Origin of the sequence: Nonomuraea rubra (assembly GCF_014207985.1) — a bacterium.
Taxonomy (GTDB): domain Bacteria; phylum Actinomycetota; class Actinomycetes; order Streptosporangiales; family Streptosporangiaceae; genus Nonomuraea; species Nonomuraea rubra.
The window spans coordinates 3,873,768-4,332,018 of the sequence record NZ_JACHMI010000001.1 but is presented as its reverse complement, the minus strand read 5'-3'; the positions used below and the strand labels follow the sequence as shown (position 1 = coordinate 4,332,018).

404 protein-coding genes, 3 rRNA genes and 1 pseudogene (2 of these 408 only partly in view) are annotated in these 458,251 nt (G+C 71.6%); 160 read left to right on the top strand and 248 right to left on the bottom strand.

Annotation, left to right across the window (positions count from 1 at the left end):
* Window positions 1-512 carry the 5' portion of a proteasome subunit alpha gene (prcA, locus tag HD593_RS19760; protein WP_185111975.1) on the bottom strand. 301 nt of this gene lie to the left of the window's left edge, so 512 of the gene's 813 nt are visible here — the first part of the coding sequence; its start codon is at window positions 510-512; the stop codon falls past the left edge of the window.
* A 21-nt stretch (window positions 513-533) separates the two neighbouring features.
* Entirely contained in the window at window positions 534-1,382 is an 849-nt protein-coding gene (prcB, locus tag HD593_RS19755) for a proteasome subunit beta (RefSeq protein WP_185103545.1), read from the bottom strand.
* Between the two features lie 226 nt (window positions 1,383-1,608).
* Here prcB and HD593_RS19750 point away from each other — a divergent pair, with 226 nt between their 5' ends.
* From HD593_RS19750 to HD593_RS19730, 5 genes are read left to right on the top strand one after another with little or no spacing between them, the layout of a single operon-like run.
* Window positions 1,609-2,976 carry an extracellular solute-binding protein gene (locus HD593_RS19750; protein WP_185103544.1) on the top strand — a complete coding sequence of 456 codons (1,368 nt, stop codon included), beginning with the start codon at window positions 1,609-1,611 and terminating at the stop codon, window positions 2,974-2,976.
* Window positions 2,951-3,877 (top strand): carbohydrate ABC transporter permease, encoded by a 927-nt coding sequence (locus HD593_RS19745; protein WP_185103543.1) that lies wholly within the window; start codon window positions 2,951-2,953, stop codon window positions 3,875-3,877. Before HD593_RS19750 ends, HD593_RS19745 begins: the two co-directional genes overlap by 26 nt.
* Window positions 3,874-4,692, top strand: a complete 819-nt coding sequence (locus HD593_RS19740; RefSeq protein ID WP_185103542.1) for a carbohydrate ABC transporter permease — start codon at window positions 3,874-3,876, stop codon at window positions 4,690-4,692. The genes HD593_RS19745 and HD593_RS19740 overlap by 4 nt, the downstream gene beginning before the upstream one ends.
* Window positions 4,689-5,738: an ABC transporter ATP-binding protein gene (locus tag HD593_RS63465; RefSeq protein WP_185103541.1), complete on the top strand. Its 1,050-nt coding sequence runs from the start codon at window positions 4,689-4,691 to the stop codon at window positions 5,736-5,738. Before HD593_RS19740 ends, HD593_RS63465 begins: the two co-directional genes overlap by 4 nt.
* A 21-nt stretch (window positions 5,739-5,759) precedes the next feature.
* Window positions 5,760-6,800 (top strand): DNA polymerase IV, encoded by a 1,041-nt coding sequence (locus HD593_RS19730; RefSeq protein ID WP_185103540.1) that lies wholly within the window; start codon window positions 5,760-5,762, stop codon window positions 6,798-6,800.
* Between the two features lie 101 nt (window positions 6,801-6,901).
* Here HD593_RS19730 and HD593_RS19725 read toward each other — a convergent pair whose 3' ends face one another.
* The gene (locus tag HD593_RS19725) at window positions 6,902-7,111 is read right to left on the bottom strand and encodes a ubiquitin-like protein Pup (RefSeq protein ID WP_148031422.1); all 210 of its coding nucleotides are present in this window, start codon (window positions 7,109-7,111) and stop codon (window positions 6,902-6,904) included.
* 145 nt (window positions 7,112-7,256) lie between these two features.
* Here HD593_RS19725 and HD593_RS19720 point away from each other — a divergent pair, with 145 nt between their 5' ends.
* Entirely contained in the window at window positions 7,257-7,664 is a 408-nt protein-coding gene (locus tag HD593_RS19720; RefSeq protein ID WP_185103539.1) for a hypothetical protein, read from the top strand.
* A gap of 31 nt (window positions 7,665-7,695) precedes the next feature.
* Here HD593_RS19720 and dop read toward each other — a convergent pair whose 3' ends face one another.
* The 6 genes from dop to HD593_RS19690 form a co-directional block, all read right to left on the bottom strand.
* Window positions 7,696-9,210, bottom strand: coding sequence for a depupylase/deamidase Dop (gene dop / locus HD593_RS19715; RefSeq protein ID WP_221524838.1), 1,515 nt, complete (start codon window positions 9,208-9,210; stop codon window positions 7,696-7,698).
* A gap of 86 nt (window positions 9,211-9,296) precedes the next feature.
* On the bottom strand, window positions 9,297-10,394 hold the full coding sequence (locus HD593_RS19710) for an acyltransferase family protein (protein WP_221524837.1): 1,098 nt from the start codon (window positions 10,392-10,394) through the stop codon (window positions 9,297-9,299).
* 73 nt (window positions 10,395-10,467) lie between these two features.
* The gene (locus tag HD593_RS19705; RefSeq protein ID WP_185103537.1) at window positions 10,468-11,547 is read right to left on the bottom strand and encodes a pyridoxal-phosphate dependent enzyme; all 1,080 of its coding nucleotides are present in this window, start codon (window positions 11,545-11,547) and stop codon (window positions 10,468-10,470) included.
* Between the two features lie 146 nt (window positions 11,548-11,693).
* Window positions 11,694-14,027, bottom strand: a complete 2,334-nt coding sequence (locus HD593_RS19700; RefSeq protein WP_185103536.1) for a carbamoyltransferase HypF — start codon at window positions 14,025-14,027, stop codon at window positions 11,694-11,696.
* 160 nt (window positions 14,028-14,187) lie between these two features.
* Window positions 14,188-15,951, bottom strand: coding sequence for a proteasome ATPase (gene arc, locus HD593_RS19695; protein ID WP_185103535.1), 1,764 nt, complete (start codon window positions 15,949-15,951; stop codon window positions 14,188-14,190).
* Window positions 15,952-16,155: 204 nt separating this feature from the next.
* A complete protein-coding gene (locus HD593_RS19690) occupies window positions 16,156-17,007 on the bottom strand; it encodes a tRNA (adenine-N1)-methyltransferase (protein ID WP_185103534.1) in 852 nt (283 codons plus the stop codon).
* A gap of 55 nt (window positions 17,008-17,062) precedes the next feature.
* Between HD593_RS19690 and HD593_RS19685 the strand changes: the two genes are divergently transcribed.
* The 3 genes from HD593_RS19685 to HD593_RS19675 all read left to right on the top strand — a co-directional run bounded on the left by HD593_RS19685 (window position 17,063) and on the right by HD593_RS19675 (window position 20,571).
* Window positions 17,063-18,154 carry a GNAT family N-acetyltransferase gene (locus HD593_RS19685; protein WP_185103533.1) on the top strand — a complete coding sequence of 364 codons (1,092 nt, stop codon included), beginning with the start codon at window positions 17,063-17,065 and terminating at the stop codon, window positions 18,152-18,154.
* Between the two features lie 357 nt (window positions 18,155-18,511).
* Window positions 18,512-19,015, top strand: a complete 504-nt coding sequence (locus tag HD593_RS19680; RefSeq protein WP_185103532.1) for a hypothetical protein — start codon at window positions 18,512-18,514, stop codon at window positions 19,013-19,015.
* 725 nt (window positions 19,016-19,740) lie between these two features.
* A complete protein-coding gene (locus tag HD593_RS19675; protein WP_185103531.1) occupies window positions 19,741-20,571 on the top strand; it encodes an SDR family oxidoreductase in 831 nt (276 codons plus the stop codon).
* Between the two features lie 99 nt (window positions 20,572-20,670).
* On the opposite strand, the gene HD593_RS19670 is transcribed toward HD593_RS19675, so the two are convergent.
* Together HD593_RS19670 and HD593_RS19665 are read right to left on the bottom strand one after the other, a co-directional pair.
* A complete protein-coding gene (locus HD593_RS19670; RefSeq protein WP_185103530.1) occupies window positions 20,671-22,137 on the bottom strand; it encodes an FHA domain-containing protein in 1,467 nt (488 codons plus the stop codon).
* A gap of 342 nt (window positions 22,138-22,479) precedes the next feature.
* The gene (locus HD593_RS19665) at window positions 22,480-23,616 is read right to left on the bottom strand and encodes a site-2 protease family protein (RefSeq protein WP_312903555.1); all 1,137 of its coding nucleotides are present in this window, start codon (window positions 23,614-23,616) and stop codon (window positions 22,480-22,482) included.
* A 115-nt stretch (window positions 23,617-23,731) separates the two neighbouring features.
* On the opposite strand from HD593_RS19665, the gene HD593_RS19660 reads away from it, so the two are divergent.
* From HD593_RS19660 to HD593_RS19650, 3 genes are all read left to right on the top strand, one after another.
* Window positions 23,732-24,592, top strand: a complete 861-nt coding sequence (locus HD593_RS19660) for a RecB family exonuclease (RefSeq protein WP_185103529.1) — start codon at window positions 23,732-23,734, stop codon at window positions 24,590-24,592.
* Window positions 24,593-24,665: 73 nt separating this feature from the next.
* Window positions 24,666-25,862 carry a sensor histidine kinase gene (locus HD593_RS63460; RefSeq protein WP_185103528.1) on the top strand — a complete coding sequence of 399 codons (1,197 nt, stop codon included), beginning with the start codon at window positions 24,666-24,668 and terminating at the stop codon, window positions 25,860-25,862.
* Window positions 25,859-26,542: a response regulator gene (locus HD593_RS19650; protein ID WP_185103527.1), complete on the top strand. Its 684-nt coding sequence runs from the start codon at window positions 25,859-25,861 to the stop codon at window positions 26,540-26,542. Before HD593_RS63460 ends, HD593_RS19650 begins: the two co-directional genes overlap by 4 nt.
* Before the next feature lie 48 nt (window positions 26,543-26,590).
* Here the strand turns inward: HD593_RS19650 and HD593_RS19645 are convergent, their stop codons facing one another.
* The 8 genes from HD593_RS19645 to metH all read right to left on the bottom strand — a co-directional run bounded on the left by HD593_RS19645 (window position 26,591) and on the right by metH (window position 37,592).
* Window positions 26,591-27,583 carry an ABC transporter ATP-binding protein gene (locus HD593_RS19645; protein WP_221525949.1) on the bottom strand — a complete coding sequence of 331 codons (993 nt, stop codon included), beginning with the start codon at window positions 27,581-27,583 and terminating at the stop codon, window positions 26,591-26,593.
* Between the two features lie 32 nt (window positions 27,584-27,615).
* Window positions 27,616-28,641, bottom strand: coding sequence for an ABC transporter ATP-binding protein (locus HD593_RS19640; RefSeq protein ID WP_185103525.1), 1,026 nt, complete (start codon window positions 28,639-28,641; stop codon window positions 27,616-27,618).
* Window positions 28,638-29,651, bottom strand: a complete 1,014-nt coding sequence (locus HD593_RS19635) for an ABC transporter permease (RefSeq protein ID WP_185103524.1) — start codon at window positions 29,649-29,651, stop codon at window positions 28,638-28,640. Before HD593_RS19635 ends, HD593_RS19640 begins: the two co-directional genes overlap by 4 nt.
* Before the next feature lie 96 nt (window positions 29,652-29,747).
* Window positions 29,748-31,514 (bottom strand): ABC transporter substrate-binding protein, encoded by a 1,767-nt coding sequence (locus HD593_RS19630; protein ID WP_185103523.1) that lies wholly within the window; start codon window positions 31,512-31,514, stop codon window positions 29,748-29,750.
* Between the two features lie 49 nt (window positions 31,515-31,563).
* Window positions 31,564-32,556, bottom strand: a complete 993-nt coding sequence (locus HD593_RS19625) for an ABC transporter permease (protein WP_185103522.1) — start codon at window positions 32,554-32,556, stop codon at window positions 31,564-31,566.
* Between the two features lie 237 nt (window positions 32,557-32,793).
* Window positions 32,794-33,303 carry a cellulose synthase gene (locus HD593_RS19620; protein WP_185103521.1) on the bottom strand — a complete coding sequence of 170 codons (510 nt, stop codon included), beginning with the start codon at window positions 33,301-33,303 and terminating at the stop codon, window positions 32,794-32,796.
* A 102-nt stretch (window positions 33,304-33,405) separates the two neighbouring features.
* A complete protein-coding gene (locus HD593_RS19615; protein ID WP_185103520.1) occupies window positions 33,406-34,050 on the bottom strand; it encodes an HAD family hydrolase in 645 nt (214 codons plus the stop codon).
* Window positions 34,051-34,127: 77 nt separating this feature from the next.
* Entirely contained in the window at window positions 34,128-37,592 is a 3,465-nt protein-coding gene (gene metH / locus HD593_RS19610; protein WP_185103519.1) for a methionine synthase, read from the bottom strand.
* 130 nt (window positions 37,593-37,722) lie between these two features.
* On the opposite strand from metH, the gene HD593_RS19605 reads away from it, so the two are divergent.
* The 3 genes from HD593_RS19605 (at window position 37,723) to HD593_RS19595 (ending at window position 40,419) form a co-directional block, all read left to right on the top strand.
* Complete coding sequence (locus tag HD593_RS19605) at window positions 37,723-38,181, top strand: universal stress protein (protein ID WP_185103518.1); 459 nt, start codon at window positions 37,723-37,725, stop codon at window positions 38,179-38,181.
* A gap of 648 nt (window positions 38,182-38,829) precedes the next feature.
* Window positions 38,830-39,684, top strand: a complete 855-nt coding sequence (locus HD593_RS19600; RefSeq protein WP_185103517.1) for a PAC2 family protein — start codon at window positions 38,830-38,832, stop codon at window positions 39,682-39,684.
* A 459-nt stretch (window positions 39,685-40,143) separates the two neighbouring features.
* Window positions 40,144-40,419, top strand: a complete 276-nt coding sequence (locus tag HD593_RS19595) for a TetR/AcrR family transcriptional regulator C-terminal domain-containing protein (RefSeq protein WP_185103516.1) — start codon at window positions 40,144-40,146, stop codon at window positions 40,417-40,419.
* Between the two features lie 210 nt (window positions 40,420-40,629).
* Here HD593_RS19595 and HD593_RS19590 read toward each other — a convergent pair whose 3' ends face one another.
* A complete protein-coding gene (locus HD593_RS19590) occupies window positions 40,630-41,349 on the bottom strand; it encodes a sirohydrochlorin chelatase (protein WP_185103515.1) in 720 nt (239 codons plus the stop codon).
* A 100-nt stretch (window positions 41,350-41,449) separates the two neighbouring features.
* Entirely contained in the window at window positions 41,450-42,616 is a 1,167-nt protein-coding gene (locus HD593_RS19585) for a uroporphyrinogen-III synthase (protein ID WP_185103514.1), read from the bottom strand.
* A 230-nt stretch (window positions 42,617-42,846) separates the two neighbouring features.
* On the opposite strand from HD593_RS19585, the gene HD593_RS19580 reads away from it, so the two are divergent.
* On the top strand, window positions 42,847-43,335 hold the full coding sequence (locus HD593_RS19580) for a peptide deformylase (RefSeq protein WP_185103513.1): 489 nt from the start codon (window positions 42,847-42,849) through the stop codon (window positions 43,333-43,335).
* A gap of 105 nt (window positions 43,336-43,440) precedes the next feature.
* Here the strand turns inward: HD593_RS19580 and HD593_RS19575 are convergent, their stop codons facing one another.
* Genes HD593_RS19575 through HD593_RS19565 form a run of 3 tightly spaced genes read right to left on the bottom strand, consistent with a single transcriptional unit; the run spans window position 43,441 to window position 45,236 of the window.
* Window positions 43,441-43,698 (bottom strand): WhiB family transcriptional regulator, encoded by a 258-nt coding sequence (locus HD593_RS19575; RefSeq protein WP_434094575.1) that lies wholly within the window; start codon window positions 43,696-43,698, stop codon window positions 43,441-43,443.
* A 30-nt stretch (window positions 43,699-43,728) separates the two neighbouring features.
* Entirely contained in the window at window positions 43,729-44,649 is a 921-nt protein-coding gene (locus HD593_RS19570; RefSeq protein ID WP_185103512.1) for a glycosyltransferase, read from the bottom strand.
* Window positions 44,646-45,236, bottom strand: a complete 591-nt coding sequence (locus HD593_RS19565; RefSeq protein WP_312903554.1) for a D-glycero-alpha-D-manno-heptose-1,7-bisphosphate 7-phosphatase — start codon at window positions 45,234-45,236, stop codon at window positions 44,646-44,648. Before HD593_RS19565 ends, HD593_RS19570 begins: the two co-directional genes overlap by 4 nt.
* 173 nt (window positions 45,237-45,409) lie before the next feature.
* Between HD593_RS19565 and HD593_RS19560 the strand changes: the two genes are divergently transcribed.
* From HD593_RS19560 to HD593_RS19520, 9 genes are read left to right on the top strand one after another with little or no spacing between them, the layout of a single operon-like run.
* Window positions 45,410-47,041, top strand: coding sequence for a carbamoyltransferase family protein (locus HD593_RS19560; RefSeq protein WP_185103511.1), 1,632 nt, complete (start codon window positions 45,410-45,412; stop codon window positions 47,039-47,041).
* The gene (locus tag HD593_RS19555; protein ID WP_185103510.1) at window positions 47,038-48,120 is read left to right on the top strand and encodes a glycosyltransferase family 2 protein; all 1,083 of its coding nucleotides are present in this window, start codon (window positions 47,038-47,040) and stop codon (window positions 48,118-48,120) included. The genes HD593_RS19560 and HD593_RS19555 overlap by 4 nt, the downstream gene beginning before the upstream one ends.
* Window positions 48,117-49,244 carry a glycosyltransferase family 9 protein gene (locus HD593_RS19550; protein ID WP_185103509.1) on the top strand — a complete coding sequence of 376 codons (1,128 nt, stop codon included), beginning with the start codon at window positions 48,117-48,119 and terminating at the stop codon, window positions 49,242-49,244. Before HD593_RS19555 ends, HD593_RS19550 begins: the two co-directional genes overlap by 4 nt.
* On the top strand, window positions 49,241-50,434 hold the full coding sequence (locus HD593_RS19545; RefSeq protein ID WP_185103508.1) for a glycosyltransferase: 1,194 nt from the start codon (window positions 49,241-49,243) through the stop codon (window positions 50,432-50,434). The genes HD593_RS19550 and HD593_RS19545 overlap by 4 nt, the downstream gene beginning before the upstream one ends.
* 2 nt (window positions 50,435-50,436) lie before the next feature.
* On the top strand, window positions 50,437-50,982 hold the full coding sequence (locus HD593_RS19540; RefSeq protein ID WP_185103507.1) for a D-sedoheptulose-7-phosphate isomerase: 546 nt from the start codon (window positions 50,437-50,439) through the stop codon (window positions 50,980-50,982).
* Window positions 50,979-52,331 (top strand): PfkB family carbohydrate kinase, encoded by a 1,353-nt coding sequence (locus tag HD593_RS19535; protein ID WP_185103506.1) that lies wholly within the window; start codon window positions 50,979-50,981, stop codon window positions 52,329-52,331. The genes HD593_RS19540 and HD593_RS19535 overlap by 4 nt, the downstream gene beginning before the upstream one ends.
* Entirely contained in the window at window positions 52,328-53,002 is a 675-nt protein-coding gene (locus HD593_RS19530; RefSeq protein ID WP_185103505.1) for an SDR family oxidoreductase, read from the top strand. Before HD593_RS19535 ends, HD593_RS19530 begins: the two co-directional genes overlap by 4 nt.
* Complete coding sequence (locus HD593_RS19525; RefSeq protein WP_185103504.1) at window positions 52,993-53,880, top strand: glycosyltransferase family 9 protein; 888 nt, start codon at window positions 52,993-52,995, stop codon at window positions 53,878-53,880. The genes HD593_RS19530 and HD593_RS19525 overlap by 10 nt, the downstream gene beginning before the upstream one ends.
* The gene (locus HD593_RS19520; RefSeq protein WP_185103503.1) at window positions 53,877-54,839 is read left to right on the top strand and encodes a UDP-glucuronic acid decarboxylase family protein; all 963 of its coding nucleotides are present in this window, start codon (window positions 53,877-53,879) and stop codon (window positions 54,837-54,839) included. The genes HD593_RS19525 and HD593_RS19520 overlap by 4 nt, the downstream gene beginning before the upstream one ends.
* A 94-nt stretch (window positions 54,840-54,933) precedes the next feature.
* Here the strand turns inward: HD593_RS19520 and HD593_RS19515 are convergent, their stop codons facing one another.
* From HD593_RS19515 to HD593_RS19480, 8 genes are all read right to left on the bottom strand, one after another.
* Window positions 54,934-55,899 carry an NAD-dependent epimerase/dehydratase family protein gene (locus tag HD593_RS19515; protein WP_185103502.1) on the bottom strand — a complete coding sequence of 322 codons (966 nt, stop codon included), beginning with the start codon at window positions 55,897-55,899 and terminating at the stop codon, window positions 54,934-54,936.
* A gap of 52 nt (window positions 55,900-55,951) precedes the next feature.
* Window positions 55,952-56,773 carry a class I SAM-dependent methyltransferase gene (locus HD593_RS19510; protein ID WP_185103501.1) on the bottom strand — a complete coding sequence of 274 codons (822 nt, stop codon included), beginning with the start codon at window positions 56,771-56,773 and terminating at the stop codon, window positions 55,952-55,954.
* A 3-nt stretch (window positions 56,774-56,776) separates the two neighbouring features.
* Window positions 56,777-57,424, bottom strand: coding sequence for a TetR/AcrR family transcriptional regulator (locus HD593_RS19505; RefSeq protein ID WP_185103500.1), 648 nt, complete (start codon window positions 57,422-57,424; stop codon window positions 56,777-56,779).
* Window positions 57,425-57,632: 208 nt separating this feature from the next.
* Complete coding sequence (gene mshC / locus HD593_RS19500) at window positions 57,633-58,859, bottom strand: cysteine--1-D-myo-inosityl 2-amino-2-deoxy-alpha-D-glucopyranoside ligase (protein ID WP_185103499.1); 1,227 nt, start codon at window positions 58,857-58,859, stop codon at window positions 57,633-57,635.
* A 10-nt stretch (window positions 58,860-58,869) separates the two neighbouring features.
* Complete coding sequence (locus HD593_RS19495; RefSeq protein ID WP_185103498.1) at window positions 58,870-59,523, bottom strand: NRDE family protein; 654 nt, start codon at window positions 59,521-59,523, stop codon at window positions 58,870-58,872.
* A 32-nt stretch (window positions 59,524-59,555) separates the two neighbouring features.
* Window positions 59,556-60,323 (bottom strand): SCO1664 family protein, encoded by a 768-nt coding sequence (locus HD593_RS19490; RefSeq protein ID WP_185103497.1) that lies wholly within the window; start codon window positions 60,321-60,323, stop codon window positions 59,556-59,558.
* Window positions 60,320-60,868, bottom strand: a complete 549-nt coding sequence (locus HD593_RS19485) for a DUF3090 domain-containing protein (RefSeq protein WP_185103496.1) — start codon at window positions 60,866-60,868, stop codon at window positions 60,320-60,322. Before HD593_RS19485 ends, HD593_RS19490 begins: the two co-directional genes overlap by 4 nt.
* Window positions 60,869-60,877: 9 nt before the next feature.
* Window positions 60,878-61,564: an MSMEG_4193 family putative phosphomutase gene (locus tag HD593_RS19480; protein WP_185103495.1), complete on the bottom strand. Its 687-nt coding sequence runs from the start codon at window positions 61,562-61,564 to the stop codon at window positions 60,878-60,880.
* A gap of 64 nt (window positions 61,565-61,628) precedes the next feature.
* Between HD593_RS19480 and HD593_RS19475 the strand changes: the two genes are divergently transcribed.
* The 4 genes from HD593_RS19475 (at window position 61,629) to HD593_RS19460 (ending at window position 64,569) form a co-directional block, all read left to right on the top strand.
* The gene (locus HD593_RS19475) at window positions 61,629-62,576 is read left to right on the top strand and encodes an aldo/keto reductase (RefSeq protein WP_185103494.1); all 948 of its coding nucleotides are present in this window, start codon (window positions 61,629-61,631) and stop codon (window positions 62,574-62,576) included.
* 148 nt (window positions 62,577-62,724) lie between these two features.
* Complete coding sequence (locus HD593_RS19470) at window positions 62,725-63,573, top strand: hypothetical protein (protein WP_185103493.1); 849 nt, start codon at window positions 62,725-62,727, stop codon at window positions 63,571-63,573.
* A 122-nt stretch (window positions 63,574-63,695) separates the two neighbouring features.
* The gene (locus tag HD593_RS19465; protein WP_185103492.1) at window positions 63,696-64,124 is read left to right on the top strand and encodes a hypothetical protein; all 429 of its coding nucleotides are present in this window, start codon (window positions 63,696-63,698) and stop codon (window positions 64,122-64,124) included.
* An 88-nt stretch (window positions 64,125-64,212) separates the two neighbouring features.
* Entirely contained in the window at window positions 64,213-64,569 is a 357-nt protein-coding gene (locus tag HD593_RS19460) for an STAS domain-containing protein (protein WP_185103491.1), read from the top strand.
* 207 nt (window positions 64,570-64,776) lie between these two features.
* On the opposite strand, the gene fabI is transcribed toward HD593_RS19460, so the two are convergent.
* Both fabI and HD593_RS19450 read right to left on the bottom strand, forming a co-directional pair.
* Entirely contained in the window at window positions 64,777-65,541 is a 765-nt protein-coding gene (gene fabI / locus HD593_RS19455) for an enoyl-ACP reductase FabI (RefSeq protein ID WP_185103490.1), read from the bottom strand.
* A 1-nt stretch (window position 65,542) separates the two neighbouring features.
* Window positions 65,543-66,238, bottom strand: a complete 696-nt coding sequence (locus HD593_RS19450; RefSeq protein ID WP_185103489.1) for a beta-ketoacyl-ACP reductase — start codon at window positions 66,236-66,238, stop codon at window positions 65,543-65,545.
* Window positions 66,239-66,315: 77 nt separating this feature from the next.
* Here HD593_RS19450 and HD593_RS19445 point away from each other — a divergent pair, with 77 nt between their 5' ends.
* Both HD593_RS19445 and HD593_RS19440 read left to right on the top strand, forming a co-directional pair.
* Complete coding sequence (locus HD593_RS19445; protein ID WP_185103488.1) at window positions 66,316-67,809, top strand: TldD/PmbA family protein; 1,494 nt, start codon at window positions 66,316-66,318, stop codon at window positions 67,807-67,809.
* 14 nt (window positions 67,810-67,823) lie between these two features.
* Window positions 67,824-69,185: a metallopeptidase TldD-related protein gene (locus tag HD593_RS19440; RefSeq protein ID WP_185111970.1), complete on the top strand. Its 1,362-nt coding sequence runs from the start codon at window positions 67,824-67,826 to the stop codon at window positions 69,183-69,185.
* Window positions 69,186-69,231: 46 nt separating this feature from the next.
* Here the strand turns inward: HD593_RS19440 and HD593_RS19435 are convergent, their stop codons facing one another.
* Entirely contained in the window at window positions 69,232-69,825 is a 594-nt protein-coding gene (locus HD593_RS19435; protein ID WP_185103487.1) for an arsenate reductase/protein-tyrosine-phosphatase family protein, read from the bottom strand.
* Window positions 69,826-69,905: 80 nt separating this feature from the next.
* The gene (locus HD593_RS19430; RefSeq protein ID WP_185103486.1) at window positions 69,906-70,118 is read right to left on the bottom strand and encodes a dodecin; all 213 of its coding nucleotides are present in this window, start codon (window positions 70,116-70,118) and stop codon (window positions 69,906-69,908) included.
* A gap of 99 nt (window positions 70,119-70,217) precedes the next feature.
* On the opposite strand from HD593_RS19430, the gene HD593_RS19425 reads away from it, so the two are divergent.
* Complete coding sequence (locus HD593_RS19425; RefSeq protein WP_185103485.1) at window positions 70,218-70,532, top strand: DUF3099 domain-containing protein; 315 nt, start codon at window positions 70,218-70,220, stop codon at window positions 70,530-70,532.
* Between the two features lie 301 nt (window positions 70,533-70,833).
* Here the strand turns inward: HD593_RS19425 and HD593_RS19420 are convergent, their stop codons facing one another.
* The 3 genes from HD593_RS19420 to HD593_RS19410 form a co-directional block, all read right to left on the bottom strand.
* Window positions 70,834-71,091 carry a DUF6457 domain-containing protein gene (locus HD593_RS19420; protein ID WP_185103484.1) on the bottom strand — a complete coding sequence of 86 codons (258 nt, stop codon included), beginning with the start codon at window positions 71,089-71,091 and terminating at the stop codon, window positions 70,834-70,836.
* A 167-nt stretch (window positions 71,092-71,258) separates the two neighbouring features.
* Complete coding sequence (gene moaA, locus HD593_RS19415; protein ID WP_185103483.1) at window positions 71,259-72,248, bottom strand: GTP 3',8-cyclase MoaA; 990 nt, start codon at window positions 72,246-72,248, stop codon at window positions 71,259-71,261.
* Window positions 72,249-72,407: 159 nt separating this feature from the next.
* Window positions 72,408-72,773, bottom strand: coding sequence for a winged helix-turn-helix transcriptional regulator (locus HD593_RS19410; RefSeq protein ID WP_185103482.1), 366 nt, complete (start codon window positions 72,771-72,773; stop codon window positions 72,408-72,410).
* Between the two features lie 110 nt (window positions 72,774-72,883).
* Between HD593_RS19410 and HD593_RS19405 the strand changes: the two genes are divergently transcribed.
* Window positions 72,884-73,531, top strand: a complete 648-nt coding sequence (locus tag HD593_RS19405) for an NAD(P)-dependent oxidoreductase (protein WP_185103481.1) — start codon at window positions 72,884-72,886, stop codon at window positions 73,529-73,531.
* A 63-nt stretch (window positions 73,532-73,594) separates the two neighbouring features.
* On the opposite strand, the gene HD593_RS19400 is transcribed toward HD593_RS19405, so the two are convergent.
* From HD593_RS19400 to HD593_RS19390, 3 genes are all read right to left on the bottom strand, one after another.
* Window positions 73,595-74,083 carry a hypothetical protein gene (locus HD593_RS19400; RefSeq protein WP_185103480.1) on the bottom strand — a complete coding sequence of 163 codons (489 nt, stop codon included), beginning with the start codon at window positions 74,081-74,083 and terminating at the stop codon, window positions 73,595-73,597.
* A gap of 157 nt (window positions 74,084-74,240) precedes the next feature.
* Window positions 74,241-75,695 carry a hypothetical protein gene (locus HD593_RS19395; RefSeq protein WP_185103479.1) on the bottom strand — a complete coding sequence of 485 codons (1,455 nt, stop codon included), beginning with the start codon at window positions 75,693-75,695 and terminating at the stop codon, window positions 74,241-74,243.
* Between the two features lie 67 nt (window positions 75,696-75,762).
* Window positions 75,763-77,604, bottom strand: coding sequence for an AMP-dependent synthetase/ligase (locus HD593_RS19390; RefSeq protein ID WP_185103478.1), 1,842 nt, complete (start codon window positions 77,602-77,604; stop codon window positions 75,763-75,765).
* A 132-nt stretch (window positions 77,605-77,736) separates the two neighbouring features.
* Between HD593_RS19390 and HD593_RS19385 the strand changes: the two genes are divergently transcribed.
* Together HD593_RS19385 and HD593_RS64385 are read left to right on the top strand one after the other, a co-directional pair.
* Window positions 77,737-79,209, top strand: coding sequence for a peptide MFS transporter (locus HD593_RS19385; protein ID WP_221524834.1), 1,473 nt, complete (start codon window positions 77,737-77,739; stop codon window positions 79,207-79,209).
* A gap of 11 nt (window positions 79,210-79,220) precedes the next feature.
* A complete protein-coding gene (locus HD593_RS64385; RefSeq protein WP_185103476.1) occupies window positions 79,221-79,829 on the top strand; it encodes a trimeric intracellular cation channel family protein in 609 nt (202 codons plus the stop codon).
* Between the two features lie 3 nt (window positions 79,830-79,832).
* Here the strand turns inward: HD593_RS64385 and yczR are convergent, their stop codons facing one another.
* Window positions 79,833-81,254 carry a MocR-like transcription factor YczR gene (yczR, locus tag HD593_RS19375; protein WP_246546650.1) on the bottom strand — a complete coding sequence of 474 codons (1,422 nt, stop codon included), beginning with the start codon at window positions 81,252-81,254 and terminating at the stop codon, window positions 79,833-79,835.
* A gap of 71 nt (window positions 81,255-81,325) precedes the next feature.
* Here yczR and yczE point away from each other — a divergent pair, with 71 nt between their 5' ends.
* A complete protein-coding gene (yczE, locus tag HD593_RS19370; protein ID WP_185103474.1) occupies window positions 81,326-81,928 on the top strand; it encodes a membrane protein YczE in 603 nt (200 codons plus the stop codon).
* Between the two features lie 79 nt (window positions 81,929-82,007).
* On the top strand, window positions 82,008-83,762 hold the full coding sequence (locus HD593_RS19365; protein ID WP_185103473.1) for a glycoside hydrolase family 15 protein: 1,755 nt from the start codon (window positions 82,008-82,010) through the stop codon (window positions 83,760-83,762).
* On the opposite strand, the gene HD593_RS19360 is transcribed toward HD593_RS19365, so the two are convergent.
* Genes HD593_RS19360 through HD593_RS19335 form a run of 6 tightly spaced genes read right to left on the bottom strand, consistent with a single transcriptional unit; the run spans window position 83,719 to window position 91,960 of the window.
* The gene (locus tag HD593_RS19360; RefSeq protein WP_221524833.1) at window positions 83,719-84,090 is read right to left on the bottom strand and encodes a CU044_2847 family protein; all 372 of its coding nucleotides are present in this window, start codon (window positions 84,088-84,090) and stop codon (window positions 83,719-83,721) included. The two genes, HD593_RS19365 and HD593_RS19360, sit on opposite strands and share 44 nt — an antisense overlap.
* A complete protein-coding gene (locus HD593_RS19355) occupies window positions 84,087-85,430 on the bottom strand; it encodes an ABC transporter substrate-binding protein (protein ID WP_185103472.1) in 1,344 nt (447 codons plus the stop codon). Before HD593_RS19355 ends, HD593_RS19360 begins: the two co-directional genes overlap by 4 nt.
* Window positions 85,427-86,626: a hypothetical protein gene (locus tag HD593_RS19350; RefSeq protein ID WP_185103471.1), complete on the bottom strand. Its 1,200-nt coding sequence runs from the start codon at window positions 86,624-86,626 to the stop codon at window positions 85,427-85,429. The genes HD593_RS19355 and HD593_RS19350 overlap by 4 nt, the downstream gene beginning before the upstream one ends.
* On the bottom strand, window positions 86,596-88,032 hold the full coding sequence (locus HD593_RS19345; protein ID WP_185103470.1) for a VWA domain-containing protein: 1,437 nt from the start codon (window positions 88,030-88,032) through the stop codon (window positions 86,596-86,598). The genes HD593_RS19350 and HD593_RS19345 overlap by 31 nt, the downstream gene beginning before the upstream one ends.
* A 24-nt stretch (window positions 88,033-88,056) precedes the next feature.
* On the bottom strand, window positions 88,057-90,288 hold the full coding sequence (locus HD593_RS19340; protein ID WP_185103469.1) for a tetratricopeptide repeat protein: 2,232 nt from the start codon (window positions 90,286-90,288) through the stop codon (window positions 88,057-88,059).
* Complete coding sequence (locus HD593_RS19335) at window positions 90,269-91,960, bottom strand: S1 family peptidase (protein ID WP_185103468.1); 1,692 nt, start codon at window positions 91,958-91,960, stop codon at window positions 90,269-90,271. The genes HD593_RS19340 and HD593_RS19335 overlap by 20 nt, the downstream gene beginning before the upstream one ends.
* Window positions 91,961-92,190: 230 nt before the next feature.
* Here HD593_RS19335 and HD593_RS19330 point away from each other — a divergent pair, with 230 nt between their 5' ends.
* Both HD593_RS19330 and HD593_RS19325 read left to right on the top strand, forming a co-directional pair.
* Window positions 92,191-93,924 (top strand): PHP domain-containing protein, encoded by a 1,734-nt coding sequence (locus HD593_RS19330; RefSeq protein ID WP_185103467.1) that lies wholly within the window; start codon window positions 92,191-92,193, stop codon window positions 93,922-93,924.
* 44 nt (window positions 93,925-93,968) lie between these two features.
* Complete coding sequence (locus HD593_RS19325) at window positions 93,969-94,547, top strand: hypothetical protein (RefSeq protein ID WP_185103466.1); 579 nt, start codon at window positions 93,969-93,971, stop codon at window positions 94,545-94,547.
* 155 nt (window positions 94,548-94,702) lie between these two features.
* Here the strand turns inward: HD593_RS19325 and HD593_RS19320 are convergent, their stop codons facing one another.
* Together HD593_RS19320 and HD593_RS64380 are read right to left on the bottom strand one after the other, a co-directional pair.
* Complete coding sequence (locus HD593_RS19320) at window positions 94,703-95,632, bottom strand: lytic transglycosylase domain-containing protein (protein ID WP_185103465.1); 930 nt, start codon at window positions 95,630-95,632, stop codon at window positions 94,703-94,705.
* A 27-nt stretch (window positions 95,633-95,659) separates the two neighbouring features.
* The gene (locus tag HD593_RS64380; RefSeq protein WP_221524832.1) at window positions 95,660-97,582 is read right to left on the bottom strand and encodes a LamG-like jellyroll fold domain-containing protein; all 1,923 of its coding nucleotides are present in this window, start codon (window positions 97,580-97,582) and stop codon (window positions 95,660-95,662) included.
* 61 nt (window positions 97,583-97,643) lie between these two features.
* On the opposite strand from HD593_RS64380, the gene HD593_RS19310 reads away from it, so the two are divergent.
* Window positions 97,644-99,041, top strand: a complete 1,398-nt coding sequence (locus HD593_RS19310) for an FtsX-like permease family protein (protein WP_185103464.1) — start codon at window positions 97,644-97,646, stop codon at window positions 99,039-99,041.
* On the opposite strand, the gene HD593_RS19305 is transcribed toward HD593_RS19310, so the two are convergent.
* The 4 genes from HD593_RS19305 to HD593_RS19290 form a co-directional block, all read right to left on the bottom strand.
* On the bottom strand, window positions 98,995-100,236 hold the full coding sequence (locus tag HD593_RS19305; protein WP_185103463.1) for a cation:proton antiporter domain-containing protein: 1,242 nt from the start codon (window positions 100,234-100,236) through the stop codon (window positions 98,995-98,997). The two genes, HD593_RS19310 and HD593_RS19305, sit on opposite strands and share 47 nt — an antisense overlap.
* A 135-nt stretch (window positions 100,237-100,371) precedes the next feature.
* Complete coding sequence (locus HD593_RS19300; protein WP_185103462.1) at window positions 100,372-103,668, bottom strand: PQQ-dependent sugar dehydrogenase; 3,297 nt, start codon at window positions 103,666-103,668, stop codon at window positions 100,372-100,374.
* Window positions 103,669-103,774: 106 nt separating this feature from the next.
* Window positions 103,775-104,926 (bottom strand): sugar phosphate isomerase/epimerase family protein, encoded by a 1,152-nt coding sequence (locus tag HD593_RS19295; protein ID WP_312903553.1) that lies wholly within the window; start codon window positions 104,924-104,926, stop codon window positions 103,775-103,777.
* A 140-nt stretch (window positions 104,927-105,066) separates the two neighbouring features.
* The gene (locus tag HD593_RS19290; protein WP_185103460.1) at window positions 105,067-106,239 is read right to left on the bottom strand and encodes an ROK family transcriptional regulator; all 1,173 of its coding nucleotides are present in this window, start codon (window positions 106,237-106,239) and stop codon (window positions 105,067-105,069) included.
* Window positions 106,240-106,643: 404 nt separating this feature from the next.
* On the opposite strand from HD593_RS19290, the gene HD593_RS19285 reads away from it, so the two are divergent.
* The 18 genes from HD593_RS19285 to HD593_RS19200 all read left to right on the top strand — a co-directional run bounded on the left by HD593_RS19285 (window position 106,644) and on the right by HD593_RS19200 (window position 128,537).
* Window positions 106,644-108,434 carry an aldehyde ferredoxin oxidoreductase C-terminal domain-containing protein gene (locus tag HD593_RS19285; RefSeq protein ID WP_185103459.1) on the top strand — a complete coding sequence of 597 codons (1,791 nt, stop codon included), beginning with the start codon at window positions 106,644-106,646 and terminating at the stop codon, window positions 108,432-108,434.
* A gap of 90 nt (window positions 108,435-108,524) precedes the next feature.
* Window positions 108,525-109,283 (top strand): SDR family NAD(P)-dependent oxidoreductase, encoded by a 759-nt coding sequence (locus HD593_RS19280; RefSeq protein WP_185103458.1) that lies wholly within the window; start codon window positions 108,525-108,527, stop codon window positions 109,281-109,283.
* A 2-nt stretch (window positions 109,284-109,285) separates the two neighbouring features.
* Window positions 109,286-110,668 carry a class-II fumarase/aspartase family protein gene (locus HD593_RS19275; RefSeq protein ID WP_221524830.1) on the top strand — a complete coding sequence of 461 codons (1,383 nt, stop codon included), beginning with the start codon at window positions 109,286-109,288 and terminating at the stop codon, window positions 110,666-110,668.
* Window positions 110,665-111,612 (top strand): thiamine pyrophosphate-dependent dehydrogenase E1 component subunit alpha, encoded by a 948-nt coding sequence (locus HD593_RS19270; RefSeq protein WP_185103457.1) that lies wholly within the window; start codon window positions 110,665-110,667, stop codon window positions 111,610-111,612. Before HD593_RS19275 ends, HD593_RS19270 begins: the two co-directional genes overlap by 4 nt.
* A complete protein-coding gene (locus HD593_RS19265; RefSeq protein ID WP_185103456.1) occupies window positions 111,605-112,579 on the top strand; it encodes an alpha-ketoacid dehydrogenase subunit beta in 975 nt (324 codons plus the stop codon). The genes HD593_RS19270 and HD593_RS19265 overlap by 8 nt, the downstream gene beginning before the upstream one ends.
* A 42-nt stretch (window positions 112,580-112,621) precedes the next feature.
* Window positions 112,622-113,593: a sugar ABC transporter substrate-binding protein gene (locus tag HD593_RS19260; protein WP_185103455.1), complete on the top strand. Its 972-nt coding sequence runs from the start codon at window positions 112,622-112,624 to the stop codon at window positions 113,591-113,593.
* Window positions 113,575-115,101 (top strand): sugar ABC transporter ATP-binding protein, encoded by a 1,527-nt coding sequence (locus tag HD593_RS19255; RefSeq protein ID WP_221524829.1) that lies wholly within the window; start codon window positions 113,575-113,577, stop codon window positions 115,099-115,101. The genes HD593_RS19260 and HD593_RS19255 overlap by 19 nt, the downstream gene beginning before the upstream one ends.
* Window positions 115,091-116,284 (top strand): ABC transporter permease, encoded by a 1,194-nt coding sequence (locus HD593_RS19250; RefSeq protein ID WP_185103454.1) that lies wholly within the window; start codon window positions 115,091-115,093, stop codon window positions 116,282-116,284. The genes HD593_RS19255 and HD593_RS19250 overlap by 11 nt, the downstream gene beginning before the upstream one ends.
* A complete protein-coding gene (locus HD593_RS19245) occupies window positions 116,281-116,757 on the top strand; it encodes a VOC family protein (protein WP_185103453.1) in 477 nt (158 codons plus the stop codon). The genes HD593_RS19250 and HD593_RS19245 overlap by 4 nt, the downstream gene beginning before the upstream one ends.
* 19 nt (window positions 116,758-116,776) lie before the next feature.
* Window positions 116,777-117,622 (top strand): amidohydrolase family protein, encoded by an 846-nt coding sequence (locus HD593_RS19240; protein ID WP_185103452.1) that lies wholly within the window; start codon window positions 116,777-116,779, stop codon window positions 117,620-117,622.
* Window positions 117,623-117,627: 5 nt separating this feature from the next.
* Window positions 117,628-118,695, top strand: coding sequence for a Gfo/Idh/MocA family protein (locus HD593_RS19235; protein WP_312904442.1), 1,068 nt, complete (start codon window positions 117,628-117,630; stop codon window positions 118,693-118,695).
* Entirely contained in the window at window positions 118,692-119,696 is a 1,005-nt protein-coding gene (locus HD593_RS19230; RefSeq protein ID WP_185103450.1) for a LacI family DNA-binding transcriptional regulator, read from the top strand. The genes HD593_RS19235 and HD593_RS19230 overlap by 4 nt, the downstream gene beginning before the upstream one ends.
* Window positions 119,693-120,265, top strand: a complete 573-nt coding sequence (locus HD593_RS65115) for a dihydrofolate reductase family protein (RefSeq protein WP_350668393.1) — start codon at window positions 119,693-119,695, stop codon at window positions 120,263-120,265. The genes HD593_RS19230 and HD593_RS65115 overlap by 4 nt, the downstream gene beginning before the upstream one ends.
* 232 nt (window positions 120,266-120,497) lie before the next feature.
* Window positions 120,498-121,295, top strand: coding sequence for a PT domain-containing protein (locus tag HD593_RS65110; RefSeq protein ID WP_185103448.1), 798 nt, complete (start codon window positions 120,498-120,500; stop codon window positions 121,293-121,295).
* 538 nt (window positions 121,296-121,833) lie between these two features.
* Window positions 121,834-122,865, top strand: a complete 1,032-nt coding sequence (locus tag HD593_RS19215) for a LacI family DNA-binding transcriptional regulator (protein ID WP_185103447.1) — start codon at window positions 121,834-121,836, stop codon at window positions 122,863-122,865.
* A gap of 8 nt (window positions 122,866-122,873) precedes the next feature.
* Window positions 122,874-124,865 carry a beta-galactosidase gene (locus tag HD593_RS19210; RefSeq protein WP_246546643.1) on the top strand — a complete coding sequence of 664 codons (1,992 nt, stop codon included), beginning with the start codon at window positions 122,874-122,876 and terminating at the stop codon, window positions 124,863-124,865.
* A complete protein-coding gene (yicI, locus tag HD593_RS19205; RefSeq protein ID WP_185103445.1) occupies window positions 124,862-127,141 on the top strand; it encodes an alpha-xylosidase in 2,280 nt (759 codons plus the stop codon). Before HD593_RS19210 ends, yicI begins: the two co-directional genes overlap by 4 nt.
* 1 nt (window position 127,142) lies before the next feature.
* Window positions 127,143-128,537, top strand: coding sequence for a GH1 family beta-glucosidase (locus HD593_RS19200; RefSeq protein ID WP_185103444.1), 1,395 nt, complete (start codon window positions 127,143-127,145; stop codon window positions 128,535-128,537).
* 10 nt (window positions 128,538-128,547) lie between these two features.
* On the opposite strand, the gene HD593_RS19195 is transcribed toward HD593_RS19200, so the two are convergent.
* The 7 genes from HD593_RS19195 to HD593_RS19165 all read right to left on the bottom strand — a co-directional run bounded on the left by HD593_RS19195 (window position 128,548) and on the right by HD593_RS19165 (window position 136,116).
* Entirely contained in the window at window positions 128,548-129,381 is an 834-nt protein-coding gene (locus HD593_RS19195; protein WP_185103443.1) for an SAM-dependent methyltransferase, read from the bottom strand.
* A gap of 79 nt (window positions 129,382-129,460) precedes the next feature.
* On the bottom strand, window positions 129,461-130,504 hold the full coding sequence (locus tag HD593_RS19190) for a 5-methyltetrahydropteroyltriglutamate--homocysteine methyltransferase (protein ID WP_185103442.1): 1,044 nt from the start codon (window positions 130,502-130,504) through the stop codon (window positions 129,461-129,463).
* A gap of 55 nt (window positions 130,505-130,559) precedes the next feature.
* The gene (locus HD593_RS19185; protein ID WP_185103441.1) at window positions 130,560-131,198 is read right to left on the bottom strand and encodes a nitroreductase family protein; all 639 of its coding nucleotides are present in this window, start codon (window positions 131,196-131,198) and stop codon (window positions 130,560-130,562) included.
* Window positions 131,199-131,213: 15 nt separating this feature from the next.
* Window positions 131,214-132,419, bottom strand: a complete 1,206-nt coding sequence (locus HD593_RS19180) for a globin domain-containing protein (RefSeq protein ID WP_185103440.1) — start codon at window positions 132,417-132,419, stop codon at window positions 131,214-131,216.
* Window positions 132,420-132,461: 42 nt separating this feature from the next.
* The gene (locus HD593_RS19175) at window positions 132,462-132,920 is read right to left on the bottom strand and encodes an RrF2 family transcriptional regulator (RefSeq protein ID WP_185103439.1); all 459 of its coding nucleotides are present in this window, start codon (window positions 132,918-132,920) and stop codon (window positions 132,462-132,464) included.
* Between the two features lie 69 nt (window positions 132,921-132,989).
* Complete coding sequence (locus tag HD593_RS19170; RefSeq protein ID WP_185103438.1) at window positions 132,990-134,096, bottom strand: glycoside hydrolase family 53 protein; 1,107 nt, start codon at window positions 134,094-134,096, stop codon at window positions 132,990-132,992.
* A gap of 10 nt (window positions 134,097-134,106) precedes the next feature.
* A complete protein-coding gene (locus tag HD593_RS19165) occupies window positions 134,107-136,116 on the bottom strand; it encodes a beta-galactosidase (RefSeq protein ID WP_185103437.1) in 2,010 nt (669 codons plus the stop codon).
* Window positions 136,117-136,298: 182 nt separating this feature from the next.
* Between HD593_RS19165 and HD593_RS19160 the strand changes: the two genes are divergently transcribed.
* The 6 genes from HD593_RS19160 (at window position 136,299) to HD593_RS63450 (ending at window position 143,002) form a co-directional block, all read left to right on the top strand.
* Window positions 136,299-137,615 (top strand): ABC transporter substrate-binding protein, encoded by a 1,317-nt coding sequence (locus tag HD593_RS19160; protein WP_185103436.1) that lies wholly within the window; start codon window positions 136,299-136,301, stop codon window positions 137,613-137,615.
* Entirely contained in the window at window positions 137,612-138,496 is an 885-nt protein-coding gene (locus HD593_RS19155; protein WP_185103435.1) for a carbohydrate ABC transporter permease, read from the top strand. The genes HD593_RS19160 and HD593_RS19155 overlap by 4 nt, the downstream gene beginning before the upstream one ends.
* Window positions 138,496-139,371, top strand: a complete 876-nt coding sequence (locus tag HD593_RS19150) for a carbohydrate ABC transporter permease (protein WP_246546641.1) — start codon at window positions 138,496-138,498, stop codon at window positions 139,369-139,371. Before HD593_RS19155 ends, HD593_RS19150 begins: the two co-directional genes overlap by 1 nt.
* Window positions 139,368-140,363, top strand: a complete 996-nt coding sequence (locus tag HD593_RS19145; RefSeq protein ID WP_312903552.1) for a LacI family DNA-binding transcriptional regulator — start codon at window positions 139,368-139,370, stop codon at window positions 140,361-140,363. The genes HD593_RS19150 and HD593_RS19145 overlap by 4 nt, the downstream gene beginning before the upstream one ends.
* A 98-nt stretch (window positions 140,364-140,461) precedes the next feature.
* Entirely contained in the window at window positions 140,462-141,292 is an 831-nt protein-coding gene (locus HD593_RS19140; RefSeq protein ID WP_185103434.1) for an SAM-dependent methyltransferase, read from the top strand.
* A gap of 162 nt (window positions 141,293-141,454) precedes the next feature.
* Entirely contained in the window at window positions 141,455-143,002 is a 1,548-nt protein-coding gene (locus HD593_RS63450) for a DUF4082 domain-containing protein (protein WP_185103433.1), read from the top strand.
* Window positions 143,003-143,010: 8 nt separating this feature from the next.
* Here the strand turns inward: HD593_RS63450 and HD593_RS19130 are convergent, their stop codons facing one another.
* From HD593_RS19130 to HD593_RS19100, 7 genes are all read right to left on the bottom strand, one after another.
* Window positions 143,011-143,394, bottom strand: coding sequence for a YchJ family protein (locus HD593_RS19130; protein WP_185103432.1), 384 nt, complete (start codon window positions 143,392-143,394; stop codon window positions 143,011-143,013).
* 116 nt (window positions 143,395-143,510) lie between these two features.
* On the bottom strand, window positions 143,511-144,335 hold the full coding sequence (locus tag HD593_RS19125) for an NAD-dependent protein deacetylase (RefSeq protein ID WP_312903551.1): 825 nt from the start codon (window positions 144,333-144,335) through the stop codon (window positions 143,511-143,513).
* Between the two features lie 87 nt (window positions 144,336-144,422).
* The gene (locus tag HD593_RS19120) at window positions 144,423-146,240 is read right to left on the bottom strand and encodes an ATP-binding cassette domain-containing protein (RefSeq protein WP_221524828.1); all 1,818 of its coding nucleotides are present in this window, start codon (window positions 146,238-146,240) and stop codon (window positions 144,423-144,425) included.
* Complete coding sequence (locus HD593_RS19115; RefSeq protein WP_185103431.1) at window positions 146,237-147,979, bottom strand: ABC transporter ATP-binding protein; 1,743 nt, start codon at window positions 147,977-147,979, stop codon at window positions 146,237-146,239. Before HD593_RS19115 ends, HD593_RS19120 begins: the two co-directional genes overlap by 4 nt.
* A gap of 141 nt (window positions 147,980-148,120) precedes the next feature.
* On the bottom strand, window positions 148,121-150,010 hold the full coding sequence (locus tag HD593_RS19110; RefSeq protein WP_185103430.1) for a hypothetical protein: 1,890 nt from the start codon (window positions 150,008-150,010) through the stop codon (window positions 148,121-148,123).
* On the bottom strand, window positions 149,998-151,260 hold the full coding sequence (locus tag HD593_RS19105) for a hypothetical protein (protein WP_185103429.1): 1,263 nt from the start codon (window positions 151,258-151,260) through the stop codon (window positions 149,998-150,000). The genes HD593_RS19110 and HD593_RS19105 overlap by 13 nt, the downstream gene beginning before the upstream one ends.
* Window positions 151,260-154,229 (bottom strand): lantibiotic dehydratase family protein, encoded by a 2,970-nt coding sequence (locus HD593_RS19100; protein ID WP_185103428.1) that lies wholly within the window; start codon window positions 154,227-154,229, stop codon window positions 151,260-151,262. The genes HD593_RS19105 and HD593_RS19100 overlap by 1 nt, the downstream gene beginning before the upstream one ends.
* 437 nt (window positions 154,230-154,666) lie before the next feature.
* Here HD593_RS19100 and HD593_RS19095 point away from each other — a divergent pair, with 437 nt between their 5' ends.
* Together HD593_RS19095 and HD593_RS19090 are read left to right on the top strand one after the other, a co-directional pair.
* Window positions 154,667-155,764: a PP2C family protein-serine/threonine phosphatase gene (locus tag HD593_RS19095; protein ID WP_312903550.1), complete on the top strand. Its 1,098-nt coding sequence runs from the start codon at window positions 154,667-154,669 to the stop codon at window positions 155,762-155,764.
* A 59-nt stretch (window positions 155,765-155,823) separates the two neighbouring features.
* Window positions 155,824-156,987, top strand: coding sequence for a pyridoxal phosphate-dependent aminotransferase (locus HD593_RS19090; protein WP_221524827.1), 1,164 nt, complete (start codon window positions 155,824-155,826; stop codon window positions 156,985-156,987).
* A 12-nt stretch (window positions 156,988-156,999) separates the two neighbouring features.
* Here HD593_RS19090 and HD593_RS19085 read toward each other — a convergent pair whose 3' ends face one another.
* From HD593_RS19085 to HD593_RS19075, 3 genes are all read right to left on the bottom strand, one after another.
* Window positions 157,000-158,052, bottom strand: coding sequence for a glycerophosphodiester phosphodiesterase family protein (locus HD593_RS19085; RefSeq protein ID WP_185103426.1), 1,053 nt, complete (start codon window positions 158,050-158,052; stop codon window positions 157,000-157,002).
* A gap of 214 nt (window positions 158,053-158,266) precedes the next feature.
* Complete coding sequence (locus HD593_RS19080) at window positions 158,267-158,656, bottom strand: hypothetical protein (protein WP_185103425.1); 390 nt, start codon at window positions 158,654-158,656, stop codon at window positions 158,267-158,269.
* 4 nt (window positions 158,657-158,660) lie between these two features.
* Window positions 158,661-159,422, bottom strand: a complete 762-nt coding sequence (locus HD593_RS19075) for a hypothetical protein (protein ID WP_185103424.1) — start codon at window positions 159,420-159,422, stop codon at window positions 158,661-158,663.
* A 535-nt stretch (window positions 159,423-159,957) separates the two neighbouring features.
* On the opposite strand from HD593_RS19075, the gene HD593_RS19070 reads away from it, so the two are divergent.
* On the top strand, window positions 159,958-161,883 hold the full coding sequence (locus HD593_RS19070) for an ATP-binding cassette domain-containing protein (protein ID WP_379478814.1): 1,926 nt from the start codon (window positions 159,958-159,960) through the stop codon (window positions 161,881-161,883).
* Between the two features lie 41 nt (window positions 161,884-161,924).
* Here the strand turns inward: HD593_RS19070 and HD593_RS19065 are convergent, their stop codons facing one another.
* From HD593_RS19065 to HD593_RS19050, 4 genes are all read right to left on the bottom strand, one after another.
* On the bottom strand, window positions 161,925-164,615 hold the full coding sequence (locus tag HD593_RS19065) for a DUF6185 family protein (protein WP_185103422.1): 2,691 nt from the start codon (window positions 164,613-164,615) through the stop codon (window positions 161,925-161,927).
* Window positions 164,616-164,706: 91 nt separating this feature from the next.
* The gene (locus tag HD593_RS19060) at window positions 164,707-165,573 is read right to left on the bottom strand and encodes a hypothetical protein (protein ID WP_185103421.1); all 867 of its coding nucleotides are present in this window, start codon (window positions 165,571-165,573) and stop codon (window positions 164,707-164,709) included.
* A gap of 33 nt (window positions 165,574-165,606) precedes the next feature.
* Window positions 165,607-166,503, bottom strand: coding sequence for a S66 peptidase family protein (locus HD593_RS19055; RefSeq protein WP_185103420.1), 897 nt, complete (start codon window positions 166,501-166,503; stop codon window positions 165,607-165,609).
* The gene (locus HD593_RS19050) at window positions 166,490-167,227 is read right to left on the bottom strand and encodes an SIR2 family NAD-dependent protein deacylase (protein WP_312903549.1); all 738 of its coding nucleotides are present in this window, start codon (window positions 167,225-167,227) and stop codon (window positions 166,490-166,492) included. Before HD593_RS19050 ends, HD593_RS19055 begins: the two co-directional genes overlap by 14 nt.
* Before the next feature lie 30 nt (window positions 167,228-167,257).
* On the opposite strand from HD593_RS19050, the gene HD593_RS19045 reads away from it, so the two are divergent.
* Window positions 167,258-168,142: a sulfotransferase family protein gene (locus HD593_RS19045; protein ID WP_185103418.1), complete on the top strand. Its 885-nt coding sequence runs from the start codon at window positions 167,258-167,260 to the stop codon at window positions 168,140-168,142.
* Here HD593_RS19045 and HD593_RS19040 read toward each other — a convergent pair.
* From HD593_RS19040 to HD593_RS18980, 13 genes are all read right to left on the bottom strand, one after another.
* Window positions 168,114-170,000, bottom strand: coding sequence for an ABC transporter ATP-binding protein (locus HD593_RS19040; protein WP_185103417.1), 1,887 nt, complete (start codon window positions 169,998-170,000; stop codon window positions 168,114-168,116). The genes HD593_RS19045 and HD593_RS19040 overlap by 29 nt on opposite strands.
* Before the next feature lie 273 nt (window positions 170,001-170,273).
* Window positions 170,274-171,089: an enoyl-CoA hydratase/isomerase family protein gene (locus tag HD593_RS19035; RefSeq protein WP_185103416.1), complete on the bottom strand. Its 816-nt coding sequence runs from the start codon at window positions 171,087-171,089 to the stop codon at window positions 170,274-170,276.
* Window positions 171,090-171,213: 124 nt separating this feature from the next.
* Window positions 171,214-171,429: a helix-turn-helix domain-containing protein gene (locus HD593_RS19030; protein WP_020547488.1), complete on the bottom strand. Its 216-nt coding sequence runs from the start codon at window positions 171,427-171,429 to the stop codon at window positions 171,214-171,216.
* A gap of 113 nt (window positions 171,430-171,542) precedes the next feature.
* Window positions 171,543-173,141 carry an ABC-F family ATP-binding cassette domain-containing protein gene (locus HD593_RS19025; RefSeq protein ID WP_185103415.1) on the bottom strand — a complete coding sequence of 533 codons (1,599 nt, stop codon included), beginning with the start codon at window positions 173,139-173,141 and terminating at the stop codon, window positions 171,543-171,545.
* Between the two features lie 114 nt (window positions 173,142-173,255).
* Window positions 173,256-175,832, bottom strand: a complete 2,577-nt coding sequence (locus HD593_RS19020) for an exo-rhamnogalacturonan lyase family protein (RefSeq protein WP_185103414.1) — start codon at window positions 175,830-175,832, stop codon at window positions 173,256-173,258.
* Window positions 175,829-176,452: a rhamnogalacturonan acetylesterase gene (locus HD593_RS19015; protein WP_312903548.1), complete on the bottom strand. Its 624-nt coding sequence runs from the start codon at window positions 176,450-176,452 to the stop codon at window positions 175,829-175,831. Before HD593_RS19015 ends, HD593_RS19020 begins: the two co-directional genes overlap by 4 nt.
* Window positions 176,449-177,360, bottom strand: a complete 912-nt coding sequence (locus HD593_RS19010) for a carbohydrate ABC transporter permease (RefSeq protein ID WP_185103413.1) — start codon at window positions 177,358-177,360, stop codon at window positions 176,449-176,451. The genes HD593_RS19015 and HD593_RS19010 overlap by 4 nt, the downstream gene beginning before the upstream one ends.
* A gap of 11 nt (window positions 177,361-177,371) precedes the next feature.
* The gene (locus HD593_RS19005; RefSeq protein ID WP_185103412.1) at window positions 177,372-178,349 is read right to left on the bottom strand and encodes an ABC transporter permease; all 978 of its coding nucleotides are present in this window, start codon (window positions 178,347-178,349) and stop codon (window positions 177,372-177,374) included.
* A gap of 62 nt (window positions 178,350-178,411) precedes the next feature.
* Window positions 178,412-179,848, bottom strand: a complete 1,437-nt coding sequence (locus HD593_RS19000; protein WP_221524826.1) for an extracellular solute-binding protein — start codon at window positions 179,846-179,848, stop codon at window positions 178,412-178,414.
* A 119-nt stretch (window positions 179,849-179,967) separates the two neighbouring features.
* On the bottom strand, window positions 179,968-180,597 hold the full coding sequence (locus HD593_RS18995) for a YesL family protein (RefSeq protein ID WP_246546638.1): 630 nt from the start codon (window positions 180,595-180,597) through the stop codon (window positions 179,968-179,970).
* A gap of 123 nt (window positions 180,598-180,720) precedes the next feature.
* Entirely contained in the window at window positions 180,721-181,377 is a 657-nt protein-coding gene (locus tag HD593_RS18990; RefSeq protein WP_221524825.1) for a DUF1961 family protein, read from the bottom strand.
* A 160-nt stretch (window positions 181,378-181,537) separates the two neighbouring features.
* On the bottom strand, window positions 181,538-182,557 hold the full coding sequence (locus tag HD593_RS18985; protein WP_185103410.1) for a LacI family DNA-binding transcriptional regulator: 1,020 nt from the start codon (window positions 182,555-182,557) through the stop codon (window positions 181,538-181,540).
* Window positions 182,558-182,715: 158 nt separating this feature from the next.
* Window positions 182,716-183,294 carry a TetR/AcrR family transcriptional regulator gene (locus HD593_RS18980; RefSeq protein ID WP_185103409.1) on the bottom strand — a complete coding sequence of 193 codons (579 nt, stop codon included), beginning with the start codon at window positions 183,292-183,294 and terminating at the stop codon, window positions 182,716-182,718.
* A gap of 88 nt (window positions 183,295-183,382) precedes the next feature.
* On the opposite strand from HD593_RS18980, the gene HD593_RS18975 reads away from it, so the two are divergent.
* A complete protein-coding gene (locus tag HD593_RS18975; RefSeq protein ID WP_185103408.1) occupies window positions 183,383-184,201 on the top strand; it encodes an NAD(P)H-binding protein in 819 nt (272 codons plus the stop codon).
* Between the two features lie 108 nt (window positions 184,202-184,309).
* Here the strand turns inward: HD593_RS18975 and HD593_RS18970 are convergent, their stop codons facing one another.
* Window positions 184,310-184,966 carry an acVLRF1 family peptidyl-tRNA hydrolase gene (locus HD593_RS18970; RefSeq protein WP_185103407.1) on the bottom strand — a complete coding sequence of 219 codons (657 nt, stop codon included), beginning with the start codon at window positions 184,964-184,966 and terminating at the stop codon, window positions 184,310-184,312.
* 130 nt (window positions 184,967-185,096) lie between these two features.
* Between HD593_RS18970 and HD593_RS18965 the strand changes: the two genes are divergently transcribed.
* From HD593_RS18965 to HD593_RS18955, 3 genes are read left to right on the top strand one after another with little or no spacing between them, the layout of a single operon-like run.
* Window positions 185,097-186,122: an EAL domain-containing protein gene (locus HD593_RS18965; RefSeq protein WP_312903547.1), complete on the top strand. Its 1,026-nt coding sequence runs from the start codon at window positions 185,097-185,099 to the stop codon at window positions 186,120-186,122.
* Between the two features lie 54 nt (window positions 186,123-186,176).
* The gene (locus HD593_RS18960) at window positions 186,177-187,463 is read left to right on the top strand and encodes an aminotransferase class V-fold PLP-dependent enzyme (protein WP_185103406.1); all 1,287 of its coding nucleotides are present in this window, start codon (window positions 186,177-186,179) and stop codon (window positions 187,461-187,463) included.
* Window positions 187,460-188,245: an endonuclease/exonuclease/phosphatase family protein gene (locus tag HD593_RS18955; RefSeq protein ID WP_185103405.1), complete on the top strand. Its 786-nt coding sequence runs from the start codon at window positions 187,460-187,462 to the stop codon at window positions 188,243-188,245. The genes HD593_RS18960 and HD593_RS18955 overlap by 4 nt, the downstream gene beginning before the upstream one ends.
* Before the next feature lie 39 nt (window positions 188,246-188,284).
* On the opposite strand, the gene HD593_RS18950 is transcribed toward HD593_RS18955, so the two are convergent.
* The 17 genes from HD593_RS18950 to HD593_RS18870 all read right to left on the bottom strand — a co-directional run bounded on the left by HD593_RS18950 (window position 188,285) and on the right by HD593_RS18870 (window position 202,765).
* Window positions 188,285-188,890 carry a response regulator transcription factor gene (locus HD593_RS18950; RefSeq protein ID WP_185103404.1) on the bottom strand — a complete coding sequence of 202 codons (606 nt, stop codon included), beginning with the start codon at window positions 188,888-188,890 and terminating at the stop codon, window positions 188,285-188,287.
* Window positions 188,887-189,036, bottom strand: coding sequence for a hypothetical protein (locus HD593_RS18945; RefSeq protein WP_185103403.1), 150 nt, complete (start codon window positions 189,034-189,036; stop codon window positions 188,887-188,889). Before HD593_RS18945 ends, HD593_RS18950 begins: the two co-directional genes overlap by 4 nt.
* Window positions 189,037-189,040: 4 nt before the next feature.
* On the bottom strand, window positions 189,041-189,664 hold the full coding sequence (locus HD593_RS18940; protein WP_246546634.1) for an ATP-binding cassette domain-containing protein: 624 nt from the start codon (window positions 189,662-189,664) through the stop codon (window positions 189,041-189,043).
* 70 nt (window positions 189,665-189,734) lie between these two features.
* Window positions 189,735-190,277 carry a carbonic anhydrase gene (locus tag HD593_RS18935; protein WP_185103402.1) on the bottom strand — a complete coding sequence of 181 codons (543 nt, stop codon included), beginning with the start codon at window positions 190,275-190,277 and terminating at the stop codon, window positions 189,735-189,737.
* 85 nt (window positions 190,278-190,362) lie between these two features.
* Window positions 190,363-191,208 (bottom strand): ATP phosphoribosyltransferase, encoded by an 846-nt coding sequence (gene hisG, locus HD593_RS18930; RefSeq protein WP_185103401.1) that lies wholly within the window; start codon window positions 191,206-191,208, stop codon window positions 190,363-190,365.
* A 62-nt stretch (window positions 191,209-191,270) separates the two neighbouring features.
* Window positions 191,271-191,534 (bottom strand): phosphoribosyl-ATP diphosphatase, encoded by a 264-nt coding sequence (locus HD593_RS18925; RefSeq protein WP_185103400.1) that lies wholly within the window; start codon window positions 191,532-191,534, stop codon window positions 191,271-191,273.
* Window positions 191,535-191,634: 100 nt separating this feature from the next.
* A complete protein-coding gene (locus tag HD593_RS18920) occupies window positions 191,635-192,597 on the bottom strand; it encodes an acetylxylan esterase (protein ID WP_185103399.1) in 963 nt (320 codons plus the stop codon).
* A 207-nt stretch (window positions 192,598-192,804) separates the two neighbouring features.
* Window positions 192,805-194,769 (bottom strand): DEAD/DEAH box helicase, encoded by a 1,965-nt coding sequence (locus tag HD593_RS18915; protein ID WP_221524824.1) that lies wholly within the window; start codon window positions 194,767-194,769, stop codon window positions 192,805-192,807.
* 313 nt (window positions 194,770-195,082) lie between these two features.
* Window positions 195,083-195,442, bottom strand: a complete 360-nt coding sequence (locus HD593_RS18910) for a metal-sulfur cluster assembly factor (RefSeq protein ID WP_185103398.1) — start codon at window positions 195,440-195,442, stop codon at window positions 195,083-195,085.
* Window positions 195,439-195,879 carry a Fe-S cluster assembly sulfur transfer protein SufU gene (gene sufU, locus HD593_RS18905; RefSeq protein WP_185103397.1) on the bottom strand — a complete coding sequence of 147 codons (441 nt, stop codon included), beginning with the start codon at window positions 195,877-195,879 and terminating at the stop codon, window positions 195,439-195,441. The genes HD593_RS18910 and sufU overlap by 4 nt, the downstream gene beginning before the upstream one ends.
* Window positions 195,880-195,881: 2 nt before the next feature.
* Window positions 195,882-197,138, bottom strand: a complete 1,257-nt coding sequence (locus tag HD593_RS18900) for a cysteine desulfurase (RefSeq protein ID WP_185103396.1) — start codon at window positions 197,136-197,138, stop codon at window positions 195,882-195,884.
* Entirely contained in the window at window positions 197,135-197,881 is a 747-nt protein-coding gene (gene sufC, locus HD593_RS18895; protein WP_185103395.1) for a Fe-S cluster assembly ATPase SufC, read from the bottom strand. Before sufC ends, HD593_RS18900 begins: the two co-directional genes overlap by 4 nt.
* Window positions 197,882-197,885: 4 nt before the next feature.
* Window positions 197,886-198,209: a Rieske (2Fe-2S) protein gene (locus HD593_RS18890; RefSeq protein ID WP_185103394.1), complete on the bottom strand. Its 324-nt coding sequence runs from the start codon at window positions 198,207-198,209 to the stop codon at window positions 197,886-197,888.
* Window positions 198,206-199,327, bottom strand: a complete 1,122-nt coding sequence (gene sufD, locus HD593_RS18885; protein ID WP_185103393.1) for a Fe-S cluster assembly protein SufD — start codon at window positions 199,325-199,327, stop codon at window positions 198,206-198,208. Before sufD ends, HD593_RS18890 begins: the two co-directional genes overlap by 4 nt.
* The gene (sufB, locus tag HD593_RS18880) at window positions 199,327-200,739 is read right to left on the bottom strand and encodes a Fe-S cluster assembly protein SufB (RefSeq protein WP_080037103.1); all 1,413 of its coding nucleotides are present in this window, start codon (window positions 200,737-200,739) and stop codon (window positions 199,327-199,329) included. The genes sufD and sufB overlap by 1 nt, the downstream gene beginning before the upstream one ends.
* Window positions 200,736-201,434, bottom strand: a complete 699-nt coding sequence (locus HD593_RS18875) for a helix-turn-helix transcriptional regulator (protein WP_185103392.1) — start codon at window positions 201,432-201,434, stop codon at window positions 200,736-200,738. The genes sufB and HD593_RS18875 overlap by 4 nt, the downstream gene beginning before the upstream one ends.
* 92 nt (window positions 201,435-201,526) lie before the next feature.
* Window positions 201,527-202,765 carry a Bcr/CflA family multidrug efflux MFS transporter gene (locus HD593_RS18870; protein ID WP_185103391.1) on the bottom strand — a complete coding sequence of 413 codons (1,239 nt, stop codon included), beginning with the start codon at window positions 202,763-202,765 and terminating at the stop codon, window positions 201,527-201,529.
* A gap of 190 nt (window positions 202,766-202,955) precedes the next feature.
* Here HD593_RS18870 and HD593_RS18865 point away from each other — a divergent pair, with 190 nt between their 5' ends.
* Window positions 202,956-203,864 (top strand): ABC transporter ATP-binding protein, encoded by a 909-nt coding sequence (locus HD593_RS18865; protein WP_185103390.1) that lies wholly within the window; start codon window positions 202,956-202,958, stop codon window positions 203,862-203,864.
* Between the two features lie 43 nt (window positions 203,865-203,907).
* The gene (locus tag HD593_RS18860; RefSeq protein ID WP_185103389.1) at window positions 203,908-204,675 is read left to right on the top strand and encodes an ABC transporter permease; all 768 of its coding nucleotides are present in this window, start codon (window positions 203,908-203,910) and stop codon (window positions 204,673-204,675) included.
* Between the two features lie 59 nt (window positions 204,676-204,734).
* On the opposite strand, the gene HD593_RS18855 is transcribed toward HD593_RS18860, so the two are convergent.
* Window positions 204,735-205,931: an MFS transporter gene (locus HD593_RS18855; protein WP_185103388.1), complete on the bottom strand. Its 1,197-nt coding sequence runs from the start codon at window positions 205,929-205,931 to the stop codon at window positions 204,735-204,737.
* Window positions 205,932-206,056: 125 nt separating this feature from the next.
* Between HD593_RS18855 and HD593_RS18850 the strand changes: the two genes are divergently transcribed.
* Window positions 206,057-206,968 (top strand): EamA family transporter, encoded by a 912-nt coding sequence (locus HD593_RS18850; RefSeq protein ID WP_185103387.1) that lies wholly within the window; start codon window positions 206,057-206,059, stop codon window positions 206,966-206,968.
* Window positions 206,969-207,237: 269 nt separating this feature from the next.
* On the opposite strand, the gene HD593_RS18845 is transcribed toward HD593_RS18850, so the two are convergent.
* Genes HD593_RS18845 through HD593_RS18810 form a run of 8 tightly spaced genes read right to left on the bottom strand, consistent with a single transcriptional unit; the run spans window position 207,238 to window position 215,021 of the window.
* Entirely contained in the window at window positions 207,238-207,906 is a 669-nt protein-coding gene (locus tag HD593_RS18845) for a GntR family transcriptional regulator (protein WP_185103386.1), read from the bottom strand.
* A 26-nt stretch (window positions 207,907-207,932) separates the two neighbouring features.
* Window positions 207,933-208,991: an ornithine cyclodeaminase family protein gene (locus tag HD593_RS18840; protein WP_185103385.1), complete on the bottom strand. Its 1,059-nt coding sequence runs from the start codon at window positions 208,989-208,991 to the stop codon at window positions 207,933-207,935.
* On the bottom strand, window positions 208,988-209,962 hold the full coding sequence (locus HD593_RS18835; RefSeq protein WP_185103384.1) for a proline racemase family protein: 975 nt from the start codon (window positions 209,960-209,962) through the stop codon (window positions 208,988-208,990). Before HD593_RS18835 ends, HD593_RS18840 begins: the two co-directional genes overlap by 4 nt.
* Window positions 209,962-210,963 carry a proline racemase family protein gene (locus HD593_RS18830; protein WP_185103383.1) on the bottom strand — a complete coding sequence of 334 codons (1,002 nt, stop codon included), beginning with the start codon at window positions 210,961-210,963 and terminating at the stop codon, window positions 209,962-209,964. Before HD593_RS18830 ends, HD593_RS18835 begins: the two co-directional genes overlap by 1 nt.
* Entirely contained in the window at window positions 210,960-211,853 is an 894-nt protein-coding gene (locus HD593_RS18825) for a dihydrodipicolinate synthase family protein (RefSeq protein WP_185103382.1), read from the bottom strand. Before HD593_RS18825 ends, HD593_RS18830 begins: the two co-directional genes overlap by 4 nt.
* Before the next feature lie 26 nt (window positions 211,854-211,879).
* Complete coding sequence (locus HD593_RS61480; protein ID WP_312903546.1) at window positions 211,880-213,643, bottom strand: FAD/NAD(P)-dependent oxidoreductase; 1,764 nt, start codon at window positions 213,641-213,643, stop codon at window positions 211,880-211,882.
* Window positions 213,640-213,882 carry a (2Fe-2S)-binding protein gene (locus tag HD593_RS18815; RefSeq protein WP_185103381.1) on the bottom strand — a complete coding sequence of 81 codons (243 nt, stop codon included), beginning with the start codon at window positions 213,880-213,882 and terminating at the stop codon, window positions 213,640-213,642. Before HD593_RS18815 ends, HD593_RS61480 begins: the two co-directional genes overlap by 4 nt.
* Window positions 213,879-215,021 carry an NAD(P)/FAD-dependent oxidoreductase gene (locus tag HD593_RS18810; protein ID WP_185103380.1) on the bottom strand — a complete coding sequence of 381 codons (1,143 nt, stop codon included), beginning with the start codon at window positions 215,019-215,021 and terminating at the stop codon, window positions 213,879-213,881. The genes HD593_RS18815 and HD593_RS18810 overlap by 4 nt, the downstream gene beginning before the upstream one ends.
* Window positions 215,022-215,118: 97 nt before the next feature.
* Here HD593_RS18810 and HD593_RS18805 point away from each other — a divergent pair, with 97 nt between their 5' ends.
* Window positions 215,119-216,105: a COX15/CtaA family protein gene (locus HD593_RS18805; RefSeq protein WP_312903545.1), complete on the top strand. Its 987-nt coding sequence runs from the start codon at window positions 215,119-215,121 to the stop codon at window positions 216,103-216,105.
* Window positions 216,106-216,167: 62 nt separating this feature from the next.
* Entirely contained in the window at window positions 216,168-216,875 is a 708-nt protein-coding gene (locus tag HD593_RS18800; RefSeq protein WP_246546632.1) for a SanA/YdcF family protein, read from the top strand.
* Here the strand turns inward: HD593_RS18800 and HD593_RS18795 are convergent.
* Both HD593_RS18795 and HD593_RS18790 read right to left on the bottom strand, forming a co-directional pair.
* On the bottom strand, window positions 216,851-218,041 hold the full coding sequence (locus HD593_RS18795; protein WP_185103379.1) for a PrsW family intramembrane metalloprotease: 1,191 nt from the start codon (window positions 218,039-218,041) through the stop codon (window positions 216,851-216,853). The two genes, HD593_RS18800 and HD593_RS18795, sit on opposite strands and share 25 nt — an antisense overlap.
* Window positions 218,042-218,124: 83 nt before the next feature.
* On the bottom strand, window positions 218,125-219,069 hold the full coding sequence (locus HD593_RS18790; protein WP_185103378.1) for a heme o synthase: 945 nt from the start codon (window positions 219,067-219,069) through the stop codon (window positions 218,125-218,127).
* Window positions 219,070-219,446: 377 nt separating this feature from the next.
* Here HD593_RS18790 and tkt point away from each other — a divergent pair, with 377 nt between their 5' ends.
* The 6 genes from tkt to pgl all read left to right on the top strand — a co-directional run bounded on the left by tkt (window position 219,447) and on the right by pgl (window position 227,554).
* Window positions 219,447-221,477, top strand: coding sequence for a transketolase (gene tkt / locus HD593_RS18785; protein ID WP_246548004.1), 2,031 nt, complete (start codon window positions 219,447-219,449; stop codon window positions 221,475-221,477).
* Between the two features lie 5 nt (window positions 221,478-221,482).
* Window positions 221,483-222,574, top strand: coding sequence for a transaldolase (gene tal, locus HD593_RS18780; protein ID WP_185103376.1), 1,092 nt, complete (start codon window positions 221,483-221,485; stop codon window positions 222,572-222,574).
* Window positions 222,574-224,175 carry a glucose-6-phosphate isomerase gene (locus HD593_RS18775; protein WP_185111953.1) on the top strand — a complete coding sequence of 534 codons (1,602 nt, stop codon included), beginning with the start codon at window positions 222,574-222,576 and terminating at the stop codon, window positions 224,173-224,175. The genes tal and HD593_RS18775 overlap by 1 nt, the downstream gene beginning before the upstream one ends.
* A 1-nt stretch (window position 224,176) precedes the next feature.
* Complete coding sequence (zwf, locus tag HD593_RS18770; protein ID WP_185103375.1) at window positions 224,177-225,778, top strand: glucose-6-phosphate dehydrogenase; 1,602 nt, start codon at window positions 224,177-224,179, stop codon at window positions 225,776-225,778.
* 64 nt (window positions 225,779-225,842) lie between these two features.
* The gene (locus HD593_RS18765; protein WP_185103374.1) at window positions 225,843-226,757 is read left to right on the top strand and encodes a glucose-6-phosphate dehydrogenase assembly protein OpcA; all 915 of its coding nucleotides are present in this window, start codon (window positions 225,843-225,845) and stop codon (window positions 226,755-226,757) included.
* 23 nt (window positions 226,758-226,780) lie between these two features.
* Window positions 226,781-227,554, top strand: a complete 774-nt coding sequence (gene pgl / locus HD593_RS18760) for a 6-phosphogluconolactonase (RefSeq protein ID WP_185103373.1) — start codon at window positions 226,781-226,783, stop codon at window positions 227,552-227,554.
* Between the two features lie 65 nt (window positions 227,555-227,619).
* Here the strand turns inward: pgl and add are convergent, their stop codons facing one another.
* Window positions 227,620-228,639 (bottom strand): adenosine deaminase, encoded by a 1,020-nt coding sequence (gene add / locus HD593_RS18755; RefSeq protein WP_185103372.1) that lies wholly within the window; start codon window positions 228,637-228,639, stop codon window positions 227,620-227,622.
* A 98-nt stretch (window positions 228,640-228,737) separates the two neighbouring features.
* Here add and HD593_RS18750 point away from each other — a divergent pair, with 98 nt between their 5' ends.
* Entirely contained in the window at window positions 228,738-229,484 is a 747-nt protein-coding gene (locus tag HD593_RS18750) for a class I SAM-dependent methyltransferase (protein ID WP_185103371.1), read from the top strand.
* A gap of 94 nt (window positions 229,485-229,578) precedes the next feature.
* On the opposite strand, the gene HD593_RS18745 is transcribed toward HD593_RS18750, so the two are convergent.
* Genes HD593_RS18745 through HD593_RS18735 form a run of 3 tightly spaced genes read right to left on the bottom strand, consistent with a single transcriptional unit; the run spans window position 229,579 to window position 234,198 of the window.
* Window positions 229,579-230,448: an oxidoreductase gene (locus HD593_RS18745; protein ID WP_185103370.1), complete on the bottom strand. Its 870-nt coding sequence runs from the start codon at window positions 230,446-230,448 to the stop codon at window positions 229,579-229,581.
* Between the two features lie 40 nt (window positions 230,449-230,488).
* The gene (locus tag HD593_RS18740; protein WP_185103369.1) at window positions 230,489-231,967 is read right to left on the bottom strand and encodes a glycosyltransferase; all 1,479 of its coding nucleotides are present in this window, start codon (window positions 231,965-231,967) and stop codon (window positions 230,489-230,491) included.
* Window positions 231,967-234,198, bottom strand: coding sequence for a glycosyltransferase family 39 protein (locus HD593_RS18735; RefSeq protein WP_185103368.1), 2,232 nt, complete (start codon window positions 234,196-234,198; stop codon window positions 231,967-231,969). Before HD593_RS18735 ends, HD593_RS18740 begins: the two co-directional genes overlap by 1 nt.
* Before the next feature lie 421 nt (window positions 234,199-234,619).
* On the opposite strand from HD593_RS18735, the gene HD593_RS18730 reads away from it, so the two are divergent.
* Both HD593_RS18730 and HD593_RS18725 read left to right on the top strand, forming a co-directional pair.
* Window positions 234,620-235,207: an RICIN domain-containing protein gene (locus tag HD593_RS18730; RefSeq protein WP_185103367.1), complete on the top strand. Its 588-nt coding sequence runs from the start codon at window positions 234,620-234,622 to the stop codon at window positions 235,205-235,207.
* Entirely contained in the window at window positions 235,204-236,496 is a 1,293-nt protein-coding gene (locus HD593_RS18725) for a glycosyltransferase (RefSeq protein ID WP_185103366.1), read from the top strand. The genes HD593_RS18730 and HD593_RS18725 overlap by 4 nt, the downstream gene beginning before the upstream one ends.
* A gap of 23 nt (window positions 236,497-236,519) precedes the next feature.
* Here the strand turns inward: HD593_RS18725 and HD593_RS18720 are convergent, their stop codons facing one another.
* Window positions 236,520-237,293 carry a hypothetical protein gene (locus tag HD593_RS18720; protein ID WP_185103365.1) on the bottom strand — a complete coding sequence of 258 codons (774 nt, stop codon included), beginning with the start codon at window positions 237,291-237,293 and terminating at the stop codon, window positions 236,520-236,522.
* Between the two features lie 73 nt (window positions 237,294-237,366).
* Between HD593_RS18720 and HD593_RS61475 the strand changes: the two are divergent.
* A pseudogene (locus HD593_RS61475) lies at window positions 237,367-237,936 on the top strand (Clp protease N-terminal domain-containing protein); the annotation flags it as partial.
* A gap of 75 nt (window positions 237,937-238,011) precedes the next feature.
* Here HD593_RS61475 and HD593_RS18710 read toward each other — a convergent pair.
* Window positions 238,012-239,037: a GNAT family N-acetyltransferase gene (locus HD593_RS18710; protein WP_185103363.1), complete on the bottom strand. Its 1,026-nt coding sequence runs from the start codon at window positions 239,035-239,037 to the stop codon at window positions 238,012-238,014.
* Window positions 239,038-239,145: 108 nt separating this feature from the next.
* Between HD593_RS18710 and HD593_RS18705 the strand changes: the two genes are divergently transcribed.
* Both HD593_RS18705 and HD593_RS18700 read left to right on the top strand, forming a co-directional pair.
* Window positions 239,146-240,522: an NAD(P)/FAD-dependent oxidoreductase gene (locus tag HD593_RS18705; RefSeq protein WP_185103362.1), complete on the top strand. Its 1,377-nt coding sequence runs from the start codon at window positions 239,146-239,148 to the stop codon at window positions 240,520-240,522.
* 14 nt (window positions 240,523-240,536) lie between these two features.
* Window positions 240,537-242,138 carry an amidohydrolase gene (locus HD593_RS18700; RefSeq protein WP_185103361.1) on the top strand — a complete coding sequence of 534 codons (1,602 nt, stop codon included), beginning with the start codon at window positions 240,537-240,539 and terminating at the stop codon, window positions 242,136-242,138.
* Between the two features lie 57 nt (window positions 242,139-242,195).
* Here HD593_RS18700 and HD593_RS18695 read toward each other — a convergent pair whose 3' ends face one another.
* The 5 genes from HD593_RS18695 to gap all read right to left on the bottom strand — a co-directional run bounded on the left by HD593_RS18695 (window position 242,196) and on the right by gap (window position 245,946).
* Window positions 242,196-242,540 (bottom strand): RNA polymerase-binding protein RbpA, encoded by a 345-nt coding sequence (locus HD593_RS18695; protein ID WP_185103360.1) that lies wholly within the window; start codon window positions 242,538-242,540, stop codon window positions 242,196-242,198.
* A gap of 74 nt (window positions 242,541-242,614) precedes the next feature.
* Window positions 242,615-242,845 (bottom strand): preprotein translocase subunit SecG, encoded by a 231-nt coding sequence (gene secG, locus HD593_RS18690; RefSeq protein ID WP_185103359.1) that lies wholly within the window; start codon window positions 242,843-242,845, stop codon window positions 242,615-242,617.
* Window positions 242,846-242,944: 99 nt separating this feature from the next.
* Window positions 242,945-243,727 (bottom strand): triose-phosphate isomerase, encoded by a 783-nt coding sequence (tpiA, locus tag HD593_RS18685; protein ID WP_185103358.1) that lies wholly within the window; start codon window positions 243,725-243,727, stop codon window positions 242,945-242,947.
* Window positions 243,728-244,915: a phosphoglycerate kinase gene (locus tag HD593_RS18680; RefSeq protein WP_281402465.1), complete on the bottom strand. Its 1,188-nt coding sequence runs from the start codon at window positions 244,913-244,915 to the stop codon at window positions 243,728-243,730.
* 26 nt (window positions 244,916-244,941) lie between these two features.
* Window positions 244,942-245,946 carry a type I glyceraldehyde-3-phosphate dehydrogenase gene (gap, locus tag HD593_RS18675; protein WP_185103356.1) on the bottom strand — a complete coding sequence of 335 codons (1,005 nt, stop codon included), beginning with the start codon at window positions 245,944-245,946 and terminating at the stop codon, window positions 244,942-244,944.
* 184 nt (window positions 245,947-246,130) lie between these two features.
* On the opposite strand from gap, the gene HD593_RS18670 reads away from it, so the two are divergent.
* Complete coding sequence (locus tag HD593_RS18670; protein ID WP_185103355.1) at window positions 246,131-246,796, top strand: hypothetical protein; 666 nt, start codon at window positions 246,131-246,133, stop codon at window positions 246,794-246,796.
* A gap of 207 nt (window positions 246,797-247,003) precedes the next feature.
* Here the strand turns inward: HD593_RS18670 and whiA are convergent, their stop codons facing one another.
* The 7 genes from whiA to HD593_RS18635 all read right to left on the bottom strand — a co-directional run bounded on the left by whiA (window position 247,004) and on the right by HD593_RS18635 (window position 253,482).
* Window positions 247,004-247,984: a DNA-binding protein WhiA gene (whiA, locus tag HD593_RS18665; RefSeq protein WP_185103354.1), complete on the bottom strand. Its 981-nt coding sequence runs from the start codon at window positions 247,982-247,984 to the stop codon at window positions 247,004-247,006.
* A gap of 71 nt (window positions 247,985-248,055) precedes the next feature.
* Window positions 248,056-248,970, bottom strand: a complete 915-nt coding sequence (locus tag HD593_RS18660; protein WP_185111952.1) for a gluconeogenesis factor YvcK family protein — start codon at window positions 248,968-248,970, stop codon at window positions 248,056-248,058.
* Between the two features lie 104 nt (window positions 248,971-249,074).
* Complete coding sequence (rapZ, locus tag HD593_RS18655) at window positions 249,075-249,941, bottom strand: RNase adapter RapZ (RefSeq protein ID WP_185103353.1); 867 nt, start codon at window positions 249,939-249,941, stop codon at window positions 249,075-249,077.
* A gap of 49 nt (window positions 249,942-249,990) precedes the next feature.
* Complete coding sequence (gene uvrC / locus HD593_RS18650) at window positions 249,991-251,895, bottom strand: excinuclease ABC subunit UvrC (protein WP_185111951.1); 1,905 nt, start codon at window positions 251,893-251,895, stop codon at window positions 249,991-249,993.
* Window positions 251,896-251,994: 99 nt separating this feature from the next.
* Entirely contained in the window at window positions 251,995-252,474 is a 480-nt protein-coding gene (locus HD593_RS18645) for a Rieske (2Fe-2S) protein (RefSeq protein ID WP_185103352.1), read from the bottom strand.
* 46 nt (window positions 252,475-252,520) lie between these two features.
* Window positions 252,521-252,973 (bottom strand): Rieske (2Fe-2S) protein, encoded by a 453-nt coding sequence (locus HD593_RS18640; protein ID WP_185103351.1) that lies wholly within the window; start codon window positions 252,971-252,973, stop codon window positions 252,521-252,523.
* A gap of 104 nt (window positions 252,974-253,077) precedes the next feature.
* Window positions 253,078-253,482 carry a Rieske (2Fe-2S) protein gene (locus HD593_RS18635; RefSeq protein WP_246546631.1) on the bottom strand — a complete coding sequence of 135 codons (405 nt, stop codon included), beginning with the start codon at window positions 253,480-253,482 and terminating at the stop codon, window positions 253,078-253,080.
* 453 nt (window positions 253,483-253,935) lie between these two features.
* Between HD593_RS18635 and HD593_RS18630 the strand changes: the two genes are divergently transcribed.
* Entirely contained in the window at window positions 253,936-254,481 is a 546-nt protein-coding gene (locus HD593_RS18630) for a DUF2306 domain-containing protein (protein ID WP_221524822.1), read from the top strand.
* A gap of 50 nt (window positions 254,482-254,531) precedes the next feature.
* On the opposite strand, the gene uvrA is transcribed toward HD593_RS18630, so the two are convergent.
* Window positions 254,532-257,372 (bottom strand): excinuclease ABC subunit UvrA, encoded by a 2,841-nt coding sequence (gene uvrA, locus HD593_RS18625; RefSeq protein WP_185103350.1) that lies wholly within the window; start codon window positions 257,370-257,372, stop codon window positions 254,532-254,534.
* Between the two features lie 215 nt (window positions 257,373-257,587).
* On the opposite strand from uvrA, the gene HD593_RS18620 reads away from it, so the two are divergent.
* Window positions 257,588-258,397 carry a maleylpyruvate isomerase family mycothiol-dependent enzyme gene (locus HD593_RS18620; protein WP_185103349.1) on the top strand — a complete coding sequence of 270 codons (810 nt, stop codon included), beginning with the start codon at window positions 257,588-257,590 and terminating at the stop codon, window positions 258,395-258,397.
* The gene (locus tag HD593_RS18615) at window positions 258,394-259,053 is read left to right on the top strand and encodes an MBL fold metallo-hydrolase (RefSeq protein ID WP_185103348.1); all 660 of its coding nucleotides are present in this window, start codon (window positions 258,394-258,396) and stop codon (window positions 259,051-259,053) included. The genes HD593_RS18620 and HD593_RS18615 overlap by 4 nt, the downstream gene beginning before the upstream one ends.
* Before the next feature lie 4 nt (window positions 259,054-259,057).
* Here HD593_RS18615 and HD593_RS18610 read toward each other — a convergent pair whose 3' ends face one another.
* The 13 genes from HD593_RS18610 to HD593_RS18550 form a co-directional block, all read right to left on the bottom strand.
* Window positions 259,058-259,333 (bottom strand): hypothetical protein, encoded by a 276-nt coding sequence (locus tag HD593_RS18610; protein WP_185103347.1) that lies wholly within the window; start codon window positions 259,331-259,333, stop codon window positions 259,058-259,060.
* Between the two features lie 51 nt (window positions 259,334-259,384).
* Entirely contained in the window at window positions 259,385-260,218 is an 834-nt protein-coding gene (gene pssA, locus HD593_RS18605; protein ID WP_185103346.1) for a CDP-diacylglycerol--serine O-phosphatidyltransferase, read from the bottom strand.
* Window positions 260,205-260,816 carry a phosphatidylserine decarboxylase gene (locus HD593_RS18600; RefSeq protein ID WP_221524821.1) on the bottom strand — a complete coding sequence of 204 codons (612 nt, stop codon included), beginning with the start codon at window positions 260,814-260,816 and terminating at the stop codon, window positions 260,205-260,207. Before HD593_RS18600 ends, pssA begins: the two co-directional genes overlap by 14 nt.
* A gap of 138 nt (window positions 260,817-260,954) precedes the next feature.
* On the bottom strand, window positions 260,955-261,938 hold the full coding sequence (locus tag HD593_RS18595; protein WP_185103345.1) for a TerC family protein: 984 nt from the start codon (window positions 261,936-261,938) through the stop codon (window positions 260,955-260,957).
* Window positions 261,939-262,131: 193 nt separating this feature from the next.
* The gene (locus HD593_RS18590) at window positions 262,132-263,208 is read right to left on the bottom strand and encodes a glycosyltransferase family 4 protein (protein ID WP_185103344.1); all 1,077 of its coding nucleotides are present in this window, start codon (window positions 263,206-263,208) and stop codon (window positions 262,132-262,134) included.
* Between the two features lie 22 nt (window positions 263,209-263,230).
* Window positions 263,231-264,844, bottom strand: coding sequence for a murein biosynthesis integral membrane protein MurJ (murJ, locus tag HD593_RS18585; protein WP_185103343.1), 1,614 nt, complete (start codon window positions 264,842-264,844; stop codon window positions 263,231-263,233).
* Window positions 264,845-264,937: 93 nt separating this feature from the next.
* Window positions 264,938-265,801: a hypothetical protein gene (locus HD593_RS18580; RefSeq protein ID WP_185103342.1), complete on the bottom strand. Its 864-nt coding sequence runs from the start codon at window positions 265,799-265,801 to the stop codon at window positions 264,938-264,940.
* Between the two features lies 1 nt (window position 265,802).
* On the bottom strand, window positions 265,803-266,780 hold the full coding sequence (locus HD593_RS18575; RefSeq protein WP_185103341.1) for a copper transporter: 978 nt from the start codon (window positions 266,778-266,780) through the stop codon (window positions 265,803-265,805).
* Entirely contained in the window at window positions 266,777-267,973 is a 1,197-nt protein-coding gene (steA, locus tag HD593_RS18570; protein WP_185103340.1) for a putative cytokinetic ring protein SteA, read from the bottom strand. Before steA ends, HD593_RS18575 begins: the two co-directional genes overlap by 4 nt.
* 73 nt (window positions 267,974-268,046) lie before the next feature.
* Window positions 268,047-269,756 carry a DNA repair protein RecN gene (recN, locus tag HD593_RS18565; RefSeq protein WP_185103339.1) on the bottom strand — a complete coding sequence of 570 codons (1,710 nt, stop codon included), beginning with the start codon at window positions 269,754-269,756 and terminating at the stop codon, window positions 268,047-268,049.
* 110 nt (window positions 269,757-269,866) lie between these two features.
* Complete coding sequence (locus HD593_RS18560; protein WP_185103338.1) at window positions 269,867-270,766, bottom strand: NAD kinase; 900 nt, start codon at window positions 270,764-270,766, stop codon at window positions 269,867-269,869.
* Window positions 270,763-271,575 (bottom strand): TlyA family RNA methyltransferase, encoded by an 813-nt coding sequence (locus HD593_RS18555; protein ID WP_185103337.1) that lies wholly within the window; start codon window positions 271,573-271,575, stop codon window positions 270,763-270,765. Before HD593_RS18555 ends, HD593_RS18560 begins: the two co-directional genes overlap by 4 nt.
* On the bottom strand, window positions 271,572-271,763 hold the full coding sequence (locus HD593_RS18550) for a hypothetical protein (protein ID WP_185103336.1): 192 nt from the start codon (window positions 271,761-271,763) through the stop codon (window positions 271,572-271,574). Before HD593_RS18550 ends, HD593_RS18555 begins: the two co-directional genes overlap by 4 nt.
* Before the next feature lie 126 nt (window positions 271,764-271,889).
* On the opposite strand from HD593_RS18550, the gene HD593_RS18545 reads away from it, so the two are divergent.
* The 3 genes from HD593_RS18545 (at window position 271,890) to HD593_RS18535 (ending at window position 273,848) form a co-directional block, all read left to right on the top strand.
* Window positions 271,890-272,237, top strand: coding sequence for an SCP2 sterol-binding domain-containing protein (locus HD593_RS18545; RefSeq protein WP_185103335.1), 348 nt, complete (start codon window positions 271,890-271,892; stop codon window positions 272,235-272,237).
* Window positions 272,238-272,319: 82 nt separating this feature from the next.
* A complete protein-coding gene (locus tag HD593_RS18540) occupies window positions 272,320-273,075 on the top strand; it encodes an ABC transporter ATP-binding protein (protein WP_185103334.1) in 756 nt (251 codons plus the stop codon).
* Entirely contained in the window at window positions 273,075-273,848 is a 774-nt protein-coding gene (locus HD593_RS18535; RefSeq protein WP_185103333.1) for an ABC transporter permease, read from the top strand. The genes HD593_RS18540 and HD593_RS18535 overlap by 1 nt, the downstream gene beginning before the upstream one ends.
* A gap of 238 nt (window positions 273,849-274,086) precedes the next feature.
* On the opposite strand, the gene HD593_RS18530 is transcribed toward HD593_RS18535, so the two are convergent.
* A complete protein-coding gene (locus tag HD593_RS18530) occupies window positions 274,087-275,058 on the bottom strand; it encodes an HAD-IIA family hydrolase (RefSeq protein ID WP_185103332.1) in 972 nt (323 codons plus the stop codon).
* A gap of 72 nt (window positions 275,059-275,130) precedes the next feature.
* Here HD593_RS18530 and HD593_RS18525 point away from each other — a divergent pair, with 72 nt between their 5' ends.
* The gene (locus tag HD593_RS18525) at window positions 275,131-275,577 is read left to right on the top strand and encodes a TipAS antibiotic-recognition domain-containing protein (protein WP_185103331.1); all 447 of its coding nucleotides are present in this window, start codon (window positions 275,131-275,133) and stop codon (window positions 275,575-275,577) included.
* Between the two features lie 104 nt (window positions 275,578-275,681).
* Here the strand turns inward: HD593_RS18525 and HD593_RS18520 are convergent, their stop codons facing one another.
* Window positions 275,682-276,104, bottom strand: coding sequence for a tetratricopeptide repeat protein (locus HD593_RS18520; RefSeq protein ID WP_185103330.1), 423 nt, complete (start codon window positions 276,102-276,104; stop codon window positions 275,682-275,684).
* Window positions 276,105-276,175: 71 nt separating this feature from the next.
* On the opposite strand from HD593_RS18520, the gene HD593_RS63445 reads away from it, so the two are divergent.
* Window positions 276,176-278,017, top strand: a complete 1,842-nt coding sequence (locus HD593_RS63445) for a DUF1015 family protein (protein WP_312903543.1) — start codon at window positions 276,176-276,178, stop codon at window positions 278,015-278,017.
* A gap of 452 nt (window positions 278,018-278,469) precedes the next feature.
* On the opposite strand, the gene HD593_RS18500 is transcribed toward HD593_RS63445, so the two are convergent.
* Window positions 278,470-278,907, bottom strand: a complete 438-nt coding sequence (locus HD593_RS18500; RefSeq protein ID WP_185103329.1) for a single-stranded DNA-binding protein — start codon at window positions 278,905-278,907, stop codon at window positions 278,470-278,472.
* 109 nt (window positions 278,908-279,016) lie between these two features.
* Here HD593_RS18500 and HD593_RS18495 point away from each other — a divergent pair, with 109 nt between their 5' ends.
* Entirely contained in the window at window positions 279,017-279,943 is a 927-nt protein-coding gene (locus HD593_RS18495) for an MBL fold metallo-hydrolase (protein WP_185103328.1), read from the top strand.
* Window positions 279,944-280,400: 457 nt separating this feature from the next.
* Here HD593_RS18495 and HD593_RS18490 read toward each other — a convergent pair whose 3' ends face one another.
* A complete protein-coding gene (locus tag HD593_RS18490) occupies window positions 280,401-281,639 on the bottom strand; it encodes a hypothetical protein (RefSeq protein WP_312903542.1) in 1,239 nt (412 codons plus the stop codon).
* Here HD593_RS18490 and HD593_RS18485 point away from each other — a divergent pair.
* From HD593_RS18485 to HD593_RS61450, 3 genes are all read left to right on the top strand, one after another.
* Entirely contained in the window at window positions 281,544-283,304 is a 1,761-nt protein-coding gene (locus tag HD593_RS18485) for a hypothetical protein (RefSeq protein WP_185112769.1), read from the top strand. The genes HD593_RS18490 and HD593_RS18485 overlap by 96 nt on opposite strands.
* Window positions 283,301-283,606, top strand: a complete 306-nt coding sequence (locus HD593_RS61455; protein WP_312903541.1) for an SAM-dependent methyltransferase — start codon at window positions 283,301-283,303, stop codon at window positions 283,604-283,606. Before HD593_RS18485 ends, HD593_RS61455 begins: the two co-directional genes overlap by 4 nt.
* Before the next feature lie 84 nt (window positions 283,607-283,690).
* Window positions 283,691-283,936, top strand: a complete 246-nt coding sequence (locus HD593_RS61450; protein ID WP_246546625.1) for a hypothetical protein — start codon at window positions 283,691-283,693, stop codon at window positions 283,934-283,936.
* 224 nt (window positions 283,937-284,160) lie between these two features.
* Here the strand turns inward: HD593_RS61450 and rrf are convergent.
* The 4 genes from rrf to HD593_RS18460 form a co-directional block, all read right to left on the bottom strand.
* Window positions 284,161-284,277 (bottom strand): 5S ribosomal RNA (rrf, locus tag HD593_RS18475).
* 68 nt (window positions 284,278-284,345) lie between these two features.
* Window positions 284,346-287,451: ribosomal RNA gene (locus HD593_RS18470) — 23S ribosomal RNA — on the bottom strand.
* A 294-nt stretch (window positions 287,452-287,745) separates the two neighbouring features.
* Window positions 287,746-289,264 (bottom strand): 16S ribosomal RNA (locus HD593_RS18465).
* The 16S, 23S and 5S rRNA genes sit together here, the layout of an rRNA operon.
* 550 nt (window positions 289,265-289,814) lie before the next feature.
* Window positions 289,815-290,258, bottom strand: a complete 444-nt coding sequence (locus tag HD593_RS18460) for a MarR family winged helix-turn-helix transcriptional regulator (protein ID WP_221524819.1) — start codon at window positions 290,256-290,258, stop codon at window positions 289,815-289,817.
* Window positions 290,259-290,359: 101 nt separating this feature from the next.
* Between HD593_RS18460 and HD593_RS18455 the strand changes: the two genes are divergently transcribed.
* Both HD593_RS18455 and HD593_RS18450 read left to right on the top strand, forming a co-directional pair.
* Window positions 290,360-290,743, top strand: coding sequence for a PPOX class F420-dependent oxidoreductase (locus tag HD593_RS18455; RefSeq protein WP_312903540.1), 384 nt, complete (start codon window positions 290,360-290,362; stop codon window positions 290,741-290,743).
* A 165-nt stretch (window positions 290,744-290,908) separates the two neighbouring features.
* Window positions 290,909-292,369 carry a glycosyltransferase family 39 protein gene (locus HD593_RS18450; RefSeq protein WP_312903539.1) on the top strand — a complete coding sequence of 487 codons (1,461 nt, stop codon included), beginning with the start codon at window positions 290,909-290,911 and terminating at the stop codon, window positions 292,367-292,369.
* 69 nt (window positions 292,370-292,438) lie between these two features.
* On the opposite strand, the gene tyrS is transcribed toward HD593_RS18450, so the two are convergent.
* Window positions 292,439-293,707, bottom strand: a complete 1,269-nt coding sequence (gene tyrS, locus HD593_RS18445) for a tyrosine--tRNA ligase (RefSeq protein ID WP_185103326.1) — start codon at window positions 293,705-293,707, stop codon at window positions 292,439-292,441.
* Window positions 293,708-293,794: 87 nt separating this feature from the next.
* Here tyrS and HD593_RS18440 point away from each other — a divergent pair, with 87 nt between their 5' ends.
* Window positions 293,795-294,196 carry a PH domain-containing protein gene (locus tag HD593_RS18440; RefSeq protein ID WP_221524818.1) on the top strand — a complete coding sequence of 134 codons (402 nt, stop codon included), beginning with the start codon at window positions 293,795-293,797 and terminating at the stop codon, window positions 294,194-294,196.
* On the opposite strand, the gene HD593_RS18435 is transcribed toward HD593_RS18440, so the two are convergent.
* From HD593_RS18435 to argC, 9 genes are read right to left on the bottom strand one after another with little or no spacing between them, the layout of a single operon-like run.
* Window positions 294,136-294,897: a DNA-3-methyladenine glycosylase gene (locus HD593_RS18435; protein WP_185103324.1), complete on the bottom strand. Its 762-nt coding sequence runs from the start codon at window positions 294,895-294,897 to the stop codon at window positions 294,136-294,138. The genes HD593_RS18440 and HD593_RS18435 overlap by 61 nt on opposite strands.
* Window positions 294,879-296,300 carry an argininosuccinate lyase gene (gene argH / locus HD593_RS18430; protein WP_185103323.1) on the bottom strand — a complete coding sequence of 474 codons (1,422 nt, stop codon included), beginning with the start codon at window positions 296,298-296,300 and terminating at the stop codon, window positions 294,879-294,881. Before argH ends, HD593_RS18435 begins: the two co-directional genes overlap by 19 nt.
* A gap of 32 nt (window positions 296,301-296,332) precedes the next feature.
* A complete protein-coding gene (locus tag HD593_RS18425; protein WP_185103322.1) occupies window positions 296,333-297,532 on the bottom strand; it encodes an argininosuccinate synthase in 1,200 nt (399 codons plus the stop codon).
* A 20-nt stretch (window positions 297,533-297,552) separates the two neighbouring features.
* Window positions 297,553-298,059, bottom strand: a complete 507-nt coding sequence (locus HD593_RS18420) for an arginine repressor (RefSeq protein WP_185103321.1) — start codon at window positions 298,057-298,059, stop codon at window positions 297,553-297,555.
* A complete protein-coding gene (argF, locus tag HD593_RS18415; RefSeq protein ID WP_185103320.1) occupies window positions 298,056-298,976 on the bottom strand; it encodes an ornithine carbamoyltransferase in 921 nt (306 codons plus the stop codon). The genes HD593_RS18420 and argF overlap by 4 nt, the downstream gene beginning before the upstream one ends.
* The gene (locus HD593_RS18410) at window positions 298,973-300,139 is read right to left on the bottom strand and encodes an acetylornithine transaminase (RefSeq protein WP_185103319.1); all 1,167 of its coding nucleotides are present in this window, start codon (window positions 300,137-300,139) and stop codon (window positions 298,973-298,975) included. Before HD593_RS18410 ends, argF begins: the two co-directional genes overlap by 4 nt.
* The gene (gene argB / locus HD593_RS18405; RefSeq protein ID WP_185103318.1) at window positions 300,139-301,011 is read right to left on the bottom strand and encodes an acetylglutamate kinase; all 873 of its coding nucleotides are present in this window, start codon (window positions 301,009-301,011) and stop codon (window positions 300,139-300,141) included. The genes HD593_RS18410 and argB overlap by 1 nt, the downstream gene beginning before the upstream one ends.
* Entirely contained in the window at window positions 301,008-302,159 is a 1,152-nt protein-coding gene (gene argJ, locus HD593_RS18400) for a bifunctional glutamate N-acetyltransferase/amino-acid acetyltransferase ArgJ (protein WP_185103317.1), read from the bottom strand. Before argJ ends, argB begins: the two co-directional genes overlap by 4 nt.
* Entirely contained in the window at window positions 302,156-303,178 is a 1,023-nt protein-coding gene (gene argC, locus HD593_RS18395; RefSeq protein ID WP_185103316.1) for an N-acetyl-gamma-glutamyl-phosphate reductase, read from the bottom strand. Before argC ends, argJ begins: the two co-directional genes overlap by 4 nt.
* 166 nt (window positions 303,179-303,344) lie before the next feature.
* Between argC and HD593_RS18390 the strand changes: the two genes are divergently transcribed.
* On the top strand, window positions 303,345-303,875 hold the full coding sequence (locus HD593_RS18390; protein ID WP_185103315.1) for a hypothetical protein: 531 nt from the start codon (window positions 303,345-303,347) through the stop codon (window positions 303,873-303,875).
* A gap of 9 nt (window positions 303,876-303,884) precedes the next feature.
* Here the strand turns inward: HD593_RS18390 and HD593_RS18385 are convergent, their stop codons facing one another.
* The 5 genes from HD593_RS18385 to HD593_RS18365 form a co-directional block, all read right to left on the bottom strand.
* Entirely contained in the window at window positions 303,885-305,927 is a 2,043-nt protein-coding gene (locus HD593_RS18385) for a bifunctional aldolase/short-chain dehydrogenase (protein ID WP_185103314.1), read from the bottom strand.
* Between the two features lie 6 nt (window positions 305,928-305,933).
* Entirely contained in the window at window positions 305,934-307,085 is a 1,152-nt protein-coding gene (gene rhaI, locus HD593_RS18380; RefSeq protein WP_185103313.1) for an L-rhamnose isomerase, read from the bottom strand.
* Between the two features lie 10 nt (window positions 307,086-307,095).
* Window positions 307,096-307,413, bottom strand: a complete 318-nt coding sequence (locus HD593_RS18375) for an L-rhamnose mutarotase (protein WP_185103312.1) — start codon at window positions 307,411-307,413, stop codon at window positions 307,096-307,098.
* A gap of 131 nt (window positions 307,414-307,544) precedes the next feature.
* A complete protein-coding gene (locus tag HD593_RS18370; protein WP_185103311.1) occupies window positions 307,545-309,473 on the bottom strand; it encodes a beta-galactosidase in 1,929 nt (642 codons plus the stop codon).
* Between the two features lie 168 nt (window positions 309,474-309,641).
* Entirely contained in the window at window positions 309,642-310,694 is a 1,053-nt protein-coding gene (locus HD593_RS18365; protein WP_312903538.1) for a Gfo/Idh/MocA family protein, read from the bottom strand.
* Between the two features lie 138 nt (window positions 310,695-310,832).
* On the opposite strand from HD593_RS18365, the gene HD593_RS18360 reads away from it, so the two are divergent.
* The 6 genes from HD593_RS18360 (at window position 310,833) to HD593_RS18335 (ending at window position 319,023) form a co-directional block, all read left to right on the top strand.
* A complete protein-coding gene (locus HD593_RS18360) occupies window positions 310,833-311,834 on the top strand; it encodes a LacI family DNA-binding transcriptional regulator (protein ID WP_185103309.1) in 1,002 nt (333 codons plus the stop codon).
* Entirely contained in the window at window positions 311,831-313,246 is a 1,416-nt protein-coding gene (locus tag HD593_RS18355; RefSeq protein ID WP_185103308.1) for a rhamnulokinase, read from the top strand. The genes HD593_RS18360 and HD593_RS18355 overlap by 4 nt, the downstream gene beginning before the upstream one ends.
* A gap of 62 nt (window positions 313,247-313,308) precedes the next feature.
* Complete coding sequence (gene fdh, locus HD593_RS18350) at window positions 313,309-316,536, top strand: formate dehydrogenase (RefSeq protein WP_185103307.1); 3,228 nt, start codon at window positions 313,309-313,311, stop codon at window positions 316,534-316,536.
* Entirely contained in the window at window positions 316,536-317,354 is an 819-nt protein-coding gene (locus HD593_RS18345; protein ID WP_185103306.1) for a 4Fe-4S dicluster domain-containing protein, read from the top strand. Before fdh ends, HD593_RS18345 begins: the two co-directional genes overlap by 1 nt.
* Window positions 317,351-318,352, top strand: a complete 1,002-nt coding sequence (nrfD, locus tag HD593_RS18340) for an NrfD/PsrC family molybdoenzyme membrane anchor subunit (RefSeq protein ID WP_185103305.1) — start codon at window positions 317,351-317,353, stop codon at window positions 318,350-318,352. Before HD593_RS18345 ends, nrfD begins: the two co-directional genes overlap by 4 nt.
* Window positions 318,353-318,486: 134 nt before the next feature.
* The gene (locus HD593_RS18335; protein WP_185103304.1) at window positions 318,487-319,023 is read left to right on the top strand and encodes an NUDIX hydrolase family protein; all 537 of its coding nucleotides are present in this window, start codon (window positions 318,487-318,489) and stop codon (window positions 319,021-319,023) included.
* Between the two features lie 10 nt (window positions 319,024-319,033).
* Here the strand turns inward: HD593_RS18335 and HD593_RS18330 are convergent, their stop codons facing one another.
* From HD593_RS18330 to HD593_RS18320, 3 genes are all read right to left on the bottom strand, one after another.
* Window positions 319,034-319,552 (bottom strand): peptidoglycan recognition protein family protein, encoded by a 519-nt coding sequence (locus tag HD593_RS18330; RefSeq protein ID WP_185103303.1) that lies wholly within the window; start codon window positions 319,550-319,552, stop codon window positions 319,034-319,036.
* Window positions 319,553-319,753: 201 nt separating this feature from the next.
* Window positions 319,754-321,406: an arylsulfatase gene (locus tag HD593_RS18325; RefSeq protein WP_185103302.1), complete on the bottom strand. Its 1,653-nt coding sequence runs from the start codon at window positions 321,404-321,406 to the stop codon at window positions 319,754-319,756.
* A gap of 91 nt (window positions 321,407-321,497) precedes the next feature.
* A complete protein-coding gene (locus HD593_RS18320) occupies window positions 321,498-322,391 on the bottom strand; it encodes a sulfotransferase family protein (protein WP_185103301.1) in 894 nt (297 codons plus the stop codon).
* A gap of 160 nt (window positions 322,392-322,551) precedes the next feature.
* On the opposite strand from HD593_RS18320, the gene HD593_RS18315 reads away from it, so the two are divergent.
* The gene (locus HD593_RS18315) at window positions 322,552-323,412 is read left to right on the top strand and encodes a hypothetical protein (RefSeq protein WP_185103300.1); all 861 of its coding nucleotides are present in this window, start codon (window positions 322,552-322,554) and stop codon (window positions 323,410-323,412) included.
* 61 nt (window positions 323,413-323,473) lie between these two features.
* Here the strand turns inward: HD593_RS18315 and HD593_RS18310 are convergent, their stop codons facing one another.
* Entirely contained in the window at window positions 323,474-324,355 is an 882-nt protein-coding gene (locus HD593_RS18310) for a MurR/RpiR family transcriptional regulator (protein ID WP_185103299.1), read from the bottom strand.
* Between the two features lie 80 nt (window positions 324,356-324,435).
* Here HD593_RS18310 and HD593_RS18305 point away from each other — a divergent pair, with 80 nt between their 5' ends.
* From HD593_RS18305 to HD593_RS18250, 12 genes are all read left to right on the top strand, one after another.
* A complete protein-coding gene (locus tag HD593_RS18305) occupies window positions 324,436-325,995 on the top strand; it encodes an ABC transporter substrate-binding protein (RefSeq protein WP_185103298.1) in 1,560 nt (519 codons plus the stop codon).
* Window positions 325,992-326,957 (top strand): ABC transporter permease, encoded by a 966-nt coding sequence (locus HD593_RS18300; RefSeq protein WP_185103297.1) that lies wholly within the window; start codon window positions 325,992-325,994, stop codon window positions 326,955-326,957. Before HD593_RS18305 ends, HD593_RS18300 begins: the two co-directional genes overlap by 4 nt.
* Window positions 326,954-327,772, top strand: coding sequence for an ABC transporter permease (locus tag HD593_RS18295; protein ID WP_185103296.1), 819 nt, complete (start codon window positions 326,954-326,956; stop codon window positions 327,770-327,772). The genes HD593_RS18300 and HD593_RS18295 overlap by 4 nt, the downstream gene beginning before the upstream one ends.
* Window positions 327,769-328,668, top strand: a complete 900-nt coding sequence (gene murQ / locus HD593_RS18290; protein WP_185103295.1) for an N-acetylmuramic acid 6-phosphate etherase — start codon at window positions 327,769-327,771, stop codon at window positions 328,666-328,668. Before HD593_RS18295 ends, murQ begins: the two co-directional genes overlap by 4 nt.
* Entirely contained in the window at window positions 328,665-329,825 is a 1,161-nt protein-coding gene (locus HD593_RS18285; protein ID WP_185103294.1) for an anhydro-N-acetylmuramic acid kinase, read from the top strand. The genes murQ and HD593_RS18285 overlap by 4 nt, the downstream gene beginning before the upstream one ends.
* A complete protein-coding gene (locus HD593_RS18280) occupies window positions 329,822-330,841 on the top strand; it encodes a serine hydrolase domain-containing protein (protein WP_185103293.1) in 1,020 nt (339 codons plus the stop codon). Before HD593_RS18285 ends, HD593_RS18280 begins: the two co-directional genes overlap by 4 nt.
* Window positions 330,838-332,430, top strand: coding sequence for an ABC transporter ATP-binding protein (locus HD593_RS18275; RefSeq protein WP_185103292.1), 1,593 nt, complete (start codon window positions 330,838-330,840; stop codon window positions 332,428-332,430). Before HD593_RS18280 ends, HD593_RS18275 begins: the two co-directional genes overlap by 4 nt.
* A gap of 4 nt (window positions 332,431-332,434) precedes the next feature.
* Complete coding sequence (locus HD593_RS18270) at window positions 332,435-333,169, top strand: carbon-nitrogen hydrolase family protein (protein WP_185103291.1); 735 nt, start codon at window positions 332,435-332,437, stop codon at window positions 333,167-333,169.
* A gap of 72 nt (window positions 333,170-333,241) precedes the next feature.
* Window positions 333,242-333,898, top strand: coding sequence for a sensor domain-containing protein (locus HD593_RS18265; protein ID WP_185103290.1), 657 nt, complete (start codon window positions 333,242-333,244; stop codon window positions 333,896-333,898).
* 52 nt (window positions 333,899-333,950) lie between these two features.
* A complete protein-coding gene (locus tag HD593_RS64375) occupies window positions 333,951-334,964 on the top strand; it encodes an endonuclease domain-containing protein (protein ID WP_221524816.1) in 1,014 nt (337 codons plus the stop codon).
* A gap of 2 nt (window positions 334,965-334,966) precedes the next feature.
* Window positions 334,967-335,620: a hypothetical protein gene (locus HD593_RS18255; protein WP_185103289.1), complete on the top strand. Its 654-nt coding sequence runs from the start codon at window positions 334,967-334,969 to the stop codon at window positions 335,618-335,620.
* Window positions 335,617-338,895, top strand: coding sequence for a helicase HerA domain-containing protein (locus HD593_RS18250; RefSeq protein ID WP_185103288.1), 3,279 nt, complete (start codon window positions 335,617-335,619; stop codon window positions 338,893-338,895). Before HD593_RS18255 ends, HD593_RS18250 begins: the two co-directional genes overlap by 4 nt.
* Here the strand turns inward: HD593_RS18250 and HD593_RS18245 are convergent.
* Entirely contained in the window at window positions 338,873-339,682 is an 810-nt protein-coding gene (locus HD593_RS18245) for an SDR family NAD(P)-dependent oxidoreductase (protein WP_185103287.1), read from the bottom strand. The two genes, HD593_RS18250 and HD593_RS18245, sit on opposite strands and share 23 nt — an antisense overlap.
* Window positions 339,683-339,753: 71 nt before the next feature.
* Here HD593_RS18245 and HD593_RS18240 point away from each other — a divergent pair, with 71 nt between their 5' ends.
* On the top strand, window positions 339,754-340,374 hold the full coding sequence (locus tag HD593_RS18240) for a TetR/AcrR family transcriptional regulator (RefSeq protein ID WP_185103286.1): 621 nt from the start codon (window positions 339,754-339,756) through the stop codon (window positions 340,372-340,374).
* On the opposite strand, the gene HD593_RS18235 is transcribed toward HD593_RS18240, so the two are convergent.
* Window positions 340,359-344,060: a S8 family peptidase gene (locus HD593_RS18235; protein WP_185103285.1), complete on the bottom strand. Its 3,702-nt coding sequence runs from the start codon at window positions 344,058-344,060 to the stop codon at window positions 340,359-340,361. The genes HD593_RS18240 and HD593_RS18235 overlap by 16 nt on opposite strands.
* Before the next feature lie 157 nt (window positions 344,061-344,217).
* Between HD593_RS18235 and HD593_RS18230 the strand changes: the two genes are divergently transcribed.
* Window positions 344,218-345,024, top strand: coding sequence for an alpha/beta fold hydrolase (locus tag HD593_RS18230; RefSeq protein ID WP_185103284.1), 807 nt, complete (start codon window positions 344,218-344,220; stop codon window positions 345,022-345,024).
* Here the strand turns inward: HD593_RS18230 and HD593_RS18225 are convergent, their stop codons facing one another.
* The 3 genes from HD593_RS18225 to HD593_RS18215 form a co-directional block, all read right to left on the bottom strand.
* Window positions 345,025-348,444 (bottom strand): nSTAND1 domain-containing NTPase, encoded by a 3,420-nt coding sequence (locus HD593_RS18225; RefSeq protein WP_185103283.1) that lies wholly within the window; start codon window positions 348,442-348,444, stop codon window positions 345,025-345,027.
* Window positions 348,445-348,490: 46 nt separating this feature from the next.
* The gene (locus HD593_RS18220; protein ID WP_185103282.1) at window positions 348,491-348,898 is read right to left on the bottom strand and encodes a CU044_2847 family protein; all 408 of its coding nucleotides are present in this window, start codon (window positions 348,896-348,898) and stop codon (window positions 348,491-348,493) included.
* A 244-nt stretch (window positions 348,899-349,142) separates the two neighbouring features.
* Window positions 349,143-349,748, bottom strand: a complete 606-nt coding sequence (locus HD593_RS18215; RefSeq protein ID WP_185103281.1) for a VOC family protein — start codon at window positions 349,746-349,748, stop codon at window positions 349,143-349,145.
* Between the two features lie 148 nt (window positions 349,749-349,896).
* Here HD593_RS18215 and HD593_RS18210 point away from each other — a divergent pair, with 148 nt between their 5' ends.
* Entirely contained in the window at window positions 349,897-352,887 is a 2,991-nt protein-coding gene (locus HD593_RS18210; RefSeq protein ID WP_185103280.1) for an alpha-mannosidase, read from the top strand.
* A gap of 58 nt (window positions 352,888-352,945) precedes the next feature.
* On the opposite strand, the gene HD593_RS18205 is transcribed toward HD593_RS18210, so the two are convergent.
* From HD593_RS18205 to HD593_RS18195, 3 genes are read right to left on the bottom strand one after another with little or no spacing between them, the layout of a single operon-like run.
* Window positions 352,946-353,785 (bottom strand): carbohydrate ABC transporter permease, encoded by an 840-nt coding sequence (locus HD593_RS18205; RefSeq protein ID WP_185103279.1) that lies wholly within the window; start codon window positions 353,783-353,785, stop codon window positions 352,946-352,948.
* The gene (locus HD593_RS18200; protein WP_185103278.1) at window positions 353,782-354,657 is read right to left on the bottom strand and encodes a carbohydrate ABC transporter permease; all 876 of its coding nucleotides are present in this window, start codon (window positions 354,655-354,657) and stop codon (window positions 353,782-353,784) included. Before HD593_RS18200 ends, HD593_RS18205 begins: the two co-directional genes overlap by 4 nt.
* Window positions 354,654-355,949 carry an ABC transporter substrate-binding protein gene (locus HD593_RS18195; protein WP_185103277.1) on the bottom strand — a complete coding sequence of 432 codons (1,296 nt, stop codon included), beginning with the start codon at window positions 355,947-355,949 and terminating at the stop codon, window positions 354,654-354,656. The genes HD593_RS18200 and HD593_RS18195 overlap by 4 nt, the downstream gene beginning before the upstream one ends.
* 49 nt (window positions 355,950-355,998) lie before the next feature.
* Between HD593_RS18195 and HD593_RS63440 the strand changes: the two genes are divergently transcribed.
* A complete protein-coding gene (locus HD593_RS63440) occupies window positions 355,999-356,691 on the top strand; it encodes a FadR/GntR family transcriptional regulator (RefSeq protein WP_185103276.1) in 693 nt (230 codons plus the stop codon).
* Here the strand turns inward: HD593_RS63440 and HD593_RS18185 are convergent.
* Window positions 356,681-357,853 (bottom strand): ROK family transcriptional regulator, encoded by a 1,173-nt coding sequence (locus HD593_RS18185; protein ID WP_185103275.1) that lies wholly within the window; start codon window positions 357,851-357,853, stop codon window positions 356,681-356,683. The two genes, HD593_RS63440 and HD593_RS18185, sit on opposite strands and share 11 nt — an antisense overlap.
* An 87-nt stretch (window positions 357,854-357,940) precedes the next feature.
* On the opposite strand from HD593_RS18185, the gene HD593_RS18180 reads away from it, so the two are divergent.
* From HD593_RS18180 to HD593_RS18170, 3 genes are read left to right on the top strand one after another with little or no spacing between them, the layout of a single operon-like run.
* The gene (locus HD593_RS18180) at window positions 357,941-359,305 is read left to right on the top strand and encodes an extracellular solute-binding protein (RefSeq protein WP_185103274.1); all 1,365 of its coding nucleotides are present in this window, start codon (window positions 357,941-357,943) and stop codon (window positions 359,303-359,305) included.
* Window positions 359,302-360,219 (top strand): carbohydrate ABC transporter permease, encoded by a 918-nt coding sequence (locus tag HD593_RS18175; RefSeq protein WP_185103273.1) that lies wholly within the window; start codon window positions 359,302-359,304, stop codon window positions 360,217-360,219. The genes HD593_RS18180 and HD593_RS18175 overlap by 4 nt, the downstream gene beginning before the upstream one ends.
* Complete coding sequence (locus HD593_RS18170; protein WP_185103272.1) at window positions 360,216-361,037, top strand: carbohydrate ABC transporter permease; 822 nt, start codon at window positions 360,216-360,218, stop codon at window positions 361,035-361,037. Before HD593_RS18175 ends, HD593_RS18170 begins: the two co-directional genes overlap by 4 nt.
* Before the next feature lie 26 nt (window positions 361,038-361,063).
* Here HD593_RS18170 and HD593_RS18165 read toward each other — a convergent pair whose 3' ends face one another.
* Both HD593_RS18165 and HD593_RS18160 read right to left on the bottom strand, forming a co-directional pair.
* Window positions 361,064-361,879 (bottom strand): maleylpyruvate isomerase family mycothiol-dependent enzyme, encoded by an 816-nt coding sequence (locus HD593_RS18165; RefSeq protein ID WP_185103271.1) that lies wholly within the window; start codon window positions 361,877-361,879, stop codon window positions 361,064-361,066.
* A gap of 142 nt (window positions 361,880-362,021) precedes the next feature.
* Window positions 362,022-363,635: an endo-1,4-beta-xylanase gene (locus HD593_RS18160; RefSeq protein ID WP_246546614.1), complete on the bottom strand. Its 1,614-nt coding sequence runs from the start codon at window positions 363,633-363,635 to the stop codon at window positions 362,022-362,024.
* A gap of 306 nt (window positions 363,636-363,941) precedes the next feature.
* Between HD593_RS18160 and HD593_RS18155 the strand changes: the two genes are divergently transcribed.
* The 4 genes from HD593_RS18155 (at window position 363,942) to HD593_RS18140 (ending at window position 368,070) form a co-directional block, all read left to right on the top strand.
* Window positions 363,942-365,603, top strand: coding sequence for a class I adenylate-forming enzyme family protein (locus HD593_RS18155; RefSeq protein ID WP_185103270.1), 1,662 nt, complete (start codon window positions 363,942-363,944; stop codon window positions 365,601-365,603).
* A gap of 241 nt (window positions 365,604-365,844) precedes the next feature.
* On the top strand, window positions 365,845-366,252 hold the full coding sequence (locus tag HD593_RS18150) for a hypothetical protein (protein ID WP_185103269.1): 408 nt from the start codon (window positions 365,845-365,847) through the stop codon (window positions 366,250-366,252).
* Between the two features lie 38 nt (window positions 366,253-366,290).
* Complete coding sequence (locus tag HD593_RS18145; RefSeq protein ID WP_185103268.1) at window positions 366,291-366,644, top strand: nuclear transport factor 2 family protein; 354 nt, start codon at window positions 366,291-366,293, stop codon at window positions 366,642-366,644.
* Between the two features lie 115 nt (window positions 366,645-366,759).
* Window positions 366,760-368,070: an MFS transporter gene (locus HD593_RS18140; RefSeq protein ID WP_312903537.1), complete on the top strand. Its 1,311-nt coding sequence runs from the start codon at window positions 366,760-366,762 to the stop codon at window positions 368,068-368,070.
* Window positions 368,071-368,138: 68 nt separating this feature from the next.
* Here HD593_RS18140 and HD593_RS18135 read toward each other — a convergent pair whose 3' ends face one another.
* Window positions 368,139-368,882: a metallophosphoesterase family protein gene (locus HD593_RS18135; RefSeq protein ID WP_185103267.1), complete on the bottom strand. Its 744-nt coding sequence runs from the start codon at window positions 368,880-368,882 to the stop codon at window positions 368,139-368,141.
* An 81-nt stretch (window positions 368,883-368,963) separates the two neighbouring features.
* Window positions 368,964-369,197, bottom strand: coding sequence for a hypothetical protein (locus HD593_RS18130; protein WP_185103266.1), 234 nt, complete (start codon window positions 369,195-369,197; stop codon window positions 368,964-368,966).
* 77 nt (window positions 369,198-369,274) lie between these two features.
* Here HD593_RS18130 and HD593_RS18125 point away from each other — a divergent pair, with 77 nt between their 5' ends.
* On the top strand, window positions 369,275-369,880 hold the full coding sequence (locus HD593_RS18125) for a Uma2 family endonuclease (RefSeq protein WP_246546612.1): 606 nt from the start codon (window positions 369,275-369,277) through the stop codon (window positions 369,878-369,880).
* Between the two features lie 51 nt (window positions 369,881-369,931).
* Here HD593_RS18125 and HD593_RS18120 read toward each other — a convergent pair whose 3' ends face one another.
* The 7 genes from HD593_RS18120 to infC form a co-directional block, all read right to left on the bottom strand.
* Window positions 369,932-372,484, bottom strand: a complete 2,553-nt coding sequence (locus tag HD593_RS18120; RefSeq protein ID WP_185103265.1) for a phenylalanine--tRNA ligase subunit beta — start codon at window positions 372,482-372,484, stop codon at window positions 369,932-369,934.
* Window positions 372,484-373,524 (bottom strand): phenylalanine--tRNA ligase subunit alpha, encoded by a 1,041-nt coding sequence (gene pheS / locus HD593_RS18115; protein WP_246547986.1) that lies wholly within the window; start codon window positions 373,522-373,524, stop codon window positions 372,484-372,486. Before pheS ends, HD593_RS18120 begins: the two co-directional genes overlap by 1 nt.
* A 132-nt stretch (window positions 373,525-373,656) precedes the next feature.
* Window positions 373,657-374,748, bottom strand: a complete 1,092-nt coding sequence (locus tag HD593_RS18110) for a sensor histidine kinase (protein ID WP_185103263.1) — start codon at window positions 374,746-374,748, stop codon at window positions 373,657-373,659.
* Window positions 374,749-374,798: 50 nt separating this feature from the next.
* A complete protein-coding gene (locus HD593_RS18105; RefSeq protein WP_185103262.1) occupies window positions 374,799-375,602 on the bottom strand; it encodes a TrmH family RNA methyltransferase in 804 nt (267 codons plus the stop codon).
* A 74-nt stretch (window positions 375,603-375,676) separates the two neighbouring features.
* The gene (gene rplT, locus HD593_RS18100) at window positions 375,677-376,060 is read right to left on the bottom strand and encodes a 50S ribosomal protein L20 (RefSeq protein WP_043622113.1); all 384 of its coding nucleotides are present in this window, start codon (window positions 376,058-376,060) and stop codon (window positions 375,677-375,679) included.
* 27 nt (window positions 376,061-376,087) lie between these two features.
* On the bottom strand, window positions 376,088-376,282 hold the full coding sequence (gene rpmI / locus HD593_RS18095; protein ID WP_090761693.1) for a 50S ribosomal protein L35: 195 nt from the start codon (window positions 376,280-376,282) through the stop codon (window positions 376,088-376,090).
* A 122-nt stretch (window positions 376,283-376,404) separates the two neighbouring features.
* Window positions 376,405-376,974, bottom strand: coding sequence for a translation initiation factor IF-3 (gene infC / locus HD593_RS18090; RefSeq protein WP_312904441.1), 570 nt, complete (start codon window positions 376,972-376,974; stop codon window positions 376,405-376,407).
* Window positions 376,975-377,165: 191 nt separating this feature from the next.
* On the opposite strand from infC, the gene HD593_RS60310 reads away from it, so the two are divergent.
* Entirely contained in the window at window positions 377,166-377,543 is a 378-nt protein-coding gene (locus HD593_RS60310; protein WP_312903536.1) for a type II toxin-antitoxin system Phd/YefM family antitoxin, read from the top strand.
* A gap of 75 nt (window positions 377,544-377,618) precedes the next feature.
* On the opposite strand, the gene HD593_RS18080 is transcribed toward HD593_RS60310, so the two are convergent.
* From HD593_RS18080 to HD593_RS18030, 11 genes are all read right to left on the bottom strand, one after another.
* On the bottom strand, window positions 377,619-378,473 hold the full coding sequence (locus HD593_RS18080) for a shikimate dehydrogenase (RefSeq protein ID WP_185103261.1): 855 nt from the start codon (window positions 378,471-378,473) through the stop codon (window positions 377,619-377,621).
* Between the two features lie 68 nt (window positions 378,474-378,541).
* The gene (gene mltG / locus HD593_RS18075) at window positions 378,542-379,693 is read right to left on the bottom strand and encodes an endolytic transglycosylase MltG (protein WP_185103260.1); all 1,152 of its coding nucleotides are present in this window, start codon (window positions 379,691-379,693) and stop codon (window positions 378,542-378,544) included.
* A 211-nt stretch (window positions 379,694-379,904) separates the two neighbouring features.
* Window positions 379,905-381,260, bottom strand: coding sequence for an endolytic transglycosylase MltG (mltG, locus tag HD593_RS18070; RefSeq protein WP_312903535.1), 1,356 nt, complete (start codon window positions 381,258-381,260; stop codon window positions 379,905-379,907).
* Between the two features lie 85 nt (window positions 381,261-381,345).
* Window positions 381,346-381,825 (bottom strand): Holliday junction resolvase RuvX, encoded by a 480-nt coding sequence (gene ruvX, locus HD593_RS18065; protein ID WP_185103259.1) that lies wholly within the window; start codon window positions 381,823-381,825, stop codon window positions 381,346-381,348.
* 1 nt (window position 381,826) lies between these two features.
* Window positions 381,827-384,499 carry an alanine--tRNA ligase gene (alaS, locus tag HD593_RS18060; RefSeq protein WP_185103258.1) on the bottom strand — a complete coding sequence of 891 codons (2,673 nt, stop codon included), beginning with the start codon at window positions 384,497-384,499 and terminating at the stop codon, window positions 381,827-381,829.
* Between the two features lie 164 nt (window positions 384,500-384,663).
* Window positions 384,664-384,897, bottom strand: a complete 234-nt coding sequence (locus HD593_RS18055; RefSeq protein WP_185103257.1) for a hypothetical protein — start codon at window positions 384,895-384,897, stop codon at window positions 384,664-384,666.
* Window positions 384,894-385,295, bottom strand: coding sequence for a DUF948 domain-containing protein (locus tag HD593_RS18050; protein ID WP_185103256.1), 402 nt, complete (start codon window positions 385,293-385,295; stop codon window positions 384,894-384,896). The genes HD593_RS18055 and HD593_RS18050 overlap by 4 nt, the downstream gene beginning before the upstream one ends.
* Window positions 385,296-385,380: 85 nt before the next feature.
* Window positions 385,381-386,184, bottom strand: coding sequence for an oxygenase MpaB family protein (locus HD593_RS18045; RefSeq protein ID WP_312903534.1), 804 nt, complete (start codon window positions 386,182-386,184; stop codon window positions 385,381-385,383).
* Window positions 386,185-386,395: 211 nt separating this feature from the next.
* A complete protein-coding gene (locus HD593_RS18040; RefSeq protein ID WP_185103254.1) occupies window positions 386,396-387,151 on the bottom strand; it encodes a cyclase family protein in 756 nt (251 codons plus the stop codon).
* A gap of 197 nt (window positions 387,152-387,348) precedes the next feature.
* Window positions 387,349-388,593, bottom strand: a complete 1,245-nt coding sequence (locus HD593_RS18035; RefSeq protein ID WP_246547984.1) for a replication-associated recombination protein A — start codon at window positions 388,591-388,593, stop codon at window positions 387,349-387,351.
* Between the two features lie 122 nt (window positions 388,594-388,715).
* Window positions 388,716-389,195 (bottom strand): DUF2231 domain-containing protein, encoded by a 480-nt coding sequence (locus HD593_RS18030; protein ID WP_185103252.1) that lies wholly within the window; start codon window positions 389,193-389,195, stop codon window positions 388,716-388,718.
* Between the two features lie 169 nt (window positions 389,196-389,364).
* Here HD593_RS18030 and HD593_RS18025 point away from each other — a divergent pair, with 169 nt between their 5' ends.
* The gene (locus HD593_RS18025; RefSeq protein WP_312903533.1) at window positions 389,365-390,279 is read left to right on the top strand and encodes a peptidylprolyl isomerase; all 915 of its coding nucleotides are present in this window, start codon (window positions 389,365-389,367) and stop codon (window positions 390,277-390,279) included.
* A gap of 56 nt (window positions 390,280-390,335) precedes the next feature.
* On the opposite strand, the gene aspS is transcribed toward HD593_RS18025, so the two are convergent.
* From aspS to HD593_RS18010, 3 genes are read right to left on the bottom strand one after another with little or no spacing between them, the layout of a single operon-like run.
* Entirely contained in the window at window positions 390,336-392,072 is a 1,737-nt protein-coding gene (aspS, locus tag HD593_RS18020; RefSeq protein WP_185103250.1) for an aspartate--tRNA ligase, read from the bottom strand.
* A gap of 43 nt (window positions 392,073-392,115) precedes the next feature.
* Window positions 392,116-393,378, bottom strand: a complete 1,263-nt coding sequence (hisS, locus tag HD593_RS18015; RefSeq protein WP_185103249.1) for a histidine--tRNA ligase — start codon at window positions 393,376-393,378, stop codon at window positions 392,116-392,118.
* Window positions 393,378-394,058, bottom strand: a complete 681-nt coding sequence (locus HD593_RS18010; RefSeq protein ID WP_185103248.1) for an MBL fold metallo-hydrolase — start codon at window positions 394,056-394,058, stop codon at window positions 393,378-393,380. The genes hisS and HD593_RS18010 overlap by 1 nt, the downstream gene beginning before the upstream one ends.
* Before the next feature lie 138 nt (window positions 394,059-394,196).
* Here HD593_RS18010 and HD593_RS18005 point away from each other — a divergent pair, with 138 nt between their 5' ends.
* The 3 genes from HD593_RS18005 (at window position 394,197) to HD593_RS61430 (ending at window position 397,546) form a co-directional block, all read left to right on the top strand.
* Window positions 394,197-395,078, top strand: a complete 882-nt coding sequence (locus tag HD593_RS18005) for a peptidylprolyl isomerase (protein ID WP_312903532.1) — start codon at window positions 394,197-394,199, stop codon at window positions 395,076-395,078.
* Between the two features lie 62 nt (window positions 395,079-395,140).
* Window positions 395,141-396,370, top strand: coding sequence for a DUF349 domain-containing protein (locus tag HD593_RS18000; protein WP_185103246.1), 1,230 nt, complete (start codon window positions 395,141-395,143; stop codon window positions 396,368-396,370).
* A gap of 84 nt (window positions 396,371-396,454) precedes the next feature.
* On the top strand, window positions 396,455-397,546 hold the full coding sequence (locus HD593_RS61430; protein WP_246546606.1) for a cupin domain-containing protein: 1,092 nt from the start codon (window positions 396,455-396,457) through the stop codon (window positions 397,544-397,546).
* Here HD593_RS61430 and HD593_RS17985 read toward each other — a convergent pair.
* The 22 genes from HD593_RS17985 to pgsA all read right to left on the bottom strand — a co-directional run bounded on the left by HD593_RS17985 (window position 397,543) and on the right by pgsA (window position 421,783).
* Window positions 397,543-399,735 carry a RelA/SpoT family protein gene (locus HD593_RS17985; protein ID WP_185103245.1) on the bottom strand — a complete coding sequence of 731 codons (2,193 nt, stop codon included), beginning with the start codon at window positions 399,733-399,735 and terminating at the stop codon, window positions 397,543-397,545. The genes HD593_RS61430 and HD593_RS17985 overlap by 4 nt on opposite strands.
* A gap of 203 nt (window positions 399,736-399,938) precedes the next feature.
* Window positions 399,939-400,457: an adenine phosphoribosyltransferase gene (locus HD593_RS17980; RefSeq protein ID WP_185103244.1), complete on the bottom strand. Its 519-nt coding sequence runs from the start codon at window positions 400,455-400,457 to the stop codon at window positions 399,939-399,941.
* A gap of 153 nt (window positions 400,458-400,610) precedes the next feature.
* Entirely contained in the window at window positions 400,611-401,621 is a 1,011-nt protein-coding gene (gene secF, locus HD593_RS17975) for a protein translocase subunit SecF (RefSeq protein ID WP_185103243.1), read from the bottom strand.
* Window position 401,622: 1 nt separating this feature from the next.
* Complete coding sequence (gene secD, locus HD593_RS17970; RefSeq protein ID WP_185103242.1) at window positions 401,623-403,506, bottom strand: protein translocase subunit SecD; 1,884 nt, start codon at window positions 403,504-403,506, stop codon at window positions 401,623-401,625.
* Between the two features lie 92 nt (window positions 403,507-403,598).
* Complete coding sequence (gene yajC / locus HD593_RS17965; RefSeq protein WP_246546594.1) at window positions 403,599-403,985, bottom strand: preprotein translocase subunit YajC; 387 nt, start codon at window positions 403,983-403,985, stop codon at window positions 403,599-403,601.
* A gap of 217 nt (window positions 403,986-404,202) precedes the next feature.
* A complete protein-coding gene (gene ruvB, locus HD593_RS17960; protein ID WP_185103240.1) occupies window positions 404,203-405,237 on the bottom strand; it encodes a Holliday junction branch migration DNA helicase RuvB in 1,035 nt (344 codons plus the stop codon).
* A 360-nt stretch (window positions 405,238-405,597) separates the two neighbouring features.
* The gene (ruvA, locus tag HD593_RS17955) at window positions 405,598-406,218 is read right to left on the bottom strand and encodes a Holliday junction branch migration protein RuvA (RefSeq protein ID WP_185103239.1); all 621 of its coding nucleotides are present in this window, start codon (window positions 406,216-406,218) and stop codon (window positions 405,598-405,600) included.
* 303 nt (window positions 406,219-406,521) lie between these two features.
* Window positions 406,522-407,052, bottom strand: coding sequence for a crossover junction endodeoxyribonuclease RuvC (gene ruvC, locus HD593_RS17950; protein ID WP_185103238.1), 531 nt, complete (start codon window positions 407,050-407,052; stop codon window positions 406,522-406,524).
* Window positions 407,053-407,134: 82 nt separating this feature from the next.
* A complete protein-coding gene (locus HD593_RS17945; protein ID WP_312903531.1) occupies window positions 407,135-408,277 on the bottom strand; it encodes a GNAT family N-acetyltransferase in 1,143 nt (380 codons plus the stop codon).
* Between the two features lie 11 nt (window positions 408,278-408,288).
* Entirely contained in the window at window positions 408,289-410,106 is a 1,818-nt protein-coding gene (locus tag HD593_RS17940; RefSeq protein ID WP_185103237.1) for a carbohydrate ABC transporter permease, read from the bottom strand.
* Between the two features lie 244 nt (window positions 410,107-410,350).
* Complete coding sequence (locus HD593_RS17935; RefSeq protein ID WP_185103236.1) at window positions 410,351-411,103, bottom strand: YebC/PmpR family DNA-binding transcriptional regulator; 753 nt, start codon at window positions 411,101-411,103, stop codon at window positions 410,351-410,353.
* A 3-nt stretch (window positions 411,104-411,106) separates the two neighbouring features.
* Window positions 411,107-411,685, bottom strand: a complete 579-nt coding sequence (gene pdxT / locus HD593_RS17930; RefSeq protein WP_185103235.1) for a pyridoxal 5'-phosphate synthase glutaminase subunit PdxT — start codon at window positions 411,683-411,685, stop codon at window positions 411,107-411,109.
* A 103-nt stretch (window positions 411,686-411,788) separates the two neighbouring features.
* On the bottom strand, window positions 411,789-412,676 hold the full coding sequence (locus tag HD593_RS17925) for an endonuclease/exonuclease/phosphatase family protein (protein WP_185103234.1): 888 nt from the start codon (window positions 412,674-412,676) through the stop codon (window positions 411,789-411,791).
* A 14-nt stretch (window positions 412,677-412,690) separates the two neighbouring features.
* Window positions 412,691-413,869, bottom strand: a complete 1,179-nt coding sequence (locus HD593_RS17920) for an MFS transporter (protein ID WP_246546590.1) — start codon at window positions 413,867-413,869, stop codon at window positions 412,691-412,693.
* Between the two features lie 66 nt (window positions 413,870-413,935).
* The gene (locus HD593_RS17915; protein ID WP_185103232.1) at window positions 413,936-414,358 is read right to left on the bottom strand and encodes a MarR family winged helix-turn-helix transcriptional regulator; all 423 of its coding nucleotides are present in this window, start codon (window positions 414,356-414,358) and stop codon (window positions 413,936-413,938) included.
* A gap of 122 nt (window positions 414,359-414,480) precedes the next feature.
* A complete protein-coding gene (locus tag HD593_RS17910) occupies window positions 414,481-416,163 on the bottom strand; it encodes an alkaline phosphatase D family protein (RefSeq protein ID WP_185103231.1) in 1,683 nt (560 codons plus the stop codon).
* A gap of 229 nt (window positions 416,164-416,392) precedes the next feature.
* The gene (gene pdxS, locus HD593_RS17905) at window positions 416,393-417,307 is read right to left on the bottom strand and encodes a pyridoxal 5'-phosphate synthase lyase subunit PdxS (protein WP_185111935.1); all 915 of its coding nucleotides are present in this window, start codon (window positions 417,305-417,307) and stop codon (window positions 416,393-416,395) included.
* A 104-nt stretch (window positions 417,308-417,411) separates the two neighbouring features.
* Window positions 417,412-418,428: a DUF3048 domain-containing protein gene (locus HD593_RS17900; protein WP_312903530.1), complete on the bottom strand. Its 1,017-nt coding sequence runs from the start codon at window positions 418,426-418,428 to the stop codon at window positions 417,412-417,414.
* Between the two features lie 62 nt (window positions 418,429-418,490).
* Window positions 418,491-419,033: a hypothetical protein gene (locus HD593_RS17895; RefSeq protein WP_185103230.1), complete on the bottom strand. Its 543-nt coding sequence runs from the start codon at window positions 419,031-419,033 to the stop codon at window positions 418,491-418,493.
* Window positions 419,034-419,100: 67 nt separating this feature from the next.
* A complete protein-coding gene (locus HD593_RS17890; protein WP_185103229.1) occupies window positions 419,101-420,231 on the bottom strand; it encodes a glycosyltransferase family 4 protein in 1,131 nt (376 codons plus the stop codon).
* Complete coding sequence (locus tag HD593_RS17885; protein WP_185103228.1) at window positions 420,228-421,163, bottom strand: phosphatidylinositol mannoside acyltransferase; 936 nt, start codon at window positions 421,161-421,163, stop codon at window positions 420,228-420,230. The genes HD593_RS17890 and HD593_RS17885 overlap by 4 nt, the downstream gene beginning before the upstream one ends.
* Window positions 421,160-421,783, bottom strand: a complete 624-nt coding sequence (gene pgsA, locus HD593_RS17880; protein WP_246546587.1) for a phosphatidylinositol phosphate synthase — start codon at window positions 421,781-421,783, stop codon at window positions 421,160-421,162. The genes HD593_RS17885 and pgsA overlap by 4 nt, the downstream gene beginning before the upstream one ends.
* A 144-nt stretch (window positions 421,784-421,927) precedes the next feature.
* Between pgsA and HD593_RS17875 the strand changes: the two genes are divergently transcribed.
* On the top strand, window positions 421,928-424,066 hold the full coding sequence (locus HD593_RS17875) for an elongation factor G-like protein EF-G2 (RefSeq protein ID WP_185103227.1): 2,139 nt from the start codon (window positions 421,928-421,930) through the stop codon (window positions 424,064-424,066).
* Between the two features lie 130 nt (window positions 424,067-424,196).
* Complete coding sequence (locus tag HD593_RS17870) at window positions 424,197-425,753, top strand: glycoside hydrolase family 10-like protein (protein WP_185103226.1); 1,557 nt, start codon at window positions 424,197-424,199, stop codon at window positions 425,751-425,753.
* Window positions 425,754-425,814: 61 nt separating this feature from the next.
* Here HD593_RS17870 and HD593_RS17865 read toward each other — a convergent pair whose 3' ends face one another.
* On the bottom strand, window positions 425,815-427,140 hold the full coding sequence (locus HD593_RS17865; RefSeq protein ID WP_185103225.1) for an aminotransferase-like domain-containing protein: 1,326 nt from the start codon (window positions 427,138-427,140) through the stop codon (window positions 425,815-425,817).
* 88 nt (window positions 427,141-427,228) lie between these two features.
* Here HD593_RS17865 and HD593_RS17860 point away from each other — a divergent pair, with 88 nt between their 5' ends.
* Both HD593_RS17860 and HD593_RS17855 read left to right on the top strand, forming a co-directional pair.
* Window positions 427,229-428,131: a branched-chain amino acid transaminase gene (locus HD593_RS17860; RefSeq protein ID WP_312903529.1), complete on the top strand. Its 903-nt coding sequence runs from the start codon at window positions 427,229-427,231 to the stop codon at window positions 428,129-428,131.
* A 164-nt stretch (window positions 428,132-428,295) separates the two neighbouring features.
* The gene (locus HD593_RS17855) at window positions 428,296-430,377 is read left to right on the top strand and encodes a hypothetical protein (protein WP_312903528.1); all 2,082 of its coding nucleotides are present in this window, start codon (window positions 428,296-428,298) and stop codon (window positions 430,375-430,377) included.
* Here HD593_RS17855 and HD593_RS17850 read toward each other — a convergent pair.
* A complete protein-coding gene (locus HD593_RS17850; RefSeq protein ID WP_246546586.1) occupies window positions 430,333-430,863 on the bottom strand; it encodes an HIT family protein in 531 nt (176 codons plus the stop codon). The genes HD593_RS17855 and HD593_RS17850 overlap by 45 nt on opposite strands.
* Window positions 430,864-430,940: 77 nt before the next feature.
* Between HD593_RS17850 and HD593_RS17845 the strand changes: the two genes are divergently transcribed.
* The gene (locus tag HD593_RS17845) at window positions 430,941-431,444 is read left to right on the top strand and encodes an Asp23/Gls24 family envelope stress response protein (RefSeq protein WP_185103222.1); all 504 of its coding nucleotides are present in this window, start codon (window positions 430,941-430,943) and stop codon (window positions 431,442-431,444) included.
* A gap of 3 nt (window positions 431,445-431,447) precedes the next feature.
* Here HD593_RS17845 and HD593_RS17840 read toward each other — a convergent pair whose 3' ends face one another.
* Window positions 431,448-431,873, bottom strand: coding sequence for a hypothetical protein (locus HD593_RS17840; RefSeq protein ID WP_185103221.1), 426 nt, complete (start codon window positions 431,871-431,873; stop codon window positions 431,448-431,450).
* A gap of 88 nt (window positions 431,874-431,961) precedes the next feature.
* Entirely contained in the window at window positions 431,962-432,969 is a 1,008-nt protein-coding gene (locus HD593_RS17835) for an RNA polymerase subunit sigma-70 (protein ID WP_312903527.1), read from the bottom strand.
* A gap of 307 nt (window positions 432,970-433,276) precedes the next feature.
* Between HD593_RS17835 and HD593_RS17830 the strand changes: the two genes are divergently transcribed.
* Complete coding sequence (locus tag HD593_RS17830; RefSeq protein WP_185103220.1) at window positions 433,277-433,480, top strand: TM2 domain-containing protein; 204 nt, start codon at window positions 433,277-433,279, stop codon at window positions 433,478-433,480.
* A 59-nt stretch (window positions 433,481-433,539) separates the two neighbouring features.
* Here the strand turns inward: HD593_RS17830 and thrS are convergent, their stop codons facing one another.
* The 3 genes from thrS to HD593_RS17815 form a co-directional block, all read right to left on the bottom strand.
* The gene (gene thrS, locus HD593_RS17825; protein WP_185103219.1) at window positions 433,540-435,504 is read right to left on the bottom strand and encodes a threonine--tRNA ligase; all 1,965 of its coding nucleotides are present in this window, start codon (window positions 435,502-435,504) and stop codon (window positions 433,540-433,542) included.
* Window positions 435,505-435,570: 66 nt separating this feature from the next.
* Window positions 435,571-436,167 carry a glycoside hydrolase family 25 protein gene (locus HD593_RS17820; RefSeq protein ID WP_185103218.1) on the bottom strand — a complete coding sequence of 199 codons (597 nt, stop codon included), beginning with the start codon at window positions 436,165-436,167 and terminating at the stop codon, window positions 435,571-435,573.
* A 39-nt stretch (window positions 436,168-436,206) separates the two neighbouring features.
* The gene (locus HD593_RS17815; protein ID WP_185103217.1) at window positions 436,207-437,106 is read right to left on the bottom strand and encodes a TIGR03564 family F420-dependent LLM class oxidoreductase; all 900 of its coding nucleotides are present in this window, start codon (window positions 437,104-437,106) and stop codon (window positions 436,207-436,209) included.
* 98 nt (window positions 437,107-437,204) lie between these two features.
* Here HD593_RS17815 and pgm point away from each other — a divergent pair, with 98 nt between their 5' ends.
* Window positions 437,205-438,836: a phosphoglucomutase (alpha-D-glucose-1,6-bisphosphate-dependent) gene (pgm, locus tag HD593_RS17810; protein WP_185103216.1), complete on the top strand. Its 1,632-nt coding sequence runs from the start codon at window positions 437,205-437,207 to the stop codon at window positions 438,834-438,836.
* Window positions 438,837-438,855: 19 nt separating this feature from the next.
* On the opposite strand, the gene HD593_RS17805 is transcribed toward pgm, so the two are convergent.
* From HD593_RS17805 to HD593_RS17785, 5 genes are all read right to left on the bottom strand, one after another.
* Window positions 438,856-439,620: an SDR family NAD(P)-dependent oxidoreductase gene (locus HD593_RS17805; RefSeq protein WP_185103215.1), complete on the bottom strand. Its 765-nt coding sequence runs from the start codon at window positions 439,618-439,620 to the stop codon at window positions 438,856-438,858.
* The gene (locus HD593_RS17800) at window positions 439,611-440,900 is read right to left on the bottom strand and encodes an MFS transporter (RefSeq protein ID WP_185103214.1); all 1,290 of its coding nucleotides are present in this window, start codon (window positions 440,898-440,900) and stop codon (window positions 439,611-439,613) included. The genes HD593_RS17805 and HD593_RS17800 overlap by 10 nt, the downstream gene beginning before the upstream one ends.
* A gap of 87 nt (window positions 440,901-440,987) precedes the next feature.
* A complete protein-coding gene (locus HD593_RS17795; protein ID WP_185103213.1) occupies window positions 440,988-441,998 on the bottom strand; it encodes an Ldh family oxidoreductase in 1,011 nt (336 codons plus the stop codon).
* Window positions 441,999-442,108: 110 nt separating this feature from the next.
* The gene (locus tag HD593_RS17790) at window positions 442,109-442,810 is read right to left on the bottom strand and encodes a DUF2786 domain-containing protein (RefSeq protein WP_221524811.1); all 702 of its coding nucleotides are present in this window, start codon (window positions 442,808-442,810) and stop codon (window positions 442,109-442,111) included.
* A 113-nt stretch (window positions 442,811-442,923) separates the two neighbouring features.
* On the bottom strand, window positions 442,924-444,165 hold the full coding sequence (locus HD593_RS17785) for a hypothetical protein (RefSeq protein WP_185103212.1): 1,242 nt from the start codon (window positions 444,163-444,165) through the stop codon (window positions 442,924-442,926).
* 201 nt (window positions 444,166-444,366) lie between these two features.
* Here HD593_RS17785 and HD593_RS17780 point away from each other — a divergent pair, with 201 nt between their 5' ends.
* From HD593_RS17780 to HD593_RS17760, 5 genes are all read left to right on the top strand, one after another.
* Window positions 444,367-444,786, top strand: coding sequence for a hypothetical protein (locus HD593_RS17780; protein ID WP_185103211.1), 420 nt, complete (start codon window positions 444,367-444,369; stop codon window positions 444,784-444,786).
* Window positions 444,787-444,888: 102 nt separating this feature from the next.
* Window positions 444,889-445,164 (top strand): hypothetical protein, encoded by a 276-nt coding sequence (locus HD593_RS17775; RefSeq protein WP_185103210.1) that lies wholly within the window; start codon window positions 444,889-444,891, stop codon window positions 445,162-445,164.
* 142 nt (window positions 445,165-445,306) lie between these two features.
* Window positions 445,307-446,491 carry a cytochrome P450 gene (locus HD593_RS17770; RefSeq protein WP_185103209.1) on the top strand — a complete coding sequence of 395 codons (1,185 nt, stop codon included), beginning with the start codon at window positions 445,307-445,309 and terminating at the stop codon, window positions 446,489-446,491.
* Between the two features lie 18 nt (window positions 446,492-446,509).
* Window positions 446,510-447,241, top strand: a complete 732-nt coding sequence (locus HD593_RS17765) for an HAD family hydrolase (protein WP_185103208.1) — start codon at window positions 446,510-446,512, stop codon at window positions 447,239-447,241.
* The gene (locus HD593_RS17760; RefSeq protein ID WP_185103207.1) at window positions 447,238-447,510 is read left to right on the top strand and encodes a DUF4031 domain-containing protein; all 273 of its coding nucleotides are present in this window, start codon (window positions 447,238-447,240) and stop codon (window positions 447,508-447,510) included. Before HD593_RS17765 ends, HD593_RS17760 begins: the two co-directional genes overlap by 4 nt.
* Window positions 447,511-447,548: 38 nt before the next feature.
* Here HD593_RS17760 and HD593_RS17755 read toward each other — a convergent pair whose 3' ends face one another.
* A complete protein-coding gene (locus HD593_RS17755; RefSeq protein WP_185111929.1) occupies window positions 447,549-448,157 on the bottom strand; it encodes an HD domain-containing protein in 609 nt (202 codons plus the stop codon).
* A 267-nt stretch (window positions 448,158-448,424) separates the two neighbouring features.
* Here HD593_RS17755 and HD593_RS17750 point away from each other — a divergent pair, with 267 nt between their 5' ends.
* Window positions 448,425-449,591 (top strand): alpha-hydroxy acid oxidase, encoded by a 1,167-nt coding sequence (locus HD593_RS17750; protein ID WP_312903525.1) that lies wholly within the window; start codon window positions 448,425-448,427, stop codon window positions 449,589-449,591.
* Here the strand turns inward: HD593_RS17750 and HD593_RS17745 are convergent.
* Both HD593_RS17745 and HD593_RS17740 read right to left on the bottom strand, forming a co-directional pair.
* Window positions 449,578-451,716 (bottom strand): discoidin domain-containing protein, encoded by a 2,139-nt coding sequence (locus HD593_RS17745; protein ID WP_312903524.1) that lies wholly within the window; start codon window positions 451,714-451,716, stop codon window positions 449,578-449,580. The two genes, HD593_RS17750 and HD593_RS17745, sit on opposite strands and share 14 nt — an antisense overlap.
* Before the next feature lie 96 nt (window positions 451,717-451,812).
* The gene (locus HD593_RS17740) at window positions 451,813-453,003 is read right to left on the bottom strand and encodes an ROK family transcriptional regulator (protein WP_185103204.1); all 1,191 of its coding nucleotides are present in this window, start codon (window positions 453,001-453,003) and stop codon (window positions 451,813-451,815) included.
* Window positions 453,004-453,147: 144 nt separating this feature from the next.
* Between HD593_RS17740 and HD593_RS17735 the strand changes: the two genes are divergently transcribed.
* The 5 genes from HD593_RS17735 to HD593_RS17715 all read left to right on the top strand — a co-directional run.
* Entirely contained in the window at window positions 453,148-454,359 is a 1,212-nt protein-coding gene (locus HD593_RS17735; protein ID WP_185103203.1) for an ABC transporter substrate-binding protein, read from the top strand.
* 1 nt (window position 454,360) lies between these two features.
* On the top strand, window positions 454,361-455,320 hold the full coding sequence (locus tag HD593_RS17730) for a carbohydrate ABC transporter permease (protein ID WP_185103202.1): 960 nt from the start codon (window positions 454,361-454,363) through the stop codon (window positions 455,318-455,320).
* Window positions 455,317-456,150: a carbohydrate ABC transporter permease gene (locus HD593_RS63435; protein ID WP_185103201.1), complete on the top strand. Its 834-nt coding sequence runs from the start codon at window positions 455,317-455,319 to the stop codon at window positions 456,148-456,150. Before HD593_RS17730 ends, HD593_RS63435 begins: the two co-directional genes overlap by 4 nt.
* Window positions 456,151-456,161: 11 nt before the next feature.
* Entirely contained in the window at window positions 456,162-458,135 is a 1,974-nt protein-coding gene (locus HD593_RS17720) for a beta-galactosidase (RefSeq protein WP_185103200.1), read from the top strand.
* 102 nt (window positions 458,136-458,237) lie between these two features.
* Window positions 458,238-458,251, top strand: the start of a protein-coding gene (locus HD593_RS17715; protein WP_185103199.1) for a hypothetical protein. 406 nt of this gene lie beyond the right edge of the window; the window shows 14 of its 420 coding nt (coding positions 1-14); the start codon lies at window positions 458,238-458,240; the stop codon falls past the right edge of the window.

The following is a 458,251-nucleotide window of genomic DNA, read 5'->3' as shown; positions in this document are numbered from 1 at the left end:
GACTCGCGGTAGCGCTCCTTCAGCCGGCCGGCCACCGCCTCGGCCTGGCCGCCCATGGCCGCGAAGCCGTGCTCGTCGAAGACCGACCCGTCGAAGGTGAGCCGGTAGATGGCGTCGCCCTCCTTGGTGTCGCCCACCTCGGCGACGACGACCTCCACCTCCAGCGACTTGATCGACTCGGTGAAGATGCGGCCCAGGTTGGAGGCGTACAGGTTGGCCAGGCCGCGCCCGGTCACGTCGGAGCGGTCGTAGGTGTAGCCGTTGATGTCGGCGTAGCGGATGCCGCCGAGCCGCAACTCCTCGAACTCGTTGTAGCGGCCCACCGCCGCGAACCCGATGCGGTCGTAGATCTCGCTGATCTTGTGCAGCGCCCGCGACGGGTTGGGCGCGACGAACAGGATGCCGTCCACGTACTGCAGCACGACGACGGAACGGCCCCGCGCGATGCCCTTGCGCGCGTAGTCGGCCTTGTCCCGCATGATCTGCTCGGGGGACGCATATCCGAAAGGCATGGACACGTGTGGAGGTCCTTTCTAGCGCAGCGGGGCGATGGGGCCGTCGGGCGAGATCAGGCGGGCGTCGAGCATCTGCTGGACGTAGCCGGAGACCTCCTCCTCCGGCAGGCGGCGGAAGCCGTCGGCGTCGATCACCGACACGATGGGCCAGATCTTCCTCGACACGTCGGGCCCGCCGGTCGCCGAGTCGTCGTCGGCGGCGTCGTACAGCGCCTGGATCAGCGTCATCGCCATGTCGTCGGCCGTCGCGCCGTCGCGGTAGAGCTTCTTCAGCGACCCGCGCGCGAAGATCGAGCCGGACCCGATCGCGTCGAACCTCTCCCGCTCGTACGGCCCGCCCGCCACGTCGTAGCTGAAGATGCGCCCCTCGTCCTTGTCGGGGTCGTAGGCGGCGAACAGCGGCACCACCACCAGCCCCTGCATCGCCATGGCGAGGTTGCCCCTGATCATGGTGGCGAGCCGGTTGGCCTTGCCCTGGACCGACATCGACCGGCCCTCGACCTTCTCGTAGTGCTCCAGCTCCACCCGGTAGAGCCGGGCGAACTCGATGCCCGTGCTGGCCGTGCCCGCGATGCCCATGCACGAGTAGTCGTCGGCGCGGAACACCTTCTCCACGTCACGCTGCGAGATGATGTTGCCCGAGGTCGCCCGCCGGTCACCCGCCATGACCACGCCACCGGCGAAGGTGGCGGCCACGATCGTGGTCGCGTGCGGAACCTGGTCACCGATCGGCGTGGCCAGCACCTCACCCCGCCGCGGCAGCAACTCAGGCGCGTACGAGCCGACAAACTCTGTGAACGAGGAACTTCCGGTGTTCTGGAAGAGCTGGTTCACCAAGCCGACGGGCAGATCCCTGTGCGATGCCACGCGACTCCCTCCAAACGTTCAGTGTTCCTAGGGCGACCCTACTCATGTTGGGTTGCTGTCTGCACTTCCCACGATCAGCTCACGGCGAACCACCCGCCACAGAGCGCCGGAAAGGCCCTGTAAGCCCCCTCACGCGCCAAAGGTCCGTGTTCAGATCGTTCCTTTACGGCCGCCACGGCCCATGCGATTGTCGGTATGTCTGCACGTCCTGAACAGGAGGCCGACAATGCGACTCCCCAGCCGACCCGCGCTGATCGGGATCATCGCCGCACTCGCCCTCACCTCCTGCGGCACCGGCGGCGGCTCCGGCAAAGGCAGCGTCACCCTCACCATCGCCGCCAACTCCATCGAAGGCGGCAAGAACGCCGAGTCCGCCCAGTGGATCAAGCAGTGGGTGATCCCGGAGTTCGAGAGGACCCACCCCAACGTCAAGGTCCTGTTCCAGGGCAGCGGCGTGGACGACGAGCAGTACAAGACCAGGATCGCGCTCGACCTCAAGTCCAGGACCGGCGCCGACGTGATCGACCTCGACGGCATCTGGGTCGGCGAGTTCGCCCAGGCGGGCTACATCAAGCCGCTCACCGAGGTCGGCGGCGCCACCGTCGAGCAGTGGGAGGGCTGGGCCCAGATCCCCCAGGCCGTGCAGGGCCTCGGCATCTTCGACGGCAAGAAGTACGGCCTGCCGCAGGGCACCGACGGCCGCGTCCTGTTCTACAACAAGACCCTCTTCACCAAGGCCGGCCTGCCCGCCACCTGGCAGCCCACGAGCTGGCAGGACATCGTCGACGCCGGCACGAAGCTCAAGGCCGCCGGCGTCCCCACCCCCGTCCAGCTCAACGCCGGCACCGCCATGGGCGAGGCCACCACCATGCAGGGCCTCCTCCCCCTCCTCGCCGGCGCCGGAGCCGAGATCTACAGCGCCGGCAAGTGGACCGGGGCCGCGCAGCCACTCAAGGACGCCCTCGGCCTCTACCAGCAGATCTACGGCGGCAGCGGCCTCGGCGACCCCAAACTCCAGCAGGAGGCCAAGGGCCGCGACAAGTCCTTCGCCCAGTTCGCGGAAGGCAAGATCGGCATCCTCGCCGAGAGCGACTACTTCTGGCGCTCCGTCATCGAGCCCCAGGCCGGCGTCGCCCCCATGAAGGACCGCGACCAGGCCGTCGGCTACGCCAAGATCCCCGCCAGGCAACCCGGCGCCGGCATCCGCGGCCAGGACTTCGTCAGCATGTCAGGCGGCGCCGTACGCGTGCTCAACCCGTTCTCCAAGAACCCCAGGCTCGCCTGGGACCTGCTCGCCTTCATGCACTCCGCCGCCGCCACCAAGTCACAGCTCGCCGGGCAGGTCCGCATCAGCGCCCGCGCCGACGTCAACGACGAGGTGCTCACCGCCGACCCCATGCTCAAGTACATCGCCGACGAGGTGCTCCCCCTGACCGCCTACCGGCCGGGCGTCGCCGTCTACCCGCAGGTCTCCGCCGCCCTTCAGGAGGCCACCGCGGCGGTCGTCAGCGGCAAAACCGCCGACGAGGCCGCCACCGCCTACCAGAGCGCACTCGAGGACATCGTCGGTGGCGCGGCCAACATCAGCGGCTGACGCCGCCGGGCTCGGCCAGGGCAGGGCGATCGCGTTCGTCCTGCCCGCCCTCGCCCTCATCGCCGTCTTCCTCGTCTTCCCCGCGCTGTGGACCATCTACCTCGGCCTCACCGACTACCGCCTCACCGGCCTGGCCGCCGCCGACCCGCAGCTCGTCGGCACCGACAACTACACCGGCGCCCTCGGCGACCCCCGCTTCCTGTCCTCCCTGTGGCTGACCCTCCTGTACGTCGGCGGCTCGGCCGTCATCGGGCAGGCCGGGCTCGGTTTCGCCCTCGCCTGGGTCCTGCGCACCCGCGGCGGCCCCCTGCGCCGTGCCGTCGAAGGCGTCGTCCTGCTGTCGTGGATCCTGCCCAGCACCGTCGTCGGCTTCCTCTGGTTCGCCCTGCTCGACCGCGACGACGGCACCCTCAACGCCCTTCTGCACACCCCCGGCTTCGCCTGGCTCCTCGACCACCCGCTGCTGTCGATCATCGTCTTCAACGTGTGGCGCGGCACGGCGTTCAGCATGATGCTCTACTCCGCCGCACTCGAGAACGTGCCGCCCTCCCACCTCGAGACCGCCCGCCTCGCGGGCGCGAGCGTCCCGCAGCAGCTCCGCGACGTCGTCCTGCCGCGCATCCGCCGCCACATCCTGACGAACCTGCTGCTCATCAGCCTGTGGACGTTCAACGACTTCACGCCGTTCGTCCTCACCGGCGGCGGCCCGGAAGGCCGCTCGGAGATCCTGCCCGTGTACGTCTACCGCGTCGCGCTCAGAGACGGCCAGCTCGGCGCCGGAGCCGCCATCTCCTTCCTCATCCTGCTCATCAACCTGGTCTTCGCCCTGGCCTACCTGCGCCTCCTGCGCGGCCGGCGCCGCCACCAGGAGATCACCGCCGCCGCGGGGCCGCCCGCATGATCCGCCGCACCGTCGGCAGGCTCGCCGCCACCGTCTTCATCGCCGTCGTCCTGGCGTTCTTCACGCTCCCCATGCTCTGGCTGGCCAGCGCCCCCTTCGACGACACCCCGGCCATCACCACCTCCATCCCCGAGTTCACCCTGCGCAACTTCGCCGCCATCCTCGACAACCCCTACGCCCTCGGCTCCATCCGCAACTCCCTCATCCAGGGCGGGGGCGCCGCCGCCCTGGTCGTCGTCCTCGCCGCGCTGGCCGCCTACGCTCTCTCCCGCGTCCGCGTACCCGGCCGCGACGTCCTCCTCTACCTGCTCCTGCTGCTGTCGTCCGTCGTCACCGGCACCGCCGCCATGGTGCCCATCTTCGAACTCGCCACCCGGCTCGACCTCATCGACACCCACCTCGGCGTCATCCTCGTCGTCTCCGGCGGCCTCCTGCCCGCCGCCATCTTCATCCTCAAGGACTTCATGGACGACACCCCCACCTCCTACGAGGAGTCCGCCCGCGTCTTCGGCGCCACCCCGCTGCAGATCCTGCGCCACATCGTCGTCCCCCTCGTCAGGCCCGGCCTGGCCACCATCGCCGTCTGGGCCCTCGCCAGCGTCTGGGGCGGCTTCCTCTTCCAGTTCATCCTGCTCAGAGACCCCGCCAAGGCCCCCGGCTCGGTCATCCTCTACACCCTCTACACCGAGGGCGGCGCGCCCAGGCTCGACCTCATCTCCACCTTCTCCCTGCTCTACTCCCTCCCCGTCGTCGCCATGTACCTCTTCGTCTCCCAGCGCTACGGCTTCCGCTTCCACGGAGGGATCAAACGGTGATCACCCTGCACGCCCTCACCAAGGTCTTCCCCGGCGGGGTCCGCGCGCTCGACGACATCCACCTCACCATCGCCGACGGCGAGTTCTTCGCCCTCCTCGGCCCCTCCGGCTGCGGCAAGACCACCCTCCTGCGCACCATCGCCGGGCTCGAGACGCCCACCGGCGGCACCGTCCGCATCAACGGCAAGGACGTCACCCGCCTCCCGCCAGGGGACCGCGACGTCGCCATGGTCTTCCAGGACTACGCGATCTTCCCCCACATGGACGTCACCACCAACATCGCCTACCCCCTGCGCATCAGGAAGGTCCCCCGCGCGGAACGCACCACCAGGGCCGCCGGCGTCGCCGCCCGGCTCAGCCTCACCGAACTCCTCCACCGCCGCCCCGCCGAGCTCTCCGGCGGCCAGCAGCAACGCGTCGCGCTCGCCCGAGCCATCGCCTGCCATCCCACCGCCTTCCTCTTCGACGAGCCCCTGTCCAACCTGGACGCCCGGCTCCGCCTCGAAGCCCGCACGTTCCTCAAGCGGCTCCAGCGCGAACTCGCCGTCACCACCGTCTTCGTCACCCACGACCAGGCGGAAGCCCTCGCACTCGCCGACCGCATCGCCGTCATGTCCGAGGGCCGCATGATCCAGGTCGCCACCCCCGCCGAGATCTTCCACCGCCCCGCCACGACCTTCGTCGCCTCGTTCATCGGCTCCACCCCCATGAACCTGCTCCCCGCCCGAGCCACCACCACCGCGCTCCACGTCGCCGGCGCCACCCTCCCCCTCCCCGAAGGCGTCACGGCCGGCGACCACCTCACCTACGGCGTACGCCCCGAATACATGACCCTCTCCGCCACCGAAGGCCCCGGCGCGTTCCCCGGCGTCATCACCGTCCTGGAGAACCTCGGCACCCACACCCTCGTCACCCTCGAAGCCCCCGGCACCCTCATCCAGGCCGTCGTCCCCGAAGGCGAGGAACCGTCCCTCGGCACCCCCGCGTGGGCCACCCCCCGCCGCGCCCTCCTCTACCGCGACGGCACCCTCCACACCACCCCGTGAGACCCCCGCCATACTGGACACATGGCCACCAGGAACTGGACCCTGCACCTCGACCTCGACCAGTTCATCGCCGCGGTCGAGCTGCTGCGCCATCCCGAGCTCCGCGGCAGGCCCGTCGTCGTCGGCGGCACGGGCGACCCCACCCAGCCGCGCACGGTCGCCGCCACCGCCACCTACGAGGCCCGCGAGCACGGCGTCCACTCCGGCATGCCCCTGCGCACCGCTCTCAGGCGCTGCCCCGACGCCGTCTTCCTGCCCAGCGACCCGCCCGCCTACGAGGCCGCCTCAGAGCGCGTCATGGCCGTCCTGCGCGAGTTCCCCGTGCTCGTCGAGGTCTGGGGCTGGGACGAAGCCTTCCTCGGCGCCACCACCGACGACCCGGAAGCCCTCGCCGCCGACCTCCAGCGCGCCGTACGCGACCGCACCCGGCTCGACTGCTCCATCGGCATCGGCGACAACAAGCACCAGGCCAAGCTCGCCTCCGCCTTCGCCAAACCCGCCGGAATCCACCGCCTCACCACCGGCAACTGGGCCGAGACCATGAACCATCGCCCCACCGACGCGCTCTGGGGCATCGGCGCCAGGATCTCCAAGAAACTCGCCGCGCTCGGCCTGCACACCGTCGCCGAACTCGCCGCCGCCGACCCCGCCGAGCTGGCCCGCCACTTCGGCCCCACCAACGGCCCCTGGTACCGCTACCTCGCCCTCGGCAAGGGCGAGGCCGAAGTCGTCACCACACCCTGGATCGCCCGCGGCCACAGCCGGGAAACCACCTTCCCCCGCGACCTCACCGACAGAGCCGAGCTCACCCGCCACCTCACCGCGCTCGCCGAACACGTCACCCAGGACGCCGTCGACGCCGGCCGCGAGATCACCCGCGTGTCCGTCAAACTCCGGACCACGCCGTTCCTGACCCGCACCCGCCAGTCAAAACTGCCCGCCCCCACCACCGACCCGGCCCTCGTCACCCGGACCGCCCTCGGCATCCTCGACCGCCACGACCTCACCCACCCCGTCCGCCTCATCGGCGTGGCCGTCGAATACACGATGCCGGAGGGCTGACCACTCACCCCACCTGGTCACTGCGAACGGCGCAGAGCCCGCCCTGACGGGCGAGCATGCGCGCGAGAACTCCGCTCCACCCTCCCGAATGTCTCTTTGACTTACTCTCCGCCCTTTTGGACGTAGCTGCGCACGAACTCCTCCGCGTTCTCTTCGAGAACTTCGTCGATCTCGTCCAGGATCGCATCGACATCGTCCGTGAGCTTCTCCTGCCGCTCCTGAACGTCAGGTGCCGCCGACGCCTCGGTCTCCTCGACTTCGGACTCGCGCCGTCCGGTCTGCTTCTGGCCGCCGGTGTCCTTGGTTGCCATGTCCTACCTCCGCTTGGGGGACTGCCTCTAGGCATATCTTCCCCGAACGAGCCGACATTTCGCGCCGAACGCCCTGCGATCTTGCCCGCTTGACTAGATAGCAATCCTATCTAACAATGAATCCCCGTACCTACAGGAGGTTCAGATGTCCCCTTCGTCCCTGAGCACCGCGGGTGTGCTCCTCATCACAGTCCCCGGGGTGGCCTACGGCGGCGTGACGCTGCTGTCGTTCCTGATGAAGAACGTCCCCGGCTACCTGGACAACCCGGTCCGCCGCGGCCTGTGGCGGGCGGGTCACGCGCATGCGGGCGTGCTGGTGCTGTTCGCCCTCGTGGCGATGCTGTACGTGGACCAGTCGGGCCTGCCGGACGCGCTGCGGGCGGTCACGCGGACGCTGATCGTGGCGGCCCCGATCCTGATGCCGCTGGGGTTCTTCCTGTCGGTGGTGCGGCCGCGCGACACGAAGCCGAGCAAGCTGATCTACCTGACGGTGGCGGGCGGCGTCTGCCTGGCGGCGGGCACGCTGATGCTGGGAATCGGCCTGTTCCTCTGAGGGGCCGGCCCCTACCGCCGGTCAGAGATGGTCATTCGCCGCCGGTGAGCGCGGAGACGAGCTCCGCGGCGGTCTTGCACCGGTCGAAGAGCTCGCCGACGTGGGCCTTGGTGCCGCGGAGCGGTTCGAGGGTGGGGACGCGCTGGAGCGATTCGCGTCCGGGGATGTCGAAGATGACGGAGTCCCAGGAGGCGGCGGCGACGGATTCGCTGTACTGGCGCAGGCAGCGGCCGCGGAAGTAGGCGCGGGTGTCGCTGGGCGGGTTCTCGACGGCGCGCTGGACCTCTTCCTCGGTGACGAGCCGCTGCATGCGCCCGCGGGCGACGAGGCGGTTGTAGAGGCCCCGGTCGGGCCGGATGTCGGAGTACTGCAGGTCGACGAGCTGCAGGCGTGGGTGGGACCAGGCGAGGCCGTCGCGGCTGCGGTAGCCCTCGAGGAGCTCCAGTTTGGCGACCCAGTCGAGTTCGCGGGCGAGCTGCATGGGGTCCTCGGCGAGGCGGGTGAGGACGGATTCCCAGCGATCGAGGATGTCCTTGTTCATCTCGTCCTGGGCGGTGCCGCGCTCCTCGACGTACTTGCGGGCTTGTTCGAGGTACTCCATCTGGAGCTGCACTGCGGTGAGCTTGCGGCCGTCGCGCATGGCGATCTCGTAGCGGCAGCTCGGGTCGTGGGAGACGGCGCGCAGGGCCTGGACCGGGTTCTCGACGGCGAGGTCGCGGGTGAGGAAGCCTTCTTCGATCATGGCGAGGACGAGGGCCGTGGTGCCGAGCTTCAGATATGTGGAGATCTCGGACATGTTGGCGTCGCCGATGATCACGTGGAGGCGGCGGTACTTCTCCGGGTCGGCGTGCGGCTCGTCGCGGGTGTTGATGATGGGCCGCTTGAGCGTGGTCTCGAGGCCCACCTCGACCTCGAAGAAGTCGGCTCGCTGGCTGATCTGGAAGCCTTCGCCGCGGGAGTCCTGGCCGATGCCGACCTTGCCGGCGCCGGTGACGACCTGGCGGGAGACGAAGAAGGGGGTGAGGTGCCTGACGATGTCGGCGAAGGGGGTGGCACGCCGCATGAGGTAGTTCTCGTGGCAGCCGTAGGAGGCGCCCTTGGCGTCGGTGTTGTTCTTGTAGAGCTGGATGGGGGCGTTGGAGGGGATGGCGGACGCGCGGGTGGCGGCGTCGTACATCACTCGTTCGCCGGCCTTGTCCCAGATGACGGCCGCCCGGGGGTTGGTGCATTCGGGCGAGCTGTATTCGGGGTGGGCGTGGTCGACGTAGAGCCTGGCTCCGTTGGTGAGGATGACGTTGGCCAGGCCGAGATCCTCGTCGGTGAGCTGGGTGGGGTCGGCCACTTCCCTGGCCAGGTCGAAGCCGCGCGCGTCGCGGAGCGGGTTCTCCTCCTCGAAGTCCCATCGTGCTCTGCGCGCGCGGGCCGCCGAGGCGGCCAGGTAGGCGTTCACGACCTGTGAGGAGGTCACCATCGCGTTGGCGCCTGGCTGGCCGGGTACGGAGATGCCGTACTCGGTCTCGATGCCCATCACCCGACGCACCGTCATGCAACACCCTCTGTTCGTCCGGGTCTGTCTATCCGCCGTTTATATGCCCGAGCCTATGCCCTTCACAGTGCCCCAGGGCCACAGAGTTATGGCACCGACGTCTTTTCCATCTGTACGGCCGGACCTGATGGGGTTTGTGTGGATCTGCGGGGCTTGAGTAGCCGCTGGATGGGGCGTTCGGCAAAGGAGTAGACGAGATACGACACGAGAATCGACACCAGTGTCGTGATCGTGGCGACCGCCCAGGGGGGCAGGTGCCCGGTGAGCAGCGGGATGAGGGCCACGGCGATGACGCTATGGAACAGGTAAAGCGGGTATGTCGTGCCGCCGAGCGCGGTGAGCGTCCGGGAGGATCGCATCCGCAGCACGCCGAGCGCCATGAGGATCATCACGGCGAAGATCAGTGTGAGGGTGATGATCACGCTGAGGTCCGTGACGGGCATGTTCTTGAACCCGGCGGCGTCGATGCGGCGGCCCACGCGGCCGAGGGCCGAGTGGAGGGAAAGCCCGTAGGAGACGGCGATCCAGAGCCAGGGCAGCCACCCGCCGCGGTGCTTGTGGACGAGGTAGAGGGCCATGCCGGCGACGAAGTACCCGGCGTAGTCGGGCATGACGATCTCGCGGACGAGCTCGGGCACGGCGATGTCGTTGTCCTCGAGGAGTTTGACGCCGAGGGCGGCGGCGAGCCAGATGCCGCAGAAGGTCAGGACGCGCCCGCGCGTGACGCCGATGATCACGAGGATGGCGATCAGCAGGTAGAAGCGGAGCTCTGCCCAGAGCGACCAGTAGACGCCGCTGGCGTCGGTGACCTTGAACAGCCGCTGGAACATGCTGGCGTTCAGCAGGTATTCACCTGGGGAAAGTTTTGGGTCCAGCGCCTTGGCGCCGGTGAGGCCGTACAGGGCGGCGATGGCGGCCAGGCTGAGCCAGTAGGCGGGGTAGAGGCGGACGAGCCGGGAGCGGGCGAACGCGCCGAGGCCACGGCCCCACACGGTCATGAGGATGACGAAGCCGCTGATGATGAAGAACAGCTCGACGCCGAGGATGCCGAGCCCCGCGATGGGGGCTAACGCGGGGAACAGCTCGGCCGGCCGGTCTCCCCAGACGGAGGCGTAGGCGACCAGGTAGTGGAAGGCGACGACGGCGAGGGCGGCGAGGAAGCGCAGCAGGTCGAGCTCGGCCAACCGGCCGTCTCCCCGGGCGTGTCTGGATCGGGACCGGTTGGGTGGTTGCACGCCACCTTTGACGTCACTCTGATCACTTTGGTTCCACTGGACCCTCCGTTCCCACGAGCAACACGCGTGCGGCGCGGCCGAGGCCGAGCCGGTCGCGGGCGGCGGGGGTGAGGGCGAGCAGCCCGGCGGCGCCGGCGGCGCCGCAGCCGGACAGGGCGACGCCGTGGGCGGCGAGCAGGCGGGTGGCGGCGGCGGCCTGCTCGTCGGTGATGGTGACGTACAGGTCGGCGAGGTGGGACAGCAGCCGGTGGGCCAGGAGGGAGGGCTCGCGGCAGTCGAGCCTGCCGAGGGTGGTGGGGTGGCCGCTGACGCGGACGGGCTCGCCGGCGCGGGCGCTGGCGATGAGGCAGGGCGCGCCGTCCGGTTCGACGACGACGATCCTGGGGTGCTCGCCCCACCGGTCACGTATGTAACCGGCCGCCGCGGCGGCGAGCCCGCCGACGCCCGCCTGCACGAACACGTGTGTGGGCCCCGCCTCCTCGTGCCCGCCGTACGCACCTGTGGGCTCCGCTGAGGGCGGGAACGCGCCGGGGTCGGACATTTCATCGAACAGGACGCTGTAACCGCGCATGACGTCCAGGGGGACGCCGGTGTAGCCGTCCCACGAACTGTCGGCCACGAGCCGCCAGCCGTGCTCCTGGGCGGCGGCCATGGCGGCGGTCATGCTCGCCTCGTAGTCGTGCCCGGCGCGCCGCACCTCGGCGCCGAGCGCGCGCAGCCGCTGCGCGAACGGCTCGGGCACGCCTTCGCTGAGGTAGACGACGCACGGCACCCCTACCTCCGCCGCGCCGGCGGCGACGGAGATACCGTGGTTGCCGGCGCTGGCGCACACGAACGGCGCGCCGCCGCCGTCGCGTTCGGCGAGCAGGTGCACGGCGTACGCGCCGCCGAGCGCCTTGAAGCTGCCCAGCCCCATGCGGCCGCTCTCGTCCTTGACGAAGGCGGTCCCGGCTCCGCCCAGGCCGGGGATCGCGTGGACGGGGGTGGGCCGGTAGTCGGGGTGGCGGGCGAACCGGGCACGGGCCTGGCGGGCGTGCTCGACGCCGATGAGCGCACGGTCGTGCTCGGTGTACGGCGCCCGGCCCGGGTTGAGGTATTCCATGATCGCCATGCTAGGCGCGCCCCGCCCGCACACCGGGGACGCCCACCGAATCGCCACGCCGAGGCCGGCCCGCCGGTCCCACGCGGGCGAGCGGGCCGCCTCGCCCCGGCACACGGGCGGGCCGCCGCAGCGAGCCCGGGCGGCTGCTATGTGTGGTCCTGGGCGGCGGCGATGGCGGCCTGGCCGAGGCTGAGGCCGCCGTCGTTGGGTGGGACGCGGACGTGTTTGAGGACGCGGAAGCCGGCCGCGCGGAGCCGTTGGACGGTGCGGTCGAGGAGGAGGGCGTTCTGGAAGACGGCGCCCGAGAGGGCGACGGCGGTCAGGCCGGTGGCCTGCCTGAGGGCGACGCAGGTGCGGGTGATGGCGGCGGCGACGCCGTTGTGGAAGCGGCCGGCGATGACGCCGGGGTCGGTGCCGGCGGTGAGGTCGTCGGCGGCGGCGCGGACGAGGTCGCCGGCTTCGACGATCAGCGGGCCGGAGGTGGTGGTGAGGGCGGCGGGGTAGGCGCCGGTCTCGGCGGGGTCGGCGCGCTGTTCGAGTTCGATGGCGGCCTGCCCCTCGTACGTGATCTTGTCGCGGATGCCGAGCAGCGCGGAGACGGCGTCGAACAGGAGGCCGGCGCTGGAGGTGAGCGGCGAGTCGAGCCCGGTGGCGGCGAGGTGGACGGCATCGGCCCAGCGTCCGGCGTTGCGCCGGGCGACGTCGAGCCCGGGGTGGTCGTCGCGGAGGTAGGCGGCGGTCATGCGCCAGGGCTGCCTGACGGCGGCGGCGCCGCCGGGCATGGGGATCTGGGCGAGGTGGCCGAGGCGTTCGTAGCCGGCCAGGTCGGCGCGGAGGAACTCGCCGCCCCACAGGGTGCCGTCGGTGCCGTGGCCGAGCCCGTCGAAGGCGACGCCGATCACGGGTCCCGGGTCGCCGTTGTCGGCGAGGCAGGCGGCGATGTGGGCGTGGTGGTGCTGAACGCCGACGTGTTCGACGCCGGTGATCTCGAGGGCGTGCCTGGTGGACAGGTAGCCGGGGTGCAGGTCGTGGGCGACGACCTCGGGGTGGATGCCGAACAGGCCGCAGTAGTGGTCGATGCCTTCGACGAAGGTGCGCAGGGTGTCGTGGTTCTCGAGGTCGCCGAGGTGCTGGGAGACGAACGCGCGCCGTCCCTGGGCCAGGCAGAAGGTGCTCTTGAGCTCGGCGCCGCAGGCGAGGACGGGCCTGGGGACGGGGCGGCGCAGGGCGAGCGGTTCGGGGGCGTGGCCGCGGGCGCGGCGCAGCATGGTGATGGCGCCCGGCAGGGGGCGGATGACGGAGTCGTCGGTGCGCTGGTGGATGGCGCGGTCGTGGGTGAGGAAGGCGTCGGCGATGCCGCCGAGGCGGATGAGCGCGTCGTCGTCCTCGTACGCGATGGGTTCGTCGGAGACGTTGCCGCCGGTCAGGACGATCGGTTCGGCGAGTTCCGCGAGCAGGAGGTGGTGCAGGGCGGTGTAGGGCAGCATGAGGCCGAGGCTGCGGTAACCGGGCGCGACGGAAGGTGCGACGGCGAGGCCGCCGGTCGGGACGCCGGTGGCGGCGCCGGTCGGGGCGCCGAGGGGGGCACCAGAGGAGGCGCCGGTGGGGGCGCTGTCGCGGCGGGGCAGCAGCACGATGGGGCGGGCGCGGCCGGTGAGGAGCGCGGCGGCGGTGTCGTCGATCTCGGCGAGCAGGCGGGCCTGGGCGAGGTCGGCGGCCATGACCGCGAACGGTTTTTCCTCTCGGTGCTTTCGGCCGCGCAGGGCGGCGGCGGCGCGTTCGTCGGAGGCGGTGACGGCGAGGTGGTAGCCGCCGAGGCCCTTGACGGCGACGACGTGTCCGGCGCGCAGGAGGGCGGCGGCGCAGGCGATGGGGTCGCCGCACAGTTCGGTGCCGCGCGGGTCGCGCAGGCGCAGCCGGGGCCCGCAGGCGGGGCAGCAGGTGGCCTGGGCGAGATGGCGGCGGCCGGCGGGGTCGTGGTACTCGCGGGCGCAGTCGTCGCACATGCCGAAGGCGGCCATGGTGGTCATGGGCCGGTCGCCGGGGGCGCCGCGGACGACGGTGAAGCGGGGGCCGCAGCCGGCGCAGTTGATGAACGGGTAGCGGTGGCGGCGGTCGGCGGGGTCGGCGAGTTCGCGCAGGCAGTCGTCGCAGGTGGCGGTGTCGGCGGAGACGAGGGCGCGGCGGGGTCCGGCGGGGTCGCCGGTGGCGATGGTGAAGCCGCGGTGGCCGGCGGGTTCGCCGCTGACGACGGTGACGCGTTCGATGGCGGACAGGGCGGGGGCGTCGCGTTCGAGCGCGGTGAGGAACTCCTCGACGCCGGCGTGTGCTCCTTCGACCTCGATGTGCACGCCGTTGACGTCGTTGTGCACGCGCCCGGCGAGGCCGAGCCGGTTGGCGAGAGAGTAGACGAAGGGCCGGAAGCCGACCCCTTGGACGAGGCCTTCGACGTGCACGTCTACCCGTTTGAGCGTGGTCACAGGGCCAGTGTGCGCCTCATCGGGGTGACGTGCATGCGTATCCGCCGTGTCGCCGCGCGTTCAGCGCGCGTTCACTGTCCGTTACGGCAGGAGCGGGCGGGTGGCGGACAGGCGGCAGGGCCGGGCGGGGAGTCCCGCTCGGCCCTGCCGTCCAGGGGTTTTACAGGTACTGGCCGGTGTTGGCGACGGTGTCGATGGACCGGCCGGCTTCGGTGCCCTGCTTGCCGGAGACGAGCGTGCGGATGTAGACGATCCGCTCGCCCTTCTTGCCGGAGATGCGGGCCCAGTCGTCGGGGTTGGTGGTGTTGGGCAGGTCCTCGTTCTCGGAGAACTCGTCCACGCAGGCCGTGAGCAGGTGCTGCACCCGCAGGCCCTTCTGGCCGCTTTCGAGGAACTGCTTGATGGCCATCTTCTTGCCCCGGTCGACGATGTTCTGGATCATCGCGCCGGAGTTGAAGTCCTTGAAGTAGAGGACTTCCTTGTCGCCGTTGGCGTAGGTCACCTCGAGGAAGCGGTTCTCTTCGCTCTCGGTGTACATGCGCTCGACGACGCTCTGGATCATGCCCTGGATGGTGGCCTCGCGGGAGCCGGAGTGCTCCGTCAGGTCATCGGGGTGCAGGGGCAGGTCGGAGACGAGGTACTTGGAGAAGATGTCCTTGGCCGCCTCGGCGTCCGGCCGCTCGATCTTGATCTTGACGTCCAGGCGGCCGGGCCGCAGGATCGCCGGGTCGATCATGTCCTCGCGGTTGGAGGCGCCGATGACGATGACGTTCTCCAGGCCCTCGACGCCGTCGATCTCCGACAGCAGCTGGGGGACGATGGTGTTCTCCACGTCGGAGGACACGCCGGAGCCTCGGGTGCGGAAGATCGAGTCCATCTCGTCGAAGAACACGATCACCGGGGTGCCCTCTGAGGCCTTCTCGCGGGCCCGCTGGAAGACCAGGCGGATGTGCCGCTCGGTCTCGCCGACGTACTTGTTGAGCAGCTCCGGGCCCTTGATGTTGAGGAAGAAGCTCTTGCCGGACTGGCCGGTCTTCTCCGCGACCTGCTTGGCCAGGGAGTTGGCGACGGCCTTGGCGATGAGCGTCTTGCCGCATCCGGGCGGCCCGTACAGCAGGACGCCCTTGGGGGGACGGAGCTTGTGCTCGCGGAACAGGTCGGAGTGCAGGTAGGGCAGCTCGATGGCGTCCCTGATCTGCTCGATCTGCCGCATGAGGCCGCCGATCTCCTCGTAGGAGATGTCGGGGACCTCTTCCAGGACGAGCTCTTCGACTTCGGACTTGGGTATGCGCTCGTAGACATAGCCGGAGCGAGGTTCGAGCAGGAGCGAGTCGCCGGCCCTGATGGGCTGGCCGACCAGCGATTCGGCCAGTCGCACGACGCGCTCTTCGTCGGCGTGCGAGATGACCAGGGCCCGCTTGCCCTCGTCGAGCAGTTCCTTGAGCATCACGATCTCGCCGACCTCTTCGTAGCCGAGTGCCTCGACCACGTTGAGCGCCTCGTTGAGCATGACCTCCTGGCCACGCCTCAGCGAGTCGACGTCGACGGCCGGGCTGACGTTCACGCGGAGCTTGCGCCCTCCGGTGAACACCTCGATCGTGCCGTCTTCTCTGGCCTCGAGGAAGGTGCCGAAGCCGGATGGCGGCTGCGCCAGCCGGTCGACCTCCTCCTTGAGTGCGACGATTTGGTCCCTGGCCTCCTTGAGGGTTGCCACCAGACGCTCGTTCTGGCCGGTCACGGCCGCGAGGTTCGCCTGTGCCTCATGGAGACGCTCTTCGAGGACCCTGGCCTGACGGGGTGACTCGGCCAGCTTCCGCCTCAGCGCGGTGATCTCCTCCTGGAGGAAGGAGACCTGTGTTGAAAGATCAGCGACCTCCCGTTCGCGCTGCGCGGCTCGAGCCTCAGCATCATCGCGAGCTGCCACGCCCCGTCACCTCCTTCCCAGTCGAGGGCGACTACTAAGGACCTTACCTATCTCGGGCCCCTCCGTAACCTGGCCGGGCAGTGTTCGTAGAGTGACATTCAGTATTCGTTGAATAATCCCCAATAGTGCGTTTAATACTCCCAGCATATGAACACGGCGATCTGTTCCCGTGTCACGCACCAACGCACCCTCGTGGCCAAATTGTCATAGTTCTTCAGTGGTCCCCTTCGGTCGTCGACGGCGCGGCGGCGGAGTCACGCCGTCGGCCATGCGCCGGGCGCTGACGAGGAACCCGGTGTGGCCGATCATCCGGTGATCGGGCCGCACGGCGAGCCCCTCGACATGCCAGTCGCGAACCAGGGTCTCCCACGCATGCGGCTCGGTGAAACACCCGTGATCGCGAATCGCCTCGACCGTCTTGGACATCTGCGTCGTCGTGGCCACGTAGCAGCAGATCACGCCCCCGGGCGTGAGCGCCTTCGCGGCGGCGTCGACGCACTCCCAGGGGGCGAGCATGTCGAGGATGACGCGGTCGACGTCGACCTCGTCGATGGAGGCGACCAGGTCGCCGACGACCAGGCGCCAGTTGTCGTCCATGGGGTCGGCGAAGAACTTCTGCACGTTCTTGCGCGCCACGTCGGCGAACTCCTCGCGCCGCTCGTAGGACGTGACGTGCCCCTCGGGGCCGACGGCGCGCAGCAGGAAGCAGGTCAGGGCACCGGAGCCGACGCCGGCCTCGATGACGCGGGCGCCGGGGAAGATGTCGGCCATGCCGACGATCATCGACGCGTCCTTGGGGTAGATGACGGCCGCGCCGCGCGGCATGGCGAGCGTGTAGTCCTGGAGGAGGTGGCGGAAGGCGAGGTACTGGGTGCCGCCGGAGGAGCGCACGACGGAGCCTTCAGGCTGCCCGATCAGCTCGCTGTGCGGGATGGCGCCCTTGTGGGTGTGGAAGACGCCGTCCTCCTTGAGCGTGATCGTGTGGCGCTTGTTCTTGGGGTCGGTGAGCTGCACCTGATCCCCCGCCTGGAATGGCCCATGCCTGCGGAAACCCATGGCGGCAAGGTTATAGGGCTTTTGAGCGCGCCAGGACGCGCGATATCAATGGGGGATGCTCCCGCGCGACGTGATCTCCTCCGGCGCTCTGATCCTGCGGCCTCCGGCCGAGGGCGACGCCGAGGCGGTGGTGAAGATGTGTGACGATCCGGTGACGGCCCGGTTCATGCCGTTGCTGCCGCAGCCGTACGAGATGGACGACGCCCTCGGCTACGTACGCCGGTCGGCGGCGGTCTGGGAGGGCGGCGGCGCGCAGTTCGCGATCACGGAGGGCGGGCGGTTCGCCGGGCTGGTCTGGCTGTCGGCGCCGGATCACTGGGGCGTGTCGGGCGCGGGGTTCATGGTGGCGCCGTGGGCCAGGGGCAGGGGCGTGGCGTCGACGGCGGCGCGGGCGGTGACCGACTGGGCGCTCGATCACGGGGTTCGCAGGGTGGAGCTGCAGGCCGAGGTGGAGAACGTGGCGAGCCTGCGGGCCGCGTACCGGGCGGGGTTCCGCGAGGAGGGGCTGCGGCGGGAGGCCAAGCGGCTGCGCGACGGGCGCTTCGCCGATTATGTGGTGTTCGCCAGGCTCCGGGGGGAGGCGGCGCCGGCGGTGGAGCCGTACCTGCCTCTGCTGGAGGGCGGGGCGCTGGACGACGGGGTGGTGCGGCTGACGCCGATGGCGCCCGGTGACGCCGCCGACTACCACGCGATGCTGGCCGAGCCGAGCGTGGCGGCGTACTCGGTGACGCCGCCGGCCTCGCTGGAGGACGCCTACCGGCGCTGCCGGTACACCGGGTACTGGTGGCTGTCGGGGCAGCGGGCGGAGATGGCGGTCAGGGACGCGGGCTCGGGAGCCTTCGCCGGGCACATCCAGCTCATGCAGGTGGCGCCGGTGCTGGGGCAGGCCATGATCGGCTACTCGCTGCTGCCGGGCTTCCGCGGGCGGGGCTTCATGACGCGGGCGGTGGAGCTGGTGGTGGGGTGGGCGTTCGCGCGCACGGCCCTGCACCGGATCGTGGCGGGCACCGACGTCGGCAACGCGGCCTCGCACGCGGTGCTGGAACGGGCGGGGTTCCGCCGGGAGGGCGTGCACCGGAAGCTGCTGCCGCGGCCGGACGGCACGCGGGCCGACGACGTCCAGTGGGCACGGCTGCGCCCGGCCTAGCGTGGGGCGGCTGTGGCCGATGTGGCGCCGGACGGCTCTGGCCGGTGTGGCGCGCGGCGGCTGCGCCCAGCAAGGCGCCGAGCTGCCGGGCGCAGGGTGGGGCGGGTGCCCGTTCTCGGGTCTGGAGGACCCCGCTGGGGCGCTGTGATGGCCGTGGGCTTGCTGTGACCTGTCAGGGGATCACGGCGATGTTGCGGCGGGACCGGACGACCGGTCCGAAATTGGCAAAAATCCTGATTTCCTGTTGAGGGGTAGTCAAGGGCCGCGTCGAGGGCGATAGTCAGGGCACCCGCCAGGCGAGTTTCGCGCGATCGGGCTGCGCGATCTCGCCCCCTCCGCCTCCGAGGGGATCTCGCGATGCCATACAACCGTGTCGACGTCGCCATGCGCGAACTCCTCTCCGCGTTCTCCTGCCTACAGTCCGCGGAGCTGACCGACCGGCTGGCGCGCACCGCCGCCGCCGTCGCGGGCACCGCCTATGCCGGGTTCGTCCGGGTGGACGCGCTCCGGCAGGAGGCGTGCCCGATGCACGTGCACACACCACCCGGCGACCCGCTGCGCCTGCGGCGGTGGCTGGACGAGTCGGGGGTGCTGAAGGAACTGGCCGCGTCCTGCGAGACGGTGCGGCTGCCGCCGGACGTCTCGATGGGCGAGCCGGGGTTCCTGGCCACGCCGGTGCCGGTGGTGGCGCGGGACCACACGTTCGTGTGGGTCGCGGGGCGGGGGTTCTGCGATGGTGACGAGCATCTGCTGGGGCGGTTCGCGACGGCGGCGGGGCGGGCGCTTGAGGCGGCCAGCGGGTGCGAGTCGGCGGTGCGGCTGTTGCGGGGCGTACGGGCTTTCCGACCGGTGCCGCCGTGATCTCAGGGCTTCGAGGCGGGCCGGATCCCGGGAATGGGATGGCCGGTACGCGGGGCCCTTGAGGGCGCCTCTCTCGTTTACGGGCGCGATTCCGCTCTCTCGCTTTCCGAAGGATCTTCACGATTTAACGGATTAGGCGAGATATTGCCTGCCATTTCACGATTAGGCGGAATACAACCTCCACGGTCTCCTCCCCCGCCACCCGCACCCCCGCCGGAAGCCCCGTTCCAGGCCTTGCCCGCGGCAAGGTCGGCGTCGGCGCCTCCACCGGCCGCCCCTCTCCGCCGCCCCGCTAGCGCCACCGCCCCGCTCGCGCCGCCGCCCCGCTAGCGTCACCGCCCCGCTCGCGCCGCCGCCCCGCCGGCCTCACCGCCCCCTCGCGTCGCAGCCCCGCGGGCGTCGCAGCCCTGCTCGCGTCACCGCGTGCGTTCGCCGCCCGCGTCGTCGCGCCGTTACGCCTGCCTGCCCACCCGCGTCGCCGCCCTGCCCTCCTCGCCTACACGCCTTGCCCTCGATACGCCTCACCCTCAATACGCCTCACCCTCAATACGCCTCACCCGCCAGCAATTCTCGGCCGGCTCGGAGAACACGCGCGGCACCCCACTTCCGCCCCACACAAGCACCCTTCACGGCTTTTGTCGCACTTTCGCCTTAATGTGCCGCGCGAACGGGAGTAAGCGATCACCTTCCATGCTCCTGAGCCCGCTCCGGTAGCGTGACCGGTCGTGAGAGTGCTCATCGTGGGCGGGAGCGGGTTCCTCGGCAGCGAGCTCGTACGGCGCTGCGCCGCCGCGGGCCACGACGTGGGAGCCACGTACCTCACCCGGCCGGGAGACCCGGCGCAGGCGACGTGGCTGCGCATGGACGTGCGGGAGAGACGGGACGTGGCCGCCGTGATCGACGCGTTCCGGCCGGAGGTGACGATCAACGCCGCGTACCGTCAGGCCGGCTGGGCGACGACGGCGGACGGCGCCGCGCACGTGGCGGCGGGGGTGGCGGGCGTGGGCGGGCGGCTGGTGCAGGTCTCCAGCGACGTGGTCTTCTCCGGGGCCGCGGACCGGTACGACGAGACGTGCCCGCCCGATCCGATCACCCCGTACGGGGCGGCCAAGGCGGCGGCGGAGACGGCCGTGCGGGCGATGCTGCCGGATGCCGCGATCGCCAGGACGTCCCTGATACTCGGGCACGGGCGGTCGGGGCACGAGACGCTGGTGCGGTCGCTGGCGTCGGGGGCGGGTGAGGGGGTGCTGTTCACGGATGACGTGCGGTGTCCCGTGCACGTCTGCGATCTGGCGGCGGCGCTTATGGAGGCGGCGGTGCTGGGGTTGTCCGGGGTGCTGCACGTGGCGGGGGCAGACGCGGTGAGCCGGTACGAGCTGGGGGTGCTCATCGCCCGCCGGGACGGTCTCGATCCGGCTCGCCTCCGCACCGGGCTCCGGGCCGGTTCCGGGGTGCCGGGGCCGCTGGAGCTGCGGCTGGACTGCTCGGCGACCCAGCACCGGCTCGCGACCCGGCTCAGGGGCGCCCGCGAATTCCTGGCCACGCCCACTGCCTGAACCACCAGCCGCCGGCACGAAAACCTGCGCGCGTGGCCGCTTCCCATGCGACCGCCCGCGCCCGAACCCCTGGGACGCGGGCGGCCGACGCAGGACCTGCTACCCCCGGTGCGCCTCGAACCGGAGCGTCCGGGACACCCCGACGCGGACCGTGGTCCCCGGGGCGATGGTGACGGGCTCGTTCGGCGGGATGTCGTAGAAGTTGGGGTCACCGGGCGGCTGGATCTGGGTGCCGTTGACGGAGCCCAGGTCCACCAGGTTGACGTCCCACCCGTCGAGCGCCACCCGCAGGTGCCGGCGCGAGACCGAGCCGTCCGGGCTGGTGACCTTGGCGGGCCTGGCGGTGCCGCCGGCCACCTCCGGCGCGCGTTCGGGGTCGCGGCCGAGGAGGTAGTCGCTCTCCAGGGGCAGCGCGGTGCCGTCGTCGAGGATGAGGACGCCGAGCGAGGGCCGCGGGCCCTTGTAGGGGACGAGCGTGCGCTGCACCAGGGCGATGCCGCAGACGGCGCAGTAGGGCACGCGGGGGTCGTTGAAGTGGTCGTTCTTGCAGTCGACGCCGTAGACCAGCGGGCGGTCGCCGTGGTCGGGCTGCTGCTGCTCCTGCTGCGGCGGGCCCGGGTGGTCGTACTGGTCGGGCGGGCCGAGCACGGGCGGCGCCGGCGGGTCGTAGTGGTCTGGCGGGCCCATGTGGTCGGGCGGGCCCATGTGGTCGGGCGGGCCCAGGTGCTGCGGGACCGGCTCGCCGACGCCGTTGCCGGAGGCGGGGGGCTCGTCGTAGGAGGGGAACTGCTGCTGCTCGGGCAGCGGCGGCGGCTGCTCCTGCGGGGGCTGGTAGGGCGACTCCTGCGGCGGCAGGTAGGGGGGCGGGGCCTCCGGCGGCGTGTGGTAGGCGGGCGGCTCCATCGGCGCGGGCTGGGGGCCGGAGGGCGGGCCGGGCACGATGGGCGGCTGGTCGGCCATCGGGTACGGCGGGCGCTCGACGGGCTGCTGCTGCTGGGGCTGGACGAGGTCGGGTTCGAGGTGGAAGCCGGTGGCGGGCAGCTCGCTGGTCAGCAGCCTGGGCTGGGCGGGGGCCGCGGGCCGGCCGGTGAACTCGCCGGTGAGGTCGCCGACGAGGCCGCCGCCGTGCACGATGCCGCCGTCGAAGCGGACGGCGGGATGGGGGCTGCCGGCGCCGGGCAGGCTGAGCTCGACGCGCTCGACGGGGCCGCTGACGAGGCGGTCGGCCCAGGTGAGGGAGTCGCTGCCGGCCAGCCGGGTCTCGCCGCCCGAGGTGACGATGGTGGCCGACGCGGAGCCGCTGACCAGGACGGCGACGCCGGCGCCGACGGGGCCGGCGACCGCGCAGGTGGCGGGGTCGGAGGCCATGTTGGCGGCGAGGACCTGCGCGGCACGGCGGGCCAGCGCCCGGCCGTCGCCACCGGAGGCGGCGGTCTCGCGCAGCGCCTCGATCAGGGCGTCGGCGGCCGACTCGGCGGAGTCGCACACGAGCAGCAGCCCGCCTTCGTAGGCGACCAGCCCATTTCCAGGAAGCGGACGCACCACTCCGAAGCCTTGGTCGGTCATGCGTCCTCCCTCATGACGACCGTGCTGCGCTCATCGGTGCCCTCGCTGCGCTCGGTCACTCAACTCTCCTCCCCGGAAGCCGGCGTTGTTACGGCACCCGCACTGCCGTGCTGGCCACCAGCCATACGCATACCCAGCCGACGAGGCCGTGTCGCGGCCCCCTCGTCTCGATTCGGTGAACCGGTGGACCCGCAACAAACCCCTTAACTGTGCAAGTTTGGCCAAACAGAACACTATCGGCCAGCCGTGGCATCGCAGAAATCGCGGGGGTCGGCTCCGGGCCACCCGAAACTGCTGGACACGACCCTATCGAGGGGCCGCCGGTTAAACGAGTGGGACAAATCAGACGCCGGTGAAAACCCTGTTCACGTCGGCCGTGGAGAGCACGCCGTAGATCTGCCCGCCGTCCTCGACCAGCAGGTACTCGCTGCCGGGGGCCTCGCGCATGGCGTCGATGAGCGGTTCGCCGGTCAGGGCGGCGTCGAGCACCATCCGGGGTTCGAGGGTCTTGGCCAGGGAGCCGACGTTCACCCAGGGGCGGCGGTGCTCGGGTGTGGCCTGGACGGCGGCCTCGTTGACGATGGCCAGGGGCGTGCCGTCGTGGTCGACGACGACGAGGGCGCCCGCCCGCTGCTCGGCGGCCTGCCGCAGCGCCTCCGACAGCGGTGTCTCGGCCGTCACCGGGATCGCCCTGCGGGCCAGGGCGCGCGCGTTGACCTGCGGGATCCTGGCCCTGATCTTGGCGACGCGCAGCGACTGGCTGGCGCCCATCCAGATGAACGAGGCCAGCACCAGCGGCCAGATGATGTTGGTGAAGTCGAGCTCCTGCCCGCTGGACAGCATGCTCACGATCGGGAACGCCACGAGCAGCACGGCCAGGACGCGCCCGCCCCAGGCGGCCACGACGGTGCCGGAGCCGGGGTTGCTGGTGATCTTCCACACTCCGGCGCGCAGCATCCTGCCGCCGTCGAGCGGCAGCCCGGGCAGCAGGTTGAACACGCCGACGATGAGGTTGGCGACCCAGAGCTGCCAGGTGAGCACCTCCAGGACGCCGCCGTTGTTGATCAGGTAGATGTCGGCGGCGAGACCGAGCCCGCCCAGGCCGAGCGAGAGCGCGGGGCCCGCGGCGGCGACCATGAACTCCTTGCCCGGCGTGGGCGGCTCCTTCTCGATCTCCGAGACGCCGCCGAGCAGGTAGAGGGTGATCCTTCGGACCGGCAGGCCGTACGCCTTGGCCAGCACGCTGTGCGCCAGCTCGTGCAGCAGCACCGAGATGTACAGCAGCACCGCGAACAGGAACGCCACCCCGTACGCGGCGAAGTCGTCGAGCTGTGGCAGCCTCTGGCGCATCTGGGGCCCGAACATGACGGTGATGAAGGCCGCCACGAGGAACCAGGTCCACGAGACGTACACCGGAATGCCGAACGGCTTTCCCATCCGGATGCCGGAGGACTCCTGCCGCGGGCTCTGCTCGCTCACCGCACTCCTTGAACGTCCATTACGTGCTGTTGCTGCCTTGATGCTACGCGCCCGATCACGTGATCCTCGTTCCGCGGCGGTTATTCTGTCGGGGTCTTGACCTAGAGTGCGGTGCATGACGTTGACCGAGCCGGTGATCATCGGAGCTCTCTCCCCGTCCCGGGCGGGCGATTTCATGACGTGTCCGCTGCTCTATCGCTTCCGGGTGATCGACCAGCTCCCGGAGAAGCCGTCGCAGGCGGCGGTGCGCGGCACGGTGGTGCACGCGGTCCTGGAGCGCCTGTACGACCTGCCGGCGCCGGGCCGCTCGGTGGAGGCGGCGCTGGAGCTGCTGGAGCCGCAGTGGGAGCGGCTGCTGGCCGACGACCCGCAGTACGCGCGGATGTTCGCCGACGAGGCGGAGCAGGCGCAGTGGCTGGGGCAGGCGCGGGAGATGCTGCGGCGCTACTTCACGCTGGAGGATCCGACGCGGCTGGAGCCGGCCGAGCGGGAGCTGTACGTGGAGGCGGTGCTCGACGGGGGGCTGATGCTGCGGGGTTACGTCGACCGGCTCGACGTGGCGCCGACGGGCGAGGTCCGGGTGGTCGACTACAAGACGGGCAGCGCGCCGGGGCCCGACTTCGAGGCCAAGGCGCTGTTCCAGATGAAGTTCTACGCGCTGGTGCTGTGGCGGCTGCGCGGCAGCGTGCCGCGGCTGCTGCAGCTCGTCTACCTGGGCGGGCAGGGCGAGGTGCTGCGGTACGCGCCGGACGAGGCGGATCTGCTGGCCACCGAGCGCAAGGTGATGGCGCTCTGGGCGGCGATCGAGCGGTCGCTGGAGACGGGCGAGTGGCGGGCGCGGCGCAGCCGCCTGTGCGACTGGTGCGACCATCAGGCACTGTGCCCGGAGTTCGGCGGCACGCCGCCGCCGGTGCCCGACCGTCAGCCGGGCGACACGGTGCGCAGCAGCCGCCGCGCGGCCACGGACGAGCTCTAGAGCCCCTCCAGAGCCCCGCTTATCCTCCCGGAGTAGGAGGTTCCCGGCTCTCACCTGGTCTTACAGTGAAGCGGTGCGCATAGATCGGAGCAGGCTCCACGACACGGTGCTCGCCGGGGTGGTGGCAGCGGCCTCCGTGGCGCTGTACGCGCTGTACGGGCCCGATCGGCTGCAGGCCGAGGGGTTCCCGGCCGAGGGCATGCGGCAGCCGGACGTGTTCGGGGCGCTGCTGCTGGTGGCGGCGTCGGTGCCGGTGGCGGTGCGCCGCCGCTGGCCGCTGTCGGCGCTGTGCGCGGGGCTGGTGCCGGAGACGCTGCTCAACGCGCTCGGCTACGGCACCGGCATGTCGAGCCTGGCGGGGATCGTGCTGCTGTATTCGGTGGCGTCCTACCGGGGGCTGGCGGTCGCGCTGGCGGGGCTGGTGCTGTCGCTGGTGACGTACCTGGCGGGCGCCGCGTCGAGCCCGGTCAGGGCGGGCAGCCCGAGCGAGTACGTGGTGACCGCCGTGGTGCTGGTGGCGGTGTGGGGGGCGGGCCGGAGCCTGCGGTTGCGGCGGGCGTACCTGGAGGAGCTGAAGGACCGGGCGGCGCGGCTGGAGCGGGCGCACGCGGCCGACACGCGGGCGGCGCGGGCGGAGGAGCGGTCGCGGATCGCGCGGGAGCTGCACGACGTGGTGGCGCACCACGTGAGCGTGATGACGGTGCAGGCGGCGGCCGCGCGGCGGGTGCTGGCCTCCGATCCCGACCTGGCGCGGGAGGCGCTGTCGGCGATCGAGCACACGGGGCGGCTGGCGATGGCGGAGATGCGTAACATCGTGGGCGTGCTGCGTACCGACACCAGGGCCGACGCGCGGGCGGAGCTGGGGCCGCAGCCGGGGGTGCGGGATCTGCCGTCGCTGGTGGAGCAGATGCGGGAGGCGGGGCTGCCGACGCGGCTGCTGGTGGAGGGCGAGCCGGTGGCGCTGCCCGCGGGCGTCGACCTGGCGGCGTACCGGCTGGTCCAGGAGGGGCTGACCAACAGCCTGCGGCACGCGGGCGCGGGGGCGGAGGCGGTGGTGACGGTCCGGTACGAGCCGTACGAGCTGGACGTGCGGGTGGAGGACGACGGGCGGGGCGCGGCACAGGAGATGGAGCTGTCGTCGCCGCCAGGGCATGGTTTGGTGGGCATTCGAGAGCGGGTGGCCCTCTATGGTGGAATCCTCAACATCGGTCCGCTACCGGGGGGCGGTTTCGAAGTGCGGGCGAGGCTCCCGTTGAAGGACGGCCAATGACGATCAGAGTGCTGCTGGTGGACGACCAGCCGCTGCTGCGTACCGGTTTCCGCCTGATACTCGAGGCCGAGCCCGACATCACGGTGGTGGGCCAGGCGGGCGACGGCAAGGACGCGCAGGAGCAGACGAGGGCGCTGCTGCCCGACGTGGTGCTGATGGACATCCGGATGCCCGGGGTCGACGGCATCGAGGCGACCCGCAGGATCGTGCGGGAGGCGGCGCCGTCGGCGCACGTGCCGAAGGTGCTGGTGCTGACGACGTTCGACCTCGACGAGTACATCGTGGAGGCGCTGCGCTCCGGGGCGTCGGGGTTCCTGCTGAAGGACGTGCCGCCGGACGAGCTGGTGCAGGCGATCCGGGTGGTGGCGGCGGGCGACGCGATCGTGGCGCCGAGCGTGACGCGGCGGCTGCTGGACCGGTTCGCGGCGCGGCTGCCGTCGGCGTACGAGCAGGCGGCGCCCGCCCGGCTGGACCGGCTGACCGAGCGGGAGCTGGAGGTGCTGCGGCTCATCGCCAAGGGCATGTCGAACGCGGAGATCGCGGCCAAGCTCGTGGTGAGCGAGACGACGGTGAAGACGCACGTCGGCAACGTGCTGACCAAGCTGGGGCTGCGTGACCGCGTGCAGGCGGTGGTGCTGGCCTACGAGACGGGGCTGATCACGCCGGGCGCCATCTCCTGACGACGCCCGGCGCCGTCAGGATTCAGCCTGTCGTGACGCCGGCCGGTTTCAGCCTGTCGTGACGGCAGGGCTGCTCGGCGTCGCCTGCTCGGGGGCGTTCTCCGGGAAGTGGCAGGCCACCCGGTGGCCGTCGGCCAGCTCCGCCAGCGGCGGCTCGACCTGCTTGCAGATGTCCTGCGCCTTCCAGCAGCGGGTGTGGAAGCGGCACGCGGGCGGCGGGTTGAGCGGGCTGGGCACGTCGCCGACGAGCCGGATGCGCTCGCGGTCCTTGCGCGACTTCGGGTCGGGCACGGGCACGGCGGACAGCAGCGCGTTGGTGTACGGGTGCATGGGCGACTCGTACAGCCGCTTGCGCTCGGCGATCTCGACGATCTTGCCGAGGTACATGACGGCGACGCGGTCGCTGATGTGCCGTACCACCGACAGGTCGTGGGCGATGACGACGTAGGTCAGGTCCAGCTCGTTCTGCAGGTCTTCGAGCAGGTTGACGACCTGGGCCTGGATGGACACGTCGAGCGCGGAGACGGGCTCGTCGGCGATGATCAGCTTGGGCTTGAGCGCGAGGGTGCGGGCGATGCCGATGCGCTGGCGCTGCCCGCCGGAGAACTCGTGCGGGTAGCGGTTGTAGTGCTCGGGGTTGAGCCCGACCAGCTCAAGGATGTCCTGGACGGCCTTCTTGATGCCGTTCTCGGTCTTGACGCCCTGGATGCGGAAGGGCGCGCCGACGATCGCGCCGACCGTGTGCCGGGGGTTGAGCGACGAGTAGGGGTCCTGGAAGATCATCTGCATGTCGCGGCGCAGCGGCCTGAGGCGGCCCTGCGACATGTGGGTGATGTCCTCACCCTCGAAGATGATCTTGCCGGCGGTGGGTTCGAGGAGCCTGGTCACCAGCCGTCCGGTGGTGGACTTGCCGCAGCCGGACTCCCCCACCAGGCCGAGCGTCTCGCCCTTGAACACCTCGAAGTCGATGCCGTCGACCGCCTTGACGGCGCCGACCTGCCTTTTGAGCAGGCCCTTGGTGACGGGGAAGTGCTTCTCCATGTTGTGCACGGAAAGAAGCGGCTCGTTGTCGCTCACTGAGTCTCCAGCGCTGGCTTGATCTCGTTCTCCCACAGGTCCCGCCGTTCGGCCTTGTCGAGGTGGCAGCGCACCAGGTGGCCGCCCTCGGTCTCGGCCAGGACGGGTACCTCGGTCCTGTCCTTGCCGCCGGTCTTCTCCGCGTACGGGCAGCGCGGGTGGAAGGCGCAGCCGGACGGCACGTTGATCAGCGACGGCGGGGAGCCCTTGATCGGCATGAGGCGGTCGGTGGGCTCGCGGTCCAGGCGGGGCATCGAGCCCAGCAGGCCCCACGTGTAGGGGTGTTCGGGGCGGTAGAAGATGTCGTCGGTGGTGCCGTACTCGACGCACTTGCCGCCGTACATGACCAGGATGTCGTCGGACAGCTCGGCGACGACGCCCAGGTCGTGGGTGATGATGATGAGCGCGGAGTTGAACTCGCGCTGCAGGTCGCGCATGAGGTCGAGGATCTGGGCCTGCACGGTCACGTCGAGCGCGGTGGTGGGCTCGTCGGCGATCAGCAGCTCGGGATCGCACGACAGCGCCATGGCGATCATGGCGCGCTGGCGCATGCCGCCGGAGAACTCGTGCGGGTAGGCGTCGACGCGGCGCTGCGGCTCGGGGATGCCGACCCGGCCGAGCATGTCGACGGCGTGCTTGCGGGCGACCTGCTTGGAGACGTTGTTGTGGATCCGGTACGCCTCGATGATCTGGTGGCCGACCGTGTAGAACGGGTGCATCGACGACAGCGGATCCTGGAAGATCATCGCCATCTTCTTGCCGCGCAGCTTGCGCACGTGCTCGGCGGAGGCGCCGATGAGCTCCTCACCGTCGAGCCAGATCTCGCCGGAGAGCCTGGCGCGGCCGCCCTTGTGCAGGCCGAGCACGCCGAGGCTGGTCACGCTCTTGCCGGAGCCCGACTCGCCGACGATGCCCAGCGTCTTGCCGCGCTCGACGCCGAACGACAGGCCGTCGACGGACTTGACCAGACCGTCGTCGGTCGGGAAATGGATCTTCAGGTCCTTGACGTCAAGGAAGCTCATGACAACCTCACCCTCGGGTCGACCACGGCGTACAGGAGGTCGACGACCAGGCTCGCGACCACCACGAACATCGCGGCGACGAGCACGACACCCATGACCTGGGGCAGGTCCTGGTTCCTGATCGCCAGGATGGCGAACTGGCCGAGCCCGGGCAGAGTATAGGTGGTCTCGGTGAGGATGGCGCCGCCGATGAGCAGGCCGAAGTCGATGCCGAACAGGGTCAGGATCGGCGTGAGCGCGGCGCGCAGGCCGTGCTTGGTCACGACCTGGTTCTCGCGCAGGCCCTTGGCCCTGGCGGTGCGGATGTAGTCCTCGCCCATCGTCTCCAGCATGCCCGCGCGGGTCAGCCGCGCGTACGTCGCGGCGAACAGGAACGCCAGCGTGATCCACGGCAGCAGCAGGTTGTAGGCCCACTGGGCGGGATTGACGGTGAAGTCCGTCCAGGCGCCGCCGGGCGGGGTCCAGCCGAGGCCGTAGCTGAAGACGACCAGGGAGATCATGCCGGTGAAGAAGATCGGCAGGGACACGCCGGCGAGGGCGGTGCCCATCGAGATCCGGTCGAAGATGCTGCCTCTGCGCAGCGCGGACAGCACGCCGACGCTGACGCCGCCCAGCACCCACAGGATCGCGGCGCCGATGGCCAGCGAGAAGGTCACCGGCATGCGGTCCACCAGGTCGGGCCAGACGGGCTGGCCGCTGATGAAGGAGTAGCCGAAGCAGGGCGCGGGGCACTGCTCGACGCCGGCGCCGTAGTCGTACTCGGCGCCCGCGAACAGGCCCTTGACGAACCTGCCGTACTGCACGACCACCGGGTCGTTGAAGCCGAGCCGCTCCGCGACCAGTGCCACGGTCTCCGGCGTGGCCGCGCGCCCGACGTAACGCGAGGCGAGGGCCTCGGGTGTCGCCCCCGCCCACTGCGGCACCACGAAGAAGATGCCGAAGGTGACCATGCTGATCACGATCAGCATGGCGAAGGCGCCGATCAGACGCCTGATGATGTATGTGACCACCGCTGTCGGCCGAGTGGCCCGCCCGCCGCGGGCGGGCCACTCCTGCCTTCACCTGCCTTCGCTAGATCCCCGAACCTGGTCCAGTGATGGGACGCGTCACTGGACGCCGAGCATGACGTAGTCGTACATGCTCTGGCCCTCGTTGTAGGCGAGGTTCGTCACGCCCTGGCCGCGCATCAGCAGCGACTTGGCCCACACCACCGGAAGGATGGAGGCGTCCTCCATGACCTTCTTGTCGACCTCGACCCACAGCTTGGCGCGGGCCGTGGCGTCGAGCTCGGCGGAAGCCTGGTCGATCAGCTTGTCGACCTCGGGGTTCTTGACGCTGAGGTTGTAGTTGCCGGCGTCGCGGATGGTACGGCTGTCGACGATGGCCTGCATGAAGCCGTAACCGTCGGGCCAGTCGGAGCCCCAGCCGTGGGTGGCCAGGCCGATGCCGTTCTCCTTGACGTAGTTCACGTTACCCGCGTAGTCGGAGAAGTAGCTGGAGGCCGGGAAGCCCTTGAGCTCCAGCTTGATGCCGACACGGGCCAGCGCCTGCTGCATCGCCTCGGCCAGCGCCTTCTCGCGCGGGCGGTCGGAGCGGAACGACATGTTCGTGGTGAAGCCGTTCGGCTGGCCACAGGCGGCGAGCGCCTCCTTGGCCTTGGCCACGTCACCCTTGTTCTCGGGGGTGGCGTACAGGTCGAACTTCTCCTGGCCGACGATGGGCGGCGGCATCACGTTCGTGGCGATCTCGCCACCGGCCACCGGGCCTCCGTAGGCGGTCTGGTTGGCGACGCGGTCGGCGGCCCACATGACGGCCTTGCGGCAGTCGAGGTTGTCCAGCGGCTTGGTCTCGGGGATGACCGACACGTACCAGAGCCTGGGGATCGTCGGGTTGTCCGTACGAGCCTTCAGCGCCGGGTCCGGCAGGACCTTGCCGAGTGCGGCGGGCTGCATGCCGGTGCCGGGGATGTCGAGCTGGACGCTGCCCGAGATGAGCTGGTTGTCCAGGTCGTCCGCGTTGACGTTGAGCTGGACCTCGATGCGGTCCGGCAGCGCGGGACGGTTCGGGTCCGTCGCCGGGTCCCACTGGTCGTTGCGGACCAGGGTGAAGCGCTTGCCGATCTCGTTCGTCTCGAACTTGTACGGGCCCGAGGAGACGACCTTCTCCTTGTACTTGGCGCCCGTGTCCTTCGCCTGCGGCACCGGAGCCGTCATCGGCATCTGGACGACGTAGTCCATCGACGCGAACGGCTTCTTCAGGTGGAAGACGACCGTGCTGTCGTCGGTGGCCTCGACCGCCGACTTGTAGTCCACGTCAGGGGTCTTGTAGACGCCCTTGAAGTCCTCCGGCCACGCGAGCAGCTCGTTGAGGTAGGAGGGGCCGTGCGTGAAGGTCTCCTTGTCGAAGGAGCGGGCCACCGCGTACGCCACGTCCTTGGCGGTGATCGGCGAGCCGTCCTCGAACTTCAGGCCGCTCTTGAGCTTGTACGTCCACGTCTTGCCGTCGGGGCTGGGCTGGCCGAGCCCTTCGGCGAGGTCCGGGACGACCGTGTTGCCCTCGGGGCCGGGACCCGGCTTGTACATCGTCAGCGTCCGCCAGTAGAACCGGCCGAAGTTGAACGAGTAGCCGTAGTACGTGTCGGCAGGGTCGAGGCTGTCCCAGTCGGAGGAGTGGGCCGCCTTGAGCGTCCCGCCCTTCTTCGTGGACGGGTTCCACACCTGCGTCAGGGCGGCGTTCGCCACGGGTTGCGCGGCGCCGCCCGCCGCCGACTGGGCGGGCTGGCTGGGAGTGCCGCCACCTCCGCCGCCACAGGCGGAGAGCACCAAGGCGAGCGCCGCTGTCGCGGCTCCTGCCAGTGCGTGTTTCCTTCTCATTGACTAACCCCTTGGTGAGTGGGATGCGGGGGATGAAGCGTTGGCGGGCTCAGTGTGCCCGAGGGTCGAAGGCGTCCCGGAGTCCGTCGCCGAACAGGTTGAACGCCAGGACGGTGATGAAGATCGCCAGACCCGGGAAGAGCACGAAGTGGGGCAGCGTGTAGAAGCGGACCGCCTCGGAGAGCATGCCACCCCAGGTCGGGGTGGGCGGGTTGATGCCGACGCCGAGGAAGGACAGCGCCGCCTCGAAGAGGATATTGGTCGGGATGAGCAGGGTCGCGTACACGAGGATCGGCGCGATCAGGTTCGGCAGCACCTCGCGGAACAGGATGTAGCCGTGGCGCGCGCCGAGGCTCCTGGCGGCGTCGACGAACTCGCGCTCGCGCAGCGAGAGCGTCTGGCCGCGCACGATGCGGCCGATGCTGGGCCAGCTGAAGAAGCCGATGATGAAGATCAGCATGGCGATGCGCAGGCCGTCGCCCTGGAGCCCGAACCCCTCGTTGGGCATGACGCCCACCAGCGCGATGGCGAACACCAGCAGGGGGAAGGCCAGGAAGACGTCCATGATGCGGCCGATGACCTGGTCGACCCAGCCGCCGAAGTAGCCGGCGACGACGCCCATGACGGTGCCGATGATCACCGACACCATGGTGGCGAGGAAGCCGATCAGCAGCGAGATCCAGGCGCCGGCGACGATCCGGCTGAAGATGTCGCGCCCGTTGACCGGCTCGACGCCGAGCAGGTACTCGCTGCCCATGCCACCGAAGTCGCCCGCGGGCAGCAGCGTGTTCGGATCGATCTGGTCCTGGTGGAACTCCAGCGGCGGGTGCCCGAACAGGGAGATGATCGGCGTGGAGAAGATCGCCACGAGGATCAGCAGGAGCACGACGACGCCACCGCCGAGTGCCACCTTGTCGCGGCGCAGGCGCATCCACGCGATCCTCGTCAGCGATCGGCCCTGGATGGCCTTGCCCGCTCCCTTGAGCACCGACTCCGGATGTGCCTCCGCCGCGGAACCGGAAACGTCTAGCGGTGCGGTCATGCCGAGATGCCCCCTGGTACAAGACAACGCTGTCTTAACGCGTGGTTACTGTAGACCCGACTCGCGGACCTCAGGAGGCAGAATCTATGGCCTGAGCTGCTATGACTAGTCCCTCAGGCCGCTATGTGGCTAATCTGTGATTGTTGCGAAACTGATTCGTATCGATCTTGAACGAATGTCCTGAACAGGTTCCGGTTGCGTCTCGGAACCGTGACACAAAGACCTCCGGCAAGTGGATCAGCTGATGCCGCGCCGCTTGAGGAGCTCCTCGATGTCGGAGAAGTCGTCCTCGCCCTTGCTCGCCGGCTTCTGGGAGACGGCCGGCTGCTGCGGCCTGCCCGCCGCCTGCTGCGGCTTGGCAGCGGCGGGGGCCTGCTTGGCGGGCCCGCCCTGGGCCGGCGCGCCGCCGTCGTCGCTCTTCTTCTTGCGGCTGAGCGACAGCCGCCTGCCGCGCATCACGCCCGACACCACGAACAGCACCACCGACAGCCCCGCCACGGCCACGCCGGCCCACACGGACGGGTTGAACACCAGGCCGGTCACGAAGCCCACCACGGTGGTGCCGATCCGCCACAGGGCCTGCAGCGCGCCCGTGAGGTAGGCCGCGACCGGCAGCAGCGCCCACGCCGTCACCCGCAGGCCCGCGGCCGCTCCCCTGCGCCTGAAGGCCAGGAAGGCCAGCGCCAGCCCGGCGATGGTCACGCCGGCGCACAGCGGCAGCCAGGCGATCGCCTCGAAGTTACCCATCTCGCCGCCCCCTCGTCATCGCTCGCTCGTGCCCTCCATCCTGGCACGCGGAGGCTCGTCCGCCTCCTCCGCGAGAACCACATTTCCCTTAGGGGTAACGCGTCAGGACGGCAGAAGATCCCTGAGATCGGCGACCCCGACCTCCGTCAGGGACGGGACCACCAGGCGGCCGGCCGCCGGCTCGATCGGCAGCAGGCTCGGCACGGCCACGACGGCGCAGCCGGCCGCGGTCGCGGCGGCCACGCCGTTCGGGGAGTCCTCCAGGACCACGCACCGCACCGGCTGCACGCCGAGCAGCCGGGCGGCCGTCAGGTACGGCTCCGGGTCCGGCTTGGTACGGGTCACGTCGTCGGCGGTGACCACGACGTCGAAGCGGTCCCGGCCGACGCTCTTGAGCACCGCGTCGGCGATCTCCTTCAGCGAGGAGGTGACCAGCCCCACCGGCACCCCCTCGGCGCGCAGGCCGTCGAGCAGCTCGGACGCACCAGGCATGACGTGCACCCCGGCGGTCAGCCGGCTCACCATGCCGGTGACCATCCACTCACGCACGGTCTCCGGCGGCACGGCGGCGCCCGAGACGGCCAGCATGTAGTCGACGGTGCGCTCCATCGAGCCGCCCACCAGGTGGACCTGGTGCTCGGGCGTCCACTCGGCGCCGAGCCTGGCCATCACCTCGGTCTCGATCCGCAGCCAGACGCGCTCGCTGTCGACCAGCAGGCCGTCCATGTCGAAGAAAACCGCTTGCATTCCTGCCCCCCGATCGGTGCTGCCACCCGCCATGATGGTTGTCCGGGCTGAACGGCGGGCGGGCGGGACGTCTGCTGTCAGACGTTGAAGTACTTGGCCTCCGGGTGGTGGGCGACCAGCGCCGAGGTGGCCTGCTCGGGGTGGAGCTGGAACTCCTCCGACAGGGTCACCCCGATGCGCTCGGGCGCGAGCAGCTCGAACAGCTGCTTCTGGTCCTCCAGGTTCGGGCAGGCCGGGTAGCCGAAGGAGTAGCGGCAGCCCTGGATGTTGACCTTCAGCATGTCGTCGAGCGACTCCTCGCCGCCGATGCCCCACTCCGAGCGGACCCGGGCGTGCCAGTACTCGGCCAGCGCCTCGGTGAGCTGCACCGACAGGCCGTGCAGCTCCAGGTAGTCGCGGTAGGCGTCCTTGGCGAACAGCTCGGCCGTGGCCTCGGAGATCTTCGCGCCCATCGTGGCCACCTGGAAGCCGACCACGTCGACCTCGCCGGTGTCCTTGCCGCGGAAGAAGTCGGACAGGCACAGGTGCCGGTCGCGGCGCTGGCGCGGGAAGGTGAAGCGGGTGCGCTCGCTGCCGTCGTCGTCCAGGATGATCAGCGAGTCGCCGTCGGCGACGCACGGGAAGTAGCCGTAGACGACGGCCGCCTCCAGCAGGCCCTCGGTCTGCATGCGCTCCAGCCACATGCGCAGCCGCGGCCGGCCCTCGGTCTCGACCAGCTCCTCGTAGCCGGGCCCGTCGCCGCCCCTGGTGGGCTTGAGCCCCCACTGGCCGAGGAACAGGGCCCGCTCGTCGAGGAAGGCGGCGTACTCGTTCAGCGAGATGCCCTTGACCACGCGGTCGCCGTGGAACGGCGCGCGCGGGACCGGATTGTCGGCGGCCACGTCGGAGCGGGCGGGCAGCTCCTCGACGGGCGTGCGGACGAGCGTCGCGCCGGTCTTGACGCGCCGCTCGCGCAGCGGCGGCAGCGTCGCGCCCTGCACGCCGCGCTTGACGGCCATGAACGCGTCCATCAGCCGCAGCCCCTCGAACGCGTCGCGGGCGTAGCGCACCTCGCCCTCGAACAGCTCGGCCAGGTCCTGCTCGACGTAGGCGCGGGTCAGCGCGGCGCCGCCGAGCAGCACCGGGTACTTCTCCGACAGGCCCCTGGAGTTCATCTCCTCCAGGTTCTCCTTCATGATGACCGTGGACTTCACCAGCAGCCCGGACATGCCGATGACGTCGGCCTTCTGCTCGTCGGCGGCCTCGAGGATGGCCGAGACGGGCTGCTTGATGCCGAGGTTGACGACCTGGTAGCCGTTGTTGGACAGGATGATGTCGACGAGGTTCTTGCCGATGTCGTGCACGTCGCCCTTGACGGTGGCCAGCACGATGCGGCCCTTCGTCTCGCCCTCGACGCGCTCCATGTGCGGCTCGAGGTAGGCGACGGCGGTCTTCATCACCTCGGCCGACTGGAGCACGAACGGCAGCTGCATCTGGCCGGAGCCGAACAGCTCGCCGACCGTCTTCATGCCGTCGAGCAGCACCTCGTTGATGATCTCCAGGGCGGGGCGCTGCGCCAGGGCGGCGTCGAGGTCGGCCTCCAGGCCCTTGCGCTCGCCGTCGATGATGCGCCGCTTGAGCCGCTCCCACAGCGGCAGCGCGGCCAGCTCCTCGGCCTTGCCGGCGCGCATGGCGGCGGCGTCCACGCCCTCGAACAGGTCCATGAACTTCTGCAGCGGGTCGTAGCCCTCGCGGCGGCGGTCGTAGACCATGTCGAGCGCGACCTGGCGCTGCTCGTCGGGGATGCGCGCCATCGGCAGGATCTTGGAGGCGTGCACGATCGCGGAGTCGAGCCCGGCGTTGACGCACTCGTTGAGGAACACCGAGTTGAGCACCATGCGGGCGGCCGGGTTGAGGCCGAAGCTGATGTTGGACAGGCCCAGCGTGGTCTGCACGCCCGGGTAGCGGCGCTTGAGCTCGCGGATGGCCTCGATGGTCTCCAGGCCGTCGCGCCTGGTCTCCTCCTGGCCCGTGGCGATGGGGAAGGTCAGGCAGTCGACGATGATGTCCTCGACCCGCATGCCCCAGTTGGCGGTCAGGTCCTCCACCAGGCGGGTGGCGACGCGGATCTTGTGGTCGGCGGTGCGGGCCTGGCCCTCCTCGTCGATGGTCAGGGCGACCACGGCCGAGCCGTGCTCGCGCACCAGCCGCATGATCTTCTGGAAGCGGGAGTCGGGGCCGGCGCCGTCCTCGTAGTTGACGGAGTTGACCGCGGCGCGCCCGCCCAGCATCTCGAGGCCGGCCTGCAGCACCGCGGGCTCGGTCGAGTCGAGCATGATCGGCAGCGTGGAGGCGGTGGCGAAGCGGAAGGCCAGCTCCTTCATGTCGGCCACGCCGTCGCGGCCGACGTAGTCGACGCACAGGTCGAGCATGTGGGCGCCGTCGCGGGCCTGGTCGCGGGCCGTCTCGACGCAGTCGTCCCACCGGCCCTCCAGCATGGCCTCGCGGAAGGCCTTGGAGCCGTTGGTGTTGCAGCGCTCGCCGATGGCCAGGTAGGAGGTGTCCTGCCGGAACGGGACGGTCTGGTAGAGCGAGGAGGCGCCCGGCTCGGGGTGCGGGCGGCGCTGGGCGGGCTCCTTGCCGCGCACGCCCTCGACGACCTGGCGCAGGTGCTCGGGCGTGGTGCCGCAGCAGCCGCCGACCAGGGACAGGCCGTAGTCGCGGGTGAAGGTCCGGTGGGCCTCGGCCAGCTCCCCTGCCGACAGCGGGTAGTACGCGCCGTCGGCGGTCAGCACGGGCAGGCCGGCGTTGGGCATGCAGGACAGCTTGAGCCGGGAGTGGCGGGCGAGGTAGCGCAGGTGCTCGCTCATCTCCGCCGGGCCCGTCGCGCAGTTGAGGCCGATGATGTCGACGCCGAGCGGCTCGATCGCGGTGAGCGCCGCGCCGATCTCGGAGCCGAGCAGCATCGCGCCGTTGGTCTCGATAGTCACCTGCGCGATGATCACGATGTCGCGGCCGGCGTCCTCGATGGCCCGCCTGGCGCCGACGACGGCCGCCTTGACCTGCAGCAGGTCCTGGCACGTCTCGATGATCAGCGCGTCGGCGCCGCCGGCGATCAGGCCGGCCGCGTTGTCGCGGTAGGCGTCGCGCAGGCTCGCGTACGGCAGGTGGCCGAGGGTGGGCAGCTTGGTGCCGGGGCCCATGGAACCGAGCACGAAGCGCGGCTGGTCGGGCGTGGCCCAGTGGTCGGCGGCCTCGCGCGCGATCCTGGCGCCGGCCTCGGAGTATTCGAAGACACGGTCGGAGATGTCGTACTCGCCGAGCGCGGCCAGGTTGGCGCCGAAGGTGTTGGTCTCCACGCAGTCGACGCCGACGGCGAAGTAGGCGTCGTGCACGCCGCGCACGATGTCGGGGCGGGTGACGTTGAGCACCTCGTTGCAGCCCTCGTGCCCGTGGAAGTCGTCGATCGTCGGGTCCTGGGCCTGGAGCATCGTGCCCATCGCTCCATCGGCGACGATCACACGCTGGGCCAACACTTCTCTGAAGGTCGGGGAGATGCTCATGGGGTAGAGCTTATCGGGTGCGCCTCGAGCGCTGCTCGGGCGCGGGCGCGGGTGGGCCTTTTCCCGCATCCTGCGATAAACGCTATCGTACGAGGCGTCAATTGTACGTGGCGTCCAATTGGGGGCTCGTATGGCCTACCGCACCGTCCTCGTCGGCACCGACGGCTCCGCCTCCTCCTTCCGCGCCGTCACGGCCGCCGCCTCCCTGGCCGCGGCCACCGGCGCCACGCTCGTGCTGGCGTGCGCGTACCTGCCCATGCGGGAGAGCACGCGGGCCGCGGCCGCCGACCGGCTCGGGGAGCTGGCGTACAAGGTGAGCGGCTCCACCCCGGCCGACGACGCGCTGCGGGCGGCCCGCGAGCACGCCGTGGCGGCGGGGGCGCCGGAGGTGCTGCTGGCGGCCGAGCAGGGGGAGGCGGTGGACGTGCTGGTGTCGCTGGCTTCGCGGCACGGGGCCGATCTGCTCGTGGTGGGCAACCGGGGGCTCAACAGCCTGGCGGGGCGGCTGCTGGGGTCGGTGCCGTCGGGGGTGACGCACCGGGCGTCGTGCGACGTTCTCATCGTCCATACGACGGCCGGGGGGCGCTGAGCGGGCCCTTCGCGCTCCGGGGCGGCGACGCGGCCGCCGGCGGCTTCCGCGCGCCAGCCGCACGGCGCGCCAGCCGCACAGCGCGCCGCCGAGCACGCCTGCCGGCCCGACAGCACCACGCCGCGCGCGAGCGGTCGCGCGGCGCGCCCCAGAGTGCACGGGTCGGCGCCACAGCGCCGCGCCGAGGGCGCGGGCTCCTCGGCTCCGCAGCGCCGCGCCGAGGGCGCGGGCTCCTCGGCTCCGCAGCGCCGCGCCGAGGGCGCGGGCTGGTCGGCTCCGCAGCGCTGCGGCGAGGGTGCGGGCCGTAGGCGCGGTGTGCCGACGAGTTCGCGGGGCGCGAACGGCGGCGGCTCCGGCGCGGGGTGGTGGCACGGGTGGGCGGGGTGCGGCGGTTGGCCGACACGCCCGTGCGGGGCGGGCGCGGGCCCGCCGGGGATGGGCCGGCGGGCCGTTCACCAGGCGTTGGGCGGCGTTCGGGACTGTACGGCGCCGCCGGTCCCGCGATCACGTGCCGCCGGGCCGCCCCGCTCCCCCGCCACCTCGGCCGTTCCGGAGGCGCGTGCCGGGCGGCGTTCGGGGAGAGATCGGTGACGGCGATGCCTGCTTACCGCATAGGCTTAGCGGGACGATGGAGAGAGGAGGCGACACGTGATAGAGCTCGAAGGGCTCCCCGAGCTCGTCGACCCGGTGCTCATTGCCGCGTTCGAGGGGTGGAACGACGCGGGCGAGGCTTCCAGCGGTGTGATCGCCCACCTCGAGTCGGCGTGGAAGGCCGAGCCGCTCATCGCGCTCGACCCCGACGACTACTACGACTTCCAGGTCACCAGGCCCGTGGTGGAGATGAGCGACGGGCTGACCCAGTCGATCGTGTGGCCGACCACGCGGCTGCTGCGCGCCCGTCCTCCGGGCGTGGAGCGCGACGTCGTGCTGCTGCGCGGCATCGAGCCCAACATGCGCTGGCGCTCGTTCTGCGACGACATCATCTACATCTGCCGCGAGCTGGGCATCGAGCTGGCCGTGATGCTCGGCGCGCTGCTCAACGACTCGCCCCACACCCGTCCCGTGCCGATCCTGGGCGGGGCGACCAACGCGGGCCTGGCCCGCTCGACGAACCTGGAGCTGAGCCGCTACGAGGGCCCGACGGGCATCGTGGGGGTGCTGCAGCACTCGTTCGGCAAGGCCGGGCTGGACGCGATCTCGCTGTGGGCGTCGGTGCCGCACTACGTGGCCCAGCCGCCCAACCCCAAGGCGACGCTCGCGCTGCTGCGCCGGCTGGAGGACGTGCTGGAGATCCCGATGCCGCTGGGCGACCTCGACGAGGAGGCCCGGGCCTGGGAGCGCGGCGTGGACGAGCTGGCCTCGCAGGACAGCGAGGTGGCCGAGTACGTCAAGGAGCTGGAGGAGCGCAAGGACGCGGCCGAGCTGCCGGAGGCCAGCGGCGATGCGATCGCGGCCGAGTTCGAGCGCTACCTGCGGCGTAGAGATCGCGACACTGACAGCTAACCTTCAGGGATTAGGTTCGACATCTTTTCCCGCTTTCGGGTAATAATCGGGAACCCGTATAAGTTTGCACCAAGTTGGGATCCAAGATTTAAGCATCCATAACTCCCGGGATCGTCCGGGACGTCGGCTTCGCACGTGATGCCTGCTCAACTGACCGCGCACGTTAGGCATGCCATGGCGACACCCCACGTAGACCCGCACCACAGGAGCCAGGACACCAGGCAGCGGGTCCTCCAGATGGCCGTCTCGCTCAGGGAGGACCGCACCGGCGGATCGGTGGACTACTTCCTCGCCCTGCTGCAGGACCGGCTCCCACTCTGGCTGAGCATTCTCCACGATCTCTCCCACCGCATCGGAAAAGAGTCCGTATCGGACAATCTTCTACCAATCGCTCGTGCGGGGATTGACTACTACATAGATGTACAAAGTGCGGCACTGCCCGCCTTCACCTCTCCGAACGTGACCGTCCGCTTCCGCCAGGCCATCCGCGACAACGGGCTCGGGCCGCGCACGGAGACCGCGCCGCTGGCCGCGTACCTGGCGGCCGAGCAGCGGCTGGGGCGGGTGCGGGCCGACGTGGACCCGGAGGCGAGCGCGCGGCTGCTGGTCGCGGGCTGCTTCCATCGGGCCTACATCGAGATGTTCGTCGGCGCGGACGCCGGGCCCGCCCGTGAGGTCAGCGCCCGCGAGATCGTACGGGAGCTGCGGCTGGAGCCCGTCCCCCAGCCCGCCTGACCAGCGGGCCGGATCACGGCCCGGCGAGCGCTGCGAGGTGAACGCCGCGAGGTGAACGCCGCGAGGTGAACGCTGCCCGGCGAACCGCCGCCCGGCGCGCCGCCGTGCCCCGCCTCGGCACCGTGCCCCGCGCCGCCGCCGCACCCGGCGCCGCCCCAGCTCCCGGAATCGGTGAGTCCGGCGGCCGGGGGCTGGGACGATGAGCTCGGGTCAGGCGTGGCGTGCGGGCTGGGGTTCGGTGATGGTGGTGTGGTGGTGGTGCAGGGCCTGGTCGTAGCGGTGCCAGATGAGGGCCGCCACGTCCGGGTCCGCGCCCAGCGGGCCGCTGACCAGGCCGGCGCCCACCGAGGCGAGGCGATCGTGGAAGAAGCCGGGCGCCAGCACGTACGAGGCGACGGCCACGCGGGCGGCAGGCGTCGAGCCGAGCCGTTCCATGGCCTCCTCCAGCGACGGCGTGCCCGCCGAGGCGAAGGCGGCCGTGACCGGGCGCGCCAGGCGTACGGCGAGCAGGTGGGCGGCGGCGCGCACGTCGGCGAGTGCCGAGGGGTCGGACGAGCCGGCGGCGCCGAGCAGGACGGCGTCCGTGGAGCGCAGGCCCGCCCGCGCCAGCTTGCGCGCCAGCGCCGAGGTCAGCAGCCGGTGCGGGCCGAGCCAGCCGGCCACCACCGCGTCCGGGCGGTGCTCGGCGAGGACCTCGGGCAGGTCGATGTGCACGTGGTAGCCGCCCGCCAGCAGCAGCGGCACCACGACCACCGGCCCGGGGACCGCGGGCAGGACCTCCGCCAGGAGGGGCGAGCTGATCTCCAGGTAGCTCAGCTCAACGCGCTGCCCGGGGCGGGCCCGGCGGACCGTGTCCGCCAGTGCCGACAGGGTCCGCTCCCCCTCGGGGCTGCGCGTCCCGTGTGCGGCCAGGACGAGTGCGGGCGTCACCGGCTCACTCCGGCGCGCCTGCCGCGTCCGGGCAGCGTGGTGCCCCAGGGCATGGTGTTCTCCTCGTGGTGATGATGGTGGTGGTGCGGGGCGCCGGGGATCAAAGGCCTGCCTCGTACTGGCAGGCGAGCCGGTAGCCGCGCTTGACCACGGTCTCGACGATGCCGCTGGGCCCGAGGGCGCGGCGCAGCCGGGTGATGGCCATCTCGACGGCGTGCTCGGCCGAGTCGCGGGCGACGCTGCCCGGCAGCACCGTACGCAGGTCGGCCCGCGACACGACGTGCCCCGGCTTGTCGGCCAGGCGCTTGAGCACCGCCATGGGGGCGGGCGGCAGCGGGCGCAGCTCGCCGTCCACGACCACGGCGTGGCCGCGGATCTCGAGCCGGTGGTCACCGGCCGTGAGGCGGGTGACGCCGTGCTCGGGCAGGTGGCGGGCCAGGGCGCGGGCCAGCGCGCCGAGGCGGGAGCGGTCCGGCTGGAGGGTGGGGACGCCGCGCGAGGCGAGCGGCTCGGCCGTGACGGGCCCGACGCAGGCGGCCACGACCGGCCCGCCGAACGCGGCCAGCAGCGACTCCTCCAGCCCTTCCGACCTGGCGGCGCCGAGCATGGCGTGCACGGCGGGCGCGCTGGTGAAGGCGACCGCGTCCACGGAGCCGGAGATGGTCTGGCTGATCAGGCGGCGCAGCGGCGAGATGTCGCGGTACGGCAGCCACCGGTAGACCGGGATCTCGATCACCTCGGCCCCGGCCTCGCGCAGCGCGGCCACGAAGTCGCTGAGCGGCTCGCCGTGCTGCTGCACCGCGATGCGCCGCCCGCGCAGGTCCTGGGCCAGGAGGTACTCCTTGACCTCGTTGCACGACTCGGTCGAGGGGGTCCAGTGGTCGTTGAGGCCGGCGGCGCGCACCGCTCCCCTGGCCTTGGGGCCGCGGGTGAGCAGGCGGGCTCCGGACAGGTGCTCGCCCAGGTCGGCGGACAGGCCCCAGCCCTCGGCGGCGGCCATCCAGCCGCGGAAGCCGACGCCGGTGGTGACCACGACGTCGTCCAGCGGCCCTTCCAGGCTCTGCCGGGTGGCGGCGAGCAGGTCGGCGTCCTCGGCCAGCGGGACGAGCCGGATGGCGGGGGCGCTGACCACGCGCGCGCCGCGGCGCTCCAGGAGCGCCCCGAACTCCTCGCGCCGTCTGGTCGCGGTGACGCCGATGGTGAAGCCCGCCAGGGCGTCGGGCGCCGTCTCCGGGGAGGAGCCGCCCTCGAGGGGAAGCGCGCTCATGCCTGCACCTCCTGGTAGTCGAAGAGGCCTGGCCGGGCCCCGAGCACCCGGCCAGGCATCACAGGCGCGTGTGACGCAAGTGAGATCACCCTCCGATACTGCTTTCGGGTGGTTTCACCACTGGGTCTCTTCTGTTACCGCTGTGCTACAAGGCCTGACCTTCGCGATTGGCGGGGCGCACTCCAGGGAAGCGTTCATCGTGACGATCGCGGCCTATCGGGGAGTTGCGGGTGACGATCCGGCCAATTCGCATGTTCGATGATCCGGTGCTCCGCTCGGTCGCGGCGCCGATCCAGGATTTCGATCGGGAGCTGAGACGGCTGGTCAAGTCGCTGACCGCGACCATGCGGGCGGTGCCGGGGCGGGCCGGGCTGGCGGCGCCGCAGGTCGGGGAGCCGGTGCGGGTGGTGGTCTACTCCTACGACGGCAAGTCGGGCCACCTGGTCAACCCGCGGCTGGAGCTGTCGGAGCGCAAGGTGACCGCGGACGAGGCGTGCCTGTCGGCGCCCGGCGTGTGGTGGCCACTGGAACGCTCCTACATGGTCACGGCGCGTGGCCGCGACATGTTCGGCAAGCCGGTCACGGTGCGGGCGCTCGGGGTGCTGGCGAGGGTGCTGCAGCACGAGGCCGATCATCTCGACGGGGTGCTGTTCAGCGACCACCTCGAGGCGGCCGAGCGCGAACGGTTCCTCGCCGAGGCCCTGCCCGCCGGTGGCTGAGCACTCCCGGGAGTGCCTGCCCATGGGCGGCAGGGCGGTGCCGGGGACGCCTGCCCGCCGGTGGCCGGGCAGTCGCATCGGCGCCTGTCCGCCGGCGGCGGGGCTCTAGTGCCGGGCGGCGGCCTCGGCCCGCAGGGCGAGCTCACGCCGCTGGCCGGGATCGGTGCCGCCCCAGACGCCGTACGCCTGCCTGGTGCTCAGCGCGTACTCCAGGCACGGCTCCCGCACGGGACAGCCGTCACACACGTGTTTGGCCCGCTCGACCTGCGACTGGCTCGGACCCTCCATGGAGATCGGGAAGAACAACTCGGGGTCCAGGTCGAGGCAGGCTGCCCTGCGGGTCCAGTCGAGCATCATCATCATGCTCTTCGCGCCTACCCATCGCTCCGGGCGTCATACCTCGCTGAGCAGCGCGTCCCAGTCGGCGAGGAATCTGTCGAGCCCGTACCGCGACAGGGCGGCGGCCCTGGCGGCCTTGCCGGCCTGGCTCGCGCGCTCCGGGTCGCCGGCGAAGGCGTGCAGCGCGCCGGCCAGCACGTCCACCTTCGTGGACAGCACGCCCGCCTCGGGCGGCACCGCCTCGATGGCCTCGGTGGCGGCGAGCGCGACCACGGGCATGCCGAGCGTCATGGCCTCGATCAGGGCCAGGCCGAGCGAGGTCCACCGGTAGGGGTGCAGGTAGACGCGCCTGCGGGCCAGCTCGGCGTGCATGACGTGCTGCGGCAGGTCCTCGTGGGTGCCGTACGGCAGCCCGTCCACCTTCATGCCGAACACGTCGAGCGGCACCCGTTCGGCGAAGCGGGGCAGCAGGTCGGTCCCGGCGACCCTGGTGCGGCGCACGGGCTCGTTGACCACGACGCCGGCCCTGGGCAGCTCGCCCGTGTAGAGGTGGCCGGGGTCGGGGATGCCGTGCTCGATGACGCGGGTGGGGGCGCGGCCGTTGTCCCAGTACAGCTCGTTGAAGTGGGTGACGTGCACGAGCGTGATGTCGCTCTGGCCGGCGAGGGGGTGGCGGGTGCGGGGCACGTCGCCGGCGGGCGTGTTGTGCTCGACGTACACGCCGGGCACGTCGCGGCCGAGCCACTCGCGGGCCAGGTCCAGCTCGTGCGGGCGCTGGTGGACGACGACGTCCACGGGCTCGTCTCGGAGCCGGTCCCAGGGCACCTCGCGGGCGCGTTCCGGCCAGTCGTAGGTGGCCGCCCGTCCCCGGCCATCGGGACCACGGCCGGGAACGAGCGGCAGCAGGTACTCGTGGGACCCCCGGATGAACGCGCTGGTCCACGAGCCGTGCACGTGCCAGATGAGGATCCTCACCAGCGGCTCCAGCCCATCGCGCGGGCCCAGGGCGCCGCCGCGGCCGGCACGGGGCCCTCGGCGTCGCTCAGCACGCGGTCCACGACGTCGATGAGGTCGTCGGCGACCTCGGCGGCCTGCCGGATCTCCTCCCGCAGCGTCTCCTGCGTCGGGACGAGGATGCCCCTGGCGCCGGCGGCTCTGGCGGCCTCCATGTCGCGTCCGATGTCGCCCACGACCACGCAGTCGCGGGGGCTGACGTCGAGCACGGCGGCGGCTCTGATCACGAGCCCGGGCGCGGGTTTGCGGCAGGTGCAGCCGTCGGCGTCGTCGTGCACGCAGATCGCCCACGCGTCGAACGGGCCGAGCAGCTCCTCCACCTTGGCGTTCACCTGGTCCATGTCGTCAGGGGACAGCAGGCCCTTGGCGACGCCCGACTGGTTGGTGACCACGGCCACCGGGACGTCGGCGCGTCTGAGCCTGCCCAGCGCCTCGATCGCGCCCGGCATGGGCTCCACGAGGTCCGGATCGCCGTTGTACGGCACATCCCTGATCAAGGTCCCGTCCCGGTCGAAGAGCACGGCGCCGGGACGTCGCTTTTCGAACACCTTTCACCTCCGTCGCGCTGTCCGGCAGCTACCCGGCGCCTGCCCTGGCAAACAACTACTTACAGTGACCAACCGCAGGCGCTGACGCCTGTTTCCGCATCTCGCGGACTCGCCGAATGTTTGAGAACCGCTCCTCTCGGTAGCGGTTCTCGACATCCTTAGGGGGAGGAAGCATGAAGTTTCTCGGCATCAACGCGATCTTCCACGACCCGGCCGCCGCGCTGGTGGTCGACGGGAAGATCGTGGCAGCGGCGGAGGAAGAGCGCTTCAGCCGCCGCAAGCACGGCAAGAGGCCGCTGGCGTTCTCCGCGTGGGAGCTGCCCGAGCTGGCCGCCGCGTGGTGCCTGCGCGAGGCGGGTCTGTCCCCCGAGGACATCGACGCGGTGGCCTACTCCTACGACCCGTCGCTGGTCGTGGGAAAGCCGGAGGGCGACTGGGAGGACCTGCGGACCAGGTACGCGGTGCGCGCCCCCGCGTTCCTCGCCACGGCCCTGCCCGGCCTGGACCCGGGCCAGGTGAGCTACGTGCCGCACCACGTGGCGCACGCCGCCTCGGCGGGCCTGGCCGCGCCGTGGCGCGACTGCGCGGTGCTGGTGGCCGACGGCCGCGGCGAGAACGTCTCCCACCTGGCGGGCCGATACCGGGGCGGCGAGCTGGAGGTGCTGGCGGCGCAGGAGCTGCCGCACTCCCTCGGCCTCATGTACGAGGACGTCACCGAGCACCTGGGTTTCCTGCGCTCCAGCGACGAGTACAAGGTGATGGCGATGGCCTCCTACGGCCGGCCCCGCCACCTGGAGTCGCTGCGCGAGGTGATCTACACGACCGGCGACGGCGGCTTCCGCGTCGAACCGGTCGACTGGGGCGGCTACGCCAAGGCGCTGAAGAAGGGCACCCCGTGGACCTCCGACCACGCCGACCTGGCCGCCAGCGTGCAGGCCCGGCTGGAGGAGGTGCTGCTGGAGCTGGTGCGCTGGCTGCACGAGCGGACCGGCGAGCGGCGGCTGGCGCTGGCCGGCGGGGTCGCGCTGAACTGCGTGGCCAACACGCGGCTGCTGGACGAGGGCCCGTTCGAGGAGATCTGGGTCCAGCCGGCGGCGGGCGACTCGGGCACCGCGCTCGGCGGGGCGCTGCACCTGGCGCAGTCGTACGGCGAGCCCGCCGGGCCCATGCCGGACGCGGCGCTCGGGCGCGGCTTCACCGACGAGGAGCTCGGGGCGTGGCTGGACGTGGCCCGCGTGCCGTACACCCGCCCGGCCGACCTGGCCGCCGCCGTGGCCGCGGAGCTGGCGGCCGACCGGATCGTGGCCTGGTTCCAGGGGCGGGCCGAGTACGGGCCGCGGGCGCTGGGGCAGCGGTCGCTGCTGGCGCATCCGGGGCACGCCCGCAACACCGAGCGGTTGAACGACGTCAAGGGGCGCGAGCAGTTCCGGCCCGTGGCGCCGATGGTGCTGGAGTCGCGGGCCCGCGAGATCTTCGGGCGGGGGCCTGTGCCGTCGCCGTACATGCTGTTCGTGCACGACGTGCACCCGGACTGGGCGGGGCGGATCCCCGCGGTGGTGCACGTGGACGGGACGGCCAGGATCCAGACGATCTCGCCCCGGGAGCAGCCGCTGATGGCGCGGGTGCTGAGCGAGTTCGAGGCGCGTACGGGGCTGCCGGTGGTGGTCAACACGAGCCTCAACACGGCGGGGCGGCCCATGGTGGACGATCCGCGTGACGCGCTGGAGTGCTTCGGGTCCTCGCCGGTGGACGTGCTGGTGCTGGGGCCGTACGTGGTGCGGCGGGGGGAGGTGTTCGCCTCGTGATCACCGTGGTGATCCCCACCATCGGGCGGGCCACGCTGCGTGACACGCTGGCGGCCGTGGGGCCGGGCGTGCCGGTGATCGTGGTGGACGACAGGGCCGGCGCCGATGGCGGGGAGCCGCTTGAGCCGCTGCTATCCGGGGCCTTGCGCGATGAGCCGTCGCCTTCCGGGCCGCTGCCTTCCGGGCCGCTGCCTTCCGGGGCGCTGCCTTCCGGGGCGCTGCCGGGGAATGTGCGGGTCGTCCGGTCGGGTGGGCGGGGCCCCGCGGCGGCGCGGAACGCCGGGTGGCGGGCCGCGGACACGCCGTGGGTGGTGTTCCTCGACGACGACGTGATCCCGGCGCCCGGGTGGGCCGAGGCGGTCTGGAAGGACCTGGTGGACCTGCCCGACGACGTGGGGGGCAGCCAGGGGCGCATCGTGGTGCCGCTGCCCGGGACGCGCCGGCCCACCGACGGCGAGCGGCACACCGCCGGGCTCGCGGGGGCTCTGTGGGTGACGGCCGACATGGCCTACCGGAGGGCGGTGCTGGAGGCGGTGGGCGGGTTCGACGAGCGGTTCCCGCGGGCGTACCGGGAGGACGCCGACCTGGCGCTGCGGGTGGCGCGGGCCGGGCACCGGCTGGTCAGGGGCGAGCGCGTGACGGAGCATCCGGTCCGGGACGACGGGTTCTGGGCGAGCGTGCGCTTCCAGCGGGGCAACGCCGACGACGCGCTCATGCGCCGCCTGCACGGGCCCTCGTGGCGCGCCGGCATTGGCGGCGGCCGCGGCCGGCTGCGGCTGCACGCCCTGACGACCGCCGCGGGCCTCGCGGCCGTACTCCTCGCCGCCGCGGCCGCCGCGACCCGTACCAGGTCCGGTGCCCGGGGTGCGGCGTCGCGGGGCGCGGGGCGGGCGCCGGCCGTGGCCGCGTGGGGTGCGGGGGCGGTGTGGGCGGGGCTGACCGCGGACTTCGCGTGGCGGCGGATCGCGCCGGGCCCGCGTACCGCGCGGGAGGTGCTGCGGATGGCCGTCACGAGCGTGCTGATCCCGCCGGTCGCCTGTACGCACCGGCTTCGGGGGGAATGGAGGGTGCGGCGATGAGCAGGGGCCGGCAGGAACGTTCCAGCAGGGACAGGACCGCAAGAGACAGCGCGCCGGCCAGCACGGCGAGCAGCGCGCGAGCCGGCACGGCCGGCCGAGGGCGCGTGCTCGTGGCGCGGCTGGACGACGCCGGGGACGTGCTGCTGGCCGGCCCGGCCGTGCGGGCGGTCCGTACGAGGGCCCGCGAGGTGGTCTTCCTGGCCGGCCCGAACGGCAGGGCGGCGGCCGAGCTGCTGCCCGGCGTGGACCGGGTGATCGTGTGGCATGCCCCGTGGATCGACCACACCCCGCCGCCCGTCACCGCGGCGGGCGTGGAGGAGCTGGTCGGCAGGGCCGGCGGGATCGACGAGGCGGTGCTGCTGACGTCGTTCCACCAGTCGGCGCTGCCGCTGGCGTTGCTGCTGAGGCTGGCCGGGGTGAAGCGGATCACCGCGATCAGCAACGACTACCCGGGCTCCCTGCTCGACGTGCGGCACGTGGTGGACGAGAGCGTGGACGTGCCGGAGGCGGAGCGGATGCTGGCCGTGGCGGAGGCGGCCGGGTTCGCGCTGCCGGAGGGCGATGACGGGAAACTGGCTGTTCAGCGACCGTTGCCGGATATAGGGAAATTTACGGGGCACTGTGTAGGCGTCGGCGGCGTTGCCGACAAAGGCGCGTATGTCGTGGTTCACCCAGGGACATCGGCCCCCGCCCGCACGTGGCCTGCCGACAGGCACCGGCAGACGGTACGGGAGCTGGCCGACGACGGTCACCAGGTCGTCGTCACCGGCACAGAACGGAACCTCACCGCCTACGTGGCCGGCGACGTCGCGGCCGACCTGGGCGGAATGACCACATTCGCGGAACTGGCTGCCGTGATCGAGCGAGCCGGTGTGCTCGTGGCGGGCAACACCGGCCCCGCGCACCTCGCCGCGGCCGTCGGAACGCCGGTCGTGAGCCTGTTCGCGCCCGTTGTCCCTGCGGTGCGGTGGGCCCCGTACGGCGTGCCCGCGGTGCTGCTGGGCGATCAGCAGGCGCCCTGCCGTGGCAGCAGGGCGCGCGTCTGCCCGGTACCCGGGCACCCGTGCCTGTCCCAGGTGACAAGTGAGCAGGTGGTCAAGGCAGTGAGGGAGCTGACGCAGTGAAGGTCGATCTCATCTCCGAGCACGCGGACCCGCTGGCAGCGGTCGGCGGCGTCGACGCCGGCGGCCAGAACGTCCACGTCGCCGCCCTGGCCGTGGCCCTCGCAGGCCGGGGGCACACGGTCGTCGTCCACACCCGTCGTTCCTCCGAGTCGCAACCGGAGTCGGTGAGCCTGGCGCCCGGCGTCACGGTCGAGTACGTGCCCGCGGGCCCCGCGGCGCCCGTCCCCAAGGACGAGCTGCCGCCGTTCATGCCGGAGTTCACCGCATGGCTGACGGCGCGCTGGGCCGCCCGCCCGCCGGACGTCGCGCACGCCCACTTCTGGATGAGCGGGCAGGCGGCGCTGCGGGCGGCGGCGGCCGCCGGAGTGCCGGTGGTGCAGACGTTCCACGCGCTGGGCACGGTCAAGCGGCGCTGGCAGGGCGCGGCCGACACCAGCCCCGCGCACCGGCTCGACAGCGAGCGCGAGATCGGCCTGCAGGCCGACATGGTGCTGGCCACCTGCAGCGACGAGGTGAACGAGCTGTGCGCGATGGGGGTCCCGGAGCACCGCGTCGCGGTGGTGCCGTGCGGGGTGGACCTGTCGGCGTTCTGCCCGGACGGGCCGGTGGCGCCGCGCCCGGACGGCCCGGTCGTGCTGAGCATCGGCCGGATGGTGCCGCGCAAGGGCGTGGACACCGTGATCGCGGCGCTGCGCCAGGTCCCCGGCGCGAACCTGGTGATCGCCGGCGGGAGCCAGGACGACGAGGAGGCGCTCAGGCTGCGCGAGCTGGCCGGGGGCTACGGGCTCGGGGACCGCGTGCACGTCATCGGCTCCGTGCCGCGCCCGCACGTGCCCGCGCTGATGCGCTCGGCCGACGTCGTGGTGACGGTGCCCTGGTACGAGCCGTTCGGCATGGTGCCCGTGGAGGCCATGGCGTGCGGCGTGCCGGTCGTCGCCTCGGCGGTCGGCGGCCACCTGGACACCGTGGCGGGCTGCGGCGTGCTCGTGCCGCCGCGCCGCCCGCGCGCGCTGGCCAGGGCGCTCAAGGACGTGCTCGGCGACCCGGACAGGCGCGGCGCGCTCGGCGCGGCAGGCGCCCGGCGGGCCAGGGAACGGTACGGCTGGCCCCGCGTGGCCGAGCTGACCGAGGCCGTGTACACGCAGGTCATCGACGGAAAGGTCTGCCGTCTGGCGGCCCTGGGGGGTTGATCGTGGACGCACATCTGGAGAAGCTCTGGAACACCCTGGAGAAGGTCGATGACCACGCGGTCACCGTCCGGGCCTGGGGAGGCAAGCTGGCCGGCGTGCTGGCCGCCGGGGGCAGGCTGCTCGCCTGCGGCAACGGCGGGTCGGCGGCCGAGGCCCAGCACCTGACGGCCGAGCTGGTCGGCCGGTTCAGGGACGACAGGCAGCCGTACGCGGCGATCCCGCTGCACGCCGACGGCTCGACGCTGACGGCGATCGCCAACGACTACGGCGCCGAGCAGGTCTACGCCCGCCAGGTGCGCGCGCACGGCCGTACCGGGGACGTGCTGGTGTGCCTGTCCACCAGCGGCGGCAGCCCGAACGTGCTGGCCGCGGCCAGGGCGGCGCAGGAGGCCGGGCTCGTGGCGTGGGCCATGACGGGCCCCGCCCCGAACCCGCTCGCCGGCCTGTGCGACGAGGCGGTGGCCGTTCCCGGCGAGACCGCGACCGTGCAAGAGGTGCACCTGGCACTGATCCACCTGCTGTGCGACGCGGTCGAGGAGGCGCTGTGACGGAGAGGCCGCTGGTCGTCATCGGGGACACGCTGCTCGACGTGGACGTCGAGGGCGAGGCCGAGCGGCTCTGCCCGGACGCGCCCGTGCCGGTGCTGGACGTCTCCGCCGAGCAGGCCCGCCCCGGCGGGGCCGGGCTGGCCGCGCTGCTGGCCGCCCGCGACGGCGCCGAGGTCGTGCTGATCACGGCGATCGGCGACGACCCCGACGGGCACCGCCTGTGCGGGCTGCTGTCGCAGGAGCTCGACCTGGTACGGCTCCCGCTGCGCGGCGGCACCGTACGCAAGACCCGGGTCAGGGCGCGCGGCCAGACGCTCGTCAGGCTGGACACCGGTGACGGCACGGCCAGGTACTCCCCCACCGCGGAGGCGATCGCGGCGATCGGCCGGGCCGGCGCCGTGCTGGTCTCCGACTACGGCAGGGGCGTGGCCAGGATGGCCCGCGAGCTGCTGCGCGAGGTGGGCGTACCGGTGGTGTGGGACCCCCACCCCCGGGGCGAGCAGCCGATGCCCGGCTGCGCGCTGCTGACGCCCAGCGAGGCGGAGGCGCGGCAGCTCTGCCCGTCCGGCTACCACGGCCCCGACCAGGCGGCCCGCCGGCTGGTGCGGGCGCTGCGGGCCAGGGCGGTGGCCGTCACGACCGGCGAGCGCGGGGCCTGCCTCGCGGTGGAGGGCGGCCCGCTGACCACGGTGCCGCCGCCGGCGGGGTCGGGCGGCCCCGCCGTGTCCGGCGGGGACGCGTGCGGCGCGGGCGACAGGCTCGCCGGGGCCGCCGCGCTCGCGCTGCGCGACGGCGCGGACGCGGAGGAGGCGGTCACGACCGGCGTGGGCGAGGCCTCCCGCTTCGTCGAGCGCGGCGGGGCCGCCACCGTGAAGGTGCAGGAGCAGCGGCTCGGCGACCGGCCGCGCACGGCGCTGGAGGTGGCCGGGCTCACCCGGGCTTACGGCGGCCGGCTGATCGCCACGGGCGGCTGCTTCGACCTGCTGCACGCGGGCCACGTGAGCCTGCTGCGGCGGGCCAGGGCGCTGGGCGACGCGCTGGTCGTCTGCGTCAACTCCGACGACTCGGTACGCCGGCTGAAGGGCCCGTCCAGGCCCATCGTGGACGTGCGCGACCGGGTCGAGGTGCTGCGGGCGCTGGGCTGCGTGGACGCGGTGCTGGTGTTCGACGAGGACACCCCGGCCGCCGCCATCGAGCAGCTGCGCCCGGACGTGTGGGTGAAGGGCGGCGACTACGAGGGGGAAGTGCTGCCCGAGTCCGGGGTGCTCGGCAGGCTCGGCGCGGAGATCGTCGTGCTGAGCACGCTGCCGGGCCGTTCGACAACCAATCTGATCAGGGAGATCCAGTGAACGTATTGATCACCGGGGGCGCGTCCGGGCTCGGCCTGGCCACCGCCGAGGCCGTGGAGAAGGAGGGCTGGAAGGCCCTCGTCGTGGACGTGCGCGCGCCCGACCAGCGCTTCGAGCACGTGACGGCGGATCTGGCCGACCGGGCGGAGGCCGAGCGCGCGGTGCGCGAGCTGGCCGAGCGGGCCGGCGGCCTGGACGCCGTCGTGACGGCAGCGGGCATCGACGCGTGCGGGCGGCTGGAGGACGTGCCCGCCGACGACTGGGAGCGGGTCATCAAGGTGAACCTGCTGGGCACGGCCTCGGTCGTGCGGGCGGCGCTGCCGTACCTGAAGCACACCCGGGGCAAGGTCGTCACCTGCGCCTCGACGCTGGGGCTGCGGCCGCTGAGCGACGCGTCGGCGTACTCGGCCTCGAAGTTCGGCGTCGTCGGCTTCACCAGGGGGCTGGCCATCGAGACGCGCGGGGAGATCGGGGTGACCCTGCTGATCCCCGGCGGCATGCGGACGAGCTTCTTCGACGGCCGTCCCGAGCAGTACAAGCCGGGCCCCGAGGCGGGGCTGAACGATCCGGCCGACGTCGCCCAGGCGGTGGTCTTCGCGCTGCGGCAGCCGGCCGGATGCGAGGTGAGAGAGCTCGTCGTCTGCCCGTCCACGGAGACGTCATGGCCCTAGAACTCCTCGTGCTGCGCGGGCTCGGCCTGGGCGACCTGCTCACGGCCGTGCCCGCCCTGCGGTCGCTGCGCCAGGCCTTCCCCGCGCACCGGATCACGCTGGCCGCGCCCCGGTACCTGGAGGCGCTGCTGCCGCTGATCGGCGCGGTGGACGACCAGGTGGACGTGTCGGGCCCGGGTCCCATTCCGATGGACGCCGTGCCGTTCGAGCGCCCCGACATCGCGGTCAACCTGCACGGCCGGGGGCCGCAGAGCATCGAGGCGCTGCGGCGCACGGAGCCGGGGCGGCTGATCAGCTTCGGCACCGGGCCCCCGTGGCAGGACGGGGTGCACGAGGTGCGGCGGTGGTGCGACCTGCTGGAGTGGCACGGCGTGCCCACCGATCCCGGCGATCTGACGCTGGGCATCTCCGACCGTACGGGGCCGGCGATCGTGCATCCGGGCGCCGCCTTCCCCGCGCGGCGCTGGCCGCCGGAGCGGTTCGCCGAGGTGGCGGCGGCGCTGGACGACGTCATCGTCACGGGGAACGCTGAGGAGGTGCCGATCGCCGCGCGGGTCGCCGAGCTGGCGGGGCTGCCTCCGGAGCGGATGCTGGCGGGGCGGACCTGCCTGGCCGACCTGATCGACCTGGTCAGCAGGGCGAAGCTGGTGGTCTGCGGCGACACCGGCGTGGCTCATCTGGCGACGGCGTTCTGCGTGCCGTCGGTCGTGCTGTTCGGGCCGGTCTCGCCCAGGCTGTGGGGCCCGCCGCCCGGCTGGCGCCACGTGGCGCTGTGGGCCGGGCAGAACGGCGACCCGCATGGCCAGCGGCCCGATCCTGGGCTGCTGAAGATCGAGGTTTCCGAAGTCGTCGACGCCGCCATGGAGGTCATCTCATGAGGGCTCTGGTCACCGGAGGCGCCGGGTTCCTCGGCTCCTACCTCTGCGAGCGACTGCTGGACGAGGGAGCGGAGGTGGTCTGCATGGACAGCTTCCTCACCGGGGGGCCGCGCAACGTGGAGCATCTCCTCGAACGGCCCGAGTTCCGGCTCATCGAGTGCGATCTGACCGGGTACGTGCACGTACCGGACCGGCTGGATCTCGTGCTGCACTTCGCCTCGGCCGCCTCGCCGGCCGACTACCTGCGCTATCCGATCGAGACGCTGCGCGTGGGCAGCGTCGGCACGCTGCACGCGCTGGGGCTGGCCAGGGAGAAGGGGGCCAGGTTCGTGCTGGCCTCCACCAGCGAGGTGTACGGGGATCCCCTGGAGCATCCGCAGAAGGAGACGTACTGGGGCAACGTCAACCCGGTCGGGCCGCGCAGCGTGTACGACGAGGCCAAGCGGTTCGCCGAGTCGCTGACCACCGCGTACCGGCAGTCGCGCGCCACCGACACGGGGATCGTGCGCATCTTCAACACCTACGGCCCGCGCATGCGCCCGTTCGACGGCCGGGCGATCCCGACGTTCATCCGGCAGGCGCTGACCGGCGAGCCGATCACGATCACCGGTGACGGTTCGCAGACGCGCTCCATCTGCTACGTCGACGACACCGTCTCCGGCATCCTGGCCATGGCCCGCAGCGACTTCGCCGGGCCGGTGAACATCGGCAACCCCGACGAACTGACGATGCTGGAGCTGGCCACGCTCGTCAAGGAGCTGACGGGTACGTCGTCGGAGATCCGGTTCATCGACCGGCCCGCCGACGACCCGAAGGTGCGGCGGCCCGACACCTCGCTGGCCGCCGAGCGGCTGGGCTGGCGGGCCACGGTGCCCGCCGGCGAGGGGCTGCGCCGCACGATCGAGTGGTTCTCGGCCGAGCTCGCCGCGATCGAGCAGCTCGAACGCCTCGAGGTCTGACGGACCGCGGTTTCCGCCGGGCCGCGGGCGGGAGGCCGTCGCGGGACAGCGGGGACCCCCGCCGGAGCACACCTCCGGCGGGGGTTTCCGCCGTCTAGCGCTCGTTGCCCGCGCGCAGCCACTCCAGGTACTCGGCGACGCCCCGCTCGGTGTCGTAGGGGGGCTCGAACCCGGTGTCCTCGCGCAGCCGCGTGATGTCGAGGGCGTTGTCGACGGGCCCGGGCGCGCGCCCTTCCGGCAGGTCCACGCGCGCGCCGGGGACGAGCTTCCTGATCGCCGCGATCAGGTCGCGGTTGGTGGTGATCCGCCCCGAGGCCACGTTGTACGTGCGGTGCCGCAGCCGCCCGGCCGTCTGCAGCAGCGCGAGCGCCCGCCCGCAGTCCTTGACGTAGCACACGTCGAGGCCGTTCTCCATGCGGGTCTCGCCCATCAGCGCGGACAGGTCGGGCTCGGTGCCGCGGGCGGCGGCGTGCACGAGCTGCGGCGCGGGGAAGAACGGGTCGGGGTTGTGCCCGAGCGGCCCCCAGATGCCCCCGATGCGGTAGCTGACCGCCTCGACGTCGTCGAGCACCTCGTTGAGGTGATCGGCCAGCAGCTCGCCGATCTTCTTGAAGCGGGGGATGACGTGCGGGGCGCTCATCGTCAGCGGCAGGTCCTCGCCGAGCGGCCCGTCGGCGGTGATCCCGGCGTACACGCCGATCGTGCTGGCCAGGCCGAGCCGGCGCACCTGCCAGGCACGGGCCGCGCGGAACAGGGTGAGCAGGCTCCGCACCGCCCGCTCGGTGTGCTCGATCGGCTCGTACGCGCCGGCCGGCCAGGGCATGGAGCCGGCCAGGTGCATGATGCCGGTGATCTTGTGCCGGTCGCCGATCTCGAGCAGGGCCCGCTCGTCGGCGACGTCGGCCTGCTCGACGAAGAGCCGCTCGCCGGCCTCGGCCGCGAAGGCGGCGGGCACCTCGGCCGGCCTGCGCTGGACGAGCACGCAGGACTCCCCCAGGTCCAGCAGGGCGCGGGTGGTGTGCGTGCCGATGAAGCCCAGCCCGCCGGTGATCAGAATCATGAATGACTCCCTGATAATCAGTGCTGCTGATTATCAGGGTATCCGCTTCCGCTCAGAAGCGGTAGTGCAGGACCACGTTCCCCGAGCGCGACAGGGTGGCGCTGGGCGCGAACAACCGCGTCCACCAGCGCAGCAGCGGCGGGAACAGGGCGACTTCGGGCTCCCGCATGCAGAGGATCTCCTTGACCAGCCTCAGTTTCGGGTTCCAGCGTTCGGGCGTGCGCGGGTCGTTGAAGCCGGGGAACTTGGCGATCCTCGCGACGGATTCGGCGCCCTTGTAGTGCTTCTGCGCCCAGACGGCGAACGTGCTGTAGCCGTTGAACGCGATCTCGCCGCTGGGGAAGTGCCCGACGAGGCGGTCGACCAGGGTGATCATCTCTTCCTCGCTCTGGAACGCGAGGAGCCCGTCGGCGACGATCACCGCGGGCCGGTCCGCGGGCAGGGCGTCCAGCCAGCCGGGCTCGTTCAGGTCGGCGGCGACGCCGCGGGGCGTGGCGGCGGCGGGCAGCAGGCGCCGCCGCAGGTCGATGACCTCGGGGAAGTCGAGGTCGTACCATTCGGCCTCCGGCGGCGGGGAGACGCGCAGCACCCGGCTGTCCAGGCCCGCCCCGAGGTCCAGGCCGACGCCCCGGGGATGGCGGGCGAAGAACCGCCGGGCGATCTCGTCGAGCTTCTTGGCCCGGTGGGCGACGTTGAGCGCGCCCGCCGCCATGATGCGGAACCTGGAGTGGTCGTAGCCGGTTTCGCGGACGATCTCGTCGGCCGTCTCGTCACCCAGGATGCGGTGGGACGAGCGGTTGTCGATGGCGCGGCAGCACAGCGTCAGCCACAGGGTCTCCTGCAGCGGGGTGAGCTCGGGCAGGGCGATGGGCATCGGTCAGTCCTCCTGTCGCCGGTCGGCGGACAGCGCGTTCGCGGCCGCCTCGAGTACGGCGTCGTCGGTGTAGAGGCCGTGGGTGTAGACCTCGATCGTGGGCAGTGCCAGCCGCCGCAGGACCTCCGGGCCGAACCGCTCGTGGCCGAGCGCGCGAGCCAGGGAGGGCGGCATCGTGAGCGTGGCCAGGCTGGTCAGCACGCTGAGCACGGCCAGCGCCCGCACGTCGGAGCTCGGCCGCATCGAGCCGTCCGCGATCCCGGCGCGCAGGATCGCCTCCGTCTCGTCCACCATCGTGGTCACGAACGCGGCACCCGCGGGCGAGTCGTCCTCGACGGCGCGGGCCATGTAGCGCACGTGCAGGTGGTACTCCTCCGGGTCCGCCAGGTACTCGCCCGCCAGGCCCTGCAGCCCGGCCGCCCCGGCGGCGCGGCCCCTGCGGGTGAGCGCCGCCAGAACGTGGTCGTCGCAGACCGCGCGGAGCCTGTCCTTGCTGCCGAAATGGTGGATGACCAGGGCGGCGCTCACCCCCGCCGTGGCCGCGACGGCTCGCAGGCCGGTCTTCTGGAAGCCGTCGCGGGCGAAGTGGGCGATGGCGGCGTCGCGGATCTTGGCTTGGGCGGTCAGATCCGCCTGGCTGGCTGAACACATGTTCAGCAGACTAAACGAGTGTTCAGCTCCCACGCAACCAAGCACCCGCGCACGAATTGCCGCGCACCAAGGGGCCCGCGCACGAATTGCCCGCGCACGAATTGCCCGCGCACGAATTGCCCGCGCAACCAAGGGCCTGCGCAGTCAAGGGCCCGCAACTAAAAATGCGGCCGCCCTTGGCAGGGCGGCCGCTTTGTGAAACCCGGGGTCAGCGGAGGGCGACCCCAAGGAGGGCGTCGGCGAGGTCGCGGACGAGGCCGGGGGCCGACTCGTCCGTGCCGCCACCCGCCAGGGCCTGCTCGGCCCAGGCGTCCACGGCGGCCAGCGCGCCGGGCGAGTCGAGGTCGTCGGCCAGCCGCTCGCGCACCTTGGCCAGCAGCTCTCCGGCGGGCGGCCCCGCCGTGAGCGCGGCGGCCGAGCGCCACAGCGCCAGCCGGCGCTCCGCCTGCGCCATCATGTCCGGCACGTACTCCCAGTCGGCCCGGTAGTGGTGGGCCAGCAGCACGAGCCTGATCGCCATCGGGTCGTGCTCGCGGCGCAGCCTTGAGACGAAGACCAGGTTGCCCTTGGACTTCGACATCTTCTCGCCGTCGAGCGCCACCATGCCGGCGTGCGCGTAGAACTTCGCGAACGGCCACTCGCCGGTCGCGGCGTGCCCCTCGGAGGCGCCGCACTCGTGGTGCGGGAAGATCAGGTCGGAGCCGCCGCCGGCCACGTCGTAGCCGGGACCCAGGTTGTCGAGGGCGATCGCGGTGCACTCGATGTGCCAGCCGGGACGGCCCCGCCCCAGCGGCGAGTCCCACGCCGGCTCGCCGGGCCGCTCGGCCCGCCACAGCAGCCAGTCGAGCGGGTGACGCTTGCCCGGCCGTTCGGGGTCGCCGCCGCGCTCGGCGAACAGGGCCAGCATCTCCTGCTCGCTGTAACCGGACACCTGGCCGAACTTGGGCGCGTCGGCCACGCTGAAGTAGACGTCGCCGTCGAGGACGTAGGTGACGCCCTTGGCGGCCAGCTTGGCGATCAGGTCGGCCACCCGGCCGACGACCTCGGTGACGCCGACGTACTCGCGGGGCGGCATGATCCGCAGCGCCTCCATGTCGCCGCGGAACAGCTCGATCTCCCGCTCGGCCAGCTGCTGCCAGTCGACGCCGGTCTGGGTGGCCCGCTCCAGCAGCGGATCGTCCACGTCTGTGGCGTTCTGCGTGTAGTGCACCTCGTGTCCGGCGTCGCGCCACACCCTGCCGACGAGGTCGAAGGCGTGGTAGGTGTTGGCGTGCCCGAGGTGGGTGGCGTCGTAAGGGGTGATGCCGCAGACGTACATCCTGGCGGTGGGGCCGGGGTCGGTCTGCCGCACCTGCTTGGCCGAGGTGTCGTAGAGACTGAGCGGAATGCTCTCACCTGGGAGTCTGGGGATGTTCTGGGCAGACCACGATCTCATGCCTTTGAGCCTATCCGTCCCGCTCGGCTGTCAGGTCGGTGAAGTCGTACGTCACGCCTTCCCGCCCGATCTCGACCGCCATCACCGACAGGGAGGCGAAGATCCGGCCGTCCGGCAGCTCGTGCCTGACGATGAGCGCCCCGGGGTCGGAGGACGGCTCGGCCTGGATCAGCTCGTCCCACCGCTCGGAGTCCCTGAAGCGGGGCAGGTACGCCACGACGCGCTCGCTCGCGGGGTCCAGGCCCGTGTTGACGACCATGCTGGTGCCCTGGGGCAGCTCGGAGCCGGCCGCGCGCTCGCCGTCCCAGCTCAGCAGCCGCACCCGCGACAGGCCGGCCAGCACGAGGTGGAAGGGGTCGTAGTCGTGCAGATCGGCCTCGGCGGGCAGCTCCCCCGTGTACGCCGCCCGCAGCGCCAGGTCGCCCCGCGAGACCCTGGTCCGCTCGTCGGCGGCCCGGCCGCGGCCGTTGAGCAGCGCCGCCGCGCGGCGGTCCGCCGGGGAGACGGCCAGCCAGGTGCCGCCGGCCTTGAGGTCACGCCCCCCGATCACCCCCGGGTACTCGGGCCAGTGTTCGCCCGGCCCTTCCCAGGGCCGGTCGGTGAGCTCGTCCCTGACGCCCATGAGGCTCAGCCGCCGCCCGGTTCTCACGATCAGCGTGCACATGGGCAAAGGGTATTAAACGGGCTCCAGGTCTTTCAGATGGGGGGCCAGGGTATGGCCGGCCAGCCCTCCGACGGGTACGGATGCACGCCGGTGTCGAGCAACCGCCTGACCCGCTGCCAGGTGGCCTCCACCTCCGCCAGCGTCAGCAGCTCGCGCAGCCTGCGCCCGAGCGAGCCCGACTCGATGTCGCGCTCGAGCTTGGCCAGCACCGCCACCGCCTCGCGGGCCAGCGGCTTGCCGCGCCACTGCCACAGGACCGTGCGGAGTTTGTCCTCCACGGAGAAGCAGACGCCGTGGTCGACGCCGTACACGTGGCCGGTGGGCAGCGGCAGCAGGTGGCCGCCCTTGCGGTCGGCGTTGTTGACCACCGCGTCGAACACCGCCATCCGCCGTACGACCGGGTTGCGGCTCTTGACCAGCCGCATGAGGTCGATCTCGCGCTCGGTGTCGATCCAGAGCTGGCACATGCCGGGGCCGAACGGCCCGTCGCGGTAGACCGTGGGCGGGACGATGCGCCAGCCGGTGGCCTGCGAGACCTCGAACGCGGCCACCTCGCGGGCTGCGAGGGTGCCGTCGGGGAAGTCCCACAGGGGGCGCTCGCCGCGTACGGGCTTGTAGACGCACGCCGCCGATCTGTCACCCAGCTTGACCGAGCAGTAGAGCGTCATGTTCGTCGCCTCGACGAGGCGGCCGGCGACCTCCAGCGTGCCGTCGCGCAGCAGCGCGAGCGCGTCCTCGTCATGCACGGACGGCGGTGGGGAGGGAGGCTTGATGGCCGGTTCGCTCTCGGGAGCGGTCATGAAGCCGCCTCACCCCCGCGATAGCCGTTGAGTCGGACGCAGACGTGACCTGCGGCGTCGAGGGGCTGCCCGCACAGGGGGCACGGCGGTCGGCCCGCCGCGACGATCTGGAGCGCTCGCTGGGTGAAGGCGCGAGCGGCGCCGGCGCTGATGCGCACGCGCAGCACCGCGGGGTCGGGCCTGTCGAGATCGTCCTCGTCGATGACCTCCTGCGCCTCGATCACCACCTGCGACTTCTCGGCATCCCAGGTCAGCGCCATGGTGCCGACGCGGAAGTCCTCCGCGACCGGCGTTTCGAGAGGAGCGTCGTCGGCCAGGTCGGCCGGGGCCAGTGCGGGCACCTGGGCGGTGCCCCCGCTGAGCCGCAGCACTTCGTCGAGCAGCTCGTCGAGCCTGCCCGCGAGCGCGGCCACCTGCAATTTCTCCAGCGCCACCGTGGTCAGTCTGCCCTCGGCCCTGGCCTGCAGAAAAAAGACCCGCGCGCCCGGCTGCCCCAGGGCACCGGCGACGAACCTCTCTGGTGGGTCGTAGTCGAAGACCGGCATAGCCTGACCTTACGTGGTTCCGGGTCCGCCGCCGACGGCGGCATCGCTCCCGGTGATGTTTTCTCCCCCGTCTTTCTCCTCCGAATCCTCAGGAAGCCGCAATTCCCCCATATCGTTGACCCTGAGAACAAAGGGACGCAAGGGGGCATAGCGAATGACGGTGAGAGCCGCCGGATCAGCTGTTATCCGCTGAAACTGATCGAGATGAAGGCCCAGAGCGTCCGCCACGATCGCCTTGATCACGTCGCCGTGACTGCAAACCAGGTAGACAGCCTTACTCCCGAGGGTTCGATTCCACTCCCTGACCGCCGCGACGGCCCGGTGCTGCATCCCGGCCAGCGACTCCCCTTCCGGAAATGTCACCGCACTCGGATGCGCCTGCACGACCTGCCACAACGGCTCCTTGGCCAGCTCGGTCAGCGGCCGCCCGGTCCACTCCCCGTAGCCGCACTCGATGAACCGGTCGTCGATCCGCACGTCCGTCTCCCGGCCTTCCGCGACCGCTTCCGCCGTTTCCCGGCAGCGTTCCAGCGGACTGGAGACAATGGCATCGAGCCTGACGCCCGCGACGCGCCCGGCGAGCGCGGCGGCCTGCGCCCTTCCCGCCTCGCTCAGATGCACCCCCGGGGTGCGGCCGGCCAGCACCGGCCCGGTGAGGTCCGTCAGCCCATGCCGGGCCAGAAGCAGCGTGGTCATCCAGCAAGTGTCGCAGGCGTCGATCACAACGTTTCATCGGCCTGGACGGTAACCTGGCGGGATCATGGAGCAGCGCTATGTCGGCCACAGCGGCCTGTCGGTGTCCCGGCTGGGGCTCGGCACGATGACCTGGGGCCGTGACACCGACGCGGACGAGGCCGCCGCCCAGCTGCGCACGTTCATGGACGCGGGCGGCACCCTGGTCGACACCGCCGACGTCTACACCGCCGGCGACGCCGAGCGGCTCCTGGGGCGGATGCTGCGCGACTCGGTGCCGCGCGCGGAGCTGGTGATCTCCACCAAGGCCGTGGTGACGCCGGCGGGCCGCCGCCCTCGCGACGCCTCCAGGCGCCACCTGATCGCCGCGGTGGACGAGTCGCTCAACCGGCTCGGGCTCGACTACGTCGACCTGTGGCAGCTGCACACCTACGACGCCGAGGTGCCCCTGGAGGAGACCCTGGCCGCGCTCGACGCCATCGTCTCCTCCGGGCGCGCCGTCTACGCGGGCGTCTGCGACTACACCGGCTGGCAGCTCGCCACCGCCGCCGTCACCCAGCGGATGATCCCCGGCCGCATCCCGATCACCTCGGCCCAGGCCGAGTACTCCCTGCTGGCCCGCGAGCCGGAGCGTGAGCTGCTGCCCGCCGCCGCGCACCTGGGGGTGGGCGTGCTGGCCTGGTCGCCGCTGGGGCGGGGGGTGCTCACGGGCAAGTACCGCACCGGCATCCCGGCCGACTCGCGCGCCGCCACCCCGCACTTCGCCGACTTCGTCCGGCCCTATCTGGACGAGCGCAGCAGGCGGGTCGTGGAGTCCGTCATGACCGCCGCCGACGGGCTCGGCGTGTCGCCCCTGGCCGTGGCCCTTTCGTGGGTGCGGGACCAGCCCTGCGTGGCCTCGGCCATCGTCGGGGCGCGTACGCACGCGCAGTTGAAGGGAGTCCTCCCCGCCGAGGACGTCGTGCTGCCGATCGAGATCCGCGAGGCCCTAGATGACGTGTCGTCGCTCGACTGACCGGCCGCGTGACCGCCGCGACCTGGAACGAGAGACCTTCTCGCGTATCACTACTCGATACCGAATCGCAACTTTACCCGGCAAACGCCTGCGTCTGACGGCCGATGTCCATAAAGATTTCCCCCGGAAGCGACGCAGGAGGGGACGGATGGGGAGCAGGACCGCGATCTCGGCTGGAGTTCTCGCGGTGGCGCTGGCGGCCGTCCCGGTGGGGGCACCGGCCGCCTCGGCCGCCGCCCAGGACTGCACGCGCGACGGGGGCCTGCTCTCGGGGGTGACCAACACGCTGTGCGACGTGGTGGAGGCCGTCACCGGCACCGTCGACACGCTGACCGGCGGCGTCACCGACCCGGTGACCGACGGCGTGGACAAGGTCAGCGACGAGGTGCTCGGCCGGGTCGGCGAGGCGGCGCCCACCGCCAGGGCCACCCCCTCCACGACCTCCCCCGTCAAACCGTCCACCACCTCGCCCACCACGCCCAGGCCGAGCAGGACGGGGCTGGTGCCGGAGACGCTCGGTGACGTGTGCCTGCCGGTGCTCGCCTGCGAGGACCAGGGCGTCGCCGTCCGGCCGACCCCGCGGTCCACGCCCTCGGCCACGGCCACGGAGGTCCGTACGGGCCGCGGCTGGGAGAGCACCGCCACGGCCCCGGCCGTGCCGCGCGCCACTCCCCCGGAGAGCCGGCCGCACACGGTCGGCACGGGCGCGCCGGTCGAGGAGGAGAAGAAGACCGCCCACGCGGAGGAGCCGCGGGTCGATCTGCTGTGGCCCAACCCGTTCGTGCACGAGCTCGCGGTGCCCATGCAGGACCAGCGGGTGGTGCGCCCCACCCCGCCCGCCTCCGACGTGCTGGGGACGGCGCTGACGATCGCGCTGCTGGGCTCGGCGGTGCTGGCCACCCGGATCGTGCAGCAGCGCCGGCAGCGCACGGAGCCCACGGAGTCGATCCCGTTCGAGCCGGCACGCGCCGGGAACGGCCGGCACCGGCTGGCGTGACACGACGTGTTGCGGCGAACACGATGAGGTCTATCGTGGTCGTTGAGCGCGCCGATGGCCCCGGTGGTGGAGGGATGAGGCCGCCGACGTGGTGGGGCGGCGTACTCGGGTGAGGAGCCGCCATGTCAGCCCTGGAGCACCCTTCGCCGGACCACCACGGACGGCGTGACGCGGGGCCGGGAGCGGGCGACGGGTTCCTGCGGCTGGCGAAGGCGGCGGCCGAGCGGGCCGCACGGGCCGCGGAGCGGGCCCGGCGGGCGGGCATCCGGCTGCAGCGCCTGCGGGCCGGCCTGCCGCCTGCCCGCCGCGGCTCGCTCGGCCCCGTTCCGGTGCCGCTGCGGGCCGCGCTCGATCACTCCGTGACCTACCAGGTCCTGATCGCCGTGCATGAACGGGCCGCCCGCCAGTTCGAGGCGTGCGTGGCACGCGGCTTCGGCGACGTCGCTCACCACGCGGAACGTGCCGCCTGGCACAGGGCCGCCGCCGGGCGGGCCCGCGAGGCCAGAGCCGCCTGGGCGGCCTCGTACCGTCCGGCCGGGCCCTCCTGCTGATCTCCGGCTTCCACCGGATGGACGCCGCTCCCGAGGGCAGGTGAAAGTCGCCCCCATCCATGCCGAGACAGTGAGACGATCAGGGGTCGTGGCGGAAGGCGAGGAAGTTCCGGACTTCCGACGCGCCTGGGCGGTCATCGCCCTGAGCGGAAGCCTCGACGACGCCACCGTGGATCAGGTCGAGCAGGAGATCCTGCACCTGGGCGACCCCGGTGCGCGGCTGATCGTCGACGTGAGCGAGCTGAACGTCCTCGACGACTTCGGGGTGGACATGCTGGTGCTGCTGGCTCACCACATGCGGCGGCGCGGCGGCCTGATGGCGCTGGCAGACCGGCGCGGACATGTCAGGCGGATGCTGGAGGACAGCGGCCTGGAGGCCCTGCTCCCACTGTTCGGCACCGTGACCGAGGCCATGCACGGCCTGGAGGACGAGCCCCCCATCTGACCCCTCCGCTCCGGGACGGCCCGGCAGTGGACACGAGCGGTGGACACGAGCGGTGGACACGGCCAAGCACGCCGACGGCCCACGTTTCGCACGTAACGATGCCCGGCCCCGTGAACCGGAGGAGCGTTCCCCTGGACAGGGGCCGGCCATGTACGGCGGATGGCGTGCCGTCGGCTGTGCCGTAAAAGATGAACCTGAAATCGTCGGTCAGGCGCCGATCGCGTGGGCGCCGCCGTCTACGTGGAGGATCTCGCCGGTGGTGGCCGGGAACCAGTCGGACATCAGGGCCACGCAGGCCCGGGCCGTCGGCAGCGTGTCGGCCAGGTCCCAGCCCAGCGGGGCCCGCTCCGGCCAGCTGTCCTCGAACTCCTTGAAGCCCGGGATCGACTTGGCCGCCATCGTGCGCAGCGGCCCCGCCGCCACCAGGTTGACGCGGATGTTGTGCTTGCCCAGGTCGCGGGCCAGGTAGCGGTTGCAGGACTCCAGGCCGGCCTTGGCGACGCCCATCCAGTCGTAGACGGGCCACGCCTTGGAGGCGTCGAAGTCGAGGCCGACGACCGCGCCGCCCTCCTTCATGAGCGGCAGGCAGGCCACCGCCAGAGACTTGTACGAGAACGTCGACACCTGCAGCGCCGTGGCGACGTCCTCCCAGGAGGTGTTGAGGAAGTTGCCGCCCAGGGCGCTCTGCGGGGCGAAGCCGATCGAGTGGACGACGCCGTCGAGGCCGTCGACGTGCTCGCCGACGCGGGCGGCGAGGGTGTCGAGGTGCTCGTTGTTCTGGACGTCGAGCTCCAGGACCGGCGCCGGGGTGGGCAGGCGCTTGGCGATGCGCTCCACCAGGCTGAGGCGGCCGAAGCCGGTCAGGACGACGGTGGCGCCCTCCTTCTGGGCCAGCTTGGCCACCGCGAAAGCGATGGAGGAGTCCGTCAGGACACCGGTCACGAGGATCCGCTTGCCTTCGAGAATGCCCATGTCAGTGCCCCATTCCGAGTCCGCCGTCGACGGGGATCACGGCCCCGGTGATGTAGGAGGCGTCGTCGCTCGACAGGAAGCGCACGACGCGCGCGATCTCCTCGGGGGCCGCCTGCCGCCCGAGGGGGATGTTGGCCACGATGGCCTCCTGGTCGAGCTCGGCCGTCATGTCGGTGGCGACGAAGCCGGGCGAGACGACGTTGACCGTGATGTTGCGCGAGCCGTACTCGCGGGCCAGGGAGCGGGCGAAGCCCACCAGGCCGGCCTTGGAGGCGGCGTAGTTGGCCTGGCCGGCCTGTCCGGACAGGCCGACGACGGAGGAGATGAGGATGATCCGGCCGCGCTTGAGCCGCATCATGGGCCTGATGGCCCGCTTGGCGACGCGGTAGGCGCCGGTGAGGTTGGCGTCGATGACGTCGGTGAAGGTCTCCTCCTTCATCATCGCCAGCAGGGTGTCCTTGGTGATGCCGGCGTTGGAGACCAGGACCTCGACCGGGCCGTGCTCGGCCTCGACCTTGTCGAAGGCGGCCTCGACGTCGGCGGTGCTGGTGACGTCGCAGCGCACGCCGAACAGGCCCTCGGGCGGCTCCCCCGATCGGTAGGTGACCGCGACGGCGTCGCCTGCCGCGGCGAGTTCACGGGCGATCGCGAGGCCTATGCCGCGATTGCCCCCGGTGACGAGTACAGAGCGTGCCATGAGACCTGACGCTATCTCGTACCGGCGGGTTTCGGCTTGTCCGGGTGGTACAAGATCACAGGGTTAGGATCGTGGACATGCGCCAGATCGACCCCGATTTCCTGGAGCTGCCGCTGCGGCAGCTCGCGGACGCCGCCCTGCAACGCGCGCGCGAGCTCGGCGCGCAACACGCCGACTTCCGGCTCGAACGCGTCAGATCTGAGGCGCTGAGCCTCTACGACACCCGCCTCGAAGGCGCCGTGGACGCCGACGACCTGGGCTACGCCGTCCGGGTCGTCAAGGACGGCACCTGGGGGTTCGCCGCCGGCATCCACCTGACGCCCGAGGCCGCCGCCGTGGTGGCCGAGCAGGCGGTGCGGGTGGCGGAGGTGAGCGCCCCGATCAACAGGGAGCCCATCGAGCTGGCCGCCGAGCCGGTGCACGCCGGCGCCGTGTGGGTGTCGGCGTACGACGTGGACCCGTTCGAGGTGCCCGCGGCCGACAAGGTGGGGCTGCTGGCGGAGTGGTCGGCCGGGCTGCTCAAGGGCGCCGACCACGTGTCGGCACGGCTGCTGCAGGTCAAGGAGCAGAAGTTCTACGCCGACACGGCCGGCACGGTGACCACGCAGCAGCGGGTCCGGGTGCATCCGAAGCTCAACGCGATGAAGGCGGCGGAGGGCGGCTTCGACGACATGTCGACGATCGCGCCGCCGGTCGGCCGCGGCTACGAGTACCTGACCGGCACGGGCTGGGACTGGCAGGGCGAGCTGACCAGGCTGCCGGAGCTGCTGGCGGAGAAGCTGGCCGCGCCGTCGGTCGAGGCGGGCGACTACGACCTGGTGATCGACCGGTCCAACCTGTGGCTGACGATCCACGAGTCGATCGGCCACGCCACCGAGCTGGACCGGGCGCTGGGCTACGAGGCGGCGTACGCGGGCACCAGCTTCGCCACGTTCGACCAGCTCGGGGAGCTGGTCTACGGCTCGCCGGTGATGAACGTGACGGGCGACCGCACCGTCACCCACGGCCTGGCCACGATCGGGTACGACGACGAGGGCGTGCGCGGCCAGAGCTTCGACATCGTCAGGGACGGCATCCTGGTGGGCTACCAGCTCGACCGGCGGATGGCGCTGATGAAGGGGCTGGGGCGGTCCAACGGGTGCGCGTTCGCCGACTCGCCCGGCCACATGCCGATCCAGCGCATGGCGAACGTGTCGCTGGCGGCGGCGCCCGGCGGGCCCTCGACGGAGGAGCTGATCGCGGGCGTGGAGCGCGGCCTCTACATCGTGGGTGACAAGAGCTGGTCGATCGACATGCAACGTTACAATTTCCAGTTCACCGGCCAGCGGGCCTACAGGATCTCCCGCGGGAAGCTGGACGGGCAGGTCAGGGACTTCGCCTACCAGGCGACCACGACGGACTTCTGGCAGTCGATGGAGGCGGTCGGCGGACCGGAGACGTACGTGCTGGGCGGCGCCTTCAACTGCGGCAAGGGGCAGCCCGGGCAGGTCGCGCCGGTCAGCCACGGGTGCCCGTCGGCGCTGTTCAGGGGCGTGCGGATCCTCAACACCGTGCAGGAGGGCGGGAAGTGACTACTCCTCAGGAGATGGTGGAGAGGGCTCTGGGGCTCTCCCGCAACGACGGCTGCGTGGTGCTCGTGGACGAGGACTCCACGGCGAACCTGCGGTTCGCGGGCAACACGCTGACCACGAACGGCGTCGCCCGCTCCGCCCGGCTGACCGTGATCTCGATCGCGGGGCAGGGCGTGGGGGTGGTGTCGCGGACGGCCGTACGCGCCGACCAGCTCGCCGACGTGGTGGCGGCGGCCGAAGCGGCGGCCCGCGACGCGCAGCCCGCCGAGGACGCCCGCGCGCTCGTCGAGGCGGGCCCCGCCTCGGTGCACTGGGGCGATGAGGTGCGGCCGACCGACATCGGGGTGTTCGAGGGGTTCGCGCCGGCGCTGGGCGAGGCGTTCGCGGCGGCGGAGGCGGGCGGCAGGAAGCTGTACGGGTTCGCGGAGCACTCGCTGACCTCGACGTTCCTCGGCACGTCCACGGGCGTGCGGCTGCGGCACGACCAGCCGACCGGCCGGCTGGAGCTGAACGCCAAGTCCGGCGACCTGAAGCGGTCCGCGTGGACGGGCGTGGCCACGCGCGACTTCACCGACGTGGACGTGGCGGCGCTCGGCTCCTCGCTGGCGCAGCGGCTGGAGTGGGCCAAGACGCGGGTGGACCTGCCGGCGGGCCGGTACGAGACGCTGCTGCCGCCGAGCGCGGTGGCCGACCTGATGATCTACATGTTCTGGTCGTCGGGGGCGCGGAACGCGCTCGACGGGCGCTCGGTGTTCGCCAGGCCGGGCGGGGGCACCCGCGTGGGCGAGCAGCTCGCCACGCTGCCCGTCACGCTGTCGAGCGATCCGGGGGCGGCGGGCGTCGCGTGCGCGCCGTTCGTGACCGCGCACGCCTCCAGCAGGGACAGCTCGGTGTTCGACAACGGGCTGCCGCTGGGGCGGACCGACTGGATCAGGGACGGGCGGCTGGAGGCGCTGCTGCAGACCCGCTACTCGGCCGAGCTGAGCGGGCTGCCGGTGACGCCCGGCGTCGACAACCTCATCATGACCGGGCCGGCGGGCGGGCCCGCGCCCTCGCTGGAGGAGATGATCGCCTCCACGCGGCGGGGGCTGCTGGTGACCTGCCTGTGGTACATCCGCGAGGTGGACCCGCAGACGCTGCTGCTGACGGGGCTGACCCGCGACGGGGTGTACCTGGTGGAGCACGGCGAGGTCGTGGGCGAGGTGAACAACTTCCGGTTCAACGAGAGCCCGGTCGACCTGCTGGGGCGGCTGGCGGAGGTGGGCGGGAGCGGGCAGACGCTGCCGCGCGAGTGGAACGACTACTTCCAGCGGACGATCATGCCGGCGGTGCGGGTGCCGGACTTCAACATGTCCACGGTGAGCCAGGCGAGCTGACCCGCCCGGCTGTGCGCCGTTCTCCGGGCTCGCGGGCCCTCAGGGGTCAGCGGGGGCCCAGGAGGGCGGCCAGGGCGTGGCTGAGGGACTCTCCGAGCGTCTTGGCGCACGCCTCGTAGCCCTCCGGCGGGCCGCCGTACGGGTCGTACACCTCCAGCGGGCGCCGCCCGGCGCGGCGCTCGGCCGCCGACCGGACGATCGCCCTGGCCCGATCCACCGTGTCGGAGCGGTAGCGGCGCTGGCCCGCGCCCGCCGCCAGCTGGGCGAACTCGGGCAGCGTGAACGTCTTGGCCGCCGCCCGCGGGTCGAGGTGGACGGCGACGGCGCGGTGCCCGTCCTCCATGGTGAGCAGCAGGTCGGACGAGGCGACCAGGCCGGGGTCCAGCAGCCTGGCGCGGTGGGCCCTGCCGTTCAGGCCGAGCCGGTCGAGGGCGGTGATCGCGTGCGGGGCCATGGGGTGGCCGGCCATCGCCGCGACCCCCGCGCTGCCCGTGACCACGGGCAGGGCCGCGGAGTGGAGCATCGCCTGGGCGATCACCTCGGCCATGGCGGAGCGGCAGATGTTGGCCGTGCAGACCAGCAGGAGGCGGAACTCACCTCGTCCGGGTGCCGCGTCGCTCGCGGCGGGAGGAATGGCCATCGTCTGCGCTCCCCGTGGGTCAAGCCCAATCTAACCGCTCAGGAGCCGGTGGGTGCGGCGCTCGCCGCACCCCGGCGGCCTCAGGAGTCCTCGAGGCGGAAGCCCACCTTCATGCCGACCTGGTAGTGCGCGATCTCCCCCGCGTCGATGTGCCCGCGAACCTCCGTCACCTCGAACCAGTCGAGGTGCCGCAGCGTCTGCGAGGCCCTCCTGATGCCGTTGCGGATGGCCTGGTCGACGCTCTCCCCTGAGGTGCCGACGATCTCGGTGACCCGGTACGTGCGATCCGTCATCTCCACATCCTCCTTACTCGAAGGCCATGATCGCATGACCCCCGCACCCGCGCCGGGCTGCCGTCGCCACCGCGTCCCCCTGGGGCTACCTTGGAAGGTATGAAGGGGTGGCGCAGGAAACCAGCCGTCCACCAGGTCACCGACGCCCGGCCGTCGCTGACCGCGGACATCCGTAAGCGTGAGATCAGCTACCTCATCAAGATGGGGATCCGCACGATCTGCCTGATCCTGGCGGTCGTGGTGCCGGTGCCGTGGCCGTACCGGCTGCTGTTCATCGCTGCCGCGGTCTTTTTGCCATACATAGCGGTAATCGGGGCCAATGAGAGGTCCAACGATGCCCCTCCGCCTACCTTTCAGTCCCCTGAGGCTAACCAAACCGAGATACCGCTGCATCGACGCGAGATCGGGTCGTGACTAAGTCTTGACGCATCCCACGGGTTGTAGGTGTACGCTTTAGCCAAGCGCTCCGGTCCCCCGTCGGAGTGCTGGTGCCGGCGTTCCGGGCCCCCGTCGGAACGCCGATGAAGCGACGCCGGGTGGTTTGCCCCCGTAACCACCCGGCGTCGCCCTTTTCCCGGCCACTTTCGATCAGTGTGCGCCGCCCCCTCAGTTGGATAGGGCGGCTTTCCCGAAATCGTTTACACTCGGCCCCGACTCGTTATTCACAGGTAATCTTCAGGTTGGGCGAGCTTGACTTCAAGAGTTCGTTCGAGTGTCAGCCGTCTGTCAGCGTCTCAGTGGTCGCTTCCGCCCAGTTTTTCGCCAATGTGGTCAGGCGTGCCACGGCGTCCTCGGGCGCGGTGCCTGCCCCCTGGGCGAGGCCGAGTAGGTACGCCGTCAGCGGCGCGGCCGGCCTGGCGACGCCGTGGGCGACCTCCTTGGTCAGGTCGAGGATCTGGTCGCGGTCCACGGTCGCCGGGTCGATCCCCAGCTCCTTGCAGGCCAGCGCGGTCCATTCGTTGAGCACGTGCATGCGAGCCTCCTCCAGGTGATGCGTGGTCGTCTGTCGTGGCGGGATCACGGACGCCCGGGCGCGGCGTCCACCGCCTGGCCTACCCGGAACGAGCGGGTGAATCTCCCCGGGCCCGTCGAAGGGGCCCGTCGGAAGGGCCCGTCGGAGGGGCCCGTCAGCGGGGCCTCTCAGCCGCCGATGGCGGACATGGGGCGGGACGGCTGCAGGAACGCCGGGTCGTCGATGCCGTGGCCCGCCCGCTTGCGGGACACCGCCGCCATCCACCGCGCGGCCAGCTCCTCGTCGGAGGCGCCGTCGCGCATCGGCGTCTTCAGGTCGGACTCCTCGGTGGCGAACAGGCAGTTGCGGATCTGGCCGTCGGCGGTCAGCCTGACCCGATCGCACGCGCCGCAGAACGGCCGCGTCACCGAGCCGATCACCCCGACCCTGGCGGGGCCGCCGTCCACGAGGAACCGCTCGGCCGGGGCGCTGCCGCGCTCCTCCAGGTCGTCGGGGGTCAGGTCGAAGGAGGCCGACAGGAGCTTGAGGATCTCGTCGGCGGTGACCATGTCCTCACGGCTCCAGCCGTGCTGTGCGTCGAGCGGCATCTGCTCGATGAAGCGCAGCTCGTACCCCTGCTCCAGGCACCAGCGCAGCAGCGGGACGGCCTCGTGGTCGTTGACGCCGCGCATCAGCACGGCGTTCACCTTGACGGGGCGCAGGCCCGCGGCGTCGGCGGCGGCCAGCCCGGCGATCACGTCGGCATGCCTGTCGCGGTGCGCGAGCCGCTTGAACGTGGCGGGGTCGAGGGTGTCGAGGGAGACGTTCACCCGGTGCAGCCCCGCGGCGGCGAGCGGCTCCGCGAGGCGGGCCAGGCCGATGCCGTTCGTGGTCAGGGAGATCTGGGGCTCGGGGGTCAGCGTGGTGGTGCGGCCGACGATGTCGACCAGCTCGCGCCTGAGCAGGGGCTCGCCGCCGGTGTAGCGCACCTCGGTGATGCCCAGGCGCTCGACGCCGATCGTCACCAGGCGGACGATCTCGTCGGCCGTCAGGAGCTTGGCGCTCGGCAGCCAGTCGAGCCCCTCGGGCGGCATGCAGTACGTACAGCGCAGATTGCACTTGTCCGTGAGGGACACCCGCAGATCCGTCGCCACCCGTCCGAACGAGTCTCGCAACATGGGGCGTCACCTCCTGTTCGCACACCCAGAGGGCCAGACTACGACGGGTGTCGGCCGGCCCCCAAAATCCGCCACTTCACCGCACGACAACACATTCTTCCCTAGATCGATTCCGGGTCCGCGTCCGGAGGGGGCGTCAGGGCGGGCGTGTCGCCGGGGTCAGGAGGAGGCGTACCAGGCGTCGCGGGCGCGCATGAGCTCGGACAGGTGCTTGCGGGACCACTCGCAGCCCGCGTTCATCGGCTCGATGAGGCTGCGGCCGAGCTCGGTGAGCTCGTACTCGACGCGCGGCGGGATCTCGTCGTAGGCGGTGCGGGTGAGCAGGCCGTCGCGCTCCATGGCGCGCAGGGACTCGGTGAGCACCTTGGGGGTGATGCCGCGCAGCGGGGTCTGGAGCTCGGTGAAGCGGCGCGGCCCCGGCTCCAGGCAGCGGATGATCTTGGCGGTCCATTTGTCGCCGATGCGGATCGGCGCGGCGACCGGCGGGCAGCCGGTGAACAGGTCCGGATCGAGAGGCTCGGCCATCCCGCCAGCGTAGGTGACTATCGTTGCGGAAAGCGACGTCCCGCCCTCTACCGTCTGCGCAGGGCGGCCGGAAGGACCGGCCGCCGGTCTGCGCAGTGGTGGAGGCAGCGGTGAGCAGGATCGTGGTGTTCGGGGCCGGCGGGCGGGCCGGGGTGCGGGTGGTCGCGGAGGCGGCCGGGCGCGGGCACGAGGTGACGGCCGTGGTGCGGGATCCCGGCAGGTACCCGCAACTGGGCGGCGCGCGGGTGAAGGTGGTCGCGGGGGACGTCACCGACGGCGGCAGCGTGGCCTCGGTGGCGGCGGGGCACGACGTGGCGCTTCAGGTGTCGGCGCGGCTGGACGTGCCGTCGGAGGAGTTCTACACCGCCGCCACGCGGGCGCTGGTGGACGGGCTGGGGCGGGCGGGAGTGCCGCGGCTGGTGGCGCTCGGCATCGGGAGCCTGCTGGAGGTCTCGCCCGGCGTGCGGCTCGCCGACACTCCCGGGTTCCCCGCCGACGCGCGGGCGTTCTCGATGGGGCACGCGGCCGAGCTGGAGCTGCTGGAGGCGTCGGCGCTCGACTGGGTGGTGATCGCGCCGCCGCCCGTCTTCCTGGACGCGGAGGCCGCCAGGACGGGACGGTACCGGTTCGGGGACGGGCGGGTGCCGGAGGCGAGGGAGGGGGATCCGGTGTTCTCGTACGCGGACCTGGCCGTGGCGCTCGTGGACGAGGCGGAGACCGCCGCGCACCGGCGGGTCCAGGTGGCCGTCTCCTACTGATCGCCTCGCCCCGGCATGGCGGACGCCCGGCCGGTCCGGCCGGGCGTCCGAGGTGTCAACGCGTCAGTGACGGCCGACGACCTTCACCCAGTCCTTGCCCTCCGAGGGGGCCAGGTGCCTGCTGCCCTCGAAGACGGCGCGCCACGTGCCCGACTCCCGGGCGGGCACGCGCAGGCCGAAGTAGCCCTTGCCGCTGGTGCGGACGGTGTCCACGTGCTCCCAGCGGCCGCTGCGGTCCGCCTGGAAGAGGATCACGATCCGCTTGTACGCCAGGCGGTGCCAGCGCTCCTGCTTCTTGCAGTAGTCGGCGTGGTGCACCGAGACGAAACCGCTGATGTAGTCCTCGTCGCACTGCACGGAGAGCTTGCCCTCGATGTCGAGGGGCTTGCCCCGCCAGGCGGGCTCGGGGTTCACGTCGAGCTTGAGGCTGGTGTAGCCGCCGGCGACATCCGGGTCGAGGCCCGGGTCGTCCGCGAGCGCGGGCGAGGCGGCGGTGGCCACCACGGTCGCGCCCAGGGCCGCAGCCGCCAGGCCGGCGGCTAGACGTCGCATCTTCAAAACAGAAATCCTTCCCCGTCCGAAAGGACGCGCCCAAGCGGGCACGTCAAATGCCAATGACGCGTAAGGGTAAGGAAAAGTTGCGACAAAGTTGATCACAGTTCGGCAACGGCGGGCGGCTGAAGCGTTTGGCGCGATTGCCTTATGTGGCTTATTGCGCTATTTGTCGTGATTTTGAGAGATCTGATGCGTAGTGCCCGGTTCCGGGATAGCGAACGCGCCAGTGGCCGTCCGTACGTCCCTGGACCGTGCCGACGAACGCGCCGGCCGCGTCCGTCGTCACCTGGCCCACCGCCTGCCATTCCGAGGACGCGTCGGGGCGCCAGAGGAGCTCCAGGCGCTGCTTGGCGAACGGGCCGTAGTCCGTGAGGCCGCGCGGGTCCACGCGGGTCAGCGAGCCGCGCAGCCGTACGCCGTCCGCGCGGGCCGCCTTCTCGGCCCGTACGGCGGTCAGCCTGGTCTCGCGCTTGAGCTCGAACGACGCGTACTGGGTGATCGTCCGGCCGTTCGCGCCCTTGGCGGTGGCGGTGATCGTCCAGGTGCCCGCCGGGTAGAAGCGGTTCAGTTTCTTGTCCGGCAGGAAGCGCCAGGTCTGCCAGTCGTCCGTCATCCGCGCCGCTCCCCCGGCGGCGGCCAGGGGGGATCCCTGGGCCAGGCGCCACACCAGGCGGGGAGGGAGCAGCGGGCGGTTCGCGCCGGTGACGCCGTCCTTGGGAGCGACGGGCTCGGCGGCCGGGGCGGGCTGCGGGCCGGGCAGGGCCGGGTAGCGGTCCTCCAGGGGTTCGGTGCCGGGTGGCAGGGCCTGCTCCGCGTCGTCCTGAGGCGCCGTGCCGTGGTGAGGTGCTGTGCCGGCGGCGGGGCTGGGCGCGGGTCCCGCGACGCCGGCGGGTGACGCCGCCGGCACCTGCGCCGACGCGTGTGCCGGCGACTGTGCCGACGACTGTGCCGATGCGTGTGCCGATGCGTGTGCCGGGTTGAGGGCCGGGGATTGGGCTGCCGGCGCCTTGCCGGGCATCACGGCCGGGCCTTGCGCGGGTAGCAGGTCGAGCGCCTTGCCCGGCTGCTGGGCGGGCGCCAGGGCCCCGTGGTCCGGCTGGGCGTGCGCCTTGCCGGGCTGCTGCGCGGGCGCCTGGACCGGCGCCTTGCCGGGCTGCTGGGCGGGCGCCTGATCCGGGGCCTGGACCGGCGCCTGGATCGGGTCCTGGGCCGGGGCTTGGGCGGGCGGCTGCGCGGGTGCGTGGCCGGGTTGCTGGGCGGGCTGCTGGCCGGGCTGAGCGGGTTGCTGGGCGGGTGGGTGAGCGGGCGGGTGGGCGGGTGGGTGGGCGGGTGAGCCCGCCGGTGGGGCCACCGCGATGGGGCGGGGCTCCGGAGCATGGGCGGGCGGGGCGCCTGGCTCGACCTTGACGGTCACACCGTCCTTGCCGCGCACCACCCCCCTGGCGATCACATCGATCACCAGGCGGACGGACCCCTGCGCCCCCACCACGGGAGCCGCTGGACGTACGGTGATGGCGCGGATGGCGGGCTCGATCGCGGCGGAGGCAGCAGGTGCGGGCACCGTGAGCGCCCCCGCCGCGAGCGAGACGAGAAGAACACTTCTGGTCATGATCGAGACGGTAGGAACCGTCCGGTAATGGACATGACCACAACACACGCCCCGAATGGCAAAAGCCTCAGCCCGGCTCGCCGTAGAGCCCCTCGATGATGTCGGCGTACTTGGTGTGGATGATCCGCCGCTTCAGCTTCAGGCTGGGGGTGAGCTCCTCGGTCTCGGCCGTCCACTCCACGCCGAGCAGCGCCCACTTCTTGACCTGCTGCACCCTGGCCAGCTTGGCGTTGGCCGCCGTCACGGCCGCGTCCACCTCCGCCAGCACGTCGGGGTGCTCGGCCAGCTCCGCCAGCGAGCCGAACGTGATGCCGCGCGCCTGCGCCCAGCCCGGCGCCACCTCGGCGTCCAGCGTCAGCACGGCCACCGGGTGCGGCCGGTTGTCGCCGTAGGCGAGGGCCTGGCCGATGAGGTTGTGCTGCTTGAGGTGGTTCTCGATCTCGGCGGGGGAGATGTTCTCGCCGCCCGCGGTGATGATCAGCTCCTTCTTGCGGTCCACGACCCGGTAGAAGCCGTCGTCGTCGACCGTGCCGATGTCGCCGGTGTGCAGCCAGCCGTCGGCGTCGACGAGCTCGGCGGTGGCCTCGGGGCGGTTGAGGTAGCCGGCGGTGTTGAGCGGGCTGCGGGTCAGGATCTCGCCGTCATCCGCGATGCGGATCTCGACGCCGGGCTCGGCCCTGCCGACGGTGCCCAGGCGATAGCAGGCGGGGCTGTTGCCGGTGAAGGCGCCGGTCGTCTCCGTCATGCCGTACACGTCGATGACCTTGAGCCCGAGGCCGGCGTAGAAGTGCTGCACCTCGTCGGGCAGCGGCGCGGCGCCGGTGGCGGTCCACTCGGCGCGGTCGAAACCGATCATGCCGCGGATGACGGACAGGAGCGAGGCGTCGGCCTTCTCGTAGGCGGCCTGGATCTCCGGGGTGATCGTGCGGCCGTACTGGCCGGCCTCGACGTAGGCGGCGCCGGCGGCCATGGCCTCGCGTACGGCGGCCTGCTGCTCCTCGGGCTGGGTGGCGAGCACGGCGAGCAGGCGGGCCATCATCTTCTCCCACACCCGCGGCACGCCGAAGAACATCATCGGCCTGACCTGCCCGAGCGTGGCGCCCAGATTGGCCAGGTCGGTGCAGAAGTGCACGTGGGAGACCTTGACCAGGGGCAGGTAGAGGCTGAGGATGCGCTCGGCGATGTGCGCGTAGGTGAGGTAGGAGATCTGGGTGCCGCGCACGGGCAGCGAGGTGAGGCGGTCGGTGGCGGCGACCTCGTAGAAGATGTTCGTGTGGGTGAGCGGCACGCCCTTGGGGGTGCCGGTGGTGCCCGAGGTGTAGAGGACGGTGGCGACGTCGTCAGGGGTGACGGCCCGCCAGCGCGCCTCGACCTGGCCGGGGTCGGCGGCCAGGCGCTCGCGGCCGAGGGCGAGGAAGTCCGCCCAGCTCATGAACCGGTCGCCGGCCGGCGCCCCGTCCAGCATGATGATCCTGCGCAGGCCGTCCAGCCGGTCGAGCACCGGCTCCCAGCGGGCCAGGTCGGCGGGGCCGCCGAGCACCGCGTACCTGGCGCCCACGTTGTCGGCCACGAAGGCGATCTGGTCGGGCGCGAACGTCGAGTAGACCGTGCAGCCGACGCCGCCCGCGTGCACCGCGCCGAGATCGGCCAGGACGTGCTCGCTGCGGTTGACCATCATGAGGGCCACGGACTCGCCGGGCTCCAGCCCGAGCGCGACGAACGCGGCCGCGATCTCCAGGACCCGCTCGCGGGCCTGCCCGTAGCTGAGGGTGCTCCAGCCCTCCCCGTCGGGGTCGGAGTAGGCGGGTGCGTCGTGATGTTGTTCGGCCGCCAGCCGGAGCTGCTCACACACGGTACGGCCGGCGATCTGCCGCTCGATCTCGGCCCGGACCTCGAGGACCTCGCCCATGGCACCCGCCTCCAGTCAGTAATCACTTGCATGATTGGCCTGCATCGCACCACACCCCCGCAGCAGCGGCAAGAGCCTGCGCGCAACGTCACGTAAAGTGATCAGCACGGCGCGGAGAGTATGGGGGCGTGGATGAGCGACAGGACGTTCTTCGGGCATCCGTGGGGCCTGGCGACGCTGTTCGGCACCGAGATGTGGGAGCGGTTCTCCTGGTACGGCCTGCGGGCGATCCTGGCCACGTTCATGGCGGCCTCGCCGGCGCACGCGGGTCTCGGGCTGTCGCAGGAGACGTCCCAGGCGGTGGTGGGCGTCTACGGGGCGCTCATCTACCTGGTGGCGCTGCCGGGCGGGTGGATCGCGGACCGCATCCTGGGGGCGCGCAGGTCGGTGTTCTGGGGCGGGTTCGTCATCATGCTGGGGCACATCAGCATGGCGATCCCGGTGCGGTCGGCGTTCTTCGTCTGGCTGGGGCTGCTGCTGATCATCATCGGCACCGGCCTGCTCAAGCCGAACATCTCGGTCATGGTCGGCCGGCTCTACCCCGAGGGCGACGACGGGCGCAGGGACGCCGGGTTCTCGCTGTTCTACCTGGGCATCAACCTCGGCGCCTTCTTCGCGCCCCTGGTGGTGGGCTGGCTGGCCGAGGGCGACCGGTGGCACCTGGGCTTCAGCGCGGCGGCGGTCGGCATGGCGCTGGGACTGCTGCAGTACGTGCTGGGCGGCAGGAGCCTGCGCGGCGTCGGCGAGCGCCCCGGCCTGCGGCTGTCACGGCGCGAGCGGCGCCACTTCGGCCGGCTCGTGGTCCTCGGCGTGGTGCTGATCGCGGTCCTGCTGGGCGCATGGGCGGCGAGCGGCACGCTCACGATCGACCGGTTCACGGTCGCGCTCACGCTGGTCATCCTCATCGTGCCGGTGGCGTACTTCGGTTACATCATGTTCGGCAGCCACGACCTGACCGAGGACGAGCGGATCCGGATGAAGGCCTACATCTGGCTGTTCGTGGCGGCGGCCGTCTTCTGGATGATCTACGACCTGGCGCCGAGCAAGCTGCTGTTCTTCGCCCAGGACCACACCGACCTGTCGCTGTTCGGCATCAGGATCAACCAGGCCACGACGCAGTCGTTCAACCCGCTGTTCATCATGATCTTCGTGCCGGTGTTCGCGGCACTGTGGGTGAAGCTGGGCACGCGGGTGAGCACGCCGCAGAAGTTCGGGTTCGCGCTGGTCATGGTGGGGCTGAGCTTCGTGGTGATGGCCGTGGCCGCGGGGCTGGCCGGGGCGGGGCGGGTCTCGGTGTGGTGGCTGGTGCTGGTCTACCTGATCCAGGTGTTCGGCGAGCTGTCGCTGAGCCCGGTCGGGCTGTCGGTGACGACGAAGCTGGCACCCGAGGCGTTCAAGGGGCAGATGCTCGGAATCTGGTTCATCGCGGTGTCGGTGGGCGACGCGGTCGGCGGGCAGACGGGGCGGCTCGGCCGGGTGATGTCGGAGCCGATGTACTACCTGGTACTGGCGGCGATGGCGATCGTGGCCGGGCTGGCGCTGTTCATGTTCACGCGGAAGCTGCGGGTGATGATGGCCGAGCACCACGAACCCGCCATACGGTAAACATTCCGAACGTGTCTGAACTTCTCGACCTCGCCGGCATCTTCGTCTTCGCACTGTCGGGCGCGCTCATGGGCGTGCGCAAGCGGCTCGACGTGGTCGGGATGGCGGTGCTGGCCGAGATCACCGCGCTCGGCGGAGGCGTCCTGCGCGACCTCATCCTGAACGTGCGGCCGATCGCCTTCCAGAGCCTCGGGTACGTGCTGGTGCCGGTGGCCGCGACGGTGATCGTCTTCTTCTGGCATCCGCACGTGGCCCGCGTGATGCCGGCGATCCTGGTGCTGGACGCGGCCGGCCTCGGCCTGTTCTGCGCGGTCGGCACGGAGAAGGCCATGGAGTACGGGCTCAGCCCGCTGCACGCGGCACTCCTGGGGGTCACGACGGCCGTCGGCGGCGGCATGCTGCGCGACATGCTGTCCGGGGAGATCCCCACGCTGCTGTACGACCGCCAGCTCTACGCGCTGCCCGCGCTGCTGGGGTCGGCCGTGATGGCGGGGCTGTCGTACCACGGGCTGCACGGCTGGCCGGCCACGCTCGCGGCGGCGCTGCTGGCGTTCGGGCTGCGGATCGCGGCCATGCGCTACAAGTGGCGCGCGCCGCTGGCCAAGGGCCTCGGCGAATGACCCTCACACCATCGCGATGAGCTGGTCCGACGGGCGCGGGGCGCCGGTGGGGCCGTGGTCGCGGGCGGCGCGCAGGCGGGTGACGGCGTCCGCGAGCAGGCTGGGCGACTGCGTGTACGGCAGGCGCAGGTAACCCTCGAGGGTGCCTTCCAGGCCGAACCAGGGGCCGGGCGCGAGGCGTACGCCATGGGAGAGCGCGGCCTCCGCGAGCGGGGTGGAGCCGGCGCCGTCCAGGCGGACCCAGAGGGCGCCGCCGCCGCGCGGCCGCTCGAACGACCACTCGGGCAGGTGGGCGCGCAGCTCCGCGGCCAGGGTGTCGCGTGAGGCGCGCAGCGTACGGCGGCGCTCGGCGCGGGTCTCCTCCAGCCGGTCGAACAGCCGCGCCACGACGAGCTGCTCCAGCACCGGGCTGGCGATGTCCACCGACGAGCGGAACGTGGTGAGCCGCCGGGCCAGGGCGGCCGTGGCGCGGATCCAGCCGATGCGCAGCCCGCCCCACCACAGCTTGGAGGCGGAGCCGATGCTGATGACGCGGTTGTCGCTGTCGAAGGCCGCCATCGGCGAGGTGGCGGGCACCTCGTCCAGCGCCAGCTCCGACCAGGTCTCGTCCACCACCAGCAGCGTGCCGGCGCGGCGGGCGGCGCCGGCGACGGCGGCGCGGACGGGGTTCTCCATGAGGGCGCCCGTCGGGTTCTGGAAGTCGGGCATGAGGTAGGCCAGGCGCGCGCCCGACTGGCACATGGCGCCGGCGACGAGGTCGGGCTGCCAGCCGTCGTGGGAGACGCCGACCGGGACGAGGCGGGCGCCGCGCTGCCGGGCGGCGTCGATGGCGTGCGGGTACGTCGGCGACTCCACGATCACCGGGTCGCCCGGGCCGGCCAGCAGGCCCATGACCAGGTGGATGGCGTGCTGGGCGCCGGTGGTGACGACGATCTGCTCCGGCCTGGTGGCCACTCCCCTGGCGGTGTAGCGGGCGGCGATCCGCTCCCTGAGCGACGGCAGGCCCATGGGGTCGTAGCCGTTGCCCATGCCGTGCCTGGGCAGGTCCTCCATCGCCTCCGTCATGGCGGCGAGCAGGGCCGCGGGGGCGGCGGGAGCGGCGGTGTGGAGCTGGATGAGGCCGTCGCGGTCGGTGCCGAGCCACGGGTTGTCGGGCCAGACGGCCGGGTCGGGCAGGGCGGTCCAGCTGCCCGAGCCCTGCCGGCTCTCCAGGTAGCCGCCCTCGCGCAGCAGGTCGTAGGCGGCGGTGACGGTGGTGCGGCTGACCTTGAGCGTCTCGGCAAGGTGGCGCTCGGCGGGCATGCGCACGCGGACGGGGATCTGGCCGTCCATGACGAGCGCGCGGACGGAGTCGGCCAGGGCTCGGTAGTAGGGGCGCGCCGCCGGGTCGACGTCGAGGAGCCGGGCCACCTGCATGGCTGACATGTGCCGCATAAGGCCACTTTTCGAGATTGGCCCTGTTTTGGCAAATCGGAAGGTGCCAATCTGGGGCCATCATGAGCGAATCAACCGTCCCGCTGCCGAGTTCACTGCCCGCCCGCCTCGTCCGCCTCTACGGCGGCCTGGCCCTGTACGGGCTCGGCATCGCCCTGCAGTTGGAGTCCGGCCTCGGCAACGCCCCGTGGAACGTCCTGCACGAGGGCGCCGCCCTGCGCACCGGCCTGTCGATCGGCACCGTCATCCTCGCGGTGGGCGCGCTGGTGATGCTGCTCTGGATCCCGATGAAGCAGAAGCCCGGGCTCGGCACGATCAGCAACGTGCTGCTCGTCGGCCCGTTCGCGGACGCCGCGATCTTCCTGCTGCCCACGGCGGACCACCTGGCGTTCCAGTCCTTCTACCTCGTCATGGGCGTGGTCGTCATCGCGCTGTCCACGCTGCTCTACATCGGCGCCGGCCTGGGCCCCGGCCCCCGCGACGGCATCATGACGGGGCTGGTGCGGCTCGGCATGTCGGTACGGCTGTCCCGCCTGTCCATCGAGGTCGCCGTGCTGGCCGCGGGCTGGCTGCTGGGCGGCACCGTGGGCGTGGGCACCGTGGTGTTCGCGCTGGCGATCGGGCCGTTGACGCAGGTGTTCACCCGCTGGTTCCCTCTGACGTGATCCCGTGGCCCGGGGCGGACATGACGCGACATGATCGACCCGGCCACGGGATCACCCCTTCTCCGAGTAGCGTCTAGGCATGCGGATCGAGGATTACGCGCTGATCGGAGACATGCAGTCCGCCGCGCTGGTGGGGCGGGACGGCTCGATCGACTGGCTCTGCCTGCCCAGGTTCGACTCGCCGTCGTGCTTCGCGGCCCTGCTCGGCAGCGAACGCAACGGGCACTGGTGGCTCGGGCCCACCGGCAGGCAACCCGCCACCCGGCGGCGCTACCGCCCCGACACGCTCATCCTGGAGAGCGAGTGGGACACCCCGACGGGCACCGTCCGCGTGACGGACTTCATGCCGCCGCGTGACCGCAATCCCGACGTCGTACGCATCGTCGAGGGCGTGTCCGGCTCCGTCCAGGTCTCCACGCAGCTCCGCGTCCGCTTCGACTACGGCCGCATCGTGCCGTGGGTCCGCCGCTCCAACGGCCACCTGCAGGCCATCGGCGGGCCCGACTCCGTGTGGCTGCACTCCCCCGTGCCGCTCAAGGGCGGCGACTACGCCCACCGGGCCACGTTCACCGTGAACGAGGGCGACCGGCTGCCCTTCGTGTTCACCTGGCATCCCTCGCACGAGCCGATGCCGCCGCAGATCGACTGCCACAGCCAGCTCGACGAGACCCAGGCGTTCTGGGAGGAGTGGGTGGGCAAGTGCACCTACTCCGGCCCGTACCGCGAGGCCGTGGTGCGGTCGCTGATCACGCTGAAGGGCCTGACGTACGCGCCGACGGGCGGCATCGTCGCCGCGCCCACCACGTCCCTGCCCGAGGACCTCGGCGGGGTGCGCAACTGGGACTACCGCTTCTGCTGGCTGCGCGACGCCACGCTGACGCTCGACGCGCTGATCAGCTCCGGCTACCTGGAGGAGGCGGGCGACTGGCGCGCCTGGCTGCTGCGCGCGATCGCCGGCCGCCCGCAGGACCTCCAGATCATGTACGGCGTCGCGGGCGAGCGCCGCCTGCCCGAGCTGCGCCTCGACTGGCTCGACGGCTACGAGGACTCCCGCCCGGTGCGCATCGGCAACGAGGCGGTCAAGCAGCTCCAGCTCGACGTCTACGGCGAGGTGATGAACTGCCTGTTCGTCTCGCGCACCCGCGGCCTGTCCGCCGACGACCGGGCGTGGACCATCCAGCGGCAGCTCCTCGACTACGTGGAGGACCACTGGGACGAGCCGGACGAGGGCCTGTGGGAGGTGCGCGGCCCGCGCAGGCACTTCGTGCACTCCAAGGTGATGTGCTGGGCGGCGCTCGACCGGGCCGTCAAGTACGTCGAGCACTTCGGCCGTACCGGGCCGGTGGACAAGTGGCGGACGCTGCGCGACGTCATCCACGCGGAGATCTGCGACAAGGGCTTCGACGCGCAGCGCAACACCTTCACCCAGTCGTACGGCTCGTCCGAGCTTGACGCGGCGCTGCTGATGATCCCCATGGTCGGCTTCCTGCCGGTCGACGACCCGCGGGTGACCGGCACGGTGGCGGCCATCGAGAAGGAGCTCATGTCCGACGGGTTCGTGCTGCGCTACCCGATCGCCGAGGACAACGACGTGGACGGGCTGCAGGGCGGCGAGGGCGCGTTCCTGGCGTGCAGCTTCTGGCTGGTGGAGGTCATGGCGATGCAGGGGCGCAAGGAGGAGGCCAAGGACCTGTTCGAGCGGCTGCTGTCGCTGCGCAACGACGTGGGGTTGCTGGCCGAGGAGTACGACCCCCGCTACGGGCGGCTGGTCGGCAACTTCCCCCAGGCCTTCAGCCACGTTCCCCTGGTGCACGCGGCCCGAGCCCTGTCGTAGCGGTGTCGTCAGGCGTCGCCTGCCACCTGAGCGTCACCTCGAACTGGCCCTCCAGCCCGGTCTGCGCGATGACCGCCCCGGCCTTGGCGTCGAGCTTCACGCCGAACTTGAGCTCCACCTCGTCGGGGCGCCGGCTCATCTCCTGGAACTGGGCGAGCGCGGCACTCGCGGCGTCGCGGACGTTCGCCAGAGCCTTCTCGAACGACAGCCGGGTGTCCTCGACGACGCGTTCCTTCCAGGAGGATGCCCGGCTGACCCCGGGCGGCTCGGGGAGCTCGACCACGACCGAGCCGCCCTGGTCGAGGTGGAAGCTGAACAGGGCACTCATTCCTGTGTCTCCTTGTCTCCGCACGGCAGGTCCAGCCATGCCGTTTGCGGGATGCCCGCGTGAATGGCGTCGAGCTTGTCCAGCAGGCCCGTCAGGCGGCCGGGGTCGTTCAGGTATTCGAGGACGGCCCGGGAGAACGCGTTGCGCATGGCGGGCGGCATGGCGTCGGAGGCGTCGAAGCACATGGGCCGGTCGGAGTGGACGATGCCGGCGATCTTCCTGCTGATCGGGTCCCCGTACGCGGCGGCGTCGACGGTCTCGTTCGCCATGATCGCGCCGCCGCCCCGGTGCGGGTCGCTGGGCCAGATGAGCTGTGCGTCCCGCGTGGCCAGGAACCGGATGAGCTCGCGCGCCTGCGGGGTGTCGTTGAACATCACGGCCAGATCGATCGCGCCCAGCCACGGCTGGCCGGCCGTGTCCCCGGACGGGTCGAACGGGGGGAAGGGGAAGAAGTCGAAGTCCGCGCCGGCTCGCGGCGCGCCGTTGGGAAGACCCCGGTACTGCTCGTAGAACTCCACGATGAAGGAGCCCTGGTGTTCCAGGAGGCAACCGGGTGGGTCGGCGAACATCGGGCGTCCCCCGTCCTGGAAGTCCGTCGACAGCGCGGCCCGCGGTCCGCCGTAGGCGTGCTCGACGAACACCTCGTGCCAGGTCTCCCAGGCGTCCCTGACCTCGGGTGAGCTCCAGCTCTGCCGCCCCGTCGCCCATTTCTCGTACACCTCGGGCGACCTGTGGAGCAGGATGTCCTCGATCGCGTCGGTGCCCGTCCCGCCGGAGCTCGGCGCGTCGCCCATGCCCATGCACCAGGGGGTGATCCCGGCGCCGGCCTGGGAGGTCGTGTAGGACACGAGCCGGTCCCAGTTCTCCCGCGGCGGCTCGGGCGTCCGGCCGGGGCGGTACCAGATGGCGCTCTTGAAGCTCACCTTGTAGGGAACCGCGTAGACGTGCCGGTCACGCCCCTCTCCCATGGGCAGCAGCCAGTGCTCCTTAAAGGCCCGGCGATGCTCGCCGACCAACCCGTCCAGCTTCACCAGCTTGCCGTCACGTGCGTACTCGGCGAACTCACCGGCGCTCGCCATGATCGCCACGTCCGGCGGGTTGCCCGTCTCCACCTCTGCCTGCAGGACCTGGGGCAGCGCACGGGTGTCCTGGTAGACGGGCACGATCCCGGTCCGTCCCTTGAACGCTTCGAGGACCTCGGTGAACGCCGCCTTCTCGCTGCCGGTCCAGAGTGCGAGGACGGTCACCTCGCCCTTCGGGTTCTGCCGCGAACAGGCGGCCGCCGGCGACAGCGCCACCGCGATGGCCAGGGCGGCGCGGCCCAGTCGTGAAATGGTCATTTCCGCCTGTACTTGTACTCGTTGAGCCGGTCACGGAATCCGAGGAAGACGGCCCCGGCGATGAGACCGTCGAGGGCGTAGATCAGGAGGTGCGGGCCGGTGTCCTCGTCCCCGGCCTTCCGCACCATCGTCCTGGTCCACTCCATCGGCTGGATCCAGTCCGAGCACGGTTGGCGGCAGGTCAGCTTCCCGGCCTGGTCGATGGCCTGGCGAACGGTGTGACCGCACGGGCCGGCGCCGACGCAGAGTGTCTGGCCCAGCAGGTCGCGCAGGGCCAGCCGCCCCGTGTAGTGCGATTCGACGGTCTGCGCCGATGCGGTGTGGATGAGGCCGCGCAACGTGTCGCCCACGGGTGCGTACTCCTGCTGCGAGGCGACGAGGTGGGCGGAGGCCCACGCCAGCGCCCCCAGCAGCCCCGCGGCGAGGAGCAGCCAGGGGTTCGTCCTGCGCCGGAACCGGCGGCGGAAGAACCGGTGGGTGACCACGAGCAGCCCCGCGAGCAGGACGAGCGGCACGGTCAGCGCCGCGACGGCCACCGGCGTCATAGCGCCGCGCCCGAGCTGTTCGGCCAGCTCGGCGTCGTGCGCATCGAGGAGGTCGTCGATCCGCGCCAGGAGGCCGCTGTCGCGGTCGTGCAGCAGGCGCGAGGCGCTCCACAGGTGGACGGCACCGAGCCTGCGGCCGTCCTCCTGCCGGAAGTGCGCGTCGGCCTCCTCGATCAGCCCCGCGTAGGTGACCAGGAGCCCGGTGATGACCTGGAGGTGGCCGACGCCTTTGGTGCCCGCCGCGTTGTGCCCGGCGGCCCGGGTGAGGCTCTGCCCGGCGACCGCGATCTCGTTCCGGTACTTCTCGCCGGGACCGACGAGCTCGGCCCCCGAGCTGAGGCTGAGGATCGCGGCCCTGTCGGCACGGACGAGCGCCGCCCGCGCGGTGACGATCTCGACGATGGCCGGGGCGGTGCTCCTGCGTGCCGCCTCGGCCGCGCCGAGCCGCGACGGGAACACCAGCAAGCCGGTCACGCACGACAGGGCCGTGACGGACAGGAGCCCGGTCAGCAGTTTCAGCAGCGTCGCGTGGGTGGTGCCCCTGGAGGGGCCCCGGATGGTGCGGCGCAGCCGCGCGCCGGCGATGGCCGGCGCGGTCCGGGCGCGCTCGGCGGCGCCCGTCATGCGCTCCCGCTCCAGGTGTAGCCGCACTCTTCGCAGAACCGGGCGTCCGGCGGGGACGGGTGCCCGCGACCGCAGATGCGTCCGGAAACGCCTTCCGACGACGGGCTCGGCGCCGCCGCCCGGGGCGGGCGAGGGGGTTGGTGGGAGGCGAAGACGGACCGGGAGATGTCCCGTCGCTGCAGGTCCGGCCGGATGCGGACCACGCCCTCCGCGGGATCGCCGACGACGTGCACGAGCCGTCCGAGCGCTTCGAGCTGCACTCGGTCGCCGAGCCCCGCGGCCAGGGCGACGGCCCGGCCCCACTGCCGCGCGGCCAGGTCGCCGTTTCCCTCGTTGTAGGCCTCCCACCCCGCGGTGGTGGCCTTGGCCAGCTCGTGGTGGCGCAGGTAGTGATCCACCTCGGGGTCCAGGACGCTGGACAGCGCGCTGTCGTCGGTGCGGTGCACGAGGACCGCCACGGGCTCGCCGTGGCCGCCGGCCACCGCCACGGGTTCGCCGTGGCCGCCGGCTTCCGCGTCCGCCACCGCCACCTGGGCGGCGAGCACGTCCTCGCCCGGCGGGAGGTGCGCGAGGTCCAGGCGGAGCCGGAGGTGGAAGTGGCGGGTCTCGCCCTGTTCCCAGGCGCCGGTGGAGTAGCTCATGACGTTCGGGGCGATCCGCCTGCCGAGCCCGGTCAGGTCCGCCTTCGCGGGGAATTCCTGCCGCACCTCGCTCACCCGGGCGACGCGGGTCGTCCTGATCCGGATCCACACGCCGGGCACCCGCCTGCTCATCGAGCGGCGTACCAGCTCCGCGGCCATCCTGGCGAGGTCGGAGCCGTGCTGGACCGCCTCGGCGGATCCGCGCAGCGCGGACACGACGCGCTGCAGCTCGCCCGGGTCGTAGTCGTCGCCGAGGCCCAGGCCGTGGCAGTCGAACCTGCCCCGGCAGCGGGTGAGGGCGTCGTCGAGGTCCTGCCGGTAGGCGGGCAGGTTCCGGCCGTCGGTCAGCAGCACGAGGTGCCGTACGGCGTCCGGGTGGGCCGCCAGCAACGTGTCGGCCAGCCGCAGCCAGGCGCCCATGGAGGTCGCGCCGCTGGCGATCAGCCGGCGTACGGCCTGCTTGGCCTCGTCCTTCGTCTCGCGCGTGGCGGCGACCAGCCGCTCGTCCTCCGGGTAGATCATCCGGGCCTCGTGGTTGCCCGCGATCAGGCCGAAGCGGACTCCGTCGCGCAGGGCCTCGATCGCCGCGGCGCCCGCCTTGCGGGCCTGGGCGAGCTTGGTCCAGGGGAGGTTCATCGAGTCGGAGCAGTCGAGCACGATCACCTCGGCGGCCTCCGCCTCCTGGAACGTTCCGCCGGCGGTGACCTCGATGATCGCGTGCGTCTCGCGGGCGTCTCTGGACACGTACTTCATCTGACCGGCCCTCAGGGTGAACCCGGTCGTGGGATCCATGGCGGGGGGCACCTCGTTCTCTGCTCAGAGGATCGTCATCGGGCGGATCGCGTGCGCGCGGTCGACCAGGGCGCAGCGGGAGCCGGCGTCCCTGGCCTGCTCGGCCAGCGCGAAGTAGGACCGTTCCAGCCGCAGGCGCAGCGTGTGCTCGTCCGGGTGCCGGCCGAAGACCGCGCCGCCGTCGGCGGGCAGGGGGCCGCCGTCGGCGCGGATCCGGGCGAAGGCCGCCTCCTGGATGACCGTGGTCAGCCGGTCGCGGGCGTCGTCGTCCACGTACGCGTCGGCCAGCCGGCCGGCGGCCCTGGACAGCAGGCGGGCATCGGGCAGCGAGCCGCCCAGGCGCCCGGACAGCGTGAGCACGCGGGCGACGCCGGCCACGTCGGAGTGCCGGGACGCGGGCGGGATGCCGTCCAGCACCTCCATCGCGCCGGCCCTGTCACCGCGTGACAGCCGGATCCTCGCCAGCCCGAACCCGGCCGAGGCCTGCCGGTGGTCCCGGCACCAGACGGCCTGGTAGTACCGCTCGGCGCGGCCGGCCTGGCCGGCGGCCTCGGCGCAGTAGCCCAGCGCCACCTTGGGCGCCTCCTCGCCGGGCACCGCGTCGTAGACGGCGCCGAACTCCCGCTCGGCCGCGGCGAACTCGCCGGTGGCCAGGGCCCGCAGGCCGTGGTGCCAGCGCACCCGCCAGTCGCGGGTGGCCGTCTCTCCCAGCAGCTCGGCGGCCCGCTCCAGGTCGGCGTCCATGCCGTCGAGGTCGCCCACCTCCAGGTGGGCACGGCAGCGCGCGAACCGGATCTCGGCCGTGTCGCCGCCGTCGGGGAACCTCGTGTCGAGCAGCCTGCCCGGGTCGCGGTCGTCGAGGGCGGCCAGGATGACCGCCGCCGGGTCGTCCGGGTCCGCCAGCGGGACGGGCAGCCCGAGCGCGGCCACGATCGGGTTCGGCGACCCGAGGTCCAGCGGGGGCGGGAGCTCGGGGCTCCAGCCTCCGCGGATCCACCGCTCCAGCGGCGGCACGACGCTGAGCCCCGCGTCGAGGAGCCCGGCGGTGGGCGCGAACAGGGTGGACGGGTGCGGGTGGGGCGTGCCGTCCCGCAGCGCGGAGATCTCCCGGTACACCCCTTCGAGCTGCTCGGACATCTGGGCGGCCGAGGCGAACCTGCGGTCGGGGTCGTGGTGCCCGGCGCGGGCCAGCAGCCGGCGGAAGGACTCCAGGCCCACCTCGACCCGGTCGTCCCCGGGCCGGCGGTTCATCTTGTCGGCGGTCACGTCGAGCAGGCGCGTCAGGGTGACGGCCACGGTGTGCAGGTCCGACTGCACGGTCGCGCCGCGCTCCTTGAGCTCCTCGGGCCCGACCTGGTAACCCTGCGTGCCGATGACCCGGTGGTCGCGGTCGCCCATCTTGTGCACGGCGCCCAGGTCGATGAGCTTGACCCGGCTCGCCTCCTCCTCGCCGCGCTGCCCAGGCTGGAGGATCACGTTCTCCGGCTTCATGTCGCAGTACAGCAGCCCGAGACCGTGCAGGTGGCCGAGCGCGGCCAGGATGCGCACCCCGCAGACGGCGACGTGCTCGGCCCGCAGCGCCTCGCCCAGCGGCAGGGCTCCCCGGGCGGACTCCTTCCTGATGTCGTTGAGCACCGGGCCGTCGACGTACGACATCACGATGTACTCGCGGGACTGCTTCGTGTGGGCGTCCGGGTGGGCGACGAAGTCGCGGATCCGCACGATGTTGGGATGGTCCAGCATGATGAGGGCGCGCCGCTCGGCGTCGGCCATCGGCGCCTGGGCCTCGTCGATCATGCCCTTGAGCACCACGAGGCTGTCGAGGTGGCGGTCCCTGGCGAGGTAGACCCAGCCGAAGCCGCCACGGGCGAAACAGCCGATCACCTCGTACCGGCCGGCGACCAGGTCACCGTCCTTGAGGCCGGGCAGGAACGAGAACCGGTGCCCGCAGGACGGGCAGTAGCCGGAGGCGAGCGCGGGCCGCCCCTGGCGGGCGCGTCCCACCGGGTGCTCGCACCTGGCGCAACGGCGGTCCCGCTCGGGGAAGTGCGGGTCGGCCAGGATCCTGGTGCGCGGGTCGGGGAAGTCGAAGACCGGCAGGGCCCAGACGCGAGCGGGAGCGGACGGCGCCTGCGGGACGGCGGACGGCGGGGCGGGCGGCCCCTCCGGGTGCGGGAGGCGCCCGCAGGTGCCGCAGAAGCCGGTCGCCTCGATCACTCCGTCGCAGCCCGGCCGCTCACAGCAGGTCGCCGTCACCGGTGCTCCCCATGCCGAGTGCCCGCCAGATCGCCCGCTGGTAGGCCTCCACCGCCCCGCCGGCCGCGGCGAGGTCGGTCGGGAACCGCCACAGCGCCTGGTACGCCGCCTCGTACAGCGGGGCGAGCCCGAGATCCTCGGCGAGCCCGGCGCCGCCGGCCGTCGCGTGGTACGCTCCGAGGAGGCCGCGCAGGCGGTCGCGTTCGGCCTTCATCCGCAGCAGCCGTTTCTCGTGCGAGGCGAACGTGCGCGACGCGCGCGCCGTCGCGCGCTCGCACCTCTCCAGTAACCGGCGGAGCTCCTCGTCCGCGTCCGGCAGCCCGGCGCGCAGCCGCTTCAGCTCCCCGGCGAGCCTGCCGTGCCGCCAGTCGGCCGGGGTACGGTCGACCACCTTGGCGAGCAGGCCGAGGACGCGCTGCTCCAGCGCCTGGAGGTCGGCGAGCCGCTCGGCGAGCCGTTCGACGCGGTAGGCGGGCGTGCCCACGGGCCAGGACCGCACCGTGCGGAGGTGGGTCGAGGACTCCGAGCGGAACACGAGCACCAGCCTGCTGCCGTTCTCGGCCAGCGGCCGCAGCACGCCCTCCAGCAGCTCCCCGGGCCGCTCGGCCTCGTCGATGCCGTGCATCACGATGGTCATCGGCGGCACGCCCGCCCTGATCCGCGCGGCCGGAGGGACCTCGCCGTCCAGGCGGATGCCGGCCCGGACGAGGATGCGCCGCGCGACGTCGTCCGGGCTCCTGCGCGAGGCGTCGACGGCGACGTCGATGCTCCCGGGGACCGGAACGGGCTCGCCCGGGGCAGGCGTGATGCCGCTGCGCTGCTCGCGGCCGGACACCGCGGTGATCCACCTGATCGCCTCGGCGTCCCGGCCGAGGACGACCAGCAGGGTGTCGCCGGTGTCGCGCTTGTTCAGCCAGTCGATGGCGCGCCGGGTGATGCCGGCCTGGTCCGCGCCGGGCCGGCTCGGCTCGGCGAACGACTCGTCCGCGTACGACTCGCCGGTCACCCAGCGCAGGGCCATCGGCAGGTGGCTGACGATGGTCTCGACCGGGATCATCCACGACATGGCGACGGCCTCGCCGGTGTACTCGCCGACCACGATGCCGAGCACGTCGCCGGTCTCGGCGTCGACGACGCCGGCGCCGCTGAAGCCGGCCCGCACCCGCGGCTCGTGCGGGCCGAGGCCGTTCATCTGCAGCCACTCGCCGTGCGGCCCGCTCTGGCCCGCGAGGGTGGCCCTGGTGTGCACGCCGTACGGCACGTCGCCGGGGAAGCCGAACACCCGCACCTCGCGGGGCCAGCCCAGGGCGGTCCTGCGCAGGGTCGCGTCGAGGCCGCCCGGCTGGTGGCGGTCGAGCTCGATGAGCGCCACGTCGCCGCACCCCGCCTCGTCGGGGCCGACGAACAGCTCGGGCCTGACCCGCGCGGGCAGCGACACGGGATCGCCGAGGGCGACGAAGTCGACGACGACCTCTCCCCCGGTGCCGTCGAGCACGTGGGCGCAGGTGAGCACGTATCCGTCGGTGAGCGACACGCCCGCGCCACGGATGTTTCCGGCGGTGTCGCGGATGCGCACCCGCCACGGCTCGGTGGCGCGGCCCGGCAGCGGCGGCCCGGACATCAGCGTGCGGCGGTGACGGCCGGCGCGGTCGTGGATGAACACTCCGCCCACACGCGACCTTTCCCGATCACTGGCAGTCTTCGCACCGTCACATTACGACACTAGAGCATCGGAGAGGGGGCGCGCCCCGTGAAGGCGAAGAAGGTCACCGACCCCTTGAGGTGGCATGTGGCATCCATTCGGCACTCGCCGATCTTCCACCGTTCATGTCCGATTCATCCGGTTCCGCCACGCTCCCGCCGTAGCCGGCGCACCCTTTCCGGCGGGACGGAGAAACACCCATGGGCCACGGGCACCATCACCATGATCACGACCACGCGCACGACCACGCGCACGACCACGCGCACGAGCAGCCCGGAGAAACCGAGGCCGCCGTGGCGCGGGACCTGTCGGTTCCCGATGCCGAGCTGTCGCCGGGGCAGCTCTCGCGCCGGCGCATGTTCCGGCGGGCCGGGCTGCTGGGCGCCGGGCTGACCGCCGCCGGCGTGCTGGGCGGCGAGGGCCAGGCCGCCGCGGCCGTCACCAGGGACGAGGGGCGGGGCCGCGAGCCGAGGGACGGCTACCAGTGGCTGGCCGGCGACCACCACATCCACACGCAGTACAGCTCCGACGCCGTGTACCGGGTCATCGACCACGTGCGCCACGCCAACGCGTTCGGGCTGGGCTGGATGGTCATCACCGACCACGGCGGCGCCGCGCACGCCAAGATCGGCGTAGAGAAGGTCAACCCGGACATCGTGGCGGCACGCGAGGCCGTCAAGGACACGCTGGTCTTCCAGGGCCTGGAGTGGAACATCCCGGCCGCCGAGCACGGCACCGTGTTCGTCGCCCCCGGCCGGAACGAGGTCTCGACGCTCAAGGAGTTCGAGAGCTCCTTCGACGGGTCGGTGAAGGGCGCGAGCTCCAACACGCCGCAGAACGAGGCGCTGGCCATCGCCGGGCTGAACTTCCTGGCCGAGGCGGTCAGGAGGCGGCGCGTGCCGGACGCGCTGTTCCTGGCCAACCACCCCTCCAGGAAGGGCATCGACTCGCCGCACGAGATCCGCGGCTGGCGGGACGCGCAGCCGTCGATCGCGATCGGCATGGAGGGCGCGCCCGGCCACCAGGCCGCCGGCATCGCCAAGCCGTACGGGCCCGGCGGCGGGCGCGGCTACTACGACGGCAGCCCCGGCGCCGACTCCTTCCCCGGCTACCCGGCCGAGAGCTACAAGACCTTCGGCGGGTTCGACTGGATGACCTCCACCGTCGGCGGCCTGTGGGACAGCCTGCTGGCCGAGGGCAAGCCGTGGTGGATCACCGCCAACTCCGACGCGCACTGGGTGCACGGCGACACCAGCGACCGCGGCCCGAACAGCGACTTCAACGCCAACGGCCGCTACGAGGACCCCGTCTACAAGGGCGTGCCCAACTTCGGCTCCGGCGACTTCTGGCCCGGCTTCTACAGCAGGACGCACGTCGGCGCCGAGGACTTCTCCTACGGCGCCGTCATGGACGCCCTGCGCGCCGGGCGCATCTGGGTGGACCACGGCGGCCTGATCAGCGGGCTGGTGGTGCGGGCCCGCGCGGCCGGCACCGGCCAGCGGGGCGTGACGCTCGGCAGCACCCTCCAGGTACGGCGGGGCGCCCGCGTCGAGCTGTCCATCGAGGTCACCCTGGCCGGGCGGCCGAACTGGGCGCAGTTCGTGCCCACGCTGGCCCGGGTGGACGTCATCCAGGGCGACGTCACCGGCCCCGTCTCCGACAGGGACGCCTTCACCACGCCGAACACGAAGGTCGTGCAGTCGTACGAGGTGAACAAGAACAGCGGCACCGTCACCTTCACCTACCAGCTCGGCGCCGTCGACCGGCCCGTCTACGTGCGGCTGCGCGGCACCGACGGCAAGCGCAGCGCGCCCGGGCTGCTGGGCGCCGCCGTGGACCCGAACGGGCCGCAGATCGACGTGTACGGCGACGCCGACCCGTGGAACGACCTGTGGTTCTACAGCAACCCGATCTGGATCCTGCCGCGCCGATGACAGCGCCGACAACCGGGCCGACAACCGGGCCGACATCCGGGCCGATGGTCCTCGGGTTCGACGCGGGCAGCCGGACGGTGCCCGAGGCCGAGCACCTGCTCCACACCGTGGCGCGGGCGCTCGGCCTGCCGGGCGACGCGGTCGGGTGCACCCACTTCGTGCCGGCGGGGCAGGCGGGGGACGAGCCGCACGTCGCCTGCTCGCTGGCCGTCCCCGGCACGCTGACGGCCGCGGACCTTCCCGCGGCGCCGGGCGAGCCGCCCGTCGTCGTGTCGTGGGCGCTGGGCGAGCGGCGTACCGGGCCGCTGGCGGCGGGGGCGGCGCTGGCGGCGGCCGAGCACGAGGCCAGGCGGAGCGGCCGGGTCGTCACCTTCCCCGGCCGTGACCTGCTCACCGGCACCCTCAGCGCGGGCGAGCTGCGCGCCGGCTCGGCCATCGACGTGGTGCTGCTGCTCGCCTCCCCCGGGCCGCCGCCCGACGACGTGCCGGTCGTCACGAACGACCACGTCCGGCCCGTCTGGCGGGACGGCCTCATGACGCTGCTCACCATGCCGGCCGCCGGCGGCCGGATCGCCCCCGCCGAGGTGCCGAACCCCACACCCTGCTGCGCCGACCACACCTGACCTCCGCGACCGCACGACCGGTCCGCGGCGGACCGGCGGACCGGCGGACCGGCGGACCGGCGGAAGGTCGGCGTCCGACCGGCGCGGGGACGGCGCCCGGCCGACGGACCGATGGCGCCCGATCGGCGGAGGAACGGCGTCCGGCCGGCTCGTGTCTACGGGCCGGTCAGGCGGCGCTCCCCCGCCGTGGTGATCACGTACACCTGCCAGTTGTAGTACGCGTAGTAGGCGCGCGGGTCGCGCTTGATCTGGCGCGAGTGCAGCAGGATCGCGTCCACGTACGCCTGCGACGGGTTGTAGGCGTGCAGGGCCCGCCGGTAGTCGCGGGGCGCGCCGCTGGCCTTGAGGTAGTTGGCCGCGCCCATGACCGCGTCGCGCGGGTCGCGCACGTCGCCGCCCATCCCGTACGCCTTCCAGGTGGCGGGCATGAACTGCATGGGCCCCTGGGCACCGACGTGGCTGTCGGCGCGTACCCGGCCGAACTTCGTCTCCGCGAACATCACCGCCGCCAGCACCTCCCACTCCACCCCGAACCTGCGCTCCGCCTTCTTGAAGTAGCCGAGCAGCTCGCCGGCGGGCCGGGGCTGCTGCGTCTTGAAGACGGCGTCCGGCTTGATGGGGTGGGCCAGGGCGAGCAGCCCGCGGATGGCGGCCGTGTTGTCCCTGGCCTGGGCGGCCAGGCCGTCGGGCAGGCGGGCGAAGGCCTTGGCGGCCAGCCCGGGGTGGCGGGCGGCGTAGCGGTAGATGCGCTGCTGGTGCAGGGCCAGCAGCTCGACGTCCTCGGGCGGGTGGCCCGGCGCAGGCGAGCCGCCCTCCGTCCAGGCGTCGATGGACGCGCTGAGCGCCTCGGTGGTCTCCTCCAGGGCCGTGGCCAGCTTCGCGGCGCTACCGGGGATCTTCTCGTCGGGAGCCGGGAACTCCTGCTCGGGAGGCGCCGTCGTGACCGCGGGCGTGGACGGCGCGGGCTCGGACGGCGGGCCGGACGGCCGGCTCGCCGGGGCCGCTCCGCACGCCGCCGCGCAGGTGAGCACGGCCGCGCCCCAGGCGAGCCGTCGTGGCCGGGTGTGCTTCTGGCGTCCCTCCATGGGAGGTCAACCTACCCGGTGTGCCGATCATACGTACGGGGTGAGGAACTCCTTCGGGCGCAGCGCCCTGGCGACGATGCGCACGTCGCCGATCCAGCCGTAGAAGCCCTGCCCGTACTTCAGCGCGAACTGCGTGCCGCCGATCGCGAACGGCCTGCCGAGCGTGGAGATGCCCTTCGACGGCCGGCTCGGGTTCCGGGAGATCGTGGAGCCGTCCACGTACACGATCGTCCGCCGCGCGTCGTTGACCACGGCCACGTGCATCCAGCGGCCCACCGGCAGGGCGTGGCTCCACGAGGTGGGGTCGGCGTCGCGGTCGGTGGGGTAGACGACGTACTGCAGGAACCGCTCGGGTGACAGGTTGAGACTGCACGTCGGCTCGTCGGGTGACCAGCCGCTGGTCTTGCCCGCGTCGCCGCTGCGGCCCTCCCAGCTCAGGATGCCCATCCAGGCGTGGTCGCCCTCGAACGGCTCCGGCAGCTTGATGAACGCCTCGATCGTGTAGCCGGACTCGAACGTCATGCTGTTGATCGGCGCGCCGGCGCCCGACCTGAGGACCGCGCCCCGGTCGGGGGACTTGCCGCCGTCGAAGCGGAGGCTGGCGTGGGCGGGCTGGCCCTCATGGTGCTCGGCCGACCACTTCAGCGTCTCGGGAGCGCTGGCGTGCAGCAGCTCCATGGTCAGGTCGTTGCCGCGCCCGGTCAGGTCGCGGGCGACCGTGCCGGCGGGGACGACCGCGCCGTCCGTACCGGCCGCCGGCAGGCCCTCGGCGTCGAACCTCCAGTACGCCACCGTGCCGCGCGGCATCACGGCCCTGGCGGGGCGGGCGGGCGGCGGGGTGCGCGGCGCGAACCCGGCGAAGCGCTCGTCGAAGTCCAGCTCGATGCTGAAGCGGTCCACCGGGCCGGTCAGCTCCAGGTGCTCGGCCTCCAGCGGGGTGCGGTCCTCGGGGTCGCGGTCCAGCAGCCACGGCGACAGCGTCTCCACGTCGATGACGTTGCGGACGAGGTCGAACGCGTAGAGCCGGACCATGCCGGCGCCGCCGTAGTAGCGGTCCTGGTAGTTGGCGAGGTGCACGTGCACGTCGTGGCCGGCGTCGTTCTTGAGCACGGTACGCCCGGAGGGCCAGTAGTGGCCGTTAAGCGTGAGGAAGATCTGGTCGTTGCGCCTGATGAAGGCGTCCCAGAGCCGCTGCCCGTGCTGCGACAGGGCGGCCACGCCGGCCTCGTCCGCCCAGGCCAGGTCGTGGGTGGTGAGGATGGCGGGCAGCGTCCTGTTGGCGTCGATGACGTCCTGCGCCCAGCGCAGGCCCTTGTCGGAGACGCGCCAGTCGAGCGCCAGCACCAGCCACTGCCGGCCGCCCGCGTCGAGCACGTGGTAGCTGTTGTAGCCGTCGGGCGACGCGCCGCGGAAGGTGGACATGCGGGCGAAGCGGGACGGGCCGAACGCCTTCAGGTAGGCGCTGTCGCCGCGCTGGTCGTCGGCGCCGGTCACGTCGTGGTTGCCGGCCAGGACGCTGTAGGAGAGCCGCCCGTCCAGGGATCTGAACGTGTCGGAGGCCAGCGCGATCTCCTCCTCCGTGCCGTGCTCGGTGACGTCCCCCAAGTGGGTCATGAACGCGATGTTCCTGCTCTCGCGTTCGTCGCCGGTGAGGAAGCGGAACGTCTGGCGCACGGGGGCGGGGTCGGAGCGGTCCTCGTCGAAGAGGTACTGCGTGTCGGGCAGCACGCCGATCGTGAAGCGGGGGCTCTCGCGGTCGAACCTGCCGCCGTGGGACGAGGCGTGGGACGAGGCGTGGGCCGGGGACGCGGCCGTGCCGGTGAGGGCGCCGGCGGCCGGGGCGGCGATGGCCGCCGTGAGCAGCGCGCGGCGGTCGAGGGTGGGGTGGGACATGACCAGCACCTTGATCGCCGTACGTGGCGGGGTGGTGCCCCGGGCGGTAACGCGCACCTTCCGCCAGGGGAAATCTCGCCCTTGATCTCTTCGCCTGTGGCGGGCGTAGTCTCTGTGCATGCTGGAGATCTACTCCCTGCTGTTCTTCGTGGCGGCGCTGGGTGTGCCGGTGATGCTGGCGTGTTGTGCCACGATCCTGGCGGCGATGGCGGCGCCTCGCGGGCGATACGGCGGCGTGCGTGGCGGCTACCTGTTCAGGGGATCGTCCCTAGCGGGGATGGGTCTCGTGGGGATGGTGATCGCGGCGTGGAGCACGCGCGAAGACGGGCACTACGACGACTTCGGGTCGGCGATGACCAGCCTGGCGGCCATCTTCAGCGCGGCGGTGTTCCTCCTCGGGCTCGGGCCCGCCGTCCCTTGGCTGCTCGAACTGCTCGCGCGGGGCGCCGCGCGGCTGCCGCGGCCGTTCCGGCCCGCGGCCCGGCATCTGGCGGACGATCGCAGACGCACGGCCCCCGCGGTGGCGACGACCATGGTCGCCACGGCCATCACCATCATGCTGGCGATCATCGCGCACGCCGGGTTCGCCCAGAGCAGGGCGAACTATGCGCCCGAGGCCCAGCCGGGGGCGCTCGTCGTCAGGTTCTCACCAGAACATGCGGCGGAAGCCGAGGCCGCCGTCCGGGGGGAGTTACCCGGCGTGCCGATCGTGCGCGGCCACCTCGTGGGCTCGACGGGGTATTTCGACGTACTGGGCGAGGGCGCCACCTACATCGGCGATCAGGCGCTGCTCCGCTACCTCACCGGGAATCCGGCGATGTCCTACGACGCGGGCACGGCCGTCGTGGTCGCGGTGGAGGCGGAGCAGGATCACAGCGTGCGGATCGACTACCACCTCACCAGCCCCGATGCCGGCACGATCAAGAACATCCCGGCGATCACCGTCGAGCCCGTCCCCGACGGCCTGGAGCGAGTCTTCGTGCCCATGGAACTCGTGCGCGGCCTGGGTCTCCAGCTCGACGTCGAAGCACTGATCGTCGATCCCGCTCTGCACAGAGCCTCCGAGGCCGACCGGGACCGGCTCGCCGGCAGGCTCGGCGAGCGCGCCGAGGTGCACCTGGAACAGGGGTACCAGGCTTCTGGCGGCTGGCGGTACCTCGCCGGGTTCATCGCTCTCATCGCCCTCATCGGCGCGTGGGTGGCCACGGCCCGGTCGAGCCGCCCGCAAGTCCTGCGCCGGATCGGCTCCCCGCGGCTGCTCACCGCCTGCCGGGCGGCCCTGGCGGCGGCTTGTGGCGCGGTGCCGGGCGCGGTGGCCGGTTGCGTCGTCGGCCTGCTTCTGGCCTGGCCGTTCACGACGTCGATCGACTGGGATCCGCCGCCGCGGGTGCCGTTCGACACGCCGTGGGCGCTGATCGGGCTGCAGACCGTGGCGGTCCCGCTGCTCGCGGCGGTGGCCGGGCTGTTCGTCAGCGGGCGGGTGTCCGGTCGCGGATCGCGTCCACCCGCGCCATGACCGGGGTCGCCGTGACGCCGTGCAGGACGACCGAGGCCAGGACCGTGAACCCGGTGACCGCCCACAGCTCCTCCGCCGCTACGCCGAAGCCGGTCTCCCCCAGCGCGTACGCCAGGTAGAACAGCGACCCGATCCCCCGGATGCCGAAGAACGAGATCGCCAGCCGTTCCCTCGGCCCCGCCCCGCCGCGCCACTGGACCAGCCAGCCGGCCAGCGGACGGATGACGAGCAGGAGCAGGAGGCCGACGGCGGCGCCGCGCCAGGTGAGGGCCGCCAGGCCGCCGGTGGCGACGAAGCCGCCGAGCAGGAGCAGCAGCCAGGCCGTGAGCAGCCGCTCGATCTGCTCCACGAAGCCGTGCAGCACGTTGTTGTAGCCGTGGCCGTGCTCGGCGCTCCTGATGGCGAGGGCGGTGACGAACACCGCGACGAATCCGTACCCGTGGGCCAGCTCCGTCACCCCGTACGCGAGGAACGTGCAGGCCAGCGCGACGAACCCGTCACGGCGCTCCGACAGGCGCAGCCCGTCGGAGCCGGCGCGGAAGAACAGCCGGCCGAGCAGGCGGCCGATCAGGAGCCCCAGGACGGCGCCGGCCGCGGTGCGGTAGAGCACGTCCACCAGCGCCCACTCCCCCCATCCCGCGGAGCCGGCGGCCACGGCGATGGCGGCGTACACGATCGGGAAGGCCAGCCCGTCGTTGAGGCCGGCCTCGGAGGTCAGGGCGAAGCGGACCTCGTCGTCGGCGTTCTGGGCGTCCACGGGCTCGCCGACGTGCACGTCCGAGGCGAGGACCGGGTCGGTGGGCGCGAGCACGGCCCCGAGCAGCAGCGCGGCGGCGAGCGGCCAGCCCGGCAGCGCCATGGCCGCGGCGGCCACGCCGGCGACGGTGAGCGGCATCGCCAGGGCGAGCAGCCGCCAGGTGGTGGACCAGCCACGCGGCCCGGTGCGGCGGTTGATCGCCAGGCCCGCGCCCATGAGCGAGATGACGACGCACAGCTCGGTGATGTGCTCCAGTGCCGCGCGGTGGGCGATCGGGTCGGGGTCGGGTAAGCCGATGGGCAGGGTGAACAGGAGCACGCCCGCCAGCAGGTAGACCAGCGGCAGGGACAGGGCGCGGCCGTTCAGGAACTCGGGGAGGATCGCGGCGAGCAGCGCGGCGGCACCGCCGAGGGCCAGGACGAGGTCGAGGGTGGACATCGCCGGACCACCTGCCCGGAAGATCGCGAAATATCCCTTTATTGAGCGATCCGCCTTCCCTCCGCACGCCGTCGGAGAGGAAGGCCGGAGGACCTGGCGGTCTCGCCGTCGTGGGGAGACCGCCAGGGTGAGGGGTCAGGCGGAGCGGAGGCGTTCGATGAGCGCCCGGGCGTCGCGGACCAGAGCCGATCTGACCGCCGCGTCCCACACGTTGCCGCGCTTCTCCGCGACCCGCACGAACCGTTCGAGCGCCGCCACGGCCAGCGCCCGCTTGCCCTTCTTGTCGTGCCGTTCCGCCTGCGCGAGCTGTTCCCGCAGGTCCTCGGCGGCCTTCCAGGTGATCGCCCCCGTCTGCCTGAAGCGGGAGACGAGCGCCCCCACGTCGGCGTACGAGGTGGTCGTCTGGAACGTCACGGAGGCGGTCGCGGTCCTGCCCGCCTGGTCGGTGACGGTGCCCGTGAGCCGGTGCTCGCCGAGCGGCAGCGCCCACAGCGGCACCGGCTTGCCGGACGCGACCGCCTCGCCGTCGAGCTCCGCCGTCACCCCGGCCACGCCGGACACCGCGTCGGCGCCGGTCAGGACGGGGGTGACGGTGGCCGAGTCGCCGTAGGGGCCGGCCTCCACGCCGGTGACCGTCAGCGTCGGGTTCGACTTGTCGATCTTCACGGTGAGGGTGCCGGCCGGGGAGACGTTGCCGCCGTTGTCGGTGGCGCGGTAGCGGACCTCCTTGGCGCCCTCGGCACTGAGCGTGACCGGATTGTTGGCGTTCGACCAGGTGGTGCCGTCGAGGGAGTACTGGCGCGAGGCGACGGTGCCGTTGTCGGTGGCGGTGACGGCGAGCGTGACGTTGCCGGTGTACCAGCCGTTCGTGCCGTCCGGCCGGGCCGGGGTGAGGGTGGCGGTGACGGCCGGCGGGGCGGTGTCGGCGACGCCGCCGCCCTGGAAGGTGAACGCGTCCAGGTCCACGCCGCCGGAGGAGGTGACGTACAGGCGGCCGGTGCCCTCCGGCAGGTCGGCGAGGGGCGTGGTGACCGTCTGCCAGCCGTCGCCCGCGGGAACGGTCACGGTGGCGAACGGCTCGGCCGTCGGCGACTTCCACCGCAGCGACAGCGTGCCCGCGCCGGACGCCCTGGTCTGGACGCCGGTGATGCCGGCGAAGTGCACCGGGTCGTAGGCGATCCAGTCGCCGGCGTCGAACGAGGTGACCTTGGCCTTGGCCGACGCGGTGTCGTCGGGGGTCTCGGTGACGCCGCTGCTCTCGTCGGCGTGCTCGGCCTGCGCCAGCTTGGGGTTGAGGGTGAGCGCGGCCTCGCCGAGCGCGCCGGGGATGGAGCCGGCGCCGTTGTCACGGTAGCTGACGACGACCACGCCGTAGATGTTCTCGGTCTCGCCGTGCTCCGGCGCGCTGGCGGGGGTGGGCCAGGCTCCGGCGCAGCCCGTGCCGAGCGTCTCCGGATGCGCGTGCGTGTCGTGCCCCAGGCCGAACGTCCACTGCACCCGCGAGCACACCGGGTTGTCGCCGTCCTCGGCGTCGGACACCCCGATCTGGTACGGCAGCGCGTTCCCCCAGTCGAAGAACCCGCCGTTCGGCGGCGTCTTGACCGTCACCACGGGCGCGGTGTTGCCCACGGTGATCTCGACGGAGGTGAGCCCGGCCCTGCCGCCGGAGTCGGTGACGCGCAGCCGGGCCGCGTACTGGCCCAGCTCGGTGTAGGTGTGGGTGGCGGTGACGCCGGTGGCGTCGAAGTCGCCGTCGCCGTCGAAGTCCCAGTCGTAGGTCAGCGCGCCCGGCTCGGTGTCGGTGGAGGCGGTGGCGTCGAAGGTGACGGTGAGCGGCGCGGCGCTGCTGGAGGTCCTGTCCGCCGCGATCCTGGCCTGCGGGGTCTTGTTGGCCGGGGTGTAGTCGATGCGGTAGAGGCCGGCGTCCGGGTTGGCGCGGAAGAAGCCGTCGCCGTACTCCAGCACGTACAGGGAGCCGTCGGGGCCGAACTCGATGTCCATCGGGCTGTCGGTGATGGGCTGCGCGGCCGTGCGCAGCGCGCTGTTGGGCAGGAAGTGCTCGATCGCGGTGACCGGGCCGTCCGCGCCGGTGAAGGTGAAGGCCGCCAGGTAGTCCTGGGAGAACTCGGCGAAGAACGCCTTGCCGTCCCAGTGCTCGGGCAGCTTGCCCGGCGCGGGGTTGTCCGGGTCGTAGTGGTAGACGGGGCCGCCCATCGGGCCCTGGCCGCCCTGCGGGTCGAAGTCGGTGAGCCCGGCCCACGCGGCCGGCTGGTGGGTGTTGTTGTCGCCGTAGTACAGGTCGGCGGGGACGGCGGGCGGGAGCTGGTCCAGGCCGGTGTTCCAGCGCGAGGTGTTGCGGGGGCCGGCCGCGCAGTCGAACCACGGGCCCGGGGTGGCGGTCGCGAAGTCCCAGTCGTTGTAGTTGAAGTTGTCGCCCGTGCAGTACGGCCAGCCGCTGTTCATCGGCTTCGTGAGCGGGGTGATGTTCCACTCGACGTAGCCCATCGGGCCCCTGGCGGGGTCGCCCGTGCCGGCGTCGGGGCCGTAGTCGGCCCAGGACAGGGTGCCGGTCTCGGCGTCCACGTCCATCCTGAACGGGTTGCGCACGCCGGTCACGAAGATCTCCGGCCTGGTGCCGGCGGTGCCGGGCGCGAACAGGTTGCCCTCGGGGACCGTGTACGTGCCGTCCGCGGCCACCTTGATCCGAAGGATCTTGCCGCGCAGGTCGTTGCTGTTGCCCGCGCCGCGGCGCGAGTCGAGGCCGGGGTTCATGCCGGGGGCGTCGTTGTTGGGCGCCATGCCGTTGGCGCCGGGCGTGCCGGCGGGGGTGTTGTCGCCGGTGGCGAGGTAGAGGTTGCCGTCGGCGTCCCAGTCGACGTCGCCGGCGACGTGGCAGCACTGGCCGCGCTGCGCCTCGACCTTGATGATGACCTGCTCGGTGGACAGGTCCAGCGCGCTGCCTGTCCACTTGAAGCGGGAGAGCTGGTTGTAGCCCTTCCACTGGTTCCAGTACGTCTCGTCGGCCCCCGCGAGCAGCGTGTTCGGCGCGGAGCCGGCGGGGGTGGTCGCGGGGTAGGGCGCCGTCATGGTCCTGGGCGCGTAGTAGACGTAGATCCACTTGTTCTGGTCGAAGTCCGGGTCGAGGGCGATCGTCTGCAGCCCGTCCTCGGAGTTGGCGTAGACCGGGACGGTGTTGACGATCCTGGTGACGCCGGTGGCGGGGTCGGTCAGCCGGATGTCGCCGTTGCGGGCGGTGTGCAGCACCCGCCGGTCGGGCAGGACGGCCAGGTCGATCGGCTCGCCGACGTTCTTGGTCAGGGTGATCTTCTCGTAGCTGGACCACGTGGTGGCCGGGTCGTGTGCCCGGGCGGGTAAGGACAGGCAGGCGCCGGCCAGCACGAGGCCGCCGAGCACCGCGAGGGTACGCTGCATGGTGATGCCGCTCCTAGGACGAGGAGTGTCAGAGGCCGGGCCGCCACGCCTGCCGGGCCAACGGCGGGGTGCTTCGTGGCGGTCCGGTTCCGTGCCGGGGTGCGCTTCAGCCGCGCAGGGCGGCCAGGTTGCGGTAGCTGACCTCGGCGAGCCGGAGTGACTGCGCGGGGTCGGCGCCGGGGGCGTTGTCCTGCTCGTACATCGGGTTGTGGTAGCCGGGGTGGCGCAGGCGGGAGAAGAAGCGGCGGTAGTCGATGTCGCCGGTGCCGAACGGCACCATGTCGTAGCCGTTGGGGACGGCCGGGTTCGACGCGCCGTCCTTGGCGTGGAAGAGCGGGAAGCGCTTCTCCTGGGCCCTGACGGTGCGCAGCGGGTCGAAGACGTCGGTCCGCGTCGAGCCGTCGGGCGCGGTGTAGGTGCGGTGCTTGTACTGCGCGACGTGCGCCCAGTAGATGTCCATCTCGAAGTGCACGAGCCCGGGGTCGCTGATCCCGAAGAAGTACTCGAGCTTGCGGATGCCCGACGAGCGCGTCGGCCGGCCCTGCTCGTCGGGCGGGCCGCTGTCGAGCAGGAACGCGTAGGCGGCGTCGTGGTTGTGCGTGTAGAGCTTGATGCCGGCGTCGCGGGCGATCGCGCCGAGCGCGTTCCACTTGTCGGCCGCCACGTCCCAGTCCGCCTTGTACGCGCTGCCGGTCGGGTCGGAGCCGGTGCCCATGTGCTCCAGGCCGAGGATGTTCGCGATCTCCAGTGCCAGCTTGAACCGGTCGAGGTCGGCGGTCGTCAGCGGCCAGGAGCCGGGGATGAACCCGTGGTTGCCCTGGGCGCGCAGCCCGTAGGCGTCCAGCCAGCCGCGCAGCAGCCGGGCGCCTTCGACGCTGTCGAGGTTCGCGCCGCCCTCGGCGTTCGCGTGCTGCCGGTAGCCGGCGAACTCGACCTGCCGGTACCCGATGGCCGACAGCGCCTCCAGGACGCGGCGGAAGCCGGACGGCGAGGTGGTGGCGGCCGGGTCGCGGGTGATCGCGTCGCGGACGGTGTAGAGGATGATGCCGCGCTTGCCCGGCGGGACGAGCACCCGGCGGGTGGCGGCCTCGGCGGGTCCGGCGAGGGGGATCGCGGCGGCGGCGGCCAGGCCGGTGGTGGCGGCGAACAGGTGGCGGCGGCTCAGCCCCAGCCGGTGGCGGAGCGTCTCGGCGCGCTCCCGCTGCTCGTTCACGTGGTCGGGTAAGGCGTCGTCAGGCAGGGCATGGTGAGGGCTCACGCGGGGGTTCCCTTCCTTGAGGGACGCGTGCGCCGACCACGTCGCAGCGGATCCGTGCCCGTTTCCCGCGGGCATGCCACCGCCCCGGTTCCCGGACGATCACCATTGTTACGCCGCCGTCGTGAAAGGGTCAATGGCGCTCATCTCGCGGCCGGGCGGTCGATGCTGCCGGGCGCGAGCACGTGCTCGACGACCATGACGGCGGCGCCGACGACCCCCGCCCGGTCGCCCAGCTCGCCCGCCCTGATGCCGAGGTGCTGCGTGGCCAGCGGCAACGACCGGCTGTAGATCGTCTCCCGGACGCCCGCCAGCACCTGCTCGCCGGCCGCGGCGACGTCGCCGCCGATCAGGATGACGGACGGGTTGAAGAAGTTCACGATGGCGGCCATGACCGTGCCCACCTCGCGCCCCGCCTGCCTGACGAGGCGGGTGGCGCGCGGGTCGCCGGCGCGCATGAGCGCGACCACGTCCCTGCTGCCGCGTGCCTCGACCCCGGCGCCGCGCAGCGCGGCGGCCATGGAGGCGCCGCCCGCGATCGCCTCCAGGCAGCCGGTGTTGCCGCACCGGCACGGCGCGTCCGACGCGGGCACCCGGATGTGGCCGACGTCCCCGGCGGCGCCCCGCGCGCCCCGGTGCAGCCTGCCGCCGGAGATGATGCCGCAGCCGATGCCTGTGCCGATCTTGATGTAGATCAGGTGGTCCACGGCGGGGCGGGCGGCCCAGTGCTCGCCCAGCGCCATGACGTTGACGTCGTTGTCGACCAGGACGGGCGCGCCAAGCCGCTCCCCCAGCCACTCGGGCACAGCGAACCCGTTCCAGCCGGGCATGATCGGCGGGTTCACCGGCCGTCCCGTGCGGTGCTCGACCGGGCCGGGCAGGCCCACCCCGACGCCGCACACCTGGTCGGGGCCGCGCCCGGCCGCGGCCAGCAGCTCGCGGAACGTGTCGGCGACGCCGCCCAGCACCGGCTCGGGGCCGAGCTCGACGGGCAGGCCCGCGACCCGCTCGGCCAGCACGTTCATGCCGAGGTCGAGGACGGCCAGGCGGGCCCGGGTGGCGCCGACGTCGGCGGCGAGCACGACGTGCGCGCCGCCGTTGAAGGCGAACACCGCCGCCGGCCGGCCACCGGAGGAGATCGAGCCTTCGCCCTCGACGACCCAGCGGGAGCCGATCAGCCCGTCCAGCCGCTGCGAGACGGTGGATCTGGACAGGCCGGTGAGCCGGGCCAGCTCGCCCCGCGTCCTGGCCCGCCCGTCCCGGAGGATCGCCAACAGTGCCCCCGCCCCCGCCGCGTGCTGGCCATAGGTTGGCATGGATCTACCTTACTTCGAAAATCGACCGACTTATGTTGACAAGAATTAAAAGTCAGATCTATCGTCCGGAAATATCACGGACATATGCGGTGCTCGGGCGAAATTTCCGAGGATGTCCGGCGTTTTACGAGCTCCTCGCGTTGCGAGGGTCCGGCCCGGTCCACACCCGCCGTCGCGCCGAGACGTGCGGGCCCAGGGAATGCCACCCGGGCCGGATCCGCCATGCGGGGTTCAGGTAGCGCACCGCCATTTCCCGAGCCGGAACGGCCGCGCGGGGCGTCGCCCCGGCCGCATCCTCCTCGCTGACGCATGACCAAGGACGCACATGAGCAGGTTGCGTGTGCCGGGTGATGTGTGATGTGGTGCCGCTCTTGGTCCCCTTTCCGGCTCTAGGAGGCTCTGTCATGCCGTTCATCGTGGATCTGACCAGCGCAAACGTGGAGAAGGAAGATCGCGCTTCCGAGCGAGGGCACTACGGCGGGTCCATCCTGGGGCTGCGGTTGATGCTGGAGCGGACGGCGGCGGGGCTGGATCCGTACGATCCGGACGCGCTGCTGTACGTGGCGGCCGGGATGCTGGGCGGGACGGCGGCCCCCGGGCTGGCCAAGGCGGTGTTCCTGGCCAAGTCGCCGCTGACGGGGGTGGCCGGGGAGGCGCACGCGCTGGGGCCGTTCGCCGCGGGGATGCGCGGGGCCGGGGCCAGGGCGCTGGCCGTGACGGGGCGGGCGCCGCGGCTGTCGTACCTGCTGGTGGCCGGCGGGGAGGTGAGCCTGCACGACGCGGGCGAGCTGCGCGGGCTGGGCACGGCCGCCACCACCGACGCGCTGCGCGACCGGCACGGCGCGGGCGCGCGGGTCGCGGCGATCGGGCCCGCCGGGGAGAACCTGGTGCGCTACGCGAGCGTGGTGACCGACCTCGCCTTCCCCGCCGCCAGGTACGGGCTCGGCGCGGTCTTCGGCGCCAAGAACCTCAAGGCCGTCGTCTGCGCCGGCGACGCGCCCGCCGAGGCCGCCGACCCGGCGGCGATCGCCGCCCTGACCGCCTACTACCGCGACTCGCTGGCCACGAACCCGCTGGCCGCGCTCCAGGCGGGCCTGCCGGGGTTCGCGGGCTGGGCCGGCGCCCCGCTCGACCCGGGGTACGCCTCGGCCCGCAACTTCTCCGTACCGGGCCCGCCCGGCCTGCGGGTGCCCTCGGCGGGCGACTACGACGGCCGCGCGGTCTCGACGGCGGGCTCCTGCCCCGGCTGCCCGAACGACTGCCTCAAGGTGTACGGGGGGCGGTCCGGCGGGCTCGGGCAGGAGGCGTTCCTGTCGCTGGGGTGGAATCTCGGCATCGACGACCTCGAGACGATCCTGGCCGCCAACGCCCGCTGCAACGACCTCGGCCTCGACGTGGTCTCGCTGGGCGGCACGATCGCGTTCGCCATGGAGTGCGCCGGACGCGGCCTGCTGCCGGGCGGGCCGGCGTTCGGCGACGCGGCGGCGCTGCCCGGCCTGATCGAGGACGTGGCCACCCGGTCGGGCGCGCTGGGCGACCTGCTGGCGGAGGGCTCGGCCAGGGCGGCGCGGCGGATCGGGCGGGGCGCGCGGGCGTACGCGATGACGGTGAAGGGCGCTGAGGTGCCCTGCTTCGACCCGCGCCCGCAGCCCGGCCTCGGCCTCGGCTACGCGCTGGCCCCCGGCGGCCCGCGGTACGACGCCCTGGAGCACGACCTCGACTTCGACCCGGTCGCCGGGCTGGCCTACAGCTTCCCCGAGGCCGCCCGCGTCGGCGCGCTCCCCGCTCCCGCGCACGAGCTGGACGAGGAGCGGGGGCGGCGCAGCGCGCGGCTGCTGCGGCTGTGGAGCGGCCTGGACGCGCTGAACCTGTGCGTCTTCGCCTCGACCCCGACCCGCCCGCTGACCATCGACCACCTGACCGCCCTGGTCACGGCCGTCCTGGGCACGGAGTTCACCCTGGAGGACCTGCTGGCGGCGGGGCAGGAGCGCCTGGACGGGCTGCGCGCGTACGCGCTGCGCGAGACCGGCGGGCGGCTCGACGAGGCGCTGCCGGCGCGGTTGCACGACGAGCCGATCACCGAGGGGCCGCACAAGGGCGCCGTCCTCGGCCGGGCGGCGTTCGAGCGCGCCCGCGCGGCCTTCCACGCCGAGCTGGGCTGGACCCCCGTTAAAGGTGGGGAAATTTCCGAATAAAAACGATTGACCTCCCTCTTGTTCGGTTTGTGAGGCGCTTGCTATGGTCAGGTCAATCGTTTGACCAGAGCATGAGGGAGGCCATCGAGGATGGCGGTCACGATCGACCTGACGGGCCGGACCGCGCTCGTCACGGGCGGCGCGGGAGGTCTCGGCCTCGCCTGCGCCCGCGCGCTGGCCGACGCCGGAGCGGATGTCGTGCTCTCCGACCTGGAGGGCCCGCGGCTCGACGAGGCGGCGGCCGGGCTGGGCGTGGCGAAGCGGGCGGCCGACCTCACCGACCGGGCCCAGGCGCGGGCCCTGGTGGACGGGCTGGACCGGATCGACGTGCTGGTGAACTGCGCCGGGATCATGCGCACCACTCCCCTGCTCGACATCGAGCCCGAGGAGTGGCTGCGGATCGTGGACGTCAACCTCAACGCCACGTTCTGGCTCACCCAGGCCGCCGGGCGGCGCATGGCCGGGCAGGGCGGCGGCTCGATCGTGACGCTGGCCTCGGTGGCCGCCCGCTCCGGCCGGCCCAACGCCGCCCACTACTCGGCCGCCAAGACGGCGCTGCTGTCGCTGACGAAGTCGGCGGCCGAGGCGCTGGCGCCCGTACGGGTGAACGCGGTCTGCCCCGGCGTCTTCCTCACCGCCATGTGGGACGACATCATCAGCGACCGCGACCGCCGCTTCGGCCCCGACGCGGGCGCCGGCTACCTCAAGGAGGTCAGCGAGCGCTCGCCGCTCAAGCGCCCCGGGCGGCCCGAGGAGGTCGCCTCGGCGGTGTTGTTCCTGGCCAGCGACCTGGCGTCGTTCGTGACGGGCCAGGCGCTGAACGTCGACGGCGGACTGGAGATGAACTGACCTTGAACAGGCAGACGTTCAAGCTGCTGCCCGAGCTGTTCGGCGACGGCGTGATGGCCGAGATCTTCTCCGCCGAGCGCACGGTGCTGGCGTGGCTGCGTACCGAGGAGGCGCTGGCCTGGGCGCAGGCGGAGGCGGGCGTGATCGAGCCGGGCGACGCCGAGGCCATCGCCGCGGCGTGCGTGCCCGCCAACATCGACCTGCCGCGCCTGTGGGCGGAGGCGGCGAACGTGGGCTACCCGATCCTCCCCCTGGTACGGATGATCTCGGCGGCCCTCCCTGAGGGCCCGAACGGCCGCGTGCACTACGGCGCGACCACGCAGGACATCATGGACACCGGCCTGGCCCTGCAGCTCGGCGAGGCGCTCGACCGGCTGTCCGAGCTGCTCGGCGCCTTCGGCGACGCGGTGGCGGGGCTGGTGGCCGGGCACGCGGGCACGGTCGTGGCCGCCCGTACGCACGCGCAGCAGGCGGTGCCGACGACGTTCGGCGCGAAGCTGGCGGTGCTGCTGGCGGAGGTGACGCGGCAGCGCGAGCGGGTCGGCGCCACGGCGCGGCAGGTGCGGGTGGTGTCGCTGTTCGGCGCGGGCGGCACCTCGGCCGCCATGGGCGAGCGTTCCTCGGCCGTACGGGCGGCGCTGGCGCGGGAGCTGGGCCTGCGCACGACCGAGGTGCCGTGGCACGTGGCCAGGGACGGCGTGGCGGAGTTCGGCGTGACGTGCGCGTCGCTGGCGGCGACCGCGGCCCGCTTCGCCCGCGAGGTCGTGGACCTGTCCAGGACCGAGGTGGGCGAGGTGCGCGAGGCGGGCGGCCACCACCGCGGCGCCTCCTCGACGATGCCGCAGAAGGCCAACCCGATCGGCTGCGAGGCCGTGATCGGCATGTCGGGCACGGCGGGCGCGCTCAGCTCCGCCCTGTTCCGCGCGATGGAGGCCGGGCACGAGCGGGCGGCCGGCGAGTGGCAGGTGGAGTGGTACGCCGTGCCGCTGCTGGCCGAGCTGGCCGCGGGCGCGCTGGCCACGGCCGCCGACGTCGCGGCCGGCCTGCGGGTCTACCCGGAGGCCATGCGCGCCAACCTGGACGCGGAGGGCGGCCTGATCATGGCGGAGGCGTACATGATGCGGCTGGCCCCGGCGCTGGGCCGGGAGCGGGCCCACGACCTGGTCTACAAGGCGGCGCACGAGGCGCGCGAGCACGGCCGGGCGCTGGCCGACGCGCTGCTGGAGGTGGCGGGGCCGGGCGACCTGGAGAGCCTGGGCGCGCTGCCCATCCCGCCCGAGTCCTACGTCGGCGACGCCGAGGCCGTCTGCGCCGCGGCGCTGGCGGCCTGGCGGGCCGGGCCCGGAGCGGGGCGAGAGGAAGCGGTACTGGAGGAGTCGGCATGAGTGAGAGAAGGCTGGCGGACCTGCTGGCCATGTGGCGGATCCGCGCGTTCGAGGAGAAGGTGCGCGACCTGCGGGCCGAGGGGCCGATCGTCGGCTCCGTCCACCTGTGCGTCGGGCAGGAGGCGATCCCGGTAGGGGCGTGCGAGGTGCTGGAGCCGCAGGACGCGCTGTTCGCGACCTACCGGGGGCACGGGTGGGCGCTGGCCAGGGGCGTTCCGGCCGAGCCGCTGTTCGCCGAGCTGATGGGCCGGGCGAGCGGGGTCAACGGCGGGCGCGGCGGGTCGGCGTACTTCACCGCCGCCGAGTACGGATTCCACGGCGAGAACTCCATCGTCGGCGCGGGCGCGCCCATCGCGTGCGGCGCGGCGCTGGCGGGCCGGTACGACGGCTCTGGCCGGGTCGCGGTGAGCGTGTTCGGCGACGGCGCGATGAACCAGGGCGCGGTGCACGAGGCGATGAACTTCGCCGCCGCGTTCAGCCTGCCGGTCGTGTTCGTGTGCGAGAACAACCGGTACTCCGAGCTGACGCCGATCGCCGACATGGTGCGCAGCCCGCGCCTGGCCGACCGCGCCGCCGCGTACGGCATGCCGGGACACCGGATCGACGGCAACGACGCCGAGGCGGTGCGCTTCCACGTGCGCGACGCGCTGGAGGTGGCCCGCGAGGGCGGCGGCCCGACGCTGCTGGAGTGCATGACCGAGCGGCTGGTCGGCCACTACATCGGCGACGCCGAGACCTACCGGCAGCCGGGCGAGCTGGAGCGGATCAGGCGCAGGGAGCCGATCGCCAGGCTGCGCGCCGGGCTGCTGGCCGACGGCGTGCCGGAGCGGGAGATCGACGCGGTGGAGCGCCGGGCGCGCGCCGAGATGGACGCCGCCGCCGAGGCCGCGCGCCAGTCGCCCCCGGCCGACCCCGCCACAGCGATGGAGCACCTGTATGCGTGAGATGACCTATGGCGAGGCCGTGAACGCGGCCCTGCACCGCCTGATGGAGGAGCTGCCGGAGACCCTGGTCTACGGCGAGGACGTGGGCGTGCCCGGCGGCGTGTTCGGGGTGACGCGGGGGCTGCGCAAGCAGTACGGCGAGCGGGCCTTCGACACCCCGATCAGCGAGTCGGCGATCCTGGGCAGCGCGGTGGGCGCGGCGATGTTCGGCCGCCGCCCGATCGTGGAGATCATGTGGGCCGACTTCTCGCTGGTCGCGCTGGACCAGATCGTCAACCAGGCGGCCAACGTGCGCTACGTCTCGGGCGGCCGGTTGACGGCGCCGCTGACGATCCGCACCCAGCAGGGCAACGCGCCGGGCGCGTGCGCGCAGCACTCGCAGTGCCTGGAGGCGCTGTTCCTGCACGTGCCGGGCTTGCGGGTGTGCATGCCGAGCACGCCGCAGGACGCCTACGACCTGCTGGTGACGGCCGTGCACTGCGACGACCCGGTGCTGGTGATCGAGAACCGCACCCTCTACTTCGGCCGGAAGGAGCCCGTCGAGACGGGCGGCCCGGTGCGGCCGATGGGCGGGGCGCGGACCCGCCGCGCGGGCTCCGACGTCACGATCGTGACCTGGGGCGCGATGACGGAGCGCGTGCTGGAGGCGGCGGAGGCGCTGGCCGGCGACGGGATCGAGGCCGAGGTGCTGGAGACGCCGTGGCTGAACCCGTTCGACACCGGCGCGGTGCTCGCGAGCGCCGGCAGGACGGGCAGGCTGGCGGTCGTGCACGAGGCGAACGTCACGGGGGGTTTCGGCGCGGAGGTCGTCGCCCGCGTCGCGGGGGCGGGGGTGCCCCTGCTCGCGCCGCCGATCCGGATCGGTACGCCGGACGTGCGGATGCCGGCCGCGCCGGCGCTGGCCCAGTCACTGGTGCCGGACGCCGCGCGCATCACCGGGGACGTACGGGGTTTGGTCAAGGGCTGACAGCCCGCTAGTCAAACGATTGACTCCGGCAGGAGAAAGAGCATGAAGAAGTCACTCCTCGTCGCCGCCGCCCTCATGATGGGCGCGACGGCCTGCGGCGGATCCACCGGCGCGGCCGGCGACGGCCAGAAGCAGTACACCATCGGGGTCTCCAACCTGGGCCTGAGCTTCCCCTTCCCGGCCGCCATCGGCAAGGGCATCAAGGAGGAGGCGGACAGGCTCGGCGTGAAGATCGTCGAGCTGGACGCCCAGGGCAAGGCCGACAAGCAGAGCAACGACGTCCAGGACCTCATCGCCCAGCAGCCCGACGGCGTGCTCATCCTGCCCGTCGACTCGGGCGTAGCGCAGGGCCTGGCCGACCGGCTCAAGGCCTCCAACATTCCCACCGTGGCCGTCGCCTCGCAGGTCGGCGACCCGAAGCAGCGCCGGCTCAAGGACGTCTACCCGGGCCTGGTCGCCCTGGTCACCCAGGACGAGTACGCGGCCGGCGGCAAGGCCGGCGAGATCGCCGCGAGCGTCGTCCCCGGGGGCGGCAAGATGGCGATCGTCGAGGGCCAGGCCGGCTTCGCCGAGGTGGTCCAGCGCTACCAGGAGTTCCCCAAGTCGGCGGCGGCCAAGGGCGCCACGTACGAGGTCGTGGCCCGCCAGCCTGGTGACTGGGTGCAGGACAAGGCCCAGTCGGCCTGCCAGAACATGCTCTCGTCCAACCCCGACACCCAGCTCTTCTACGCCCAGTCCGACGACATGGCTGCGGGCTGCGCCAAGGCGGTCGCCGCGGCCGGCTCCAAGGCGAAGATCGTCGGCATCGGCGGCAGCAAGCTGGGCATCGACGCCGTCAAGTCGGGCGCGATCGCGGGGACCGTCTGCTACAAGCCCGAGGACCTGGGCAAGCTCGCCCTCACCACGCTGTACCAGCACCTGACCGGGCAGAAGAAGCAGGACGCGGCGTTCGTCACCTACGACACCCCGGCCATCACCAAGGACAACCTCACCGATTGCACGCCGCAATGGTGACGCCACTGCTGTCCCTGACGGGCATCGGCAAGGAGTTCCCCAACGGCACCGTCGCGCTCAGGGACGCCCGCCTGACCGTGCACCCGGGCAGCGTGCACGGCCTGGTCGGCGCGAACGGCGCGGGCAAGTCCACGATGATCAAGGTGATCGCGGGCGCGCACGAGCCGACCTCGGGCCAGGTCCGGTGGAAGGGCGAGCAGGTCGCCTGGCGCACGCCGGGCGCCGCCAGGAAGGCGGGCGTGGCCACGATCATGCAGCACGTGCCGCTCGCCCCCACGCTCACCGTGCTGGAGAACGTCTTCCTCGGCACCCCCGGCCCCTGGCGGCTGCCCCGGGCCCGCCGCGCCGAGTTCGCCCGGCTGCTGGAGCGGGTCGGCTACGCCATCGACCCCGACGCCGAGGTGGCCGGGCTGGCCATCGGCGAGCGGCAGATGGTCGCGGTCCTCCAGGCGCTGGCCACCGGCGCGGAGCTGGTCGTGATGGACGAGCCGACCGCCTCGCTGGCCGAGGGCGAGCGGCAGGTCGTCTTCGACGTCGTCCGCAGGCTCTCCGCCCAGGGCACGGCCTTCCTTTACGTCTCGCACTTCCTGGACGAGGTGCTCGCCCTGACCGACCGGGTCACCGTGCTGCGTGACGGCACGGTCGTGGAGGAGGGCGCCACCGGCGACTACGACGAGGACCGCCTCGTCCAGGTCATCGTGGGCCGCGACCTGCTGGAGGCCGAGCGGCGCGGCGCCGAGCCGGTGCCGGAGGACGCCCCGGTGCTGCTGTCGGTGCGCGGGCTCGGCTCGCCGTCGGGCGTGCGGGACGTGTCGTTCGAGGCCAGGGCGGGCGAGGTGATCGGGCTGGCCGGGCTGCTCGGCTCCGGCCGCTCCGAGATCCTGCACGCCGTCTACGGCGCCGACCCGCGCGCCACCGGCGAGGTGCTGGTCGGGGGCCGCCAGGTCCGCCGGACCCCGCGCGCCGCCGTGGCCGCGGGCATGGCGCTGGTGCCCGAGGACCGCGGCGCCCAGGGGCTGGTGGGCACGTTCCCGATCTGGAAGAACATCTCGCTGCCCGACCTGCCGTCCCTGTCGTCGGGCCGGTCGCTGCCGCGCGAGGCGGCCGAGCAGGAGCGGGCGGAACGGGCCATCGCCGACCTCGGCATCGTCTGCGCCGGCCCCGGCGCGCTGCCGGCCGAGCTGTCCGGAGGGAACGCGCAGAAGGTCGTGTTCGGCAAGTGGCTGTACGGCGGCGCCCGCGTCTTCATGCTCGACGAGCCCACCGCCGGCGTGGACGTCGGCGCCAAGGCCGACATCCTGGAGCTGGTCCGCCGCTTCGCCGCGGGCGGGGGCGCGGTGCTGGTCGTGAGCAGCGAGTTCGAGGAGATCCTCGCGGTGGCGACCCGGGTGCTGGTCGTGCGCGAGGGCCGCATCGTCGCCGAACGGGCGGCGACCGAGACATCCGAGGAGGAGTTGCTGATGCTGGCGAACGGATTCGGCGAGGGAGGCGCGACGCATGCCGCCTGAGATTCGTTCACGGCTGGCCGCCGCGCTGCGGCCGGGCAACGCGGGCGTGGTCTACGCCCTGCTGCTGATCGTCGCCGTGCTGACGCTGCTGACGGCGCAGCTCGGCCGCCCGCCGTACCTGTCGGCGACGAACGTCATCAACATCCTCGACCAGTCGTCGCTGATCGCCATCCTCGCCGTGTTCACCACGGTCGTCCTGATCAGCGGGAACTTCGACCTGTCCGTGGCCTCGGTGGCGGCCTTCTCGGCGGCCACCGTGCTCAGCCTGGTGGCGCCGCTGGGCCTGCCGGCCGCGATGGCGATCGCGCTGGGCGCGGGCCTGGTGTGCGGGGCGGTGAACGGGCTGATCGTGCAGCTCGTCGGCATCAACGCGTTCATCGTGACGCTGGGCACGATGACGGCCGTGCGCGGGCTGGTGCTCATCCTCACCGACGGCCGCACGATCACCGCCCAGGATCCCGGCGCGCAGAGCTCGCTGATCGCGCTGCAGGCCGGGTACTGGACGGTCCCGCACATCCTGGCCGTCCTGGGCGTGGCGGCCGCCGCGGCGGGGGTGTTCGTCCTGCTGCACCGTTCGCGCCCCGGGGGGATCGCCATGCTCGCCGCCGGCGTGGTGGCGATCGTGCTCAGCCCGGTGCTCGGGTTCGAGCTGCGGCTGAGCAAGCCCACCTACTACCTGATCGTGATCGCCGGGGTCACCTGGGCGGTGCTGCGGTACACCGTGATCGGCCGCCGCCTGTACGCGGTAGGCGCGAACGCCGAGGCGGCCCGCCTGTCCGGCATCAACGTCAACCGCTACAAGATCGGCGCCTTCGTGCTGAACGGGCTCGGCTCCGGCTTCGTCGGCATCCTGTTCGCGGCCAAGCTGCTGGCGATCAACCCGACGGGCCTGCAGGGCACCGAGCTGACCGTGCTGGCCGCGGCCATCCTCGGCGGCACCTCGCTCTTCGGCGGGCTGGGCAGCGTGCTGAAGTCGGTGGTGGGGGCGCTCATCCTCTTCACCCTGGACAACGGCTTCAACGTGCTCAACCTCGGCGCCAACTACCAGGGGGTCATCGTCGGCACGGTCGTCGTCGTGGCCGCCGCCATCTACACCGTCGCCGGCCGCCAGCGGCAGGTCAAACGGGTAAGGGAATCGTCGAAACCACCATCGGTACCGGTCAGGCAGGAGGCCCTGCGATGAGAGGCGTCTGGCACTTCTCGTTCACCGTCGCCGACCTCGGCAGGTCCGTGGCGTTCTACCGCGACCTGCTCGGCTTCACGCTGGTGCACCGGCAGGAGCAGGACAACGACTACACCCGCAGGCTCGTCGGCTACCCGGACGCGGTGCTGCGCGTGGCCCAGCTCGCCGTGCCCGGCCAGCCGCGCGGCGTCTCCACCCACGACCTGGAGCTGGTCGAGTACGTCCAGCCGCGCGGCGAGGCCCGCGACCCCGCCCGCCACCTGCCGGGCGCCGCGCACCTGGCACTCACGGTCGAGGACGCCCGCGCCGAGCACGCCCGCCTGTCGGCGGCCGGGGTACGGTTCGTCAACCCGCCGGAGGAGATCACGGCCGGGGTGAACAAGGGCGGTTACGCCTGCTACTTCCTCGACCCGGACGAGATCACGCTGGAACTCGTCCAGCCTCCTGCTATTTTGTTGCGCTCAAACGATTGATCATGGGAGGAGGGGCCGGATGCCCGTCGTCGACGCTCACCAGCACTTCTGGAACCTGGAGACGGGTTCGTACCCCTGGCTGACGCCCGAGGCCGGGCCGATCTTCCGTACGTTCGAGCCGGAGGAGCTCATCCCCCAGCTCGCCGCGGCGGGCGTGGACCGCACCGTCCTGGTGCAGTCGATGGACTCCTACGCCGACACCGACGCCATGCTGGCGCAGGCCGACGCCCACGACTTCGTCGGCGCGGTGGTGGGCTGGGTGCCGCTGCTGCGGCCCGAGGAGGCGGCGCAGGCGCTGGAGCGCTACCGGCGGCACGCCAGGTTCGCCGGGGTCAGGCATCTCATCCACGACGAGCCCGACCCCGACTGGCTGCTCCGGGAGCCCGTCATCGAGGGGCTGGGGCTGCTGGCCGCGGCCGGAATGCCGTTCGACGTGGTGGCGGTGCTGCCGCGGCACCTGGAGCACGTGCCGGTGCTGGCCGAGCGGGTGCCGGGCCTGCGGATGGTGATCGACCACCTGGCCAAGCCGCCGATCAGGGACAAGGGGTGGGAGCCGTGGGCCTCGCTGCTGGCCCGCGCGGCCGAGTGCCCCGGCGTGTACGCCAAGGTGTCCGGGCTGAACACCGCCGCCGACGCCGCCACCTGGACCGGCGAGGGCCTGCGGCCGTACGTCGAGCACGCGCTGGAGCTGTTCGGGCCCGGGCGGCTGATGTTCGGCAGCGACTGGCCGGTGGCCACGCTGGCCGGCGACTACGCCAAGGTGTGGCGGGAGACGCAGGTCGCGCTGTCGGGGCTGGGCGACGCCGAGCGCGCGATGGTGCTCGGCGGCACGGCCGCCCACTTCTACCGGATGGAGGAGCGTTGATCGACGTGTTCGCGCCCATCGCGGCCGCCGCCTACCTGTCGATCCCGGCGGAGCACCGCCGGCCGGTCGCGATCGTCGGCGCCGGGGCCATCGTGGACGTGGCCCACCTGCCCGCCTACCGGCAGGCGGGGCTGGAGGTGACCGGCCTGTTCGACCTGGACGCCGGGCGGGCCGCCGAGGTGGCCGCACGTCACGGGGTGCCCAGGACGTACGCGTCGCTGGAGGAGCTGCTGGCCGACGAGCGGGCCGAGGTCGTGGACATCGCGGTCGCGCCGCGGGCGCAACCCGCCATCGCGCGGCAGGCGCTGGCCGCGGGCAGGCACCTGCTGTGCCAGAAGCCGTTCGCACCGGACGTGGCCACCGGCCGGGAGCTCGTGGACCTGGCGGCGGCCGCCGGGCTGAAGATCGCGGTCAACCAGCAGCTCCGCTTCGACGAGGGCATCGCCGCCGCCCGCGCCATGGTGCGCGCCGGGTGGATCGGGCAGCCGACGGCGATGACGTTCACCGTGAACATCCACACCGACTGGAGCGCGTGGGACTGGCTGGTCACCACCGACCGGCTGGAGATCGTCTACCACTCCATCCACTACCTGGACGCGATCCGCTCGGTCCTCGGTGACCCGGAGCTGGTCTTCTGCACCGGCAGCCGCACGCCGGGCCAGCTCGCCAAGGGCGAGACGCGCACGATGAGCACGCTGGTCTACCCGGGCGACGTGCGGGCGCTGGTGCACGCCACGCACGAGAACCGCACCGGCGACGGCGAGGCGTCCTTCCGCGTGGACGGCACGGAAGGCGCGATCAAGGGCACGCTCGGCCTGCTGTACGACTACCCGCACGGCCGCCCCGACACCCTGGAGGTCAGCAGCCGGGTGCTGCCGACGGACGGCTGGCTGCCGTACCCGGTGACGCGCCGCTGGCTGCCCGACGCGGTGGCCGGGCCGATGGGGTCGCTGCTGAAGGCGGTCGCGGAGGGCGGCGAGCCGGAGACGTCGGGCCGCGACAACCTCGGCACGCTGCGGCTGCTCGACGCGCTCTACCGGTCGATGGACAGCGGGGAGAGTGTGCCGCTATGAAGCGCTCCCGCGTGACGCTCGCCGACGTCGCCGCGATGGCCCGGGTGGACAGGGCCGTCGTCTCGCGCGTGGTCAACAAGGACCCGACGCTCAACATCCGCCAGGAGACGCGCGAGCGGGTGCTGGCGGCCATCGACGAGCTGGGGTACCGGCCGAACGTGGCCGCGCGCAGCCTGCGGACCTCGCGGGCGCACATGTTCGGGCTGTTCATCCCCGACTTCGCCAACCCCGTCTACGCCGAGATCATCAAGGGCGCGGAGGCGGAGGCGGCGGCGCAGGGATATGTGCTGGTCACCGGCAGCGCGACCGGAGCCGGGCTGGGCGAGTACATGGACCGCATCGGGCAGGGCCGCATCGACGGGCTGCTGCTGGCCGGCACCGGCGACGACACCTCGCTCACCCGGCAGCTCGACCAGGCCGCCATCCCCTGGCTGATGCTGAACAACCGCAGCAGGGGCGTCAAGCGGTACGTCATCCTCGACGACCAGCGGGCCGCCGCCCTCGCCGTGGAGCACCTGGTACGGCTCGGCCACCGCCGCATCGCCCACCTCGCGGGCCCGTCGCGCGCCGACACCGCCGCCCGCCGGTCGGCCGGCTACTCGGCGGCGATGCGCGAGGCGGGCCTGCCGGAGGGCCCGATCGTGGCGGCCGACTACACGCCGGCGGGCGGGGCGGCGGCCATGGCGCGGCTGCTGGCCGGATCCGAGCCGCCGACCGCGGTCTTCGTGGCGAACGTGGCCTCGGCCATCGGCGCGATGGAGGGGGTGCGGGCGGCCGGGCTGGAGATCCCGCGCGACGTGTCGATCGTGGCCGTGCACGACCTCGACCTGGCCAGCTACCTCTACCCGGCGCTGACCACGGTGCGGATGCCGCTGGCGGAGCTGGGCAGGCGCGGCGTGACGCTGCTGGGCAGCCTGAAGCCGGACGACACGGTGGCCGAGGTGCTGGCCGGGCCGATCGAGCTCATCCAGCGCCGCTCCACCGCGCCCCCTGGACGATGACTTTCCGGGTGCGCGATCGTCTACAGGTCATGAGCAGACTGCTGTACTCGGTGACCATGTCGGCCGACGGCTTCATCGCGGGTCCCGGCGGCGACATGTCGTGGCTGACCGCGCACCTCGGCCCGAACCCGCTGGCGGACGACCTCGTCGGCCGCATCGGCGCGCTGCTGGTGGGCAACCGCACCTTCCGCGGCGACGACCCGAACAAGGGCACGGACAAGGAGGGCGCGTTCGAAGGCGCCTGGCACGGGCCGCAGATCGTGCTGACCCACCACATCCCGGACACGCCGGTGCCCGGCGTCGAGTTCGCCGGCAACCTGGCCGACGCCGTCGCGGCGGCGAAGGCCGCGGCGGACGGGAAGTACGTCAACGTGCTCGGCGCGGACGTCGCCCGGCAGTGCCTGGAGGCGGGCCTGCTGGACGAGGTGCTCACGATGGTCGCGCCGGTGTTCCTGGGCGACGGCGTGCGCCTGTTCGAGCACCCGGGCGGCACGAACGTCAAGCTCGACCGCCTCAGCGTCGGCCACGTGCCGCACGCCGTGAACATCTGGTATCGCGTGTCGAGCTGAACCTCCCAGGCGGAGGAACCGGTCGAAGCCCCGGACATGGCGGCGGCACGATGGTGCTGGAGACGCACGGCCGGATCGCCGGGCCAGGCGGTCCTGGAGGGCGGCGTGCCGGAACTGGTAGGCGCCGCCCGCCTGGCGCAGCAGCCCGAGCCGGTGGGCGTCGCGCAGGAACCGCCCCAGCCGCCAGGGCACCCGCCGCCCGGCCGCCAGCGTCGCGACGCTGAGGCCGCACGTGGTCCACGCCGTGGTCAGGAGCAGGTATGCCACGATCCACTGGAGCGCGAGGTACAGCGGCGAGTGCCCGAGGACGCCGCTGCCCAGCACGAGGAAGGGCAGGGCGAGCAGCCCGCGCACGGCCATGGCCGAGCGCTCGTCGCGGAAGGTGCGTGCGGGCGTGCCCAGGCGCGCGGGGGCGACCGGCGTGGCGATGCAGGACAGCACCCCGTGGCACACCCCGAGCAGGGTGCCGATCACCGTGCCGCTGATCGTGCCGGCGATCCACCAGCCGCCCACCAGGCTGTTCCAGAGCGAGAACCCGTCACGCCCGGCCAGGCTGACCGGCGCCGACGGGATGCCGTACACGAACCCGCCGCCGAACCCCACGCAGGCTCCGCCCAGCGCTCCTGCCCGCAGCCGCCGCAGCAGCGGGCGCGCCCTGCCGCGCGCCCAACCATGCGCCCAACCATGCGCCCAACCATGCGCCCAACCATGCGCCCAACCATGCGCCCAACCATGCGCCCAACCGTGCGCCCAACCGTGCGCACCGGTGCCGAGCCGCCGGGGTGTCCGCCCCTTCACCAGCACGCCCGCCACCGTCGCCGCCTGCAGTCCGAGCAGGACGGCGACGAGCAGCCCCCAGCGTCCCGGCAGCTCGATGAACACCGGCAGCAGCAGGGCGAGCCCCACGAGCGCCCCCACGCCGACGGTGCCCGCGACGGCCCTGAGCCTGGCGCGCTGCACGTCGGCGTCCAGGATCCCGCGCCAGGCGAGCACCCCGCCGACCGCGATCGACAGGATCAGGGCCGCGTAGCCGGTCAGGTGCGCCGCCTGCCACGCGTGCGGCAGCACCACCCAGACGACCAGGCCGGCCGCGATCGCCGCCGGCATTCCCATGATCAGCCCGAGGGACACCCCGACCGTCACCCGCCACCTCCGGCCGCCGGTGACGCGCCGGTCGGCCCACCACGCGACCAGCATGGCGCCGGTGCCTCCCACGGTGGCCACGGGCCCGTCCAGCCCGGGGCTACCACCGTCATCACCAGGCCCGCCGCGGCTCCGGACGCGATGCCGTGAACCAGCTCGAACCCGGCCCGCGCCGGCACCGTGCGCCGCTCCCCGCCCACGCGATGAATCGTCCCGGCCGGCGCACCCGCATCCTCCTTGTAGCGATGGGGGTACGCATCGTAATCAAGCCCTTCCGGGACCGCCCCCGGAACGGGCATGCTCAGGCCGGAGCGCCGTTCCCGCACGTTTCGGCCACCCGAATTCAGACCATTGACATCCCCGCAAACCGGACTTTAGCGTGGTGCGAAACGTTTCGACCCCGCCCACTCGGCCCCCGGAGCCTCATGACCTCTCTGCGTGACGTGGCCGAGCGGGCCGGGGTCGCCGTGAGTACCGCGTCCGCCGCGCTCAACGGCACCCGCCCCGTGGCCGCGGCCACCAGGCGGCGCGTCGAGCGGGCCGCCGCGGAGCTCGGGTACCGGCCCAACCTGCTGGCCCGCGGCCTGCAGAGCAAGCGCACCCGCATCCTGGCGCTGCTGTTTCCCGCCCCGCGCAGCGGTTTCGGGCTGACCGAGATGCAGTTCGCCACGGGCGCCGCCGAGGCGGCCGGCGAGCTGGGGTATCACCTGCTGCTGTCCCCCGAGAGCGCCGACCCCATCGAGGAGCTGCGGCACCTGACCGGCCTGGGGCTGGTGGACGGGGTGCTGCTGATGGAGGTGGGGCTGGACGACGAGCGGACGGCGTTCCTGGCGGAGTCGGGGGTGCCGTTCGCGATGATCGGGCGGACGCGGGAGCCCGGCGGGATCGACCACGCCGACATCGACTTCGCCGCCACCGCCGACGCGGCGGTGGCGCACGTGGCCGGGCTGGGCCATCGCAAGCTGGCCTTCTTCAACCTCGCCGAGGACACGCACGCCGCCCGGTACGGGCCCGCGATCCGCGCGGGGGCCGAGTTCGAGCGGGCCGCGAAGGAGGCGGGCCTGGCGTACGTGGGCGGCTACCGCCCCGGCTCGGCCGAGGACGGCGGCAAGGCGTTCGAGGACCTGATCGACGCCCACCCGGACGTGACGGCGCTGGCCGTGATGGACGACCACGCGGCGGCCGGCGTGATCGCGGCCGTGGCGCGGCACGGCCGGCGCATCCCCGAGGATCTGACGCTGCTGCTGGTGCTGTCGTCGGCGCGGGTGGCCGGGATGTTCCACCCGCGGCTCACCACGCTGGAGCCGCCCAGCACCGAGCTGGGGCGGCTCGGCGCCCGCATGCTCATCGGCAGGTTGCAGGACGAGTCGCAGGGCGGGCCGCGGGCGCGGCTGCTGCCCTGCCGTCTGGTGGTCGGGGACAGCTCCGCGCCACCACGGGAAGGGGGCACATGGTGAGGCCGGGGATGCGCACGCTGACCGACGGTCGCGGGCTGCTGTTCGGCGGGGACTACAACCCTGAGCAGTGGCCGGAGGAGGTGTGGAAGCAGGACGCCGAGCTGATGCGGGCCGCCGGGGTCAACCTGGTCACGGTCGGCGTGTTCAGCTGGGCGCGGCTGGAGCCGGAGCCGGGCAGGCACGACTTCGGCTGGCTGGACCGGGTGCTCGACCTGATGGCCGAGCACGGCATCGCGGTGGACCTGGCGATCCCGACGGCCTCGCCGCCGCCGTGGCTGGGCCACCGCTGGCCGGAGACGCTGCCGGTGGACGAGGGCGGGCACCGGCTCTGGTACGGCTCCCGCAACCAGTTCTGCCCTTCTTCGGGCCCATATCGGGAGCGCTCCCAGTCGATCACGACGGCCCTCGCCGACCGGTACGCCGCCCACCCGGCACTGGCGATGTGGCACGTGGGCAACGAGTACGGCGAGGTCTGCCACTGCGACGTGTCCGCCAGGGCGTTCCGCTCCTGGCTGCGCGACCGCTACGGCGACCTGGCCACGCTCAACGAGGCGTGGGGCACCACCTTCTGGAGCCAGGGCTACGGCGACTGGGCCGAGGTGGTGCCACCGCGCCGCGCGCCGTACATCATCAACCCCACCCAGCGCCTCGACTGGTGGCGCTTCTGCTCGGACGAGCTGCTCGCCCACTTCCGCGAGCAGCGCGACCTGCTGCGCGCCCGCACGCCGAGCGTCCCCGTCACCACGAACTTCATGGGCTTCTTCAAGCGGGTGGACTACTGGTCGTTCGCCGGGGAGCAGGACGTGATCTCCAACGACTGCTACCCGGAGCCCGGCGACCCGCTCAGCCCCGCCAGGACGGCGCTCACCCACGACCTCATGCGCGGCCTGGCGGGAGGGCGGCCGTGGCTGCTGATGGAGCAGGCGACGGGCGCCGTCAACTGGCGCGAGCACAACCTGCCCAAGCCGCCCGGCCAGCTCCGGCTGGAGTCGCTGCAGGCGGTCGCGCGGGGCGCCGACGGCCTGTGCTACTTCCAGTGGCGGGCCTCCCGGTTCGGCGCCGAGCGCTTCCACGCCGCGATGGTGCCGCACGCGGGCCCGGACACGCGGCTGCACGCCGAGGTGCGCGCGCACGGGCAGGAGCTGCGCGGGCTCGCCGGGGTCGCGGGCGAGCCGGTGCCCGCGCGGGTGGCGATGGTGTTCGGCTGGGAGAGCTGGTGGGCGCTGGAGGACCGCGGCAGGCCGAGTGACCGGCTCAACGCCGTGGACCAGCTCCTGCGCTACTACGTGCCGTTCTTCGAGCGCGGGGTGAGCGTGGACGTGGTGCCGCCGGGCGCGGACCTGTCGGCGTACGCGCTGGTCGTGGTGCCGAACCTGTTCCTGGTCGGTGACGGGGACGCCGCGGCGCTGACCGCGTACGTGAACGGCGGCGGCGTGCTGGTGGTCGGCCCGTTCTCGGGCGTCGTGGACCCGCACTCGCACGTCAGGACCGGGCGGTTCCCCGTGCCGCTGCGCGAGGTGCTGGGCGCCTCCGGCGAGGAGTGGCTGCCCGCGTCAGGCCCGGTGGCCTGCCGGTGGCACGGCGGCGCGCCGTTCGAGGCGGAGACCTGGACCGAGCTGCTGCGCTCCGACGGCGCCGAGGTGGTGGCCGAGTTCACCGGCGGCGACCTGGCCGGGCGGCCGGCGATCCTGCGGCACCGCTCGGGGGAGGGCGTCGCCTGGTACGTGGGCACGATGCCCGAGCCCGCCGCCCTGGCCGCGCTGGCCGGGCGGGCGCTGGCCGACGCGGGCGTGACCGGCGTGCTGGACGGGCTGCCGCCGGGCGTGGAGGCGGTGCGCCGCGGCGAGGTGCTGTTCCTGCTCAACCACGGCGCCACCACGGTCCGCGTGCCGGTCCCCGAACCGGGCGTCGACCTGCTGACCGGCTCCCCCGCCGACGACCACGTCACGCTGGCGCCCCGCGCGGTCGCCGCCCTGCGCCCGGAGGTTCCCACCGCATGAAGTTCAAGGACGGCTACTGGCGCATGCGTCCCGGCGTGCGCGGCGACTACGCCACCGCCGCCCACGACGTGACCGCGCTGGACGGCTCGCTGCGCGTCCTCGCCCCCACCCGGGAGATCACCCGCCGCGGCAACACCATCGACGGGCCGGTCCTGCGGGTGGACCTGTCCTCGCCGATGCCGGACGTGATCCGCGTCCGCACGGTGCACTTCGCCGGGTCGGTGCCCGACTCCCCCGCCTTCGCCGTACGGGACGACCGGCCCGAGGTGAAGATCGCCGTGGACGCCGGGGAGGCCGCCCTGACCAGCGGCGACCTCACCGTCCGGGTCCGCAGGGACGCGCCCTGGGAGATGACGTTCAGCGCGGGCGGCCGGGAGCTGACCCGCAGCGCCGGCAAGAGCCTGGGCGCCGTGCGCGACCCCGCCGACCGGCACTTCATGATCGAGCAGCTCCGCCTGAGCGCCGGCGAGCTCGTGTACGGCCTCGGCGAGCGCTTCGGCCCCCTCGTCCGCAACGGCCAGTCCGTCGACATCTGGAACGAGGACGGCGGCACCAGCAGCGAGATGGCCTACAAGAACGTGCCCTTCTACCTCACCAACCGGGGTTACGGGGTGTTCGTGAACCATCCAGGCCGGGTGTCGTTCGAGGTGGGCTCGGAGACCGTGTCTCGGGTGCAGTTCAGCGCCGAGGGCCACGACCTGGAGTACCTGATCATCCACGGGCCCACGCCGGCGGACATCCTGCGCCGCTACACGGCGCTGACCGGCCGCCCGGCGCTGCCGCCCGCCTGGTCGTTCGGGCTGTGGCTGTCCACCTCGTTCACCACGGACTACGACGAGGCCACGGTGACGTCGTTCGTGGACGGGATGGCCGCGCGGGACCTGCCGCTGAGCGTGTTCCACTTCGACTGCTTCTGGATGCGGCAGTTCCGGTGGTGCGACTTCGCGTGGGACCCGGAGGTGTTCCCCGATCCCGAGGGCATGCTGCGGCGGCTCAAGGAGCGGGGGCTGCGGGTGTGCCTGTGGATCAACCCTTACATCGGGCAGGCGTCGGAGCTGTTCGAGGAGGGGGCGGCGGCCGGCCACCTGCTGCGCAGGCCGGACGGCACGGTCTGGCAGGATGATCACTGGCAGGCCGGACGGGCGCTGGTGGACTTCACCTCCCCCGCCGCCCGCGACTGGTACGCGGGCAAGCTGCGCGCGCTGCTCGACATGGGGGTGGACGCGTTCAAGACCGACTTCGGCGAGCGCATCCCCACCGACGTGGTCTACGCCGACGGCTCCGACCCCGAGCGGATGCACAACTACTACAGCCTGATCTACAACCAGACCGTCCACGACGTGCTGGCCGAGCGGCGGGGGCCGGGCGAGGCGGTGCTGTTCGCGCGCTCGGCCACGGTCGGCGGGCAGCGGCTGCCGGTGCACTGGGGCGGCGACTGCGAGTCGACGTTCGAGGCCATGGCCGAGTCGCTGCGCGGCGGGCTGTCACTCGGGCTGGGCGGGTTCGGGTTCTGGAGCCACGACATCGGCGGCTTCGAGGGGCGGCCCGATCCGGCCGTGTTCAAGCGGTGGGTGGCGTTCGGGCTGCTGTCGTCGCACAGCCGGCTGCACGGCAGCGGTTCCTACCGGGTGCCGTGGCTGTTCGACGAGGAGTCCGTGGAGGTGCTGCGGGCCTTCACGAAGCTCAAGGCGCGGCTGATGCCGTACCTGTACGGGGCCGCCGTGCAGGCCGCGGCCGAGGGCCTGCCGATGATGCGGGCCATGCACCTGGAGTTCCCCGGGGATCGCGCCTGCGACCACCTGGACGCCCAGTACCTGCTGGGCCCCGACCTGCTGGTGGCCCCCGTGCTGTCGGCGGACGGGGAGGTCTCGTACTACGTCCCTGCGGGGGTGTGGACCCGGCTGCTCGACGGGGAGACCGTCACGGGGCCCGGCTGGCGCAGCGAGCGGCACGGCTTCGACAGCCTGCCACTGCTGGTGCGGCCGGGCGCGGTGATCGCCACCGGCGCCCGCGACGACCGGCCCGACTACGACTACGCCGACGGCGTCACCCTCGACGTCTACCAGCTCGGGGACGGCGCGACCCGTACCGTCACCGTGCCCGCACCCGACGGCGCCCCGGCCGCCGTCTTCGAGGTGTCCCGCCAGGGCGACCGGCTGCACGCCCGCCGGCTGAACGGCCCGCCGGCCCCCTGGACCCTGCGCCACGCCGGGGCGCGTACCACCGCGGCTCCCGCGACCGACCACATCGAGATCACGCTCAGCGTCAAGGAGTGACATGACCACCTTCCCCGAGAACTTCCTGTGGGGCACCGCCACCGCCGCCTACCAGGTCGAGGGAGCCTGGAACGAGGACGGCCGCGGCCCGTCGATCTGGGACACCTTCTCCCACACGCCCGGGCTGGTCGCCAACGGCGACACCGGCGACGTGGCCTGCGACCACTACCACCGCCTGGAGGAGGACCTCGACATCCTGGCCGGGCTGGGCGTCGGCGCGTACCGCTTCTCCATCTCCTGGCCGCGCGTGCAGCCGGGCGGGCGCGGCGCCCTCAACCGGCCGGGCGCGGACTTCTACAACCGGCTCGTGGACGGGCTGCTGGCCAGGGACATCGCCCCGGTCGCCACGCTCTACCACTGGGACCTGCCGCAGGAGCTGGAGGACGCGGGCGGCTGGCCGCAGCGCGAGACCGCGCTGCGCTTCGCCGACTACGCCCGGCTCATGGGCGAGACGCTGGGCGACCGGGTCCGCACCTGGATCACGCTGAACGAGCCGTGGTGCTCGGCCTACCTGGGCTACGCCTCCGGCGTGCACGCCCCCGCCCGTACCGACCCGGCCGCCGCGCTGGCCGCCGTGCACCACCTGAACCTGGGCCACGGCCTGGCCGTGCAGGCGCTGCGCTCGACCGCGGCCAAGGACGCGCAGATGTCGGTCACGCTCAACCTGCACCACGTGCGCGGCGTGTCCGAGCGCGACGCGGACGCGGTGCGGCGCGCGGACGGCCTGTCCAACCGGGCCTTCCTCGGCCCGATGCTGGAGGGCGCCTACCCGCGCGACCTGATCGCCGACACCGCCAAGGTGACCGACTGGTCGTTCGTGCGCGACGGCGACGAGGCCGCCGCCTGCCAGCCGCTGGACGTGCTCGGGGTCAACTACTACAACCCGACCCTGGTACGCCAGTGGGACGGCGCCAGCGCCAAGGAGACCGCCGACGGGCACCAGGACGGGGCCGCCTCGCCCTGGATCGCCTGCGAGGACATCGAGTTCGTCAAGCAGCCGGGCCCGTACACGGAGATGGGCTGGAACATCGACGAGACCGGCCTGACGGAGCTGCTGCTGCGCCTGCACCGCGACTACCCGGACCTACCGACCATGATCACGGAGAACGGCGCCGCGTTCCCCGACCCCGTCTCCGCCGACGGGGTCGTGCACGACGCCGACCGCATCGACTACCTGCACCGCCACCTGACGGCCGTCGGCGAGGCCATCGCGGGCGGCGCGGACGTGCGCGGCTACTTCGTGTGGTCGCTGATGGACAACTTCGAGTGGGCGCACGGCTACGCCAAGCGGTTCGGCATCGTCCGCGTGGACCGGGAGACGATGGAGCGCACCTGGAAGGACAGCGCCCACTGGTACCGCGAGGTGGTCGCCACCGGCAAGCTGCCGGTGGCCTGACCCCGCTGATCTACGGCTTGCGCGCCACGCCGCCGACGAAGGTGTGGTACGTGATGCCGGGCGCGGCCCGATGGTCCCCGGTCTCCGGACGCCATTCCGGGAGCGGCACCAGGCCGGGCTCCAGCAGCTCCAGCCCGTCGAAGAAGGCCAGGATCTCCTCGCGGGTGCGCCACCGGCCGGTGCCGAGGTGCTCGTTGAAGAGCTTCTCCGCCGTGAAGGCCTGCTCCGACACCTCGGGGTGGGCCTCCATCGGGTTGTGGAAGTGCGAGATCACCACGTGGCTGCCCGGGGGCAGCGGGCGCAGGAGCCTGGCCGCGAGACCGGCCGGGTCCTCCTCGTCCTTCAGGTGGTGCAGGATGGCGAACAGCAGCAGCCCGACCGGCTCGCCGAAGTCGATGAGGGCGCGGGTGCGCGGGTCGTCGAGGATCTTCTCGGGCTCGCGGACGTCGGCGTCGATGATCGTGGTGGTCTCGTCCACGGCCAGCAGGGCCCGGCCGTGGGCGAGCACGATGGGGTCGTGGTCGACGTACACGACGTGCGCGCCCGGGGTGACGGCCTGGGCGACCTCGTGCACGTTGCCCTGCGTGGGCAGGCCGGAGCCGACGTCCAGGAACTGCCGGATGCCGGCCTCGGCGGCCAGGTACCGCACCGTGCGGCGCAGGAACTCCCGGTTGGCCAGGGCGGCCTCGGGCGCGTCCGGGGCGATCCGCAGCGCGGCCTGCGCCACGTGGCGGTCGATCTCGTAGTTGTCCTTGCCGCCGAGCATGTAGTCGTAGACGCGGGCGACGCTCGGCTTGGTGGTGTCTATCCCGCTGGGCGCGCTGTCCTGCTCGCTTCCTGGCACTCCGGGCTCCTTGGATCAGGGGGTCAGCGCCATGATCCTAAAGCGGAGCACCTGGTCCAGGCGGGAAATTCATGAGGAATTATCGTGATCCGCCCAGTTCCTCCCTCAGCAGGCGGGCGGCGCCCGCCATGGCCCGCATCTTGCCCTCCGCCGACCACCTGGGCAGGTACTTCATGCCGCAGTCCGTGGCGATGACGATCCGCTCCGGCGGCACCCGCTCGAACGCCCTGCGTACCCGGCCCGCCACCACCTCGACGGGCTCCACCTCCGGCGTGGACAGGTCGATCACCCCGAGGACGACCGTCTTGTCCTTCAGGTCGGACAGCACCCCGAGGTCCAGCCCCGACTGCGCGGTCTCGATCGACACCTGCCGCACCGGGCACCCGGCCAGCTCCGGCAGGAACGAGTACGCCTCGGGCCGCTCGTGGATGATCGCCGCGTACCCGAAGCAGATGTGCACCGCCGTCATGCCGGTGATCCCGTCCAGGGCGGCGTTCAGCGCGGCCAGCCCGTACGCGCGCGCCGCGTCCGGCCTGGCCTGCATGTACGGCTCGTCGAGCTGCACGATGTCCGCCCCGGCGGCGAACAGGTCGCGGATCTCGGCGTTGACCGCCGCCGCGTAGTCCATGGCCGCGGCCTCGGCGTCGGGGTAGTGCTCGTTCTGCGCCTGCTGGCTCATCGTGAACGGCCCCGGCACCGTCATCTTCACCACGCGGCGGGTGTGCGCGCGCAGGAACAGCAGGTCGTCCACCTCGACCGGGCGGGGCCGGCGGATGGGGCCGACGATGCGCGGCACCGGGTTCGGATGGCCGCTGCGGTCCAGCGCGGTGCCCGGGTCGTCCAGGTCGAGGCCCTCCAGGGCGGTCGCGAAGTGGTTGGAGTAACTCTCGCGGCGGATCTCGCCGTCGGTGACGATGTCCAGGCCGGCCCGCTCCTGCGCCCTGATCGCCAGCTCGGTGGCGTCGTCCTGGGCCTGCCCGAGCAGCTCCGGCGGGATGCGCCACAGCTCCCTGGCCCGTACGCGCGGCGGGAACCGCCCGGCCAGCCTGGCGCGGTCGATCAGCCAGTCCGGCTGGGCGTAGCTCCCGACCAGCGACGTCGGCAGCAGCGGCAAGGAGATCACGGGGGTCCTCCCTCACGTCGGTCGTGACCTCCACTGTGCGCGCATCCCCTGCGGCTTACCAGCGATCGACGTGCAGCACCTCGTCCAGCGGCTGGCGCCTGGCCGGGCGGAAGGTCTCGCCGGTGTAGTACGCCGTGGGCAGCAGCACGCCCTGCCGGACGTTGGCCGGCAACTCGAGCAGCTCGGCCACCTCGCTCTCGTAGGCCAGGTGCAGCGTCGTCCACGCCGTGCCCAGCCCCCTGGCGCGGGCGGCCAGCATGAAGCTCCACGCGGCGGGCAGCAGCGACCCCCACAGCCCGGCCTGGTTGCCCTCGGGCAGCCCGGCGGGCACGGTCATGCAGCCGATCACGTGCACCGGCACCTCGCCCAGGTGCTCGGCCAGGTACGCGGCGCTGTCGGAGACCCGCTCCTGGGCCGCCGCGCGCGCCGGGTCGTCCTTGAACAGCGACCTGGCGGAGGAGCCTGAGCCGTAGTAGGCGTTCCACGAGCGCGCGTAGTACTCGCCGATCGCCTTGCGCTTGCCGGGATCGGTGACCACGATCCAGTGCCAGAGCTGCGCGTTGCCGCCGGTGGGCGCCTGGAGGGCGAGCTCCAGGCACTCCCTGACCAGCTCCATCGGGACGGGCCGGGTGAGGTCGAGTCGCTTGCGTACGCTGCGGGTGGTGGTGAGCAGCTCGTCCGCTGAGATCGTCATGCGGCCATCATGCCCTCAGGCGGCGCCGAGCCACAGGTCCGGGCCGAACACCTCGTAGTGGATGTCGCGCGGGGCGACGCCTGCCTCGATGAGCTGGGCGCGGGCGGCGCGCATGAACTCCACCGAGCCGCACATGTACACGACCGCGCCCTCGGGGATCTCGACCCCGTCCAGGCTCATCAGCCCGGTGCGGGCGCCCTCGCCGGCGGCGCTCCCTCCGGCGGCGCTCTCGTACCAGAAGATCCGCTCCCCTGCGGGCAGCTCGCCGGTCAGGCGCTCCATGTCCGCGCGCAGCGCGTGATGGGCCTCGGAGCGGTCGGCGTGCAGCACCAGCACCCTGCGCTTGTCCCCGGCGTCGGCCAGGTGCTGGAGCATCGCGGCGATCGGGGTGCAGCCGATGCCGGCGGAGACCAGCACGAGCGGTTCGTCGCCGTCCTCCAGCGCGACGTCGCCGAACGGGGCCGACAGGGTCAGCGTGTCGCCCTCCTTGACGGTGGCGTGCAGCAGTGAGGACACCTCCCCCTCGGGAACGCCGGCGCGGCGCTCCCGTTTGACCGTGATGCGGCGCCGGCCGTCCGCGTCGTGCCCGGACAGCGTGTACTGCCTCAGCTGCCGGACACCGTCGGGCATGGTCACGCGCACGCTCACGTACTGGCCGGGGCGGGCCGGCGGCGCGGGCTCCTCGCCGATCGGGCTCAGCACCAGCGACACGGCGTCCGCCGTCTCCTCGCGCCGCTCGACGACCCGCCAGGGCCGCCAGGTCGCGCCGTCACGCGCCCCCGCCTCGGCGTAGATGCGGGCCTCCATGGCGATCAGCGCGCCGGCCATCAGCCAGTAGACCTCGTCCCAGGCGCTCGCGACCTCGGGCGTGACGGCCTCGCCGAGCACGTCGGCGATGGCGGCGATCAGGTACTTGTGCACGATGACGTACTGGTCGTCGGTCACGCCCACGGCGGCGTGCTTGTGCGCGATGCGCGCCAGCAGCGCGTCGGGGCGCTCATCGGGGTTGTCCAGCAGCGCGACGGCGAAGGCCGCGACGGCGCCCGCCAGTGCCTTGCGCTGCTCGCCGCTGCGCTGGTTGCCGCGGTTGAACAGCCCGTCGAGCAGTTCGGGGTGGTCGGCGAACATCGTGTCGTAGAACCGCGCGGTGATGGTCTCCAGCTCGGCTCCGACGGCGGGGAGGGTGGCGCGGACGAGCTCGGCGGCGTTGGCGGACAGCATGAAAGAACCTCCGGACACTTAAATTTGCATCTGAGATTCATATTATGTTGCCGGGGCGCCGGTCCCGGTCCCGGGGGTCAGCGACAGCAGGACGGGCCCGGTCGGCTCGTCCACGAGCGAGGCGACGGTGATCCCGTCGAGCGAGGCGTAGAACGCCTCCTGCGCCTGGCGCAGCGCCGAGCGCAGCCGGCAGGCCGCCCGCAGCGGGCAGGGCGGGTCGTCCTCGCAGCCCACGACGTCGCCGGCGCCCTCCAGAGCACGTACGAGGGCGCCGACGGTCGTGGCCCTGCCCGCCTCGGTGAGCTGCATCCCGCCGCCCCGCCCGCGCCTGGCCTCCACCACGCCCAGCTCGCCCAGCCGGGCGACGGCCTTGGCCGCGTGGGTGTAGGGGACGGCCAGCATGCCGGCCACGTCGCGGGTGGTGAGCAGGTCGTCCGGCCGCGCCACGGCCAGGCGCATGACGATGCGCAGCGCGATGTCGGTGAAGGCGGTCAGCCGCATACCCCTACGGTATGGGCAGGTCGCACGTCATCGGGCCCGCCGATCCGTCAGCCCGGCGGGCCCGTCCGGTCAGCGGCGGCCGAGGACGGACATGGCGGGAAGCGCCCTGTCGTCGTAGCCGAACAGGGCCTGGTTCTCCCAGCCGTTGCCCGAGGAGGGGTCGGCCGGGTCCCAGCCGTTGCCCCGCACGCCCGTCCACGTGGCCTCCCAGGTGAACAGGCCGAGGCCCAGGCCGTTCGGCACGGCGCGGACGATGTCGGCCACCCGGGCCAGCATCGCCGACTGCCCCTGCGGGGTGGCCGGGTAGCCGGGGTACGACTCGGCGGAGGTGATGATGTTCTCCCAGCCGTCGTCGTCGGCCGTGGTGAACGGGTACGCGGTCTCCACCACGACGACGGGCTTGCCGTACCGGCTGGCCACGTCGTTGAGGTTGGCCTGGAACGCCTCCGGCGTGCCGTGCCAGTAGGAGTAGTACGACAGGCCGATCACGTCGTAGCGGATGCCGTGGGCGCCCGCGTTGTCGAACCACCACCGGTACAGGCCGTTGTCGCCGCCGTTGGCCAGGTGCAGCACGACCCTGGTCGAGCCGGAGACCGCCTTGGCGGCGTCGTACCCGGCGTTCAGCAGCGCCGCCGTGTTCGCCCAGGTGGAGTTGGAGCCGTCCGGCCAGAGCAGGCCGCCGTTGATCTCGTTGCCGACCTGCACCATGTCGGCCGTGGTGCCCTGGTCGCGCAGCGCGTCGAGCACGTCGTAGGTGTGGTCGTACACGGCCTGCCGCAGCTGCTCGAACGGCAGCGCCTCCCACGCGGCGGGCTTGTACTGCTTGCCCGGGTCGGCCCAGGTGTCGGAGTAGTGGAAGTCGACGAGCAGGCCCATGCCGAGCGCCTTGACCCGCCTGGCCACCGCGAGCACCCGGCTCTTGGTGTTGTAGCCGTCGGCCGGGTTCACCCAGACCTTGAGCCTGATGTAGTTGAGCCCGGCCTGGGACAGGATGGCCAGCGCGTCGCCCCTGCGCCCGCGGGCGTCGCGGTAGACGCCGCCGAGCGCCTCCGACTTGGCCAGGCTGGACACGTCCGCGCCCCTGATCTGCAGGCGGCCCGGCCCTGCCTGGGCGTGCGCCGGGACGACGGCGAGGGCCGTGAGTAAGAGCAGCGCGGTGAGGAGGATGCGTTTCATCCGGGTCTCCCTAGGGCTGGGGGGATTCCGCGACGACCGTGACCGCTCCGGCCGGGACGGTGACCGGCCCGTCGTGCCGTACGCCGTCGAACACGCTCACGCCGCTCACCCCCTCGACCGTCACCGGCTGGTCGCCGTGGTTGATCAGGAAGACGTGGCCTCCCCTGCGCACCAGCTCCAGGGTGTCGGGGAGGCCGTGCGGGCGGGACACGCCCGCGTGGTCGAGCACCTGCGCGAGCAGGTCGCGCAGGCCGGTGACGGGCGCGGTGGCCAGGTACCAGGCGGTGCCCGCGCCGAGGGCGTGGCGGGTGACGGCGGGGTGGCCGGCGTCCGGGCCCTCGGCGAAGTCCCGGACCGTGACCGCGCCCGCCGGGCGGACCCGCTCCGACCAGACGCGCGCGACGATCGGGGCGCCGGTCAGGGCGTCGGGGCCGCCGGTCAGCGTCACCGTCTCGTGCTCGCGCAGCGGGTGGAACTCCTCGATCGACAGGCCGAGCAGCTCGCGCAGCGCGCCGGGATGGGCGCCCGGGTGGATGGTGTCGTGCTCGTCCACGATGCCGGAGAAGTACGACACGAGCAGGTTCCCGCCCGACTCCACGTACCGGTGCAGGTTCTTGGCGGACGCCTCGGTCAGCAGGTACGAGCTGGGCGCCACCACCACCCGGTATCCCGAAATATCGGCTGAAGGGTGGACGAAGTCCACCGTGACGTGCTCCCGCCACAGCGCCTCGTAGAAGGCGTCCACCCGCTCCCTGAACGTCAGGTCCACCGACGGCCGCCAGTCCAGCTCCAGCGCCCAGTACGACTCCCAGTCCCACACGAGCGCCACCTCGGCCCGCACCCGGCCGCCCCTGACGCCGGCCAGCCTGCGCAGGTCGGCGCCGAGCCGCACCACCTCCCGCCACTGCTCGGAGTCGGTCCCGGCGTGCGGCACCATCCCGGAGTGGAACTTCTCCGCCCCGAACCGCGAGGCCCTGAACTGGAAGAACAGCACGCTGTCGGAGCCCCGGGCGACGTGCGCGAGGCTGTTGCGGCGCATCTCGCCCGGTCGCTTGGCCAGGTTGCGCGGCTGCCAGTTGACCGCGCCCGCCGAGTGCTCCATCAGCATCCACGGCGCGCCGCCCGCCACCGACCGCGCCAGGTCGGCGGACATGGCCAGGTCGATGTGGTTGTCGGGCCGCTCCGCCTGGAGGTAGTGGTCGTTGGCGATCACGTCCAGCTCGCGGGCCCACTGCCAGAGGTCCGTGGACTTGCAATTGACGGTGCCGGCGAAGTTCGTGGTCACCGGGAGGCCGGGGGTCAGCTCGCGCAGGATGTCGCGCTGCAGCGCGTAGTGCTCGCGGTGCTGGCCGTCGCTGAAGCGGGCGTAGTCGAGCCGCTGGGCAGGGTTGACGGCCGTGTGGTTGGCGCGCGGGGCGTCGATCTCGGACCAGTCGCCGTACGTCTGGCCCCAGAACGTGGTGCCCCAGGCGTCGTTCAGCGCGGAGATGTCGCGGTAGGTCTGGCGCAGCCAGGCCCGCCAGGCGGCCACGCTGTGCTCGCAGTAGCACTCGCCGAGCGGGGCGCCGTACTCGTTGTGCACGTGCCACATGACCACGGCCGGATGGCCGCGGTAGTGCTCGCCCAGCGCCCGCACCAGCCGCGCGGTCGCCTCGCGGAAGGCCGGGGCGCTGGAGCAGGCGCTCTGCCTGCCGCCGAACCCGATCCGCACGCCCTCCCTGGTCACCGGCAGCACGTCGGGATGCCGGGCCACGAACCAGGCGGGCGGGGCGGCGGTCGGCGTGGCCAGGTCGACGGCGACGCCGCCGGCGTGCAGCCGGTCGATGATCTCGTCCAGCCAGCCGAACTCGAAACGCCCCTGCTCGGGCTCCAGCAGCGCCCACGAGAACAGGCCCAGGCTGACCAGGCTCACCCCGGCCTCGCGCATCAGGGCCACGTCCTCTTCCAGGACCTCGCGCGGCCACTGCTCCGGGTTGTAGTCGCCGCCATAGGCGATCCCGGCAGGACGCTCCGGATACATCCATCCCCCTCGAAAAGCTTCTGTGAACGTGCACAGTAGGACGCCCGGCGGCTGGAAGGGAACAGTTATCTCCAAATTTCATGCTCTTGCAGGACATTAACGAGAACGTAACGACCCCTTGACGCACGTTTCGGCGCTGCCCCACTCTGTGCACGTTCACAGAACCCCCCTGGAGGTACGCAATGCGCGCCAACCGCCTTGGAGCATTCCTGGCCGTCGCACTCACGGCCACCCTCGCGAGCTGCGGCTCCAGCGAGCCCACCGAGAGCCCCGAGGCGGCGCAGAGCCGGCCCGCCTCCGCCCAGGGCCCGGTCAAGCTCACGTACTGGACCTGGGCCCCCAACATGGACAAGATCGTCGAAGTCTGGAACAAGGCCCACCCCGACATCCAGGTGACGGTCAGCAAGCAGGCGGGCGGCGACGACGCGGCGGCCAAGTACCTCACCGCGGCCAAGGCCGGCAACCCGCCGGACGTGGTGCAGGCCGAGTACCAGCACCTGCCCTCGTTCATCGCCGCCGACGCGGTCGCCGACCTCAAGGCCGAGACGGCCTCGATCAAGGGCGAGTTCTCCGAGGGCCTGTGGGGCCTGGTCACGCTCGGCACCGAGGCCGTCTACGGCATCCCGCAGGACAGCGGCCCGATGATGCTCTTCTACCGCCAGGACCTGTTCGACAAGTACGGCATCGAGGTGCCCAAGACCTGGCAGGAGTACGGCGAGGCGGCCCGCACGGTCAGGAAGAAGGACCCGAAGGCGTACCTCGGCACGTTCTCCAGCAAGGACCCGGGAGCGTTCACAGGGCTGGCGCAGCAGGCGGGCGCGCAGTGGTGGTCGATCAACGGCGAGTCGTGGAAGGTGAACATCGCCGACGAGCCCACCAGGAAGGTCGCCGACTTCTGGGGCGCGCTGGTCAAGGAGGGCGCCATCGACGACATGCCGTACTTCACCCCCGAGTGGAACAAGGCGCTCAACGACGGCAAGCTGCTGACCTGGCCGTCGGCGGTGTGGGCGCCGGGCGTGCTGTCGAGCAACGCGCCGAAGGCCAAGGGCAAGTGGGCCGCCGCGCCGCTGCCGCAGTGGAACGCCGGTGAGAGCTTCAGCGGCTTCTGGGGCGGCTCGTCCACCGCCGTGTCGGCCAAGACCCCGAACAAGGCCGCCGCCGCGCAGTTCGCCACCTGGCTCAACACCGACCCGGCCGCCATCGAGCTGCTGGTCAAGGAGGCGGCCATCTACCCGGCGGCCACCAAGGCGCAGTCGGCGCTCGGCGCGGCACCCGAGTACTTCGCCAACCAGCCCGACTTCTGGCAGCAGGCCGCCGCCGTCTCCGCCGGCGCCCGCGGCTTCACCTTCGGCCCGAACGTGGGCGTGACCTACAACGCCTTCAAGGACGGCTTCGACAAGGCGCTGCAGGACGGCACCCCGTTCACCGGCGCCGTGCAGGGCATGCAGGACGCCACGGTCGCCGACATGCGCAAGTCCGGCTTCACGATCGCCTCATGAAGCGGTCGGAGAGGGGGCCCTGGCCCTATCTGTTCCTGACCCCCGCGATCGTGCTGTTCACGCTGTTCCTCGCGGTGCCCATCGGCTACACCGTCTACCTGGCGATGCTCCGTACCAGGGTGTCGGGGCTGGGGCTGGGCAGGGGCGCGCGGCGGGAGGTGTTCGTCGGGTTCGACAACTTCGCCGCCGCCCTGGCCGACACCGAGCTGTGGAGCGGGTGGCTGCGCGTGCTCGGTTACGGCGCGCTGGTGCTGGTCGTCATGCTGGGGCTGGCGCTGCTGTTCGCGCTGCTGCTGGACTCGGCGCGGGTGCGGCTGGCGCGGTTCTCGCGGATCGCGATCTTCCTGCCGTACGCGGTGCCGGGGGTGGCGGCCACCCTGCTGTGGGGCTTCCTCTACCTGCCCTCGCTGAGCCCGATCAGGGACGTCCTGAACGTCGACTTCCTGGACGCCACCACCGTCACGTACTCCATGGCGAACGTGGCGGTGTGGGGCGGGGTCGGCTTCAACATGCTGGTGCTCTACACCACGCTCCGGGCCATCCCCCGCGACCTGTACGAGGCCGCGCGGCTGGACGGCGCCTCGGAGTTCCAGATCGCCGTCCGGGTCAAGATCCCGATCCTGACCCCGGCGATCGTCCTGACCACCGTGTTCTCGATCATCGCGACGATCCAGGTGTTCACCGAGCCGACCACGCTGCGCCCGCTGACCAACACGATCAGCTCCACGTGGAGCCCGCTGATGAAGGTCTACCGCGACGCGTTCGTCACCGGCGACCTGTACTCGGCCGCCGCCACCTCGATCGTCATCGCCGCGATCTCGCTCGTCCTGTCGTTCGGATTCCTGCGCGTGGTCCGCAACCACGCCTTCAGGGAGGGCTGATGATGACGGCCACCACCGTGACCACCTCGCACCGCCGCACCCGCGCGGGCCGTCCGATCGGCGTCGTGCCCACCGCGCTGCTGCTGATCGGCGCGGTCTACTGCCTGTTCCCGGTCTGCTGGGTGCTGATCGCGGCCACCAAGTCGCCGGGCGAGCTGTTCAGCACCGCCACCCTCTCCTTCGGCACGGGTTTCCTCGACAACGTGGCCGAGCTGTTCGCCTACCGCGACGGCGTGTTCTGGCTGTGGGCCGGCAACACGCTGATCTACGCCGGCGGCGGGGCGCTGCTGTCCACCGCGGTCTCCGCGGTCTCCGGGTACGCGCTGGCGAAGTACCGCTTCCCGGGCCGGGACGCCATCTTCACCCTGCTCATCGGCGGCGTCCTGGTGCCGGCCGTGGTGCTGGCGATCCCGCAGTACCTGCTGTTCTCCAAGATCGGCCTGGCCGACAGCCACTGGGCCGTGCTGCTGCCGCAGATCCTGCACCCGTACAGCATCTACCTGGCCCGCATCTACGCCGCCGCGGCGATCCCGGACTCCCTGCTGGAGGCGGGCCGCATCGACGGGGCCGGCGAGTGGCGGCTGATGTCGCGGGTGGCGATGCCGCTGATGGTGCCGGGCATGGTGACGATTTTCCTGTTCCAGTTCGTGGCGATCTGGAACAACTTCCTGCTGCCGTTCATCATGCTCGGCGACGACGGCAAGTTCCCGCTCACGGTCGGCCTCTACACGCTGCTGGTCTCCGGCGCGAACCAGCCGGCCCTCTACAACCTGATCCTGACCGGGGCCTTCCTGTCGATCGTGCCCTTGATCGCGCTCTTCCTCACAATGCAGCGATACTGGAAGACCGATCTGTCCTCGGGAGCCGTGAAGTGAAACGCCCTACGATCCACGACGTCGCCGCCGCCGCGGGGGTCTCCCGCGGCACGGTCTCCCGCCTGCTCAACGGGGACAAGTACGTGAGCCCGGCGGCGCGCGTGGCCATCGAGAGGGCCATCTCGGAGACCGGTTACGTGGTCAACCGCGCCGCCCGCAGCCTGGTCACGCAGCGGACGGGGTCGGTCGTCATGGTCCTGTCGGAGCCGCACGAGAAGTTGTTCGAGGATCCCAACTACAGCACGCTCATCCGGGTGGCCATCAGGATGCTGGCCGAGCGGGACCTGTCGCTGGTGATGATGCTGGCGGGCGACGAGGGCGACAGGGAGCGGGTGGTGCGCTACGTCCGCGGCGGCCACGCCGACGGGGTGCTGCTGGTCTCGACGCACGCGGGCGACCCGCTGCTCGACGCGCTGGGCGGCGGCCCGCCCGCCGTCTCCTGCGGCGCCGTCATCGGGCGCGAGACCGTCATCCCGTACGCCGCCGCCGACGACCGGCTCGGGGCCCGGCAGATGACCGAGTACTTCGTCGGCCTCGGCCGCAAGCGCATCGCGATGATCACCGGGCCCATGGACACGCCTGGCGGCATCCAGCGCCTGGAGGGCTTCGCCGACGTACTCGGCCGCAAGGCCACCCAGCGGCTCATCGCGCACGGCGACTGGACGCAGGCCAGCGGCGAGCGGGCCATGACGGAGCTGCTGGAGCGCACGCCCGACCTCGACGCCGTGTTCGTCGCCTCCGACCTCATGGCGGCCGGCGCCCTGGCGGCGCTGCGCGCGGCGGGGCGGCGGGTGCCGGACGACGTGGCGGTGGGCGGGTTCGACGACTCGTCGGTGGCCGTCTCGACCCATCCGCCGCTGACGACCATCCGCCAGCCGCTGGCCGAGATGGCGCAGGAGACGCTGCGGCTGCTGCTGGCCCTCATCGACGGGGCCGGGCACGTGGACCCGGTGATACTGCCCACGGAGCTGGTGATCCGCGAGTCCGCCTGACGGCTCTCGCAGCCCGTCGGGCAATTGCCCAACTTTCCCGACATTTCACCATTCGGGCAGTACGATCGCCTGAGCCGACGTACCCGAAGGAGCCCACAGTGGCCGAGGACAGGGGGGAGCGGGCACCCCAGGGAATCGACACCACCAGGCCCAACGTCTCCCGCGTCTACGATTTCATGCTCGGCGGCAAGGACAACTACGAGGCCGACCGGCGGATGGCGCAGCTCGCCCTGGAGGTCGCCCCGGACGCCCCCGAGGCCGCGCGCGCCAACCGCGAGTTCCTGGGGCGGGTGGTGCGGTTCCTGGCCGCGGAGGCGGGCATCCGCCAGTTCCTGGACATCGGCTCGGGCCTGCCCACGCAGGGCAACGTGCACGAGATCGCCCGGGCGGCCGCCCCGGGCACCCGGGTCGTCTACGTCGACAACGACCCCATCGTCCTGGTCCACGGCCGCGCCCTGCTCGCCGTGGACGACGGCAGCACGGTCGTGGAGGCCGACCTCCGCGACCCCGATGGGATCATCGCCGACCCGGAGGTGCGGCGCCTCATCGACTTCGACCGGCCGGTGGGGCTGCTGATGTTCGCCATCCTGCACCACCTCACCGACGAGGAGGGCCCGGCCGGGATCGCCGCCCGCATGGTGGACCGCCTCGCGCCCGGCAGCTACCTGGCCGTCTCCCACTTCCACAATCCGGGCCTGGCGTACCCGGAGGTGTCCAAGCAGGCGTTCGCGGCCGAGAAGATCTTCAACGAGACGCTGGGCACCGGCCGGTGGCGTACGCGTGAGGAGATCCTGGCCTACTTCGACGGCCTGGACCTGCTGGAGCCCGGCCTGGTCCCGCTGCCCGAATGGCGCCCCGGCTCCGACGACCAGGCCGAGCCCGGCATCACGTACCACACGTTCGTCGGAGCCGTCGCCCGCAAGCCCTAGCCGCGGCCGAAATCCAATCCGGGTTTTAGCACCGTCCGATTACGGCCTATTTCTCGGTTAAATGGCGATAACTACGGCGGGTGTCCGACGGGGCATGGCACGATGGGCGCGATTCTCGACCGGGGTAATTCGGTGCGCGTTCCCTGCCATGGAGGCTCGCTCGTGAACGGGTCACATCACGTCGATCAGAAGGCACCACGGCGCTCACGGCTCCGCCGCCGGCGGACCGGCCTGGCCGCGCTGGTGGCAGGCGTCCTGGCCGGAGGGCTCGCGCTCGTCAACCCGGCCGCGGCGCTGCCGGGCACGACGCAGGAGAGCTTCTGGTCCGCCTCCGGCTCGCTGTCGCCCCGGCTGTCGAACGCGCGGCGCCCCGTGGAACTGGGCCTGCGCTTCACCACCTCCCGCGCGGGCTCCGTGACGGCGCTGCGCTTCTACAAGTACCCCAGGAGCTCGGACGGCCACACCGCCAGCCTCTGGGACGACCGGGGCAACCGCCTGGCCAGGGCGACGTCCGTGGCGGAGAGCGGTCAGGGCTGGCAGGAGGTGCGCCTGGCCAAGGGGGTGGCGCTCACGCCGGGCAGGACGTACACGGTGTCGTATTTCAGCGCCAACGGCCGCTACGCGGTCGTTCCGCGTTACTTCACGCGCAATTCACCGCGCACCGATTCCCTGCGCGCGCAGTCGCGCAATGGCGTGTACCTCTACGATTCCAGCGCATTTCCGCGCAGAACGAGCGCCGGGCACAACTATCTGGTGGACGTGACCTTCCAACCGGCGACGACCTCCCCGTCCCCTTCACCGACCCCCACCGCTTCTCCGACCCCCACCGCTTCTCCGACCCCCACCGCTTCTCCGACCGTCACCGCTTCTCCAACCGTCACCCCCACCGTCACCCCGACTGTCACCCCGACGCCGTCGGGGACGCCAAGCGGCTGCGACCTGCCCGGCCACCCCCGCCCGTCCTGCACCGGCGTGCCGCCCGGCACCAGGCTCACCACCGTCAAGGGCAACGTCACCGCCGCCAAGAACGGCCAGGTCATCGACGGGCAGCACATCACCGGCGACCTCGTCATCACCGCGAACGACGTGGTGATCAGGAACAGCCGCATCGACGGCCTGATCACCAACTGGGAGACGGGCGGCTCGTTCACCATCACCGACTCCACGGTCGGCCCGCCCAGCGGCTGCATCATCAACCAGGGCGTCGGCGAGAAGAACTTCAAGGCCGAGCGCATCAGCGTGCGCGGGTTCGACGACGGCTTCCGCATGTCGGGCAGGAACGTCGTCATCCGCGACTCCTACGTGAAGCTGTGCGGGCCCCCGACCAGCCACTCCGACGGCATCCAGGCGTACTGCCCCGGCAAGATCGTCTGCAGCGGCCTGGTGTTCGACCACAACACGATCGACCAGCGCCAGGCTCCGGAGCACTCCGACCCCGTCAACCTGGTGGACAAGAACCTCAGCGCGGTGACCGTCACCGACAACCTCGTGGCCGGCGGCAACTACAGCCTCTTCCTGAAGTGGCACTCGGGGCCGAAGTGGAAGGTCTCAGGCAACAAGATCGTCCATGAGGCGTGGGACTTCGGCGCCGTCAGCTCGGAGGACACCTGCGAGAACATCGACTGGGGCCCCGGCAACGCCATCGTCACCATCGACCACGACTACCGGATCACCAAGACGGTGCGGACGCTGACGCACTGCATCGAGTGACAGGGCGGCTATCCGTTCAGCGCTCCCGCGTAGACCCAGCGGCCGTCGAGGCGTACGAACCTGCTGTGCTCCTCCATCTCGCCCGGCTTCCCGCGCTCCAGGTAGTGGGCGCGGAAGCGGACGGTGCCCTCGGTGTGCACGACGCTGCCGCCGGTGCTCTCCAGCACCTCCAGCCGTACCCATCGGACCCGCCTGTCCAGGTCGAGCCGGGGCGGGCGGGCCGAGGGATGCCAGGTGCGCAGCAGGTACGCCTCGTCCCCCACGCCGAACGCGCTGAACCGGGAGCGCATGAGCTGCTCGGCGGTGGCCGGGGCGGCCTCGCCCCGGTGGAAGCGGCCGCAGCAGTCCCGGTAGGGAGCGGGCAGGCCGCACGGGCACGTACGAGGAGGCATGCGCCCCATTCTGCCGCGCCCGCACCGATGCGCCCGCCACCCCTGGACCGCCCCCTTGGACCGCCACCCCCAGACCCCCTGGGCCGCCGCCCGGGAGATCGTGTTCAGCAGGCCGGTCAGAGCTGGGAGGCGAGGTCGGTCAGCGTGGGACCGAGCGGGGCGTCCAGGGTGAGCGTGGCGTCGGCGTCGCCGCCGGTCGGCCCCTGGTTGACGATGGCGATGGGGATGCCCAGGGCGGCGGCCTTCGTCACGAACTGCAGCCCCGACTTGATCGCCAGCGACGACCCGAGCACGAGCAGCGCCCGCGCCCCGCCCACGACGGCGAAGCACTCGTCCACGCGCGGCCTGGGCACGTTCTCGCCGAAGAACACCACGTCCGGTTTGAGCACGCCGTCACAGCCCGCGCAGCCGACCACGCGGAACCCGGCCACCTGCTCGTCGGTGAGCACGGCGTCGCCGTCGGGGTTGATCTGCCCGCTGGCCTCCCAGCCCGGGTTGGCCTCGCGCAGGCGCCGCTCCAGCTCCGCGCGCGGGGTGCGCTCCCTGCACGACAGGCAGACGACGCGGTCGAGCCCGCCGTGCAGCTCGATCACCCCTCGGGCGCCGGCGGCCTGGTGCAGGCCGTCCACGTTCTGGGTGACGATGCCGGCCAGCAGCCCGCGCCGCTCCAGCTCGGCCACGGCGCGGTGCCCGGCGTTGGGCCTGGCCTCGCCGATCTGCCGCCAGCCGACGTGGCTGCGCGCCCAGTAACGCCGCCGCGCCCCGGCGCTGCCGACGAACCGCTGGTACGTCATCGGCTCGGCCCGCCTGGCCTGGCCGGTCGGCCCCCGGTAGTCGGGAATGCCGGACTCGGTCGACAGCCCGGCCCCGCTGAGCACGGCCACCCGCCCGAGGGCGACCAGCTCGACCAGCTCCGCCACCTTCGTGGTGCTTGGTGTCACAGCTCCATGGTGCCTCAGCGCCCGACCATCTCCGCCAGCAGCCACGGCGGCCGATCACCTCCGCCGGGCCGGGCGCGGGGCGCCCGTTCAGCCGCCGGTCCGCTCCTCCGCCTCCGCGATCAGCTCCGCGTGCCACAGCCGCCGCATCTCGGGGCAGCTCTCCAGCAGCTCCCCCAGCCGCCCGCACCCGGCGACGCGCCCCCGGTCCAGGACGATCACCTGGTCGGCCCGTTCGAGCGCGGCCTGCCGATGGGAGACGACCAGCACGGTCTCCGGCCCGCGCCCGGCGATCCGCTCCCACAACAGCTGCTCGGTCTCGACGTCCAGCGCGGACGACAGGTCGTCCACCACCAGCAGGTCGGGCTCACGGACGAGGGCGCGGGCGGCGGTGGCCCGCTGCACCTGCCCGCCGGACAGCCGCACCCCGCGCGGCCCGACGACCGTGCCGAGCCCGTCCGGCATCCCGTCCAGGTCCTGCTCGAACACCGCCAGCTCCAGCGCCCGCCGGGCGTCGTCGTCGCTCGCGGGCAGGCCGAGCAGCAGGTTCTCCCGCAGCGTCGCCGAGAACAGGCGCGGCACCTGGCCCGCGTACGCCGTGCGCCCCGGGACGAGGAACGTGCCCGGATCCTCGACCGGGACACCGTTCCACGAGATCGTGCCCCCGTCCAGCGGCAGGAGGCCGAGCAGGGCGCGTACCAGCGTGCTCTTGCCCGCCCCCACGGCTCCTGTGACCACCGTGAACGACCCGCGTTCGAGCCGCAGATCGACACCGTGCAGCACTCCCCGCACGGTGAGCCCACGCGCTTCGAGCACCCGCAGCGGCTCGGCGTGCGAGGACGCCGACGCAAGGGGCGGCCCGGCAGGCGGCTCGGCAGGCGGCGCCGCGGGCGGCGGGTCGCGGTGCAGCCAGACGTCGGCGCCGCCTGACAGGGTGCCGGCGTCCTCGTGCGGCGCCATCAGCCCGGTGAGCCGCTCCGTGGCGACCGCCGCCTGGGGCAGCCGGTACAGGATGGTGCCGATCGAGCGGGGCAGCGCGGTGAGCCAGCCGATGTAGCTGGTGAACAGCGCCAGGTCCCCGACGGTGAAGTCGCCGCCGCGCATGGAGGGCGCGGCGAGCAGCAGCACGAGCCCGGTGCTGAGCTCGATCGTCGTGGTGGTCGCGGCACCCAGCAGGTCGGTCGCCATGCGGTCCCTGACAGCGGCGTCGCGCCGCCGCCGGTTGTGCTCGCGCAACCGCTCCAGGGCCGCCTCCTCGGCCCCCGCCGTCTTGAGCGCCAGCACACCGCCGAACACCTCCCCCACGTACGCCGTCACGGCCGCGCCGAGCCTCCTGGCCCGCCGGTGCAGCCGCTCCACCACCCGCCGCATCGTCCTGCTCAGCACCCCGACCGCGATCATCGGCAGCGCCAGCACCACCGTGATCACGGGATCCACGGACGCCATGATCGGCACGGCCACGACGGCGAACAGCGTCGTCCCCGCCAGGCTGACGCTCTCGTCGGTGAAGTCCACGGCGTCGGCCACGTCGTCCCGCATCCGCGCGACGGCCTCACCCGAGGAGTGCGACATCCGCGCCGCGACCGGCCCGCGCGCGGTCAGCACGGAGCGCAGCACGTTGGCACGCAGCAGGGTCGCCGCCGCGTTCCACCAGTACACGCCGTACGTCCACGCGACGACGATCACCAGCCCGCGAACCAGCTCGACCCCCACGAACGCCGCACACCACCACAACGTGGCCCGCAGAGCGGCCGGCTGGTGCCCGCTGATCTGGTCGAAGACCTGCTGCAGAACGAGCCCACCGGCCAGCGGGATCACGTGGACGGGCAGCCACAGCAGCGCCCCCACGACGTACCGGCGCAGGTCGAACGTGGCCAGCCGGGTGGCCACCAGCATCACCGGCCTCATCGGCCCACCCCCGCCAGGTCGAGCAGCCGGCCGAACCTGCTGCCCGGGTCCGCGGCGAGCTCGTCGCGGCGGCCGTACTCGACGATCTTGCCGCGGTGGAGCACCGCGATCTTGTCCACCCGGGACAGGGACGACAGGCGGTGCGCGATGATCACGCCGGTCCTGCCTTCGAGCAGCCGGCCGACGCTGTCCTCGATGCGCCGCTCAGTGGCGGGGTCGAGGCGGCTGGACGCCTCGTCCAGGACGACGAGCCCGGGATCGGCGAGGAACGCCCGCGCGAACGCCAGGAGCTGCCCCTGCCCCGCCGACAAGCCGCGCAGCTCGGTGTCGAGCCCGTCGGGCAGCCCGGCCGCCCACTCGTCGAGCCCGACCGCCTGCAGCACCTCCATCAGCCGCTCGTCGCCCGGCGACGGCCTGAACAGCGTCAGGTTGTCGCGCACGCTCGCCGCGAACAGCTGCACGTCCTGGGTGACCACGCCGATCCTGGCGCGCAGCGAGCGGGGGTCGGCCTCGCGCAGGTCCACGCCGCCGACGCGGACGGCGCCCTCGACGGGGTCGTGCAGCCGCAGCACGAGCCTGGCCAGGGTGGTCTTGCCGCTGCCCGTCCGCCCGACCAGGCCCAGCGTCTCGCCGGGCGCCAGCGTGACGTCGATGCCGGACAGCACCTGCTCGTCGTCGTCCGGGTAGGAGAACGCGACGCCTTCGACGCGCAGGCCGAGCGGCCCGGTACCCGGCAGCGGGCGCGTGCCGGGGGTCAGCGCGGGCCGCTCGGCGAGCAGGGCCGCGATGCGGGCCAGGCCGGCCAGGGCCGCCTGGTACTGCCTGATCTGGTCGATGAGCCGCTCGAACGGCGCCCGCACCATGAGCGTGTACTGGAAGAGCAGCACGGCCGTGCCCACCGTGAGCGTGCCCGTCTCGACGGTCCACGCGGCCAGCGCCAGCATGACGGCCGTGCCGGCGGCGAAGGCCACGGAGGTGCCGGCGAGCAGCGTGGTGCCGATGCGGGCGTCGCGGTTCTCGGCGCGGAAGAGGGCGGCGGCGACCTGGTGGAAGCGGCGCACGGTGTGCTCGCCCGCGCCGTTGGCCCTGATGTCCTCGGCGCCGGCGAACCGCTCTTCGAGGGTGCCGAACAGGGTGGCGCTCGCGGCTCGCGCGCGGGCCGCCGACGGCACGGCCAGCCGCTGGGCGCGGGCCATGCCGTACCCGACGATCAGGCAGTACGCCAGCAGCGCGGCCCCGATGCGCCAGTCGACGGCGAACACGACGACGACCACTCCCGCCAGGAGCAGCACGCTGGCCACGACGTCCAGCAGGAACGCCACGACGAAGTCGGCGACCGCCACGACGTCGCCGTCCACCCGCTCGATCAGCTCGCCGGGGGTGTGGCGGCCGTGGAAGGCCAGGTCGAGGCCGAGCGCGTGGCCGGTGAGGCGTTCGCGCAGGCGGTTGGTTCCGTCCCAGGCGAGCCTGCCGGCCAGCCACGCGGTCACCATCCTGGCCGCCTGGCCCGCCACGGCGAGCGCGAGGTAGCCGAGGGCGACCAAGGTCAGGTGCCGGATGCTCGCGCCGCCGATGGCGTCGTCGACGAACCTCCGGGTCACCTGCGGCGCGGCCAGCGGGAGCGCGGTCGCGGCGGCGATCGCGGCGGCGAGAGCCGCGGCGGCGCCCGGTCCCGGGCGGAGCAGCCGGAGGACGGAGGAACTAGGTGATGCTGAGGTCTCCGGATCGAACGATCTCAAGAAGCGTCATGCCCTTTGCGCTGGAGGTGTCACTGAGCTGAGGGTTCACGAACGCTTCAGCCATCGGGGGCCTCCTCGCGGTGGTAGGGCGTGCTTCCAGTCCGGGAGTACACCAGGCGCCGGTGCGGCGCGGCAACCGAATTACCGGGCGGCGGGCCGTACGACGCAGCCCAGCCGCAGCTCCGCGCACTGCTCCCGGCCGTCCACCCGCCACCAGAGCTGCCCGGGGACGGGCAGCATCTCGGTGATCAGCACCTCGGCCGGTTCCTGCCTGGCCAGCTCCTCGACCGCGAACGGGTCGCAGAAGTCGACGTAGCAGGGGCGGGGGCCGGCGGGGTGGTGGACGAAGACGTGGCGGGGCAGGGATCGTTCGCGGCGCAGGCGGTGGATGGCGAGCCAGCGGTCGAAGGCGTCGGCGCCGCGTTCCCTCGGGAGGTGGACGCGCCAGCGGGCCCGCTGGTAGATCAGGTCGTCGATCAGGATGCGGGGGGTGTGGGCGCCGAGGTCGATCTCGGGCGGCGGCTGCGGGCGCGTGGCCGCCGGCCCGGGCGCGGGGAGTGCCGTGGCGGCCGGCCCGGGGGCGGGGAGTGCGTCGCGGAGCGTGCTGGGTGCGGAGTGCAGCCTGGCGTGGAGGCCCTCGTACAGGGGACGGCAGTCGTCCCGGAGGCCGCACAGCAGCCACGCCGCCTCGCCCAGGCGCGGGCCGACGGCCATCAGCTCGGGGCCGGGGAGGTGGAGGCCGCCGGGGCGGTCCTGGACGAGATCCCACAGGCCGGCGGTGGCGCGGGCCACGTCCTGGGCGGTCAGCCGGATGGCGTCCTGACCGCCCGGCGCCTCGGCCGCGAGCCCGGCCAGGGTGGTGGCGAGCGCGCTCGCGCGGGCGGGCTCGCCGTCGAGCAGCGTGGCCAGGTGCCACAGGGGCAGCACCACCGTCAGTGCTTCCCGTAGTCCGGCCAGCGCCTCGCCGCCGATCGTGACGCGCTCGCTGTACGGGCTGGAGCGCTCCTCGCGGAAGACGTCGTGGCGCTGCGGTCCCCACCCACCGCCGCGCCCGGCCCAGCCGTGCGGATGAGGCCGGCCCTGTGCCCCGGCCCGCCTGCCGAGCACCGGCGCCTCACCGCCGTCACGCGTTCCGTCCTCTTGAGAACCGCGCCCCTCGACGAGGTCGGGGGCCGCATCGGCGGGGTCGAGTGCCGCGAGGCGGGCGGCCTCGTAGTGCTGGACGCGCTGGGGCCAGGGCGTGCTCGCGTACCGGGCGCGCAGTTCCTCCGCCCGGCTGGCGTCCCCGAGGTGCCGGGCCAGCCAGTCACCCACCTCGACGACCACCCGCTGGGGCCCCGGCTCGCCCACGCGCAACGCCCCGCCGCCGTGCGGCTCGAACCGCGCGTACAGGACAGGCCCGCCCTGACCTCCCACCGTTAAGCGCCGCAGCTGCCGGTGAGCGGCCGCGGTGAGCAGGCGGGAACGCCTCGCCGTGCCGTCTCCCGGCCTCCGGGCCAGCGGATGCCGCACGATCGCCTGGTAGAAACCGGGGTCGGCGAGGAAGGCCGCCTGCCGTACGGACTCGTCGTCGTACGCCTCGGCGACCTTGCGCCGGGTCACGAGCCGGGCGGCGGCGTACGCGCTCCTGGCCGCCACCCGTGCCGCGCCCGCCACGACCACGGCGGACTGCCAGCGCCGCGCCCACTCCCCCAGCCCCAGCGACTCCAGCAGCCCCAGCTCGTCCCCGGTCAGTGGCATCCCGGCGCGTACGCTCCTGACGCACCGCCTGGCCTGGGCCCGCCGCTCGGGGGCGAGCCGCAGAACGCTGCCACGCATCGGTCCGGCCAGCCGCTCGAAGCAGCGCCGCTCGGCGGCCAGCCGGCGTTCGGCGGCGAGCAGCCGTTCGCTGAGCCGCCGCAGGTCGGGATGGCCGAGCCCATCGAGCAGCGCCACCGGCAGCCCGGTGGTCCGCAGCAGAAACCACGGACACAGCTCCACGACCAGCTCCCCCCGCCCAGCGGGAACCGCCCACGAAATCACCGTCGCCACGGACCCTCCGCGGTCGCCGGCGGCTCCGTGGCGACGGTGCAGGCGGCGAGCCGGCCGGGCGGGAGGCCGTGCAGCCGGTCGCGCCAGGTCCTGATCGTCCGCGCCACCTCCCACTCACGCATGGTCTCGGGCGCGTCGAACTCGATCCAGCGCGTCAGATCGTGCCCCGCGCGTGGCGGGAAGCGCACGCTGTGCCCGGCCCAGACCGTACGGATCCCCATCCGGTACGGCCGCAACCCGCCGAGCCGCACCCCACCGGGCCCGTCCGCCAGCAACTCCAGCGACTCGCCCACGACGCCCGCGTCGATCCCCGGCGCCCCCACCGCCAGCTCGCACGTCACCGGCGCCGCCACCGGGATCGCGGCCAGCAGGCGGCGCAGGTTGACGGTCATGCCGTTCAGCCCGGTCACGGCGGCCAGGAAGTCGATGCGCGTCACGATGATCGTCAGCCCACGGCAGCGGGCCAGCGCGTCGAGCGGGAACGCCGCCACGCGCACCGCGTCCAGCCGCCCCGCCCACGGCCCGCTCACGGGCGGCACATCCACCCCGGTCACCCACCGCACGGCAACCGCCGGCCCGGCCGCCCAGTGCGCGGGAACCGCCGCTCCCACCACCCGGTTCACGGCAGCCGCCGGCCCGGTCACCTGGTGCGCGGTGGTGCGGGAGCCGCCGGCGTACCAGCGCTGACGGATCACGCGCTCGGGCGACCAGCTCAGCCACTCGGCCCCGGCCAGCTCCGGAACCCGCCGCAGCGCCGCCACCTGCTCGGCCACGAGCCGCCCGCACAACGTCACCCGTTCCGCCCCCAGCGCCCGCACCAGCGCGAACGCGGCGGGAAGCTGCCGCTCGCCGTCCACCACGACATGTACGCGCCGCTCCTTGGCCGCCTCCACGGCCTGGTCGACCTCGGGCCGGAACAGCTCGCATCTCGCGGCGGCGGCGAGCACGTCGCGGCTGCTCTGCGTGCTGCCCTCGGCCAGTTCGAGGCCGTCGAGGGTGAGCCGGAGCGCGGGGTCGCCCGCCAGGCGCAGCGCCGCGCCGACGGCCCGCAGGTGCGCGTCGTCGTACGCCGCCCGCTCGATGACGGCCGCCGCCCGCCCGGTCAGCGCGGCGTGCGGCCCGTCGCGCAGGCGGGCGGGGTCGGTGAGGCGCTCGACGAGGCCGGCTCCCAGGTCGAGCACCTCCGCCCCTGGCGGCGGGACGATCTCGGTGGTGAAGTCGGTGAACGGGGGGATGACGAGGAGTTCCATCAACCGCTCTCTCCGGGCCAGGGGTAGGGGTGCGACTGCTGTACGGACCTGCGAAGCTGCTGAACGGGCCCGTAGAACTGCTGGACGAACCGGTCCGGCCGCCACCCGGCCCGATCCGCCCGCCGGCCGGGACCGTCACGGGACACCACACCCGGCCGCGCCCCGGCCCCACCGGACCGCGCGGCACCCGCCTCCTCGGCTCCAGACTGCGGGCCTGTAGACGGCGCGGCTCCAGACGGCGCGGCTCCAGACGGCGCGGCTCCAGAGGGCGCGAGCCCGGGCTCTGCCGCGGCTTCCGAGCGTGCGGCACCGGACCGTACGACCTGACCATCCGATGCCGAAGACCCCGCCGGCCGCAGGTAGACGCAGCGCAGCTCGGCCGCGAACCGCTTCTCCCCCTCCCGCAGCCAGCATGCCTCCGGCCCCGGCAACACCTCCGTCACCGTGACCCGCTCGCTGGAGGCGGCCATCCGGGCCAGCCCTTCGAGCAGCGCGGGCGAGCGCGTGTCCACGTACAGGGACCGGCGCTCCCGGGCGGTCGAGGCGAAGAACGCGACCGGCAGCTCGTGCACCTCCCGCAGCCGTGCCATCGCCACCAGCAGCTCACGATCGCCCCCTGCCTGCCCGAGCGCCTCGAACGAGGCCCTTCCCAGCAGCCACCGACGCCGCGAGACGACCACGTTGTCCCAGGTCAGCCGCGGCACCCGGGCAAGGTCGCCGAGCCGTGGCGGCCGGATCCTGGGCAGCGCGAACGCCGTGTGCAGCGCCGTGTCGTGCTCGCCGTTGTGCAGCAGCAGCGGCTCCTCCATCCCCTTGGCGTGCAGCACGGCCCGCTGCCCGTCGCTGTGCACGTACAGCTCGTCGAGCCCGACCCGCCGCCGCCGCGGATCGGCCGCCACCCCGCCGAGCTCCAGCACGGGCCCGGGCAGCTCCAGCGGCGGCACGCCGTTGGAGCGGCGGGAGATGACGTTCAGCACGGTGAACCCGGACAGCGCCCGCCTGATCTCGGTGTCCCGCTCGGCCAGGCACGCGGCGCCTTCCTCGTGGAACTGCAGCGCCCACGGCGTGAGCAGCACCGCGTCGTGCAGCCGGCTGAGGACCAGCGGGGTCACCCCGGTCTCGTACGTCTCCAGCTCGGGCGCGGCCACCATGACGTCGGCCGAGCACAGGACCGGGGCGGCGGGCGGGGCGGGCTCGCCGAGCAGGCCGGCGAGGTTCAGCTCGGTGGTGCCGGCGGGGGCGTCGCGGACGAGGGCGGCGATGCGCGCGGCCAGCCGGTCTCCGTGCTCGATCTCCAGGTCGCCGGTCGTGCGCAGGACCTCGGCCAGCTCGTACGTGCCGGGCCCGAGCCGCCCGGCCAGCAGCCGGTTGGTGCGCTGCCTGGTCAGCTCGGCCTCCTCGGCGAGCACGTCGAGCACCCTGGTCACGCGGCCCCGGAGGTCGGCGGCGAGCGTGTCACCGACCGTGACGTGCAGCGTGCCGGCGGCGGCCTCGTGCACGATCGCCCGTTCGTCGCGGCTCCCGCCTCCGGCCAGGGCCTCGATCCGCCGCTGCACGGCCAGCTTCACGTCGGGCGAGGCGCCGGGGTACTGCGCGAGCAGCTCGCCGATCTCGCCGACGCGCCGGCCGAGCGGCAGGTCGGCGTCCCGGGCCGGCCGCTCGCCGACGGCCGCCCGCGCACGCTGGGCCGGCACGCCCGTACGCCCTGCGAACGCCCGCCCGGGCACCCCGGACGCGAGCAGCCCGCGCGCCCGCGCGCCGTCGCCTTTCCCACCTCCGCCACGACCCCGCCCGGCCGGCCCTCTCGCCTCGGCACACCCGCACTCGCAGGTCCCCGATGGAGCGGCCCGCCCATGCCCGGCAGCGGCACCCGGCACCGCCGCCGCCGCGCTGTCGCCGTGCGCCGCCGCAGACGCGAGATCGTCATGCGCCACGGCACCCGCGCGGTCATCGTGCGTCGCCGCAGACGCGCGATCGACGTAAGCCACCGCACCGGCGTCCCCCGCGATCAGCCGCAGCCCCCTCGCGACCAGCCGCTCACGCAGCCAGCCCAGGGTGTCGCAGACGGTGGCGGGCGGGCACAGGTCGTGGGTGAGGAGCCCGCGCCGCACCGCCACGGCCAGCGCCGCCGCGGCCCGCTCGACGCCCACTCCGGTCGCGGCCGCGATCTCGGCCAGCGTGCGCCCCCCGTCGCAGTGCCCCACGAAGGCGGCCCCGTCGTGCACCTCCCCCGTCCACGTCTTGCGCCGCGGCACCAGCCCGGCGACGAGCGCGGGCTCGGCGAGCACGCGCTGCTGCAGCGCCTCGCCCACCCGCGCGGCCGGGAACGCCACCCGCCGCGCGAGCGGGTGGGCCCCCGCCCACGTGTAGCCTCCGCGTTCCCCGGCGGCGACGACGCCGTAGTTGACGGGCCCGTAGCAGCCCGCCGTCTCGCACGACGCCGACAGCCGCTGCACCTGTCCGGCGAGCTCGCGGCGGGTCCTGCCGCCCTTGGCCCCGTGCCGCAGGTCGCGGTAGAGGGCGGGCGAGGAGCACACGAGGGCGTCGAGGAAACGTTCGTCGGCCAGGATCCCGGCCACGGCGGCCCTGCAGAGGGCGGCGTCGCCGGACTCCAGGCCGGACAGCGTGAGCCTGGCCTCCTCCAGCCGCCCCGTCACGTCGTTCCACTCCGTCAGCCAGCCGTCGGGGCCGGGCGTGCCGTCCGGCAGGGGCCGCAGGTCGCGCAGGCGGCCGCGCAGGCCACGCCGCAGCCGCCCGCCGCCCGCCCGCCCGCTGGGCGTCGCGGGCGGGCGGGGGTCGCGGGCGGGCGCCTCGGCGAGCAGGTCGAGTGCCTGCCGCTCCAGCCGTACGACCGCGGTGGCGGCCTCGGCCGCCCGGGGGTGGACGAGGGACAGGACGAGTTCCCAGGGAAACCCGGCGCTCCGGACGACCACGGCCGGCAGCAGGGTCCAGTCGTGCTCGATGTCCATATGAGCCTCTCCCTTTCCAGGCATGAATTCGCCCTTCCGCGTCTTAACTCAGATATTCACAAGATCATTTCCGTGTGTCAATGAGTTCGCGGATTAGAAGAAAATGAGAACCCCGCACCCCGCCGAGGAAATTAGCCGTCAACACCGGCAAACCCCGCCATAAAGGGCGGCACTGTTTACTTTCCGTAGCGAACCGGCCTATCCTTGCAGTACAGAGCGTCAATGCCGCCCTACTGAAATGCCACGGACACGAATTCAGTCCGGCCCCCTTGAGCCCTCGATTTCCGTCCACAAAAACACGCGGCGATAATCGCGCCGGCGCACCCGCAAGGCGTTCCATTTGCATGCCAGGGCAAGGAGCGGTCAAGGGCGCGTGCCAGCGCGCCGGAGCGGAGAAACGGACTGATAGAAGGTGACATGGGGGTGAAGGGGGACCAGTGACGGACGATGGGCGGCGCCGCGACGGGCCGCGGCTGAGCACGCCGGTGATGCTGCTGGGGGGCATCCTGGTCACCGTCGTGGTGCTCTCGCTGGACCTGGCCACGGGCACGGCGGTACGGCTGTTCCCGCTGCTGATCTTCCTGCCGGCGATCGTCTCGGCGCTCGGCGAGGTCTGGCAGACGGTGCTGGCCTCGGTGTGGGTGATCCTGGTGGAGATCGTCATCGGCCTGTACGTCGGCGCGCAGACCGACGACGTCCTGCTCGCGGCCGGGTTCATGGCGGTGTTCGGGACGCTGAGCGCGCTCGGCTGCCGCTACCGGGTGCGGCGCGAGGAGGAGGTGCACCGGCTGCGCTCGGCCGCGGCGGCGCTGCAGCGGCTGATCGTGCGCCCGCTGCCCCTGCGCACGGCCGACGTGGTCGTCAACGGCCTCTACCAGCCGGTGGAGGAGGACACGATGGTGGGCGGCGACATGTACGAGGTGGCCGCCTCCCGCCACGGCACCCGCGTGCTGATCGCGGACGTCCAGGGCAAGGGCCTGCCCGCGATCGGCACGGCCCTGGCTGTGCTGGGCTCGTTCAGGGAGGCCGCCTACCGCGAGCCCACGCTCACCGGCGTCGTGGCCGCCCTGGAGACCTCCGTGGTCAGGCAGAACGCGTTCGCCTCGCTCACCGGCGAGCCCGAGCGGCTGGTCACCGCCCTCGTGCTCGACATCGGCGAGGGGCCCGTCGTCGAGGCCGTCAACTGCGGGCACATCGCCCCGTTCGTCATCCACGACGGCGACGCGGCCCAGGCGGACCTGGGCGAGCCCGCCGTGCCGCTCGGCCTGGCGGCGCTGTCGCCGGCGCCGAGGAAGGGCACGCGGTTCACGTTCCCGCCCGGCGCGACGATGCTGCTGTGCACCGACGGGGTCACCGAGGCCCGCGACCCCCGCGGCGCCTTCTACCCGCTGGAGGAGCGGCTGCGCGCCTACGCCCGCGCCCCGTCCGGCGGGCTGGCCGCCAGGCTCGAGGCGGACCTGCGCGGCTTCACCCGCGCCGCACCGCGCGACGACATCGCGATCCTCACGCTCCGCAGGACCGAACCGTCACCATGAACCACTGACGGCACCCGCGCGTACCTACACACATCGGACACGTGGTCCATGGAGGTGTCGTGGAGCTCAGTCTCTTGCGGGCACAAGCGCACAGCCCGTCGTACTTCTCACTCCTGCGCAGCTCGTCGGGAGAGCGCGCCCCGGTGGACTTCTGCATCCCTTGCAACCCTTATTTCCCCACACCGGAGATCTTCGAGCACCTCGGGAGAAATCTGGAGACGATACTCAAGTTCTACCCGAGCGACGCGGGCACGATCACCGAGGAGCTCTGCTCCACGCTCGGGCTCCACCCCAAGACGGTCGCGATGGGCAACGGCTCCACGGAGCTGATCACCTGGATCGACCACCTGCTGGTCCGCGAGAGCCTCGCGGTGCCGATCCCGACCTTCGGCCGCTGGACCGACCAGCCGCTGGAGACGGGCAAACGGGTGGACATGTATCCGCTGCAGGAGAGCCGCAACTTCGCGCTCGACGTGAACGACTTCGTCTCGTTCGTCCGTACGCGCGGCTCGCGGGTGGCGGTGATCTGCAACCCGAACAACCCCGACGGGGGTTACCTGCCCAAGCACGAGGTCCTGCGCCTGCTCGACCGGCTCATCGACCTCGATCTGGTGATCGTGGACGAGTCGTTCGGCGACTTCGTCGACGCCGAGCCGTACCCGGGGATCGCGGCGGAGGCGGCCGTGCGGCCGAACGTGATCGTGCTGCGCAGCCTCGGCAAGAACTTCGGCCTGCACGGCATCCGCTTCGGCTACCTGGTGGCCAACCCGGCGCTGGCCGGGCGGGTCAGGGACGCGCTGCCCAAATGGAACCTCAACTCGTTCGCCGAGGTCGTGGTGTTCATGATGCGGCAGTTCATGCCCGAGTACCAGGAGAGCCTCAGGCGGCTGGGCAACGACAGGAGGGCGATGTTCCAGCAGCTCAGCACGATGCCGGGGCTGTCGGTGTTCGCCTCGCAGGGTAACTTCCTGCTGGTGAAGCTGCCGCCGGGCCACGACGGCGTGCCGCTGCGCGACCACCTGCTCACCGAGCACGGCGTGTACGTGCGCGAGTGCGGCAACAAGCTCGGCACGACGAGCCAGTTCCTGCGGCTCGTCGTACGCCCTCAGGAGGACGTACGACGGCTGCTGATCGGCATGACGCAGTTCCTGTACTCGGGCAGCCTGCACGAGATCCCGGTGATCGGCCTGCACCACAGGGCCGTCAACCCGATCTCCGCGTGAGGCCGCCGGGCGTCACCGCCCGCCGCGCGGGTGGTAGCGCTTGGGCAGCTTGAGCCCGCGCGCGTCCATGACCTGCCGCAACCGGTCGGGGTAGTCGGTGATGAGGCCGTCGATGCCGTCGTCGATGAGCTTGTTCATGGTCGCCTCGTCGTCCACCGTCCACGGGATCACCTTGATCCCGAGGGCGTGGGCCCGGTCCACCATGTCCTTGGTGACGTACGGCTGGTAGCCCGGGTCGGTGATCCTGCCGTTCTGCGGGAACCCGTGGACCGGCGAGAACGCCTGCGCGCCGAACGACTTCACCGCCTTGAGCGGGTCACCGCCGAAGTCGTCGATGTCCAGGCCGCCCAGCCAGGGCGACGCGCCGGGCTGCCCCGCCTGCAGGAAGTCGCGGTTGGTGAGGGCGACGAGCGGCAGGCGCGGCTCCAGCTCGCGCATCCGCATGAGCGCGCCCCAGTCGAAGCTCTGGATGGTCACCTGCCGCAGCAGCCCGGCCCGGCGGATCTCGCCCAGCGTCACCTGCACGAACTGTTCCCTGGGCGCCGTCTCGCTGGGCGCGCCGGCCTCCACCTTGGTCTCGATGTTCAGCTGCACGCCGCGTGCCCGGTAGCGATGCACCAGGTCGAACACCTCCCTCAGCGTGGCCATCGGCGCGCCCGGCACGGCCCGCTGCCCGGGGAACTCCGCGAGCGTCAGCGTCCCGCAGTCCATGGTCCTGACCTGCTGGAGGGTCAGCGTGTTGAGGTACTTGCCGACGTAGGGGAACTCGGGGTCGCCCGCGACGGCCGGTGCGGTGTCGCGGCACTTCCTGTCGCTGATCCTGCGGTCGTGCGTCACGACGGCCTGGCCGTCCTCGGTGATCTGCACGTCCAGCTCCAGCGTGCTCACGCCGAGCTCCAGCGCGTTCGCGAACGCGGGCAGCGAGCTCTCCACCACGAGCCCGAGGCCGCCACGGTGTGCTTGCAGGTCGAAGTCCCGGTGCCGCCAGGCGTCGGCGGCGGCCGTCCCGGGCAGGGCCGCGAGCGCCAGGGCCGCCGACGCCGCGAGCGCGTGCCATCTCTTCATGTCTTTCGTTTCCGTCCCCGTAGAGGTGCTGGGTCTCGCGACAAGATCGGGCATGCCGGGGACGGGCGGGCGTACGCGGGGTGAGCATCGGGCGAAGCCTGCGCGATCAGCTGAGTGAGGAGCAGCGGGGGCCGAGGCCGGGCGTCCGGCCGGGAGGTCGGCCGGGAGATCGGCCGGGAGATCGGCCGGGAGGTCGTCGCCTGCCGGCCGGGCGTCAGGCCGGGAGGTCGTCCGCGGTGACGGCGTCGAGAGCCCGCTGCCCCGCCTGTCGCAGCGCCGGCGCCGGCGCGCCGCCCGGCCCCAGCGGCTCGCCGCCCGCCGTCAGGGGCTCGCCGCCCGATGCCAGCGTCTCGGCCAGCGCGGCCGCGATGAGGCCGTACTGCAGCAGCGTGACGCCCTTGCGGGCGAGCAGGAGCCCAGCGGACGCCTTCAGCCCGAGCCCCGCGACCCTGGCGTCCGCGCCCGGCCGCCCGTCGTGATCGTCGCCCGGCCGCCCGTCGTGGTCGTCGCCCAGCCGGACCAGGGCGTCCTCGTCCCCGTCGGGGAACGGCCGGCCGAGGAACGCCTCGACGGCCGCCAGCGCGGCGGGCAGCTCCAGGCTCACGACCTCACACCGCCTCCGGCACGTCGCCCCCGACCGCGTCGGCCGCCCTGACCTCGTCCATCATCGCCGCCATGTCCCGCGCGTACGCCCGCATCCGCAACACGCCGAGCCGCCGCAGCTCCTCCACTCTGGCCATGATCTGCTCGGTGCCCGCACCGGCCTCGGCCCGCCGCCGCAGCAGCCCGTGCCGCAGGTCGTCCAGGGCGGTGTTGACGCCCTCCACCACGCGCTCCCCCAGCGCCCACGGGCCGCCGTACAGGGCACGCGCCGTCACGTTCAGCGCGACCAGCCGCGGCCCCGGCGCGCACACCGCGCTCACCGGCCCCTCCGACGTGCCGCGCACGTCGCCGTCGGGCACGCCGCCGATCGTCTCCAGCATCGCGATCAGCCGGTCGAACAGCTCGCCGAAGTCCATCAGCGGCACCCCGCACCCGGCCCGCAGCGCCGCCGCGCTCACCTCGATGGACGCGGTCACCCGCGCCATCCGCGCGTCCAGATCGGCCCGTACGGCGCGCAGCTCCCGCGCCAGGGCCAGCGGCTCGACGAACGGCACGGCGGCGTCGACCGGCGACTCCCTGGCGAAGGCGGCGTCCACCGCCTCGGCCACCAAGGCGGCCACGGTCTCCGGAGGCTCGCGCATCAGCCAGGAGTCGATCCCGACCGAGACGAGCCTTCCCCCCGCAAGGACGGCGCGCACGCCGGGCTCCCGATGATTCCTGCGCAACTCGACGTACTCCGACGGATTTCCACTGATGGCGCCTGCCACGCTAAACCCCTGAAGCACGCCCTGAGCAGGGCGTCGCTCCGAGTTCACGACATGTTCGCCCGCCCGCAGACGTGCTCCGCCCGCCCTCCGGCCGGGGTAAGCTGTCCCGGCCAATCTCCTTACACCATAAACAGTCAGCCGACGATGGAAGGGTTCCGTGCTCTCCAGCCACCAGGCAAGCACCGTCCAGACTCGTGACCACACCGCCGCGGACAGCCACGACAGCATCCAGGTCCGCGGCGCCAGGGAGAACAACCTCAAGGGCGTCTCCCTCGACATCCCCAAGCGGCGTCTCACGGTCTTCACCGGGGTTTCCGGCTCCGGCAAGTCCTCGCTCGTCTTCGACACCATCGCAGCGGAGTCGCGGCGGCTGATCGACGAGACGTACACGGCGTTCATCCAGGCGTTCATGCCGAGCCTGTCCCGTCCGGACGTGGACGCGCTGCACAACCTCAGCGCGGCGATCATCGTGGACCAGGAGCGGATGGGCGCCAACGCCCGCTCCACCGTGGGCACCGCGACCGACGCGCACACCATGTTGCGGATCATCTTCAGCCGCATCGCCGAGCCGCACGTCGGCTCCGCCTCCGCCTTCAGCTTCAACATGGCCGAAGGCATGTGCCCGGAGTGCGAGGGGCTGGGCAAGGCGACCGACATCGACCTGGACGAGGTGGTCGACAGGGAGCTGTCGCTGAACGAGGGCGCGATCAAGGCCCCCGGGTACGCGGTGGACAGCTGGCCCTGGCAGGTCGTGGCCGGCTCCGGCCTGTTCGACCCCGCCGTCAAGCTGAAGGACTTCACCGAGCAGCAGTGGGCGGACCTGCTGCACAAGCCCGCCACCAAGCTCAAGTACGGCAACAACAACTTCACCTACGAGGGCCTGCTCGTCCGGGTCAGGCGCGGCTTCCTGGGCAAGGACCGGGAGTCGATGCAGCCGGCCGCGCGGGCGTTCGCCGACCGGGCGATCAAGCTGGCCCCCTGCCCCGCCTGCGACGGCACCCGCCTGAACGAGGCCGCCCGCTCGGCCAGGATCGGCGGCCTGAACATCGCCGACTGCTCGGCCATGCAGGTCAACGACCTGGCCGACTTCATCCGCGGCATCGGCGACCCGCGCATCGGGCCGGTCCTGGAGGGGCTGCGCTCGACGCTCGACTCGCTGGTCGAGATCGGCCTCGGCTATCTCAGCCTGAACCGGGAGTCGTCCACGCTGTCGGGCGGCGAGGCGCAGCGGGTGAAGATGGTGCGCCATCTCAATTCCAGCCTCACCGACGTCACCTACGTCTTCGACGAGCCCACCGCCGGGCTGCACCCGCACGACATCCAGCGCATGAACCGCCTGCTGCTGGCGCTGTGCGACAAGGGCAACACGGTGCTCGTGGTCGAGCACAAGCCGGAGACCATCGCCATCGCCGACCACGTCGTCGACCTCGGCCCCGGCGCGGGCACGGCCGGCGGCCAGGTCTGCTACTCCGGCCACCTGTCGGGGCTGCGCTCCTCCGGCACGCTGACCGGCCGCTACCTCGACCACCGCGTACGGCTGCGCGACGACTTCCGCAGGCCGTCCGGGCAGCTCCCGATCAGGAACGCCACCCTGCACAACCTCGCGGACGTGAGCGTGGACATCCCGCTCGGCGTGCTGACCGTGGTCACCGGCGTCGCCGGCTCCGGGAAGAGCTCCCTGATCCACGGGTACGTGTCGGGCAGGGACGGCGTGGTGGTGGCCGACCAGTCGCCGATCCGCGGGTCCCGCAGGAGCAACCCGGCCACGTACACGGGGGTGCTCGACCCGATCCGCACCGCCTTCGCCAAGGCCAACGGGGTCAAGCCGGGGCTGTTCAGCGCCAACTCCGAAGGGGCCTGCCCGGCCTGCAAGGGCATCGGCCTCATCTACACCGACCTGGCGATGATGGCCGAGGTGGCGTCGGTGTGCGAGACGTGCGAGGGCAAGCGGTTCACGGCGCAGGTGCTGACGTACCGGCTGCGCGGCAAGAACATCAGCGAGGTGCTGGAGATGCCGATCTCCGAGGCCCGCGACTTCTTCCCCACCGGCCAGGCGGGCACCATCCTCGACCGCCTCGTCTCGGTCGGCCTCGGCTACCTGGGCCTGGGCCAGCCCCTCACCACCCTGTCGGGCGGTGAACGCCAGCGCCTCAAGCTCGCCATCAACATGGCCAAGAACGGCACCACGTACGTGCTGGACGAACCCACGACGGGGCTCCACCTCGCGGACGTGGACCAGCTCCTGGCCCTCCTCGACCGCCTCGTGGACGACGGCAACTCGGTCATCGTCATCGAGCACCACCAGGCCGTCATGGCCCACGCCGACTGGATCATCGACCTCGGCCCGGGCGCCGGCCACGACGGCGGCCAGGTCGTCTTCTCCGGCACTCCGTCCGACCTGGTCGCGAACGGCACCTCCCTGACGGCCATCCACCTCCGCGACTACGTCAACCGCCCGTGACGGCCGCCACCGGGCTCCCTCCGCGCGAGGGGTCCGGTGGCCTACCCCGGAGGGCGTGGCACCTGGAAGGGGTCGATGCTCGGGTACTGCGGCTCGCCCCCCTGCCCTCGTACGAACTGGATGATGGCCAGCACCGCGGCGATCTGCGCGAGGATGAACGTGGCCTGCGACGGGATGCTCTCCAGCCGATAGACCTCCAGCAGGAAACGCCCGAGCCTGTTCCACGGCTGGATCACCGTACGCAGCGTGCGCATGTCCGTGACCAGGCCTGCCGTGGTGAGCACCACGAACAGCAGGAGAGCCCGCAGCGACATCCCGGTCACGTCGGCCAGATCCATGATCTCCGCCGGCACCCAGTAGGCCACGACCCCGGCGGCGTACGCGCCGCTCAAGGACAGAGACCTGATCGCACCGGTACGGCCGGGCAGCTCACGCCACAACAGACCCAGCAGGTACCCGGGTAGGAACCAGAAGACGACTTCCTGGATCACGTTGGCCGAGTACCACATGCCCGCGTCCCGTGTCAGGCTCAGTGGTCCTCCTTCGGCCTGCACGTCCCACCACAGCAGGTAGAGCATGGGGATCACACCCAGCGCCAGGGTGATCGAGCCGGTCCTCCAGGCAAGGCCCGCCGGGCCGCCGCGGCCGGGCGGCTCAGGGCCGGCGAGGAGCGCGAGGTGCAACGGAGAGATGCCGGTCGGGAGCTTCCCCTCCTGGCCCGGAGGCCATTGCTCGAGCTTCTCGAATTCCTCCTTCAGTTTCTCCGGCCGCTCAGCGGCTCCGCTGTCGGACATCCGGCCCGTCCTGCGGGTTTCGAGGAAGGTCAGAGCACGCTCGCGCACCTGCTCGAACACGCCCGGCTCCAGGGTGGCCAGCAGTGGCCGCCCGTCGTCCAGGCGATGCAGCGCGACCACCCTCGACCGGCTCACGCGCAGGATCAGCCAGAGCGTGACGGCCGTGGCCACGAATTTCACGGGCAGGTACAGGCCGCCGTAGTACTCGCTGAAGCTCATGGCACCCGCTGCGAAGACCCACACCACCATCAGGCGGCGCCGCCCGGACGGCCCTGTCACCGTCGGCGGCCCGGCCCCGGGAGAGTGCCACAACGGCAAGCCGATCGCCGCCCGCACCGCCGCCTGCTCGCGCAGGTACGCGAGCACGAGGGCAAGCGGCCAGAGCCACAGCAGCCCACTGCCGCTCACCAGCCACACCACGCTGTACGGCAGCCACAGCTGATCCCACGCGACTCCCGCGATGGAGGCCGTGTCGTAGTCCAGCCAGGCCGCCCACGACCTGTCGCGGGCCGAGGCATAACAGACGTAGGAGACGGTGAGCGCGGCCCCGGACGTCGCGGCCCACCAGGCCCATGCGGGCAGCGCCGCGTCGGCACAAGGTCGCCAGGCCAGCCGGAGGCCGTTGAGCACGGCGATCAGCAACAACAGCACCAGGATCAAGCTCGCGCCGATGGCGAGGGGAGCCGACCAGGGCAGCAGTGGCATCTCGTCCGGGAAGACGAGATGCTCTTCCCCCGCGGGGACGAGCCGCTCGCTCAGCCCCACTCCCCCGTACATGGCCGCCACCAGGACCATCGCCGGAAGGGCGCGCCACAGCCGTGCCGCCCCCAGCATCAGGGCGCCGGACAGCAACAGCGCGCCTGTCGTGATGGCCCAGTACGTGAACTCGGCGTCCCCCTCCGACACCGACGGCCCGAACCACTCATTGGTCTCGTCGATCACCGCAGTGATCAAGGTGACCGTCAGCGGCACGAGCAGGAAGCGGAGACGCAGTCGCGCTCGCCACCGCCTCCTGCGGCGCGCCCGGGCGGCGTCACGCGCGCGCCGCTCCCGCAGGCCGGGCTCGTCCCCCGGGTCAGGGTGGCCGGACGACGGTGACCGCTTCCGCCCTCGGCTCCGCGTCCCTGTCCAGATCACCGGGAGCAGCAGGATCGCCAGGTCACAGAGGTTGAGCAGCAGCATGCTCAGGGAGCGACCCGGATGAGCGTTCATCGTGATCACGCTTCGCGCGTCGATGTCGGGCAGCAACGTGAAGCCGGCCGGCTGGGAGAGTCCACGCCATGTCAGATGCCGGGGCCCGGAAGCGGCCGGCAGCGGGATCGGTGCTCTCAGCCAGCCGGGAGGGAGTTCTAGGGTGACCTCGTCCCAGGTCCCGGCGGGATCGGCGGCGAGTTCGAAGTACCACCGCCCGGCTCCGGGACCGTGCAGCCTCCATGGGCCGACCCCGGCTTCGGCCTCGCAGTCCGGGAACCCCCGAGGTCCGGGTGCAAGGCTCTGATCAGGCGATCTGCACAGCTCCCAGACCAGGTAGTCCACGTCCGCGTAGACGGTGTCGGTGATCATCACCTTGTCGTTCCCGACCACCACGGCGGGCGGGGACTTACGTCTCTCCCACCATCTCCATTCGCCGTCGCCCGTGCGCAGGAGGCAATGCATCGACTGCCGGTAGGCGGGGTGGGCTCGTCCCTGGAACAGCCCTCCCACGAGTGGTGCGCGCAACGGCACGGTCACCACCGTGACCGAGGTCAGGACAGGCGCGGGGACATCGGTGTTGTCCACCACCAGCCTCGCCGTCCTGCGGACGTCACCGGCGGACGTCACCGGGCACTCAGGACGGTGGCCTGTCCCGCCCAGTTCGTCGGCCGCGTTCGTCAGGAAGGTCACGAGAGCCGCCGTCAGCGCGCTGAAGATCAGGACCGTGACGAGAATCCGCCGCATGCCTCAGATCGTCAGAAACCCGACGGCCTTCCGCCACGATTCTCCCGTATCGCCGCCGAACAGTGACCGTGGCGTGAACACCGAGCTCTGCTCAGACCGCCAGGCGGGCCAGGACGCGGGCGAAGTCCGGCGGCGGCGCCACGACGAGCCTGGTCTGCCCGTCCCTGGTCACGATGTCGGCCCTGATCAGGGTGAGCCGCCCCCCATGCCACCAGTGAACCTGCGGGCTGAGCCCATCCGTACGAGCCGCATGCACCCGCAACCGCTCGATCGCCCGCACCACCCCGATCCCGTCCACCGGATGCACCAGCAACGTGTACGGATCCGGCAACGCCACGAGCACCCCGTCGGCGGGCACCGGAAGGTACTCGGCCAGCCACCGCAGGTGCGTGGCGGCCGAGGGGCTGGAGGCGGTGAGCCGGGTGACGGGCGTGCCCGACAGTTCGATGTACTCCGACCGCAGCCGCTCCCGCCCGCGCACGTTGGCCACGGCCAGGTCGAGGGCCTGCCCGGTGGGCACGGGCCAGCATCCGGACTCCTCCGGGCGTACCGGGCGTGCCCCCACGGTCAGCAGTTCGACGAGGTCGGCGTTGAGGTGGCGGCCGACGACGCGGGTCAGGTCGGGGATCTCATCGACGGCCTCCACGCGGGTGCGCAGCAGGGAACGTACCTGGTCGAGGTCGCACACGTCCACCCGCTCGCCGGCGGTGGCCACGGCGTGCGCGAGGTGTTCGGAGACCAGCATGGGCCAGTCCTCTCTGGCCCTGCGCCCGGCTTCGCGCCGCAGCCCGGTGAGCTTGACGGCGAGGGAGCCCGAGTCGGCGCTGAGCGTCACGGCGGAGCCGTCACGGGCGAACTCGAAGGAGTATCCGAGGGACTCGGCGACGAGCGCGAGCAACGAGTCGAGATCGACGTCCTCGACCGGCCGGCGAGAGGGCTCGCGCCTGAACAAGTTCACGCGTCGTGTCCCTTTCTGTCGGATTCGTCCCTCCTACCTTGCCTGCTGCTCGTTCCGCATCATGCCAGTTAGCGAGCACGATTCGGTATCGATAACACCAAGAGCCCCAAGCCAGACACTGTGCTGCGGCGACCCGTGCCCGACCGGCAGCCCGGCCACGATCGGCACCCCGAGCGACCCCAGCCGGTCTTCCAGGACGGGGTACGGATCCCCGCACCTCTCCCACGACCCGAGCGCGATCCCGCGCACCCCGTCGAGCACGCCCGCCTGCAGGAGCTGGGTGAGCATCCGGTCGATCCGGTACGGTTCCTCGCCCACGTCCTCCAGGAACGCGATCGCCCCGTCGAAGGACGGCTGCCACCGCGTGCCGCACATGGAGGCGATCAGCGACAGGTTCCCGCCGCGCAGCACCCCCTCGGCCCGCCCGGGCGCCAGCACCCGGTCGCCCGCCACGGTGGTGCCCGGGCCGAAGAGGGCCTCGCGCAGGCTCTCCCACGTACGCGGCTCGGGCCCGCTCTCGTCGCCCGCGATGAGGTCGCAGGCGGCCATCGGCCCGTGCAGGGTGGGCACCCCCAGCTCGATGGCGAACGCGTTGTGCAGCGCCGTGATGTCGCTCGACCCGAGCAGCACCTTGGGGCCCGCCTCGCGCATCAGGTCCCAGTCGAGCAGGCCGAGCAGCCGCCCGGCGCCGTACCCGCCCCGGCAGCAGAACACCCCGGCGACGGCGGGGTCGCACCAGGCCGACTGCAGGTCGGCGGCCCTGGCGGCGTCCTCGCCCGCCAGGTACTCGAGGCCCTGGCGGTCGAGCACGTGCTCGCCCACGACCACCTTCAGCCCGAGTGACTCCAGCCGCTGGACGCCGCGTTTGAGCAGCACGGCGCTGGGTGGTCCTGAGGGGGCAACAATGGCGACGGTGTCACCTGGCCGCATCGATCAGCTCCTTGACGAGCGCGGGTAGTGCCTGGCCGATCGGCTCGTTGATGACGCGATCGGCGAACGGATCATACGGGGTGGGCTGCGCGTTCACGATCACGAGCCGGGCTCCGGCGTCCAGCGCCTCGCCGCACAGCCCGGCCGCGGGGTGCACGGTCAGCGAGGTGCCGATCGCCACGAACAGGTCGCACGAGCGGGCCGCGTCGAGCGCCGCGTCGATCACCTCGGGTTTGAGGTGCTGCCCGAACGAGATCGTGTTCGACTTCTGGATGCCGCCGCAGCGCGGGCAGGGCGGGTCCTGCTCGCCCGCGGCCACCCTGGCGAGCACCTCCTCCATGGGCGTGATCAGGTCGCAGGTCAGGCATTCGGCGCGGCGCATGGTGCCGTGCAGCTCGATGACCTTCCCGGGCGAGGAGCCGGCGCGCTGGTGCAGCTCGTCGATGTTCTGCGTGATCAGGGCGCGCAGCAGGCCGGCCTGCTCCAGCTCGACCAGCGCGTGGTGGGCGGGGTTCGGCTGGGCCTTCCAGGCCGGGGACTCCAGCCTGGCCTGCCAGGAGGCGCGCCTGACGTCGGGGTCCGCGAGGTACCGGTCGATGGTGGCGTTCGCCTCGGCCTGCGGGTTCTTCGTCCAGACCCCCTGCGGCCCCCGGAAGTCGGGGATCCCCGAGTCGGTGGAGATGCCCGCACCGGTGAGCACCGACACTGACGTTGGCTCGTTCACGTGGGAAACGGTGTCACACTTGCTTTCCGTATGCGACTTCCGCCCCACATCCTCGTGGTCAACGGCATCAAGGTCCGCCGGCCGGTCTTCCTGCTCGGAGCTCCGCATTCCGGCGTGGACCTGCTGGCCCGCGCCCTGAAACGCTCGCCGGGCTTCCACGTGACGATGGGCCGCGCGAGCGTGGCGCACGTGGTGTACGCCTTCGCCCGCAAGCCGTCCATCGCCCGTACGTCCGGCGCCGTGCGCGTCATGCGCGACGCGCTCGCCGAGTCGTGGCAGGTGCTGCCCCGCTCCTGCGGCGAGTGCGCCGAGCCGTGCCGCGAGGCGGGCGGCGTCACGGGCCTGGGCCCCTGCGTGTCGGCGAACGACGTCACCCGCTTCGGCGACGGCAGCCCCGACCTGCTCTACAGCGCGCCCGTGCTGCTGCAGGCCTTCCCCGACGCCCGGTTCGTCCAGCTCATCCGCGACGGCCGCGACGTGGTGGCCGGCATGCTGGGCGACCCGGCCTGCCTGGCGTGGTTCAAGCCGGCGATGCTGACCGAGCAGACCGAGTTCCCCAACGCGTTCCTGGGCGTCAACAAGGACGAGCACCTGGAGCGCTGGAAGACCATGCCGGCGGCGGGCAAGAGCGCGCTGCGCTGGCGCAGCGCCGTGCGGATGAGCGCCGAGCTGCGCCGCACGCTGCCGGAGCCGCAGCTGCTCACCCTGCGCTACGAGGACCTGGTCGACAGGCCGCCGCAGTCGGTGGCGACGCTGTCGGAGTTCCTGGAGACGCGGGTGTCCAAGGTCGTCCTGTACGACACCGCGGTCCCGAAGGTGGGCGCCTGGCGCACCCGGTTGCGGCGCGACGACCTGGAGCTGGTGGAGAAGGTGGCCAGGGAGGAGCTCAGGCGGCTGGGCTACCGGAAGAGCTGAACTGGGTGCGGTAGAGCTCGGCGTACAGCCCGCCGCGCGCCAGCAGCTCCTCGTGCCCGCCGCGCTCGGCGACCCGGCCGTCGTGGATGACGAGGATCTCGTCGGCCTCCCTGATCGTCGAGAGCCGGTGCGCGATGACCAGCGACGTACGGCCCTCCAGCGCGGTCTTCAGCGCCACCTGCACGGCGGCCTCCGACTCGGAGTCGAGGTGGGCGGTGGCCTCGTCGAGCACGACCACGCGCGGCGCCTTCAGCAGCAGCCTGGCCAGCGCCAGCCGCTGCTTCTCGCCGCCGGACAGCCGGTAGCCGCGGTCGCCCACCACGGTGTCCAGCCCGTCGGGCAGGCTCTCGACCAGCTCGCCGATCTGCGCGGCGCGCAGCGCGTCCCAGATCTCCTCGTCGCTCGCCTCCGGCCTGGCGTAGCGCAGGTTGGCGCCGATGGTGTCGTGGAACAGGTGGGCGTCCTGCATGACGACGCCCACGGTGTCGCGCAGCGAGTCGAGCGTGGCGTCGCGCACGTCGGTCCCGTTGATCCGCACGGCGCCCTCGTTGACGTCGTACAGCCGGGACACCAGCGAGGTGATCGTGGTCTTGCCCGCCCCGCTGTGGCCGACGAGCGCGATGAGCTGCCCCGGCCTGGCCGTGAACGAGACACCCTTCAGCACCGGGTACGACGGGCCCGTGTCCTGCCTGGCCACCGACTCCAGCGAGGCCAGGGAGACCTCCTCGGCGGCCGGGTAGCGGAAGCGCACGTCGTCGAATTCGATCGTCACCGGGCCCTCCGGCACCGGCACGGCGTCCGGCTTCTGCGCCACCATGGGCCTGAGGTCGAGGATCTCGAAGACCCGGTCGAAGCTGACGAGCGCGGTCATCACGTCCACGTGCACGTTCGACAGGGACGTGAGCGGGCCGTACAGGCGCATGAGCAGCGCGGCCAGGGCCACCAGCGTGCCGAGCTCGAAGGCGCCGGAGACGGACAGCACGCCGCCGATGCCGTAGACGAGGGCGGTGGCCAGCGCCGCGATCAGGCCGAGCGCGACCCGGAACACGGTGCCGTACATGCCGACGGTCACGCCCACGTCGCGCACCCTGGCCGCGCGCCTGCCGAACACCTCGGCGTCGTCCTCCGGCCTGCCGTACAGCTTGGCGACCATGGCGCCGGCCACGTTGAAGCGCTCGGTGGTGACGGAGCTCATCTCGGCGTCGAGCTGCATCTGCTCGCGGGTCAGTGCCGACATGCGGCGGCCGACGTACTTGGCGGGCACGATGAAGATCGGCAGCAGCACCAGCGCGACCATCGTCACCTGCCACGACAGCGCCAGCATCGCGCCGAGCACCAGGACCAGGCTGACCACGTTGGACACGACGGAGGACAGGGTGCTGGTCAGGGCGCGCTGGGCGCCGATCACGTCGGTGTTCAGCCTGCTGACCAGCGCGCCGGTCTGCGCGCGCATGAAGAACGCGACCGGCATGCGCTGCACGTGGTCGAACACCTCGGTACGCAGGTCGTAGATCAGGCCCTCGCCGATGCGCGCGGAGAACCACCGCTGCACCAGCGTCAGCCCGGCGTCCACCACCGCGAGCGCGGCGATCGCCACCGCCAGCCCGATCACCACGCCGGTCTGCTTGAGCAGGATGCCGTCGTCGATGATCGCCTTCATCAGCAGCGGGTTGGCGACCACGATCACCGCGCCCGCCACGACGAGCAGCAGGAACGCCGTGATCTGCCGGGTGTACGGCCGGGCGTAGCGCGCGATGCGCCGGACCGTGCCGGGACGCAGCCGCTGCTTGGTCACGGAGCCGTCGCGCCGCAGGGACATCATCATGCCGGGGCCGAAGCCCCCACCCATCATCGCCATCCCGGGGATCCCTTCTCCTCCGCCGGAGACAGCGCCGCCGGAGCGCCCGGGGATTCCCGGCTCAGCTCACCGCGAAACCCGGCACCCTCTACCGGCCGCCCCCGCATGGCCCCTCAGCGCGCCCCAAGCCCATTCTGAGCGCCACTGGGCCCTCACCCCCACATATCCGCCCAATCAACCCCATGCGGACGGCACAGCCCCCTCACGGCCCGGCGGCGGGCGAGAGGCGCTCACCGCCGACGCACGTCAACCGCGAATTGCTTGACCGTTCAATCAGCCGAACAGCGCCCTGATCCGCGCCGCCTGCTCGATCCCCTCGGCCACACTCTGCTCCTCCAGGGTGCGTGCCTGCGCCCCCTGGAGGAGCCGCTTGGTCGCCACGGCCGCGTCCCGGTTGGTGGACAGCAGCTGCGCGACCTTCTCGCCGATCGCTTGATCCAGGTCGCCCCCGGCGACCACTCTCTCCGCGAGGCCGATGCGCATGGCCTCGTCGGCGTGCACGGTCCTGGCGGTCAGGCAGATGTCGATCGCCTTGGCCAGGCCCACCAGCTCCACCAGGGGCTTGGTCCCCGTCAGGTCGGGCACCAGGCCCAGTGCGGGCTCTTTCATGCAGAACGAGACGTCGTCGGCCACGATCCGCAGGTCACAGGCAAGCGCGAGCTGGAATCCCGCCCCGATCGCGTGCCCCTGCACCGCGGCGATGGAGACGATCTCCGGGCGGCGCAGCCACAGGAACCCCGCTTGGGCCTGCCTGATGCGCTGCTCGAAGTCGGCGCCGTCACTCCTGGCCGCCGAGCCGAACGAGCCCTGTCCGGGCACCCCCTCAGCTGTGAACATTCGCAGGTCGATGCCTGCCGAGAAGGACGGTCCCTCACCTTTCACGACGACGACGCGCACCTGCTCGGGCAGGCTCTCGCCGATGCGAGCCAGTGCCGACCAGGTCGCGAACGTCTGTGCGTTGCGCTTTTCCGGCCGGGCCAGCGTGATCGTCGCTATCTCACCGTCCACCTCGAAGCGAACTCCGCCCTCTGCCGTGGCAGGGCCGTCGTCCGTATACCCCCCGCGCTGTTGCGCCTGCGCTTCCGCCATCGCCCGCTCCTTGTCGTCGGAGTGCTGACCGTCGCGCCCGAGCCTACAGAATATCGTTCTGGCCCGGGCGCGACGGCGGCTGACTAGGGACGGGCGGCTGCGGTCGCACGTTCCGAGGCGGCCGTCAGCGCTTGGACTTGCCTCGGGTCGCCCCGCCGCGCCCACGCAGAGTCACACCGGACTCGCTGAGGATGCGGTGGATGAACCCGTAAGACCGACCGGTCGAAGCGGCCAGGGCGCGGATGCTTTCGCCCGCGGCGTAGCGCTTCTTGAGATCGCCGGCCAGTTTTTCCCGGTCGGCCCCGGTGACCCGGGTGCCCTTCTTCAGTGTCTCGGCCACGAGTACCTCCTGTAGTGCCGGACTTCCGCAGCGTTACTCCGCCATGATCAGTCATTTCAGCGGGATCGGCTACCTACTCCACGGGAAAAGATCCGTACCCACTCAAATTAAGATCAGGCAAGTGCCACAAGATCGGAAAATTCGTCGCTCCACGCGTCTTCAGTTCCGTCAGGTAGCAAGATCACCCTATCCGGTGACAGGGCGTCAACGGCACCCTCGTCATGTGTGACTAGGACGATTGCTCCTGAATACGACCTCAGAGCGTTGAGAACCTGCTCGCGACTGACCGGATCGAGGTTGTTCGTGGGCTCGTCGAGAAGGAGGACATTGGCACTGGAGAGAACCAAGATCGCTAGTGCGAGCCTGGTCTTCTCGCCACCGGACAGGACGCCGGCGGGCTTGTCGACATCGTCACCGGTGAACAGGAACGAGCCGAGCACCTTGCGCAACTCGGTGTCGGTGAATTCGCCGCCGGCCGAACGCATGTTCTCCAGAAGCGTACGATCGGCGTCGAGCGTCTCGTGCTCCTGGGCGTAGTAACCGACCTTGAGACCGTGGCCCGGCTTGATCGCTCCGGTGTCGGGCTGCTCCAGGCCGCCGAGAATGCGCAGCAGAGTGGTCTTGCCGGCGCCGTTCAGGCCCAGGATGACGACCCGGTGACCTCGGTCGATGGCCACGTTGACGTCGGTGAAGACCTCCAGCGACCCGTACGACTTGGACAGCTCCTCGGCCATGAGCGGGGTGCGCCCGCACGGCTGCGGCTCGGGGAAGCGCAGCCGCGCCACCTTGTCGCTCTGCCGCTCCTCCTCGGTGCCGGCCAGCAGCCGGTGCGCCCGGCGCATCATGTCCTGGGCGGCCTTGGCCTTGGTGGCCTTGGCGCGCATCTTGTCGGCCTGCGCCAGCAGCGCGCCGGCCTGCTTCTCGGCGTTGGCCCGCTCCCGCTTCCTGCGCTTCTCGTCGGTCTCGCGCTGGGCCAGGTACGCCTTCCAGCCGACGTTGTAGTGATCGATCACCGCCCGGTTGGCGTCCAGGTGCAGCACCTTGTTGACCGTGGCTTCAAGAAGGCCGACGTCGTGGCTGATGATCACCAAGCCACCTTGATGACTGCGCAAAAAATCGCGAAGCCACCCGATTGAGTCCGCATCTAGGTGGTTTGTGGGCTCGTCGAGAAGGAGAGTTTCCGCCCCGCTGAAAAGAATTCGCGCCAATTCCACGCGCCTGCGCTGGCCTCCGGAAAGCGTTTGCAACGGCTGTCCCAGCACCCGGTCGGGCAGGCCCAGGCTGGAGGCGATGGAGGCGGCCTCCGACTCGGCGGCGTACCCGCCCAGCACATGCATCTGATCTTCGAGCCGGCCGTACCGCCTGACGGCCTTCTCCCGGGTGCGGTCGTCGGCGGAGGACATGCCGAGCTCGGCCTCGCGCAGCTTGCGGATGACCTCGTCGAGCCCGCGCGCCGACAGGATGCGGTCGCGGGCGAGCACCTGCAGGTCACCGGTGCGCGGATCCTGCGGCAGGTAGCCCACACTGCCGGTGGTGGTGACCGTGCCGGCGGCGGGGATGCCCTCACCCGCCAGCACCTTGGTCAGCGTCGTCTTGCCCGCGCCGTTGCGGCCGACGAGCCCGATCTTGTCGCCGGGATTGACCCGGAACGAGGCCTTCTCGATGAGCAGGCGCGCGCCCGCGCGCAGCTCTATATCATTAGCGATGATCATGGTGACCGGTAACACTCCCGAGCTAGGAAACGAGGATTGGGCGTGCTGCCGCCGGTCAATCGGGAGTATGCATACCGATCAGTGTAGGGCTCCCAGCGGGAGCCCCACCTCTTGTCAACCATTCGTCAGATGTTCGCCGATCAGCACCAGGTTGTGAATGGCGGCCAGGCCGTACTGCGCGGCGCTGTTGGTGCTCACGAACGGCGCCTCGTGCACCGGGTGCGGCACCTCGGGCCCGTCCACCAGGGTCAGCTCCCACTTCTCCTGATGTTGCAGCGGGTTACGGTTGAGCTGGTCGCCCTCGCCCAGGCGGAACTTGCGCCAGGCCCACGCGGCCAGCTCGGCGTCCCCGGTGCGGGCGGCCGCGTACGCCGTGAGCCGGCTGTGCGCCTGGATCAGCGAGATCCCGCTCAGCCGCTGCCCCACCTCGGCCTCCTGCTGCTCGGGCGGCGCCAGGTAGAGCCGGCAGTACTCCAGCCACGCCTCCTCGAACCCGGGCACGCCCAGGTCGAGCGCGATCAGCTCCGCGCACATCTCCGGCAGCCCGAACAGCGACGACAGGTGCGAGATGGAGATCTGATCGCGGGAGGTGTCGAAGCGCCCGGTCTCCAGGTCGAGGCGGCCCTCGCCCGTCAGGAAGCGGCGCGGCATCGCGCCGATGTCGGCCATCGTGCCGAGCAGCCGGTCCCTGGCGCGCTCGTCGCCGTGCCGCTCCCACCGGGTCAGCCAGGCCGCCGCCAGCGAGCCCCAGTCGGTGCCGAGCCCGACCGACAGCGCGGACGGGTCGGGGCTGTAGACGTCCTCGCGGACCTTGCGCAGCGGGTCGATCGCCAGGAACGTCTCCTCGGGCACGCTGAGCTCGTCCATGAGGTCGCCGGTGCGCTCGTCGGCCGTCAGGTAGTAGTAGAAGCGCCGGTAGGCGGCGTTGGAGATGCGCAGCTGCTTGCAGCTGCAGCCCCAGTGCTGCACGTTGTGGCGGCTGCCCAGGCCCTTCCACCTGCCGAGGTGGTAGACGTCCACCTCGCCGGTGTGGCGGGTCATGGACTCGGCGAAGCGGAAGACGTCGGCGCGGCCGGTGCGCAGGAACTGCAGCCACAGCCACAGGTCGGGTGACAGCTCCGAGTTGTCCCAGGCGTAGCCGCCGACGTCGTAGCGCCAGGTGTGGCGGTCGCCGTCGTAGGTGTGCATGACGTCGCCGTAGTCCCAGAACCCGTACCAGCGGCGTTGCTCGCGCTCGCGCACGTACAGGTCGAAGAGGAAGTCGAGGCGGTCCTCGATCTCGGCGCGCGCGGGCGTGGAGCGGTCGGGCAGGCCCCACACGCCGAACACGCCCGCCTCGCGCACCCGCTCGGGGCTCGCGACCAGCAGCGCGGGCTCGTTCATGGCGGCGGCGTGCGCGGCCAGCTCGTGCGCGGCGGGCGTGGTGTCGTGGGCGCGCAGGCTCAGCTCGTGCGTACGGGCGATGCCGCGCGGGTCGCCGAACCCGGGCTCGTAGTCCTCGTAGGTGATCTCCAGGCCCTCGAGCTGCTCCTCGAAGGTGTCCTGGCCCAGGCCGTCGTGGTAGAAGCGCAGGTCCATGGCCGGGGCGGACGGCGACCACAGCCAGACGGTGACGGTGGCGAGGTCGGTGGCCGCGTTCCTGATGTCCAGGCGGGTGGGGTGCAGGCGCCAGAAGTCGCGCAGCCCGAAGCCGAGCCCGCCGCTGACGCCGCCGACGTAGCCGTAGCCCTGCGAGCGGGCGCCGGCCGGGATCGTCACCCAGGCGTGGCCGTCCTTGGTGCGCTTGCGCAGCGTGTAGCCGTCGGCGGAGGTCTGGTCGAGGGTGTGGTCGTTCCAGGCGGGGATGAGGTGCAGGCGGCTCGCCACCTCGGGGTCGAGCTCGCCGGCCGGGCGGCCCTCGACCTGGGCGCGGCGTGCGGCCTCGCCGGGGTCGCGGCGCAGGCCGGTGAGCCCGCGTACGGCCTCGGTCAGGAAACCCTCGCCGCCGGCCAGGCGCACGTGCCGGTCGTGGAGCTCGTCGCGCATGACGACGTCGGCGCGCAGGCCGAGGCCGGCCAGGAAGTCGCGCTCGGGGTCGCCGTCCCAGACGAAGGTGTGCAGGACGCGCACGTGCTCGGCGCCGGCGTAGAAGTACAGGCGCACGGTGAACGGCAGCCAGTCGCCGTGCCTGCCCTCCAGCCGGACGACGGCGCGCAGGGGTCCTTCCTGCTCGACCGTGACGCTCTCGACCAGGCCCTCGGCCTGCTCGCGGGCGACGTGGCCGCCCTCGTCGGGGGTGGGCCCGTCCTGGCGGAGGCTGACCAGGCGCACGTCCCTGGCGATCTCGCGGCTCCCGCGCGAGATCGACCTGGCCACCGCGCCGCCGCCGATCGTCCAGGTGACCACGCCCGTGCTCACCACCAGCTCGCGGCCCTCGTGGGTGACGGTGACGGCGGTGCCGGGCGCGGCGGGCTCGCCGCCGGGCTGGAGCCGGTACCGCTCCGCGGCGGGCCGGGCGCCGATGGCGTGCGCCGTCCACTTGGCGGAGCCGTCCGGCCAGGTGGCGGTCACCCAGCTCTGCACCGGCACCTCGCGGCCGTCGCCGCCGGTCAGCGCGAACGGCGTGCCGGGCTCGACCGTGCCGCGCGGCCACGGGACTCCCCAGGTCACCCCCTGGTCTCCCGGCCGGTCCAGCCACCGCAGGTCTGTCATGCGATCTCCTTCAGTCGCTCGGCGACGATGGCGGCCACCTCGTCGGCGCCGCGGAAGCAGAAGTGGGTGTCGTCGGCCACGCCGTCCGGGTAGAGCGGATGGGTGCCGGGCGGGAAGTGGGTGAACAGGGCCTTCGAGCCCTCGGGGCCGAGGCGCTCGTACAGCTCGGTGGTGGCGCGGGTCAGGTCGATGAGCGGCACGTCCTCGGCGGCGGCCAGCTCGCGCACGCGGTCGGGGTAGTCGCCGTGCGTGGGCACCAGCCGCCCGCCGTCGAACCTGCGGCGCTGCACCGGCGTGCACAGCACCCCGAGCGCGCCCGCCCCGCGCGCCTCCTCGACGAAGGCGCGCAGGTTCTCCCGGTACGGCAGTCCGGGCTCCTTCTGGTCGTTGTGCCCGAACTGGATCACCACGACGTCGCCGGGCGAGGTCTCGCGCAGCAGCGCCGCCCACAGGCCCTCGGCGCGGTGGCTGGCCGTGGTGGCGCCGCCCTTGGCGAGGTTGCGCACCGGGCCGCCGACGTACGATCCGAGCTGCGCGCCCCATCCGGACATCGGCGCTTCGAAGGCCGGGCAGGAGGCGACCGTCGAGTCCCCCGCCAGCAGCACGGTGCGCGTGCTCACTCCTTGACGCCCCCGATCAGCACGCCCTTGGCGAAGTGCTTCTGCAGGAACGGGTAGAAGAACAGGATCGGCAGCGTCGCGATCACGATGATCGCGAACTTCACCCCCTGCTCCGGCGGCACCCAGGTGCGGTCCATCTGCGACAGGGCGGCCGCGGGATCGGTGGCGATGAGCTGGCGGACGAGGATCTGCAGCGTCCACTTGTTGGAATCGGTGATGTACAGCAGCGGCGACATGTAGTCGTTCCAGATCGCCACCGCGTAGAACAGCGAGAACGTCGCGATGATCGGCTTGGACAGCGGAAGGACGATCTTGAAGAAGACGCCCATCTCGTTGCAGCCGTCGATCCTGGCCGCCTCCTCCAGCGCCTGCGGCAGCTCCTGGAAGAAGCTCTTGACGATGATCAGGTAGAACGGGTTGATCGCCAGCGGCAGGATCAGCGCCCAGTAGCTGTCGAGCAGCCCCAGGTCGCGCACCACCAGGTAGGTGGGGATCATGCCGCCGGAGAACACCATCGTGAAGATGACCAGGTTCAGCACCAGGGTGCGGCCCGGCAGGTACCGCTTGGCCAGCGGGTAGGCCATGGTGAAGGTCAGCATCACCTGCACCACCATGCCGACCGCGGTCACGACGACGGTCGTGAGCAGGGAGCGGATGAAGGTGGGGGTGGCGAAGATGTACTCGTACGCCTCGGTGACGATCTTCTCCGGCCACAGGAAGAAGGGCCTGGAGGCGATCTCCGGCTCGCTGGAGAACGAGGCGGCCAGCACGTACAGCAGCGGCAGCACCGTGATCAGCGCCAGGCCGACGAGCGCGACCACGTTCAGGGTGTCGAAGACGCGGCTGCCGGCGGAGCTGTTGTTGTTGACCGCGAGCTGCTTGGGCTTGGTCTCAGTCATAGTGGTCATGCCGGGGCCCCCTAGAACAGTCCCCGCTGGCCCATGCGCTTGGCCAGCCAGTTGGAGCCGAAGATCAGGATGACGCCGGCCACGCCCTTGAACAGGCCGACGGCGGTGGAGTAGCTGAAGTTCCCGTTCTGGACACCCGCGTAGTACACGTAGGTGTCGAACACCTCGGCGACCTCGCGGTTGAGCGACGTGGTCATCAGCCAGATCTGCTCGAAGCCGGAGTCCAGCAGGTTGCCGGAGGCGAGGATGGCCATGACGACGACCGTCGGGCGGATCGCGGGCAGCGTGACGTGCCACATCTGGCGGAAGCGGCCGGCGCCGTCCATGCGGGCGGCCTCGTACAGGTTGGGGTCCACGCCGGCCAGCGCGGCCAGGTAGATGATCGTGCCCCAGCCCGTCATCTTCCACAGCTGCTGCAGGATGACGATCTCGCGGAACCACTGCTCCTGCGCCATGTAGTCGACCTTCGTGGTGTCGCCCAGGAGGTCGCGCATCCAGGCGGCGATCACGCCGAAGTCGGCCGCGAACAGCACGTACGTCAGCGCCGCGACGATGGTCCACGACAGGAAGTGCGGGATGTAGATCAGCGACTGGATCGAGCGCTTGAGGATGTTGACGCGCAGCTCGTTCAGCATCAGCGCGACGATGACCGGCGCGGTGAAGACGAACAGGATGTGCAGTGCCGCCAGGATCAGCGTGTTGGCCAGCAGCCGGGCGAAGTCGGGCCCGGAGAAGAGCTGCTCGAAGTGCTTGAGGCCGACCCAGGGGCTGCCCGAGTAGCCGAGGAAGGGCAGGTAGTCCTGGAACGCGATCGTCACGCCGTACATCGGCAGGTACTTGAAGATCACGAAGTAGGCGACGCCCGGGAGGAGCATCAGGTAGAGCCAGCGGTAACGCAGCACCGCCGTGCCCAGCGGGACCTTGTCGGCCCGTTTCGGCTTCTTCGCCTTGGGCGCCGCCTTCGGAGGCGTCGCCAGGTCGGTGGCCACAGCGGCCTCCTTTCATGTGAGGGGCCCGGAGGGCATCCGGGCCCCTCAGGCGGGGGGTCGTACTACTTGGGCAGCTTGGCGAGCAGGTCGTTGACCTCGGTGATGATCTGGTCGCCGCCGCCGGCGTGCCACTTCTGGATCTCGGCCTTCAGGCCCGCCTCGTCGATCGCGCCCGAGAGGAACTTGACCCGCGCGTCACCGATGATCTTGTCGATCTGCGGGCCCTTCTCGATCTGCGTGGGAGCCACGACGGGCAGCGCGGCGTTGTGCACCGCCGTCTTGAGGTCCTCCTCCACCAGCTGCTTCTGCTTGGCGATGATGTCCCGGTACGGCTGCCCCGGCGGGATGCGCTGGTAGGCGATGCCGCCGATGTCCATCGTGCCCTTGGTGCTGAGCTGGGTGAACGCGTCGTCCACGTTGTCCTGGACGGTCCTGACCGCGGGGTCGTCCACGTTGATCAGCGTGGCGGTGTCGCCGTTCTCGACCTTGAAGTTGCGGCCCTCGATGCCGTTCTGCAGCAGGACCTGGCCCTCCTTGGTGGCCAGCTTGTCCAGCGTCTTCAGCACGTTGTCCAGCTCGGCCTCGGTGCGCACGCTCTGCTTGGAGATGGCCAGGGAGTCGGCGTAGCCGGTGAACGGGTAGGAGAACTTCTTGCCGTCGGAGCGCGCGAGGTTGCCGACCATGGTGACCTTGTCACCGTAGTTCTGGTCGCCGTCCTCCCTGAACAGGTCGAGGACCTGGCGGGAGCGGATGTTGACGTCGATGATCATGCCACCGCGGCCATGGAAGAACGGCTCGTTCCACTTGGCGGTGTCGAGGGTGGCGAAGTCGGGGTTGATCAGGCCCTCGTCGACCATCTTCTTGAGGAACTTGTTGGCCTCGATGAACTCGGGGGTGTCGAAGCCGGGCACGACCTTGCCGTCGCGCTCGCCCCAGCCGGTCGGGGCGCCGAACCAGGTCTCGACCACGTCGTACGGGCTGGCGCTGGCGTAGGAGCTGGACGGCCACTTCGGGATGATGAGGCCGTAGGTGTCCTTCTTGCCGTTGCCGTCGGGGTCCTTCTCGGTGAAGGCCTTGGCGACCTCGTAGAACTCGTCGATCGTCGTCGGCTCCTTGAGGCCGACCTTTTCCAGCCAGTCCTTGCGGATCACGACCGCCGAGCGCAGCAGGGGCCGCATGCGGTAGAGGCCGTAGATCTTGCCGTTGACGGAGGCGTTGAGCGCGGTCCGCTCGTCCGCCGGCTTGAGGTTCGGATACTTGTCGAGCTTGTCGGTCAGGTCCCAGAACGCCCCGGCCTGCGCGGACTTCACGAACGCGGGCATCTTCGGGTCCACGACCACGACCTGCGGAATGCTGTCCGAGGCCAGCGTGACGTTCATCTTCTCGGTGTACTCGGCGTTGGGGACCCAGGTGACCCTGATCTTCTTGCCGAGGAACTTCTCGATGGCCTGCTGCAGCTCACCGGTGGGCTCGGGCGCGGTGCCGAACAGCTTCGCCATGAACGTGATCGTGTTCGGGTCGGACGCGGGCGCATCTCCACCGCCGGAGCAGGCCGAGGCGGTGAGAGCAGCCGTTAGCGTTAACACACCAGCGAGAAGCCGCCGGCGACGGGATGCGCTCATGAGTTCCCTTTCGAAAGCAGGTGCGCCTCGTTCTCCTGGAAGAAGCGCTGGCAGAGCCACGTGTTGAGATAGATCCACGCGCCGAAGCTGATCAGCGGCGCCAGGATGGGCAGCGCCGAGGTCGCGTAGGCGATGGCCGAGAGCGCTAGCAGCAGGATCACGGACGAGGCCGGACGCAGCAGCGCCAGTTGCGCCGCCTTGGGCCAGTAGGCCCGCAGCGGCAGGTCGTAGTGCGCGTAGAGCGGCCCTACGTACGCCCCCACACCCGCCAGCACGATCAGGGCCACGAAGCTCGCGATCCGCAGCGCCCCCATGCCGGGTCCCAGGGCGGAGAAGTAGAGGTAGTTGCCGACCAGCACGATGGCGACGAGCACCGCCGGCAGGACCAGCAACGAAGCCCGGACGAACTCCCGTCGGTAGACGGTCCAGAATTCCTTCCAGGCGTGAAACGTTTCATTCCGGGCATGCCTCCGAGCCAGGGTGTAGGCGGCTACGGTAGCGGGCCCGAGCCCGAGAATCACGCCTCCCGCGAGGGTGAACACGAGCCAGATCAGGTTCAGGCGGGCCGCCCAGATGACCTCTGAGCAGGCAGCTTGAATCCTGATCGACATGGCGGGATGGTTCATCCGGCACCACCTTCTCGTGGCATGTGCACGGATACGGGGGTGGAGTATTGCACCGTGGTTCCTGCCCAGTTACAAGCGAGTGAACGGCGGTTGGTGCGAAATTAGTGTTGAATCGACTCAAAGTCAATGACGAGATACCCGGAGATTTGCGTACTCTCCGATCAGCGGAGCCATCTGCCGGAACCCGACCTTGCCTCCTGCCAGGGCAGGGCCCCCGATCGACCCGTCATCCTGCCAGCGGAACGAGACCAAATCGTTGATTGAGAACGTCACCGCTCCCCCCTTGACGTCGATCCTAATCGCGTAGGGGCCGTCGGCGTCCATCACGCCCGGCAGCGGATCCGCACCCTGGGCGACCAGGTGGAAGCCGTGGCTCTTGCGCAGGTTGCAGGTGTGGAGGGCACGCTCCGACGGCCACATCCGGCGGAAGTAGGAGACGTGGTAGGCGTCGATGTCGCCGTGGTGGTACTGGTCGTAGGGGCCGTTGCGCGGGGCCAGGGCCGGATCGAACAGGTCCTCGCCGGCCCTTCCTCGCGCGTGAAAGAACATGATCGCCAGCCCTGGCTCCCTGACGGGCCAGAAGTCCCACTCGACGCGGATGTCCGGCGGAAAGTCCTCCGGGCACCAGAGGACCAGGTTGGCGGCCTGCCCCTCGGCCGCCGGTCTGAGGCTTTCCAGCCGGAGCCTGCCCTGGGGGAAGGACATGGCCCCGTCGCCCTCCATGCGGAAGCCGGCGAGGTCCTGTGGGGCGGAGAGATGGTTGGTGTAGAGAACTTCCATGAAGTACTCCTTCTGAGCTGCGGAAACGAGGGCAGCCCACATGCCGGGCACGCCGGCCCGGCGAATCGTGCGCATGACGAGGCCGCCGGCGCACCACGGCACGCCCGCGCGTGCGGTCCCATGCCGGCGGCGAAGAAATCCTCGGGCGGAAATATCCGGTTCAGGCGTCGCGACGCAGCGCGCTGGATTCCCGGATCACCAGGTCAGGCTGGAAGATGACCTGCCGATGCCGATGCTGCTCAGGCTCGGCCACCTCCTCCAGCAACAGATCGATCGCGGTCCGCCCCAGCAACTCCCGGGGCTGCCGGATCGAGGACAGCGGCACGGCCGCCGCGGCCGCGAAGTCGATGTCGTCGTACCCGATGATCGCCAGATCCTCGGGCACCCGCAGCCCGTGCGAGGCCATGGCCTGTAAAAATCCCAGCGCCATCATGTCGTTCGCGCAGAACGCGGCGGTGGGCCGCTCGCCGGGAGGCAGGGCGGCCACGCGTTCCCCGATCGCCCGCCCCTCGGCCACGGTGAGCGTGTGCGCGCTGGAGGTGAGCAGTTCGACGGCACCGTCGGCGGCCGCGACGGCGCTGGTCACGCCCGCGTGCCGGTCGGCCACCTGTTTGATGGACATCGGCCCGCCGACGAACATGATCCGCCGGTGCCCGCGTTCGATGAGGTGGGCGCCGGCGATCTGCCCGCCCAGCCGGTCGTCGACGGCGACCGAGCACTGCAGCCCGGTCGCGGGGCTGTCGACCAGGACGACGGGGGTGCCGCGGGCGATCAGCTCCTCCACCCACGGGCTCTCCATCTCGACGGGGGTGATCAGTATGCCCATCACCCGCTGCTGTTCGAGCTGGTCGAGGTGGCGGCGTTCGCGGCCGGGGTCGCCGGCGCTGTTGCAGAGCACCACCATCGAGTCGTGGTCGTCGGCCACGGATTCCGCGCCCTGGGCCACGTCCACGAAGAACGGGTTGGACACGTCGAGCACGACGAGCCCGACCGTCCTGCTGCGGCCCACCCGCAGGTGGCGGGCCACCTCATTGCGGACGAAGCCAAGTTTCTTGATCGCTTCGAAGACGCGTTCGCGTGTGGCGGGGGACACGATCTCCGGGCGGTTGAGCACATTGCTCACCGTTCCCACTGAGACGCGCGCCAGCTGCGCGACCTCCTTGATGTTCCTGGTCGCCATCGATCCTCACGAGGCCGTGCTGCTGAAAGAACGGGATCCACTGATAAAGCGCAGGACCCGTTGCGTACGGCGAACCGCCAACTGCGGTTCACCGTGAACTCCGGCTCATCATAGCGGCATTCAAGATTCTTTTGAATCGTCTCAAAGACTCGGGGTGGTCACGCTCCGGAAGGCGTGGCCGCGCCGGACTTCATGCCGTCGAGCATCAGACGCAGGTATCGCCCCGGGTCGGCGGCCACCGGCGCGGGGAGTTGCTCCGGGTGACAGGTGAAGACGTTGAGCAGGTGAATCAGATCCTCCACGCCGACGTCGGGCCGCATGGAGCCCTCTTCCTGCGCCTGCCGTACGAGCCCGGCGAACCGTTCCACCCAGCCCGCCCGCACCCGCGCGAACTCCTCCCGGTCGACGATCGCCTCCTCCGGCAGCACGGCCAGCGCGGTGGACAGCGCGGCGCGACCCGGCTCGGCGGCCCAGGAGACGAAGTCCCAGATGGCGCTCCAGGCGTCGGCGGAGCCGCCCGCGGCGCGGTCCAGCGCCTGCGCCATCGTGTGGACGTAGTGGTCGCCGACGGCCGCGATCAGCGCGTTGCGGTCGGGGAAACGGCGGTAGAGCGTGCCGATGCCGACGCCGGCGCGCTTGGCGATGGCCTCCATGGGGGCGTTGACGCCGCGCTCGGCGACGACCTCCGCGGCCGCCTCGACGATCTTGCTCAGGTTCCGCCTGGCATCCGCGCGCACGTACGACCTCCAAGTGGACGATCAGGTTCCGCTTAGTGTACCGTCCAGGCAACCGGAATCCGAGATTCCACTTAGCGGGAGGACTCCCATGATCGTGATCACCGGTGCCACCGGCAACATCGGCCGGGCCCTCGTCCGGCGGCTGCACGGCCACGACCCGCTCGCCGTCGTCCGCCGCCCCGCTGAGGACCTGGGCGGCCCGTACGCGATGGCAGACTTCGACGAGCCGGAGACGATCGGCCGGCTGCTCTCCCCCGGCGACCGGCTCTTCCTCAACAGCGGGATCTGGCCCGGCTTCGTCGGCGCCCACCGTGCCGTCATCGACCTGGCCGCCGCGGCGGGCGTCGCGCAGATCGTCGCGGTGTCGGTACGCGACGCCGCCCCCGGCGCCAGGCTCGGCATGGGCCTGCACGGCCAGGCCGACGCCCACCTCAGGAAGTCGGGCGTCCCGTACGCGATCCTCCAGCCCACCGGCTTCATGCAGACCCTGCCGCGCGACGTCCGCGACGGCACCATGTACGGCTCGTACGGCTCCGCGGCGGTGAACTACATCGACACCCGCGACCTCGCCGACGTGGCCGCCGCCCTGCTGACCAGCCCTGTCGGCCCCGATCGCGAGTACCTGCCGACCGGCCCGGCGTCCCTGTCGCACGAGCGGATCGCCGCGGAGATCGGCAGGGCCATCGGCCGCGAGATCCGGTACGTGAACCTGTCCGTCGCGGAGATGACCGCCCACCTGGAACGCCAGGGCGTCCCGCAGCCGTTCGCGGGCGAGCTGGCCGAGCTCCAGGCCGAGACGGGGAACGGCGGCTGGGCGCCGACCACGACGGTGGTCGCGGAGCTCACCGGCCACGAGCCCCGCACCTGGCAGGACTTCCTCACCGACCACAAGGACGCGTTCGCCTGACCCCGGACCGCGCCCGGGCGGGATCGCCTGTCCCCCGACCGAGCCCGGGCGGAAGCGCCTGACCCCCCGGACCACGCCCAGGCGGAATCGCCTGTTCCCCGACCGAGCTCAGGCGGGATCGACGATGCGGACGCGTACCGCCCTGAACAGCGCGGGCGTGTCACGCAGCACCGCCAGCCGGGGGTCAGGCACCACCAGGAAGGGCTCGGTCTCCAGCGCCAGCAGCGGCGCCAGCCGCCGGTCCGGCCGCAGCGCGTCCATCGCCCTGCGGTCGCCGCCGAGCACCACCCCGTCCAGGTCCTCCAGGTACGGCGCCACCACCCGCACCGCGGTCTCCACCGCGTCGTCGAACGCCTGGGCCGCCTGGTTCCTGCGCCGCCTGGCGTAGCGCTGCTGCGACCACCCGCCGGCCGCCGTACGCCCCCGCACCAGCCGCGACCCCACCTTGGACGCCACCAGCGAGCCGCCGTGGAAGATCCCCGCGGCGTACCCGCCGAGCCGTACCAGGAACACCCCGACCCGCCGCTCGCGGCCGGCGTGCGCGACGAGCCTGGTCACGTGCGGCGGCCCCGGCGGCGTCATGGGCGGGAACGGCACGTGCAGCTCGGCCACCGCGCCGTCACCGGCCAGCAGCCGCACGACCCGCTCGTCCCCGCTCGCCGAGAAGGGCCCGTGACGCCCGGCGAACCCGTCGATCCACGGATGCAGGCGCTCCGGCGGCACGGTGACCCACCGCCCGCCGCCCCTCGCCGGACGCGCGCTCATGCCCGCAGGCTAGCGGACCCCCGCCCGGCATCCCCGCCGCCCCCTCCCACGCGGGAACCAAAGCGGAAATGTCGGTAAATTTTGTTTCGCGGGGCTTCTGGTGCGGCTGTGGCAGGAGCACCATCTGTACGTGTCCTCCCTGCTCACGAGTCCCCTGGTGGATCTCGACACCGGGGCCGTCATCGCGCACCCCGCCATCGTGGACGCGAACGGCGGCCTCCGCGCCGCGCCGCTGCCCATGGTGCTCGAACTGCCTGTTCACGTGGTGCTGTCGGGCGCCGGCGCCCTGGCGCCCCTGCACGAGGCGCTGAGAAGGGCGGGCAGGCATCCGCGCGAGGCGATCCTGCTGCTCTCTGGACCGTGCCACGAGCAGGACAGGCCGCTGCTCAAGGTGGGCCTCGACGGCCTGCGCACGATCGGTTACCTGCTCGGGTTCGCCGACGTGGGCACCGCGGGCGCGGCCCTGGACCTGGTCGCCGACTCCTCCCCGTACCTGCTGGCCCTCGCCCCGGACGTGGTGACGCGCATCCCCGGCGACCACCGGGCGATCGCGGTGGCACGGGCGGTGGTGACGCTGGCGCGCGGCATCGGCGCGCACGTCATGGCGCCGGGCGTGGAGCGCGAGGCGCAGGTGGCCACGGTCCGCGGCCTGGGCGTGCGCCTGGCGCACGGGCCGCTGCTGGCGCCCGGCCCGGACGGCAAGGTACGGGTGCCGCTGCCGATCGCCGACGAGTCCCCCGCCTCGGTCATGCTCGGCCCGCGCGTCCAGGAGCTGCTGCTCCCGGCCGTGACGCTGCCGGCGGAGGCGAAGGCGGAGGAGGCCGTGGCGGCGTTCGGTCACGAGCCGACGATCACCAGCGTGATCCTGGTGGACGAGTTCCAGCGCCCCAAGGGCAGCCTGGACCGCAGCCGGTTCCTGCTGTCGTTCGCGGCCCGCTACGGGCACGCGCTGCACGGCTCGAAGCCGGCGCAGCGGCTGGCCGACCCGCCGCGTACGGTGCCGCGCACCACCCCGGCCATCGCCGCCATGCAGGCCGCCGGCCGGGACTCGGCCCGCGTCTACGACGACCTCGTGGTCACCGACGAGCTGAACCGCTGCCTGGGCATCGTCCGCGTCTCCGACCTGATCAGGCAGGTCGCCGCGATCAGAGGCTGACGTCCGCGGGACGCGAGGCATGGCGGACGCGCCCGGGCGGGTAGGAAGCGGAGCATGCTGAACAGACGCGCCCTGCTCGGCGCCGGGCTGCTCGCCGGCGTGCCGGCCGCGGCGTCGGCGTGCACCGCCGAGTCCCCGCCGCCCAGGAGCTTCGACCCGGCCGACTGGGCCTCGGTGCGTTCCCAGTTCACGCTCGACCCGGCGTACGCGCAGTTCGCCGCGTTCGTCCTGGCCCCCGCACCGGCGCAGGTGCGGGAGGCGATCAGGACGCACCGCGACGCGCTGGACGCCGACCCCGAGTACACGCCGCCCGGCGGCGGCTCCCCCGACCAGACCGTACGCGAGGCCGCCGCCCGCTACCTGGGCACCGAGCCGGGCACGATCGCGCTGACCGACAGCACCACGATGGGCCTGGCGCTGCTCTACTCCGGCCTGGTCCTGCGCCCCGGCCAGGACGTGCTGACCACCGAGCACGACTTCCTGGCCACCCACGAGGGCCTGCGGCTGCTGGCGGGACGCACGGGCGCCAAGGTGCGCAGGGTCAGACTGTACGACGACCCGGCCCGCGCCACGGCCGACCGCATGGTCTCGGCGATCAAGGACGGCCTCGGCCCGCGCACCCGCGTGGTCGCCGTCACCTGGGTGCACTCCAGCACCGGCGTGCGCGTGCCGGTCCGCGAGATCGCCGGCATGCTGGCCGAGGCGAACAAGGGCCGCGCCGCGCACGACAGGGCGCTGCTGTGCGTGGACGGGGTGCACGGGTTCGGCGCGATGGCCGACGGCGTGGCGGACCTGGGCTGCGACTTCCTGGCCAGCGGCACGCACAAGTGGCTGTTCGGGCCGCGCGGCACCGGCATCGTGTGGGGCCGCGCCTGGGAAGCGGTGGCCCCGATCGTGCCCAGCTTCAGCCAGGCCGCCTTCGACGCCTGGCAGAACGGCGGCTCCCCCGGCGCCTCCACGGCCGAGCTGGTCACCCCGGGCGGGTACAAGGCGTTCGAGCACCGGTGGGCGATGCCACAGGCGTTCGCGTTCATGACGGCGATCGGCAAGGACCGGGTGCGGGCGCGCACGCAGGAGCTGGCCACCCGGCTGAAGGCGGGCCTGGCCGGGATCCCGCACGTCAGGCTCGCCACCCCCACGGCTCCCGACCTGTCGGCGGGGCTGGTGTGCTGCTCGGTGGCCGGCATGGAGCCGTTCGAGGCGGTGGAGCGGCTGCGGGAGCGCAAGGTGATCGCGAGCGTGACACCGTACAACCCCTCGCTGCTGCGCTTCGGCACGAGTATCGTGACGGGCCCCGAGCAGGTGGATCAGGCGGTCAAGGCGGTGGAGGGGCTGGGATGAACGGGGCGGAGCCGTACGGGCCGCTGATCGGCACCGGCGTGCGCGTGCTGACCTGGAACGTGTGGGGCGAGGAGGGCCCGTACGCCGAGCGGGCGGCGCGGATCGAGAAGGTGGTGCGCGACCTGTCGCCCGACGTGGTGGCGTTACAGGAGTGGGCCGGCCAGCGGCTGGGCTACGAGCACGCGGCGACGCTTCCGGCGCGGGCTCCGGTGACGGTGCTGTCCCGCTGGCCGATCGTCCGGCAGGAGGACCGGCTGCTGCCGGGCGGGCCCCCGCCGCAGGAGAAGGGCGGCGTGCTGCCGGGCCGCGCGCTGTTCTGCGAGCTGGACGGGCCGCGCGGGCCGTTACAGGTGTTCAGCGTGATGATCGGGGCCTACCGGCTGGGCGACTCGCAGGCCCGGCAGGAGCAGGTGCGGGCGCTGGCCGCGTTCGTGCGGGAGGTGACCTCCCGCCGGCATCCCACGCTGGTGTGCGGCGACTTCAACGCGCCGCCCGACAGCGACGAGATGCGGATGCTGACCGGCCGCGCCGCCACCCCCGTGCCGGGGCTGGTGTTCTACGACGCGTGGGAGGTCGCGGGCGACGGCGGCCCCGGCTGCACCTGGAGCAACGCCAACCCGTGGGCGCGGCCCGCCCTGTATCCCGACCGGCGCTTCGACTACGTGCTCAGCGCCTGGCCGAGGGCGGGCGGCGCGGGGCATCCGGTGCGCTGCGAGGTGGTGGGCGACGGCCCCGAGCCCGGCTCCGACCACTACGGGGTGCTGGCGGAGCTGCGCTACTGACCTACAAGGCACCTACTGACCTACAAGGCGCCTACTGGCCTACAACCAGCCCTGGGCCTTTGCCCGCCGCACGGCCTCGATGCGGTTGCGCGCGTGCGTCTTCTGGATGGCGGACGACAGGTAGTTGCGCACGGTGCCCTCCGACAGGTGCAGCGCCGCCGCGATGTCCCCGATCGTCGAGCCGTCCGCCGCCGCGGCGAGCACGTCCCGCTCGCGACCGGACAGCGGGTTGGGCCCCGCGCTCAGCGCCGCCGCGGCCAGCGCCGGGTCGATGACCCGCTCCCCCGCCTGCACCCGCCGGATGGCCGCCGCCAGCTCCCTGGCCGGGCTGTCCTTGACCAGGAACGCCACCGCGCCCGCCTCCATCGCCGTACGCAGGTAACCGGGCCGCCCGAACGTCGTCAGGATCATCACCCGGCATCCGGGCACCCGCTCGGTGATCCGCGCGCAGGCGGTGAGGCCGTCCGTGCCGGGCATCTCGATGTCGAGCAGCGCCACGTCCGGCCGGGTCTCGGCCGCCACGGTCAGCGCCTCGTCGCCGTTCGCGGCCTCGCCGACGACCTCGATGTCCGGTTCGAGGCCCAGCAGGGAGGCCAGCGCGCCACGTACCATGCCCTGGTCCTCGGCCAGGATCACCCGGATCACGCGGGCACCCGCACGCTCAGCCGGTGGCCGCCGCCGGGCCTCGGGCCCGCCGTGACCGTGCCGCCCGCGCCCGTCACCCGCTCGCTCAGCCCGCGCAGCCCGCTGCCCTGCTCGTACGGCCGCCCGCCGCCGTCACCGTCGTCCATGATCTCAAGGATGGCGATGCCGCCCTCGTACGTCATCCTGATCTCGCACCGCCGGGCCCGCGCGTGGCGTACGACGTTGGTGGTGCCCTCGCGCACGCCCCACGCGAACAGGCCGTCGAGCGGCTCGGGCAGCGGCGTGCCCGCCAGCCGGACCTCGGCGTGCACCCCGGCCGCCCGCAGCACGGCCCCGCGGCGCGCCCGCGATCGCCAGGGCGAACCTGACCCGCTGCGTCTGCCCGCCGGACAGCTTGTTCGCCCGCCGCCCGGCGAGGCCGGTCAGGTCGGCCAGGGAGAGGACCTCGTCCAGGGCGAGCGGGCGCGGGTAGAGGCCGCGGACCAGGTCCACGGTCTCCTTGACGGTCAGTTCCGGGATGAGCGCGCCGTCCTGCAGCATGGCGCCCACCTCGCCGGCCGCGACAGCCCTGGCCGGGGCACGCCCGTTGACGGCGATCGTGCCCCGGCTGGGCCGCAGGAGGCCGAGCAGCAGGTTGATGGAGGTCGACTTGCCCGCCCCGTTGGGGCCGAGCAGGGCCACGGTCGTGCCGGGCTCGATGGTGAGGGAGAGGTCGTCCACGGCGAGCACGTCCCCGTAGTGCTTGCTGACGTGGTCGAACCGGATACCGTTCATGTCCTGAACGCTAGGGCGGGGCCCGTGCCCCGCAGCAGTGCGTTCCCTCCGCTTCTGGCGGTGACATTTGTCAGCTCACGCGGCTCACCAGCCCGGTGTCCAGACTGTAGTAGGCGCCGATGACGGTGGCGCTGCCGTGCAGGAGGGGGTCGGCTCTCAGGCGCGAGACGGTCCGGCGGATGTGGGCGTGGACCATGGGCTCGACCCGGCCGTTGGCGGTGGCGTAGGCGGGCTCGAGCGCGGCGACGATGGCGGGCAGCTCTCCGGGCAGGACGACCCGCCTGCGTAACGCGCGGGCGGCCGCCGTGACCGCGCCGCAGCGCTGGTGCCCGAGGACGACGACGAGGCTGGCCCGCAGATCCTGCGGGCCGTACTGGACGGCGGCGGTGACGAGGGAGTCGAGGGTGTGGGCGGCGGTGCGGACGACCAGCAGGTCGCCGAGGCCGACGTCGAAGACCACTTCGGGCGGCACCCGGGAGTCGATGCACGAGAGCACGACCGCCCGGGGCTCCTGCCCGGAGGCGACCTGCCTCCGGCGTCGCGGGTCCTGGTGCGGGTGGGCGGACTTGCCCGCCGCCCAGCGCCGGTTGCCCTGTTCGAGTAAGAACCACATGTGCCTGGCACAACCACGCCAGGCGACCGCTTCGTTACGCACGGTTCGGATATGCCCGCCGGTCTCGTGACCTAGCGGGCAGATCTCACAGGCGGCAGGCGTAGATGTCGGTGACCAGGATGGCCCTTGCGCCGATGTCCCAGAGCTGATCCATCACCTGCTGGTGGCCCTTGCGCCGGACCATGGCACGCACGGCGACCCAGCCCTCGCGGTGCAGCGGCGAGACCGTGGGGCCCTCCATGCCGGGCGTCAGGGCGATGGCCTCCTCGATGCGCTCGGCGCGGATGTCGTAGTCCATCATGACGTAGTCGCGGGCCTGCACGACGCCCTGGAAGCGGCGGACGAGCTGGCCGACGCCCGGCGTGTCGGGCGCGCTCTGCCGCCTGATCAGCACGGCCTCCGACTTCATGATCGGGTCGCCGAACACCTCCAGGCCGACGTTGCGCAGCGTGGTGCCGGTCTCGACGACGTCGGCCACGGCGTCGGCCACGCCGAGCCTGATGGCCGTCTCGACGGCCCCGTCGAGCTTGATCACGCGGGCGTCGACGCCCTGGTCGGAGAGGTACTTGTCGAGCAGGCCGGCGTAGGAGGTGGCGATGCGCCTGCCGTCGAGGTCGTGCACCGACGACATCGTGCCGGCCGCGGCGGCCAGCCTGAAGGTGGAGGCGCCGAAGCCGAGCGACATGATCTCCTCGACCGGCGCGCCGGAGTCGATCAGCATGTCCCTGCCGGTGATGCCCACGTCGAGGGTGCCCTCGCCGACGTAGACCGCGATGTCGCGGGGCCGCAGGAAGAACAGCTCCCAGCCGTTGGCGTCGTCGACGACGACGAGCTCCTTGCTGTCCCTGCGGGACCGGTAGCCGGCCTCCTTCAGCATGGCTTGGGCGGCCTCGCTGAGCGAGCCCTTGTTGGGTACTGCCAGACGCAGCATGTCTCAGGTCCTTACGTGTGTCTGCCTTCCGCTATCTCTGGTGGCGGGCGCACCGTGGCGCCCTAGAGATGCTTGTAGACCTGGTCGAGCCCGATGCCTTTGGCGATCATCAGCACCTGCACGTGGTAGAGGAGCTGGGAGATCTCCTCAGCGGCCCTGTCGTCTGACTCGTACTCGGCGGCCATCCAGCTCTCGGCGGCCTCCTCGACGACCTTCTTGCCGATGGCATGGACGCCGGCGTCGAGCGCGGCCACGGTGCCCGAGCCCGCGGGCCGGGTGGCGGCTTTCTCTGACAGCTCGGCGAACAGCTCTTCGAAGGTCTTCATGGTCTCTCTCGTCGGTCGGATGACGTGCCTGTTAAGCCTAGTCTGCGTCATGGGGTGGCGCCGCCCGGCGTCCGCCACGCGAGACGGCGCCATCGGCTGTTCACCCCAGCGCCTTCTTCGCTCTGGCCACCCGCTCCATGACATGCGCCGACTCGCCGCCCTCGTGCCCGTTGTACGGGTACACCCTGATGTCCTTCTCGCCCGCGTAGTGGTTGTAGGCGGCGAACACCGTGGACGGCGGCGTGACCCCGTCCTGCAGCCCGACGGAGAACAGCGCGGGCGTGCGGGCCCTGGCGGCGAAGTTCACCCCGTCGAAGTAGGCCAGCGTCTCGAAGACCCGCTCCACCTGGTCCTTGAACGCCCGGCAGTAGGCCGCGAGCTCCGCGTACGGGTACTCGGGCGTGATCTGCGTGGCGTGCCTGATGTGGCACATGAACGGCACGTCCAGCAGCGCGCAGGCCAGATCGGGCACCAGCGCCGACACGGCCAGCGCGATCGCCCCGCCCTGGCTGGCGCCGCCGACGGCGACCGGCCCGATCCCCGGATGCGCCCTGGCGGCCTCGACCGCGCGCACGGCGTCGGTGTAGAGCCGCCGGTAGTAGTAGGCGGCGGGGTCGTGGATGCCGCTGGTCATGACGCCCGGCGTCTGCGGGCCCGTGCCGGGGTACGGGTCCGCGGTGTCCCCGCGCCGCCACCCGCCGGCGCCCTGGCCGCGGCTGTCCATGGCGAGCACGGCGTACCCGAAGCTGGGCCACAGCAGCCAGTCGACCGGCAGCCCGCGCCCGCCGCCGTACCCCTGGTACTCGACCACGCACGGCACCGGCGCCGTGGCGTGGCGCGGCAGCAGCAGCCAGCCCTTGATGGGGTGCCCGCCGAACCCGGCGAACGTCACGTCGAACACCTCGGCCACGGTCAGGCCGGTCGGGAAGGGGGTGAACTCGGGGGCGAGGTCGTGGGCGCGGGCCTCGGCGAGCGTCCGCCGCCAGAAGCCGTCGAAGTCGGCGGGCTCGGCCCGCTCGGGACGGTACTCGCGCAGTTGCGGCAGGGGCAGGTCGACGAACATGGGGGGCTCCTCACAGAACAGGTGCTCCACACGGTACGCGTTCGTTTCCCGATCCCCAGCGGCCGTTCCCGATCCTCAGCGCCGTTCCCGATCTCCAGCCGCCGTTCCCGGTCTCCTGCGGCCGATCCCGATCTGCCGCGCCCGAAAACGGCGCTGCCCGCCGCACCATCACGGGTGCGGCGGGCAGGGCAGCGGTGGAACGGCCGGTCAGCGCTCGAAGCGGCGGCCGGAGTTGCGGCGGAAGCCGCCGTTGCCGCGCTCGTCCGAGCGGCCGCCACCGGTGCGGTAGCCGTCACGGGCCGGGCGGTCACCGGCCGGGCGGTCACCGGCGCGGAACCCGTCGCGGGCGGGACGGTCGCCGGAGCGGAACCCGTCGCGCGCCGGGCGGTCGTCGGCGCGGAAGCCGCGGTCACGGTCGCCCGAGAACGGGCGGCCACGGTCGGAGTTGTAGCGGGGACCACGGTCGCCGCCACGGTCGTCCTGGCGGAAGGGACGGTCGTCGGAGCGATAGCCTCCGCGCCCCCTGCCGTCACGGCGGCGGTCGTCGCCGAACGTGCGCGGCTCCTGCGTGCGCCCGAACGGCCGCTCGCCCTCGCCGTGCCTGCGCGGGCGACGGTCGTCACCGGCGGCGAACGGGCGGTCCCCGTCCTCGTGCCGGCGCGGCCGGCGGTCCTCACCGGCAGGGCTGAACGGACGGTCGCCGTCCTCGTGCCGGCGCGGGCGACGGTCGTCACCAGCGGCGAACGGGCGGTCCCCGTCCTCATGCCTGCGCGGGCGACGGTCGTCGAACGAGCGGTCGCCGTCGTCGTGGCGGCGCGGGCGGCGCTCGCCGTCGAAGTCGCGGCGGCCCCGGCGCCCGCGGCGCTCGGACGTGCCGCCGCCGTCACGGCGCGGACGCAGCGGCTTGCGGACGTCCGGCTCCCACACGGGGATGGCCTCGCCGCTCGGCACGCGGGCCCCGGTCACCTCGGCGACCCTGGGGTGGCCGGGCGTGGCCTTCAGGCGGAACGGGTGGATCCCGGCGCGGCGGGTGAGCGCGTCGGTCGAGCGGCGCTCGTTCGGCAGCACCAGCGTGACGACCGTGCCCTTCTCGCCGGCGCGGGCCGTGCGGCCGCCCCTGTGCAGGTAGCTCTTGTGGTCCTGCGGCGGGTCGACGTGCAGCACCAGGCTGATGTTGTCGACGTGGATGCCGCGGGCCGCGACGTCCGTGCAGACCAGCACGTTGATGGAGCCCTCGCGGAACTCCGACAGGATGCGGGTGCGCTGGTTCTGGCGCTTGCCGCCGTGCAGGCCGCCCGCCTTGACGCCGACCCTGGCCAGCTGCTTGCACAGCCGGTCCACGCCGTGCTGGGTGCGGACGAAGATGATGGTACGGCCCTCGCGGTTGGCGATCTCGGCCGTGACGTCGAACTTGTCGTCGCGCGTCACCTGCATCACGTGGTGCTCCATGGTGTCGACCGGCGAGGTTGCCGGGGCCACGGAGTGCGTGATCGGGTCCTTGAGGAAGCGCTGCACCAGCTTGTCGACGTCGCCGTCGAGCGTGGCGGAGAACAGCAGCCGCTGCCCGTCGGCCGGCGTCTGCGCGAGCAGGTCGGTGACGACGGGGAAGAAGCCGAGGTCGCACATGTGGTCGGCCTCGTCGAGCACGCTCACCTCGACGTCGCCGAGCGAGCACTCACCCTGCCTGATCAGGTCGCCGAGGCGGCCCGGGGTGGCGATGACGACGTCCACGCCGCGCCGCAGCGCCTCGATCTGCTTGCCCATGGACATGCCGCCGACGACGACCTTCATGCGCAGGCCGAGGCCGCGGCCGAGGGGCTCGAGGGCGTCGTGCACCTGGAGGGCGAGCTCACGGGTGGGGACGAGGATCATCGCGCGGGGATGCCCGGGGGCGGGCCTCACGCCGGCGATGCGGGCCATGGTGGGCAGGCCGAACGCGAGCGTCTTGCCGGAGCCGGTCTGGCCGCGGCCGAGCACGTCGTTGCCGGCGAGCACGTCGGGGATCGTCGCGCTCTGAATGGGGAACGGGCTGTCGAAGCCCAGCTTGGCCAGCCCGTTGACGAGCGGCTTGGGCAGGCCGAGCAGCTCGAACTCGGACGGGCCCGGCTCGCCGGCGGGGGTTTCCGCAGCCGCGGAGGTGTCGCCGAGCGTGGGCATGACAGCGTCAAGCATGGTCACGAAAGTCGTGCCTTTCCGTCGAAGTGGCGCGTCACTTCTGCGAAAGGACGAGCCAGGGCGTACGACCCCGGAGGCCGCACGAGGTTTCAAGGGCACCCGCCGCTATGAGGGCGGGGTGAAGATGAGGGGGGACACACCCGGGGCACCGGCCGCAGGCGATGCGAGACGCGTGATGAGACGTCAGGTGTTCCTGTAACTCAACGCCGGGGATGTTATCGGATATTCCTCGGCGATGGGTCCGGACTTTCCGAAACCCGCAAGCATGCTAAACCCCTGACGTTTACCGCCAGGGGTGACAGCAGAAAGATCAGACGTTAAAGCCTAGCATACGGAGCTGCTCGCGCCCCTCGTCGGTGATCTTGTCGGGGCCCCATGGCGGCAGCCAGACCCAGTTGATCTTCACGTCGGAGACCATGCCGTCCAGCGCCGAGTGCGCCTGGTCCTCGATCACGTCGGTCAGCGGGCAGGCCGCGCTGGTCAGCGTCATGTCGATGGTGCACACGGGCTGCCCGCCGTCGGCGGGGTCGAGGTTGAGCCCGTAGACCAGGCCCAGGTCCACGACGTTGATGCCGAGCTCCGGGTCCACGACATCCTTGAGCGCCTCCATGACCTCGTCGACGGTCGTGTCACCGTCGTAGCCGGTAGGCGTCTCCGTCGGCTTGCTCATTGGCCAGCACTCCTCACAACAGCGTCTTTATAGGCCATCCACGAAAGCAACGCACATTTAACGCGTGCCGGGAACTTGGCCACGCCCGCGAACGCGACCGCGTCGCCGAGGACGTCCTCGTCGGCCTCCACCTGTCCCCTGCCCTGCATCAGCCGGGTGAACTCGTCGACGACCGAGAGCGTCTCGTCCACCGTGGAGCCGGTGGCCAGCTCGTGCAGCACCGAGGCGGCGGCCTGGCTGATCGAGCAGCCCTGCCCCTCGTAGGACACGTCCAGGATCTTGCCGGCGTCGCCCACCTTGACCCTGAGCGTGATCTCGTCGCCGCACGTCGGGTTCACGTGGTGAACCTCGGCGTCGTACGGCTCGCGCAGCCCCCGCCCCTGCGGGTGCTTGTAGTGCTCCAGGATCAGCTCCTGGTACATCGACTCGCCGATCATGGCTATGCGAACACCTTCTGAACGTGATGCAGGCCGCGCACCAGGGCATCGATCTCGCCCGTGGTGGTGTACAGGTAGAACGACGCCCGCGTGGTCGCGGGTATTCCGAACCGCAGGTGCAGCGGGCGCGCGCAGTGGTGCCCGACGCGGACGGCCACGCCGAACTGGTCGTCCAGGATCTGCCCGACGTCGTGCGGGTGGATGCCCTCCAGGGTGAAGGACACCGTGCCCCCGCGCTGCTCCAGCGTCTCCGGGCCGATCACGCGCAGCGTCGGCACCTCGCGCAGGGCCTCCAGCGCGTACGCCGTCAGCTCCCGCTCGTGCGCCTCGATGGCGTCGAGCCCGATCTCGGTGAGGTAGTCGACCGCCGCGCCGAGCCCGATGGCCTCGACGATCGGCGGCGTGCCCGCCTCGAACTTGTGCGGGATCGGCGCGTACGTCGAGCGGTCCATCCAGACCGCCTCGATCATCTCGCCACCGCCGAGGAACGGCGGCATCGACTCCAGCAGCTCGGCCCGCCCCCACAGCACGCCGATGCCGGAGGGGCCGACCATCTTGTGGCCGGTGAAGGCCACGAAGTCGGCGCCCAGCGCGGTCACGTCCACCGGGTGGTGCGGCACGGACTGGGAGGCGTCGAGCGCGATCAGCGCCCCGACCTCGTGCGCCCGCGCGGCGACCGTGGCCACCGGGTTGACCGTGCCGAGCACGTTCGACTGGTGGGCGATCGAGACGATCTTCGTCCGCTCGGTGATGACGGCGGGGTCGTAGTCGAGCCGGCCCTCGTCGGTGACGCCGAACCACTTCAGGCTCGCGCCGGTGCGCTGCGCGAGCAGCTGCCACGGCACGATGTTGGAGTGGTGCTCCATCTCGGAGATGACGATCTCGTCACCGGGGCCGAGGGTGAAGCGGGGATCGGTGTTGGCCGGGTTGCCGAAGCTGTAGGCCAGCAGGTTGAGCGCCTCGGAGGCGTTCTTGGTGAAGATCACCTCGTCGCGGGACGGCGCCCCGACGAAGCCCGCGACCTTGTCGCGGGCGTTCTCGAAGGCGTCGGTCGACTCGGCGCCGAGCACGTGCATGGCGCGCCCGACGTTGCTGTAGTGCAGCGCCAGGTGCTCCCGCATGGTCTCGATGACCTGGTTGGGCTTCTGTGAGGAGTTGCCCGAGTCGAGATAGACGAGCGGTCGCCCGTCGGGCAGCTCGCGGGAGAAGACCGGGAAGTCCTTCCTGATCTTCTCCACATCGAAGCTGGACAAAGTCATGCAGATGCCTTCGTGTACTGCTCGTAGCCCTCGGCTTCGAGCTTCTCGGCCAGTTCGGGGCCGCCCTCCTCGACGATCCGGCCGGCCGCGAACACGTGCACGAAGTCCGGCTTCACGTAACGCAGGATGCGGGTGTAGTGCGTGATCAGCAGCACGCCGGTCTCGCCGGTGGCGCGGAAGCGGTTGATGCCCTCCGACACCACGCGCAGCGCGTCGACGTCGAGGCCGGAGTCGGTCTCGTCGAGCACCGCGATCTTCGGCTTGAGCAGCTCCATCTGGAGGATCTCGTGGCGCTTCTTCTCGCCGCCGGAGAAGCCCTCGTTCAGGTTGCGCTGGGCGAAGGCCGGGTCGATGGACAGGGCGTCCATGCCGGACTTGAGGTCCTTGGCGAACTCGCGCAGCTTCGGCGCCTCGCCGCGGACGGCGGTGACGGCCGAGCGCAGGAAGTTGGACACCGAGACGCCGGGCACCTCGACGGGGTACTGCATGGCCAGGAACAGGCCGGCGCGGGCGCGCTCGTCGACGGACATCTCCAGCAGGTCCACGCCGTCGAGCAGCACCTGGCCGCCGGTGATCGTGTACTTCGGGTGACCGGCGATCGCGTACGCGAGCGTGGACTTGCCCGAGCCGTTCGGGCCCATGATGGCGTGGGTCTGCCCGGCCTTCACGGTCAGGTTGACGCCGCGCAGGATTTCCTTGTCCTCGACGGCGACCTGGAGGTCACGGATCTCAAGGGTGGACATGTGCTTAGGACTCCTTCGAGAGCGAGACGAGGACGTCATCGCCGTCGATCTTCACTGTGTAGACGTTCACGGGTTGGGTGGCGGGCGGCCCGGTGGGCTTGCCGGTGTTGATGTCGAAGCACGAGCCGTGCAACCAGCACTCCAGGGTGCCGTCGTACACCTCGCCCTCGCTGAGCTTGACCTCGGCGTGGGAGCAGACGTCGTGCAGGGCGAAGACCTCCTCGCCCTTGCGGACCAGCGCCACCGGCGTCTCGTCGGAACCGACCTCGACGCCGATGACACCCCCGTCGGGGATGTCCGCGAGCTTGCACACCTTCTCGAAGCTCATCGGCCCAGTTCCGCTTCCAGCGCGTTCATGACGCGGTCGCGGATCTCCTCGATCTGGATCTTCTCGACCAGCTGGCCGAGGAAGCCCCGCACGACCAGGCGGCGAGCCTCGTCGTAGGGGATGCCGCGGGCCTGGAGGTAGAAGATGTGCTCGTCGTCGAGGCGGCCGGAGGCGGAGGCGTGCCCCGCGCCGGCGACCTCACCGGTGAGGATCTCCAGGTTGGGCACCGAGTCGGCGCGGGCGCCGTCGGTGAGGATGAGGTTGCGGTTGAGCTCGTAGGTGTCGGTGCCCTCGGCCTCGACCCTGATGATCACGTCGCCGATCCAGACGGCGTGCGCGGCCTCGCCCTGCAGGGCGCCGCGGTAGTCGACGTTGCTCTTGCAGTTGGGCTGCGAGTGGTCGACCAGCAGGCGGTGCTCCAGGTGCTGCCCGGCGTCCACGAAGTAGACGCCCGACATGTCGGCGTCGCCGCCCGGCGCGGTGTAGGTGACGCTGGGCGACAGGCGTACGAGGTCGCCGCCGAGCGTCACCACGAAGCTGCGGAAGGTGGCGTCCTTGGCGAGCTGCGCGTGGTGGTGGGAGACGTGGACCGCGTCGTCCTCCCAGTCCTGCAGGCTGACGACCCGCAGGCTCGCCCCGTCGCCGACGACGAACTCGATGTTGTCGGCGTAGACGGCGCTGCCCTTGTGGTCGAGCACCAGCACGGCCTCGGCCATCGGCTCCACCTTGACCACGATGTGGCCGTAGGTGGCGCCGTCGCCCTCGCCCGTCAGCGTCAGCACGGTCGGCTTGGAGGTGACGGCCTCGCGCGGCACCGTGATCACGGTGGCCTTCTCGAAGCTGTTCCACGCCTGGGCGCTGACCCGGTCGGTCGGCATGAACGACTTGCCCACGCGGGCGTCGTCGCGGCCGACCGTCTCGACGGTGACCTCGGGGGCGGCGTCCACGTCCACGCGGACGTGGCCGACCGGGTCGGCCTTGCCGTTGTGCAGGCCCTTCAGGCGGGACAGCGGCGTGAAGCGCCACGCCTCCTCGCGCCCGGTCGGGACCTCGAAGTCGCCCAGGTCGTAGGACGCCTTCTCGTGCAGGGTCGACAGGGGCTTCTCGTTCAGGCCCATCAGCCGACGGCTCCTTCCATCTGCAGCTCGATCAGCCGGTTCAGCTCGAGCGCGTACTCCATGGGCAGCTCACGCGCGATCGGCTCCACGAAGCCGCGCACGATCATCGCCATCGCCTCGTCCTCGTCGAGCCCGCGGCTCATGAGGTAGAACAGCTGGTCCTCGCTGACCTTGGAGACCGTGGCCTCGTGGCCCATCGAGACGTCGTCCTCGCGGACGTCGACGTAGGGGTAGGTGTCGGAGCGGCTGATCTGGTCGACCAGCAGGGCGTCGCACTTGACGGTGCTGGCGCTGCCGTGGGCGCCCTCCTCGATCTGCACGAGACCGCGGTAGGAGGTGCGGCCGCCGCCGCGCGCCACCGACTTGGAGATGACGCTGGAGCTGGTGTTGGGCGCCAGGTGCACCATCTTGGAGCCGGCGTCCTGGTGCTGGCCCTCGCCGGCGAACGCGACGCTCAGCGTCTCGCCCTTGGCGTGCTCACCCATCAGGTAGACGGCCGGGTACTTCATCGTGACCTTGGAGCCGATGTTGCCGTCGATCCACTCCATGGTCGCGCCCTCGTAGGCGACGGCGCGCTTGGTGACCAGGTTGTAGACGTTGTTCGACCAGTTCTGGATGGTCGTGTAACGGCAGCGGGCGTTCTTCTTCACGATGATCTCGACGACCGCGCTGTGCAGCGAGTCGGAGGAGTAGATCGGCGCGGTACAGCCCTCGACGTAGTGCACGTAGCTGTTCTCGTCGACGATGATCAGGGTCCGCTCGAACTGGCCCATGTTCTCGGTGTTGATCCGGAAGTAGGCCTGCAGCGGGATCTCGACCTCGACGTTCGGCGGCACGTAGATGAACGAGCCACCGGACCACACGGCGGTGTTGAGCGCGGCGAACTTGTTGTCGCCCACCGGGATCACCGAGCCGAAGTACTCCTTGAAGAGCTCCTCGTGCTCCTTCAGGCCCGTGTCGGTGTCGACGAAGATGACACCCTTCTCCTCGAGGTCCTCACGGATCTTGTGATAGACGACCTCGGACTCGTACTGGGCCGCGACGCCGGCGATGAGGCGCTGCTTCTCCGCCTCGGGGATGCCGAGCTTGTCGTAGGTGTTCTTGATGTCGGCGGGCAGCTCGTCCCAGGAAGCGGCCTGCTTCTCGGTGGAGCGCACGAAGTACTTGATGTTGTCGAAGTCGATGCCGGTGAGGTCGGAACCCCAGGTGGGCAGCGGCTTCTTGTCGAACAGGCGGAGGCCCTTCAGGCGAAGGTCGAGCATCCACTCCGGCTCGTTCTTGAGCGCGGAGATGTTGCGGACGACCTCCTCGGACAGGCCTCGCTTGGCCGCCGCGCCCGCGGCATCCGGGTCGGCCCAGCCGAACTTGTAATTCCCGAGGCCTTCCAGCTCCGGGCGGTCGGTGACAGTCACCTTCCGGTCTCCTTGCTCTTGTCTCTATGTGCGGAATCGGCCAATGACTGCGGGGACACGTGCGTCGTGCACACCCCGTCGCCGTGGGCGATCGTGGCCAGGCGCTGCACCGGGGTGCCGAGCAGCTGCGCGAACGCCTCCGTCTCGGCCTCACACAGCTGCGGGAACTCCGCGGCCGCGTGCGCCACCGGGCAGTGGTGCTGGCAGAGCTGGTCGCCGCCCGACTTGGCCTTGCTGGCCGAGGCGGCGTACCCCTCTGCCGACAGCGCCTGCGCCAGCACCTGTACGCGCTGGTCCGCGGGCACCGTCGCCATGACCGGCTCCAGCCGCTTGAGCAGGCTCGACACCTGCTCGCGAGCGAAGTCGGACACGGCTTCTCGCCCCAGACGCTCGGCCAGGAAGCGCAGCGCGCTGCCGGCCAGGTCGTCGTAGGCGTGCTCGAAAGCACTGCGCCCCGCGTCGGTGATCGCGAACAGCTTGGCCGGCCGTCCGCGCCCGCGCTGCCCGAGCGGGCGGACGGTGCGAGGCTCTATCATCCCATCGGCCAGCAGCGCGTCGAGGTGACGCCGCACGGCGGCGGGCGTGAGCCCGAGCCGCTCGCCGAGTGCCGCGGCCGCGATGGGACCATGCTCAAGAATCAGCCTGGCCACGCGGGCGCGGGTGCCGCGCTCACCACCGGGCTCCATCAAGGGCATGTTTTTCACAACATCAGTGTGCCGTAATTCCTTCCCGCATCACAAACGGATCTGAGCAGGCACGGGAATGGAATTTGTCACGCAGGGTAGCCTTACCTAACTTTTGCTCGCCCCAGAATCGTGAACGTCAGGGCCGAGCAGATGAAGAGCCCGAGCATGACACACGCCATGGGCACCGCGGAGCCGGTTCCGGCAAGTCCGACCAGCGGGGCGGAGGCCGCGCCGAGCGCGAACTGCAGCACCCCGGTCAGCGCCGAGGCGCTGCCCGCCACCTGCGCGGGCTGGGATCCCAGCGCCAGCGCGCCGGTGCCGGGCAGCACGAGGCCCTGCCCCGCCATGATGACGACCAGCCCGCTCACGATGCCCCACAGGCCCAGATCCGCCAGCGCGGCGGTCATCAGCAGGGCCGCGCCGAGCAGGGCCACGGCGAGCCCGATGCGGACGAGCAGGACGGGCCGCACCCGTCCCGACAGCCGGCCGCCGAGCTGGGAGGTGGCGATCAGGGCCAGGGCGTTCACGGCGAAGATGAGGGAGTACTGCTGGGGCGTGGCGCCGTACACGTCCTGGAGCACGAACGGCGAGCCCGAGATGTAGCCGAACATGGCCGCGAACGACAGGCCGCCGGTCAGCGCGAAGCCCATGAACGAGCGGTCGCGCAGGAGGTGCCAGAACGTGCTCGCGGTGTGCCTGAGCCCGCCGCTCTCGCGCTGTTCCGCGGGCAGCGTCTCGCGGACGCCCGCCACCACGGCCAGCAGCAGCACGACGCCCGCGACGCTGAGCGCCACGAACACGCCCCGCCACGAGGTGAAGGACAGCAGCTGCGCGCCCGCGATGGGCGCCAGGATCGGGGCCAGCCCGCTGACGAGCATCAGCGTGGCGAAGATGCGCGCGATGGCGGCGCCGTCGTACAGGTCGCGGACGACGGCCCGCACGATGACCAGCGCCGCGCCGCCCAGCATGCCCTGCAGCAGGCGGAAGGCGATGAGCATCGGCACCGAGGGCGCGAACGCGCACAGCAGCGAGGCCACCATGAACCCGGCCACGCCCACCATCAGCGGCACCCGCCGGCCGCGTACGTCGCTGAGCGGGCCGGCGATCACCTGGCCGAGCGACACGCCGATGAGACAGGCGGTGAGCGTGAGCTGGACCTGCGCCTCGCCGCTGAGCATCTCGGCGGTGATGGAGGGCAGGGCGGGCAGGTACATGTCGATGGACAGGGGGCCGATCGCGGACAACGCGCCGAGGATCAGCAGCAGCAGTCCGCGGCGGCTCTTCTGACTCTGCGCACTCTGCTGGACGACGGCGGACGTGGCGATCTCTGCCACGGACATGCGCGAACCCCTCTCCCTCGTAGGCCTGTGGCCCCACGAGGGCCGAGAGATCAAACCATGTTTCGGTCCTCCTAATTCCCAGTCATCAGATATTTGCTGAAACTTCCTTGGCTACAGTGACGAACTGGGCGAAAACGCTCATGCTCACCTGCGGCCCGGACCGCCTGCCGGAGTCCCTACACTCGTGGCCATGGATTCCCCAGCCGTCGAGATCGTCGACCTGGTCAAACGTTACGGCGGCAGGACCGCCGTCGACGGCCTCACCTTCCGCGCCGAGCGCGGCGCCGTCACCGCGGTCCTCGGCCCCAACGGCGCGGGCAAGACGTCCACGGTGGAGATCTGCGAGGGGTTCCGCAAGGCCGACGGCGGCACGGTCAAGGTCCTGGGCCTGGCGCCCGCGCTGCCCGAGCTGCGCGCGCGGGTGGGGGTCATGCTGCAGGCGGGCGGCGTGCCGCCGGCGATGCGCTGCGCCGAGTGGCTGCGGCTGGTCTCGCGCTTCTACGCCCGTCCGCTCGACCCGGGCGCGCTGCTGGAGCGGCTGGGGCTGACCGATCACGTACGCACGCCGTACCGCAGGCTGTCGGGCGGGCAGCAGCAGCGGCTGTCGCTGGCGGCGGCCGTCGTCGGGCGGCCCGAGCTGGTCTTCCTCGACGAGCCGACGGCCGGCCTCGACCCGCAGGCCAGGCACGCCTGCTGGGAGCTGGTGGGCGAGCTGCGCGCGGCCGGGGTGTCGGTGATGCTGACCACCCACCACATGGACGAGGCCGAGCGGCTGGCCGACCACGTCGTCATCATCGACAGGGGGCGCGTGGTGGCCGAGGGCAGCCCCGCCTCGCTGACCGGGGCCGAGCGGCAGCTCAGGTTCAGGGCGCGGCCGGGGCTGGCGCTGGAGGAGCTGCTCAACGCGCTCCCGGCGGGCAGCGCGGCCAAGGAGTCGCCGGCCGGGCACTACATCATCGAGGGCCTGGTGGGGCCCGAGCTGCTGGCCACGGTGACGGCCTGGTGCGCGGCCGAGGGCGTCACGGCCGACGACCTGCGCATCGAGCGCCGCACCCTCGAGGACGTCTTCCTGGAGCTGACCGGCAGGGAGCTGCGATGACCGCGCCCGACCCGACCCACGGCCCGATCTACTGGGGACTTCGATGACGACGCTCGACTTCAGCCCCGCTCCCGGCGCGGCGCCGTTCCCGCGCATGGTGCTGGCGCAGGCGGGCGCCGAGATCCGCGCGATGCTGCGCAACGGCGAGCAGCTCCTGCTCACCCTGATCATCCCGGTGCTGCTGCTGACCGGGTTCTCGCTGGCGCCGCTGATCGACGTCGGCGGCGGGCGGCGGGTCGACTTCCTGGCGCCGGGCGTGCTCGCGCTGGCCGTGATGTCCACCGCCTTCACCGGGCAGGCCATCGCCACGGGCTTCGAGCGCCGGTACGGCGTGCTCAAGCGGCTGGGCGCGACCCCGCTGTCCAGGAGCGGGCTCATGCTGGCCAAGACCGCCGCGGTCGCCGGGGTCGAGGTCATCCAGGCCGTGATCGTCGTGGCCGTGGGGCTCGGGCTGGGGTGGCGGCCGCAGGGCTCGTTCCTGAGCGCGGCGCTGCTCGTCGTGCTGGGCACCGCGGCCTTCAGCGGGCTGGGCCTGCTCATGGCCGGCACGCTGCGCGCCGAGGCCACGCTGGCGGCGGCCAACCTGGTCTACCTGGTGCTGCTCGGGGTGGGCGGGGTGATGTTCCCGCTGAGCAAGTTCCCCGAGGGGGTACGGCCCGTGCTGGAGGCGCTGCCCATCTCCGCGCTGACCACCGGCCTGCGCGCGGTGCTCACCCAGGGCGCGGCACTGCCGCTGGTCCCGGTGGCCGTGCTCGCGGCCTGGGCCGTGGTGTCGCTGGCGCTGGTCTCGCGCACCTTCCGCTGGGAGTGAGGCGCGCCGGACGCTCTGCCCGCCGGCAGTGAGGCGCGGCGGAGGCTTGGCGCGCGTCGTCACTCCGGGCGGGGCGGTTCGGCTCGCAGGGCGCCGTAGCGGCGGCGGGCGAGGGCGGCCACCGCCGTCAGGGGGATGGCCGCGCCGGCCGCCAGGCCGAACAGGAGCCCGTACCGGCCGTCCTGCGCCAGCGGCCCGGCCGCCCACGACGCGGCCGCGCTGCCCACGAACAGCGCGCAGGCGAAGAAGGCGATCGTGGTCCCCCTGGCCTCGGGCACGACCGAGGTGGCCCAGGTCTGCAGCGAGGAGTGCAGGAACGACCAGCCCCCGCCCAGCAGCAGCGCCGTGACGGCCACGGCGGGCACGCTGACGTGCACGGTCACGATCGCGAACCCGGCGCAGAGCTGCGCGCCGCCCACGACCATCAGCAGCGGCGCGGGCCACGTGCCCGACAGCCGCTTGACGAGCTTGGCGAAGCCCCACAGCCCCAGCCCGTACGCGGTGATCGACAGCCCCGCCACGGCGGCGGCCAGCCCCGTGTGCTGCAGCGCCGGGGCCAGGAACGGCATGACCCCCAGCATGATCGCCCCCTCGGTGAACGCGAGCGCGAACACCAGCAGCGCCCACCGCTGCCCGAGCACCTTGCCCAGGTGGCTCAGCACCCCGCTCCCCGCGTGCTCGTGCCGGGGCGGCTCGGGCAGCGTCCGCAGCGACAGCGCGCAGGCCAGGGCGCAGGCGGCGGGCACGGTGAAGGCCACCCGCCAGTCGACCAGCCCGGCGACGACGCCGCTCAGGCCCGTGGCCAGCGCCGTGCCGAGGGCCGCGGCGGCCATCAGGTCGGTGAGCGCGCGCTGGCGTACCGAGGGCTGGACGGTGTCGCCCACGTACGTCAGCCCCGTGGGGATCACCGCGCCGAAGCAGGCGCCCGTGACGACCCTGGCCACGACGAGCGCCCACAACACGGGCATCAGCGCCGAGACCGCCCCGGCCAGCGCGGCGCCGTACAGGGCCCAGCGCATCACGCGTACGCGGCCGAAACGGTCGGACAGCAGGCCCCACAGGGGCTGGGTGAGCCCGTACGCCAGGTAGTAGCCGCTGGCGGCGGCGACCGCGGCCGACAGGGAGACGTCCAGGTCGGCGGCGATGAGCACGAGCATGGGGCTCACCGCGAAGCGGTCGAAGCTGCTGACGAACCCGGACACGGACAGGGCCAGCGGAGGGCGGGTGGGACTCACGGGGAGCGCGGGGGCTTTCATACGACCATGGTGGTTATGTCCGGAAATATGATCCAGTCGGCAGTGGTACCACCTTAAGGGAGGGGATGTCAGTCGCGTTGAGTAGGCTCTGACGGTTGCTCTTCCTGTTCCTGACGAGGAGTCCCGTGACCGCCTTCGCCCTCGACGACCCCATCGGCCGGGGTCCCGGCCTGCCCCGGCCGGGGAACCTGCTCCGCACCGCGGCCGACTCCATCCCGCCCTCGGGGCTCGTGCTGCTGGCCATCTTCTCGGTGCAGATCGGGGCCGGGTTCGCCAAGGAGCTGTTCGCGGCGCTGCCGCCGAGCGCGGTGGTGTTCCTGCGCATCGCGGCCGGGGCGCTCATCATGGGGGCGGTCGCGCGGCCCAAGCTGAAGGGGCTGTCCTGGCGCGACTGGGCGGTGGGGGTCGGCTTCGGCGTGACGCTCGCCGTGATGAACCTGACCTTCTACGAGGCCCTGGCGCGGCTGCCGATGGGGATCGCGGTGGCGATCGAGTTCCTCGGCCCCCTGGGCGTGGCGGTGGCCGCCTCCCGGCGGCGGATCGACCTGCTGTGGGTCGGGCTGGCCGGGATGGGCGTGGTGCTGCTGGCCCCGTGGGGCGCGTCGGCGTCGGTGAGCTGGGTGGGCATCGGGTTCGCCATGGTGGCCGGGGCGTGCTGGGCGGCGTACATCCTGCTGTCGGCGGCGGCCGGGCGGCGCTTCCCCGGGGCGAGCGGGCTGTCGTTCGCGATGATCGTCTCGGCGGTGGTGATCCTGCCGATCGGGGTCACGACCGGCGGGGCCGACCTGCTGCAGCCGGAGCTGCTGCTGATCGGGCTGGGCGTGGGGCTGCTGTCGTCGGTGATCCCGTACTCGCTGGAGCTGCAGGCGCTGCGGCGCATGCCCAAGCACGTGTTCGGCATCCTGATGAGCCTGGAGCCCGCCGTCGCGGCGCTGATCGGGGTGCTGCTGCTCGGCGAGATCCTGCACGCGCAGCACTGGGCGGCGATCATCTGCATCGTGGCCGCCAGCCTGGGCTCGACCCGCAGGCGGAGATGAGGGCCGCCGCGCGCCCGTGGGATGGGGTCTCGGGCGCGCGGCGGGGGGCTCGGCTCGGTGGGCGGGGTGTGCCGAGCCCATGGAGGTCAGCGGAGTGCGGGTGTCCGCTTGACCATGGCATGTGCCGCGATAGGCCGGCCTGATGGGGACCGGGAACGGCGGAACCGGCGGCGCTCGCGCGAGGCGTCGCCCGGCCGGCCCGCATTGAGATTACCGCCAACGGGGAGTGCGCGATCCCCGAATGTCAGAACTTAACGCTCGGTGCTCTCTTAGTGCTCGGCCCAGATGCCGCGTACGTGGCCGATGTGCTCGGCCATGAGGTGGCCGACGGCGGCACCGTCGCCGCTCTTGAGCGCGTCCAGCAGTTGCAGGTGCTCCCTGGCGGAGTCGCCCAGCGTGCCGCGCTCGGAGAGCTGGGACAGGCCGTAGAGCCGGGCCCTGTTGCGCAGGTCGCGCACCACCGAGACCAGGTGCACGTTGCCGCACAGTGACAGCAGCTCGACGTGGAAGCGCAGGTCGGCGTCCACGTACGCGAGCAGGTCGCCCCGCTCGCTGGCCGAGACGATCTCCTCGGCGATGGGCCGCAGCCGCTCGAACTCCTCGGCCCGCGAGCTGTCGGCCAGCCTGGCGACCGTGGGCACCTCGATGAGCTGGCGGATCTCGGTCAGCTCGTCGAGGTCGCGGTCGGACAGCTCCGTCACCCGGAAGCCCTTGTTGCGCACGGCCTCGACCAGGCCCTCCTTGGCCAGGTCGAGCATCGCCTCGCGCACGGGCGTGGCCGAGACGCCGAACTGGGCGGCCAGCACCGGCGCGGAGTAGACCACCCCCGGCCGCATCTCGCCGGTGATCAGCGCGGCACGCAGCGCGTGCGCGACCTGCTCGCGCAGGCTCTGCCGCTCCCCCACCATCGGCAGGTCGAGCCGGTCCTCGGCAGCCATCGGCCCATCCCCTTCTCTGTCCACCCTCATGCCTGCGCCCTCATATGAGCCTCGTAGGCGGCAGCCGCGACCACGAGGTCCTCCCACGCCATGCCCGTGCTCTTGAACACGCGCGGCCCCGGACCGGCGACCACCCTTCGGGCGATCAGGTCGGCGAGGTTACCGGCGAGATGATGAGAGGTGATCGTACCCTGGCGGATCGGCACGACGACGTCGCCCGCTTCCTCCAGGGCGGCCGCCCTGGCCTCGACGACCACGGTGGCGCGGGCGATCAGGTCGCCGTCGAGCTCACGGGCGTCGGGCTCGTGCGAGCCGACCGCGACGACGGTGACGCCGTCGCGGGCGAGCTTACCGGGGAACAGGGGATGCCTGGCCGTGGTGCAGCACGCGATCAGATCGGCCTCCGCCACCGCCTCCGCCACAGCCTCCGCCACAGCCTCCGCCACCGCCCCGCTCCGCGGCGGCACGGAAGACGGCGGGCCCGCGGCCGGGGCGGGCCCGGTCGGGGCGCCGGGCTGGGGGCGGTCGGTGAGGGGAGCGTCGGTGAGGGCGCGGGCGGTCAGGCCGAGGGCGCGGCAGCGGGCGGCCAGCGCCTCGGCCCGGCCCGCGTCGCGGCCCACCACCGTGACGTCGTCCACCGGCCGCACCTCCCGCAGCGCCAGCACGTGCCCGTACGCCTGCGGCCCGCTCCCGAACACCACCAGCCGCCGCGCCTCCGGAGCGGCGAGGTGGCGGACGGCGAGGGCGGAGACGGCGGGCGTGCGCAGCGAGGTGAGCGCGATCCCGTCCAGTGCGGCCAGCGGGGCCAGGGTGTCGCCGTCGAACAGCAGGTACGTGCCCTGGATCCGGGGCAGCCCCCGCTCCGGGTTCCGCGGCGCGATGCTGACGGCCTTGACGCCCGCGTACCGCCGGGTGGAGGCGGGCATGAGCAGCAGCTGCCCGGCGGGCAAATCCACGATCGGCCGCCGCGGGGTCGTCTCGGGGTCGAGCCCCGCACGCAGCGCGTCCTCCAGGACGTCCACGGCCCGGCCCATGGGCACCAGCCGCTCCACGGTGGCGGCGTCGAGGTACGGCAGCCCGCTCATCGCAGCGTGAACCCGGTCGGGAACGGGTCGGCGGGGTCGAGCTCGAAGACGTGCCGCCCGGTGCGGTACGCCATGCCGTCGATCTCCACGATCACGCCCTCGTCCGTCTCCTCCCGCACGCGGGCGGTGAACACGCTGCCCACGATGCTCTCGTGCACCAGTCCGGTCACCTTGGCCTCGTCAGCCTCGTCGTGCAGCAGCGCCATCCTGGCGGCGGTGCCCGAGCCGCACGGCGAGCGGTCCACCTCGCCGTCGGCGAACACGGTGACGTTGCGCTGCCGCCTGACCCCGTCCAGGTCCGGCAGGTCCTCGTGGAAGATCACCCCGTACACGCCGGACAGCCGCTCGTCGGAGGGGTGCCTGGCGGCCGGGTGCCCGGCCAGGGCGGCCTTGATCCGGCGGGCGTGGTCGATGAGGGCGTTCAGGTGCCGCGGCTCGACCCGCAGGCCGAGGTCCGCGGCGCGTACCGACGCGTAGATGGCGCCGCCGTAGGAGACGTCGGCGCGCAGGCCCGCGACGGCCACGTCGCGGGCGATCACGAACGAGGGCACGTTGACGAACGTGACGCCCTCGATGCCGCCTCCGGACAGCCGGACCCTGGCCCGCACGCGGCCCGAGGGCACGTCGATGACGACGTCCGTCACGCCGTCCGGGGCGGCCTCGACCAGGCCCTCCCGCACGGCGTGCACGCCCAGCGCGATCGTGCCGTGCCCGCAGGCGGTGGAGAAGCCGTCCTTGTGCCAGAACAGCGCCCCGAAGCGCGCCCCCGGGTCGTCAGGGGGCACCAGGAAGCAGCCGTACATGTCGGCGTGCCCGCGCGGCTCGTTGCACAGCAGCCGCCGCAGGTCGTCCAGCTCGGCCATCGCGGTGGTGCGGCGGTCGAGCACGGTGGCGCCGGGGATCTCGGGCACCCCGCCCGTCACGATCCTGAACGGCTCCCCCGCCGTGTGGTAGTCGACCGTGCTCAGCATCAGAGCTCGAACCCCGCGGGGAACGGGTCGCGCGGGTCGAGGAAGTACTGGGCGGTGCCGGTGATCCAGGCCCGCCCGGTGATCGACGGCAGGACCGCCGGCCGGCCGCCCACCGTGGTCTCCTCCAGCAGCCGCCCGGTGAAGTGGGTGCCGATGAACGACTCGTTGGTGAAGTCGCGGCCCAGCGGCAGCTCGCCCCTGGCGTGCAGCTGCGCCATGCGGGCGCTGGTGCCGGTGCCGCACGGCGAGCGGTCGAACCAGCCCGGGTGGATGGCCATGGCGTGCCGCGAGTGGTGGGCGTCGGAGCCGGGGGCGGCGAAGTAGACGTGGTGGCAGCCGCGGATGCGGGAGTCCTCGCGGTGCACCGGCTCGTCGGCGGCGTTGATCGCCTCCATGGTGGCCAGGCCGGCCGCGATGATCTCGTTCTTGGCCTTGCGGTCGAAGGGCAGGCCGTAGTGGTCGAGGTTCACGATGGCGTAGAAGTTGCCGCCGTACGCGAGGTCGTACGGGATCTCCCCGAACCCCGGGACGGTCACCGTCGCGTCCAGCCGGTCGCAGTAGGACGGCACGTTGCGCAGCGTCACCGACATGGCCATGCCGTCCTCGACGGCCACGTCCACCTCGACGAGCCCGGCGGGTACCTCCAGGCGCACGGTCGTGACGGGCTCGACGACCTCCACCATGCCGGTCTCGACCAGCACGGTCGCCACGCCGATCGTGCCGTGCCCGCACATCGGCAGCAGCCCCGACACCTCGATGAACAGCACCCCGTAGTCCGCGTCCGGCCTGGTCGGCGGCTGCAGGATGGCGCCGCTCATGGCCGAGTGGCCGCGCGGCTCCGTCATCAGCAGGGTGCGGATGTGGTCGAGGTTGTCGCGGAAGTAGAGGCGCCGCTCCGCCATGCTCGCCCCGGGGATCACGCCGATGCCGCCGGTGATGACCCGGGTGGGCATGCCCTCGGTGTGGGAGTCGACGGCGTGGAATACGCGCTTGGTCCTCATCGCAGCCCCTCTGCCAGTGCCTTCTCGGTCGCCGCACGCACGATAGCGGCCTGCTCGTCCGTCAGCGGCTGCCTGGGCTGCCTGCACGGGCCGCCGTGCCGGCCGGCCAGGTCCATGGAGAGCTTGATGGCCTGGACGAAGTCCGTCTTGGAGTCCCAGCGCAGCAGCGGGTGCAGGGCCCGGTACAGGGGCAGCGCGGTCTCCAGGTCGCCCGCCACCGCCGCGCGGTAGAGGGCGGTGCTGGAGGCGGGCAGCGCGTTCGGGTAACCGGCGATCCAGCCGACCGCCCCGGCCACGGCCAGCTCCAGCAGCACGTCGTCGGAGCCGATCAGCAGGTCCAGCCCGGGTGCCAGCTCGGCGAGCTCGTACGCCCTGCGCACGTCCCCCGTGAACTCCTTCACCGCGACGATCAGCCCCTCCTCGTGCAGCCTGGCCAGCAGCGCGGGGGTGAGGTCGACCTTGGTGTCGTAGGGGTTGTTGTAGGCCACGATCGGCACGCCCGCCCTGGCCACCTCACGATAGTGCGCCACGACGGCCCGCTCGTCGGCCCGGTAGGAGTTGGGCGGCAGCAGGAGGATCGAGCCGCAGCCCGCCTCGCCCGCCTGCTCGGCCCAGCGGCGCGACTCGGCGGCGCCGTACGCGCCCGCGCCCGCCATCACGTTCCCGCCGCCGACGGCCGCGACGGCGGTCTCGATCACCTTCGTGCGCTCCTGCGGGGTGAGCGTCTGGTACTCGCCGAGCGAGCCGTTCGGCACGACGCCGTCGCAGCCGTTCGCGACCAGCCAGCGGCAGTGGTCCGCGTAGCCGTCGTAGTCGACGGACAGGTCGTCGCGCAGGGGGAGCGCGGTGGCGACCATGACGCCCTGCCAGGGCTTGCTGCGGTGTTCCATGGAAAGTCCTCCAGGTGTCGGGGGGTTCAGTGAGCGGGGTCGTCGTCGGGTGCCGTCGCGCCACCGGGCGCCTTCGCGTCGGGCGCCTGCGCGTCGGGTGCCTGCGCGTCGGGTGCGGTGAGTGAGGCCAGCGCGCCGAGGGTGGTGGGCTGGGCGATCGGGCGGCGGGGCGGCTGGGGCGGCTCTCCCGCCAGGCAGGAGACGGCGTAGCCGCAGATGCGGCCCTGGCACCAGCCCATGCCCGGGCGGGCCAGCAGCTTGATCGAGCGCGCGTCGGTGGCGCCGAGCGCCTGTGCCTCGCGTACCCGGGCCAGCGGCACCTCCTCGCACCTGCACACGAGCGTGTCGTCGTGCAGCCACCCCTGCCAGCCGGGCTTGACGGGGTACGCGCGCTGCAGCGCCTCCCCGAACGCCCGCCACCGCTCCCGCCTGCGCGCGAACAACGGCGGCACGACCGCCGCCACCCCACCGGACTCCGGCAGCGCACCCGTGCGTACGTCGCCCGCCGCCTCCACACGGCTGCCGGCGGCCAGGCCCGTGCCGGCACGGGAGGCCGAGGCCGTGCTCACGTCGTCGGCCGGAGGCGCGCTGACGTTCGCGGTCCGGTCCGGGCGGGAGCCGGGGGCCGGACGTGTGCGGGCGTCGGAGACGATGGCGCGGCCGGCGAGGCGGCCTTCCAGTTCGGCCAGGCGCCAGCCGCCCACGCCGACGGGCTCGCCCGCCGCCCACACCCCGGGCACGGTGGTGCGGAGGGTGGCGTCCACGCTCAGCACCGGGCTGCCGTCCACGTCGTGGCGGGTCTGGCAGCCGAGCTGCGTCCCCAGCTCGATCTGCGGCACGAAGCCGTAGCCGACGGCCACGGTGTCGCACTCGACGACGTGGGTCGCCGTGACGTTCCAGTCGCGGTCGAGGCGGGCGATGGTGACGGCCTCCACCTCGCGCTCCCCGTGGGCGGCGACGACCGCCTGCCGCGTACGGTACGGCACCCGGTGCCTGGCCAGGGCGGCCGCGTACATCGCCGCCTCCCCCGCCTTGCCCAGGGCCAGCACCGGATGCCTGGCCAGCCCGAGCCCGCCGTTGGCCTCGTACACGCCGAGCACCCGCGCCCCCGCCCCGGCCAGCCCCGAGGCGACCGGCAGCAGGAACGGCCCGGTGCCGGACACCACGATCCGCCGCCCCGCCACGACCCCGCCGCCCTTGAGCAGCGCCTGCGCGCCACCGGCGGTGAGCACCCCGGGCAGATCCCAGCCGGGGAACGGCAGCGGCCGGTCGTGCGCACCGGTCGCGATCAGCAACCGCCGCGCCCGCAGCACCACCGCCCGCTCACCGGACCGGCCATCCGCCCCGTCACCCCGCGATGAGCCGGCGCCACCCAACAATCCGGCGCCACCCGAACGGCCGACGCCACCCAACAGCCCGGCGCCGCCCAACAGCCCGGCGCCACCCGACCGGCCGGCATCATCCGACCGGCCGTCCGCACCCGGCGAGCTCGCGGGCGCTGCCATGTCCCTGGTCGCGCAGTGCACCAGCAGGTCGCCGTCCGGTTCGCGGGAGACGGCCCACACCTGGTGCCGCAGCAGCACGTCCGCCCGCGCGTCGAGGGCCCGCGCCTGCCGCAGGAACCGGTCGAGCCCGGCCGCCGGACGGGGAGCGGCGGTGTGCCGGAAGTACTGGCCGCCGAGCCGCAGGCCGGAGTCCACGAGCGCCACCCGCAGCCCGGCCAGCGCCGCCGTGAGCGCGCCCGCCACGCCGGCGGGCCCGCCGCCGACCACCACGAGGTCGTACGTCACGCCGTCGTCACCTCGTCCCCCGGCTCGGCCTCCAGCAGGCAGGCCCGCTCGGGCGGCCGGCCGTTCACCGAGATCAGGCAGTCGAAGCAGACGCCGATCCCGCAGAACAGCCCGCGCGGCCGCCCGCCGAAGCGGGTGGTGCGCCACGACCGCACCCCGGCCGCGTGCAGGGCCGCGCCGATGGTCTGCCCCGGCACGACGGGCACGGAGCGCCCGTCGACGGTGATGTGGAAGGTCATGGGGCCTCCTCGGGGAAGCGGTCCGGGCGGAAGGGCTGCAGGTCGAGGTCGGGCCGCTGCCCGGTGATGAGCTGGGCGAGCAGGTGCCCGGTGGCCGGGGCGAGCCCGATGCCGGCGCCCTCGTGGCCGCACGCGTGGTAAAGCCCGGACACGCGCGGATCGGCCCCGATGACGGGCAGGTGGTCGGGGCAGTACGGCCGGAACCCGCAGTAGGACCGGATGGCCCGGACGTCCCGCAGCGCGGGGAAGAGCGCGACCGCCTGCTCGGCCAGCCGTGCCAGCACGGGCACCGACGTCGTCCTGTCGAACCCGACGCGTTCCCTGCTGGCCCCGATGAGCACGGTCCCGGCGGGTGTGCCCTCGACGACGGCCGAGGTCTCCAGCCCGGCGGAGTCGCTGGCGACGTTCGTGACGTAGGCGGCGGTGTAGACCTTGTGCCTGATCAGCGGCTCCGGCAGCGGCTCGGTGACGAGGATGAAGCCGCGCCTGGGCAGGACGGGCAGGTGCACGCCCGCCAGCGCGGCGACCTCGCCGCCCCAGGTGCCCGCCGCGTTGACGACGGCGTCGCCGAGCACGTCGCCCTGGGAGGTGCGTACGCCGGTGATCCGGTCCCCCGAGCGGAGGATGCCGGTCACGGTGGCGCCGAGCCGCAGCCGCAGCGTGCCGTGGCCGAAGCTCTCGGCGCCGTGCCTGAGCAGGGTGGCGGCGGCGAGCATGGGCTGCACCTGGGCGTCCTGGGGGTAGAACACCCCTCCTGCCAGCCCCTCGGCCAGGTGCGGCTCGTGGTCGCGCAGCTCCGGGGCCGGCACCAGAGCGTGCTCGACGCCCTGCTTGCCCGCCAGCTCGGTGAGCTGCCGCTGCACCTCCTCGGTCTCGGCGACGACCAGCCCGCCCTTCGCCTCGAACTCGAACCCGCCCAGCCCGGCCAGCGAGCGCCACAGCCGGTTCGACAGCACGGCCAGCTCCAGCTCGGGCCCCGGCTCCTTGTCGGACACCAGCACGTTGCCCTCGCCCGAGCCCGTCGTGCCGCCGGCCACGGGACCGCGGTCGATCACGGTCACGTCGAGGCCCGCGCGCGCGGCATAGTAGGCGCAGGCCGCTCCCACCACGCCCGCGCCGACGACGATCACGTCGGACATCACCACCTCCTCTCAGTAATATGTCACATACCCAATCCGCTTGAGAAGCCCGCTCCCGATGGCGGGACCGGCCAACCTGGCCCCTACCATCGATGACGTGAAGCTATCCACGGACAACCCCCACCTCGTCGCGCGGTTCATCCGGTCCTTCTGGGCGCCGACGACGCGCTCGATCCGCGGCTGGGCGCTGGCGTCCGTGGTGGTCAACGCGGGGATCACGGTCACCGGGGCGGGCGTGCGCGTCACCGCCTCCGGGCTCGGCTGCCCGACCTGGCCGAGGTGCACCCCCGACAGCTTCATCCCGGTCGCGCACCCCGAGGTCTCGCCGCTCAACATGGCCGTCGAGTTCGGCAACCGGCTGCTCACGTTCCTGGTGCTGGCGGTGGGCATCGCCTGCTGGCTGGCCGCGGTGCGGATGCGCCCCCGCCGGGTCTCCCTGATCCGCCTGGCCTGGCTGCAGCCGATCGGGATCATCGCGCAGGCCCTGTGGGGCGGGCTGGTGGTCAACACGATGCTCAACCCGTTCACCGTCGGCATGCACTACCTCATCTCCAGCGGCCTGATCGCCGCCTGCTGGATGTTGTACGCGCGCGCGGGCGAGGGCGACGGCCCCGTGCGGAAGATCACCCACCGCGACGTCCGCAGGCTCGGCCACGCGCTGGTGGCGGCCGTGTTCGTGCTGCTGGTGGCCGGGGTCGTGGTCACCAACACCGGGCCGCACTCGGGTGACGAGATGGCCTCGCGCTTCGACCTCGACATCGAGACCGTGGCCAGGCTGCACGCCGACATCGCGTACGTGGTGGTCGGGCTGACGTTCGCGCTGCTGTTCGCGCTGCACGTGACCAACGCCCCGCGCCCGGCCAGGCGGGCGGCGCTGGCCCTGTTCGGCGTGGAGCTGCTGCAGGGCGTGATCGGCTACACGCAGTGGTTCCTGGCCGTGCCCGCCCTGCTGGTGCTGCTGCACGTGCTCGGCTCGACCCTGGTCTGGATCGCCGCGCTGCGGGTCGCCACGTCGCTGCGCTCCCGCGGCCCCGAGCCCTCCGCCGTACCCCACTCCCCCGCCGAAGCAGCCGCCGTCGTCTGAGCGGATATGCCAGGGTATGTGGTGTTAGATGCGCCACTCCCCCGGCCCGGAAGAGGTGTGCTTTGCGGGGAAAAGTCCGCCTCTCTCGGAAGGGGCTGCGCCGTACGTACCAGGGGCTGGTGCTGGCCAGCGTGCTCGCGCTGGCGCCCATGACGTGGGCCTGGCTCGGCAGCTCGGGCCACCGGGCGACGGCCGAGGACGAGGGCTGGGTCCGGCAGGTGCCCGAGGCGCAGGCCGCGCTGGTGCTCGGCGCCGGCCTGTACGCCGGGCGGCCCTCCCCCATGCTGGCCCGCAGGCTCGACATCGCCGCCGAGCTGTACCTGTCGGGCAAGGTCAAGGCGCTGCTGCTGTCGGGCGACAACAGCCGCAAGGAGTACGACGAGCCCACCGCCATGCGCGACTACCTGCGCGCCAAGGGTGTGCCCGACGCGGTGATGGTGCTGGACTACGCCGGGTTCGACACGTGGGACTCGTGCGTGCGGGCGCGCAAGGTCTTCGGGGCCGAACGGGTCACGGTGGTGACCCAGGAGTTCCACATCCCCAGAGCCGTGACGTTGTGCAGGACGGCGGGGCTGGAGGCGTTCGGGGCGGGTGACGACTCGGCCAGGCGCTGGGCCGCGACCACGTACGCCTCCGCCGCCCGCGAGCTGTTCGCCACCGCCAAGGCGTTCGCCGACGCCCTGATCCTGCACTCCGACCCGGTGTACCCGGGCCCGCGCGAGGTCTCCCTGACCCGCATCCTGTCTCAGCCGGGCGCGCCGGGCGCGTAGCCGGGCGGCGGCGACCCCCTGGCCACCGAGCGGGCGTGCATCTCCGGCACGGGGAAGTCGGCGCGGGCGGTGCTCATGCACTCCAGCAGCGCCCGCTGCTCCTCGTGGAAGGTGTGCTCGTCGACCATGTGGCGGGCCGCCCGCTCGTGCAGCAGGCCCAGCTCCGTGGCGGCGAGCTGGTAGTCGCGCATCGCCCGCAGCCCCGGCTTGCCGCCGTGGGCGCGGGCCCACTGCCGGGCCTGGCGGCGCCGGGAGAAGGCCGAGAGCATGTAGATGTCGGCCTGGGTGACCAGCTTGGTCGGCTCGTACGCCGGCAGGTACCGCTGGATGAGCGCCACGATGCGCCGCCGGTCCCTGAACACCACGCCGATCAGCACCACCAGCACGACCAGCAGCGTCAGGTAGGCCACCACGAGCCCGGGGAACCCGCCGTAGGAGGCCAGGCCGTTCCACAGGCCGTGCAGGATCATCGCCGCCGTCCAGCCCGCCAGCACGTACGTGGTGCGCTCCGGCCCCCTGCGCTGGGCCGCGTACGCCACGGCGACCCCGATCATGGAGCTGAACAGCGGATGCGCCAGCGGCGACAGCACGCCGCGCAGCACCACCGTGACGGCCAGCCCCTTGACGCCCGAGCTGGACAGCGCGCCGAGGTAGTAGCTGACGTTCTCGCTCATGGCGAAGCCGAGGCCGACCATGCTGGCGTAGATGATGCCGTCGGTCGGCCCGTCGAGCTCGGCCCTGCGGAACCTGAGCAGCCCCAGCAGCACCAGGCCCTTCATCGTCTCCTCCACCACCGGCGCGCCGAACGTGGCCGCGAGGTTGCGCGCGCTGGCCTCCGACAGCTTGGCGGTGTCGATGATGTAGTGCAGGTTGAGCGAGTTGATCACACCGGCCACGAGCACGGCGATGCCCGCGCCCCACGCGAAGGCGAAGATCAGGTTGCTGCGCGGCTCCGGCTCCATCCGGTCCAGTGCCAGCACGGCCGCCAGCAGCAGCGGCACGGGCGCCAGCGCGAGCATGAGCGCGATGAAGAACTGCACCGGCGCGCCGTTGAACACGTCGAAGGAGAACGAGACCAGGGCGCAGATGCCGGTGAGGACCAGCCCGATGATCAACGCGAATGACGGGCGGTCCTTCAACACCCAGCGTGGATCACGGGTCGCCATAGGGTGACTTTAACGGATCAGGGTGCCGGGGTCCGTGCCGGTCCGGGCGCTGCCAGCCACTCGTCACCGTCCGGACACGGCACTCAGGCGAGCAGCGGGTCGATCGCCACGGCGAGGAACAGCAGGGCCAGGTAGGCGTTCGACCAGTGGAAGAAGCGCATGGGCCGCAGGTCGACCCCGCTCTTGCCGGCGTTGAGCCTGGCCAGCAGGCGGTGCGCCTCCACCAGGCACATCACGCCCAGCACCGCGGCCACGATCGGGTAGAACAGCGTGGTGCCCGCCACCGGCCACAGCGCCAGCGAGCACAGCACGGTGGCCCAGGTGTAGACGATGGACTCCACGATGACCCGGCGTTCGGTGGCCACCACGGGCAGCATCGGCACCTTGGCCGCCGCGTAGTCCTCCTTGTACCGCATGGCCAGCGTCCAGGTGTGCGGCGGCGTCCAGAAGAACACGACGCCGAACAGCACCAGCGGCGCCCAGTCGAGCCGCTCGGTGATGCCCGCCCAGCCGATCATCACCGGCATGCAGCCCGCGATGCCGCCCCACACGATGTTCTGGGCCGTGCGCCGCTTGAGGATCAGCGAGTAGACCAGCACGTAGAACAGGATCGCGCCGAGCGACAACATCGCGGCCAGCCAGTTGGTGGCCACCCACAGGCCGGCCGTGGAGATGACGCCCAGCACCAGGCCGAAGACCAGCGCGGCGCGCGGCGACACCTGGTGCCTGGCCAGCGGCCTGCGGCGGGTGCGGCGCATCTTCTGGTCGATGTCGCGGTCGATGTAGCAGTTGAGCGCGTTGGCGCTGCCCGCCGATAGGGTGCCGAACACCATGACCCAGATCGACTCCCACAGCGGCGGCAGGCCGCCCGCTGCGAGGAACATCACCGGCAGTGTCGTGATCAGCAGCAGCTCGATGACCCGCGGCTTGGTGAGCGCGATGTAGGCCTTGACGATCATGCCGATCGAGCGCGGCGGCTCCACCTGCCGTGATGGGGCCGTCGCCTGCCTGTTGGTCAGCACCGTCAAGGCGCTTCCAGCCTGTCGGAAGTCAACGCGTAACCTCTGATAAGAGCGGATCCATGGGCGGGCGCCGGTGACGCCCCTGCGAACAAACAAACTGTAGTCGCAGGGTCGGCCGGTCCGGCCAATGGGGGGCTTGCGCCGTACATGGACACGCGAGGGTGGAATGGGAATCGATCACCAGCCCCACTCGGTTATGGTCCGGTGTAGGCGCGGGCGCGCAAGCTGCGGCAGGGCGCCGCGGCGTGGCCGACCTGGGCGGGACAGCCACATCCAATGACAACTAGATTCCGGAGATCGAGCACTTGAGCACCGAACTCGTGCCAGCCCTCGAATGGACCGACCTGGACAAGCAGGCGGTCGACGTCGTTCGAGCCCTGGCGATGGACGCAGTGGAGAAGGCGGGCTCGGGTCACCCCGGCACCGCCATGAGCCTGGCCCCCGCCGCATACCTGCTCTTCCAGCGTGTGCTGCGCCACGACCCGACCGACCCGGGCTGGCTCGGGCGCGACCGTTTCGTGCTGTCGTGCGGGCACAGCAGCCTGACGCTCTACATCCAGCTCTACCTGTCCGGCTACGGCCTGACGCTGGACGACCTCAGGCGCCTGCGCCAGTGGGACAGCCTCACCCCCGGCCACCCCGAGCACGGCCACACCGCGGGCGTCGAGACCACGACGGGCCCGCTGGGCCAGGGCATCGCCAACGCGGTCGGCATGGCCATGGCGGCCCGCCGCGAGCGCGGCCTGTTCGACCCCGAGGCGGAGCCGGGCACCTCGCCGTTCGACCACAACATCTGGTGCATCGTCAGCGACGGCGACATCGAGGAGGGCATCAGCCACGAGGCCAGCTCCCTGGCCGGCCACCAGAAGCTGGGCAACCTCGTCGTCCTCTACGACGACAACCACATCTCCATCGAGGACGACACGCAGATCGCCCTCTCCGAGGACGTGGTCAAGCGCTACGAGGCCTACGGCTGGCACACCCAGAGCGTCGACTGGACCGAGTCCGGCGAGTACGTCGAGGACGTCCAGGCCCTCTACGACGCCCTGCTGGCGGCCAAGGCGGAGACCGACCGGCCTTCGTTCATCCGGCTGCGCACGATCATCGGCTACCCCGCGCCGAACAAGCAGAACACCGGCAAGATCCACGGCTCCGCCCTGGGCGAGGCCGAGGTCGCCGCCACCAAGGAAGTGCTGGGCATGGACCCGGCCAAGACCTTCGACGTGCCGGCCGCGGTGCTGGAGCACGTCCGCGGCGTCGCCCAGCGCGGCCGCGCCGACCACGCGGAGTGGGAGAAGTCCTACGCCGAGTGGCGGCTGGCCAACGAGGAGCGCGCCGCCGAGCTCGACCGGATCTCCCGGCGCGAGCTGCCGGCCGGCTGGGCCACCGCGCTGCCGTCGTTCGAGCAGGGCGCCTCGATGGCCACCCGCAAGGCGTCCGGCGAGGTGCTGAACGCGCTGGCGCCGGTGCTGCCCGAGCTGTGGGGCGGCTCGGCCGACCTGGCCGAGTCCAACCTCACCACGATGAAGGGCGAGCCGTCCTTCATCCCCGAGGAGTTCCAGACCAAGGACTTCAAGGGCAACCGCTACGGCCGCACGCTGCACTTCGGCATCCGCGAGCACGCCATGGGCGCCATCCTGAACGGCATCGCGCTGCACGGCGGCACCCGCCCGTACGGCGGCACGTTCCTGGTCTTCTCCGACTACATGCGCCCGGCGGTACGCCTGGCCGCGCTGATGAAGCTGCCGGTCACGTACGTGTGGACGCACGACTCCATCGGCCTCGGCGAGGACGGCCCCACCCACCAGCCGATCGAGCACCTGTGGGCGCTGCGCGCGATCCCCGGCCTCGACGTGGTGCGCCCGGCCGACGCCAACGAGACGGCGTACGCGTGGAAGGCCGTGCTGGAGCACACCGACCGCCCCGCCGCCCTGGCGCTGACCAGGCAGAACCTGCCGGTCGTGGCGGGCACCAGCGCCGAGGGCGTGGCCCGCGGCGGCTACGTGCTGCGCGAGGCGTCCGACGGCCAGCCGAGGGTCATCGTCATCGCCACGGGCAGCGAGGTCGAGATCGCGCTGAACGGCCGGGAGCTGCTGGAGTCGCAGGGCATCCCCACGCGGGTGGTCTCGATGCCGTGTGTCGAGTGGTTCAACGGGCAGGACATCGCATATAAGCAGACGGTTCTGCCCTCGTCGATCCGGGCTCGGGTGGCGGTCGAGGCGGGCATCGCGCTCGGCTGGCACGAGTTCGTCGGCGAGTGCGGCGAGGTGGTCAGCCTCGAACACTTCGGTGCTTCCGCGCCGTACAAGACTCTGTACGAGCAGTTCGGGCTGACGGCTGATCGCGTGGCGGCGGCGGCCAGGGCGAGCCTGGCCAAGCTGGGTCAGGACAAGGGCGAGACGACGGGAAACTGAGAACGATGAGCGAGATCCTCAACAAGCTGTCCGGCCAGGGCGTTGCCATCTGGCTCGACGACATCAGCCGTGAGCGCCTGCGCACCGGCAACCTCGAGCAGCTGATCCGCGACAAGAACGTGGTCGGGGTGACCTCCAACCCGACGATCTTCGCCAACGCGCTCAGCAAGGGCGACGCGTACAACGCCCAGCTCCACGACCTGGCCGTGCGCGGCGTCGAGGTGGGCGAGGCCGTACGCGCCATCACCACCTACGACATCCGCTGGGCCGCCGACGTGCTGCGCCCGGTCTACGACGCCACCGGCGGCGTGGACGGCCGCGTGTCGCTGGAGGTCGACCCGCGCCTGGCCCGCGAGAGCGAGAAGACGATCGCCGAGGCCCGCGCGCTGTGGTGGCTGGTCGACCGGCCGAACCTCATGATCAAGATCCCGGCCACGGTCGAGGGCCTGCCCGCGATCACGCAGGCGCTGTCCGAGGGCATCAGCATCAACGTCACGCTGATCTTCTCCCTCGAGCGGTACCGCGCGGTCATGGACGCCTGGCTCGCCGGCCTGGAGGCCGCGCAGGCCAAGGGCCTGAACCTGGCCTCGATCGAGTCGGTGGCCTCGTTCTTCGTCAGCCGCGTCGACACCGAGATCGACAAGCGCCTGGACAAGCTCGGCAAGCCGGAGCTGAAGGGCAAGGCGGGCATCGCCAACGCGCGCCTGGCGTACGCGGCGTTCGAGGAGGTCATGAACTCCGAGCGGTGGCAGCGCCTGCGCGCCGCCGGCGCCCGCCCGCAGCGCCCGCTGTGGGCCTCGACCGGCGTCAAGAACCCCGAGTACTCCGACACCATGTACGTCGACCAGCTCGTCGCCCCCGGCACCGTCAACACGATGCCGGAGAAGACGCTCGACGCCACGGCCGACCACGCCAACATCACCGGCGACACCGTCCGCCCGTTCTACGAGCAGGCCTGGAACACCATGGCCGCGCTCAAGGACGCCGGCGTCGACTACGACGACGTGGTGAAGGTCCTGGAGGACGAGGGCGTGGAGAAGTTCGAGGCGTCCTGGAACGAGCTGCTCGAGAGCGTCACCAAGAACCTGGTTCCGTGATGGAGGTGTCCTACCGCGAGGAGGGGGTGGCCTCGGCCGCCTCCTCCGTCGCGGGGCGCCTCGTCGCCGACGGCGTGCCCGCGCGGCTCGCCGGCGGCGACCCCACGCTGTGGGGTGAGGACGCCGACGCGGAGGCGGCGGCCGGCCGGCCGGCCCCGCCCCGCTCCTCCCGCGAGCTGCTGCCCGTCCTGGGCGAGCTCGCGGAGAGGGCCCGCGCCGCGGGCCTGACGAACGTGGTCCTGGCCGGGACGGGCGGCTCGGCGCTGGCGGCGGAGGTCATCTGCGCCACCGGTGACGTGCCGCTCACCGTGCTCGACACGACCGACCCCGGCCAGGTACGCCGCGCGCTGGCCGACGGCCTGGAGTCCACGGTCGTGGTCGTGACCGGCGGCGGCGGCCAGGCCGTGGAGGCCGACAGCCAGCTCCGGATCTTCGAGCGGCTCTTCGCGGACGCGGGGCTGGACCCCGCGGGCCGCATCGTGGTCGTCGCCGATCCCGGCTCGCCGCCGGCGCGGCGGGCCGCCGCCGGCGGCTTCCACCTGGTGCCCGCCGGCGCGGGCGGCCCCCACTCGGTGCTGTCGGCGCCCGCGCTGGTGCCCGCCGCGCTGGCGGGGGCCGACGTGGCGCGGCTGCTGGACGAGGCCGAGGAGGTCCTGCCGCTGCTGTCGCTCGACAGCGGCAATCCCGGGCTCGACCTGGGGGCGGCGCTCGGCGGCGCGGCGCTGGCCGGGCGCGACAAGCTGGTCATGGAGGACCAGCTCTCGTCCATCTTCGGGCTGCCCGACTGGATCGAGCAGCTCATCGCCGAGTCCACCGGCAAGCAGGGCAGGGGCATCCTGCCGGTCGTCGGCGCCGACCCCAACAGGTCGGGCGACGAGCTGGTCGTGGCGATCGAGTCCGACGTCGGCGACGTGCGCGTGGACGGGCCGCTGGGCGCGCAGTTCGTGGTCTGGGAGTACGCGACCGCCGTCGCCGCGCTGCTGCTGGAGGTCGATCCGTGCGACCGGCCCAACGTGGCCGAGCCGGAGGAGAACACCGCCGCCCTGCTGGCCCTGCCCGACCTGCCGGCCGGCGCGCCCGCGTTCGTGGACGGCCCGGTCGAGGTGTACGGGTCGGCGACGGCCAAGGACCTGCCGGGGCTGTTCGCCGAGCTGCTGCACGCGATCCCCGGCGACGGCTACCTGGCGATCATGGCTTACCTGGACCGGCTGGCCGCCTTCGACGCGCCGGTGCCCGACGGGGCCGACTTCGAGCAGATGACCGACGCGTGGATGATGGCCGACCCGCAGACGTTGCGGACGCTGCTCGCGCTGCGTACCGACCGGCCGGTGACGTTCGGGTGGGGGCCGCGGTTCCTGCACTCCACCGGGCAGTATCACAAGGGCGGGCCGCAGAACGGGGTGTTCGTGCAGATCACGGGGGTGGTGACCGAGGACGTCGCCGTGCCCGGAAGGCCGTACAGCCTGGGCCGGCTGCAGCTCGCCCAGGCGCTGGGGGACCTCGGGGCGCTGGAGACCCGGGGGCGCCCTGCCGTACGCCTGCATTTGACCGACCGCGCGGCGGGTGTCGCGCGTTTGCTCGAGGCCGCACAGGAGGCTTGAGATGACAGACCCGGCAGCACCCGCGGAGGAGGCCGCCACCGTGGCGGCGGCCGTCGCGGGCATCGCCACGACCGAGGCGGTGGCGGCCGCCAACCCGCTGCGCGACCCGCGCGACAAGCGGCTGCCCCGGGTGGCTGGACCATGTGTGATGGTGTTGTTCGGCGTGACGGGTGACCTGGCCAAGCGCAAGCTGCTACCGGCGATTTACGACCTGGGGAACCGGGGGCTGCTGCCGCCGGGCTTCTCGCTGGTCGGGTTCGCCCGGCGCGATTGGAAGGACCAGGATTTCGCCCAGTTGACGCACGACGCCGTCAAGGCGCATGCCCGGACCCCCTTCCGCGAGGAGGTCTGGAAGCAGATCCGCGAGGGCATCCATTTCGTTCCCGGCGAGTTCTCCGACGACGGGGCGTTCGACGCGCTGGCCATGGCGTTGGCTGAGATCGACGAGACCCGCGGCACGGGCGGAAACTACGCTTTCTACCTGTCGGTGCCGCCGAAGTTCTTCCCCGTGGTGGTGGAGCAGCTCAAGCGCACCGGGCTGTCCGACGCGCCGGACGGCTCGTGGCGGCGCGTGGTCATCGAGAAGCCGTTCGGGCACGACCTGCAGTCGGCCCACGAGCTGAACGAGATCACCACCTCGGCCTTCCCGGAGAGCTCGATCTTCAGGATCGACCACTACCTGGGCAAGGAGACCGTCCAGAACATCATGGCGCTGAGGTTCGCCAACAACCTCTACGAGCCGATCTGGAACCGCAGCTTCGTCGACCACGTGCAGATCACGATGGCCGAGGACATCGGCATCGGCGGCCGTGCCGGCTACTACGACGGCATCGGCGCCGCCCGCGACGTCATCCAGAACCACCTGCTCCAGCTCCTCGCGCTCGTCGCGATGGAGGACCCGACCTCCTTCGAGGCCAACTCGCTGCGGCGGGAGAAGGAGAAGGTGCTCAAGGCCGTGCGGCTGCCCGCCAACCTGGGCCTGAACACCGCGCGCGGCCAGTACTCCGCGGGCTGGCAGGGCGGCGAGAAGGTCGTCGGCTACCTCCAGGAGGAGGGCATCTCGCAGCAGTCCACCACCGAGACCTACGCCGCCATCAAGCTGGAGATCGCCAACCGGCGCTGGGCCGGGGTGCCGTTCTACCTGCGCACCGGCAAGCGGCTGGGCCGGCGCGTCACCGAGGTGGCCGTGGTGTTCCAGCGGGCGCCGCACCTGCCGTTCAGCAAGGACGACACCGAGATCCTCGGCCAGAACGCCCTGGTGGTCCGGGTCCAGCCGGACGAGGGCATCACGGTGCGGTTCGGCTCCAAGGTGCCGGGGACGGCGATGGAGGTGCGCGACGTCTCCATGGACTTCGCCTACGGCGAGTCGTTCCTGGAGTCGTCGCCGGAGGCGTACGAGCGGCTGCTGCTCGACGTGATGATCGGCGATCCGCCGCTCTTCCCGCACCAGCGGGAGGTGGAGCTGTCGTGGAAGATCCTCGACCCGATCGAGGAGTTCTGGGCCACGCAGGGGCAGCCGGAGCCGTACGAGTCCGGTTCGTGGGGGCCCGAGTCGGCCGACGCGATGATGGCCCGCGACGGCCGCGTGTGGAGGAGGCTGTGAGAGAGCGCAGCGAACGAACGATGAGACACAGCATGACGGTCGCGAGGCCGACGGAGGAGGACTCGTGACGACCTTTATGCTCACGGACACGACGGCCGGGAAGATCGCCGCCCAGTTCACCCACCTGCGTCACCAGATGGGCGCGCCCGCCATCGGCATGGTGCTCACGCTCGTCGTGGTCAGCGAGGAGCGCCACCAGTACGACGCGCTCCGCGCCGCCACCGAGGCGGCCCGCGAGCACCCCTCGCGCATCATCGTGGTGATCAAGCGGGAGCCGGAGGAGGCCATCAGGCTCGACGCCGAGCTGCGCATCGGCGAGAACACGCCCGGCGAGGTCGTGGTGCTGCGCCTGTACGGCGAGCTGACCGACCACGCCGACTCCGTGGTCAGCCCGCTGCTGCTGCCCGACACGCCGGTCGTGGCGTGGTGGCCGGGCGCGGCCCCCGACGCGCCGTCCAAGGACGCGATCGGCGCGCTGGCGCAGCGGCGCATCACCGACGCCAAGGGCTTCGACGACGGCGGCGTCCAGTCGCTGGTCACCCGGGCCAAGGGGTACGCGCGCGGCGACACCGACCTGTCCTGGGCCCGGCTGACGCCGTGGCGCAGCCTGCTGGCCGCCGCGTTCGACCAGCCGGTGGGCAAGGTGCGCAAGGGCACCGTGGAGGCCTCCCCCGGCCACCCGAGCGCCCCGCTGCTGGCCGCCTGGCTGTCGGAGCGGCTCGGCGCCCCGATCAAGGTCGTCGACTCCTCCGGCCCCGGCCTGACCTCCGTACGCCTGCAGCTCGCCGAGGGCGAGCTCGCCGTCGTCAGGACCGACGCCCGGCTGGCCACGCTCTCCCGCCCCGGCCAGCCCGACAGGAACGTGGCCCTGGCCAGGCGGCAGACCTCCGAGCTGATGGCCGAGGAGCTGCGCAGGCTCGACACCGACGAGATCTACGAGGCCGCGGTCAAGCGGTTCGCGAGGACGTACAAGGGATGACGGCAGTTCAAGGGGAGACGACCATGAGCGTTCCCGGCATCGTCGTGCACCGCGACGCCGACGTCCTGGCCAAGGCCGTCGCCGCGCGGATCATCACCCGGCTGGTCGACGCGCAGTCGGCCAAGGGCTCGGCGTCGATCGTGCTGACGGGCGGCACCGTCGGCATCGCCACGCTGGCCGCCATCGCCGCCACCCCCGCCAGGGACGCCGTCGACTGGCGGCGCCTGGACATCTGGTGGGGCGACGAGCGGTTCGTCCCCGCCGGCGACAAGGAACGCAACGAGACCGGCGCCCGCGAGGCCCTGCTGGACCACGTGGACGTGGACCCCGCGCGGGTGCACGTCATGCGCGGCCCCGACTCGGGCATGACGGCCGAGGAGTCGGCCGACGCGTACGCCACCGAGCTGCGCCAGGCCGCCAGGCCCGAGGACCACGGGCCGGTGCCGAGCTTCGACGTGATGCTGCTCGGCATGGGCCCCGACTCCCACGTGGCCTCCCTCTTCCCGGGGATGCCCGCGCTCTACGACACCCGCCCGGTGGTGGCGGTGCACGGCTCCCCGAAGCCGCCGCCCACCCGCATCTCCCTCACGCTGCCCGCCATCCAGTCCTCCCGCGAGGTGTGGGTGGTGGCGGCCGGCGAGGAGAAGTCGGGCGCGGTCCGGCTCGCCCTGTCGGAGTCCGGGCCCGTCCAGGTGCCGGCGGCGGGGGCACGGGGGCGGGGGCGCACGTTGTTCCTGCTGGATCGCGCGGCGGCGAGCAAGATCCCGCCGGGGCTGGGGCGGCTGGCCTCTCCCTGACGGTGGAAGGCCGGCGGCGCACTCCGCTGCCGGCCATCCGGCACCCGGCACACCCCTGGCCGGCCTCAACCGGCGCCGACGAGCGCGTCGATCTCGGCCAGCAGCTCCTGCTTGCGCCCCTCCCCCAGGTACGACGCCCGCACCCCGTTCCGCGCGAGCTGCGCCAGCTCCTCCTTCCCGAACCCGAACACCCGGTGCGCCACCCGGTACTCCTCGGCCAGCGTCGTGGCGAACATGGGCGGGTCGTCGCTGTTCAGCGTCACGTACAGGCCCTCCTCCAGCATGCGAGGCAGCGGGTGGTCCTCGATGCGGGCGATCTGGCCGGTGCAGAGGTTGGAGGTGGGGCAGACGTCCAGGGGGAGCTGGGTGTCGCGGAGGTGGGACACCAGGCGGGGGTCCGAGAGGCAGTTGATGCCGTGGCCGATGCGTTCGGCGCCGTAGCCGTCGATGACCTCCCAGATGGTCTCCGGGCCGCTCATCTCGCCGCCGTGCGGGACGCTGTGGAGGCCGGCGGCGCGGGCGGCGGAGAAGGCCGAGCGGTAGGCGTCGCGGTATTTCGGACGTTCCTGTTCTATTCCGCCGATGCCGAAACCTACCAGGGCGGCGGGAGGTTCCTGGAGGGCGTGCTCCAGGGTGACCTTCGCGGCCTCCTCCCCGTACTCGCCGGGGATGTCGAAGATGTAGGCCAGCTCCACGCCGTGCTCGGCCAGTGAGCGGCGGGCGGCCAGGTCGAGGGCCTCGGTGACCTCGCGCATGGGCATGCCGACCAGGTGGTGGGCGTACGGCGTGACCTGGAGCTCCACGTAGCGGGCGCCTTGCGGGGCGAGATCGCGGGCCAGGCCGAGGACGAGGGTGGCGACGTCCTCCGGCTCACGTACGAGGGCGTTGATGGCGCGGTAGACGCGGGCGAAGTGCGGGAAGTCGACGAACCGGTAGAAGTCGCGCAGTTCTTCCTCCGTGGTGGGCACCGCGCTGCCCGGGTGGCGGCGCGACAGCTCCAGCACGGTCGGGACCGAGGCCGAGCCCACCAGGTGGACGTGCAGCTCGACCTTGGGCAGGGCGTCGATGAAGGCGTCGATGGTCATGCGGACGACCTTAGAGGTGATATTTCGCGAAAAAACAGGCTTTGGGGCGAAATCTCACGCGAGATTGTCAGGTTCAGCGGCTGGGCTAGGCTGGGCCGGTGACCAACGCCGAAGCGTACGATCGCGGCTTCGCCCACCTCAGCTCGCACACCGTCGGCCCGCTCCTGGCCTCGGCCCGCCAGAGCCGGGCCCCGCGCGTGCTCGACGTGGGCTGCGGCACCGGCGTGGTGACGGCGGCGGCGCTCGCGCTAGGCGCCGAGGTCACCGCCGTCGACTGCGATCCCGTCATGCTGCGGCTGATCGCCCGGCGGCACCCGTACGCGGCCATCCGCCAGGCCGCGCTGCCCGACCTGCCGTTCGGCGACGAGCAGTTCGACTGCGTGGCCGGCAACTTCGTGATCAACCACGTGCCCGACGCCGCCGCGTCGCTGCGGGAGCTGCGCCGCGTGCTGCGCCCGGCCGGCACGCTCGCCCTGACCTGGTGGAAGGCCGACGAGATGACGGCCACGAGTGTCTTCACCGAGGCCATCGCCGCGGCCCGGGTGCCGTACGATCCGCCGGCCCGGCCGTTCGCGGCCCATGCCACGCCGCCGTCGTTCACCGCCCTGCTGGAGGGGGCGGGGTTCAGGGAGGCGGCCGTGGAGGCGGTCAGGTGGCGTCACCAGGTGGATCTGGCGGCGTGGTGGACGGATGTGGTGGAGGCGGGCGGGCCGAGGTTCGGGATGATCGGCGGCCAGCCGCCGGAAATCGTGGAGCGGATCCGGGCCGAATACCTGCGGCTCGCGGCGCCGTACGCCGGGGAGGGGTTTCCGGTCTGCGCCTACCTGGCCAGGGCCACCCGATGAGCGCCGGTTCTCAGACACCCATGCGGTGACCACGGCCGCCGAGGCTTGCGGGCGCGCGGGGGTGCGGAAGCCGGCGGATCCGCCTGCACGCCCTTCAGCGGTCGGCGAACTCCTCGAACCGTACGCCCGTCAGCTCCACCGACACCTCCCACAGCCGCGCCGCGAGCTCCTCCGAGCGGGCCGCCTTCGAGGGCCGCAGCGGCCGGGCCCTGGGCCCGAAGTACTCGCCACCGCGCACGCCTGGCGCGGTCGCGGCGTACAGCGAGGGCACGGCGCCGGCCGCGGGCGGCTTCAGCAGCAGCCGCACGAGCGGCTGGAGCGGCCCCAGCTTCACGATGTTCGTGGCGGTCGAGCCGGGGTGGACCGCGGCGCTCGTCAGGTCCACGCCGGCGCGATCGGCCCGCCGCTGCAGCTCCAGCGCGAACAGCAGGTTGGCGAGCTTGGAGCGCGCGTACGCGGCCATGCGCCCGTAGCGGCGCTCCAGGCCCAGGTCGTCGAAGTCGATCCGGCCGGCGGTGTGCGCGTCGCTGGTCACGGTCACCACCCGCGCGCCGGGACGGGCGGCCAGCAGGGGCAGGAGCAGCCCGGTGAGCGCGAAATGTCCCAGGTGGTTGGTGCCGAGCTGCATCTCGAAGCCGTCTGCGGTCCGCTGCCGGGAGATCATGGCGATCCCCGCGTTGTTGACGAGCAGGTCCACCTCCGTCACACCGGCGGCGAACCGCCTGACGGAGGCGAGGTCGGCCAGGTCGAGCAGGCCGGGCTCGACCCGCGCGCCCGGCACCTCGCGGAGGATCCGCCGGACGGCCTCGGCGCCCTTGTCCGGGTCGCGTGCCGCCGCGATGACGCGGGCGCCGTGCCGGGCCAGCTCCAGCGCGGTGGGCAGGCCGATGCCGCTGTTGGCGCCGGTCACGACGGCGGTCCTGCCGGTCAGGTCGGGCATGGACGCGGGCGTCCACGTGGCCATCGGCACTCCTGGTGTACGAGACCGTTTCGTAGACCCTAGCTCACCGGAGCGCCGGCTGAAGATCCTCGTCGCCGTCCCCGGCAGGGCCGGCGCGCACCAGGCCGTGCTCGGTCAGCTCCCAGAAGTGGCGCCGGTCCGGCCTGGCGAGCTGCCACAGCGCCTTGTAGGCGGCCACGCTCATCAGCGCCCAGTAGAGCGGGATGGACAACATCGCCCGGACGGCCGGGAAGAGCCCGCGCTCCAGGCAGCCGGCCATCATGCAGTAGACCATCAGGAAGTTGCCGATCACCATGGCCGCGGCGCCGCAGTAGAGCGAGGCGGGCGGGAAGAGCGCCTGCACGTACCGGGTGCCGGTGCACAGGTAGAGCAGCGTCAGGCCCCAGAAGAACGGGTTCACCAGCGTGGTCAGCGTGGACAGGCCCATCGTGAGGTGGAAGGCGAGGGTCTGCTTGGTCCCCAGTTGCCGCCACAGGCGCACCGGGTGCCGGCTGTGCACGAGCCAGGTCTGCAAGTAGCCCTTGATCCAGCGGCTGCGCTGGCGGATCCAGTTGCCCAGGCGGCTGTTGGCCTCCTCCTCGGTGACCGAGACCATCATGCGCACGCCCCAGCCGCGGCGGGCGATGCGGATGCCCAGGTCGGCGTCCTCGGTGACGTTGTACGGGTCCCAGCCCCCCAGCGCGAGCAGCGCGTCGGCGCGGAAGTGGTTGGAGGTGCCGCCCAGCGGGATCGGCAGCCGGTAGCGGTCGAGCCCGCGCAGCATGAGGCTGAAGTGGGTGGCGTACTCGGCGGCGAAGCAGCGGGTCAGCCAGTTGGTCCACGGGTTCCAGTACTGCAGCTCGGCCTGGACGCAGACGACCCTGCCCGGCAGCGCCCGGAAGGCGAGCACGGCCTTGCGGAGCTGGTCGGGCTCCGGCCGGTCCTCGGCGTCGTAGACGACCACGAACTCGCCGCGCGCGCGGGCGAGCCCGAGGTTGCACGCCTTCGGCTTGGTCCGCGGCGTGGACGGCGGCACGAGCACGACCTCGAACGGCGCGCCCAGCTCCGGCAGCGCCGCGCGGGTCTCCTCGTCGTCCTCCTCGATCAGCAGCAGGATCTGCAGGGACTCGGCCGGGTAGTCGAGCCTCGCCAGGCGCTCCAGCAGGAACGGCAGCACCGCCGCCTCGCGGTGCAGCGGCACCAGCACGGTGTAGTCCGGCAGCGCCGCGCCGGACAGCCGGTGCAGCCCGGCCTCGTCCACGTCGATGACCGAGGCTCCCCACGCCCCCAGCACGACGACCGTCTTGAAGACGAGCAGGACCAGGTAGACCGCGGTGGCGAGCGCGATCGCGGCCTGGCACCACCACAGCGGCGACGGCCCCCACCCGAACGCCAGGTGCGCGAGCAGCGCGAAGGCGATCACGGCCGGTGCCGCGAGGGCGCAGACGGTCTGCCCGCGGCTGAGCAGGCGCCGGGCGCTCAGCTCCGCGTCGAGGACCCCGATGCCCGCGTGCCCGGTGCGCTCGCGATAGGGCGTGGTCATCACACTCGCCTCCGATAGATGTGCTGGACGGCGTCCCGGTAGACCAGCGTGTAGTCACGCGTCAGCGAGGGCCGGTCGCGCAGCGCGCGCCAGGTCCGGTCCTCCCTGCCCGGCGCGGTACGCGCGTAGATCCACCCGATGCCCCTGCCGGCCGGGTCCCGCAGCGCCCGGCCCCAAAGGCGGAAGCTGCCCTCGTAGACGATCCGCCCCAGCGGGACGCGGGAGCCGAAGGCGACGATCTCGTTGCCGTGGTTCTCCATGAGCACGAGCCCGCCGTCGTAGTGCTGCCGCCACCAGGTCACCGCCCGCGCGGCCGCGCGCTCGTCGCGGCCCGCGTGCCAGCTCATCGGCTCGGCGAGCGTCGCGGTGCCGGGCACCGCCACGACGGTGGCGACCAGCCCGCAGGCCAGCGCGGCGCGGCCCCAGCGGTCCCGTAGCGGGGCGATCGACACCAGGTAGCCGGCGAAGACCGCGGCGCCCAGCGCCATCACCAGGGCGAAGCGCACGTTGTAGAAGCTGCCGTGCACCTCGGGCACGTGGAGCGGGCGCTGTCCGAGGTACAGGGCGAGGACGAAGAACGGCGCGAAGACCAGCAGCGTGTACGGTGCGACGGCCTCCGGCCCGAGCCGGCGCCGCCAGGCGTACACCAGGGCGCCGGCCACGCCCGCCAGCGGCGTCAGCAGCCCGAGCACGTGCGCCATGGCGTGGGCGTAGGTGCTCGAGGCGACGCCCAGCGCGCCGAGGTTCGGGTCGCCGGGCGAGACCCACAGCGCCGGGTCGGCGTACTCGCCGGAGTGCCAGTACAGCCAGTCGCCGAAGATCAGCCGGCTCCAGGCCACCCAGCCGGCGATGCCGGCGAAGGCCGCCACCCCGAAGAAGATCAGGTGGGCCTCCAGCCGGGCGAGGTCGCGCCAGCGGCGGAAGGAGACGTACCCCACCACCACCGTCATGGCCACCGCCAGCACCCAGCCCTCGTAGCGGGTCAGCGTGGCCAGCAGCGTGGCCGCCGAGGCGATCGCGAGCTGCGTGTGCCGTCCGGTGCGGCACCATTCGGCCAGGTGGTGCACCGCCGCGGCGATGCACGCGAACAGCAGCAGCTCGGTCATCGGGGTGCTCTGCAGGTAGAGCACGTTGGGGTTGAGCGCGAGCAGCCCCGCCGCGGTGATCCCGGCCGCCCTGCGGCGCGCGCGATCGGTGCCCGCCATCCCGGCGGCGATCAGGTACGCGTACCGCACGGTCACCACGTACGAGACCATCGAGATCAGCGAGCCCGCAAGCCCCGAGTAGAACAGCGGGTCGTGCCAGACGACGGGCAGGGCCAGCAGGTGCGGCAGCGGCGGCCAGACGCCGCCGAGCTGGGCCAGCCCGGGGGTCGGGCTGTCGATGACCCGGCGGGCGATGAGCAGGTGCGAGCCGCTGTCGTTGTAGGCCAGCACGGAGCCCAGGTCCAGGTGGTACAGGCAGGCCAGGACGGACAGCACCACGCTCGCCGCCGTCACCAGGGCGAGCACCGGGTCCCGCGGCGTCCGCCAGGCGGGGCGGCGCATCCGGAGCCCTGCCCTGGCCCCAGAGACGGTGCGCGGCTCCGGAATCCGGCCCAGCCTGGACAGCGGGAGCTCGACGATCCGGACGTCCCCCCGCGCCGACGCCAGGGACGCGGGGCGCGCCGCCTCGCCGTGTTCCCACTCCTCCAGCAGCCACCGGTCGAGCAGCCGGTAGGAGCAGGCGCCGCCCCTGGAGCGGCCGCGGGGCAGCAGGCGGTCCCACGCGGCCCAGGTCAGCACGGTGGCGCGGCGCGCGCGTGACCGCTCGGGCGTCCCGACCACCGCGTCGGCCCGTTCCTCGCGCTGCACGCGCAGGAGCACGGGCAGGTCGGCGGCATGGATCCGGTCGCCGGGACCGACCAGCACGAGCCTGCGCATGTCGGTACGCTCCAGCGCGGCCAGCACGCCGGCCCGCTCGGCCTCCGCCGAATCCGGCTCGCCCTGGTGCGGCACGGTCAGGACGCGGTCGGGATAGCGCGAGGCCAGCACGTCCAGGGCGCCGGGGCAGCCGCCGGGCTCGCCGACGATGACGATCCGGTGTTCGAGTCCCGCCTCCGCCAGCGTCGCGAGCAGGGACTCGACCTCGTGTTCGAGGCATTCCGGCCGGGAGTGCGCGGGGAAGACCACGGCGACGCCGTCGTCCTTGCTCACCGGGTTCAGGCCGGGCGGATGCTCCTGGGACGGCATGCGAGATTCACCGCCTCGACGCCGCGCCGAAATCGGCACCCAGGCCGGCTGTCGCCCTGAATCGCGGAACGTGCGCACCTCTGCAAACCATGTCTCTCCAACGATGCGATTCAACGGGACGCCAGAATTGACGGGGTCAAGAGATTTGCCCGTACCGTCTAACCGACACCGATTATCACTGTTGTCGCAGCTCAGAGCCGCATCACTGCCCCTCAAAGCCTGGCAAAGACTCGTATTGTCCGCACACGTCGATAGATGTCCTCTTTATGCAGAATGGCGCGTCGATCGCGGACACACCCCGAAAGCCGGGCGTGTACATCCGGGTAATTCACATGGCCGCAGTTAGCATGACTCCGCGATATTCCGCGATGTTCACGTCGCCGGGCGTCAAACCGGCTATTCATCACGAAAAGGACCCACCATGAGGTTGTGCACCACCCTTCGCACCACCGCTCGCGCCGCCGCGAGCTGCGCAGTCACGGCGATCGCCCTCACCGCGCTCTCCGCCCCGTCCGCCGTCGCGGACACCGGCCCGCCGCACGGCGGCGGCCACGGCGGCGGCCACGACGGCGGCCACGACGGCGGCATCGTGGAGATCCAGACCCACGCCGACAAGTGCTTCGACGTCGCCGGCATCAGCGCGGAGGACCGGGCCCCGATCATCCAGTTCGGCTGCGACGAGGAGGTCCACCAGCGCTTCAAGATCCGCCGCCTGCCGGACGGCTCGGTGGCGATCCAGACGTTCAGCGGCAAGTGCCTCGACATCCTGCACGGCAGCCCCGACGACGGCGCGCCGCTCGTCCAGTTCCGCTGCCACCTCAACCCCAACCAGCGCTTCCGCTTCGCGCCCGCCAGCCGCGGCCGGGTGGAGATCCGTACCCTCGCCGGCAAGTGCCTGGACGTGCGCGGAGGCAGCCTGGACGACGGCACGCCGATCGTCCAGTTCCGCTGCCACGGCGGCGCGAACCAGCGCTTCCACCTGGCGTCCGAGCCGTGGTCCGGCATGTGAGCACCACGCAGGCCCGCCGGCGGCCGCAGGCGCTCGATCGTACGCCTGCGGCCGCGCCGGCCGGCGTGGACATCGTCATCCCCGTGCTCAACGAGGAGCGCGCGCTGCCGGGCTGCGTCCGGACGCTGGCCGCCTACCTCCGCGGTTTCCCGCTGCCGTGGCGCATCACGATCGTCGACAACGGCAGCACCGACGGCACCTGGCGGGTCGCCGCCGCGCTGGCCGGCGAGCTGGAGCCGGTGCACGCCCGCCGGCTCGACATCAGGGGCCGGGGCGCGGCGCTGCGGGCCGCCTGGCAGGACAGCCCCGCCGACATCGTCGCGTACATGGACGTGGACCTGTCCACCGACCTCGACGCCCTGTTCCCGCTGGTGGCCTCGGTGGCCAGCGGCCATTCCGAGATCGCCATCGGCACCCGGCTCGCGCCCGGCGCGCGCACCCGCCGCTCGCTGCGCCGCGAGGTGGTGTCGCGCGGATACAACGCCCTGCTCAGGCACGGTTTCGGGGTCCGGTTCAGCGACGCGCAGTGCGGGTTCAAGGCGGCCAGGGCGGACGTGGTCAGGCCGCTGCTGCGCAAGGTCGAGGACGACGCGTGGTTCTTCGACACCGAGCTGCTGCTGCTGGCCGAGCACAACGGGCTGCGCGTGCACGAGGTTCCGGTCGACTGGATCGAGGACACCGACTCGCGGGTGCGCGTCGTCAGGACCGCCATCGACGATCTGAAGGGGCTGGCCAGGGTCGCCTGGTCGATCTCCAGGGGGCGGGCCGGGGTGGAGGTGGCGCGGCCCGAGCCGACGCCCACGCATCCCGACGCGATGACCGCCCGGCCTCGCGAGGCCACGTTCCTGTCGTTCGCCGTGGTCAGCGCGGTCTCCTGCGCGCTGTACGCGCTGGTCTACCTCGCCCTGCGCGATACCTGGTCCGCCGCCGCCACGAACCTCGGCGCCGTCGCCCTGACCTTCCTGGTGAGCGGCGCCGTCCCGCGCCGGTGGACGGTCGCCCGGCTCAGGCGCGCCGCCGTGCGCGTGCGCTCCGCGGCACGCTTCTCCATGGTGTACGCCCTCACCACCGCCGCCGCGCTGGCCGTGCCGCCGGCGGCGGGACGGGCGGCGGAGGTGGGCGCGGTGCTCGCCGCGTACGGCCCGCTCGCGCTGTCCCGCTGGATCGCCGGCAGCAGAAGGACCCGGCACCGGTCATGGACGCGCCGCCGCCGCAAGGCCCACCGCAAGGCCCACCGCCTGGCCCGCCGGCACGTGGCCCGCCGCCACCGCTTCCGCTCTCCCGTCTAGCGCTCCCCCCGTCTAGCGCACGTCTAGCGCTCCAGGCGCTGCCGGGCGTGGCGTTCCTCGCGCTGGGTCACCTCCAGCCGCTGGCGGGCCTCCTCCAGCTTCTTGCGGGCCTTGCCCAGCTTCTTCTCCAGCGCCGCGACCTTCTCCGCCCGCTCGTCGTGCTCCGTGCGGGCGGCCTCCAGCTCCCGCAGCCACTCCTGGTGCGCAGCCTCCGCCTCCTGGCGTTCGCGGGCCTTCCTGACCTCGGCCTCCTCGCGGGCGCGCGCCTGCGCCGCCTCGTCCTCGGCCTTCTCCTCGGCGCCGCGCTTCCTCCGGGAGACCGGCGCGCGCGGGATGGGCGCGGGCGCGAACCCGCTGTACTGCAGCGGCTTGACCAGGCGCCCCTGGCGCACCTCCGCGGCGGCCCCGGCGTCCACCAGCGCGGCGTCCAGCGTCTGGTCCACCTCGGTGCCGGCCGCCGCCGACAGGTCGCCCCGCTGCCTGGCGAGCCGTCCCACCCTGGCGGCGACCTCACCCCTCCGCTGGGCCAGCTCCGCCAGCGCGTCGGCGTCCTGCTCCTGCCAGGCCGCCCGCAGCCGCTCCCCCACGTCGAGGAGCTCGCCCAGCTCGGCGGGATGTTCGCGGGCGAGCCGGTTCACCGCCCAGGCGGACACCGTCGGCCTGCGCAGCCGCGCGATCTCGCGTGAGAGCCGTACGTCGCCCGCGTCCTTGGCCGCACGGGCCTCGGCCGTGCGTGCGGCGGTGAACTCGGACGGCGGCAGTGCGTAGAGCCGGTCCGCCACCTCGTCAAGATCCACACAGGACAAATACCCCACATGCCCGCTTTCCTAGCGCATAGTGGAGGCAGCCCCAGCCGAACGGAGGCATCCGGTGTTCGAACGCTTCACCGACCGTGCGCGCAGGGTCGTCGTCCTCGCCCAGGAGGAGGCGCGGATGATGAGCCACAACTACATCGGCACGGAACACATATTGCTCGGGCTCATCCACGAGGGCGAGGGTCTCGCCGCGCTGGTGCTCGACAGCTGCGGCGTGGAGCTCGACCACGTACGCGCCTTCGTCGAGCGCGAGGTGGGCCGCGACACGGCAGCGCCCGGCGGCACGCGCCAGTCCTCCGGCAAGGCGTCGGCGGGGCACATCCCGTTCACGCCGCGTGCCAAGAAGGTCCTGGAGCTGTCGCTGCGCGAGGCGCTGCAGCTGCGGCACAACTACATCGGCACCGAGCACATCCTGCTCGGGCTGATCAGGGAGGGCGAGGGCCTGGCCGCCCAGGCGCTGGTGGACGCGGGGGCGGACCTGCCCGACGTGCGCCAGCGCGTGCTGGACCGCGTGGGCCGCGGCTCCAAGGAGCGCCCGTCCGAGATGTTCTTCGCCGGCGGCTCCGTGCTGAGCGAGCGGCTCACCCAGATCCAGGAGAGCCTGGACCGCATCGAGCGCCACCTGGGCATCGAGCGCGAGCAGCCGCCCGGCGGCAAGGCCGATGCGGGCCAGGGCGAGGGCGAGGGCAGGGGCGAGGCCCTAGGCTGACACCATCGCGCCGACCGGCAACCGCGCCTCGATCACGCCGGGATCCTCGCTGTAGCCGAGCGTGGCGCCCAGCGAGAGCAGCAGCCGGCGCATGCGCGTGTTGTCGGCCAGCATGGTGGCCCTGACCTCGGCATACCCGAGGTCGCGGGCGGCCCGTACGAGCATCCTGGCCATCGCCGTGCCCAGACCGCGCCCCTGCCAGCGGTCCTCGACCAGGAAGGCCAGCTCGGCCGTGCCGGGGTCGTTGGTGAACATGAGGCTGGCCATGCCCACGACCTGCCCGTCGTGCCCGGCGACCAGCGAGTGCCCCCTGTTCCTGTCGCAGAGCTTGTCGAACATGCGCGGCGGCAGCGCGGGCATCGAGGTGAAGTAGCGGAACCTGCGCGACTCCGGCGAGCATCGGTCGTGCAGGTCGCGCACGGCCTCGCGGTAGATCGAGGTGAGCGGGCGGACGGTGACCTCGACGCCGTCGGCGAGCTTGATCGCCCGCTCGGCGGTGCCGCTCTGCTCGGTGGCGGGCTGGGCGAGCCGGGCGAAGGAGGCCGCCCTGGCCGCCTCGGTCAGCGTGAACGGCAGCTCGGCGCGGCGCAGCCGGACCGCCCGGCGCGGCGCGACCGGCACGACGAGCTGCGTCGGGTCGGGAAGATCACTCACGGCCTCACCATAGACCCAGCGCGCGTCGTCCGCGCGCAGCAGCTCGGCGAGCAGCTCGGGCAGCCGCCACGGCATCGTGCGCAGCCTGGAGGCCAGCAGCAGCGCCCTGGTGGGCTCGTCGGTCAGCTCGTGCGCGGTGGCGGGCACCACCTTGACGTCGCGGCCCCCGGCCGCCTCCAGGGCCTCGCGCACGGTCTCGGGGTGGGCGGGGATGTCGGCGACGAACTCGTCAACGGTTCCGTCGGTGTCGGACTGTACGCTCAGGCCCAGGATGTTGCCGCCCCGGTGGGCCAGGGCCGCCGCCAGGGAGGCCAGCCGGCCGGGTCGCTCGTCCACCGTGGTACGGATGCGCAAGAATCCCATGCACCCGAGCATGCCCGGCCGCTGTTACACGGCCGCTAACGACGTGTTTCATTGCGTATTTCGTCGCAAGATGCGCCGACTTATCCCGATATAGGAGGATATGTCGCCATGAGCGTGCGTGTTCCTTTGTCGTCCGGGTACGTGAACGGCGACGTCTCCTTCTGGTACCGGTCCGCCGGCCTGCCCGCCCCCGGCCCCCGGCTCGACGGCGACCTCCAGGCCGACGTGGCCATCGTCGGCGCCGGCTACACCGGCCTGTGGACCGCGTACTACCTCAAGCGCGCCCGCCCGTCCATGAACGTGGTGCTGCTGGAGCAGGAGTTCGCCGGGTTCGGCGCGTCGGGGCGCAACGGCGGCTGGCTGACCGGCGACCTGGCGGGCTCGCACGAGCGCTACGGCTCGGGGGCACGGCGGCTGCAGCGCGAGATGTACGCCTCGATCGACGAGGTCATCGCGGTCTGCGAGACGGAGTCCATCGACTGCGACCTGGTCAAGGGCGGCGTGCTGAACGTGGCCCGCACCCCGGCCCAGGCCGCCCGGCTGCGCGAGAGTGTGGCCTCGGCCCGCCCGTGGGGCATCGAGGAGGCCGATCTGCGGCTGGTGGACCCCTCTGACCACGTACGCGTCGCCGGAGCCCTGGAGGCGTCCTGGAGCCCCCACTGCGCGCGGATCCAGCCGGCCAAGCTGGCCCAGGGCCTGGCCAGGGCCGTACGCGACCTCGGCGTGCCCATCTACGAGCGCACCCCGGTGACCGAGATCGCCCCGCACCGGGCGGTCACCCCGTACGGCACGGTCTCGGCGGGTCACGTGATCCGCGCGACGGAGGGCTTCACCGCCCGCCTGCCCCACCTGCGCCGGCAGTGGCTCCCGATGAACAGCTCCATGATCGTCACCGAGCCGCTGCCCGCGTCGTTCTGGGACGAGGTCGGCTGGCAGGGCGCCGAGCTGCTCGGGGACCTGGCCCACTACTACATGTACGCCCAGCGCACCGCCGACGATCGCATCGCCTTCGGCGGGCGCGGCCGCCCCTACCTGTACGGCTCGCGCGTGGACGCCCGCGGCCACACCCACGAGTGGACGGTCGAGGCGCTGTGGCGGCTGCTGACCGACTTCTTCCCCGCCGCCCGTTCCTCCTCGATCGCGCACGCGTGGTCAGGCGTGCTCGGCGTGCCGCGCGACTGGTGCTCGACCGTGCACGTGGACCCGGCCACCGGCCTCGGCTGGGCGGGCGGCTACACCGGGCACGGCGTGACCACCACCAACCTGGCCGGTCGCACGCTGCGCGACCTGATACTGGGCGAGGAGACGGAGCTGACGTCGCTGCCGTGGGTGGGCCGCCGGGTGCGCTCCTGGGAGCCGGAGCCGCTGCGGTGGCTGGGCGTGCACACGATGTACCGCCTGTACCGGGTGGCCGACCACCGGGAGCGTACGAGGCCGCGCACCTCGGTGCTGGCCCGCTTCGCCGACCTGATCACGGGACACTAGAAGGGACACCCCCCATGGACATCCTCTTCCGAGGCGGCCGCGTCTTCACCCCGGCGGGCGTGGTGACGCGGGCCGTGCTGGTGCGCGACGGCGTGATCGCCGCCGTGGGCGCGGAGAGCGAGCTGGCGCGGCAGCCGCACGAGACGGTGGATCTGAACGGCGGCCTGCTCGCTCCGGGTTTCATCGACGCGCATATGCATCCCGTTCAGGCCGGGCTCGAACGGGCTAAGTGCGATTTGTCAGAGGTATTCGGCCTTGACGCATACCTGGAAAAGATCGCCGACTATGCCACGAGAAATCTTGATAAAGAGTGGATCGATGGCGGCGGCTGGGACATGTCAGCATTCCCGGGCGGCCTTCCCCACCGCGAACAGCTCGACTTCCTCGACCGTCCCGTCTACCTGATCCAGCGCGACCACCACGCCGCCTGGGTCAACACCGCCGCCCTCGCCAGGGCCGGCATCACCCGCGACACCCCCGACCCGGCCGACGGCCGCATCGAGCGCGACGCCGCCGGCGAGCCCACCGGCGTCCTGCACGAGGGCGCCATGGACCTCGTCGGCCTGCTCACCCCGCGCCCGACCCCCCAGGACCTCCAGGACGCGCTGGCGGACGCGGAGCGGCACCTGTTCTCGCTGGGCATCACGGGCTGGCAGGACGCCATCGTGGGCTCGTACGCGGGCTCCGACGACCAGCTCCCCACCTACGTCGAGGCGGCCCGCTCCGGGCGGCTGCGGGCCCGCGTGGTGGGCGCGCTGTGGTGGGACCGCACGCGGGGCGCCGAGCAGATCGAGGACCTGGTGGCGCGCCGGGCCGCCGCCGAGGAGCTCGGCCGGTTCGCCGCCACCTCGGTCAAGATCATGCAGGACGGCATCACGGAGAACTTCACGGCCGCGACGCTGGAGCCGTACTGCCTGTGCGGGGGCACGGGCCTGTCGTACGTGGACCCGGCCAAGCTCAGGGAGTACGTCGCCGAGCTGGACCGGCACGGCTTCCAGGTGCACTTCCACGCCATCGGCGAGCGCGCCGTGCGCGAGGCGCTCGACAGCCTGGAGGGCACGGACCCCGCCAACCGGCACCACATCGCCCACCTGCAGATCATCGAGCCCTCCGACGTGCCGCGCTTCGCCGCGCTCGGCGTCACGGCCAACCTGCAGCCGCTGTGGGCCACCCACCACGCCCAGATGGACGAGCTGACCCTGCCCTACCTCGGCGAGCCGCGCTCGTCGTGGCAGTACCCGTTCGCGGACCTGCTGGCGCACGGCACCCGGTTCTGCGCGGGCAGCGACTGGCCGGTCTCGAACGCCGACCCGCTGCAGGGCATGCACGTGGCCGTCAACCGCACCGAGCCGGGCAGCTCGGTGCACGCCGGTTACCCGACCGCGCAGACCCCGTTCCTGCCCGGCCAGCGCCTCGACCTGGCCACGGCGATGACCGCGTACACGGCGGGGTCGGCCTGGATCAACCGCTCGCCCGCCGGCGTCATCGAGCCGGGCCGCCCGGCCGACCTGGTGGTGCTCGACCGCGACCCGTTCGAGCTCCCGCGGGAGGACATCTGGACCACGCGGGTCCGGATGACGTTCGTGGACGGCGAAGCGGTCCACGAACAGCCCTGAACCGACGGAAAAGGGGCCCCGGGAGTTAAACCCCGGGGCCCCTTGTCTACGCCTGTACTACCAGGGGGACTTGTTGTTGCGCAGGCGCTCCAGTGCCTCCTCGAGGATCGCCTTGCCGTCCTTGTCGCTCCTGCGCTCCTTCACGTAGGCCAGGTGCGTCTTGTACGGCTCGTTCTTCGGCGGGGCAGGCGGCGCCGACTCGTCCTGTCCGGCAGGGAGGCCGCAACGGGGACAGTCCCACGTCTCCGGGACCGCCGCGTCGCTGGCGAAGCTGGGGCGCGTCTCGTGCATGTTGGCGCACCAGAACGAGACCCGCACTCTCGGAGCCGCCTCGCCGCGCTCGGCCTCCCCCATCGGGCCGGCGCCGACTCGGCTGCCACGGATCGCGTTGCCACTACCCACGGATGAACTCCTCGCTCGATCGCCCCGCGTACAGACACGGGGGGAGAATCACTGTCACGCGTTTAACTTGTTGCTCAGGGCCTCATGAGCAGGCCGAGAGCGATGATGCAGACGAACCAGATCGTGCCCGTGATCACGGTCAGCCGGTCGAGGTTGCGCTCCACCACCGAGGAACCACCGAAGTTCGACGAGAAACCGCCGCCGAACATGTCAGACAGGCCACCACCCTTGCCCTTGTGGAGCAGGACGAGCAGGATCATGAGAAGGCTCGCCAGGATGAGGGCGATGGAGATTCCGAGTTCCACGGTATGCCTGTTCCTTCAATGCTCTGTTACGCGTGACGATTCAGACTTGCCTCTTGAGGGTACGACCTGATGTCAAGTCGCACCCCCAGAACGGCTCAGTTAGCCTGGCATATCGGAGAATCGGCAGATCTTCGCGAACTCGTCGGCGTCGATGCTGGCACCGCCCACGAGGGCGCCATCGACATCCGGCTGAGCCATGATCCCCTTGATATTGCCTGACTTGACCGAGCCACCGTAAAGGATACGGATCCCAGAGGCCACTTCGGTGTCGTAGAGCTCAGCGAGTCTCATTCGCAACGCTCCACAGGCCTCCTGCGCGTCCTCCGGGGTGGCCACCTCGCCGGTGCCGATCGCCCACACCGGCTCGTAGGCCACCACTATCGATTTTGCCTGCTCGGCGCCGATTTTGCGCAGCGCGCCGTCGAGTTGGGCGAGACAGTACGCGATGTGGCCGCCCTCTTGACGCACCGACAGCGGCTCCCCCACGCACAGGATGGGCGTCACCGAGTGCCGGTAGGCGGCCTGGACCTTGGCGTTGACCAGGTCCTCGTCCTCACCGTGGTACTGGCGGCGCTCCGAGTGCCCGATCGTCACGTACGTGCATCCGAGTTTGGCCAGCATGGCGCCCGACACCTCGCCGGTGTAGGCGCCGGCGTCGTACTGGGACAGGTCCTGGGCGCCGTACACGATCCTGAGCTTGTCGCCGTCGACCAGGGTCTGGACGCTGCGCAGGTCGGTGAACGGGGGCAGGACGGCGACCTCGACCTTGTCGAAGTCCTTGTCGTTGAGCGCGAAGGCCAGCTTCTGGACCAGCTTGATGGCCTCGAAGTGGTTGAGGTTCATCTTCCAGTTGCCGGCGATGAGCGGCTTCCGCTGGGTCAACTAGTCCTCCATAGCCGCGAGTCCGGGGAGGGTCTTGCCCTCGAGGTATTCAAGGCTGGCGCCGCCGCCGGTGGAGATGTGCGAAAAGCCGTCCTCGGGCAGGCCCAGCTTGCGTACGGCCGCGGCCGAGTCGCCGCCGCCGACCACGGTGAAGGCGCCGGAGCCGATCAGCGCCTCGGCCACCGCCCTGGTGCCGCCGGAGAACGCGTCGAACTCGAACACGCCCATCGGCCCGTTCCAGAACACCGTGCGGGCGTCGGCCAGCTTCGAGGCGAACAGCTCGCGGGTCTTCGGCCCGATGTCCAGGCCCTCCCGGTCGGCCGGGATGGCCGTGGCCTCGACCACGCCGTGCTCGGCGTCGGCGGCGAAGGTGACCGCCGCGAGCACGTCCACGGGCAGCACCAGCTCCACGCCGCGCCGCTCCGCCTCGTCGAGGAAGCCGCGCACCTGGTCGAGCTGGTCCTCCTGGAGCAGCGACTTACCGACCTCGTGGCCCTGGGCCTTGAGGAAGGTGTACGCCATGCCGCCGCCGATCAGCAGCCTGTCGACCTTGGTCAGCAGGTTGGCGATGACGCCGAGCTTGTCGGAGACCTTGGCGCCGCCGAGCACGACCACGTAGGGCCGCTCGGTGTCCTCGGTCAGCTTCCTCAGCACCTCGACCTCGGCCACGACGAGCCCGCCCGCCGCGTGCGGCAGCAGCCTCGGCACGTCGTACACGCTGGCGTGCTTGCGGTGCACCGCGCCGAAGCCGTCGCCGACGTACAGCTCGGCCAGCCCGGCCAGCTTCGCGGCGAACTCGCCCCGCACGGCGTCGTCCTTGGACTCCTCGCCGGGCTCGTAGCGGAGGTTCTCCAGCAGGGCCACCTGGCCGTCCTGGAGGGCCTGGACCGTGCTCTGGGCGCTGTCGCCGACCACGTCGGTGGCGAAGGCCACGTCCTGGCCCAGCAGCTCGCCCAGGCGGGCCGCCACGGGCCTGAGCGAGTACTTCGGCTCGGCCTTGCCCTTGGGCCGGCCCAGGTGGGCGCAGACGACGACCTGGGCGCCGCGCTCCACCAGGGTCTTGATGGTCGGCACCGACGCGCGGATGCGGCCGTCGTCGGTGATCGTCTCCCCGTCGAGGGGGACGTTGAGGTCGGCGCGCACGAGCACGCGCCGCCCCTTCACGTCGAGATCGTCGAGCGTGCGCATGCTCATGCTCCCGTTCAGCCTTACGCTCAGAGGCCGCGGCCCACGAGCTCGATCAGGTCGGCGAGACGGTTGGAGTAGCCCCACTCGTTGTCGTACCAGCCGACGACCTTGACCTGGTTGCCGATGACCTTGGTGAGGCCGGCGTCGAAGATGCAGGACGCGGGGTCGGTCACGATGTCGGAGGAGACGATCTCGTCCTCGGTGTAGGTGAGGATGCCCTTGAGCGGGCCCTCGGCGGCGGCCTTGAACGCGGCGTTGACCTCTTCGACGGTGACGTCGCGGCCGACCTCGACGGTGAGGTCGGTGGCCGAGCCGGTGGGGATCGGCACGCGCATGGCGAAGCCGTCGAGCTTGCCCTTGAGCTCGGGCAGCACCAGGCCGATGGCCTTGGCGGCGCCGGTGGAGGTGGGCACCACGTTGAGGGCGGCGGCGCGGGCGCGGCGCAGGTCCTTGTGCGGGCCGTCCTGCAGGTTCTGGTCCTGCGTGTAGGCGTGGATGGTGGTCATCAGACCCTTCTCGATGGTGAAGGTGTCATGAAGGACCTTGGCCAGCGGCGCCAGGCAGTTGGTGGTGCAGGAGGCGTTGGAGACGATGGTGTGCTGGGAGGCGTCGTAGGTGCCCTCGTTGACGCCCATGACGACGGTGACGTCCTCGTTCTTCGCCGGGGCGGAGATGATGACCTTCTTGGCGCCGTTGTCGGCGTGCACCTTGGCCTTGGTGGCGTCGGTGAACAGGCCGGTGGACTCCAGCACGACGTCCACGCCGAGCTCGCCCCAGGGCAGCTTGCCCGGGTCGCGCTCCGCGAAGACCTTGATCGCCTTGCCGTCGACGGTGATCTCGTCGCTCGAAGCCTTCACCTCGTACGGCAGGCGGCCCAGAATGCTGTCGTACTTCAGCAGGTGCGCGAGCGTCGCGGTGTCGGTCAGGTCGTTGACCGCGACGATCTCGATGTCCTTGCCGCTGGCGGCGACAGCGCGCCAGAAGTTGCGACCGATGCGGCCGAAGCCGTTGACGCCTACGCGGATGCTCACGGGAACCGATCTCCTCGAACAGATGGCGGGCTGAAACCTCAATCACGAACCTTATCGGACCCAAATTGGTTTAGACCACTGCAGGTCCCGCGCCGTGAATCACCGTTCTGGCGACACGTTTTGCGAGGTTCGAGTAAAGTGCCCGACTCGTCGGAGTAAATTCGTGCATTCTCTGGGGGCTGAGATGTCACATAAGCGGTCCGGCCTGCTCTCGGGGCTCCTCACGGGCCTGCTCGCCGCTCTCGTCTGCGCGGCCGGCCTGGGGGCGGCCATCCTGTTCCAGCAGCGCCTGCCGAGCGCCTTCATGTCGTTCGGCCGCGGGGTGCCCGTCTCGCTCGCGCTGTCGCTGCTGATCGCCGTCGTGGTGGCGCTCGCCATCGGCGCCGTACGCCCGCGCAGCCGCGCCCTGCTCCCCCTCGCCGCCCTGTACGCGGGCGGCGCGGTCGCGGCCGGCCAGATCACCGGCAAGGCCATCATGGACGGCGCCGCCCTGCGCACCCCTGGCCGCTCCGGCGCCGAACTGGCGGACGTCACCCTGGACAACCTCAACGCGGGCCTGGGCGGCGCGCTGTCGCTGTACCAGGGCACGCTGATGCAGACGGAAGCGGCCGGGCGCACGCTGACGCCTACGGGGGCGGCCTGGCTGTACATCGCCGTGGCGGCCTTGGCGGCCTTCGCCCTGGTCGCCCTCCGGGTCGCCCTCGTCCGCCGCGCCCAACGCGCCGACGAGGCGGCACAGGAGGAGGCGACGCAGGAGCCGGAGTACCGCGCCCCGTTCGAGCCCGCCCAGCAGCCCACCCCCAAGCCCTCGGCCGACCTCTTCACCCCCCGCGACCCGGCCAGGGACTGACACCGAGCCGGCCCGTGACCCGGCTGTCCAGGCACTGACACCCGGCGGCCTGGCAGGGCGCGGCACGGGGGCCGGATCACCACGCCCACGGCCCACTGTGCGCGCGTCACGGCGGCCCGCCACCTCCACCGGAGGAGCGTCTCCCTGGACAGGGCCCAGCCACGTGCGGCGGGTGGGCCCTCCTGGGCTTGCCGTAACGGAAAAGAATTACGGCGCAAGCATGTCAACAGTGAGGTTCGCCTCGGTGTTGGGAATGCCCAGGTCGGACGCGCGCTTGTCGGCCATGGCCAGCAGGCGCCGGATGCGGCCCGCGATGGCGTCCTTGGTCAGCGGCGGGTCGGCGATCTGCCCCAGCTCCTCCAGCGACGCCTGCTTGTGCTCCACCCGCAGCCGCCCCGCCACCACCAGGTGCTCCGGCGCCTCCTCGCCCAGGATCTCCAGCGCCCGCTGCACCCGCGCGCCCGCCGCCACCGCGGCCCGCGCCGAGCGCCGCAGGTTGGCGTCGTCGAAGTTGGCCAGCCGGTTCGCGGTGGCGCGCACCTCGCGGCGCATCCGTCGCTCCTCCCAGGCCAGCACGCTGTCGTGCGCGCCGAGCCGGGTGAGCAGCGCGCTGATCGCGTCGCCGTCGCGCACCACGACCCGGTCCACGCCGCGCACCTCGCGCGCCTTGGCGTGGATCTTCAGCCGCCGCGCCGAGCCCACCAGCGCCAGCGCCGCCTCCGGCCCCGGGCAGGTCACCTCCAGCGACATGGACCGCCCCGGCTCCGTCAGCGAGCCGTGCGCCAGGAAGGCTCCGCGCCAGGCCGCCTCCGCGTCGCAGGCGGCCCCCGCCACCACTTGGCGCGGCAGGCCGCGCACCGGGCGGCCGTGGTTGTCGATCAGGCCCGTCTGCCGGGCCAGCGCCTCACCGTCGCGGTAGACGCGCACCACGTAGCGGGAGCCCTTGCGCAGCCCGGCGGGCGCGAGCACCAGCACCTCCGCCTTGTGCCCGAACACCTCGCCGATGTCCTTGATCAGCCGCCGTGCGGTGGCGTTGGTGTCGAGCTCGGCCTCGATCACGATGCGCCCGCCCACCAGGTGGAGGCCGCTGGCGAACCGCAGCAACGTCGAGACCTCCGCCTTCCGGCAGCACGGCTTGAGCACCGGCAGGCGGCTCAGCTCGTCTTTCACCACACCTGTCATCGCCATGCGTTAGTCCTCTCCCCCATTCAGACCGGCTCCTCCGAGTCTCTCGCACCTTCGCGCCACGCCGACCAGGATCAACGCTTCGAGAGGAAAATCTCGTCCAGGACGGAGGCAAGACGTCGTGGGTCATGCCTCGGCGAGCCGTCCGCGGCGGCGACGTCGGCCATGACGAGCCGGGCGCCGAGTGCGGCGGCGGCCTTCTCCAGCGCGTCGGGGTCGTCCACCACCCCGGTGTCGGCGAGCACGACGTCGATCGACAGATCGGGGGCGTGCTGTCGGAGCACCTCCAGGTGTTGCTGGGGGGAGAAGTCGTCGGTCTCACCCGGCTGCGGGGCGAGGTTGAGCGTGACGAGCCGCCTGGCCCTGGTCGCGTGCAGCGCCCTGGCCAGCTCGGGCACCTTGAGATGCGGCAGCACGCTGGTGAACCACGAGCCCGGCCCGAACACGACCCAGTCGGACTCCAGCACCGCCGCGACCGCCTCGGGCCGCGCCGGGGGGTCTTCCGGCACCAGCGAGATGGCCTGCACCCGGCCCGGGGTCAGGGCGCACGCCACCTGCCCGCGTACGGTCGAGATGACGCCGTCGAGCTCCACCTCGGCCACGATGTCGAGCGGCACCGAGGCCATCGGCAGCACGCGGCCGTGCGCGCCCAGCAGCCGCCCGACCCAGTCGAGCCCGGCCACCGGGTCGCCGAGCAGCTCCCACAGCGCGACGATGAGCAGGTTGCCGACGGCGTGCCCGTGCAGCTCGCCCTCGCTGCGGAAGCGGTGCTGGACGACCTCGCTCCAGGTGCTGCCCCACTCGTCGTCGCCGCAGAGCGCGGCCAGCGCCATGCGCAGGTCGCCGGGCGGCAGCACGCCGAGCTCGCGGCGCAGCCGCCCGCTGGACCCGCCGTCGTCGGCGACGGTGACCACGGCGGTCAACCGGTCGGTGACCATCCGTAATGCCGACAGGGACGCGTACAGCCCGTGCCCGCCACCGAGCGCCACGACGGACGGCCCGAACCCGGCGTACTTCGTCTTCCCGGCGGGCGGCTCGTCCGGCGTGCAGCCCTCTACCGGATGCGGCAGAGCAGCCTCGAAGCCTTCATCGGTCACTCCCGCCCCACATCCCGGTGGCTCACCTGAACTTCCATCCCGCGGTCGCGCAGCCGCGCGGCCACCTGCTCGGCCATGGCCACGCTGCGATGCTTGCCGCCCGTGCAGCCGACCGCCAGCGTCGCGTAGCTCTTGCCCTCGCGCGTGTACCCGGCCGCGACCACCTGGAGCACCTCTTCGTAGGCGTCGAGGAACTCCTTGGCCCCCGGCTGCCCGAGCACGTAGTCGCTGACCGCGGGGTCGAGCCCGTTCATCGGCCGCAGCTCGGGCACCCAGTGCGGGTTGGGCAGGAACCGGCAGTCGACCACGAGGTCCGCGTCGACCGGCAGGCCGTACTTGAACCCGAACGACACGACGTTGAGCCGCAGCCCCGGCCGGTCCTCCCCGCCGAAGTAGGCGACGATCTTGTTGCGCAGGTCGTGCACGTTGTGCGTGGAGGTGTCGATCACCAGGTCGGCGTTGGCGCGCACCTCGCGCAGGATCCCCCGCTCGCGGGTGATGCCGTCGACCAGCCTCCCCTCGCCCTGCAGCGGGTGGGGCCTGCGCACGTTCTCGAACCTGCGCACCAGCTCCTCGTCACTGGCCTCCAGGAACACCACCCGCACGCGTACGCCGCGCCCTTCGAGCTCCTCGATGGCGGCGTTGAGATCGGTGGTGAACGCCAGGCTGCGCACGTCGACCACCGCCGCGACCTTGTCGGCGGCCAGCTTGACCTTGCCGGCCTCCTCGGCCATCGCGAACAGCAGCCCCGGCGGCAGGTTGTCGATGACGAACCAGCCCAGGTCTTCAAGGGCCTTGGCCGCGGTGCTGCGCCCGGCCCCGGACATGCCGGTGACGATGACGAACGCGGGCTCGGTGCTCATCGCCCCACCTCATGCTCGGTGCGGACGACACCCTGGCATCCTGGCGAGATCAAGGTGACTCTCCCTTCAGCGTCGACACGATGACCTCGGCGATGGACGGGCCGATGCCGGGAACCTCGCAGATTTCGGCGGCAGTGGCCTCGCGTAGCTTCTTCACGGAGCCGAAGTGTTTGAGCAGCGCCTGCCTGCGCGCCGGCCCGAGGCCGGGCACGCCGTCGAGCGCGCTCTCCTTCACCGTCTTGGACCTCTTGGAACGATGGTAGGTGATGGCGAACCTATGTGCTTCGTCTCTCACCCGTTGCAGGAGGTAGAGACCCTCACTTGAACGAGGCATGATCACCGGCTGATCGTCGCCGGGCAGCCACACCTCCTCCAGCCGCTTGGCCAGCCCGCACACCGACACCTCGTCGATGCCGAGCTCGTCGAGCGCCCGCTGCGCCGCGGCCGCCTGCGGGCCGGCGCCGTCGACCACGACGAGGTTGGGCGGGTAGGCGAACTTGCGCGGCTTGCCCGTCTCGGGGTCGATCGGCCCGTGGCCGTCGTCGTCATCGGCGGCCAGCTCGCCCGTGGCGGAGCGTTCCTCCAGGTAGCGGCGGAACCGGCGCATGATCACCTCGTGGATCGAGGCGACGTCGCCCTCGTTGGTCTTGACGGCGAAGCGGCGGTACTCGCTCTTGCGCGCCAGGCCGTCCTCGAAGACCACCATGGACGCCACGACGTTCTCGCCCTGCAGGTGGGAGACGTCGTAGCACTCGATGCGCAGCGGCGCCTGGTCGAGGGCGAGCGCGTCGGCGATCTCCTGCAACGCCTTGCTGCGGGTGGTCAGGTCGCCGGCACGGCGGATCTTGTGCTGGGCGAGCGACTCCTTGGCGTTGCGCTCGACGGTCTCCATCAGCGAGCGCTTGTCGCCGCGCTGCGGGATCCGCACCTCGACGCGGGCACGGCGCTGCTCCGTGAGCAGCTCGGCGACCGCCTCGTGGTCGGGCGGCAGCGCGGGCACCAGCACCTCGCGGGGCATCGAGTCAGGGCCGGCCTCGGCGTACATCTGCAGCAGGAACTGCTCGACCAGCTCGCCGGGCGAGGTCTCCTCGACCTTGTCCACCACCCAGCCGCGCTGGCCGCGGATGCGGCCGCCGCGCACGTAGAAGACCTGGACGGCGGCCTCGAGCGGGTCCTCGGCCAGCGCGATCACGTCGGCGTCGGTGCCCTCGCCGAGCACCACGGCCTGCTTCTCCAGCGCCCGCTGCAACGCCTGGACGTCGTCGCGCAGCCGGGCCGCCCGCTCGTACTCCTGCTCGCCGGCGGCCTCGCGCATCTCCTTCTCCAGCCGCTTGATGAAGCGGCCGGTGTTGCCCGCCATGAAGTCGCAGAAGTCCTCGGCCAGCGCGCGGTGCTCCTCGGGGGTGACCCGGCCGACGCAGGGCGCCGAGCACTTGTCGATGTAGCCGAGCAGGCAGGGCCGGCCGATCTGCCCGGCCCGCTTGAACACCCCGCTGCTGCACGTGCGCACCGGGAAGACCCGCAGCAGCAGGTCGACCGTCTCGCGGATGGCCCAGGCGTGGGAGTAGGGCCCGAAGTAGCGGGTGCCCTTGCGCTTGGCGCCGCGCATGACCTGCACGCGCGGGAAGTCCTCGCCCATGGTGACCGCGAGGTAGGGGTAGGACTTGTCGTCGCGGTACTTGACGTTGAAGCGGGGGTCGAACTCCTTGATCCAGGAGTATTCGAGCTGCAGTGCCTCCACCTCGGTGCCGACGACCGTCCAGTCGACGTCGGCGGCCGTGGTCAGCATCGTCTGGGTGCGCGGGTGCAGCGCGGAGAAGTCGGCGAAGTAGGAGTTGAGCCGCTGGCGCAGGCTCTTGGCCTTGCCGACGTAGATCACCCGGCCGTGCGCGTCCCTGAACCGATAGACCCCGGGGGATTCGGGGATGGAGCCCGGCTTGGGCCGGAAACTCAAGGTGCTACCCGCTGATCTCGCCACGCATTCAGCCTAGTAGCCCTCACCGACAAGGTCGCCCGCCGTACTCTTCGCGAACGTACGGCGGGCGCACCCGGTCTAGGCCAGCATGATCTGGTCGTTCTCCACCTTGATCTGCTGCGCGGCCAGCGGCTTCTCGGCCGGTCCCGCCGTGACGGAGCCGTCGGTGATGGCGAACTTGCTGTTGTGGCACGGGCACACGATCGCGTCGCCCTCGACGCTGCCGACCGGGCAGCCCTTGTGCGTGCAGAGCGCGCTGAACGCCTTGAACTCGCCGGCCGTCGGCTGGGTCACCACGACCTTCTGATCCTTGAAGATCGCGCCTCCGCCGACGGGGATGTCGGCGGTCTTGGCCAGCGCGCCGCCTGCCTGCGGTGCGCTGGACGCCGGGGTGGACGCCGAAGTGCTCGCGCCCGCCTGCGGCGCGCTCGATTCCGCGGTGGTTCCCGCGGTCGTGGCGGTGTCGGTGCCGCCGCTGCACGCGGTGATCGCAAGCGCCAGGCCACCCGCGCCGACGCTTGCGAACACCGCCCTGCGGCTCTGAAGGTCATCTGCCATGCAGCTCACCCAAGCGAACCAAGGTGAGAAATTCATGAGACCTTTCTCAGGCGAGTCTGATCTTCTCGCCGTCCACCTTGATCTGCTTCTCCTCCAGCGGCTCGGTCGCCGGGCCGTTCGCCACGGAACCGTCCGTGATGCTGAACGCGCTGCCGTGGCAGGGGCAGTTGATGGTGTCGGCGACTTCGTCGACCGTGCATCCCTGATGGGTGCACACGGCGCTGAACGCCTTGAACTCGCCCGCCGTGGGCTGCGTCACCACGATCTTCTGGTTCTTGAAGACCTTGCCACCGCCCTCGGGGATGTCACCGGTGTTCGCCAGCGCCTTGGCCTTGGTCTCGGTCTTCTTCTTGGGTGCCTCGGACGACGGCTCCTCCGCGGGTGGCTCGACCTCCGCTTCCGTGGTCGGCGAGCCGTAGCTCGCGCAGGCCGTCAGAACCGCCGCGAGCCCGGCGCTCCCGGCACCGAGCATCACCGTCCGGCGCGTCGTTTCCGTCATGGTGCGTCCTCCCAGATTGGCTCTCACTTCAGGTACGGCCAGCGCCCTGGCGCCGGTTCAGCGTGCCCGAGGCCAATCCGGTTGGACTACGCACATTTACCTGTTCAGGCCACCACGATCCCGTCGCCCTCGACCCTCACCTGGAACGACACGAGCGGCGCCGTCGCGGGGCCCTTGGTGGCCTGCCCGGTGTCGGCCGCGAACTCGCTGCCGTGGCAGGCGCACCTGATCACGTTGTCCTTGGGGGTGGAGACCTTGCAGCCCTTGTGCGTGCACGACGAGCTGAACGCCTTGAAGACGCCCTGCGTGGGCTGCGTCACCACGACCCTCAGGTCGTCGATCAGCTTGCCGCCGCCCACGGGCACCTCGGCCGTCTTCGCCAGGACCTTGCCCTTGAGGTTCGGCTTGGCCTGCGCGCCCCCGGTCCCGCACGCCGTCAGCGCCAGCCCGCATGCGGCGACGCCGGCCGCGCCCAGCATGTCCCGACGCCCCAGCCCGGTTTCCGACATGGCTCCGCCCCCGATCGTGTGATTCGTACGCAGCCGCACCTCGTGTCGCCTTTTGCCCCCCGTAGGTGCGGCCGTTACCAGGGTATTGACGCGACCCTCCGGTCCGGTCAGCGGGTGGTAGGCCGGTGGTCAGCGGCCGAACCCAGGCTGCGCTCATGACCCACCCGACCGAACTCCCGCCCGTCCCTCCCGCCACCCCGCCGGCCACCCCGCCGGCCACCCCGCCGACCACGCTGCCGACCACGCCGTTGCCCACCCCGTCGGCCACCTCGGCCGCCACTTCGCCCACTACGCCGTTGCCCACCCCGTCGGCCACCTCGCCCGCCGCCTCGCCCGCCACCCCGTCGATCTCCTCGCCCGGCCGTCCTCGCTGGTGGCGGCGGCCGTGGGTGGCGCCGCTGATGGTGGTGGTCGCGGCGTTCCTGGCGTTCTCGCTGCGGGCTGCTGGGCCTGGTGGCAGGGCTGGCGACCCCGTACGGGCCGGTCACGATGGCCGGCGACGTCATGCTGGCACTGCTCTGGCTGGGCTGCACGCTGACCGGATGGCGCATGGCCAGGCAGCGGCGCTTCGCGGACCACCGCCGGTGGATGGTGCGCAGCTTCGCCCTGACGATGTCCATCATCACCAACCGGTTCTACAGCGTGCTGTTCGCGATCCTGCTGGAGCCGCAGCTCGAAACCACCTTCCACGGCGACCTGATGCTGTTCACGAGCACCATCGCCGCCCTGGCGGCCTGGCTCTGCTGGACCCTGCCGCTCCTGGCCGCCGAGTGGTGGCTGGACCACACCGCCGCCACCAAACGCCGCCGCCCCCTCCCCCACGCGCCGCCCCTGATCCACCACCCCACCAGACCACGCCACCGGCCCGCACCACCGCACCGCACCACCGCACCGGGCTCGCGTTGCCGCGCCAACGCCCACCGGGCGCGCCCTCCCGAACCAGACCACCACGGGCGGTGCGGCGACAGCGCGGTACCAGCACCCCCTGCGGCCTCCTAGGCCGTTGACAACGCCCGCCCATCCCCTCGGACGGGCGGGCGCAGGCCGCCTCAGTGGGCCAGGATCTTGCGCAGGAAGCGCCCCGTGTGGCTCTCGTCCACCAGCGCCACCTCCTCCGGCGTGCCACTCGCCACGAGTGTGCCGCCACGGGACCCACCCTCGGGCCCCATGTCGATGATCCAGTCAGCGGTCTTGATCACATCAAGGTTGTGCTCGATGACGATCACCGTGTTCCCACCGTCAACCAGCCGGCCGAGGACCCCGAGCAGCCGCCGGATGTCCTCGAAGTGCAGACCGGTGGTCGGCTCGTCGAGGACGTAGATGGTCCGCCCGGTCTGCCGCCGCTGCAGCTCGGAGGCGAGCTTGACCCGCTGCGCCTCACCACCGGACAGCGTGGTCGCCGGCTGACCCAGCCGCACGTAGCCCAGGCCCACGTCGTTGAGCGTCTGCAGGTGCCGCTTGATCGCGGGGATCGCCTCGAAGAAGCCCAGGGCCTCCTCGATCGGCATGTCGAGCACCTCGGCGATCGTCTTGCCCTTGTAGTGGACCTCCAGCGTCTCCCGGTTGTAGCGGGCGCCGTGGCAGACCTCGCAGGGGACGTAGACGTCGGGCAGGAAGTTCATCTCGATCTTGATGGTGCCGTCGCCGGCGCACGCCTCGCAGCGCCCGCCCTTGACGTTGAAGCTGAAGCGCCCCGGCTGGTAGCCGCGCACCTTCGCCTCGGTCGTGGCCGCGAACAGCTTGCGCACGTGGTCGAAGACCCCGGTGTACGTGGCCGGGTTGGAGCGCGGCGTGCGCCCGATCGGTGACTGGTCCACGTGGACGACCTTGTCCACCTGGTCCATGCCGTTGATCCGGGAGTGCCGCCCCGGCACCGTGCGCGCGCCGTTCAGCTCCTTGGCCAGCGCGTTGTAGAGGATGTCGTTGACCAGCGTCGACTTCCCCGACCCCGACACGCCCGTGACGGCCGTGAACACGCCCAGCGGGAACTCGATGTCCACGCCCTTGAGGTTGTGCTCGCGCGCGCCCTTGACCGTGATCTGCCGCTTCTTGTCGCGCTTGCGGCGCTTGGCGGGGATCGGGATGCTCCTGCGCCCCGACAGGTACGCCCCCGTCATCGACTCCTCGCTGGCGAGGAGGTCCTGGACGGTGCCGGAGACCACGACCTGGCCGCCGTGCTCGCCCGCGCCGGGACCGATGTCGACGACCCAGTCGGCCGCCGCGATCGTGTCCTCGTCGTGCTCGACGACGATGAGCGTGTTGCCCATGTCGCGCAGCCTGATCAGCGTGTCGAGCAGGCGCATGTTGTCACGCTGGTGCAGGCCGATGGACGGCTCGTCCAGCACGTACAGGACACCGACCAGGCCCGAGCCGATCTGCGTGGCCAGCCTGATGCGCTGCGCCTCGCCGCCCGCCAGGGTGGCGGCGGCGCGGTCCATGGTCAGGTAGTCGAGGCCGACGTCGAGCAGGAAGCCCATGCGGGCGTTGATCTCCTTGACCACCCGCTCGGCGATCTGCATGTCGCGGTCGGACAGCTTGAGCGCGGCCAGGAACTTGGCGCACTCGCCGATCGACATGCCCGAGACCTCGGCGATCGACTTGCCCGACACGGTCACCGAGAGGCTGACCGGCTTGAGCCTGGCACCCTTGCAGGCGGGGCACGGGATCTCGCGCATGTAGCCTTCGAAGCGCTCGCGCGCGGCGTCGCTCTCGGCCTCGGCGTGCCGGCGCTGCACCCACGGGATGACGCCGTCGTAGGTGGTGTAGTAGGAGCGCTGGCGGCCGTAACGGTTGCTGTAGCGGACGTGCACCTGCTCGTCGTGGCCGTACAGCAGCGACTTCTGCGCCTTCTTCGGCAGCCGGTCCCACGGCGTCTCGAGCGTGAACCCCATCGCGTGGCCGAGCGCCTCGATCAGCCGGGAGAAGTACTCGCTGGTGTGGCCGCCGGACCACGGGTGGAGCGCGCCCTCGCCCAGCTCGCGCTCGGGGTCGGGGACCACCAGGTCGGGGTCCACCTCCATCTTGGTGCCCAGGCCCGTGCACTCGGGGCAGGCGCCGAAGGGGGAGTTGAAGGAGAACGAGCGCGGCTCCATCTCCTCGAACGACAGGTCGTCGTAGGGGCAGTAGAGGTGCTCGGAGTAGAAGCGCTCGCGGCCCGGGTCGTCCTCGGGCAGGTCGACGAACTCCAGCGTGATCGTGCCGCCGGACAGTTGCAACGCGGTCTCGACCGAGTCGGTGAGCCGGCGCTGCGCCGACTCCTTGACCGACAGGCGGTCGACGATGACCTCGATGTCGTGCTTCTCGTACTTCTTCAGTGTCGGCGGTTCCTCCAGCCGCACCACGGTGCCGTCGACCCTGGCCCTGGCGAAGCCCTTGGTCTGCAGCTCACGGAACAGCTCGCCGTACTCGCCCTTGCGCTGCCTGACGACCGGCGCGAGCACCTGGAAGCGGGTGCCCTCCTCCAGCTCCATCACCCTGTCGACGATCTGCTGCGGCGACTGGCGGGCGATCGGCCGCGCGCACACCGGGCAGTGCGGCTTGCCGATGCGCGCCCACAGCAGCCGCAGGTAGTCGTAGACCTCGGTGATGGTGCCGACGGTCGAGCGGGGGTTCTTGCTGGTGGCCTTCTGGTCGATGGAGACCGCGGGCGACAGGCCCTCGATGAAGTCGACGTCGGGCTTGTCCATCTGCCCGAGGAACTGGCGGGCGTACGCCGACAGGGACTCGACGTAGCGCCGCTGGCCCTCAGCGAAGATCGTGTCGAAGGCCAGGCTCGACTTGCCCGAGCCGGACAGGCCGGTGAAGACGATCAGCGAGTCTCGCGGCAGGTCGAGCGAGACGTCCTTGAGGTTGTGTTCTCGTGCACCACGCACGATGAGGCGGTCTGCCACGGCGATCCCGGAAGTCGAAAGGCGGATAGGTCCACGGGGGATGGTAGACGGCGGCTCCGACAATTTCGGCGGCCCGCTTCGCGACCCCCGAAAATCCGTCCCTCACAGGTTACGGCCAACTCCCCCGCAGGGAGGAGCCCTTCAACATTCAACCTCCTGACCTGCGGTTTTATGCCCGACCTGCCAGCTCAGCCTAGATGACACAATCCCTGGACATGACCGTCCTACCTGCGCTGCAGGCCGAGCTCGCCTCGGCGACGAACCAGCTGCTGGCCACGGCCGCGTCCCTCTCCGACGCCGACCTCGCCGCCCCCTCTCTCCTACCCGGCTGGACCAGGGGACACGTCCTCACCCACCTCGCCAGGAACGCCGATTCCTACATCAACCTGCTGACCTGGGCGAAGACCGGCGTCCGCACCCCTCAGTACCCCTCCTACGAGGCCAGGTCGGCCGAGATCGACGCCACCGCCGGCCGCCCGGCGGCCCGGCTGCTGGCCGACGCCGAGGACGGGGCCGCCCGCTTCGCCGCCGCCGTCCGCGACCTCCCCGCGCACGCCTGGTCCGCGCAGGTGGAGGGGATGCGCCCGCCGCCCCACCCCGCCTGGTACGTGCTCGTACGCCGCCTGCGCGAGGTCGGCGTCCACCACGTGGACCTGGCGGCCGGGTACGGCCCGGCGGACTGGCCGGAGCCGTTCGTGCGCCGCGAGCTGCACGACCTCCGCCGCACCTGGTCACCCGAGCACAGCACGGTGAGCGAGATCGTCCTCGTGGAGCGTGCCCCGGAGGGCGGCGAGACGGCGGAGGTGTGGCCGGGGCTCGGTCACGGTCCGGCCGTCACGGGCACGCCACGCGACATGCTTGCCTGGCTCACCGGCAGGTCCGGGGGGCAGGGCGTTAGTCTGTTGCCCGCGGGGCAGTCGCATGCGCCCGGTCCCGGGGGCGTCGGTCTTCCAGAGCCGCCACCGTGGCTGTCGATGCCGGCCCCCGCTGATCTGCCCGCGACGCCCCCGAAGGACTACCCATGACCTATACAGGTGACGTCCAGGTCGGCGGCCCCGCCGACGTGCGCGAGCTGCCCGCGCTCACGATCTGCAAGCTCGCCGTCGGCCCGTACGACAACAACGCCTACCTGCTGCGCTGCACCGAGACCGGTGAGGGCCTGCTCATCGACGCGGCGGCCGACTCCGACCGGTTGCTCGCCCTCATGGCCGACCAGCCGGTCGGCACGATCGTGACCACCCACCAGCACGGCGACCACTGGCAGGCGCTGGAGCAGGTGACCAAGGTGACCGGCGCGCAGGTCATCGCCCACGCGCTCGACGCGCCCGCGCTGCCCGTCCCCGTGGACCGCACGGTCGAGCACGGCGACACGGTCACGGTCGGCGCGATCCCCCTGGAGGTCATCCATCTGCGGGGGCACACGCCGGGCTCGATCGCGCTGCTGTACGACGGCGGTGGCGAGGCCGGCCATCACCTGTTCACCGGCGACTCGCTGTTCCCCGGCGGCGTCGGCAACACGTGGGAAGACGCCGAGCGCTTCACCCAGCTCTACACCGACGTGGTGGAGCGGATCTTCGACCGCCTGCCCGACGAGACCTGGGTCTACCCGGGCCACGGCAAGGACACCACGCTCGGCGTGGAACGCCCCGCGCTGCCGGAGTGGAAGGCCAGAGGCTGGTAGCCGGTCACCCGCGAGCGGCCAGGACGCGGACGATCCGGTCGGCCGCCAGGGCGGGATCGTCGGTCAGCCCGACGAGCTCGCCCCACGACCACCGGTAGAACCACCCCTCGGAGAGCGGCACGCAGTCGACGGTCTCGGCCAGCATGACCGTGTCGGGGTGGCTGATGCGCAACGCGGGCGGGTACGACCGCAGCAGGGCGGTCAGCCCGCGTTGCTCCAGCTCCGTGGCCAGCTTGCCGAGATGGTACGTGCGCGTGTGCTCGCGCGGCGTGGCCGACATGGCTCCATCAAAGCCGAAGTATGACGAAAAATCCCGCCACTTGCGGATCGGCTAGCCCTTGTAATGCCCGACGCGCTGAGCTTCCTTGCGCTGCTCGCGCTTGTAGAACAGGACCCGCAGCGGGATCGCCGCCACGAGCGCGATCTGCATGGTCGCCCCGATCTTGATGGGCAGGTCGCCGCCCGAGGGCCAGGCCACCCAGAACGTGAGGAACGCCACGTTCACCATGATCCACCCGAGGACGACCGCCGCGAGCTGCCCCTTCGGCTTGGGGTACTCGATGCGGCTGACCATCAGCCAGGCCACCCCGAGCACGGCCAGCAGCGACCAGATGCTCGGCTGGAACAGCAGCACGATGGAGATCACGGTCATGGCGCCCATCGGGATGGGCAGGCCCATGAAGTCGCCGCTCTTGGTCTTGACGCAGGCGAACCTGGCCAGGCGGACCACCCCGGCGACGAGCACGGCCGCCGCCGCGGCCAGCACCGCCATGAACGGCACCTGCTGCGTGAACCCGCCCCAGATGACGACCATGAACGCGGGCGCGAACCCGAAGCTGATGACGTCGGCGAGGTTGTCGAGCTCGGCGCCCATCGCCGAGGCACGGAAGCGCCGCGCCACGAGCCCGTCGAACAGGTCGCAGGTCGCGCCGATGAGCAGCAGCACGATGGCGGTCGCGAAGTAGCTGGGCGCGGGCGTGAACCGCCCGCCGTCGACCTGGAGCTGCTGGATGGCCGAGTAGGCCAGCACGCACACCGCGAGGAACCCGCAGACGGCGTTGCCGAGCGAGAGCGAGTCGGCGGCGGACAGGCGGAACGCCTTGCCGACCGGACCGCGAGGCTCTTCCTCTTCCGCCTGCCAGCTACCGGCGTCAGCCGCGGTCAATTCTGGTCACCCCCGCAACCGTCTTCTGGCCCACGGACACCGCGGGAGCGATCCCTTCGGGCAGGTAGATGTCGACCCGCGAACCGAACCGGATGAGCCCGATCCGCTCGGCCTGCTCCACCTTGGCCCCGGCGGTCAGGTACGGCACGATCCGGCGCGCCACCGCGCCCGCGATCTGCACCATCTCGATGTCGCCCAGCGTGGTCTCGAAATGCCACACCACGCGCTCGTTCTGGTCGCTGTCCTTGTTGAACGCCGGCAGGAACCCACCTGCCACATGCTGCACGGAGGTGACATTTCCCGCAAGGGGGGCACGGTTGACGTGCACGTTCAGCGGGCTCATGAAGATCGCGACCCGGGTGCGGCCGTCCGGCCACGGGTCGATGCTCTGCACCACGCCGTCGGCGGGCGACAACACGCGGCCCGCACCCGGCGTGCGGTCGGGGTCGCGGAAGAACCAGAGCATGCCCCCGGTGAGCGCGCTCAGCGGCACCGCCGCGAGCGCCCATCGCCGGTCCCGGCGCGTCAGCAGAGCGGTGGCGGCCGCCGCGGCCGCCGTCGGGAGGAGCCACGGGGAGACCCCGCGCGCGAGCCTCATGCGGCTCGGCTTAGCAGAATCGTCTGACACGTACAACCTTTGGTGGTGACTGGACTGGGCGCTTTGCCGTGATGTTACAGAACCCGCAACCATGACACGGCACAACTACACAAGCAAAGCGCCTCGAAGCCCATTTCGCTAGACCTGCTCCGGATGCGGCTCCTCGCCCTTGCGCACGTCGATGCGGGCCTTGACCAGGCTCGCCACAGTGGTGACGACCATGGTGGCGCCGATGACCGAGAGCGACACCCAGATGGGAATTTCGGGCGCCCAGGAGACATGGCTGGCGTGCAAGGCCTCCAATACGAGCTTAACCCCGATGAACCCAAGGATGAACGCCAAACCGTAGCTGATGTAGACGAGCCGCTGCAGCAGGCCGCCCAGCAGGAAGTAGAGCTGACGCAGCCCCATCAGGGCGAACGCGTTGGCCGTGAAGACGATGAAGGGGTCCTTGGTGAGCCCGAAGATCGCCGGAATCGAGTCGAGCGCGAACAGCAGGTCGGTGCTGCCGATGGCGACCATCACGATGAGCATCGGCGTCACCATGCGCTTGCCGTCGATCTTGACGGTGACCTTGGAGCCGACGTAGGTCTCGGTGGTCGGGAAGGCCCTGCGCACCCACCGCAGCACGACGTTCTCGTTGAACTCCTCCTCGTCGCCCTTGAGGTGCTGGCGGACGATGTTGATCGCCGTGTAGACGAGGAAGGCGCCGAAGACGTAGAACAGCCAGCTGAACCGCTCGAGCGCCGCGGCGCCCAGCGCGATGAAGATGCCACGCATCACCAGCGCGAGCAGGATGCCGACGAGCAGCACCTTGTGCTGGTACGCCTTGGGGACGGCGAACCGGCTCATGATGATGAAGAAGACGAACAGGTTGTCGACGCTGAGGCTGTATTCGGTGATATAGCCCGCGAAGAACTCTCCGGCTCTGTCGCCTCCGGAGGTGAACCACAACAGGATGCCGAACGCGACGGCCAGCGCGACGTAGAAGGTGACCCAGTATCCGGCCTGCCGCATGGAGAACTCGCGTGCTTCTCCGCGGTCGACGATCCACAAGTCAATGGCCAGGACAACAAGAAGACCGCCGATAACGGCGATCCAGGCCCACAAAGGTTCAGTCACTCAGACCCTCCGGCAAGCATGCATCAGCGCCGGAGGTCTCTCCCGCCCGCGCAGAACCGCGGACCGGCAGCCCCGGGGGCCCCGTGGAGCGGGGCTGCACCGTGATGACGAGGCTGTCGCGAAGGGATACTCCCCTCCCTAACCCAGGCAGTATATGAGAACGCCTCGACCGCGCGTAATCATCCTCCTGGCCCTACGCTCGGTACACCCCGAGCACGTCCGCCACGACCTCGTCGCTCCCGGGCATCTCCCGCCCCCGCCGCTCGGCCGCCTCCGCCAGCGTTTCCGCAGCTCCCGGCGTCTCCAGCAGCTCCCGTACGGCGTCGCGGAACTTCCCCGCCTCCCCGTACGGCACCAGGATCCCGGCGTCCCCGAGAATCTCCGGAATCCCGCCCACCTCGGAGGCGATGGCCGGCGTCCCGGTCATGAGCGCCTCCCTGAGCGTGAGCGGCTGTCCCTCCCACCGGCTCGGCATCAGCAGCGCGACGGCGGCGCCGAGCAGGTCGGGCACGTCATCCCGGTTGCCCAGCAGCACGACAGGCAGTCCCTCCGCGTCGATCCTGCGCTGCAGCTCCCCCCGCAGCGGCCCTTCCCCTGCCACCACGAACAGCGGCTCCGCACCCGCCGCACCCGCGCCGCCGGCCCGCCACGGCCCTGCCGCGATGTCGAGCAGCGTCTCCAGCCCCTTCTGCTGGGCCAGCCTGGCGACGGTGAGCAGGATCGGCCGATCCCCCGCCTCCAGCTCGTCCCTGACCTCCTGAGGCGTCCGCTTCGCCGGCCGCGGCACGGGCGCCGCCACCACGGCCGCCCGCACGTCACGAGCCCCCAGCCCTCGCATCCGGGCAGCCAGGTCCGGCGAGACGGCCAGCACGTGCCCGGCCCGCCGTGCCACGATCCGCTCCAGCACGCCGTACACGAGCCCCACGAACCCGCCCGCGGTCAGCGCGTTGTGCAGGGTCACCACCGGCCCCCGCCGCCCCAGCGCCGCCAGCGCCCCGGCCCGCAGCCCGTGGGCGTGCACCACGTCGGCGCCCCGGGTCAGCCGCCGGACCGCCAGCACCGCCCGCAGGTCGTTCACGGGATGCGGCCGGTCGGAGATGGGCACCTCCGCGAACCTGGCCCCCGCCGCGCCGAACGAGAACTGCTCCTCGACGCTCCCCGGCCCGATCACGAGCACCTGGTGCCCCCGTCGTACGAGCCCCTCCACGAGCATCAGCACATGCCGCCCGGTCCCGCCCGACGTGGTGCCCAGCACGAAAGCCACCCGCACGCCCTGTCCCCTCCTCGTCCTGTCAAGCACCGGCGCCGGGGCCGTTCCGCCGCAGCAGCCGGGCCACCGCCTCCGCGTCGCCCCGGTCCACCACGGCCACGACGGCCCCGCCCACGACCAGCGCCACGACGGCGCCCGCCACCGCGGCCCCCACGTTCGCCCAGATACCGCTCGCACCGAGCAACGCCACCGCCCCGGCCCCCGCCAGATACCCCAGCAGCCCTCCGGCGACCGCCGCCGCCCCGGCCCTGACGAGCCCGGCCGCGGCCGCGCGCCCGCGGGCCCGCACGACCGACCACAGCAGCATCCCGCCGCCCACGGTCATGCCCACGCTCATCCCGAGCGCCATCCCGCCGATCTCCCACCTGTCGGGCAGCACCAGCACGAAGACGGTCTGGGCGACCATCACCACCCCCCAGCCGGCCACGGTCCCGGCGGCGACCGCGCGCCCGCGGCCGGCCGCGTACAGCACCCGGCTGAGATGCGCGATCAGCCCGTAACCGATCAGCCCGGGCGTGAACAGCGCGATCGCCGCCGCCAGCTCCCCCGGCGGCACCTCGCTCTTGTCCGCCAGGAACACCACCGCACCGGGCCCCGACGCGGCGGCCAGCACGCCGGCGGCCAGCCCTGACACCAGCACCACGGCCCGGGTCGTGCGCGCCGCCAGCGCCGCGAACGCCTCCGGCTCGCCCGCCTGGGCGGACAGCCGGGGGAAGGCGCTGGTGGCGATGGGCACGGCCAGCACCGCGTACGGCACCAGGTAGATCGCCCACGCGTAGTTGTAGACGGCGATGGCTCCGTTGCCGATCGCGTGGTTCGACAGCACGAGCACCACGATCATGGCCGCCTGCTGGGCGAGGAGCGCCGCGATGCCCGCCAGCGCGAGCCTGCGCACCTGCCCGGCCACCCCGCCGGGGAACCGTAACGTGGGCCGCCACCGCAGCCCCAGCCGGGCCACAGGCCCGAGCACGGCCAGCACCAGCGACAGCACGCCCAGGCTGGTGCCCACCGACAGCGCCAGCTCCGCGGGCTCCGGCACCGCCCCCGGGTCGCTCTCGCCGCCGCTGAGCGGCACGAACAGCAGGTACGCGACGATGACCACGATGCTGGACACCAGGGGCGCGACCGCCGGCCCGGTGAACCGCTTGTGCGACTGCAGCACGCCGTAGAGCACCACGGCGACGCCGTACAGGGGGATCTGGGGCGCGAAGACGACCAGCATGCGCGTGGCGACGGCGCTCACGTCGCCGACGTCACAGCCGTCGATGGCACCGCCGAAGAACAGCCCGACGATCGGCCCGGCGAACACCGCCAGCAGCACGCCCACCGGGACGAGCACGACCAGCACCCAGGTGAGCAGCGCCGAGCCGATCCACCCCGCCCGCTCCCGCGAGCCCCGGTCGGCGGCGCCGGCCAGCAGCGGCACGACCAGGCCCGCCAGGGCGCCGCCGGCCACGACCTCGAAGATGATGTTGGGGAGCTGGTTGGCCGTCATGTAGGCCGTGGACAGGCAGTTGGTGCCGACGGTGGTGGCGAACGCGTACTGCTTGGCGAACCCGATGACGCGCGCCAGCACGGTGATCGCCCCGATGAGCATCGCGCCGCCCGCGACGCCCCGCGCCGTCACCACACCCACCCGGCCTCCCTCAGCCATCCACGCTACGCAGACATCCTGGCAGGCCGGGCCGGCAAACGAGCAACGCGGACCACACGGGCCGGCGCAAACGGCTCAGGCGGGATCGACCGGGCGGCGGCCGAGCATGTCGATGCCGTTGAGCACCCGGTTGCCCGCGATGACCTTGGTGAAGCTGACCTTCTCCGCCGCCGCCGTCAGCGCCACGACGGTGCCCAGCAGCGCGTACCGGCCCGGCCTGCCCAGCTCGGTGACGGCGGCCAGGCCGAGCAGGGCGCCCAGGGCGTTGGCGCCGGCGTCGCCGAGCATCGCGCGCTCGCCGAGGTCCTCGGGCAGCAGCGCGGCGGCGGCGCCCAGCGGGGCGGCGGCCAGCGCGGCCGTGGCGGGCGAGTGGCGGAACAGCGCGGCGGCCAGCAGCGGCCCGCCGGTCAGCAGGCCGACCTTGATGGCCCGGCCGGGGCGCAGGTCGAAGAGGTTGGCGAGGTTCGCGGTGGCGGCGATGGTCGCGCCGTTGACCAGGGTGTCGGCGGGGCCCTTGGAGACGAGCGCGGCGGCGGCCAGACCGCTGGCGCCGATGCCGAGGATCTTGACGGCGCCGCTGGTGACCTCGCCGCGGGCCAGCGCGCTGAGGTGGCCCTTGAAGCCCTTGGACGAGGTGGTGCCGTACAGGTCGTCGTAGGCGCCGACCGCGCCGCTGCCGACGCCCGCGAGCAGCGCGGCGGCCCGCACCCGCGGGGTCAGGCCGGGCGTGAGCGCGGCGGAGGCGGCGGCGCCGGCCGCGAACGCGGGGCCTTCGAGCAGGGTGATGGGCTCGCCGCGGTGGTTCTTCCTGGTCCAGCGGCCGCTCAGGTCGGCGGGCCGGTCGCGGGTGAACGCCGTGTAGGCGGCGCGGGCGGCCACGGCGCCGATCGCGGCGCCGGCGAGGGCGTACAGCAGGCCACGGGCCCGGCTGGCAGGCATGTCAGCTCCCTGACGTGGTCGTGGGGGACGGGGTCGCGGACGTCACCGCGGGCACGGGGGCCGAGGCTCCCTTGCCCACGCCGTACTGGCCGGCACGCCCGGACGTCTGCTCCCGGAGAGAGTAGACGATCGCGACGCGCCCCACCGGCATGTCGGCGGTATCCACCGTGGACACGCGCTTGGAGACCTCGCCCTCGTCGCGTACGGCGCTGATCGCGTCGCCGGGCGAGGCGGCGGGGTCGGCCATCCCGGCCAGCACCGCGCCCTGGCTGCCGACGTCGAGCCCGTCGGCGACGGAGACGATCGCGCCCGCCTGCGTCTCGGCGTTCTCCCCCTCGTACGCCCGCTCCGGCGCGAACATCACCACGAGCGTGGCCCGCTTGACCGGATCGCCCTCGGCGGTGAGCAGCCCGCCCGCCTCGAACGTGCTCAGGACGTCGGCGGTGGCGGGGTTCGGCGTGCCGCCCTGGGCCTGGTCGGTCGTGACCAGAGTGGCGGCGAGCAGCGCGGCGGCCCTGTCCCAGCTCGTCGCGGTGGCGGGGAAGACCATGTTGACCGGCTTGAGCTGGTTCACCAGGCCGTCGAGCACGCCCTTGGTCTTGGGGTCGAAGAACTTCTCGCTCAGCGCGACCCGGCCGGAGACCTCCGCGCCCGCCTGGTCGAGCACCTGCTCGGAGGCCTCGCGCACGGCGTTGCTGGAGCCCGGCGACTCGACCAGCAGCACCCGCTGGCCCGTCAGGTCGCCGGCCACCAGGTCGGCCGTGGACGAGATGATGAACTGGTCGTTGGCGGCCTCGCGCCCGCGCAGGGTGTCGATCTGCGCGCGCAGCTCGTCGTTGGACGCGGTGAGCCCCGCCGTCACCTCCTCGATGGACTTGACCGCCGGCCCCTGCAGCAGGGTGGTGCCCAGCACGATCCCCACCGCGAGGGCCAGGAAGATGGCGACGATGGAGACGAGGTGGTAGCGAAAATCGATCACGAGAAGAGTCCGACCAGCCAGAAGATGAATGCGTTCCAGAGGTCTTGCAGGCCGTTCAGCCAGGTGCGGCCGAGGGGTGAGAGGCCGAGCGCGACCCCCATGGTGATCAGCGCGGTGATCACGAGCAGGAGCAGTTGGGAGGTGGTGATGCGGCTGCGGTAGAGCCTGCTGACGCCCTTGGCGTCGATGAGCTTGCTGCCGATGATCAGCCGGGTGAGGAAGGTGCTGGCCATGCCGGAGCGGCCCTTGTCGAGGAACTCCTCCAGCGTGCCGTGCGTGCCGACCGCGACGATGAGCTCGGCGCCCTTGTCGTCGGCCAGCAGCATCGCGATGTCCTCGCTGGTGCCGGTGGCGGGGAAGATCACCGCTTCGCGGCCGAGCTGGTGCACGCGCTCCAGGCCGGGAGCCCTGCCGTCGCGGTAGGCGTGCACGACGAGCTCGGCGCCGCAGGTCAGGGCCTTGGTGGAGACCGAGTCGAAGTCGCCGACGATCACGTCGGGCAGGTAGCCGGCCTCCAGCAGCGCGTCGGCGCCGCCGTCGACGCCGACGAGGACGGGGCGGTACTCGCGGATGTACGGGCGCAGCGTGGCGATGTCTTCCTTGTAGTGATATCCGCGCACCACGATGAGGACATGTCTGCCCTCCATGGGGGTGCGGATCTCAGGCACGCCGACTCCGTCGATGAGAAGCTTGCCCTCACCGCGAACGTACTCCATCGTGTTGACGGCGAAAGCCTCGATCTGCACGGCCAGCCCGGCGCGCGCCTCCGCCATCGCGGACTCGACGGTCTCCAGGCTCTGCTGCTCGCCCTTGCCGACCACGTCGTCGTCGAGGTAGACGACGCCCTCGCAGACGCGGACGACGTCGCCGTCCTTGATCCGCTCGAACAGCTCCTGGTTGGCGTTGTCGACGAACGGCACACCGTTGTCGAGCAGGATCTGCGGCCCCAGGTTGGGGTAACGGCCGCTGATGCCGCTGGCCACGTTGACCACGGCCGCGGCGCCGCACGCGACGAGCGCCTCCGCGCTGACCCGGTCAACGTCGACATGGTCGATTATGGCGATTTCCCCGGGCTGGAGGCGTTTGGTGAGCCTCTTGGTACGCCGGTCGATCCTCGCCACTGCCGTCACACCGGGAAGGCCCTCGACCTTCCTACCGCGGAGGCCCGGCATTCTGCTTCCCGGAACCTTCATCAAGACCATCCTGCCAGAGCGAAACAGCGCGGAGGCCACGCATGGCGCGGCGTGTCCGCTATGTCACCCAGGATCACCTGTCGGCTGCCGCCAGGCCCAGCAGCTCCTCCGCGTGCGCCCGGCCCAGCTCGGAGTCCTCCAGACCGGCCAGCATGCGGGAGAGTTCGCGTACGCGACCCTCGTGGTTGAGCGTGACGACACCACTGCGCACGACGCTGCCGTCGCTCGCCTTCTCGACCACGAGATGCTGGTCGGCGAACGCCGCCACCTGCGGCAGATGTGTGACGACAATCACCTGCGCGGTGCGGGCCAGCCTGGCCAGCCTGCGCCCGATCTCGACCGCCGCCTTCCCGCCGACCCCCGCGTCGACCTCGTCGAACACGAACGTCGGCACGGGGTCTGCGCCGGCGAAGACGACCTCGATCGCGAGCATCACGCGGCTCAGCTCACCGCCGGAGGCGCCCTTGTTGAGCGGCAGCGGCGGCGCGGCGGGATGCGCGGCCATGCGCAGCTCCACCTCGTCGCGCCCCTCGGGGCCGAACTCCGCCGCCTGGGTGAGCTGCACCACGACCCTGGCGTGGGGCATGGCCAGCGCCGTCAGCTCCTCGGTCACGGCCTCGCCGAACCGCTCGGCGGCGGCCTGGCGCACGCTCGTGAGCCGGTCGGCCAGCTCGGTGAGGCGTGCGGTCAGCTCGTCGTACTCGCGGGTCAGCTCGTCGATGCGCTCGTCGTCGCCCTCCAGCTCGGCCAGCCGGGCGGCGGCCTGCTGCGCCCAGGCCAGCACGCCCGCGCTGTTCTCGGCGTACTTCCTGATCAGGCTGGACAGCACCGACCGGCGCTCCTGCACTGCGGCCAGCCGCGCCGGGTCGGCCTCGATCGACTCCGCGTACGCCGCCAGGTCGGTGGCCACGTCGGAGATCAGGTATCCGGCCTCGGCCAGCCGGTCGGCCACCCCGGCGAGCTGGGTGTCGAAGTCGCGCACCGCCTCGACTGCAGCCCGCGCCTCGCCCAGCAGCGAGATCACGTCGTGCGGGCCGCCCGCGGCCTCCATCGGGTCGCCGAGCAGCGCCGTGTGCGCGGTCGTCGCGGCGCTGCGCAGCGCGTCGGCGTGCGAGAGCCGCTCCTCCTCGCCGCGCAGCTCGTCGTCCTCGCCCGGCTTGGGGTCGACCTTCTCGACCTCCTCCAGCCCGAACCGCAGCAGGTCGGCCTCCTGCGCCCGCTCCCTGGCCCTGGTGGTCAGCTCTTCGAGCTGCGCGGCCACCTGCTTGTGCCGCTTGTACGCCTGGGAGTACGCCCGCAGCGGCTTGACCAGGTCGTTGCCGGCGTACCTGTCGAGTGCGGCCCGCTGCCTGGCCGGCTGCAGCAGCCGCTGCTGGTCCATCTGCCCGTGGACGGCCACCAGGTCGTCGGCGAGGTAGGTCAGCGTGCCCACGGGCACCGTGCGCCCGCCCAGCCACGCCCTGGACCTGCCCTCGGCGGAGACCGTCCGCGAGATGATCAGCTCGCCGTCCTCGGCCTCGCCGCCGATGTCCTCGACCTGCTGGGCGACGCGGCCGCCCGGCTCGATGACCAGCGTGCCCTCCACGCTCGCCCGCTCGGCCCCCGGCCGCACGCGCGAGGGGTCGGCCCGGCCGCCGAACAGCAGCCCGAGCCCGGTCACGACCATCGTCTTGCCCGCACCCGTCTCGCCGGTGACCACGTTGAAGCCAGGCGAAAGCTCGAGCACGGCCTCGTCGATGACGCCGAGCCCCTGGATGCGGACCTCCTCGACCCTCGGTCGCACTGCCCACTCCCGTTCACTGCCGTGTCTGACGCCGCTGCCCGCCCCCAGGTGGCCCCTGGAAACGGCCGGTCATTGCCCACGTGATCCTACGCGCTCTCCCCTCCATTCACTCAGGGTCGCGCCCTTCCGCGCCACCCCTGGACGGGAAGCTCGAACTTGGCCACCAGCCGGTCGGTGAAGGGCGCTCCGGTGCTCTCCACTCCGTGCAGGCGCGCCAGGCGTACGGGCTCGGCGCCCCTGCGAACCTCCACCCGGGTCCCGGACGGGAGTTCGAATCTGCGTCTCCCATCACACCACAGAACCCCGCCGGGCGTGTCCGGCAGGATCTCGACGGCCAGCGTGGAGCGGGGCGAGACGACCAGCGGCTTGGCGAACAGCGCGTGCGCGCTGATGGGCACCATGAGCAGCGCCTCGACCTCGGGCCAGACGACGGGGCCGCCGGCGGAGAACGCGTACGCGGTGGAACCGGTCGGAGTGGCGCAGATCACGCCGTCGCACCCCCACCTGGACAGCGGCCGCCCGTCGATCTCGGCGACCACCTCCAGCATGCGCTCCTGCTTCTCGACGGTGGCCTCGTTCAGCGCCCAGGTGTCGGCCAGGACGCGGCCGTTCTGCCGGGCGAGAACATCGACCGTCATGCGTTCCTCGACGTCGTAGCGGCCGGCCACGACGCTGTCGACCGCCGCCGCCAGGTCGGCGACCTCGGCCTCGGCCAGGAAGCCGACGTGCCCCAGGTTGACGCCCAGCAGCGGCGTGCCCGCGGGCCTGGCCAGCTCGGCGGCGCGCAGCAGCGACCCGTCGCCGCCGAGCACGATCATGACCTCGGCGTCCTTGGCGGCGCCGGGGTCGGCCGGCACCGCGTCGGCCTTGTCGCAGCCGATCTCCGCGCACTCCGTGTCCAGCACCCTGACGGTGATGCCGGCGTCGACCAGCCGGTTGATGACCAGCCGGGCGCTGTCGACGGCGGCGCCGCGCCCGGTGTGCACGGCGACCAGCACGGTCCGATTCATTGCGGCCCTTCCGCGACGGCACGCTGGATCTCGGCGTCGAGGTCGGCGAGCTGCGGCGCGCCGTCCCCCTTGCCCAGCCAGATCAGATACTCCACATTTCCCGACGGCCCCGGCAGCGGGCTGGCGGTCACTCCGCGCACGCTCAGCCCCAGCTCCAGCGCCTTGGCGGCGGCGTCGCGCACGGAGCGGGCGCGCAACTCGGGATCCCGTACGACGCCGCCCGCCCCGACGAGGTCCTTGCCCACCTCGAACTGCGGTTTGACCAGCATCACGAAGTCCGCCTGGGGCGCGGCGACCGCGGCCAGCGCGGGCAGCACGAGCCGCAGCGAGATGAACGACAGGTCGCCGACGATCAGCGTGGGCGGCTCGCCGACCATCTCGGGGGTGAGGTCGCGCACGTTGACGCGCTCCATGACCGTCACCCGCTCGTCGTTGCGCAGCGACCAGGCGAGCTGCCCGTAGCCGACGTCCACGGCGAGCACGTGGCCGGCCCCGCGGCGCAGCAGCACGTCGGTGAACCCGCCCGTGGACGCGCCCGCGTCGAGGCAGCGGCGCCCCGCCACCTCCAGCGCCTCGAAGGTGTCGAGCGCGCCGAGCAGCTTGTGCGCTCCGCGCGAAACGTAGTCGGGCCCGTCCTCGGAGGCGGCCACGACGATGGCGGAGGCGGTGTCGACCTGGGTGGCGGGCTTGCGCGCCCGCTGCCCGCCGACGCTGACCCGCCCGTCCTCGATGAGCTGCGCGGCCTGCTCGCGCGATCGGGCCATGCCGCGGCGGACGAGCTCGCTGTCGAGCCGGATCCTGCGGCTCACCGGCGCCCCGCGTCCGCAGACTCCTCGCGAGTCGTCTCCTCCACGGCGGCCAGCGTGCTCTCCAGCTCGGAGAACGCCTCGTCGAAGACCGCGACGTGCTCGCTCACCGGCAGCTCGCCCAGCCGGCCGAGGCGGGCCACGATGGCGTCGACCCGCCCGTCACCGGTCTCCTCCGGCACCTCACTCATGACTCGACCGTAACGCCTCCCGCGAGCGTCCGGGACCTTGGCAGGCGTGTCACGCGTTGAAGCCCATACGGGGGTGCTACTGATGTGGAACGCTACCGTCCGCAAAAGGAAGAAAGGATACGCATCATGGCAAGCGTCGAGGAGTGCCGGGCGGCACTGGCCAAGCTCGTCGCGCAGTTCGACGAGATCGACGAGGAGGACCGTGCCAAACACGTGGTCGAGCGCACGGTCAGCTGCCGGGTGTCCGACCTCGACGTGACCTTCTACGGCCGGCTGCACCACGGGGGGCTGGACCCGTTCACGGAGGAGCCGCCGGCGGACGGCAAGCCCGCCGACGTGAAGCTCACGATCGTGAGCGACGACCTGGTCGCGCTGGTCGACGGCGAGCTGGATCTGGCGCGGGCGCTGCTCGGGGGGCGGGTGAAGATCGACGCGAGCTTCGGCGACCTGCTGCGGCTGCGCAGACTCATCTGAACGCCCGGCCGGTGGCCTTGACGGCCCTCGTCGCCCAAATATTTAATGACTTCATTAACTATTACGCGACGGATGAAGCAACATGGGCTGGATCATCGACACCGAGCACCTGAGCCGCACCTTCGGCGAGCGGACCCTCGCCGTGGACGGCCTCACCCTGGAGATCCCGCCCGGGGAGATCTTCGGCCTCCTCGGGCCGAACGGCGCGGGCAAGACGACCACGATCAGGATGCTCGCCACGCTGCTGCCGCCCAGCGGGGGCGCCGCGCGGGTGTGCGGGTTCGACGTGGTGCGGGCCGCGTCAGAGGTACGCGGCCGCATCGGCTACGTGATGCAGCAGGTCTCCCCGATGGGGCACTACCTGCTGACCGGCAGGGAGAAGGCCGAGATCGAGGCGGCCCTCTACCACGTGCCCAGGCGGCGGCTGAAGGACAGGGTCGCCGAGGTCCTCGACCTCGTGGGCCTGACCCGGCACGCCGACCGGCTCGTCCAGGAGTACTCGGGCGGCATGCAGAAACGCCTCGACCTGGCCTGCGGCCTGCTGCACCGGCCGGAGCTGCTGATCCTCGACGAGCCCACCCTCGGTTTGGACGTGCAGTCGCGCCACCACATGTGGGAGCACATCCGCGCCCTCTGCGACGCCGGCATGACCGTGCTCCTGGCCACCAACTACCTCGACGAGGCCGACCGCCTCTGCGACCGGCTCACGATCATCGACCACGGCCGCCAGGTGGTCACGGGGACGCCCGCCGAGCTGAAGGCCGCGCTGGGGGCCGCGTCCCTCGACGAGGTCTTCCTCCGTCACACCGGGCACGCACTGCGGGAGGAGCCGAGCTGATGTGGTCACAGGAGGTGCTGGCGCTGTCGCGGCGCTGGCTGCTCATGACGCTACGGGAACGCCTGAACCTGCTGTTCAGCGTCCTGCAGCCGGCCGTGTGGCTGGTGTTCTTCGCCGGCGGCCTGGGCGGCGCGGTGGACGCGCGGGTGGTGGGGACGGCCGACTACATCGCCTTCGCGGTGCCGGGCGTCATCGCGTTCACCGTGGTGGGCAACGGGGTGACGGCGGCCATGCCCCTGCTGTTCGACAAGGAGACCGGATACCTGGACAAGCTGCTCAGCATGCCGATCAGGCGCAGCTCGCTGATCGTGTCGCGGTTCGTATTCCAGGTGGGCATGAACGCGGTCCAGGTGCTGGTGATCCTGCTCGTGGCGCTCGCCCTGGGCGTGCGCCCCGCCTCGGGGGCCGCCGGCGTGCTGGCGATCCTGGCGGCCACGGCGCTGCTCACGCTGGCGCTCACGGCGGCGGCGATGGCGCTGGCCTGCGCGGTGCCCTCGCACGGGACGTTCTTCGCCATCACCGGGTTCGCCTCGCTGCCGCTGCTGTTCATGAGCAACGCCTTCGTGCCGCTCACGGCCATGCCCGGGTGGATGGAGGTGGTGGCGCGGGTGAATCCGCTCACGTACGCGATCGAGGCGATGCGCCTGCTGGTGCTGCGGGGGTGGGGTGGTGGGGTGCCGGTGTCGCTGGGGGCGCTGGGGGTGGCCTCGGCGCTGCTCCTGGCGGTCGGCGCCTGGCAGTTCACCCGCCAGACCAGCCACCGCATCACCTGACCGGCCACCACATCACCCGCACCCCACTCACCCCAGGGGTCGGCCGCCCGCTCACCTTCACCCGCACGCGGTCGAGTTCACCCTTCACCCGCACGCGGTCGAGTTGCCGTTCCCCCGCACGCGGTCGAGTTGCCGTTCTCCCGCACGCGGTCGAGTTGCCGTTCCCCCGCACGCGGTCGAGGTCACGTTCGCTCGCACGCGATCGAGACACCCTTCACCCCGCGCGATCGAAACACTTTCACCCCACGCGGTCGAGCACCGGCTTGACCGCGTCCTCCTCGATTCTGCCCTCACCGGCCGCCGCCCAGGCGGCATCGCTCGCGGCCCTCAGCCCATCGATCCGGCTGCCCTCCCCCTCGAGACGCAGCACCCCGTCCCGCCACTCGGCCCGCCACCCCCCGCAGGCACCATCGCGCACCTCGGGGTAGGGCAGGAGCAACGCCCCCAGATCCTCCCCCACGTACGTGGGCCGGTGCCGGGGCTCCGCCGTCAGCAGGTCGGCCGCCGTCGCCACCCCGGTCAGCACCAGCAGGCTCTCCACCCCCGCGTTGGAGGCCCCCTCGATGTCGGTGTCGAGCCGATCACCGACGACCAGCGGCCGCCGCGCCCCCGTACGGATCATCGACTCCCGGTGCAACGGCGGATCGGGCTTGCCGGCGTAGATCGGCTCGACCCCGGTGGCGTGCGCGATCACCCGCACCATGGCCCCGTTCCCCGGCAGCTCTCCCCGCCCGGTCGGCATCGTGCTGTCCGCGTTGGACGCCACGAACAACGCCCCCTGCCGCACTGCCAGCGCCCCCTCAGACAGCAGGCCGTACGACAGCCCGGGCGCGATCCCCTGCACCACGGCGACGGGCGATTCGGCGGCGGTGGAGACGGGGCGGAGCCCGCGGTCCCGTACCGCCAGCCGCAGGCCGGACCCGCCGACCACGAGCACTTTCGCGCCGGGCGGCACCCGCTCCGCGATCAACCGCGCGGCGGCCTGCGCCGAGGTCACCACGTCCTCGGCCGAGGCCGGCACCCCCAGCTCCCGCAGGTGGCCCGAGATGGCCGCCGGCGTGCGGGAGGCGTTGTTGGTGACGTACGCCAGCCGCACACCACGCCGCTGGGCCTCCTCCAGCGCCGCCGGAGCCCCCGGCACCGCGTGGTTGCCCAGATAGACCACGCCGTCGAGGTCGAGCAGCAGGGTGTCATAGCCGTCGATCAGCACAACGCCTCTTCCCGGTTGACTCTCACGTTGCGTGAGACTTTAGCGTCGCCCTCGTACCCACCTGGAGAAGGGATGACCATGTCCGCGAACCTCAACCTCACCGCCGAGGACCGCGCCGAACTCTTCGGCGGCTTCGACCCCGACGCGCACGCGGCGGAGGCGGAGCAACGCTGGGGCGGCACGGAGGCATGGGAGGACGCCAGGCGCCGCTCGTCCTCCTATACCAAGGAAGACTGGAGGCGCTTCATCGCGGAGGGGGCCGAGATCACCACCCGCCTGTCGGACGCGCTCCGCTCCGGCGCCCCCGCCGACGGCGACCTGGCCATGGACCTGGCGGAGGAACACCGGGCCCACATCTCCCGCTGGTGCTACGAGTGCACGTACGAGATCCACCGCGGCCTCGGCGAGATGTACGTCTCGGACCCCCGCTTCACCAGCTCCCTCGACGCCACGACCCCGGGCCTGGCGGCCTACCTCCGGACCGCCATCACCGCCAACGCCCAGCGCCACCACGCCTGACCACCCTGGCTGTGGGCCCACGACCCGAAACCCCTGCCTACCCCCGTTCAAGCCCACGACCCGGAAGCCCGCCCACTCCGGGTCGTGCGGCCATCCGCTCCGGCCTACATCTCCCGACGAGCCCGCAGGGTGGCACGCACGCTCTTCAGAGCCGACACATAGTTCCGCTCGTCCGGTCGCATGGCAACGGCGATGGCCAGCGGCTCCTGGGCCCCTTCCACATCACCGGTCCGCCACAACGCCAGCCCCAACCCGAAGTAGGCATAATCCTCGGCCGGATTGGCATCCACGATCTGCCGGAAACTCGCCGCCGCCTCCGCGTACTGCCGGGAGTTGAACTGCGCCCGCGCCAGCGCCTCCAGGATGCTGCGTGATTCAGGCTCGGCCGCCGCCGCCCGTTCGAGCAAGGCCGCCGCCGCAGCGGGGCTGCCCTCCTGCAGCAACTTCACCCCACGCTGGTACCAGTCGTACACCCCGCCCCGGGGAGCGCCCGCACTCTCATCGTGAACATTCCCATCCTGACCCATGCGTGAGGACTCCTTCATCGCTGTACGGCGACCTGGCTCCGACGTGCCGGGGAACGGACACGACCGCAACCATGGGGCGACTTCTGGAAGGCGCAAGCATTTGTGGGAGCATGCCCGGTATGGGGACTCCTGAACTGCCGGTACCCGCTGGACTGGTGCTACGGCCCTTCCGAGGCGTGCGTTTCGCTGTCGAAGATCCCGCCAAGGTGACCTCCCCACCGTACGACCTGATCTCCGACGCCGACGTAGAGGTCCTGCTGGACTCTCACCCGAACAACGTCGTCCGCCTCATCCTTCCCTGCTCCTCCCGAAGCAACTCCTCCCCCGGCGCACCCACCGACGACGACCACCCTTCCTCCGGGCCCGCCACCCCAGGAACGCCCCCGGAGTCCTCCTCCCATCCGAATGCTCCCGCCCCGACCAGTCCTCGACCCCCTTCTCAGACGAGCCCCCCTCACCCGACATCCCCCCAACCGGCACCGCCCGAGTTCCGCCCTGACCCCACGTCCCCCACCGGAGAGACTCCGCTCCAACCCCGGTACGCCGTGGCCAGGGACACGCTCACGGAGTGGCTGGACACAGGAGTCCTGGTGCCGGACGACGTACCGGCGCTGTACGTCTACGAGCAGAGCGGCCCGGACGTCCTGCAACGCGGCCTGATCGGCGACGTGGGCCTGGCCGATCCCGGCCAGCGCATCATCCTCCCCCACGAGGACGTCTTCCCCGGCCCCATTGCCGACCGCCTCGCTCTCATGAGCACCACCCAGGCCAACCTCGAGCCCATCTTCCTCCTGTACGACGGCGGCAACGGCACGGCCACGCAGCTGGTGGACGAGGTGGCCGCAAACCGCCGCCCTCTCATCTCGGCGCGCACCGAGGACGGCCTGACCCACCGCCTCTGGGCGATCACCGCCCCGGAGGAGATCGCCGCGATCAACGCCGACCTCCACCACCGCCAAGCCCTGATCGCCGACGGCCATCACCGCTACGCCACCTACCGCGTCCTCCAACGCCAGGAACGTGCCGCCCGCGACATCGACCACCCCGCCTCCGCCAGCAGCAGCGCCCTCTCCGAACAATCACCGGCCCCCCGGCCATCACCCACTCCAGCCTCCACCAACGACGCCCACCCCGAAGAATCACCAACCCCCGCCCCCTCAACAGCACCAGCCGCGGCCAGCGACGGCCACCCCGCACAACCACCGACCCCCGGCCCCTCAACAGCGCACTCTGGAGAACCATCGGCTACCAGCGGTTCAGCAGCACCACCAGCCGTCGCTGAAGCCGCCGTGAGCGAGCACGCCGGTGCGGGCACGGCAGCTCCGGCGTACGACGAGGCAGCCCTGGGCCCGTGGGACTTCGGGCTCGCCCTGCTCGTCGACTCCCGCGCTTATCCACCCGACCTCAAGGCCATCCACCGCGTCATCCAGGGCCTGCCCCTGGACGAGGCCGTGGCCAAGGCCAAGGGCTCGTGGCAGGTGCACGACTACAAGGACCTGGCTGCCGGGCTGGCCGCGCTTGAGAGGGCACCGGAGCCCGCCTTCCTGCTCGCCGGCGAGGACGGCACACATCTGCTCACCTCCCCGGACCCGCTCCAACTCGCCCGCGCCATGCCACCGGATCATTCCGACCGCTGGAACTCCCTCAACACCTCCGTGCTCGCCGAGTTCGTCCTGCCCGTGGTGTGGGGCATGCGCGACAACGACCAGACCGTACGCATCGTCCACCACGACACGGATGCCGCCGTGCGCCTGGCCATCCGTACCGGCGGAACGGCTGTCATCCTCAAGCCTCTCGTGGTCGACGACGTGCTGGCGATCGCCGCCGGCGGCGAACGGGTGCCCCGCAAATCCACCTCCTTCGGCCCGAAGCCAAGAACTGGGCTGGTTCTGCGCATGTTCGCCACCGACTGAGCTGACCACTCTGCAGGCAGGCCTGCCGCAAGCGCACCGGCGCCTCGTCACCCCTGTCCGAACGCATCACCTCTCCTCGCCAGCAAGGTAGGCCTCGCAGCCCTCGACCTTCTCCGTTTGCCCACACCGCTTTCCCCGGCACATGGCGCCAAGCCCATCCCGCCCACGGGCCCCAGTACTCGCACAGCTCCGTAGCAAGACACCGCCACCGCCCGCACCACCGCCATGACATGCCCCCGCCATGACATGCCACCAACCGCTGCCGCACCAGCGCCACCGCAACCACCTCCGCACCGGCCCCGCCCCTCCGGCGTCCCTTCAGTCCCCCGGCCGAACACCCCTCAGCGCCAGCCCTGCGCACCGCGCACAGAGCCAGCCCTGCGCACCGCGCACAGAGCCAGCCGCGCCCCGGGCTCAATGCCAGCCGTGCGCATGGCGGTGACCCGGCCCGATCAGCCGGTGGGCGCCAGGTACGGCACCTGCCGTGGTATCAGGGCGGCGAGCTGTGCCGGGTCGGTGCCGGTCGCCGGTTGGGCGGACTCGGGGAGCTGGGGAGGGTCCGAAAGGTCGGGGAGCTCGCCTTCGCAGGGCTTGGCGGTACTCACCTCCACCTCGTAACGCCAGGTCTTTCCGGTCGATGGGCCGTAGACGCGGCAACGGAACGAGCCCGTCACCTCGATGTACTCCCGGGGCTTGAGGGCGCGGACGACGGCGGCCACGTCCGGGTTGAACGTGATGCACGGGACGCTGTCACTGAGCGTCGCCCCACGCCTGTGGCGGCGACGGCGAACGATGATGCGCCACTTCGTCAGGGTATCGCCGCTTGGCAGGGGGTGCTCCTCGGCCGGCGCCGACAGTCTCCCCACCAGCAAGACTTCGTTTCGGTCCACGGTCGTCCTCCCATCGGTGTTCTGGTGGAGATCACTCTCTACGATGAGGGGAGGCCGGATCGGCTGGAACGCCGTTCTGGGGATAACCGCTGGAGGCTTGGGAGTGGCTGTGGACAACATCACCGCGCTCGGCGGCGACGTCTATGAGATCGACACCAAAATGGCCGGGTTCTCGGGCATCACGGCCGGCTATCTGATCCTCAGTGACCGGCCCTGCCTCGTGGAGACCGGCACCTCCACCTCGGCACCCGTGGTGCGGGACGCGATCGCCTCGCTCGGCGTCGGCCCGGACGACCTCGCCACGGTCGTCGTGACCCACATCCATCTCGATCATGCCGGGGGTGTCGGCGACATCGCCAGGTTCTTCCCGTCCGCGCAGGTCGTCGTACACGAGAAGGGCGCCCGTCACCTCGCCGAGCCATCACGGCTGATGGCCAGCGCGCGCATGGTGTGGGGCGACCGGCTCGACACGCTCTTCGGCGAGTTGTCCCCCACCGAGGCCGAACGCATCGTCGCCCTCGGCGACACCGGCGCCATCGACCTGGGCAACGGGCGCACGCTGAACAGCCACTACTCACCCGGTCACGCGAAGCACCACGTGGGGCTGGTCGACTCGGCCACAGGCGACCTGTACGTCGGTGACGCGGCCGGCGTCTACCTGCCCGAGACAGGCGATCTGCGCCCTGCCACCCCGCCGCCGGACTTCGACCTGAAGACGGCGCTCGACTCGATCGCGCTGTTCGAGGCGCTCGGGCCGCAACGGTTGCTGTTCAGCCACTATGGGCCGGTTCAGGCCGTTCGGGAGACGCTGGAGCGGTCGGCGGAGGAGCTTCGGGTCTGGGTTGATCTCACCCGGCAGGCCCGGTCCGAGGGAATGGATCTGGATCATGCCGTCGCCATGGTGAGGGAACGCACCAAGGAGCGCTACAGCGCGATGACCGCCGACGAGGCTACGGCCGAGCAGTTCGAGCTGCTGAGCGGGGCTCCGTCGAACGTCGCCGGGATCCTGCACTGGCTGGACCGCGTCTCGCCATGATCCTCCCCGGCCAGGTGCTGCACGCTTCCTGCCGCTGGTCAAGCATGAGGTGGGGCAGGGATCTTGAGGTAGGACTCGCGTAGACCCTCTGCACGGTCTGGCGCATCTCCTCGCACGGTGACGGCATGCGCCCGCAGTGCCCGGCATGCGCCCGCGGTGCCCGGCATGCACCTGCCGCACGTGACATGCGCCCACGGTGACGGGATGTGCCTGCTTGCGTGGGGATGCAGTGTGGCGTGGGCGCGCCAATGCGGTGTGGGCACGCCATGCGGGTGAGTTCTGGCGGCGGTACGCACCCAGGTCATGGCCCACAACGGGCGCGCGGTACGCCTGTCACAGACGTACCGCGCGGTGTTCGACGTACGTAAGGACGACGTCATCTCCCCCGCCGCACGGCCCTTCCCTCACCCGGAGGCGAGGCAAGGCCCGTTACGGCGGGCACGAGACGAACGGAACGTCAGTCCTCGCTCTTCGGCTTGTCGGCAGGCGCTTCGGCACCCTCATCGAGCACATCGCCGAAGTTCGGCTCGATGAACGCCGGCGTGATCCCCGGAACCCCAGCGGTCCGCTCCCCGGCCTCCGCGCTCTCCACTGCCTCAGCAGGCTCGTCGGCCTCAGCGGCCGCTACCGCCTCAGCAGGCTCCTGAGCCTCAGCGGTCTGCTCAGCCTCAGCGGTCCGCTCAGCCTCATCGGCCGCAACAGGCTCGTGGGCCTCAGCGGCCGCCTTTGCCTCCTCGGCCTCAGCAGGCTCCTCCGGCGAGGCAATGACAACCGGACCGTCATCACCCGCACCCTCAACGGAGTCACCCTCCGCAGCTCCGGCCGCCGAGGCACGTGCGCCTTCACCCGGTTCGACCTCGTCGGACGCTTCCTCCACGTCCTCGGACGCGATCTCGCCATCCAGCAGGTCCCCGGCCTCGGCGAGAGCGGCGGCGTCATCCGCCTCCTCATCCACCGTGGCCACGTCCCCGGCCTCGGCCACACCGGCGTCGTCGAAGCCGTCCTCCTCGTCGAAGTCCTCCTCGACGTCCTCGATGACGGCTCCGGTCAGCTCCGCGTACCGTTCGGCCGCGTCCGTCTCCCCGTCCTCGTCGAAGGCCATCGCCCGGCCGAACCAGTCGGTGGCCGCGTCCTGGTGCCCGGCGTCGGCCAGCGCGTCGGCGTACGCGAACGCCAGCCGCGCCGACCACGGCTTGGGCTGCGGGTCGCGCAGCTCTGGCAGGCGCTGCAGGGTGATCACTGCGGCGTCGTGCTGGCCCAGGTCACGGCGGGCGCCGGACTCGACGATGGTCAGCTCGATGCGGCCGGCCCGGTCGAGACGCTCCGCTTCCGGCGAACGTACGAGGTCGATGGCCCGCTCCGGACGGCCCATGCCGCGCTCGCAGTCGGCCATGACCGGCAGGTACGCGTCCGAACCGGTCATCCGCCTGGCCGCCCGCAGATCGCTCAGCGCCTCGGAGAAATGACCAGCGCGGTACGCGACGATCCCCGCGGCCTCGCGTACGACACCGATGCGGGCCGCGAACCTGCGCGCCACCTTCGTGTGCTCGTGCGCCCGATCGGGGTCGTCCTCCTCCAGCGCCCGCTCGGCGGCCACCAGGTGCCGGCCGACCAGGTCGGCGAGGTCGCCGGGAAGCGAACGCAGCTCCTCGATGACCTCCTTGTCGAGCTCGTCCACGGTGATGTCGGGCGCCACCTCGGGCAGCCTCTCGCGCTGCGGGGCCTCGGCTGCGTCCTCGCGATCGCTCCGGCCGTACCTCGCGCGGCTGCCCGCTCCGGGACGCTCCTCGCGGCCTTCACGAGAGAACGGCCGGGAGTCGCGCTCGCCCCTCTCGCGGAAGCCACCCTCACGCCTGTCACCGTAGCCGCCGCGGTCACCGGAACCACCGTCACGACGCGGCCCGCGATCGTCGCGGAACCCGCCCTCACGGCGGCCACCACCGTAACCACCCTCGCGCCGCTCGCCGTAGCCACCACGACGCGGGCCGCGGTCGCCGCCCTCGCGCCGCTCGCCGAACCCGCCCTCACGACGGGGACCCCGATCGTCACGGAAGCCACCCTCACGGCGCGGCCCGCGATCGTCACGAAATCCGCCCTCACGACGGGGGCCCCGATCATCACGGAACCCGCCCTCACGACGCGGACCCCGATCATCACGGAAGCCACCTTCGCGACGAGGCCCGCGATCGTCGCGGAACCCGCCCTCGCTACGCGGGCCCCGATCATCACGGAACCCACCCTCACGACGCGGGCCGCGGTCGTCACGGAACCCACCCTCACGGCGCGGGCCACGGTCGTCACGGAACCCGCCCTCACGGCGCTGTCCATAACCGCCCTCGCGGCGCGGCTGCCAGTCGTCGCGGTCCCGATAGGTACGGCGGTCATCGCCCTCACGACGCGGACCCCGGTCCTCGGACCCGCCCTCACGACGCCCGCCGTAACCGCCTTCCCGCCTGGGGCCACGGTCATCACGGAATCCGCCCTCACGACGCGGCCCGCGATCATCACGGAACCCGCCCTCACGACGCGGACCCCGATCATCACGGAAGCCACCCTCACGACGCGGACCCCGATCATCACGGAACCCACCCTCACGACGCGGACCCCGATCATCACGGAAGCCACCCTCACGACGCGGACCCCGATCATCACGGAACCCGCCCTCACGACGAGGCCCGCGATCGTCACGGAACCCGCCCTCACGACGCGGACCCCGATCATCACGGAACCCGCCCTCACGACGGCCTCCGCCGAACCCGCCCTCACGCCGGTCGCCGTAGCCACCCTCGCGACGCGGCCCGCGGTCGTCCCTGTCCCGATAGGTACGGCGCTCATCGCCCCGAGGTCCGCGATCGTCTCCTTCGCGCCTGGGGCCGCGGTACCCGCCCTCGCGGCGCGGGCCCGACTCGTCCCGGTCGCGGAACGGCCGGCGCTCGCCGCCCTCGCGGCGCCCGCCTCGGCTGTCTCGATCGTCGTCGCGCCGCGGCCCGCGGTCACCGCGGTTGTCGGAGCGCGACCTGTCGTCGGAACGGAACGGACGGTCGCCGCCGGAGTCTCGCCCGCGAGAGCTGTAGCCCCCGCTCCTGCCCTCTCCGCCAGAGCGCCTGTCGCCGTAGTCGCCGCGCCCGCGCTGTCCGCCGTCCGATCCGTTATCTCTGTTCACTTCTGGTCCATTTCGTTGGCTCACCCAGCGGACTCTCAACGACGGTCCACCGTGGCTGGTCGCCGCCCGCCCTCGGGCCTTACGCGACGAAGGCCACCCGTGGGGGTGGCCCGGTCGTACCAGCCTAGCAAGTCACGGAACGTCCACGAGCCCGTCGCACCCGCGATATTGATTCGACCGCAAACACTCGGTAAGTGAGACTGCTCGGCATGTCACTACGCTTCCACGAAATCGCCGAGTCCGGCCACCGCATTCTGAACCCGCTGACGGACGACAAGCTCAACCTGCTCGGCGAGATCTGCGACTTCGCCCCCGGCACCCGCATCCTGGATCTGGCGTGCGGCAAAGGAGAGCTCCTTTCCCGCTGGGCGGCCGACTACGGCGTCCAGGGCGTCGGCGTCGACATCAGCAAGGTATTTCTGAACGCCGCCCGAATCCGCGCGAACGAGCTGGGGGTGGCCGATCGTGTCAAGTTCGTGGAAGCGGACGCCGGGGCCTAGGAGGACACTCCTGCGTCGTACGACGTCGTCACCTGCATCGGCGCGACCTGGATCGGCGGCGGCCTCGCGGGCACGTTGTCTCTCATGCGCCGCTGGTTGCGCCCGAACGGCATCGTGCTGGTCGGCGAGTGCTATTGGACGTCACCGCCACCGCCCGAGGCATGCGCCGCACTACAGGTCGACCAAGACTCGTTCACCTCGTTGATCGGTACGGCCGACCGTGCCGAGGCGGCCGGCTTCGAACTGCTCGAAATGGTGCTGGCCGCCCCCGACACCTGGGACCGGTATGTCGCGAGCCAAATGGTGGACGATCAGCGACTGGCTGCGTGAGAACCCCGGTGATCCGGATGTGCCGGCGATGCGCGATTTCCTCACGCGGGCGCGGCGATCCCATTTGGAGTACGGACGTGACTACCTCGGCTGGGGCGTCTTCGTCCTGCGGCCGTCGTAACCCTGGTGCCCGGCCACCGTCCAGGCAGCCGGGCAGGCCGGTTCTTGGCCTGAAACGCAGAAAGGGCCCCGACGCTCGGCGTCGGGGCCCTCCCATAAAGATTGTCCGGCGGTGACCTACTCTCCCACACCCTCCCGAGTGCAGTACCATCGGCGCAGAGAAGCTTAACTTCCGGGTTCGGAATGTAACCGGGTGTTTCCTTCCCGCCATAACCGCCGTAACCCTGCGAAACAGCCGTTTGCTGTCTCAGAACTGCATAGTGGACGCGAGCAAAAGAAAGTCTGCTTTGTGGTCAAGTCCTCGGCCTATTAGTACCGGTCAGCTCCACACGTTACCGCGCTTCCACCTCCGGCCTATCAACCCGGTCGTCTACCGGGAGCCTTACCCCCTCACAGGGTGGGAGACCTCATCTCAAGGCGAGCTTCCCGCTTAGATGCTTTCAGCGGTTATCCCTTCCGAACGTAGCCAACCAGCCGTGCACCTGGCGGTACAACTGGCACACCAGAGGTTCGTCCGTCCCGGTCCTCTCGTACTAGGGACAGCCCCTTTCAAGTCTCCTACGCGCGCAGCGGATAGGGACCGAACTGTCTCGCGACGTTCTAAACCCAGCTCGCGTACCGCTTTAATGGGCGAACAGCCCAACCCTTGGGACCTACTCCAGCCCCAGGATGCGACGAGCCGACATCGAGGTGCCAAACCATCCCGTCGATATGGACTCTTGGGGAAGATCAGCCTGTTATCCCCGGGGTACCTTTTAGCCGTTGAGCGACACCGCTTCCACACGCCGATGCCGGATCACTAGTCCCAGCTTTCGCTCCTGCTCGACCCGTCAGTCTCACAGTCAAGCTCCCTTGTGCACTTACACTCAACACCTGATTGCCAACCAGGCTGAGGGAACCTTTGGGCGCCTCCGTTACTCTTTGGGAGGCAACCGCCCCAGTTAAACTACCCACCAGACACTGTCCCCGATCCGGATCACGGACCAGAGTTAGACGTTCAAAACGACCAGAGTGGTATTTCACCAATGACTCCACCCGAACTAGCGTCCGAGCTTCCCAGTCTCCCACCTATCCTACACAAGACGCTCCAAACGCCAATGTCAAGCTGTAGTGAAGGTCCCGGGGTCTTTCCGTCCTGCTGCGCGTAACGAGCATCTTTACTCGTAGTGCAATTTCGCCGGGTCTGCGGTTGAGACAGCGGGGAAGTCGTTACGCCATTCGTGCAGGTCGGAACTTACCCGACAAGGAATTTCGCTACCTTAGGATGGTTATAGTTACCACCGCCGTTTACCGGCGCTTAAGTTCTCACCTTCGCCCAGAAAACTGGACTAAGCGGTCCCCTTAACGTTCCGGCACCGGGCAGGCGTCAGTCCGTATACATCGTCTTACGACTTCGCACGGACCTGTGTTTTTAGTAAACAGTCGCTTCCCCCTGGCCACTGCGACCCCCACCAGCTCCGAGTGCAAGACTCATCACCAGCAGAGGTCCCCCTTCTCCCGAAGTTACGGGGGCAATTTGCCGAGTTCCTTAACCACAGTTCACCCGATCGCCTTAGTATTCTCTACCTGACCACCTGAGTCGGTTTAGGGTACGGGCCGCCACAACACTCACTAGAGGCTTTTCTCGGCAGCATAGGATCATCCACTTCACCACAATCGGCTCGGCATCACATCTCAGGATTAACGCGCGGCGGATTTGCCTACCGCACTCCCTACATGCTTACCCCAGGACAACCATCGCCTGGGCTGGACTACCTTCCTGCGTCACCCCATCGCTTACCTACTACCCGATCGGATCGAGCGTTCACTCTGACCCCAAGCCCGAAGGCTTTAGGCGAGCTAAGGACTCTTAGCATCACGAGGTTCAGTATGGGCGCATTGAAGCGGGTACGGGAATATCAACCCGTTGTCCATCGACTACGCCTGTCGGCCTCGCCTTAGGTCCCGACTTACCCTGGGCGGATTAGCCTGGCCCAGGAACCCTTGGTCATCCGGCGCGAGGGTTTCTCACCCTCGATTCGCTACTCATGCCTGCATTCTCACTCGCACAGCCTCCACAACTAGATCACTCTGCTGCTTCGCCGGCTGCACGACGCTCCCCTACCCACCCAGACCCAAAGGTCTGAGTGCCACGACTTCGGCGGTGTACTTGAGCCCCGCTACATTGTCGGCGCAGAATCACTTGACCAGTGAGCTATTACGCACTCTTTCAAGGGTGGCTGCTTCTAAGCCAACCTCCTGGTTGTCTCTGCGACTCCACATCCTTTCCCACTTAGCACACGCTTAGGGGCCTTAGTCGGTGATCTGGGCTGTTTCCCTCTCGACTACGAACCTTATCGCCCGCAGTCTCACTGCCACGCTCTCACTTACCGGCATTCGGAGTTTGGCTGACGTCAGTAACCTTGTCGGGCCCATCGGCCATCCAGTGCTCTACCTCCGGCAAGAAACACGCAACGCTGCACCTAAATGCATTTCGGGGAGAACCAGCTATCACGGAGTTTGATTGGCCTTTCACCCCTACACACAGATCATCCCCCAGGTTTTCAACCCTGGTGGGTTCGGTCCTCCACCCAGTCTTACCTGAGCTTCAACCTGCCCATGCGTAGATCACTCCGCTTCGGGTCTACAGCATGCGACTCAAACGCCCTCTTCAGACTCGCTTTCGCTACGGCTCCCCCACACGGGTTAACCTCGCCACACACCATAACTCGCAGGCTCATTCTTCAAAAGGCACGCAGTCACATCACAGCCGATCCGAAGATCAGCTAAGCTCCTACGGCTTGTAGGCACACGGTTTCAGGTACTATTTCACGACCCCTCACCGGGGCACTTTTCACCTTTCCCTCACGGTACTCGTGCACTATCGGTCATCAGGGAGTATTTAGGCTTACCAGGTGGTCCTGGCAGATTCACACAGGATTTCTCGGGCCCCGTGCTACTTGGGATCCCCTCCAGCAGTCGACAAGGTTTCGCCTACCCGGCTCTCACGGTCTACGGCAGCCCTTCCCAGAGCTTTCAACTACCCCATCGATTTATCACTGCTCGAAGCAGCGGCAGCCACTTCAAGAAGGTCCCACGACCCCGGACATGCAACGCCTGCCGGCTATCACACACGCCCGGTTTAGCCTCATCCGCTTTCGCTCACCACTACTCACGGAATCACTCTTGTTTTCTCTTCCTACGGGTACTGAGATGTTTCACTTCCCCGCGTTACCACCAACCGCCCTATACATTCAGGCGGAGGCAACACCACATGACTGGTGCTAGGTTTCCCCATTCGGACATCCCCGGATCAACGTCTGGTTGGCGACTCCCCGAGGCTTAACGCAGCCTCCCACGTCCTTCATCGGCTCCTGATGCCAAGGCATCCACCGTGTGCCCTAAAAAACTTGGCCACAAAGATGCTCGCGTCCACTATGCAAATCTCAAACAACAAACAGCAAACCACCGCCACAACACGTACCCGTGCTGCTTGAGTGGCCCTGTCTCCGAAGAACCGGTCGCCCGTTTCCTCAGGACCCAACAGTGTGTCCAACCAGACCGAACCCCCGAAACGCCCGTTCCCACTCCTCCCGCAGGAGGCGGTACTAGCACGCCGGCGATCCCGGCCCGGCTGAGTAGCCAGTGCTCCACTAGTGAGCTGTCACCCCACCACACACTCGGTGGCGATGGGTGAGAGTGCTCCTTAGAAAGGAGGTGATCCAGCCGCACCTTCCGGTACGGCTACCTTGTTACGACTTCGTCCCAATCGCCAGCCCCACCTTCGACCGCTCCCCCCCTTGCGGGTTGGGCCACGGGCTTCGGGTGTTGCCGACTTTCGTGACGTGACGGGCGGTGTGTACAAGGCCCGGGAACGTATTCACCGCAGCATTGCTGATCTGCGATTACTAGCGACTCCGACTTCATGGGGTCGAGTTGCAGACCCCAATCCGAACTGAGACCGGCTTTTAGGGATTCGCTCCACCTCACGGTATCGCAACCCTCTGTACCGGCCATTGTAGCATGTTTGCAGCCCAAGACATAAGGGGCATGATGACTTGACGTCATCCCCACCTTCCTCCGAGTTGACCCCGGCAGTCCCCCATGAGTCCCCAGCACGCCGAAGCGCCTGCTGGCAACATGGAGCAAGGGTTGCGCTCGTTGCGGGACTTAACCCAACATCTCACGACACGAGCTGACGACAGCCATGCACCACCTGTCACCCAGTCCGAAGAGGCCCACATCTCTGCAGGTTTCCGGGTGATGTCAAACCTTGGTAAGGTTCTTCGCGTTGCGTCGAATTAAGCAACATGCTCCGCCGCTTGTGCGGGCCCCCGTCAATTCCTTTGAGTTTTAGCCTTGCGGCCGTACTCCCCAGGCGGGGCGCTTAATGCGTTAGCTCCGGCACGGAGATCGTGGAAGATCCCCACACCTAGCGCCCAACGTTTACAGCGTGGACTACCAGGGTATCTAATCCTGTTCGCTCCCCACGCTTTCGCTCCTCAGCGTCAGGTAAGGCCCAGCAAGCCGCCTTCGCCACCGGTGTTCCTCCTGATATCTGCGCATTTCACCGCTACACCAGGAATTCCACTTGCCCCTACCTACCTCTAGCCGGCCCGTATCCACCGCAGACCCGCAGTTAAGCTGCGGGCTTTCACGGCAGACGCGACCAGCCACCTACGAGCTCTTTACGCCCAATAATTCCGGACAACGCTTGCGCCCTACGTATTACCGCGGCTGCTGGCACGTAGTTAGCCGGCGCTTCTTCTGCAGGTACACGTCAACTTCGTCCCTGCTGAAAGAGGTTTACAACCCGAAGGCCGTCATCCCCCACGCGGCGTCGCTGCGTCAGGCTTCCGCCCATTGCGCAATATTCCCCACTGCTGCCTCCCGTAGGAGTCTGGGCCGTGTCTCAGTCCCAGTGTGGCCGGTCGCCCTCTCAGGCCGGCTACCCGTCGTCGCCTTGGTAGGCCACTACCCCACCAACAAGCTGATAGGCCGCGAGCCCATCCCCAACCGAAAAACTTTCCACCACCACCCGATGCCGGAGGCGGTCGTATCCGGTATTAGACCCAGTTTCCCGGGCTTATCCCAGAGTCAGGGGCAGGTTGCTCACGTGTTACTCACCCGTTCGCCGCTCGAGTACCCCGAAGGGCCTTTCCGCTCGACTTGCATGTGTTAAGCACGCCGCCAGCGTTCGTCCTGAGCCAGGATCAAACTCTCCAAACAATGTCTGGATTATTCATCCGAGCAAAATCCATCAAGAAAATCTCTTGACGAGGTGTTGCATGAAAATCATGCACTGGCTTTTAACACACTGTTGAGTTCTCAAGAAACGGACGCGTACTTCCGGCTCGAATTCAGTTTCCCGAACTCCAGCGCAGAGGCGCCATCTCGCTCATCTCAATCTTATCAGATCGCCCGTTTCCTTGTCAAATCCAGCGACTTGACCGGAACTGGTTCGATCTTCCAAGATTGCGTGCCCCGGCTCCGAGGCAACCCTCGTAACTTACCGTGGCATCCGGCTCGTGTCGAATCAACCGATTTTCCGGTGATCTGAGCACGCCCAGAAGCCGCCCATGCTGGAGCACGCCGAAGCGGCTTCTGCCGGGTTGGCTCGTTTGTTTCAAGGGGCTTGCCCTGGGGGCCCGTCCGCCTGACCGGCGTCCGGCTCACTCCCGGGGCGAAGTGAAAGATTAGGTCGCGATCCGCGAGACGTCAAATCGCCCCGCGAGAGTTCCCTGAGACGCCGCCGGCCCGGAAGCGGGAACGGCGCAGATCACAGCCGGGACGCGGCTTTGGCGATGGCGTCGTTGCAGCGCGCCAGCAAACCCCGCAGCGTCTCCCGCTCCTCGGCGCTGAACTCGGCCGCGATCGCCCGCTCGATCACGACGGCCCGCTCGTCCGCCGCCTCCAGTGCCGCCCGTCCGGTCTCCGTGAGCCGGATCTCCAGGACGTTGCCATGCCACGGATGCGGCGAACGTTCGACCAGCCCCCGCTCCTCCAGGTTCTTCAGCACCACGGTCATCGCCTGCGGTGTCACCAGACAGGTACGGGCCAGCGCGGCCCCCGAGATTCCGGGGCTGGCGGCGAGGGCGAGCAGGGCCGCGTACTGGGGGACGGTGAGGCCCGCCGGTCGCACCGCCGCCTGTTTCGCGGCGATCAAGGCCTGCTCGGCGCGCTTGATGTCGAGACCGAGCCGTTCCTCGGCAGGCATCCCCATGGGGCGCATCGTACAACCACAGATAAGGATTCGAGCCTTGATAAGCATCAAAGCTTTGATAAGGTGCCGGGGCCCAAACACAAGTTGAAAGAAGGTTGCACGTGATCCCGGAAAGCCACCTTGACCTGCTGACCCGTCCGCTGTTCGCCCACCTGGCCACGATCGGGCCCGACGGCACGCCCCATGTGAACCCGGTCTGGACGATCTGGGACGGCGAGTACCTCCGGTTCACGACCACGACGGATCGCCGCAAATGCAGAAACGTCCAGCGGGATCCGAACGTCGCGGTCTCCATCAACGACCCCGAGCAGCCGTACCGGTATCTCGAGGTCCGCGGGGTCGTCGAGCGCGTGGAGCCCGATCCGTCGGGTGACTTCTTCGACGTGCTGGCCACCCGCTACGGGCTGGCGTACGACCGGCCGGTCGGCGACGCCGAGCGGCGAGTGGTGATCGTTGTGCGGCCAACCCGCACCACGCAGCAGTGACGCGGACGTGAGCCGGCACATCCGAATCGGCCGGCCGGAGGTCGGAGGTCTGGCGCGGGGCACTTGCGAGGTCCCCGCCTCGTGCACGGCCAGACGTCCCGCCTCGTGCACGGCCAGACGATCACATTCGCCATCTGTCCGGCATGTGACGCGTATCCTGCCCCGGTGACCACTGCCGCCACACTAGCTCCCCCAGCTCCCCGCCCCGCCGAACGCCTGCGCGTCTCGCCTCCCTGGTGGATGGCGCTCGTGGGCGCGGTGGCCGGGTTCTCCGGCACGGGTTCCGCCACGCTGAACGGTGACGAGCTCGCGACGATCAGCGCCGCTTCGCGCTCGCTGTCCGGGATGTTCGAGCTGGCCCGCCACATCGATGGGCATTTTCTCCCCTACTACCTGTTCATGCACTTCTGGGCGAAGGCAGGTACGTCGGAGTTGTGGCTGCGGCTGCCGTCGGCGCTGGCGATCGGGGTCGCGGCGTGGTTCCTGGTCGAGCTGGGCCGGCGGCTGCACAGCACGCGGGCCGGGGTGATCGGCGCGGGGGTCTTCGCGATCCTGCCCTCGGTGTCCTACTACGGGGCGTTCGCTCGGTCGTACGCGTTCGCGGCGGCCGCGGTCGTGCTCTCGTTCTGGGCCCTGCACCGCGCACTCGAACGTCCGGGCGCGGCGCGCAGGTGGGTGCTCTACGGGGTGGCGGTGGCGCTCGTCTGCTCCACGCATCTGTTCGCGGTGCTCGTCCTGCCCGCCCAACTGCTGCTCCTGCGGCGGGTGGTGGCGGTGCGGATGCTGGCGGCGCTCGCCATCGGCTGCGTGCCCGCCGCCGTGCTCGGCTTGATCGGGTACGGCGAGCGGCACGCGATCAGCTGGATCCCGGAGCGGGGGCCGGAGGTGTGGCTGAAGTTCCCGAAGATGGCGGCGGGGGCCACCACGCTGGGGGTCGTGCTGTTCGCGATGGCGCTGGCGGGGGCGGTGGTGCTGTGGCGATCAGCGACTAAGGGCCGGGGCGGCAGGGTGTGGGCGCCGGTGCTGGTGGGCTGGCTGGTGTTGCCGCCGATCCTGCTGCTCGCGGTGTCGGTGCTCGTCACGCCGGCTTACGTGGATCGGTACCTGTTCGTGACCGCTCCCGTCCTGGCGCTGCTGGCCGGGCTGGCGGTGGCCGGGCTGCCCCGGTTCCAGGTGGTGGCGGCGGTGCTGGTCGTGGTCGTCGGGTTCGGGCTGGCGTTTTCCGAGCATGCGGAGGTGCGGGAGGAGAACGGCCGGTTCGAGAACATCCCGTGGGCGCTCCGCGTGATCAAGGCCGAGCCCGAGGACGCGATCGTCTACGGCCAGAGCCAGGTGCGGTCGGGGTTCGAGTACTACGCCGACTCGCTCATGCCGGTGGACGTGCTGCTCGCGGGGAGTGCGCCCGACCCCGATGGGTTCGGCTATCCGGAGGGGTCCGATGTCTCGGGGGCTCTGGAGGGGCGGGAGCGGGTTTGGGTCGTGTGGCGGGGGACGAAACAGTCGGGGCTGGAGGGGGACTCCATCGCCAGGGTCGGCGAGGTGGAGGCGGCCGGGTTCGAGCTCAGCCTGGCCAGGCACTCGGGTGATCTCCCGGGGCTGACGGTGGCGTTGTTCACCCGCCGGTGAACCGCTCCTCCTCACGGACGCGAAAGCGGGCCCTTCGCCGTACGAAAGGCCCGCTTCGCGGGGAGAGGGTCAGCCGACCGTGACGCCGCCGATCGACTTCTTGCCGCGCCGCAGCACCATGAAGCGCCCGGCCAGCAGGTCGTCGGCCGCCGGCACGTACGCCTCGTCGGTGATCTTGCGGTTGTTGAGGTACGCCCCGCCCTCCTTGACCGCCCGCCGGGCCGCCGACTTCGACTCGACCAGCCCGCTGTCGGCCAGCAGGTCGACGAACGAGGCGCCGAGCGCGGGCACCTCGGCCTTGGGCACCTCGGCCAGCGCGGCCTCGAGGGTGGAGGCGGGCAGCTCCTCCAGGGCGCCCTGGCCGAACAGGGCCTTGGAGGCGGCCAGCACCGCGTCCAGCTCCTGCCTGCCGTGCAGCAGCTCGGTGAGCTCCTCGGCCAGCGTGCGCTGGGCCTCGCGGGCGAAGGGCCGCTCGGCGACGGCCTTCTCCAGCACCTCGATCTCCTCGCGGGTGCGGAACGTGAACACCTTGAGGTAATGGATCACGTCGCGGTCGTCGGAGTTGAGGAAGTACTGGTAGAAGGCGTACGGCGAGGTCATGGCGGGGTCGAGCCAGAGCGCGCCGCCCGCCGTCTTGCCGAACTTGGTGCCGTCGGCCTTGGTGATCAGCGGCAGGGTCATCGCGTGGACGTGCGCGCCCTCGATGCGGCGGATCAGGTCGGCGCCCGCGGTGATGTTGCCCCACTGGTCGCTGCCGCCGATCTGCAGCGTGCAGTTGTGGCGCCGGTAGAGCTCCAGGTAGTCGTTGGACTGCAGGATCTGGTAGCTGAACTCGGTGTAGCTCAGCCCCTCGCCCGCCAGCCGCGCGGAGACCGACTCCCTGGCCAGCATGCGGTTGACCGGGAAGTGCTTACCGATGTCGCGCAGGAACTCGATCGCGCTCAGCTCGCCCGTCCAGTCGAGGTTGCTGACCAGGCGGGCCGGGTTGGACCGGGACTCGTCGAAGTCGAGGAACCTGCTGACCTGGCCGCGCAGGCGCTCCACCCATTCGGCGACGATCTCGGTGGAGTTGAGCGAGCGCTCGGTGTTACGGCCGCTCGGGTCGCCGATCAGGCCGGTGGCGCCGCCGACCAGGCCGATCGGGTTGTGCCCTGCGTCCTGGAGGCGGCGCAGCGTCAGCAGCGGCACGAAGTGGCCGATGTGCAGGGACGGCGCGGTGGGGTCGAAGCCGGAATAGACCGTGATCGGTGCCTTCGCCATGGACGCGCGCAGCGCGTCCAGGTCGGTGGACTGGGCGATCAGGCCTCGCCACGCGAGGTCGTCAAGGATGTCGGTCACGGTGATCTGGCTTTCCTGTTCGGATGCGGATGCCTTTAGCCTGCCCGATCGGTGCGCATGCGCGCTACTTGGATACGCTGGGTGTCCATGTGGAGGGTCCGTCGCGAGCTGGCCGTTTTCAAGATCTTAGGGGCTCTGGTGTGTGCCGGGCTCGCCGTTTACTGGTGGTTCGAGGGGGATTTCCGTGGTGTGATCCTGGCCGTGCCGGCGGCCGTGCTGGTCGGCGCGATGGGGCTGCGTGACCTGCTCGTCCCCGTACGGCTGGCGGCCGACCCGAGCGGCATCACCGTGGTGCACGGTTTCGCGGGCAGGCGGCACGTGCCGTGGGAGTCGATCTGGGACATCAAGGTCGACGTACGCAGGCGCTGGGGGCTGCGCAGCGAGATGCTGGAGATCGACACCGGCGACAACCTGCACATCTTCAGCCCTCACGAGCTGGGCACCTCCCCCACGGAGGTGGCGGCGGCGCTGCGGCGGCGCGGCACGTGAGCCCGGTACGGCGAGACGGTCTCGTCGCCGTCGATCCAGAACCGCCAGGGTGTGTCCTTGGCCGTCGAGATGCCGGTGCGCGGGCCTGACCTGATGAGGTCCCGGCCGGCGGGCCGGCCTTCGAGCATGACGGCCGACTGGTGCGGCCTGCCGGCGGGCGAGCCTTCCAGGATCGCGTCGAGGCCGTTGTGCTCGCGCACCAGGCCGAGCGCGACGGCCAGCCGGGCCGGCCCGCGCGCGAGGTCCCGAAAAGCGACCGGCCTGGCAGCCGGCCTGGCCACGGGATTGCCAGCCGGATTGCCGACCGGCTTGGCGGCAGTGCGCCGGGCGCGGGCCTCGGCCTCGCCCGCCACCACCTCGCCCGCCCGCAGCAGCACGGCCGAGCCCGAGCCTTCGGGCAGGCAGACGAGGTTCGCGCAGAAGTGCATGCCGTAGGTGAAGTACACGTACAGGTGCCCTGGCGGGCCGAACATGACCGCGTTGCGGGGTGTCCTGCCCCGGTAGGTGTGCGCCGCCGGGTCCTCGCCGGGGCCGCCGTACGCCTCGACCTCGGTCAGGCGTACGGCGACGGGGCCGTGCACGAGCACGCGCCCGAGCAGGTCGGGCGCCACCTCGTGGGACGGCCTGTCGAAGAAGCCGCGCGGCAGCGGCGCGGGGCTCAGCGCCCCGCCCCGCTCGAAGCTCAGCTCCCCGCGGCCCATGCCGCCTGCGTGTCGACCGCTTCCCGCAGCGCGATGAGCTGGTCGCGGACGCGGTCGGGCGCGGTGCCGCCGTGGGCCTTGCGGGCGGCCAGGGCGCCGGGCACGCTGAGCACGTCGCGGACGTCGGGCGTCAGGTGGGCGGAGACCTTGGCCAGCTCGTCGTCGGTGAGCTCGCCGAGGTCCTTGTCGTTGACCTGGCACCACACGACGAGGTGGCCGACGGCCTCGTGCGCGTCGCGGAACGGCACCCCGCGCCGGACGAGCAGCTCGGCCAGGTCGGTGGCCAGCGCGTAACCGTCGGGGGCGGAGGCCTCCATGCGCGCGGTGTTGACCCGCATGGTGGCGACCAGGCCGGCCATCGCGGGCAGGACGAGCAGCAGCGTGTCGACCGCGTCGAACACCGGCTCCTTGTCCTCCTGGAGGTCGCGGTTGTAGGTCAGCGGCAGGCCCTTGAGCGTGGTCAGCAGCGACATCAGGTTGCCGATGAGCCGCCCCGACTTGCCGCGGGCCAGCTCGGCCACGTCGGGGTTCTTCTTCTGCGGCATGATCGACGAGCCGGTGGAGTAGGCGTCGTCCATCTCGATCCAGCGGAACTCCTGCGAGGCCCACAGGACGATCTCCTCGCCCAGCCGCGACAGGTGCACGCCGATCATGGCCGCGTCGAACAGGAACTCGGCCGCGAAGTCGCGGTCGGCGACGGCGTCCATCGAGTTGGGCGCGGCGCTGGCGAAGCCCAGCTCCTGCGCGACGGCCTGCGGGTCGAGCGGCAGCGACGAGCCCGCGAGCGCGCCGGAGCCGAGCGGCGAGATGGCGGCGCGCTTGTCCCAGTCGATGATGCGGTCGATGTCGCGGGCGAAGGCGTGCACGTGCGCCAGGAGCTGGTGGCCGAACGAGACCGGCTGCGCGTGCTGCAGGTGCGTCATGCCGGGCGCGGCCGTCTCGGCGTGCTGGTCGGCCTGGGCCATCAGCGCGGTCTCCAGCTCGACCAGCCGGGAGACGACGGAACGGGCGTGGTCGCGGAGATACAGGCGCAGGTCGGTGGCGATCTGGTCGTTGCGCGAGCGGCCGGCGCGGAGCTTGCCGCCGAGCGAGCCGAGCCGCTCCAGCAGGCCGCGCTCCAGCGCGGTGTGCACGTCCTCGTCGGCGACCGTCGGCCGGAACTCGCCCGCCTTGCAGGCCTGCTCCAGGTCGTCGAGCGCGCCGATCATGCGCTCGAGCTCCTCGGCGGTCAGCAGCCCCGCTCTGTGCAGCACGCGGGCGTGCGCCCTGGACGCCGCCAGGTCGTACGGCACCAGCCGCCAGTCGAAGTGCACACTCACCGACAGCCGGGCCAGCGCGTCGGACGGGCCGCTCTCGAAGCGTCCGCCCCACAGCCGCATCGGCTTGCCATCACTCACCGTCATCTCCTTCGCGTCCCCCGAGACCATAGTGCAACTCAGCCCTTCCTCGCGTCCCTGGCCGCCGCGATCTTAGCGGGCAGGGAGAACAGCTGGACGAACCCCTTGGCCAGGGACTGGTCGAAGGTGTCGCCCGTGTCGTAGGTGGCGAGTGAGAAGTCGTACAGGGAGTCTTCCGAGCGCCGTCCCGTCACGGTGGCGCTGCCGCCGTGCAGGGTCATCCTGATGTCGCCGTTGACGTGCTGCTGCGCGTCGGCGATGAGCGCGTCGAGCGCGCTCTTGAGCGGCGAGAACCACAGGCCGTCGTAGACCAGCTCGCTCCAGCGCTGGTCCACGCCGCGCTTGAAGCGGGCCAGGTCGCGCTCGACGGTGACGTTCTCCAGCTCCATGTGAGCGGCGATGAGGGCGATCGCGCCGGGTGCCTCGTACACCTCGCGCGACTTGATGCCCACCAGGCGGTCCTCGACCATGTCGATGCGGCCCACGCCCTGCGCGCCGGCGCGGCGGTTCAGCTCCTCGACCACCTGGTACGGCGTGAGCGCCCGCCCGTCGAGCCTGACGGGCACGCCCCGCTCGAAGCCGATCACGACCTCGTCGGGGTCGCGCGGCTGCGCCGGGTCGGCGGTGTAGGAGTAGACCTCTTCGGTGGGGCCGTTCCAGATGTCCTCCAGGAAGCCGGTCTCGACGGCGCGGCCCCAGAGGTTCTGGTCGATGGAGAACGGGTTCTTCTTCGAGGTCTCGATGGGCAGGCCCTTGGCCTCGGCGTACTCGATGGCCTTGTCGCGCGTCCAGGCGAAGTCCCTGGCGGGGGCGATGACCTGGAGGTCGGGGGCCAGGGCGGCCAGGCCGGCCTCGAAGCGGACCTGGTCGTTGCCCTTGCCGGTGCAGCCGTGGGAGACGATCGTGCCGCCGAACCGCTTGGCCGCCGACACCAGGTGCTTGACGATCAGCGGGCGCGACAGCGACGAGACCAGCGGGTAGCGGTCCATGTAGAGCGCGTTGGCCTGCAGGGCGGGCACGCAGAAGTCGGCGGCGAACTCCTCCTTGGCGTCCACCACGACAGATTCGACGGCGCCGCAGTCCATGGCGCGCTTCTGGATGACCTCCATCTCCTCGCCGCCCTGGCCGAGGTCCACGGCGACGGCGACGACCTCGGCGTTCATCTTCTCGGCGAGGTACGGGATGGCGACCGAGGTGTCGAGGCCGCCTGAATAGGCCAGCACTACTCTGTCGGGCATTTTCCAGTCTCCAAAGTCTTCTAGCTTCGCCGGTCGGCGACCTTCAGCAGCGCCTCGGCGAGGGCCTGGCCGCCCGCCGGGTCGCGGCTGATCACGAGGATGGTGTCGTCGCCCGCGACCGTGCCGAGGATGGACTCCCAGTCGGCGTGGTCGATGGCCGAGGCGAGGAACTGCGCCGCGCCCGGCGGGGTGCGCACGATGACCAGGTTGGCCGAGGCCTCGGCGCCGACGAGCAGTTCCTCGGCGATGCGGTGCAGGCGGGCGGCCGGGCTCTCGCCGCTGCCCAGCCGGGTGAGCGGGATGCGGCCGCCGCCCTCGCCGGGCAGCGCGTAGACGAGGGAGCCGTCGTCGGCGCGCAGCTTGAGCGCGCCGAGCTCGTCGAGGTCACGCGAGAGCGTGGCCTGGGTGACCTCCACGCCGCTCTCGGCGAGCAGCTTGGCCAGCTCGGGCTGGGAGCGCACGGCCTTCCGCTCCAGCAGGTCGGTGATCTTCGCCTGCCGCGCGGCCTTGGTCATGGGGATGGTCATGTGCGCGAGACTAGCCAGTGCAGCAGGGCCTTCTGGGCGTGCAGCCGGTTCTCCGCCTGGTCCCACACCACGCTCCGCGGCCCGTCGAGCACCTCGGCGGTGATCTCGTAGCCGCGGTAGGCGGGCAGGCAGTGCAGCACGACGGCGTCGGGTGCCGCGTGTTCGAGCAGCTCGGAGTTCACCTGGTACGGCATGAGGGCGGTCACCCGTTCCTCCTTGCCGTCCTGGCCCATCGAAACCCACGTGTCGGTGGCGATCACGTGCGCCCCCTGGGCGGCGGCCACCGGGTCCGTCAGCGCCACCACCGATCCGCCGGTCTTCGCGGCGATGGCGGCGGCCTGGTCGAGGATGACCGCGTCGGGCTGGTAGCCGGCCGGGGCGGCGATGCGTACGTGCATGCCGGCCGTGGCGCCGCCGAGCAGGTAGGAGTGGGCCATGTTGTTGGCGCCGTCGCCCACGTAGGTGAACGTGATCCCGGCGGTGCGGCCCAGCCGCTCCTGGACGGTCTGCAGGTCGGCCAGGATCTGGCAGGGGTGGAACTCGTCGGTGAGCGCGTTGACGACCGGCACCCGCGAGTGGGCGGCCATCTCGTCGATCAGCTCCTGGCCGGTGGTGCGCCAGACGATGGCGGCCACCTGCCGGTCGAGCACCCGGGCGAGGTCGGCGGGCGGCTCGCCGCGGCCCATGAGGACCGAGACGTTGTCGACGATCAGCGGCAGGCCGCCGAGCTCGCCGATGCCGGTGTGGAAGGAGACGCGCGTCCTGGCCGACGGCTTGTCGAACAGGACGGCGACGGTCTGCGGGCCCTCGAAGGGGCGGTAGCCGAACCGGTCCTTCTTCATCGCGGCGGCCAGGTCGAGCACCTCCGCCTGCTCGGCGGGGGTCAGGTCGTCGTCGCGGAGGAAATGCCTGGTCACTTGGAAGCCTCCGCCAGGATCGCGGGGAACGCGGTCACGAACGCGTCCACCTCGCCGGCCGTCACGATCAGCGGGGGTGCGATGCGTACGACGTCGGGCTGCAGGGCGTTGACCAGGAAGCCGGCGTTCGCGGCGGCCTGCTGGACCTCGGCCGAGCGGGGCTCGGCCAGCACGGCGCCCAGCCAGAGTCCGCGCCCGCGCACGGCCTTGAGCAGCGGCTCCCGGACGGACTCCAGCCCGCCGCGCAGCCGCGCGGAGACCGTCTTGACGTGGTCGAGGTCCAGGGTGTCGAGCACGGCCAGCGCCGCGGCGCAGGAGACCGGGTTGCCGCCGAACGTCGAGCCGTGGTCGCCCTTCTCGAACAGCTTGCCCGCGTCGCCGAAGCCGATGCAGGCGCCGATCGGCAGCCCGCCGCCCAGGCCCTTGGCCAGGGTGAGGATGTCGGGGGTGACGCCGTCGGCCTGGTGGGCGAACCAGTGGCCGCTGCGGCCGATGGCCGACTGGATCTCGTCGGCCACCAGCAGCGCGCCGGTCGAGTCGCAGATCTCGCGGGCCGCCTCGAAGTAGCCCTCGGGCGGCGGCACCACGCCGGCCTCGCCCTGGGTGGGCTCCAGGAAGACCGCGATGCAGTCGCCGGTCACGGTCTCCTTGAGCGCGTCGGCGTCGCCGTAGGGGACGAAGCGGACGGGCACGGGGAACGGGCCGAACTGGTCGCGGATCGCCTTCTTGCCTGTCAGGGACAGGGCGCCGATCGTGCGGCCGTGGAAGCCGTTCTCGGCGGCCACGAAGTAGGAGCGGCCCTCGCGCCTGCCGTACTTGAGCGCGAGCTTGTAGGCGGCCTCGTTGGCTTCGGTGCCGGAGTTGGACAGGAAGACCCTGGCGGGGGCGTCGAGCAGGGCGCGCAGCCGCTCGGCCAGCAGCACCTCGGGCTCGTGCAGGAACAGGTTGCTGGTGTGCGCGATGGTGGCGACCTGCCTGGAGACGGCCTCGACCAGGGCGGGGTGGGCGTGGCCGAGCGAGCTGGTCGCGATGCCGGCGATGAAGTCGAGGTACTCCTTGCCGTCCACGTCCCACACGCGGGAGCCCTCGCCTCGTGCCAGGGCGACCGGGGGGACGCCGTAGTTGGGCATGAAGGCGCTTTCGAACCTTTCGAACAGGCTCATCAGGGCATCACCATCGTTCCGATTCCTTCATTGGTGAAGATCTCCAGCAGCAGGGAGTGGGGCACGCGGCCGTCGAGGACGTGGGCCTGCGGCACCCCGCCCTGCACGGCCGTCAGGCACGCCTCCATCTTCGGCACCATGCCGCTGGACAGTGTGGGCATCATGGCTTCGAGCTCGTCGGCGGTGAGCAGGTCGATGACGTCGGTGTCGTCGGGCCAGTTGGCGTACAGGCCCTCCACGTCGGTCAGCACGATCAGCTTATGGGCCTGGAGCGCCACGGCCAGCGCGGCGGCGGCGGTGTCGGCGTTGACGTTGTAGATCTCTCCGTCGTCGCCCCTGGCCACGCTGGAGATGACCGGGATGCGGCCGTTGTCGAGCAGGGCGTTGACGGCGCCGGGATCGACCTTGATGATCTCGCCGACCTGGCCGATGTCGACCGGCTGCCCGTCCACGATGGCGTGCTTGCGCACGGCCGTGAACAGGTGGGCGTCCTCGCCGGACATGCCGACCGCGAACGGGCCGTGCCGGTTGACCAGGCCCACGATGTCGCGGTTGACCTGCCCCGTGAGCACCATCCTGACGACCTGCATGGCCTCGGGCGTGGTGACCCGGAGGCCGGCGGTGAACGTGGACTGGATGCCCGCCTTGTCCAGCGCGCTGCTGATCTGCGGGCCGCCGCCGTGCACGACGACCGGGCGCAGGCCGGCGTGGTGCAGGAAGACGACGTCCTCGGCGAAGCCCTCCTTGAGAGCCTCCTCCGTCATGGCGTTGCCGCCGTACTTGATGACGACGGTCGCGCCGTGGAAGCGGGTCAGCCAGGGCAGCGCCTCGATCAGCGCCTCGGCCTTGGTCTGCGCCGTGATCAGCCTCATGAGGAGTACGCCGAGTTCTCGTGGACGTAGTCGGCCGTCAGGTCGGTGGTGTGGACGGTCGCGGTGTGCGGGCCGGCCGACAGGTCGATGGTGATCGTCACGTCGCGGGGGCGCATGTCCACCTTGGACCGGTCGTCGCCGACCGCGCCGCCGCGGCAGATCCAGATGCCGTTGATGGCCACGTTGAGCCGGTCGGGCTCGAACTCCGCGTCGGTGGTGCCGACGGCGGCCAGGACGCGGCCCCAGTTGGGGTCCTCGCCGTGGATGGCGCACTTGAGCAGGTTGGAACGGGCCACCGAGCGGCCGACCTTGACCGCGTCGTCCTCGGAGGCGGCGCCGACCACCTCGATGGCGATGGCCTTGGAGGCGCCCTCGGCGTCCACCAGGAGCTGCCTGGCCAGGTCGGCGCAGACGTCGGTGACCCGCTGCTCGAACTCGGCCAAGTCGGGCTTGACCCCGGCGGCGCCGCTGGCCAGCAGCAGCACGGTGTCGTTGGTGGACATGCAGCCGTCGGTGTCGAGCCGGTCGAACGTCACCGAGGTGGCCTTGCGCAGCGTGGCGTCGAGCTGCTCGCCGGTCAGGTCGGCGTCGGTGGTGATCACGCAGAGCATGGTGGCCAGGGCCGGGGCGAGCATGCCGGCGCCCTTGGCCATGCCGCCGACCATGTAGCCGGTGCCGCGTTTGAAGGAGATCTTGGAGACGGTGTCGGTGGTGCGGATGGCGTCGGCGGCGGCCAGGCCGCCGTCGCGGGAGAGCTGGCCGGCGGCGGTCTCGATGCCGGACAGCAGCTCGTCCATCGGCAGCCGCTCGCCGATCAGGCCGGTGGAGCAGACCGCGATCTCACCCGCGGAGTCCTCCAGCGCCGCGGCGACCTTCTCGGCCGTGGCGTGGGTGTCCTGGAAGCCCTCCGGCCCGGTGCACGCGTTGGCTCCGCCGGAGTTGAGCACCACCGCTCGCAGTCGCCCGCCCGCGAGGACCTGCTGCGACCACAGCACGGGCGCGGCCTTCACGCGGTTGGCGGTGAAGACGCCCGCGGCGGCGCGGCTGGGCCCGTCGTTGACGACGAGGGCCAGGTCACGGGCGCCGCCGGACTTGATTCCTGCGGCGACACCCGCGGCCCGGAAACCCAGGGGGGCGGTAACACTCATGGAGCAACTCCTGTCGTGGGGAGGCCGAGCTCTTCCGGCAGGCCGAGGGCGAGGTTCACGCTCTGCAGGGCGCCCCCGGCGGTGCCCTTGGTGAGGTTGTCGATGGCGATGACGGCGACCACGCGGTTCGCGCGCGGGTCGAGCGTCACCTGCAGCGCCGCGGTGTTGGCGCCGTACGTCATGGAGGTGGCGGGCCAGACGCCCTCGGGCAGGAGGTGGACGAACGGCTCGTCCTTCAGCGCGACCTCGTACGCCGCCCGCAGCGACTCCCCGGTGACACCGGGCGCGGCGGGGGCGGAGCAGGTGGCCAGGATGCCACGGCTCATGGGGACCAGGGTCGGGGTGAACGACACCCGTACGGGCGTGCCCGCGACGGCCGACAGGCCCTGCTCCATCTCGGGGGTGTGCCGGTGGACGCCGCCGACGCCGTACGCGCTGACGGAGCCCATGACCTCGCTGCCGAGCAGGTTCGGCTTGAGCGACTTGCCGGCGCCGCTGGTGCCGCTGGCGGCCACCACGACCACGTCGGGCGCGGCCAGGCCGGCGGCGAACGCGGGGGTCAGGGCGAGCAGGACGGAGGTCGGGTAGCAGCCGGGCACGGCGATGCGCCTGGCGCCCTTGAGGAGGTCGCGCTGGCCGGGCAGCTCGGGCAGGCCGTAGGGCCAGGTGCCGGCGTGCTCGCCGCCGTAGAACTCCTGCCAGGCGGCGGGGTCGGTGAGCCGGTGGTCGGCGCCGCAGTCGACCACGATCGTGTCCTCGCCCAGCTGCGCGGCGACGGCGGCGGAGTGGCCGTGCGGCAGCGCCAGGAAGACCACGTCGTGGCCGGCGAGCGCGGCGGGCGTGGTGTCCTCGATGACCCGGTCGGCGAGCTGCGGCAGGTGCGGCTGGTGGGCGCCGAGGCGGCTGCCGGCGCTGGAGGCGGCGGTGAGCGCGCCGATCTCGAACTCGGGATGGCCGAGCAGGAGGCGGAGCAGCTCCCCTCCCGCGTAGCCGCTGGCTCCCGCGACCGCTGCTCTCATTCCACCCCTCCTGAATGCATGTTTATGCATCATAGCTCATGACCTTGCTTGTGAAGATAATGCACTCTAGAGGATGGACATGCAAGCCAGCGCGGCCTCACCGCTCGCATCGTGAGACTTGTCACCTGCAGGTGAGCTCCAAGACGGGGGCATCAGGATGGAGGCCATGACCGAGTTCTTGTCCGAAATCCGGCCTGCCACACGTGGAAGAGGCCCCGGCCCGTGGGGACGGGTGATCCTCGTCCTGCTCTGGCTCGCGGTCTGCCTCATGCCGGTGCCGCTCGCCGTGAACAGCCTGGAGCTGGCCACCGGGCGGGTGGGCACGCCGGGCACGCTGCGCGTGGTCTGGTGCGAGGCCCTGGGCGAGGGGCGCTACGACTGCCGGGGCTGGTTCACGCCTGACGGCGGCGACACGCCCGTGGAGGTGGCCGCGTCGCCCGACTCCGAGCCGGGGGACGTGATGCGGGCGCAGCTCACTCCGGCGGGCGACCGGGCCGTGCCCGCCGGCCCGAAGGGCGTGCTCGCGGCGCTGTCCCTGCCGGGGATGGGGCTGGCCGGGCTGGGATTCCTGCCGTACGTCGTCCTGTACTGGCTGGGGGCGCGCAGGGGGCGCCGGGCCGCCGTGACCGGAGGGATCCTGGTCACGGCGGCCGGGGTGGTGCTGATGGTCAGCGGTCTGGTGGCCGCCTATGTCTAGCGCCTATTCCTAGCGCAGGAAGGCGGCGGCGACGCCGGCGTCCACCGGGACGTGCAGGCCGGTGGTGTGGGTCAGGTCGCTGCCGGTGAGCGCGAAGACCGCGTTGGCCACGTGCTCGGGCAGGACCTCGCGCTTGAGCAGGGTGCGCTGGGCGTAGAACTCGCCGAGCCTCTCCTCCTCGACCCCGTACACGGCCGCGCGGTTGGCGCCCCAGCCGGAGGCGAAGATGCCGGAGCCGCGTACGACGCCGTCGGGGTTGACGCCGTTGACGCGGATGCCGTGGGCGCCCAGCTCGGCCGCCAGCAGGCGCACCTGGTGGGCCTGGTCGGCCTTGGCGGCGCCGTAGGCGACGTTGTTCGGGCCGGCGAAGACGGAGTTCTTGGAGGAGATGTAGACGATGTCGCCGCCCATGGCCTGGTCGATCATGACCTTGGCCGTCTCGCGGGAGACCAGGAACGAGCCGCGCGCCATCACGTCGTGCTGCAGGTCCCAGTCGGCCAGCGTGGTCTCCAGGAGCGCGCGCGACAGCGACAGGCCGGCGTTGTTGACGACCAGGTCGACGCCGCCGAAGGCGAGCACGCCCGCGCGTACCGCGGCGGTGATCTGCTCCTCCGACGTGACGTCCACCCCGACCGCCACGGCGACGTCCGAGACGCGGTACGCGCCCGCGCCAATCTCGGCGGCCACCTTCTCAGCCGCGCCCAGGTCGCGGTCGGCCACGATCACGCAGGCGCCCTCGGCGGCCAGCCGGCGGGCGGTGGCCGCGCCGATGCCCGAGCCGCCGCCGGTCACCAGCGCGACCCTGGTGGCCAGGGGCTTGGGCTTGGGCATGCGGCGGAGCTTGGCCTCCTCCAGCTCCCAGTACTCGATGCGGAACTTCTCCGACTCGGGGATGGGGGCGTAGGCGGAGACGGACTCGGCACCGCGCATGACGTTGATGGCGTTGACGTAGAACTCGCCGGCCACGCGGGCGGTCTGCTTGTCCTTGCCGAAGGAGAACATGCCGACGCCCGGCACCAGCACGATCGCCGGGTCCGCGCCCCGGATGGCCGGGGAGTCGGGGGTGGCGTGCCGCTCGTAGTAGGCGGTGTACTCCTCGCGGTAGGCCGCGTGCAGCTCGCGCAGCCGCTCGGCGGCCTGCTCCAGCGGCGCGTCCGGCGGCAGGTCCAGCACCAGCGGCGCGACCTTGGTGCGCAGGAAGTGGTCGGGGCAGGACGTGCCCAGCGCGGCGAGCCTCGGGTGCTCGGCGCGGGAGACGAAGTCGAGCACCTCGGGGGTGTCGGTGTAGTGGCCGACCATGCGCAGGTCGGTCGAGGCCAGGCCGCGGATCAGCGGGAACAGCGCCGCGGCCCGCTCGTGCCGCTCGGCCTCCGGCAGCGTGTCGTGGACGACCGCGCCGAACGGGTCGGGGCGGCTGTGCTCGGCCAGGTACGCCTCCGCGGTACGGATGATCTCCAGCGAGCGGGCCTCGCACTCCTCGGAGGTCTCGCCCCACGCGGTGATGCCGTGGCCGCCCAGGATGCAGCCGATGGCCTGCGGGTTCGCCTCCTTGATGGCGGCGATGTCCAGGCCGAGCTGGAAGCCGGGACGGCGCCACGGCACCCACACGACCCGGTCGCCGAAGACGCGCCCGGTCAGCTCCTCGCCGTCGGCGGCGGTGGCGATCGCGATGCCCGCGTCGGGGTGCAGGTGGTCGACGTGGCCGGCCTCGACCAGGCCGTGCATGGCGGTGTCGATGGACGGCGCGGCGCCGCCCTTGCCGTGCAGGCAGTAGTCGAACGCGGCGACCATCTCGTCCTCGCGCTCGACGCCCGGGTAGACGCCCTTGAGCGCGCGCAGCCGGTCGAGCCGCAGCACGGCGAGGCCGGCCTGCTTCAGCGTGCCGAGGTCGCCGCCGGAGCCCTTGACCCACAGCAGCTCGACGTCCTCCCCGGTGACGGGGTCGGGCTCGGTGCCCTTGGCCGAGGTGTTGCCGCCCGCGAAGTTGGTGTTGCGCGGGTCGGCGCCCAGGCGGTGGGAGCGGTCGAGGAGTTCCTTGATGACGTTGGACATGATGCTTCAGGCCCCCCAGCCGGCCTGGTTGCCGCCGACGCGCTCGGCGGCGATCTTCTCGAAGTATCCGGACTTGGCGTAGGCGGCCATCGGGTCGGGCGCCAGGCCCTGCTCCTCGCGCAGCTCGGCGAGCAGCGGCCGCACGTCGGTGTTGTAGGCGTCCATCAGGACGGCGTTGGCGCCCAGCACGTCGCCCTCGTTCTGCGCGGCGCTCAGCGCGTCGCGGTCCACGAGCAGGGCCTTGGCGGTGGCCTCCTGCACGTTCATGACCGAGCGGATCTGGCCCGGGATCTTGGGCTCGATGTTGTGGCACTGGTCGAGCATGAACGCGACCTCGTCGGTGAACCCGCCGCCCCTGATGACCTCGTACATGATGCGGAAGAGCTGGAACGGGTCCGCCGCGCCCACCATGAGGTCGTCGTCGGCGTAGAAGCGGGAGTTGAAGTCGAAGCCGCCGAGCTTGCCGTCCCGCAGGAGGAAGGCCACGATGAACTCGATGTTGGTGCCCGGGGCGTGGTGGCCGGTGTCCACGACGACCTGCGCCTTGGGGCCGAGCTTGACGCAGTGCGCGTAGGCGGTGCCCCAGTCGGGCACGTCGGTGGCGTAGAAGGCGGGCTCGAACAGCTTGTACTCCAGCAGGAACCGCTGGCCCTCGCCCAGGCGGCCGTAGACCTCGGCCAGCGACTCGGCCAGCCGGTCCTGGCGGGACCTGATGTCGTCCTGGCCGGGGTAGTTGATGCCGTCGGAGAACCACAGCTTCAGCGTGTCGCTGCCGGTGGCGTCCATGATGTCGACGCACTCGAGCAGGTGGTCGGTGGCCTTGCGGCGCACCCGCGCGTCGGGGTGGGTGACGCTGCCCAGCTTGTAGTCGTCGTCCTGGAAGACGTTGGAGTTGATCGCGCCGATTCCCACGCCCAGCTCGCGGGCGTGGCGGGCCAGGTCGGCGTAGTCGTCCACCTTGTCCCACGGGATGTGCAGGGCGACCGTCGGGGCGATGCCGGTGTAGGCGTGCACCTGGGCGGCGTCGGCCAGCTTCTCGTACGGGTCGCGCGGCACGCCCTGCTGGGCGAACACCTTGAACCGGGTGCCGCTGTTGCCGTAGGCCCAGGACGGTGTCTCGATGCGCTGCGACCGCAGCGCGGCCTTGATGTCAGTCATTACTCCCCGATCAATCCAGGTGGAACACTTCGGTCAGCGGGACCATGCCCTCGTCGGGGCGGCCGTCGAGGCCCTCGAAGAACGGCGCCATCTCGGCCTGCCAGCGGGCGTTGACCTCGGTCCCGGCCATCGCCTGCTGTGCGGCCTCGAAGTCCTCGGTCTCCAGGTATCCCACGAGGAGGCCGTCGTCCCTGAGGAAGAGCGAGTAGTTGTGCCAGCCGGTGCGCGACAGCGCCTCTCGCATCTCCGGCCAGACCGCGCGGTGGCGTTCGCGGTACTCCGCCAGCCGCTCTGGGCGGACTTTCAGCAGGAAGCAGACGCGTTGCACTGACACTCCCTTCAAAACGTTTTAATCCTTCGTGCAGGAAACTATGATTACTGGTGCTCGCTGTCAATGGACCGGTGCTCCCCCCGATGCCCTGGCCGAACCGGATCGGGAGCATGACACGTTTTAACAGCTCAGCCGGGGATCACCACGGCGTCGCCGGCCGCGACGGTGACCGTGCCGCCCTCCGCGGTCGTGACGGTGGCGTCCTCGGCGGTGTGGTTGACGGCGAACAGGAAGGAGCGCCCGTCCGGGTGCGAGCGCCGTACGACCTCGACCCCCGGCACGCCCGCGGCCTCCGGCCGTACCCCCGCCTCGCGGCAGGCCGTGGCGAGGACCTCGGCGAGCGCGGCGTCGTCGAGCAGGGTGGTCAGGTAGTGCGCCGAGCCGTCGCCGAACTCGTTGCGCGTCCAGGCGGGCTCACCAGTCGCGTACGTGTCGAGCACCTTGGCGGTGGTGACCCGCGCAGCCTCGCTCCACACGCCGCCGGTCGCGCCCGAGGCCAGCCTGATCGGCGCGTCGAGCGGGAAGAACTCCTCGACGCTCACCCCGAGCAGGTCCCGCCAGGCGCCCGGGTAGCCGCCCAGCCGGACCCGGTCGTGCTCGTCCACGATCCCGCTGTACGGGCCCACGACCACGACCCCGCCCCGCCGGGCGAACTCCTCCAGGTTGGCCGCCCCCGCGTCGCTCACCAGGTAGAGCTGCGGCACCACGACCAGGCGGTACCCGCTCAGGTCCCCCTCGGGGCGGGCCACGTCGCAGGTGACGCCGGCCCGCCACAGCGCGGCGTGCCAGCGCTTGGCCTCCTCCACCGGGTCCAGCTCCGAGGTGGGCTGGGCGGGGTGGTCCTGCGCCCACACGCTGGAGTGGTCGAGGAGCAGGGCGACGTCGGCCTTGACCGTGCTGCCGGCCACGCCGGACAGCCCCGCCAGCTCGGCCCCGAGCGCCACCACCTCGCGCCAGATCTTGGTGTCGGTGCCGGCGTGCGGCAGCATCGCCGAGTGCCACTTCTCGGCGCCCGCCCGCGACTGGCGCCACTGGAAGAACATGATCCCGTCCGCGCCCCTGGCCAGGTGCTGGAGCGAGTTGCGGCGCAGCTCGCCCGGGGTCTTGGCGAGGTTGCGCGGCTGCCAGTTGACCGCGCTGGTGGAGTGCTCCATGAGCAGCCACGGCCGGCCGCCGCCCAGCGAGCGGGCGTAGTCGGCGGCGAAGGCCAGGTCGATGTGGCGCTCGCGGCGGGCGCCGATCAGGTAGTGGTCGGTGGAGACGACGTCCAGCTCGGCGGCGAAGGCCCAGCAGTCCATGTCCCAGTGGGCGCCGGCCATCAGATTGGTGGTGGCGGGCACGTCGGGGGTGAGCCGCTTGAGCAGGTCGCGTTCGGCGACGTACAGCTCGACCAGCGCGTCGGAGCTGAACCTGCGGAAGTCGAGCTGCTGGCCCGGGTTCGGGAAGCTGGGGGTGGCGCGGGGCGGCAGGATCTGCGCCCAGTCGCTGTAGCGCTGCGACCAGAACGCGGTGCCCCACGCCTCGTTGAGCGCGTCCAGCGAGGAGTAGCGGGTGCGCAGCCAGGCGCGGAAGGCGGCGGCCGAGGTGTCGCAGTAGCAGCGGGCGTTGTGGCAGCCGTACTCGTTGTGCACGTGCCACAGGGCCAGCGCCGGGTGATCGCGGTAGCGCAGCGCCACCTGCTCGGCGATGCGCAGGGCCTTCTCGCGGTAGATGGGCGAGCTGGGGCAGAAGCCCTGCCTGCTGCCGTGGTACAGGCGCCGCCCGTCGGCGTCCACGGGCAGCGCCTGCGGGTAGGCGTCGGAGAACCACGGCGGCGGGGAGGCGGTGGGCGTGGCGAGGTTGGCGCCGATCCCGTTCTCGGCCAGCAGGTCCATCACCCGGTCGAACCAGCCGAAGTCGAACACGCCCTCGACGGGCTCGAGCGACGACCAGGAGAAGATCCCGACGCTGACCCGGTTGACGCCGGCCTCGCGCATCAGCGCGACGTCCTGCTCCCACGTCTCCTCGGGCCACTGCTCGGGATTCCAGTCCCCGCCGTACGCGATGCCATCCGGCATGAATGTCTGCCTTTCGAGATCTGTTAGCGCTCACAGTCCGTTACGTCTGTGTTTACGGGGGATTAAAACGTTCCGGCATCGCAACGCACAAGACCCGTGGCGCCCTGGCGAGCCGTCCGGGCAGATCAGCGGGGGTGTTTCGGCGGCGGGCCGGGAGCGCCTTCCGGCTCAGGACTCACCGGCGGCGAAGAACGTTTCAACGCCGCCGTCGAGCCGGTGGTAGAACGGGCTGTCCGCGGTGATCTCCTTCCGCAGCACCGGGCGGCCGGTGAAGGCGGAGGCGTACAGGCCGGTGACGAACTCCATGGCCCGCCTGGCGTCCGCGCCCGAGGCCGGCGGGCGCTCGCCGCGCTCGTAGGCGTCCAGCAGCAGGCCGAGCTGGGTGGCGTGGCTGCTGGGGACGTCCTCGGGCGGGCTCCACAGCGGCGAGGTGGAGGTCCAGTCGGCGTTGCCGTAGCCGTACAGGTGGCGCAGCTCCACCGTGGCGTCGGCGAAGTCGAAGCGCAGGTAGCTCTCCTCGCGCGGCGACAGCACGCTGGTGACGACCGAGCCCATGGCTCCGTTCTCGAAGCGCACCATGGCCAGCGACACGTCCTCGGTCTCGATCGGCCGGTCCAGCCGCCCGGCCATGGCCCTGACCTCCGCCCAGTCGCCGAACACCGACAACATCAGGTCCATCTGGTGCACCCCGTGCAGCACCGTCGTGCCGCCGCCCTCGGTGGCCCACTTGCCGCGGTACGGCACCGAGTAGTACTCCTCGCCCCGATGCCAGGTCGTCTGGCACAGCGCCAGCATCGGGCGGCCCAGCGCCCCGCCCAGCGCGCGCAGGTGCCCGGCGCCGGAGCCGAAGCGCTGCTGGTAGACGACCGACAGGTACGGCCCGCCCGCGCCCTCGGCCGCCGCCATCCGGTCCAGCTCGGCCAGCGAGAGCGCGGCCGGCTTCTCGCACCACACCCACGCCCCCGCCGACAGGGCCTCGATTGCCTGGTCCACGTGCAGGTACGGCGGCGTGCAGACGATCACCAGGTCGGGGCGCTCGGCGGCGAGCAGATCCCCCAGGTCGGCGTACACCGCCGCGTTGCCGCCGGCGAGCGTGCGGGCCCTGCTCTCGTCCACGTCCGCCACGGCCACCAGCTCGACCCGGTCGCGGTGGGCCCGCAGGGCGGGCACGTGGCTGTGCGCGGCGATGGCGCCGGCCCCTACGATGGCAGCGCGGATCACGAGCGCCCCCTCTTGTAGAAACGTTTTACTCCCGGCGCGCGACGTTAGGCGGCGTCTCCCGGCCATGTCAACGCGAATCTGCGGCCCACCGGCGCCGCGACTGGCGCACTCTCCGTTAGTACGTTTTAATTTAGCTTCATGGCCATGGTCAGCATCAAGGACGTCGCCGCACACGCCGGCGTCTCCCCGGGCACGGTCTCCAACGTACTGAACCGGCCCGGCAAAGTCGCCCCCGCGACGCGCGAGCGGGTGGAGGCGGCCATCAGCGAGCTGGGGTTCGTCCGTCACGGCTCCGCCTCCACGCTGCGCGCGGGGCACAGCAGGACGATCGGCCTGAGCGTGATCGACATCGGCAACCCGTTCTTCACCGAGGTCGCCGCCGGGGTCGAGGACGTCGCCAGCGAGCTGGGGTACGCCGTCATCCTCGGCAACTCCGCCGGGTCGCAGGACAAGGAGGAGCGCAACCTGCGGGTGCTGGCCGAGCAGCGGGTGCGCGGCGTGCTGATCACCCCGTCGGGCGAGGACCCCGGCAGGCTCGACCGGCTGCGCGAGCACGGCATCAGCGTGGTGCTGGTGGACCATCCGGCGCACCGGCCCGACCAGTGCGCGGTGGCCGTGGACGACGTCGCGGGCGGCCGGGCGGCCGTGGCGCACCTGCTGTCCAAGGGCGCGCGCACCGTCGCGTACGTGACGGGCCCGCTGACCATCCGCCAGTGCGTGGAGCGCTGCGAGGGCGCCAAGGTCGCGATGCGCGCGGCCGGGCTGGACCCCGCCGACCTGCGGGTGGCGGAGGCCGCGACGATGACGGCCCGCGCGGGCGAGAAGGCCGCCGCGGACCTGATCGCCGACGGCCTGCCCGAGGCCGTCTTCTGCGCCAACGACCTGCTGGCGCTGGGCGTGCTGCGCGCGCTGCTGCGCTCGGGGGTGCGGGTGCCCGAGGACGTGGCGCTGATGGGCTACGACGACATCGACTTCGCCGCCGCCTCCACCGTGTCGCTCAGCTCGATGCGCCAGCCCACGTACCAGCTCGGCCGCATCGCCACCGAGCTGCTGCTGGACGAGTGCGACAACCCCGACACGCACGCGCACCAGCACATCATGTTCCAGCCGGAGCTCGTCGCCAGGGAGTCCACCCAATGAGCCGCCGTTTCGCCGCCGTCGACCTGGGCGCCTCCAGCGGCCGGGTGATGCTGGCCGACCTGTCCGGCGGGCTGAGCCTGACCGAGGCGCACCGCTTCCCGAACGGCCCGGTCCGCGTCGGCGGCCGCCTCTACTGGGACATCCTCGGCCTCTACCGCGAGATCCTCGCCGGGTTGCGCGCGGCGGGCCCGGTCTCCTCCATCGGCGTGGACTCGTGGGCGGTGGACTACGCGCTGCTCGACGAGTCGGGCGCCATGCTGGGCAACCCCGTGCACTACCGCGACGACCGCACGGCCGGCGTGGCGGAGCGGGTGGCCGGGTCGGTCGGGGCGGAGGCCCTGTACGAGGTGTCGGGGCTGCAGGTCCTGCCGTTCAACACGATCTACCAGCTCCTGGCGGAGCCGCGGCTCGGCGACGCGGCGACGATGCTGATGATCCCCGACCTGATCGGCTACTGGCTGACCGGCGAGGCGGGCGCCGAGGTGACCAACGCCTCCACCACGGGCCTGCTGGACGTGCGCACCCGCGAGTGGGCGTTACCGCTGATCGAGCGGCTCGGTCTGCCGGCGGGCCTCTTCCCGCCGCTGCGGCAGCCCGGCGACGCGGTCGGCGGGCTGCGCAGGGACGTGGCCGGGGAGATCGGCTGGTCGGCGCCCGTGCGCGCGGTCGGCTCGCACGACACCGCCTCGGCGGTGGCCGCGGTGCCCGCCACCGGCCCCGCCTTCGCCTTCGTCTCGTGCGGCACCTGGTCGCTGGCCGGGGTGGAGCTGCCCGGCCCGGTGCTCACCCCCGAGAGCCGTGCCGCGAACTTCACCAACGAGGCCGGTATCGACGGCACCGTCCGCTACCTGCGCAACGTCATGGGCCTGTGGCTGCTGCAGGAGTGCCTGCGCGCCTGGCCGGGCTCCGACCTGGGCGAGCTGCTGAAGGCCGCGGCGGCCGAGCGGCCGTTCGCCGCCGTGGTGAACCCGGACGAGCCCGCGTTCCTGCCGCCGGGCGACATGCCGGCCAGGATCGCCGCCGAGTGCCGCCGCACCGGCCAGCGGCCGCCCGCCTCCCCCGCCGCGTACGTGCGGTGCGTGCTGGAGAGCCTGGCGCTCGGGCACCGGCTGGCCGTACGGCAGGCGATGGAGCTGTCGGGCCGCGACGTCGAGGTGGTCCACCTGGTGGGCGGCGGGTCGCGGAACGAGCTGCTGTGCCAGTTCACCGCCGACGCGTGCGGGCTGCCGGTGGTGGCGGGGCCCGGGGAGGCGACCACGTTCGGCAACGTGCTGGTGCAGGCGCGGGCGGCCGGGCTGGTGTCGGACCTCGCGGAGATGCGCGCGCTGGTCGCCGCCTCGCGGCCGCTGCGCCGCTACGAGCCGTCCGGTGACCGCGCCGCCTGGGACGAGGCGGCCTCCCGGGTGTTCTGACCTGCCGGTTTTCCCCCGGCCTGTCCAGGGCAGGACTCGGGCCGGGGACATCGGGGGGTGTCATGGAGTTCGGGTGGCCGCTGCTGCGGCAGCTCACGGGGGCGGACCGGACGGCGCGGGGCTCGGCGGCGAGGTCGGCGAAGACGGCCGGGCTGCGCGCGCGTACGGCCACGGCCGACCGCGTGGTGAAGTCGGTGTGCCCGTACTGCGCGGTGGGCTGCGCGCAGAACGTGTTCGTACGGGACGAGCAGGTCGTCCAGATCGAGGGCGACCCCGACTCCCCCATCAGCCGCGGCAGGCTGTGCCCCAAGGGCGCGGCCAGTCTCCAGCTCACCACCGACTCCCGCCGCCAGTACCAGGCGCTGCACCGGCCGCCCGGCGCGGCCGACTGGCAGGAGATCGACCTGGACACGGCGATGGACCTGATCGCCGACCGGATCATCGCGACCCGGCGCGAGACCTGGGAGCAGGAGCGCGACGGCCTGCGCACCGCCAGGACCATGGGCATCGCCAGCCTGGGCGGCGCCACGCTGGACAACGAGGAGAACTACCTCATCAAGAAGCTGCTGACGGCGCTGGGCGTGGTGCAGATCGAGAACCAGGCCCGCGTCTGCCACAGCTCGACCGTGGTGGGGCTCGGCACGTCGTTCGGGCGGGGCGGTGCGACCACGTTCATGCAGGACCTGCAGCACGCCGACTGCGTCGTCATCGAGGGCTCCAACTTCGCCGAGGCCCATCCCGTAGGCTTCCAGTGGGTGATGGAGGCCAAGGCGCGCGGCGCGGTGGTCATCCACGTGGACCCGCGCTTCACCCGCACCAGCGCGCTGGCCGACCTGCACGTGCCCATCCGCGCGGGCTCCGACGTGGCCTTCATCGGCGCGATCATCAACCACGTGCTGGAGAACGAGCTGTACTTCCACGAGTACGTGGTCAACTACACCAACGCGGCCACGATCCTGCGCGAGGACTACCGCGACGCCGAGGACCTGGACGGCCTGTTCTCCGGCTTCGACGCCGAGAGCCGCTCGTACGACGTGGACTCCTGGCAGTACGAGGGCATGACGACGGTCGCCGCCTCGGGCGACCGGGACCAGGAGTACGGCAAGCGGGCGGGCGGCTCCCCGCCGGGCCGCTCCGAGGTGCAGGGCGGCACCGGCGCGCCGCTGGACGGCCAGGCGCAGCGCGACGAGACGCTGCGCCACCCGCGCTGCGTGCTGCAGGTGCTGCGCCGCCACTACGCCCGCTACACCCCGGAGATGGTCGAGCGGGTGTGCGGGGTGCCACGGCACCTGTTCGAGGAGGTGTGCCGCCACCTGACGGAGAACTCGGGCCCGGACAGGACGGCCGAGTTCGTCTACGCGGTCGGCTGGACCCAGCACAGCGACGGCTCCCAGTTCATCCGGGCGGCCTGCATCCTGCAACTGCTGCTCGGCAACATCGGCCGTCCGGGCGGCGGGATCCAGGCGCTGCGCGGCCACGCCAGCATCCAGGGCTCCAGCGACATCCCGACGCTGTTCAACCTGCTGCCCGGCTACATCCCGATGCCGCACGCGCACGAGAACGAGCACCTGCGCGACTTCCTCCAGGCCGACGCGCCGCACCAGGGCTTCTGGGCCAACATGCCCGCCTACCTGATCAGCCTGCTCAAGGCGTGGTGGGGCGCTTCCGCGCAGCCGGACAACGACTACCGGTTCGGCTGGCTGCCGCGCCTGACGGGCTCGCACAGCACGTACGACACGGTGCTGGCGCAGCTCGACGGCACCTGCAAGGGCTACCTGCTGCTCGGCGAGAACCCGGCGGTCGGCTCGGCCAACACGAAGATGCAGCGCCTGGGCATGGCCAACCTCGACTGGCTGGTGGTGCGCGACCTCAACCTGATCGAGAGCGCGACCTGGTGGAAGGACGGCCCGGAGATCGAGACCGGCGAGCTGAAGACCGCCGACATCCGTACCGAGGTGTTCTTCCTTCCGGCGGCCTGCCACACCGAGAAGAGCGGCAGCTTCACCAACACCAACCGGCTGCTGCAGTGGCACCACCAGGCCGTCGAGCCGCGCGGCGACGCCCGCAGCGACCTGTGGTTCATGTACCACCTGGGCCGCATCATCCGCGATAAGCTGGCCGGCTCTCAGGACCCGGCCGACGCGCCCGTGCTCGACCTGACGTGGGACTACCCGGTGAGCGGCGAGACGGCCGAGCCGTCGGCGGAGGCGGTGCAGGCCGAGATCAACGGCTGGGACGCCGACGGCCGGCCGCTGTCCGGCTACCAGGAGCTGAAGGACGACGGCTCGACCGCCTGCGGCTGCTGGATCTACTGCGGCGTCCGCAAGGACGGCGTCAACCAGGCCGCCCGCCGCAAGCCGGCCGCCGAGCAGGACTGGATCGCCGCCGAGTGGGCGTGGGCGTGGCCGGCGAACCGGCGCATCCTCTACAACCGCGCCTCGGCCAGGCCCGACGGCAGCCCGTGGAGCGAGCGCAAGCGGCTGGTCTGGTGGGACGCGGAGGCGGGCACGTGGACCGGGCACGACGTGCCCGACTTCGAGACCGGCAAGAGCCCCGGCTACCGGCCGCCTCCCGGCGCGACGGGGGTGGCGGCGCTGTCGGGGACCGACCCGTTCATCATGCAGGCCGACGGCAAGGGCTGGCTGTTCGCGCCCGCCGGGGTGGTGGACGGGCCGCTGCCCACGCACTACGAGCCGCAGGACTCGCCGGTAGCCAACCCCCTGTACGGGCGGCAGCGCAACCCGGCGCGCAAGCTCTACCCGCACGAGCGGAACCGGTACCAGCCGAGCGGCGACGAGCCGGGGGCGTCGGTCTACCCGTACGTGGTGACGACGTACCGGCTGACCGAGCACTTCACGGCGGGCGGCATGAGCCGGTTCACGCCGTACCTGGCGGAGCTGCAGCCGGAGATGTTCTGCGAGGTCTCGCCCGCGCTGGCGGCGGAGCGGGGGCTGGTGCACGGCGACTGGGCGACGATCGTCACCGCGCGCAACGCCATCGAGGCCAGGGTGCTGGTCACCGACCGCATCCCGTCGCTGCACCTCGACGGGCGGACGCTGCACCAGATCGGGCTGCCGTTCCACTTCGGCCCGAACGGGCTGGCCAGGGGCGACGCGGCCAACGAGCTGTCGTCCATCTCGCTGGACCCGAACTCGCACATCCAGGAGGTCAAGGCCCTGTCGGCGGACATCCGCCCGGGCCGGCGGCCGCGCGGCCCGGCGCTGCCCGAGCTGGTGCGGTCCTACCAGCGGCGGGCCGGCGTGGACGCCGGCACGGGAATGGAGTCGTGATGGCCTTCGACCTGGAGGAGCGGCTCGGCGACAGCCGGGTGGGGTTCTTCACCGACACCAGCATCTGCATCGGCTGCAAGGCGTGCGAGGTGGCGTGCAAGGAGTGGAACCACGTCCCCGACGACGGCCTGACCTTCACCGGCTGGTCGTACGACAACACGATGAAGCTGAGCGCCGACACCTGGCGGCACGTGGCGTTCGTGGAGCAGCGGCAGCCCCTGGGGCGCCAGGAGCCCGGGGTCGGGGAGATGGACTTCCGCTGGCTGATGGCCTCCGACGTGTGCAAGCACTGCACGCACGCGGCCTGCCTGGACGTGTGCCCGACGGGGTCGCTGTTCCGCACCGAGTACGGCACGGTCGTGGTGCAGGAGGACATCTGCAACGGCTGCGGCTACTGCGTGCCCGCGTGCCCGTTCGGGGTGATCGGCAAGCGGGAGACGAGCGGCACGGCGGCCAAGTGCACGATGTGCTACGACCGGCTGGGCGCCGGCGAGGAGCCGGCCTGCGCCAAGACGTGCCCGACCGACTCCATCCAGTTCGGCGACCTGGACGAGCTGCGCGAGCGGGCCGAGCGGCGGCTGGAGCAGGTGCGCGCGGCCGGGGTGGGCTCCGCCCGCCTGTACGGGCACGACCCGGACGACGGCGTCGGCGGGATGGGCGCGTTCTTCCTGCTGCTGGACGAACCCGAGGTGTACGGCCTGCCGCCCGATCCGGTGGTGACGACCAGGGACCTGCCGTCGATGTGGCGGCACGTGGGAGTGGCGGCGGTGGCCCTGCTCGCCGGGGTGGCGGCGACGGCGTGGAGGCGGCAGCGATGAGCCAGACCGACGTGCGGATGGACGGCTCGCCCGGGCTGCGCGGCGAGCGCGAGGCCACGCCCGGCTCGGCGGGCCGCAGGCGCGAGCGGCTGATGGTGCCCAAGGCCACCTTCGACTCCTACTACGGGCGGCCGGTGCTGAACGAGCCGACCTGGCAGGCGCACGACATCGCGGGTTACCTGTTCCTGGGCGGCCTGGCGGGCGCGTCGTCCACGCTGGCCGCCGCCGCCGAGCTGACCGGCCGCCCGCGCCTGGCCAGGGCGGCCAAGGTGGGGGCGCTGGGCGCGCTGGGCGGCTCGCTCTACGCGCTGATCCACGACCTGGGCCGACCCGAGCGCTTCGTGAACATGTTGCGGGTGTTCAAGGTGACCTCGCCGATGAGCGTCGGCACGTGGATCCTCACCGTGTACGGCCCGCACGCCGGCGCCGCCGCGGCCAGCGACGTCACCGGGCTGTTCCCGGGCCTCGGCCGCGCCGCCACCGTGGGGGCGGGGATCGCGGGCCCGGCGGTGGCCACGTACACGGCGGCGCTGATCTGCGACACCGCCGTGCCGGTCTGGCACGAGGCGTACCGGGAGATGCCGTTCCTGTTCGCCGGGTCGGCGGCGGCGTCGGCGGGCGGGCTCGGCATGCTGGCCGCGCCGCTGTCGGAGGCGGGGCCGGCGCGGCGGGCGGCGGTGCTGGGCGCGGCGGTGGAGGTGGCGGCGGCGGCCCGGATGGAGCGGCGGCTGGGGCCGCTGGCGGAGCCGCTCAAGCGCAGCCGGCTGCTGCGGCTCGGTGAGGGGCTGTCGCTGGCCGGCGCGCTGGCCGGGGCGACCGTGGGCCGGCGCAGCAGGGTCGCGGCCGCCGTGGCGGGCGCCGCGCTGCTGGCCGGGTCGGCGTGCACCAGGTTCGGGATCTTCCGGGCAGGCATGGAGTCGGCCGGTGATCCCAAGCACACCGTCCAGCCGCAGCGCAGGCGGCTGGCGCAGGCGAGAGCGGAGAGTGATCTGACATGAAGCGCAAGATCGTGGAGTATCTGCCGTTCGTCGGCATCGTGCTGTTCATCTGCACGGCGTCCTGGGTGGCCGGGCGCACGCCTCCTGGCCGGTCTCTGGCACACCGCTGACCTCCCGCGCCGTACGATCAGCAGATGACCGAAAAGACCGAAACCACGCCTGCTTGGCTCGCACCGGAAGAACTGGAATCGGTGCGGGGCCGGATGCCGATCCTCTACATCGACGCGGTGCCGGTGCGCGTCGATGACACCGGCGTGGTCACCCGCGTCGGCCTGCTGCTTCGCATGTTGCCGGACGGCACGGTCAGCCGGGCGCTGGTCTCGGGGCGGGTGCTCCACCACGAGCGGATCCGCGACGCGCTGCTGCGGCACCTGGAGAAGGACCTCGGGCCCGTGGCGCTGCCGCGCATCCCCGTCTCCCCGCAGCCCTTCACCGTCGCCGAGTACTTTCCCACGCCCGGTGTCACGCCCTACCACGACCCGCGCCAGCATGCCGTCTCGCTGGCCTACATCGTGCCCGTCGCGGGTGACTGCCGGCCCCGGCAGGACGCGCTCGACCTGGTGTGGTTCACGCCGGAGGAGGCGGCCTCGCCGATGGTGCAGGAGGAGATGGCCGGCGGGCAGGGCGTGCTGCTGAGGCAGGCCCTGGCCCACGTCGGCCGCCTGCCCTGACGGCCGGGGGTCAGGGGCGTTCCGCGCCGTCGCGGAGCCAGCGGTAGAGGGGGTCGCCGGGGCAGGAGGTGTCGTAGCCGTCGCGGTGGCCCTTCACCTCGCGGCCCGCGTCGCCGTGCTCGCGGAGGTATTCGATGGCGTCGACCAGGGCGTTGAGCAGGTCGTCGTTCGGCTCCGTCAGGCCCGAGCTGCCGACCAGGGCGAGCACCGCGTAGTGGCCGGAGTTGAGGCCCGCGCCGTTGGCGGCCGGGAGTGCGTGGGGGCCGCGGCCCATGAACGTGCGCCGGTGAGGGCAGCACACCATGTTGTAGCCCAGGTCGATGTACTTCTCGCCGCGGCCCCCCGACATGTGCATGCGCTGGATGTCCTGGACCAGGTCGACGCAGCGGTCGTGGTTGCCGGAGTCGGCGAGGTCGGCGGGCACCTTGCCGCCGGTGTAGTGGATCTTGATGCCTTCGGTGGAGGACAGCCGGACGTAGTCGCTGGTCGGCTTCTTGGCGTGCCACTCCGCACGGGTGACCAGATTCATGGGTTCCTCTCCTCGCAGGAATGTGGTCGCTACCAGAGTGTCAACTTTCAGTAGCGGTGTCATCACTCTTTGTCACTAGAGTGAGGTGCCGTCGTGGTGACGGTTCCATGCGGGGCGGTGGTTGCCGCCGGGAGACAGGAGCCCAGGGACGTTCGGAGCGAGTGGGACAACGGGCAGTGGCGTGCGGGGGCACGCCACTGATCACTGGCTGGTCAGCGTGACCGGCGCCTCCCCGCCGAGGTGGACCCGGCGGAAGACGTGCGAGCGGCCGCCCGCCCGGAAGCCGGCCCTCGCCGTGATCCGCCCGGTGGACGGCGCGGGGAAGCCGACCGAGATGGCCATCCCGGGGTCCACGCGGGCGACGGTGTGCGCCCGCGTCCTGCGTTTGCCGTCGAGGCCCAGCTCGACCTGGGTCCAGGGCACGGCGGAGCCGTTGTGCAGGGTGACCACGACCTGCCCGCCGGTGAGCTCGGTACGCAGGCCGTACGGCATGCGCGGGTCCTCCCCGATCGAGCTGTCGAGCAGCTCCACCAGCTCCTGGGTGATCTGCGGCCTGGCGGCGGCGAGGTCGCGGCTCTCCCCCTGGTCCTTGGTCAGGTCGTACAGCTCGATGCGGCCCTCGGGCCCGGCACCGGCGATGTTCGGGGCGAACCTGACCAGCTTCCACCGGCCCCGGCGGATGGCCTGGGCCTTGCGCGGCCGGTTCCAGACGAGGTGGGTGTGCCTGGGCGCGTCCTCGCCGGTGAGCAGGCCACGGAAGGACAGGCCGTCGAGGTTGGCGGGGACGGGCGTCTCCGCCAGGTCGGCCAGCGTCGGCAGGAGGTCCCAGGACGCCACGGGCCGCCGCTCCACCCGCGGGCTCAGCCCCGGCGACCAGGCGATCAGCGGCACGCGGATGCCGCCCTCGTACACGTCGCGCTTGTCGGCCCTGAGGGGGCCGTTGGAGTCGAACAGCCAGGGCGTGACGCCCCGCTCCCTGTGCGGGCCGTTGTCGCTGGTGAACAGCACGAGGGTGTCCTTGGCCACGCCCTCGTCACGCAGGGCTCTGATCAGCGCGGCGACGTCGGTGTCGAGCCTGGCCACCTGGGCGGCGTGGCGGCGGTTCGGACCGCTCCACGGCTTGTCCTCGTACTCGCCGGCGTCGCCGGGGACGACGCTCGGCGAGTGCGGCAGCGTGCTGGCGAAGTAGAGCAGGAACGGCTGGTCGCCGCCCGCGCCGATGAACTCGACGGCCCGCTGCCTGAACAGGTGCGGCGCGTACTTGCTGCCGTCGAGCTGCACCTTCTGCCCGTTGTGCCACAGGTACTTGGGGAAGTACTGGTGCGCGTGCTTGTGCCCGATGTAGCCGAAGAACTCGTCGAAGCCGCGCATGTTGGGGTGCGAGGCCTGGCCGGCCTCCTCCGGGCCGAAGCCCCACTTGCCGATGCAGGCGGTCCGGTAGCCGGACAGCTGCAGCACCTCGGCGAAGGTGAGGTCGGCGTCGGTGAGCGAGTGCTGCGGCCCGCCCTCCGGGTTCTCCCGCACGGTGCTGTGCCCGGCGTGCAGGCCGGTGAGCAGCGAGCAGCGTGACGGCGCGCAGAGCGGCGCACCCGCGTACGCGGTCTTGAACTGCACGCCCTCGGCCGCCAGCCGGTCCAGGTTCGGGGTGCGGATCAGGCGCTGCCCGTTGCTGCCTATCTCCGCCCAGCCGAGGTCGTCGGCCAGGATGAGCAGGATGTTCGGCCGCCTGGGCAGGCTGCCACGACGTACGGTGGCCTCGGCCTGCGCGGGCAGTGCGGTGGACACTGCCCCGGGCAGGGCGAGGCCGGCGAAGGTACCGGCGAGTAAGGCTCGGCGCGAAGGCCCGTTGATCACGAAGGGCAACATATCGGAGCCTCGGGCGAATGGCGGGCAAATCGCAAGCGAACTCTGTCACAGAGTGGCAACCGAAACGGTGCGCCACCTGTCAGGCGAGATAGTCCCATGTCCGGCAGATGTCGTGCAGCTCTACGGGGATTTCGTCGGGTGTCGGCAGGGGCCGGCCGGCGACGACGGTGCCGGTGCGGATCTTGTCGCGCCAGTCGCCGATGCCCTTGACGAAGCCGCCGTGGTCCTTCTTGCCGTACTCCAGCATGATCTGCTCGAACTCCACGCCCAGGAACAGGCAGATCCGGCGGAGCTGGCCCTCGGGGTCGGCGGTCAGCTCCTCGTACCGCACGGTCAGCCCCTCCAGGTGGGTACGGGCCTCCTCCAGGTACTTCATGTAGTTGAGCGTGCGCGGCACGGCCTCGCTCATGGGCCGCTTGACCGGGTCGGCCTCGTGCCAGGACTGCACGATCGACATCGGGTGGCGCAGCAGGAAGATGAAGCGCGCGTCCGGCCAGCAGGTGGCGATGCGCCGCCAGACGAAGACGTTGCTGGGCGTCTTCTCGCACATGATCGTCTTGCCGCTGCGGGTCAGCTCGCGGTGCAGCAGCCGGTCCCACACCAGGTGCTCGAGGTCGCTGTGGGTGTGGCCGAGCAGCTCCATGGCCTGGCGTACGGGGTCGGTGCCCAGACCGATGGTCACCCGCCTGAAGTGCGTCTCGATCGGCGAGTGGATCCGGGAGTGGCTGTTGAGCATGACGCGCAGCAGCGTGGAGCCGGACCGTACGGACGACAGCAGGAAGGCCGGCTCGCGCAGCAGCCGGTCGTGCGCGGGGTCGGCGGGCGGGCGGACCTTGTCACCCGGCAGCCGCTGCAGCTCCAGCGGGACCTTGGGCGGCGGCGGTGGTTTGGGCGGCTCCTTCTGCAGTTTGCGCGACAGCGTGTATCCCGTCAGGCCCTCAAGGGTGGCGTTGGCCCGGTACCTCCAGTTCATGGGGCTACAAGCTAGGGCCGTCCAGTGAACCGCAGGTGAATCCGGCCTGTGAAGATGTTGCGAGGAAGACAGATCATCCGTGCACAAGGACGCAGAACAGAACAAAGTTCCGGCCCACCATGGAGCAGTCAAAGTTTCAAACACTCCATGAGGAGGAGTCATGAACACGCTCAAGCGTCGAGCCGTGCGTCTCTCGTTACTCGGCGGCCTGGCCGCCGCCGCGCTGGCCGCGCTCCCCGCGGCCGGTCACGCGACGGCGGCGGGCACCTCGTCCGCCTCGGTACGGGTGGTCAGCGGCGGCCTGCTGCAGCTCGACTACGTCGGCTCGGCCGACGCCAACAAGGTCCTGATCACGCTGGAATCGGGCACCAACGCGCTGCGGATCAGCGACTCGGTGGCCATCACGCCCGGCGCCGGCTGCGTCTCGGCCCCCGGTGACCCCACGACCGTGCGCTGTTCCGTCGGCATCACCAGGATCCTCGCCCGGCTGGGCGAGGGCGCCGACAGGTTCACCTCGCTCGTCCCGCTGCAGGGCTACGTCGAGGGCGACGGCGGCAACGACGTCTTCCGCCCGAGCCAGTCCAAGGGCACCGTGGGCGCCGCCACCAGCCGGATCATGTACTTCGGCGGCCTCGGCGACGACACCGCGGACTACCAGGGCGTGCCGGCCACCGGCCCCACCGGGACCGACGGCGTGCGGGTGAGCCTGGACTTCCGCTACAACGACGGGCGCGCGGCCGACGGCACCCGCCCCGCCGACGAGGACAACGTCCAGACCGAGAACGTCGTCGGCGGCTCGTTCGGCGACACGCTCACCGGCGACGACCTGAACAACCGGCTCACGGGCGGCAACGGCAGGGACTCGCTGACCGCGGGCCGCGGCAACGACGTGATCGACCTGCGCGACGACACCGGCGACCAGCTGTCGTTCTGCGGCGAGGGCACCGACGTGGCCCTGATCGACGCGGGGGCGCGCGACAGGGTCGGCGCGGACTGCGAGACGGTCCAGAGCCCCAGCTAGCCAGCACGGCTGGTCGGCACGGCTGGTCGGCACGGCTGGTCGGCACGGCTGGTCGGCACGGCTAGGGGCGCTTGACGCGCCGGTCGTGCACCACCGCGTACGTGTTGCGCAGCGCCTCCATCGACGCGTCGTAGGAGGCCTGCGCGACACCCGTGAACAGGCAGTCCACCACCATGAGCTGGGCGATGCGGCTGCCCAGCGCGCCGGAGCGGAACCTGGTCTCCCGCGCGGCCGTCGTGAGCGTCACGTCGGCCGCGCCGGCCAGCGGCGACTCGCGGAAGTTCGTGATCGCCACGGTCGCGGCCCCGGCCTTGCGCGCGATGGCGAGGAACTCGACGGTGTCCACGGTGGCGCCGCTGTGCGAGACGGCCACCGCCACGCAGCCGGAGTCCAGCGTGGCCGCCGAGGTCCACGCCGAGTGGGAGTCGTGCCAGTTGATCGCGGTACGGCCGATGCGTGACAGCTTCTGCTGCAGGTCGAGCCCGACCAGCGCGCTCGCCCCTACGCCGAAGGTGTCGATCCGGCGCGCGGCCAGCAGCCGCGCCACCGCCTCGCCCAGCGCCTCCATGTCCAGCATGCGGGCCGTGTCGGCGATGGAGAGCGTCTCGTTCATCGCGACCTTGGAGACGATGCCCTCCAGGCTGTCGTTCCTGTCGATGTCGCCCGACACCTCCGGCAGGCTGGCGGCGGCCAGCTCCTCCCTGGCCACGGCCCTGGTCAGGTCGATGCGGAAGTGTTTGTAGTGGGCGTAGCCCATGCGCTGGTAGAAGCGCACCACGGAGGTCGTCGAGGTCTCGCAGCGGGCGGCCAGCTCGGCGATGGACAGGTTGGCGGCGGCGCCGGGATCGCCGACGAACAGCTCAGCGATGCGCCGCTCCGACGGCCGCAGGGCGGGCATGGCCGCGCGGATGCGGATCAGCAGCGTCTCGGCGTCCTCGGTCATCGTCACCCCGTCGCTGGAAAGAAAATACCCCGGTGGTAGGGTCTGCGTAATTTTATGACCTACTGCCCGAAGGAGACCACATGCCCCGTGGCGCCTTCTCCGCGGCCGGCCTCGCCGCCGCGTTGTCCCTCGCCCTCACCGCCTGTTCGTCCTCCTCCGGGCCGGCCGCCAGCAGCACCCCGGCCGGCGGCCAGGGCGGTCAGGCCGGCGGCACGCTCGTGGTCGGCGTGACCTCCGACCCCGACACGCTCTTCCCCTGGAAGGCCACCCAGTTCACGGCCGTCAACGTGCTGCAGAACCTGTACGGCACCCTCACCGAGTTCGACAAGGACCTGAACGTGGTCCCCGGCCTCGCCGAGTCCTGGGAGCCCTCGGACGACGGCAAGAAGCTGACGCTCAAGCTCCGGCAGGGCGTCACGTTCGCCGACGGCAGCACGTTCGACTCCAAGGACGTCAAGCACTCCCTCGACCAGATCATGGACGAGAAGACGGCGGCCGTGGCCCGGGCGTCGCTGGCGTCGGTGAAGTCCGTCGAGGCGCCCGACGCGAGCACGGTGGTGCTGGAGCTGACCGGCCCCGACGCCGCGCTGCCCGCTAACCTCGCCACGGTCAACATGGCCATGCTCTCCTCCGACGACACCGAGGAGAAGCTGAACGCCACGCCCAACGGCACGGGGCCGTTCACGCTGGGCAAGCGGGTGGCCAGCCAGTCGATCACGCTCACCAGGAACGACAAGTACTGGGGCGCGGAGAAGGCGAAGGCCGCCACCGTCGAGTTCCGGGTGATCCCCGACGAGTCGTCCATCGTGTCGGCCATGCAGTCGGGCAACGTGCAGCTCGCGGTCTTCAACGACCCGCTCGTCGCGCAGACCGCCGAGGGCGGCGGCACGATCACCGTGGCCAAGACGCCGCAGCTCAACTACCACGTGCTGCAGCTCAACGCGCAGCGCGGCGAGCTCAAGGACGTCAACGTGCGCCTGGCGATGCAGTGCGCGATCGACCGCAAGCAGGTGCTCGACACCGCCGCGCTCGGCGAGGGCGAGGTGACCGGGCCGATCACCGCCCCGCTGTTCAAGTCGGACCCGAACAAGCGCCCCTGCCCGAACCGCGACCTGGCCAAGGCCGCCGAATATCTCGGCAAGGCCGGCAAGTCCGGCGGCGTGACGGTCAAGACGATCGTCTCCCAGGGCGAGTACGCCACCTCCGTCAACGAGGCCCAGAACCTCAAGGCCCAGCTCGCCGAGGCGAAGATCAACCTGGAGCTGGAGGTGCTGGAGTCGGGCGCGTTCGTGGACCGCTGGGTGGCGGCCGACTTCGACGCGGCCGTCGCGCTCAACGGCGGGCGGCCCGACCCCGACGGCTCCTACGGCCGCTACTTCACCAGCGAGGGCAACCTGAACAAGGTCGCCGGCTACAGCTCCCCCGAGCTGGACGAGCTGTTCGCGCAGGGCAAGGCCACGACCGACCAGGCCGGGCGCAAGGCGATCTACGACAAGGTCGGCGAGCACCTGGAGGCCAACGCGGCCTGGATCTGGCTGTTCTCCGGCTACACCTACACCGCGACGACGGCGAACGTGACCGGCTTCGTGCCGATGGCCAGCGGTTCGCTGCAGTACCTGCGGACCACCTCGGTCGGATGAGGCTGCTGCGCAACCGGCCGCTGCGCCGCGTGGCGGAGACGATCGGCATCCTGTTCGGAGTGGCCGTGGTCGTCTTCGTCATGCTGCGCGCGCTGCCGGGCGACCAGATCACGGCCGGCCTGGGCACGGAGGCCGCCGCGCTCACCCCTGCCCAGCGGCAGGCCCTTGAGCAGTACTACGGGCTGGACCAGCCGCTGGTCACGCAGTTCTTCTCCTGGCTGGGCAACCTGTTCACCGGCAACTTCGGCTACTCGGCCCGATCCCAGCAGAGCGTGCTGGAGCTGACCCTGCACGCGCTGCCGGTGACGTTCGAGCTGGCCGTGCTGTCGATCGTGCTGGCGCTGCTGATCGGGGTGCCGCTCGGCATGCTGGCCGCCTCCCGGACGAACTCCGCCAGGGACGCCGCCGGCCAGGTCGTGAGCCTGGCGGGGCTGTCGATCCCGGCGTTCCTGCTGGCCACGACACTGCTGTCGATCTTCGCGGCGTCGTTCGGGTTCAACCCCAACGGGCAGGGCTTCGCCACGCTCTTCGAGGACCCGCTGCTCAATCTGCAGCAGATGTTGCTGCCCGCGCTGGTGCTGGGCTTCGGCATCGCGGCGCCGATCCTGCGCACCACCCGCACGGCGGTGCTGGAGGTGCGCTCGAACGACTTCGTGCGCACGGCCCGCGCCAAGGGCGTGCCGGAGCGGCGGCTCCAGGCGCGGCACGTGCTGGGCAACGCGCTCGTGCCGATCGCGACCATGACCGGGCTGCAGTTCGGCTACCTGCTGGGCGGGGCGGTCGTGGTCGAGCAGATCTTCTCCGTGCCGGGCATCGGGCGGCAGGTGCTGCTGGGCATCCAGCAGAAGGAGTACGCGGTGGTGCAGAGCACGGTGCTGGTGATCGCGCTGGCGTTCGTGCTGGTCAACCTGCTGACCGACCTGCTCTACCGGGTGATCGACCCGCGGGTGAGGGCGTCATGAGGCGCAGTCCGGCCGCGGTGTCGGGCATCGTCATCCTGGTGCTGCTGGCGGTCGTGGCGGTGCTGTCGTACCTGGGGCTGCTGCCGTACGACCCGATCGCGCAGCACCCGCCGTCCCGGTTCCAGGCGCCGTCGGGCGAGCACCTGTTCGGCACCGACCAGTTCGGGCGGGACGTGTTCTCCCGCGTGGCGTCCGGGGTGGGCAACTCGGCGCTGATCGCGGTGGTCGCGGTGGCGTTCGCGACCGTGGTGGGCACGCTCGGCGGGCTGGTGTCCGGCTTCTACCGCGGCCTGGCCGACGGCGCGATCGGCGGGGTGACGAACGTGCTGTTCGCGTTCCCGCCGCTACTGCTGGCGCTGTCGCTGGCCTCGGTGCTGGACCGCAACTGGTTCACGATCGCGGTGGCCATCGCCATCGTGTACGTGCCGATCTTCATCCGCGTCACGCGCGGCCCGGTGCTCTCCCTCAGGGAGATCGAGTACGTGAAGGCGGCCGTCTCCACCGGCCAGAGCCGCTGGCAGATCATGCTCCGCCACGTGCTGCCGAACATCACCTCGATCATCGTCGTCCAGGTGGCGCTGTCGCTGTCGTGGGCGGTGCTGACCGAGGCGTCGCTGAGCTTCCTGGGCCTGGGCACCCCGCCGCCGGCGCCGTCGCTCGGCTCGATGATCTTCGAGGCCCGCAGCCTGGTGTTCATCGCGCCGTGGACGCTGATCGCGCCGGGCGTGGTCGTCGTGCTGCTGGTGGTGGGGCTGAACCTGCTCGGCGACGGCCTGCGTGACACTCTCGACCCCCGGAACCGAGGTAGCCGGTGAATCTCTCAGAACTGACCACGGAATCGGCCGATCCGCGCTTCGCGGAGATCGACACGATGAGCGTGGGCGACCTGGCCGCGGCCATGAACGCGGCCGACACCACCGTGCCCGCCGCGGTGGCCGCGGCGCTGCCGAGCATCACGGCGGCGATCGAGGCCGCGGCCGCGCGCATGGAGGCCGGCGGCCGGCTCGTCTACGTCGGCGCGGGCACGCCCGGCCGGCTGGGCGTGCTGGACGCCTCCGAGTGCCCGCCGACGTTCTCCACGCCGCCCGAGCAGGTCTTCGCGATCATCGCCGGCGGCGAGAGCGCGATTGTGTCCCCCTGCGAGGGGGCCGAGGACGACGAGGAGGCCGGGGCCGCCGCGGTGGACGCCGCCCGGATCGGGCCGCTGGACACCGTGGTGGGCATCGCCTCCAGCGGGCGCACGCCGTACGTGCTGGCCGCCGTGCGGCGGGCCCGCGCGCTGGGCGCGCTGACCGTGGGGCTGTCGTGCAACGCGGGCACCCCGCTCAGCGCGGCGGCCGAGCACGCGATCGAGGTGCTCGTCGGGCCCGAGGTGATCAGCGGCTCGACCCGGCTCAAGGCGGGCACGGCGCAGAAGCTGGTGCTCAACATGTTCTCGACGATCGTGATGGTGCGGCTCGGCAAGACGTACGGCAACCTCATGGTCGATGTGAAGGCCAGCAACGGCAAGCTGCGCGAGCGGGCCGTGCGCATGGTGCGGACGATCACGGGGGCCGGGCGCGAGGAGGCGCTCGCGGCCCTGGACGCGAACGGGTTCAACGTCAAGCAGGCGGTCGTGGCCACGCGCTTCGACCTGCCGCCGCAGGACGCGGCGGCCCGGCTGGCCGCGGCCGGCGGGCGGCTGCGCGTGGCTCTGGGGGAGCTGTCATGAGGGTTCTCGGGATGATCTCCGGCACCTCGCACGACGGGATCGACGTGGCGATGGTGGACTTCGAGCTGGTCGGGAGCGTGCTCGAAGGCCGGGTGCGGCACACGGCGAGCACGCCGTACCCGGGTGAGCTGCGGTCGCGGCTGATCGCGGCGCTGCCGCCCGCGCCGGCGACGCTGGCGGAGGTGTGCGAGCTCGACACGCTCATCGGGCAGAGCTTCGCCGCCGCGGCCGCCTCGGCCATCGAGGCGGCCGGGCCCGCCGACCTGGTCGTCTCGCACGGCCAGACCGTCTACCACTGGGTGGAGGGCACGCACGCGCTCGGCACCCTGCAGATCGGGCAGCCCGCCTGGATCGCCGAGCGGACCGGCGCGCCCGTGCTGTCCGACGTGCGGATCAGGGACATCACGGCCGGCGGGCACGGAGCGCCGCTGGTGTCGGTGCTGGACGGGCTGCTGCTCGGCGCGTACGAGGGCGGCGCCGGCGCGCTCAACCTGGGCGGCATCGCGAACATGACCGTGGTCCGCGGCGACGCCCTGTACGCCTACGACCTCGGCCCGGCCAACGCGCTGATCGACGCCGTGGTGACGAGCAGGGGGCTGCATCCGCGCGGGTTCGACGAGGACGGCCGGATCGCCGCGTCAGGGCGGGTGGACGAGCGGCTGCTGGAGGTGCTGCTGGACGAGCCGTACTACCGGCTGCCCGCGCCCAAGAGCACGGGCAAGGAGCTGTTCCACCTCGCGTACGTGGAGTCCGCCCTGGCCAGGGCCGGGGTCACGATCGGTGACGCGGACCTCGTGGCCACGCTGACCGAGCTGACCGTGCGCACGGTCGCGCACGAGGTGCGGGCGGCCGGGGTGGGCACGCTGGTCGTCTCGGGCGGCGGCTGCCGCAACCCCGTCGTCATGGACGGGCTGCGGGCCGCGCTGCCCGGAGTGAGCGTGGCGCCCTCCGACGACTTCGGCGCGCCCGCCGACGACAAGGAGGCGATCGCGTTCGCGCTGATCGGCTGGCTCACCGCGCACGGCCTGCCCGGCACGGTGCCCGGCGGGACGGGCGCCGCGGGCGCCCGCATCCTGGGCACGCTGACCCCGGGCGCGGGACCGCTGGTCCTGCCCGCTCCCGTCACCGCCCCGCCCCGGGCGCTGAGGCTGGCATGAACGCACCGCCCGGCCTGATCAGAGCGGCCCGCACCCCCTGGTTCGACCTCGACGAGTGCACCGGCCACCGGGCCGTGCTGCCCGAGGGCGGGGCGCCGATGACCATGGACACCTACCACGACCTCGCCTCGGTGACCAAGGTCGTGGCCACCACCACGATGCTCATCCGCCTGGTGTCCGACCGGCTGGTGGACCTGGACGCGCCGCTGAGCGCGTACCTGCCGAAGTCGTACGAGGCGATCACCGTGCGCGACCTGCTGCTGCACCGCGGCGGCCTGTGGGAGTGGTGGCCGCTCTACATCCAGCCGCAGCTCCCCCCGCCCCGCTACCGGCCCGGCCGCGCCCGCCACTACTCCGACCTCGGGTTCATCCTGCTGGGCAGGATCGTCGCGCAGGTGACGGGGCTGCGCCTGGACCGGGCGCTGGCCGAGCTGGTCACCCGGCCGCTGGGCCTGACCTCCACCACGTACGCCCGCCCGGCGGGCTCGGAGGTGGCCATGAGCGCCCTGGACGACCGGGTCGAGATGACCATGCTCGACACCGGCCGCCCGTACCCGGTGCCCTACCGCAGCGGCGACTTCGCCCGCTGGCGCACCGGGCCGGTCGTCGGCGAGGTCGCCGACGGCAACGCCTTCCACGCCCTCGACGGCGTCGCGGGGCACGCGGGCCTGTTCTCCACGGTCCCCGACCTGCTGAAGTACGGCCTGGCCCTGGCCAGGTACGAGGAGTACGAGCACCTGTGGCGGCCGGAGGTCGTCCGTGAGTTCCTCGCCCCCGGCCCCGACCAGGAGCAGGCCCTGGGCTTCCGCAGGTACGCGCTGGAGCTGCCCGGCGAGACCGTCACCGTCCTCGGCCACCCGGGCTACGTGGGCTGCGCGGTCGGGTTCGTGCCCGGCCGCGACATCGCGCTGGCGCTGGCGAGCAACCGCCTGCTCGTCGAGGGCACGCCGACGCCCACCGGCGACCTCTGGACCGCCCTGCTGCAGGACATCGCACACCGAACGGGGACCGCATGAGCCCGCTTCTGGAGATCCGCGACCTCTCGGTCGCCTTCCGCACCCGCAAGCGGGACGTCACCGTCGTCAGGAACGTCTCGATGGAGATCCAGCCGGGCCAGACGGTCGCCGTGGTGGGCGAGTCCGGCTCCGGCAAGTCGACCACCGCCGCCGCGGTCAACCGGCTGCTGCCCGACAACGGCCGCATCACCGGCGGCCAGGTGCTGTTCGAGGGCCGCGACCTGGCCAGGGCGAGCCGCCGCGAGATGACCGCGATCCGCGGCGCCGGCATCGGCCTGGTGCCGCAGGACCCGATGTCGAACCTCAACCCGCTCATGCGCATCGGCGACCAGATCGCGGAGGCGCTGGACGTGCACGGGGTGGCCACCGGCAGGGCGGCGCGGGCCCGCGTCGTCGAGCTGCTGGACATGGTGGGAATCCCCGATCCGGAGCGGCGTACCGGCCAGTACCCGCACGAGTTCTCCGGCGGCATGCGGCAGCGGGCGCTGATCGCCATGGGGCTCGCCTGTCGGCCCCGGCTGCTCATCGCCGACGAGCCGACCTCGGCCCTGGACGTGACCGTGCAGCGGCGCATCCTCGACCAGCTCGGGCAGCTCACCGCCGAGATGGGCACGGCCGTCTTCCTCATCACGCACGACCTGGCGCTGGCGGCCGAGCGGGCGGACGTGGTGGCCGTCATGTACCAGGGCGAGATCGTCGAGACCGGGCCCGCCGCCGGGATCCTGTCCGACCCGGCGCACGAGTACACCAGGCGGCTGCTCCAGGCCGTGCCGAGCCTGTCGTCGGTACGCGTCAGCGAGCCGCCCCGGCGGGAGCCTGACCTGGTGGTGGTGGACGGGGTGCGCAAGGTGTTCCCGATCAGGGGCACCGGCGAGGAGTTCACCGCCGTGGACGGGGTGTCGTTCGCCATCCCGCGCGGCCGTACCGTCTCGATCGTGGGCGAGTCGGGCTCGGGCAAGTCGACGACCGCGAACCTGCTGCTCGGCCTGGACGCGCCGACCGCGGGCGGCATCCGCTTCGACGGCACGGACCTGACCGCGCTGGGCAGGAAGGACCTGTTCGCCTTCCGCCGCCGGGTCCAGCCGGTGTTCCAGAACCCGTACGCCTCGCTCGACCCCCGCTACACGGTGGAGAAGTCGATCAGCGAGCCGCTGCGCGTGCACGGCGTCGGCACCGCGGCCGAGCGCAGGAAGACGGCGGCCGAGCTGCTGGAGAAGGTGTCGCTGCCCGCGTCGCTGGCCGGGCGGCTGCCGCACGAGCTGTCCGGCGGCCAGCGCCAGCGGGTGGCCATCGCCCGCGCCCTGGCCCTGTCGCCGGAGCTGGTCGTGCTCGACGAGGCCGTCTCCGCGCTGGACGTGCTGGTGCAGGCGCAGATCCTGGAGCTGCTTGCCGGGCTGCAGCGGGAGCTGGGGCTCAGCTACCTGTTCATCAGCCACGACCTGGCCGTCGTACGGATGATCTCGCACGAGGTGCACGTCATGCGCGGCGGCCGGATCGTGGAGAGCGGCACCGCGCAGGAGATTTTCGACCATCCCTCCGACGACTACACCCGGGAGCTGCTCGCCGCCATCCCCGGCCGGTCACAGTAGAGACGTGAAGATCCTCCTGGTTCAACCCCCGCACTGGTCCCCCGACGGTCACGCGAACTTCGACGCCGTCGAGGAGCTGCTCGGCTCCTCCTCGGGGGACGTGGTGCTGCTGCCCGAGCTGGCGGGCTCCAGCCTGCCCCGCGCCGACTACCTGGCCAGGGTCCGGGCGCTGGCCGAGGGCTCGGGCATGACGGTCGTCGGGGGCTCGCACTACGACGGGCCCGTCAACCGGGGCGCGGTGTTCGATTCGCGGGGCACGCTGCTGCTGGAGTACGACAAGGTGCATCCGTACGGGCTGGAGCTGCGCTCCGGCGTGCGCCCCGGCCGGCCGAGCGCGGGCTTCGAGCTGGACGGCCGCCGCCTGCACGTGCTGCTCTGCGCCGACCTGTGGTACTCCGGCAGTCTGGCCGGGCACGACCGGCTCGACGCCGTCCTCGTGCCCGCCTTCTCCGTCACCCGCTGGGACGGCCCCGCCCCGGCCCGGGAGTTGTGGCAGCACATGAGCGTGGCGCGGGCGTACGAGTTCATGACGTACGTGGCGGTCAGCGACTGGCACCACGAGACGACCTACCTCGGCCATCCCTGCGCCGGGGTCACCGGCTTCGCCAACCCCTGCCCGCAGACGCACGCGGGCTTCTTCACCGGCCCGCCGGACGCGCCCGTCTCGCTGCACGAGCTGGACTTCGACCGCCTGGACGCCTTCCGCCACGACCGCGGCGAGCGCGGCTTCCGCCAGTAGGGCTGTCCCTACCATCGCTTGGGCCGCGCGCAGGATCGAGCGGGCGGGGGCCGGGCCCGTAGCGTCGTCCCCATGACAACCCTCCGGCACCGCCTCGCCACCGACACCCGTTACACCCTGCTCGGCCTGCCGATGGCCGTCGTGCACTTCGCCGTCGTCGTGGTCGGGATCTCGGCCGGGCTGGGCACCGCGGTCGTGTTCATCGGCCTGCCGATCCTGGCCGCCACCGCCGCCGCGGCCAGGAACCTGGCGGACTTCGAGCGCGTCGCGCTCCCCGGCGTGCTCGGCCGTCCCGTGGCCCGCCCGCCCTACCGGCCCGCCCCGGCGTGGGCGGGCCGGCTCCGCCGCACGATGAACCCGCTGACCAGCGGCCAGGCCGCGATCGACCTGCTGTACGGCATCCTGGCCTTCCCCGTCTCGCTGGCCGCCTCCGTCGTCGTCGCCGTCTGGTGGGCCGGCACGCTGGCCGGCCTGACCTTCCCCCTGTACGGCTGGATCATCGCCGCCATCCCCGGCGTGGACCACAGCCTGCCCGAGTTGCTCGGGCTGGGAGGCGGCGACACGATGTTCGTCGTCTTCAACACCGCGATCGGCGTGCTGTTCGCGCTGACGCTGGTCCCGGTGGTGCGCGGCGCGGCCCTGGTCAAGGCGAGCCTGGCCCAGGCCATGCTCACCCGCGCCCCGCTGGACGCCCCCGCGCGGGTGCCGGCCGGCGTGACCGTGGGCTGAGCGGCGCCGCCCGCTCCCCCTAGGATGTCGATCATCAGGTCGAGGTGAGGCGGTGCCCGTGCGGTCGTGGTCGGAGCTTCCGGTCGGCCGGGTCGTCCGGCTGGACGCGGACGCCGAGGCCGTGGCCGTGAGCATCGACCCGCTGCCGCCGGGCGCCCCCGCCATCCTCACCTGGTTACCCGGCGAGCCACGATCGGTCGCCGGCCTGGTCGCCTCCGTCCTGCGCGAGCTGGACGAGGCGGCCATCGCGCTGTTCCCGGCCTGGCTGCCCGAGGCCGCCGGGATCGAGGGGCCCGGCGGCGCGCACGTGCCGGCCGTCCGCTCGCTGGCGCTGCGCAGGGCGTCCGCCAGCGAGCACTACGGCCCGTTCCTGGCCGAGCTGGCCGAGCGGGCGCTGACCGGCCGCGCCAGCGTGCTCGGGCCGGAGGTACGCGTGGCCGGCCTGGCCAGGGTGCTGGCCGAGAGCTTCGGCAGGACCGGGCTGGCCGTCCTGGTCCGCGTCCCGGACGGGCTCTCCCCGGCCGGCCAGGAGGTGCTCGTCGCGGGCTGCGAGTGGCTGGCCCACCGGGCGGCGGCCGGGGTGTGGCTCGCGGGCGCCCCGCTGGACGCGGTGGACCGGGTGGAGACGGTACGGCCGGACCTCCCGGGTCCCCGGCCCGCCGCCCCGGAGCCCGGCCCCGGCCAGGAGCCGCCCCGCATGCTCTACCCGGCGATCGCCGGGCGGCCCCATCCCGGCAGCGCCGGCGAGCAGGCCCTGGAGGCGGCGCTGGCCGGGTGCGAGTGGGCGTCGGGGCGTGCGTGGAACCAGACGTACCAGCCGCATCCGCTGGCGGCCCCGATCCGCGTGGACCTGCTCTGGGAGCGGGAGCGGTGCGTGGTGGAGATCGACGGGGCCGACCACCGGGGCGCCGCCAAGTTCGCCGCCGACCGGGAGCGGGACGTGCGTCTCCAGCTCGACGGTTACGCCGTGCTGCGCTTCCTCGATGTTCAGGTACTGACCGACATGGAAACCGTGATCCGCCAGATCGCGCGGTTCCTGCGGCAACGCCGCAGGACGGAAGGATGAAAATGCCGCACAACGGTCTCTCACTCCCCGACTTCTCTGCCCTGGTGGTGCTGGCCATCGAGGCCCGCGAGATCTCCAACACCGAGCTCAAGCAGCGACACAAGCTGACGATCGACGGCCAGAGGCGGCACCGGCTCAACACCATGAAACTGGTCGAGAGCAGGAGACCCGGGCGGGTGTTCCTGCACGTGCTGACGGACTCCGGGTGGGCGCGGCTCGCGGAGGACCTGCGCACGGGGAACATCCCGCCGCAGACCGGCTCGTCCGGGGCGATGGCCAGGGCGCTGCTGGAGTGGCTGCCCCGGTACATGCGGCGCACGGACCAGAGCCTGGCCGACGTCTTCCAGCCGGACGACGAGCCCGAGGAGCCGGGCGACCAGCCCGACGAGCCGGGCGGCGTCCAGGCGCGCGTCCGTGGCGCGTACACCGAGCTGGCCGGGCGCCCGGGGGCCTGGGTGGGCCTGGCCGCCCTGCGGGCGCTGCTGCCGGATGTGCCGAAGGACCGGCTGGACGAGGCCCTCGTCCTCATGGAACGGCTCCCGGACGTGAACCTCGTACCCGAGTCGAACCAGAAGACGCTCACGCCCGCGGACCGCGAGGCGGCCGTGCTCATCGGCGGCCAGCACAAGCACCTGCTGTGGATCGGCACCCCATGACGGGCGACGTGCGCGACCTCGCCGCGCTGACCTTCAACTACACCGAGAGCGCCGACGACGTATGGCGCCACTCGGAGTACCACGTGGAGGGCCTGCACGGCGCCGCCACGAGGATCCTGCGCGACGGCCTGGCCGAAGCGGCGCACCGCCCGGACGCCAGCCCCATCGGCGTGGTCGTCCAGGGCCAGCGGGGGACGGGGAAGACGCACCTGCTCGGCTGGCTCAGGGAGCAGGTGCAGGCGCAGGGCGGCTACTTCGTCCTGGTGGGGCTGCTGGACGCCAGGGGCTTCTGGGAGAGCACCCTGGTGTCGATGCTGGACAGCCTGTCGCGCCCGCGCGCGGACGGCCAGGTCCAGCTCGCGTCGTTCCTCGACCGCCTGGCCTCGGAGGCCGGCGTCTCGCGCATGGCCAGGCGGGCGATCACCGGCAAGAGGCCCGTCACCAGGGACGAGCTGGACGCGTTCGTGGTGGCGCTGCGCCGCAGGGACCCCCAGGTCGGCCGGGAGTGCCAGGACACCGTGCGGGCGCTGGTGCTGCTCGCCGGGGACGACCTCGGTCTCCAGGACCTCGGGGAGGCGTACCTGTCGTCGGTGCCGGAAGGCGAGGCCGGCGAGCGGGCCGCGTGGGGCATCCGCCAACTCGGCAGGACCCCGCAGGAGATCGTCCGGGACATCTCCCGCCTGCTGGCGCTCACCGGCCCGACGATCATCGCCGTGGACCAGATCGACCCGCTGGTCGCCCAGTCCTCGACCGCGACCACGGGCGCCGGCCACGATCGGGGCGAGGCGCTGATGATCGAGCGCATCGCCGGCGGCCTCATGGCGCTGCGCGAGGTCACCCGGCGGACGCTGACCGTCGTGACCTGCATCCCCGCGACCTGGGCGCTCGTCGAGAACGTCGCGGTGGACACCGTGCGCGACCGGTTCAGGCAGGCGGTCCCGCTGATGACCATCCCGGACGCGGAGACCGCCAGGGCCATCGTCACCAGGCGCTTCGACGTGCAGTACGGCGAGGCCGGCATCAAGCCGCCCTACGCCACGTGGCCGGTGCGGCCCGAGGCCTTCGAGCAGGCGCCCGGTTTCACGCCGCGCGAGCTGCTCAGGCGGATCGACCAGCACGTCCGCGCGTGCCTGCTGGACGAGGAGGTCAGGGAGCTGACCGGGTTCCCCGCGATCCAGGACCCCGCTCCGCCGGTGGCTCCGGTTCCTCCCGTGGAGCTGGGGGCGATCGACGCGCGGTTCGCGGAGCTGCGTGACGGCGGCCCGGCGCCGCGGCTCGATCAGGCGAGCGAGGACTCGGTGATGCCCGCGCTGCTGGCGGCCGGGCTGTCCGCGTGGATCGCCGAGCGGGGGGAGGGCGGCGCGGCCTTCAGCGTGGACCCGCCGCCGAGCCCGAAGCCGCCCCTGCACGCGCGGCTGCGCCGTACGCTCGACGAGGCCACGGAGGACGAGATCCACTGGGCCTTCCGCGCGGTCACCGCCGAGCACGGCAACGCGGCGCTGAACCGGATCCGCAAGGCGTCGGTGGCGGCGGGGCTGGATGGCGAGGTGCCGAAGCGGCGGCTGTTCCTGCTGCGGAACACGCCATGGTCCAAGGGGGCGGCGACGCAGGCGGCGATCGCGGAGTTCGAGCGGGCCGGTGGCCGGACCCTGGGGGTGAGCGACGACGATCTCCGGGTGCTGGCCGCGCTCAGGGAGTTGCTCGCGGAGAACCCGCCGCATCTGGCGGCCTGGCTGGCCGAGCGCCGGCCGGCGGCCGGGGTGTCCTTCCTGCGGGAGGCCCTGGCCGGCGCGTGGAGCGTTCCGCAACCCCAGCCACGCGCCCCACGTCCCGCGCCCCCGGGCACGCCGACCACGGCCACGCCGCCCACGCCCGCAGGCACGCAACCCACCCCCGCGGGCACGCCGCCGGGGCCCGCAGGGGCGCACCCCGCCTCCGCGGGCGCGCGGCCGGCGCCCGCGCCCCCACTCGCCCCCGCCCCCGCCCCCGCGCACGTGGATCATCGTGGTCCGGGCGGTCCCGTGACGCGGGTGCCGGCGATCGCGATCGGCAGGAGGGCGGCCGACGGTGCGCCCGTGAGCGTGGCGCTGGAGGCGCTCAGGAAGCACGTCACGATCTTCGCCGGCTCCGGCTCGGGCAAGACCGTGCTCATCAGGCGCCTGATCGAGGAGTGCGCGCTGCTCGGCGTCTCCGCCATCGTGCTCGACCCGAACAACGACCTGGCCAGGCTGGGAGAGCGCTGGCCGCAACCGCCCGCCACCTGGGAGGAGGGCGACGCCCGCCGGGCGGACGACTACCTGGCGAACACCGACGTGGCGATCTGGACCCCCGGCAGGGCGGGCGGGCGCCCGCTGGCGTTCCAGCCGCTGCCGGACTTCAGGGGCCTGGCCGGCGACCCCGACGAGTTCGCCGAGGCGGTCGAGGCCGCGGTCGCGTTCATCGCGCCGCGCATCCGGCTGGACGCCAACACCAACAAGGCGCAGCTCGGGCAGGCCGTGCTCAGGAAGGCGCTGGCGCACTACGGCCGCAGCGGCGCGACGAGCCTCAAGGGGCTGGCCGCGCTGTTGTCCGACCTGCCCGACGGCGTGAGCGAGCTGGCCGGCGCCTCCCGCATCGGCGCCGAGCTCGCCCAGTCGCTGACCGCCGCCATGGACAACGATCCGCTGTTCGGCGGCGCGGGCACGCCGGTGGATCCCGGCCTGCTGGTGACCCCGCCGGCGGGCAGGCGGGCCCGGGTGTCGGTGATCAGCCTGGTCGGGCTGCCCGCACTGGAGCAGCGGCAGAGCTTCGTGAGCCAGCTGCAGATGGAGCTGTTCGTCTGGTTCAAGCGGCATCCGGCGCAGGACCGGCCGCTGGGCGCGCTGCTGGTGATGGACGAGGCGCAGACGTTCGCACCCGCGACCGGCGCCTCGGCCTCGACCCGCAGCACCGTGCTGCTGGCCTCCCAGGCCCGCAAGTACGGCCTCGGCCTCGTCTTCGCCACCCAGGCGCCCAAGGGCCTGCACAACCACATCCCCGGCAACTCGGCCACCCAGTTCTTCGGCCTGCTCAACGCCCCGATCCAGATCACCGCCGCCAGGGAGATGGCCCGGTCGAAGGGCGGCGACGTACCGGACATCTCGCGGCTGCGCTCGGGCGAGTTCTACCTCGCGCGGGAGGGCGGCACGTTCGCCAGGACGCGGGTGCCCATGTGCCTGTCGTGGCATCCCAGCTCCCCGCTGACGACGGAGGAGGTCATCGAGCGGAGCCGGGTCAGCGAGCCACGCTGGGCGTGAGCTCGTCCGCCACCTGGCGGGTGACGCGCCGGCCCAGGAGGGCCACGAGCTTGCGGGGCCGGCGCGGCATCAGGTGGGCCATGGCGAAGTTGCCTCGGCCGGGGACCACGTAGCCGCGGTCGCGGTCGAAGGCCCGCAGCGCGGCCGTGACGACGGACGCCGGGGTGGCGACGGGGGCGCCGATGGCGGCCTTCCTGGTGCCGATCCGGTCGAAGAAGGCCGTCTCGACCGGGCCTGGCGTGACCGCGAGCACCTTCACGCCGCTGCCTCGCAGCTCGCTCCAGAGTGCCAGGCTGAAGTTGAGCACGAACGTCTTGGACGCGCCGTACGTGGCGAAGTACGGCGCCACGTTGAACCCGGCCGTCGAGCCCACGTTGATCACGCCGCCGGTGCCGCGGCGCAGCATCGCCGGCAGGAACGCGTGCGTCAGCCCCACCAGCGACACGACGTTGACCATGAGCTCGTCGTGCTCGCGCTCGGCGGCGATCCGGTCGAAGTTGCCCGCCGTGCCGAAGCCGGCGTTGTTGACGAGCAGGTCGACGGTGAGGCCACGGGCGGCGCTCCGCTCGGCGACCCGGGTGGCGGCGTCGGGCGCGGACAGGTCCTGGACGATGACCTCCGCGCGTACGTCGTGCTTGTCGCGCAGCTCGGCCGCCAGCGCTTCGAGGGCCGGCGCGGACCTGGCGACCAGCGCGAGGTCGTGCCCGCGGGCGGCGAGGCTGCGGGCGAACTCGGCGCCGAGGCCGGAGGACGCGCCGGTCACGAGAGCGGTTCCCTTGGTTGTCATGAATGGAAAAGTAGCAGATTTACCGCGATCTGCAACAGTTCGTCTCACTTAAACGCTGTAGTGTTCCTCCCATGGGAAGACTGCGGGCCGACGCCGAACGCAGCATGCGCGCGATCATGGCGGCGGCGGAAGACGTGCTGAGCGCCAGCCCGGTGGCCACGATGGAGCAGGTCGCCGAGGCGGCGGGGGTCGCCAGGGCCACCGTCCACCGCAGGTTCGCCAGCAGGGAGGCGCTGATCGAGGCCATGGAGGTGACCGCGTGGCGGGAGATACTCCAGGCGGTGCACGCCGCCCGCCCGCACACCGCTCCCCCGCTGGTCGCGCTGCACCAGGCCACCGCCGGCATCCTGCAGATCAAGCCCGCCTGGCGCTTCACGCTGGCCAGGCAGGTGCCGCTCAGCGCCGAGGCGCAGGCCGTGCAGGCGGAGGTGATGGCGCTGTGCGAGGAGGTCTTCGGGAAGCTGCTCGGGCCGGGCACCGACCTCGTCTGGGCCAGGCAGGTCTACCTCGCGCTGCTGGGGGAGGCCGCGCACGGCACTCCCCCAGCAGGCCGGAACCCTGACGCGCCCGGCGCTCCCCCAGCCGGCCGGGATCCTGACGCGCCCGGCACTTCCCCGGCCGGTCAGGACCCTGACGCGCTCGCCACGAAGGTGATCGACACCCTCATGTACGGCGTTCAGCGCAGGGCGTAGGCGCGGATCACCTCCTGCGTCAGCGTGTTGCCGTTCACGTCGGAGGCGTTCAGCCGCAGCGAGACGAACCCGGAGCGCGCCCGGTCGAACGTCGTCTCGTAGGCCCGGTCACCCCTGGCCGCGCGCAGCCGGGCCGGCTTCCAGCTCGCGCCGTCGTCGTACGACACCTCCAGCGAGACGCGCTCGATCGCGCTCTGCTGTGCCCCCTCCTGGTGGCGCAGGGTCAGCCCGAGCCTGCGCGACCCGGCCCGGTTCGTCAGGTCCACCGGCGCGTCGAAGGAGGCCACCAGCATCGGCACCACCGCGTCCCCCCGCTCGGACGCGAACGTCCACACCCCGCGGGTGCGGGTGGACAGCTTCGCCCACTCCGACTCGTTCACCACGTCGTACTCGATCCGGTACGACGCCCGCTCCGGCGCCAGCGTGCCCGATCCCGACGGCAGGTAGTTCGTCTGCCAGAGCAGCGTGTCACCCTGGTAGAGCCGGAAGTCGGTCTTCAGGCCACGCTCGAACTGGCTGGTGTACGCCTCGCCGTAGTTGCCCCCGGCGTCCACGAAGCCCTGCATCGACAGCCGCAGCTTGTCGCCCTCCCTGCGCACCGGGTTGCGCGGGTTGACGCCGGGCAGCAGCGGCTGCTTGAACACGGTGCGGCCGACCCGCTCCCCCGCCTCGTACGAGCGCATCTCCGGCGCCGACACCGACACCCGCGCCGTGTCCTGGTGCGGCCACATGTTGTTGTAGGAGCGCTCCGGCGTGCCCGCGGACGTGCTCCACCGCAGGTCCGGATCCGGGGTGACGTAGTCGACGCGGGTGCGCGGCGCCTTGGGCATGGGGTGGTTCGTCGAGATCGACAGGGTGTCCCAGGGCTCGAAGACGTAGCGGGCCTCGTTGGCCGTCATGTCGCCGGCGAGCTGGCTGTGGTAGCCGGTCTCGATCCTGGCCTGCGACCTGGCGCGCACCACGTACGTGAGCGAGTCGCGGACCCTCCCCTGCTCGCGCAGGTACAGGTCGTACACGTACGGGCTGGCCACGATGCCCTTGGCCATGACCGGCACCGGCAGGCGGCGCAGCCGTTCGAGCAGCTTCAGCCCCTCCTCGTGGGTCAGCCGCACGGTCGGGACGGCCAGCTTGACCCGGTTGCCGCCGGTGGTGACGTCGGAGCCGGGCCGGTCGCTGTAGACGGCCACCATGGCGGCGCCGGCCGCGGCGGCGGCGTTCGACTGCGTGGAGACCGGCACGCCGTCGGTGCGGCGGATGACGGCGAGCTTGCCGCGCAGGTCGCGGGCCTTGATCTCCTCGGCGCTGCCCCGGTCCGCGTCCACGGCCAGGAGCAGGCGGGTGCCGTCGAGGCGCGGGTACTCGCTGGAGAAGTCGCTGAACTGGACCGGGTCCACGTACTCGGGCTCCAGCTTCAGGCCGAGCGTGGAGAAGGCGATCTCCGGGGCCTTGAGCCGCCAGCGGGTGGCGACCACGAACGTGCCCTTGGTGACCTTCCTGGTCGGCTGGACGAACAGGCGCTCCTCGACCTGCCCGCCGGGCGAGATCGTGGTGCCGCCGCGCAGCGCGGTCCCCTGCTCGCCCGCGCGGTACCACATGAGGGCGGCGGCGGCCCCCGTGTTCCGCTTGGTGGCGTGGTCGGGGGTCTCGATCTTGACCTCGACGGCCTTGCGGGCGTCCAGCACGACCTCGGTGTCGCCGGTGATCTCCATCTCCGGGTCGCCGAGCAGGCTCTCGTTGAGCGGCTTGCCGGTGGCGGTGCTGTCCTGCGTGGCGGGCATGGTGAAGATGTGGCCGAGCACCGAGTACGTGCCCGGCTTGACGAGCAGGCAGGTGCCGGTGCCGTACCTGGCGTCGGTGCAGGGGCTGGCGGGGTCGCCGGGGAGCACGCGGCCGACGAGGGTGCCCTCGTCCAGGTTCAGCACGGTGAAGCCGCCGCGGCCGGGGCGGCCGTCCCTGGCGATGCCGCGCACGCGCAGCTCGACCCGCTTGTCGTCCACGCTCGCGGTCAGCAGCGTACGGGTGCCGGCCGCCGTCAGCTCCTGGCGCAGCGCCCCCGCCTTGCCCGCCTTGACCGTGACCTTCGCCTCGGCGGTGCCGCCGGCGGGGACGGTGAGCGTGGCCGGCTCGACCGTGAACGCGTCACCGGCCGCCAGCGGCAGCTCGGCGGGCGTCTGGCCGAGGTTGCGGTAGCCGATGGTGAGCGTCTTCTCCTCGCCCGTGGTGAGCCGGCCGAAGTTGAGCGAGCCCGCCGAGGCGACGACCGGGCCCTTGAGCGCGGCGGCCACGTCGATCCTGCCGGCGCCCTGCGCGTCCACCGGGATGTCGCCGCCCGCCCTGGCGGTGGCCATGAGCAGGGACTTCAGCTCGTTCGCCGTGAGGCCGGGGCGGGCCTGGCGCAGCAGCGCCGCCGCGCCCGCGACGTGCGGGGTGGCCATGGAGGTGCCGGACATCGCGACCCGGCCGCCGCCCGCCTTGGCGGCGGTGATGTCCACGCCCGGCGCGGTGACGTCGGGCTTGACGGCCTGGTCGGCCAGGATGGGGCCCCGGCTGGAGAAGGGGGCGAGCCGGTCCTGCTTGTCCACGGCGCCGACGGTCAGCGCCGACGGGGCGTCGCCGGGGGCGCCCACGCACGAGTCGCAGCCGTCGTTGCCCGCGGCCACCACGAACAGCGTGCCGTACTGCTGGGTGAGGCGGGAGACGGCGTCGGTGAGCGGGCCGCCCGCCTCCGGGCTGCCCAGGCTCAGGTTGACGACCTCGGCGTGCTTCTCGCCGGCCGCCCACTCCATGCCGTCGATGATCCAGGAGAGCTGACCGTAGCCGTCGGCGCCCAGCACCCGGCCGTTGAGCAGCCGTACGCCGGGCGCCACGCCGGAGGCCGTGCCCGCCACGTGGGTGCCGTGGCCGTGCGGGTCGCCGGTGGTGTTCTCGCCGGTGAAGTCGCGCTGGTCGGCGACCTTGCCGGCGAGGTCGGGGTGGGCGGCGTCCACGCCGGTGTCGAGCACGGCCACGGTGGTGCCGGTGCCGTCGTAGCCGGCGGCCCACGCCTCGGGCGCGCCGATCTGCGGCACGCTCTCCTCCAGCACCGCTCGTACCTCGCGGTCCAGCCAGACCTTTGCCACGCCCGCCAGCGGCGTGGCTCCGCGCGCCTGCTGTCCTGCCGGTGCGGCCAGCTTGGCGAGCTCCGCGCCGAACGCCGCCGCGTCCTTCGCCGCCACCCGCACGCCCGCGCCGCCGATGCTCTCCAGCGCGCGGACCTGCTCGACGGCCGGGAGCGCGGCCCTGGTCGCGTTCGGCGACGTGTACGTGAGGATCAGCGGGATGGCGGCGCCGTAGTCCTGCCCGGCCAGCGCCGTCACGTTGAACAGCTCGGTGTCGAGCCGCTCGGGCACCAGGGACGCGACGTCGTCCGGGATGACCGTCACACCGCGCTCGGTCTCCAGCACCCGGAACGTCGGCACGGACCCGTCGGCCCTGGGCGCGGGGGTGACCGTCACCGTGCTGTGCCCGCCGTCCACGGAACGCACCTGCACCCGGTCACCGGTGATCAGGGTGATCTCGCCGCCCCCGGCCTCCGGCGCGAACACCGCCGCCGGAGCGGTGGCGGCGTACGCGCCGGGAGCCGAGAGCGACGAGGCCGCCATGACGGCCGCGACGGCCATCACCATCCCCCGCCTTAAGCCACGCATGGACGACCTCCAGAAAATCGGTAAGCACGAATACCGACTTCCTAGCCACCCTGAACTGGCGGTGTCTACGAGATCGGCCTGGCTACATCCGGACTTGTCGTAAATCCGCCACATGGCAGTTGGCTAACGAACACGCCCCGTTTACAGTGAGCCGACCATGGACACAGGAATGCTCGACGTTCCCGGCGCCAGGCTCCACTACGAGGTCCGCGGCTCGGGCCCGGTGCTCCTGGTGATGCTCGGCGGCAGCACGGACCCGGCGATGGCCACCCCGCTGGCCGAGCTCCTCTCCGGGCGCTACACGGTCCTCACCTACGACCGCCGCGGCTACTCCCGCAGCCCGCTGACGGCTCCTTCCGGCGAACACCCCGTCGCGCTGCACGCCGACGACGCGCTCCGCCTCCTGGACGCCGCCGGCTCCGGACCCGCCTACGTCTTCGCCACCCACGCGGGGGCCCTGATCGGCCTCGACCTGCTGGCCCGCCACCCCGGACGGGTGCGGCGCCTGGTGGCCCACGAGCCGCCCGCCTTCGAGCTGCTGCCCGACGCCGGACGCTGGCGCCGCATGGCGGACGAGGCGCTCGCCCTCTTCGCACGCGAGGGCACCGGCGCGGCGATGCGCCGGATGGGCGAGGAGACCGGCCTGGCCGCCCCGGGCCCGCCCGGCCCCGGCCTGCCGGCGTGGATCCACGACATGCTGACCAGGATGGCGGCCAACGCGGACCCCAACCTGCGCTACGAGCTGCGCGCGTTCAGCCGGTACGTGCCCGACGCGGCGGCACTGCGGGACGCGCCGGCCGTCGTGGCGTACGGGGCCGGCGACCTCGGCACGGTCTTCCACCGCGCCACGCTGGCCGTGGCCGGGCTGCTGGGGCGGGAGGCCGTGGAGCTGCCCGGGGACCACGTCGGGTACCTGCGTGACCCGGCGGCGTTCGCCGAGGCGCTGCATGCCTGCCTGGTGTGATCAGCTGTCGAGGTCTTCGCGCAGGAGCCGGTAGGGGACATCGGGGCCCAGGTAGCGGCTCCACTGCTCCTCGGTGAGGTTGAAGGTCAGGCGCTCCAGGGCCTGGGCGATCAGTCCGGGCGGGTCCAGCACCCAGATCCGCGCCGTGCCGTCGGCGCTGGCTGTGGCCAGCCGGGTCCCGTCGGGGCTGAACGCCACCGACCACACGCGGCGGTCGTGGGTGAGGCGGGTGATCTCGGACCCCGTGGCGGGATCCCACACCCGCGCCGTCCTATCGTCGCCGCCGGTGGCCAGGTACCTTCCGTCCGGGCTGAACGCCACTGCGTTCACCTCGTCGTTGTGGGCGAGGCGGGTGATCTCCGCCCCGGTGACGGGGTCCCACACCCGCGCCGTCCCATCAGCGCAGGCGGTGGCCAGCCGGGTCCCGTCCGGGCTGAACGCCACCGACCAGATGAGGCGGTCGTGGGTGAGACAGGTGATCTCGGTCCCGGAGGCGGCGTCCCACACCCGCGCCGAATGATCGTCGCTGCCGGTGGCCAGGTACCTTCCGTCCAGGCTGAACACCACCATGTTCACCTCGTCGTTGTGGGCGAGGCGGGTGATCTCCGCCCCGGCGACGGGGTCCCACACCCGCGCCGTCCCATCAGCGCAGGCGGTGGCCAGCCGGGTCCCGTCCGGGCTGAACGCCACAGACCGCACGGAACGGTCGTGGATCAGGCGGGTGATCTCCGCTCCGGTGACGGGGTCCCACACCCGCGCCGCGCTCTCGGAGCTGGCGGCGGCCACGCGTGCGCCGTCCGGGCTGAACGCCACCGACAGCACCGCGTCGTCGTGTGTGAGCCGGGCCAGCTCGGCCCCGGAGGCCGCGTCCCACACCCGCGCAAGGGCGTCGTCTCCGGCTGTGACCACGCGCGTCCCGTCCGGGCTGAACACCACTTCGTTGACTTCGTTGTCGTGGTCGAGGCGGGTGCCTTCGGTGCCGGCGGTGGTGTTCCACATCCACGCCGCCCCATCGGAGCCGACGGTGGCCACGCACGTACCGTCCGGGCTGAACACGACCGACTGCCGCCAGCCACCGTGGGCGAAGCGGACGAGCTCCGCCCCGGAGACGGCATCCCACACCCGCGCCGCCCCATCGTCGCAGGCCGTGGCCACATGCGTCCCATCCGGACTGAACACCACCTCGCTCACGGCGGCCTCGTGAGCGAGGCTGACGATCGCGGCCCCGGAGGCCGCATCCCACACCCGCGCAGTCCCATCGTCGCAGGCCGTGGCCAGCCGGGTCCCGTCCGGGCTGAACGCTGCCGAGACGACCCTGCCGTTGTGGGTGAAGCGTCGGCGTGGCCGGCCGGCGAGTCTCAGTGCGGACCGGAGCGCGAGGTCACCGTCGAAGGTCGGCGCGGTCTCCAGGGAGAGAACACCGAGCGCGAGCGCGAGTGGATGGCCGTCCGCGCTCGCGGCGAGCGCATCCTGACTGTGCCGTGCCAGCCTCAGCGCCGCCAACTGGCGCAGCGACCGGCTCCGTTCGGCCTGCTCCATTTCCGCATGTTCCTTGCTCAGCGCGATGTAGTGAGCAATCCCCTCGATGTCCGCGGCATGCTCGGCGGCCATGTCGAGAGCCTCGGCGAGCGCTGACCCGCGCAGCAGCTGGTCGGGGTCCCGCTGATGGTTCTCCCACCGCTGCCGGTCCGCGATGACCCCGGCCTTCCACAAGCGGAACTCCCTGCCCCCCTCGGCCCACTCACGCAGCCGCCCCCACCCGCGCAGCAGCGCTTCGTGGGCGATCTCGACGATCTGCTCCCCGCGGGCCGGCGTGGTGATGGCCAGGAGGCGGGCGTCGCGCAGGAGCTCCGCCGTCGGCCAGTCATCGGTGCGCAGGTCGGTGCGGCGGACCTGCCGGGCGATCTCCGGGTTGTCCGGCTGGAGCAGCTCGGTGAAGATCCGCTGTGCGGCTTCCCGCTGGCCGGGGGTGAGCGCCTCGAAGCGCTGCTCGGCGTACTGGGCGAGTGCGCCCTTGACGCCGCCCAGGTCGCGGTAGGCCTGGAGCGTGAGTCTCCGGTCGCGCTGCAGCTCCCACAGCCGCGTCAGCGTGAACTCCAGCAGGGGAAGGTCCCCCGGCCTGCCCGGGAAGTCGTCGCAGATGAGCTCCACGAGCCCCTTGTCGAAGCGGGTGCCGCCGGCGACCCGTGCGGGCTCGGCGATCGCGCGCTGCAGCTCGCCGGGGGTCATGGTCCGCAGGTGGTGCCAGCAGTCCTTGGTGTACGTGCCCAGCGGGTCCGGCGCCTCGTTGAGCAGGTAGAGGAAGTCGTTGCGCACGCTCGCGGCCACGCGTACCGTCCGGGAGCCGTCGGCCAGCAACCGGTTCAGCACCACGATGAGCGCGGCCCGCTGGTCGGGGCCGCACTCCGTGAAGAGCTGCTCGAACTGGTCGATGATCAGCAGCAGCCGGGAGGCGCCCGTGGCGGCGCACACGAGGCGGGCCGCGCCGGCCAGCCCGTCCTCGGTGACCCGGTCCTGCCAGGTCTGGAGGTCCTGGACCGGATACGGTCTGGACGCGCCGGCGGCGTGCGCGAGTGCCGCCGCGAGCCGCGGCATGGGGTCGTCGCCCGGACGGAACGAGCCCACCGCCAGCGTCCGTTCCTGCCGCAGCCGGGGGGTGAGCCCGGCCGCGACGACCGACGACTTCCCGATGCCGGACCGGCCGCCCACCACGATCAGCGGCCGTTCCTCGACGGCGGCGACCAGCTCGGTGACGAAGTCCTCGCGGCCGAAGAAGAACGGCGCGTCCTCCTCGCCGAAGGCGCTCAGCCCCCGGTAGGGGTTGGGCGGCGGCCGGTACAGCACGTTCGGCCAGGCCCGTACGAGCGTCTCCGCGCTGATGACGTACACGTCCTGGGCCCGCTCGCTCCGGGGTACGGCCTGGACGATCCCGACGACCTGGCCCGTGCTCTGGTCCCACACGGGCCCGCCGCTGTAGCCCGCCTGAACGCGGAAGACGCCTCTCAGCTCGCCGTCCACCTGGAGCCGCGCCTGGTCGTAGGCGCCCACCAGGGATCCGACGACGTTGCCCGGCCGGGGCTGTGTACCGTCGCGGTTCGGGCCCCACGCGCCGACCCGCCGTTCGCCCGCCGGGCCGTCCTCGGCGGACGCCAGCGTCGCGGGCTCCACCCCCGGCGGGAGGTCCTCCTCCAGCCGCAGCCCGGCGACGTCCCGGAGGTCGAACGTGGCCCCGTCGGCCGGCATCCACTGCCGGACGCTCGCCGTGCGCACCAGGCGCTGCCCCGGCTCGCCCGCGAAGGGGAAGTCGACCTGGACCCAGGCGTCGGCCGGCGCGGCCGCTTCCCGCTTGTCCCTGCCCAGGGCGGTGTTCACCACGTGCGCGCAGGTCACCAGCTCGCGGGGGCCGGCGGCGAAGGCCACGCCGACAGGCCGGCGGTTGGCTCCGAGTACGCGGGCGAGGTAGCGTTCAGGACTCGTTCGGCGGCTCAGCCCCGGCCTCCTCGCCATCCTCGCCGTCCTGAGCCGCGCCCGCGCCGCCGTTCCAGGTGACGGTCACCTTCAGCGCCGCCTCGGCCTTGCCCTTGGTGAAGATGAGGCCGGTCTCGCCGCCGAACTTCAACCCGAACTCCACGGTGATCGCGTCCGGGCCCCGGGTGGCCCTGCGCAGCCGGGTCACGATCGTGGACAGTGCGGGCTCCAGCCCGTCGAACGTGTCGGCCAGGCTGCGCAGGGCGCGCGCCGTCCGCCCCGGCCCGTCATCGGAGACGAGTTCGACGTCCTCCTCCCCGACCAGGTCGTCGTAGTCGACCTCCGCGACCATGTACCGGCCGTCGGGGGCATCGTCCAGGGGGATCCGTAACAGCACCGAGCTCATCACACGAAGATATCCGGCGGCGGGCGGGCCCGTGTGGTGCTCAGGGCTGCCCGGCGGGCCCGCGCATCAGCTCGGCGCCGATCTGGTCCGCGGTGAACTCCAGCCCGGACCCGGCCACCGCCGTCATCAGCGTGGCCACCGCGCCGTCAGCGCCGGCACGACGATCGACACGACGGCGGAGGCGATCGTGGAGATCGCCGCCACCTGCACCAGGGACGGGCCCGGCCTCGTGACCCCGTCCCGGTCAGGAGTCCAGTGTGATGCCCTCCCGGCGCAGGTCCTCGACGACGCCGTCCACCAGGCGGGTGGCGACCGTGTGATGCAGCCGCCCGTGGTCGCGCAGCTCCCGTACGGCGGGCACCGGGTCGGGGTCGGCGAACAGGCGCTCGTCGGCGTAGTCCACCGGGCGGCCGGTCGGGTCGACGGTCCACCAGGAGGCCTCCAGCGCGATGCCGTTCGGGTCGCTGAAGTAGATGGAGCGCAGGAAGCCGTGGTCGATGACGTCGGTCACCTCGCAGCCGTGCGCCTTGAGCCGGTCGCGCAGCCGCAGCAGCGCGTCCTCGTCCGGCAGGTGGAGTGCCAGGTGGTCGAACTGCGCAGCCTTCGCGTACGGCACGCCGGCCGGCTTGGCGAAGCTGTCGAGCTCCTGGTCGGTGTATTCGAAGAAGGCGACGGTGTTGCCCGTGCCCACCTCGAAGAAGTAGTGCTTGAACGCGGGGACGGCGAGGGTGGTGACGAGGCGGGCGTCGAGCACGCCGTGCCAGAAGCGCACGGTGGCGTCCATGTCCGCGGTCACCAGGGCGAGGTGGTGCACGCCGCGCCAGTGCACGGTTTCCGGGGTCGCAGCCATGCGTCAAACGTACGCCTTTCAACTATCCCCGTTAAGGGACATTGCCCTGGCGGCAACAGGATGCCTAACGTGCTGTTGGCCATGCCTGACCACTGCCTGACCACTGCCTGACCACTGCCTGACTGACTGATCTGAGGAGCCCTGCCTGATGCATGACGACCGCAATCTGGTCGAAGCCCGGCTGAAGCGCGTGCTGAACGAGCGGATCCGCCCGGCGATCTATCCCGAGTCCGTCCCCCTGGAGGTGGCCGTCTGGCACGCGCCCGGCGAGCCCGTCCCGGTGGCGGAGGGCCTGGCGGCCGAGCGCGAGCCGATCGCGGTGGGCCAGGCGTGGGGTGCGCCGTGGGGGACGAGCTGGTTCACCGTCACCGGCACCGTCCCCGCGGAGTGGAGCGGCCGGATCGTGGAGGCGATCCTGGATCTCGGCTTCGACGCGGACAAGCCGGGCTTCCAGTGCGAGGGCCTGGTCTACCGGCCCGACGGCACTCCGGTGAAGGGGCTCAACCCGCGCAACCAGTGGGTACGGATCGGCGACCCCGCCGAGGGCGGCGAGGAGGTGCGGCTGCACGTCGAGGCCGCCTCCAACCCGATCATCCTGGGCCACAACGAGTTCCGGCCGACGGCGATGGGCGACAAGGAGACGGCCGGCGCCGACCCGCTGTACGTGCTGACCCGCATGGACCTGGCCGTCTTCGACAAGACGGTGTGGGAGCTGGTCATGGACCTGGAGGTGCTCGGCGAGCTCATGCTGGAGCTGCCGGTCGACGGCACCCGCCGCTGGGAGCTGCTGCGGGCCGTGGAGCGGGCGCTGGACGCGATCGACCTCCAGGACGTCGGCGGCACCGCGGCGGCGGCCAGGGCGGAGCTGGCCGGGGTGCTGGCCTCGCCGGCCGTGCCGTCGGCGCACCGGATCAGCGCGGTCGGGCACGCGCACATCGACTCGGCATGGTTGTGGCCGCTGCGCGAGACGGTGCGCAAGGTGGCCCGTACGACCTCGAACATGACCGCGCTGCTGGAGGACGAGCCGGACTTCGTGTTCGCGATGTCGCAGGCGCAGCAGTGGGCGTGGGTGAAGGAGCACCGGCCCGAGGTGTGGGCGAAGGTGACCAAGGCGGTGGCGGCGGGGCGGTTCGTCCCGGCGGGCGGCATGTGGGTGGAGTCCGACACGAACATGCCCGGTTCTGAGGCCATGGCCCGGCAGTTCGTGCACGGCAAGCGGTTCTTCATCGACGAGTTCGGCGTGGACAACGAGGAGGTGTGGCTGCCGGACACGTTCGGGTTCGCGGCGGGGCTGCCGCAGATCATCAAGGCGGCCGGGTCGAAGCGGCTGCTCACGCAGAAGATCTCGTGGAGCCAGACGAACACGTTCCCGCACCACACGTTCCTGTGGGAGGGCATCGACGGGACGCGGATCTTCACGCACTTCCCGCCGGTCGACACCTACAACTGCTCGATGCAGGGCAGGGAGCTGGCGCACGCGGCCCGCAATTTCAAGGACAAGGGCGTGGCCCGCCACTCCCTGGCGCCGACGGGCTGGGGCGACGGGGGCGGCGGCACGACGCGGGAGATGGTGGCCAAGGCGGCCAGGGCCCGCGACCTGGAAGGCTCTCCCATGGTCACGTGGGAGACGCCGGCGGAGTTCTTCGCCAAGGCCGAGGCCGAGTACCCGCAGCCGCCCGTGTGGGTCGGCGAGCTCTACCTGGAGCTGCACCGCGCCACGCTCACCAGCCAGGCCAAGACCAAGCAGGGCAACCGGCGCAGCGAGTCGCTGCTGCGGGAGGCCGAGCTGTGGGCCGCCACGGCGGCGGTGCGGGCGGGCGTGCCCTACCCGTACGAGCGGCTCGACCGGATCTGGAAGACGGTGCTGCTGCACCAGTTCCACGACATCCTGCCGGGGTCGTCGATCGCGTGGGTGCACCGGGAGGCGCGCAGGACGTACGAGCTCGTGGCGGGCGAGCTGAACGAGATCATCGACGGCGCCCAGCGCGCGCTGGCGGGCGACGGACCCGGGGAGCTGACCTTCAACGGCGCCCCGCACGCCCGCCACGGCGTCCCGGCCGGCGGCGCCGCACCCGCCGCCCAGGCCGCCCCGGCGGTGGCGCGCGCCCGCGAGGACGGCGGCTTCGTGCTGGAGAACGACCTGCTCAGGGTCGAGATCGACGGGCGCGGGCTGGTCGTGTCGGCCTTCGACCTGCGGGCGGGCAGGGAGACGGTCGCCCCGGGCCGCGCGGCGAACCTGCTCCAGCTCCACCAGGACTTCCCCAACAAGTGGGACGCCTGGGACGTGGACGAGTTCTACCGCCACACGGTCACCGATCTCACCGAGGCCGAGGACGTCCGGCTGGACGGGGACAGCGTGGTGGTCAGGCGCTCGTTCGGAGCGTCGGCGGTGACCCAGCGGCTCACCCTCGCCGGAGGGCGGCTGGAGATCGGCACCGAGGTCGACTGGCACGAGACGGAGAAGTTCCTCAAGCTGGCCTTCCCGCTGGACGTGCGCGCCGACCGGTACGCCTCCGAGAGCCAGTACGGCCACTCCTTCCGCGCGACCCACACGAACACGAGCTGGGAGGCGGCCAAGTTCGAGGCGTGCAACCACCGCTTCGTGCACGTGGAGGAGCCCGGCTGGGGCGTGGCGGTGGTCAACGACTCCACCTACGGCCACGACGTGACCCGCGAGGTGGACGAGCACGGCACGACCACGACGCTGCGCGTCTCCCTGCTGCGCGCCCCCCGCTTCCCCGACCCGGAGACCGACCAGGGGCTGCACCGCTTCCGGCACGCGCTGGTGCCGGGCGCGGCGATCGGCGACGCGGTGCGCGAGGGCTACTTCATCAACCTGCCCGAGCGCCGCGTCCCCGGTGCCGCCCCGGTGGAGCCGCTGGTCACGGTGGACGACGACGCCGTGGTGGTGACGGCGGTGAAGCTGGCCGACGACGAGAGCGGCGACGTGATCGTCCGCTTCCACGAGTCGCGGGGCGGCCGGGCGAAGGCGACCCTGCGGGCGGGCTTCCCCGTCGCCGAGGTGGTCCCGGTGGACCTGCTGGAGCGGCCCACGGGCGAGCCGCAGCGCCAGGGAGACGGGATCCCCGTGACGCTGCGGCCGTTCGAGCTGGTCACCCTCCGCCTGAAGCGGGCGTGAGGTGAAGGAGCGTGCGTGAACCTGCTCGCGCACGCTCCCCCTCCGTGAGCGTGTGAACCTACTCGCGCACGCTGCCTTCCGTGAGTCCGGCGCGCCAGAACCGCTGCAGCGCGCCGGACAGCACGATGAGCGGGATCACCGACACCAGCGCGCCCACCACGGTGAGCGTCTGCAGGATCGGCTGGCGGTCGGCGAAGCCCTGCCAGCTCGTCAGCCCGAGCGTGATCGGGTAGAGCTGGTTGTCGGAGAGCATCACCAGGGGCAGGAAGTAGTTGTTCCAGATGGCCACGAACTGGAACAGGAAGATCGTCACCAGGGCCGGCGACATGATCCGCAGCACGATCTTCGCGAAGATGCGCCACTCCCCGGCGCCGTCGGAGCGGGCCGCGTCGAGCACGTCGTCCGGCACGGTGGCGGCGTAGACCCGCGACAGGTACACCCCGAACGGGCTGACCAGGCTGGGCAGCAGGACCGCCCAGTAGGTGTTGGCCAGCCCCAGCTTCGACATGAGCAGGAACAGCGGCAGCCCCAGCGCCGTCATCGGCAGCAGCACTCCGGCCAGGATGACGTTGAACAGCGCCTCCCTGCCCCGGAACGCGCACTTGGCGAGCGCGTACCCGGCGCACGCCGAGATGAGCGTGGCCCCGAGCGCGCCCACCCCGGCGTAGACCACGGAGTTGAGCACCCACCGCCAGAAGATGCCGCCGCCGAACGAGAACAGCTCGCCGAGGTTGGTGAACAGCTGCGGGTTCGCGAACCACAGGGGCGAGGAGTTGATCAGGTCGCCGGTGCTCTTGGTGGCGGCCACGACCAGCCAGTAGAGCGGCATGAGGAAGTACGCGGCCAGCACGGCGAGCAGCACCGTGACCAGCCGGCGCGTTCTGATGGCGGGTCTCATCGGCGTCCCCTCTGCACGAGCCGCAGGAATCCGAACGACAGCACGCAGATCACCAGCGCCAGGATGATCGACTCGGCTGCCGCCAGGTTGAGGTTGTTGCTGTTGAACGCCTCCTTGTACGCGGTCAGCGTCGGCGTGTACGTGCTGGAGATGCCGGTCGACAGCGGCTGCATCACCAGCGGCTCGTTGAACAGCTGCAGCGACCCGATGATCGTGAACACGGTGACCAGCACGAGCGCCGGCCTGATCAGCGGGAGCTGCACGGTACGCGCGATCGTCCACCGCGTGGCGCCGTCCATCCTGGCGGCCTCGTAGAGCACCTGCGGGATCGACTGGAGCTGCGCCACCACGATCAGCATGTTGTAGCCGACGAACTGCCAGAGCACCACGTTCATGATCGACCAGAACACGGTGCCGGGGCCGAGCAGGTCGGCCTCGGCGCCGAGCGCGGTGAAGACCGGGGTGAACGGCGAGGTGCCGGGGGCGTACAGGAAGCCCCACATGATCGAGGCGATCACCCCGGGGATGCCGTACGGCAGGAAGAACGAGGTGCGGAAGAACCGCGGCCAGCGGCTCAGGCCGGCCTCCAGCACCAGCGCCAGCACGGTGGACAGCACCACCATCAGCGGCACGATGATCAGGGCGAACAGCAGGATCCGGCCGATGCTGCCGAGGTAGTCGCCGTCCGACAGGGCGGCGCCGTAGTTGGCCAGCCCGGCGAACTCGGTGGTGCTGCCGCGCAGGCCGAGCAGTCCCGAGCGCTCCACCCGGGTCAGGCTCTGCACCAGCGCGTAGCCGATGGGCGCCACGAAGAACGCGGCGAAGAGGATGAGGAACGGGGCGAGGAACGCCGCCGCCGCACGCTTGCTCATTCGGCTCTCAGCCCCTTCGTCCTGATCTGCTCGACGGTGCGCGTCTCGGCCGCCTTCAGCGCGTCCACCAGCGTGCTCTGTCCGCTGAGCGCCTCCTCGAAGCGGTCGCTGAGGATCTTCACCGTGTCGTCGAACGTCGGCCACCACACCCAGCCCTGGGGCACCTGGTTGGAGGAGTCGGTGAAGAGCTGGGCCGTCTGCTGCCCGCCGAGGAACGCCGACGGCTTGGTGAGCTGCGGGTTCGACATGCCGGAGATGGCCGCGGGCCAGCCGAAGCCGCTCTTGATGAGCATCTCGACGCTGCGCGGGTCACGGTTGATCCACAGCGCGAACTCCACCGCCTCCTCGGGGTGCTCGCAGCCGCGCAGCAGCGAGGTGGCCGAGCCGCCGTAACTGGCCGAGGCCTTGCCGCCCGGCTCCCACTGCGGCAGCGGGGCGGCGCGCCACTTGCCCGCCGACTCGGGGGCGTTCGCCTCCATGATCGCTTCGGCCCACTGCGCGACCGGCACGGCCACGACGCCGCCGGAGTTCAGGTCCTTGTACCAGCTCGGGGTGAACTGCGGCGCCACCTTCACCAGGTCGTCCTTGATCATGTCCTGCCAGAACTGGGCGACCTTGGTGGAGGCCGGGCTGGTCAGCTCGGCGTGCCAGACCTCGTCCCTGGTGTCGATCCACGGGGTGCCGGCCTGCCAGGCGAGGCTGATGAAGGGCGCGGCGTCGTTGGCGGCGAACGTGGTGATGTACGCGTCCGGGTCGGCCTTGCGGATCTTGACGGCCGCTTCGCGATACTCCTGCCAGGTCGTGGGAACCTTGATGTCCCACTTCTTCAGCAAGTCCTCCCGGTAGTAGAGCGCCATGGGCCCGGTCGCCTGGGGCACCGCGTAGGTGCCGCCCTCGAACGTCACCAGGTCCCAGGTGCCCTGCTGGAAGTCCGCCCGGTCGGCCTGCGTGAGGTAGGGGCCCAGGTCAACGAGCTCGCTGTTCAGCAGGAAGGATGGCAACTCCTGGAACTCCATCTGAGCCAGGCAGGGTGCGTCACCGGACATGACAGCGGCGTGCATCTTGCCGTATCCGCCCCTGTTCCCGGGCGGGATGTTGTCCAGCGTGACCTGGATGTCCTTGTGGGTCCTGTTGAACAGGTCCACCGCCTTGTCCATGCCGGGGACCCAGGCCCAGAAGGTCAGCCGGACGGGCTGCGGTCCGGCTCCGCTCCCGCAGGCGCTGAGTAGCAACATCACCACCACGCCCAGGCCGAGGAGGGAGACCCTCAGACGATGTGGCCGAATTTTCATAAAATACGATTTATCACTATCGGAAGTCTGATGGAAGGGGAGGCGCCGCATGAGCTATCCACGGCGAGGCATGCACGGTGAGGTCGTCGAGGACCTCGGCCGGCGGATCGTGAGCGGTGACCCCGAGGCCGAGGGGCATCTCGACCCCATCGAGCTGGGTCGCCGTTACAACGTCAGTCATACCGTGGTCAGGGAGGCGCTCAAGACGCTCGCGGCCAAGGGGCTGGTCGACGCCCGGCCCAAGCGGGGCACGTTCGTCCGGCCGCGGGGCGACTGGTCGCTGCTGGACCCCGACGTGCTGCGCTGGCGTTTCGAGCAGCGGGGTGACACCGACATGTTGCGCGACCTGGCGGAGGTGCGGGCCGTGGTGGAGCCCGCGGGGGCCCGCCTGGCGGCCGCGCGGCGGTCGGAGGAGGACGTGGCCGCGCTGGAGGCGGCGCTGGAGCGGATGGCGGCCACGGCGGCCGACCCCGTGGCGCACACCGAGGCGGACGTGACCTTCCACCGCGTGCTGCTGGCCGCCTCGCGCAACGAGCTGCTGGAATGCCTGGAAGTGGTGATCGCCGCCGCGCTGTCGGCCCGGGACCGGCTCGTGCACTCGACGGGCGAGCGCCCCGGCTTCGCCGCGACGCATCGGGCGGTGCTGGACGCCGTACGGGAGGGAGACCCGGACGCGGCCGAGACCGCCATGCGCGACCTCCTCGCCCAGGCCGAACGGGACGAATCCGACCTCAGCCACTGAGCAGGGCGCCCAGGCGGGGCGCGTACGTGGCGTGGAAGACCAGGGAGGCCGCACCGATCGCCGCGGCGTCGGCCGCGATCGGCGAGGTCTCCACCCTGACCCCGTGCAGCCGCCTGGCCAGCGGCCGCTCCGCCACGGCCCGCGCGATCACCTGCCGGTAGATCTCCCCGACCTCCCTCAGCGCGGGCCCGCCGAGCACGAGCAGCTCGATGTCCAGCATGTTCACCACGCTCACGGCGGCGTCGGCCAGCCGCTGCGCCACCCGCTCGATCACCCTGCGGGCCTCGGGCTCCCCGCTCGCCGCCGCCGCGCAGATGGCGGCGTGGTCCGCGCCGTTGCCGAGCGCGGCCTCGATGGCGCTCGGGCAGCACACGGCCTCCACGCATCCCCGGTTGCCGCAGTAGCACTCGGGCCCCTCCGGCTCGACCGTGATGTGCCCGAACTCGGCGGCGTTGAGCGAGCTGCCCCGGTAGACCTGGTTGTCCAGGATCAGCCCGCCCCCGATCCCGGTGCCGAGATAGAGGTAGGCGAAACCGGGAGCGGAGCGCGCGATGCCCGCCCAGCGCTCGCCGATCGCCGCCGCCGTGGCGTCGTTGTCGACCGTCACGGGGAAGCGGGTGTACTCCTGGAGCAGGCCCTTGATCGGCACCCGGTCCCAGCCGGGCAGCCGCGGCGGCGAGACCATCACGCCGTCGGCGTCCAGCGGCCCCGGGCAGGCCAGCCCCACGCCGAGCACCTTGCCGTCGGGCACCCCGGCCTCACGCAGGATCCTGCGGGCCGCCCTGGCCATCCTGCGGATCACCGTGTCGGGGCCGATCTGCTCGCGCAGGGGCTGGTGCAGCCGGGCGACGGGGTTGCCCGCCAGGTCGGCCAGCACGCAGGAGAGCTCCTGCGGGTCGAAGTGCACGCCGACCGCGTAGCCGGCGCGCGCGTCCACGCGCAGGATCGTCCGCGGCTTGCCGCCGCTCGACGGCGCGGAGCCGTCCTCGACGACCAGCCCCTCCTCCAGCAACCTGCGCACGATCACCGACACGGTCTGGGCGGTGAGCCCGGTCACGGCGGCGATCTGCACCCGGCTGATCCCGCCGGACGCCTGGATGGCCTCCAGCACGACGGCCCGGTTGTAGCTGCCTACCTTGGGCAGGTTCGTGCCCTGCTGCATGTGAGCAATGTCACCACAGAGTGTTGACTAAGTAAATCAAAAAGATTTACGTTCTCCGCAACCCAAGGAAACAAGGGGAGGCCCGTGATGAGACGTAGCCTGGCTGGTTCCCTCGTGTTGTTGACAGCGCTGACAGCAGCAGGTTGCGGCGGCGACGCCGCCCAGGAATCCGCGTCCGGAGCCAAGGAGCTCGAAGTCCTCTACAAGGTCGAACCGACGTGGCCGCATCTGGAGAAGATGCTGCGCGACGCCAAGAAGCAGTACGAGACCGCCCACCCCGGCGTCACGATCAAGCTGACCCCGGTGCAGGGCAACAACGAGGCCTACTACACCAAGCTGGCGCTGCTCAACCGCTCCCCCGACTCGGCGCCCGACCTCTACTACCACGACACGTTCCAGGTCAACGCCGACGTCGCGGCGGGCAAGCTGGCCCCGCTCGACGACTACCTGGCCAAGTGGCCCGACTGGAACACCCAGTTCCCCGACTCGGTCAAGCAGGCCGCCAAGGGCGCCGACGGCAAGATCTACGGCGTGCCGATCAGCACCGACACGCGCGGCCTCTGGTACCACAAGGACGTCTTCGCCAAGGCGGGGCTGCCCGTCCCGTGGGAGCCGAAGACCTGGAACGACGTGCTGACCGCGGCCCGCGCGATCAAGCAGAAGGTGCCGGACACCGTCCCGTTCAGCATGTACTCCACGAAGATCCACGGCGAGGCGGCCACCATGCAGGGCTTCGAGATGCTCCTGTACGGCACCCCCGGCGGCACCCTGTACGACGACACGCAGCAGAAGTGGGTGGCCGGCGGCAAGAACTTCACCGACGCCCTGACCTTCATCAACACCGTCTATCGGGAGGAGCTCGGCCCCAAGCAGGCCGACGCGCACAACGCCAAGCTCGCCGACAAGGTCAACCTGGAGTGGTTCCCCGCGGGCAAGATCGGCATCTCGCTCGACGGCGCCTGGACGGCGGCCGCGTGGAAGCCGACCAGCACCAAGCCGTGGCCCGAGTGGAAGGACAAGATCGGCTGGACGGCCATGCCGACGCAGAACGGCGAGGAGCCCGGCGCGGTCAGCATGTCGGGTGGCTGGGTGATGGCCATGAGCTCCTACGCCAAGCTCAAGCAGGAGGCGTTCGACTTCATCACGGTGGCCACGAACAAGGAGAACTCGATGACGTACTCCGTGAGCACCGGCGACCTGGCCGCCCGCAAGGACGTCGCGGCCGACCCGAAGTACACCGCCGACAACCCGAGCGTGAAGTTCTGGACCGACCTGGCCTCGGTGACGCACTACCGGCCGGCGTACGAGGCGTACCCGAAGGTGTCGGCGCAGGTCCAGGAGGCGATGGAGGCGGTCACCACCGGCTCGCGCACCCCTGAGGAGGCCACCGCCGCCTACGTCAAGGCGCTGCCCACGGCCGTGGGAGGCGCCGACAAGGTCCTGGCCCGATGACGGTGGCCACGGCACCGTCGCCCGCCGTGACGGGCACGCCGGCAGGCGGCCCGGCACGGCGGCGGCGGGTCCTGCGCTGGCTGCTCCCGATGGCTCCCGCGCTGGCGCTGCTGGCGCTGTTCCTCGCGGGGCCCATCCTGTGGAGCGTCTACATCGCCTTCACCAACGAGACCCTGACCGGCTCCGCCTCGGTGAACTCGCAGTTCGTGGGCTTCGACAACTTCGTCAGGATGTTCGGCGACCCGAACTTCGTCAACTCCTTCCTGCTCACGTTCGTCTTCGTCATCGGCTCGGCCGTGATCGGCCAGAACACGCTCGGCCTGATCATCGCCCTCCTCCAGCGCGGCCGCGGCCGGGTGACGCGCAGCGTGGTCAACGGCGTGGTCATCGGCGCCTGGGTGATGCCCGAGATCGTGGCGGCCGCCTGCTGGTTCTCGTTCCTGGCCGAGGACGGCACGCTCAACGCGGCCCTCGGCATCTCGCAGGAGTGGCTCTACACCGCCCCGATGCTCGCCGTCATCCTGGCCAACGTCTGGCGCGGCACGGCGTTCTCGATGCTGGTGTACTCGGCCGCCCTGTCGGAGGTGCCGCCCGACCTGGTGGAGGCGGCGGCCGTGGACGGGGCGAGCCCGTGGCGGCGGCTGGTGCACATCACGCTGCCGCTGATCCGCCGCTCGATCATGTCGAACCTCATGCTGATCACGCTCCAGACGCTGGCCAGCTTCGGCCTCATCTACGCCCTGACCGGCGGCGGCCCCGGCACGGCCAGCCAGACCACCCCGCTCTACATGTACGAGCAGGCCTTCCGCTACTTCGAGATCGGCTACGGCTCGGCCATCGCGCTGGTCATGCTGGTCATCGGCGCCCTGTTCTCGCTGGTCTACCTGCGTCTGATCAAGGTGGAGGACGCATGACGCGGATCGCCGCCAGGGGCGCGGCCCTGCTGTCGCTCCTGGTCATCACGCTGGCCTTCCTGGGGCCGTTCCTGTGGGTGCTGCTCGCCTCGGTGCAGCCGGAGGCCACGCTCTCCGCCGCCCCGACGCTCACGTTCTCCCTGGACAACTTCAGGGCGGTGCTCACCTGGGAGACGATCATCCTCCCGCTGATCAACTCGATCGTCATCTCGGGGTCCACGGCCCTGCTCACCGTGCTGGTGGCGGGGCTGGCCGCGTACCCGCTGTCGCGCTACCAGCTCCGCTACCGCCGCCACTTCATGCTGACCCTGCTGTTCACGACGGGCCTGCCGGTGACGGCGATCCTGGTGCCCGTCTACGCGATGTTCTTCCGGTTCAACCTGTACGGCTCCGTCCCGGCGATGGTGCTGTTCCTGACGGCCAGCTCGCTGCCGTTCTCGATCTGGATGATGAAGAATTTCATGGACGGGGTGCCGGTCAGCCTGGAGGAGGCCGCCTGGGTGGACGGCGCGGGCTGGATGCAGTCGCTGCGGGCCGTGGTGGGGCCGCTGATGGCGCCGGGGATCGCGGTCGTGGCCATCTTCGTGTTCGTGGGCCAGTGGGGGAACTTCTTCGCGCCGTTCGTCCTGCTGGACACCCCGGAGAAGCAGCCGGCCGCGGTGACCATCTACACGTTCTTCTCGCAGTACGGGCAGGTCGCGTACGGGCAGCTCGCCGCGTTCTCGGTCCTCTACACGGCGCCGGCGGTGGTCCTGTACGTGGCGGTCAACAAGTACCTGGCGGGGTCGTTCAACTTCGGCGGCTCGGTGAAGGGCTGACCGTCGCCGGGCGACCCCGCCCGCGTTCAGATCCGGAAGAACAGGTTCAGGTACCGGTCGGCGACGGCCAGGTCACCCCGCACCGTCCCCGCGTTGCTGCGCCCGAACGTCGTGAGCACCATGCTCCCGGCGTCGAACTCGATGACCGCCGGCAGCCCGTCCAGGGCGCCGGGAGCGTACGTCATCCCGCCGGAGCCCACCGAGACCCGGAAGTCACCCCCGTTGACCCCGCCCACCCGGATCCCGACCTCGAACGGCGCCGGATCCGCCCCCTGGCGGACGGTGGACTGCCACACCACGAACATGAACGGCACGAGCAGGTCGGCCGCCTCCCCCGGCAGCCCGTGCGCCCGCCCGCTGCCCTGCCGGATGTCCCACGAGTGCACCGCGTAGTCCATGAGCTGCGCCGCCGCGTAGAAGTACGCCGGCAGCGGCCCCATGTAGAAGTGCGGGACGGTCAGCCCCGCCCACTCCGTTTCGCCGAGCTCCCGCAGGATGCCCTGCATGCGCTCGAAGTCCGCCTTGAGCCGGTCGAGCAGCTCCTTCTGCGGCACCCCGCGCATCGCCGTGGCCTGCGCGTTGACCCGGGCCCCCATCCCGGTCAGCCCGTACGCCGCCCCCGCGTCACCGCCGCGCCGGGCTGTGTCGAAGGCGGCGAAGTACCCTTCCGTCGTGTCGACGAGGTGCGCGACCACGTCGCGCGTCGTCCAGCCCGTGCAGGCGGTCGGCGCCTCCCAGGCCTCCTCGGGCTCGGCCAGCGCGAACAGCCGCTCGGCCTCCTCCCGCACGACCCGCAGGATGGTGTCCTTTCCCGCGTACGAGGTGGCATCCCATTCGTTCATGCCGTTCACCTCCTACGGCGAACGACAGACCTGGACGGTTGAAATGTCAATGTTCCGGATGGAGAGAATCCCCTGGGGCGGGTTGCCGATGCCGGGCGGGCAGGCGGGCAGGCCCCAGGGGATCCCCGATCAGGCGCCCGGATCAAGCACAGGTGTAGCCGGAAGGCGTCTGCGTGTTGCCGCTCGGGCGGTTGACCTGGAAGCCGAAGGTGGTGCTGCCGCTCGGCGCCAGGTTGCCGTTGTAGCCGGCGTTCCTGGCCGTGACGGTCTGGCCGCTGACGGTCAGGGTGGCGTTCCACGACCCGGCGAGCGTGTGGCCGGCGGGCAGGGTGAACGTGACGGTCCAGCCGCTGATCGCCGACGAGCCGCCGTTGGTGACGGTGACCGGCTGCACGACGTAGCCGTTGTTCCACTGGGTCTGCACGGTGCCGGTGGCGGTGCAGCCGCCGCCCACCGGGCCGGACTGCGTGGTGAACGTGGCCAGGGCCGAGTTGGCGGACAGGTTGCCCGCCCCGTCACGGGCGCGGACGTAGACCTGGTACTGGGTGTTGGGGGTCAGCCCGGTGAGGTTGATCGAGTTGGTGGTGCTCTGCCCGAGCTGCGTGTCCGTCGTTCCCTGCTCGCGGTAGACGTTGTAGCCGGCCAGGCCGCTGCCGCCGCTGTCGGTGGAGGCGGTCCAGGTGAGCGTGGCGGAGTTGGACGTCACGTTACTGGAGGTGGGCGTGCCCGGCGTGGTCGGCGGGGTGGGGTCGGTGGTGGTGCCGCCCGCCAGCGCGTCGTGCACGGCGGTGTAGGACGGCTTCTGCTGGTAGTTCTCGTCGTAGATCAGCGCGGCGCCCTCGCCGGAGAACGTGTCCGGCACCCAGGAGTACTTGTCGGTGAAGCCCCAGATCGTCACCCCGGCGCAGGCGGTGACGGCGTTGCAGGCGTTGATCACGTTGCGGTAGTAGGTGGCCTGGGTGGTGTCCTTGCTGGAGCTCCTGGGCATCTGCATGCGCACGTCCAGCTCGGTGACCCGCACCTGGACGCCGAGGTCGGCGAAGCGCTGCATGTTCTGCTGGATGTCGCTGGGGAAGCCGTACTGGATGGCGAGGTGGCCCTGGAAGCCCACGCAGTCCACCGGGACGCCCTGCTGGCGCAGCGACGAGACCAGGTTGTACATGGCGGTGCTCTTGGCGTTGATGCCCTCGACGTTGTAGTCGTTGATGCAGAGCCGGGCGTTGGGGTCGGCGGCGCGGGCTGCGCGGAAGGCGTCGGCGACGAAGCTCTGGCCGAGCGTGTTGTACCAGAACGAGCTGCGCCAGCCGCCGTTCTCGTCGAAGATCTCGTTCACCACGTCCCACGACACCACGGTGGCGTTGCTGGCGTAGCGGCCGACGAGCTGGCTGATGTGGTTCTGCATCGCCGTACGCATCGCGCTGGCGCTCAGGCCCTGCACCCAGCCGGGGGTCTGGCTGTGCCACACCAGCGTGTGGCCGTGGACCTGCTGGTTGTTCTGCGTGGCGAAGTTGACGATGGCGTCGGCGCCGGAGAAGTTGAACTGGCCCTGGCTGGGCTGGACGGTGTCCCACTTCATCACGTTCTCGGCGGTCACCTGGTTGAACTCGGTGGCCGCGATGTTGCGGTAGGAGGTCTCATTGGACAGCGGGCTGGTGGCGAGCGCCGCACCGATGAACTTGCTCCTGGCGGCGGCGTGCGTGCGCAGCGGCGCTGACGCTTCCGCCGAGGTGGCGGGCAGGAGGAAGGCTGCGAACATCCCGACTAACGTGAGGATTCGCAGGAGCGAGGACGAATGCACGGACATCTACCTCCGGAGGCAGGCACTCGATTCCGAAAGTTTCGGCCTGGTTCAGGCCGCATCGCAGACGGTATTGACATGCGGGTGAACGGTCAACGGCAAGCTCACAGTGGCGCTAAAGCAGCAGTTGGCGGGCAGAAACTATCGGAAGGTCAATGAAACTTTCACGTTCACCGGGTGCTGCATCGACCGTCTAGCGCGACGTACCTACCGGTCGGTACTGTGAAATCTCCGGAATAATCGTCCATTGCGGGAGTTCTGCGTATGTCTCTTTCGCACGCCCAGGTCCAGGCCCAGCTCACCGCCCCCGGCCAGCTCTTCGAGATCGAGGAGATCGGCGACACCGGCGTACGCACGTGGAAGCACGCTCCCGCCACCTTCCGCGCGCTGCTGGAGATGAGCAGGTTCCACGGCGAGAAGGTCTTCCTGGTCTACGAGGACGAGCACATCACGTTCGAGGAGCACTTCCGCCGCGCCGCCACCCTCGCCGGCCGCCTGGTCGAGGAGTACGGCGTCGGCAAGGGCGACCGGGTGGCCGTGGCGATGCGCAACTACCCCGAATGGGTGGTCGCGTTCTCGGCCGTGCTGGCGGCGGGGGCGATCGCCGTACCGCTCAACGCCTGGTGGACGGAGGCCGAGCTGGCCTACGGCGTGCGCGACTCCGGAGCCAAGGTGCTGATCGCCGACGGCGAGCGCGCCGTCCGGCTGGCCTCGACGGGCGTGCCGATGATCGTCACCAGGGGCGAGGTGCCGGCGGGGGCGCGCGCGTTCGACGAGGTCCTGGGCGAGGTCGTGGCGGACGTGAAGCTGCCCGACGTCGAGCTGGCCTCGGACGACCCGGCCACGATCTTCTACACCTCCGGCACGACCGGCAATCCCAAGGGCGCGCTGGGCAGCCACCGCAACATCGGCCAGTCCCCCATGACGGTCGCCTACGGCCTCATGCGCGCGGTCGCCATGGCCGGCAAGGACATCGGCGCGGCGGCCGGCACCCGCAGGATCACGCTCCTGACCGTCCCGCTCTTCCACGTCACCGGCTGCTTCTCGGCCATGACCACGACGATGTTCAGCGGCGGCGGCCTGGTGCTGATGTACAAGTGGGACCCCGAGCAGGCCCTGCGCCTCATCGAGCGGGAGCGCGTCACCGCCATGATCGGCGTGCCCACCAACGCCTGGCAGCTCATGTCCCACCCCGACTTCGGCAAGTACGACCTGTCGTCCCTGGCCACCCTCGGCTACGGCGGCGCCCCCGCCCCGCCCAAGCTGCTGGAGCGCATCACCACCAACCTGCCCAACCGCGCCCCCTCCAACGGCTACGGCATGACCGAGACCTCCGCCCTGGCCATCGGCAACGGCGGCGCCGACTACCAGGCCAAGCCCGACAGCATCGGCCTGCCGTCGCCGGTGGTGGACGTGCGCGTGGTGGACCCGATGGGCGAGGAGCTGGCGCCCGGCGAGGTCGGCGAGCTGTGCGTACGCGGCCCGAACGTCATCCTCGGCTACTGGAACAAGCCGGAGGCGACCGCGCAGACGTTCGTCGGCGGCTGGCTGCACACCGGCGACCTGGCCAAGATCGACGACGAGGGCTTCGTCTACATCGTGGACCGCGCCAAGGACATGGTGATCAGGGGCGGCGAGAACGTCTACTGCGCCGAGGTGGAGGCGGCCCTGTTCGAGCATCCGGCCGTGGACGACGCCGCCGTCATCGGCGTGCCGCACGACGAGCTGGGCGAGGAGGTCGGGGCGGTCATCCGGCTGGCCCCCGGCAGGACCGTCACCGAAGGCGAGCTCCAGTCCTTCCTGGCGGAGCGGATCGCCAAGTTCAAGATCCCCGTGCACGTCTGGTTCCGCGAGGGCGAGCTGCCCCGCAACCCCGGCGGCAAGATCCTCAAGACGCACCTGCGCCGGGAGGTCCTCGGCGCCTGACAGCCGGCCACTTCCCTGACTGCCCGCCCCGCCTCCGACGCACTCGATCGGCGGCGACGGCGGGCAGCGGCGTTTCATGCGCCGCTCCGGCCCTGTGACGGGCCTCACAGAATCCGCGTTCCCCCTGCTCCGAACGGCCCTTACCGCCCCGCATTACCTGGCGCGTAATCGCGGCTCCTACCCCCGGCCTGACATCTTTCAGGTGTCCGAACGAACAAGGCCACTCCCGAAGGAGCCCGATATGACCGCCGTACCCGTCACCACCGACCGGATGAAGTTCCTGCGCCTCGCCCTGGCCGCGGACGCCGTCGTCACGGGCGGCAACGGACTGGTCTACCTCGCCTTCGCCGGCCCGGTCGGCACCCTGCTCGGCCCGGACGCCGGCCTGCTGCGCGGCATCGGCGTCTTCCTCCTCGTGTACGGCGCCGCCGTCGGCTTCCTGGCCACCCGCCGCGACATCAGCCCCGCCGCCACCAAGGCCGTCATCGCCGTGAACATCATCTGGACCCTGGCCAGCATCGCCGCCGTCGTCACCGGCGCGGCGGGCTTCACCACGATCGGCGCGATCTGGGCCATCGCCCAGGCCCTGGTGGTCGCCGGCTTCGCCGAGCTCCAGATCACCGGCCTGCGCAAGACCCGCACCAGCTGACACCCCCACACACCCCTGACATCACGGAGACGAGACTCATGAACCTCATCGACCGCTACGTCGCCTGCTGGAACGAGACCGACCCCGAGGCCCGCGCCAAGGCCGTGGCCGAGCTGTGGACCGAGGACGCCACCTACACCGACCCGCTCGCCGACGTCGCCGGCCACGCCGGGATCGCCGCGGTGATCGAGGGCGCGCAGGGCATGTTCCCCGGCCTGGTCTTCAGCCCCGGCGACCTGTACGACGCCCACCACCACACCGCCCGCTTCACCTGGCACCTGGGGCCGGAGGGCGGGGAGCCGGTCGCGGTCGGGTTCGACGTGGTCGAGCTGGCGGAGGACGGCAGGATCAGCAAGGTCCTCGGCTTCCTGGACCAGGTCCCGGCCGCCTGAACCCCGGCTCGCGCAGGGCCCTCCGGACCCCCGGAGGGCCCTTTCCCGTGCCCGGCGAAAACGATTTGCCCAACGGTCGGCGGCTGACCGACAATTGCACCTCGTGCTACCTGCCGTGAAACGCCTTCTCCGTCAGCTTTCGCTGGATCTGAGCCCGCTGCGCGATTCCCGCGACTACCGGCTGCTCTTCGGGTCCGGTGTCATCACGATGTTCGGCACGATGATCACGATGGTCGCGGTGCCGTACCAGATGAAGGAGCTGACGGACTCCTACCTGGCGGTCGGCCTGGTGAGCCTCGCGGAGTTCGTGCCGATGGTGGTGTGCGGCCTGTGGGGCGGCGCCATCGCCGACGCGCTCGACCGCCGCAAGATCATCGTCCTGAGCGAGCTGGGCCTGCTGGTGACCTCCGCGGCTCTGCTGATCAACGCGCTGCTGCCGAGCCCGCAGGTCTGGGTCCTGTACGTGGTCGGCGCCCTCTCCACCGGCCTGGCCTCCCTGCAACGGCCGAGCCTGGAAGCCGTGATCCAGCAGGTGGTCAAGCACGACCAGCAGGCCGCGGCCGCCGTACTGTCGAGCCTGCGCTGGAACTTCGGCGCCATCGTCGCCCCGGCGCTCGGCGGCCTGCTCGTCACGTGGAGCACGGCCGCCGCGTACGCCGTGGACACGCTGACGTTCGTAGTGTCGTTCGCCCTGCTCTGGCGCGTCCGGTCGATCCCGCCCGCCGAGGACGCCGCGCCCGCGTCGCTGCGGTCGCTGGTCGAGGGCGTGCGGTACGCGGTGAGCCGCAAGGACCTGATGGGCACGTACCTGGTGGACATCGCGGCCATGGTGTTCGCGATGGCCACGTCGCTGTTCCCGTTCCTGGCCGACGAGCTGCGCGCGCCGCAGGCGCTCGGGCTGCTCTACTCGGCCGCCGCCGTCGGCGCCCTGATCGCCTCGCTCACCGGCGGCTGGACGGCCCGCGTGCAGCGCCAGGGGCTCGGCGTGATCGTCGCGGCCGTGCTCTGGGGCGCGGCGGTGGCCCTCACCGGCCTGGCCCCGAACGTCTGGCTGGTCTTCGTCTGCATCGCCCTCGCGGGCGCCGCCGACATGATCAGCGGCATCTTCCGCATGACGATGTGGAACCAGACGATCCCGCCGGAGTACCGCGGCCGCCTGGCCGGCATCGAGCTGCTCTCCTACGCCAGCGGCCCGATGCTCGGCAACGCCAGGGCCAGCCTGATGGCGAACTTCGGCGGCACCCGCTTCTCCCTCACCAGCGGCGGCATCCTGTGCGTCGCCGCCGTCGCGGGCCTGGCCGCCGCGCTGCCGAAGTTCCGGCGCTACGACGCCAGGACGGACGAGCACGCCCTGCGGGAGAAGGCCCGCCGGGAAGCCGCCGCAGCAACAGAGGCCACCGAGGCGGGGGCGAAGGCCACCACCTGACGGCGGCGCCCGCCGACGGGCGGCAGGGGCGGCGGCAGGACGCGAGGCCGCCGCCCGGCGGCGCCCTCTCAGCCCCTCCCCTCCGCCCCGGCGAACACCCGCAACGCCTCGGCATCGGAGTACACGCTGGTCACGTATTCCCCCACCCACTCCTCGATCCCGTCGAACCCGCTCCCGGCCCGCAGCCGCTCCCCCACCCGACGGGCGTCGAGCGGCGTGCACCGCAACGTCACCGCGCCGCTCTCCCCGTCGAGCAACGCCCAGTGCGCCCCGTACGTCCCGTACGGCATCCCCACGGACCCGGGATTCACCACCCGCACCCGATCGACCAGCCGTACGAACGGCATGTGCGTGTTCCCCACCACCACGGTCGCGGCGCTCTCTCCCGCCAGCACCTCACCCCACCGCTCCAGCGAGCTGTCGACCAGGATCACCTCCTCGTCGCTGCGCGCCGTCGCATGCACGAACAGGGTCGTCCCCAGCCGCCCCAGCTCCAGCACCTGCCGCGCCGGCAACCCGGCCAGCAACTCGACCTGATCCCGGCGCAACCGCCCGGCCGCCCACGTGGACACGGCATGGTGGCCGGTCTTCCCCGCCAGCACCTCCACCAGCTCCCGGTCGGCGTTCCCGCTCACCCACAGGGCCCGCTCCCCCAGCGAGACCAGCAGGTCGAGCGTCTCCACCGGCATCGGCCCCGCGGCCATGTCACCGGTCAGCACGATCAGATCGGCCCCGGCCACCTCCGGCTCGGCCAGCACGGCCTCCAGCGCGGGCAGCACCCCATGAATGTCGGAAAGCACGGCGACTCGCATGCCCCCACTCTCCCGCGCCCGAGCCCCGCCCGGAGCCCGTGTTCGCTACCCGGCGAACCCCTCGGCCCGCCTCAACCCGCCTCAGCCCGCCTCACGCCACCCGTCATACCGCTCGACCAGCTCATCCACCTTGCCCAGCGCCTGCTCGTCCAGCCCCTCGACCACGACCAGCCACTGCGCGTCCTCGGCGTCGTCCTCCCCGGCCAGCGTCTCCCGCACCACCCGCGGCACCCCGAGCTCGGGAAACCACTCCCCGAGCGTCTCCGCGACCTCCTCGGCGTCGTCTTTCTCGCCGAACACGAGCAACTGCGTCATAGAGCGACCCTCTTATCTCCCCATCCGTGTCTTGACGTTCACAAGGCGTGAGCACAATAGATTGGTAGCGTTGGACCATGACTGCCGAAGCGGTGATCGTAAAGATGACGCCTTCCTCGCTCCCCGACTGGGTCTTTCCGCCGCCGCAGGGCTTCGTCGCCGAAGATCTCGATCGCATTCCGGATTTGCCTGCGCACACAGAGTTGATCGATGGAAGCTTGGTCTTCGTGAGCCCGCAAGCCAACTTCCACATGCTCGCCGTCTCTCTCCTCGAAGCCGAACTGCGGCGTGCCGCCCCAGCGAACCTTCGTGTCCGTCGGGAGATGAGCGTCATCTTGGATAGAGACCAGCGTCCTGAGCCTGACCTTTGTGTCGTTGCGGCTGACGCCGTCGAAGGCAGAAGGCAGACTTTTTTCGAGGCACGCGATGTCTCTCTGGTTGTCGAGGTGGTCTCGCCTGAATCGCAAACCCGCGATCGCCAGCGCAAACCAAGCCTCTATGCCCGCGCCGCCATTCCGCACTTCTGGCGCTTCGAGGACCAATCCGACAAGCTGGTCGTCTATGTCTATGAGCTCGACCCCGCAACGAAGTGTTACGTTCCCACGGGGATTCACCACGACAGGCTGAAGCTGACCGTCCCCTTCGACGTCGACATCGACCTCACCACGATCGACCGCATGTGACGCGAAGGGGCCGGCACGGCATCCGCCATGCCGACCCCACGACAACCAGCGTCACCCGCGAAGCTGAGCCCCCACGCGATCCGCCGCCATCGCCACCGCCGCGTCCCGCGCCGCCGTGGTCTCCTCCACGGTCAGCGTCCGGTCGGCGGCCCGGAACCGCATCGAGTAGGCGAGCGACTTGTTCCCCTCGCCCACCTGCTCCCCGGCGTAGACATCGAACAGCCGGATCGACTCCAGCAGGTCCCCCGCCCCGTCGCGCAGCGCGGCCTCCACATCGGCCACCGGCGTGAAGTCGGGCACGATCAGCGCGACGTCCTGCGTGGCCACCGGGTACGCGGACACCGACGGCGTCTGCACCGGCCCCGGCATGACGGCCTCCAGCCGCGACAGCTCCAGCTCCATCGCCGCCGTACGAGGAGGCAGCCCGTACGCCTCGATCACCCGCGGGTGCAACTCCCCGGCATGCCCCACCAGCGTGTCGCCCACGTACAGGGCGGCGCACCGGCCGGGGTGCCAGGGCTCGTGCTGGTCGGCGCTGATGGACAGCTCCACCCGCGCCTCGGCCGCCACCAGCCGGGCGGCCTGCACCGCGTCGGCCCAGGAGGCCGCACGCCCGCCGCCCCACCAACCGGACCGCTCGAACTCGCCGGCCAGCACCACCGCGACCCGCAGCGGCTGGTCGGGCAGGGCCGCCTCGATGGAGGCGACCTCCTCGGCGGTGGGCCGCCGCTCGACGCCGAGCACGGGCGCCGACTCCGGCGCGCTCGGGCGGGGCCGGTAGACCGAGCCTGTCTCGAACAGCGCCACGTCGGTGAAGCCGCGCCCGGCGTTGCGTACGAGCGTCTTGAGCAGCCCTGGCAGCAGCGTGGTGCGCATCAGCGGCTCGTCCTCGGACAGCGGGTTGGCCAGCCGGACTGCCGCGCGCCGGGCGTCGTCGCCGGGCAGCAGCAGCCGGTCGAAGTCGTCGCCGCTGATGAACGGGTAGCTGAGCACCTCGACGTAGCCGCCCTCGGCCAGCGCCCTGCCGACCCGCCTGCGCAGCCGCTGGCCCTCGGTGAGACCGGCGCCGGCCGGGGCGGAGGGCAGCACCGACGGGAGGTTCTCGTAGCCCTCCAGCCGGATGACCTCCTCGGCCAGGTCGTTGGGGTCGGTGAGGTCGGGCCGCCAGGACGGCGGCGTCACGGTGATCATGTCGTCGCCGGTGACGGCCAGCTTGGCCGCCAGCGCGCCGCCGGTCACGACCCCGGTGGGGGCCACGCCGCCCTTGCGCACGGCGGGGTCGTCGCCGTCGGTCACCACGCAGCCGACCTGCTCCAGCCGGGCGACGACGGTGTCCTTGGAGTACTCGACCCCGGCGACCCGGCTCGGGTAGCCGGACGGGATCGCGATGCGCGCGGGCTCGACCTCGACCTCGGCGTGCGTGACGCCGGGCTGCACGGTCGCGCCGCCCAGCTCGGCCAGCAGCTGCACGGCGCGCCACGAGGCGACGAGCGGCAGCTCGCGGTCGACGCCGCGCTCGAACCGTTTGGACGCCTCGGACACGAGCCCGTGCCTGCGCGACTCGCGGGAGATGCCGGTCGCGGAGAAGTGCGCGGCCTCGATGACGATGTCGGTGGAGACGCCGGAGATCTCGGTCTCCAGCCCGCCCATCGTGCCGGCCATCGAGATCGGCCCCGACTGGTCGGTGATGAGGATGTCGTCGGGGTTGAGCTCGCGCACCACGTGGTCGAGCGTCTCCAGCCGCTCGCCGGCCGCGGCCCTGCGCACGACGATCTCGCCGCGCAGCTTGCCCCGGTCGAACGCGTGCAGCGGCTGCCCCAGCTCCAGCATCAGGTAGTTGGTGATGTCGACCGCCAGCGACACCGGGCGCATGCCGGCCCGCGTGAGGCGTACGCGCATCCAGAGCGGGCTCTGGGCGTCCGGGTCGAAGCCGCTCACCTCGCGCAGCACGAACCGGTCGCACGCCGTCGGGTCGGCGATCGAGGCCGGCCAGGCGGGCGCGCTCTCGGCGGGCAGCTCCACGTCGGCGGGGTCGCGGAAGTCCACCCCGAACGCGGTCGCCGCCTCGCGCGCCACGCCGCGGATCGACAGGGCGTAGCCGATGTCGGGCGTGATCTCCAGCTCGATCACGTCGTCGCGCAGCCCGAGCAGCTCGACCACGTCGGTGCCGATCGGCGTGCCCGCGGGCAGCACCATGATGCCGTTGTGGTCGTCGCCCAGGCCCAGCTCGCGCTCGGAGCAGATCATGCCCTCGGACATGCGCCCGTACGTCTTGCGCGCCCCGACCTCGAACCCGCCGGGCAGCACGCCGCCGGGCAGCACGACGGGCACGCGGTCGCCGGCGACGAAGTTCGTCGCGCCGCAGACGATCTCGCGCGGCGTCGCCTCGCCCACCTCGACCTTGCAGTGCCTGATCGGCTTCTTGAACCCGGTCAGCTCCTCGATCTCGAGCACCTCGCCGACCACGACGTTCTTGACGTCGTAGCCGTGCGAGGTGATCGACTCGAGCTTGAGCCCGGCCGCGGTCAGCTTGTCGGCCACCTCGTGCGCGGTGACCGCCGGGAGATCGACGTACTCCCGCAACCAGGAAAGAGGGACCTTCATCAGATCTCCGTTCCGAACGGGAGGGTGAAGCGCATGTCGCCCTCGACCATGTCGCGCATGTCCTCGGCGTTGTGGCGGAACATCAGCGTCCGCTCGATGCCCATGCCGAACGCGAACCCGGAGTACCGCGTGGGGTCCACGCCGCACGCGATGAGCACGCGCGGGTTGACCATGCCGCAGCCGCCCCACTCGATCCAGCCCTCGGACTTGCAGGTGCGGCAGGGCGGGTTGCCGGGGATCGCCGAGGCGCCGCGGCAGACGAAGCACTTGAGGTCCATCTCGGCGGACGGCTCGGTGAACGGGAAGTAGTTGGGCCGGAAGCGGGTCGTGATGCCCTTGCCGAACATCACCTCGGCGAACCGGTCGAGCGTGCCCTTGAGGTGGGCCATCGTCAGGCCCTCGTCGACGGCCAGGCCCTCGGTCTGGTGGAAGACCGGGGTGTGGGTGGCGTCGAGCTCGTCGGTGCGGAACGTCTTGCCCGGCGAGATCACGTACACCGGCAGCTCGCGCTGGAGCAGCGCGCGGACCTGCACCGGCGAGGTCTGCGTGCGCAGCACCATGCCCGACTCGGTGGACCCGACGAAGAACGTGTCGTGGTCGGAGCGGGCCGGGTGGTCCTTGGCGATGTTGAGCGCGTCGAAGTTGAACCACTCGCCTTCGAGCTCGGGCCCCTCGGCCACCTCGTAGCCCATCGCGACGAACGCGTCGGCGATGCGCTCCTGCAGCGTGGTCAGCGGGTGGCGGGCGCCGCGCGGGCGACGGTCCCACGGCAGGGTGACGTCGACGGTCTCCTCGACGAGCACCCGCGCGTCGCGCTCGGCCTCGAGCTCGGCCTGGCGGGCGGCCAGCGCCTCGTTGATCGCCTTGCGGGCGCCGCCGACCCGCTTGCCCGCCTCGGCGCGGGCTGCCGGGGGCAGGGCCCCGATCTCACGGTTGGCCAGGGCGATCGGCGAGCGGTCACCCGCGTGCGCCAGCCTGGCCTGCTTGAGTGCGTCGAGGTCGCCGGCCGCCTTGATCGCCGCGATGGCGTCGGCCTCCATCCGGGACAGCTCGTCGGCATGCAACGGTGTCACCTCGACGGGATCGTAGTCAGACAAGAGTGGGCTCCGTATCCAGGGCTTGAGCGGAAAAGAGTCTAGTGGGACCCGCCCACCGGGCCCGAACTCGACGACCTAGACGCTGGCGAAGTCGGGCGTGCCGGTGGGCACGGTAAATCGGAACTCCGCCCCACCCTCGGGCGCGCGCTGCACCGTGATCGTGCCCCCATGCGCCTCGACCAGGCCCTTCACGATGAACAGGCCCAGCCCGGTGCCGCCGCGGCGGCGGCTGTTGCCACCCCGCCAGAACTGCCTGAAGACGCGCGGGGCCAGCTCGGGCTCGATGCCCTCGCCCTCATCGCGCACCGACACGGCAACTCCCCATCCGACGGACTCGATCTCGATTGTGACAGTGCCACGCCCATGGCGCAGCGCGTTTTCCACCAGATTACCCAGGATCTGGTCGACCTTGTCCTGGTCGAGCCACATCTCCGGAAGGTTGTCGCCCACGATGAGCCGGAACCGGTCCTCCGGTTCGCCGGCCGCCACCCGGCCCGCGATGAGCCGGTGCGCCCTGGCGGGCACGTCCACGACCTGGCGGCGCACCTCCAGCCGCCCGGACTCGATGCGCGAGACGTCGAGCAGCTCGGTGATGAGCCGGGTGACGCGGTCGGCGTCGTTGTTGACCGTCTCGAGCATGACGCGCTTCTGCTCGTCGGTGAAGCGGGTCCACTTGGCCAGCAGCGTCGCGGTGAACCCCTTGACGCTGGTGAGCGGGGAGCGCAGCTCGTGGGCCACGGTCGAGACCAGGTCGGCGCGGCTGCGCTCCAGCCGGGCGCGGGCGCCGCCGTCGCGCAGGGTGATGGTGACCCGCTCGACCTCGCCGGCGCGCTCGGGCTCGCGCACGAGCCTGGCCGCGACGTACAGCTCCTGGCCGCCCGGCAGGTGCAGCGGCCGCTCGGGGGCCCGGCTCCTGGTACGCAGCCCGCCCTCGGGGTCGAGCGCCTTCCACCAGTCGCGCCCGTCGTGGTCGCGGAACGGGAACACGTCGTTCATGTGCCGGCCGACCGCGCGCTCCATGGCGACGCCGGTGAGCCGCGAGGCGGCCCGGTTGACGGCCAGGACGCACCCATATCGGTCGGTCACGATGAGGCCGTCGGGGAGATCGTCGATGGCTATCGTGCACGCGGCGGCCACAACTCGCCCGTCGGTGTCTGCGCCGTGCACGACCTCGCCTCCTCCGCCTACAACGCCGACAATAGCGGGTTTCCCGCCACCTAGGGCACTCGCTGAGCCCTCGCCGAGGAGTAAAGGCATACCGCCGCGGCGGTGGCCAGGTTCAGGCTTTCAGCCTGTCCGTAGATGGGCACTCTGACCACATCGTCCGCCTCGGCGAGCAACTCCTCCGGCAGTCCCCAGGCCTCGTTGCCGAAGATCCACGCGGTGGGTCCCGAGAGATCGACATCGTCGAGCGTGTGCTTGCCCGCGCCGTCGGCCGCCAGCACGCGCAGGCCCCGCTCCCTCAGTTGACGCACGGCGGCGCCCACCGGTGCACCGATCGTGACGGGGAGGTGGAAGAGACTTCCGACGCTCGCGCGCACGCACTTGCCGTTGTACGGGTCCACGGAGGCGTCGGTGAAGATCACCGAGTCGGCCCCGGCGGCGTCGGCGGCCCGCATCACGGTGCCCGCGTTGCCCGGGTCGCGTACGTGCGCGAGCATCGCGACCAGCCGCGGCTCGCCGCTCAGCGCCTCCTCCAGCGGCACGTGCACGAGCCGGCAGACGGCCACCAGCCCCTGCGGGGTCACGGTCTGGGAGAGCTCGGACATGACCTCGCCGCTGGCCCGGTGCACGGGCACGCCCCTGCGCGCGGCCTCGGTGACGATCTCGGGGTGGCGCAGCTCGGCCTCGGCCGTGGTGAACAGCTCCAGCGTCACGTCGTCGAGCCTGAGCGCCTCGCGCACCGCCTGCGGCCCCTCGGCGAGGAACTTCCTGTCCTGCTCGCGGAAGGCGCGCTTGGTGAGCCGCCTGGCGGCCTTCACCCGCGGCGACCTGACGTTGGTCAGCTCGGACCCGGCCAAAACTCCCCCACTCGTTTTAGACAGCAACAAAGGGCCCACCGGCATCGGTGGGCCCCTCGGTCAGATCAACCGCTTCAGCTCGCGGCCGGAGCGTTCACGTTCGCCGGCAGCGCCTTCTTGGCGGCCTCGACGAGCGTGGCGAAGGTCTGGCTGTCGTTCACCGCGAGGTCGGCCAAAATCTTCCTGTCGACCTCGATGTTGGCCAGGCGCAGACCCTGGATCAGGCGGTTGTAGGTCATGCCGTTCTGACGAGCGGCGGCGTTGATGCGCTGGATCCACAGACGACGGAAGGCGCCCTTGCGGTCCTTGCGGTCCCGGTAGGCGTACGTCATCGAGTGGAGCATCTGCTCCTTGGCCTTGCGGTAGAGACGCGACCGCTGGCCACGGTAACCGCTCGCCCTCTCGAGGACGACCCTGCGCTTCTTCTTGGCGTTGAGCGCCCGCTTCACGCGTGCCATGTTTCTTCTCCCCGGGGAAAGTTCGCGCTACTTGGCGAGCAGCTTCTTGATCTTCTTGGAATCGGCGTCGGAAAGGACGACCTCGTTCTTGAGACGGCGCGTCAGCGTGGACGACTTCCACTCGTTGTAGTGCGCGCGGTTGGCACGGCGACGCTTGATCTTGCCGGTGCCGGTGACCCGGAACCGCTTCTTCGCACCGCTGTGCGTCTTCATCTTCGGCATGGCGCCGTCTCTCCTCGTTTCGGTCGTGCCGGTGGCCGGGCCGGTGGCTGGCCGACCCGGTCGCGGCGTCTTTCGTCTGCCGGTGGCTGCTGGGGTGCTGTAAGGCTAACCCCAACCGCGGGTCACTCTTCCGGTACGGAAGGCTCCTCGCCGCCACGCTGTGCCTTGGCTGCGGCCTTTTCGGCCTTTGCCTCGGCCTTCTTCTTGTGCGGACCGATCACCATGATCATGTTACGACCGTCCTGCTTGGCGTGGGACTCCACGAAGCCGAGCTCCTGGACGTCGTCCGCCAGTCGCTGCAGCAGCCGGAAGCCGAGCTCCGGCCGGGACTGCTCGCGTCCGCGGAACATGATCGTGACTTTGACCTTGTCTCCCGCCTTGAGGAACCGCACCACGTGACCCTTCTTGGTCTCGTAGTCGTGCGGGTCGATCTTCGGCCGGAGCTTGATCTCCTTGATGATCGTGTGCGCCTGATTCTTGCGCGCCTCGCGCGCCTTCATCGCGGACTCGTACTTGAACTTGCCGTAGTCCATGAGCTTGCACACGGGCGGTCGAGCCGTGGCCGCGACCTCGACGAGGTCGAGGTCGGCCTCCTGGGCGAGCTTGAGGGCGTCGTGAATCGAGACGATGCCTACCTGCTCGCCGTTCGGGCCCACGAGGCGAACCTCGGGAACTCGGATACGCTCGTTGATGCGGGGCTCAGTGCTGATGGGGCCTCCTAGGTTTGCGATCCCTACGTGCTCGTCGTATCGGAGCTTTACGCATTCCCCCGAATGCGAAAAGCCCCGCACGTCGCGCATGCGGGGCCACTGAGCTCTGTGGCTTTCGTGGCCTCGAGCTCCCCGGAGTAGTCCGGCGTGATCCTGGACCCGGCCACCTTTCGGTGACTCAGGTGGGAGGGAGACCTCCGCTTGCGCGTCCAGCAAGGCATGCCGGACCGATCAGAGAGCTACATTACCACAACGCCGGGGCCTGCTCGAATCATCCCTCCGGAGAACACGCCGGAGCAACCACGTGGCAGGTTCAGGATGCCGAGCAGCACTTCAGAGAACTCCTCAAGAGGTCCCACGACGAGGGACCGCAGGTCGTCGAGCACGGGCAGGACGTCGCGGTGATCCTCGACATGGAGGAGTACCGCCGGCTCACGGGGCGGGAACTGGAGCCGGACTTCAAGGAGTTCCTGCTCAGCGCCCCGGACTGGCCGGACGACCTGGAGATCCCGCGCGACAGCGCAGGCGGCGCGACCCCCAGCAGGCGTTGATTCTCGAACGCTGGCTGGCCCGGCTCTACACATCCTTCAAGAGCCGGATCGTCCCGGACACCGGGGTGACCGTGATCAACCCGTTCGAACCGACCGCCTGAGGATCTCCGCTTCGCCGGCCGCGCGCATCGCCCCCACAGGCACCTCCGCCACGCCGGTCATCAGCTGAACCTGCCGCACCGCCTGGTGCAGCAGCATCTCGAACCCGCCGACCACGATCCCGCCCGCCGCCGTGACGACCGCCGCCGCCTGGGTCGGCCAGGGTGAGTAGATCACGTCGAAGAGCGCCGGCACCCGCGCCAGCCGGCCCGCGAACGCGTCGGCCGCCCCGCCCGGCAGCGTGGACACCACGAGGTCCACCCCGGTGCACGCGTCGAGCTTGTCGAACGTCTCCACCGCCAGCGCCACGCCCAGCCGCTCGGCCACCGCCACGGTCTCCCCCGCCCGCGCACGATCGCGGACGAGCAGCGTGGCCGAGTACAGCCCGAGGTTGCGCAGCGCCGCCAGCGCGGAGGCCGCCGTGGCGCCGCCGCCCAGGACGGTGGCCGAGCGCGGCGCCGGCACCCCCGCCTCCGCCAGCGCCTGCTCGATGCCGTAGACGTCGGTGTTGTCGCCGTGGCGCCGCCCGTCGCGGAAGACCACGGTGTTGGCCCCGCCGACCTCGACGGCCGGCTCGGAGACCGTGTCCAGCAGGGGCAGCACGGCCCGCTTGAGCGGCATCGTGAGCGACAGCCCGGCCCAGGCGTCGTCACCGGCGCCGGCCTGGCCGCGTACGGGCCTCAGCTCCTCCAGCAGCCCCGGCAGCCGCGACTCGTCGCACTCGAACGCCTCGTAGCTCCACCCGCCGAGCCCCATCGCCCGATAGGCGGCCCTGTGCAGGTAGGGCGAGAGCGAATGGCCGATGGGCGACCCCATCACCGCAGCCCGCATCCCCCACTCCTTCCGAACGGGACGACCCTATCGCCCCGGCCCGGCAGCGCGGGCCAGGGCGGGACGGGTCAGCCTCCGTTCGCCCGGAGCTTGGCCTCCAGTTGCCGGAACTCGGCCTCCGTGGTGGCGAACTCGGTGACGTTGCTCTTGGGGTCGGTGGCGACGAAGTAGAGCCAGTCGCCCTTGGCGGGGTTCAGCGCCGCCTCGATGGCGTGGTCGCCCGGGTTGGTGATGGCGCCGGGCGGGAGGCCGTCGACGTAGTAGGTGTTGTACGGGTGCCTGGTCTCCGTCTCGGCGAAGGTCGCCTTGGTGCGGAACTTGTTCAGGGCGTACATCGTCGTGCTGTCCATCTGCAGCTTCATCGGCAGCTTGAGCCGGTTGTAGATGACCCGGGCGATCTTGGCCATGTCCTCCGTCCGGCCGGCCTCGGCCTGGACGATGCTCGCGATGACGATGATCTCCTGCGGCTTGAAGCCGAGCTCCTTGGCGCCGCCTTCCAGGTCCACCTTCTCGGCCGTCTGGTTGAACCGCTTGACCATCGCCGCCAGCAGCTCCTTGGGCGTGGTCTTGGGCTGGTACTCGTACGTGGCGGGGAAGGCGTACCCCTCGAGTTTGCCCCTGGCGTACGACGGCAGGTCCAGGTCCTCGGTGTCCTTGGCCGCGGCCTGGAACTCCTTGATCGGCTTGCCCGTCTTCTCGGCGAGCTTGGTGAGCGTCTGCGACAGCCGCAGCCCCTCTTCGAGCGTCACCGTGGCGAGCAGCCGGTTGTCCGGGACGAGCGCCGCGGCGGCGCTGGCGGCCGACATCTGCTTGCGCAGCTTGTACTCGCCGGGCTGCAGCGAGGCGCTCCTGTTGGCGTTGGAGATGGCGTTGGTGAACGCCCTGGCGCTGGCGACGACCCCCTGCCGCTCCAGCTCCTGGGCCACCTCCGAGGCGCTCTGGCCCTGCTTGATCTCGATGATGACCTCGCCGGTGCCCTCACCGGTGTAGTCGTCGGGCACGAGTGCGTCGCTGAGCCACAGGTAGCCGTAGTAACCGCCGCCGCCGACGATGCCGGCCAGGACGACGAACGCGAGGAGCGGGGCGATGAATCCGCCCCGGTTGCGGCGGCGGCGCCGCCTGCGGCCGCCGCCGCGTTTGCCGGAATTCCGGGAGCGGCGCCGGGGCGAGCCTTCATCGTCCTCGGCACCGAGCAGGGTGTTCAGATCGAGATCGTTCATAGGTGCGCTGGCCAATCTCCCGGTACCGCAGGTCGGGCGTCAAGCGGAACTGCCCGACCGGCAGGTGTCACCGAGCGAAACTGGGGGAGCCGCCGTACGCACTGCACCGCACGGCGGGGATCACTCTGGGTAGCCATGCTAGGGGACGAAAAGAGGACGCATGCCCCATGTTGGGACGTTTGCGCGGGAAGGAAGGGGGTCCCATCGAACATCAGCTCGCCCCGAGGTTCTTGTTCAACTCTTCCCGGTATCTCACGAACTCGCTCTCTTTGCTGGTGAATTTGGTGATTCTATGCGCTGGATCTGTCGTCACAAACCACCGCCAATCACCTTCGGCAGGGTTCAGGGCCGCCATCAGCGCCTTCTCGCCAGGATTGGCGATGGGCCCGGGAGGCAGTCCCTTGTGGCGATAGGTGTTGTAGGGGGAGTCCACCTTGGTGTCACGCTCCGTGACCTTCAGTGTCCTTCTGTTCTGCGCGTACAGGACGGTGCTGTCGATCTCCAGCGGCATGTTCCTGGCCAGGCGGTTGTAGATCACCCGCGAGATCTTCGGATAGTCGGCGTCCGTGCCGCCCTCGGCCTGGATCAGGCTGGCCACCGTGACGACCTGCAGCGGCGTCAGGTTCACCCGCGGCGCCTGCTCCTCCAGGCCCACGTGCCGCGCCGCGGCGGCGAAGCGTTCGGCCATGGCCGCCAGCACGTCCACGGCCGTGTCGCCCGGCTCGACCTCGTACGTGGCGGGGAACAGGAACCCCTCCAGGCCGTTGGCGTACTCGGGCAGGCCGACGAGGGCCTTGTCCACGCTCTTGAGCGCCTGCAGCGACAGCCCGGCGTGCTTGGACAGGCGGTTGAACACCTCCGGCAGCCGCATGCCCTCGGGCACGGTCACCCGCCGCACGATCCTGGCGGCCGGGCTGAGCAGCAGGTCGAGCGCCGCCCCCGCCGCCATGCCCTTGCGCAGCCGGTAGTGGCCGGGCCGCAGCCGGTCGCTGACCGCGCGGTCCTCCGTCACGTTCACGAACGACCGCGCGCTGGCCACCACCCCGGCGTCGGCCAGCGCCGAGCCGATCGCCTCCGCGCTGGAGCCCGGCGCGATCCGCACGGTCACGGCGCCGCTGCCCGGCCCGTCGAAGTCGTCCGGGCTCAGGTACGGCTTGAGCACCGCGATGGCTCCCCCGCCCAGCGCCAGCACCCCGGCCAGCAGGCCCGCGGAGAGCAGGCCCACCTTGCGCACGGCCCTCCGGCGGGACGCCGGCAGCGGGATGACCTCAGCGTCGGCCCCGGACTCCCCAGCCCCGGACTCCCCAGCCCCGGACTCCGCGGCCCCGGGCTCCCCGGTCGCGGGCTCCTGGCGGGCTCCGGCATCGGTGCCCGCCGCTGACGCGCTCTCCGGCGACTCGGGCGGCTGGCTCTCGTGCGACCGGCTCTCGTGCGACCGGCTCTCGTGCGACCGGCTCTCAGGCGACCGGCCCTCCGTGGAGGAGCGGCCCTCCCCCGGCCGATCCTCCGCTGAGCGGAACGGGATCACGTCGCCGAGGTCGTCCTCGTCCCCAGGCGTCCCGTTCACGAGATCACCTCGCCGGCGGCGAGCGCACGTCCCGCCTCGCCCGCCCGGCGCGTCCCAGCGGGACGGACCCCCGTCGTCCGCCCGCTCATGAGGCAGGTCCGTCGGCCGCTGTGGGCGGTTCGACGGGCCTGCCTGGTGGTCTTTCCGTGGCGCGCTCGGAGTCGAGCGCGTCCTGCAGCAGCACGACGGCCGCCGCCTGGTCGACGACGCCCCGCTGCTTCTTGGCCCGCACGCCGCTGGCCCGCAGCCCCTGCTGCGCCGCGACCGTCGTCAGCCGCTCGTCGAACAGCCGTACGGGCGTGGGCGCCAGCTTCGCCGCCAGCTTGACGGCGAACTCGCGCGCCAGCCCCGCGGCCTGCCCCTCGCGCCCCGACAGGGAGGTGGGCAGCCCCACCACGACCTCGATCGCCTCGTGCTCCGCGACGATCGCGGCGATGCGGTCGAGGTCGCCCTTGCCCCGCCTGACGGTCTCGACCGGCGTGGCCAGCAGCCCGCTGGGGTCGCTGCGGGCCACGCCGACACGTACGGAGCCGACGTCCACGCCGATCCGTGAACCGAACCTCATGTCAGCCGAGCTGCCCGGAAATCGCCTCTTCGACCAGGCGCAGCGCGTCGCCGATCGCCTCCGGCCGCGTTCCGCCGCCCTGTGCGACATCGTCCTTGCCGCCACCGCCACCCCCAAGAGCCTTGGCGGCGACGCCGACCAGCTGTCCGGCCTTGAGCCCCCGCTCGCGCCCCGCCTCGTTGACCGCGGCAACCACCACCGGCCGGTCGGAGGGGGCACCGGCGATCACGACGACCGCCGGCCTGTCGGCCGGGAACCTGCCACGCACATCAAGCGCGAGCTTACGCAGGTCATCGGCGCCGGTTCCATCAGGCGCGCGGTGTGTCACCACGGAGACACCTTGCAGGTCACGAGCCTGGGACACCAGCTCGCCCGCCGCCTGGAGCACCTGGGCCGAGCGGAGCTTCTCCAGCTCCTTCTCCGCCGTGCGCAGCCGGGTGACGATGCCGTCGATGCGCTCGGGCAGCTCCTCGCGGCGCGCCTTGAGCTGCTCGGTGAGCTGCGCGACCAGCACGCTCTCGCGCGCCAGGAAGCGGAAGGCGTCCAGGCCGACGAGCGCCTCGACGCGGCGCACGCCCGCGCCGACCGACTGCTCGCCGAGCACCTTGACCAGGCCGAGCTGGCCGGAGCTGTGCACGTGGGTGCCACCGCACAGCTCGCGCGAGTAGTCGCCGATCTCGACCACGCGGACCTCGTCGCCGTACTTCTCGCCGAACATCGCCAGCGCGCCCATCGCCCTGGCCTCCGCCTGCGAGGTGTAGAACGCGTTGACCTTGAGGTCGTTGACGAGCACGGCGTTGACCTCGTCCTCGACGTCACGCAGCACGCTCGGCGGCACCGCGCCCGCGGAGGTGAAGTCGAAGCGGAAGCGGCCGGGCGAGTTCTCCGAGCCGGCCTGCGCCGCCGTCTCGCCGAGCGCGTTCTTGAAGCCGCGGTGGACGAGGTGGGTGGCGCTGTGGCTGCGCGAGATCGCGCGGCGGCGCTCGAGGTCGATCTCCGCCTGCGCCTCGTCGCCGACCTTCAGCTCGCCGGTGCGGATCTTGCCACGGTGCACGACGAGGCCCGCGAGCGGCGACTGCACGTCGACCACCTCGACCTCGGCGCCGCTGGTGCGGATCACGCCCTGGTCGGCGAGCTGGCCGCCGCCCTCCGCGTAGAACGGGGTGCGCTGCAGCACGACCTCGACCGTGGTGCCCGCGCCCGCGGCGGGGACGGGCAGGCCGTCCACGAGGATGCCGACCACGCTGGTGTCGGCCTCGGTCTGGTCGTAGCCGAGGAACTCGACCCGGCCGGCCGCCTCCAGGAGCTGCCCGAACACCGAGATGTCGGCGTTGCCGGTCTTCTTCGCCGCGGCGTCGGCCTTCGCCATCTGCCGCTGCTCCTTCATGAGGCGGCGGAAGCCCTCCTCGTCGACCTGGAGCCCCTGCTCGGCCGCCATCTCCAGCGTCAGGTCGATCGGGAAGCCGTAGGTGTCGTGCAGCTTGAACGCCTGGTCGCCGGAGATCGTGGTGCCGGACTTGCGCTTGGTCTCCTCGACCGCCACGTCGAAGATCGCCGTGCCGGTGCGCAGCGTGCCCAGGAACGACGCCTCCTCGGCGTCGATGACCGAGTGGATCTGCGGCGCGTCCGTGCGCAGCTCGGGGTACTGCTCGCCCATGACGCCGATCGCGACGTCGGTCAGCTCGTGCATGTAGCGCTCGTCGCCCGAGCCGAGCAGCCGCAGGTTGCGGATCGAGCGGCGCAGGATGCGGCGCAGCACGTAGCCGCGGCCCTCGTTGCTCGGCAGCACGCCGTCGGCCACCAGCATGGTGCCGGTGCGGACGTGGTCGGCGATCACGCGCAGGCTGACGTCGGCGCGGTGGTCGCGGCCGTAGCGGGTCTTGGTGAGCTCGGCCGCCCTGTCGAGGATCTTGTAGGTGGTGTCGATCTCGTAGATGTTGTCGACGCCCTGCAGGATCGCCGCCATGCGCTCCAGGCCCATGCCGGTGTCGATGTTCCTGCTCGGCAGCTCGCCCGCGATGTCGAAGTCGACCTTGGAGCGGACCTGGCTGAGCTGGTACTGCATGAACACGAGGTTCCACACCTCGAGGTAGCGGTCCTCGTCGGCGACGGGGCCGCCCTCCTTGCCGTACTCGGGGCCGCGGTCGTAGTAGATCTCCGAGCAGGGGCCGCCGGGGCCGGGCACGCCCATGTGCCAGTAGTTGTCCTCCAGGCCGCGGCGCTGGATGCGGTGCTCGGGCAGGCCGACCTTGTCACGCCAGATCTCGAACGCCTCGTCGTCCTCGTGGTAGACCGTCGCCCACAGCTTGTCCTCGGGGAAGCCGAAGCCGCCCTCGGACTCGGACTTGGTCAGCAGGTCCCACGCGAACGGGATCACTTCCGCCTTGAAGTAGTCGCCGATCGAGAAGTTGCCCAGCATCTGGAAGAACGTCGCGTGCCGGGTGGTCTTGCCGACCTCGTCGATGTCGGGGGTGCGCACGCACTTCTGCGCGGTGGCCAGCCGTGGCGCCGGAGGCTTTCGCTGCCCCAGGAAGTACGGCTTGAACGGTGCCATACCCGCGTTGACCAGGAGAAGCGTCGGGTCCTCAGCGATCAGGCTGGCCGAGGGCACTACCTTGTGCCCACGCTCCTCGAAGAAGCGCAGGAAGCGGCGCGCGATCTCTGCCGACTCCATGGTGGCCATCCTTTGCTGTAGTCAGTTGTTTCTGGCGTTGGCTGTCTTCTAGCGTTGGCGATCGCCGGCTTCGGCGACGCTGCCGCAGCACGTGCCGCCCTCGGCACCGCCGTCACCGGCGGGCGCCATCGGCGGCGGTCACCGATTCCGGTGGCCCGCCGCGTTCAGCGGCTGCTGTCCTCAGCGTTGTCGAGCCCGAAGCGCGCTCGCAACTCCGTTTCGCGCTCCGCGGCCTCGCCGAACGCGTCGGAAGTAAAGTCTCTCACCCTCCGGAGCATCCCCGCCGCGCCGTCGGCGGTCCTGCGCGCGACGTGATCGGGATGCAACGCCTGCAGCCTGCGCATCACCCAGAAGGCGAGGAACGCGCCGAGCGACAGGTAGAACAGCCTTCTTATCATCGCACTCGCCCCTGCTGCCGCTGTCTCACGCGGGCCCGGGGCCGGTTGACGCGGCGGGCCTCGATGGCGCGCCGCACGCCGTAGCCGAGCGAGGACACCTTGATCAGCGGGCCGGTGAAGATGGTCTGCGTCACCGCGCTCAGCTTGGCCGCGTGCCCGCTGACCTGCTTGACGTCCTTGGCGATGGCCTCCACGGCGACCAGCTGCCTGTTGGTCTCGTTGACCGTGACGCTCATGTCGTCGAGCAGCGGTGCGAGGCGGTTGTTCAGGTCGGAGACCGCCTTGGTGGTCTCGGTGAGCAGCCTCGCGAGCTTGACGAGCACCATGGCCATGACGCAGACCAGGACCACCCAGCCCGTGGCCGCGATCAGCCCGGCTACCTCTCCAGCGGTAAGCATCCGCTCATCTCCCTCGTATGCTGGGCCGGAACGGCAAGACCCTATCGCGTTCGAGCGACAACGTTAGTGGCGAGCGCGCCCCTGATCAGGCCGCCACGTCGGCCCCTGGCACTTCCGTGACCGCGCGCATGAGCCCCCGTGCCGCCCTGATCTCCGGCGCCACCAGCCGTTCCGGCAGCGCCATGGCCGCCGTGCGCAGGCCCCTCAGCGCCAGGTCCGCCGCGTACTCGGCCGCCCGGTGGCCGCCGCAGCCGTACATCTGCCTGGCCCACGCGGGCAGCGTCGCGAACGCCAGCGCGCCGACGGCGGGCAACGAGCCGAGCGCCAGCGGCGGCTCGACGAACGCCAGCCTCAGCGACAGCTGCGGGCTCAGGCTGCGGCGCAGCGCGTCGCGCGCCTCGTCGGTGGCCGACAGGTACGGGCGCATGCCGTCGAGGTAGACCTCCAGCTCCCCCGTGTCGCCCGGGACGTCGCCGAGGCCGACCAGGCGGGCGCTGCGGCACTGCTCGGCCACGTACGCGTCGCGCTCGGCCGCGGTGAGCCGCACGCCGGAACGCCTGGCCACGTCCAGGTGCGAGGAGACCTCGACGCAGTGCACCCAGCGCAGGTTCTCCTCCTCGTTCACCCTGAACAGGGTGCCGGTGTCGGTGTCGAGGCCGATGAGGCGGGCGTGCACCCGGCGCGCCCGCTCGGCCGCGTGCTCGGCCTGCTCGCGGGTGCCGAACGTGCGCACGGCGAGGTAGTCGAGCTGCCGCCGCAGCCGGGCCCGGGCCACCTCCGGGTCGTCGAGGAGGCAGTTCTGGGCGATGCCGCGGATGGTGCGGGGGTGCAGGGACTGGAGCTGGAAGGCGCGTACGGCGGCCGGCCAGGCCGGGGTCTCGGTGTGCACTCGCCAGGTGATCGACCGTGGGCCGAAAAGGCCGCCGCCGGGGGTAACCGTTGCCTTCACATGGTGGTGATTCCCAGCGATCGCTTGCTTAGTACGACTTTGCACGATTCGACGGCGAAGCGTTATGGGGTGGTTACGGGGGTGAGAGACGGGCGGGGCGGGGACGCGGCTGGCCGATCGGAAGGCGAGGGCGGGCGCGGACCGCGCGGGGTCAGCTGATCGGGAGGCGGGCGTAGGCGCGGACCGGGACGCGGCCGACGCCCAGGAGGCGCGGGGGCGCGGCCGTGAACAGCGCACCGGTCGGTGGGAGCCGCTCCAGCCCCGTCAGCCGCTCGACCACGGGGATGCCCGCGGCGAGCAGCGACTCGCGGGCGGGGCGGGCCTCGCGGGCGCAGTCGTCGAGCCCGTCGGCGTCGGTGCCCACCAGCACCGCACCGTGCTCCACCAGCCACGCGGCCGCGTCGGCGGCCAGGCAGTGGCCCTCGCGTACGCCGGTGTGCAGGAGCACGGCGTGGTCGCGCACGTCGAACGGAGCCAGCGAGCCAACCCCGATGGGACTGCGCCGCGCCCCCGTCACCCGCACCACCACGGCGGGAAGATCCACCGCCTTGTCCAGCTCGACGCCACCCAGATCGCCGCCCGGCGCCTCCAGGTACGTGCCGCCCTCCTGCGGGAGGTGGTTGAGCTCGACCAGCCTCCCCCGCCCTTCGCCTGACGCCGGCTGCCGATCGTGCCGCGGGTCGGACGGGCCGCCTCTGGTGCCCTTGTGCGGCTCGGGGAAGATCCGTACGTCGGTGAGCCGGACGGTGTCGGTCATGAGCAGGCCCAGCGACGCCACGAACAGCGCCGCGATGTCGGCCTCGGAGGCGTCCGGACCGGGCAGGTCGACCCGGAAGCCGTGAACGGTGAGATCCCCGCCGTTGCTGAAGGCGATCGCGGCGTCGAAGGAGGCACGGTACTCGGTCATGTCCCGATCAACCTACCGCGCCCCGCCCCCGGCCACCGCCGCCGTACACGTTGCGCCGCACTCCACCGCACCCCACCCCGCCGACCCGGCGCCGGATGGCGGCGCGCGCCAGGCGGCAGCGCGAGCCGGGTGGCGGGGCGAGCCGGGCAGCGGGGCGAGATTACGGTGGGCCGGGTGCGTCGGTGGAGCGGGCGGGGTCAGGATGGTTTGCGGAGGAAGTCGCGGATCTTCGCCCACCGCTCCGCCACCGGCGCCTCGGCCCCGTGCCGGGTCGGCTCGTAGTAGCGCCGCTCCCGCACCTGCTCCGGCGCGTACTCCTGCCGCACCAGCCCGTGCTCGAAGTCGTGCGGGTACTTGTACCCGTCGCCGTGCCCGAGCTTGGCCGCCCCCGGGTAGTGGGCGTCGCGGAGGTGCCCGGGGACCTGCCCGATCAGGCCCTTGCGGACGTCGCCGATCGCCGCGCCGATGGCCTTGACGACGGCGTTGGACTTGGGCGCCATCGCGCAGTGGATGACGGCGTGCGCGAGGTTGATCTGCCCCTCGGGCAGGCCGATGAGCTGCACCGCCTGGGCAGCGGCCACCGCCGTCTGCAGGCAGGTCGGGTCGGCCATGCCCACGTCCTCGGAGGCGAAGATGACGATGCGGCGGGCGATGAACCGCGGGTCCTCGCCGGCCTCGATCATGCGGGCCAGGTAGTGGAGCGCGGCGTCGGCGTCGGAGCCGCGCATCGACTTGATGAACGCGCTGATCACGTCGTAGTGCTGGTCGCCCTGGCGGTCGTAGCGGACGGCGGCCTTGTCGACGGCCTTCTCCACCACCTCGACCGTGATGTCGTCGGCCAGCAGCGCCGCCGCCTCCAGGTACGTCAGTGACCGGCGCGCGTCGCCGCCCGCGAGGCGTACGAGATGCTCCAGGGCCTCGGAGGCGAGGGTGGCGCGACCGGCCAGGCCGCGCGGGTCGGACACGGCGCGCTGGAGGACGGCGCGCACGTCGTCGTCCGACAGGGACTCCAGGGTGAGCAGCAGCGAGCGCGACAGCAGCGGTGAGATGACCGAGAAGAACGGGTTCTCCGTGGTGGCGCCGATGAAGGTGACCCAGCGGTTCTCCACGGCGGGCAGCAGGGCGTCCTGCTGGGCCTTGTTGAAGCGGTGCACCTCGTCCACGAACAGCACCGTCTGGCGGCCCGTCATGCCGAGCTCGCGGCGCGCGTTGTCGATGGCGGCGCGCACGTCCTTGACGCCCGCCGACACGGCGGAGATCTCGACGAAGCGGCGCTTGGTGACGTTGGAGACGACGTAGGCGAGCGTGGTCTTGCCGGTGCCCGGTGGCCCCCAGAGGAACAGCGACATGGGAGCCTCGCTCTCGACCAGGCGCCGCAGCGGGGTGCCCGGGCCGAGCAGGTGCCGCTGGCCGATCACCTCGTCGAGCGTGCGCGGGCGCATCCGCACCGCGAGAGGCTGGGGGGTGGCCTCCTCAGCCGCCGAGTCGAACAGGCTATCCACAACGCGAGATTACACTCTGCGGCGCACCCGCCGGTCCGGGTCACACCCGCGCCAGGTCCCCGTCACGACCACACCGCTCTGGCGCCCGAGTCGCCGGCCTGGAAGACGAAGTAGCCGGAGACGGCCGCCAGCACCACGGTCAGCGCCGAGAGGATCATCGAGACGGGGCGGCCGAACCGGTCGCGGCCGACGGAGTCGCGGGAGGGGCGGGTGGCGTACACGAGCAGCAGGGCCGCGACGCCCAGCCCGAGCACCGACATCAGCAGCGGGGTGGCGAAGCTCTGGTGGGTGGAGATGCGGGCGGCCATCTCGCCCTCGGCCGTGCCGAAGCGGGCCGCCTTGAGGCTCTCGCCGCTCTGCCTGGCCGCGAAGACGGCCGCCGGCGTGGCCAGGGCGAGCAGGACCACCGCCCACGCGACGTTCGCCCGCCAGCGCGGCAGCAGCGCGTACGCCACCGCCACCGCGACGAGCAGCGGGGTCAGCACCACGGCGAAGTGAATGATCAGGGGGTGGGCCGGCAGGCCCAGGATCTGGTCGAACATGGGGCGCCTCCTTAGTGCTCATTTCAACTACGTTTGCGGACACCATAAGGTTCGCGATCACAACAGTCGCAGGTGCGGCTTTCGCCACTTACGTCCGTCACATATCGGAGGCCGGTAGCATTCGCGGAGTTGTTTGGTCATGCGTTGGCAAAGACGAGAGGACATAGCGGTGAGCGGCGACGACCGCCAGAACGAAGAGGACCGCCAGAAAGAGCTGGCGCGGGAGCACAAGGAACGGCAGGCGAAGCGCGCGGCCGAGCAGAGCGCCAAGGCAAGGCGGAACACCTTCATCGGCGCGGCCGTGGCCGTCGTCGTGGTCGCCGGCGGCATCTTCGCCGCGACCACCCTGGTGGGCAACGACGGAGCGAGCAACGCGGCGGCCGAAAGCACGCCCTCCGCCTCGGCCTCGCCCTCGGGTTCGCCCGTCCTCCCGACGGCGCTGCCCAGCTCCACGCCCAAGCAGGCGAAGGACGTCACCTGCACGTACAAGCGCGACAGCTCCGTCCCGCACAAGTACGTGGGGCTGCCGCCCAAGAAGCCGAACATGAAGCTCTCGACGATGACGATCAAGACCAACCACGGTGACATCGTCATCGACGTGGACCCGAACGCCACCCCGTGCTCGGTCAACTCGATGGCCTTCCTCGCCAAGAAGGGCTTCTACGAGGGCAACAAGTGCCACCGCCTGGCCAAGCCGGAGACCTCCGGCCTGTACCTGCTGCAGTGCGGCGACCCGCAGGCCAAGGCCGACGGCAAGAACAAGACCGACGGCCAGGGCAACGCCGGCTACGTCTTCGGGGACGAGGCCGTGGACGTCATGCCGTACAGCAGGGGCGTGGTCTTCCTGACCCAGCCGCTGGACGCCGCAGGGCAGAACAGCAGCCAGTTCGCCATCTCGATGTCGGACGAGAACACGCAGCTGGAGCAGGTGTACTCGGTGCTGGGCGTGGTCAAGTCCGGCCTTGAGATCATCGACAAGGTCGCCGAGGGCGGCGTCATCACCAACCCCGACGACATCACGGGCGACGGCGGCTCCACCGCGCCGAAGATCCCGATCGTCATCAAGAAGGTCATCCTGAAGTAGGGGACCTCACGCGAAAGGGCCGGGGCGGCTGCCGCCCCGGCCCTTTCACATGACCGTTACGCCTCGGTCTTGGGCTGGGCGTCCACGCCCGCCTCCTTGCGCTGGTCGGCCGTGATCGGCGTCGGCGCGCCCGTGAGCGGGTCGAAGCCGGAGGCCGTCTTCGGGAACGCGATCACGTCGCGGATCGAGTCGCCGCCGGACAGCAGCATGCAGATCCGGTCCCAGCCGTAGGCGATGCCGCCGTGCGGGGGCGGGCCGTACTTGAACGCCTCCAGCAGGAAGCCGAACTTGCTCTCCGCCTCCTCCTTGGAGATGCCGAGCACGTCGAACACGCGCTGCTGCATCTCGGCCCGGTGGATACGGATGGAGCCGCCGCCGATCTCCATGCCGTTGCAGACCATGTCGTAGGCGTAGGCCAGCGCCTCGCCCGGGTGGTCCTGGAAGTTGTCGGCCCACTCCGGCTTCGGGCCGGTGAACGGGTGGTGCACGGCCGTCCAGCCGCCCTCGCCGTCCTCCTCGAACATGGGGGCGTCCACGACCCACAGGAACGACCACAGCGACTCGTCGATGAGGTCGCAGCGCCGGCCGATCTCCAGGCGGGCCGCGCCGAGCAGGTCGCGGGCGGCGTTCCTGGCGCCGGCGGCGAAGAAGATCGCGTCGCCGGGCTCGGCGCCCACCTTGGCGGCCAGGCCGGACAGCTCCTCCTCCGACAGGTTCTTGGCGACCGGGCCGCCCAGCGTGCCGTCCTCCTGGACGAGCACGTACGCCAGGCCCTTGGCGCCGCGCGAGCGGGCCCACTCCTGCCAGCCGTCGAGCTCCTTGCGGGTCTGCGAGCCGCCGCCGGGCATGACGACGGCGCCGACGTAGTCGGCCTGGAAGACGCGGAAGGAGGTGTTCGCGAAGTACTCGGTCATCTCGACCAGCTCCTGGCCGAAGCGCAGGTCGGGCTTGTCGGAGCCGTAGCGGGCCATGGCGTCGGCGTACGTCATGCGCGGCAGCGGGGTCGGCAGCTCGTAGCCGGCGATCTCCCTCCACAGCCGGCCGATCAGCTTCTCGCCGACCTCGATGACGTCCTCCTGGTCCACGAAGGACATCTCGACGTCGATCTGCGTGAACTCCGGCTGCCGGTCGGCCCGCAGGTCCTCGTCGCGGTAGCACTTGGCGAGCTGGTAGTAGCGCTCGAGCCCGGCCACCTGGAGGAGCTGCTTGAACAGCTGCGGCGACTGCGGCAGCGCGTACCAGTTGCCGGGCTGCAGGCGCACCGGCACCAGGAAGTCGCGCGCGCCCTCGGGCGTGGAGCGGGTCAGCGTGGGCGTCTCGACGTAGACGAAGCCGAGCTCGTTCATCACCTCGTTGGCCAGGTAGGTGGCCTTGGAGCGGGTGCGCATCGCGTTGGCGACCTGCTGGCGGCGGATGTCGAGGTAGCGGTACTTCAGCCGCGCCTCCTCCGACACCCCCACGTTGCCCTCGATCGGGAACGGCAGCGGCGCGGACTCGCTCAGCACCTCGACCCGCTCGGCCACCACCTCGATCGCGCCGGTCGGCAGGTCGGGGTTCTCGTTGCCCTCGGGGCGCACCCTGACCTGGCCGACGACCTGCACGCAGTATTCGGCGCGCAGGTCGTGGGCGTGGTCCTCCTCGCGGAAGACCACCTGCGCCGAGCCGGAGGCGTCGCGCAGGTCGATGAAGACGACGCCGCCGTGGTCACGGCGGCGGGCCACCCATCCTGCGAGCGTCACCTGCTGCCCGGCGTGCTCCTCACGGAGCGACCCGGCGGTATGCGTGCGGATCACTGCACTTTCCCTTCGTACGGATAGGGGGAGGAAGGCGAGCCGATCACTTCACCTTCTCCTTCAAGACGTCGACGACCTGGTCCAGCGGCACCTCGGTCTGCTCGGCGGTGCCCAGGTCCTTCACTTGCACGGCCTTGGCCGCGAGGTCACGCTCGCCCAGGATCAGCGCGAACGCGGCGCCCGAGCGGTCGGCGCCCTTCATCGCGCCCTTGAGACCCTTGCCGCCGAAGGCCATGTCGGCGCTGACGCCCGCCTCACGCAGCTCTTCGACGAGCAGGAACATGCGGCGGCGCGCGTCGTCACCCAGCGGGACACCGTACACCTGGACACGCCTGGGCGCGGTGTCCTCACCGAGCAGCCCCTCGGCCTCCATGGCCAGGAACGTGCGGTCGACGCCGAGCGCCCAGCCGACGCTGGGCAGGGGCGGGCCGTCGAGCATCTCGCTGAGCCCGTCGTAGCGCCCGCCGCCGCCCACGGCGGACTGCGAGCCGAGGCCGTCGTGCACGAACTCGAACGTGGTGCGCGTGTAGTAGTCGAGCCCGCGCACCAGCCGCGGGTCGTCCTCGAACGCGATCTCGCAGGCGGTCAGCAGGCCGCGGACCTCTTCGTGGTAGGCCCGGCAGGCCGCGCACAGGTGATCGACGACCAGGGGCGCGCCGGCGAGCTGGGCCTGCACCTCGGGCCGCTTGTCGTCGAGCACCCGCAGCGGGTTGATCTCGATGCGCGCCCGGGTGTCCTCGTCGAGGTCGAGCCCGCGCAGGAACTCCTGCAGCGCGGCCCGGTAGGCGGGCCTGCAGTTCTTGTCGCCCAGGGAGTTGAGCAGCAGCTTGACGCGCTGGAGCCCGAGCGAGGCGAACCCGCGGACGGCCAGCACGATCAGCTCGGCGTCGAGCGCCGGGTCCTCGGAGCCGAGCGCCTCGGCGCCGACCTGCCAGAAGTGGCGGTAGCGGCCCTTCTGGGCGCGCTCGTAGCGGAACTGGCTGCCGGAGTACCACAACTTGACCGGGAGCTGGCCGTTGTGCAGGTTGTGCTGGAGCACCGCGCGCACGACGGAGGCGGTGCCCTCGGGGCGCAGCGTCAGGGAGCGTCCCGCCTTGTCGGGGAAGGTGTACATCTCCTTGGTGACGATGTCGGTCGACTCGCCTACGCCCCTGGCGAACAGCTGCGTGTCCTCGAAGACGGGCGTCTCGATGTAGCCGTAGCCCGCCCCGCGCAGCGGCGCGGCCAGTGCCTCGCGTACGGCGAGGACCCGCTCGGAGCGGGGCGGCAGCCAGTCGAAGGTGCCCTTGGGTGCTTGGAAGCTCATTAGATCCCTCGTGTGGGACCGGCGTGCGGCGCTGCTTCCTTGAGGTACGGGTTGGTCGCGCGCTCGCGGCCGATCGTGGTCTGTGGTCCGTGGCCCGGCAGAACGACCGTATCGTCAGGCAGCGGCAGACACTTGGTAGCCAGGCTGCGCAGAATCGTCGCGTAGTCGCCGCCGGGAAGATCGGAGCGGCCGATGGAGCCGGCGAACAGCAGGTCGCCCGAAAACATGATCTCGTCGCCGGGCAGCCGGAAGCTCACCGACCCCCTGGTATGGCCGGGCGTGTGGTCGACCACGAGCTCGAGGCCGGCGAGCTGGAGCACGGCGCCGTCGGACAGCTCGCGCACGTCGTCGGGCTCGCTCAGCGTGATGCCGCCGAACAGCGAGGCGCTGGTGTCGGACCAGCCCGCGGCGGGGTCGCTCAGCAGGTGGCGGTCGTCGGGGTGGATCCACGCGGGCACGTCGCGCGCGCCGCACACGGGGGCCACGGACCAGACGTGGTCGAGGTGGCCGTGGGTCAGCAGGACCGCGACGGGCTTGAGCCGGTGCTCGCGCAGCAGCTCGTCGACGCCCTCGGTCGCGTCCTGACCTGGATCGACGATCACGCACTCCTCGCCGGCCGCGGGCGCGACGACGTAACAATTGGTCTGGAAGGCCCCTGCGGGGAAGCCTGCGATGAGCATCTGCCTCAGGTGATCTCGTCGAAAAGCCAATGGGAATGTAACCGAAGGGTACCGGTGCGGGTCGCCGGGCTGCGAATCATTACCCGTTGGCCGATACGATTCGCCCACCTCAGTTGATTGACTATGGGAGGCAAAGCGGTGGCCACGGGGAAGGACCGGCAGAAGCAGCTGGCGCGCGAGCACTACGAGCGGCAGATGCAGCGCCGCATCGAGCGCGAGCAGAAGGCCAAGCGCACGGCGATCATCGGCTCCACCGTGGGCGTCGTGATCGTGGTCGGAGGCATCGTGGCCGCGGTCGCGCTGCTGGGCGGCAACGACACGGGCACCGAGGCGGCCGCCTCGCCGTCGGCGTCGGCCGTACCCACCGACACCGCTCAGGCGTCGGCGAGCACGGGGCCCAAGCCGTACGACGCCAAGACGGGCACGTGCGACTACGTCAAGGACGCCTCGGGCGGCACGGTCAAGGACGTCGGCATGCCGCCGGCGAAGGTCAAGACCGAGCCGGCCACGAAGACGATGACGTTCAAGACGAATCTGGGCGACATCGTGGTCGAGCTCGACAACGCCAAGGCGCCGTGCACCACGAACTCGCTGGAGTTCCTGGCGAAGAAGAACTACTACGACGGCAGCAAGTGCCACCGGCTCGGCGGCGACCAGTTCCCGATGCTCCAGTGCGGCGACCCGACGGCCAAGGCCGACGGCAAGAACGAGACCGACGGCCAGGGCGGCCCCGGCTACGTCATGGCCGAGGAGAACCTGCAGGGCGCCCAGTACAAGCGCGGCGTGATGGCCATGGCCAAAACGCAGGCTCCGGGCAGCACGGGCAGCCAGTTCTTCCTGGTTTACGGGGACATCGGGCTCACCCCGGATTACACGCCGGTGGGTACGATCACCAAGGGGCTCGACATCCTGGACAAGGTGAACAAAGCAGGCAACATCCCTAGCGCCATGGGAGATGGGACTGGAGCGCCAAAGCAAACCGTCGAAATCAAAGACGTGACAATCGCCGGCAAGAGCTGACGTAATACAAACTAGGGACGAAGTAGTCCCGAAGGGTCTGATGGATAGTGCGGGAGGACACGGTGAGCACCGACCCGTGGGGCCGGGTAGACGACGACGGCACCGTCTACGTGCGTACGGCTGAGGGAGAGCGGGCCGTCGGCTCCTGGCAGGCCGGTGAACCCGAAGAGGCACTGGCCTACTTCCATCGCAAGTACGACGAGCTGGCCGGTCAGGTGCAGCTGCTCGAACAGCGGGTCAGGGGCACCGATCTGGCCCCGGCACAGGCCGAGGCGAGCATCACCAAGCTGCGCGAGGCCGTCTCCGAAGCGCACGCCATCGGGGACCTGGACGCGCTGACGCGGCGGCTGGACGGCCTGACCGAGCTCGTCGCACAGCGCCGCGAGGAGGTCAAGGCGGCTCGCGAGCACGCGCGGGCCGAGGCCAGGGCGGTCAAGGAGCGCATCGTCGGCGAGGCCGAGCGCATCGCGGACGAGACCACCCACTGGAAGTCCGGTGGGGAGCGGCTGCGCCAGCTGGTGGAGGAGTGGAAGGCCGCCGACCGCATCGACCGGGTCACCGAGGCCGCGCTGTGGAAGCGGCTGTCGGCCGCGCGCACGGCGTTCGCCAAGCGGCGCAAGCAGTACTTCGCGGGGCTGGACGAGCAGCGCGAGGGCGTCCGCTCGGCCAAGGAGCGCATCGTCGCCGAGGCCGAGGCGCTCGCCGACTCGACCGACTGGGGCCAGACCGCGGCGATCTACCGCGAGCTGATGCAGCAGTGGAAGAGCGCCGGGCGGGCCTCCCGCGAGGCCGAGGACGAGCTGTGGGCGCGCTTCAAGGCCGCCCAGGACCAGTTCTTCCAGGCCCGTTCCGCGGTGTTCGCGGAGCGGGACGCCTCGCTGGCCGCCAACGCGGAGGTCAAGGAGGTGCTGCTGGCCGAGGCCGAGAAGCTCCTCCCGGTCACCGACGTACGCACGGCCAGGGCGGCGCTGCGGCACGTCCTGGAGCGCTGGGAGGCCGCCGGGCCCGTGCCGCGCGAGCAGCGCGACCGGCTGGAGGGCGGGCTGCGCAAGGTCGACGAGGCCGTGCGCAAGGCCGAGGACGCCGAGTGGAAGCGGTCCAACCCCGAGGCCAGGGCCCGCGCCCAGAGCACGGTCGACCAGCTCCGCACCTCGATCGAGCAGCTCGAGAAGCGGCTGTCCAAGGCGCAGGCCGCCGGGCGCGCCAAGGACGTCAAGGAGGCCGAGGAGGCCCTGATCGCCCGCCGTTCGTGGCTGGCGGAGGCCGAGCGCACGCTCACCGAGTTCAGCTAGGGGTTTCAGCCAGGCTGTGCTCCCCCGGGCCGCCGTCGCCGATCGGGCGGCGCGCGACGGGGCCCGGGATCTAGGCTGGCGGTCATGGACCCCGTCGCGGCCGCGCGTGCCTTCGTCGAAGAGCTGTTCCCCGGCGCCCTGTACGCCTTCGTCGGCGGCAGCGTGCTCACCGGGCTCCGCACCGCCACCTCCGACCTCGACGTCGTGGTGGTGCTCGACGGCCTGCCCGCCCCCTACCGGGAGTCGCTGCGCTGGCGCGAGTGGCCGGTGGAGCTGTTCGCGCACAGCGAGACCAGCCTGGCCGTCTACGTCGACGACGGCTTCGAGCAGCGGCGGCCGGTCCTGGCCCGCATCTGCGCCGAGGGCGCGGTGGTGACCGACAGGACGGGCGGCAGGGCCAGCGACCTCCAGTCCGAGCTGGCCGACCGCCTCGCGGACGGCCCGTCGGGGCTGACCGACGGCCAGGCCGACCGTTTCAGGTACGTGCTGTCCGACCTGCTCGACGACCTGTCGGGCGCGACCGATCCGGGCGAGCGGGCGTTCATCGGCTGGGAGGTCGTCCAGGCGGCCGCGCGGACGGCGCTGGGCGTGGGGCGGGCGTGGCAGGGCAGCGGCAAGTGGCTGCTGCGCGAGCTGCGCGCCCACGATGCGAAGCTGGCCGATGAGCTGCTCGACGCCCGCGACGACCCCGCCAGGCTGGCCGCCGTGGCCACGGACGTCCTTGAGCGGGCCGGAGGGCGTCTCTGGGAGGGTTACAGGACCCAGGGGGACCCCTTCCACCAGCCGCTGCGTCACGTGCCCTCAGGGGCGCTCTCCGGCGAGACGGCGCAGAGCGGCGGGATGCGGCGGCTGGCCGCCGTCAGCGGCGCCACGACCGGCTCGTCGCGGCTGTGGATGGGGCAGACCCACGTCGCCCCCGCCACCCGCTCGTCCGACCACCACCACGGCGCCTCCGAGACGGCCATCTACGTGGTCAGCGGCACGCCGTCGTTCGTGTTCCTGGAGGAGGGCCGGGAGCGGCGCATCGACGCGGGGCCGGGCGACTACGTGTTCGTGCCGCCGTACGTGCCGCACCGCGAGGAGAACCCCGACCCGTCGCACGAGGCGGTCGTGGTGATCGCGCGCAGCACGCAGGAGGCCGTCGTGGTCAACCTGCCCGACCTGCGCCAGCACTAGCCGCCCGCGCCGCTCACCCGGTAGACGTCGAACACGCCCTGGATGCTGCGCACGGCCTTGAGCACGTGCCCCAGGTGCTTGGGGTCGCCCATCTCGAACGTGAACTTGCTGATCGCCACCCGGTCGCGCGACGTCGTGACCGAGGCGCTGAGGATGTTGACGTGCTGGTCCGACAGCGTACGGGTGACGTCCGACAGCAGCCGCGGCCGGTCGAGCGCCTCCACCTGGATGGCCACCAGGAACACGCTGTCGTCGCTCGGCGACCAGCTCACCTCCACCAGGCGGTCGGGCTGCGCCTTGAGCTGCTGCACGTTGGTGCAGTCGGCCCGGTGCACCGACACGCCGTGGCCCCGGGTGACGAACCCGACGATCTCGTCGCCCGGCACCGGGGTGCAGCACTTCGACAGGCGTACCCAGACGTCGGCGTCGCCCGCCACCACCACGCCGGCGCCGCCACCGCCGCGGGGACGGCCGCGCAGCCGCGTCGGCAGCGAGGTCTCGGCGATGTCCTCCTCGGCGCTGTCGACGCCGCCGATCGAGGCCACCAGCTTCTGCACGACCGCCTGGGCCGCGATGTGGCCCTCGCCGACGGCCGCGTACAGGGCGGACACGTCGGGGTAGCGCAGGTCGCGGGCCAGCGCCAGCAGCGCCTCGCCGGACATCAGCCGCTGCAGCGGCAGGCCCTGCTTGCGCATGGCCCGGCCGATGGCCTCCTTGCCCGCCTCGATCGCGGTCTCGCGGCGCTCCTTGGAGAACCACTGCCGGATCTTGTTGCGGGCCCGGCCCGACTTGACGAACTTCAGCCAGTCGCGCGACGGCCCGGCGTCCGGCGACTTGGAGGTGAAGATCTCCACCGTGTCGCCGTTGCCGAGCCGCGACTCCAGGGGCACCAGCCGCCCGTTGACCCGGGCGCCGATACAGCGGTGCCCCACCTCCGTGTGCACCGCGTACGCGAAGTCGACCGGCGTGGCACCCTCCGGCAGGGCGATGACCTGGCCCTTCGGGGTGAAGACGTAGACCTCGGAGACCGACAGGTCGAACCGCAGCGACTCCAGGAACTCGCCCGGGTCGGAGGTCTCCTTCTGCCAGTCGAGGAGCTGGCGCAGCCAGGCCATGTCGCTGCCCGGCTTGACCTTCCCCGTGGGGCCGGGGGCGCCGACCTCCTCCTTGTACTTCCAGTGCGCGGCCACGCCGTACTCGGCCCTGTGGTGCATCGCGTGGGTGCGGATCTGCAGCTCCACCGGCTTGCCCTCGGGACCGATCACCGTCGTGTGCAGCGACTGGTACATGTTGAACTTGGGCATCGCGATGTAGTCCTTGAAGCGCCCCGGCACCGGGTTCCACCTGGCGTGGATGGTGCCGAGCGCGGCGTAGCAGTCGCGCACGCTGTCGACCAGGACGCGGATGCCCACCAGGTCGTAGATGTCGTCGAACGCGACATCCCTGGCGATCATCTTCTGGTAGACCGAGTAGTAGTGCTTCGGCCGGCCCTTCACCACCGCGCGGATCTTCGCCTCGCGCAGGTCGCCGTGGACTTTCTCGATGACCTCCTGCAGGAACAGGTCGCGGCGCGGCGCCCGCTCCGACACCATGCGGGCGATCTCGTCGTAGCGCTTCGGGTAGAGCATGGCGAACGCGAGGTCCTCCAGCTCCCACTTGATCGTGTTCATGCCCAGGCGGTGGGCCAGCGGGGCGAAGATCTCCAGCGTCTCGCGCGACTTCTGGTGCCGCTTGTGCTCCGGCAGGTAGCGCATGGTGCGCATGTTGTGCAGGCGGTCGGCCAGCTTGATGATCAGCACGCGGATGTCGCGCGACATGGCGACGACCATCTTGCGCACGGTCTCGGCCTGCGCGGCGTCGCCGAACTTGACCTTGTCAAGCTTGGTGACGCCGTCGACCAGGGACCCGATCGTGTCGCCGAAGTCGCCACGCAGCTCGTCGAGGCTGTAGGCGGTGTCCTCGACCGTGTCGTGCAGCAGCGCCGCGCACAACGTCTCGTCGTCGGTGCCCAGCTCGGCCAGGATCGTCGCCACGGCCAGCGGGTGCGTGATGTACGGATCGCCCGACTTCCGCTTCTGGTCACGGTGGTGGTAGGCGGCCACGTCGTAGGCACGCTCGATCAGCCGCAGATCGGCCTTGGGATGGGTGGCTCTGACCGTGCGGAACAACGGCTCCAGCACCGGATTCATGGCCCCACCCCCAAACCGCCGTCGACGCACCGCCGGCATGCCGGGCGCCTCGGCATTGCCAGAGTCGGTTACGTCGGGCACGACCACATCACGGGGCACTCAGACTCCTCCCGCACTGACTCCCCACGCAAAGCTCCTCACGTTTCGAGTCCAGATCCCCCCAGTGTATCCAGGTGGCGAACCTGGACCGTCGCGGGCCGGGCTCAGACGATCACGAGGGAGTGCAACTCCACGCCCGTCAGCCGCTCACGTCCCTTGAGGAAGGCCAGCTCCATCAGCACGGCGATGCCGACGACCTCGGCTCCGGCCCTCTCCACCAGCTCCACGGCCGCCTTCGCGGTGCCTCCCGTGGCCAGCACATCGTCGACGACGAGCACCCGGTCACCGGGCGCGAACGCGTCGCGGTGCACCTCGATGGTCGCGGAGCCGTACTCCAGATCGTAGGACTCTTCCAGTGTCTCGGCAGGCAGTTTCCCCTTCTTGCGCACCGGGACGAACCCCGCCGCCGCCCGGTAGGCCACCGGCGCGGCCAGGATGAAGCCCCGGGCCTCGATGCCCACGATCTTGTCCACCTGGTGGAGCCCGGCCAGCTCGTCCACCACGGCCGCCATCGCGACCGGGTCGGCCAGCAGCGGGGTGATGTCCTTGAACATGACCCCGGGCTTGGGGTAGTCGGGCACATCCCTGATCCGGTCCAGGATCAGCGTGCTCAGCTCGGTCATGGGTGTTTCCCTCGCATTTCTCCACCGGCCGTCTGCCGGGGTCCATGATGGTGCATTCCGGCCCTCGCGCGTACCGGCCCTGCTTGGGGGTGCACGCGAACGGCGCCCCCGCCCCGGTGCGGGGCGAGGGCGCCGTACGGTGGCCTGCGGTGGCTAGCCCTTGGCTACGGCCGCGCTTTTGGAGCCCTTCGACCCCTTGCCCGAGCCCTTGCCGCCACCTCCCGTGGAGGCGAGCCTCCTGGCGATGGCCTGGTACTTCGGCTCGCGCTCCTTCAGCGTCACCAGCAGCGGCGTGGCGACGCACAGCGACGAGTACGTACCGACGATCATGCCGACGAACAGCGACAGCGACAGGTCCTTCAGCGTGCCCGCACCGAGCACCGTGGTGCCGATGAACAGGATCGCCGCCACCGGCAAAATCGCGACCAGCGAGGTGTTCAGCGACCGGATCAGCGTGTGGTTGAGCGCGTTGTTGGCGGCCATCGAGTACGTCTGCTTGGACGTGTGCCCCAGCTTGGCCGTGACCTCCTTGATCATGTCGAACACCACGACCGCGTCGTAGAGCGAGTAACCGAGGATGGTCAGGAAGCCCAGCAGCGTCGCGGGCGTGACCTCGAAGCCCGACCAGGCGTAGATGCCGGCCGTGATGACGAGGTCGTGGATGAGCGCGACGATGGCGGCCAGCGCCATCTTCGGCTCGAACGCCATCGACAGGTACAGGATGATCGCCAGCATGAACACGGCCAGGCCGATCCACGCCTTCTGCGACACCTCACCGCCCCAGGACGGGCCGATGGCCTGGATGCTGACCTGATCGACCGGGACGTTGAAGTCCTTGGCGATCGCGCTCTGCACCTGGGCCCTGGTGTCCTCCGACAGGCTCTCCGTGGTCGCCCGCCAGCCGTCCGTGCCGGCCTGCTGGACGATCACCTGGTGCACGCCCTCGTCGAGCACGGCCTCGCGGACCTCCTGGACGGAGGTCTGGGTGGCCTTGAATGAGAAGATCGTGCCGCCCTTGAACTCGACGCCGAGGTTGAGCCCGTTGACCAGCAGCCCGGCCAGCGAGATGGCCAGCAGCAGGCCGGACAGGCTGTACCACAACCGCCACTTGCCGACGAAGTCGACGTCGATCTCGCCGCGGTAGAGGCGACGCGCAAGTCCCATCTCAGGCCTCCTGCGGAGTGGTCGTGCGGCCGGTGGACGACGTCTCGCTCATGCGCTCGGCGTCGAGACCCGACAGCGGGTGCCCCTTGGCGAAGAACTTCATCCTCGCCAGCAGGGCGATGAACGGCTTGGTGAACAGGAACACCACCACGATGTCGATCAGCGTGGTCAGGCCCATCGCGAACGCGAACCCGGCCACACCGCCCACCGCCAGGAAGTACAGCACGATCGCGGCGATGAACATGACGGCGTCGGCGATCAGGATCGTGCGCCGGGCACGAACCCAGGCCACCTCGACGGCCGCGCGAAGCGTCCGCCGACCTTCCTTCATCTCATCACGGATGCGTTCGAAGTACACGATGAAGGAGTCGGCGGTGATACCGATCGAGACCACCAAACCGATGATGTGCGGCAGCGAGAGCCGGAAGCCCGCGTTGTGGCCGAGCACGACCACCGAGGTGTACGTGATGACCGTGGCCACCACGAGGCTCAGCACCGCCACGATGCCCAGGCCCCGGTAGTAGAGCAGGCAGTAGAGCACCACGAGCCCGAGCCCGATGACGCCGGCGATCAGGCCGCCCTCCAGCTGGTCCTGGCCCAGGGTCGAGGAGACCGTGTCGACCGAGCTGCGGTTGAACTTCAGCGGCAGCGCGCCGTACTTGAGCTGGTCGGCCAGGTTGGTGGCGCTGAGCTGGTCGAAGCCGCCGGTGATCTCGGCCCGGCCGCCGGGGATCGGGCTCTGGATGACCGGGGCGGTGATGACCACGCCGTCGAGCACGACCGCGACCATGTTGCGCGGCTCGGGCGAGTTGTAGGCGGTGGTGGTGAGCTTGCCCCACTCGCCGGCGCCCTTGCTCTTGAAGTCGAGCTGGACGACCCACTCGGTGGTGCCCTGGCGGACGCCCGCCGAGGCCGTGTCGATGTCGGTGCCGACGACCTTGGCGACGTCGAGGACGTACTTGTAGCTGCCGTCGGTCTCACAGGCCGCGTACTGCTTGGCCGGGTCGTCCTGGACGCCCTGGCCGCGGTTGGCGGGGTTGGAGCAGTCGAGCTTGTTGAACTGCTGGAGCACCGCCGGGTCGATGCCCGTGGTGTCGATGCCGGCGTTGGGGTCCTGCGCGGGAGGCGTGCTCGCCTGGGCGCTCGGGGTGGCCTTGGCCGTGGGAGAGGACTTGGCCTCCTGCCCCTTCTTGCCGCCCTGCTCCTGGTTCTTGCCGTCCTGGCCCGTCTGGGTCTTGCTGTCCTGGGCCGTCTGGGTCTTGCCGTCCTGACCCGTCTTGCCGTCCTGGCCCGTCTGGCCGGTCTTCTGCGTCGCGGTCGGCTTGGCCGACGGGTCCGCGGAGCCCTGGGCCGGTGCCGAGGCCGACTGCGTCGGCGCGGTCAGCGCCGACGACAGCGCCTTGCCCGTCGGGGAGGCGCTCGGCGTCGTGATCGACTGCGAGGTGGACGGCTGGGCCGTCGGGGACGCGGAGGGGCTGGCCGACGGACTCGCCGACCCCGAGGGCGTACCGCCCGGCGTCGGCGCGTTGGTGGCCAGATCCTGCGGAGCCTGCGTGGCCGCCACGGCGAGCACCTGGCGGAAACGCAGCTCCGCAGTGGTCGCGACCAGCTTGATGGCCTCGTTCTGACCGACGCCCGGGATGGAGATGATGATGTTGTCGCCGGACTTGGCGACCTCGGCGTCGGAGATTCCGGTGCCGTTGACCCGGTCGCGGATGATGTTGACCGCGCGGTCGAGGATCTCCTCAGGCGGCGACGCGTTGTTCTGGGTCACGGGAGTCAGAGTCACCGTGGTGCCGCCCGCGAGGTCGAGTCCCAGCTTCGGCGTGTACGCGCTCTGCAGGAACATCGTCCCGCCCAGGGCGAGGATGAGCGCCAGCAACACGAGGAGCGTACGCCCCGGTCGGCTGTGGCGGCTGGTCGGTCGGGCCACTGGTCGTCAGTTCTTTCAGATAGAGGTTGTGTCGCAGAGCTTAGTCAGGACTGCTTGGTACTGGAGCCCTGGTCGCCGTCACGCTCTACGGTGGCCTCGGACTCCTTCTTGCCCTCTTCGTCGAGTTCGACCTGGTCAGCGGCCGACTCGTCGTCACTCACCGGGGCGTCGCCGGGGGTGATGACCCGGCCGATCGCCGCCTTCACCCAGCGGGTCTCGATCCCCGGCGCGACCTCGATGATGACGTCCTCGTTGTCGAGTGCCACGACCGTACCGAACAGGCCCGTCGTGGTCATGACCCGGGTGCCGGGCGTCAGGGAGTTCTGCATCTTGATCGCCTCTTGCTGGCGCTTGCGCTGGGGGCGGATCAGCAGGAAGTAGAACACCACCACCAGAAGGATCAGCGGCAGGATGCTTCCGAGTTGTCCCATGTCCATCAGGGGCGACCTTCCATTGTCGTACAAGAAGTTGACACCGGCCTCGCGCCGGAAATTCCGTGCGTTGCGTCGGGCCGCGCCGCTCAGCCCGTCAGCCTACACAGCCAGCCAAGCCACGGAGTGTAGGCGCTTGTTGCGAAACGCGGCAACGAGGCAGCGTTCCGGCGCGCGGGGAAGTTCCCATTTTGAAACGGTTGCAACCGATCTGTGATCACTCGAAAAGTGACGCTCCGAACGCATCTGGTGGTGGTGTCATCCCCAGATGCACCCACGCCGCCGCCGTGGCGACCCGGCCGCGCGGGGTCCTGGCCAGCAGACCTTGCCGTACGAGGAACGGCTCGGCCACCACCTCGACCGTCTCCGGCTCCTCCCCCACGGCGACCGCCAGCGTGGACAGCCCGACGGGGCCGCCGCCGAACTTCTTCAGCAGCGCGCCGAGCACCGCCCGGTCGAGCCGGTCGAGCCCCTCGCCGTCGACCTCGTACAGGTTCAGCGCCGCCGCGGCGATGTCGCGGTCGATCACACCGTCGGCCCGCACGTCGGCGAAGTCGCGCACGCGCCTCAGCAGCCGGTTCGCGATGCGCGGCGTGCCCCGGGACCGCCGGGCGATCTCGTGCGCGCCGTCGTCCGGCAGGCCCACCCCGAGCAGCTTGGCCGAACGGCGCAGCACCTGCTCCAGCTCGGGGGTCTCGTAGAAGTCCATGTGGGCGGTGAACCCGAACCGGTCACGCAGCGGCGCCGGCAGCAGCCCGGCCCGCGTGGTGGCTCCCACCAGCGTGAACGGCGCGATGTCGAGCGGGATGGCGGTGGCGCCCGGGCCCTTGCCGACGACGATGTCGACCCGGAAGTCCTCCATCGCGAGATACAACATCTCCTCGGCCGGCCTGGCCATCCGGTGGATCTCGTCGATGAACAGCACCTCGCCCTCGGCCAGCGTGGACAGAATCGCAGCCAGATCGCCAGCGCGCTCCAGCGCCGGGCCCGAGGTGATCCTCAGGGGGGCGTTCAGCTCGGCTGCGATGATCATGGCCAGGGTCGTCTTGCCGAGGCCCGGGGAGCCGCTCATGAGCACGTGGTCGGGCGGGCTCTGCCTGCGCAGCGCGCTCTCCAGCACCAGCGACAGCTGCTCGCGTACGCGGCCCTGGCCGATGAACTCGCTGAGGCGCTTGGGGCGGAGCGCGGCCTCGATCTGCAGCTCGTCGCCTCCGGCCGTGGACGAGAGGATCTCCTCCCGGTCAAATCCCATGCCTGTGCCTCCTCTCGCTGCGCTCCGCGGTCCGGCTCCGGGTGCCGGTGCCGGTGCCGGTGGGTGGTCGGCGGTCGTGGTGGGGGTCGCACTCTGCGGGGTCCGAAGATGTCACCCTGCGGCCAGCAGCCGCCACCTCAGCACCGCACCGGCGCGGCTTGGTGGCACACGATGGCTGCATGCCCGCGCGTCGCAATGCGGCGGTGCGGCCCAGCGGAGCCGCACACGACGGCGGCATCCCTGCGAGGTGCGATGCGGCAGCGCAGCACAGCAAGGCGGCACACGACGGCGCTGCAACGCGGCCCAGCACGGCGGCCGTCACAGGGAGCGCAGGGGGCGCGGAGGTGGGGAGGGGGTGGGTCATCGGATGCTCAGGGAACGGAGGGCGGCCTTCAGGAGGGCGGCGACCTGGGGCTGGCGGCCGGCGGCGACCTCTGCGTCGGCGTCCGGCTCCACGGCGGCGATCGCCTCGTCGGCGTCCTTGCTGGAGTAGCCCAGCCCCACCAGCCCCGAGTGGACCTGGTCCCGCCACACCGCCACCCGCCGCTCCCCGTTGAGCGCGGCGTTGACGGCCTCCTCCGGCGTGCCGAGCCGGTCCTTCAGCTCCAGGATGATGCGCTGCGCCCCCTTCTGCCCGATCCCCGGCACCTGTGTGAGCGCCTTGACGTCGGCGGCGGCCACCGCGACCCGGAGCGTGTTGGGTGTGTGCACGGCGAGCATCGCCAGGGCCAGCTTGGGGCCGACGCCGCTGGCGGTCTGCAGGAGCTCGAACACGGCGCGCTCGTCGTCGGTGGCGAAGCCGTACAGGGTGAGTGATTCCTCGCGCACCACCAGCGAGGTCGACAGGCGTGCCTGCTCGCCCATTCTGAGGGTCGCGAGGGTGCCGGGGGTGCAGTGGGTGAGGATGCCGACGCCGCCCACCTCGATCACGGCACCGTCCGGCGCTATCGCGGTCACCTTGCCCGCCACCGACGCGATCACGCCTGTCCTCCTGTCATCGGTCCCGCCATGGTTCGGTTTCCATCACCGGCTCCTGTCATAGCGCACTTCACGCCGAAGAGCCCACTCACGCCGCGCTCCGCAGCCGAATCCGCGCTGCCCCGCGCCCGCCGAGCTGAGTTGCCGAACTGATGCTGAGGGTGAGTTGCCGGAGATGGGTTGCCGACGCGAGTAGCCGACATGGATGACCGATGCGGGTGGCCGATGCGGGTGGCCAGCGCAGGTAGCCGACGCAGGTGACCGGCGCAGGTGACCGGCGCAGGCGGCCGATGTGGGGCCGGGGTGTCATTGGGCGGGGTTTCGGCGGGGGGCGCGGGCGAGGGCCTCGGCGAGGCGGTGCTGGGCGGCGCCGCGCCAGATGTGGCAGATGGCCAGGGCGAGGGCGTCGGCGGCGTCCGCGGGTTTGGGCATTTCGGCCAGGCGCAGCAAGCGGGTGACCATGGCGCCGATCTGCTTCTTGTCGGCCGTGCCGCTGCCCGTGATCGCGGCCTTGACCTCCGACGGCGTGTGCAGGGCCACCGGGAGGCCGCGTCTGGCGGCGCAGAGGACGGCGATGCCCGCCGCCTGGGCCGTGCCCATGACCGTGCGTACGTTGTGCTGGCTGAAGACGCGCTCCACCGCCACCGCGTCGGGCCGCACCTCGTCGAGCCAGCGCTCGATGCCCGCCTCGATGCCGACGAGCCGGGCGCCGAGATCCTCGTCGGCCCCGGTGCGCACCACCCCGACGGCCACCAGGCTCAGCGGGGCGCCCGGGCGCCCCTCGACAGCACCGAGGCCGCACCGGGTCAGCCCCGGATCGACGCCCATCACCCGCACCGGCCCGCCCTCCCGTCGCCGAACATCTGTTCGGCATGAGACTTTACTCCGGCCGGGGTGGGCGCGCACCGGGATGCGGGCGTCAGAAGTAGTCGAGCATGTACGGCTTGGCGGCGAAGGCGGCGTCGAGCGCCTGGTCGTGGCGGTCATGTCCGGACATGAGACCGGCGAGGCGGAGGGTCCGGGTGGGGATACCGGCGTACAGGGCGGAGAAGCCGTTCACTGAGAGCGTGACGCCGGGCTCCTCGACAGGGGTGGCCGTGCCCGATCCGCCGGAGATGTCCAGGCGCCAGGTGCCTCCGCCCCTGACCGGGTCGTCGACGGTGACGACGGCCTCGCAGGCCGCCTGCTCCGGGTAGCCCCTCCGCTCGACGGCCGCGGCCACGTCCAGCACCCTGAACATCCACCTCACCTGCTGGACCCGCTCCTTCGTACGCTCGCGCAGCAGCCACAACACCGGGTCGTCCGGCGCCACGGAGGCGACGACCTCGTGCGCGATCGTGGAGGCGCTGCCGATCATCGACCACAGGGCCCGCAGGGTCTCGGGGGAGGCGGCGACGACGTTCTCGACCTCCATGTCGTCGCCCTTCCACCGGTAGATGGCGTAGCCGTCGTCGGCCAGGTAGAGGAAGTCGTCCTCGTTGGCGAGCCACAGGTTCCAGGTGTCCTCGTCCCAGGAGACCGGGCCGCTCGAACGGGCCTCGCCGTGCACGCGGTGCAGCACCGACATCAGCTCGGCGGCGTCGCCCGGGCCCATCCTGCGCAGCTTGACCTGGCCCGACGGCCGGATGGCGCGCAGCGACTCGGCGGGCAGGCGCACGTTGTTGAGGGCTCCGGCGTGCTCGAAACCGACCCCGCGGTAGATGGCCGTGGTGGCCGGGTAGAGCGCGGAGACGGCGTCGCCGAGCTCGCCCGCGCGGCCGATGACGGCGCGCATGATCCGGGAGCCGACGCCGCGCCCGCGGTCCTCCGGGCCGACGGTGACGCCCGCGACGCCCGCCATCGGCTGCGGCCTGCCGTGCCACCACTGCGTGAACCGCCGCAGGCGGGCCGCCGCCGCCAGCCGCGTGCCGTCGAACACCCCCAGGTAGCGGCCCTCCCCCAGCGCCGGGAGCACCGCCTTGCGCCACCTCTCCCTGTCGTCGGCGGAGAGCGGGCCGAACGAGCGCTTACGCAGGTCGAGAACGTCGTCGAGGTCTTCGGGAGTCAGGTCTCGTATGTCCACAAGCGGCCACCCTACGCAGGCGGTGTGCGAACGTGCGAGCCGTTTGTCCGGATGGCGAGCCGGTCGAGGTAGAGCAGCTGGGCGGCCACGAGGGCGGCCAGCGCGACGGCGACCACGGCCAGCGGCGTGGCGGCGCCCACGTCGGGAGCCGTCGCGGTGTAGGAGGCGAGCTGGTTCACCTGTGCGACCGGTGTGGTGAACAGGGCCGGCTTCTGGACGACCAGCATCGGCCAGAGCAGGTCGTGGGCGTTCACCAGGGCTACGGCGCCGGCGAGGATGCCCGCCATGGGGAGCGACGGCAGCAGCACGCCGCCGAAGAAGTCGCCGCCGGCCCGTTCGGCCAGGCCCCTGCACAGGAGCGTGAGCACCAGCAGCGCGGGGACGCTGACCAGGAGGGGCGGGATGAGCGCCGGGAAGGTGTCGATGAGGCCGAGGTTGTGGACGTTCTGCCAGTTGGCGACGGCGAGCGGGCCCGGGCCGGCGAACAGCCAGGGGGCGAAGAGCAGCAGCAGCCACTCGCTGGCCCGGCCGAGCGGGCGCAGGCCGCCGATGCCGAGCGCGGCCAGGTACGCGACGCCGACCGAGACGACGGCTCCCACGACGGCGGGGATCCAGGTGTTGACCTGGGCGGCGAGGGTTCCGGCCGGGGTGGCGGGCGAGGCCAGCACGCCGTCCATCCAGGGCCAGGTGAGGACGAACGCGACCCCGGCGACGAGCACGAGCGCGACGACCCCGACCACGGTCATCCCGACAGCCGGGGCCGAGGACGGTGTCGGGGTCGAGGGCGGGACCGGGACGCCCGTCTTGTCCGGAAGCTGAGCGCCGGGCCCGTAGGGGTGCGGGACCCCGGGCCCGTACGGGGCTGGGCTGCCTGCCCCCGACGGGTCGGTGCCGGGCCCGTACGGGGCTGGGGTGGCCGCCCTCGACGGGTCGGTGCCGGGCCCGTACGAAGCGGTGGTCGGGTGCGGGGTGGCGGTTTCGTGCTGGGACGTGGTGCGCGGGGTGAGCGTGATACGGAGCCGGGCCGCCACCGCGACGACCGTGGCGACGATCCCCAGCACGCCGAGGATCACCCCCGTGAGGGCCGCCACGGACGCCCCAGGCCCGAACTCGGCCAGCCGGAAGGCGTAGTCGTACTGCAGCCCCGCGAGCGTCTCTGTGGCCCGCTGAGGGCCGCCTCTCGTGAGCACCAGCCCGAGCGAGAACGTCTGCAGCCCCACGGCGACCACGGCGAGCGCGACGAGCACCGCCACGACGAGCGTCGCGGGGCCGGGGGTGCCGCCGCGCAGCGCGGGCAGGAACGCGATCACGGCCAGCGCGCACACGACGCCGAACGTGGCGGCCGCGACGATCAGCCGGAACGTTCCCGGCGCCGTCGCGGGCTCGCGCAGCCCCTCCGCCAGCGTCACCAGGCCGGACGCGTGCGGCATCGCCCCCCGCAGCCAGGCGCCCGCGACCGCCACCGGCGAGAAGGCGACGACGGCCAGCGAGAACACGATCCGCCCGGCCCGCCGGGTCCAGGTGCCCGCCCGGTCGAGCGCCAGCGCCAGCAGCGGCCCCACCACCACGGCCACCAGCAGCGGGATCACGGTCAGCGAGGACGTGAACCCCAGTGCCCGCCAGAAGTCGGCGCCGCCCAGCAGCTCGCCGTAGTTGGCCGTCCCCACGTAGGAGCTCTCCCGCAGGACGCCGCCGCTCTGGAAGCTGAGCCAGATCGTCTGGGCGGTCGGCAGCACCAGGGTGATGAGGGCGCCGAGCAGCGCAGGCACGGCGAGCAGCCAGCCGAGGGCCGGTGAGACGTAGGCCTGGGGAGGGGTGGGGGAAGTCACGTCGCCAGACCCTACGCTGCCGCGGGCCCCTCGCGCACGCGAAGAAACGCGTTGCGCGGACGCGCCCCCGATGCGGCCACCCGCGAAGGCTGACTCGGGCAAACCGGCACAGGCAAACCGGCACAGGCAAACCGGCACGGGCAAGCCGATGCGGGCACCCCGAAGCCCGGTACAGGCATCGGGGACGGCAAACGGAGGGGCCCGGCGGAAAGCCGGGCCCTCGCGATCGCGTCCGTACGCCCCCCTAGTCGAGCGCCGCCAGCACCTCGTCCGAGACGTCGAAGTTGGCGAAGACGTTCTGCACGTCGTCGCTGTCCTCCAGCGCGTCGATGAGGCGGAACACCTTCTTGGCGCCCTCCTCGTCGAGCGGCACGCTCATCGTCGGCAGGAAGCTCGACTCGGCCGAGTCGTAGTCGATGCCGGAATCCTGCAGCGCCTTGCGGACCGGCACCAGGTCGCCGGCCTCGGAGACGACCTCGAAGGTGTCGCCCAGGTCGTTGACCTCCTCGGCGCCCGCGTCGAGCACGGCCATCAGCACGGTGTCCTCGTCGAGCCCGTCGGCCTTGGGCACGATCACGACGCCCTTGCGGTTGAACATGTACGACACGGACCCGGGGTCGGCCAGCGAGCCGCCGTTGCGGGTGAGCGCGACGCGCACCTCGGAGGCGGCGCGGTTGCGGTTGTCGGTGAGGCACTCGATGAGCACCGCGACGCCGCCGGGCGCGTAGCCCTCGTACATGATCGTCTGCCAGTCGGCGCCGCCCGCCTCCAGGCCGCCGCCCCGCTTGCGCGCCCGCTCGATGTTGTCGTTGGGCACGGAGTTCTTCTTCGCCTTGAAGATGGCGTCGAAGAGGGTGGGGTTGGCGTCCGGGTCAGGGCCACCGGTCCGTGCCGCCACTTCGATGTTCTTGATGAGCTTGGCGAACAGCTTGCCGCGCTTGGCGTCGAGCGCGGCCTTCTTGTGCTTCGTCGTCGCCCATTTGGAGTGGCCGGACATTACCTAGAGCTCCCTCACCATGTCTACGAAGTAACGGTGCACGCGTACGTCCCCGGTGAGCTCGGGATGGAACGACGTAGCGAGCAACGGCCCTTGACGGACCGCGACGATCCTATCCCCAGGCTCGCACCTGCCCAGCACTTCGACGTCCGCGCCGATGGATTCGACCCAGGGGGCCCTGATGAACACGGCGTGCACCGGCGTCCCGGCGAAGTCGAGGTCGGACTCGAAGGAGTGGACCTGGCGGCCGAAGGCGTTGCGCCTGACCACCATGTCGATGCCGCCGATGGTCTGCTGCCCGGCGATGCCGTCCTCGATCCGGTCGGCCAGCATGATCATGCCGGCGCAGGAGCCGTAGGCGGGCATGCCCTCCTTGACGCGCATGCGCAGCGGCTGCAGCATGTCGAAGGTCTCGGCGAGCTTCCACATGGTGGTCGACTCGCCTCCTGGGATGACCAGGGCGTCGACCGCGTCCAGCTCGGCGGGACGGCGCACGGCGGCGGCCGTGGCGCCTGCCTCCTGGAGCATGCGCACATGCTCGCGCACGTCTCCTTGAAGGGCGAGCACACCGATCGTGGGCACAGTCGATCCTTTCGTCCGGGTGTACGGGTTCCGAACATTCAACACCAGGATGGCCGGACATCTTCCTATCGGGGGGAACGCGTGCAGCGTACGCGGCCCGCCCCTAGAGGGTCACCTCGATGTGTGCGGGCTTGTGGTCCGACAGGGTGACGCCGCGCTCGACGTGGCAGCGCCGCACGCTGCCCTTGGGGGCGAAGAGGTAGTCGAGCTTCTTGCCCTCCCTGGTCCAGCGTCCGGTACGCCGCCCGTCCCGCTGGTCGCACTCCTGGTAGGCACGGTAGAAGGGGGCGACGGCCCGGCGCCCGGCGGCGCTGCCGTAGCCGCTGTCGGGCGGTGAGACGTTCAGGTCGCCGCCGACGAGGCTGCGGTATCCGGGCTTGGCGGAGATCTCCAGCAGGCGTTCGAGCTGCTTGGTGCGGTACGGGGCGCCGGGCTGGCGGTCGTCGTAGGCGGAGCCGGAGGACAGGTGGGTGCCGCAGGCGCGGATCTTCCTGGCGGGCAGGTCCGCGCAGATGGCGGCCCGCCTGACGTACCAGGGCGGGGCGGGCAGCGGGTGGATCTCGAACGCGACCGCGTCGCCCGCCACCGCCACCGCGATGCTCTGCGCGCCGCGCGGGCGGCCGAGCAGGTCGGGATGGCACGCGTACGGCGCGCCGTCCTGGCCGGTCAGCCCCCAGGAGCCGATCGTCCAGCGCTTGCCGGTGCGCCGTTCGAGCCAGAGCTCCAGCGTGCCCGTCGCGCCCGTGCAGAACTCCTGAAGGAAGATCACTTCGGCGCGGCGGGCGAGCGCCTGCTCGCCGATGTGCCCGGCCAGCTCGACGGCGCCCGCACGGTAGAGGCGGCAGTTGGAATTGGTCCCCGTGCAGACGTTCCACGTCATCGCGGACAGAGTCGTCGCGGACAGAGTCGTCGCGGACGGGCTCATCCCGGACGGGGCCGCCTGCGGCACGGGAAGCATGCTCGCCAGGAGCAGCAGGACATGTCCCACCATGGTGAGACATGTAATCACATAGCGGGTGCGGCCTCAGCGGCGTCGTGCGCCGTGTGGCCGGCGTCCACGCGGGACAGGGCACGCAGGTGGTGCCGCCGGGTGTAGAGGACGGCCATCCCGGCGACGCAGCAGAGCGCCCCCAGCACGTACGGCACCGCCACCCCGGCCTCCTCCCCCAGCTTCGTCGCGATGAACGGGGCCAGCGCGCCGCCCATCCAGCGCACGAAGTTGTAGCCCGCCGACGCAACCGGCCGGGGAGCGTCGGAGACCTCCATGGCCGACTCGGTGAACACGGTGTTGTTGAGGCCGATGGGGATGCCGGACAGGATGGTGAACACGATGACGCCCGCGTGCCCCGACAGCGCGATGCCGATCTGGAAGACGGCCAGCAGGGCCAGCGCCAGGTGCAGCACGTTCACCGAGCCGATCCTGCGCTGCAGCGGCGGCGCGGCGAAGACCGACGCCAGCGCCACGCAGACGCCCCAGCCGAAGAAGACGGCGCCGATGCCGTAGGCGGACATGCCGAGCACGAACGGCGTGAACGCCAGCACCGTGAAGAACGCGAAGTTGTAGAACAGCGCGGTGAACGCGGTCGTGGCCAGGCCGCCGTGCGCCAGCGCCCTGATGGGGGCGCTCAGCCGGGTCTTCTGGGCGGGCCTTGGCGTGGCCCTGAGCATCGTGGCGATCAGCACGAAGCCGACCGCCATGAGCGTGGCGGTGCCGAAGAACGGGGCCCGCCAGTTCCAGTCGCCGAGCAGCGCGCCGGCGAGCGGGCCCAGGGAGATGCCCAGGCCGAGCGCGGCCTCGTACAGGATGATGGCCGATTCCGCGCCGCCACTGGCGGCGCCGACGATGACGGCCAGCGCGGTGGCCACGAACAGGGCGTTGCCCAGCCCCCAGCCGGCGCGGAAGCCGACGAGCTCGGCGACGCTGGTGGAGGTGCCGGCCAGCGCGGCGAACCCGACGACCAGCACCAGCCCGGCCAGCAGCGTGCGCTTGCCGCCGATGCGGCTGGAGACCCAGCCGGTGATCAGCATGGCCACGGCGGTGACCAGGAAGTAGCTGGTGAACAGCAGGGAGACCTGGCTGGGGGTGGCCTTCAGGCCCTGGGCGATGGAAGGGAGGATGGGGTCCACCAGCCCGATGCCCATGAAGGCCACGACCGCGGCGAACGCGGTGGCCCAGACGGACATGGGCTGGCGGAGGATTCCGCCGCCGGTTTGCATGTTGCTCCTCTACTTACGAGTACGTACGAGTTCTCACGAGCGGCCGAGCTTGGCCAGCACGGGCAGGGCGGCCGCGAGGGTGGCGCGCTCGTCCTCGGTGAGCGCCTCCAGCTCGCGGGTGAGGTGGGCGACCCTGGCCCTGCGTACGGCCCTCAGCCGGTCCCGGCCCTCGCCCGTGAGCTCGACCGTCCTGACGCGGGCGTCGGCGGGGTCGGAGCCGCGGGCCACCAGGCCGGCGTCCTCCAGGCGGTTGATCTGGACGGTCATGGTGGGGAGCTGCACGGCGTGCTCCTCGGCCAGCTCGGTCATCCGGCGGGGGCCGGCCTCGAGCGAGCCGAGGACGCCGTACTGCTGGCTGGTGACGGGTTGGCCGGCGACGGTGCGCCTGAGCAGGAGGACCAGGTGCCGCAGCACCGTCGAGACCTGCTCGGCCAGGCGGGTGGGATCGTCCCTCATGGTTAGCACAACTAACTTAGCCTGGCTAATATTCCGGCCGGGAAAAGGCCCCGGGGAACCCGGGGCCGAAGGGGGAAGCGTGGGCACGCCCAGGAGGTCGGCGTGCCCACGCTGGTCCAGGGTTACGGGCGCTCGGTCTCCAGGCGCACCGTCTCCTCCACCGTCATCGCCGCCCGGCTGCGGAGCGTCGGGTCCAGCGGCCGCAGGTACGTCTGCTGCACCCCGGGCACCCGGTCCTCGATGACGTACGTGGCCCGGGTGTACACCTCGGACCCCGGCGTCTGCACCTGCGGCACGACCTTGAAGTCGGCCGTCATCTGCTCGCGCTCGATCTTCGTCAGCACGTATCCGCGCTGGTTGTTGTAGAACTTCAGGTGCGGGTTGATGGCCAGGAACGGGTGCTGCGCCGGGTCGGAGTCGGCCCCGTTCCCGCCGGTCGAGATCGACGTGGCCACCAGCTCGGAGCCCACGGTGGGCCCGGTCGGGTCGTCGTAGTCGAGCTTGAGGTCGCTGGCCCAGTGGGCGTGCACGTCGCCGGTCAGGACGACGGGGTTGCGCACCTTCGCGTCGATCCAGCCCTGGGTGATCCGCCGGCGGGAGGCGGCGTAGCCGTCCCAGGCGTCCTGGGAGGTGACCTTGACCGGGCCGGCGTTGTTGTCGCGCTGGGCGAAGAAGACCTGCTGGCCGAGGACGTCCCACTGCGCGCGCGAGTGGCGGAAGCCGTGCAGCAGCCATTCCTCCTGCGCGGCGCCGGTGATCGAGCGGGCCGGGTCGACGGAGGCGGGGCAGTCGCGGTAGCCGTCGCCGCAGCCCTGGTCGTCGCGGTACTGGCGGGTGTCGAGCATGTGGAAGGTGGCCATCCGGCCCCACCGGATGCGGCGGTAGAGCTGCATGTCGATGCCGCGCGGGATGGAGCTGCGGCGCAGCGGCATGTTCTCGTAGTAGGCGCGGAAGGCGGCCTCGCGCCTGGTCAGGAAGTTCGGCTGGGGGATCTCGGGGCGCTCGGGGACCTCGTCGGCCCAGTTGTTGTCCAGCTCGTGGTCGTCCCAGACGACCAGCCACGGCGCGGCGGCGTGGGCCGCCTGGAGGTCGGGGTCGGCCTTGTACTGGGCGTGCCGCTGGCGGTAGTTCGCCAGGGTCTCGGTCTCGGGCCCCTCGTGGTGGCGGACGTTGCCGCCGGGGATGGTGTAGGTGTTCCTGGTGTACTCGTACTGGTAGTCGCCGAGGTGCAGGATCAGGTCGGGGTTCTCCTCGGCCAGGCGGCGGTACGAGGTGAAGTAGCCGTGCTCGTACTGGGCGCAGGAGACGAAGGCCATGGCCAGGCCGCCGCCGTACGACAGGGGGTGCGGGGCGGTGCGGGCGCGGCCGAGCTGCGAGACGTACGGGCCGACGCGGAAGCGGTACCAGTACTCGCGGTCGGAGCTCAGCCCCCGCACCTCGACGTGGACGCTGTGGCCCCACTCGGGGGCGGCGACGGAGACGCCGGTGCGCACGACGCGGCGGGCGCGCTCGTCGGCGTAGATCTGCCACTGCACGGGGAAGGGCCGCTGCGGCATGCCGCCGAGCCCGTCCTCGGCCATCGGCTGCTGGGCGAGCCTGGTCCAGATCACGAAGCCCTCGCTGTCGGGGTCGCCGCAGGCGACGCCGAGCGTGAACGGGTCGGTGGTCAGGCCGCGCGAGGCGAGGCTCTGCGCGCTCTCGGCCGCCGGGTCGGGGTCGGCGTGCGCGGCACCCGCGGGGATGGCCGCGGCGGCACCCGCGGCTAACCCGGTGACGAGGAAGTGTCTGCGGTTCAGCTTGGACACGTGTGGCTCCCGGGACGATCAAGGGATGAGGGTTGACCCGTAGCTTTACTGAGGATCATGACTACGCGGTGAACGCCACACAACACCAAAAAGGCGACATCCTTCGCGGATGTCGCCTTATTTGGCAATTTCCACCGTCACATTGTGGCGCCCCCGTCAGGCCGTCATCGGCCTGCCAGACGTGATCGTCTCACGCGCCCAACGCGGTGACCTGCAACGACGCGCCGGATTACCAGCCGCGCTCGGCCAGGCGGTGCGGCTGCGGGATCTCGTCGACGTTGATGCCGACCATGGCCTCGCCCAGCCCGCGCGAGACCTTGGCGATGACGTCGGGGTCGTCGTAGAAGGTCGTGGCCTTGACGATGGCGGCGGCGCGCTTGGCCGGGTCGCCCGACTTGAAGATGCCCGAGCCCACGAACACGCCCTCGGCGCCGAGCTGCATCATCATCGCCGCGTCCGCCGGGGTGGCGATGCCGCCCGCGGTGAACAGCACGACCGGCAGCTTGCCGGTCTTGGCGACCTCGGCGACCAGCTCGTACGGCGCCTGCAGCTCCTTGGCCGCGACGTACAGCTCGTCCTCGGGCAGCGAGGTGAGCCGCTTGATCTCGGCGCGGATCGTGCGCATGTGGGTGACGGCGTTGGAGACGTCGCCGGTGCCGGCCTCGCCCTTGGAGCGGATCATGGCCGCGCCCTCGGTGATGCGGCGCATGGCCTCGCCCAGGTTCGTGGCGCCACAGACGAAGGGCACGGTGAACTGCCACTTGTCGATGTGGTTGGCGTAGTCGGCCGGGGTGAGCACCTCGGACTCGTCCACGTAGTCGACGCCGAGCGCCTGCAGCACCCTGGCTTCGACGAAGTGGCCGATGCGGGCCTTGGCCATGACGGGGATCGAGACGGCGGCGATGATGCCGTCGATCATGTCGGGGTCGCTCATCCGGGACACGCCGCCCTGCGCGCGGATGTCGGCGGGCACGCGCTCTAGGGCCATGACGGCCACCGCGCCGGCGTCCTCAGCGATCTTGGCCTGCTCGGGGGTGACGACGTCCATGATGACGCCGCCCTTGAGCATCTCGGCCATGCCGCGCTTGACGCGCGCGGTTCCGGTGACGGGGGTGCTTTCTGGCGTGCTGGTCGACACGGTCATCCTCACGGGCTCTCACGGCGATTCGGTAAGTTTTCAAGCCCATCGTAGGTCCTGGAGGACCCCTCCCCCGACATGCCAAGATGTCAGGATTCGCCCCGCGTCTTCTACGGAATGACGGGCTTGCGGCTGGCGAGGGCGACCCAGACCTGGCCGGGGGCGAAGTTCATCGGCTCGCCGCTCTCAGTGGTGAACGTCGTGCCGCTCTCCTCCGATTCCCGTTCCCAGCGGGCCTTGAAAGCTTTACCGTCACGCAGCACGATCGCGGAACCCTTGCCCGTGGTGTGCACGAGCGGCGTGTAGCTGTCGTTCTTGTCGTGGAACTCCGACCGCTCGGTCTTGGTGTACTGCACGACGATCGTCGGCGCGCTGAGCTGGCCGCCCTCCGCGGCCATGTCCTTCTTGCCGTCCTGCCAGATCATCCACTGCTTCTTCGCCTCCGACCAGGCGAAGGTGAAGCGGGCCGCGGGCCACTTGACCGTGTACGACTTCTTGTCGACCCCGCCTTCGGCCGGCGCGTCGCCGAAGGTGAAGCCGATGTCCTTGGCCTTGCTCGCCTTGGGCGCCTTGGCCAGGAGCTGCTTGGTGTTGGCGAACAGGTTGTAGGGGGCGAAGCGGCCGGGCTGGCGGAAGTAGGCGCCGGGGTTGCGGGTGTCGCCCACGTCGAACAGGGACGCCTCGGCGATGAACGGCAACATCTTGGTCTGCGCGCCCGAGTACGAGAAGGCGGGCTTGCCGAACTGCGGCGCGATGTGCAGGTCGGAGATGCGCGCGCTGCGCACCGGGCCCACCTTGGCCGGCAGCTTGGAGGAGAAGATCGCCATGAGGCGGGTCAGTCCGGCCTCGACCTGCTCGACGTAGACGATGTCCGCGCTCTTGAGCCCGAGCTGGGGCTTGCCGGCCGCGGTGTTCTCGATCTTCACCGCGAGCACGGGCTTGAGGCTCTGGTACGGCTTGCCGGTGAACGGGTGGGCGTTGACCTCCTCCGGCTCCTCGCTGGGCGCGGCCGACGCGGACGGCGCGGGCGCCTGACCGGCGGCCGGATCGTCCGACGAACAGGCCGCTACGGGCAGCAGCACGGCCGCTCCGGCCAGGTAGACCGTGATCATCCGGGGTAGCCGCACGTGTAACTCTCCTCGCTTCAGCCCGAAAACGGGATGAAGCTTACTGGCTTCCCCAAATCAGGTCATTCAGTTGCCATAGCTGCGGGCGGATTGTCATCAATCTCGAAGAATTGCGGGTACTCGGTGTGCCCGGCCAGGCGCAACGTCCTGGCGAGCCAGCGGTCCTGGGCCGCCCGCGTGACCGCGACCGCGTTGTTGAGGAAGCGGCGGGAGTAGACGACCTTGGCCACCGCCGCGTCGAGCTCCTCCAGCAGCTCGCGCCCTCCCGGTGACTCCGACAGCTTCTCCCTGAACCGCTCCTGGTCCACCACCGCGCGCAACGTCCGCGACAGGTCGCTCTCGGCGTGCTCGCGCTCCTCCGACCCCGCCGACCTGGCCTCGTGCGCCGCCGCGGCCAGCACCAGGGACGTGGCGGGGTCGAGCAGGCGCGAGCCGGCCAGCTCCAGCACCACCGCGCGGCGCCGCATCAGCGCGGCGTCCAGCGACTCCTGGGCCAGCTCCAGCCGGATGTGCAGGCGGTCCAGCCGCCCGGCCCGCCAGGAGATGTAGACGGCCGTGAGCACGACCACGATGCCCACGATCAGCACGATCATGGTGGATGTCACAGGTCTTCCTCCACGCGGCCGCCGCCGCTCGTCAGCAGGTCTTGCTCCACGCGGCCGGCGCCGCCCGTCACAGGTCCTCTTCCACGCGTCCCGCGCCGCTCGTGGTGACGGTCTCGTAGACGCGCACGACGTCGCGCGCCACCGTGGACCAGTCGTACTTCCTGACCGCGACCAGCGCCTCGGCGGCCAGCTTGACCCGCCGCTCCGGCGCGTCGAGCAGCGCGGCGGCCTCGCGCGCCAGCGAGGCGGGGTCGCGGTTGGCGAACAGCGCGCCCGCCTGCCCGTCTCCCAGCACCCTGCGGAAGGCCGGGATGTCGCTGGCCAGCACCGTCGCCCCGGACGCCATCGCCTCGGCCAGCACGATGCCGAAGCTCTCGCCCCGCGTGTTGGGCGCCACGAACACGTCGACCGAGTGGTAGGCGCGGATCTTGTCGGCCTCGCTCACCATGCCCAGCACGGTCACCCGGTCGTGGAACTCCTTCGGCACCTTGTCGTAGACGTCCTTCTCGTCGCCCGGCCCCGCGATGAGCAGCTTCACGTCCGGCCGCTCGGCCGCCAGCGTCCTGAACGCGTCGAGCAGGATCGGCAGCCCCTTGCGCTCCTCGTCCATGCGGCCCAGGAAACCCAGCGTGGACCCGTCGGGGCCCCACCCGTCGAGCGGCTCCGCCTCGGTGTACCGGGCGACGGTGACGCCGTTCGGGATGAGCACGGTGTCGCCGCCGAACTGCTCGACCAGGCTCTTGCGGGCCGCGTCGGAGACCGCGATGCGGCCGCTGAGCTTCTCCAGCGCGCTGCGCAGCAGCGGCTCGGCCACGGCGATCGCGCGCGAGCGGGTGAACGAGGCGTGGAACGTGGCCACGATCGGCCCCTTGGCCGCCCAGCACGCCAGCACGCCCAGGCTCGGGATCAGCGGCTCGTGGATGTGCAGCACGTCGAAGCCGCCCGTACGCACCCAGCGCCGCACCCGCGCCGCCGACAGGAACCCGAACGACATCCTGGCCACCGACCCGTTGTACGGCACCGGGATCGCCCGCCCCGCCCCCGTCACGTACGGGGGCAGCTCCTCGTCGTCGGCCGCGGGCGCGATCACCGACACCTCGTGCCCCTGCGCGATCAGGGCCTGGGCCAGGTCGTCGATGTGCTGCTTGACGCCGCCCGGCACGTCCCACGAGTACGGGCAGACGATGCCGACCCTCATCGGGGTTCCCGCTGAGGGGGCAGGTCGTCGAGCCAGAGCCGCTGCAGCATGTGCCAGTCCTCCGGATGCTCGGAGATGCCCTTCTCGAACACGTCGGCCAGGCCCTGCGCCACGGCCGCGACCTTCTCCTGGCGGGTGCCCTCGGCGGGGACCGGCAGCTCGGGGTGGATGTGGATGCCCCAGTCGTCGCCCACGAAGTAGACGATGGCGGGCAGCAGCGCCGCCCCGGTCTGCACCGCCAGCAGCGGCGGGCCCGCCGGGTACTTGGTGGTCGCGCCGAAGAAGCTCACCTCGACACCGCTCTTGGTCAGGTCGCGCTCGGCCGGCAGGCAGACCACGCCGCCCTTGCGCACCCGCGTCGCCAGGGTGCCGAAGTTGTGCCCGTCGCCGCCGGTCAGCGGCAGCACCTCCATGCCCAGCCCCTCGCGGAAGGCCACGTAGCGGTGGAACAGCGACTCGGGCCTGAGCCGTTCGGCCACGGTCGTGAACGGGTGGCCCACGCCGACCAGCCACGCCCCCGCCTGGTCCCAGTTGCCCATGTGCGGCAGCGCCAGCACCACGCCCCGCCCGGCGGCCACGTTGCCGTGGACGTGCTCGGCCCCGATCACGTGCGTGCGGCGCACGAGCTCGCCGCGGTCCATGGACGGCAGCCGGAAGATCTCGTGGAAGTAGCGGAAGTAGGAGCGCATCCCGGCCCTGGTCAGCTCGCTCAGCTCCCGGCTGCCGGGCCGCAGGCCGGTGACCCTGGCCAGGTTGGACTCCAGCCTGCGTACGGACTTGCCGCGCCTGCTCCAGACCCGGTCGGCCAGGAACCGGAAGACGGCGGCCGTCGGGCGCTGCGGCAGCAGCGGCACGAGCTTCCATCCGGCCGCGAACCCAGCGGCCACGACGCGGTCGCCGGCCGAGACCTTCTCGCTGACCTTCTCGCTCATCTCTCCCTCGTCTGCTGGTAGACGGCCACCACTCGCTGGCCCACGGTGATCAGGCTGGCCACCGCGAGCAGCCACATGCCCGCGGGCAGGATGTACGGAACGCCGAGCCCCGAGAAGCAGGCGGCGACCAGCGCCACCACCAGCCGCTCCGGTCTTTCGGCGAGCCCGACGTCCGCCGTGAGCCCGAGCCCTTCGGCCCTGGCCTTGGCGTAGGAGACCACGGCGCCCGCGATCAGGCACACCAGGGTCACCGCGGCCATCAGAGCGTCGTCGACGGAGATGAAGTACATGATCAGGCCGGCGAAGATGGCGGCGTCGGCGACCCGGTCGAGCGTGGAGTCGAGAAAGGCCCCCCAGGTGCTGCCCCCCTTCCCGCCGAGCCGGGCCACCACGCCGTCGAGCAGGTCGAACAGCACGAAGACAGTGATCACGAGTGCCCCCCAGGTGAGCTGCCCCAGGGGGAAGAAGAGCAGGGCGGACACGACGGTGCCGAGGGTGCCCACCGCCGTGACGGCGTTCGGGCCGATCCCGCGGCCGACGAGGGCCCTGCCCAGCGGGGTGAGTATCCGGGTCATGGCCGGGCGCAGGAGTTTGAGCATCGCGGTCCGATCGTAGGCCATGACGCGCCTGACAACTTTCTTTGCCCCGCCCCCCTTGTGATATCCGCCACACGGGTATTTGGTGAACACACCGCGTCCATGCGGTTTCCATTCCCTCCGCGCGGGCGCGGCGTTGGCACACAACCGACGACGCGGGAGGCCGATGTGGCGGAAAGAAACTCTGGTGGCGCCGTGGGAGCCGCGGGCAGGGCACCCGCGGCCGACAGGGCGGATGCGATACGCAATGTCGTGCTGGTCGGCCACTCAGGAGCGGGTAAGACGACCCTCGTCGAGCAGCTGCTGGCCGCGACGGGCACCATCCAGCGCCCGGGACGGGTGGAGGACGGCAACACGGTCAGCGACTTCGACGAGGTGGAGGTCCGGCAGCAGCGGTCGGTCAACCTCTCCGTGGCGCCGCTGGTGCACAACGGCATCAAGATCAACCTTCTCGACACCCCGGGCTACGCCGACTTCGTGGGCGACCTGCGCGCGGGGCTGCGCGCGGCCGACGCGGCGCTGTTCGTGGTGTCGGCCTCCGACGGGGTGGACGGTCTCACGCAGATGCTCTGGGAGGAGTGCTCGCAGGTCGGCATGCCGCGGGCGGTCGTGATCACCAAGATCGACCACCAGCGGGCCGACTTCGACGAGGTGCTCGCGACCTGCCAGGACATCTTCGGCGACGGCGTCGCGCCGCTCTACCTCCCGGTGATCACCAACGGTCACGTCAACGGGCTGATCGGGCTGCTGACGCAGAAGTTCTACAACTACGCCACGGGCGAGCGCACGGAGAAGGACCCGGGCGCGGAGTACGAGGCGCAGATCGAGGAGTACCGCGGCACGCTGATCGAGGGCATCATCCAGGAGAGCGAGGACGAGTCGCTCATGGAGAGGTACCTCGAGGGCGAGCCCATCGACACCAAGGTCCTCATCGACGACCTGGAGAAGGCCGTCGCGCGCGGCAGCTTCTACCCGGTGCTGTGCAGCGGCCTCGGCGTGGGCGCGCAGGAGCTGCTGGAGCTGATCACGCAGGGCTTCCCGTCGCCGCTCGAACATCCCATGCCCGAGATCACCGACCTGTCCGGCAAGCCGGTCAAGGGCATCACGTGCGACCCCGACGGGCCGCTCGTCGCCGAGGTCGTCAAGACCACCAGCGACCCGTACGTGGGCCGCATCAGCCTCGTACGCGTCTTCTCCGGCACCCTGCGCCCCGACATGACCGTGCACGTCTCCGGGCACGGCCTGGCCGACCGCGGGCACGAAGACCACGACGTGGACGAGCGCATCGGCACCCTGACCTGCCCGCTGGGCAAGCAGCAGCGCGGCGCGGCCAAGGGCATGGCGGGCGACATCGTGGCCGTGGCCAAGCTGTCGCGGGCCGAGACCGGCGACACGCTGTCGGAGGTGGAGCGCCCGCTGCTGATGACCTCCTGGAGCATGCCAGACCCGCTGCTGCCCGTGGCGATCAGGGCCAGGTCCAAGGCGGACGAGGACAAGCTGTCGCAGGCGCTCGGCCGGCTGGTGGCCGAGGACCCGACGCTGCGCCTGGAGAACAACGCCGAGACCCGCCAGCTCGTCCTGTGGTGCATGGGCGAGGCGCACACCGACGTGCTCCTCGACCGCCTGGCCAAGCGCCACGGCGTGGAGGTCGAGCGGATCGACCTGCGGGTGCCGCTGCGCGAGACGTTCGGCGGCAAGTGCCAGGCGATGGGCCGCAACGTCAAGCAGACCGGCGGCCACGGCCAGTACGCCATCTGCCACCTCGAGGTCGAGCCGCTGCCGTCCGGCGGGGGCTTCGAGTTCGTGGACAAGATCGTGGGCGGCGTGGTGCCGCGGCAGTTCATCCCGTCGGTGGAGAAGGGCGTGCGGGCCCAGATGGAGCGCGGCGTCGTCGCCGGCTACCCGATGGTGGACGTGCGGGTCACCCTGTACGACGGCAAGGCGCACTCCGTGGACTCCTCCGACATGGCCTTCCAGATCGCGGGCCAGCTCGCGCTCAAGGAGGCCGCGGCGAAGGTCCCGACCCTGCTGCTGGAGCCCGTGGACGAGCTGTCGGTGCTGGTGGCCGACGACTACGTCGGGTCCGTGATGTCCGACCTGTCGTCGCGGCGCGGGCGCGTGCTCGGCACCGAACCGGTCGGCACGGGCCGCACACTGGTCAAGGCCGAGGTGCCCGAGCTGGAGATCACGCGGTACGCGATCGATCTGAGATCCATGTCACACGGCACGGGCACGTTCACGCGCACCTTCCTGCGCTACGAACCGCTGCCCCCGAACCTCGCAACCAAGGTAACGGCCGCGGATTGAGCCCCGTGGAGAGCCGGGAGGGATTTGTCCCTCCCGGCCCAGCCGTTGCCTTTTGTCACAAATGTGTCACGACTTGATTTCGGTTTTTCGTACCGAGCATGCGGGAGCAGCTGTCACACTGGGTGGCACTATGCGAACTGGACGCCCACTCCTAGCCGCTGCCGCTCTGGCCGTCGCCACGACGACCGCCGCCTACGTCTTCGGACCGGCGGAGAGCCCCGCAGCGAGCGAGAAGAAGACGACCGTCGCCGCACCCCCCGCTGCGGCCTGCAAGGCCGATGCCCGCTTCCCGAAGCGTGAGCTGCGCGGAGTGTGGATCGCCACGACCCAGAACATCGACTGGCCCTCCAAGGCCGGGCACAGCATCGACAGGCAGAAGGCCGACTACGTCAAGATCCTGGACAGCGCCGCCAAGCGCAACATGAACGCTGTCTTCGTCCAGGTCAGGCCCGCCTCCGACGCCCTCTACAAGAGTTCCTTGGAGCCCTGGTCGCAATATCTGACCGGCACCGCCGGCAAGGACCCCGGCTGGGACCCGCTGCCCTTCCTCATCGACGAGGCGCACAAGCGCGGCATGGAGTTCCACGCCTGGTTCAACCCGTACCGCGCCTCCTACGGCAACAGCACCTCGGCGCTGCCCGCCAACCATCCGGCGCGGCAGCACCCCGACTGGACGGTCAAGTACGGCGGCCGCCTCTACTACAACCCCGGCCTGCCGGCCGTGCGCGAGCACGTGACCAAGGTCATCACCGACGTGGTCGACCGCTACGACGTCGACGGCGTGCACTTCGACGACTACTTCTACCCCTACCCGGTGGCGGGGGCGAAGTTCGACGACACGGCCGCCTTCCGCAAGTACGGCAAGGGCGCCAAGCTCGCCGACTGGCGGCGCGGCAACGTCAACAAGCTCGTGGCGGAGGTCGACCAGGCCGTCCACGAGTCCAAGCAGCACGTGAAGTTCGGCATCAGCCCGTTCGGCATCTGGCGTAACAAGGCCCAGGACCCGACGGGGTCGAACACGTCGGGCATGTCCGCCTACGACTCGATCTACGCCGACGCGCGCGCCTGGATCAAGTCAGGCACCGTCGACTACGTGCTGCCCCAGCTCTACTGGCCGCGCGGCCACAAGCTGGCCGACTACACCACGCTGACGCGCTGGTGGGCCAACGAGGTCAAGGGCAGCGACGTGCAGCTCTACATCGGCCAGGGCCTCTACCGGGTCGGCGCCAAGGACGACAGGACCTGGCTCAAGCCGGGCGAGCTCGCCGGCCAGGTGGGCGTCAACCGCGCCAGCAAGCAGGTCGACGGCGCCGTCTACTTCAGCGCCAAGAACCTGGTGGCCAACCCGCTCGGGTCGGTGGACCGGATGACCAAGGCCCACTACAGCCGCCCGGCGCTGCTGCCGCTGCAGGAGTCGCTCGGCGGCTCGGCCCCGGCCGCCCCGGCCGACGCCAAGGCCGCCGGGACGAAGCTGTCCTGGAAGCCCTCCGAGGGGGCCCGGGCGTACGCCGTGTACCAGCTGCCCAAGTCCGGCAAGGACTGCCACACCACCGACGCCAGGAGCCTGGTGGCCGTGGTGAGCGACCCGTCCTACGCCGCGAAGTCGGCGGGCACGTACCTGGTCACCTCGCTGGACCGCCTGCACCACGAGAGCAAGGCGGTGAAGGTCAAGGTGGACGAGGTCTGAGCCTCGCGCGTCACCCAGGAAGGCCGGTCGGTTCCGACCGGCCTTCCGCCGTTTCCACCTCTCATCTCTCGTAGGCCCGCCAGGCCTGGGCGAGCCCCGCGATCGCCTGGTCGAGCAGGCCGGGCGGCAGGGCGAAGCTGAGGCGCAGCCGGTCGCGGTGGCGGCCGTCCGGGGAGAACAGGGAGCCCGGCGCGACCGCCACGCCGTGCTCGCGGGCCACGACCGCGAACCGGTCGGTGTCGGTGCCGGGCAGCCGCGCCCACACCGACAGCCCGCCCGCCGGGCGCTCCCACGTCCACTCGGGCAGGTACGCCGACAGCGCCGTCAGGAAGTGCTCCCTGCGGCGGGCCAGCTCGGCCAGCCAGGGCCGCACGGGGTTGCGTTCGAGCAGGCCGGTGGCCAGCCGCTGGGCGACCGCGCTGGTCGCCAGGTCGGCGTCCACCTTGGCCTCGGTGAGGCGCGCCAGCAGCGGCTCCGGTGCCGTCAGCCAGCCCACCCGCAGCCCGCCCCACAACACCTTCGACAGGGACCCGACCGTCACCGTCCCGTACGGATGCACCCGGGCCAGCGGCTCGGGCGGCGGCGTGCCGTCGTACACGAGGGCCGCCAGCGCCCGGTCCTCCACCACGGTGACCTCGGCGTCCCTGGCCAGCTCGGCGACGTGCCGCAGCGGCGGGACGGCGCCGGTCGGGTTGTCGACGCCGGCCACGTACACGGCGGCGGGGCGGTGGCGGGCCAGCGCCTCCTCCACGGCGGCGGGCGTGCCGAGGTCGGCGGCCACCACGTGCGCCCCCGCCCGCCGGAACACGCTCAGCGCGCCCCCGTAGGCCGGGTCCCCCACCAGGACGCGGTCGCCGGGCCGCAGCAGCACGCGGGCGGCCAGGTCGATGCCCTGCTGGGCGCCCGCCGTGACCAGGACGCCCGCCGGGCCGGCGCCCTCGCCGCCCGCCAGCACGGCCCGCAGCCGGGGGTCGCCCATCGCGTCGTAGCCGTGCCCGCTGGGCGCCCGCAGCAGGTCCGCCGGGTCGGCCGGGGGCAGGACGAGGTGGGACGGGTCGGGGACCACGGAGGTGGACAGGTCCGCGCGTACGGCCCCCGCTTGCAGGAGGCCGCCGAACGAGGGCGTGCCGAGCACGTACGTGCCGCTGCCGTGCCGCCGCTCGCACAATCCCTCCTCGCACAGGGTGTTGAACGCCGCCGCCACCGTCCCCCTGCTGACCCCGACCGCCTGGGCCAGGTCGCGTTCGGACGGCAGGCGGGTGCCGGGGCTGATGAGGCCGGTCTGGGCGAGGTCGGCGAGCGCGCCGGCCAGCCGGCGGCTGGGCGGGCCCTGGTGGAGCCTGAGGCGGTCGCGGACGAGCGTGACGAGGGTGTCTTCCCTTCCCATAGCCACCATTATCCCGCTACTGTGCCACTCACCGCGCAATTGGCCCATTCTATGCCGTCGAGGCGGGCCACTGGAGGAAGGAGTGCGGGTGGAGGAGGCCAAGTTCATCTGGATGGACGGGGAGCTCGTGCCGTGGGGCGAGGCCCGGGTGCACGTGCTGTCGCACGCCCTGCACTACGGCACGGCCGTCCTCGAGGGCACCAGGGCGTTCGAGACGCGGGAGGGGCCCGCCGTGTTCCGGCTGGACGACCACCTGCGGCGGCTGGTGGCCAGCGCGCGGATCATCGGGCTGGCGATGCCGTACACGCTGGACGAGCTGCGCGAGGCCACGCTGCGGACGGTCGCCGCCAACGGCCGCCCGTCCTGCTACATCCGCCACCTCGCGCATCGCGGCTACGGCGAGATGGGCATCGCGGCGCGCGGCTGCCCGACCACCGTGTCCATCGCCACCTGGGAGTGGGGTGCGCTGCTCGGCTCCGGCGTCCGGCTGATGACCAGCTCCTGGCGGCGCAACGACCACACGGTCGTGCCCACGGCCGCCAAGGCCACCGGCCCCTACCTGAACTCCGTCCTGGCCAAGCAGGAGGCGCTCGACGCCGGCTACGACGAGGCCGTGCTGCTGAACCCGGCCGGCTACGTCAGCGAGTGCACCGGGGCGAACCTCTTCGTCGTCCGCGACGGGGTGCTCGCCACGCCGCCCGACAGCGCGGGCGCGCTGGCGGGGCTCACCCAGGACACCGTGGAGCGGCTGGCCGGCGACCTCGGCGTGCCCGCGGTCAGGCGCGAGCTGATGCGTTCGGACCTCTACACCGCCGACGAGGTCTTCCTGTGCGGTACGGCCGCCGGCGTCGTGCACGTGTCCTCGGTCGACCGCCGGGAGCTCGGCGCCGGGCCGGGACCGGTGACGGCCAGGCTGGCGGACGCGTACGACGCCGTCGTGCACGGCAGGGACGAGCGCTACCGCCACTGGCTCACCCCGGTGGCCTCCTGAGACGCGCCGATCGGCCCGTACGATCGCCGTCCGGCAGGCCGAAGACGGCTTCCGGCACCTCTGGCGCATGAGAGGGTAGTCGCGTCTGGTGGCGCCGGAACATGACCTAGCACTACCTAGCTCGGCCGTGCCACAGAACGCTGCGATCACGGGAGGTCATCGGGGTGAGGCGCGCGCTGGTCGTGCTGGCCGTGCTGGTCGGTCAGGTGATGTTCGGTCATGTCCTGTTCGCCGGCCCCGCCAGGGCGGGGTCCGAGCCGGCCCGGGTGGCGCTCATCGGAGTGCCGGGGCTGCACTGGAACGACCTGACCCCGGCCGACACCCCCAACCTGTGGGCCCTGGCCGGGTCCAGCGCGATCGGCTCGCTGTCCGTCCGCACGGTCGGCAACGTGACCTGCCCCTACGACGGCTGGCTCACCGTGTCGGCGGGCACCAGGTCGGCCTCCGGCTACGCGTGCGGCGCGCCGCCCAGGCCCGAGCCGCGGGGCGAGGGCGCCGTCATCCCCGGCTACCGCTACCTCATCGACGTGGCCGGCCAGCGCACGGCGGGCACGCTGGGCGAGTCGCTGAAGGCGGCCGGGCAGTGCTCGATCGCGATCGGGCCCGGCGCGGCGCTGGCGCTGGCGGACCAGCAGGGCGCGGTGGGTCACTACCGCGCCTCGCCCCTCCAGGTGGGGACGGCCGACCTGGAGCAGTGCCGGATGGTCGCGATGGACGTGGACGACCTCGTCCAGCCGTACCTGGCGGGCGAGCCCGGCCGGCTGCCCAAGGTGCCCGACAAGCTCGGCCCCGCCGAACGGCGCGAGGCGCTGCGGCTGGCCGACACCAAGGCGGGCGCGCTGCTGTCGGTGCTGCCCGCGGGCACGACGGTGCTGCTGGCGGGCCTGTCGGACCACGGCTCCGTGCCGCACCTGCGGGTGGCCGCGCTGCGCGAGCCCGGCGCCGAGGGCCGGCTGCTGGGCGCGGCCTCCACGCGCAGGGACGACATCTCGATCCTGACCGACCTGACCGCCACGGTGCTGAACAAGCTGGGCGTGGCCGTGCCGGCCACGGTCGTGGGCGTGCCGCTGCGGGTGGGCGAGCCGGGCGCGACGGTCGAACGGCTGCGCAGCGCCGACGCCACCGCGCAGACCATGCGCTCGGCGAAGGCCGCCTACTTCACGGCCCTGGCGGTGTTCCAGGTCCTGTTCTACGTCCTGGCCTTCCTGCTGCTGCGCCGCCGCAGGAGCCTGCCCTGGGTACGACGCGCCGCCGTGGCGCTCGCGGCCCTGCCCGTCACCTCGTTCCTGGTCAACCTCCTGCCGTGGGACTCCCACCTGGAGCTGTTCGGCGGCATGGCGGCGTGGTGGGTGACGATCACCGTGCTGGCGCTGGCGGGGCCGTGGCGGCGCAGGCCGCTGGGCCCGCTGGCCGTGGTCGCCGCGATCACCGCGCTCACGCTCGTCGGCGACCTGCTCACCGGCACCACGCTGCAGCTCAACAGCTTCATGGGCTACAGCGCCGAGCAGGGGGCCCGCTACTTCGGGCTGGGCAACATCCCGTTCGCGCTGCTGGCGACCGGCACGCTGCTGGCCACCACGGTGATCGCGCACCGGTGGCCCGGCAAGGTGGGCGTGGGCGCGATCGTGCTGCTGGGGGCGTTCGCGATGGTGCTGGGCGGGTCCGGGATGGGCAGCGACTTCGGCGGCGTGATCGCGTTCGTGCCGGGCATCGCGGTGACCGCGCTGATCCTGTCGGGCAAGCGCGTCTCGCTGGTGAAGCTGGGCGCGTTCTGCGTGGCCGGAGGCGTGATCGTGATGGGATTCGCGTGGCTCAACTACCTGCGGCCCCCGGAGGAGCAGTCGCACCTGGGCAGGTTCGTCGGGCAGGTGCTGACCGGCGAGGCCGTGGACGTCATCTGGCGCAAGTTCCTGGCCATGGTGTCCACCCTGGCCAACCCCAACCTGATGCCGATCGTGATCGCCGCCGTGGCGTTCCTCGTGTACGCGATCCTGCGGCCCGAGCAGGCGTCGGCGGGAGTGGTGCCCGCGGCGTTCGAGCACTCCCCCGCGCTGCGGGCCGGGCTGATCGGCACGCTCGTCAGCGGCGTCGTAGGGATGCTGGTCAACGACTCGGGCGCGGCCGTGCTGTCGATGGCCCTGGCGCTGGCCGTGCCGCTGCTGCTGGCCACCGGCATCGGCGCGCTGCGCCGCGACGGCGAGTCAGTCCCAGGCGTCGGCGAGCAGCTGGCGGGTGTCGCGAAGTAGCTGCGGCAGCACCTTCGTCCGGGCGACGACCGGCATGAAGTTGGTGTCGCCGCCCCACCGGGGCACCACGTGCTGGTGCAGGTGGGCGGCGATGCCCGCGCCCGCGACGTGGCCGAGGTTCATGCCGACGTTGAAGCCCTGCGCGCCGCTGGCCTTGCGCAGCGCCCGCAGCGACCGCTGCGTGAACGCGCCCAGCTCGGCCACCTCGGCCTCGTCGAGCTCGTCGTAGTCGGACACGTGGCGATAGGGCACGACCATCAGGTGGCCCGAGTTGTACGGGTACAGGTTGAGCACGGCGTAGACCGTCTCCCCCCGCTTCACGATCAGGCCGTCCTCGTCGCTCATCTTGGGGATGGCGTCGAACGGGCAGCCGTCGCCGGGGCCCGTGCCGGTCGGCTTGTTCTCGCCCTTGATGTAGGCCATGCGATGCGGGGTCCACAGCCGCTCGAAGTTGTCGGGGGACCCGGCCCCTGCCTGATCGTGCATAACTAGCAGCATAGGACCCCGGACAAAGGGGGTGCTCTTCCGGCACAATCCTGAGCACCCGCCTACAGGAGGCCGCGATGAGTGAAGCCTTAGCCGAGCAGTCCGAATCGTCCGCCGAGGAGCCCACCCCCTCGCCGCCGTCGTACATCGAGGCGCCCACCGCCGGAGCGGTGGTGAAGGGCCGGATCAAGGTCGCCGACGAGGTGGTCGAGAAGGTCGCCGCGCTGGCCGCGCTGGAGGTGGCCGGGGTCGCCGACCTGGGCGGCGACCTGGCGCGGGCCTTCGAGTCCGTACGCGACCGCATCGGCATCGGCTCGCGCCGCGGCAACCAGGGCGTCAGCGCGCAGATCCAGGACCGCCAGGTGGCGGTGAGCCTGACGATCGTGGTCGAGTACGGCCACGTCGTCATGGACGTCGCCTCCGAGGTCAAGACGAACGTGGCCAGGACCGTCAGCCGGATGCTCGGCATGCGCGTCATGGAGGTGAACGTCACCGTGGACGACGTCCGGCTCCCCGGCGAGGGCCGGGCCGCGGCCCGGGGCCCCGCCGAGGACCTCGACGAGGAGGGGGAGCCGGGCTGAGGCTCAGCCCACCCTGGTCATGTTCGACTCGTAGCCGCCGCCTCCGGGGTACACCCAGGCCCCGGTGACGGTCGCCCCGTCGGCGCTGAACGTGCCGCGGTAGTAGGCCCCCGAATCCTTCTTGTGCGCCCAGATCGTCAGGATGTCGCCTTCGAGCTCGTACACGTAGGCCAGGGTGCTGCCGTCGCTGTCGAAGTACCAGGAGTGCACGTCCTCGCTGGGCGCCTCGGCCCCGTACGGGCGCTTCCTGCCGATGAACTCCGTGCCCTTGACCGTGCCGCCCTCCTGCGTGAGGTCCACGTCCTGGATAAGGAAGTGGCCGCCCTCCATCCAGCGGTAGGTGACGGTGCCCGAGCCGGCGCCGGTGACCTTCCAGGTGCCGACGAGGCGGTCCAGGGCCTTGAGCTTGGGGTCGTTGTGCTCGGTCATCGCGCAATTCCTCTCTAGTGAGTGGGTCGTACGGCCATATGACGGCGGCGCGGCGGGAAAGGAATCGGTCCGGGCGGAAAATCTCCTCTCAGAGTTCGCGGGGCAGGCCGAAGGCGGCGTGCAGCTCGGCGCCGAACGTGGTGATCTCGGCGATCAGGCCGTCCTCGACGCGGAGCACGTCGAGGTTGACGGCGGTGTAGCGGGCCTCGCCGGGGCGGCGGACGTAGTTGGCGACGGCCGGCTGCCGGTTGGCGCTCGTGGCCAGCGCCTTCCACTCGCCCCACGCCTCGGGGCCGATCATGACGGGCCGCCACATGTCGAGGATGGCCGCCCGGCCGTCGAACACCTGGGAGTCCGGCGGCATCGTCTGCCGGGCGTCCTCGCGCAGCAGCTCGGCCAGGGCCGACAGGTCGCCCTCCACGGACGCCTCCATGTAGCGGCGCAGGACGGCCCGCTCCTGCTCGTTCGGCGCCGTGGCGGGGCCCCACTGCGAGCGCCGGGCGGGCAGGTGCATGCGCAGCGTGGCGCGGGCCCGCTGCAGCGCGCTCTTGACGGCCGCCACGCTCAGTTCCAGCGCCTGCGAGGTCTCCTCGGCCGACCAGCCGGCCACGTCCCGCAGGATCAGCACCGCCCGCTGGCGCGGCGGCAGGTGCTGGATCGCGGCCAGGTAGGCCAGCTCGATCGTCTCCCGCTCCACCGCCACCGCGTCCGGCGTGCCCTCCCCCGGCGCGGCCAGGTCGAGCAGCCGGTCCGGGTACGGCTGCAGCCACGGCACCTCCGCGAACGGCGATCGGGACTCGCCGCCCACGCCCACCGTGATCTCGCGGGAGCGCGCGGGCCCGGACAGCAGGTCCAGGCAGGCGTTGGTGGCGATGCGGTAGAGCCAGGCCCGCAGCGTGGAGCGGCCCTCGAACGTCTCCCGCCGCCGCCAGGCCCGCATCATGGTCTCCTGGACCATGTCGTCGGCGTCGGTGTAGGAGCCCAGCATCCGGTAGCAGTGCACCCGCAGCTCGTGCCGGTGCCCCTCGACCAGCTCCCCGAACGCGGCCTGCCCGCCCTCCCTGACGGCCGCAACGGCCTCGCTCTCGTCGCCCACGTTGCCTCCCTGGCCCACGTGCCGCCCTCTCCCGGCGCAAGCGTCGCACGAGCACCCGCCCGCCGTGAAGTACGCGGGCGAGGCGGGCATCGACACCCCGCATTTTCCACCGCCAATTCTACAAAAGCGGATATAACGGAAGTAACTACTTATTTATGGAAATTGAGCACATCCAGGAAAAGCTTCTGCGCCGGGCCGGGAGAGCTTGCTAGGGTTTCGTCCCCTGCGGATGATCCTTCCCGCAGGAGCAGGTCGGGCGCGCCGGACGGGCGCCTCGGCCCACCCCTCAAAACGAAAGGCATTTCCCATGCAAAAGTCGTGGATCGTCGCTGTCTTACTGTGCTTCTTCCTCGGCGTGATCGGCGTGCACCGCTTCTACGTAGGGAAGGTGGGGACGGGCATCCTCATGATCGTCACCCTTGGCGGCTTCGGCCTCTGGGTGCTGATCGACTTCATCATGATCCTCATCGGGAAGTTCTCCGACAAGCAGGGTCAGCCGCTGGCCAAGTAGGCGGCGAACGGAAAGCGGGCCGTGCCATCAGGCACGGCCCGCTCCCGCTTGATCGATGCTCAGACCTGGACGCGGCGCTCCACGGCGCTGACGATCTCGCCGATCGCCTCCTCCACGGGCACGCCGTTCTTCTGCTCGCCGCTGCGGTAGCGGAAGGACACCGCGCCGTTGGCGATGTCGTCGTCGCCGGCCAGCAGCATGAAGGGCACCTTGGCCTTCTGCGCGTTGCGGATCTTCTTCTGCATCCGGTCGTCGGCCGTGTCGACCTCGACGCGGATCCCGGCGGCGCGCAGCCTCTTGGCGACGTCCTGCAGGTAGGGCACGTGGGCCTCGGCGATCGGGATGCCCACCACCTGCACCGGGGCCAGCCAGGGCGGGAAGGCGCCGGCGTAGTGCTCGGTGAGCACGCCGAGGAACCGCTCGACGGAGCCGAACAGCGCCCGGTGGATCATGACCGGGGTCTGCCGCGAGCCGTCGGCCGCCTGGTATTCGAGGCCGAACCGCTTGGGCTGGTTGAGGTCGAGCTGGATGGTGGACAGCTGCCAGGTGCGCCCGATGGCGTCCTTGGCCTGCACCGAGATCTTGGGGCCGTAGAAGGCCGCGCCGCCCGGGTCGTCCTTGAGCGTCAGGCCGGACTCGGTGGCGACCTGGCGCAGCGCGTCGGTCGCCTCCTCCCATTCGGCGGGGTCGCCGATGAACTTCTCGGAGTCGTCGCGGGTGGACAGCTCCAGGTAGAAGTCCTCCAGGCCGAAGTCACGCAGCACGCTCAGCACGAACCGCAGCAGCGACTTGATCTCGTCGGCCATCTGCTCGCGGGCGGCGTAGATGTGCGCGTCGTCCTGCGTCATGCCGCGCACCCGGGTGAGGCCGTGCACCACGCCGGACTTCTCGTAGCGGTAGACCGAGCCGAACTCGCACAGCCGCAGCGGCAGCTCGCGGTAGGAACGCCCGCGCGCCCGGTAGATCAGGTTGTGCATCGGGCAGTTCATCGGCTTGACGCGGTACTCGATGCCCTCCAGCTCGAAGGGCGGGAACATGTCCTCGGCGTACCACGGCAGGTGGCCGGAGGTCTCGAAGAGCGAGCTCTTGGTGAGGTGCGGCGTGTTGACGAACTCGTAGCCCGCCTCGGCCTGCCGCCTGCGCATGTAGTCTTCCATCTCCTTGCGGATGATCCCGCCCTTGGGATGGAAGATCGGCAGGCCGCTGCCCAGCTCCGGCGGGAAGCTGAACAGGTCGAGCTCGGCGCCCAGCTTGCGGTGGTCGCGCTTCTCGGCCTCTTCGAGCAGCTTGAGGTACTCGTCCTGCTTGTCGCGGGACTCCCACGCGGTGCCGTAGATGCGCTGGAGCTGCGGGTTCTTCTCGCTGCCGCGCCAGTAGGCGCCGCCGGAGCGCATCAGCTTGAAGGCGGGGATGGACCGGGTGGAGGGCACGTGCGGGCCCCGGCACAGGTCCTTCCAGCACAGCTCGCCGGTCTTGGCGTCGAGGTTGTCGTAGATGGTGAGCTGGCCGGCCCCCACCTCGACGCTCTCCTCGTCGGCGGCGCCGCCCTTGAGCCCGATCAGCTCCAGCTTGTACGGCTCCGCCGCCAGCTCCTCGCGTGCCTCGTCGTCGCCGACCGGGCGGCGGGAGAAGAGCTGCCCCTGCTTGACGATCTCGCGCATGCGCTTCTCGATGCGCTTGAGGTCATCGGGGTGGAACGCCTGCGGGACGTCGAAGTCGTAGTAGAACCCGTTCTCGACGGGCGGCCCGATGCCCAGCTTGGCCTCGGGGAACAGCTCCTGCACCGCCTGCGCCATGACGTGCGCGGTGGAGTGCCTGACGATCGCCCGGCCCTCCTCGCTGGAGATCTCGATCGGCTCGACGACGTCGCCGCCGGCCACCTGGTGGGCCAGGTCGCGGGCCTCGCCGTTGACCCTGGCGGCGATGACGGTGCGGCCGTCGGCCTCCAGCGCCTCCCCGGCCGTCGTGCCGGCCGCGACCACACGCTCGGCTCCGGCGAGGGTGATGCGTAGCTCGGCTGACACGGTGAACTCCTAGAGGGTCGCGCTCGATGCCCGGCACCGAGGCAGGTTCGACGGTAGTCACCGATGCTATCGCGGGTGAAACCCCAGCTTTGTCAGCTCCTGCCGGGTGCCGTGGAAGACGTTGCGGTCGATGGGGCTGTTGGCGTACTGGTGGATGGTCCAGTCGCGCCAGGGCCCGGGCACTGGCGGGTTGCCGCGCGGGCTCTCCGGGCTGGCGATCCAGAGGGGGTGTTCGGCCAGCCCCGCGCAGTGCCCGCCACGCGCGAACGCCTGGAAGGTGTAGATGAACGGCCGCACCCCGCAGTGCCGCTCGACGTGGTGGCACCAGCGGCGGGCGTACCTGGCGACCTGCTCGGGGCGCAGGCCGTCGTTGGTCTCGAGGTCGAGCGCGATCAGGTCGCCGCGGCGCAGCCCGCCCGCCGACCTGATCACGCCCAGGAAGTGCCGTGCCTGCTCGATGGGGTCGCCCTTGGGCCTGCCGAAGTGGTAGGCGCCGCAGACGATCCAGCTCTCGCGCATGCCGTTCCAGTTACGCGCGAACCACTTGTCGGTCCAGTCGCCGCCCTCGGTCGCCTTGGCGAAGGCGAAGGCCACCCCCGCCTCCGCATGGCCGGCCCAGTCGACGGTGCCCTGCCAGTTCGACACATCGATGCCTTGTAGCACGCGCTTCACCTTGCCGGATTTTATGGGGATGTACGCGGATCAGCCCTTCGCCGCGCCGATCAGCAGGCTCCTCGTGCGTTCCCGGTTGGCGAACATCGAGCCCACGAAGTCGGTCACCCCCGCCTGCTTGAGCTCCTCGAGCCTGGCCAGGACGGTGTCCTCGTCGCCGACGATCGCCGCGTCGCCGGGCCCCGCGGCCCCTTCCCTGTCGAGCATGGCACGGTAGGAGGGGAGCTGCCCGTAGATCTTGAAGATCTCGTTGGCGCGCTCGACGGCCGCGGCGGGGTCGTCGGTGACGCTGATGGGCAGCGCGCAGACGATCCTGGGCCGCTCGCGGCCCGCCTCGGCCGCGGCGGCCTGGATGGTGGGCGCGATGTGCTCGGCGACCGTCTTCGGCCCCGTCATCCAGAGCACGGTGCCGTCGGCCACGGTGCCCGCGAGCCTGAGCATGCGCGGGCCGAGCGCCGCGATCAGCACGGGGAAGCCCGCGCCCGGGGTGGTGAGCCGCACGCTGGCCTTGAGCGTCTCGCCCTGGTAGTCGACCTGCTCGCCGCGGGAGGCGGGGATCAGGATGTCGAGGTACTCCTTCATGTGCCGGCCGGGACGCTCGAAGCTGTAGCCGAACATGTTCTCGATGACCATCTTGTGCGACAGGCCGATGCCCAGGGCGAACCGGCCGCCGAGCGCGGCGTTGGCGGTCATGGCCTGCTGGGCCAGCACGGCCGGGTGGCGCGGGTAGGTGGGCACGACGGCGGTGCCCAGCTCGATGGGCGGCGCCTGGACGCCGGCCGCGGTCAGGGCGGTGATGGCGTCGAGGCCGAAGATGTTGGAGAGCCAGGCGGAGGAGAAGCCGTCCTCCACCGCCTGGGCGATCTGGTCGCGCAGACCGCCGATCGCGTCGGCTCCCTGAGGTTCGGCGAGGAAATATCCGTAGCGCATGAGAACAGAACTCCGTTCTGGTGACTGACGCGAATGTATCTCCCCACGCCGCCATGCGGTCACCCGCCCGGCCGGGCTCGATTTGTAAAGTGACCCACATGACGCATGAACGCGCGGGACAGCCCGCCCGGCCTTCCGACCTGGTCGACGTCGCCAGGCTGGTGACGTCCTACTACGCACTGCACCCCGACGCCGGCGAGGTGGCGCAGCGGGTGGCGTTCGGCACGTCGGGGCACCGGGGGTCGTCGCTGAGGTCGGCGTTCAACGAGGACCACATCGTGGCCACGAGCCAGGCCATCTGCGAGTACCGGCAGTCGCAGGGCACCGACGGGCCGCTGTTCCTGGGCATCGACACGCACGCGCTGTCGGAGCCCGCGCGGGTGTCGGCGCTGGAGGTGTTCGCGGCCAACGACGTGGCCGTGCTCATCGACTCGCGTGACGGCTACACCCCCACGCCCGCGGTCTCCCACGCCATCCTGCGGCACAACCGGGGCCGCAGGAGCGGGCTCGCCGACGGCGTCGTCGTCACGCCGTCGCACAACCCGCCGGGCGACGGCGGGTTCAAGTACAACCCGCCGCACGGCGGCCCCGCCGACACCGACGCCACCGGGTGGATCCAGGATCGTGCCAACCGGCTGCTGCACGAGGGGCTCAAGGGGGTGCGCCGGGTGCCGTACACGGCGGCGCTGGAGCGGGCCGGGCGTTACGACTTCCTCGGGACGTACGTGGACGACCTGCCGTCGGTCGTCGACCTCGACGCGATCCGGGGGGCCGGCGTGCGGATCGGGGCCGACCCGCTGGGCGGGGCCAGCGTGGCCTACTGGGGGGAGACCGCCGAGCGGCACCGGCTGGACCTGACCGTGGTCAACCCGCTGGTCGATCCGACGTGGCGGTTCATGACGCTCGACTGGGACGGCAAGATCCGGATGGACTGCTCGTCCCCTTACGCGATGGCCTCGCTCATCGCCAATCGCGACGAGTACGCCATCTCCACGGGCAACGACGCCGACGCCGACCGGCACGGCATCGTCACCCCCGACGGCGGGCTGATGAACCCCAACCACTACCTCGCCGTCGCCGTCTCCTACCTCTACACCCACCGCGACGGCTGGCCGTCCGACGCGGGCGTGGGCAAGACCATGGTCAGCAGCGGGATCATCGACCGGGTGGCCGAGTCGCTGGGCCGGCGGCTGTACGAGGTGCCGGTGGGCTTCAAGTGGTTCGTGCCGGGGCTGCTGGACGGGTCGCTCGGGTTCGGCGGCGAGGAGAGCGCGGGGGCGTCGTTCCTGCGGCGCGACGGCTCGGTGTGGTCCACCGACAAGGACGGCATCATCCTGGCGCTGCTGGCCTCGGAGATCCTGGCCGTCACCGGCGAGTCGCCGAGCGCCCGCTACGAGGAGCTGGTCGAGCGGTTCGGCGAGCCCGCGTACGCCCGGGTGGACGCGCCCGCCACCCGGGAGGAGAAGGCCGTGCTCGGCAAGCTCTCGGCCGAGCAGGTGACGGCCGGCACGCTCGCGGGCGAGCCGGTCACGTCGGTGCAGACCACCGCGCCCGGCAACGGCGCCAAGCTGGGCGGGGTGAAGGTCTCGACGCGGAGCGCCTGGTTCGCGGCCCGGCCGTCGGGGACCGAGGACGTGTACAAGATCTACGCCGAGTCCTTCAAGGGCCCCGACCACCTGGCCAAGGTGCAGGAGGAGGCCCGCTCGATGGTGTCGGCCGCCCTGGGGTGAGGCCACCGGGCGGGCCGCGTCAGTACTGCAGGTGCCGCCCGCCGTCGCCCACCAGCACCTCGCCCGTCACCAGGTCCGCCTCCAGCAGGGCGGTGACGAGCTGGGCGATGTGCTCCGGCTGCGCGGTGCGCCGCAGCGGCGCCTTCAGCTGCTCCTTCGCGGTCATCTCGGAGAACACCTGCTCCCCCACCCGGTCGATGTGCCAGCGGGTGGCCACGAGGCCGGGCGCGACCGCGTTCACCCGGACCTCGGGGCCCAGCGCCACCGCCAGGTCCCGGGTGAGCTGGAGCAGGGCGGCCTTGCTGACCCCGTACGCGATGGAGGAGCCGGTGGCCAGCAGGCCGGCGACGGAGGACACGTTCACGATCGCGCCGCGCGCCGCCCGCAGGGCGGGCGCGAAGGCGCGGGCGCAGTAGAAGGCGCCCATGAGGTTGACGCCCATGATCCGCTGCCACACCTCGTCGGTGAGGCCCTCCAGGTCGGGGAACGGCACCCACCTGGTCGTGCCCGCGTTGCACACCAGGGCGTCCACCCGGCCGTAGTCGGCGCGCACCCGCTCGGCCAGGCGCCGTACGGCGGCGTCGTCGGACACGTCGGCGGCCACCGCCTCCGCCTTGCAGCCGAGGCTCTCCAGCCGGGCGACCGTCTGCTGGGCCTCGGCCCCCGAGCGCGAGTAGTTGACGACCACGGCCGCCGCGCCCTTCCTGGCCAGGCCCTCCGCGACGGCGGCGCCGATGCCGGTGCCGCCGCCGGTGATCACCGCGACCGTGCCGTTCAGGTCCATATGTCTGTCTCCTTGCTCTCACGCGAGGCGTAGAACGCGGCGAACGAGATCACCGCCGTGCCGGCCAGGAACGCCGCCACCAGCCAGGGCGCGCCGCCCATCCGCGCCGCCAGCGCCGCCCCGATCAGCGGCGAGAACCCGGCCAGCGCCGCGCCCAGCTCCCGGGAGGCGGCGAACCCGGTGTAGCGGACCCGTGCCCCGAACAGCTCGGCGTAGAACACCGGCTGCACGGCCACCTGCGGCGCGAAGCCGAACGCGCCCATGAGCATCATGGCCAGCCAGACCAGCCAGGTGACGCCGGTGTCGACCAGGAGGAAGTACGGGAAGGCGAACACCGCCACGAAGACGACGCTGAACAGGTTGAGCGGCCGCCTGCCCACGCGGTCCGACAGGTGGCCGTAGACCGGTTGCAGCACGATGACGGTCAGCCCGAACAGGATCACGCCCAGCAGCGCCGTACGGCTGCTCAGGCCGAGCCTGCCGGTGGCGTACGCGACGCTGAACGTGGCCAGCGTGTACACCACGGCCGTGTCGCAGATGTGCGCGCCGACCCCGACCAGGAAGTTGCGGGGGTGGCGGGCCAGCGCGTCCCTGATCGGCAGCCGGACGATCTCCTTGCTCCGCGCCATCTCCTGGAACACCGGCGACTCGTCGACCCGCAGCCGCACGTACAGCGCCACCCCGATCAGCGCGAAGCTCACCAGGAACGGCACCCGCCAGCCCCAGGCCAGGAAGTCCTCCTCCGGCAGGAGCTGGACCAGCAGGAACGCCGAGGTGCCCAGCACCAGCCCGATCTGCACGCCGGTCTGCGCGTAGGAGGCGTAGTACCCGCGCCGGCCCGGCGGGGCGTGCTCGGCCAGCAGCGTCGCCGCGCCGCCGAACTCCGCGCCCGCTCCGAGCCCCTGGCAGACGCGCAGCAGCGTGAGCAGCACCGGCGCCAGGACCCCGATGGCGGGATACGTGGGCAGCAGGCCGATCAGCCCGGTCGACACCCCCATGATCACGGTGGTGATGATCAGGGTGGAGCGGCGGCCGATCCTGTCGCCGAGGTGGCCGAACAGCACGCCGCCGAACGGCCGCACCACGAACCCCACGCCGAACGTGGCGAACGCGACGATCGTGCCGGTGGCGGGGTCGGCTTCGGTGAAGAACAGGCGGTTGAAGACGAGGGCGGCGGCGGTGCCGTAGATGAAGAAGTCGTACCACTCCAGGGCTGTGCCGACGAGGGCGCCCAGGACGACACGGCGTAACGCGGGGCTGGGGGTTGGTGTGGCGGGCATCTGACCTCCTCGCGGAGTGTCGGCCGTGGCGGGCCGCGGGTTCTGGCGCCTGCGGTGGGCCGCTCACCGCAGGCCGCGGAGGTGCGCCTAGGGAACGCCGAGCCGCTCGGCGAGCGCGCGCAGCTCCGCCCACACCGGCGCCGGCACCGGGACGCCTTCCTCCAGCCGCCGCGCGCGCGTGCGGGCCTCGGGCTCCCCGGGGACGAGCACGCCGGGGCCGCCGGCGTGCAGGGTCTCGCAGAAGGACTCGACCTGGGCGACGTAGCTCTCCAGCGGGACGAACGCGGCGATGTCGACCGCGGTGATGACCGTGCCGAACGTGCCGTCGTACTCGGCGGAGCAGGCGGTGCCGGTGCCCGTGAGCAGGCCGCCGACCAGCTCGATGAGCACGCTCAGGCCGTAGCCCTTGTGGCCGCCGAACGGCAGCAGCGCCCCGCCCCGGTAGAAGTCGGCCGGGTCGGTGGACGGGCGGCCGTCCGCGTCGACCAGCACTCCCTCGGGGGCGGACCGGCCGCCGGCGAGCAGGAGGCCCAGCTTGCCCTCGGCCATGGCCGCGGTGGCCCAGTCCATGACCACCGCCTCCCCGCCCGCGCGGGGCACGGCCCAGGCCATGGGGTTGGTGCCGAGCATCCTGCGGTGCCCGCCGTACGGGGCCACGGTGGGGTCGGCGTTGCCGACGACCTGCGCGGCCAGGCCGCGCCTGGCCAGCGTCTCCGCGTACTCGCCGAGCCTGCCGACGTGGTTGCAGTCGCGGACGGCGACCACCCCGACGCCGTGCGCGGCCGCCAGCGCGGCCGCCTCCTCGGTGGCCAGGCCGGCGGCGGCCTGGCCGAAGCCGCGCCGCCCGGACACGACGGCGGTGGCGCCGCGGCGCGAGACCACCTCCGGGCGGGCGTCCGGCACGATCGCGCCGCTCTCGATCCGGTCGTGGTACCACGCGACCCGCCGTACGCCGTGCGAGCCGTGACCGGCGAGGTCGGCCTCCACCAGGGACGCGGCCACCACCGCGGCCGTGTCACCGGGCACGCCGGCGGCGGTGAGGACGTCGTGGGCGAGGTCTCGGAGACGGTCGGCGAGGACCTGGACGGATGCGTTCACGGTGACCTGACTCGCTTGGGCAGGGCTGCGTTCCGTGTGCGCGCTTATGCCCGATTACCGCACCACCCAAACGGATCCCGGGAAAGGGCTTACCAGGAATTGGCCGCGTCTCAGGTGAGCTCTCTGGCGGTGGCCGTGGCCATGCCGGTGCGGCCGAGGTCGGCCCTGCGGCCGGCGGCGACCCCGTCGCGGTAGCCGGTGCCGCTGGTCGTGGGCACGCTCATGCGGATGTCGGGGTAGTGGGCGGCCACCGCCCGCTCCACCTCGGCCCTGCGGTCGGCCAGGACGAGCGCGGCGCCCGTGCCGGCGGACTCCGCCTCCGCCTTGGACTCGGCCTCGCGCAGCAGCCGGTACACCTCGTCGGTGAACCCCAGCAGCCACGACCTGCGATAGGCCCGCACGGCCGTGACGTCACCCGGGAGCTCCACCCTGGCCAGCCCGGAGGCCATCTGCAGCAGCAGCGAGGTGGCCAGCAGGTCGGCCCGCTCCAGGTCGGCCGCGAACCCGAACACGTGCACCCGCTGCCCGCCGTCGCCCCGCCCGATCAGCAGCGGCCGGCACCGCAGCGCCTGCGCCACGAGGCTGACCAGCCGGGCCTTCTCCCTGGCCCAGGGGGCGGGCAGGGTGACGATCCGGTCGCCGGGGACCTGGCGGGTGCCGGCGGGCGGCAGGCTGTCGATGCCGTGCTTGGCCATCAGCGCCGAGGCGGCGGCCATGAACGTGGCCCGCTCGTGCTCGTTGTCGGTGCGCTCGGCCTTGGCCAGCAGCTTCCTGACACGTTCGAGCGTCCGCTCCCGCACCCGCTCCCCCACTCCGTCTCCACCCGCACACCACGACCGGCCCCCACACCCCGCCTGCGGGACGGCGCGCGGAGGCCCGCTGCGGGACAGCGCCTCTCCGGCAGAGGGCGCGCCGAGGAGCCAGCCTACGACTTGGTGGTCAGCACCCGCCCGTCGTCCGCGATGGCCGGGAAGGCGCCGGTGTCGACGATGCCGTGCTGCTGGTACAGCGCCTCGATGAGCGCGTGCGCCGCCGGCTCCAGCTTCCACAGCGCGCGATACTCGCGCGCCGTCGCCAGCGAGATGCCGATCTCCTGGGCGATGTCCACCGTACGCGGCACGATTCCCTTGGCGATCTGCCGGTCCCAGAACTCGCGGGCGGCCCGCATGAGCGCGGCCCGTTCGGCGGTGCTGACGACGTGCGGGGTGGTGTCGAAGACCGCGACGTCCTCGTCCTCGTCGTTGACCAGCTCGGCGAGCGCGGGCGGCAGGGCGGGCCTGGCCGGCACGGGGTGGTGGTCGGCCTCGGGCTCCCAGGGCACGCGGGGGTCGGCGTCGATGAGCGCGGAGGTGTTGTAGAGGGCGGCGATCTGGGCCAGCAGCGCCTCCTGACGGGACGGGTCCACGGCCAGGCCGGTGTGCTCGACGGCCTGGTCCATGGCCTTGTCGAGCTTGGCCAGCGCGGCGCGCATCTTGCGGTCGGGGGCGCCGGCCTCGCGCAGTGCCTTGGCCTTCTTGGCGGCCAGCGCGACCCTGGTCAGCCTGCGGTGGGCGTCGACCTCGCTGGCCGTACGGTCGCTGACCTCGGCCAGGCCGAGCCGGACCAGCAGCCGCTCGGGGGTGAGCCGCCAGTTGATGCGGCCGGTGCCGCGGATGCGGTGGCGTTCGATGGCCATGCCGCGCTCCCACAACCAGGCGGCCACGAGCGGGGCGGCCAGGCGGAAGACGGCCTCGGGCAGGCTGCGCGCGTCCATGCTGGACAGCACGGCGGTCAGGCAGGTCAGGGCCCACACGGCGATGCCGTCGATGCCGGCCGAGAAGTTCTCGCGCATGTTGCGGCGGGCGCGTACGGCGGAGGTGATGATCGCGACCTCGATGAACGCGAACAGCAGTAACCGCAGCGGCCCGTCGAGGCCCAGCACGTCTCCCGAGAAGCGCCACATGCCCTGCGCGGAGACGCCGGTGGCGATGGAGGCGGCCACGATGGTCAGCACGTCCTCGATGGGGCGCGGGGCGACGTACCTGGTGAACACCCAGGACACGACGCGCCAGGCGATCCTGAGCACCAGGACCGCGAGCACCAGGCCGACCAGGCTCAGCAGCGCGATGACGGCGGTGGCGAGCGGCTTCTCGGTGATGAAGGCTGTTATTTCCTCAAATGTCGGCATCAGTCACTATCCGTGATGGCTCAAACTCCGGCTCTATGCGACGAGATCATCGCAGAATGTCGCCATCTTGTACGCCAAACGCCGTCTACCGCCCCACTTTGCCCTGCTTTCACAGCAGTTCAGGGCACTTGACAGAGGCGTATCAGAGCGAGGCTTGGCTCCTCTGCGGTCACAGGGGGTCCGATTCCGGGAGGGGATTCCATGAAGATCTTCGGCCGTGAGCCCGCGCTCGTCCTGGGCCTGCTGAGCGCGGGGCTGCAACTGGTGACGGCGCTCTTCCTGCCGCTGACGACCGAGCAGGTCGCGGCGATCAACTCGATCGCGGCGGCGGGGCTGGGCGTGTGGACGGCGTTCGCGACGCGCAACCTGGACGGGGGGAAGAGCATCAAGGCGGCGGCGCTGGGCTTCACGCAGGCGGGCATCACGCTGGGGCTGGTGTTCGGGGTGTCGCTGACGGATCAGCAGACGGCCTCGATCATGGCGTTCGTCGCGCTGCTGGGCGCCGTGTTCGTACGCCAGCAGTCCACCCCGACCGCCACCAGCACAGCCGGCACCCCCAGCACCGTGAGCACCACCGGCACCGCGGCGGCGGCGGGCGAGGCCGTGCCTCCTTCCCCGTGACGGGCGGTTCGCCGCCGGGAGCCCTGCCGTCTTGGTGACAGCCTCGATCCTGGCTGGTCCGGGGCCATGGCCGGGCGCACAATGGGACGCGGAGGAGGGAATGTGAGCAAGCGATCGCGAAGACGCCGTGCTCTTTCCAGCGGCGCGCCCGCCTGGCCCCCGGGCTACGGCCCCGGCGAACCGCACTGGACCGAGCGTGACCATCCCCCGTTCGAGGATCCGCCCGGAGGCAAGGGCGGCGTGCGGGAGCCGCGCAAGCCCAAGCCTTCACCGCCCGCCCTCTCGGCCGAGGCCGAGCCGCCGGTGCCGCCCGTACGTGCCCGCGACCGTACGCTGCCGCCACCGGAAGAGGTGACCAGGGCGTTGGCCGGGACGTGACCGGCCCCGCGCGCGCAAGGGCGCCGAGGGTGAGATGTAAATTCGTCCTTTCGGAGGGCTCCATTCACCTTTCCGGATGGGACCATCTATGCAGGGATTTATCCCAACATGGTGCGATGTATCCCACCCAGGACGGATATCGATGTCAGAGACAGAAGAGTTCCCGCTCGTCCAGTTCATGCGCGAGGGGTTCGACCCCGTGGGCGAGCTGGCACGCATCAGGGACGAACACCCGGTCTTCCCCATGCAGATCCCGGGCGACCAGACCGTGTACCTGGTCACCCGCTGGGAGGACGTCCGCGCGGTGCTCGGCGACCACGAGCGCTTCAGCAACGACTTCGCGGGCGTGATCGGGCTCGGCTCCAACCAGGAGGACCCGGGCGGTCTCGGCTTCCGTGACCCGCCCGAGCACACGCGCCTGCGCAAGTACCTCACGCCCGAGTTCACCATGCGCCGCCTGCGCAGGCTGGAGCCCCGGATCGAGGCCATGGTCGAGGAGTACCTCGACCGCATCGAGGCCAGGGCGGCGGACGGCGGGACGCCGGTCGACCTGGTGGAGGAGTTCTGCCTGCCGATCCCGTCGCTGGTCGTGTGCGAGCTGCTCGGGGTCCCGTACGACGAGCGCGCCGACTTCGTGAAGCTCAGCAAGGACCGCTTCGACTTCACCGCCGGGCCCGAGGCGTCGCTGCAGGCGATCAACGACGCGATGGCGTACCTGACGGACCTGGTGGCCAGGGAGCGGCAGAACCCGGGCGACGGGCTGCTCGGCCAGCTCCTGCGCGAGCACGGCGACGAGCTCGACGACCGTACCCTCGCCAGCATGGCCGACGGCCTGCTGACCGGCGGGCACGACACCAGCACCAGCATGCTCGCGCTCGGCACCCTGTGGCTGCTGCGCAACCCCGAGCAGGCCGCCAAGGTGCGCGAGGTGGACGGCTACGTCGTGGACGTGGTCGAGGAGCTGCTGCGGTACATGACGGTCGTGCAGGTCGCCTTCCCGCGCTTCGCCCGCGAGGACCTGGAGCTGCACGGCGTACCGATCAAGAAGGGCGAGATGGTGCTGTGCTCGCTCACCGGCGCCAACCGCGACTCCCGGCTCGGCGGCGACATGGACGAGGTACGGCCCGGCAGGGAGACGGCCGGCTCGCACCTGGCGTTCGGCCACGGCATCCACCGCTGCATCGGCGCGCCGCTGGCGCAGATGGAGATGCGCATCGCGTTCCCCGCGCTGCTGCGCCGCTTCCCCGGCCTGCACGTCGCCGGCGAGGTGCCGTTCAGGGAACTCGCCATCGTCTACGGCGTGAAAGAGCTACCCGTCGCCTGGTAGAGCGGTTACGTTCGCTGTGTGAACGAGCCTGTCATCGACCTGACCGCGATCAGCGCCGTCGTGTTCGACACCGACGGCGTGGTCACTGACACCGCTCGGGGGCACGCGGCCGCCTGGAAACACGTCTTCGACGCGTTCCTGCGCGGCCGCTCGGCGCCGTTCGACATCCGCGGCGACTACCTGCGGCACGTGGACGGCCGCCCGCGCCTCGACGGCATCCGTACGTTCCTGGCCGCGCGCGGCATCAGCGTGCCCGAGGGCTCTCCCGACGACGCGCCCGGCGATCCCACCGTGCACGGGCTCGGCCTGGCCAAGGACCGCGTGTTCATGGAGCAGGTGGACAAGTACGGCGTGGCCGCCTTCCCCGCCACGGTGGCGCTGCTGCACGAGCTGCGGCACCGCGGAGCCCGTACCGCCGCCGTCTCCGCCAGCCTGCACGGGCGCAGGCTCGTCGGCTCGGCGGGGGTGATGCACCTGTTCGACCTGATGGTGGACGGCAACGACGCCGCGCTGCTGAACCTGCCCGGCACGCCCGACCCGGCGCTCTTCCTGGAGGCGGCGCGGCGGCTGGACCTGCCCGCGGCCAAGGTCGCGGTGGTGGTGTCCGCGCTGCCCGGGATCGAGGCGGGCCGCAAGGGCGGGTTCGGCATGGTGGTCGTGGTGGACGCCGAGGGCGAGGGCGCTCATGCGGCTGTGCCCGATCTGGGCGCGCTCGAGGTGCGTGGGAGGGTTCTACCCTTGACGTCGTGACCGTTCTCATCGATCCGCCCCACTGGCCCGGGCCGCGCGGCCTGATGTGGTCGCATCTCGTCAGTGACAGCTCGCTGGAGGAGCTGCACGCGTTCGCGGTGCGGCTGGGGGTGCCTGAGCGGGCGTTCGATCGGGATCATTACGACGTTCCGGAGAGTGTGCACGAGCGGGCGGTGGCTCTGGGTGCGGAGGCGGTCAGCTCGCGTGAACTGCTGCGGCGGCTGATCGCGGCGGGGCTCCGCCGCCGCAAGCGCCGCCTGCCCGGTTAGCCCGCGCCCCGTCCGGCGCGGTCAGGCGTCCGGCGCGGTCAGGCCGCTTCCAGTGCCTCCAGTTCCGCCGTCATGTTGGCCCGGGCGCGTTCCTCCCACAGGGCGCGGGCATGGGGGGTGCGGTAGAGGGCGGGGGTGGCGAGCAGGCGGCGCAGCACCGCCGCACGGCCCTGCGCGAACAGCGCGTCGGGGACGTGGGCGTACTCCTGGCGGATCGCGCGGGTGTAGTCGTCGTAGCCGGGGCCGGCGAGGACGGCCAGGTCGGCGTCGCACAGGACGGCGCCGTTGCGGTCGCCGGGCTGGAGCGTGTCGTGGGCGGCGGTGAGGCGGACCAGCCTGGCCACCTCCGCCACCCGGCCTGCCGGGACGCCGCAGCGCGGAAGGCGTGACTGGGCGAGCTGGGCGCTGCGCTCCTCGTCCCAGCCCGCGCGGCCGTCGTAGACCGCGTCGTGGAACCAGGCCGCGAGCCGCACGGCGTCGAGGTCGGCGGCCTCGGCGGCGAGGTCGCCGATGGCGGTCAGGACGGCGGCGAGGTGGGCCAGGGTGTGGTAGCGGCGGTGCGGCTCCGCCCAGCGGGCCACCAGCTCGGCCCCGAGCGCCGGCGCGGCAGGCGACCCGCCCACCAGCCCGGCCCACCCCCGCACCAGCTCATCTCTTGAGCCGGCGCCGGCCGCACCACCGTTCGCATCCCCCGCGCCCAACGCCGCCGCGCCACCATGCACGGGCGCCGCACCCGCCGCGGTGGCATGCTGGGGCGCCGGGTCGGTCGGGGTGGGGGTGCCGGGGGTGGGTGGGCGATCGTCGATCACGATCCCACCGTACGCGGGCCGCACGATGTTAAGGTCCTCGGCATCGGGTCGAATGCGGACAAGGAGCCACGGCGCCTGCCCCGGTGGCGGGAGCTGCGGAGGGTCGTGCCCGGGCGGCCGCGGTGGTCGCGGGCGGCCAGGGTGGCGGCGGCGGCCGACGTGGCCGATCTGCGGCTGCTGGCCAGGAGGCGTACCCCGCGCATGGTGTTCGACTACGTGGACGGCGCGGCCGAGGGTGAGCGGTCGATGGCCAGGGCGGTGGAGGCGTTCGACCGGGTGGAGTTCGCGCCGCACGTGCTGCGGGACGTCGCCGAGGCGCCCACGTCCGTCGAGATCCTGGGGCGGCGGGTCGCGATGCCGGTGGTGCTGGCGCCGACCGGGTTCACGCGGATGATGCACCGCGAGGGCGAGCGGGCGGTGGCCCGGGCCGCCGAAAGGGCGGCCGTCCCGTACACGCTGTCCACGATGGGCACCACGACGGCCGGCGACGTGGCCGCCGCCGCGCCCGGCGGGTGGAACTGGTTCCAGCTCTACGTGGTGCGTGACCGCGGCCGCAACCTGGAGAGGCTGGAGCTGGCCTCGGACGCGGGCATGGACGTGCTGGTCGTGACGGTGGACGTGCCGGTGGCCGGGGCGCGGCTGCGGGACGTGCGGCACGGGCTGACGATCCCGCCGTCCCTGCGCTGGCGCGGGGTGCTGGAGGCGGCGCGGCATCCGGCGTGGTGGTTCGACTTCCTGACCGGCGAGCCGCTGACGTTCGCCACCGTGGAGGGGGCGCCGGACGACATGGCGGGGCTGACGAACCTGATGTTCGACCCGTCGGTGACGGTCGCGGACCTGGAGTGGATCAGGTCGGCGTGGCGGGGGAAGCTGCTGGTCAAGGGCGTGCAGCGGGTGGACGACGCGAAGGAGCTGGCCGCCGTGGGGGTGGACGGGCTGGTGGTGTCCAACCACGGCGGGCGGCAGCTCGACCGCTCCGCCACCCCGCTGGAGCTGCTGCCCGAGGTGGTGGAGGCGGTCGGGGACCGTACGGAGGTGTTCCTCGACGGGGGTGTGCGCAGCGGGGCCGACGTCGCCGCCGCGGTCGCGCTGGGCGCCAGGGCGTGCTTCGTCGGCCGCGCCTACCTCTACGGGCTGATGGCCGGGGGCGAGCGGGGCGTGACGCGGGTGCTGGACCTGCTCCACGCCGAGCTCGTCCGTACGCTGCAGCTGCTGGGGGTGGGCGGCGTGGAGCGGCTCACCCGGGACGTCGTGCGGCTCAGGGGAAGTTGACGATCTTCACGGGGATGGTGGCCGTGCCCTGGGCCGGGGCTCCGGTGTTGTTGATGACGTGGTTGATCGTGCCGTTGCCGCCGAGCGAGACGGTGAGCAGGGAGTGGAAGCGCACGTTCGGGTTGACGGGCGCCTCGAAGCCGCGTTCGGCCACGATGCTCGGGTCGACGTTGAAGTAGCAGTACGCCCCCACTCCCCACGCCTCGTGCGAGGTGACCGAGTCGGCGACCTTGTAGGCGGCGTAGCCGCGGGTGGAGCCGTTCATCCAGGCACTCTGGCTGGGCGGGTCGTACGGCATCTCGTTCTGGAAGAAGATGGTGCGCCCGCGCTGCCCGTTCCAGATGACCTGGTACTTCTGGTAGTGCTCGACGAACAGCCCGTACGCGGTGACGTCGTCGCCGTTGACGATCAGGCCGGTGTCGGCGGTGTTGACCGTCCACCCGATGCCGGCGCCGTGGTCGCCGCGCCAGGCCCAGATGTGGTCGATGAGCGTGTGGTCGCTGTTGACGACGAGGCTGGTCGTGGCCTTGCCGGCGTGGGCGCCGCCGATGCGGAAGAAGACGTCCTGGATGGAGATGGGGTTGGTCGCGTGCGAGGCCGACGAGCCGGGCGGGCCGACCTCCATGAGGATGGGCGAGTTGACGCTGCCCGCGTCGAAGAGCAGTCCGGCCACCCTGACGCCGTCCACGTCGGCGACGCGCATCGGCACGACGCCGTTGTCGGGGATGATCGTGGCGTAGCCGAGGCCGAGCACGACCGTGTTCGGCCTGGTGACGTTGATGGTCTGGCCGACGTGGTAGATGCCGGGGGTGAAGAGCAGGTTCAGGCCGGAGGCGAGTGCGGCGTTGATGGTGGCGGCGGTGTCGGACGGCCTGGCCACGTAGAACTGCGTGAGCGGGATCGAGGAGCCGGTGCCGGGCCAGCTCGCGCCCCGCGTGTTCTGCCGCAGCGACGGCACGAACACCTGGTACGCGCCGGCCGAGTCCACGTACAGGTAGGGCTTCTCCCTGGTCACGGGGCTGTTGGCGAGCGTCGTGTACGGCGGCTCGGGGAACGACTGCGCGGGCGCGCCCGCGACGCCGGAGAACACCATGTTCCACACGCCGTTGAGCCAGCCGCCGATGGTGCTGTCGCGGGTGAACCACTGCTGCTGCGAGTACGGTTGCACGGTCCCGTCGATCCGGCTGTCGGCGATGTAGCCGCCGCTGGCCCAGCCGTACCCGGTGGGGGCGAGGTTGAGGTTGCCCCTGACGTGCATGCGGCGGAACGGCGCGGCCTGCGAGACCGCCCACTGGTTGGTGCCGCCGGTCGGGGTGATGGACAGGTTCTCGGCCGAGCGCCAGAAGTTCTGCGTGGCGTTGCCGCCGAACCAGCCGGCGTCCACCCTGACCTGGCCGTTGATGGTGACGTCGTCGGGGTTGCGGCCGAGGCCCATGATCGAGGTGTAGAAGCCGATGTTGGCGTTGACGTTGTAGCTGCCGGGCTTGAACAGCAGGGCGTGCCGTTGCAGGCCGAACTGGTTGGACTCCATCTGGGTGAAGATCGAGTCGAGCGTGGACTGGATGCTCGCCGACGGCATCGAGGGGTCGAAGACGTGCACGTTGGGGCCGAGGTCGCCGCCGCCCGGCGGGGTCGTGGTGGTGGTGGTGCGGACGGTCAGCTCCCACAGCGAGTAGCCCCAGCCGGTCGCCCTGGCCGTGCCGTGCACGCGCAGGTAGCGGCCGGTGCCGGCGACGTCCATGGTCTGGGTGCCGCCCGTGCCGGTGGTGGTGGAGTGGAGGTCGGTCCAGGTGGAGGCGTCGCCGGAGACCTGGACGCGGAACGCCGTGGCGTAGGCGGTCTCCCACTGGAGCACCACCTGGCAGATCTCCTGGGACGAGCCCAGGTCCACCTGGAGCCACTGGGGGTCGCTGAAGGTGCTGGACCACCGGGTGCCCGCGTTGCCGTCCACGGCGGCGGAGGCGGGGGTGCCGGCGTTCTCGGTGGAGGAGGCGGTGGCGGGGCGGTTGAGCGCGGCGTTGGCCGTGCCGCACGCCAGGGCCTGCGCCGGGGCCGTGACCAGGCAGGACAGGAGTAAGGCCGCCAGCGCGGCGAGGATCAGGGCAGGACTTCTGCGGGGGTGCACTGCGGGACTCCTCACATACGGGGGGTGGTGAAGAGAGCGCTCTATCGAGCAGAGCGTGCCTGCGGCCCGGACTTATGTCAATGCTTGATTTAACTTCTACGCAATAGTGGAGACGGACGACGGATACGCGGCGTCCCCGAAGAACGGCTCGATGACCAGCGTGGCCGCGCCCAGCGCCACCGCGTCGGGCCCGAGCCGCCCGAGCACCACCGACTCCGGCTGGAACGGCTGGGCCTGCGTGTTCGCCGCGGTGGCCGCCCGGATCCCGTCCAGCAGCCGCCCGCCCAGCATCAGCCCCGCCCAGCCCCCGATCACGATGCGCTCGGGGTTGAACAGGTGCACCAGCGACGACAGCCCCGCCCCCAGCAGCTCCACGGTCTCCCCGATCACCGGCGAGCCCTCCTCCAGCAGCCTCGCCAGCGCCGCCTCCTCATCGGCGGAGTCCGCCTCGACGCCGGCGCGCTCCAGCATGGCCTCGGCCCCCAGGTACGCCTCCAGGCAGCCGCGCGCCCCGCACCGGCACGCCCGCCCGCCCGCGACCACCTTCAGGTGCCCGACCTCGCCCGCGGCCATGCCCGCCCCGCGGTAGATGCGCCCGCCGGTCACGATCGTGCCGCCGACGCCGGAGCCCACGAGCATGATGATCGCGTCGCGGGTTCCCCTGCCCGACCCGAACCAGAGCTCGGCCTGCCCCATGGTCTTGGCCCCGTTGTCCAGGACCAGCGGCAGCGCGGTGCCGGCCCGCAGCAGCGCGCCGAGCGGCACCGCCTCCCAGCCGAACGTCTTGGCCCGCACCAGCCCGTCGGGGCCCGGCTCGACGATGCCGGGCACGCCGACGCCCACGCCGAGCACCTGCCCCGGCGGCACCTCGCCCTCGGCGATGACCGCGTCCACGCCGGTCAGGATGTGGCGGGCGACCAGCTCGGGGTCGTGCTTGGCCGAGCGGACCGCGTAGTGCGCCCTGGCCCGCACGTTCATCTCCAGGTCGAACAGCTCGACCTTGACCTGGGTCTCCCCCACGTCCACGCCGACGGCGTAGCCGTAGGCGGGGTTGACCTTGAGCAGCACGCGGGGCCTGCCGCCGTCGGAGTCGACCTGCCCGGCCTCGACGATGACGTTGTCGGCCAGCAGGTCGCCGGTCATCGTGCTGACCGTGGCGGCGCTGAGGCCGGTCTCGGCGGACAGCTCGTTGCGGCTGGCGGGGCCGCCGAAGTAGAGCGCGCGCAGCAGCATCGCCCGGTTCCCCCGGCGAAGGTCCCGTACGGTCTTGCGCCCTGACGTGCCCATTCTCGTCCCCGTCCCTATCAGAAGTCCGCCGCCATGTTAGTTCACGGCCCGAAGTACACGCGTAGCCGGTGTTACCAAAGCGTTTCCTGACTTTCTTCGGAGCTTAGATTATGGTCTGGCCATCCCCCCGATGAGGAGATGGCAATGAGCCGAGGACTTGTGCGAGGCGCCGTCGTGGCGGCTCTCGTGTGCGGGCTGGCCGCCTGCGGCAGTGGCGGCGGCGGCCAGAGCGACGGCAAGGAGCTGACGTTCTGGATGTACCAGGACCGGACCCCGCAGGCGGGCCAGGTCATGGAGCAGGTACGCAAGGACTTCGAGAAGGCCAACCCCGGTGTCACGGTCAAGCTCGTCAAGATCCCCAAGGACGACTACAACACCAAGCTGGGCAGCGCCGTGGCCAGCAAGAGCGCCCCCGACGCGGGCATACTCGACCAGCCGCTGGTCTCCAAGTACGCCCTCGACGGCACGATCAAGGAGGTGCCCGCCGGGCTCATCACCGAGGCCGACTACTACAAGGGCGCGCTCGACACCAACCGAGCCAACGGCAAGCTCTACGGCCTGCCCCAGGACCAGACCACGGTCGCCCTCTTCTACAACAGGAAGCTGGTGCCCACCCCGCCGAAGACCTGGGACGAGCTGAAGCAGGTCGCCGCCCAGGTGCACGCCGCCGACGCGAACGTGGCGGGCATGAACGTGCCCAAGGGCGACGGCTACGGCGCCTGGATGTTCCCCGGGATCGTGCACGGCGCGGGCGGCGAGATGGTGGACGACGCCGGCAAGAAGGTGCTGTTCGACCAGCCGCCGGCCGTGGAGGCGCTGCAGCTCTGGGTGGACCTGCAGAAGTCGTCGCCGCGCAAGATCACCGACTCGGACAAGCCGTTCGAGAACGGCCTGGCGGCCATGACGATCTCCGGCCCGTGGGACGTGCCGACGATCAAGGAGCAGTTCCCCGACCTGGACTTCGGCGTGGCGCCGCTGCCGTACAAGAGCGAGCCGGCGGGCAACATCGGCGGCGAGGACTCCGTGGTCTTCTCCACCAGCAAGAACCCGGACCTGGCCTGGAAGTGGCTGGCGTTCCTGGCCAACGCGCAGAACAACGGCGCGGTCGCGGACGCGTTCGGCGGGTTCCCCGTGCACCTGAAGGCGCAGGTGCCGGCGGGCGGGCCCGAGCAGGCGGCCTTCCTGGAGCAGCTCAAGGTCGCGCACGCGCGCCCGGCGGTGCCGCAGTGGATCCAGGTCAACGACGAGATCATCGCCCCGGCCATCGAGTCGGCGCTGACCGGCAAGGCCACGGCGCAGCAGGCGCTGACCGACGCGGCGAGCAAGACCCGCTCCCTGCTCGGCTGGAACGGCTGACGTGGCCGCTCCCGTACTCGAACGGGTGACGACGGGACCCGGGAGGCGCGCCAGACGCCGCCCGGGCGCCCGGCGCCGCGACCACCTGATCGGCTGGCTGCTGATCGCCCCCGCGCTCGCCTACTTCCTGATCTTCCTGCTGTACCCGGCCCTGTCCGCGCTCTACTACAGCTTCACCGACTGGAACCTGCGTACCGAGGCGAGCTGGGTCGGCCTGGCCAACTACGCCGACCTGCTGTTCGACGACGTCAAGTACCCGCACTTCTGGAAGTCGGTGAGCGTCACCCTGCAGTACACGCTCATCGCCGTGCCGCTGACCCTGGTCGCCGCGCTGGCGCAGGCGCTGCTGCTGAACGCGATCAGGCGCGGCGCGAACCTGTTCAGGCTGCTGCTGTTCCTGCCGGTCGTCACGGCGGAGGCGGCGGTGGGCGCGATCTGGCGCTGGCTCTACGACCCGCAGTACGGCCTGATCAACACGCTGCTCGGCCTGGTCGGCATCCCCGGGCAGAACTGGCTCAACACCCCCGAGCTGGTCATCCCGGCGCTGGCCTTCATCGCGGCCTGGCAGTGCGGCATCTCGATGATCATCTACCTGGCGGGGCTCAAGGGCATCCCCGGCTCGATCCAGGAGGCGGCGATCATCGACGGGGCCGGGCCGTGGCAGCGGTTCTGGCGGGTGACGTTCCCGATGTTGCGGCCGACCACGTTCTACCTGCTCGTGACGGGCGTCATCGCGGCGCTGCAGGTGTTCGGCCTGGTGTACGTGATCTTCTCGGGGAACGGCCGCAGCGTCACCGGCGGGCCCGAGCAGTCGGGGCTGACGTACGTGCTGCACCTGTACCTGTTCGCCTTCCGCTACGACGCGATGGGCGCGGCCTGCGCGATGTCGTTCATCCTGCTGGTCTTCATCATGATCGTCACGGCGCTGCAGTTCCGGTTCGTCAAGCAGGAGGCCGCGTGAGAAGAGCCTCGATCTACGTCGCGCTGGTGCTGCTGGCCGCCGTGTCGGTGGTGCCGTTCCTGTGGATGGTGGCCACCTCGTTCAAGCACGGGCCGGACATCTACACCAAGACGCCCAGCCTGCTGCCGCTGGACAAGAAGACCGGCGAGTGGGCGGCCACGCTCGACAACTACGCCTACGTGCTCGACGTCGGCGGGCTCGGGAACGCCTTCGTCAACAGCGTCTGGGTGTGCGCGATCCTGGTGCCGGCCAAGCTGCTCATCGACGCGCTGGCCGCGTACGCGTTCGCGCGGATCCCGTTCCCCGGCCGCGACAAGCTGTTCATGATCATGCTGGCCGGCATGATGGTGCCCGCGATCACGCTGCTGGTGCCGCGCATCCACGTCACCCAGTCGCTGGGCATGTTCGACTCCGGGTGGGGGCTGATCGTGCCGAACATCGCCTCCGTGCTCGACATCTTCCTGCTGCGGCAGTTCTTCCTGTCGCTGCCCGGCGAGCTGGAGGAGGCCGCGCTGATCGACGGCGCCGGCCGGATGCAGATCTTCTGGCGGATCGTGCTGCCGCTGTCGAAGCCCGTGCTGGCGGTCGTGACCATCACCAGCTTCCTGTTCCACTGGAACGACCTGGTGTGGCCGCTGCTGGTCACCAACGACCCCGAGCTCTACACGCTGCCGCTGGCCCTGCAGCAGCTCGTCGCCAGCCCTGACGGCGGGCGCGCGTACTACATCATGGCGGGCGCCACGCTCGCCGTCCTGCCCGTGATCGCGGTGCTGCTGGTCTTCCAGCGCCGCATCCTCCAGGGCATCGCCTTCACCGGTCTCAAAGGTTAGGAGAAGCGACTGTGGTCATCGAGGTCCGCGACGGGGTCGCCGTCGTCGACGGCGTGCCGCGGGTGCTCGTCACCGCCGACTATCCGTACTACCGCGACGATCCGGCCGTGTGGGCGGACCGCCTGCGTGCCGTACGGGACGGGCTCGGGATCGAGGTGATCACCTGCTACCTGCCCTGGCGGCACCACCAGCCGGAGGCGGGCACGGCGCCCGACTTCACCGGCCTGACCCATCCGGCCAGGGACGTCATCGGCTTCCTGGCGCTCTGCCACGAGCTGGGCCTGCGGGTGATCGCCAAGCCGGGCCCGTTCATCCACGCCGAGGTCAACTACGGCGGGCTGCCCGACTGGGTGTGCCCCGACGCGGATCCCGCGTTCGAGGCGCTGCTGGACGCGTCAGGCGCACCCTCGCGCTGGGCGGACGCCGCCGCCCCCGAGGGCAGGCCGCTGCCGGCGCCGCTGGCTCCCGCGTTCCTGGCCAGGGCCACCGAGTGGCTGTCGGCCGTGGGCAAGGAGGTGCTGGACGGGGCCGAGGCGGTGATCGCGCTGCAGATCGCCAACGAGGGCGTCTACACCAGCGGCGCGCTGCCGCTGACGGCCTACGACTACAGCCCCTCGGGGGTGGCGTTCTACCGCGACCGCCTGCGGGCCTGGTACGGGACGCCGCAGGCGTACAACGCGGCGCACGGCACCCGCCACGGCGGCTGGGCGGACATCGAGCCCCCGGCTCCCGCCTCCGGCCCGCTCGCCAAGGCCGACTGGGGGCGCTGCCACGCGGAGTACCTGGCCGAGGTGTACCGCGTCTGGACGCAGGCCGCCGGCTCCGGCCTGCCGGTCCTGGTCAACCTCAACCCGCCGACCGTGCCCGAGCTGGACGACTGGCTGGCCAGGGTCAGGCCGGAGCTGTGGGGCGAGATCTCCTACGGGTTCACCAACTGGATGGGCGTCGTGTCGGCCGACCGCGACGCGCACGCCCGCTACGTCATCGCCGCCAAGCGCGCGCCCGGGCCGAACCTGGAGGAGAACTGGAGCTTCTCCGAGCTCTACGACCCCGCCTACATCGACGGGGCGACCAGCTTCCACCAGTCGCTGCTGGCGCTGGCGGCGGGCGCCACCGGGTTCAACGTCTACACCGGGGTGGCCACGTCGGGCTGGCCGCCGGAGCTGGACGCCGCCCACGCGGGGCCGTACCCGGACTGCCCGCCCATCGACGCGGGCGGCAGGGCGACGGGGAAGGCGCCGGTGGTGCGGGCGCTGGCGGGCTTCTTCGCCGTGCACGGTGCGGAGTTCCTGGAGTGCGAGCCGGTCCGCCGGGACGCGTTCGGCCTGTACCTCCCGTACGCCGGGATCGCCGCCCTGTCCAAGGGCTCCGAGGGGCCCGGGTGCGGGCGGGCGCTGCGGGCCTTCCACGAGCGCATGCGGGCCGGAGGGCTGGACTACGGGCTGGTCGAGCTGGAGAGCGTGACGGCTCGGGAGCTGGCCGCCTACCGGTCGGTCACGGTGCCCGGCGGGCCGTTCATGCACCGGCGCGTGCAGGAGCTGCTGGCCGCGTACGCGCGGGCGGGCGGGCGGGTGCTGGTGGACGGCCCGGTGCCCGCGCTGGACGAGCGGATGGCCCCCTGCGAGCTGATCACGCCGTCCGCTCCCCCGCCCGCCGCAGGCGAGAGCCTCGTCCTGTACGGCGACGCCGACGCGTACCTGCGCAGCCATCCGACCCGGGATGTGCACTACCTCGTCGTGCTCGTCCAGTCGGGCAACGAGGGGCCGATCGGGCTGCGAACCCCGTACGGGACCGTCGAGGTGGTCGCCGCGCAGGGCGGCGGCGCGGTGCTGCGCCTGGCCGGCGGGCAGGTCGGCGACCTCGTGATCAGAGGGCTCAACGCCTACCTCGACTGCGCAGTGGAGGCCGGCGTGCGCCTCAACGGGGTGCGCACCGGCGCCTCCGGGCCCGGCGACCTCGTCCGGATCAACGGCCGACTTGTCTAGACGAAAACAGGAAACGCATCGACAAAAAGGCACGGTATTTCGCCGCCGGTGTCGTCGCTCTGCTCCTTCGCACGGGGACCCGCCCGCGGAGAGGAGATCGCCATGGCATCAGGAGA

What these genes read in the sequence shown, in the direction of transcription:
- HD593_RS19750 (WP_185103544.1), top strand. Translation starts at nt 1,609, where the DNA reads ATGCGACTCCCCAGCCGACCCGCGCTGATCGGGATCATCGCCGCACTC.
- HD593_RS19740 (WP_185103542.1), top strand. Translation starts at nt 3,874, where the DNA reads ATGATCCGCCGCACCGTCGGCAGGCTCGCCGCCACCGTCTTCATCGCC.
- HD593_RS19730 (WP_185103540.1), top strand. Translation starts at nt 5,760, where the DNA reads ATGGCCACCAGGAACTGGACCCTGCACCTCGACCTCGACCAGTTCATC.
- HD593_RS19725 (WP_148031422.1), bottom strand. Translation starts at nt 7,111, where the DNA reads ATGGCAACCAAGGACACCGGCGGCCAGAAGCAGACCGGACGGCGCGAG.
- HD593_RS19720 (WP_185103539.1), top strand. Translation starts at nt 7,257, where the DNA reads ATGTCCCCTTCGTCCCTGAGCACCGCGGGTGTGCTCCTCATCACAGTC.
- dop (WP_221524838.1), bottom strand. Translation starts at nt 9,210, where the DNA reads ATGACGGTGCGTCGGGTGATGGGCATCGAGACCGAGTACGGCATCTCC.
- HD593_RS19705 (WP_185103537.1), bottom strand. Translation starts at nt 11,547, where the DNA reads ATGGAATACCTCAACCCGGGCCGGGCGCCGTACACCGAGCACGACCGT.
- HD593_RS19690 (WP_185103534.1), bottom strand. Translation starts at nt 17,007, where the DNA reads ATGGGTTTCCGCAGGCATGGGCCATTCCAGGCGGGGGATCAGGTGCAG.
- HD593_RS19685 (WP_185103533.1), top strand. Translation starts at nt 17,063, where the DNA reads ATGCTCCCGCGCGACGTGATCTCCTCCGGCGCTCTGATCCTGCGGCCT.
- HD593_RS19680 (WP_185103532.1), top strand. Translation starts at nt 18,512, where the DNA reads ATGCCATACAACCGTGTCGACGTCGCCATGCGCGAACTCCTCTCCGCG.
- HD593_RS19670 (WP_185103530.1), bottom strand. Translation starts at nt 22,137, where the DNA reads ATGACCGACCAAGGCTTCGGAGTGGTGCGTCCGCTTCCTGGAAATGGG.
- HD593_RS19660 (WP_185103529.1), top strand. Translation starts at nt 23,732, where the DNA reads ATGACGTTGACCGAGCCGGTGATCATCGGAGCTCTCTCCCCGTCCCGG.
- HD593_RS19650 (WP_185103527.1), top strand. Translation starts at nt 25,859, where the DNA reads ATGACGATCAGAGTGCTGCTGGTGGACGACCAGCCGCTGCTGCGTACC.
- HD593_RS19645 (WP_221525949.1), bottom strand. Translation starts at nt 27,583, where the DNA reads ATGGAGAAGCACTTCCCCGTCACCAAGGGCCTGCTCAAAAGGCAGGTC.
- HD593_RS19640 (WP_185103525.1), bottom strand. Translation starts at nt 28,641, where the DNA reads ATGAGCTTCCTTGACGTCAAGGACCTGAAGATCCATTTCCCGACCGAC.
- HD593_RS19630 (WP_185103523.1), bottom strand. Translation starts at nt 31,514, where the DNA reads ATGAGAAGGAAACACGCACTGGCAGGAGCCGCGACAGCGGCGCTCGCC.
- HD593_RS19625 (WP_185103522.1), bottom strand. Translation starts at nt 32,556, where the DNA reads ATGACCGCACCGCTAGACGTTTCCGGTTCCGCGGCGGAGGCACATCCG.
- HD593_RS19620 (WP_185103521.1), bottom strand. Translation starts at nt 33,303, where the DNA reads ATGGGTAACTTCGAGGCGATCGCCTGGCTGCCGCTGTGCGCCGGCGTG.
- HD593_RS19615 (WP_185103520.1), bottom strand. Translation starts at nt 34,050, where the DNA reads ATGCAAGCGGTTTTCTTCGACATGGACGGCCTGCTGGTCGACAGCGAG.
- metH (WP_185103519.1), bottom strand. Translation starts at nt 37,592, where the DNA reads ATGAGCATCTCCCCGACCTTCAGAGAAGTGTTGGCCCAGCGTGTGATC.
- HD593_RS19605 (WP_185103518.1), top strand. Translation starts at nt 37,723, where the DNA reads ATGGCCTACCGCACCGTCCTCGTCGGCACCGACGGCTCCGCCTCCTCC.
- HD593_RS19585 (WP_185103514.1), bottom strand. Translation starts at nt 42,616, where the DNA reads ATGAGCGCGCTTCCCCTCGAGGGCGGCTCCTCCCCGGAGACGGCGCCC.
- HD593_RS19575 (WP_434094575.1), bottom strand. Translation starts at nt 43,698, where the DNA reads ATGATGATGATGCTCGACTGGACCCGCAGGGCAGCCTGCCTCGACCTG.
- HD593_RS19560 (WP_185103511.1), top strand. Translation starts at nt 45,410, where the DNA reads ATGAAGTTTCTCGGCATCAACGCGATCTTCCACGACCCGGCCGCCGCG.
- HD593_RS19550 (WP_185103509.1), top strand. Translation starts at nt 48,117, where the DNA reads ATGAGCAGGGGCCGGCAGGAACGTTCCAGCAGGGACAGGACCGCAAGA.
- HD593_RS19525 (WP_185103504.1), top strand. Translation starts at nt 52,993, where the DNA reads ATGGCCCTAGAACTCCTCGTGCTGCGCGGGCTCGGCCTGGGCGACCTG.
- HD593_RS19520 (WP_185103503.1), top strand. Translation starts at nt 53,877, where the DNA reads ATGAGGGCTCTGGTCACCGGAGGCGCCGGGTTCCTCGGCTCCTACCTC.
- HD593_RS19515 (WP_185103502.1), bottom strand. Translation starts at nt 55,899, where the DNA reads ATGATTCTGATCACCGGCGGGCTGGGCTTCATCGGCACGCACACCACC.
- HD593_RS19510 (WP_185103501.1), bottom strand. Translation starts at nt 56,773, where the DNA reads ATGCCCATCGCCCTGCCCGAGCTCACCCCGCTGCAGGAGACCCTGTGG.
- HD593_RS19505 (WP_185103500.1), bottom strand. Translation starts at nt 57,424, where the DNA reads ATGTGTTCAGCCAGCCAGGCGGATCTGACCGCCCAAGCCAAGATCCGC.
- mshC (WP_185103499.1), bottom strand. Translation starts at nt 58,859, where the DNA reads ATGAGATCGTGGTCTGCCCAGAACATCCCCAGACTCCCAGGTGAGAGC.
- HD593_RS19495 (WP_185103498.1), bottom strand. Translation starts at nt 59,523, where the DNA reads ATGTGCACGCTGATCGTGAGAACCGGGCGGCGGCTGAGCCTCATGGGC.
- HD593_RS19490 (WP_185103497.1), bottom strand. Translation starts at nt 60,323, where the DNA reads ATGACCGCTCCCGAGAGCGAACCGGCCATCAAGCCTCCCTCCCCACCG.
- HD593_RS19485 (WP_185103496.1), bottom strand. Translation starts at nt 60,868, where the DNA reads ATGCCGGTCTTCGACTACGACCCACCAGAGAGGTTCGTCGCCGGTGCC.
- HD593_RS19480 (WP_185103495.1), bottom strand. Translation starts at nt 61,564, where the DNA reads ATGACCACGCTGCTTCTGGCCCGGCATGGGCTGACGGACCTCACCGGG.
- HD593_RS19475 (WP_185103494.1), top strand. Translation starts at nt 61,629, where the DNA reads ATGGAGCAGCGCTATGTCGGCCACAGCGGCCTGTCGGTGTCCCGGCTG.
- HD593_RS19470 (WP_185103493.1), top strand. Translation starts at nt 62,725, where the DNA reads ATGGGGAGCAGGACCGCGATCTCGGCTGGAGTTCTCGCGGTGGCGCTG.
- HD593_RS19465 (WP_185103492.1), top strand. Translation starts at nt 63,696, where the DNA reads ATGTCAGCCCTGGAGCACCCTTCGCCGGACCACCACGGACGGCGTGAC.
- fabI (WP_185103490.1), bottom strand. Translation starts at nt 65,541, where the DNA reads ATGGGCATTCTCGAAGGCAAGCGGATCCTCGTGACCGGTGTCCTGACG.
- HD593_RS19450 (WP_185103489.1), bottom strand. Translation starts at nt 66,238, where the DNA reads ATGGCACGCTCTGTACTCGTCACCGGGGGCAATCGCGGCATAGGCCTC.
- HD593_RS19445 (WP_185103488.1), top strand. Translation starts at nt 66,316, where the DNA reads ATGCGCCAGATCGACCCCGATTTCCTGGAGCTGCCGCTGCGGCAGCTC.
- HD593_RS19440 (WP_185111970.1), top strand. Translation starts at nt 67,824, where the DNA reads ATGGTGGAGAGGGCTCTGGGGCTCTCCCGCAACGACGGCTGCGTGGTG.
- HD593_RS19435 (WP_185103487.1), bottom strand. Translation starts at nt 69,825, where the DNA reads ATGGCCATTCCTCCCGCCGCGAGCGACGCGGCACCCGGACGAGGTGAG.
- HD593_RS19430 (WP_185103486.1), bottom strand. Translation starts at nt 70,118, where the DNA reads ATGACGGATCGCACGTACCGGGTCACCGAGATCGTCGGCACCTCAGGG.
- HD593_RS19425 (WP_185103485.1), top strand. Translation starts at nt 70,218, where the DNA reads ATGAAGGGGTGGCGCAGGAAACCAGCCGTCCACCAGGTCACCGACGCC.
- HD593_RS19420 (WP_185103484.1), bottom strand. Translation starts at nt 71,091, where the DNA reads ATGCACGTGCTCAACGAATGGACCGCGCTGGCCTGCAAGGAGCTGGGG.
- moaA (WP_185103483.1), bottom strand. Translation starts at nt 72,248, where the DNA reads ATGTTGCGAGACTCGTTCGGACGGGTGGCGACGGATCTGCGGGTGTCC.
- HD593_RS19410 (WP_185103482.1), bottom strand. Translation starts at nt 72,773, where the DNA reads ATGGCCGAGCCTCTCGATCCGGACCTGTTCACCGGCTGCCCGCCGGTC.
- HD593_RS19400 (WP_185103480.1), bottom strand. Translation starts at nt 74,083, where the DNA reads ATGCGACGTCTAGCCGCCGGCCTGGCGGCTGCGGCCCTGGGCGCGACC.
- HD593_RS19395 (WP_185103479.1), bottom strand. Translation starts at nt 75,695, where the DNA reads ATGACCAGAAGTGTTCTTCTCGTCTCGCTCGCGGCGGGGGCGCTCACG.
- HD593_RS19390 (WP_185103478.1), bottom strand. Translation starts at nt 77,604, where the DNA reads ATGGGCGAGGTCCTCGAGGTCCGGGCCGAGATCGAGCGGCAGATCGCC.
- HD593_RS19385 (WP_221524834.1), top strand. Translation starts at nt 77,737, where the DNA reads ATGAGCGACAGGACGTTCTTCGGGCATCCGTGGGGCCTGGCGACGCTG.
- yczR (WP_246546650.1), bottom strand. Translation starts at nt 81,254, where the DNA reads ATGTCAGCCATGCAGGTGGCCCGGCTCCTCGACGTCGACCCGGCGGCG.
- yczE (WP_185103474.1), top strand. Translation starts at nt 81,326, where the DNA reads ATGAGCGAATCAACCGTCCCGCTGCCGAGTTCACTGCCCGCCCGCCTC.
- HD593_RS19365 (WP_185103473.1), top strand. Translation starts at nt 82,008, where the DNA reads ATGCGGATCGAGGATTACGCGCTGATCGGAGACATGCAGTCCGCCGCG.
- HD593_RS19360 (WP_221524833.1), bottom strand. Translation starts at nt 84,090, where the DNA reads ATGAGTGCCCTGTTCAGCTTCCACCTCGACCAGGGCGGCTCGGTCGTG.
- HD593_RS19355 (WP_185103472.1), bottom strand. Translation starts at nt 85,430, where the DNA reads ATGACCATTTCACGACTGGGCCGCGCCGCCCTGGCCATCGCGGTGGCG.
- HD593_RS19345 (WP_185103470.1), bottom strand. Translation starts at nt 88,032, where the DNA reads ATGGATCCCACGACCGGGTTCACCCTGAGGGCCGGTCAGATGAAGTAC.
- HD593_RS19330 (WP_185103467.1), top strand. Translation starts at nt 92,191, where the DNA reads ATGGGCCACGGGCACCATCACCATGATCACGACCACGCGCACGACCAC.
- HD593_RS19325 (WP_185103466.1), top strand. Translation starts at nt 93,969, where the DNA reads ATGGTCCTCGGGTTCGACGCGGGCAGCCGGACGGTGCCCGAGGCCGAG.
- HD593_RS19320 (WP_185103465.1), bottom strand. Translation starts at nt 95,632, where the DNA reads ATGGAGGGACGCCAGAAGCACACCCGGCCACGACGGCTCGCCTGGGGC.
- HD593_RS19310 (WP_185103464.1), top strand. Translation starts at nt 97,644, where the DNA reads ATGCTGGAGATCTACTCCCTGCTGTTCTTCGTGGCGGCGCTGGGTGTG.
- HD593_RS19305 (WP_185103463.1), bottom strand. Translation starts at nt 100,236, where the DNA reads ATGTCCACCCTCGACCTCGTCCTGGCCCTCGGCGGTGCCGCCGCGCTG.
- HD593_RS19300 (WP_185103462.1), bottom strand. Translation starts at nt 103,668, where the DNA reads ATGCAGCGTACCCTCGCGGTGCTCGGCGGCCTCGTGCTGGCCGGCGCC.
- HD593_RS19290 (WP_185103460.1), bottom strand. Translation starts at nt 106,239, where the DNA reads ATGCCAACCTATGGCCAGCACGCGGCGGGGGCGGGGGCACTGTTGGCG.
- HD593_RS19285 (WP_185103459.1), top strand. Translation starts at nt 106,644, where the DNA reads ATGCCGTTCATCGTGGATCTGACCAGCGCAAACGTGGAGAAGGAAGAT.
- HD593_RS19280 (WP_185103458.1), top strand. Translation starts at nt 108,525, where the DNA reads ATGGCGGTCACGATCGACCTGACGGGCCGGACCGCGCTCGTCACGGGC.
- HD593_RS19270 (WP_185103457.1), top strand. Translation starts at nt 110,665, where the DNA reads ATGAGTGAGAGAAGGCTGGCGGACCTGCTGGCCATGTGGCGGATCCGC.
- HD593_RS19265 (WP_185103456.1), top strand. Translation starts at nt 111,605, where the DNA reads ATGCGTGAGATGACCTATGGCGAGGCCGTGAACGCGGCCCTGCACCGC.
- HD593_RS19260 (WP_185103455.1), top strand. Translation starts at nt 112,622, where the DNA reads ATGAAGAAGTCACTCCTCGTCGCCGCCGCCCTCATGATGGGCGCGACG.
- HD593_RS19250 (WP_185103454.1), top strand. Translation starts at nt 115,091, where the DNA reads ATGCCGCCTGAGATTCGTTCACGGCTGGCCGCCGCGCTGCGGCCGGGC.
- HD593_RS19245 (WP_185103453.1), top strand. Translation starts at nt 116,281, where the DNA reads ATGAGAGGCGTCTGGCACTTCTCGTTCACCGTCGCCGACCTCGGCAGG.
- HD593_RS19240 (WP_185103452.1), top strand. Translation starts at nt 116,777, where the DNA reads ATGCCCGTCGTCGACGCTCACCAGCACTTCTGGAACCTGGAGACGGGT.
- HD593_RS19230 (WP_185103450.1), top strand. Translation starts at nt 118,692, where the DNA reads ATGAAGCGCTCCCGCGTGACGCTCGCCGACGTCGCCGCGATGGCCCGG.
- HD593_RS65115 (WP_350668393.1), top strand. Translation starts at nt 119,693, where the DNA reads ATGACTTTCCGGGTGCGCGATCGTCTACAGGTCATGAGCAGACTGCTG.
- HD593_RS19215 (WP_185103447.1), top strand. Translation starts at nt 121,834, where the DNA reads ATGACCTCTCTGCGTGACGTGGCCGAGCGGGCCGGGGTCGCCGTGAGT.
- HD593_RS19210 (WP_246546643.1), top strand. Translation starts at nt 122,874, where the DNA reads ATGCGCACGCTGACCGACGGTCGCGGGCTGCTGTTCGGCGGGGACTAC.
- yicI (WP_185103445.1), top strand. Translation starts at nt 124,862, where the DNA reads ATGAAGTTCAAGGACGGCTACTGGCGCATGCGTCCCGGCGTGCGCGGC.
- HD593_RS19200 (WP_185103444.1), top strand. Translation starts at nt 127,143, where the DNA reads ATGACCACCTTCCCCGAGAACTTCCTGTGGGGCACCGCCACCGCCGCC.
- HD593_RS19185 (WP_185103441.1), bottom strand. Translation starts at nt 131,198, where the DNA reads ATGACGATCTCAGCGGACGAGCTGCTCACCACCACCCGCAGCGTACGC.
- HD593_RS19180 (WP_185103440.1), bottom strand. Translation starts at nt 132,419, where the DNA reads ATGCTGTCCGCCAACGCCGCCGAGCTCGTCCGCGCCACCCTCCCCGCC.
- HD593_RS19175 (WP_185103439.1), bottom strand. Translation starts at nt 132,920, where the DNA reads ATGCGGCTGACCGCCTTCACCGACATCGCGCTGCGCATCGTCATGCGC.
- HD593_RS19170 (WP_185103438.1), bottom strand. Translation starts at nt 134,096, where the DNA reads ATGAAACGCATCCTCCTCACCGCGCTGCTCTTACTCACGGCCCTCGCC.
- HD593_RS19165 (WP_185103437.1), bottom strand. Translation starts at nt 136,116, where the DNA reads ATGTATCCGGAGCGTCCTGCCGGGATCGCCTATGGCGGCGACTACAAC.
- HD593_RS19160 (WP_185103436.1), top strand. Translation starts at nt 136,299, where the DNA reads ATGCGCGCCAACCGCCTTGGAGCATTCCTGGCCGTCGCACTCACGGCC.
- HD593_RS19155 (WP_185103435.1), top strand. Translation starts at nt 137,612, where the DNA reads ATGAAGCGGTCGGAGAGGGGGCCCTGGCCCTATCTGTTCCTGACCCCC.
- HD593_RS19150 (WP_246546641.1), top strand. Translation starts at nt 138,496, where the DNA reads ATGATGACGGCCACCACCGTGACCACCTCGCACCGCCGCACCCGCGCG.
- HD593_RS19130 (WP_185103432.1), bottom strand. Translation starts at nt 143,394, where the DNA reads ATGCCTCCTCGTACGTGCCCGTGCGGCCTGCCCGCTCCCTACCGGGAC.
- HD593_RS19120 (WP_221524828.1), bottom strand. Translation starts at nt 146,240, where the DNA reads ATGAGGCCGGTGATGCTGGTGGCCACCCGGCTGGCCACGTTCGACCTG.
- HD593_RS19105 (WP_185103429.1), bottom strand. Translation starts at nt 151,260, where the DNA reads ATGGAACTCCTCGTCATCCCCCCGTTCACCGACTTCACCACCGAGATC.
- HD593_RS19100 (WP_185103428.1), bottom strand. Translation starts at nt 154,229, where the DNA reads ATGGACATCGAGCACGACTGGACCCTGCTGCCGGCCGTGGTCGTCCGG.
- HD593_RS19085 (WP_185103426.1), bottom strand. Translation starts at nt 158,052, where the DNA reads ATGAAGAGATGGCACGCGCTCGCGGCGTCGGCGGCCCTGGCGCTCGCG.
- HD593_RS19070 (WP_379478814.1), top strand. Translation starts at nt 159,958, where the DNA reads ATGTTGCGGATCATCTTCAGCCGCATCGCCGAGCCGCACGTCGGCTCC.
- HD593_RS19065 (WP_185103422.1), bottom strand. Translation starts at nt 164,615, where the DNA reads ATGCGGCGGATTCTCGTCACGGTCCTGATCTTCAGCGCGCTGACGGCG.
- HD593_RS19055 (WP_185103420.1), bottom strand. Translation starts at nt 166,503, where the DNA reads ATGCGGCCAGGTGACACCGTCGCCATTGTTGCCCCCTCAGGACCACCC.
- HD593_RS19045 (WP_185103418.1), top strand. Translation starts at nt 167,258, where the DNA reads ATGCGACTTCCGCCCCACATCCTCGTGGTCAACGGCATCAAGGTCCGC.
- HD593_RS19040 (WP_185103417.1), bottom strand. Translation starts at nt 170,000, where the DNA reads ATGGCGATGATGGGTGGGGGCTTCGGCCCCGGCATGATGATGTCCCTG.
- HD593_RS19035 (WP_185103416.1), bottom strand. Translation starts at nt 171,089, where the DNA reads ATGGCGGAAGCGCAGGCGCAACAGCGCGGGGGGTATACGGACGACGGC.
- HD593_RS19025 (WP_185103415.1), bottom strand. Translation starts at nt 173,141, where the DNA reads ATGATCATCGCTAATGATATAGAGCTGCGCGCGGGCGCGCGCCTGCTC.
- HD593_RS19020 (WP_185103414.1), bottom strand. Translation starts at nt 175,832, where the DNA reads ATGACAGACCTGCGGTGGCTGGACCGGCCGGGAGACCAGGGGGTGACC.
- HD593_RS19010 (WP_185103413.1), bottom strand. Translation starts at nt 177,360, where the DNA reads ATGACCACTATGACTGAGACCAAGCCCAAGCAGCTCGCGGTCAACAAC.
- HD593_RS19000 (WP_221524826.1), bottom strand. Translation starts at nt 179,848, where the DNA reads ATGGCGAAGCTGTTCGGCACCGCGCCCGAGCCCACCGGTGAGCTGCAG.
- HD593_RS18995 (WP_246546638.1), bottom strand. Translation starts at nt 180,597, where the DNA reads ATGAACCATCCCGCCATGTCGATCAGGATTCAAGCTGCCTGCTCAGAG.
- HD593_RS18990 (WP_221524825.1), bottom strand. Translation starts at nt 181,377, where the DNA reads ATGGAAGTTCTCTACACCAACCATCTCTCCGCCCCACAGGACCTCGCC.
- HD593_RS18985 (WP_185103410.1), bottom strand. Translation starts at nt 182,557, where the DNA reads ATGGCGACCAGGAACATCAAGGAGGTCGCGCAGCTGGCGCGCGTCTCA.
- HD593_RS18975 (WP_185103408.1), top strand. Translation starts at nt 183,383, where the DNA reads ATGATCGTGATCACCGGTGCCACCGGCAACATCGGCCGGGCCCTCGTC.
- HD593_RS18970 (WP_185103407.1), bottom strand. Translation starts at nt 184,966, where the DNA reads ATGAGCGCGCGTCCGGCGAGGGGCGGCGGGCGGTGGGTCACCGTGCCG.
- HD593_RS18960 (WP_185103406.1), top strand. Translation starts at nt 186,177, where the DNA reads ATGCTGAACAGACGCGCCCTGCTCGGCGCCGGGCTGCTCGCCGGCGTG.
- HD593_RS18955 (WP_185103405.1), top strand. Translation starts at nt 187,460, where the DNA reads ATGAACGGGGCGGAGCCGTACGGGCCGCTGATCGGCACCGGCGTGCGC.
- HD593_RS18945 (WP_185103403.1), bottom strand. Translation starts at nt 189,036, where the DNA reads ATGGACGACGGTGACGGCGGCGGGCGGCCGTACGAGCAGGGCAGCGGG.
- HD593_RS18940 (WP_246546634.1), bottom strand. Translation starts at nt 189,664, where the DNA reads ATGAACGGTATCCGGTTCGACCACGTCAGCAAGCACTACGGGGACGTG.
- HD593_RS18935 (WP_185103402.1), bottom strand. Translation starts at nt 190,277, where the DNA reads ATGTGGTTCTTACTCGAACAGGGCAACCGGCGCTGGGCGGCGGGCAAG.
- hisG (WP_185103401.1), bottom strand. Translation starts at nt 191,208, where the DNA reads ATGCTGCGTCTGGCAGTACCCAACAAGGGCTCGCTCAGCGAGGCCGCC.
- HD593_RS18925 (WP_185103400.1), bottom strand. Translation starts at nt 191,534, where the DNA reads ATGAAGACCTTCGAAGAGCTGTTCGCCGAGCTGTCAGAGAAAGCCGCC.
- HD593_RS18920 (WP_185103399.1), bottom strand. Translation starts at nt 192,597, where the DNA reads ATGTTCGTCGACCTGCCCCTGCCGCAACTGCGCGAGTACCGTCCCGAG.
- HD593_RS18915 (WP_221524824.1), bottom strand. Translation starts at nt 194,769, where the DNA reads ATGCTTGACGCTGTCATGCCCACGCTCGGCGACACCTCCGCGGCTGCG.
- HD593_RS18910 (WP_185103398.1), bottom strand. Translation starts at nt 195,442, where the DNA reads ATGAGCAAGCCGACGGAGACGCCTACCGGCTACGACGGTGACACGACC.
- sufU (WP_185103397.1), bottom strand. Translation starts at nt 195,879, where the DNA reads ATGATCGGCGAGTCGATGTACCAGGAGCTGATCCTGGAGCACTACAAG.
- HD593_RS18900 (WP_185103396.1), bottom strand. Translation starts at nt 197,138, where the DNA reads ATGACTTTGTCCAGCTTCGATGTGGAGAAGATCAGGAAGGACTTCCCG.
- sufC (WP_185103395.1), bottom strand. Translation starts at nt 197,881, where the DNA reads ATGTCCACCCTTGAGATCCGTGACCTCCAGGTCGCCGTCGAGGACAAG.
- HD593_RS18890 (WP_185103394.1), bottom strand. Translation starts at nt 198,209, where the DNA reads ATGAGCTTCGAGAAGGTGTGCAAGCTCGCGGACATCCCCGACGGGGGT.
- sufD (WP_185103393.1), bottom strand. Translation starts at nt 199,327, where the DNA reads ATGGGCCTGAACGAGAAGCCCCTGTCGACCCTGCACGAGAAGGCGTCC.
- HD593_RS18875 (WP_185103392.1), bottom strand. Translation starts at nt 201,434, where the DNA reads ATGCCCTTGATGGAGCCCGGTGGTGAGCGCGGCACCCGCGCCCGCGTG.
- HD593_RS18870 (WP_185103391.1), bottom strand. Translation starts at nt 202,765, where the DNA reads ATGTCCGTGGCAGAGATCGCCACGTCCGCCGTCGTCCAGCAGAGTGCG.
- HD593_RS18865 (WP_185103390.1), top strand. Translation starts at nt 202,956, where the DNA reads ATGGATTCCCCAGCCGTCGAGATCGTCGACCTGGTCAAACGTTACGGC.
- HD593_RS18860 (WP_185103389.1), top strand. Translation starts at nt 203,908, where the DNA reads ATGACGACGCTCGACTTCAGCCCCGCTCCCGGCGCGGCGCCGTTCCCG.
- HD593_RS18855 (WP_185103388.1), bottom strand. Translation starts at nt 205,931, where the DNA reads ATGAAAGCCCCCGCGCTCCCCGTGAGTCCCACCCGCCCTCCGCTGGCC.
- HD593_RS18845 (WP_185103386.1), bottom strand. Translation starts at nt 207,906, where the DNA reads ATGGCTGCCGAGGACCGGCTCGACCTGCCGATGGTGGGGGAGCGGCAG.
- HD593_RS18840 (WP_185103385.1), bottom strand. Translation starts at nt 208,991, where the DNA reads ATGAGCGGGCTGCCGTACCTCGACGCCGCCACCGTGGAGCGGCTGGTG.
- HD593_RS18835 (WP_185103384.1), bottom strand. Translation starts at nt 209,962, where the DNA reads ATGCTGAGCACGGTCGACTACCACACGGCGGGGGAGCCGTTCAGGATC.
- HD593_RS18830 (WP_185103383.1), bottom strand. Translation starts at nt 210,963, where the DNA reads ATGAGGACCAAGCGCGTATTCCACGCCGTCGACTCCCACACCGAGGGC.
- HD593_RS18825 (WP_185103382.1), bottom strand. Translation starts at nt 211,853, where the DNA reads ATGGAACACCGCAGCAAGCCCTGGCAGGGCGTCATGGTCGCCACCGCG.
- HD593_RS18815 (WP_185103381.1), bottom strand. Translation starts at nt 213,882, where the DNA reads ATGACCTTCCACATCACCGTCGACGGGCGCTCCGTGCCCGTCGTGCCG.
- HD593_RS18810 (WP_185103380.1), bottom strand. Translation starts at nt 215,021, where the DNA reads ATGTCCGACGTGATCGTCGTCGGCGCGGGCGTGGTGGGAGCGGCCTGC.
- HD593_RS18795 (WP_185103379.1), bottom strand. Translation starts at nt 218,041, where the DNA reads ATGGCGACCCGTGATCCACGCTGGGTGTTGAAGGACCGCCCGTCATTC.
- tkt (WP_246548004.1), top strand. Translation starts at nt 219,447, where the DNA reads ATGGACGCAGTGGAGAAGGCGGGCTCGGGTCACCCCGGCACCGCCATG.
- tal (WP_185103376.1), top strand. Translation starts at nt 221,483, where the DNA reads ATGAGCGAGATCCTCAACAAGCTGTCCGGCCAGGGCGTTGCCATCTGG.
- HD593_RS18775 (WP_185111953.1), top strand. Translation starts at nt 222,574, where the DNA reads ATGGAGGTGTCCTACCGCGAGGAGGGGGTGGCCTCGGCCGCCTCCTCC.
- zwf (WP_185103375.1), top strand. Translation starts at nt 224,177, where the DNA reads ATGACAGACCCGGCAGCACCCGCGGAGGAGGCCGCCACCGTGGCGGCG.
- pgl (WP_185103373.1), top strand. Translation starts at nt 226,781, where the DNA reads ATGAGCGTTCCCGGCATCGTCGTGCACCGCGACGCCGACGTCCTGGCC.
- add (WP_185103372.1), bottom strand. Translation starts at nt 228,639, where the DNA reads ATGACCATCGACGCCTTCATCGACGCCCTGCCCAAGGTCGAGCTGCAC.
- HD593_RS18745 (WP_185103370.1), bottom strand. Translation starts at nt 230,448, where the DNA reads ATGGCCACGTGGACGCCCGCGTCCATGCCCGACCTGACCGGCAGGACC.
- HD593_RS18740 (WP_185103369.1), bottom strand. Translation starts at nt 231,967, where the DNA reads ATGACCACGCCCTATCGCGAGCGCACCGGGCACGCGGGCATCGGGGTC.
- HD593_RS18735 (WP_185103368.1), bottom strand. Translation starts at nt 234,198, where the DNA reads ATGCCGTCCCAGGAGCATCCGCCCGGCCTGAACCCGGTGAGCAAGGAC.
- HD593_RS18730 (WP_185103367.1), top strand. Translation starts at nt 234,620, where the DNA reads ATGAGGTTGTGCACCACCCTTCGCACCACCGCTCGCGCCGCCGCGAGC.
- HD593_RS18710 (WP_185103363.1), bottom strand. Translation starts at nt 239,037, where the DNA reads ATGGGATTCTTGCGCATCCGTACCACGGTGGACGAGCGACCCGGCCGG.
- HD593_RS18705 (WP_185103362.1), top strand. Translation starts at nt 239,146, where the DNA reads ATGAGCGTGCGTGTTCCTTTGTCGTCCGGGTACGTGAACGGCGACGTC.
- HD593_RS18700 (WP_185103361.1), top strand. Translation starts at nt 240,537, where the DNA reads ATGGACATCCTCTTCCGAGGCGGCCGCGTCTTCACCCCGGCGGGCGTG.
- HD593_RS18680 (WP_281402465.1), bottom strand. Translation starts at nt 244,915, where the DNA reads ATGCGCACGCTCGACGATCTCGACGTGAAGGGGCGGCGCGTGCTCGTG.
- HD593_RS18670 (WP_185103355.1), top strand. Translation starts at nt 246,131, where the DNA reads ATGTCACATAAGCGGTCCGGCCTGCTCTCGGGGCTCCTCACGGGCCTG.
- whiA (WP_185103354.1), bottom strand. Translation starts at nt 247,984, where the DNA reads ATGGCGATGACAGGTGTGGTGAAAGACGAGCTGAGCCGCCTGCCGGTG.
- rapZ (WP_185103353.1), bottom strand. Translation starts at nt 249,941, where the DNA reads ATGAGCACCGAGCCCGCGTTCGTCATCGTCACCGGCATGTCCGGGGCC.
- HD593_RS18645 (WP_185103352.1), bottom strand. Translation starts at nt 252,474, where the DNA reads ATGGCAGATGACCTTCAGAGCCGCAGGGCGGTGTTCGCAAGCGTCGGC.
- HD593_RS18640 (WP_185103351.1), bottom strand. Translation starts at nt 252,973, where the DNA reads ATGACGGAAACGACGCGCCGGACGGTGATGCTCGGTGCCGGGAGCGCC.
- HD593_RS18635 (WP_246546631.1), bottom strand. Translation starts at nt 253,482, where the DNA reads ATGTCGGAAACCGGGCTGGGGCGTCGGGACATGCTGGGCGCGGCCGGC.
- HD593_RS18620 (WP_185103349.1), top strand. Translation starts at nt 257,588, where the DNA reads ATGACCGTCCTACCTGCGCTGCAGGCCGAGCTCGCCTCGGCGACGAAC.
- HD593_RS18615 (WP_185103348.1), top strand. Translation starts at nt 258,394, where the DNA reads ATGACCTATACAGGTGACGTCCAGGTCGGCGGCCCCGCCGACGTGCGC.
- HD593_RS18610 (WP_185103347.1), bottom strand. Translation starts at nt 259,333, where the DNA reads ATGTCGGCCACGCCGCGCGAGCACACGCGCACGTACCATCTCGGCAAG.
- HD593_RS18600 (WP_221524821.1), bottom strand. Translation starts at nt 260,816, where the DNA reads ATGAGGCTCGCGCGCGGGGTCTCCCCGTGGCTCCTCCCGACGGCGGCC.
- HD593_RS18580 (WP_185103342.1), bottom strand. Translation starts at nt 265,801, where the DNA reads ATGCCTGCCAGCCGGGCCCGTGGCCTGCTGTACGCCCTCGCCGGCGCC.
- steA (WP_185103340.1), bottom strand. Translation starts at nt 267,973, where the DNA reads ATGAAGGTTCCGGGAAGCAGAATGCCGGGCCTCCGCGGTAGGAAGGTC.
- HD593_RS18560 (WP_185103338.1), bottom strand. Translation starts at nt 270,766, where the DNA reads ATGAATCGGACCGTGCTGGTCGCCGTGCACACCGGGCGCGGCGCCGCC.
- HD593_RS18550 (WP_185103336.1), bottom strand. Translation starts at nt 271,763, where the DNA reads ATGAGTGAGGTGCCGGAGGAGACCGGTGACGGGCGGGTCGACGCCATC.
- HD593_RS18545 (WP_185103335.1), top strand. Translation starts at nt 271,890, where the DNA reads ATGGCAAGCGTCGAGGAGTGCCGGGCGGCACTGGCCAAGCTCGTCGCG.
- HD593_RS18540 (WP_185103334.1), top strand. Translation starts at nt 272,320, where the DNA reads ATGGGCTGGATCATCGACACCGAGCACCTGAGCCGCACCTTCGGCGAG.
- HD593_RS18535 (WP_185103333.1), top strand. Translation starts at nt 273,075, where the DNA reads ATGTGGTCACAGGAGGTGCTGGCGCTGTCGCGGCGCTGGCTGCTCATG.
- HD593_RS18525 (WP_185103331.1), top strand. Translation starts at nt 275,131, where the DNA reads ATGACCATGTCCGCGAACCTCAACCTCACCGCCGAGGACCGCGCCGAA.
- HD593_RS18520 (WP_185103330.1), bottom strand. Translation starts at nt 276,104, where the DNA reads ATGGGTCAGGATGGGAATGTTCACGATGAGAGTGCGGGCGCTCCCCGG.
- HD593_RS63445 (WP_312903543.1), top strand. Translation starts at nt 276,176, where the DNA reads ATGGGGCGACTTCTGGAAGGCGCAAGCATTTGTGGGAGCATGCCCGGT.
- HD593_RS61450 (WP_246546625.1), top strand. Translation starts at nt 283,691, where the DNA reads ATGCGCCGCTGGTTGCGCCCGAACGGCATCGTGCTGGTCGGCGAGTGC.
- HD593_RS18460 (WP_221524819.1), bottom strand. Translation starts at nt 290,258, where the DNA reads ATGGGGATGCCTGCCGAGGAACGGCTCGGTCTCGACATCAAGCGCGCC.
- HD593_RS18440 (WP_221524818.1), top strand. Translation starts at nt 293,795, where the DNA reads ATGTGGAGGGTCCGTCGCGAGCTGGCCGTTTTCAAGATCTTAGGGGCT.
- HD593_RS18435 (WP_185103324.1), bottom strand. Translation starts at nt 294,897, where the DNA reads ATGGGCCGCGGGGAGCTGAGCTTCGAGCGGGGCGGGGCGCTGAGCCCC.
- argH (WP_185103323.1), bottom strand. Translation starts at nt 296,300, where the DNA reads ATGACGGTGAGTGATGGCAAGCCGATGCGGCTGTGGGGCGGACGCTTC.
- HD593_RS18425 (WP_185103322.1), bottom strand. Translation starts at nt 297,532, where the DNA reads ATGCCCGACAGAGTAGTGCTGGCCTATTCAGGCGGCCTCGACACCTCG.
- HD593_RS18420 (WP_185103321.1), bottom strand. Translation starts at nt 298,059, where the DNA reads ATGACCATCCCCATGACCAAGGCCGCGCGGCAGGCGAAGATCACCGAC.
- HD593_RS18410 (WP_185103319.1), bottom strand. Translation starts at nt 300,139, where the DNA reads ATGAGCCTGTTCGAAAGGTTCGAAAGCGCCTTCATGCCCAACTACGGC.
- argB (WP_185103318.1), bottom strand. Translation starts at nt 301,011, where the DNA reads ATGAGGCTGATCACGGCGCAGACCAAGGCCGAGGCGCTGATCGAGGCG.
- argJ (WP_185103317.1), bottom strand. Translation starts at nt 302,159, where the DNA reads ATGAGTGTTACCGCCCCCCTGGGTTTCCGGGCCGCGGGTGTCGCCGCA.
- argC (WP_185103316.1), bottom strand. Translation starts at nt 303,178, where the DNA reads ATGAGAGCAGCGGTCGCGGGAGCCAGCGGCTACGCGGGAGGGGAGCTG.
- HD593_RS18390 (WP_185103315.1), top strand. Translation starts at nt 303,345, where the DNA reads ATGACCGAGTTCTTGTCCGAAATCCGGCCTGCCACACGTGGAAGAGGC.
- HD593_RS18385 (WP_185103314.1), bottom strand. Translation starts at nt 305,927, where the DNA reads ATGTCCAACGTCATCAAGGAACTCCTCGACCGCTCCCACCGCCTGGGC.
- rhaI (WP_185103313.1), bottom strand. Translation starts at nt 307,085, where the DNA reads ATGACTGACATCAAGGCCGCGCTGCGGTCGCAGCGCATCGAGACACCG.
- HD593_RS18370 (WP_185103311.1), bottom strand. Translation starts at nt 309,473, where the DNA reads ATGCCGGATGGCATCGCGTACGGCGGGGACTGGAATCCCGAGCAGTGG.
- HD593_RS18360 (WP_185103309.1), top strand. Translation starts at nt 310,833, where the DNA reads ATGGCCATGGTCAGCATCAAGGACGTCGCCGCACACGCCGGCGTCTCC.
- HD593_RS18355 (WP_185103308.1), top strand. Translation starts at nt 311,831, where the DNA reads ATGAGCCGCCGTTTCGCCGCCGTCGACCTGGGCGCCTCCAGCGGCCGG.
- fdh (WP_185103307.1), top strand. Translation starts at nt 313,309, where the DNA reads ATGGAGTTCGGGTGGCCGCTGCTGCGGCAGCTCACGGGGGCGGACCGG.
- HD593_RS18345 (WP_185103306.1), top strand. Translation starts at nt 316,536, where the DNA reads ATGGCCTTCGACCTGGAGGAGCGGCTCGGCGACAGCCGGGTGGGGTTC.
- nrfD (WP_185103305.1), top strand. Translation starts at nt 317,351, where the DNA reads ATGAGCCAGACCGACGTGCGGATGGACGGCTCGCCCGGGCTGCGCGGC.
- HD593_RS18335 (WP_185103304.1), top strand. Translation starts at nt 318,487, where the DNA reads ATGACCGAAAAGACCGAAACCACGCCTGCTTGGCTCGCACCGGAAGAA.
- HD593_RS18330 (WP_185103303.1), bottom strand. Translation starts at nt 319,552, where the DNA reads ATGAATCTGGTCACCCGTGCGGAGTGGCACGCCAAGAAGCCGACCAGC.
- HD593_RS18320 (WP_185103301.1), bottom strand. Translation starts at nt 322,391, where the DNA reads ATGAACTGGAGGTACCGGGCCAACGCCACCCTTGAGGGCCTGACGGGA.
- HD593_RS18315 (WP_185103300.1), top strand. Translation starts at nt 322,552, where the DNA reads ATGAACACGCTCAAGCGTCGAGCCGTGCGTCTCTCGTTACTCGGCGGC.
- HD593_RS18310 (WP_185103299.1), bottom strand. Translation starts at nt 324,355, where the DNA reads ATGACCGAGGACGCCGAGACGCTGCTGATCCGCATCCGCGCGGCCATG.
- HD593_RS18305 (WP_185103298.1), top strand. Translation starts at nt 324,436, where the DNA reads ATGCCCCGTGGCGCCTTCTCCGCGGCCGGCCTCGCCGCCGCGTTGTCC.
- HD593_RS18300 (WP_185103297.1), top strand. Translation starts at nt 325,992, where the DNA reads ATGAGGCTGCTGCGCAACCGGCCGCTGCGCCGCGTGGCGGAGACGATC.
- HD593_RS18295 (WP_185103296.1), top strand. Translation starts at nt 326,954, where the DNA reads ATGAGGCGCAGTCCGGCCGCGGTGTCGGGCATCGTCATCCTGGTGCTG.
- HD593_RS18285 (WP_185103294.1), top strand. Translation starts at nt 328,665, where the DNA reads ATGAGGGTTCTCGGGATGATCTCCGGCACCTCGCACGACGGGATCGAC.
- HD593_RS18280 (WP_185103293.1), top strand. Translation starts at nt 329,822, where the DNA reads ATGAACGCACCGCCCGGCCTGATCAGAGCGGCCCGCACCCCCTGGTTC.
- HD593_RS18275 (WP_185103292.1), top strand. Translation starts at nt 330,838, where the DNA reads ATGAGCCCGCTTCTGGAGATCCGCGACCTCTCGGTCGCCTTCCGCACC.
- HD593_RS18265 (WP_185103290.1), top strand. Translation starts at nt 333,242, where the DNA reads ATGACAACCCTCCGGCACCGCCTCGCCACCGACACCCGTTACACCCTG.
- HD593_RS18255 (WP_185103289.1), top strand. Translation starts at nt 334,967, where the DNA reads ATGCCGCACAACGGTCTCTCACTCCCCGACTTCTCTGCCCTGGTGGTG.
- HD593_RS18250 (WP_185103288.1), top strand. Translation starts at nt 335,617, where the DNA reads ATGACGGGCGACGTGCGCGACCTCGCCGCGCTGACCTTCAACTACACC.
- HD593_RS18245 (WP_185103287.1), bottom strand. Translation starts at nt 339,682, where the DNA reads ATGACAACCAAGGGAACCGCTCTCGTGACCGGCGCGTCCTCCGGCCTC.
- HD593_RS18240 (WP_185103286.1), top strand. Translation starts at nt 339,754, where the DNA reads ATGGGAAGACTGCGGGCCGACGCCGAACGCAGCATGCGCGCGATCATG.
- HD593_RS18235 (WP_185103285.1), bottom strand. Translation starts at nt 344,060, where the DNA reads ATGCGTGGCTTAAGGCGGGGGATGGTGATGGCCGTCGCGGCCGTCATG.
- HD593_RS18230 (WP_185103284.1), top strand. Translation starts at nt 344,218, where the DNA reads ATGGACACAGGAATGCTCGACGTTCCCGGCGCCAGGCTCCACTACGAG.
- HD593_RS18220 (WP_185103282.1), bottom strand. Translation starts at nt 348,898, where the DNA reads ATGAGCTCGGTGCTGTTACGGATCCCCCTGGACGATGCCCCCGACGGC.
- HD593_RS18215 (WP_185103281.1), bottom strand. Translation starts at nt 349,748, where the DNA reads ATGGCTGCGACCCCGGAAACCGTGCACTGGCGCGGCGTGCACCACCTC.
- HD593_RS18210 (WP_185103280.1), top strand. Translation starts at nt 349,897, where the DNA reads ATGCATGACGACCGCAATCTGGTCGAAGCCCGGCTGAAGCGCGTGCTG.
- HD593_RS18205 (WP_185103279.1), bottom strand. Translation starts at nt 353,785, where the DNA reads ATGAGACCCGCCATCAGAACGCGCCGGCTGGTCACGGTGCTGCTCGCC.
- HD593_RS18200 (WP_185103278.1), bottom strand. Translation starts at nt 354,657, where the DNA reads ATGAGCAAGCGTGCGGCGGCGGCGTTCCTCGCCCCGTTCCTCATCCTC.
- HD593_RS18195 (WP_185103277.1), bottom strand. Translation starts at nt 355,949, where the DNA reads ATGAAAATTCGGCCACATCGTCTGAGGGTCTCCCTCCTCGGCCTGGGC.
- HD593_RS63440 (WP_185103276.1), top strand. Translation starts at nt 355,999, where the DNA reads ATGAGCTATCCACGGCGAGGCATGCACGGTGAGGTCGTCGAGGACCTC.
- HD593_RS18185 (WP_185103275.1), bottom strand. Translation starts at nt 357,853, where the DNA reads ATGCAGCAGGGCACGAACCTGCCCAAGGTAGGCAGCTACAACCGGGCC.
- HD593_RS18180 (WP_185103274.1), top strand. Translation starts at nt 357,941, where the DNA reads ATGAGACGTAGCCTGGCTGGTTCCCTCGTGTTGTTGACAGCGCTGACA.
- HD593_RS18175 (WP_185103273.1), top strand. Translation starts at nt 359,302, where the DNA reads ATGACGGTGGCCACGGCACCGTCGCCCGCCGTGACGGGCACGCCGGCA.
- HD593_RS18170 (WP_185103272.1), top strand. Translation starts at nt 360,216, where the DNA reads ATGACGCGGATCGCCGCCAGGGGCGCGGCCCTGCTGTCGCTCCTGGTC.
- HD593_RS18165 (WP_185103271.1), bottom strand. Translation starts at nt 361,879, where the DNA reads ATGAACGAATGGGATGCCACCTCGTACGCGGGAAAGGACACCATCCTG.
- HD593_RS18160 (WP_246546614.1), bottom strand. Translation starts at nt 363,635, where the DNA reads ATGTTCGCAGCCTTCCTCCTGCCCGCCACCTCGGCGGAAGCGTCAGCG.
- HD593_RS18155 (WP_185103270.1), top strand. Translation starts at nt 363,942, where the DNA reads ATGTCTCTTTCGCACGCCCAGGTCCAGGCCCAGCTCACCGCCCCCGGC.
- HD593_RS18150 (WP_185103269.1), top strand. Translation starts at nt 365,845, where the DNA reads ATGACCGCCGTACCCGTCACCACCGACCGGATGAAGTTCCTGCGCCTC.
- HD593_RS18145 (WP_185103268.1), top strand. Translation starts at nt 366,291, where the DNA reads ATGAACCTCATCGACCGCTACGTCGCCTGCTGGAACGAGACCGACCCC.
- HD593_RS18135 (WP_185103267.1), bottom strand. Translation starts at nt 368,882, where the DNA reads ATGCGAGTCGCCGTGCTTTCCGACATTCATGGGGTGCTGCCCGCGCTG.
- HD593_RS18130 (WP_185103266.1), bottom strand. Translation starts at nt 369,197, where the DNA reads ATGACGCAGTTGCTCGTGTTCGGCGAGAAAGACGACGCCGAGGAGGTC.
- HD593_RS18125 (WP_246546612.1), top strand. Translation starts at nt 369,275, where the DNA reads ATGACTGCCGAAGCGGTGATCGTAAAGATGACGCCTTCCTCGCTCCCC.
- HD593_RS18120 (WP_185103265.1), bottom strand. Translation starts at nt 372,484, where the DNA reads ATGAAGGTCCCTCTTTCCTGGTTGCGGGAGTACGTCGATCTCCCGGCG.
- pheS (WP_246547986.1), bottom strand. Translation starts at nt 373,524, where the DNA reads ATGGAGGCCGACGCCATCGCGGCGATCAAGGCGGCCGGCGACCTCGAC.
- rplT (WP_043622113.1), bottom strand. Translation starts at nt 376,060, where the DNA reads ATGGCACGCGTGAAGCGGGCGCTCAACGCCAAGAAGAAGCGCAGGGTC.
- rpmI (WP_090761693.1), bottom strand. Translation starts at nt 376,282, where the DNA reads ATGCCGAAGATGAAGACGCACAGCGGTGCGAAGAAGCGGTTCCGGGTC.
- HD593_RS18080 (WP_185103261.1), bottom strand. Translation starts at nt 378,473, where the DNA reads ATGCGGGCTGCGGTGATGGGGTCGCCCATCGGCCATTCGCTCTCGCCC.
- mltG (WP_185103260.1), bottom strand. Translation starts at nt 379,693, where the DNA reads ATGAACGATCTCGATCTGAACACCCTGCTCGGTGCCGAGGACGATGAA.
- ruvX (WP_185103259.1), bottom strand. Translation starts at nt 381,825, where the DNA reads ATGAGGTTCGGTTCACGGATCGGCGTGGACGTCGGCTCCGTACGTGTC.
- alaS (WP_185103258.1), bottom strand. Translation starts at nt 384,499, where the DNA reads ATGGAGTCGGCAGAGATCGCGCGCCGCTTCCTGCGCTTCTTCGAGGAG.
- HD593_RS18055 (WP_185103257.1), bottom strand. Translation starts at nt 384,897, where the DNA reads ATGATAAGAAGGCTGTTCTACCTGTCGCTCGGCGCGTTCCTCGCCTTC.
- HD593_RS18050 (WP_185103256.1), bottom strand. Translation starts at nt 385,295, where the DNA reads ATGCTTACCGCTGGAGAGGTAGCCGGGCTGATCGCGGCCACGGGCTGG.
- HD593_RS18040 (WP_185103254.1), bottom strand. Translation starts at nt 387,151, where the DNA reads ATGACCGAGTACCGTGCCTCCTTCGACGCCGCGATCGCCTTCAGCAAC.
- HD593_RS18035 (WP_246547984.1), bottom strand. Translation starts at nt 388,593, where the DNA reads ATGCGCCCGCGCACGCTCGACGAGGTGATCGGCCAGCGGCACCTGCTC.
- HD593_RS18030 (WP_185103252.1), bottom strand. Translation starts at nt 389,195, where the DNA reads ATGTTCGACCAGATCCTGGGCCTGCCGGCCCACCCCCTGATCATTCAC.
- hisS (WP_185103249.1), bottom strand. Translation starts at nt 393,378, where the DNA reads ATGAGCTTCCAAGCACCCAAGGGCACCTTCGACTGGCTGCCGCCCCGC.
- HD593_RS18010 (WP_185103248.1), bottom strand. Translation starts at nt 394,058, where the DNA reads ATGCTCATCGCAGGCTTCCCCGCAGGGGCCTTCCAGACCAATTGTTAC.
- HD593_RS61430 (WP_246546606.1), top strand. Translation starts at nt 396,455, where the DNA reads ATGGACCCCGTCGCGGCCGCGCGTGCCTTCGTCGAAGAGCTGTTCCCC.
- HD593_RS17985 (WP_185103245.1), bottom strand. Translation starts at nt 399,735, where the DNA reads ATGAATCCGGTGCTGGAGCCGTTGTTCCGCACGGTCAGAGCCACCCAT.
- HD593_RS17980 (WP_185103244.1), bottom strand. Translation starts at nt 400,457, where the DNA reads ATGACCGAGCTGAGCACGCTGATCCTGGACCGGATCAGGGATGTGCCC.
- secF (WP_185103243.1), bottom strand. Translation starts at nt 401,621, where the DNA reads ATGGGACTTGCGCGTCGCCTCTACCGCGGCGAGATCGACGTCGACTTC.
- yajC (WP_246546594.1), bottom strand. Translation starts at nt 403,985, where the DNA reads ATGGGACAACTCGGAAGCATCCTGCCGCTGATCCTTCTGGTGGTGGTG.
- ruvB (WP_185103240.1), bottom strand. Translation starts at nt 405,237, where the DNA reads ATGGGATTTGACCGGGAGGAGATCCTCTCGTCCACGGCCGGAGGCGAC.
- HD593_RS17935 (WP_185103236.1), bottom strand. Translation starts at nt 411,103, where the DNA reads ATGTCCGGCCACTCCAAATGGGCGACGACGAAGCACAAGAAGGCCGCG.
- HD593_RS17925 (WP_185103234.1), bottom strand. Translation starts at nt 412,676, where the DNA reads ATGGTGGGACATGTCCTGCTGCTCCTGGCGAGCATGCTTCCCGTGCCG.
- HD593_RS17920 (WP_246546590.1), bottom strand. Translation starts at nt 413,869, where the DNA reads ATGTCCGTCTGGGCCACCGCGTTCGCCGCGGTCGTGGCCTTCATGGGC.
- HD593_RS17915 (WP_185103232.1), bottom strand. Translation starts at nt 414,358, where the DNA reads ATGAGGGACGATCCCACCCGCCTGGCCGAGCAGGTCTCGACGGTGCTG.
- pdxS (WP_185111935.1), bottom strand. Translation starts at nt 417,307, where the DNA reads ATGACCGTGTCGACCAGCACGCCAGAAAGCACCCCCGTCACCGGAACC.
- HD593_RS17890 (WP_185103229.1), bottom strand. Translation starts at nt 420,231, where the DNA reads ATGAGGGTCGGCATCGTCTGCCCGTACTCGTGGGACGTGCCGGGCGGC.
- HD593_RS17885 (WP_185103228.1), bottom strand. Translation starts at nt 421,163, where the DNA reads ATGAGCGAGAAGGTCAGCGAGAAGGTCTCGGCCGGCGACCGCGTCGTG.
- pgsA (WP_246546587.1), bottom strand. Translation starts at nt 421,783, where the DNA reads ATGGCCTACGATCGGACCGCGATGCTCAAACTCCTGCGCCCGGCCATG.
- HD593_RS17870 (WP_185103226.1), top strand. Translation starts at nt 424,197, where the DNA reads ATGCGAACTGGACGCCCACTCCTAGCCGCTGCCGCTCTGGCCGTCGCC.
- HD593_RS17865 (WP_185103225.1), bottom strand. Translation starts at nt 427,140, where the DNA reads ATGGGAAGGGAAGACACCCTCGTCACGCTCGTCCGCGACCGCCTCAGG.
- HD593_RS17850 (WP_246546586.1), bottom strand. Translation starts at nt 430,863, where the DNA reads ATGCACGATCAGGCAGGGGCCGGGTCCCCCGACAACTTCGAGCGGCTG.
- HD593_RS17845 (WP_185103222.1), top strand. Translation starts at nt 430,941, where the DNA reads ATGAGTGAAGCCTTAGCCGAGCAGTCCGAATCGTCCGCCGAGGAGCCC.
- HD593_RS17840 (WP_185103221.1), bottom strand. Translation starts at nt 431,873, where the DNA reads ATGACCGAGCACAACGACCCCAAGCTCAAGGCCCTGGACCGCCTCGTC.
- HD593_RS17830 (WP_185103220.1), top strand. Translation starts at nt 433,277, where the DNA reads ATGCAAAAGTCGTGGATCGTCGCTGTCTTACTGTGCTTCTTCCTCGGC.
- HD593_RS17815 (WP_185103217.1), bottom strand. Translation starts at nt 437,106, where the DNA reads ATGCGCTACGGATATTTCCTCGCCGAACCTCAGGGAGCCGACGCGATC.
- pgm (WP_185103216.1), top strand. Translation starts at nt 437,205, where the DNA reads ATGACGCATGAACGCGCGGGACAGCCCGCCCGGCCTTCCGACCTGGTC.
- HD593_RS17805 (WP_185103215.1), bottom strand. Translation starts at nt 439,620, where the DNA reads ATGGACCTGAACGGCACGGTCGCGGTGATCACCGGCGGCGGCACCGGC.
- HD593_RS17800 (WP_185103214.1), bottom strand. Translation starts at nt 440,900, where the DNA reads ATGCCCGCCACACCAACCCCCAGCCCCGCGTTACGCCGTGTCGTCCTG.
- HD593_RS17785 (WP_185103212.1), bottom strand. Translation starts at nt 444,165, where the DNA reads ATGCCGACATTTGAGGAAATAACAGCCTTCATCACCGAGAAGCCGCTC.
- HD593_RS17780 (WP_185103211.1), top strand. Translation starts at nt 444,367, where the DNA reads ATGAAGATCTTCGGCCGTGAGCCCGCGCTCGTCCTGGGCCTGCTGAGC.
- HD593_RS17770 (WP_185103209.1), top strand. Translation starts at nt 445,307, where the DNA reads ATGTCAGAGACAGAAGAGTTCCCGCTCGTCCAGTTCATGCGCGAGGGG.
- HD593_RS17740 (WP_185103204.1), bottom strand. Translation starts at nt 453,003, where the DNA reads ATGGGCACGTCAGGGCGCAAGACCGTACGGGACCTTCGCCGGGGGAAC.
- HD593_RS17735 (WP_185103203.1), top strand. Translation starts at nt 453,148, where the DNA reads ATGAGCCGAGGACTTGTGCGAGGCGCCGTCGTGGCGGCTCTCGTGTGC.